At 70.9% G+C, this 461,373-nt stretch carries 395 protein-coding genes, 6 pseudogenes and 1 riboswitch (2 of these 402 running past the window's edge); of the genes and pseudogenes, 240 read left to right on the top strand and 161 right to left on the bottom strand.

The features are described from left to right. Positions 1–575: the beginning of an Lhr family ATP-dependent helicase gene (locus RLT58_RS09060; protein ID WP_311309894.1), read on the bottom strand. Its footprint begins 4,087 nt before the window's first position; 575 of the gene's 4,662 nt are visible here — the first part of the coding sequence; the start codon lies at positions 573–575; its stop codon lies off the left edge, out of view. A 92-nt stretch (positions 576–667) separates the two neighbouring features. Here RLT58_RS09060 and RLT58_RS09055 point away from each other — a divergent pair, with 92 nt between their 5' ends. Genes RLT58_RS09055 through RLT58_RS09045 form a run of 3 tightly spaced genes read left to right on the top strand, consistent with a single transcriptional unit; the run spans position 668 to position 2,647 of the window. Beyond that, entirely contained in the window at positions 668–1,531 is an 864-nt protein-coding gene (locus tag RLT58_RS09055; protein WP_311309893.1) for an AraC family transcriptional regulator, read from the top strand. A gap of 10 nt (positions 1,532–1,541) precedes the next feature. Continuing rightward, positions 1,542–2,345, top strand: a complete 804-nt coding sequence (locus RLT58_RS09050; RefSeq protein WP_311309892.1) for an AzlC family ABC transporter permease — start codon at positions 1,542–1,544, stop codon at positions 2,343–2,345. Beyond that, positions 2,342–2,647, top strand: coding sequence for an AzlD domain-containing protein (locus RLT58_RS09045; RefSeq protein WP_311309891.1), 306 nt, complete (start codon positions 2,342–2,344; stop codon positions 2,645–2,647). The genes RLT58_RS09050 and RLT58_RS09045 overlap by 4 nt, the downstream gene beginning before the upstream one ends. Positions 2,648–2,832: 185 nt before the next feature. Here RLT58_RS09045 and RLT58_RS09040 read toward each other — a convergent pair whose 3' ends face one another. Next, complete coding sequence (locus RLT58_RS09040; protein ID WP_311309890.1) at positions 2,833–3,747, bottom strand: hypothetical protein; 915 nt, start codon at positions 3,745–3,747, stop codon at positions 2,833–2,835. A 79-nt stretch (positions 3,748–3,826) separates the two neighbouring features. Here RLT58_RS09040 and RLT58_RS09035 point away from each other — a divergent pair, with 79 nt between their 5' ends. Then, positions 3,827–4,021 (top strand): DUF3046 domain-containing protein, encoded by a 195-nt coding sequence (locus tag RLT58_RS09035; protein WP_311309889.1) that lies wholly within the window; start codon positions 3,827–3,829, stop codon positions 4,019–4,021. Positions 4,022–4,205: 184 nt separating this feature from the next. Continuing rightward, positions 4,206–5,396: an AI-2E family transporter gene (locus tag RLT58_RS09030; protein ID WP_311314450.1), complete on the top strand. Its 1,191-nt coding sequence runs from the start codon at positions 4,206–4,208 to the stop codon at positions 5,394–5,396. Positions 5,397–5,417: 21 nt separating this feature from the next. On the opposite strand, the gene RLT58_RS09025 is transcribed toward RLT58_RS09030, so the two are convergent. Both RLT58_RS09025 and RLT58_RS09020 read right to left on the bottom strand, forming a co-directional pair. Next, positions 5,418–6,533 carry a PP2C family protein-serine/threonine phosphatase gene (locus RLT58_RS09025; RefSeq protein ID WP_311309888.1) on the bottom strand — a complete coding sequence of 372 codons (1,116 nt, stop codon included), beginning with the start codon at positions 6,531–6,533 and terminating at the stop codon, positions 5,418–5,420. Positions 6,534–6,658: 125 nt separating this feature from the next. Further along, entirely contained in the window at positions 6,659–7,279 is a 621-nt protein-coding gene (locus RLT58_RS09020) for a dihydrofolate reductase family protein (protein ID WP_311309887.1), read from the bottom strand. A 295-nt stretch (positions 7,280–7,574) separates the two neighbouring features. On the opposite strand from RLT58_RS09020, the gene recA reads away from it, so the two are divergent. Both recA and recX read left to right on the top strand, forming a co-directional pair. Continuing rightward, entirely contained in the window at positions 7,575–8,696 is a 1,122-nt protein-coding gene (gene recA, locus RLT58_RS09015) for a recombinase RecA (RefSeq protein WP_311309886.1), read from the top strand. A gap of 3 nt (positions 8,697–8,699) precedes the next feature. After that, on the top strand, positions 8,700–9,446 hold the full coding sequence (recX, locus tag RLT58_RS09010) for a recombination regulator RecX (protein WP_311309885.1): 747 nt from the start codon (positions 8,700–8,702) through the stop codon (positions 9,444–9,446). A gap of 95 nt (positions 9,447–9,541) precedes the next feature. On the opposite strand, the gene RLT58_RS09005 is transcribed toward recX, so the two are convergent. Beyond that, positions 9,542–10,183, bottom strand: coding sequence for a DUF6197 family protein (locus RLT58_RS09005; protein ID WP_311309884.1), 642 nt, complete (start codon positions 10,181–10,183; stop codon positions 9,542–9,544). Positions 10,184–10,469: 286 nt separating this feature from the next. Here RLT58_RS09005 and RLT58_RS09000 point away from each other — a divergent pair, with 286 nt between their 5' ends. Then, on the top strand, positions 10,470–11,189 hold the full coding sequence (locus tag RLT58_RS09000) for an ArsR/SmtB family transcription factor (protein ID WP_311309883.1): 720 nt from the start codon (positions 10,470–10,472) through the stop codon (positions 11,187–11,189). Next, positions 11,186–13,767: pseudogene (locus RLT58_RS08995) on the top strand (FtsX-like permease family protein). The gene RLT58_RS09000 and the pseudogene RLT58_RS08995 overlap by 4 nt, the downstream one beginning before the upstream one ends. Before the next feature lie 75 nt (positions 13,768–13,842). Here the strand turns inward: RLT58_RS08995 and RLT58_RS08990 are convergent. From RLT58_RS08990 to RLT58_RS08955, 8 genes are all read right to left on the bottom strand, one after another. Beyond that, positions 13,843–14,250, bottom strand: a complete 408-nt coding sequence (locus RLT58_RS08990; protein ID WP_311309882.1) for a rhodanese-like domain-containing protein — start codon at positions 14,248–14,250, stop codon at positions 13,843–13,845. Continuing rightward, positions 14,247–14,789, bottom strand: coding sequence for a cupin domain-containing protein (locus RLT58_RS08985; RefSeq protein WP_311309881.1), 543 nt, complete (start codon positions 14,787–14,789; stop codon positions 14,247–14,249). Before RLT58_RS08985 ends, RLT58_RS08990 begins: the two co-directional genes overlap by 4 nt. A gap of 72 nt (positions 14,790–14,861) precedes the next feature. Next, on the bottom strand, positions 14,862–14,948 hold the full coding sequence (locus RLT58_RS36090; protein WP_311307652.1) for a putative leader peptide: 87 nt from the start codon (positions 14,946–14,948) through the stop codon (positions 14,862–14,864). 32 nt (positions 14,949–14,980) lie between these two features. Then, entirely contained in the window at positions 14,981–16,594 is a 1,614-nt protein-coding gene (locus RLT58_RS08975) for an FAD-dependent monooxygenase (protein ID WP_311309880.1), read from the bottom strand. Positions 16,595–16,836: 242 nt separating this feature from the next. After that, positions 16,837–17,748: an amino acid ABC transporter permease gene (locus tag RLT58_RS08970; protein ID WP_311309879.1), complete on the bottom strand. Its 912-nt coding sequence runs from the start codon at positions 17,746–17,748 to the stop codon at positions 16,837–16,839. Next, complete coding sequence (locus tag RLT58_RS08965) at positions 17,745–18,410, bottom strand: amino acid ABC transporter permease (protein WP_311309878.1); 666 nt, start codon at positions 18,408–18,410, stop codon at positions 17,745–17,747. The genes RLT58_RS08970 and RLT58_RS08965 overlap by 4 nt, the downstream gene beginning before the upstream one ends. Before the next feature lie 74 nt (positions 18,411–18,484). Further along, complete coding sequence (locus RLT58_RS08960) at positions 18,485–19,327, bottom strand: glutamate ABC transporter substrate-binding protein (RefSeq protein WP_311309877.1); 843 nt, start codon at positions 19,325–19,327, stop codon at positions 18,485–18,487. Between the two features lie 69 nt (positions 19,328–19,396). Further along, on the bottom strand, positions 19,397–20,185 hold the full coding sequence (locus RLT58_RS08955) for an amino acid ABC transporter ATP-binding protein (protein WP_311309876.1): 789 nt from the start codon (positions 20,183–20,185) through the stop codon (positions 19,397–19,399). A gap of 352 nt (positions 20,186–20,537) precedes the next feature. On the opposite strand from RLT58_RS08955, the gene RLT58_RS08950 reads away from it, so the two are divergent. Both RLT58_RS08950 and RLT58_RS08945 read left to right on the top strand, forming a co-directional pair. Further along, positions 20,538–21,230: a response regulator transcription factor gene (locus RLT58_RS08950; protein WP_311309875.1), complete on the top strand. Its 693-nt coding sequence runs from the start codon at positions 20,538–20,540 to the stop codon at positions 21,228–21,230. 15 nt (positions 21,231–21,245) lie between these two features. After that, complete coding sequence (locus tag RLT58_RS08945) at positions 21,246–22,640, top strand: sensor histidine kinase (protein WP_311309874.1); 1,395 nt, start codon at positions 21,246–21,248, stop codon at positions 22,638–22,640. Positions 22,641–22,646: 6 nt separating this feature from the next. Here RLT58_RS08945 and RLT58_RS08940 read toward each other — a convergent pair whose 3' ends face one another. Beyond that, a complete protein-coding gene (locus tag RLT58_RS08940) occupies positions 22,647–23,645 on the bottom strand; it encodes a TAXI family TRAP transporter solute-binding subunit (RefSeq protein ID WP_311309873.1) in 999 nt (332 codons plus the stop codon). Between the two features lie 123 nt (positions 23,646–23,768). Here RLT58_RS08940 and miaB point away from each other — a divergent pair, with 123 nt between their 5' ends. Both miaB and RLT58_RS08930 read left to right on the top strand, forming a co-directional pair. Beyond that, on the top strand, positions 23,769–25,289 hold the full coding sequence (gene miaB, locus RLT58_RS08935) for a tRNA (N6-isopentenyl adenosine(37)-C2)-methylthiotransferase MiaB (protein ID WP_311309872.1): 1,521 nt from the start codon (positions 23,769–23,771) through the stop codon (positions 25,287–25,289). Positions 25,290–25,345: 56 nt separating this feature from the next. After that, positions 25,346–26,059 (top strand): class III extradiol dioxygenase subunit B-like domain-containing protein, encoded by a 714-nt coding sequence (locus RLT58_RS08930; RefSeq protein WP_311309871.1) that lies wholly within the window; start codon positions 25,346–25,348, stop codon positions 26,057–26,059. 61 nt (positions 26,060–26,120) lie between these two features. Here the strand turns inward: RLT58_RS08930 and RLT58_RS08925 are convergent, their stop codons facing one another. Further along, on the bottom strand, positions 26,121–26,375 hold the full coding sequence (locus RLT58_RS08925; RefSeq protein ID WP_311309870.1) for an antitoxin: 255 nt from the start codon (positions 26,373–26,375) through the stop codon (positions 26,121–26,123). A 196-nt stretch (positions 26,376–26,571) separates the two neighbouring features. Between RLT58_RS08925 and miaA the strand changes: the two genes are divergently transcribed. From miaA to hflX, 6 genes are all read left to right on the top strand, one after another. Next, positions 26,572–27,510, top strand: coding sequence for a tRNA (adenosine(37)-N6)-dimethylallyltransferase MiaA (miaA, locus tag RLT58_RS08920; RefSeq protein WP_311309869.1), 939 nt, complete (start codon positions 26,572–26,574; stop codon positions 27,508–27,510). 104 nt (positions 27,511–27,614) lie between these two features. After that, positions 27,615–28,052, top strand: a complete 438-nt coding sequence (locus RLT58_RS08915; RefSeq protein ID WP_311314448.1) for a hypothetical protein — start codon at positions 27,615–27,617, stop codon at positions 28,050–28,052. 70 nt (positions 28,053–28,122) lie between these two features. Next, positions 28,123–28,995: a diaminopimelate epimerase gene (dapF, locus tag RLT58_RS08910; protein WP_311309868.1), complete on the top strand. Its 873-nt coding sequence runs from the start codon at positions 28,123–28,125 to the stop codon at positions 28,993–28,995. A 202-nt stretch (positions 28,996–29,197) separates the two neighbouring features. Further along, the gene (locus tag RLT58_RS08905) at positions 29,198–31,324 is read left to right on the top strand and encodes a RelA/SpoT family protein (protein WP_311309867.1); all 2,127 of its coding nucleotides are present in this window, start codon (positions 29,198–29,200) and stop codon (positions 31,322–31,324) included. A gap of 93 nt (positions 31,325–31,417) precedes the next feature. Next, the gene (locus tag RLT58_RS08900; RefSeq protein ID WP_311309866.1) at positions 31,418–32,872 is read left to right on the top strand and encodes a M1 family metallopeptidase; all 1,455 of its coding nucleotides are present in this window, start codon (positions 31,418–31,420) and stop codon (positions 32,870–32,872) included. Between the two features lie 172 nt (positions 32,873–33,044). Beyond that, positions 33,045–34,553, top strand: a complete 1,509-nt coding sequence (gene hflX / locus RLT58_RS08895) for a GTPase HflX (RefSeq protein WP_311309865.1) — start codon at positions 33,045–33,047, stop codon at positions 34,551–34,553. Positions 34,554–34,649: 96 nt separating this feature from the next. On the opposite strand, the gene RLT58_RS08890 is transcribed toward hflX, so the two are convergent. Together RLT58_RS08890 and RLT58_RS08885 are read right to left on the bottom strand one after the other, a co-directional pair. Beyond that, complete coding sequence (locus tag RLT58_RS08890) at positions 34,650–35,822, bottom strand: trypsin-like serine peptidase (protein ID WP_311309864.1); 1,173 nt, start codon at positions 35,820–35,822, stop codon at positions 34,650–34,652. A 229-nt stretch (positions 35,823–36,051) separates the two neighbouring features. Then, positions 36,052–37,284, bottom strand: a complete 1,233-nt coding sequence (locus tag RLT58_RS08885) for a trypsin-like serine peptidase (RefSeq protein WP_311309863.1) — start codon at positions 37,282–37,284, stop codon at positions 36,052–36,054. Positions 37,285–37,612: 328 nt separating this feature from the next. Between RLT58_RS08885 and RLT58_RS08880 the strand changes: the two genes are divergently transcribed. Genes RLT58_RS08880 through RLT58_RS08860 form a run of 5 tightly spaced genes read left to right on the top strand, consistent with a single transcriptional unit; the run spans position 37,613 to position 45,602 of the window. Continuing rightward, on the top strand, positions 37,613–38,992 hold the full coding sequence (locus RLT58_RS08880) for a diaminobutyrate--2-oxoglutarate transaminase family protein (RefSeq protein WP_311309862.1): 1,380 nt from the start codon (positions 37,613–37,615) through the stop codon (positions 38,990–38,992). A gap of 28 nt (positions 38,993–39,020) precedes the next feature. Beyond that, a complete protein-coding gene (locus tag RLT58_RS08875; protein ID WP_311309861.1) occupies positions 39,021–40,913 on the top strand; it encodes an IucA/IucC family protein in 1,893 nt (630 codons plus the stop codon). A 19-nt stretch (positions 40,914–40,932) separates the two neighbouring features. Further along, on the top strand, positions 40,933–41,646 hold the full coding sequence (locus tag RLT58_RS08870; protein WP_311309860.1) for a GNAT family N-acetyltransferase: 714 nt from the start codon (positions 40,933–40,935) through the stop codon (positions 41,644–41,646). A 60-nt stretch (positions 41,647–41,706) separates the two neighbouring features. Then, positions 41,707–43,581, top strand: a complete 1,875-nt coding sequence (locus RLT58_RS08865) for an IucA/IucC family protein (RefSeq protein WP_311309859.1) — start codon at positions 41,707–41,709, stop codon at positions 43,579–43,581. Between the two features lie 50 nt (positions 43,582–43,631). After that, on the top strand, positions 43,632–45,602 hold the full coding sequence (locus RLT58_RS08860) for an ATP-dependent DNA helicase (RefSeq protein WP_311309858.1): 1,971 nt from the start codon (positions 43,632–43,634) through the stop codon (positions 45,600–45,602). A gap of 80 nt (positions 45,603–45,682) precedes the next feature. Here RLT58_RS08860 and lexA read toward each other — a convergent pair whose 3' ends face one another. Next, entirely contained in the window at positions 45,683–46,477 is a 795-nt protein-coding gene (lexA, locus tag RLT58_RS08855) for a transcriptional repressor LexA (protein ID WP_219573501.1), read from the bottom strand. Between the two features lie 492 nt (positions 46,478–46,969). Here lexA and nrdR point away from each other — a divergent pair, with 492 nt between their 5' ends. Next, a complete protein-coding gene (gene nrdR, locus RLT58_RS08850; RefSeq protein WP_311309857.1) occupies positions 46,970–47,482 on the top strand; it encodes a transcriptional regulator NrdR in 513 nt (170 codons plus the stop codon). A gap of 166 nt (positions 47,483–47,648) precedes the next feature. Beyond that, positions 47,649–50,543 carry a vitamin B12-dependent ribonucleotide reductase gene (locus tag RLT58_RS08845; protein ID WP_311309855.1) on the top strand — a complete coding sequence of 965 codons (2,895 nt, stop codon included), beginning with the start codon at positions 47,649–47,651 and terminating at the stop codon, positions 50,541–50,543. Positions 50,544–50,616: 73 nt separating this feature from the next. Here the strand turns inward: RLT58_RS08845 and RLT58_RS08840 are convergent, their stop codons facing one another. Further along, positions 50,617–51,153 (bottom strand): TerD family protein, encoded by a 537-nt coding sequence (locus RLT58_RS08840; protein WP_311309854.1) that lies wholly within the window; start codon positions 51,151–51,153, stop codon positions 50,617–50,619. A gap of 200 nt (positions 51,154–51,353) precedes the next feature. On the opposite strand from RLT58_RS08840, the gene RLT58_RS08835 reads away from it, so the two are divergent. From RLT58_RS08835 to RLT58_RS08820, 4 genes are all read left to right on the top strand, one after another. Beyond that, a complete protein-coding gene (locus tag RLT58_RS08835; RefSeq protein WP_311309853.1) occupies positions 51,354–51,959 on the top strand; it encodes a YdbC family protein in 606 nt (201 codons plus the stop codon). A 79-nt stretch (positions 51,960–52,038) separates the two neighbouring features. After that, entirely contained in the window at positions 52,039–52,698 is a 660-nt protein-coding gene (locus tag RLT58_RS08830; RefSeq protein ID WP_311309852.1) for a histidine phosphatase family protein, read from the top strand. 10 nt (positions 52,699–52,708) lie between these two features. Next, complete coding sequence (locus RLT58_RS08825) at positions 52,709–53,629, top strand: ADP-ribosylglycohydrolase family protein (protein WP_311309851.1); 921 nt, start codon at positions 52,709–52,711, stop codon at positions 53,627–53,629. Between the two features lie 206 nt (positions 53,630–53,835). Then, the gene (locus RLT58_RS08820) at positions 53,836–55,641 is read left to right on the top strand and encodes a DUF4153 domain-containing protein (RefSeq protein ID WP_311309850.1); all 1,806 of its coding nucleotides are present in this window, start codon (positions 53,836–53,838) and stop codon (positions 55,639–55,641) included. A 78-nt stretch (positions 55,642–55,719) separates the two neighbouring features. Here the strand turns inward: RLT58_RS08820 and RLT58_RS08815 are convergent, their stop codons facing one another. Next, positions 55,720–57,273: an MFS transporter gene (locus RLT58_RS08815; RefSeq protein WP_311309849.1), complete on the bottom strand. Its 1,554-nt coding sequence runs from the start codon at positions 57,271–57,273 to the stop codon at positions 55,720–55,722. Positions 57,274–57,451: 178 nt separating this feature from the next. Here RLT58_RS08815 and RLT58_RS08810 point away from each other — a divergent pair, with 178 nt between their 5' ends. The 3 genes from RLT58_RS08810 (at position 57,452) to RLT58_RS08800 (ending at position 59,607) form a co-directional block, all read left to right on the top strand. Then, entirely contained in the window at positions 57,452–58,078 is a 627-nt protein-coding gene (locus tag RLT58_RS08810; protein WP_311309848.1) for a TetR/AcrR family transcriptional regulator, read from the top strand. A gap of 140 nt (positions 58,079–58,218) precedes the next feature. Beyond that, entirely contained in the window at positions 58,219–58,929 is a 711-nt protein-coding gene (locus RLT58_RS08805; protein WP_311309847.1) for a ribonuclease HII, read from the top strand. Positions 58,930–58,989: 60 nt separating this feature from the next. Beyond that, entirely contained in the window at positions 58,990–59,607 is a 618-nt protein-coding gene (locus tag RLT58_RS08800; RefSeq protein ID WP_311309846.1) for a hypothetical protein, read from the top strand. 68 nt (positions 59,608–59,675) lie between these two features. On the opposite strand, the gene RLT58_RS08795 is transcribed toward RLT58_RS08800, so the two are convergent. Next, complete coding sequence (locus RLT58_RS08795) at positions 59,676–60,305, bottom strand: hypothetical protein (RefSeq protein WP_311309845.1); 630 nt, start codon at positions 60,303–60,305, stop codon at positions 59,676–59,678. Positions 60,306–60,532: 227 nt separating this feature from the next. After that, a complete protein-coding gene (locus RLT58_RS08790) occupies positions 60,533–62,704 on the bottom strand; it encodes a RecQ family ATP-dependent DNA helicase (protein WP_311309844.1) in 2,172 nt (723 codons plus the stop codon). A 111-nt stretch (positions 62,705–62,815) separates the two neighbouring features. Here RLT58_RS08790 and RLT58_RS08785 point away from each other — a divergent pair, with 111 nt between their 5' ends. Further along, positions 62,816–64,117, top strand: a complete 1,302-nt coding sequence (locus RLT58_RS08785) for a DUF4192 domain-containing protein (protein ID WP_311309843.1) — start codon at positions 62,816–62,818, stop codon at positions 64,115–64,117. Positions 64,118–64,217: 100 nt separating this feature from the next. Here the strand turns inward: RLT58_RS08785 and RLT58_RS08780 are convergent, their stop codons facing one another. Further along, on the bottom strand, positions 64,218–64,721 hold the full coding sequence (locus tag RLT58_RS08780; protein ID WP_311309842.1) for a MarR family winged helix-turn-helix transcriptional regulator: 504 nt from the start codon (positions 64,719–64,721) through the stop codon (positions 64,218–64,220). A gap of 140 nt (positions 64,722–64,861) precedes the next feature. Between RLT58_RS08780 and RLT58_RS08775 the strand changes: the two genes are divergently transcribed. The 7 genes from RLT58_RS08775 to RLT58_RS08745 all read left to right on the top strand — a co-directional run bounded on the left by RLT58_RS08775 (position 64,862) and on the right by RLT58_RS08745 (position 72,836). Further along, positions 64,862–65,626 carry an SDR family NAD(P)-dependent oxidoreductase gene (locus tag RLT58_RS08775; RefSeq protein ID WP_311309841.1) on the top strand — a complete coding sequence of 255 codons (765 nt, stop codon included), beginning with the start codon at positions 64,862–64,864 and terminating at the stop codon, positions 65,624–65,626. Between the two features lie 98 nt (positions 65,627–65,724). Beyond that, positions 65,725–66,156, top strand: a complete 432-nt coding sequence (locus RLT58_RS08770; protein WP_311309840.1) for an HIT family protein — start codon at positions 65,725–65,727, stop codon at positions 66,154–66,156. A gap of 54 nt (positions 66,157–66,210) precedes the next feature. Then, positions 66,211–66,975, top strand: coding sequence for an NUDIX hydrolase (locus RLT58_RS08765; RefSeq protein ID WP_311309839.1), 765 nt, complete (start codon positions 66,211–66,213; stop codon positions 66,973–66,975). A gap of 155 nt (positions 66,976–67,130) precedes the next feature. Next, on the top strand, positions 67,131–68,918 hold the full coding sequence (locus RLT58_RS08760; protein ID WP_311309838.1) for an ABC transporter ATP-binding protein: 1,788 nt from the start codon (positions 67,131–67,133) through the stop codon (positions 68,916–68,918). Between the two features lie 160 nt (positions 68,919–69,078). Beyond that, entirely contained in the window at positions 69,079–69,969 is an 891-nt protein-coding gene (locus tag RLT58_RS08755) for a FadR/GntR family transcriptional regulator (RefSeq protein WP_311309837.1), read from the top strand. Between the two features lie 322 nt (positions 69,970–70,291). Then, on the top strand, positions 70,292–71,839 hold the full coding sequence (locus tag RLT58_RS08750; RefSeq protein ID WP_311309836.1) for an RNA polymerase sigma factor: 1,548 nt from the start codon (positions 70,292–70,294) through the stop codon (positions 71,837–71,839). 166 nt (positions 71,840–72,005) lie between these two features. Further along, the gene (locus tag RLT58_RS08745; RefSeq protein ID WP_311309835.1) at positions 72,006–72,836 is read left to right on the top strand and encodes a S1 family peptidase; all 831 of its coding nucleotides are present in this window, start codon (positions 72,006–72,008) and stop codon (positions 72,834–72,836) included. Positions 72,837–72,936: 100 nt separating this feature from the next. Here the strand turns inward: RLT58_RS08745 and RLT58_RS08740 are convergent, their stop codons facing one another. Further along, positions 72,937–73,170, bottom strand: a complete 234-nt coding sequence (locus RLT58_RS08740) for a DUF7455 domain-containing protein (protein WP_024489001.1) — start codon at positions 73,168–73,170, stop codon at positions 72,937–72,939. A 434-nt stretch (positions 73,171–73,604) separates the two neighbouring features. On the opposite strand from RLT58_RS08740, the gene RLT58_RS08735 reads away from it, so the two are divergent. The 7 genes from RLT58_RS08735 (at position 73,605) to RLT58_RS08705 (ending at position 81,718) form a co-directional block, all read left to right on the top strand. Then, the gene (locus RLT58_RS08735) at positions 73,605–75,725 is read left to right on the top strand and encodes a DNA gyrase/topoisomerase IV subunit B (protein ID WP_311309834.1); all 2,121 of its coding nucleotides are present in this window, start codon (positions 73,605–73,607) and stop codon (positions 75,723–75,725) included. Positions 75,726–75,873: 148 nt separating this feature from the next. Next, on the top strand, positions 75,874–76,392 hold the full coding sequence (locus RLT58_RS08730; RefSeq protein WP_311309833.1) for a CcdC protein domain-containing protein: 519 nt from the start codon (positions 75,874–75,876) through the stop codon (positions 76,390–76,392). Next, on the top strand, positions 76,389–77,552 hold the full coding sequence (locus RLT58_RS08725) for a sensor histidine kinase (protein ID WP_311309832.1): 1,164 nt from the start codon (positions 76,389–76,391) through the stop codon (positions 77,550–77,552). The genes RLT58_RS08730 and RLT58_RS08725 overlap by 4 nt, the downstream gene beginning before the upstream one ends. Then, positions 77,549–78,226, top strand: a complete 678-nt coding sequence (locus tag RLT58_RS08720) for a response regulator transcription factor (protein WP_311309831.1) — start codon at positions 77,549–77,551, stop codon at positions 78,224–78,226. Before RLT58_RS08725 ends, RLT58_RS08720 begins: the two co-directional genes overlap by 4 nt. A gap of 131 nt (positions 78,227–78,357) precedes the next feature. Next, a complete protein-coding gene (locus RLT58_RS08715) occupies positions 78,358–78,801 on the top strand; it encodes a DUF485 domain-containing protein (RefSeq protein WP_311314447.1) in 444 nt (147 codons plus the stop codon). Further along, positions 78,798–80,390, top strand: a complete 1,593-nt coding sequence (locus tag RLT58_RS08710; protein ID WP_311309830.1) for a monocarboxylic acid transporter — start codon at positions 78,798–78,800, stop codon at positions 80,388–80,390. Before RLT58_RS08715 ends, RLT58_RS08710 begins: the two co-directional genes overlap by 4 nt. A 308-nt stretch (positions 80,391–80,698) precedes the next feature. Beyond that, a complete protein-coding gene (locus RLT58_RS08705; protein WP_311309829.1) occupies positions 80,699–81,718 on the top strand; it encodes a LacI family DNA-binding transcriptional regulator in 1,020 nt (339 codons plus the stop codon). Positions 81,719–81,747: 29 nt separating this feature from the next. Here RLT58_RS08705 and RLT58_RS08700 read toward each other — a convergent pair whose 3' ends face one another. Next, the gene (locus tag RLT58_RS08700; RefSeq protein ID WP_311309828.1) at positions 81,748–83,040 is read right to left on the bottom strand and encodes a citrate/2-methylcitrate synthase; all 1,293 of its coding nucleotides are present in this window, start codon (positions 83,038–83,040) and stop codon (positions 81,748–81,750) included. 107 nt (positions 83,041–83,147) lie between these two features. Between RLT58_RS08700 and RLT58_RS08695 the strand changes: the two genes are divergently transcribed. Beyond that, positions 83,148–84,308 (top strand): citrate synthase, encoded by a 1,161-nt coding sequence (locus tag RLT58_RS08695; RefSeq protein WP_311309827.1) that lies wholly within the window; start codon positions 83,148–83,150, stop codon positions 84,306–84,308. A gap of 19 nt (positions 84,309–84,327) precedes the next feature. After that, complete coding sequence (locus tag RLT58_RS08690) at positions 84,328–85,473, top strand: CobW family GTP-binding protein (protein WP_311309826.1); 1,146 nt, start codon at positions 84,328–84,330, stop codon at positions 85,471–85,473. A gap of 13 nt (positions 85,474–85,486) precedes the next feature. Here the strand turns inward: RLT58_RS08690 and RLT58_RS08685 are convergent, their stop codons facing one another. Then, on the bottom strand, positions 85,487–87,937 hold the full coding sequence (locus RLT58_RS08685; RefSeq protein ID WP_311309825.1) for a DNA gyrase/topoisomerase IV subunit A: 2,451 nt from the start codon (positions 87,935–87,937) through the stop codon (positions 85,487–85,489). Positions 87,938–88,184: 247 nt separating this feature from the next. Here RLT58_RS08685 and RLT58_RS08680 point away from each other — a divergent pair, with 247 nt between their 5' ends. The 4 genes from RLT58_RS08680 (at position 88,185) to RLT58_RS08665 (ending at position 93,129) form a co-directional block, all read left to right on the top strand. Then, on the top strand, positions 88,185–89,555 hold the full coding sequence (locus RLT58_RS08680) for a M16 family metallopeptidase (RefSeq protein WP_311309824.1): 1,371 nt from the start codon (positions 88,185–88,187) through the stop codon (positions 89,553–89,555). A 26-nt stretch (positions 89,556–89,581) separates the two neighbouring features. After that, positions 89,582–90,964: a M16 family metallopeptidase gene (locus RLT58_RS08675; RefSeq protein ID WP_311314446.1), complete on the top strand. Its 1,383-nt coding sequence runs from the start codon at positions 89,582–89,584 to the stop codon at positions 90,962–90,964. Between the two features lie 210 nt (positions 90,965–91,174). After that, positions 91,175–91,342, top strand: a riboswitch (cyclic di-AMP (ydaO/yuaA leader). Between the two features lie 13 nt (positions 91,343–91,355). After that, positions 91,356–92,189, top strand: coding sequence for a M23 family metallopeptidase (locus RLT58_RS08670; RefSeq protein ID WP_311309823.1), 834 nt, complete (start codon positions 91,356–91,358; stop codon positions 92,187–92,189). Between the two features lie 235 nt (positions 92,190–92,424). Beyond that, on the top strand, positions 92,425–93,129 hold the full coding sequence (locus RLT58_RS08665; protein WP_311309822.1) for a GntR family transcriptional regulator: 705 nt from the start codon (positions 92,425–92,427) through the stop codon (positions 93,127–93,129). Positions 93,130–93,293: 164 nt separating this feature from the next. Here the strand turns inward: RLT58_RS08665 and RLT58_RS08660 are convergent, their stop codons facing one another. After that, positions 93,294–93,575 (bottom strand): HPr family phosphocarrier protein, encoded by a 282-nt coding sequence (locus RLT58_RS08660; protein WP_018520603.1) that lies wholly within the window; start codon positions 93,573–93,575, stop codon positions 93,294–93,296. 174 nt (positions 93,576–93,749) lie between these two features. Here RLT58_RS08660 and RLT58_RS08655 point away from each other — a divergent pair, with 174 nt between their 5' ends. The 5 genes from RLT58_RS08655 to RLT58_RS08635 all read left to right on the top strand — a co-directional run bounded on the left by RLT58_RS08655 (position 93,750) and on the right by RLT58_RS08635 (position 101,776). After that, on the top strand, positions 93,750–96,617 hold the full coding sequence (locus RLT58_RS08655; protein WP_311309821.1) for a bifunctional acetate--CoA ligase family protein/GNAT family N-acetyltransferase: 2,868 nt from the start codon (positions 93,750–93,752) through the stop codon (positions 96,615–96,617). 90 nt (positions 96,618–96,707) lie between these two features. Further along, a complete protein-coding gene (locus RLT58_RS08650; RefSeq protein WP_136327834.1) occupies positions 96,708–97,304 on the top strand; it encodes a DUF5998 family protein in 597 nt (198 codons plus the stop codon). Continuing rightward, the gene (locus tag RLT58_RS08645) at positions 97,304–98,491 is read left to right on the top strand and encodes an alkaline phosphatase family protein (RefSeq protein WP_311309820.1); all 1,188 of its coding nucleotides are present in this window, start codon (positions 97,304–97,306) and stop codon (positions 98,489–98,491) included. Before RLT58_RS08650 ends, RLT58_RS08645 begins: the two co-directional genes overlap by 1 nt. Positions 98,492–98,549: 58 nt before the next feature. Continuing rightward, positions 98,550–99,200, top strand: a complete 651-nt coding sequence (locus RLT58_RS08640) for a thymidine kinase (RefSeq protein ID WP_311309819.1) — start codon at positions 98,550–98,552, stop codon at positions 99,198–99,200. A gap of 71 nt (positions 99,201–99,271) precedes the next feature. Beyond that, entirely contained in the window at positions 99,272–101,776 is a 2,505-nt protein-coding gene (locus tag RLT58_RS08635) for an MDR family MFS transporter (protein ID WP_311309818.1), read from the top strand. A gap of 9 nt (positions 101,777–101,785) precedes the next feature. Here RLT58_RS08635 and RLT58_RS08630 read toward each other — a convergent pair whose 3' ends face one another. Then, on the bottom strand, positions 101,786–102,562 hold the full coding sequence (locus RLT58_RS08630) for a VOC family protein (protein WP_311309817.1): 777 nt from the start codon (positions 102,560–102,562) through the stop codon (positions 101,786–101,788). 233 nt (positions 102,563–102,795) lie between these two features. Between RLT58_RS08630 and RLT58_RS08625 the strand changes: the two genes are divergently transcribed. Beyond that, positions 102,796–103,626, top strand: coding sequence for a sulfurtransferase (locus RLT58_RS08625; protein WP_311309816.1), 831 nt, complete (start codon positions 102,796–102,798; stop codon positions 103,624–103,626). 106 nt (positions 103,627–103,732) lie between these two features. Here RLT58_RS08625 and sepH read toward each other — a convergent pair whose 3' ends face one another. Next, positions 103,733–104,791, bottom strand: a complete 1,059-nt coding sequence (gene sepH / locus RLT58_RS08620; protein ID WP_311309815.1) for a septation protein SepH — start codon at positions 104,789–104,791, stop codon at positions 103,733–103,735. A 494-nt stretch (positions 104,792–105,285) separates the two neighbouring features. On the opposite strand from sepH, the gene RLT58_RS08615 reads away from it, so the two are divergent. Then, positions 105,286–106,200 (top strand): hypothetical protein, encoded by a 915-nt coding sequence (locus RLT58_RS08615; RefSeq protein WP_311309814.1) that lies wholly within the window; start codon positions 105,286–105,288, stop codon positions 106,198–106,200. Between the two features lie 25 nt (positions 106,201–106,225). Here the strand turns inward: RLT58_RS08615 and RLT58_RS08610 are convergent, their stop codons facing one another. Both RLT58_RS08610 and RLT58_RS08605 read right to left on the bottom strand, forming a co-directional pair. Continuing rightward, complete coding sequence (locus RLT58_RS08610) at positions 106,226–107,548, bottom strand: FAD-linked oxidoreductase, L-gulonolactone oxidase family (protein ID WP_311309813.1); 1,323 nt, start codon at positions 107,546–107,548, stop codon at positions 106,226–106,228. Then, the gene (locus tag RLT58_RS08605) at positions 107,505–108,752 is read right to left on the bottom strand and encodes an MFS transporter (RefSeq protein WP_311309812.1); all 1,248 of its coding nucleotides are present in this window, start codon (positions 108,750–108,752) and stop codon (positions 107,505–107,507) included. The genes RLT58_RS08610 and RLT58_RS08605 overlap by 44 nt, the downstream gene beginning before the upstream one ends. A 158-nt stretch (positions 108,753–108,910) precedes the next feature. Between RLT58_RS08605 and RLT58_RS08600 the strand changes: the two genes are divergently transcribed. After that, entirely contained in the window at positions 108,911–110,038 is a 1,128-nt protein-coding gene (locus RLT58_RS08600; protein WP_311309811.1) for a ferrochelatase, read from the top strand. Between the two features lie 48 nt (positions 110,039–110,086). Then, positions 110,087–110,914, top strand: a complete 828-nt coding sequence (locus RLT58_RS08595) for an inositol monophosphatase family protein (protein WP_311309810.1) — start codon at positions 110,087–110,089, stop codon at positions 110,912–110,914. 67 nt (positions 110,915–110,981) lie between these two features. On the opposite strand, the gene RLT58_RS08590 is transcribed toward RLT58_RS08595, so the two are convergent. Continuing rightward, the gene (locus RLT58_RS08590; RefSeq protein WP_311309809.1) at positions 110,982–111,155 is read right to left on the bottom strand and encodes a flagellar hook-basal body complex protein FliE; all 174 of its coding nucleotides are present in this window, start codon (positions 111,153–111,155) and stop codon (positions 110,982–110,984) included. Between the two features lie 315 nt (positions 111,156–111,470). Between RLT58_RS08590 and RLT58_RS08585 the strand changes: the two genes are divergently transcribed. The 4 genes from RLT58_RS08585 to RLT58_RS08570 all read left to right on the top strand — a co-directional run bounded on the left by RLT58_RS08585 (position 111,471) and on the right by RLT58_RS08570 (position 115,069). Continuing rightward, a complete protein-coding gene (locus tag RLT58_RS08585; protein WP_311309808.1) occupies positions 111,471–112,124 on the top strand; it encodes a response regulator transcription factor in 654 nt (217 codons plus the stop codon). A 5-nt stretch (positions 112,125–112,129) separates the two neighbouring features. Beyond that, complete coding sequence (locus RLT58_RS08580) at positions 112,130–113,365, top strand: sensor histidine kinase (protein WP_311309807.1); 1,236 nt, start codon at positions 112,130–112,132, stop codon at positions 113,363–113,365. A 404-nt stretch (positions 113,366–113,769) separates the two neighbouring features. After that, positions 113,770–114,066, top strand: a complete 297-nt coding sequence (locus tag RLT58_RS08575; protein ID WP_003965732.1) for a DUF4193 domain-containing protein — start codon at positions 113,770–113,772, stop codon at positions 114,064–114,066. 13 nt (positions 114,067–114,079) lie between these two features. Then, positions 114,080–115,069 (top strand): hypothetical protein, encoded by a 990-nt coding sequence (locus RLT58_RS08570; RefSeq protein WP_311309806.1) that lies wholly within the window; start codon positions 114,080–114,082, stop codon positions 115,067–115,069. Positions 115,070–115,087: 18 nt separating this feature from the next. Here the strand turns inward: RLT58_RS08570 and RLT58_RS08565 are convergent, their stop codons facing one another. Beyond that, positions 115,088–115,546, bottom strand: a complete 459-nt coding sequence (locus RLT58_RS08565; protein WP_311309805.1) for a DUF3093 domain-containing protein — start codon at positions 115,544–115,546, stop codon at positions 115,088–115,090. A gap of 58 nt (positions 115,547–115,604) precedes the next feature. Between RLT58_RS08565 and RLT58_RS08560 the strand changes: the two genes are divergently transcribed. The 12 genes from RLT58_RS08560 to RLT58_RS08505 all read left to right on the top strand — a co-directional run bounded on the left by RLT58_RS08560 (position 115,605) and on the right by RLT58_RS08505 (position 127,934). Continuing rightward, the gene (locus RLT58_RS08560; protein WP_311309804.1) at positions 115,605–116,189 is read left to right on the top strand and encodes a PaaI family thioesterase; all 585 of its coding nucleotides are present in this window, start codon (positions 115,605–115,607) and stop codon (positions 116,187–116,189) included. After that, positions 116,189–116,722 (top strand): dUTP diphosphatase, encoded by a 534-nt coding sequence (dut, locus tag RLT58_RS08555; protein ID WP_018520583.1) that lies wholly within the window; start codon positions 116,189–116,191, stop codon positions 116,720–116,722. The genes RLT58_RS08560 and dut overlap by 1 nt, the downstream gene beginning before the upstream one ends. A gap of 1 nt (position 116,723) precedes the next feature. Then, positions 116,724–117,488 carry a DUF3710 domain-containing protein gene (locus RLT58_RS08550; protein WP_311309803.1) on the top strand — a complete coding sequence of 255 codons (765 nt, stop codon included), beginning with the start codon at positions 116,724–116,726 and terminating at the stop codon, positions 117,486–117,488. 313 nt (positions 117,489–117,801) lie between these two features. Continuing rightward, on the top strand, positions 117,802–117,891 hold the full coding sequence (gene kdpF, locus RLT58_RS08545) for a K(+)-transporting ATPase subunit F (RefSeq protein ID WP_311309802.1): 90 nt from the start codon (positions 117,802–117,804) through the stop codon (positions 117,889–117,891). Between the two features lie 7 nt (positions 117,892–117,898). After that, a complete protein-coding gene (gene kdpA, locus RLT58_RS08540) occupies positions 117,899–119,563 on the top strand; it encodes a potassium-transporting ATPase subunit KdpA (protein ID WP_311309801.1) in 1,665 nt (554 codons plus the stop codon). After that, positions 119,560–121,686 (top strand): potassium-transporting ATPase subunit KdpB, encoded by a 2,127-nt coding sequence (gene kdpB, locus RLT58_RS08535; protein WP_311309800.1) that lies wholly within the window; start codon positions 119,560–119,562, stop codon positions 121,684–121,686. The genes kdpA and kdpB overlap by 4 nt, the downstream gene beginning before the upstream one ends. Before the next feature lie 6 nt (positions 121,687–121,692). Further along, entirely contained in the window at positions 121,693–122,370 is a 678-nt protein-coding gene (locus RLT58_RS08530) for a potassium-transporting ATPase subunit C (protein WP_311309799.1), read from the top strand. Positions 122,371–122,478: 108 nt separating this feature from the next. Next, complete coding sequence (locus RLT58_RS08525) at positions 122,479–123,213, top strand: ABC transporter ATP-binding protein (protein ID WP_311309798.1); 735 nt, start codon at positions 122,479–122,481, stop codon at positions 123,211–123,213. Positions 123,214–123,383: 170 nt separating this feature from the next. After that, complete coding sequence (locus tag RLT58_RS08520; RefSeq protein WP_311309797.1) at positions 123,384–125,927, top strand: ATP-binding protein; 2,544 nt, start codon at positions 123,384–123,386, stop codon at positions 125,925–125,927. 49 nt (positions 125,928–125,976) lie between these two features. Then, the gene (locus tag RLT58_RS08515) at positions 125,977–126,669 is read left to right on the top strand and encodes a response regulator (RefSeq protein WP_311309796.1); all 693 of its coding nucleotides are present in this window, start codon (positions 125,977–125,979) and stop codon (positions 126,667–126,669) included. 86 nt (positions 126,670–126,755) lie between these two features. Then, positions 126,756–127,172 (top strand): OB-fold nucleic acid binding domain-containing protein, encoded by a 417-nt coding sequence (locus tag RLT58_RS08510; protein ID WP_311309795.1) that lies wholly within the window; start codon positions 126,756–126,758, stop codon positions 127,170–127,172. Between the two features lie 3 nt (positions 127,173–127,175). Continuing rightward, a complete protein-coding gene (locus RLT58_RS08505; protein ID WP_311309794.1) occupies positions 127,176–127,934 on the top strand; it encodes a DUF3159 domain-containing protein in 759 nt (252 codons plus the stop codon). Between the two features lie 93 nt (positions 127,935–128,027). Here the strand turns inward: RLT58_RS08505 and RLT58_RS08500 are convergent, their stop codons facing one another. Next, positions 128,028–128,705: a potassium channel family protein gene (locus tag RLT58_RS08500; protein WP_311309793.1), complete on the bottom strand. Its 678-nt coding sequence runs from the start codon at positions 128,703–128,705 to the stop codon at positions 128,028–128,030. Continuing rightward, complete coding sequence (locus RLT58_RS08495; protein WP_311309792.1) at positions 128,705–129,373, bottom strand: potassium channel family protein; 669 nt, start codon at positions 129,371–129,373, stop codon at positions 128,705–128,707. Before RLT58_RS08495 ends, RLT58_RS08500 begins: the two co-directional genes overlap by 1 nt. 388 nt (positions 129,374–129,761) lie before the next feature. Between RLT58_RS08495 and RLT58_RS08490 the strand changes: the two genes are divergently transcribed. The 3 genes from RLT58_RS08490 (at position 129,762) to RLT58_RS08480 (ending at position 134,635) form a co-directional block, all read left to right on the top strand. Further along, positions 129,762–131,810 (top strand): APC family permease, encoded by a 2,049-nt coding sequence (locus RLT58_RS08490; protein ID WP_311309791.1) that lies wholly within the window; start codon positions 129,762–129,764, stop codon positions 131,808–131,810. Positions 131,811–131,963: 153 nt separating this feature from the next. Further along, entirely contained in the window at positions 131,964–133,343 is a 1,380-nt protein-coding gene (locus RLT58_RS08485) for a class I SAM-dependent RNA methyltransferase (protein ID WP_311309790.1), read from the top strand. Positions 133,344–133,951: 608 nt separating this feature from the next. After that, positions 133,952–134,635: a siderophore-interacting protein gene (locus RLT58_RS08480; protein WP_311309789.1), complete on the top strand. Its 684-nt coding sequence runs from the start codon at positions 133,952–133,954 to the stop codon at positions 134,633–134,635. A 210-nt stretch (positions 134,636–134,845) separates the two neighbouring features. On the opposite strand, the gene RLT58_RS08475 is transcribed toward RLT58_RS08480, so the two are convergent. From RLT58_RS08475 to RLT58_RS08465, 3 genes are all read right to left on the bottom strand, one after another. Next, positions 134,846–137,494: an alpha-L-rhamnosidase-related protein gene (locus RLT58_RS08475; protein ID WP_311309788.1), complete on the bottom strand. Its 2,649-nt coding sequence runs from the start codon at positions 137,492–137,494 to the stop codon at positions 134,846–134,848. A gap of 269 nt (positions 137,495–137,763) precedes the next feature. Then, positions 137,764–139,011, bottom strand: a complete 1,248-nt coding sequence (locus RLT58_RS08470; RefSeq protein WP_311309787.1) for a cytochrome P450 family protein — start codon at positions 139,009–139,011, stop codon at positions 137,764–137,766. A 459-nt stretch (positions 139,012–139,470) separates the two neighbouring features. Beyond that, complete coding sequence (locus RLT58_RS08465) at positions 139,471–139,869, bottom strand: ArsR/SmtB family transcription factor (RefSeq protein WP_399131144.1); 399 nt, start codon at positions 139,867–139,869, stop codon at positions 139,471–139,473. A 92-nt stretch (positions 139,870–139,961) separates the two neighbouring features. On the opposite strand from RLT58_RS08465, the gene RLT58_RS08460 reads away from it, so the two are divergent. Continuing rightward, positions 139,962–141,224, top strand: coding sequence for an MFS transporter (locus RLT58_RS08460; RefSeq protein ID WP_311309785.1), 1,263 nt, complete (start codon positions 139,962–139,964; stop codon positions 141,222–141,224). Positions 141,225–141,297: 73 nt separating this feature from the next. On the opposite strand, the gene RLT58_RS08455 is transcribed toward RLT58_RS08460, so the two are convergent. The 6 genes from RLT58_RS08455 to RLT58_RS08430 are packed head-to-tail and all read right to left on the bottom strand — an operon-like array spanning position 141,298 to position 146,556. Further along, entirely contained in the window at positions 141,298–142,530 is a 1,233-nt protein-coding gene (locus RLT58_RS08455) for a cytochrome P450 family protein (protein ID WP_311309784.1), read from the bottom strand. A gap of 11 nt (positions 142,531–142,541) precedes the next feature. Next, positions 142,542–143,747: a cytochrome P450 gene (locus RLT58_RS08450; protein ID WP_311309783.1), complete on the bottom strand. Its 1,206-nt coding sequence runs from the start codon at positions 143,745–143,747 to the stop codon at positions 142,542–142,544. Continuing rightward, entirely contained in the window at positions 143,744–144,370 is a 627-nt protein-coding gene (locus tag RLT58_RS08445; RefSeq protein ID WP_311309782.1) for a GTP-binding protein, read from the bottom strand. Before RLT58_RS08445 ends, RLT58_RS08450 begins: the two co-directional genes overlap by 4 nt. Then, positions 144,348–144,674 carry a DUF742 domain-containing protein gene (locus tag RLT58_RS08440; protein ID WP_311314445.1) on the bottom strand — a complete coding sequence of 109 codons (327 nt, stop codon included), beginning with the start codon at positions 144,672–144,674 and terminating at the stop codon, positions 144,348–144,350. The genes RLT58_RS08445 and RLT58_RS08440 overlap by 23 nt, the downstream gene beginning before the upstream one ends. 23 nt (positions 144,675–144,697) lie before the next feature. Next, entirely contained in the window at positions 144,698–145,126 is a 429-nt protein-coding gene (locus tag RLT58_RS08435; RefSeq protein ID WP_311309781.1) for a roadblock/LC7 domain-containing protein, read from the bottom strand. Positions 145,127–145,128: 2 nt separating this feature from the next. Then, positions 145,129–146,556, bottom strand: coding sequence for an ATP-binding protein (locus tag RLT58_RS08430; protein WP_311309780.1), 1,428 nt, complete (start codon positions 146,554–146,556; stop codon positions 145,129–145,131). An 807-nt stretch (positions 146,557–147,363) separates the two neighbouring features. Here RLT58_RS08430 and RLT58_RS08425 point away from each other — a divergent pair. Further along, a complete protein-coding gene (locus RLT58_RS08425; RefSeq protein WP_311309779.1) occupies positions 147,364–148,581 on the top strand; it encodes an FAD-dependent monooxygenase in 1,218 nt (405 codons plus the stop codon). 57 nt (positions 148,582–148,638) lie between these two features. Here RLT58_RS08425 and RLT58_RS08420 read toward each other — a convergent pair whose 3' ends face one another. From RLT58_RS08420 to RLT58_RS08375, 10 genes are all read right to left on the bottom strand, one after another. After that, a complete protein-coding gene (locus tag RLT58_RS08420) occupies positions 148,639–149,367 on the bottom strand; it encodes an ABC transporter ATP-binding protein (protein ID WP_311309778.1) in 729 nt (242 codons plus the stop codon). 11 nt (positions 149,368–149,378) lie between these two features. Further along, positions 149,379–150,206, bottom strand: a complete 828-nt coding sequence (locus tag RLT58_RS08415; protein ID WP_311309777.1) for an ABC transporter ATP-binding protein — start codon at positions 150,204–150,206, stop codon at positions 149,379–149,381. Then, positions 150,203–152,212, bottom strand: coding sequence for a branched-chain amino acid ABC transporter permease (locus tag RLT58_RS08410; RefSeq protein WP_311309776.1), 2,010 nt, complete (start codon positions 152,210–152,212; stop codon positions 150,203–150,205). Before RLT58_RS08410 ends, RLT58_RS08415 begins: the two co-directional genes overlap by 4 nt. Before the next feature lies 1 nt (position 152,213). Beyond that, positions 152,214–153,416 (bottom strand): ABC transporter substrate-binding protein, encoded by a 1,203-nt coding sequence (locus tag RLT58_RS08405; protein ID WP_311309775.1) that lies wholly within the window; start codon positions 153,414–153,416, stop codon positions 152,214–152,216. Positions 153,417–153,517: 101 nt separating this feature from the next. After that, positions 153,518–153,922 carry a roadblock/LC7 domain-containing protein gene (locus RLT58_RS08400; RefSeq protein ID WP_311309774.1) on the bottom strand — a complete coding sequence of 135 codons (405 nt, stop codon included), beginning with the start codon at positions 153,920–153,922 and terminating at the stop codon, positions 153,518–153,520. After that, on the bottom strand, positions 153,919–156,330 hold the full coding sequence (locus RLT58_RS08395; protein ID WP_311309773.1) for a sensor histidine kinase: 2,412 nt from the start codon (positions 156,328–156,330) through the stop codon (positions 153,919–153,921). Before RLT58_RS08395 ends, RLT58_RS08400 begins: the two co-directional genes overlap by 4 nt. A gap of 677 nt (positions 156,331–157,007) precedes the next feature. Beyond that, the gene (locus RLT58_RS08390) at positions 157,008–159,386 is read right to left on the bottom strand and encodes an ATP-binding cassette domain-containing protein (protein ID WP_311309772.1); all 2,379 of its coding nucleotides are present in this window, start codon (positions 159,384–159,386) and stop codon (positions 157,008–157,010) included. Between the two features lie 63 nt (positions 159,387–159,449). Continuing rightward, on the bottom strand, positions 159,450–159,893 hold the full coding sequence (locus RLT58_RS08385; protein ID WP_311309771.1) for a helix-turn-helix transcriptional regulator: 444 nt from the start codon (positions 159,891–159,893) through the stop codon (positions 159,450–159,452). A gap of 66 nt (positions 159,894–159,959) precedes the next feature. After that, positions 159,960–161,051, bottom strand: a complete 1,092-nt coding sequence (locus RLT58_RS08380) for a hypothetical protein (protein WP_311309770.1) — start codon at positions 161,049–161,051, stop codon at positions 159,960–159,962. A 133-nt stretch (positions 161,052–161,184) separates the two neighbouring features. Beyond that, positions 161,185–162,000, bottom strand: a complete 816-nt coding sequence (locus tag RLT58_RS08375) for an SAM-dependent methyltransferase (RefSeq protein WP_311309769.1) — start codon at positions 161,998–162,000, stop codon at positions 161,185–161,187. Positions 162,001–162,281: 281 nt separating this feature from the next. Here RLT58_RS08375 and RLT58_RS08370 point away from each other — a divergent pair, with 281 nt between their 5' ends. From RLT58_RS08370 to RLT58_RS08355, 4 genes are all read left to right on the top strand, one after another. Next, a complete protein-coding gene (locus tag RLT58_RS08370; protein WP_311309592.1) occupies positions 162,282–163,031 on the top strand; it encodes a transposase family protein in 750 nt (249 codons plus the stop codon). Positions 163,032–163,088: 57 nt separating this feature from the next. Further along, complete coding sequence (locus RLT58_RS08365) at positions 163,089–164,495, top strand: lipase family protein (protein ID WP_311309768.1); 1,407 nt, start codon at positions 163,089–163,091, stop codon at positions 164,493–164,495. A gap of 101 nt (positions 164,496–164,596) precedes the next feature. After that, positions 164,597–165,238 (top strand): CatB-related O-acetyltransferase, encoded by a 642-nt coding sequence (locus RLT58_RS08360; protein ID WP_311309767.1) that lies wholly within the window; start codon positions 164,597–164,599, stop codon positions 165,236–165,238. 244 nt (positions 165,239–165,482) lie between these two features. Further along, positions 165,483–166,658, top strand: a complete 1,176-nt coding sequence (locus RLT58_RS08355; protein WP_311309766.1) for a macrolide family glycosyltransferase — start codon at positions 165,483–165,485, stop codon at positions 166,656–166,658. A 72-nt stretch (positions 166,659–166,730) separates the two neighbouring features. Here the strand turns inward: RLT58_RS08355 and RLT58_RS08350 are convergent, their stop codons facing one another. Further along, positions 166,731–167,693 (bottom strand): electron transfer flavoprotein subunit alpha/FixB family protein, encoded by a 963-nt coding sequence (locus RLT58_RS08350; RefSeq protein ID WP_311309765.1) that lies wholly within the window; start codon positions 167,691–167,693, stop codon positions 166,731–166,733. Positions 167,694–167,760: 67 nt separating this feature from the next. Then, positions 167,761–168,546, bottom strand: a complete 786-nt coding sequence (locus RLT58_RS08345) for an electron transfer flavoprotein subunit beta/FixA family protein (RefSeq protein WP_311309764.1) — start codon at positions 168,544–168,546, stop codon at positions 167,761–167,763. A gap of 112 nt (positions 168,547–168,658) precedes the next feature. Here RLT58_RS08345 and RLT58_RS08340 point away from each other — a divergent pair, with 112 nt between their 5' ends. Both RLT58_RS08340 and RLT58_RS08335 read left to right on the top strand, forming a co-directional pair. After that, positions 168,659–169,366, top strand: coding sequence for a TetR family transcriptional regulator (locus tag RLT58_RS08340; RefSeq protein WP_311309763.1), 708 nt, complete (start codon positions 168,659–168,661; stop codon positions 169,364–169,366). A gap of 140 nt (positions 169,367–169,506) precedes the next feature. Beyond that, positions 169,507–169,905: a Zn-ribbon domain-containing OB-fold protein gene (locus RLT58_RS08335; RefSeq protein ID WP_311309762.1), complete on the top strand. Its 399-nt coding sequence runs from the start codon at positions 169,507–169,509 to the stop codon at positions 169,903–169,905. Between the two features lie 6 nt (positions 169,906–169,911). Here RLT58_RS08335 and RLT58_RS08330 read toward each other — a convergent pair whose 3' ends face one another. Beyond that, the gene (locus RLT58_RS08330) at positions 169,912–170,868 is read right to left on the bottom strand and encodes an NAD(P)-dependent alcohol dehydrogenase (protein ID WP_311309761.1); all 957 of its coding nucleotides are present in this window, start codon (positions 170,866–170,868) and stop codon (positions 169,912–169,914) included. Between the two features lie 114 nt (positions 170,869–170,982). Between RLT58_RS08330 and RLT58_RS08325 the strand changes: the two genes are divergently transcribed. The 3 genes from RLT58_RS08325 to RLT58_RS08315 all read left to right on the top strand — a co-directional run bounded on the left by RLT58_RS08325 (position 170,983) and on the right by RLT58_RS08315 (position 175,204). Continuing rightward, a complete protein-coding gene (locus tag RLT58_RS08325; RefSeq protein ID WP_311309760.1) occupies positions 170,983–171,672 on the top strand; it encodes a TetR/AcrR family transcriptional regulator in 690 nt (229 codons plus the stop codon). A gap of 170 nt (positions 171,673–171,842) precedes the next feature. Beyond that, on the top strand, positions 171,843–174,554 hold the full coding sequence (locus tag RLT58_RS08320) for a cellulose binding domain-containing protein (RefSeq protein WP_399131134.1): 2,712 nt from the start codon (positions 171,843–171,845) through the stop codon (positions 174,552–174,554). 113 nt (positions 174,555–174,667) lie between these two features. Next, a complete protein-coding gene (locus RLT58_RS08315) occupies positions 174,668–175,204 on the top strand; it encodes a hypothetical protein (protein ID WP_311309758.1) in 537 nt (178 codons plus the stop codon). A 7-nt stretch (positions 175,205–175,211) separates the two neighbouring features. Here the strand turns inward: RLT58_RS08315 and RLT58_RS08310 are convergent, their stop codons facing one another. Together RLT58_RS08310 and RLT58_RS08305 are read right to left on the bottom strand one after the other, a co-directional pair. Continuing rightward, positions 175,212–176,099: an acyl-CoA thioester hydrolase/BAAT C-terminal domain-containing protein gene (locus RLT58_RS08310; protein WP_311309757.1), complete on the bottom strand. Its 888-nt coding sequence runs from the start codon at positions 176,097–176,099 to the stop codon at positions 175,212–175,214. 4 nt (positions 176,100–176,103) lie between these two features. Beyond that, a complete protein-coding gene (locus tag RLT58_RS08305; protein ID WP_311309756.1) occupies positions 176,104–176,988 on the bottom strand; it encodes an SIS domain-containing protein in 885 nt (294 codons plus the stop codon). Positions 176,989–177,173: 185 nt separating this feature from the next. Between RLT58_RS08305 and RLT58_RS08300 the strand changes: the two genes are divergently transcribed. From RLT58_RS08300 to RLT58_RS08195, 22 genes are all read left to right on the top strand, one after another. Continuing rightward, complete coding sequence (locus tag RLT58_RS08300; protein WP_311309755.1) at positions 177,174–177,974, top strand: DeoR/GlpR family DNA-binding transcription regulator; 801 nt, start codon at positions 177,174–177,176, stop codon at positions 177,972–177,974. 424 nt (positions 177,975–178,398) lie between these two features. Beyond that, on the top strand, positions 178,399–179,409 hold the full coding sequence (locus RLT58_RS08295; RefSeq protein WP_399131131.1) for an ABC transporter permease: 1,011 nt from the start codon (positions 178,399–178,401) through the stop codon (positions 179,407–179,409). Further along, entirely contained in the window at positions 179,406–180,353 is a 948-nt protein-coding gene (locus tag RLT58_RS08290; RefSeq protein ID WP_311309754.1) for a carbohydrate ABC transporter permease, read from the top strand. The genes RLT58_RS08295 and RLT58_RS08290 overlap by 4 nt, the downstream gene beginning before the upstream one ends. Before the next feature lie 50 nt (positions 180,354–180,403). Then, positions 180,404–182,044 (top strand): type 2 periplasmic-binding domain-containing protein, encoded by a 1,641-nt coding sequence (locus RLT58_RS08285; protein WP_311309753.1) that lies wholly within the window; start codon positions 180,404–180,406, stop codon positions 182,042–182,044. A 39-nt stretch (positions 182,045–182,083) separates the two neighbouring features. After that, positions 182,084–183,259, top strand: a complete 1,176-nt coding sequence (locus RLT58_RS08280) for a Gfo/Idh/MocA family protein (protein WP_311309752.1) — start codon at positions 182,084–182,086, stop codon at positions 183,257–183,259. Between the two features lie 144 nt (positions 183,260–183,403). Continuing rightward, a complete protein-coding gene (locus RLT58_RS08275) occupies positions 183,404–184,576 on the top strand; it encodes a ricin-type beta-trefoil lectin domain protein (protein ID WP_311309751.1) in 1,173 nt (390 codons plus the stop codon). Positions 184,577–184,852: 276 nt separating this feature from the next. Further along, a complete protein-coding gene (locus RLT58_RS08270) occupies positions 184,853–185,851 on the top strand; it encodes an MBL fold metallo-hydrolase (protein WP_311309750.1) in 999 nt (332 codons plus the stop codon). Between the two features lie 74 nt (positions 185,852–185,925). Continuing rightward, complete coding sequence (locus RLT58_RS08265; RefSeq protein WP_311309749.1) at positions 185,926–187,278, top strand: ATP-binding protein; 1,353 nt, start codon at positions 185,926–185,928, stop codon at positions 187,276–187,278. Continuing rightward, a complete protein-coding gene (locus RLT58_RS08260) occupies positions 187,275–187,700 on the top strand; it encodes a roadblock/LC7 domain-containing protein (protein WP_311309748.1) in 426 nt (141 codons plus the stop codon). The genes RLT58_RS08265 and RLT58_RS08260 overlap by 4 nt, the downstream gene beginning before the upstream one ends. After that, entirely contained in the window at positions 187,697–188,050 is a 354-nt protein-coding gene (locus tag RLT58_RS08255; RefSeq protein WP_311309747.1) for a DUF742 domain-containing protein, read from the top strand. Before RLT58_RS08260 ends, RLT58_RS08255 begins: the two co-directional genes overlap by 4 nt. Next, entirely contained in the window at positions 188,028–188,642 is a 615-nt protein-coding gene (locus RLT58_RS08250; protein ID WP_311309746.1) for a GTP-binding protein, read from the top strand. The genes RLT58_RS08255 and RLT58_RS08250 overlap by 23 nt, the downstream gene beginning before the upstream one ends. Beyond that, positions 188,639–189,892: a cytochrome P450 family protein gene (locus RLT58_RS08245; protein WP_311309745.1), complete on the top strand. Its 1,254-nt coding sequence runs from the start codon at positions 188,639–188,641 to the stop codon at positions 189,890–189,892. The genes RLT58_RS08250 and RLT58_RS08245 overlap by 4 nt, the downstream gene beginning before the upstream one ends. A gap of 104 nt (positions 189,893–189,996) precedes the next feature. Continuing rightward, positions 189,997–190,386 carry a cell division protein SepF gene (locus RLT58_RS08240; protein ID WP_311309744.1) on the top strand — a complete coding sequence of 130 codons (390 nt, stop codon included), beginning with the start codon at positions 189,997–189,999 and terminating at the stop codon, positions 190,384–190,386. A gap of 122 nt (positions 190,387–190,508) precedes the next feature. Next, positions 190,509–190,868: a nucleotide pyrophosphohydrolase gene (locus tag RLT58_RS08235; protein WP_311309743.1), complete on the top strand. Its 360-nt coding sequence runs from the start codon at positions 190,509–190,511 to the stop codon at positions 190,866–190,868. Positions 190,869–190,993: 125 nt separating this feature from the next. Beyond that, positions 190,994–191,542 (top strand): DUF6099 family protein, encoded by a 549-nt coding sequence (locus RLT58_RS08230; RefSeq protein WP_311309742.1) that lies wholly within the window; start codon positions 190,994–190,996, stop codon positions 191,540–191,542. A gap of 28 nt (positions 191,543–191,570) precedes the next feature. Beyond that, positions 191,571–192,494, top strand: a complete 924-nt coding sequence (locus RLT58_RS08225; RefSeq protein ID WP_311309741.1) for an LLM class F420-dependent oxidoreductase — start codon at positions 191,571–191,573, stop codon at positions 192,492–192,494. 11 nt (positions 192,495–192,505) lie between these two features. Beyond that, positions 192,506–193,486: a homocysteine S-methyltransferase gene (gene mmuM, locus RLT58_RS08220; protein WP_311309740.1), complete on the top strand. Its 981-nt coding sequence runs from the start codon at positions 192,506–192,508 to the stop codon at positions 193,484–193,486. Positions 193,487–193,529: 43 nt separating this feature from the next. Next, on the top strand, positions 193,530–195,071 hold the full coding sequence (locus RLT58_RS08215; protein ID WP_311309739.1) for a 3' terminal RNA ribose 2'-O-methyltransferase Hen1: 1,542 nt from the start codon (positions 193,530–193,532) through the stop codon (positions 195,069–195,071). Beyond that, positions 195,068–197,647 carry a polynucleotide kinase-phosphatase gene (locus tag RLT58_RS08210; protein ID WP_311309738.1) on the top strand — a complete coding sequence of 860 codons (2,580 nt, stop codon included), beginning with the start codon at positions 195,068–195,070 and terminating at the stop codon, positions 197,645–197,647. The genes RLT58_RS08215 and RLT58_RS08210 overlap by 4 nt, the downstream gene beginning before the upstream one ends. 54 nt (positions 197,648–197,701) lie before the next feature. Continuing rightward, positions 197,702–198,934 (top strand): arginine deiminase, encoded by a 1,233-nt coding sequence (locus RLT58_RS08205; RefSeq protein ID WP_311309737.1) that lies wholly within the window; start codon positions 197,702–197,704, stop codon positions 198,932–198,934. A 120-nt stretch (positions 198,935–199,054) separates the two neighbouring features. Beyond that, complete coding sequence (argF, locus tag RLT58_RS08200) at positions 199,055–200,059, top strand: ornithine carbamoyltransferase (RefSeq protein WP_311309736.1); 1,005 nt, start codon at positions 199,055–199,057, stop codon at positions 200,057–200,059. A gap of 186 nt (positions 200,060–200,245) precedes the next feature. Then, the gene (locus RLT58_RS08195) at positions 200,246–201,673 is read left to right on the top strand and encodes an amino acid permease (protein ID WP_311309735.1); all 1,428 of its coding nucleotides are present in this window, start codon (positions 200,246–200,248) and stop codon (positions 201,671–201,673) included. Between the two features lie 13 nt (positions 201,674–201,686). Here the strand turns inward: RLT58_RS08195 and RLT58_RS08190 are convergent, their stop codons facing one another. After that, on the bottom strand, positions 201,687–202,121 hold the full coding sequence (locus RLT58_RS08190) for an ATP-binding protein (protein ID WP_311309734.1): 435 nt from the start codon (positions 202,119–202,121) through the stop codon (positions 201,687–201,689). A 242-nt stretch (positions 202,122–202,363) separates the two neighbouring features. Here RLT58_RS08190 and RLT58_RS08185 point away from each other — a divergent pair, with 242 nt between their 5' ends. Next, positions 202,364–203,191: an enoyl-CoA hydratase family protein gene (locus tag RLT58_RS08185; protein ID WP_311309733.1), complete on the top strand. Its 828-nt coding sequence runs from the start codon at positions 202,364–202,366 to the stop codon at positions 203,189–203,191. Beyond that, on the top strand, positions 203,176–205,491 hold the full coding sequence (locus tag RLT58_RS08180) for a bifunctional salicylyl-CoA 5-hydroxylase/oxidoreductase (RefSeq protein WP_311309732.1): 2,316 nt from the start codon (positions 203,176–203,178) through the stop codon (positions 205,489–205,491). Before RLT58_RS08185 ends, RLT58_RS08180 begins: the two co-directional genes overlap by 16 nt. A gap of 66 nt (positions 205,492–205,557) precedes the next feature. On the opposite strand, the gene RLT58_RS08175 is transcribed toward RLT58_RS08180, so the two are convergent. Together RLT58_RS08175 and RLT58_RS08170 are read right to left on the bottom strand one after the other, a co-directional pair. Further along, positions 205,558–206,376 carry a PaaX family transcriptional regulator gene (locus tag RLT58_RS08175; protein WP_311309731.1) on the bottom strand — a complete coding sequence of 273 codons (819 nt, stop codon included), beginning with the start codon at positions 206,374–206,376 and terminating at the stop codon, positions 205,558–205,560. 4 nt (positions 206,377–206,380) lie between these two features. Then, entirely contained in the window at positions 206,381–208,018 is a 1,638-nt protein-coding gene (locus RLT58_RS08170; RefSeq protein WP_311309730.1) for an AMP-binding protein, read from the bottom strand. A 110-nt stretch (positions 208,019–208,128) separates the two neighbouring features. Here RLT58_RS08170 and RLT58_RS08165 point away from each other — a divergent pair, with 110 nt between their 5' ends. The 9 genes from RLT58_RS08165 to RLT58_RS08125 all read left to right on the top strand — a co-directional run bounded on the left by RLT58_RS08165 (position 208,129) and on the right by RLT58_RS08125 (position 220,609). Further along, positions 208,129–209,256, top strand: coding sequence for an acyl-CoA dehydrogenase family protein (locus tag RLT58_RS08165; protein ID WP_311309729.1), 1,128 nt, complete (start codon positions 208,129–208,131; stop codon positions 209,254–209,256). Next, positions 209,253–209,654 carry a RidA family protein gene (locus RLT58_RS08160; RefSeq protein WP_311309728.1) on the top strand — a complete coding sequence of 134 codons (402 nt, stop codon included), beginning with the start codon at positions 209,253–209,255 and terminating at the stop codon, positions 209,652–209,654. Before RLT58_RS08165 ends, RLT58_RS08160 begins: the two co-directional genes overlap by 4 nt. A 226-nt stretch (positions 209,655–209,880) precedes the next feature. Continuing rightward, positions 209,881–212,796 carry a Na+/H+ antiporter subunit A gene (locus RLT58_RS08155; protein WP_311309727.1) on the top strand — a complete coding sequence of 972 codons (2,916 nt, stop codon included), beginning with the start codon at positions 209,881–209,883 and terminating at the stop codon, positions 212,794–212,796. Then, a complete protein-coding gene (locus tag RLT58_RS08150) occupies positions 212,793–213,407 on the top strand; it encodes a Na(+)/H(+) antiporter subunit C (RefSeq protein WP_311309726.1) in 615 nt (204 codons plus the stop codon). The genes RLT58_RS08155 and RLT58_RS08150 overlap by 4 nt, the downstream gene beginning before the upstream one ends. Continuing rightward, the gene (locus tag RLT58_RS08145; protein WP_311309725.1) at positions 213,404–215,059 is read left to right on the top strand and encodes a Na+/H+ antiporter subunit D; all 1,656 of its coding nucleotides are present in this window, start codon (positions 213,404–213,406) and stop codon (positions 215,057–215,059) included. The genes RLT58_RS08150 and RLT58_RS08145 overlap by 4 nt, the downstream gene beginning before the upstream one ends. After that, a complete protein-coding gene (locus RLT58_RS08140) occupies positions 215,056–215,694 on the top strand; it encodes a Na+/H+ antiporter subunit E (protein ID WP_311309724.1) in 639 nt (212 codons plus the stop codon). The genes RLT58_RS08145 and RLT58_RS08140 overlap by 4 nt, the downstream gene beginning before the upstream one ends. Continuing rightward, positions 215,691–216,026, top strand: a complete 336-nt coding sequence (locus RLT58_RS08135) for an MrpF/PhaF family protein (RefSeq protein WP_311309723.1) — start codon at positions 215,691–215,693, stop codon at positions 216,024–216,026. Before RLT58_RS08140 ends, RLT58_RS08135 begins: the two co-directional genes overlap by 4 nt. Beyond that, complete coding sequence (mnhG, locus tag RLT58_RS08130) at positions 216,023–216,376, top strand: monovalent cation/H(+) antiporter subunit G (RefSeq protein WP_311309722.1); 354 nt, start codon at positions 216,023–216,025, stop codon at positions 216,374–216,376. The genes RLT58_RS08135 and mnhG overlap by 4 nt, the downstream gene beginning before the upstream one ends. A gap of 213 nt (positions 216,377–216,589) precedes the next feature. Continuing rightward, a complete protein-coding gene (locus RLT58_RS08125) occupies positions 216,590–220,609 on the top strand; it encodes a bifunctional nitrate reductase/sulfite reductase flavoprotein subunit alpha (protein WP_399131847.1) in 4,020 nt (1,339 codons plus the stop codon). Positions 220,610–220,669: 60 nt separating this feature from the next. Here the strand turns inward: RLT58_RS08125 and RLT58_RS08120 are convergent, their stop codons facing one another. From RLT58_RS08120 to RLT58_RS08105, 4 genes are all read right to left on the bottom strand, one after another. Next, positions 220,670–222,622, bottom strand: a complete 1,953-nt coding sequence (locus RLT58_RS08120; RefSeq protein ID WP_311309720.1) for an ABC transporter permease — start codon at positions 222,620–222,622, stop codon at positions 220,670–220,672. Between the two features lie 69 nt (positions 222,623–222,691). Next, positions 222,692–223,510 (bottom strand): molybdate ABC transporter substrate-binding protein, encoded by an 819-nt coding sequence (gene modA / locus RLT58_RS08115; RefSeq protein WP_311309719.1) that lies wholly within the window; start codon positions 223,508–223,510, stop codon positions 222,692–222,694. A 139-nt stretch (positions 223,511–223,649) separates the two neighbouring features. Then, positions 223,650–224,045 carry a TOBE domain-containing protein gene (locus tag RLT58_RS08110; protein ID WP_311309718.1) on the bottom strand — a complete coding sequence of 132 codons (396 nt, stop codon included), beginning with the start codon at positions 224,043–224,045 and terminating at the stop codon, positions 223,650–223,652. 91 nt (positions 224,046–224,136) lie between these two features. Further along, positions 224,137–224,832 carry a TetR/AcrR family transcriptional regulator gene (locus tag RLT58_RS08105; RefSeq protein WP_311309717.1) on the bottom strand — a complete coding sequence of 232 codons (696 nt, stop codon included), beginning with the start codon at positions 224,830–224,832 and terminating at the stop codon, positions 224,137–224,139. 343 nt (positions 224,833–225,175) lie between these two features. Here RLT58_RS08105 and RLT58_RS08100 point away from each other — a divergent pair, with 343 nt between their 5' ends. Together RLT58_RS08100 and RLT58_RS08095 are read left to right on the top strand one after the other, a co-directional pair. After that, positions 225,176–226,003: an SDR family NAD(P)-dependent oxidoreductase gene (locus RLT58_RS08100; RefSeq protein WP_311309716.1), complete on the top strand. Its 828-nt coding sequence runs from the start codon at positions 225,176–225,178 to the stop codon at positions 226,001–226,003. Between the two features lie 28 nt (positions 226,004–226,031). Beyond that, a complete protein-coding gene (locus tag RLT58_RS08095; RefSeq protein ID WP_311309715.1) occupies positions 226,032–226,439 on the top strand; it encodes a TOBE domain-containing protein in 408 nt (135 codons plus the stop codon). Between the two features lie 15 nt (positions 226,440–226,454). Here the strand turns inward: RLT58_RS08095 and RLT58_RS08090 are convergent, their stop codons facing one another. Next, the gene (locus tag RLT58_RS08090; protein WP_311309714.1) at positions 226,455–227,966 is read right to left on the bottom strand and encodes a helix-turn-helix domain-containing protein; all 1,512 of its coding nucleotides are present in this window, start codon (positions 227,964–227,966) and stop codon (positions 226,455–226,457) included. A 316-nt stretch (positions 227,967–228,282) separates the two neighbouring features. Here RLT58_RS08090 and RLT58_RS08085 point away from each other — a divergent pair, with 316 nt between their 5' ends. Both RLT58_RS08085 and RLT58_RS08080 read left to right on the top strand, forming a co-directional pair. Then, positions 228,283–228,768 (top strand): molybdopterin-dependent oxidoreductase, encoded by a 486-nt coding sequence (locus tag RLT58_RS08085; protein ID WP_311309713.1) that lies wholly within the window; start codon positions 228,283–228,285, stop codon positions 228,766–228,768. A gap of 141 nt (positions 228,769–228,909) precedes the next feature. Continuing rightward, positions 228,910–229,968 carry a vWA domain-containing protein gene (locus tag RLT58_RS08080; RefSeq protein WP_311309712.1) on the top strand — a complete coding sequence of 353 codons (1,059 nt, stop codon included), beginning with the start codon at positions 228,910–228,912 and terminating at the stop codon, positions 229,966–229,968. Positions 229,969–229,989: 21 nt separating this feature from the next. Here the strand turns inward: RLT58_RS08080 and RLT58_RS08075 are convergent, their stop codons facing one another. Beyond that, positions 229,990–231,384, bottom strand: coding sequence for a hypothetical protein (locus RLT58_RS08075; RefSeq protein ID WP_311309711.1), 1,395 nt, complete (start codon positions 231,382–231,384; stop codon positions 229,990–229,992). 153 nt (positions 231,385–231,537) lie between these two features. Between RLT58_RS08075 and RLT58_RS08070 the strand changes: the two genes are divergently transcribed. Beyond that, on the top strand, positions 231,538–232,848 hold the full coding sequence (locus tag RLT58_RS08070; RefSeq protein ID WP_311309710.1) for a molybdopterin-dependent oxidoreductase: 1,311 nt from the start codon (positions 231,538–231,540) through the stop codon (positions 232,846–232,848). Positions 232,849–233,173: 325 nt separating this feature from the next. Here RLT58_RS08070 and RLT58_RS08065 read toward each other — a convergent pair whose 3' ends face one another. Genes RLT58_RS08065 through RLT58_RS08055 form a run of 3 tightly spaced genes read right to left on the bottom strand, consistent with a single transcriptional unit; the run spans position 233,174 to position 235,346 of the window. Then, entirely contained in the window at positions 233,174–233,974 is an 801-nt protein-coding gene (locus tag RLT58_RS08065; RefSeq protein WP_311309709.1) for a class I SAM-dependent methyltransferase, read from the bottom strand. Continuing rightward, on the bottom strand, positions 233,971–234,645 hold the full coding sequence (locus tag RLT58_RS08060; protein WP_311309708.1) for a TIGR04282 family arsenosugar biosynthesis glycosyltransferase: 675 nt from the start codon (positions 234,643–234,645) through the stop codon (positions 233,971–233,973). Before RLT58_RS08060 ends, RLT58_RS08065 begins: the two co-directional genes overlap by 4 nt. After that, entirely contained in the window at positions 234,642–235,346 is a 705-nt protein-coding gene (locus tag RLT58_RS08055) for a glycosyltransferase family 2 protein (protein ID WP_311309707.1), read from the bottom strand. Before RLT58_RS08055 ends, RLT58_RS08060 begins: the two co-directional genes overlap by 4 nt. A 124-nt stretch (positions 235,347–235,470) precedes the next feature. Between RLT58_RS08055 and RLT58_RS08050 the strand changes: the two genes are divergently transcribed. Both RLT58_RS08050 and RLT58_RS08045 read left to right on the top strand, forming a co-directional pair. Beyond that, on the top strand, positions 235,471–236,256 hold the full coding sequence (locus RLT58_RS08050; protein WP_311309706.1) for a response regulator transcription factor: 786 nt from the start codon (positions 235,471–235,473) through the stop codon (positions 236,254–236,256). Then, positions 236,253–237,359: a sensor histidine kinase gene (locus tag RLT58_RS08045; RefSeq protein ID WP_311309705.1), complete on the top strand. Its 1,107-nt coding sequence runs from the start codon at positions 236,253–236,255 to the stop codon at positions 237,357–237,359. The genes RLT58_RS08050 and RLT58_RS08045 overlap by 4 nt, the downstream gene beginning before the upstream one ends. A gap of 189 nt (positions 237,360–237,548) precedes the next feature. Here RLT58_RS08045 and RLT58_RS08040 read toward each other — a convergent pair whose 3' ends face one another. The 3 genes from RLT58_RS08040 to RLT58_RS08030 form a co-directional block, all read right to left on the bottom strand. Next, positions 237,549–238,628, bottom strand: a complete 1,080-nt coding sequence (locus RLT58_RS08040; protein WP_311309704.1) for an NAD-dependent epimerase/dehydratase family protein — start codon at positions 238,626–238,628, stop codon at positions 237,549–237,551. Between the two features lie 83 nt (positions 238,629–238,711). Beyond that, the gene (locus tag RLT58_RS08035; RefSeq protein ID WP_311309703.1) at positions 238,712–240,370 is read right to left on the bottom strand and encodes an acyl-CoA dehydrogenase family protein; all 1,659 of its coding nucleotides are present in this window, start codon (positions 240,368–240,370) and stop codon (positions 238,712–238,714) included. A gap of 40 nt (positions 240,371–240,410) precedes the next feature. Further along, positions 240,411–241,031: a TetR/AcrR family transcriptional regulator gene (locus RLT58_RS08030; RefSeq protein WP_311309702.1), complete on the bottom strand. Its 621-nt coding sequence runs from the start codon at positions 241,029–241,031 to the stop codon at positions 240,411–240,413. 149 nt (positions 241,032–241,180) lie between these two features. Between RLT58_RS08030 and RLT58_RS08025 the strand changes: the two genes are divergently transcribed. Both RLT58_RS08025 and RLT58_RS08020 read left to right on the top strand, forming a co-directional pair. Then, a complete protein-coding gene (locus tag RLT58_RS08025) occupies positions 241,181–242,995 on the top strand; it encodes a choice-of-anchor A family protein (RefSeq protein WP_311309701.1) in 1,815 nt (604 codons plus the stop codon). A 127-nt stretch (positions 242,996–243,122) separates the two neighbouring features. After that, positions 243,123–243,818: a L,D-transpeptidase gene (locus RLT58_RS08020; protein WP_311309700.1), complete on the top strand. Its 696-nt coding sequence runs from the start codon at positions 243,123–243,125 to the stop codon at positions 243,816–243,818. A gap of 10 nt (positions 243,819–243,828) precedes the next feature. Here RLT58_RS08020 and eno read toward each other — a convergent pair whose 3' ends face one another. Next, on the bottom strand, positions 243,829–245,118 hold the full coding sequence (eno, locus tag RLT58_RS08015; RefSeq protein ID WP_311309699.1) for a phosphopyruvate hydratase: 1,290 nt from the start codon (positions 245,116–245,118) through the stop codon (positions 243,829–243,831). A gap of 103 nt (positions 245,119–245,221) precedes the next feature. Between eno and RLT58_RS08010 the strand changes: the two genes are divergently transcribed. The 3 genes from RLT58_RS08010 (at position 245,222) to RLT58_RS08000 (ending at position 248,582) form a co-directional block, all read left to right on the top strand. Continuing rightward, positions 245,222–246,133 (top strand): HxlR-like winged helix-turn-helix transcriptional regulator, encoded by a 912-nt coding sequence (locus tag RLT58_RS08010; protein WP_311309698.1) that lies wholly within the window; start codon positions 245,222–245,224, stop codon positions 246,131–246,133. Between the two features lie 154 nt (positions 246,134–246,287). Further along, on the top strand, positions 246,288–246,707 hold the full coding sequence (locus RLT58_RS08005; RefSeq protein WP_311309697.1) for a TOBE domain-containing protein: 420 nt from the start codon (positions 246,288–246,290) through the stop codon (positions 246,705–246,707). Positions 246,708–246,797: 90 nt separating this feature from the next. After that, positions 246,798–248,582: a cytochrome c biogenesis protein DipZ gene (locus tag RLT58_RS08000; protein WP_311309696.1), complete on the top strand. Its 1,785-nt coding sequence runs from the start codon at positions 246,798–246,800 to the stop codon at positions 248,580–248,582. Here RLT58_RS08000 and tsaD read toward each other — a convergent pair. Both tsaD and RLT58_RS07990 read right to left on the bottom strand, forming a co-directional pair. Next, on the bottom strand, positions 248,569–249,645 hold the full coding sequence (gene tsaD / locus RLT58_RS07995) for a tRNA (adenosine(37)-N6)-threonylcarbamoyltransferase complex transferase subunit TsaD (protein WP_311309695.1): 1,077 nt from the start codon (positions 249,643–249,645) through the stop codon (positions 248,569–248,571). The two genes, RLT58_RS08000 and tsaD, sit on opposite strands and share 14 nt — an antisense overlap. A 227-nt stretch (positions 249,646–249,872) precedes the next feature. Further along, positions 249,873–251,147: a tyrosine-type recombinase/integrase gene (locus tag RLT58_RS07990; RefSeq protein ID WP_311309694.1), complete on the bottom strand. Its 1,275-nt coding sequence runs from the start codon at positions 251,145–251,147 to the stop codon at positions 249,873–249,875. A 207-nt stretch (positions 251,148–251,354) separates the two neighbouring features. On the opposite strand from RLT58_RS07990, the gene RLT58_RS07985 reads away from it, so the two are divergent. The 8 genes from RLT58_RS07985 (at position 251,355) to cutA (ending at position 257,708) form a co-directional block, all read left to right on the top strand. Then, positions 251,355–251,798 (top strand): helix-turn-helix transcriptional regulator, encoded by a 444-nt coding sequence (locus RLT58_RS07985; protein ID WP_311309693.1) that lies wholly within the window; start codon positions 251,355–251,357, stop codon positions 251,796–251,798. A 206-nt stretch (positions 251,799–252,004) separates the two neighbouring features. Continuing rightward, positions 252,005–252,946, top strand: coding sequence for a hypothetical protein (locus tag RLT58_RS07980; protein ID WP_311309692.1), 942 nt, complete (start codon positions 252,005–252,007; stop codon positions 252,944–252,946). Between the two features lie 66 nt (positions 252,947–253,012). Continuing rightward, positions 253,013–253,927: a hypothetical protein gene (locus tag RLT58_RS07975; protein WP_311309691.1), complete on the top strand. Its 915-nt coding sequence runs from the start codon at positions 253,013–253,015 to the stop codon at positions 253,925–253,927. Continuing rightward, on the top strand, positions 253,927–254,952 hold the full coding sequence (locus RLT58_RS07970) for an ImmA/IrrE family metallo-endopeptidase (RefSeq protein WP_311309690.1): 1,026 nt from the start codon (positions 253,927–253,929) through the stop codon (positions 254,950–254,952). Before RLT58_RS07975 ends, RLT58_RS07970 begins: the two co-directional genes overlap by 1 nt. Positions 254,953–255,103: 151 nt before the next feature. Further along, complete coding sequence (locus RLT58_RS07965) at positions 255,104–256,108, top strand: SMODS domain-containing nucleotidyltransferase (RefSeq protein WP_311309689.1); 1,005 nt, start codon at positions 255,104–255,106, stop codon at positions 256,106–256,108. Next, complete coding sequence (locus tag RLT58_RS07960; RefSeq protein WP_311309688.1) at positions 256,093–256,638, top strand: hypothetical protein; 546 nt, start codon at positions 256,093–256,095, stop codon at positions 256,636–256,638. The genes RLT58_RS07965 and RLT58_RS07960 overlap by 16 nt, the downstream gene beginning before the upstream one ends. Further along, entirely contained in the window at positions 256,635–257,159 is a 525-nt protein-coding gene (locus RLT58_RS07955; RefSeq protein WP_164253248.1) for a hypothetical protein, read from the top strand. Before RLT58_RS07960 ends, RLT58_RS07955 begins: the two co-directional genes overlap by 4 nt. 222 nt (positions 257,160–257,381) lie before the next feature. Continuing rightward, entirely contained in the window at positions 257,382–257,708 is a 327-nt protein-coding gene (cutA, locus tag RLT58_RS07950; RefSeq protein ID WP_004921029.1) for a divalent-cation tolerance protein CutA, read from the top strand. Between the two features lie 51 nt (positions 257,709–257,759). Here the strand turns inward: cutA and RLT58_RS07945 are convergent, their stop codons facing one another. Further along, on the bottom strand, positions 257,760–259,007 hold the full coding sequence (locus RLT58_RS07945) for a helix-turn-helix transcriptional regulator (protein WP_311309687.1): 1,248 nt from the start codon (positions 259,005–259,007) through the stop codon (positions 257,760–257,762). Positions 259,008–259,138: 131 nt separating this feature from the next. On the opposite strand from RLT58_RS07945, the gene RLT58_RS07940 reads away from it, so the two are divergent. The 21 genes from RLT58_RS07940 (at position 259,139) to RLT58_RS07840 (ending at position 277,952) form a co-directional block, all read left to right on the top strand. Then, on the top strand, positions 259,139–259,657 hold the full coding sequence (locus tag RLT58_RS07940; protein ID WP_311309686.1) for an ATP-binding protein: 519 nt from the start codon (positions 259,139–259,141) through the stop codon (positions 259,655–259,657). A 134-nt stretch (positions 259,658–259,791) separates the two neighbouring features. Beyond that, positions 259,792–260,223: a hypothetical protein gene (locus RLT58_RS07935; RefSeq protein WP_311309685.1), complete on the top strand. Its 432-nt coding sequence runs from the start codon at positions 259,792–259,794 to the stop codon at positions 260,221–260,223. 130 nt (positions 260,224–260,353) lie between these two features. Then, a complete protein-coding gene (locus tag RLT58_RS07930; RefSeq protein ID WP_200717937.1) occupies positions 260,354–260,608 on the top strand; it encodes a hypothetical protein in 255 nt (84 codons plus the stop codon). A gap of 94 nt (positions 260,609–260,702) precedes the next feature. Beyond that, positions 260,703–261,185 (top strand): DUF6082 family protein, encoded by a 483-nt coding sequence (locus RLT58_RS07925; protein ID WP_311309684.1) that lies wholly within the window; start codon positions 260,703–260,705, stop codon positions 261,183–261,185. Positions 261,186–261,216: 31 nt separating this feature from the next. Then, positions 261,217–261,909 carry an HAD family hydrolase gene (locus tag RLT58_RS07920; RefSeq protein WP_311309683.1) on the top strand — a complete coding sequence of 231 codons (693 nt, stop codon included), beginning with the start codon at positions 261,217–261,219 and terminating at the stop codon, positions 261,907–261,909. Then, entirely contained in the window at positions 261,906–263,753 is a 1,848-nt protein-coding gene (locus tag RLT58_RS07915; RefSeq protein ID WP_311309682.1) for a CDP-glycerol glycerophosphotransferase family protein, read from the top strand. Before RLT58_RS07920 ends, RLT58_RS07915 begins: the two co-directional genes overlap by 4 nt. Then, positions 263,750–264,700 carry a thymidylate synthase gene (locus RLT58_RS07910; RefSeq protein ID WP_311309681.1) on the top strand — a complete coding sequence of 317 codons (951 nt, stop codon included), beginning with the start codon at positions 263,750–263,752 and terminating at the stop codon, positions 264,698–264,700. Before RLT58_RS07915 ends, RLT58_RS07910 begins: the two co-directional genes overlap by 4 nt. An 8-nt stretch (positions 264,701–264,708) precedes the next feature. Then, positions 264,709–266,427 (top strand): carbamoyltransferase family protein, encoded by a 1,719-nt coding sequence (locus RLT58_RS07905; protein ID WP_311309680.1) that lies wholly within the window; start codon positions 264,709–264,711, stop codon positions 266,425–266,427. Next, entirely contained in the window at positions 266,424–267,476 is a 1,053-nt protein-coding gene (locus RLT58_RS07900) for a glycosyltransferase family protein (RefSeq protein WP_311309679.1), read from the top strand. The genes RLT58_RS07905 and RLT58_RS07900 overlap by 4 nt, the downstream gene beginning before the upstream one ends. Before the next feature lie 96 nt (positions 267,477–267,572). Continuing rightward, positions 267,573–268,082, top strand: a complete 510-nt coding sequence (locus RLT58_RS07895) for a P-loop NTPase family protein (protein ID WP_164368110.1) — start codon at positions 267,573–267,575, stop codon at positions 268,080–268,082. A 31-nt stretch (positions 268,083–268,113) separates the two neighbouring features. Further along, the gene (locus tag RLT58_RS07890) at positions 268,114–268,965 is read left to right on the top strand and encodes a class I SAM-dependent methyltransferase (protein WP_311309678.1); all 852 of its coding nucleotides are present in this window, start codon (positions 268,114–268,116) and stop codon (positions 268,963–268,965) included. Continuing rightward, positions 268,962–269,720 (top strand): phosphotransferase, encoded by a 759-nt coding sequence (locus tag RLT58_RS07885; RefSeq protein WP_311309677.1) that lies wholly within the window; start codon positions 268,962–268,964, stop codon positions 269,718–269,720. The genes RLT58_RS07890 and RLT58_RS07885 overlap by 4 nt, the downstream gene beginning before the upstream one ends. Beyond that, the gene (locus RLT58_RS07880) at positions 269,717–270,373 is read left to right on the top strand and encodes a histidine phosphatase family protein (RefSeq protein ID WP_311309676.1); all 657 of its coding nucleotides are present in this window, start codon (positions 269,717–269,719) and stop codon (positions 270,371–270,373) included. The genes RLT58_RS07885 and RLT58_RS07880 overlap by 4 nt, the downstream gene beginning before the upstream one ends. Next, complete coding sequence (locus tag RLT58_RS07875; RefSeq protein ID WP_311309675.1) at positions 270,370–271,206, top strand: aminoglycoside phosphotransferase/kinase family protein; 837 nt, start codon at positions 270,370–270,372, stop codon at positions 271,204–271,206. The genes RLT58_RS07880 and RLT58_RS07875 overlap by 4 nt, the downstream gene beginning before the upstream one ends. A 35-nt stretch (positions 271,207–271,241) precedes the next feature. Further along, entirely contained in the window at positions 271,242–272,240 is a 999-nt protein-coding gene (locus RLT58_RS07870; RefSeq protein WP_311309674.1) for an NAD-dependent epimerase/dehydratase family protein, read from the top strand. Positions 272,241–272,271: 31 nt separating this feature from the next. Continuing rightward, positions 272,272–273,393, top strand: a complete 1,122-nt coding sequence (locus RLT58_RS07865) for an adenosylhomocysteinase (RefSeq protein ID WP_311309673.1) — start codon at positions 272,272–272,274, stop codon at positions 273,391–273,393. After that, a complete protein-coding gene (locus RLT58_RS07860) occupies positions 273,390–273,950 on the top strand; it encodes an NUDIX hydrolase (RefSeq protein WP_311309672.1) in 561 nt (186 codons plus the stop codon). The genes RLT58_RS07865 and RLT58_RS07860 overlap by 4 nt, the downstream gene beginning before the upstream one ends. A 33-nt stretch (positions 273,951–273,983) precedes the next feature. Beyond that, positions 273,984–274,745 carry a 3-deoxy-manno-octulosonate cytidylyltransferase gene (locus RLT58_RS07855; protein ID WP_311309671.1) on the top strand — a complete coding sequence of 254 codons (762 nt, stop codon included), beginning with the start codon at positions 273,984–273,986 and terminating at the stop codon, positions 274,743–274,745. A 514-nt stretch (positions 274,746–275,259) separates the two neighbouring features. Then, the gene (locus RLT58_RS07850; RefSeq protein WP_311309670.1) at positions 275,260–275,703 is read left to right on the top strand and encodes a hypothetical protein; all 444 of its coding nucleotides are present in this window, start codon (positions 275,260–275,262) and stop codon (positions 275,701–275,703) included. Between the two features lie 94 nt (positions 275,704–275,797). Further along, positions 275,798–277,033 carry an MAB_1171c family putative transporter gene (locus RLT58_RS07845; protein WP_311309669.1) on the top strand — a complete coding sequence of 412 codons (1,236 nt, stop codon included), beginning with the start codon at positions 275,798–275,800 and terminating at the stop codon, positions 277,031–277,033. A 289-nt stretch (positions 277,034–277,322) separates the two neighbouring features. After that, the gene (locus RLT58_RS07840; RefSeq protein WP_311309668.1) at positions 277,323–277,952 is read left to right on the top strand and encodes an HAD-IA family hydrolase; all 630 of its coding nucleotides are present in this window, start codon (positions 277,323–277,325) and stop codon (positions 277,950–277,952) included. Positions 277,953–278,159: 207 nt separating this feature from the next. On the opposite strand, the gene RLT58_RS07835 is transcribed toward RLT58_RS07840, so the two are convergent. Next, the gene (locus RLT58_RS07835) at positions 278,160–279,002 is read right to left on the bottom strand and encodes a helix-turn-helix domain-containing protein (protein ID WP_311314443.1); all 843 of its coding nucleotides are present in this window, start codon (positions 279,000–279,002) and stop codon (positions 278,160–278,162) included. A 586-nt stretch (positions 279,003–279,588) separates the two neighbouring features. Between RLT58_RS07835 and RLT58_RS07830 the strand changes: the two genes are divergently transcribed. The 9 genes from RLT58_RS07830 (at position 279,589) to RLT58_RS07790 (ending at position 286,660) form a co-directional block, all read left to right on the top strand. Then, positions 279,589–279,915, top strand: coding sequence for a transcriptional regulator (locus RLT58_RS07830; protein WP_311309667.1), 327 nt, complete (start codon positions 279,589–279,591; stop codon positions 279,913–279,915). 1 nt (position 279,916) lies between these two features. Next, positions 279,917–280,936: a hypothetical protein gene (locus RLT58_RS07825; protein WP_311309666.1), complete on the top strand. Its 1,020-nt coding sequence runs from the start codon at positions 279,917–279,919 to the stop codon at positions 280,934–280,936. Then, positions 280,936–281,640: an ATP-binding protein gene (locus tag RLT58_RS07820; RefSeq protein ID WP_311309665.1), complete on the top strand. Its 705-nt coding sequence runs from the start codon at positions 280,936–280,938 to the stop codon at positions 281,638–281,640. The genes RLT58_RS07825 and RLT58_RS07820 overlap by 1 nt, the downstream gene beginning before the upstream one ends. 118 nt (positions 281,641–281,758) lie before the next feature. Next, positions 281,759–282,325 carry a WhiB family transcriptional regulator gene (locus tag RLT58_RS07815; protein WP_109180474.1) on the top strand — a complete coding sequence of 189 codons (567 nt, stop codon included), beginning with the start codon at positions 281,759–281,761 and terminating at the stop codon, positions 282,323–282,325. After that, positions 282,322–283,389 carry a DUF2637 domain-containing protein gene (locus tag RLT58_RS07810; RefSeq protein ID WP_311309664.1) on the top strand — a complete coding sequence of 356 codons (1,068 nt, stop codon included), beginning with the start codon at positions 282,322–282,324 and terminating at the stop codon, positions 283,387–283,389. Before RLT58_RS07815 ends, RLT58_RS07810 begins: the two co-directional genes overlap by 4 nt. A gap of 102 nt (positions 283,390–283,491) precedes the next feature. Next, entirely contained in the window at positions 283,492–283,716 is a 225-nt protein-coding gene (locus RLT58_RS07805) for a hypothetical protein (protein WP_311309663.1), read from the top strand. Further along, positions 283,713–284,378 carry a plasmid mobilization protein gene (locus RLT58_RS07800; protein ID WP_311309662.1) on the top strand — a complete coding sequence of 222 codons (666 nt, stop codon included), beginning with the start codon at positions 283,713–283,715 and terminating at the stop codon, positions 284,376–284,378. The genes RLT58_RS07805 and RLT58_RS07800 overlap by 4 nt, the downstream gene beginning before the upstream one ends. Next, positions 284,378–286,150: a relaxase/mobilization nuclease domain-containing protein gene (locus RLT58_RS07795; RefSeq protein WP_311309661.1), complete on the top strand. Its 1,773-nt coding sequence runs from the start codon at positions 284,378–284,380 to the stop codon at positions 286,148–286,150. Before RLT58_RS07800 ends, RLT58_RS07795 begins: the two co-directional genes overlap by 1 nt. Positions 286,151–286,255: 105 nt before the next feature. Further along, entirely contained in the window at positions 286,256–286,660 is a 405-nt protein-coding gene (locus RLT58_RS07790) for a hypothetical protein (RefSeq protein WP_311309660.1), read from the top strand. A 65-nt stretch (positions 286,661–286,725) separates the two neighbouring features. On the opposite strand, the gene RLT58_RS07785 is transcribed toward RLT58_RS07790, so the two are convergent. Both RLT58_RS07785 and RLT58_RS07780 read right to left on the bottom strand, forming a co-directional pair. Next, complete coding sequence (locus RLT58_RS07785; protein ID WP_164368093.1) at positions 286,726–287,364, bottom strand: Cap15 family cyclic dinucleotide receptor domain-containing protein; 639 nt, start codon at positions 287,362–287,364, stop codon at positions 286,726–286,728. 2 nt (positions 287,365–287,366) lie between these two features. After that, on the bottom strand, positions 287,367–288,350 hold the full coding sequence (locus tag RLT58_RS07780) for a nucleotidyltransferase domain-containing protein (RefSeq protein WP_311309659.1): 984 nt from the start codon (positions 288,348–288,350) through the stop codon (positions 287,367–287,369). A gap of 93 nt (positions 288,351–288,443) precedes the next feature. On the opposite strand from RLT58_RS07780, the gene RLT58_RS07775 reads away from it, so the two are divergent. Then, a complete protein-coding gene (locus tag RLT58_RS07775; protein ID WP_311309658.1) occupies positions 288,444–288,953 on the top strand; it encodes a hypothetical protein in 510 nt (169 codons plus the stop codon). 340 nt (positions 288,954–289,293) lie between these two features. Here the strand turns inward: RLT58_RS07775 and RLT58_RS07770 are convergent, their stop codons facing one another. The 3 genes from RLT58_RS07770 to RLT58_RS07760 form a co-directional block, all read right to left on the bottom strand. Then, on the bottom strand, positions 289,294–289,611 hold the full coding sequence (locus RLT58_RS07770; RefSeq protein ID WP_311309657.1) for an esterase: 318 nt from the start codon (positions 289,609–289,611) through the stop codon (positions 289,294–289,296). Positions 289,612–289,712: 101 nt separating this feature from the next. Next, positions 289,713–289,925, bottom strand: coding sequence for a hypothetical protein (locus RLT58_RS07765; protein WP_311309656.1), 213 nt, complete (start codon positions 289,923–289,925; stop codon positions 289,713–289,715). Between the two features lie 97 nt (positions 289,926–290,022). Next, on the bottom strand, positions 290,023–290,370 hold the full coding sequence (locus RLT58_RS07760; protein ID WP_311309655.1) for an SPDY domain-containing protein: 348 nt from the start codon (positions 290,368–290,370) through the stop codon (positions 290,023–290,025). Between the two features lie 218 nt (positions 290,371–290,588). Between RLT58_RS07760 and RLT58_RS07755 the strand changes: the two genes are divergently transcribed. Continuing rightward, complete coding sequence (locus tag RLT58_RS07755) at positions 290,589–290,852, top strand: hypothetical protein (protein WP_311309654.1); 264 nt, start codon at positions 290,589–290,591, stop codon at positions 290,850–290,852. 4 nt (positions 290,853–290,856) lie between these two features. Here the strand turns inward: RLT58_RS07755 and RLT58_RS07750 are convergent, their stop codons facing one another. The 8 genes from RLT58_RS07750 to RLT58_RS07715 form a co-directional block, all read right to left on the bottom strand. Then, entirely contained in the window at positions 290,857–291,345 is a 489-nt protein-coding gene (locus tag RLT58_RS07750) for a hypothetical protein (RefSeq protein ID WP_311309653.1), read from the bottom strand. Positions 291,346–291,402: 57 nt separating this feature from the next. Further along, the gene (locus RLT58_RS07745) at positions 291,403–292,353 is read right to left on the bottom strand and encodes an SPDY domain-containing protein (protein WP_311309652.1); all 951 of its coding nucleotides are present in this window, start codon (positions 292,351–292,353) and stop codon (positions 291,403–291,405) included. A 115-nt stretch (positions 292,354–292,468) separates the two neighbouring features. Beyond that, entirely contained in the window at positions 292,469–293,320 is an 852-nt protein-coding gene (locus RLT58_RS07740) for a winged helix-turn-helix transcriptional regulator (RefSeq protein ID WP_311309651.1), read from the bottom strand. 24 nt (positions 293,321–293,344) lie between these two features. Further along, entirely contained in the window at positions 293,345–294,097 is a 753-nt protein-coding gene (locus tag RLT58_RS07735; protein WP_311309650.1) for a large ATP-binding protein, read from the bottom strand. 71 nt (positions 294,098–294,168) lie between these two features. Further along, positions 294,169–294,834, bottom strand: a complete 666-nt coding sequence (locus tag RLT58_RS07730; protein WP_311309649.1) for a hypothetical protein — start codon at positions 294,832–294,834, stop codon at positions 294,169–294,171. Continuing rightward, positions 294,831–295,307, bottom strand: coding sequence for a hypothetical protein (locus RLT58_RS07725; protein ID WP_311309648.1), 477 nt, complete (start codon positions 295,305–295,307; stop codon positions 294,831–294,833). Before RLT58_RS07725 ends, RLT58_RS07730 begins: the two co-directional genes overlap by 4 nt. After that, positions 295,304–296,083 carry a glycosyl hydrolase gene (locus RLT58_RS07720; RefSeq protein ID WP_311309647.1) on the bottom strand — a complete coding sequence of 260 codons (780 nt, stop codon included), beginning with the start codon at positions 296,081–296,083 and terminating at the stop codon, positions 295,304–295,306. The genes RLT58_RS07725 and RLT58_RS07720 overlap by 4 nt, the downstream gene beginning before the upstream one ends. Then, complete coding sequence (locus RLT58_RS07715) at positions 296,080–296,679, bottom strand: DUF4913 domain-containing protein (protein ID WP_037882112.1); 600 nt, start codon at positions 296,677–296,679, stop codon at positions 296,080–296,082. The genes RLT58_RS07720 and RLT58_RS07715 overlap by 4 nt, the downstream gene beginning before the upstream one ends. A gap of 468 nt (positions 296,680–297,147) precedes the next feature. Here RLT58_RS07715 and RLT58_RS07710 point away from each other — a divergent pair, with 468 nt between their 5' ends. Further along, entirely contained in the window at positions 297,148–297,402 is a 255-nt protein-coding gene (locus RLT58_RS07710; RefSeq protein ID WP_311314751.1) for a hypothetical protein, read from the top strand. A gap of 36 nt (positions 297,403–297,438) precedes the next feature. Here RLT58_RS07710 and RLT58_RS07705 read toward each other — a convergent pair. From RLT58_RS07705 to RLT58_RS07615, 19 genes and pseudogenes are all read right to left on the bottom strand, one after another. Further along, positions 297,439–297,747 (bottom strand): annotated as a pseudogene (locus tag RLT58_RS07705) (DNA cytosine methyltransferase); the annotation flags it as partial. A 52-nt stretch (positions 297,748–297,799) separates the two neighbouring features. Further along, positions 297,800–297,892 (bottom strand): annotated as a pseudogene (locus RLT58_RS07700) (DNA methyltransferase); the annotation flags it as partial. 161 nt (positions 297,893–298,053) lie between these two features. Continuing rightward, complete coding sequence (locus RLT58_RS07695; RefSeq protein WP_311309646.1) at positions 298,054–299,226, bottom strand: DnaB-like helicase N-terminal domain-containing protein; 1,173 nt, start codon at positions 299,224–299,226, stop codon at positions 298,054–298,056. Then, the gene (locus tag RLT58_RS07690; protein WP_165684135.1) at positions 299,223–299,453 is read right to left on the bottom strand and encodes a hypothetical protein; all 231 of its coding nucleotides are present in this window, start codon (positions 299,451–299,453) and stop codon (positions 299,223–299,225) included. The genes RLT58_RS07695 and RLT58_RS07690 overlap by 4 nt, the downstream gene beginning before the upstream one ends. Further along, positions 299,450–300,718, bottom strand: a complete 1,269-nt coding sequence (locus RLT58_RS07685) for a type IV secretory system conjugative DNA transfer family protein (protein WP_311309645.1) — start codon at positions 300,716–300,718, stop codon at positions 299,450–299,452. Before RLT58_RS07685 ends, RLT58_RS07690 begins: the two co-directional genes overlap by 4 nt. Positions 300,719–300,797: 79 nt before the next feature. Next, positions 300,798–301,238 carry a hypothetical protein gene (locus RLT58_RS07680; RefSeq protein WP_096624751.1) on the bottom strand — a complete coding sequence of 147 codons (441 nt, stop codon included), beginning with the start codon at positions 301,236–301,238 and terminating at the stop codon, positions 300,798–300,800. A gap of 95 nt (positions 301,239–301,333) precedes the next feature. Continuing rightward, positions 301,334–301,999, bottom strand: coding sequence for a hypothetical protein (locus tag RLT58_RS07675; protein WP_311309644.1), 666 nt, complete (start codon positions 301,997–301,999; stop codon positions 301,334–301,336). A gap of 91 nt (positions 302,000–302,090) precedes the next feature. Further along, positions 302,091–302,816 carry a hypothetical protein gene (locus RLT58_RS07670; RefSeq protein WP_311309643.1) on the bottom strand — a complete coding sequence of 242 codons (726 nt, stop codon included), beginning with the start codon at positions 302,814–302,816 and terminating at the stop codon, positions 302,091–302,093. A gap of 158 nt (positions 302,817–302,974) precedes the next feature. Then, on the bottom strand, positions 302,975–303,400 hold the full coding sequence (locus RLT58_RS07665) for a hypothetical protein (protein ID WP_311309642.1): 426 nt from the start codon (positions 303,398–303,400) through the stop codon (positions 302,975–302,977). A 133-nt stretch (positions 303,401–303,533) separates the two neighbouring features. Then, complete coding sequence (locus RLT58_RS07660; RefSeq protein ID WP_194546414.1) at positions 303,534–304,292, bottom strand: HEPN domain-containing protein; 759 nt, start codon at positions 304,290–304,292, stop codon at positions 303,534–303,536. Between the two features lie 227 nt (positions 304,293–304,519). Continuing rightward, positions 304,520–305,413: an HNH endonuclease signature motif containing protein gene (locus RLT58_RS07655; protein ID WP_311309641.1), complete on the bottom strand. Its 894-nt coding sequence runs from the start codon at positions 305,411–305,413 to the stop codon at positions 304,520–304,522. 288 nt (positions 305,414–305,701) lie between these two features. Next, on the bottom strand, positions 305,702–306,466 hold the full coding sequence (locus tag RLT58_RS07650) for a hypothetical protein (protein ID WP_311309640.1): 765 nt from the start codon (positions 306,464–306,466) through the stop codon (positions 305,702–305,704). Positions 306,467–306,563: 97 nt separating this feature from the next. Beyond that, on the bottom strand, positions 306,564–307,127 hold the full coding sequence (locus RLT58_RS07645) for a hypothetical protein (RefSeq protein WP_311309639.1): 564 nt from the start codon (positions 307,125–307,127) through the stop codon (positions 306,564–306,566). A 129-nt stretch (positions 307,128–307,256) separates the two neighbouring features. Further along, the gene (locus RLT58_RS07640) at positions 307,257–307,952 is read right to left on the bottom strand and encodes a hypothetical protein (protein ID WP_311309638.1); all 696 of its coding nucleotides are present in this window, start codon (positions 307,950–307,952) and stop codon (positions 307,257–307,259) included. A 32-nt stretch (positions 307,953–307,984) separates the two neighbouring features. Continuing rightward, on the bottom strand, positions 307,985–309,490 hold the full coding sequence (locus tag RLT58_RS07635) for a putative type IV secretion/conjugal transfer ATPase (RefSeq protein WP_311309637.1): 1,506 nt from the start codon (positions 309,488–309,490) through the stop codon (positions 307,985–307,987). Between the two features lie 25 nt (positions 309,491–309,515). Next, positions 309,516–309,968, bottom strand: a complete 453-nt coding sequence (locus RLT58_RS07630) for a DUF6238 family protein (protein ID WP_311309636.1) — start codon at positions 309,966–309,968, stop codon at positions 309,516–309,518. A gap of 25 nt (positions 309,969–309,993) precedes the next feature. Continuing rightward, positions 309,994–311,460: an SCO6880 family protein gene (locus RLT58_RS07625; RefSeq protein ID WP_311309635.1), complete on the bottom strand. Its 1,467-nt coding sequence runs from the start codon at positions 311,458–311,460 to the stop codon at positions 309,994–309,996. Positions 311,461–311,592: 132 nt separating this feature from the next. Further along, positions 311,593–313,002 (bottom strand): SCO6881 family protein, encoded by a 1,410-nt coding sequence (locus RLT58_RS07620; protein WP_311309634.1) that lies wholly within the window; start codon positions 313,000–313,002, stop codon positions 311,593–311,595. Positions 313,003–313,030: 28 nt separating this feature from the next. After that, positions 313,031–313,711, bottom strand: coding sequence for a hypothetical protein (locus RLT58_RS07615; RefSeq protein ID WP_311309633.1), 681 nt, complete (start codon positions 313,709–313,711; stop codon positions 313,031–313,033). A gap of 209 nt (positions 313,712–313,920) precedes the next feature. Between RLT58_RS07615 and RLT58_RS07610 the strand changes: the two genes are divergently transcribed. After that, a complete protein-coding gene (locus tag RLT58_RS07610) occupies positions 313,921–315,123 on the top strand; it encodes an IS110 family RNA-guided transposase (RefSeq protein ID WP_311309632.1) in 1,203 nt (400 codons plus the stop codon). Between the two features lie 8 nt (positions 315,124–315,131). Here RLT58_RS07610 and RLT58_RS07605 read toward each other — a convergent pair whose 3' ends face one another. Further along, a complete protein-coding gene (locus tag RLT58_RS07605; protein WP_311309631.1) occupies positions 315,132–315,440 on the bottom strand; it encodes a DUF6112 family protein in 309 nt (102 codons plus the stop codon). 89 nt (positions 315,441–315,529) lie between these two features. After that, positions 315,530–316,672, bottom strand: coding sequence for a C40 family peptidase (locus RLT58_RS07600; protein ID WP_311309630.1), 1,143 nt, complete (start codon positions 316,670–316,672; stop codon positions 315,530–315,532). 580 nt (positions 316,673–317,252) lie between these two features. Here RLT58_RS07600 and RLT58_RS07595 point away from each other — a divergent pair. Continuing rightward, complete coding sequence (locus RLT58_RS07595) at positions 317,253–317,999, top strand: DNA-methyltransferase (RefSeq protein WP_047471334.1); 747 nt, start codon at positions 317,253–317,255, stop codon at positions 317,997–317,999. 99 nt (positions 318,000–318,098) lie between these two features. Here the strand turns inward: RLT58_RS07595 and RLT58_RS07590 are convergent, their stop codons facing one another. Continuing rightward, positions 318,099–319,034, bottom strand: a complete 936-nt coding sequence (locus tag RLT58_RS07590; RefSeq protein WP_311309629.1) for a DUF5655 domain-containing protein — start codon at positions 319,032–319,034, stop codon at positions 318,099–318,101. 171 nt (positions 319,035–319,205) lie between these two features. Between RLT58_RS07590 and RLT58_RS07585 the strand changes: the two genes are divergently transcribed. From RLT58_RS07585 to RLT58_RS07535, 11 genes are all read left to right on the top strand, one after another. Further along, entirely contained in the window at positions 319,206–319,463 is a 258-nt protein-coding gene (locus RLT58_RS07585; protein ID WP_311309628.1) for a DUF8825 domain-containing protein, read from the top strand. A 56-nt stretch (positions 319,464–319,519) separates the two neighbouring features. After that, on the top strand, positions 319,520–319,756 hold the full coding sequence (locus tag RLT58_RS07580; protein ID WP_311309627.1) for a hypothetical protein: 237 nt from the start codon (positions 319,520–319,522) through the stop codon (positions 319,754–319,756). Positions 319,757–320,083: 327 nt separating this feature from the next. Beyond that, the gene (locus RLT58_RS07575; protein ID WP_311309626.1) at positions 320,084–321,655 is read left to right on the top strand and encodes a TIGR02677 family protein; all 1,572 of its coding nucleotides are present in this window, start codon (positions 320,084–320,086) and stop codon (positions 321,653–321,655) included. Further along, complete coding sequence (locus RLT58_RS07570; RefSeq protein ID WP_311309625.1) at positions 321,655–323,076, top strand: DUF2398 family protein; 1,422 nt, start codon at positions 321,655–321,657, stop codon at positions 323,074–323,076. Before RLT58_RS07575 ends, RLT58_RS07570 begins: the two co-directional genes overlap by 1 nt. Continuing rightward, on the top strand, positions 323,073–327,410 hold the full coding sequence (locus RLT58_RS07565) for a TIGR02680 family protein (protein WP_311309624.1): 4,338 nt from the start codon (positions 323,073–323,075) through the stop codon (positions 327,408–327,410). Before RLT58_RS07570 ends, RLT58_RS07565 begins: the two co-directional genes overlap by 4 nt. Then, the gene (locus RLT58_RS07560; protein WP_311309623.1) at positions 327,407–328,666 is read left to right on the top strand and encodes a TIGR02679 family protein; all 1,260 of its coding nucleotides are present in this window, start codon (positions 327,407–327,409) and stop codon (positions 328,664–328,666) included. The genes RLT58_RS07565 and RLT58_RS07560 overlap by 4 nt, the downstream gene beginning before the upstream one ends. A 184-nt stretch (positions 328,667–328,850) precedes the next feature. After that, on the top strand, positions 328,851–330,017 hold the full coding sequence (locus RLT58_RS07555) for a serine/threonine-protein kinase (RefSeq protein WP_311309622.1): 1,167 nt from the start codon (positions 328,851–328,853) through the stop codon (positions 330,015–330,017). Between the two features lie 185 nt (positions 330,018–330,202). Continuing rightward, entirely contained in the window at positions 330,203–333,205 is a 3,003-nt protein-coding gene (locus tag RLT58_RS07550; RefSeq protein WP_399131844.1) for an SNF2-related protein, read from the top strand. Next, a complete protein-coding gene (locus RLT58_RS07545; RefSeq protein WP_311309620.1) occupies positions 333,202–338,718 on the top strand; it encodes a hypothetical protein in 5,517 nt (1,838 codons plus the stop codon). The genes RLT58_RS07550 and RLT58_RS07545 overlap by 4 nt, the downstream gene beginning before the upstream one ends. Then, positions 338,715–345,455, top strand: a complete 6,741-nt coding sequence (locus RLT58_RS07540) for a DEAD/DEAH box helicase family protein (protein ID WP_311309619.1) — start codon at positions 338,715–338,717, stop codon at positions 345,453–345,455. Before RLT58_RS07545 ends, RLT58_RS07540 begins: the two co-directional genes overlap by 4 nt. Beyond that, entirely contained in the window at positions 345,452–347,758 is a 2,307-nt protein-coding gene (locus RLT58_RS07535) for a UvrD-helicase domain-containing protein (protein WP_311309618.1), read from the top strand. The genes RLT58_RS07540 and RLT58_RS07535 overlap by 4 nt, the downstream gene beginning before the upstream one ends. 32 nt (positions 347,759–347,790) lie before the next feature. On the opposite strand, the gene RLT58_RS07530 is transcribed toward RLT58_RS07535, so the two are convergent. Beyond that, on the bottom strand, positions 347,791–348,849 hold the full coding sequence (locus RLT58_RS07530) for a hypothetical protein (protein WP_311309617.1): 1,059 nt from the start codon (positions 348,847–348,849) through the stop codon (positions 347,791–347,793). A gap of 158 nt (positions 348,850–349,007) precedes the next feature. Here RLT58_RS07530 and RLT58_RS07525 point away from each other — a divergent pair, with 158 nt between their 5' ends. The 3 genes from RLT58_RS07525 to RLT58_RS07515 all read left to right on the top strand — a co-directional run bounded on the left by RLT58_RS07525 (position 349,008) and on the right by RLT58_RS07515 (position 351,560). Further along, a complete protein-coding gene (locus RLT58_RS07525) occupies positions 349,008–349,664 on the top strand; it encodes a hypothetical protein (RefSeq protein WP_311309616.1) in 657 nt (218 codons plus the stop codon). Further along, complete coding sequence (locus RLT58_RS07520) at positions 349,631–350,422, top strand: HEPN domain-containing protein (RefSeq protein WP_311309615.1); 792 nt, start codon at positions 349,631–349,633, stop codon at positions 350,420–350,422. Before RLT58_RS07525 ends, RLT58_RS07520 begins: the two co-directional genes overlap by 34 nt. 340 nt (positions 350,423–350,762) lie before the next feature. Continuing rightward, positions 350,763–351,560 (top strand): 8-oxoguanine DNA glycosylase OGG fold protein, encoded by a 798-nt coding sequence (locus tag RLT58_RS07515; RefSeq protein ID WP_311309614.1) that lies wholly within the window; start codon positions 350,763–350,765, stop codon positions 351,558–351,560. 625 nt (positions 351,561–352,185) lie between these two features. On the opposite strand, the gene RLT58_RS07510 is transcribed toward RLT58_RS07515, so the two are convergent. After that, a complete protein-coding gene (locus RLT58_RS07510; RefSeq protein ID WP_311309613.1) occupies positions 352,186–353,715 on the bottom strand; it encodes a type II toxin-antitoxin system RelB family anti-toxin in 1,530 nt (509 codons plus the stop codon). Positions 353,716–353,941: 226 nt separating this feature from the next. Between RLT58_RS07510 and RLT58_RS07505 the strand changes: the two genes are divergently transcribed. From RLT58_RS07505 to acnA, 3 genes are all read left to right on the top strand, one after another. After that, positions 353,942–354,592 carry an MOSC domain-containing protein gene (locus tag RLT58_RS07505; protein ID WP_311309612.1) on the top strand — a complete coding sequence of 217 codons (651 nt, stop codon included), beginning with the start codon at positions 353,942–353,944 and terminating at the stop codon, positions 354,590–354,592. A gap of 204 nt (positions 354,593–354,796) precedes the next feature. Then, on the top strand, positions 354,797–356,044 hold the full coding sequence (locus RLT58_RS07500; protein WP_311309611.1) for an MFS transporter: 1,248 nt from the start codon (positions 354,797–354,799) through the stop codon (positions 356,042–356,044). A 185-nt stretch (positions 356,045–356,229) separates the two neighbouring features. Further along, positions 356,230–358,944 carry an aconitate hydratase AcnA gene (gene acnA, locus RLT58_RS07495; RefSeq protein WP_311309610.1) on the top strand — a complete coding sequence of 905 codons (2,715 nt, stop codon included), beginning with the start codon at positions 356,230–356,232 and terminating at the stop codon, positions 358,942–358,944. 97 nt (positions 358,945–359,041) lie between these two features. Here the strand turns inward: acnA and RLT58_RS07490 are convergent, their stop codons facing one another. The 3 genes from RLT58_RS07490 to RLT58_RS07480 form a co-directional block, all read right to left on the bottom strand. Further along, positions 359,042–359,950 (bottom strand): FG-GAP repeat domain-containing protein, encoded by a 909-nt coding sequence (locus tag RLT58_RS07490; RefSeq protein ID WP_311309609.1) that lies wholly within the window; start codon positions 359,948–359,950, stop codon positions 359,042–359,044. 137 nt (positions 359,951–360,087) lie between these two features. Continuing rightward, positions 360,088–360,939 (bottom strand): FG-GAP repeat domain-containing protein, encoded by an 852-nt coding sequence (locus RLT58_RS07485; protein ID WP_311309608.1) that lies wholly within the window; start codon positions 360,937–360,939, stop codon positions 360,088–360,090. Between the two features lie 173 nt (positions 360,940–361,112). Continuing rightward, positions 361,113–363,056, bottom strand: coding sequence for an FUSC family protein (locus tag RLT58_RS07480; RefSeq protein ID WP_311309607.1), 1,944 nt, complete (start codon positions 363,054–363,056; stop codon positions 361,113–361,115). 567 nt (positions 363,057–363,623) lie between these two features. Here RLT58_RS07480 and RLT58_RS07475 point away from each other — a divergent pair. Continuing rightward, positions 363,624–364,268, top strand: coding sequence for a histidine phosphatase family protein (locus RLT58_RS07475; RefSeq protein ID WP_311309606.1), 645 nt, complete (start codon positions 363,624–363,626; stop codon positions 364,266–364,268). Between the two features lie 159 nt (positions 364,269–364,427). Continuing rightward, positions 364,428–365,528 (top strand): lytic polysaccharide monooxygenase auxiliary activity family 9 protein, encoded by a 1,101-nt coding sequence (locus RLT58_RS07470; RefSeq protein ID WP_311309605.1) that lies wholly within the window; start codon positions 364,428–364,430, stop codon positions 365,526–365,528. A gap of 33 nt (positions 365,529–365,561) precedes the next feature. On the opposite strand, the gene RLT58_RS07465 is transcribed toward RLT58_RS07470, so the two are convergent. Further along, a complete protein-coding gene (locus RLT58_RS07465; protein ID WP_311309604.1) occupies positions 365,562–366,230 on the bottom strand; it encodes a type 1 periplasmic-binding domain-containing protein in 669 nt (222 codons plus the stop codon). 283 nt (positions 366,231–366,513) lie between these two features. On the opposite strand from RLT58_RS07465, the gene RLT58_RS07460 reads away from it, so the two are divergent. The 3 genes from RLT58_RS07460 to RLT58_RS07450 all read left to right on the top strand — a co-directional run bounded on the left by RLT58_RS07460 (position 366,514) and on the right by RLT58_RS07450 (position 370,976). Further along, positions 366,514–367,725: a HupE/UreJ family protein gene (locus RLT58_RS07460; RefSeq protein ID WP_311309603.1), complete on the top strand. Its 1,212-nt coding sequence runs from the start codon at positions 366,514–366,516 to the stop codon at positions 367,723–367,725. A 135-nt stretch (positions 367,726–367,860) separates the two neighbouring features. Further along, on the top strand, positions 367,861–369,834 hold the full coding sequence (locus RLT58_RS07455) for a purple acid phosphatase family protein (RefSeq protein ID WP_311309602.1): 1,974 nt from the start codon (positions 367,861–367,863) through the stop codon (positions 369,832–369,834). Positions 369,835–369,908: 74 nt separating this feature from the next. After that, positions 369,909–370,976 carry a WxL protein peptidoglycan domain-containing protein gene (locus RLT58_RS07450; protein ID WP_311309601.1) on the top strand — a complete coding sequence of 356 codons (1,068 nt, stop codon included), beginning with the start codon at positions 369,909–369,911 and terminating at the stop codon, positions 370,974–370,976. 83 nt (positions 370,977–371,059) lie between these two features. Here the strand turns inward: RLT58_RS07450 and RLT58_RS07445 are convergent, their stop codons facing one another. Beyond that, positions 371,060–374,896: a GH92 family glycosyl hydrolase gene (locus RLT58_RS07445; RefSeq protein ID WP_311309600.1), complete on the bottom strand. Its 3,837-nt coding sequence runs from the start codon at positions 374,894–374,896 to the stop codon at positions 371,060–371,062. A gap of 179 nt (positions 374,897–375,075) precedes the next feature. After that, a complete protein-coding gene (locus RLT58_RS07440; protein WP_311309599.1) occupies positions 375,076–375,486 on the bottom strand; it encodes a hypothetical protein in 411 nt (136 codons plus the stop codon). A gap of 442 nt (positions 375,487–375,928) precedes the next feature. Between RLT58_RS07440 and RLT58_RS07435 the strand changes: the two genes are divergently transcribed. Beyond that, the gene (locus RLT58_RS07435; RefSeq protein ID WP_311309598.1) at positions 375,929–376,315 is read left to right on the top strand and encodes a hypothetical protein; all 387 of its coding nucleotides are present in this window, start codon (positions 375,929–375,931) and stop codon (positions 376,313–376,315) included. Further along, positions 376,282–376,743: a hypothetical protein gene (locus RLT58_RS07430; RefSeq protein WP_311309597.1), complete on the top strand. Its 462-nt coding sequence runs from the start codon at positions 376,282–376,284 to the stop codon at positions 376,741–376,743. Before RLT58_RS07435 ends, RLT58_RS07430 begins: the two co-directional genes overlap by 34 nt. A 518-nt stretch (positions 376,744–377,261) precedes the next feature. On the opposite strand, the pseudogene RLT58_RS36085 reads toward RLT58_RS07430, so the two are convergent. After that, positions 377,262–377,499: pseudogene (locus RLT58_RS36085) on the bottom strand (IS481 family transposase); the annotation flags it as partial. A 48-nt stretch (positions 377,500–377,547) separates the two neighbouring features. Between RLT58_RS36085 and RLT58_RS07420 the strand changes: the two are divergent. Beyond that, positions 377,548–378,752 (top strand): IS3 family transposase gene (locus tag RLT58_RS07420; RefSeq protein WP_311309596.1). Its coding sequence is split into 2 segments (ribosomal slippage): positions 377,548–377,839 and positions 377,839–378,752, totalling 1,206 coding nucleotides; the frame shifts between segments, so codons are not numbered across the junction. 12 nt (positions 378,753–378,764) lie between these two features. On the opposite strand, the pseudogene RLT58_RS07415 reads toward RLT58_RS07420, so the two are convergent. Continuing rightward, a pseudogene (locus tag RLT58_RS07415) lies at positions 378,765–378,965 on the bottom strand (helix-turn-helix domain-containing protein); the annotation flags it as partial. Between the two features lie 622 nt (positions 378,966–379,587). Between RLT58_RS07415 and ngcE the strand changes: the two are divergent. The 11 genes from ngcE (at position 379,588) to RLT58_RS07360 (ending at position 393,653) form a co-directional block, all read left to right on the top strand. Next, a complete protein-coding gene (gene ngcE / locus RLT58_RS07410) occupies positions 379,588–381,036 on the top strand; it encodes an N-acetylglucosamine/diacetylchitobiose ABC transporter substrate-binding protein (protein ID WP_311309595.1) in 1,449 nt (482 codons plus the stop codon). A 42-nt stretch (positions 381,037–381,078) separates the two neighbouring features. Beyond that, complete coding sequence (locus RLT58_RS07405; protein ID WP_311309594.1) at positions 381,079–382,002, top strand: carbohydrate ABC transporter permease; 924 nt, start codon at positions 381,079–381,081, stop codon at positions 382,000–382,002. Between the two features lie 12 nt (positions 382,003–382,014). Then, the gene (locus RLT58_RS07400; protein ID WP_311309593.1) at positions 382,015–382,938 is read left to right on the top strand and encodes a carbohydrate ABC transporter permease; all 924 of its coding nucleotides are present in this window, start codon (positions 382,015–382,017) and stop codon (positions 382,936–382,938) included. 137 nt (positions 382,939–383,075) lie between these two features. After that, on the top strand, positions 383,076–383,825 hold the full coding sequence (locus tag RLT58_RS07395; RefSeq protein WP_311309592.1) for a transposase family protein: 750 nt from the start codon (positions 383,076–383,078) through the stop codon (positions 383,823–383,825). 113 nt (positions 383,826–383,938) lie between these two features. After that, positions 383,939–384,859 carry a carbohydrate ABC transporter permease gene (locus RLT58_RS07390; RefSeq protein ID WP_311309591.1) on the top strand — a complete coding sequence of 307 codons (921 nt, stop codon included), beginning with the start codon at positions 383,939–383,941 and terminating at the stop codon, positions 384,857–384,859. 213 nt (positions 384,860–385,072) lie between these two features. Beyond that, entirely contained in the window at positions 385,073–386,272 is a 1,200-nt protein-coding gene (locus RLT58_RS07385) for an ROK family transcriptional regulator (RefSeq protein ID WP_311314442.1), read from the top strand. A gap of 123 nt (positions 386,273–386,395) precedes the next feature. Continuing rightward, the gene (locus RLT58_RS07380; protein ID WP_399131076.1) at positions 386,396–387,493 is read left to right on the top strand and encodes a substrate-binding domain-containing protein; all 1,098 of its coding nucleotides are present in this window, start codon (positions 386,396–386,398) and stop codon (positions 387,491–387,493) included. A gap of 220 nt (positions 387,494–387,713) precedes the next feature. Continuing rightward, positions 387,714–388,508, top strand: coding sequence for an ATP-binding cassette domain-containing protein (locus tag RLT58_RS07375; RefSeq protein ID WP_311309589.1), 795 nt, complete (start codon positions 387,714–387,716; stop codon positions 388,506–388,508). Next, on the top strand, positions 388,505–389,824 hold the full coding sequence (locus RLT58_RS07370) for a sugar ABC transporter permease (RefSeq protein ID WP_399131073.1): 1,320 nt from the start codon (positions 388,505–388,507) through the stop codon (positions 389,822–389,824). The genes RLT58_RS07375 and RLT58_RS07370 overlap by 4 nt, the downstream gene beginning before the upstream one ends. Before the next feature lie 193 nt (positions 389,825–390,017). Beyond that, positions 390,018–391,997: a 1-deoxy-D-xylulose-5-phosphate synthase gene (gene dxs, locus RLT58_RS07365; protein WP_399131071.1), complete on the top strand. Its 1,980-nt coding sequence runs from the start codon at positions 390,018–390,020 to the stop codon at positions 391,995–391,997. 150 nt (positions 391,998–392,147) lie between these two features. Then, entirely contained in the window at positions 392,148–393,653 is a 1,506-nt protein-coding gene (locus RLT58_RS07360) for an amino acid permease (protein ID WP_311309588.1), read from the top strand. A 13-nt stretch (positions 393,654–393,666) separates the two neighbouring features. Here RLT58_RS07360 and RLT58_RS07355 read toward each other — a convergent pair whose 3' ends face one another. Further along, the gene (locus RLT58_RS07355; protein ID WP_311309587.1) at positions 393,667–394,056 is read right to left on the bottom strand and encodes an NTP pyrophosphohydrolase; all 390 of its coding nucleotides are present in this window, start codon (positions 394,054–394,056) and stop codon (positions 393,667–393,669) included. A 62-nt stretch (positions 394,057–394,118) separates the two neighbouring features. Further along, the gene (locus tag RLT58_RS07350) at positions 394,119–395,216 is read right to left on the bottom strand and encodes an LCP family protein (protein WP_311309586.1); all 1,098 of its coding nucleotides are present in this window, start codon (positions 395,214–395,216) and stop codon (positions 394,119–394,121) included. A gap of 302 nt (positions 395,217–395,518) precedes the next feature. On the opposite strand from RLT58_RS07350, the gene RLT58_RS07345 reads away from it, so the two are divergent. From RLT58_RS07345 to RLT58_RS07335, 3 genes are all read left to right on the top strand, one after another. Beyond that, a complete protein-coding gene (locus RLT58_RS07345) occupies positions 395,519–396,598 on the top strand; it encodes a PLL family lectin (RefSeq protein WP_311309585.1) in 1,080 nt (359 codons plus the stop codon). Positions 396,599–396,929: 331 nt separating this feature from the next. Then, positions 396,930–400,682 carry a bifunctional glycosyltransferase/CDP-glycerol:glycerophosphate glycerophosphotransferase gene (locus RLT58_RS07340; protein ID WP_311309584.1) on the top strand — a complete coding sequence of 1,251 codons (3,753 nt, stop codon included), beginning with the start codon at positions 396,930–396,932 and terminating at the stop codon, positions 400,680–400,682. A 53-nt stretch (positions 400,683–400,735) separates the two neighbouring features. Then, positions 400,736–402,184, top strand: coding sequence for a hypothetical protein (locus tag RLT58_RS07335; RefSeq protein WP_311309583.1), 1,449 nt, complete (start codon positions 400,736–400,738; stop codon positions 402,182–402,184). Here the strand turns inward: RLT58_RS07335 and RLT58_RS07330 are convergent. The 6 genes from RLT58_RS07330 to RLT58_RS07305 all read right to left on the bottom strand — a co-directional run bounded on the left by RLT58_RS07330 (position 402,172) and on the right by RLT58_RS07305 (position 409,748). After that, positions 402,172–403,074 (bottom strand): endonuclease/exonuclease/phosphatase family protein, encoded by a 903-nt coding sequence (locus tag RLT58_RS07330; RefSeq protein WP_311309582.1) that lies wholly within the window; start codon positions 403,072–403,074, stop codon positions 402,172–402,174. The genes RLT58_RS07335 and RLT58_RS07330 overlap by 13 nt on opposite strands. Positions 403,075–403,187: 113 nt before the next feature. Continuing rightward, on the bottom strand, positions 403,188–405,326 hold the full coding sequence (locus RLT58_RS07325) for a 3-hydroxyacyl-CoA dehydrogenase NAD-binding domain-containing protein (RefSeq protein ID WP_311309581.1): 2,139 nt from the start codon (positions 405,324–405,326) through the stop codon (positions 403,188–403,190). Beyond that, positions 405,323–406,543: a thiolase family protein gene (locus tag RLT58_RS07320; protein WP_311309580.1), complete on the bottom strand. Its 1,221-nt coding sequence runs from the start codon at positions 406,541–406,543 to the stop codon at positions 405,323–405,325. The genes RLT58_RS07325 and RLT58_RS07320 overlap by 4 nt, the downstream gene beginning before the upstream one ends. Before the next feature lie 254 nt (positions 406,544–406,797). After that, the gene (locus RLT58_RS07315) at positions 406,798–408,072 is read right to left on the bottom strand and encodes an HRDC domain-containing protein (RefSeq protein WP_311309579.1); all 1,275 of its coding nucleotides are present in this window, start codon (positions 408,070–408,072) and stop codon (positions 406,798–406,800) included. 115 nt (positions 408,073–408,187) lie between these two features. Next, complete coding sequence (locus RLT58_RS07310; RefSeq protein ID WP_093899280.1) at positions 408,188–408,850, bottom strand: helix-turn-helix transcriptional regulator; 663 nt, start codon at positions 408,848–408,850, stop codon at positions 408,188–408,190. A 238-nt stretch (positions 408,851–409,088) separates the two neighbouring features. After that, positions 409,089–409,748, bottom strand: a complete 660-nt coding sequence (locus RLT58_RS07305) for a DUF3000 domain-containing protein (RefSeq protein WP_311309578.1) — start codon at positions 409,746–409,748, stop codon at positions 409,089–409,091. Positions 409,749–409,840: 92 nt separating this feature from the next. Here RLT58_RS07305 and hemE point away from each other — a divergent pair, with 92 nt between their 5' ends. After that, entirely contained in the window at positions 409,841–410,914 is a 1,074-nt protein-coding gene (hemE, locus tag RLT58_RS07300; RefSeq protein WP_311309577.1) for a uroporphyrinogen decarboxylase, read from the top strand. A gap of 21 nt (positions 410,915–410,935) precedes the next feature. Here the strand turns inward: hemE and RLT58_RS07295 are convergent, their stop codons facing one another. Both RLT58_RS07295 and RLT58_RS07290 read right to left on the bottom strand, forming a co-directional pair. Next, positions 410,936–412,318 (bottom strand): FAD-dependent oxidoreductase, encoded by a 1,383-nt coding sequence (locus tag RLT58_RS07295; protein WP_311309576.1) that lies wholly within the window; start codon positions 412,316–412,318, stop codon positions 410,936–410,938. 84 nt (positions 412,319–412,402) lie between these two features. Then, positions 412,403–413,308, bottom strand: coding sequence for a DUF4349 domain-containing protein (locus tag RLT58_RS07290; RefSeq protein WP_311309575.1), 906 nt, complete (start codon positions 413,306–413,308; stop codon positions 412,403–412,405). A 127-nt stretch (positions 413,309–413,435) separates the two neighbouring features. Between RLT58_RS07290 and hemG the strand changes: the two genes are divergently transcribed. Both hemG and hemQ read left to right on the top strand, forming a co-directional pair. After that, on the top strand, positions 413,436–414,887 hold the full coding sequence (gene hemG / locus RLT58_RS07285; RefSeq protein WP_311309574.1) for a protoporphyrinogen oxidase: 1,452 nt from the start codon (positions 413,436–413,438) through the stop codon (positions 414,885–414,887). A gap of 4 nt (positions 414,888–414,891) precedes the next feature. Then, a complete protein-coding gene (gene hemQ, locus RLT58_RS07280) occupies positions 414,892–415,626 on the top strand; it encodes a hydrogen peroxide-dependent heme synthase (protein WP_311309573.1) in 735 nt (244 codons plus the stop codon). Between the two features lie 143 nt (positions 415,627–415,769). On the opposite strand, the gene RLT58_RS07275 is transcribed toward hemQ, so the two are convergent. The 5 genes from RLT58_RS07275 to RLT58_RS07255 all read right to left on the bottom strand — a co-directional run bounded on the left by RLT58_RS07275 (position 415,770) and on the right by RLT58_RS07255 (position 420,770). Next, positions 415,770–416,558 carry a TIGR04222 domain-containing membrane protein gene (locus RLT58_RS07275; protein WP_311309572.1) on the bottom strand — a complete coding sequence of 263 codons (789 nt, stop codon included), beginning with the start codon at positions 416,556–416,558 and terminating at the stop codon, positions 415,770–415,772. A 65-nt stretch (positions 416,559–416,623) separates the two neighbouring features. Next, positions 416,624–417,655 (bottom strand): TIGR04222 domain-containing membrane protein, encoded by a 1,032-nt coding sequence (locus RLT58_RS07270; RefSeq protein WP_311309571.1) that lies wholly within the window; start codon positions 417,653–417,655, stop codon positions 416,624–416,626. A gap of 5 nt (positions 417,656–417,660) precedes the next feature. Continuing rightward, on the bottom strand, positions 417,661–418,968 hold the full coding sequence (locus RLT58_RS07265) for an MbnB/TglH/ChrH family RiPP precursor modification enzyme (RefSeq protein ID WP_311309570.1): 1,308 nt from the start codon (positions 418,966–418,968) through the stop codon (positions 417,661–417,663). Positions 418,969–419,087: 119 nt separating this feature from the next. Then, a complete protein-coding gene (locus tag RLT58_RS07260; protein ID WP_311309569.1) occupies positions 419,088–419,825 on the bottom strand; it encodes a DUF4142 domain-containing protein in 738 nt (245 codons plus the stop codon). A gap of 195 nt (positions 419,826–420,020) precedes the next feature. Beyond that, entirely contained in the window at positions 420,021–420,770 is a 750-nt protein-coding gene (locus RLT58_RS07255) for a peptidyl-tRNA hydrolase (protein WP_311309568.1), read from the bottom strand. Between the two features lie 113 nt (positions 420,771–420,883). On the opposite strand from RLT58_RS07255, the gene RLT58_RS07250 reads away from it, so the two are divergent. The 4 genes from RLT58_RS07250 to RLT58_RS07235 are packed head-to-tail and all read left to right on the top strand — an operon-like array spanning position 420,884 to position 423,406. Then, positions 420,884–421,561: an AIM24 family protein gene (locus tag RLT58_RS07250; RefSeq protein ID WP_311309567.1), complete on the top strand. Its 678-nt coding sequence runs from the start codon at positions 420,884–420,886 to the stop codon at positions 421,559–421,561. 32 nt (positions 421,562–421,593) lie between these two features. Continuing rightward, on the top strand, positions 421,594–422,508 hold the full coding sequence (locus RLT58_RS07245; RefSeq protein WP_311314439.1) for an ABC transporter ATP-binding protein: 915 nt from the start codon (positions 421,594–421,596) through the stop codon (positions 422,506–422,508). Beyond that, the gene (locus RLT58_RS07240) at positions 422,505–423,191 is read left to right on the top strand and encodes an ABC transporter (RefSeq protein ID WP_311309566.1); all 687 of its coding nucleotides are present in this window, start codon (positions 422,505–422,507) and stop codon (positions 423,189–423,191) included. Before RLT58_RS07245 ends, RLT58_RS07240 begins: the two co-directional genes overlap by 4 nt. A gap of 26 nt (positions 423,192–423,217) precedes the next feature. Next, positions 423,218–423,406, top strand: a complete 189-nt coding sequence (locus tag RLT58_RS07235) for a hypothetical protein (protein WP_311314438.1) — start codon at positions 423,218–423,220, stop codon at positions 423,404–423,406. A gap of 15 nt (positions 423,407–423,421) precedes the next feature. On the opposite strand, the gene RLT58_RS07230 is transcribed toward RLT58_RS07235, so the two are convergent. From RLT58_RS07230 to zapE, 15 genes and pseudogenes are all read right to left on the bottom strand, one after another. Further along, a complete protein-coding gene (locus RLT58_RS07230; RefSeq protein WP_311309565.1) occupies positions 423,422–424,231 on the bottom strand; it encodes a polysaccharide deacetylase family protein in 810 nt (269 codons plus the stop codon). 83 nt (positions 424,232–424,314) lie between these two features. Further along, positions 424,315–425,743 (bottom strand): annotated as a pseudogene (locus tag RLT58_RS07225) (DUF6177 family protein). Next, positions 425,740–426,390 (bottom strand): pentapeptide repeat-containing protein, encoded by a 651-nt coding sequence (locus RLT58_RS07220; RefSeq protein ID WP_311309564.1) that lies wholly within the window; start codon positions 426,388–426,390, stop codon positions 425,740–425,742. The pseudogene RLT58_RS07225 and the gene RLT58_RS07220 overlap by 4 nt, the downstream one beginning before the upstream one ends. A 38-nt stretch (positions 426,391–426,428) precedes the next feature. Next, the gene (locus tag RLT58_RS07215) at positions 426,429–427,262 is read right to left on the bottom strand and encodes a hypothetical protein (RefSeq protein ID WP_311309563.1); all 834 of its coding nucleotides are present in this window, start codon (positions 427,260–427,262) and stop codon (positions 426,429–426,431) included. Between the two features lie 77 nt (positions 427,263–427,339). Continuing rightward, complete coding sequence (locus RLT58_RS07210) at positions 427,340–428,116, bottom strand: hypothetical protein (protein ID WP_311309562.1); 777 nt, start codon at positions 428,114–428,116, stop codon at positions 427,340–427,342. 59 nt (positions 428,117–428,175) lie between these two features. Then, the gene (locus RLT58_RS07205) at positions 428,176–430,371 is read right to left on the bottom strand and encodes a hypothetical protein (RefSeq protein WP_311309561.1); all 2,196 of its coding nucleotides are present in this window, start codon (positions 430,369–430,371) and stop codon (positions 428,176–428,178) included. Continuing rightward, positions 430,368–430,751 (bottom strand): DUF6507 family protein, encoded by a 384-nt coding sequence (locus RLT58_RS07200; protein WP_311309560.1) that lies wholly within the window; start codon positions 430,749–430,751, stop codon positions 430,368–430,370. Before RLT58_RS07200 ends, RLT58_RS07205 begins: the two co-directional genes overlap by 4 nt. A 187-nt stretch (positions 430,752–430,938) precedes the next feature. Next, entirely contained in the window at positions 430,939–432,312 is a 1,374-nt protein-coding gene (locus tag RLT58_RS07195) for an alkaline phosphatase PhoX (RefSeq protein ID WP_311309559.1), read from the bottom strand. Positions 432,313–432,369: 57 nt separating this feature from the next. Then, positions 432,370–433,932, bottom strand: a complete 1,563-nt coding sequence (locus tag RLT58_RS07190; protein ID WP_311309558.1) for a sensor histidine kinase — start codon at positions 433,930–433,932, stop codon at positions 432,370–432,372. Beyond that, positions 433,929–434,648, bottom strand: a complete 720-nt coding sequence (locus tag RLT58_RS07185; protein ID WP_311309557.1) for a response regulator transcription factor — start codon at positions 434,646–434,648, stop codon at positions 433,929–433,931. Before RLT58_RS07185 ends, RLT58_RS07190 begins: the two co-directional genes overlap by 4 nt. Before the next feature lie 206 nt (positions 434,649–434,854). Beyond that, entirely contained in the window at positions 434,855–436,552 is a 1,698-nt protein-coding gene (locus RLT58_RS07180; RefSeq protein ID WP_311309556.1) for a CotH kinase family protein, read from the bottom strand. Further along, a complete protein-coding gene (locus RLT58_RS07175) occupies positions 436,549–437,226 on the bottom strand; it encodes a DUF4956 domain-containing protein (RefSeq protein ID WP_311302560.1) in 678 nt (225 codons plus the stop codon). The genes RLT58_RS07180 and RLT58_RS07175 overlap by 4 nt, the downstream gene beginning before the upstream one ends. Beyond that, positions 437,223–438,083 carry a polyphosphate polymerase domain-containing protein gene (locus RLT58_RS07170; RefSeq protein WP_311302559.1) on the bottom strand — a complete coding sequence of 287 codons (861 nt, stop codon included), beginning with the start codon at positions 438,081–438,083 and terminating at the stop codon, positions 437,223–437,225. The genes RLT58_RS07175 and RLT58_RS07170 overlap by 4 nt, the downstream gene beginning before the upstream one ends. Before the next feature lie 194 nt (positions 438,084–438,277). Beyond that, on the bottom strand, positions 438,278–438,703 hold the full coding sequence (locus tag RLT58_RS07165) for an OsmC family protein (protein WP_311309555.1): 426 nt from the start codon (positions 438,701–438,703) through the stop codon (positions 438,278–438,280). Between the two features lie 84 nt (positions 438,704–438,787). Continuing rightward, positions 438,788–439,882 carry a cell division protein ZapE gene (zapE, locus tag RLT58_RS07160; RefSeq protein WP_311309554.1) on the bottom strand — a complete coding sequence of 365 codons (1,095 nt, stop codon included), beginning with the start codon at positions 439,880–439,882 and terminating at the stop codon, positions 438,788–438,790. Between the two features lie 35 nt (positions 439,883–439,917). On the opposite strand from zapE, the gene RLT58_RS07155 reads away from it, so the two are divergent. The 4 genes from RLT58_RS07155 to msrB all read left to right on the top strand — a co-directional run bounded on the left by RLT58_RS07155 (position 439,918) and on the right by msrB (position 443,164). Then, a complete protein-coding gene (locus tag RLT58_RS07155; protein ID WP_311309553.1) occupies positions 439,918–440,697 on the top strand; it encodes a pyrimidine reductase family protein in 780 nt (259 codons plus the stop codon). A 134-nt stretch (positions 440,698–440,831) separates the two neighbouring features. After that, positions 440,832–441,284: an indole-3-glycerol phosphate synthase gene (locus tag RLT58_RS07150; RefSeq protein WP_311309552.1), complete on the top strand. Its 453-nt coding sequence runs from the start codon at positions 440,832–440,834 to the stop codon at positions 441,282–441,284. A 70-nt stretch (positions 441,285–441,354) separates the two neighbouring features. Then, the gene (gene murC, locus RLT58_RS07145; RefSeq protein WP_311309551.1) at positions 441,355–442,749 is read left to right on the top strand and encodes a UDP-N-acetylmuramate--L-alanine ligase; all 1,395 of its coding nucleotides are present in this window, start codon (positions 441,355–441,357) and stop codon (positions 442,747–442,749) included. 10 nt (positions 442,750–442,759) lie between these two features. Next, positions 442,760–443,164 carry a peptide-methionine (R)-S-oxide reductase MsrB gene (msrB, locus tag RLT58_RS07140; RefSeq protein WP_311309550.1) on the top strand — a complete coding sequence of 135 codons (405 nt, stop codon included), beginning with the start codon at positions 442,760–442,762 and terminating at the stop codon, positions 443,162–443,164. 12 nt (positions 443,165–443,176) lie between these two features. Here msrB and RLT58_RS07135 read toward each other — a convergent pair whose 3' ends face one another. From RLT58_RS07135 to RLT58_RS07115, 5 genes are all read right to left on the bottom strand, one after another. Next, positions 443,177–444,703 (bottom strand): serine/threonine-protein kinase, encoded by a 1,527-nt coding sequence (locus RLT58_RS07135; RefSeq protein WP_311309549.1) that lies wholly within the window; start codon positions 444,701–444,703, stop codon positions 443,177–443,179. A 124-nt stretch (positions 444,704–444,827) separates the two neighbouring features. Further along, positions 444,828–445,289, bottom strand: a complete 462-nt coding sequence (locus RLT58_RS07130; protein ID WP_311309548.1) for a hypothetical protein — start codon at positions 445,287–445,289, stop codon at positions 444,828–444,830. Between the two features lie 96 nt (positions 445,290–445,385). Then, positions 445,386–447,839: a GTPase-associated protein 1-related protein gene (locus RLT58_RS07125; RefSeq protein ID WP_311309547.1), complete on the bottom strand. Its 2,454-nt coding sequence runs from the start codon at positions 447,837–447,839 to the stop codon at positions 445,386–445,388. A 109-nt stretch (positions 447,840–447,948) separates the two neighbouring features. After that, positions 447,949–448,194, bottom strand: a complete 246-nt coding sequence (locus tag RLT58_RS07120; protein WP_311309546.1) for a DUF397 domain-containing protein — start codon at positions 448,192–448,194, stop codon at positions 447,949–447,951. Then, complete coding sequence (locus RLT58_RS07115; RefSeq protein ID WP_311309545.1) at positions 448,191–449,006, bottom strand: helix-turn-helix domain-containing protein; 816 nt, start codon at positions 449,004–449,006, stop codon at positions 448,191–448,193. Before RLT58_RS07115 ends, RLT58_RS07120 begins: the two co-directional genes overlap by 4 nt. A gap of 151 nt (positions 449,007–449,157) precedes the next feature. Here RLT58_RS07115 and RLT58_RS07110 point away from each other — a divergent pair, with 151 nt between their 5' ends. Next, positions 449,158–449,622: an ATP-binding protein gene (locus tag RLT58_RS07110; protein ID WP_311309544.1), complete on the top strand. Its 465-nt coding sequence runs from the start codon at positions 449,158–449,160 to the stop codon at positions 449,620–449,622. A gap of 16 nt (positions 449,623–449,638) precedes the next feature. On the opposite strand, the gene RLT58_RS07105 is transcribed toward RLT58_RS07110, so the two are convergent. Then, on the bottom strand, positions 449,639–450,259 hold the full coding sequence (locus RLT58_RS07105; RefSeq protein WP_311309543.1) for an L-threonylcarbamoyladenylate synthase: 621 nt from the start codon (positions 450,257–450,259) through the stop codon (positions 449,639–449,641). Positions 450,260–450,377: 118 nt separating this feature from the next. Further along, positions 450,378–451,838 carry an MFS transporter gene (locus tag RLT58_RS07100; RefSeq protein ID WP_311309542.1) on the bottom strand — a complete coding sequence of 487 codons (1,461 nt, stop codon included), beginning with the start codon at positions 451,836–451,838 and terminating at the stop codon, positions 450,378–450,380. A gap of 153 nt (positions 451,839–451,991) precedes the next feature. On the opposite strand from RLT58_RS07100, the gene RLT58_RS07095 reads away from it, so the two are divergent. From RLT58_RS07095 to RLT58_RS07060, 8 genes are all read left to right on the top strand, one after another. Further along, positions 451,992–452,438, top strand: a complete 447-nt coding sequence (locus tag RLT58_RS07095; protein WP_311309541.1) for a MarR family winged helix-turn-helix transcriptional regulator — start codon at positions 451,992–451,994, stop codon at positions 452,436–452,438. Between the two features lie 137 nt (positions 452,439–452,575). Then, positions 452,576–453,406, top strand: coding sequence for a hypothetical protein (locus RLT58_RS07090; RefSeq protein ID WP_399131841.1), 831 nt, complete (start codon positions 452,576–452,578; stop codon positions 453,404–453,406). 16 nt (positions 453,407–453,422) lie between these two features. Next, complete coding sequence (locus RLT58_RS07085) at positions 453,423–455,579, top strand: bifunctional serine/threonine-protein kinase/ABC transporter substrate-binding protein (RefSeq protein WP_311309540.1); 2,157 nt, start codon at positions 453,423–453,425, stop codon at positions 455,577–455,579. A 6-nt stretch (positions 455,580–455,585) separates the two neighbouring features. Further along, positions 455,586–457,691 carry a bifunctional serine/threonine-protein kinase/ABC transporter substrate-binding protein gene (locus tag RLT58_RS07080; RefSeq protein WP_311309539.1) on the top strand — a complete coding sequence of 702 codons (2,106 nt, stop codon included), beginning with the start codon at positions 455,586–455,588 and terminating at the stop codon, positions 457,689–457,691. 34 nt (positions 457,692–457,725) lie between these two features. Continuing rightward, positions 457,726–458,598, top strand: a complete 873-nt coding sequence (locus tag RLT58_RS07075) for an alpha/beta fold hydrolase (RefSeq protein ID WP_311309538.1) — start codon at positions 457,726–457,728, stop codon at positions 458,596–458,598. A 212-nt stretch (positions 458,599–458,810) separates the two neighbouring features. Beyond that, entirely contained in the window at positions 458,811–459,839 is a 1,029-nt protein-coding gene (gene tdh / locus RLT58_RS07070) for an L-threonine 3-dehydrogenase (RefSeq protein ID WP_311309537.1), read from the top strand. 25 nt (positions 459,840–459,864) lie between these two features. Beyond that, entirely contained in the window at positions 459,865–461,058 is a 1,194-nt protein-coding gene (locus RLT58_RS07065; RefSeq protein ID WP_311309536.1) for a glycine C-acetyltransferase, read from the top strand. Positions 461,059–461,114: 56 nt separating this feature from the next. Then, a protein-coding gene (locus RLT58_RS07060) for a LysR family transcriptional regulator (protein ID WP_311309535.1) crosses the window boundary here: on the top strand, positions 461,115–461,373 show its 5' end (the start). 668 nt of this gene lie beyond the right edge of the window; 259 of the gene's 927 nt are visible here — the first part of the coding sequence; its start codon is at positions 461,115–461,117; the stop codon falls past the right edge of the window.

Here is a 461,373-nt window from a genome sequence, read left to right as displayed (position 1 = left end):
TCGTCGAGACGCTCCAGGGACAGCGCGAGATGGGCGCCCCGCTTGGTGCCCGCGACCGCGTGCACCTCGTCCAGGATCACCGTCTCGATCCCCGCCAGCGCCTCCCGGGCCGAGGACGTCAGCATCAGGAAGAGGGACTCGGGGGTCGTGATCAGGATGTCCGGCGGCCGGGTCGCCATCGAGCGGCGCTCGGCGGCCGGGGTGTCGCCCGAGCGGATGCCCACCCGCACCTCGGGCTCCGGCAGCCCCAGGCGCACCGACTCCTGGCGGATTCCGGTCAGCGGTGAGCGCAGGTTGCGCTCCACGTCGACCGCGAGCGCCTTCAGCGGGGACACGTACAGCACGCGGCAGCGCTTCTTCGCCTCGGCCGGCGGCGGCACGGCGGCCAGCCGGTCCAGCGCGGCGAGAAAGGCGGCCAGGGTCTTGCCCGATCCGGTCGGCGCGACGACCAGGACGTCCGACCCCTCATTGATCGCCCGCCAGGCACCCTCCTGCGCGGCCGTGGGCGCGCTGAAGGCCCCCGTGAACCAGCTGCGGGTCGCGGGGGAGAACGCATCGAGTGCGGAGCCGGTCATGTTCCCCATCGTGCACCCCGGCACTGACAACGGCTTCGGCAACCGCCGGACCGCCGGCGGCCCCGGCCGCCGCGAGCTGCGAGAATTCGGTCATGGCAGGAGCATCGGGACCGGCGGAATGGGCGCGGCACTGGCAGTACGCCGAGCTGCCCGACCTCGACCTGCTGCGGGCCCGCTACATCCGCCACACCTTCCCGCGCCACAGCCACGAGGGCTATGTCTTCGGCGCCGTCACCCAGGGCATCGAGGATGTCGCCCTGCCCGGCGGCACCGTCCACGCCGGCCCCGGCTCCGTCGTCATGATCAATCCCGAGGTGCCGCACACCGCCAGGGCCGGTGTGCCCGAGGGCTGGGTGTACGCCACGCTCTACCCGTCCGCCCAGGTCATCAACGACATCGCGGCCGACATGACCGATCTGCGCGGCACCGTCTCCTTCACGGAGGCCGGCGTGACCGATCCGTACGCCGCCCGGCTCATCGGCGAGGTCCACCGGGCGGCGGAGGAGGGCAACGCGCTGGCGGCGGACAGCGTGCTGCGCGTCCTGGTCACGCGGCTGCTCACCCGGCACGGCAGCGCCCTGCCCGCCCCCGCGCCCCGGGCGGCCGGAGCGCGCGACGCGGCGCGGGCCCGGGCCGTCCTGGAGAGCAGGATGGCCCGGCCGCCCACCCTGGAGGCCCTGGCCGCCGAACTCGGCACGAGCCCGTTCGCCCTGCTGCGCGCGTTCAAGAAGCAGTACGGCATGCCGCCGCACACCTGGCTCACCGACGCCCGGGTCCGGCGGGCGCGGCGGATGCTCGACGCGGGCACGGCACCGGCCCGCGCGGCCGCAGAGGTCGGCTTCACCGACCAGCCGCATCTCAACCGCCACTTCACCCGGATCGTGGGGGTGCCGCCCGGCGCCTACCAGCGCGAACGTGCAAGAACGTACAAGACCGGTCCCCGACCGCCCGGGTAGCGTGCCGGGCGTGCCAGAACAGACCACACCTCTTCAGAGAGCCGGCGGACCGGCCGGTCCCGGCGGGGCCACCGCCGTCGACAAGCCCGATGCGGCCGTCGTCCGGGACGCGCTCGGCGTCGGCATAGCCGTCGGCCTCTCCGGCTTCGCCTTCGGCGTCACCTCGGCCGGCTCCGGGCTGAGCCTCCTGCAGACCTGTGCGCTCAGCCTCCTCGTCTTCACCGGCGCCTCCCAGTTCGCCCTGGTGGGCGCCCTGGCGGCGGGCGGCAATCCGTACACCGCGGCCGCCGGCGCCTTCTTCCTCGGCGTACGCAACTCCTTCTACGGCCTGCGGCTGTCGCAGCTGCTCGCCCTGCCGCGCGCCCTGCGCCCCCTCGCCGCGCAGTGGGTCATCGACGAGACGACCGCCGTGACCCTGCCCCAGCCCACCCGGCGGGCCGCACGGATCGGCTTCACCGTCACCGGGCTCACGCTCTATGTGCTGTGGAACCTGACCACGCTGATCGGCGCCCTGGGGGCGGAGGCACTCGGCGACACCGATGCCTGGGGGCTCGACGCGGCGGGTCCCGCCGTCTTCCTCGCGCTGCTCGCGCCCATGCTGAAGAGCACGACCGAGCGGATCACCGCCGCACTCGCCGTCCTGCTGGCACTCGGCCTCCTGCCGGTGCTGCCCGCAGGGGTGCCCGTCCTGCTGTCCGCCCTCGCGGCGCCCTTCGTCCTGTATCTGAGGGGGCGCGGCAAGGACGGCGCTTCCCAGGCGGACACGGGGGACACGAAGGACGCGGACACGAGCACAACCAAGGACGCCCGATGAACGTCTGGATCGCCATCGCGCTGACCGCCGTCGGCTGCTATCTCGCCAAGCTCCTCGGGCTCCTGGTGCCGGCCGGCGCCCTGGAACGCCCTCTCGTCCAGCGGCTCGCCGCACTGCTGCCCGTGGCCCTTCTGGCCGCCCTGACCGCGCAGCAGACCTTCGGCGACGGGCAGCACCTGGTGCTCGACGCCAGGGGCGCGGGTCTCGCCGCCGCCGCGCTCGCCCTGGTCCTGCGCGCGCCCTTCCTCGTGGTCGTCGGCGTGGCCGTCGTGGTCACCGCCGGAGTGCGCGCACTGGGCTGACCTCCTGACGCGCCGCGCGTAAGGGGCTCGGTCCAGGTGCCGAGCCCCTTACACGCGGCCCTGTGCACGCGGCCCCTTGAACGCCTTCCCCCGGACGCGGCCCCCTGGACAGCGGGACCGCCGGGTCCGACCGCGCGGGCCGGCTGCGGCACCGGCAGGAGCACGCTCGTCAGCGCCATCGGGTGTCAGTCCAGGCGGCGCCCGTGGGCCCGCAAGGTCTCCAGGGCTCGGAGCGTCACCAGGGGGCGTCCCTCCAGGGCCGTCCCCGGGGCCCACTGCCGCCAGGTCACCGGCCAGCCGCCGTCCGCCTCCTGCCCGGCCGCCAGGTGGTCGAGCGACCGCTCCATCTCGGCGTCGGTGAACCACCGGCGGGCGAGCGAGGCGGGGGTGCGGGCGTAGTCGTACGGGAAGTGCTGCTCGCCCGGCGCGTACCCGGCGGCCACCGGATACTCCGCACGCCGGTCCGGGTCCAGCACGGCGAGACGCTGGTCGCGCACCAGCCGGCCCAGCCGGTCGGCGGCGGCCTCGGCCCGCGGCCGGTCCGGCGCGCCGTCCAGGAAGGCGACGGCGGCCTCGATCTCGTACGGATGCGACACCTCCAGGGCGTCGACGGCCGCCCAGCAGAAGTCGGTGGCCCGGAAGAGCCAGGCGTGCCACACCGCGTTGCGGTGCAGCAGTCCGACGACGGGGCCGGTGGCCAGCAGCTCGGCCGGCGGGTCGTCGACGATCGGGATGAAGGGCGCCGCCGGATAGCCGCGCTGCGAGGGAAGGAGCGCGGGCAGCGCACCCTCCTTGGTGGACACGTCGGTCAGGAAGCGGCAGATCCGCTCCACCCGCAGACCGCCGCAGCGGCCGATGGAGTCGAGGACGTTCAGCGCGTGCGCCGTGTGCAGGGGCTGACTGACGGGGCCGCGCAGATCGGGTTCGAGCGCGTGGCCGTACCCGCCGTCCTCGTTGCGATAGGCGGCGAGCGCCGTCTCCACGGCATCGGCACTCCCTTGTAAGAAGTGATGGGCGAACCGCCGTTGTTCGAGGACACGGGCCGTGAGCCAGATGAACTGCTCGGCACGATCGAGGGGACTTGCTCCGCTTCCAGCCATGAACCGACCGTAGGACGTCAAGTGCTCCGGGCAAGGGCAGGCGGCCCGGCTGCACTCTCAGGAGCGGGATACTGAACGCATGCGGTTGACGATTTTCTGGGAACGGATGGCGGACCACTTCGGCGCGGGATACGCGGACTCCTTCGCGCGCGACCATGTGATGGCCGAACTCGGCGGACGGACGGTGCGGCAGGCGCTGGCCGACGGCTGGGAAGCGAAGGACGTCTGGCGCGCGGTCTGCGCCGCAGTCGACGTGCCCGCCGACAAGCGCTGAGGCGCACCCCCGCGATGCGGGGCGGCGGACGGGCGCCCGGGGCGCGCGACCGGTTGTCACACGCGTAGGCGAGACTTGCTCCGTGGCACCGACAGACGAGACCGCTCAGATCCGGCCCCCGCTCACTCCGCCCGTCCCGCCGGCCGCGCCACCGGCCCCGCCGTCCGGCACCGGGCCCGTCCGCATGCCCGGCTGGCTGCCGCGCGCCATGGTGCTGGCCCTGGCGCTCTACGCCTGCTTCCGGCTCGGCAGCTGGGCGTTCGACCAGCTCATCGGTCTGCTGATCAATGTGCTGATCGCCTTCTTCCTGGCACTCGCGATCGAGCCCGCCGTGAGCCGGATGTCGGCCCGCGGCATGCGCCGGGGCTTCGCCACCTTCCTGGTCTTCCTCGGGGTGCTGATCGCCGGTGCCGGGTTCGTCGTGCTGCTCGGCTCGATGCTCGCGGGCCAGATCGTCGACATGGTGGAGGACTTCCCGAAGTACCTCGACTCGGTGATCCACTGGGTCAACCAGACGTTCCACACCGAGCTCTCCCGGGTCGAGGTCCAGGACAGCCTGCTGCACTCCGACTGGCTGCAGAAATACGTCCAGAACAGTGCGAGCGGCGTGCTCGACGTGTCCACCACGGTCCTGGGCGGTCTGTTCCGGCTGCTGACGATCTTCCTGTTCTCGTACTACTTCGCGGCCGACGGCCCCAGGCTGCGCCGCGCGCTGTGCTCCGTGCTGCCGCCCGCCCGGCAGGCCGAGGTACTGCGGGCCTGGGAGATCGCGGTCGCCAAGACCGGCGGCTACCTCTACTCGCGCGGTCTGATGGCCCTCGTGTCCGGCATCGCGCACTACATCCTGCTGGCCGCCCTCGGGGTGCCGTACGCACCGGCGCTCGCGGTCTGGGTGGGCCTCGTCTCGCAGTTCATCCCCACCATCGGTACGTATCTGGCGGGCGCCCTGCCGATGCTGATCGCGTTCACGGTCGACCCCTGGTACGCGCTCTGGGTCCTCGGGTTCGTCGTGGTGTACCAGCAGTTCGAGAACTACGTGCTGCAGCCCAAGCTGACCTCGAAGACGGTCGACATCCATCCGGCGGTCGCGTTCGGCTCGGTCATCGCGGGGACGGCCCTGATGGGCGCCGTCGGCGCGCTGATCGCCATCCCGGCCGTGGCGACCCTGCAGGCCTTCCTCGGCGCGTATGTGAAGCGGTACGACGTCACCGACGACCCCCGGGTGCACGGCCGGCATCAGTGGCGCGGCGAGCCGCTGTCGGCGCGGCTGCGCAGGCTCTGGCACGCCCCGGAACCCGACGAAGGCCACCGAGGCCGGGGGACGGACGACGGCGAGGAGCCCCGGGAGCCCCGGGGACCCCGGGCGGGCTCCTGAGCGCACCGGCCGGGCCGGTGATCAGGCCCCGGGCGCGGCGGGGCGGTGCAGGGCGATGACGGCGGCGTCGTCGTCCAGGTGTCCGCCGACGTGGTGCAGCAGGTCGCGCCGGAGGCGGTGGAGGAAGGCGTCGGGGTCGGTCTCGGTCCAGCCGGTGATGCGCTCGCTGAGCGGGTAGAACGTGCCGCCGGGGTCACGCGCCTCGGTGACCCCGTCCGTGTGCAGCAGCAGAAGGTCTCCCGGCTCGAACGGGAAGCTGTCCACGTGGTAGCGCGGACGGGCCAGTTCGCCCAGGCCCAGCGGCGGCGCGGGGTGGCGGGCCTCCACCGTCGTCGGGCGGCCGTCGCGCAGGACGACCGGTGGCGGGTGCCCGCAGACGATCATCTCGACCCGGCCGTCCCGGTCGGGGATGTCCAGGACGGTGGCGGTGATGAAGGTCTCGCCCGAGCGATCCGTCTCGCCCGGCTCCATCAGGTCCCAGCAGACGCTTCCGTCGAGATAGGTCACCAGCTCGCCCAGGCTCGCCTGGCGGTGGGCCGCGGCGCGGAACGCGCCGAGCAGCAGGGCGGCGTCACCGACCGCCGTCATCCCCTTGCCCCGCACGTCGCCGACGATCAGCCGGGTACCGAAGGCGGTACGCGCCGCCGCGTACAGGTCCCCGCCGATCTGGGCCTCGGCCTCGGCGGCGAGATACAGCGAGGCGACGCGCAGCGGTCCGAGCCGCTTGGGCAGCGGCCGCAGGACGACCCGCTGGGCCGCCTCGGAGACGTACCGCACCTGTGTCAGCTCCCTGGCACGCCGGTCGCGCAGCACGCAGAAGACCACCAGGCTCGCGCCGACCAGCACCAGGGCGGCGATCTGTGCCTGGTGGTTGGCCGAGAGCAGGTGGTCCGTGTCGCGCAGCAGTCCTATAACCGTCTGCGCGACCACCGCCAGTGCGGCCACCAGCCCCACCGTGCGGGGCCCGCCGAACGACGCCGTGATCGCCGGGGCGGCGACCAGCAGCGGCCCCAGATGGATGTCGGGCGGCGCGAGGACGTCGATCACGGACACCGCGACGATCCACGCGATCGGGACGGCGACCCACCCATGGCCCGCTCGCACCGACCGGCGGAGTCCTGCGAGGCGCTGCGACATGACTCCTCTCTACACCGCCCCTGCCGGGCTCGCACCGGCAGCGCGGGGCAGGGTGTCCTGTGTCATCGAACTGCGAGTCCGTGCCACCGGACCTTGAGCGGTAGTCGTGGGTGGCACCGCCCTTCTCAGGACCGCATGCGATAGGTCACGTGTGTGACCGAGTTCGCTGCTCGCGACTCCACCTGTTCAAGGTTCAGCGGCGGCACGCCGGCGAACAGCCGCGTACCGGCGCCGAGCGTGAACGGGACAATGTGCAGCCGCAGCTCGTCGATCAAGCCGGCGGCGAGGTACTGGTTGACGGTGGTCGCGCCCCCGTGGATCGATACGTTGCGGCCCTCCGCCGCCTCGCGGGCCTGCCGCAGCGCGGATTCAATGCCGTCGGTGACGAAGTGGAAGGTGGTGCCGCCGTCCATCGGTTGTGGGTCGCGCGCGTGGTGGGTGAGCACGAAGACCGGTGCGTGATACGGCGGATTGTCGCCCCACCATCCCTTCCACTGGCGATCCCATGCGCCGCGTACGGGGCCGAACATGTTGCGCCCCATGATGAAGGCGCCGACCACCGTCAGCCGGTCGAGCTCGGCCTGCCGCTGCTCCGGGGTTTCGAACATCCAGGAGTGCAGTCTGTCGCCCCAGCCATCGCCGGCGTCGTCGCCGAACGGGCGCTGCTCGGTCTGGTGGAGCCCGGCCGAGTACCCGTCGACGGAGATCGAGAGGTCGCAGGTCACCTTGCCCGAATGTTCGTTCACTGAGCCGTCCTCCTGGTGGCGGCCTTCCGTCGCCTTCGCGGTGAGCCGTCTGTTACCGGGGTGGACCGTTCCGGGCCCGCAAACTCATCGCCCGGCCGCAGGGTGCGCGGCGGGGCGGCGTGGTGCGCTTGACACCAAAATCGAACATCCATTCTCATGGGATTCAGGCCGGGTTTTTCCCGGGCTCGACCGTGGAGTTGTCCACAGGCCGGCAGGACGTCGAGGCCCATTGTCAGTGGCAGGGGTTAGCGTCTTTGACGTGAAGCGATCGACTCAAGCAAATCGGGTGGAACCCATGGCAGGAACCGACCGCGAGAAGGCGCTGGACGCCGCACTCGCACAGATTGAACGGCAATTCGGCAAGGGCGCGGTGATGCGCCTCGGCGAGCGGCCGAACGAGCCCATCGAGGTGATTCCCACCGGGTCCACCGCGCTCGACGTCGCGCTCGGCGTCGGCGGTCTGCCGCGCGGCCGCGTGGTGGAGGTGTACGGACCGGAGTCCTCCGGCAAGACGACGCTGACGCTGCACGCCGTGGCGAACGCACAGAAGCTCGGCGGCTCGGTGGCCTTCATCGACGCGGAGCACGCACTCGACCCCGAGTACGCGAAGAAGCTCGGCGTCGACATCGACAACCTCATCCTGTCCCAGCCGGACAACGGTGAGCAGGCCCTTGAGATCGTGGACATGCTGGTCCGCTCGGGCGCCCTCGACCTGATCGTCATCGACTCCGTCGCGGCGCTCGTGCCGCGCGCGGAGATCGAGGGCGAGATGGGCGACTCGCACGTGGGTCTGCAGGCCCGCCTGATGAGCCAGGCGCTCCGCAAGATCACCAGCGCGCTCAACCAGTCCAAGACTACCGCGATCTTCATCAACCAGCTCCGCGAGAAGATCGGCGTGATGTTCGGCTCGCCGGAGACCACCACCGGTGGGCGCGCGCTGAAGTTCTACGCCTCGGTCCGCCTCGACATCCGCCGGATCGAGACGCTCAAGGACGGCACCGACGCGGTCGGCAACCGCACCCGCGTCAAGGTCGTCAAGAACAAGGTCGCACCGCCCTTCAAGCAGGCCGAGTTCGACATCCTCTACGGCCAGGGCATCAGCCGCGAGGGCGGTCTGATCGACATGGGCGTGGAGCACGGCTTCGTCCGCAAGGCCGGCGCCTGGTACACGTACGAGGGCGACCAGCTCGGCCAGGGCAAGGAGAACGCCCGCAACTTCCTCAAGGACAACCCCGACCTCGCCAACGAGATCGAGAAGAAGATCCTGGAGAAGCTGGGCGTCGGCGTCCGGCCCGAGGAGACGCCCGCAGAGCCCGCTGCGGACGCGGCGGCGGCCCCGGCCGACGGCGCGGCGAAGTCGGTGCCCGCTCCGGCCGGCAAGGCGAAGCCGGCCAAGGCGGCGGCGGCCAAGAGCTAGCCCGTGACGCGTCGTACGGAGTGGCCGGGCAGCGCCGCCGACCCCGGCGCGGGCCCCGGCCCCGAATTCGCCGCCGGACACCCGGCCGGATCCGACACCGAATCCGACCTCGCGCACGAGCCGGGCACCCGGCCCGGCCGTCGCGCAGGCTCGGGCGCCGGATTCGGCGAGGGAGGGGGAGGACGCCGCTCCCGCTCCCGGTCCCGAGACAGCGGTTCCCCCTCCTCGTCGAGGGCCGAGAAGGGGGAGCCGCGAGACCCGGTCGAGCAGGCGCGCAACATCTGCCTGCGGCTGCTCACCGGGACTCCGCAGACCCGCAAACAGCTCGCGGACGCCCTGCGCAAGCGGGAGATCCCGGACGAGGCGGCCGAAGAAGTGCTGTCGCGCTTCGAGGAGGTCGGGCTGATCGACGACGCCGCGTTCGCCGGTGCCTGGGTGGAGTCCCGGCACCACGCCCGGGGACTCGCCCGCCGCGCCCTCGTCCGTGAGCTGCGGACCAAGGGCGTGGACGCGACGGTGATCGACGATGCCGTCGGGCAGCTCGACTCCGAGCAGGAGGAGGAGACCGCGCGGGAGCTCGTCGCACGCAAGCTCCGGTCCACCCGGGGCCTGGACCGCGACAAGCGGCTGCGCCGCCTCGCGGGCATGCTGGCCCGCAAGGGATACGGGGAGGGCATGGCCCTGCGCGTGGTGCGGCGGGCGCTCGAGGAGGAGGGCGAGGACACAGAGGGGCTGGACGACCCGTTCTGAGGGGGCGGGAGGGGGGAGAGGACAAGGCCGACGGGGGCAGGGGAGAAGCGGCGCGGTGGCCGGGGGGTCCGCCCGTCGCGGCCCGGTCGTGGTCGTTACTGGCCGGCGCGCGCGGCCCGGGTGATGGTGGCGTCGATCAGGGCGAGGGCGTCCTCGGCGGTGCGGCCCGGCTGCCGGTTCCACGGTCCGATCAGCCCGGTCCAGCCCTGGGAGCGGAGTTCGGCGATCATCCAGGCGCCGGCCCGGTCGACGGTGTGCACCGAGCCGTAGCCCAGGCGGTGCGCGGTGAGCATGGCACCGCAGACGCAGCGTGCGCCCCTGACGTCGCGGAGCCGGTACGGGGTGTTCTGCCACCCCCACTCGGTCAGGATCCGCCGTGCGTGGGCGAGATGGACGGACGGCCGCACCTCCGGCCGGCCGATGCGACGCCAGGCGTGGAGCCGGTCGGGCAGCACCGCGCCGAGACGTCCGGGGAGGGGCCGTTCGCGGGGTGATGCGGGGGGCAGCGCGCGCACGGCGTCGGCGATCAGCTGGTCCACCGGGACGGACAGCAGGGCGCGCCAGTCGGCCGGGGGAGCGGGGGCTGCCCGAGGTGCGGGCGCGGGGGCGACGGGGCGGGCCGGTTCCGGGACGGTGAGGTCCCAGCCCGTGACGATCCGCTGCCAGGCCTCCGTGTCATGGAGGCGTGCGGCCTGGGCGTCGAGGTCGTCGGGGGTGAGGGCGGCGGTGGTCGGCATCGGTGCGGGCTCCCCGTCATAGCGGCCGCCACAGCTGTGGCAGCGGTAGCGGCGCTCGTGACAGTCGCGGTCATGACGGTCACGGCCGTCACTGCGGTCACTTCGGTCCTTGGCGTTGAGGCGAATGTCCGTCCGGCGGGCGGATCGCTCCACCGGAGCGAGGCCATACGGGTGTGTCGCGACGGATCGGGCCGGGAAGCGCCCGCCGTACGGGGGACAACCCCCGTACGAAGACGCCGGAATGCTCCAGTGCACAGACATCTGTGCACAGAGCAGGGTGTGACGCATGCCCAAGAAGCCCGGTGGTAACAAGCTCGGACCCGAGACCGGCGTCGGGACCGGCACCCGCACGCGTACCGACAACGGCGCCGAGACGCGTAGCGAGACCGGCACCCGCACGCGTACCGAGATCACGGAGCTGGACGCCCTCAAGGCGCTCGCCCAGCCGCGACGTCAGCAGATCCTTCAGCACCTGACCCTGCACGGGCCCGCCACGTCCGCGATCCTCGCCCGGGCCCTGGACCTGAACACCGGGGCGACCAGCTACCACCTGCGTGAGCTGGCCCGGTTCGGCTTCGTGGCCGACGCCGTGCCGCCGGAGCCGGATGTGCGCCGGGCCAGGTGGTGGCGGGCCGTTCCCGGTGACCGCCGCTTCCCGCCGCCGTCGCGCAGGACACCCGAACTGCGGCTCGTCATGGCCGAGCTGAACCGTCATGCCTACGCCGCCGACCTCGCCCTCTTCGAGCAGCTCCAACGGGAGAGCGAGGAGGCGCCGGACGGCGGGAGCCCCGACGAGTGGGCCGACGGACACGCGTACTCGCGCGGTGAGCTGCGGCTGACGCTCCCCGAACTCCGCGCGTTCTTCGAGGAGTACATCGCCCTCATGAACCGCTACAAGCGCCCCGGGGCCGAGACCCCGCCGGGCGCCCGCACGGTCCACACCCGCCTGCTCGCGTTCCCGGGCCCGGGCACTCCCACGACGACAGAGACGGATGACGCGTCATGATGCTGCGCTATGCCCTGCGGACGGTCCGGCACCGCAAGGCGGGGTTCCTCGGGGCGCTGCTCGCCCTCATGTGTGCCGCCGCCCTGGTCACCGCCTGCGGCACCCTCCTGGAGACCGGACTGCGCGGACGGATCGCCACCGAGCGGTACGCGGCGGCCCCGCTCCTCGTCTCCGCCGACCAGAACGTCCACCGGACAACGGTCAAGCACAAGGGCAACGGCAAGACGAAGACCAAGCACAAGGCGAAGCCCGTCGCCGAACGGGCCTGGCTCCCGGCCGCCACCGCCGACCGGATCCGTACCCTGCCGGGCGTACGCGAGGTCGTCCCCGAACTGACCTTCCTCGCCCAGCCGACCGGCCTCCCGGGCCCTCACGGAGGCGACGACCGGACCCCCTCCTACGGACACGCGTGGGAGTCCGCCCCGCTCACACCCTTCGCCCTGACCTCGGGCCGGGCCCCCGCGTCGGCCGACGACGTCGTGATCGACCGGGCCCTCGCCGAGCGCGCCGGTCTCGCCACGGGCGACCGGATCGCCGTGCAGTCGACCCAGGCCCCCCGCACCTACCGCGTCAGCGGCATCGCGGCCCCCGAAGGCCGGGGCGAAGGCCCGGGCGAGGACCGGGGCGCACTGCGGCAGCAGACCTCGCTGTTCTTCTCCGCGGCCGAGGCCACGCGCCTGGCCGACCGCGCGGGACAGGTTGCCGCGCTCGGTGTACTGCCCCGGCCCGGTACGGGCCTCGGCCGGCTGAAGCAGCAGGTCACCGAGGCACTCAAGGGCACCACGGCTCAGGTGACCACGGGCGACGGGCGCGGCCCGGTCGAGTTCCTGGACGCGGCCGGTGCCCGGGTCAAGCTGGTCTCGATGGGCGGGGCCATGGGCGGCACCTCGCTGCTGGTCGCGGTCCTCGTCGTCGTCGGGACGTTCGCGCTCTCCATCCAGCAGCGCCACCGCGAGCTGGCCCTGCTCCGTACCGTCGCCGCCACCTCACGGCAGATCCGCCGTCTGCTGGGCCGCGAGGCCCTGGTCGTCGGCGCCGTCGCCGGAGTCCTGGGCGCGCTCGCCGGACTGCCTCTCTCCGCCTGGCTGCACAGCCGGTTCATCGAGCTGGGGGTGGTTCCGGCGACCCTGGAGCGGACGGCCGGCATCCTCCCCGCCTGCGCCGCCCTCGCCGTCACCCTCCTCGGCGCCTGGGCCGCCGCCCGGATCTCGGGCCGCCGTATCGCCCGGCTCCGGCCGGCCGAGGCCATGGCCGAGTCCGCGGTCGAGCGCCGCCGCCCGGCCCGGGGGCGGGTCCTGGCCGGACTGGTGCTGCTCATCGGCGGCGGGGTGCTCGTCGCCGTGCTGAGCATCCTGCGCACCGAAGCCGCCTCGACACCGGTCACCTTCCTCGCCGTGGTGGTACTGGCCACGGCGGTGTCGCTGCTGGGGCCGCTCCTCGTCCGGGCGGCCGCCGCCCTCCTCGGCGTCGTACTCCGGCGGACGGGGCACATGGGCGCCCTGGCCACCGCGAACATTCGCGGAAACTCCACCCGGATGGCCTCCGTCGTCACCCCGCTCACCCTGCTCATCGGCATGACCTGCACGGTTCTCTTCCTCCAGCCGACCGTCGGCGACGCCGCCCGCGCCCAGGCCCAAGAGGGGATCCGCGCCGGCTGGGTGCTCGGCGCACAGGGTCCGGGCGTCCCCTCGGCGGCCACCGCCGCCGTCCGCGCGACGCCCGGCGTCACCGCCGCCACGGAGGTCGTCCGCACCACCGTCCGGGTCGGGCTCGACAAGTACCCCGCGCAGGGCGTCACCGGAGCCGGTCTCGCCCGCACCTGGGACCCCGAGGTGACGAGCGGTTCGCTCGCCGCTTTCGCCGGGGACGACCACTCCGCCGCGATCAGCGAACTTGCCGCCGACCGCCTCGGACTGCACCCCGGCAGCACGCTCTCACTGCACCTCGGCGACGGCACCCCTGCCACCGTCACCGTGGCCGCCGTCTATCGCCGGGGGCTGGGATTCGGCGACCTGACCCTGCCGCACGACCTGCTGGCGCGGCACATGGACAACCCGCTGGCCGCGACCGTCCTGGTCGCCGGTGACGCCAGCGGCGAAGAACTGACAGCGGCTGTAAGGAAGTTCCCCGGGATCTCCGTCATCGCCCCCGAGGAGGCGGACCGGCTCGAGGCCGCACGTCAGCAGGAGAACGCCGAGGTCAACCTGCTCGTCATGGGCCTGGTCCTCGCCTTCACCGCCATCGCGGTCGTCAACACGCTCGCCATGTCGGTCTCCGAGCGGTTCCGGGAGTTCGCCCTTCTGCGGCTGGCCGGGGCGACCCGCCGTCAGGTACTGCGGATGCTCCGCATCGAGACCCTGTCGGTGCTGGTCGTCGCCGCCGTCCTCGGCACCGGGATCGCGCTGGCCGTACTGACCGCCTTCAGCATCGGGATGACGGGGGCGCCGCGCCCGTAGTCGTCCCGCTGGTGTACGGGACCGTGCTGGGCGTGGCCGCTCTGCTCGGCCTGATCGCGACGGCGCTGCCCGGCCGGCTGGCCCTGAAGACCCGCGCGGTGGAGGCCGTCACGAGCAGGTGACCGGGGCCCGGGGCCGGCAGGACTCACGGCGGCAGGGAGCCCGGTGGCCAGGGCTCCCTGCCTGTGCCGCCCCCGTCAGGCGACGGGGAGCCCCGCCGCGCGCCAGGCCTGGAAGCCGCCGATCAGGTCCGTCGCCCGGTACAGCCCGAGCCGGTGCAGCGACTCGGCGGCCAGGCTCGATGCGTAACCCTCGTTGCAGATGACCACCACCCGCAGGTCGTGGCTCACGGCCTGCGGGGCGCGGTGGCTGCCCTGCGGGTCGAGCCGCCACTCCAGCTCATTGCGTTCGACGACCAGCGCCCCCGGGATCAGCCCGTCGCGCTCGCGCAGTTCCGCGTAGCGGATGTCGACGAGCAGGGCCCCCTCGGCGGCCGCCGCCCGGGCCTCCTGCGGGCCCAGCCGCTCGTAGCCGGCCCTCACCCGCTCCAGCAGCTCGTCGATCCCGACCGGGCCGCCGTCCTTCTCGCTCGGTCCGTCGCTCACTGCCAGTCCTCCGGGCGTTCGGTCTGCTCCAGCCGGAGCACCGCGCCGGTGCGGCTGTAGCGGCGGATCTGCGGCAGCGGCGGGTAGTACGCGTGGACGGAGACGGCGTGCTCGGTGGGGGACTCGTTCAGCACCTCGTGGACGTGGTGCCGGCCGAAGGCCCTGCCCTGACCGGGCGTCAGCTCCCTTGTCCGGTCGATGTCCTCGTTCAGTTCCAGGGTCTTCCAGCCGTCGGTGGGCAGCCGGGCCGCGAGCGAGTGCTCCCGGAGCGTGCCGGACGCGGTGAGGAAGGCGCCGATCGACTCGGCGTGGTCGTGCCAGCCCGTTCCGGTGCCGGGCGGCCAGCCGATCAGCCAGGCCTCACTGCCGCCGGGCCCGTCGAGCCGGATCCACGTACGGCCCTCGGGGTCTAGGGGGAGCGAGGCGATGAGTTCGGTGTCCGACGCGGTACGGCGGACGAAGTCGAGCAGCTCCGCAGCCGTGGGGCCCGAATCGGACGTGCGTACGGGTGCGGGAAGAGAGGAGGGGGAGGCAGACACGGGGACCGTCCTGAGAGTTCGCGCGGACGCCCGCCGTACGGCACAGCGCACGGCGGAGCAGGAGAAGGCGATTCAGCAGGACGGGCGACACACGCAGCCCGCATAGCGGAGGAGGTCCATATGGACCCTCCGCCACAGGCGCACATCGGTGTCGGTCATGCTCGGGAGTAGACCATGTGCGCCTGCGTCGGTCAATTGATGTCCGCGGTCCGGTCGGAGCGCGCGGAGGTGAGAACGGGGCCGCCGCGCGCCGCGTCCGCCGCCGCCCGCAGCTCCGCGGGCCGCACCCCGGCGAACGACTCGACGAGATGGCCGTCCGGCCTGACCAGCAGAACCGTGTGCGCGGAGGCGCCCGGATAGCTCTCGGTCACCAGCAGTTCGGCCTTCACCGGCAGGGCCGCGACCGCCTCGACCAGCCGGGGCATGACTCCGGCGCGCATCCAGTGCCGCCGGTCCCATACTCCGGTTCCGGGCGCGACGAGCACTACCAGCAGATGCCCCTGACCCAGCCGCTCGCGCAGCCGCACCGGGGTGCCGTCCGGCGCGGTGACCCGTACATCGGCGACCGGCGCACCCGGGGGCGTACCGACGGCGATGTGCGCCTCGGCGCGTGGGGGCGCAAGGGGAGAGTGGGAGTAGGAAGGGGGCGCACCGAGGGGGCCACACCCCAGATGGCCGTCGGACAGCAGAGAGTCGTGCCCCCGTGCGCTCCCCGGGACCAGGGTCCGCAGCCCCCCGCCGCCCCGCAGTATCGGCAGCGACTGGTCGGCGGCGCGCAGCCGCGAGGCGACGGCGGCCCGGCGCTCGGCCTGGTAGCTGTCGAGGAGCACGTCGGACGCGCCGTGGTGCCAGGCCAGGGCCAGCTTCCAGGCCAGGTTCTCGGCGTCCCGCAGCCCCTCGTCCAGCCCCTGGGTGCCCAGGGCCCCCAGCAGATGCGCGGCGTCCCCGGCCAGGAAGGCCCGCTTCACCCGCCACCGCCGGGCGAGCCGGTGGTGGAGCGTGTAGACACCGGTGTCCAGCAGCTCGTACGGGGGTGTGTCGCCGCACCAGCCCGCCAGGGTGTCCCGGACCCGGGCCACGAGGGCGTCCGGTGTGACCAGCTCGCCGCGGGCCGGCAGCAGCCAGTCCAGCCGCCAGACGTCGTCCGGCAGCGGCCGCGCGGTCACCTCGGCGCCACCGGTGCGCCAGGGCGGCTGCCGGTGCAGTACGGCCTCGCCGGGCCAGGGCAGCTCGGTGCGCAGAGCGGCCACGGCGTGCCGCTCCACCGCCGTACGCCCCGGGAAGCGGATGTCCAGGAGCTTGCGCACGGTGGACCGGGCCCCGTCGCAGCCGACCAGGTAACTCCCGCGCCACCAGGTCGAACCGGGCTCCCTGGTGTGCACGGTCACCCCGGCCGGGTCCTGCTCCAGCGTGTCGATCCGGCTCAGCCGGGCCGTCTGCACCAGCTCCTGCGCGGCCACGGCGTCCCGCAGCCCCCGCACCAGGGTGTGCTGCGGCACATGGACGGGCGCGGACGGCTCACCGCTGCCGGGAGCGGCCTCGCCGAGCGGCAGCGCCCGTACCAGCTGCCTGCGGCGCACGGAACGCCAGCCGGTCCAGCGCAGCCCCTCGTCGTGGAGGGTCTTGCAGCCGAGCCGTTCCACCAGGGCGGCGGTGTCCTCGCGCAGCACCACCGTGCGAGCGGGACGGACCTCGTCCTTGCCCGGATCCTCGTCGAGCAGCACGGAGGGCACGCCCTGGGCCGCGAGGGCGAGCGACAGCACCAGGCCGACCGGCCCGGCACCGACGACGATCACCGGGTCCACGGCGCGGCCCCCCCAACGTGTGCGGCAGGACGCGAGGAGGCGCACGAGCGGAGCCGGCGGGCCGGGGAGGCCCACGCGGTGGGGGACGGCGGCGGAGGGGGCGCGGCGGCGGAGGGGGCTGGGTGCGCGATCACAGAACGTATGCAACCTACTGCCGGTGCTTGCGTCAAGTGACACCGGAACGCGGCGAGGGGCGGTGGCAGATGTGCCACCGCCCCTCGCGGACGTCGTTCGACGAGCCGTCAGACGGCGCGCCCGTCATCACTGTTGAGCGACGGCGCACCGATCGTCTCCAGGCCGCCCCCCGGCCCGGTGGTGACGACCGCGCCGGTGCTCTTCTTCCCGCGCCGGAGCCACCGCTCCAGCCAGCTCGCGAAGGAGGTGAGCGCGAAGTTCACCGCGAGGTAGATCACCGCGATGATGGTGAAGCAGGCGATGGTGTTCGCCCCGTAGTTCGCGGCCATCGGCCGGACCGACGCCAGCAGCTCGGGGAAGCTGAGCACCGCGCCACCGAGTGCGGTGTCCTTCACGATCACCACGAGCTGGCTGACGATCGCGGGAAGCATGGCGGTGACGGCCTGCGGCAGCAGCACGAAGATCATGGTCTGACCCTTGCGCATGCCGATCGCCTTGGCCGCGTCCGTCTGCCCCGAAGGGAGCGTCAGGATGCCGGCCCGCACGATCTCGGCGAGCACCGAGGCGTTGTAGAGCACCAGACCCGTGATCACGGCGTACAGCAGACGGGTGTCCGGGTCGAGCTCGGTGTACTCGTAGTAGGCCTGGTTCGCGATGAGCATCAGGACCAGCACCGGAATGGCCCGGAAGAACTCCACGACCACCCCGGCCGGCATCCGCACCCACCGGTGGTCCGAGAGCCGGCCGATCCCGAACAGCGCGCCCACCGGCAGCGCGATGATCAGGGCGAAGAACGCCGCCTTGACCATGTTCTGGAAGCCGGGCCAGATGTACGTCTCCCAGGGCTGGGAGCTGGTGAAGAACGGCTTCCACTTCACCCAGTCGAGCTGGTGCTTGGAGGCGAGGCCGTCGTACACCCACCACACCACGGCCGCCGCGGCGAGGACGAACAGCACCGTGTACAGGACATTGCGCCGCTTGGCACGCGGCCCCTGGGCGTCATAGAGGACGGAACTCATCGCTTCACCGCCACCTTCTTGCTCACCCAGCCGAGGATGAGGCCGGTCGGGAGGGTCAGGACGATGAAGCCGAACGCGAAGACCGCGGAGATCAGGAGCAGCTGCGCCTCCTTCTCGATCATGCCCTTCATCAGGTACGACGCTTCGGCGACACCGATCGCGGAGGCGACGGTGGTGTTCTTCGTCAGAGCGATCAGCACGTTGGACAGCGGATTGACCACCGACCGGAACGCCTGCGGAAGGATGATCAGCCGCAGCACCTGGATGAAGCTGAGACCGAGGGCACGTGCCGCCTCGGCCTGGCCGACGGGAACGGTGTTGATGCCGGAACGCAGCGCCTCGCACACGAAGGACGAGGTGTAGACGACCAGAGAGAGCACCGCGAGCCGGAAGTTGATGCTCGTGAAGTCACTGCCGCCGAGCTTGACGTTGAGCGTCGAGAACAGGCCCAGTGAGGAGAACATAATGACCACGGTCAGCGGAATGTTCCGGACCACGTTCACATAGCCGGTCGCGAAACCGCGCATCAGGGGGACCGGGCTGACCTTCATGCCGGCCAGCAGTGTTCCCCATATGAGGGAGCCGAGGGCGGAGCAGACGGTGAGTTGCACCGTCACCCAGAAGGCCCCCAGCAGGTCGTAACCATCAAGAAAGTCGAACACGATCTCCCGCGCTTCCGCGTGTAGGAGGGCACGGCGCGCCGCCCTCAGTGGCGGCGCGCCCGGTCAGCCCTGCTTCACTTGACGACGTTGCCGATCTTCGGGGCGGGCTCGTTCTTGTAGTTCGCCGGGCCGAAGTTGGCCTTCACGGCCTTCTCCCACGAACCGTCCGAGACCATCTTGGTCAGGGCGTCGTTGATCTTCTTCTTGAGGTCGGCGTCGCCCTTCTTCAGGCCGATGCCGTAGTTCTCGTTGGTCATCTTGAAGCCGGCCAGCTTGAACTTGCCCTTGTTGACGTCCTGCGAGGCGTAGCCGGCCAGGATGCTGTCGTCGGTGGTCAGCGCGTCGACGGCCTTGTTCTCCAGGCCGGTCAGGCACTCCGAGTAGCCGCCGTACTCCTGGAGGTCCGCCTTGGGGGCCAGCTTGTCGTGGACGTTCTGCGCCGAGGTCGAGCCGGTGACCGAGCAGAGCTTCTTGTTGTTCAGGTCCTCGGGGGCCTTGATCGTGTTGTCGTCCGCGCGGACCAGGATGTCCTGGTGGGCGAGGAGGTACGGGCCCGCGAAGTCGACCTTCTGCAGACGCTCGTCGTTGATCGAGTAGGAGGCGGCGATGAACTTCACGTCACCGCGCTCGATCGACGTCTCGCGGTCGGCGCTCTTGGTCTCCTTGAACTCGATGTCCTTGGCGTCGTAGCCCAGTTCCTTGGCGACGTACGTGGCGACATCGACGTCGAAGCCGGTGTACTTGCCGTCCGGGGTCTTCAGCCCGATACCCGGCTGGTCGATCTTGATACCGATCGTGATCTTCTTGCCGCCGCCCGACCCGGCCGAGTCGTCCTTGTCGTCGGATCCACAGGCGGTGGCGGTCAGGGTGAGAGCGAGCACGGCGGCCGAGGCGGCGGTGACCTTACGAAGCTGCATGGTGAAATTCCCTAGAGTTGACGCGATGTGAGTGATCAGCCGGCCCGGGGACCGGCGCTGAAGGCTCCATCAGTGGTGAAGGATCTTCGACAGGAAGTCCTTGGCCCGGTCACTGCGCGGGTTGCTGAAGAACTGGTCCGGCGTGGCCTCTTCGACGATCTTTCCGTCCGCCATGAAGACGACCCGGTTCGCCGCGGAGCGGGCGAAGCCCATCTCGTGGGTGACCACGACCATGGTCATGCCCTCGCGGGCGAGCTGCTGCATGACCTCCAGCACCTCGTTGATCATCTCCGGGTCGAGCGCGGAGGTCGGCTCGTCGAAGAGCATGACCTTCGGGTCCATCGCCAACGCCCGTGCGATCGCCACACGCTGCTGCTGGCCGCCGGAGAGCTGGGAGGGGTACTTGTCGGCCTGGGTCGCGACCCCCACCCGGTCGAGCAGCGAACGCGCCTTGTCCTCGGCCGCCTGCTTGTCCGTCTTGCGGACCTTCAGCTGGCCGAGCATCACGTTCTCGAGCACCGTCTTGTGGGCGAAGAGATTGAACGACTGGAACACCATGCCGACATCGGCACGCAGCCGAGCCAGCTCCTTGCCCTCCTGGGGCAGCGGCTTCCCGTCGATCGAGATCGCGCCCGAGTCGATCGTCTCCAAGCGGTTGATCGTGCGGCACAGCGTGGACTTCCCGGACCCGGAGGGCCCGATGACGACCACGACCTCGCCACGGGCGATCGTCAGGTCGATGTCCTGGAGCACATGCAGCGCGCCGAAGTGCTTGTTGACGTTGCTCAGCACGACCAGGTCGCCGCCGGGCGCGGGTGCAGCGTCCTCGGCGCCCTTGGTCACTGAAACTCCGCTCATCGGCTTCTTGCTCCGTCCTCCTCGGTTGGGAAGGACCTTAGTGACGCAGTGCTACCAGCGTCATTACATCTGAGCGGAAATTGAGCATAACGATCCGGCGGCAACCGGACACTCCGCGTGAACGGGACGCCTTGCCGAACCCCCGGGGCGTACCGGGTGCATAACGGAAACCTGGATGCAACGGGCGGGCACTTGACTGGCCCACCGGTCATCGGAGTGGATGCCCTGGTACACCCTGACGTGAAACGCCCCGGTACGGGGAAGCAACGGAGGGCGTACGGGACCGCAGCGACCACGCACCGACCGCACCGACCGCACAAGACCGACCGCAGAACCTTCGGAGAGGGGGCCCATGAGACTGCTGCTCGTCGAGGACGACAACCACGTCGCCGCCGCCCTGTCCGCGATCCTGGCGCGCCACGGCTTCCAGGTCGTCCACGCCCGCAGCGGCGAGGAGGCCCTGCAGGCACTGCTGCCCACCGAGACGGAGCCCTTCGGCGTCGTGCTCCTCGATCTCGGGCTGCCCGACCAGGACGGGTACGAGGTGTGCGGGAAGATCCGCAAGCGCAGCTCCGTACCCGTGATCATGGTGACCGCGCGGGCCGACGTCCGCTCCCGGATCCACGGGCTCAACCTCGGCGCCGACGACTACGTGACCAAGCCGTACGACACCGGCGAGCTCCTCGCCCGCATCCACGCCGTCAGCCGGCGCAAGGCGAGCAACGAGGACACCGCGCCCACGCCCGTCGCCGCGCTGCGGCTGGGGCATGTGCACATCGAGCTGCCGACCCGCCGGGTCAGCGTCGACGGGAGCGAAGTCCAGCTCACCCGCAAGGAGTTCGACCTGCTCGCGCTCCTGGCCCAGCGGCCCGGAGTGGTGTTCCGCCGGGAGCAGATCATCAGCGAGGTGTGGCGCACGAGCTGGGAGGGCACGGGACGCACCCTGGAGGTGCACGTCGCCTCCCTGCGCTCAAAGCTGCGGCTGCCCGCACTGATCGAGACGGTGCGCGGGGTCGGTTACCGCCTCGTCTCGCCGTCCGCGTAAGGGCGTACGTTCCCGTTGCGTACCAGGCTGCTCCCTCTGCTCATCGTCCTCATGGCGAGCGTGCTGCTCGCGCTCGGCTTCCCGCTGGCCGTCAGTGTCGCGGGGGCCCGGCAGCAGAGCGTCGTGATCGACCGCATCGACGACACGGCACGCTTCGCCGCGCTCGCCCAGTTCATCACCGAGCGCACCCGCGGCTACGACGAACGGCGCCGCACGCTCCAGACCGAGCTGGAGACGTACAACTCCGTCTACGGCATCCGGGCCGGCGTCTTCTACCGCGACGACTCCGCCATGGCCAAGGCCCCGGCCGCCTGGCGGCTGCCGGTCGAGGGGGAGGGCCGGGAGGCGTTCAGCGAGGCGCTGCTCGGCCGGCGCAGCCACGACCCGCCACAGGTGTGGCCCTGGCAGGACGGCCGGGTCGTCGTCGCCTCGCCCGTCGTGCGGGACGGCGATGTGATCGCCGTCGTCGTCATCGACTCGCCCACCGGCCAGATGCGCGCCGAGATCCTGCGCGGCTGGCTGCTGATCGCTGCGGGCGAGGTGATCGCGATGCTGGTGGCCGTCGGCGCCGCGATCCGGCTCACCGGCTGGGTGCTGCTGCCGGTCCAGACGCTGGACGCGGCCGCCCACGACATCGCCAGCGGCCGGATGCGCTCCCGGGTCGCCGCGTCCGGCGGGCCCCCGGAACTCCGCCGCCTGGCCCGGTCGTTCAACGAGATGGCCGACAACGTCGAGGACGTGCTCGAACAGCAGCGGGCCTTCGTCGCCGACGCCTCCCACCAGTTGCGCAACCCGCTGGCCGCGCTGCTGCTGCGGATCGAGCTCCTCGCGCTCGAACTCCCCGAGGGCAACGAGGAGATCGCCTCGGTACGGACGGAGGGCAAGCGCCTGGGCCAGGTGCTGGACGACCTGCTCGACCTGGCACTCGCCGAGCACGCGGACGCCGACCTCCAGCTCACCGACATCGGCGCGCTCACCGCCGAACGCCTCGCCTCCTGGCGGCCGGTGGCCGAGGAGAAGGGCGTACGGCTCCGGGCGGACGGCAGCCCCGCCGTCACCGCCTGGGCGGACCCCATCGCCCTCTCCAGCGCGCTCGACGCCATCATCGACAACGCCCTCAAGTTCACCCCCGCCGACGAGGAGGTCCGGGTCACGGTCGCCTCCGGCCGGGAGTACGTCACCGTCGTCGTCGCGGACCGGGGCCCCGGCCTCACCGAGCAGGAGCTCGAACGGGTCGGCGACCGCTTCTGGCGCAGCTCCCAGCACCAGAACATCCACGGCTCGGGCCTCGGGCTCTCCATCTCCCAGGCGCTGCTCGCCGCGGGCGGCGGCTCGCTCGCCTACGACCGCAACGAGCCGAACGGGCTGCGCGTCACCGTCTCGGTACCGCGTCACGGGCCGCAGGGCTGAGCGCCGCTACGGCTTGACCGAGCGGTAGTAGCGCTTGGCGCCCTCGTGCAGTGGAAGCGGGTCCGTGTAGATCGCCGTCCGCAGGTCCACCAGCTGCGCGGCGTGCACCTCGCGCCCGATGCGGTCCCGGCTGTCGATCACGGTGCGGGTGAACGCCTCCGTCATCGCCGGGTCCGTGCGGTCCGTGGTCACCAGCACATTGGCGACCGCCACCGTCGGCACGGCCTGCCCCTGCTGCGCGTTGCGGTAGGCGTCGGCGGGCATCACGGCCGAGCGGTAGTAGCGGGTGGAGCCACCCGCCGACTGGAGCTGCTTGATGAGGGGGTCCTCCAGCGGCACCAGCCGGATCGCGAACCGCTCCGCGAGGTCCGCGACCGCGGTCGTCGGCAGCCCGCCCGACCAGAAGAACGCGTCGAGATCGCCGTCCTCCAGCAGCTTCGGCATGGTGTCGATCCCGACCGACACCGGCGTCACGTCGTGCAGGGGGTCCAGCCCGGCGGCCGTCATCAGCCGGTCCGCGACCAGCCGCACCCCGGAGCCCGGCTGCCCCACCGCGACCGTCTTGCCCCGCAGGTCCGCGACGCTGCGGATGTCCGCGTCCCGCTTCACGACCAGCTGGATGTAGTCGTCGTACAGCCGGACGCAGCCGCGCAGCCGATCGGCGCCCGGCTTCTTGTCCCGCAGATAGGTGGCGACGGCGTCGGTGGTGGCGATCGTGAAGTCCGCCTTGCCCGTCGCGACCCGGGCGATGTTCTGCTGCGAGCCCTCGCTCGTCTGCAGCTCTATCGACACCTTGGGCAGGTCCTTGGCGAGGGCGCCCTTCAGCCGCTCCCCGTAGCGCTGGTAGACGCCGCTGCGCACCCCCGTGCTGAACGACAGGGTGCCGGTCGGCGCCGGGTCGCCGAGCGGGAGCAGCCACCAGAGCAGCAGCCCGAGCACGACGACGAGGGCGGCGCCCGCCCGCAGGGAGCGGCGCCGGCCGATTCGGGAGAGTGCCGGGAGCATGGCGGCGATCCTGCCAGGTGGTTCCCGGCCATGGCCAGGGGCGCCCGCGGATATCCCGGCCGGTGGGACCGGTCCGGTGCCGCCCGCGGCGGGAGGTCTCCGTGCAGCGCCTACCCTTGTCGCATGAGCAGCGGCAACCGGAGCGAAGCAGTGGACGTCAGAAAAAGCTATGAGGTGCGCACCTACGGGTGCCAGATGAACGTCCACGACTCCGAGCGGCTGTCGGGACTCCTGGAGGACGCCGGCTACGTACGGGCGCCCGAGGGCTCCGACGGTGACGCCGACGTCGTCGTCTTCAACACCTGTGCGGTGCGGGAGAACGCCGACAACAAGCTCTACGGCAACCTCGGCCGGCTCGCCCCGATGAAGACGAAGCGCCCCGGGATGCAGATCGCCGTCGGAGGCTGCCTCGCCCAGAAGGACCGCGACACCATCGTCCAGCGGGCGCCCTGGGTCGACGTCGTCTTCGGTACGCACAACATCGGCAAGCTGCCCGTGCTGCTGGAGCGCGCCCGGATCCAGGAGGAGGCGCAGATCGAGATCGCCGAGTCCCTGGAGGCGTTCCCCTCCACGCTGCCCACCCGCCGCGAGTCCGCGTACGCAGCCTGGGTCTCCATCTCCGTGGGCTGCAACAACACCTGCACCTTCTGCATCGTCCCGGCCCTGCGCGGCAAGGAGAAGGACCGCCGCACCGGCGACATCCTGGCCGAGATCGAGGCCCTGGTCGCCGAGGGCGTCTCCGAGATCACCCTGCTCGGCCAGAACGTCAACGCGTACGGCTCCGACATCGGCGACCGCGAGGCGTTCTCCAAGCTGCTGCGCGCCTGCGGGAGGATCGAGGGCCTGGAGCGGGTCCGCTTCACCTCGCCGCACCCGCGCGACTTCACCGACGACGTCATCGCGGCCATGGCCGAGACGCCCAACGTGATGCCGCAGCTGCACATGCCGATGCAGTCCGGCTCGGACACGGTCCTCAAGGCCATGCGCCGCTCCTACCGGCAGGAACGCTTCCTCGGGATCATCGAGAAGGTGCGGGCCGCGATGCCCGACGCCGCGATCTCCACCGACATCATCGTCGGCTTCCCCGGCGAGACCGAGGAGGACTTCGAGCAGACCATGCACGCGGTCCGCGAGGCGCGCTTCGCCAACGCCTTCACCTTCCAGTACTCCAAGCGCCCCGGGACCCCCGCCGCCGACATGGACGGGCAGATCCCCAAGGAGGTCGTCCAGGAGCGCTACATGCGCCTGTCCGCCCTCCAGGAGGAGATCTCCTGGTCGGAGAACAAGAAGCAGGTCGGCCGCACCCTGGAGGTCATGGTCGCCGAGGGCGAGGGCCGCAAGGACGGTGCCACCCACCGCCTCTCCGGCCGCGCCCCCGACAACCGCCTCGTCCACTTCACCAAGCCGGACCAGGACGTTCGCCCGGGTGACGTGGTGACCGTCGAGATCACCTACGCCGCCCCGCACCACCTGCTCGCCGAGGGCGCGCCCGTCGCCGTGCGCCGCACCCGTTCGGGTGACGCCTGGGAGAAGCGCACCGCCGCTGCGGCCGCCAAGCCCGCCGGCGTCATGCTGGGGCTCCCCGGGATCGGCGCCCCCGCCCCGCTGCCCGCCGCCTCCGCCCCGGGCTGCGGCTGCGACTGACGGCCCCCGCCCGCCCGGCGGGGGAACGGCGGCCGGGCGGCAGTACGCTGCCGACCATGCTTGTCGCCGCCGCTGTCTGCCCCTGTCCGCCGCTGCTGGTCCCCGACGTCGCCGCCGGCGCCGCGCCCGAGCTCGACGCCGCGAGGACCGCGTGCACCGACGCCCTGGGCGTGCTCGCGGCCTCCCGGCCCGATCTGCTGATCGTGGTGGGCCCGGCGGACGCCGCCGGGCGCGGCCCGCACCCCGAGGGCGCCACCGGCGGCTTCCGGGAGTTCGGCGTCCCGCTGGATGTGCGGCTCGGACGGCATCCCGGCCCGGCGGCCGACCGGCCGCTCCCGCCGTCGCTCGCCGTCGGCGCCTGGCTGCTCGCCCGCACCGGATGGGCGGACGCCCCCGTCGAGGGGCTGGGCGTGGGGGAGCCGCTGGAGACCGCGCGCTGCACGGACGCCGGGCGCGCGCTGGCCGCCCGGGCGGACCGGGTGGCGCTCCTGGTGATGGGCGACGGCAGCGCCTGCCGCAGCCTCAAGGCACCTGGGTACCTCGACGAGCGGGCCGAGGCCTTCGACGCGGCTGCCGCGCGGGCGCTGGGCGCGGCGGACACGGCCGCGCTGACCGCGCTGGACGAGGCGCTCGCGTACGAACTCGCGGCCGCGGGCCGCGCGCCCTGGCAGGTGCTCGCGGGGGCGGCCGAGGGGGCGGGACTGGACGGCCGGCTGCTGTACGACGACGCGCCGTACGGCGTGGGCTACCTGGTCGCGGCCTGGTCCTGACGCACGACGGCCGCGGAGCGATGCCGCTCCGCGGCCGTCACGGTGTCCTGCCGGGCCGCTGTCAGGCGGCGGGCGGCGGGGTCCCCGGGGACGGAGGCGTGCCCTCGTCCTTCTGGGCCAGCCGGTCCACCGCGTCCTTCGCCTTCTGCGTACCGGTCACGATCTTGTCGCTGTACTTGCCCTTGGTCTTCTGGTCCACCGTTCGCGCGGCCTTCTCGAGCCCCTGGTCGATCTTGTCGCCGTGCTGCTGCGCGAGGTCGCTGACCTTGTCCTTCGCCGGGCTCAGCTTCGCCTTCAAATTGTCCATGAAGCCCATCGGACACCTTCTCTGCTCGGGGCCTGCGTGCACGTGGTCTCTCGGGTTCCGCTACCCGCCGCGCCGCCGCGCACTCTTCCGGCCACGACATCTGCGGCCGGACAGGGCCGGAAGCGGAACTGTGAGAAATCACCCATATGTACTGACCAGTTTACGGGTGACTCCGCGTTGACGCTCCGTTTGCGAGACTGTGCCGGTGAGAAGTCCAGCTCCCGCACCGCGGGTCATCGCCGTCGTCGGTCCCACCGCAGCAGGAAAGTCCGATCTGGGGGTGTTCCTCGCTCAGCAGCTCGGGGGCGAAGTGGTCAACGCCGACTCCATGCAGCTCTACCGGGGCATGGACATCGGCACCGCCAAGCTGACGCTCGCCGAGCGTGCGTCCGTGCCGCACCACCTGCTGGACATCTGGGACGTCACCGAGACCGCCAGCGTCGCCGAGTACCAGCGCCTGGCCCGCGCGGAGATCGACCGGCTGCTCGCCGCAGGCCGTACCCCCGTCCTGGTGGGCGGCTCGGGGCTGTACGTGAAGGGCGCGATCGACGCCCTGGAGTTCCCCGGTACGGACCCCGGGGTGCGGGCCGCGCTGGAGGCGGAGCTCGCCGAGCACGGCTCAGGGGCGCTGCACGAGCGGCTCGCCGCCGCCGACCCGGAGGCCGGCCGCGCGATCCTGCCGAGCAACGGCCGCCGCATCGTCAGGGCCCTGGAGGTCATCGAGATCACCGGGAAGCCCTTCACCGCAAATCTGCCGGGGGACGACGCGGTATACGACGCCGTGCAGATCGGCGTCGACGTGGCCCGGCCCGAACTCGACGAGCGCATCGCCCGGCGCGTCGACCGCATGTGGGAGGCCGGCCTCGTGGACGAGGTGCGCGCCCTGGAGGCGAGCGGCCTGCGGGAGGGGCGCACCGCCTCCCGGGCGCTCGGCTATCAGCAGGTGCTCGCCGCACTGGCCGGAGAGTGCGGCGAGGACGAGGCGCGCGCCGAGACCGTGCGCGCCACCAAGCGCTTCGCACGCCGCCAGGACTCCTGGTTCCGCCGCGACCCGCGCGTCCACTGGCTCAGCGGTGCCGAAGATCACCGGGGGGAACTCCCGGGCCTGGCGCTGGCGTTGGTCGAACGAGCGGTTACAGCCTGATCACGTGATGGCATCGGGACGCTCCGCCCGTCATTTCGGCGACCTGGGGCGTGCCATCATCGAGCATCGATCGACTGGAGTCCGAGTTGGGAGGGCGCGTGGCGATGGAGGCCGGCCCTCGCGACACGGAACAAGACGCACCGGACACACAGCACGAGGCAGGGAGCCTGAGCCCCGACGGGCCCGACGAGCTCGACGTGACCCCCGAGGTCGAGGTCGAGCTGCGCCCCGCCCGCCGGCTGCGCATCTGGCAGCTCGCCCCCATCGTCACGCTCGCCGCGGTGGGATCGCTGATGTTCGCCTTCCCGCTCGCCTTCGAGTTCGGCGACGGCGGCGCGGTCGTCGCCATGCTGGGACTGCTGATCAGCTGCTGCGCCGCCGGCTGGGGCATGATGGCCGCCCGCCGCGTCGGGACCACCTGGCCCGGACTGCCGTCCCGGGGCTCCGGGGAGCGCCCCGACTGGCGCGTGATCGCCCTGTACGCCTCGGTGAGCGCGGTCCTGGTGGCGCTGGCCGTCTGGCGCGTGGCGCGCCTGCGCTGACGGACCGGGCCCCGGTCCGTACGGCGGGCCGGTTCGCGGTGCTGTCGGCGCGGCCTCGTACAGTTGTCCCGTGACCACCTCGCAGATCGCCTTCCTCAAGGGCCACGGCACGGAGAACGACTTCGTGATCGTTCCCGACCCGGACAACGCCCTGGACCTGCCCGCGTCCGCCGTCGCCGCGCTGTGCGACCGCCGGGCCGGCATCGGCGGCGACGGACTGCTGCACGTCGTGCGGTCGGCCGCGCACCCCGAGGCGCGCGCCCTGGCGGACGAGGCCGAGTGGTTCATGGACTACCGCAACGCCGACGGCTCGGTCGCCGAGATGTGCGGCAACGGCGTACGGGTCTTCGCCCGCTATCTGCAGCGCGCCGGGCACGCCCGGGCGGGCGACCTCGCGGTCGCCACCCGAGGCGGCGTGAAGAAGGTGCACCTCGCCAAGAACGGCGACGTCACCGTCTCCATGGGCCGCGCCCTGCTCCCCTGCGACGGCGTCACGGTCACCGTCGACGACCGCAGCTGGCCCGCCCGCAACGTGAACATGGGCAATCCGCACGCGGTCGCCTTCGTGGAGGACCTGGACCACGCCGGCGATCTGTACGCCGAGCCCGCCTTCGGGCCGGCCGCCGTCTACCCCGACGGGGTCAACATCGAATTCGTCGTGGACCGCGGGCCCCGACATGTCGCGATGCGGGTCCACGAGCGCGGCTCGGGCGAGACCCGCTCCTGCGGCACGGGTGCCTGCGCGGTCGCCGTCGCCGCGGCCCGCCGGGACGGGGCGGACCCGGCGGTGACCGGCGCGCCGGTCACGTACACCGTCGATCTGCCGGGCGGCACCCTCGCCGTCACCGAGCACCCGGACGGTGAGATCGAGATGACCGGGGCGGCCGTGATCGTCGCCGAGGGTGTCCTCGACCCGGCCTGGCTCGACGCGCTCGGCGGATAGCGCCGCCCGTCCGGAGCTCTACGGGGCGCGCACACCGCCATGATCCAAACGGGGGGTCACGGCGCTTCGCTCGAATGGGTGATCCGTTTCACGCTGGGCGAGAGCGGGACTCCGCCACGTGGTGGGGTCGGTAGCATCAAGCACCGGCCCGGAGGCGCGACCGCACCTCCCCACCGCCGGTCGACGTTGCCGGAGGTGCCCCATGAGCGCAGAGGCCACCAACCCAGGTGCCCCCATCCGCAGGCGGGGCCGTCCCCGGATCGATCTCCGCAGGCTCGGCCGGGTCGCCCTGCTCGGCCCGGTCTCCCGGGACCGGCTGCCCGACGCCATCGCCCATGTCGCCGAGGCGCACCGGGCCCACCATCCCGACGCCGACCTCTCCGTCCTGCGCCGTGCCTATGTCCTCGCCGAGAGCTCGCACCGCGGCCAGATGCGCAAGAGCGGCGAGCCCTACATCACCCACCCGCTCGCCGTCACGCTCATCCTCGCCGAACTGGGCGCCGAGACCACCACCCTGACCGCGTCCCTGCTCCACGACACGGTCGAGGACACCGAGGTGACGCTCGATCAGGTCCGGGAGCAGTTCGGCGAGGAGGTCTGCTACCTCGTCGACGGCGTCACCAAGCTGGAGAAGGTCGACTACGGCGCCGCTGCCGAACCGGAGACCTTCCGCAAGATGCTCGTGGCCACCGGCGACGACGTCCGCGTCATGTCGATCAAGCTTGCCGACCGGCTGCACAACATGCGCACCCTCGGCGTGATGCGCCCCGAGAAGCAGGCCAGGATCGCCAAGGTCACCCGTGACGTGCTCATCCCCCTCGCGGAACGGCTCGGAGTCCAGGCGCTCAAGACCGAGCTGGAGGACCTCGTCTTCGCGATCCTCCACCCCGAGGAGTACGCCCACACCCAGGCCGTGATCTCCGCCGCCGCAGGCGCCTCGGACCCGCTCACGGCCATCGCCGGACAGGTCTCCTCGGTGCTGCGGGAGGCCGGCATCCCGGCCGAGGTCGCCGTCAGACCGCGACACTTCGTCTCCGTGCACCGCGTCCGCATCAAACGCGGCGAACTGCGCGGCAGCGACTTCGGACGCCTGCTGGTGCTCGTCGGCGAGGACGCCGACTGCTATGCCGTCCTCGGCGAGCTCCACACCTGCTTCACCCCGGTGATCAGCGAGTTCAAGGACTTCATCGCCGCACCCAAGTTCAACCTGTACCAGTCGCTGCACACCGCGGTCGTCGGCCCCGACGGCGAGGTCGCCGAGGTCCTGATCCGCACCCACCGCATGCACAAGGTCGCCGAGGCCGGTGTCATCGCCCTCGGCAATCCCTACGCCGCCGACAGCGGGGCACAGAGCGCCGAGCCCGCCGACGGCGAACGCGCGGACCCGACCCGGCCCGGCTGGCTCTCCCGCCTCCTCCAGTGGCAGCAGTCCGCCCCCGACCCCGACACCTTCTGGACCACCCTGCGCGCCGACCTCGCCCAGGACCGCGAGATCACCGTCTTCCGCACCGACGGCGGCACGCTCGGCCTGCCCGCGGGCGCCAGCTGCGTCGACGCGGCCTACGCCCAGTACGGCGACGCGGCCCACAGCTGCATCGGCGCCCGGGTGAACGGCCGGCTGGCCACCCTCAGCACCGTCCTCGGCGACGGCGACACCGTCCAGCTGCTGCTGGCCGAGGACGCCGCGTCCGGCCCCTCGCCCGACTGGCTCGACCATGCGCGGACGCCCGCCGCCCGCATCGCCATCACCGGCTGGCTCGACGCCCATCCCCAGGACGCGGAGGACGCCCGCACGGGCCAGGACGCCGACCGGGAGCCCGGCCCCCAGCCCGCCCAGCCGGCCAGGACCGGACAGGCGTCGCCGGCCGGCCGCACGGCGAGCGCCGTGGTCGAACAGCCGGACGCCACCGTCCGGCTCGCGGGCTGCTGCACCCCCGTACCCCCCGACGACGTCACCGGATTCACCGTGCGCGGCGGCGCCGCCGTCACCGTGCACCGCCTCGAATGTCCCCAGGTGGCCCGCATGGAGGCCGTCGGCCGGGTGCCCGTCGCGGTCAGCTGGGGCGACGCGGTCGCCTGCCGGGTGACCCTGGTCGCGGAGTCCTTCGGCAGGCCCCGGCTGCTGGCCGACCTCACCGAGGCGATCGCCGGGGCGGACGCGGCGGTCGTCTCCGCCACCGTCGAACCCCCCAGCGAACAGCGCGTACGGCACACCTACACCCTGCAACTCCCCGACGCGGCAGGGCTGCCCGCGCTGATGCGCGCCATGCGCGACGTACCGGGCGTCTACGACGTCAGCCGCGCCCAGCACCCGGCCGCCGCACTCTGATCCGCCTGCCGCCCTCGGCCGGGGCGGATCTCGTTCGGGTGGCGCGGCGCGCGCCGCCCCCGGCGGGCGGGGCCGCGCTGGTAGCCGTAGTCCATGCCGTTCCTCTCCCGCCGTCTGCGGGCCGCCCTGCTGGCCACCGCATCGGTCACCCTCGTCGCCGCCACCCTGCCCGCCCCGGTGCCGCTCGGCATCGGGGACCCGCTCTTCCCGCACCTCGGCAACCCCGGATACGACGTACTCGCCTACGACATCGGGTTCACCTACCGGGGCAGCAACACCGAACCCCTGGACGCCGTCACCACGATCGACGCGCGGACGACCGAGCCGCTGGAGCGGATCAACCTCGACTTCACCCGGGGCACCGTGCGCTCCGTGGACGTCAACGGCCTGCGGGCGGAGTTCGCCGTCGAGGACGAGGACCTGATCGTCGAACCCCCGGGCCGGCTCCCGGCCGGAGTGCCGCTGCGCATCACCGTCCGCCACACCAGCGACCCCTCGGGCGACCGGAACAGCGGCGGCTGGGTGCGCACCGCCGACGGGCTCGCCATGGCCAACCAGGCCGACGCCGGGCACCGGGTCTTCCCCGGCAACGACCACCCCGCCGACAAGGCGTACTTCACCTTCCGCGTCACCGCTCCCCGGGAGCTGACCGTGGTCGCCAACGGGCAGCGCGTCAAACGGATCACACGCGGTGACCGCACCACCTGGACCTACCGAACCGACCATCCCATGGCCACCGAACTGGCCCAGGTCAGCATCGGCCGCTCGGCCGTCGTGGAGCGGACCGGCCCGCACGGGCTGCCGGTGCGCGACGTCGTCCCCGCCGCCGACCGGGAGCGTCTGGAGCCCTGGCTGAAGAAGACCCCCGGCCAGCTGGAATGGATGGAGCGGCAGGTCGGCCGCTACCCCTTCGAGAACTACGGGGTGCTGATCGCCGACACCCTGACCGGCTTCGAGCTGGAGACCCAGACGCTCTCCCTCTTCGAACGCCGGCTGTTCACCGAGGAGGGCTTCCCCGAGTGGTACGTCGACTCGGTCATGGTCCACGAGCTGGCCCACCAGTGGTTCGGCGACAGCGTCACGCCGCGCACCTGGTCCGACCTGTGGCTGAACGAGGGGCACGCCAGCTACTACGAGGCCCTCTACTCCGACGAGCACGACGGCAGGCCGCAGGAGCGGCGGATGCACGACGCCTACATCCGGTCGGACGGCTGGCGGGCCGACGGCGGACCGCCGGCCCGCCCCGGCGCACCGGCGCCGGGCGAGAAGATCAGCCTGTTCCGGCCGGTGGTCTACGACGGCAGCGCCCTGGTCCTGTACGCGCTCCGCCAGGAGATCGGCCGCAGCGCCTTCGACCGGCTGGAGCGGCTCTGGGTGCGGCGGAACCGCGACTCCAACGCGGACACGGCGGACTTCATCGTGCTCGCGTCCCGGGTGGCGGGCCGCGACCTGACCGCCTTCTTCACCGGCTGGCTGTACGGGGCGAGGACGCCCCCGATGCCGGGGCACCCGGACTGGCACAGCGAGACACCGGCGCGTCAGCGGTAAACCCGGGTGACGGGCCGCACCGGCCGTGCCACTATCGACGGGTCGCCGCGGCGGCCGGACCGGAGGAATCCCCGCGTGGGAATCATCCGGAGGGGTCACGCGTTGTGACTGTTGCCGGGAATCTCTCTCCGGCAGACCTCTTTCGACCGCATCCCCCAGACGTAAGGATCCAATGACCTCCTCTTCTTCCCTTCCCCAGGACGCGCAGGACGCGCAGAGCGCCACGGAGAACGTCACCGAGAGCCTTCGGGCCGACGCCCTGATGGAAGAGGACGTCGCCTGGAGCCACGAGATCGACGGAGAGCGGGACGGCGATCAGCTGGACCGCTCCGAGCGCGCCGCGCTGCGGCGCGTGGCGGGCCTCTCCACCGAGCTCGAGGACGTCACCGAGGTCGAGTACCGACAGCTGCGCCTGGAGCGTGTGGTGCTGGTCGGCGTCTGGACCTCGGGCACGGTGCAGGACGCGGAGAATTCGCTCGCCGAACTGGCGGCGCTCGCCGAGACGGCCGGAGCCCAGGTGCTCGACGCCGTCTTCCAGCGCCGTGACAAGCCGGACCCGGCCACGTACATCGGTTCCGGCAAGGCGCTGGCGCTGCGTGACCTCGTCCTCGAATCAGGGGCCGACACCGTCGTCTGCGACGGTGAGCTCAGCCCCGGCCAGCTGATCCACCTGGAAGACGTCGTCAAGGTCAAGGTGGTCGACAGGACCGCCCTGATCCTCGACATCTTCGCCCAGCACGCCAAGTCCCGTGAGGGCAAGGCGCAGGTCTCGCTGGCACAGATGCAGTACATGCTGCCCCGGCTGCGTGGCTGGGGTCAGTCGCTGTCCCGTCAGATGGGCGGCGGCGGTTCCAGCGGCGGTGGCGGCATGGCCACCCGCGGTCCCGGTGAGACCAAGATCGAGACGGACCGGCGCCGGATCCGCGAGAAGATGGCGAAGATGCGCCGGGAGATCGCGGAGATGAAGACCGGCCGCGAGCTCAAGCGCCAGGAGCGCAAGCGCAACAAGGTGCCCTCGGTCGCCATCGCGGGCTACACCAACGCGGGCAAGTCCTCGCTGCTCAACCGGCTGACCGGTGCGGGTGTGCTGGTGGAGAACGCCCTGTTCGCCACCCTCGACCCGACCGTGCGCCGGGCCGAGACGCCGAGCGGGCGGGTCTACACCCTCGCCGACACCGTCGGGTTCGTACGGCATCTGCCGCACCACCTGGTCGAGGCGTTCCGCTCCACGATGGAGGAGGTCGGCGACTCCGATCTCATCCTGCACGTGGTGGACGGCGCGCACCCGGTGCCCGAGGAGCAGCTCGCCGCGGTCCGCGAGGTGATCCGTGAGGTGGGCGCGGTGGACGTGCGCGAGATCGTGGTGATCAACAAGGCGGACGCGGCGGACCCCCTGGTCCTCCAGCGCCTCCTGCGCAACGAGAAGCACGCGATCGCGGTGTCGGCCAGGACCGGCGCCGGTATCGACGAGCTGCTCGCGCTCATCGACACCGAGCTGCCCAGGCCCTCGGTCGAGATCGAGGCGCTGGTGCCCTACACCCGGGGCGGACTCGTCTCGCGGGTGCATGCCGAGGGCGAGGTGGTCTCCGAGGAGCACACGTCGGAGGGCACGCTGCTCAAGGCGCGGGTGCACGAGGAACTGGCCGCGGAGCTCGCGGCGTTCGTCCCCGCGGTGCACTGACCGCGCGGCTCCCTTCACCGTAGGAGTCATCGCAGAGCGAAAGGCCCGCTCCCTCACCGGGGAGCGGGCCTTTCGCCGTGGTGCGGGGTGCGGCGGCTACTTGGCGCCGAACTTGTCGCTCATCATCGTGAAGATCTGCTGGGCGCCCTCGCCCAGGTGGGGACCGGCCAGCCAGCCCGATGTCACCGGGCCGATCGAGGTGTTGGAGACCAGCGCGAGCTTGCCGTCACTGCCCTCGCTGAACCAGCCGCCACCGGAGGAACCGCCGGTCATCGTGCAGCCGATGCGGTACATCGTGGGAGTGGCGGGGCTGATGGAGAGCCGGCCGGGACGGTCGACGCACTTGTGCATGATCAGGCCGTCGTACGGCGGGGCGGCGGGGTAGCCCCAGGCGCCCATCGCGCTGATCCGCGAGATCTCGGGGGCGTCGAAGTCGACCGGCAGGGCGTTGCCCACGGTCTCCTCCAGCGACTTGGTGCCCTGCTCGGGCTTCACGTGCAGGACCGCGTAGTCGTACGGGGCGCCCTCGCCGCCGGTGGGGCCGCCGTTCTTGAGCCACTCACCGGAGGTGCTGGCCCAGTCCGCCCAGTAGGCGCCGTAGGGGGCGACCTCCTGCGGCTGCGCGTTCTGCAGTGCCGAGGCGCTCTTGCCCTGGTCGTTGTAGGCGGGCACGAAGACGATGTTGCGGTACCAGCCGCCCTCGGAACCGGCGTGGACGCAGTGGCCCGCGGTCCAGACGAGGTTGGACCTGCCCGGGTTCTTCGGGTCCTTGACGACGGTGCCCGAGCAGACCATGTGGCCCTTGGGGGAGTCGAAGAAGACCTTGCCGACCGGGGCGGCGTAGTTGTGGTACGGCGTCTTCTCGCGCTGGGCCGTCACCGGCCTCGGCTCCGGGTCCGAGACGCCCTGGTCGCCCGAGAGGTCCCCGGCGGACATGGTCTTGGCCGGGTCCTTCGCCGACTTCATCCGGTCGGGCTTCCACAGCCCCTCGATGACCGGGTTCACGAAGTCCTTGGCCTCACGCAGCCACTTGTCCTTGTCCCAGTTCTTCCATTCGCCGTTCTTCCACTTGTCCGGGTCGACCCCGTGCTTCTTGAGGGTGTCGGCCAGATCGGCGGGTATGCCGCCGCTCTTCCCGGTGCCGGCGGACGACTCGGCGGCGGCGGGCTTGTCGGCCGCCGCGTCCTCGCTCGGGCCGCAGGCCGTGGCCGTCAGCGCCAGTGCGGCGACCAGACCGGTCGCGGCGAACAGCGGACGTATGGATCGCATGGAAAAGATTCCCCCTGAAATCTCAAAAATGGCATGAGCGTGTCACGCAACAGGCCGGTTCCCGGCCGTCGGTGATGAGGTGGGACCACCCTATGACGCCCGGGACCTGGGCAGTTGCCACCGGGTGGCGTCAACGCCCGGGCGGGCCGGGGGCCTTCGAGGCGGCGTTCGCCGTCGAAGGCCCCTCACACCGCAGCCGGTACGCGCCCGGGCGGACGCGGATGCCCGGCTACTTGTCCGCGTACTTCTTGCTGACCGCGTCGTAGACGCCCTTGGCTTCCTTGCCCAGGCGCGGACCGGCCAGCCAGCCGGCCGTCACCGGGCCGATGGAGGTGTTCGACACCAGCGCGGGCTTGCCGTCCTGGCCGGCGGCGACCCAGCCGCCACCGGAGGAACCGCCGGTCATGGAGCAGCCGATGCGGTACATCGTCGGGTCGCCCTGGGCGAGCGAGAGCCGGCCCGGCTTGTCCTCGCACTGGAACAGCTTCTGGCCGTCGTACGGCGGAGCCGCCGGGAAGCCGGTCGCCGTCATCGCGGTGATCTTGGGCACGGCCGGGGCGTTGAACTCGACCGGCAGGGCCGAACCGACCGTCTCCTCAAGCGACTTGCCGCCGGCGCCCTCCTCCGGGGTGACGTGCAGCACCGCGAAGTCGTACGGCGCGCCCAGGCCGCCGACCGAGGCGCCCTGCGCGATCCACTGTTCCGAGGTCTGTGCCCAGGTGCCCCACCAGATGCCGAACGGGGCGACCTTCTCCTTGGGCGGGTGGTTGCGCAGCTCGGCCGTGGACAGGCCGCTGTTGTTGTACGAGGGGACGAAGGCGATGTTGCGGTACCAGCCGCCCTTCTTGCCCGCGTGGACGCAGTGGCCCGCAGTCCACACCATGTTGGACTTGCCGGGGTGCGCCGGGTCCTTCACCACCGTCGCCGAGCAGACCATGGAGCCCTCGGGGCCGTCGAAGAACAGCTTCCCGGACTCGGCGGCGTTGTCGTGGTACTGCGTCCGCACGCCGACGGCCCGGACCGGGGCGGGCGTCGGGTCCGTCACGCCCTCGTCGCCGGAGATGTCGTTGTCGACCGGCTTCTCGGGCGCCTTGTCGGCGTCCTGCATCCGGTCCGGGTCCCAGAGGCCCTCGATGATCGGGTTGATGTAGTCCTTGGCCTCACGCAGCCACTTGTCCTTGTCCCAGTTCTTCCACTCGCCGTTCTTCCACTGGTCGAGGTCGATCCGGTGTTCCTTGAGCCGGCCCTTCAGATCGTCCGGGATGGCGATCTTGCCGTCCGACGTCTGACCGGCGGAGCTGCTGCTGCTCGGCTCGGCGCTCGCGTCGTCCTCGGTGGGCCCGCAGGCGGTGGCGGTGAGCGCGAGGACGGCGGCGACCGCGGCGGTGGCGAGCACGGGGGAGGAGGCGCGACGGGCGCCTCCCCCGCAGCGTGCGGTGAATCCTGGTCGAACGAGACGCATCTGGTGATCCCCCTGGGACTTCGTAACTCAACGCTTCTGTACTGCACTTCTGCACGGCATCCCCGGGCTGGACGGGGGAGTGCCGCGGTTGCCGGGAGGGTTCCCGGAGCCTCGGCGCGGTCCCCCACTATGCCGGTGCCGCTGTGGACGGCCTGCGGCAGGGCCATGGTTCCGCTCCACAAGGATCTTCAGATTTACCCGTGATCCCCTGCCCCCTGCGTCGTTGGTACGTACGGGGGACACGGAGACAGCGTTCACCCCCGCAGTCCGTCCGTGCGAAATCGTACTGACGTGCAACGCAACTGTTACAGCGGGAGGATCAAGAGCCGTGGCCGTGACCGAACCAGCTCCGGCACCACCCCTCACCCCGCACGAGGGCATCCTGCGGCGCCAGGCACTGCGTGAATCGGCCGCCCGCACCTACGCCCGCTCGCTCCCGATCGTGCCGGTACGGGCCCGCGGCCTGACCATCGAGGGCGCGGACGGGCGGCGCTATCTCGACTGCCTGTCCGGCGCCGGGACCCTGGCGCTCGGCCACAACCACCCCGTCGTGCTCGAAGCGATCAAGAAGGTCCTCGACTCGGGCGCCCCGCTGCATGTGCTGGACCTGGCCACCCCGGTCAAGGACGCCTTCACCACGGAGCTGTTCGCCACCCTGCCGAGGGAGTTCGCCGACAACGCCCGCATCCAGTTCTGCGGTCCCGCCGGCACGGACGCGGTCGAGGCCGCCTTCAAACTCGTCCGGGCCGCCACCGGGCGCAGCGGACTGCTCGCCTTCACCGGTGCCTACCACGGCATGACGGAGGGGGCCCTCGCCGCGTCCGGCGGCGCCGAGGACGTACGGGTGACCAGGCTCCCCTTCCCGCAGGACTACCGCTGCCCCTTCGGCATCGGCGGGGAGGCCGGCGCGCGGACCGCCGCCCGCTGGACCGAGAGCCTGCTCGACGACCCCAAGAGCGGCACCCCCGCGCCCGCCGGGATGATCCTCGAACCCGTCCAGGGCGAGGGCGGGGTCAACCCCGCGCCCGACGGCTGGATGCGCCGGATGCGGGAGATCACCGCGGCCCGCTCCATCCCGCTGATCGCCGACGAGGTCCAGACCGGCGTCGGCCGGACCGGCGCCTTCTGGGGCGTCGAGCACAGCGGGACCGTGCCCGATGTGATGGTCCTGTCCAAGGCCATCGGCGGCTCCCTCCCGCTCGCCGTGATCGTCTACCGCTCCGAGCTCGACACCTGGCAGCCCGGCGCCCACGCCGGCACCTTCCGGGGCAATCAGCTCGCCATGGCGGCGGGCACCGCGACCCTCGCCCATGTCCGGGAGAACGGCCTCGCCGAACGGGCCGGGACGCTCGGGGCCCGGATGCTGGCGCGGCTGCGCTCGCTCGCGGCCGACCACCCGTGCATCGGCGACGTCCGGGGGCGCGGCCTGATGATCGGCGTGGAGCTGGTCGACCCCGAGGCCGCGCCGGTGGGCGGCTCAGCGGAGGCGCCGCCCGACCCGGTCCTCGCCGTCGCCGTCCAGCAGGAGTGCCTGCGCCGCGGCCTCATCGTCGAACTCGGCGGCCGCCACTCCACGGTCGTCCGCCTGCTCCCGCCCCTCACGCTCACCGACGAACAGGCAACGGCGGTCGTCGACCGCCTCGCCGATGCCATGGCAGCCGCGGAGCGCTCACCGCACCGACGGACCCCGACCGGGTCGATCCGCTGACCCCGGACACCACCACAGGAAGACCGCCGTGAACCCCACCCCCGCGCCCGAGGCCGACGGCCCTCCCTCCAGCCACCACCACGAGCCCGAAACCCCGGGCCGGATCGCCGTCGACCCGGAGCCGTCGACCGTGCCGCGCCAGAAGGAGATCCCGCACGGATCGCGGTACTCCGACGCGGCGGAACCCGGCCCGGCACCGGCCGCCGACCCGCTGGACCACCCGGACCCCCTGCGCGCCGCCGACGCGGCGGGCACCGAGAACCTGCTGCGCTGCTGGGTCCGCGAAGGCGACCTGCCGCGCCCGGACGGCGACACCCTGCGCATCGCGCTCCCCGCCAGCGGCACCGCGCTGCTCGTCCCCGTCCGCCACTGGTCCGCCACCGGCTGGCACCGCTTCGGCCCGCCCGCCCTGGAAGCGGCCCCCGCCGGCGCGCCCCCCGCCGACGCCGTCACCGTGGCCGCCCTCCTCGGTCGCGAGGCCGACCACAACGAGGGCGCCGACATGGCCGCCCGGGTGGCCGACTCCGTACGGCGCACCGCCGGATTCATCGAGGCCGAACGCCTGCGCCCCGCCGCTCCCGCGGAGTCCGACCTCTTCCTCACCGCCGAGCAGTCCCTCCTCCTCGGCCACCCCCTGCACCCCTCGCCGAAGAGCCGGGAGGGACTCTCCGACGGCGAAGCCCGCCTCTACTCACCCGAGTTGCACGGCTCCTTCCCGCTCCACTGGATGGCCGCCGACCGGTCCGTCCTGGCCACCGACTCCGCCTGGACCGACCAGGGCCGGCCCGTGGCGGCGGCCGAGCTCGTCGCCCGCCACGCCCCCGGCCTGCGCCACCCCGAGCACACCACCCCGATCCCGCTGCACCCCTGGCAGGCCCGTGAGCTGCGCGGCAGGCCCGAAGTCGCCGCACTGCTCGATGCGGGACTGCTGCACGACCTCGGTCCCTACGGAGCCCCCTGGCACCCCACATCCTCGGTGCGCACGGTGCACCGGCCCGGCACCGACCTCATGCTGAAGCTCTCCCTCGGCGTCCGCATCACCAACTCCCGCCGGGAGAACCTCCGCAAGGAACTCCACCGGGGCGTCGAAGTGCACCGGCTGCTCCGCACCGGACTCGCCCGGCAGTGGCACGCGGCGCACCCCGGCTTCGACATCGTCCGGGACCCCGCCTGGCTGGCGGTCGACACCCCGGGCGGCGAGCCCGTGCAGGGCCTCGACGTCATGCTCCGCCACAACCCCTTCCGCCGGGGCGACGACGCCGTCTGCATCGCCGGGCTCACCGCCCCGCGCCCCTGGCCCGGCCGGTCCGGCATGCACTCCCGGCTGGCCGACGTCGTCCAGCGCCTCGCCGCCGCCACCGGCCGCACCACGACCGCGGTCGCCGCCGAGTGGTTCCTGCGCTACCTCGACCGCGTCGTCCACCCGGTGCTCTGGCTCGACGCCCACGCCGGTGTCGCCCTCGAAGCGCACCAGCAGAACACTCTGGTCCTGCTCGACCCCGACGGCTGGCCGGCCGGCGGCCGTTACCGTGACAACCAGGGCTACTACTTCCGCGAGTCCCACCGCGCCGCGCTCGGCCGACGCCTCCCCGGCATCGGGGCGGTCAGCGACACCTTCGTCTCCGACGCCGTCACCGACGAACGGTTCGCGTACTACCTCGGCATCAACAACGTGTTCGGCCTGATCGGGGCGTTCGGGGCCCAGCGGCTCGCCGACGAACAGGTGCTGCTGGCCGCCTTCCGGCGGTTCCTGACGTCGACCGTGCCCCTGGGATCGCCGCTGCCCGCGCACCTCCTGGAGACACCCCGGCTGCGCTGCAAGGCCAACATGCTGACCCGGCTGCACGGACTCGACGAACTCGTCGGCCCCGTGGACACCCAGTCCGTCTACGTGTCCGTCACCAACCCCTTGTGCGGCTGAGAAGAGGAGAGTGTCGCCCGTGCCTCCCACCGACGCGCACACCGGACCCGCCCCCCGGCGGGGCGCGGGCGCCGAGGACACGCTCGATCTGCGCATCACCGCCGAACTCCGGGCCCTCTTCGAGGCGTCGGCGCCCGCGCCCCGGGACCGGGCGGCCGTCTCCGGGCCGCTCGACAGGCCGGGGGAGTGGCAGCCCGTCACCACGGCCGCCGGGATCTTCCGGCTCGTCCCCGTACGGCTGGACCGCGATCTGCCGGTGATCAGCCGCTGGATGAACGACCCCGCCGTGGCGGCCTTCTGGGAACTGGCGGGACCCGACACCGTCACGGCCGCCCATCTGCGGTCCCAGCTCGACGGCGACGGCCGCAGCGCCCCCTGCCTCGGGGTGCTGGACGGCGTGCCCATGAGCTACTGGGAGCTCTACCGCGCCGACCTCGACCCCCTGGCCCGCCACTACCCCGCCCGGCCGCACGACACCGGCCTCCATCTCCTCATCGGCGACGGGGAGCACCGGGGCCGCGGCATCGGCACCACGCTGCTCCGCGCCGTCGCCGACCTCGTACTCGACCACCGCCCCCGGTGCACCCGGGTCGTCGCCGAACCCGACGTGCGCAACACCCCGTCCGTCTCCGCCTTCCTGGGCGCGGGCTTCCGCTACTCCGCCGAGATCGAACTCCCGGAGAAGCGGGCCGCGCTGATGGTCCGCGACCGAGCCCACCGCCACCGCCTGTGAACGATCCGCTGACCCGCCCACCCCGCTCGAACCCCATCGGTTCCATCCCGAGGAGTCCCCGTGCCGAAATATCCCGCGAGCCATGACGCAACGGAGTCGCCCGCGCTGCTCAGCACCCCGGAACTGAACCGTCCGGTCTGGGACCGGGCCGCCGCCCGCATGCTCGCCAAGATGCTCGGCGAATTCGCCTACGAGGAGATCATCCAGCCCGTCCCGCGCACCGCCGGAGGCACCGCCTACACCCTGGTGCTGGACGACGGCGGGAGCCTGACCTTCACCGCCGGGCGGGGCGTGTACGGCAGCTGGCGCGTCGACCCCGAGTCGATCCGCGAGGCGGGCAGCGCCGCGACGGAGGCCGATGCGGCGGTCCGGCCGGCCGGTGAGCGGGTCGCCGGCAGCGTCCCCTTCCGCGACCCGCTGCTCTTCCTCGCGCGCGCCCGGCGCCTCCTCGGGCTCGACGGCGCCACCCTCGGCCACCTCGTCCGCGAGCTCACCACCACGCTCACCGCCGACGCCCGCCTGGACCACACCGCGCTCACCGCCGCCGAGCTGGCCGACCTCGACTACGCGGAGCTCGAAGGCCACCAGACCGGCCACCCCTGGATCGTCGCCAACAAGGGCCGGCTCGGCTTCTCCGCCACCGACGCCTCCCGCTTCGCCCCCGAGGCGCGCAGGCCCGTCAGGCTTCCGTGGATCGCCGTCTCCACGAGGATCGCCGCCTACCGGGGCGTGAGCGCCCTCGCCACCCCCGAGCAGCTGTACAGCCAGGAGCTCGACCCCGAGGTCCGCGCCTCCTTCGACGCCGTCCTGCGCGCCCGCGGCCTCGACCCGGCCGGCTACCACTGCCTTCCCGTCCACCCCTGGCAGTGGGACGAGTGGATCGTGCCCCTGTTCGCCCCGGCCATCGCCGCCGGCGACATCGTCCCCCTGCACACGGACCGGGACCTGCGGCTGCCGCAGCAGTCCATCCGGACCTTCGCCAACCTGGAGCGGCCCGACCGGCACACGGTCAAGCTCCCGCTGTCGATCCTCAACACCCTGGTCTGGCGCGGCCTGCCGACCGAGCGCACGCTCGCCGCACCCGCCGTCACGGGCTGGGTCCAGGGGCTGCGCGACGCCGATCCGTTCCTCCGCGACACCTGCGGCGTCATCCTGCTCGGCGAGGTCGCCTCGGTCGCCGTCGAGCACCCGCTCTACGACCACCTCCCCGAGACCCCGTACCAGTTCAAGGAGATCCTCGGAGCGATCTGGCGCGAGCCCCTCATGCCGCGCCTCGCGCCGGGGGAGCGGGCCCGGACGCTCGCCTCGCTGCTGCACACGGACCCGGAGGGACGCGCCTTCACCGCCGAGCTGGTCGCCCGCTCGGGGCTGACCCCCAGCGTCTGGCTGTCCCGGCTCTTCGCCGCGCTGCTGCCGCCGCTGCTGCACTTCCTCTACCGCTACGGCACGGTCTTCTCGCCCCACGGCGAGAACGCGATCGTCGTCTTCGACAACCAGGACGTGCCGGTACGCCTGGCGATCAAGGACTTCGTCGACGACGTGAACGTCAGCGCCCGCCCGCTGCCCGAGCACGACACCATGCCGCCCGACGTGCGCGACGTCCTGCTCACCGAGGAACCCGCCTTCCTCACCCAGTTCATCCACTCCGGCCTCTTCACCGGCGTCTTCCGCTTCCTCTCCCCGCTCTGCGAGGAGCAGCTCGGCGTCCCGGAGGGTGAATTCTGGTCACTCGTGAGGGCCGAGATCCTGCGCCACCACGCCCGCTTCCCCGAGCTGAAGGAGCGGTTCGAGATGTTCGACATGCTGACGCCGGAGATCGCGCGCCTCTGTCTGAACCGCAACCGCCTGCATCTGGACGGCTACCGCGACCGGCCCGAACGCCCGCACGCGGCGGTCCACGGCACGGTGCCCAACCCGCTCCACCCCTCGGCGTGAGTCCGGGAGTGAGCGTCGTTGTCAGTGGCGCCCCGTAGGCTGGCCGGGCTATGACGAAGCCATCCCTCCCCGAGCTCCTGCACGCCGCCGTGACCGCCGTCGGCGGTACGGAGAGGCCCGGCCAGGCCACGATGGCCGAGGCCGTCGCCGAGGCCGTAGACGACCAATCCCATCTGCTCGTCCAGGCCGGCACCGGCACGGGCAAGTCGCTGGGCTATCTGGTGCCCGCCCTGGCGCACGGCGAGCGTGTCGTGGTGGCCACGGCCACGCTTGCCCTTCAGCGCCAGCTCGTGGAGCGCGACCTGCCGCGGACGGTCGACGCGCTGCATCCGCTGCTGCGCCGCCGGCCCCAGTTCGCGATGCTCAAGGGCCGGTCGAACTACCTCTGTCTGCACCGGCTCCACGAGGGCGTGCCGCAGGAGGAGGAAGAGGGCCTTTTCGACCAGTTCGAGGCGGCGGCTCCCTCCAGCAGGCTCGGCCAGGACCTCCTGCGCATGCGGGACTGGGCCGACGAGACGGAGACCGGCGACCGGGACGACCTCACTCCGGGCGTCTCCGACCGCGCCTGGGCGCAGATCTCCGTCTCCTCCCGCGAGTGCCTGGGCGCGAGCAAGTGCGCGTACGGGGCGGAGTGCTTCGCGGAGCAGGCCCGGGAGCGGGCCAAGCTCGCCGATGTGGTGGTCACCAACCACGCCCTGCTGGCCATCGACGCGATCGAGGGCGCCCCCGTGCTCCCGCAGCACGAGGTGCTGATCGTCGACGAGGCCCATGAGCTGGTCTCCCGGGTCACCGGCGTGGCCACCGGCGAGCTCACCCCCGGCCAGGTCAACCGGGCGGTCCGCCGCGCGGCGAAGCTGGTCAACGAGAAGGCGGCCGACGCCCTGCAGACGGCGGCGGAGGGCTTCGAGCGGGTGATGGAGCTGGCCCTGCCGGGCCGCCTGGAGGAGGTGCCGGAGGACCTTGGCTACGCGCTGATGGCGCTGCGCGACGCCGCGCGCACGGTGATCTCCGCGATCGGCTCGACGCGGGACAAGTCCGTCCAGGACGAGGACGCGGTCCGCAAGCAGGCGCTGGCCTCGGTCGAGACGATCCACGGCGTCGCCGAGCGCATCACCCAGGGCTCCGAGTACGACGTCGTCTGGTACGAGCGCCACGATCGCTTCGGCGCCTCCGTGCGGGTCGCCCCGCTCTCCGTGTCCGGGCTGCTGCGCGAGAAGCTGTTCACCGAGCGCTCGGTCGTCCTGACCTCGGCCACACTGAAGCTCGGCGGGGACTTCAACGGCGTGGGCGCCTCCCTCGGCCTCGCCCCGGAGGGCACCGCGGGCGACGACATCCCGCAGTGGAAGGGCCTCGACGTCGGCTCGCCGTTCGACTACCCGAAGCAGGGCATCCTGTATGTCGCCCGGCATCTGGCGACCCCCGGCCGGGAGGGCTCGCGCACGGACATGCTGGACGAGCTCGCCGAGCTGGTGGAGGCGGCCGGCGGGCGCACGCTCGGGCTGTTCTCCTCCATGCGGGCGGCGCAGGCCGCCGCCGAGGAGCTCCGGGGCCGGCTGGACAAGCCGATCCTGCTCCAGGGCGAGGAGACCCTCGGTGAGCTGATCAAGAATTTCGCGGCCGATCCGGAGACCTGTCTGTTCGGCACGCTCTCGCTCTGGCAGGGCGTCGATGTGCCCGGGGCGAGCTGTCAGCTGGTGGTCATGGACCGCATCCCGTTCCCCCGGCCCGACGACCCGCTGATGAGCGCGCGGCAGAAGGCGGTGGAGGAGGCCGGGGGCAACGGCTTCATGGCGGTGGCGGCCACGCATGCCGCGTTGCTGATGGCCCAGGGCGCCGGCCGCCTCGTGCGGGCCACGGGCGACAAGGGCGTGGTCGCGGTGCTGGACCCGCGCCTGGCCAACGCCCGGTACGGCAGCTATCTGCGGGCCTCGCTGCCCGACTTCTGGTACACGACCGACCGCAATCAGGCCCGCCGCTCGCTCGCCGCGATCGACGCGGCGGCCAAGGCCGAGCAGCGGTAGTCACCCGGGACACGCAAGAGGCCCCGGAGCCGGCGTACAGCCGGACTCCGGGGCCCCTTCCCGTTCGCACGGGCGGGTCCTCAGACCCGGCGGAGCACCGCCACGACCTTGCCGAGGATCGTCGCCTCGTCGCCGGGGATCGGCTGGTAAGCGGAGTTGTGCGGGAGCAGCCAGACATGGCCGTCCTCCCGCTTGAAGCGCTTGACCGTGGCCTCGCCGTCCAGCATGGCGGCCACGATGTCGCCGTTCTCCGCCACGGGCTGGCGTCGTACGGTGACCCAGTCCCCGTCACAGATCGCCGCTTCGATCATCGAGTCGCCGACGACCTTCAGCACGAACAGCTCGCCGTCACCGACGAGCTGGCGGGGGAGCGGGAAGACGTCCTCGACGGACTCCTCGGCGAGGATCGGGCCACCGGCCGCGATCCGGCCGACGAGGGGCACGTAGGAGGCAGCGGGCTTGCCCGTGGTGTCCGTGGGCTGGGTGCTCGGCTGGTCGGAGCCACGCACCTCGTACGCCCGGGGGCGGTGGGGGTCGCGGCGCAGAAAACCCTTCCGCTCCAGCGCCATCAGCTGATGGGCGACGGAGGACGTGCTGGAAAGGCCCACCGCCTGACCGATCTCCCGCATCGACGGCGGATATCCGCGTCGCTGGACGGAGTCCCGGATGACCTCGATCACGCGCCGCTGGCGGTCCGTGAGCCCCGAGCTGTCCGCCCGGATTCCAGGAGGTCGTCCGGGCAGCGAGCGCGCTGGGCGCGCGGGCTCCGGCCCCTCCGTGTTCGTGACTGAGTCATTCATGGCATGCACCGGCTCGAGTCGGCTCTGGGAGCGGTCCTGGGCTGTGATGATGGCACTGTCTGCGGTGGTGGTCACGTCGGCGGCCCCTCTCGAATGGTCTCCCTAGCTGGACAACGGTAGTAGCTTTCGAAAGGTTGCGCCAAACACACGTTCGAGTGAAAAACGAATAAAAGTCTGTCCCGGGTTCACTGCTGGGTGTATGTGCAAAGCCGCGAAGCGTGTCGCCGGGCGCGGAACGGCCGGCGCTGCGGACCATGACAGTAGCGTTCGCGACCGCCTTCGTGGTCGCGCGCCAGCCGCCCCCGCAATCGGGGGAGCCGCGCGCTTCCCGTACCCTCTTGCTCGGCCGTACGCTGCCTTCCGGCCGCCCTCGGTGCGCGACACGCGCCAGGGCCGAATGCGCGGCCAAACCCAAGATCTAGTGGTTGGATTGTCTCGACCACCCAGAACTAGTGGTCCCCGGTCCACCGGGGGTGTGGTCATCGCCTATGCTTGAGACCGCTTCGAGGGCCCCTCACCGGGCCTGAAGAGGCTATTCAGTCGCGCTGTGAAGGAGGGTTGGGAGCCATGCACTGCCCCTTCTGCAGGCACCCCGACAGCCGGGTCGTCGACAGTCGCACCACCGACGACGGGACCTCGATCCGCCGGCGTCGCCAGTGCCCCGACTGCTCCCGCCGTTTCACGACGGTGGAGACGTGCTCGCTCATGGTGGTGAAGCGCAGCGGAGTGACCGAACCCTTCAGCCGTACCAAGGTGATCTCCGGGGTGCGCAAGGCGTGCCAGGGGCGGCCCGTCACCGAGGACGCCCTCGCCAAGCTCGGCCAGCGGGTCGAGGAGGCGGTGCGCGCCACCGGCAGCGCCGAGCTGACCACTCACGACGTGGGTCTGGCCATCCTCGGCCCCCTGCAGGAACTCGACCTCGTCGCCTACCTGCGGTTCGCGTCCGTGTACCGGGCGTTCGACAGCCTCGAAGACTTCGAGGCCGCCATCACGGAACTCCGTGAGCAGCGGCCTTCCGCACAAGAATGCGGGACCGGCGAGACCCTCGAGGTCCCCGTGCCCGCCGTCGCCGCCGACTGAGCGGCAGCCGCCGGCCGCGCCGATCCGAGGATCGCCCGCCGGCCGGCACCTGGACCTTGCTCCGGACGACGCGTGAGGTATGCGGCGCCCGAAGCAGCAGACACACACAGTGCCCGGGGAAGTTCTCGGCACTTCAGGGCGTTTTTGCCCACATATGGGAGGCGGCATGACAGAGACGGCGAGCGGCCCGGCGCGAGGTTCCCGCAGCAAGGGGACCAAGTCGACTGCGAACAAGCAGGGCCTGCGTATCGAGCGCATCCACACCACTCCCGGCGTGCATCCGTACGACGAGGTGGCGTGGGAGCATCGTGACGTCGTCATGACCAATTGGCGCGACGGCTCGGTCAACTTCGAGCAGCGTGGCGTCGAGTTCCCCGACTTCTGGTCGGTGAACGCGGTCAACATCGTCACCAGCAAGTACTTCCGGGGCGCTGTGGGCACCCCGCAGCGCGAGACCGGTCTGAAGCAACTGATCGACCGGATCGTGAAGACGTACCGGAAGGCCGGCGAGGACTACAACTACTTCGCCTCTCCCGCGGACGCCGAGATCTTCGAGCACGAGCTGGCGTACGCCCTCCTGCACCAGATCTTCAGCTTCAACTCCCCGGTCTGGTTCAACGTCGGCACGCCCCAGCCGCAGCAGGTCTCCGCCTGCTTCATCCTGGCCGTCGACGACTCCATGGAGTCCATCCTCGACTGGTACAAGGAAGAGGGGATGATCTTCAAGGGCGGCTCCGGTGCCGGCCTGAACCTCTCCCGTATCCGTTCCTCCAAGGAACTCCTCTCCTCCGGCGGCAACGCCTCCGGCCCGGTCTCCTTCATGCGCGGCGCCGACGCGTCCGCCGGGACGATCAAGTCCGGTGGTGCCACCCGCCGCGCGGCCAAGATGGTCATCCTCGACGTCGACCACCCCGACATCGAGAACTTCATCGAGACCAAGGTGAAGGAGGAGGAGAAGATCCGCGCCCTGCGCGACGCGGGCTTCGACATGGACCTGGGCGGCGACGACATCACGTCCGTCCAGTACCAGAACGCCAACAACTCGGTCCGCGTGAACGACGAGTTCATGAAGGCCGTCGAGTCCGGCGGAAAGTTCGGGCTGCGCGCCCGCATGACCGGTGACGTCATCGAAGAGGTCGAGGCCAAGTCCCTCTTCCGCAAGATGGCCGAGGCCGCCTGGGCCTGCGCCGACCCGGGCATCCAGTACGACGACACCATCAACGCCTGGCACACCTGCCCGGAGTCCGGCCGGATCAACGGCTCGAACCCGTGCAGCGAGTACATGCACCTGGACAACACCTCGTGCAACCTCGCCTCCCTGAACCTGATGAAGTTCCTCAAGGACGACGGCAAGGGCAACCAGTCCTTCGAGTCCGAGCGCTTCGCCAAGGTCGTCGAGCTGGTCATCACGGCGATGGACATCTCCATCTGCTTCGCCGACTTCCCGACGCAGAAGATCGGCGAGAACACCCGCGCCTTCCGCCAGCTCGGCATCGGCTACGCCAACCTCGGCGCCCTGCTGATGGCGACCGGCCACGCGTACGACAGCGACGGGGGCCGCGCGCTCGCCGGCGCCATCACCTCGCTGATGACCGGCACCTCGTACAAGCGCTCCGCCGAGCTGGCCGCGGTCGTCGGCCCGTACGACGGCTACGCCCGCAACGCCGAGCCGCACCAGCGCGTCATGAAGCAGCACGCCGACGCCAACGCGGTGGCCGTGCACGCGGACGACCTGGACAACCCGGTCTGGGCCGCCGCGACGGAGGCCTGGCAGGACGTGCTCCGGCTCGGCGCCAAGAACGGCTTCCGCAACGCGCAGGCCTCGGTCATCGCACCCACCGGCACCATCGGTCTCGCGATGTCCTGCGACACCACCGGCCTGGAGCCCGACCTCGCCCTGGTCAAGTTCAAGAAGCTGGTCGGCGGCGGCTCGATGCAGATCGTCAACGGCACCGTCCCGCAGGCCCTGCGCCGCCTGGGCTACCAGGAGGAGCAGATCGAGGCGATCGTCGCCCACATCGCCGAGAACGGCAATGTGATCGACGCCCCCGGTCTCAAGACCGAGCACTACGAGGTCTTCGACTGCGCGATGGGCGAGCGCTCCATCTCCGCGATGGGCCACGTCCGGATGATGGCGGCCATCCAGCCGTGGATCTCCGGCGCGCTCTCCAAGACGGTGAACCTGCCGGAGACGGCCACCGTCGAGGACGTCGAGGAGGTCTACTTCGAGGCGTGGAAGATGGGCGTCAAGGCGCTCGCGATCTACCGCGACAACTGCAAGGTCGGCCAGCCCCTCTCCGCCAAGACCAAGGACAAGGAGAAGGAGGCGGTCACCGCCAAGGCCGAGGAGACCATCCGTACCGCGGTCGAGAAGGTCGTCGAGTACCGTCCGGTCCGCAAGCGTCTGCCCAAGGGCCGGCCCGGCATCACCACCTCCTTCACGGTGGGCGGCGCCGAGGGCTACATGACCGCCAACTCCTACCCCGACGACGGTCTGGGCGAGGTCTTCCTGAAGATGTCCAAGCAGGGCTCGACCCTCGCGGGCATGATGGACGCCTTCTCCATCGCCGTCTCGGTCGGTCTGCAGTACGGCGTCCCGCTGGAGACGTACGTCTCGAAGTTCACCAACATGCGCTTCGAGCCGGCCGGCATGACGGACGACCCGGACGTGCGGATGGCGCAGTCGATCGTCGACTACATCTTCCGCCGCCTGGCGCTGGACTTCCTGCCCTTCGAGACCCGCTCGGCCCTCGGCATCCACTCCGCCGAGGAGCGTCAGCGCCACCTGGACACCGGTTCCTACGAGCCGTCGTTCGAGGAGGAGCGCTTCGAGGCCGAGAACCTCGTCCAGTCCGCGCCGGAGCCGCTGAAGGCGGTCACCACCGTCGAGGAGGCCGGCACCCCGGCCCCGAGGACGGCGCACACCTCGGCGGAGCTCGTCGAGATGCAGCTCGGCATCAGCGCGGACGCCCCGCTCTGCTTCTCCTGCGGGACGAAGATGCAGCGCGCCGGCTCCTGCTACATCTGCGAGGGCTGCGGCTCGACCAGCGGTTGCAGCTGACACACCAGTGACGAAGGGCGCGGCCGGGACTTCCCCCGAAGTCCCGGCCGCGCCCTTCGCCGTGTCCCCGGGGTCACGCCCCGAACGCGCGGCCGCCCATCGTCGCGGCGAAGGACTCGGGGTCCCCGTCGAAGCCCCGTACCGTGTCGTGGAACTGCCAGACACCCGACTCGTCCCGTACGAATTCGGCCACGATCGCCGCCGTGGCGGTGCCCACCGCGGAGAAGTCGTCCTCGGACAGGGTGGTGTACCCCTCCAGGATCTGGACCCCGGTGTTCTCTATCTCGCCGAACGTCTTGCGGCCGTCGCGCTGCTGGATGGCGACGCCCACGACGACACGGGCGTAGGACTCCGAGAGCCGGTCCAGCTCCAGCGTCATCACCTCGTCGAAACCGAGGCCCTGGCCGGTCCGGCTGTCGCGGTTGAGCGTGATGGTGCCGTCGGGCGCCCGGCTGTCGAAGTGCACCAGGTACGCGGGATCGCCGTACGGCTCCTCCACCGGATAGGTCGCCGCGATGATGTCGAGGTCGTTGGGGGCCTCACCGTGGGGGCTGGGGTCCCACTTGATGCTGACCTCGACCTTCTCGATGTCCTTGTTGGGCGTGCTCATCGGATTCTCTCCTTCGCGCGGTGGCGCCGCTGCGGTGCTCACCCGATCATGTCGGCAACTTCCCCCGGAACCAACAGGCTTGGGGCGGAGCGGCGGATTCGGGCCACCATCGCGGCCGGAAGTATCGGTGCCGGGCCCGTTCGGGGCGCACTCCTGGAGAGGGTGACCCACGCCACGCCCGGCACCCGTACGATGGCGCGGTGCTGGTCAAGTGGATTCGCTGCAGTGTGACGGACCGTCGGGGCTTCGAGCGGGGGCAGCGGAAGTGGGCGGGGCTCCTGGGGGAGCCGGGGTTCAGGGGGCAGGGCGGTGGCTGGAGCCGGTCCCGGCCCGAGGTGGCGCACGTCTTCGCGTTCTGGGAGAACCGGGTCTTCTACGACTCGTTCATGGCACGGGGCCACGATGCCCTGGCCGCCGCGCAGTCGGGCACGTGCAACGACATCCAGGTCAAGCTCTTCGAGTACCGCTTCGATGTGAAGACCGGCTTCGAGCCGCGCTTCACGGACGCGGATGTGCTCAGGGTGGCACACAGCAGGGTGCACGAGGACCGGGTCGAGCACTTCGCGCTGATGCAGCAGCGGGTGTGGAACCCGGCGATGGCCGGATCGCCCGGGATGCTGCGCGGGGTCTTCGGCGAGGCGCCCGGCCACGAGTTCCTGGTGCTGTCGATGTGGCAGTCGAGCGCCGAGCGCGGGAAGTACCGGGCGGGCAGCGTCGACCGGCTCTCGCAGCGGGCGCAGACCGAGGAAGACGTGGCGGAGCTGGCCGGTGACGTGGTGCAGCTCGAACCGTCGTGGACCGTGTGAGGGGCCTCCCGCCGGCGACATCCACCATCGAATTCCGGACAACTGCTCGAACGGTGCCGACTCGATCTAGGGTCGGTACATGGCACGACCGCAACGCATTGTCCTGGTCCGGCACGGCGAGTCCGAGGGCAACGCCGACGACACCGTCTACGAGCGCGAGCCCGACCACGCCCTGAGACTCACCCCGACCGGCCTGCGGCAGGCCCGCGAGACGGGGGCACGGCTGCGCGGACTCTTCGGCGACGAGCAGGTCAGTGTGTACGTCTCCCCCTACCGCCGCACGCACGAGACGTTCGCGGCCCTCGGGCTGGACCCCGGACAGGTCCGGGTGCGCGAGGAGCCCCGGCTGCGCGAACAGGACTGGGGCAACTGGCAGGACCATGACGACGTCCGCCTCCAGAAGGCCTACCGGGACGCCTACGGGCACTTCTTCTACCGCTTCGCGCAGGGCGAGTCCGGCGCGGACGTGTACGACCGGGTCGGCGCGTTCCTGGAGAGCCTGCACCGGAGCTTCGAGGACCCGGACCACCCGCAGAACGTCCTGCTCGTCACGCACGGTCTGACCATGCGGCTCTTCTGCATGCGCTGGTTCCACTGGTCCGTGGCCGAATTCGAGTCGCTCTCCAACCCCGGCAACGGGGAGTCCCGGACGCTCCTGCTCGGCGCGAACGGCCGCTACACCCTCGACCGGCCCTTCGAACGCTGGCGCACACCTGAGCCCTACGGCATCACCGGATAGAGTGGAAGCGATGACCGAATCCGCTTCCGACCAGCGCTTCGAACGCGCCCTTGCCAGCCTGCGCGGCCTCTCCGTGGGAGACGCCCTGGGCTCCCAGTTCTTCGTGCCCGCCAACTATCCGCTCCTGAAGGACCGGGCCCTGCCGCCCGGCCCCTGGCAGTGGACCGACGACACCGAAATGGCCGGCTCCGTCCTGGCCGTCCTCCGCGACCACGGCCGGATCGACCAGGACGCCCTGGCCCTCTCCTTCGCCACGCGTCACGACTTCGACCGGGGATACGGCCCCGCGGTGAACCGGCTGCTCCGCCTGGTCCGGGAGGGCGGGGACTGGCGGGAGCTGGCCTCCGCGCTCTTCAAGGGCCAGGGATCGTGGGGCAACGGCTCGTCGATGCGTATCGCGCCGCTCGGCGCCTGGTACGCGGACGACCCCGAGCAGGCCACGCACCAGGCCGAGATCTCCTCGTACACCACGCACCAGCACCGCGAGGCCGTCGTCGGGGCGATGGCCGTGGCGGCCGCCGCCTCGCTCGCGGCCTCGCCCGCCGGGCCGCCGAGCCCGACGGACCTGCTGGACGGCGTCATCGCGCTCGTGCCGCGCAGCGCGGTCGGCGCGGGGCTGCGCCGGGCCCGCGACATGCTGGACTACCAGGACGCCGGCACGGTCGCGGCGGTCCTCGGCAACGGCCGGCGCACCAGCGCGCACGACACCGTCCCCTTCGCCCTGTGGTCGGCGGCCCGCAGCCTCGGCGACTTCGAGCAGGCCTTCTGGGTGACCGCGCAGGCGGGCGGCGACGTCGACACGACGTGCGCGATCGTCGGCGGAGTGGTCGCGGCGGGCGCGGCGGGCGCGCCTCCGGAGCACTGGACGGACCGGACCGAGGAACTGCCCGACTGGGCCGTCCGTCAGGCGCCGCCCGCCAGGGCCCGCTGAACCCTTCCCCTCCGCCGCCACACCGGTCCGACTGTCACGGTCCTGCCACAGGCCCGTCCGGCCCGGCCGACGGCCGTCACACGGGGTTACTCTTTCGGCCACGCCGCCCTCGATGATCATCACCACGGGCGCGCACCGAATGAGACGCCGGGGGGCCGTGCGCTGCCCAGGGCACGCGTGAGCGGACCCCGGTGGGGAGGGGTCCCGTGTCAGACCAGTCGTCAGAATCACCCCGGGCCGAGCACGCGCCGGAGCCGTCCGCAGCGGCCGCTCCGGCGCAGCCGCCCGCTCCGACGCAGGCCACCGGGCCGGGCGGCTCCGGCGCACCGGCGACCGCGCCCGCGCAGCCGGGAGTTCCCGCGCAGGCCCAGGCGGCGCCGGGCGCCCAGCCGCAGGGGGCCGTGCCCGAGCCGCCGAAGATCCCGGCCTACGCCCAGCAGGGCCGGCCCCCGCAGCAGCCCAACCCCTGGGCGCAGTCCAAGCAGGACCCCTCCACGATCTCGCGCCTGCGGCCCGTGAAGCCCGGGACCGTCCACAGCGCCACCCTCTGGTCCATCCTGGCGACCACGCTGCTCAGCGCTCTGCTGCTCGGTGACGGGATCGGCCCGAACCTGCTGATCGTGGCGGTGCCGGCCTCGCTCGGCGCGTACTACGCCGCGCGGGCGGCGGGCCGGCGGCTGCGCCCGTGGACCGCGGTCTGGGGGATCGGGGGACTGGCCCTGCTGGCCGTCCCCGCCCTCCGGGACGCGGGCTGGCCGACCTTCCTCGCCATCGTGTCCGCCGTGGCGCTCGGCTCGCTCGCGCTGCACGGCAGCCGCAGCTGGCTGGGGGTGTTCCTCGGCTCGCTGGGTCTGCTGACCTCCGTCGCGGAGTCGCTGGGCTGGGGCGTGCGCGGGGTGCGCGACCGGATGTCGGGGTCCCGGGGCCGGTGGGGCGTCGTCTTCCGGTCCGTCGCGGTGGCCGTGCTCCTGCTCATCGTGTTCGGGGCGCTCTTCGCCAGTGCTGACGCCGCCTTCGCCGATGTGCTCGGCAATCTGATGCCCGACGTGTCGGTGGGCGAGGGGCCGTGGCGGCTCTTCCTCGCGCTGATCGGCCTCGTCGGTTCGCTCGCCGCCGCGTACACCGCCGCCGCCCCGGTGCACTGGGACGGCCTGAGCGTACGGCCGGGCAGGGCACGCGGACGGCTGGAGTGGGCGCTCCCGCTGGTCGTCCTCAACCTGCTCTTCGCCGGCTTCCTCGCCATCCAGCTCACGGTGCTGCTCGGCGGGTACGACAAGGTGATGGCCGAGACCGACCTCAGCTACTCCGAGTACGCCCGCCAGGGCTTCTGGCAGCTGCTCTGGGCCACCGTGCTCACGCTCGGCGTCATCGCGCTCGCCCTGCGCTGGGCGCCGCGCGGCGGTGCCCGCGACCGGACGCTCGTACGCGGCGTCCTCGGCACGCTCTGCCTGCTCACGCTCATCGTGGTCGCCTCCGCGCTGCGGCGCATGGACCTCTACGTCGACGCGTACGGACTGACCCGGCTGCGCATCTCCGTGGCGGCGGTCGAGCTGTGGCTCGGGGTGGTCCTCGTGCTGATCATGGCGGCCGGGGTGTTCGGCCCCCGGCTGCTGCCGCGCGCGGTCGCGGCGAGCGCGGCCGTCGGCGTGCTGGCCTTCGGGCTGATCTCGCCCGACGGTCTGATCGCGGAACAGAACGTCCAGCGCTACCGCAGCGACCACTCGATCGACATCGAGTACCTCAGCGGGCTCTCGGCCGACGCCGTACCGGCTCTGGACACCCTGCCGGAGCCGCTGCGCTCCTGCGCCCTGGAGAAGATCCAGCGGACGCTGCGGGACTCGGACGAGCCGTGGTACGCGACGAGCTGGGGCGAGACGCGGGCCCGGGACATCCTCGGCGACTGGGACCCCGGCTTCCGGACGCTCGACTGCCGGGGCATGAACTCGGGTGACAACGGCAGCGAGCGCGACGGCGGCACGGACGACTCGTACGATCCCTACGACCCGTACTGACCGGCCCCGCCGGTTGCGGGCCGCCCGACAGGGGCGGCCCGCAACCGGCGCGCGTCGCGTCCGGGCCGCGGCGGCGTGCTAGGCGGCCGGCCCTGCGGCTGCCGCCTTGCCGCTCAGCGCGTCCAGGTCGCTCTTGCGCACCCGGATGACCAGCAGCGCGGTCAGCAGGGCGAGGGCCGACATGCCCACCGCCGCGAGGAACGCGGTCGAGATGCCCTGGGTGAGCACCGCGTGGCCCCAGACCCCGGGCAGCTCCTTGGTCTTGGCGAACTGCGCCTTCTGCTCGGGCGACGCCTGCGCCAGGAACTGCGGGACCTGCTTCTCCGCCTCGGTGCGGCTCGCCGTACCGAAGACCGTGACCAGGATGGACAGACCCAGCGAACCGCCCACCTGCTGACTCGCGTTGAGCAGGCTGGAGGCCGCCCCCGCCTCGTGCTGGGCGACTCCGGAGACCGCGGTCAGGGTGAGGGTCACGAAGTTCAGCCCCATGCCGAAGCCGAACAGCATCATCGGGCCGAGCACGCCGGAGAGATACGAGCTGTCCGAGGAGATGAACGTGAGCCAGAAGACGCCCACGCCGGTCAGCGCCGAACCCGTCACCATGAACGGCTTCGGTCCGAGCACCGGGAGGAACCGCTGCGAGAGCCCGGCGCCCACGATGATCGCGACGGTCACGGGCAGGAACGCCAGCCCCGATTCGATCGGGGTGTAGGCCAGCACGTTCTGCACGAACAGCACGATGAAGAAGAACATGCCGAACATGGCGGCGGACAGGCCGAGCATGATCACGTACGTGCCCGAGCGGTTGCGGTCGGCGAACATCCGCAGCGGTGTGATCGGCTCCTTGGCCCGCATCTCGACCAGGACGAACGCGCCGAGCAGGACCACCGCGGTGCCGAACGACGCCAGGGTCAGGGAGTCCTTCCAGCCCTCCTCGGAGGCCCGGATGAACCCGTACACGAGCGAGGCCATGCCCAGCGTCGAGGTCAGCGCCCCCGAGACGTCGAAGCGTCCCGGATGCTTCTCGGACTCGTTGATGTAGAGCGGTGCCAGGACCGCGATCAGTACGCCGATCGGCACGTTGACGAAGAAGACCCAGCGCCAGTCGAGCCATTCGGTCAGCATGCCGCCCGCCAGCAGCCCGATGGCGCCGCCGCCCGCGGACACCGCGGCGAAGACGGCGAACGCCCGGTTGCGCGCGGGTCCTTCGGCGAAGGTGGTGGTGATGAGCGCGAGCGAGGTCGGGGACGCGATGGCGCCGCCGATGCCCTGGAGCGCGCGGGCCAGCAGCAGCTGCCAGGGTTCCTGGGCGAATCCGCCGACCAGTGAGGCCAGGGTGAAGAGCAGGATGCCGGTCATGAAGACCCGGCGGCGGCCGAGGATGTCCCCGGCCCGGCCGCCGAGCAGCAGCAGCCCGCCGAAGGTCAGGGTGTAGGCGCTCAGGACCCAGGAGAGATCCGTGGTCGAGAAGCTGAGCGCGTCCTGGATGTGCGGGAGGGCGATGTTGACGATCGTGGCGTCGAGCACAACCATCAACTGGCAGGCGGCGATGACGGTCAGGGCGATCCCCGGGCGCCCTTGCCGGCGCGCCGCACCCGGTGCGCTCAGATCGTTTAACTGAGAGGTTGTCACTGAGGGTCCCCCACAAGTGAATTAGTGAACGGTTCCGTTCACTGTCCCGTCAACGTTAGTGAGTCCCCTTCAGTGAACGCAAGCGTTCACTGAATCCGCCGTTGCCGGGTCCGTGCGGAGCCACCGCCGCGGCCTGTCGGCAGGCGGCGCAACGAACCTGTTCGATGGAGAGAAGCTCATGGTTACTTCGCGATCGGCTGCCGCCGCCCGGCAGTCGGTGGTGTCCCTCCGGCGGCGCGGACCCGTGCTGGAACGCGCCATCCTCGACGCCGCGCTGGAGCGGCTGAGTACGGTCGGCTGGAGCGGGCTGACGATGGAGGGGGTCGCCGCCGGCGCCCAGACCGGCAAGGCCGCGATCTACCGGCGATGGCCCTCCAAGGAGGACCTGGTCGCCGACGCCCTGCGCAGCGCGCTGCCCGCGATGGCCGAAGCGCCCGACCACGGAAACGTCCGCGACGACCTCTACCAGCTGTGCCGGGGGCTGCGCGACGCGATGCTCTCCAAGTCCGGCTCCGCGCTCCGCTCCGTCCTTCACGAATGCGACGGTCACACGGCGGAACGCTTCCAGTCGGTGATCCTCAACGGCGTGATCAAGCCGTCGACCGAGCTCATCAAGGAAGTGCTGAGCCGGGGCGTCGAACGCGGTGAGGTCCGCGCCGACGCCCTGCGGGGTGTGGTCTTCGACGTCATCCCCGCGATGATGATGTATCGCACCAAGGTGTGCTCCAGCGAATGGGCCGACGAGGAGATCGCCGAGCTGATCGACGGCGTAGCGGTGCCGTTGCTCCGCTCCGCCCGGCGCTGAACCCCGGCCCGCCGGGGATGTCCCCGCCTCCCGGACGCCGTGCCGGTGCCCCGCCCCGCCGCACGGCACCGGACGCGGCCGGCCGGTGTACGCCCCCGGGGTGTTCCTGGCGTCCCCAGCGGCGTACGCTGACAGACGCCATGCCGTACGAACCACCCACGCACACCGTCGAGCGCTCACTGCGCGCCACCACCGGTGCCAGGACCGTCGCCGGCGTCGACGAGGTCGGACGCGGAGCGTGGGCGGGACCCGTCACCGTGTGCGCCGCGGTCACCGGCCTCCGCAGGCCCCCCGCCGGACTCACCGACTCCAAGCTGATCAGCCCGAAGCGACGCGCCGAACTGGCGCCGCTGCTGGAGAGCTGGGTCACCGCGTACGCCCTGGGCGACGCCTCGCCGCAGGAGATCGACGCACTCGGAATGACCGCCGCGCTCCGGCTCGCAGCCGTACGCGCCCTGGAGGCCCTGCCGGTGCGCCCCGACGCGGTGATCCTGGACGGCAAGCACGACTACCTCGGCGCTCCCTGGCAGGTCCGAACGGTCATCAAGGGCGACCAGTCCTGCATCGCCGTCGCGGCGGCCTCGGTCATCGCGAAGGTGCGCCGGGACGCCCTCATGGCCGAGCTGGGTGCCGCCTCCGGCGAGTACGCGGACTTCGCGTTCCACGACAACGCCGGTTATCCGTCCCCCGTGCACAGGGCCGCGCTCGAGGAGCGGGGGCCCACGGCCCACCACCGCCTCTCCTGGTCCTACCTCGATGCGCTGCCCAGGTGGCAGCACCTCAAGAAGGTCCGCTTCTCCGCCGAGGCGGCCGCACTGGAAAGCGGGGGCCAGCTCGGCTTCGACTTCTGATCGCGCACATGTGCCCACCCGCCGATGCGTCCCGCACCGGCGTTTGATAGACAACCACCCATGCCTCTCATCCCCGAGGAGCCTCAGATTCACGAGAGCGCCCAGGGTCCCCGCGCCACCCCGGCCACCGGCCGCGCCGCGTCGACCCCTCGTCCCGTACCCGGTCCGCGTACAGCGGCCACGCCGCGCCCCGGTCGTCCGGGTCCCGGCCCCAGGCCTGCGCCTCCGGCGCAGCGCCAGCACTCCGCCGCCGGACGGCCCCAGGCCGCCCGGCCGGAGAATCGTTCCGCGCCGCAGCTCCAGCTGATCCCCGCTCCGGCCGGCGGTGCGCTCGACGCCGCCGACGAGGCGGTGGACCTGCTGCTCGACTCGGGCCGCGCGCCCGGCGACATCCTCGTGCTCACCACGGGTGACCAGCACCCGTGGGCGACGCACGAGCTGTCCTTCGGCGAGGCCGCCTACTGGGCCCAGCACGAAGCGGGCGACGACGTGTTCTTCGCCGGGGCCGCCGCGGCGGACCGGGTGGCGTCCCGTCCCGTGGTGGTCGTCGCGGTCAACGGTCCGGTCGACGACGCCGCCACCCGCGCGCTGACGACGGCGCGGGCACGCGCCGGAGCCCTGCTGATCGTCTGCGGCGACCCGCAGCGGATCAACACCGTGCTCGGCGCGGGCGTCTGAGGAGATCCGGCCCACTCCGGTGTGTGGTGATCCGGCCCCCACGGGCGGCCGGATCACCGCACACCGGGTCAGCGTGCCGCGGAGCGGTGCAGTGCCTGAGCCGCCCCGCCGCCGGTGCGCAGCGGTGCCGGATCATGGTCCAGCGCGGTGTCGGCGAGCGCGGCCGGCGGCGACACGGAGCTGGGCCGACGGCCGCCCCGGCCCTCGCCGAGCACCTGCCAGCCCCCACGGGTCAGCGTGATGTACGCGCCGCAGCGCAGGCCGTGCAGGGTGCAGGCGTCCCGCAGTCCCCACATCCACGCCCCGTCCTCCTCCGTCCAACGCTCGTCCCCCTCACGGCAGTAGAGCAGGACCGCGGTACGGACAGGAGTGCGGCGGCGCAGATCGTGCGGGATGACCCGGCGCAGGTGCGCCAGCAGCGAGTTGCGGAATTCCCAGCCGTCCGCCGTCACCGAGCGACGGGCGAACGAGGCGCTGGCCGTGAGGCGTTCCTCGTGGTCCAGGACGGCGACCACGGCGGTTGCCGGAGTCGGCCGGTGCCTGGCGTGCAGTCCGCTGACCACCTCGCGCGGGCTGCGCAGCAGCGGTATGCCCGCCGCCGCCCACTCGGCCGGTTCGAGCATTCGGGCAAGGCGGTTGGCGGAGTCGGCGGCTGCCGACATCGAAGTGGCTGCGGACGGAGCGAATCCGAAGGTCACGGTCCTCCCTTCGCATACGCGCCCACGATGCGGGCAGGGTCGGGTGAGGGCGCACCGCGGCACAGCCCTTCCGGGCCCGCGAAAGAACCGTGCGGGGAGCGAGTCCAATTCTTCCTGGCGTATCGGCAGGCGGCAACGAGCAATTGGCGCAGCTGACGGTAATCAGCCGGAATGACACGGATATCCCTGCTATCCCTGCCCAGTCCGGCCCCGGCTGACGCCACCCGTCACGCCTGAACGGCGAGGACCAGGGGAAACACGGCCTCCGCCCCGGCCCTCCGCAGCAGCCGGGCCGCCACGGCGAGGGTCCAGCCGGTGTCCGCGAGATCGTCCACGAGCAGCACGGGCCCGCCCGCCGCCGCCAGGGCCTGTGCCAGCTCGGGGCTCACGACGAGCCGTTCGTGCAGCGCCCGGACCCGCTGGGCGCTGTTGGTCTGCGAGACCCGGATCTCATCCGCTCCCGGGGCGAGGCCGACGCTGCCGAGCAGGGGCATCCGCCCGACCTCGGCGATGCGCCTGCCGAGCGACTCGATGAGCTGCGGCCTGCGCTGCGAGGCCACGGCCACGACGCCGACCGGCCGGGCCACGGCGTCCGCGGCACTGGGCGCCCAGCCGCCGGGGCCCCTGGCCCAGTCCGCCAGCACCGTGACCACGGCGTCGGCCACGTCGTCGGGCACCGGCCCGTCTGGCGCCTGGGCCGCGAGCATCGGGCGCAGTCTGTTGCCCCAGCCGATGTCGGAGAGCCGGCCCAGGGCCCGGCCGGTGCCGGAGAGTTCACCCGCCGGGATCCGGCCCTTGAGATCGACGCCCACCGCCGCGAGCCCGGTCGGCCACATCTTGCGGGGCTCCACCTCCACACCGGGCCGGCCGAGCTCACCCCGCGCGGTGTCGAGCGCCGCCGCGGAGACGGCCTCGTCGAACCGCGCCCCGGCGCAGTTGTCGCACCGCCCGCAGGCGGCTGCCTCCTCGTCGTCCAGCTGACGGCGCAGGAACTCCATCCGGCAGCCGGTCGTCGTGGCGTAGTCGCGCATCGCCTGCTGCTCCGCCGCCCGCTGCCGGGCCACCCAGGCATAGCGCTCGGAGTCGTAGACCCAGGGCTCTCCGGTGGCGGTCCAGCCGCCCTTGACCCGCCGGACCGCCCCGTCCACGTCAAGCACCTTGAGCATGGTCTCCAGCCGTGTGCGCCGCAGGTCCACCAGGGGCTCCAGGGCGGGCAGCGACAGTGGCCGCCCGGCCTGGGCGAGCGCGTCGATGGTGCGCCGGACCTGCTCCTCCGGCGGGAAGGCGACCGATGCGAAGTACTGCCAGATCGCCTCGTCCTCCTTGCCGGGAAGGAGCAGCACCTCTGCGTGCTCGACGCCGCGCCCGGCGCGTCCCACCTGCTGGTAGTAGGCGATGGGGGAGGAGGGCGAGCCCAGATGCACGACGAAGCCGAGGTCGGGCTTGTCGAAGCCCATGCCGAGCGCGGAGGTCGCGACCAGGGCCTTGACGCGGTTGGCGAGCAGATCGTCCTCCGCCTGCTGGCGTTCGGCGTTCTCGGTGCGGCCGGTGTACGAGGCGACGGTGTGGCCGCACTGGCGGAGGTAGGCGGTGACCTCCTCGGCCGCCGCGACCGTCAGGGTGTAGATGATGCCCGAGCCGGGCAGCTCCTTGAGGTGGTCGCCGAGCCAGGCCAGCCGGTGCGCGGCGTTGGGCAGTTGCAGCACACCGAGACTGAGGCTCTCCCGGTCGAGCGGACCGCGCAGCACCAGCGCGTCCGTGCCCGCGCCGGTGCCCAGCTGCTCGGCGACGTCGGCGGTCACACGCGCGTTCGCCGTTGCGGTGGTCGCGAGGACCGGCACGCCTGCCGGCAGATCGGCGAGCATGGTCCGCAGCCGGCGGTAGTCCGGCCGGAAGTCGTGGCCCCAGTCGGAGATGCAGTGCGCCTCGTCGACCACGAGCAGGCCCGTCGCCGCGGCGAGCCGGGGCAGGACCTGGTCGCGGAAGTCCGGGTTGTTGAGCCGCTCCGGACTCACGAGCAGGACATCGACCTCTCCGGCGGCCACCTCGGCCTGGACGGTCTCCCACTCCTCCGTGTTGGACGAATTGATCGTCCGCGCGCTGATGCCCGCGCGGGCCGCCGCCGCGACCTGGTTGCGCATCAGCGCCAGCAGCGGCGAGACGATGACGGTCGGACCGCTGCCCCGGGCGCGCAGCAGCGAGGTGGCGACGAAGTACACGGCGGACTTGCCCCAGCCGGTCCGCTGGACGACCAGCGCCCTGCGCTTGTCGGCGACCAGCGCTTCGATGGCCCGCCACTGGTCCTCGCGCAGCCGGGCCGTGCCGGAGGCGTCCCCGACGAGTCGGGCCAGTACGGAATCGGCCGAAGCCCTGAGCTCTGCACGGTCTGCGTTGGTCATGCCCCCATGCAACCCGATGGGTACGACAAACCGCGAACGACCGCGCTGCCCCTGTGGACAACTTATCCACAGGGGGTCGCGGAAAGTGTCCGGTCGCGGGACGGTCATCCCATGAACAAGCACCACGAATCCACCAGTCCGTCCGACGAACAGCAGATCACCCTGCGAGGTCCGGCCGAGCTGGCCGACGCCCTCCCGTATCTCATGGGGTTCCATCCGAACGACAGCGTGGTCATGGTCGCCCTGCACGGCGGCCGGGGCCGTTTCGGCGGGCGGCTCAGGCTCGGCATCCCGCAGTCGGCGCGGGAATGGCCATCGGTCGCGGAGCAGCTCGCCGAGTGCCTGATCAAGGGGAGCGAGCGGCGCGGCGGGCGGCCCGACGCGATCGTCGTCTTCCTCTGCCAGGACCCGGCCGAGGGCGAGACGGGCACCGGGACCATGGAGCGGCTGCGCCCGTTGGCCCAGTTGCTGCGTACGGCGTGCGGCGCGCTGGACGTGCCCGTGCTCGAGGCGCTCTGCGTCTCCGGCAACCGCTTCTGGTCCTATGTCTGCCCCGACGCCCGCTGCTGCCCGGCCGAGGGCAATCCGATGGCGATGCCCGGCACCTCGGTGATGGCGGCGGCGGCCACCTACGCCGGAATCCAGGTGCGGGGGTCGCTGCGCGAGATGGAGGCGAGGCTCGCGCCGCTGACCGGCACGACGGGTGCGGCGCAGCAGCGGGCCCTGGACGCGGCGGGGGCCGCTCTGGTGCCGATGCTGCTGGAGGAGGACAGCCGCAAGGAGGTCGGCGAGACCACGCTGAAGCTCGCCCGCCGGCTCATGCGGCGCCTGGTCCGGGCCCCGGCGGCGGGGCCCTCGCTGGCCGACCTCAACGACGACCGGCTGATCACCCATGAGGAGGCCGCCGAGCTGATTCTCGGCCTTCAGGACCGGGAGACCCGTGACCGGGCGGCCGAATGGATGGAGGGGCCCGAGGCGGAGACGGCGCTGAGGCTGTGGCGGGCCCTCGCCCGCCGCTGCGTCGCCCCCTACCAGGAGCACGCGGCGGCGCCTCTCACCCTGGCGGGCTGGGTCTCCTGGTCGACCGGTGACGAACCGGCCGCGCGTGTGGCGCTGGGGCTCGCCCTGCGGGTGGACCCCCACTACACCTTCGCCCAGCTCCTGCACGAGGCCTGCAACCAGGGCCTCGATCCGGAGACGCTGCGACGCTGCCTGCGCGGCGAGCGCGGCACCCGGACGGTACGGCGCGGCCGCCGTGCGGAACGGGTCGCGGGGGCCCGTTCCGTACGCGTGCAGCCCGCCGGGCGCGCCAGGATGCGGACCGCTTCCGTCCGGCCCGGGACGACGGGCCGCCGCCGGGCCGGCCGGCCGGGGGTGCAGGGCCGCAGGGGATCGCGGACGGGCCACCACTGAGGCACCGACGGGCGGAGCGGGCCGCACACGGGATACGGGCCGCGTACGGGATGCGGCCGGCCTTGCGGGAGCCGGCTTCCGCAAGGCCCGGCCCGCCTCGTCAGCAGGCTGCTTCGTCCGGGCCGAGGGACTCGCGCTGGGCGGTCCGGGCGACGCGGGAGAGCAGCGTGCGCAGCTGCTCGGCGTCCTGGTCGCCGAGGTCGACGAGGAGGCGTGCCTCGGCGGCAGCGAGGCCGTGGCGGGCCTTCTCCAGCCGGGCGCGCCCGGTGTCGGTGAGCAGGACCTGACGTACGCGCCGGTCACGGGGGTCGGGCCTGCGGCTGATCAGCCCGTGCGCTTCGAGGTCGTCCAGCAGGTAGGTCATCACCGTCCGGTCCAGGCTGACCTCCTTGGCCAGCGCGAGCTGTGACGGGGGCTCACCCCCGGCCAGGGCGACCAGGACGAGGTAACCGCGCGCCCCGCCCGGCAGATCGGCCACCGAATCGGTGGCGACGCGGCGGAACGCGGTGGAGACGATGCGGAGCGCCCACCCCAGATCGGTCCCGAGGGCGACGTCGTCGGCGTCGGTGCGCCGGGCCTTCTTTCCGGAAGCGGATGCACTCACCCCTGCAGTTTAGCAGTCAAGTGCTGCTCAGTAGATCGTCTTGTGAGCAGAACATCTTTCATGCATAGTGTTTTGGGTAAGGGTGCCGGTCGCGAGACCTGTGACCGGCACCCCCGGCAAGGGCGACGAGAGAGTCAGTGATGAGCAACAAGACCGACAGCAACACCGATGTGCGGGGCAGCACCGCACTGGTGACCGGAGCGACGTCGGGGATCGGGCGGGCTGTCGCGCAGAGCCTGGCGCGGCAGGGCGCCGAGGTGGTCCTGCACGGACGGGACCGGGGGCGCGGCGAAGCCCTGGTGAAGGAGATCGCCCGGCAGGGCGGCTCGGCCCGTTTCGTCGCCGCCGATCTCACCGACGCCGAGGAGACTCTGCGGCTGGCGGCCGAGGCGGGCGACGTGGACATCCTGGTCAACAACGCGGGGCTGTTCGAGTTCGCGCCGACCGCCGTGACGGACGCGGCGAGCTTCGACCGGCAGATGGCGATCAATACCCGGGCCCCGTTCCTGCTGGTCGGAGCGCTGGCGCCGGCCATGGCCCGGCGCGGCCGGGGATCGATCGTGACGATCGGATCGAGCGCGGCCCGCAGCCCCGCTCCCATCGGGGCGGCGTACGGTGCCTCCAAGGCCGCCGTGGAACTCCTCACCCGGTACTGGGGCACGGAGTTCGGCCCCTCCGGTGTACGGGTCAACGCGGTCTCCCCGGGGCCCGTCCGCACCGAGGGCAGCGCGGCGATGCTCGGTGAGCACGCGGCGGCGATGAACAGGACCAACGCCCGAGGCCGGGCAGGCGATCCCGGCGAGATAGCCGAGCTCGTCACCTTCCTGGCGGGCCCGGCCAGTAGCTACGTCAATGGCGCGGTCCTCTTCGCCGACGGCGGCGAACTCAGCACCCTCCCCGCCTGAGGGGGGTGGGGGTGCGAGTCGCGCGGATCTTCGTCATCGGCGCGGCCGGAGACAACACCCTGGCCGCCGCGGCGCCGGTTCTGGCAGGGTCTGCGCGCATGGACTGCACTTTCTGCTCCCTGATGCGCGAGGGCGCCGCGCGCTGGGTGTTCCGGGGGCCGTCGGCCGCCGCGTTCGCCCCCTTGAACCCGCTCTCCCCGGGGCACACCCTGGTGGTTCCCACGTCCCACCGCGCGGACATCTTCGATACGCCCCCCGAGGTCCTGTCGGAGGTCATGGCGCTGGTCCAGCGCGTGGCCGAGGAGATGCGGACCGCGTTGGGGGCGGGAGGCGTGAACATCCTGAGCGCCAGCGGTCCCGGTTCCGAGCAGTCGGTGCCGCACCTGCACTTCCACGTGGTTCCCCGCTGGCCGGGCGACGGGTTCTCGACCTGGCCGGACCAGCAGTCCCGGCACCGCGTCGAGGGCGACCCCGTCGCCCGGCTCGCCACCGCCATGACGGCTCACCGGCAGGCGGCCGGGCATGACTGATCACAGATCCGCGAAGGGAGTGTTTATCGTCAGACAGACGACTATGATCGCGGCATGCCGCCCTACGACCCGTCGAACTTTCCGCCCTTCGCCGTCACCGTCGACCTGGTCGTGCTCACGGTGCGGCGTCATGCGCTCTGTGCGCTGGTGGTACGCCGGGGCGAGACCCCGTTCCAGGGTAGGTGGGCCCTGCCCGGCGGCTTCGTCCGGGCCGACGAGGATCTCGGTGCGGCGGCGGCGCGCGAGCTCGTCGAGGAGACCGGGTTGTGCGCACAGGACCCGGCGGCCCCGGCGGTCGGCAACGGGGCCCATCTGGAGCAGCTCGCCACCTACGGGGACCCCGCGAGGGACCCGAGGATGAGGGTCGTCAGCGTCGCCCACCTCGCGCTGGCCCCCGATCTGCCCGCCCCCAGGGCCGGCGGCGACGCGAACAGCGCGCGCTGGGCGCCGGTCGACGATCTGCTCGGGGCGGAGGGCGGCTTCGGCCGGGACGGCGAGCACCAGGTACCACTGGCCTTCGACCACGAGAGGATTCTCGCCGACGGCGTGGAGCGGGCCCGCTCCAAGATCGAGTACTCCTCGCTGGCCACCGCCTTCTGCCCGCCCGAGTTCACGGTCGGGGAGCTGCGCCGGGTGTACGAGGCGGTGTGGGGCGTGGTGCTGGACCCGAGGAACTTCCATCGCAAGGTGACCGGCACGCCGGGCTTCCTGGTGCCCTCGGGCGGGACCACCACCCGGCAGGGCGGCCGACCGGCCCAGCTCTTCCGGTCCGGCGCGGCGACGGTGCTCAACCCCCCGATGCTGCGGCCGGAGGTCTGATTCCCGTTCGGCCCGGAGCCCGGTAGCTCCGCATCGGCCGTGCGGGCGGCCGGAACGCCGTGGACTCGGCATTGCGCAAAAAGTCTGATATGTCGGGTTATCGTGCTGCGGTACTCACTCGCCGCCGAGCGGACTCACCTCCTGCGAGAGAAGCGATGCTCCAGGCCATCGGACTCACCAGCGCCCGCCACCGCGGACTTCCGCCCGCCGTGGACGACCTCACGTTCGACGCCGGGCCCGGCTGTGTCACCGCGCTCCTGGGCGCACCGGGTGCCGGCAAGACCGCCGCCCTCCGGCTGATGCTCGAACTCGATCCCGGCCGGGGGGTCACCTACTTCCGGGGCAGACCGCTGCACCGCGTCCCACGCCCCGCCGGCGAGGTGGGCGTGCTGCTCGGGGACGTACCGGGGCACCCCGCCCGCACCGCTCGCGGGCAGCTCCGCATGCTCTGCGCGGTCGCCGGCGTACCGGCGTCCCGCGCCGACGAACTGCTCGACGCCGTAGGGCTCGGCGGGCTGGGGGACCAGCGCATCGGCACGCTCTCCCTCGGCATGGACCGCCGGCTGGCCCTCGCCTGCGCCCTGCTCGGCGATCCGCACACCCTCCTCCTCGACGAGCCCACGGAAGGGCTCACGGCGCGCGAGGCCGCCTGGCTGCTCGGGATGCTGCGGTCCCACGCCGACCGGGGCGGCACGGTCCTGTTCACCACGAGCGACCCGAAGGAGGCCGCACGTGTGGCCGGCCATGTGGTGACCATCGACGCGGGGCGCCTGGTCGCCGACCAGGACGCCGCCGACTTCTCCCGTACCCGGCTGCGCCCCCGCGTAGCGGTCCGTTCCCCGCACGCCGTCCGGCTCGCCGCGATCGTCAGCCGGGAGGCGAGGGCGGCCCGGCGCTCCGTCGAGGTCGTGACGGAGGCGGGCAGCAGCCGCCTGTCCGTCTACGGCAGCAGCTGCGCGGAGATCGGCGACGCGGCGTTCCGGCACGGGCTGCCCGTGCACCGGCTCGCCGACGAGTTCGGTGACACCGGCCCGGACGGCGACCGGGATGTGCCGACACCCGCCGAGACCGTCTCCGCTCCCGAGGCCGGACGGCAGCCCGCCGAGACTCTCGTGACGTCCTCGCTCCCCGCCGGACCGGAGTCCGTACCGCCCATCAAGCGCCGGCCGGCGCGCGGACCGCTGCGTCCGGTGCGTTATGAGCTGCGCCGCCTCTTCGGAGTGCGGACCACGACCCTGATCATGACGGTCGCCCTGGTCGCATCCGTCGGGCTCTCGGTTCTGCTCGCCCGCGACGGCCGTACCCCGCTGCCGACCGTGCTCGCCGCCTGGCCCTCACTCCTGCCGCTGCCTCCGGCCGCGCTCGGTGCGGGGCTGCTCGGGGCGCTCTCCTTCGGCGACGAGTTCCGCTACCCCGCGCTCGCCGCAGGACGCGGCACCGTCCCCCGCCGCCTCGGCCTGCTGCTGGCCAAACTGGCCGTGTCCGCGGGCGTCGCCCTGCTGCTGGCACTGGTCGTCGTCCTCGCCTCGGCGGAGGTCCTCCGTGTCGTGTACGGCGGGGACTTGGTCCGTATCCCTCCGAACGTGTCGTCGCTGGCCGTGAGTTGGTCGGGCCTGACCGTCGGCTGCGCCTGGGCCGGGCTGCTGGCCGCCGGAATCTTCCGGGTCACCGCGGCGGGGGTGGCCGCGGTGCTCGCCGTACCGGTGCTCATGGTTCCGCTCGTCGAGTGGATGCCCAAGGCGCCGACCGCCCGTTCGATGGCCGGACTTCCGGGCCGGCTGCGGGAACTGGCCTGGCTCCAGTGGCCGCAGGAGGTGGACCGGTGGCTGGCCGCCGGGGTGCGGGTCGTGGCGCATCCCGTGGGGGCGGCCCTGACCGTGTCGTTGTCGGTCCTCATCTGCGCGTATCTGTTCACCAGCCTTCGCGGCAGGGTCCGTTGGTGATCGCGGAACGTGTCTGGAACCTCAGGATCCGCACAACTGCACAGAAAATGCCCGGTTTATACCATTAAGGCGTCAATTGAGAGGCGGGTGCCGATCACCCTTTCGTGTGCTTTTCACCAAAGACCTCAAGGGGTGGCTGAGTACGGCCGACAAAGGATGCGTGAGTACCCTTGCGCACACCATGATGACCGCCGCCCGCTCCGCCGATTCCGGCCTCGCCGGCCCGGGCGAACTAGACCGTTACCCGTATGGGGAGACACCGGCCGGCGAGCGTGCCGCCGCTCGTTCCTGGGACGGTCCCGACGCCGAGCTCGGCCGGGTGGGCCGGGGACGGGGGTCGGCCAGCCGTGGCCGTGGACTGCACGGCCAGCTTGTTCAGCAGCTGGGTCAGATGATCGTCTCCGGCGACCTGGGTGCGGACCGCCCCCTGGTGCCCGAGGAGATCGGCCAGCGATTCGAGGTCTCCCGAACCGTCGTGCGGGAGTCGCTGCGCGTACTCGAGGCCAAGGGGCTGGTCAGTGCCCGCCCCAATGTGGGGACCCGGGTCCGGCCGGTCAGTGACTGGAATCTGCTCGATCCCGACATCATCGAATGGCGTGCCTTCGGACCGCAGCGCGACGACCAGCGCCGCGAGCTGGGCGACCTCCGCTGGACGATCGAGCCGCTCGCCGCCCGTCTCGCCGCGGGCCACGGCCGCGAGGACCTTCAGCAGCGCCTCGGGGACATGGTCGAGATCATGGGGCACGCGCTCGGGCAGGGCGATGTGATCACCTGCGCCCGCGCCGACGCGGAATTCCACTCCCTGCTCATCCAGGCCGCGGGCAACCGCATGCTGGAGCACCTCTCGGGCATCGTCTCCGCCGCCCTGCAGGTCTCCGGAGGGCCGGTCACCGGGTGTGACCGCCCCAATGAGGCATCCCTGGGCCACCACGCACGCATCGTCGACGCCCTCGCGACGGGCGACTCCGCGGGAGCCGAGGCGGCCATGCGTCAACTGCTCGTGGTCCACCACGATGTGGAGCGAGTGGTTCCGGCGCCGCGCGAGCACTGATCGGCGCGCGGCCGGGGTGTACGAACCATGTGTCGCCGGGCCCACGGGGTCCGGCGGCACAATTGTGGGGAGATGTCGCCTTGGCCGCGTTCATCGCAAATGGGGTGTGACTCGGGCCACGTGGATTGGGCGTAACACTCCTCGAAACAGCGCGATGACTTAAGAGGTGACCGCCGCGGAAGGAATACAGCAGCCATTCAGGGCGCTGTGCAGTTCTGAGGCCTAACCCGCGCCGTCGGTACATTCCCTGCCCGACGGTCGTCGGCTCAAGCCCTCTCCGGGCCGGGCCGGAAGCCGTTTCCATCGTTCCGAGAGGTTGTTCGTGTCGGCCAGCACATCCCGTACGCTCCCGCCGGAGATCGCCGAGTCCGAATCTGTGATGGCGCTCATCGAGCGGGGAAAGGCTGATGGGCAGATCGCCGGCGATGACGTGCGTCGGGCCTTCGAGGCTGACCAGATTCCGCCAACCCAGTGGAAGAACGTTCTGCGCAGCCTCAACCAGATCCTCGAGGAAGAGGGTGTGACGCTGATGGTCAGTGCCGCGGAGCCGTCGAAGCGCGCCCGCAAGAGCGTCGCAGCGAAGAGCCCGGTCAAGCGCACCGCCACCAAGACCGTCGCGGCCAAGACGACCGTGACGCGTACCGTCGCGGCCACCGCCGCCCCGTCGGCCGAGACCGTGGACGCGGTGGCCGAGGATGCCGCCGCGCCCGCCCCTGCGAAGAAGGCGGCAGCCAAGAAGACGGCTGCCAAGAAGACCGCCGTGAAGAAGACGGCGGCCAAGAAGACGGCGTCGAAGAAGGCCGGCAAGCAGGACGACGAGATCCTCGACGGCGACGACGCCGCCGAGGAGGTCAAGGCCGGCAAGGGTGAGGAAGAGGAGGGCGAGGGCGAGAACAAGGGCTTCGTCCTCTCCGACGACGACGAGGACGACGCGCCCGCGCAGCAGGTCGCCGTCGCCGGCGCCACGGCCGACCCGGTCAAGGACTACCTGAAGCAGATCGGCAAGGTCCCGCTCCTCAACGCGGAGCAGGAGGTCGAGCTCGCCAAGCGCATCGAGGCGGGTCTGTTCGCCGAGGACAAGCTGGCGAACTCCGACAAGCTCGCCCCCAAGCTCAAGCGCGAGCTGGAGATCATCGCCGAGGACGGGCGCCGCGCCAAGAACCACCTGCTGGAGGCCAACCTCCGTCTCGTGGTCTCGCTGGCCAAGCGCTACACCGGCCGCGGCATGCTCTTCCTGGACCTGATCCAGGAGGGCAACCTCGGTCTGATCCGCGCGGTCGAGAAGTTCGACTACACCAAGGGCTACAAGTTCTCCACGTACGCCACCTGGTGGATCCGTCAGGCGATCACCCGCGCCATGGCCGACCAGGCCCGCACCATCCGTATCCCGGTGCACATGGTCGAGGTCATCAACAAGCTCGCGCGTGTGCAGCGTCAGATGCTCCAGGACCTGGGCCGCGAGCCCACCCCGGAGGAGCTGGCCAAGGAACTCGACATGACCCCCGAGAAGGTCATCGAGGTCCAGAAGTACGGCCGCGAGCCGATCTCCCTCCACACCCCGCTGGGTGAGGACGGGGACAGCGAGTTCGGTGACCTGATCGAGGACTCCGAGGCGGTCGTCCCGGCCGACGCGGTCAGCTTCACGCTCCTGCAGGAGCAGCTGCACTCGGTTCTCGACACCCTGTCCGAGCGTGAGGCGGGCGTGGTCTCCATGCGCTTCGGCCTCACCGACGGACAGCCGAAGACGCTGGACGAGATCGGCAAGGTCTACGGCGTGACGCGTGAGCGCATCCGCCAGATCGAGTCCAAGACCATGTCGAAGCTGCGCCACCCGTCGCGTTCGCAGGTCCTGCGCGACTACCTCGACTAGGCCGGTCCGCGGCAGTACGCGGAACGAGGGTCCGGATCCCCTGGGGAGCCGGGCCCTCTTTCCGTGCGCGCTCGCACCCGTGTGCCCCTCGCTCCGCGGAGGTGCGGGCTTGTGTCCATGCGATGACTCTGGGTAGGCATGGTTCATCACAGAGTCAGGAGTACGCATGTCCCGTACCGTCGTCCGCATCATGACCGGGGCGCTCGCCCTCACTGCCGCAACGGCCGTGATACCGCTCGCGTCGCCTGCCCCGGCCGTCGCGGACAGCATCGTCATCGGGGGGCAGCCCGCTCACGTCAAGGACAGCCCGTGGGTGGTGGCGCTGTCCAGCCGTGACCGGTTCGGAGGTACCCGCGCCGGGCAGTTCTGCGGCGGTGCCCTGGTGGGGCCCAAGAAGGTGCTCACGGCCGCCCACTGCCTGAGCCGGGAGTCCCTCGGCGTCGATGTCGGCCAGGTGGGCGATCTGAAGATCATCTCCGGCCGGGACGAGCTGACCGGCTCGGGCGGCAAGGAGATCGCGGTGAGTGGCACATGGGTGAATCCCGGCTTCGACCCCACCACCAACAGCGGTGACGTCGCGGTGCTCACCCTGTCCGAGGCGCTGCCCGCGCAGGACGCGATCCCGCTGGCCGAGGCCGGTGACTCCGCGTACCGGTCCGGTACGGCAGCCACTGTCTACGGCTGGGGCGACACCACCGGCAACGGCGACTACGCGTCGTCGCTCCGGTCCGCGAAGGTGAGTGTCCTGCCCGACAGCTCCTGCGAGCAGGCCTACCCGGGCGGCAGGAACGGCACGTACGACGCCTCGGCGATGCTCTGCGCGGGCGAACCCGAGGGCGGGTACGACGCCTGCCAGGGGGACAGTGGAGGGCCTCTGGTGGCCCAGGGGCGGCTCGTCGGGCTGGTGTCCTGGGGCAACGGCTGTGCCAAGGCCGGATACCCGGGTGTCTACACGCGGATCTCCGCCGCCATCGGCTGGATGGAGAACGCCGGCTGACACCACCGGCTCCAGGTACGAGAACGGGCGGCTTCCCGGTGGGGGAAGCCGCCCGTCGGCCGGTCGGGACCGGCCCCTGGCTCGTCGTGGATGCGAGGTGTCAGTGTTGTTCCTCTTCGGCGGCTTGGGCCTGCACGGCCGTCAGTCGGTCCGTCTCATCCTGTATTTCCGCGGCGATCTTCTTGAGTTCCGGCTCGAACTTGCGACCGTGGTGGGCGCAGAAGAGCAGTTCACCGCCACTGATCAGGACGACGCGCAGGTAGGCCTGGGCGCCGCAACGGTCACAGCGGTCTGCTGCGGTCAGCGGGCTCGCGGGGGTCAGAACAGTAGTCACGTCGCCTCTTCTCTAGCTCGACGAGCTGTCGTACCAGGGTCAACATCCAACCAGGCCGAAAACGTTCCCGCTCGTGGCTTTTCTTCGAAACTTCTTCTCAGGATGGCTGTCTGTTGCCGGTTCGCGGCGAATGTGCCGTATTGCGTGGCGCTACGGTTTCGCGTTGCTTGGCTTGGTCAGTCCGGGCCGGCTGGCTTGCCGGTTGTTCATGAGGACGTGCCCGGAGCCTAAATGGTTCATGCCTGGAAGGGAACGTGATGTGCACTTCACTCCAAGGAGGGATCGAACGTGTATGCGAGGCTGGACTACTGTGAGGGTTCTTCGAGGGTGGCGTTACAACCGCTCTACCAGGGCTCGGTACCCTCTCAGCGGCAACCGAAGCCGAGCCTGTTACCCACTGAGCCCCAAATGAAATTCAGCGAGGAGCGAACCGCGTGACCGCCGATACGTCCGTGCCGTCCACTGCGCTGCTGACCGGAGCAGACCGAGACGGTTCCAACTACACCGCGCGGCACCTGCTCGTACTCGAGGGGCTCGAAGCGGTTCGCAAGCGCCCCGGCATGTACATCGGGTCCACCGACAGCCGCGGCCTGATGCACTGCCTCTGGGAGATCATCGACAACTCCGTCGACGAGGCCCTCGGCGGCTACTGCGATCACATCGAGGTCATCCTCCACGACGACAACTCCGTCGAGGTCCGGGACAACGGCCGGGGCATCCCCGTCGACGTCGAGCCCAAGACGGGCCTGTCCGGCGTCGAGGTCGTCATGACCAAGCTGCACGCCGGAGGCAAGTTCGGCGGCGGCTCGTACGCCGCGTCCGGCGGACTGCACGGCGTGGGCGCCTCCGTCGTCAACGCCCTCTCCGCCCGGCTGGACGTCGAGGTCGACCGCAACAGCGCGACGCACTCGATCAGCTTCCGCCGCGGGGTTCCGGGCATGTTCACCGAGCAGGGACCGGACAGCCCGTTCGACCCGGCCAACGGACTGCTCAAGGGCAAGCGGGTCCCGAAGACGCGCACCGGCACGCGGGTGCGGTACTGGGCCGACCGGCAGATCTTCCTCAAGGACGCCAAGCTCAACCTGGACACGCTCTACCAGCGCGCCCGCCAGACGGCCTTCCTCGTCCCCGGTCTCACCATCGTCGTCCGGGACGAGCGGGGCCTGGACGGCGAGGGCAAGACGGAGGAGACGTTCCGCTTCGACGGCGGAATCAGCGAGTTCTGCGAGTACCTCGCGCAGGACAAGGCCGTCTGCGACGTCCTGCGGCTGACCGGCCAGGGCACGTTCAAGGAGACCGTGCCCGTCCTCGACGAGCGGGGGCACATGACCGCGACCGAGGTCACCCGCGAGCTCGTCGTCGACATCGCGCTGCGCTGGGGCACGGGGTACGACACCAACCTCAAGTCCTTCGTCAACATCATCGCCACCCCCAAGGGCGGCACCCATGTGTCCGGTTTCGAACGCTCCGTGACCAGGACGGTCAACGAAGTGCTCCGCTCCGCGAAGATGCTGCGCGTCGCCGAGGACGACATCGTCAAGGACGACGCCCTGGAGGGCCTCACCGCGGTCGTGACCGTACGGCTGGCGGAGCCGCAGTTCGAGGGCCAGACCAAGGAGGTGCTCGGCACCTCGGCGGCCAACAGGATCGTCGCCAACGTCGTGGCCAAGGAGCTCAAGGCGTTCCTGACGTCCACCAAGCGGGACGCGAAGGCGCAGGCCAGGGCCGTCCTGGAGAAGGCGGTCGCCGCCGCCCGCACCCGGATCGCCGCCCGTCAGCACAAGGACGCGCAGCGTCGCAAGACCGCACTGGAGTCCTCGTCGCTGCCGGCGAAGCTGGCCGACTGCCGCAGCGACGACGTGGAGCGCAGCGAGTTGTTCATCGTGGAGGGTGACTCCGCGCTGGGCACCGCCAAGCTCGCCCGCAACAGCGAGTTCCAGGCGCTGCTGCCGATCCGCGGCAAGATCCTCAACGTTCAGAAGGCCTCCGTCTCGGACATGCTGAAGAACGCCGAGTGCGGCGCGATCATCCAGGTCATAGGAGCGGGGTCCGGCCGGACCTTCGACATCGACGCCGCCCGCTACGGCAAGATCGTGCTGCTGGTCGACGCCGATGTGGACGGCGCCCACATCCGCATCCTGCTCCTGACGCTCTTCCAGCGGTACATGCGGCCCATGGTCGAGGCGGGGCGCGTCTTCGCCGCCGTGCCCCCGCTGCACCGGATCGAGCTGGTCCAGCCGAAGAAGGGCCAGGACAAGTACATCTACACCTACTCGGACAACGAGCTGCGCCAGCGCCTGCTGGAGCTCCAGCGCAAGAACGTCCGGTACAAGGACTCGATCCAGCGCTACAAGGGTCTGGGCGAGATGGACGCCGACCAGCTGGCGGAGACGACGATGGACCCGCGCCACCGCACGCTGCGGCGCATCAACATCGGCGACCTGGAATCGTCCGAGAAGGTCTTCGACCTGCTGATGGGCAACGAGGTGGCACCCCGCAAGGAGTTCATCACCAGCTCGGCGGCCACGCTGGACCGCTCGCGCATCGACGTCTGATCCCGGGTTCCCGCCCGGACGGAGCCGTCGTCTGCACCCACGGGTGGAGACGACGGCTCCACCCATGATCCACCCTGGAGCCGATCCCCTGACCTGGCCCTTTCCGTAGCGTCGAAGGCGCAGAACTTCTCGCACTTCGGAGGCGTCCATGTCCGGGCCCGTCAATGTCCTGGTGATCGTCGCGGTCATCGCTCTCGTCGTGGTGCGTCAGTTCTCGGCGCAGCGGATCTCCGGCGACCGGCGCTGGTGGGTGCTGCCCGGCGTGCTGCTCGTCATGGCGGTGCGCGAGCCCGGACTCGTGGACCCGCACCACCAGGCCCTGTCCGTCACCGTCCTCGCCGCCGAGCTGGCCGTCGGGCTGGTCACCGGCGCGGGCTGGGCGTGGACGTCGAGGATCTGGCGCGCCGAGGACGGCGCGTTGTGGAGCAGGGGCACCAAGGCCACCGTCCTCGTCTGGACCGGGGGACTGGCGCTGCGGGCGGCTCTGTACGGGGTGGCCGCCATGCTCGGCACAGACCAGGGCACCCCCGCCCTGCTGATGGCTCTCGCGGTGACCCTGCTGGTCCGCGGTGGGACGCTGGCGCTGCGGGCCGACCGGATATCGCCGTCGTACGGTGATGCCCCCGAAGGCGTGCCGTTCCGGCCGGCAGGGAAGGACCGCGTGTGACACCCGCTGCCTGGACGAGCTGGCCGTCGAGGGAGGCCCTCGCCAGGGAGTCCCGCACGCGGTCGCGGACCGTGATCCACTGGGCCGTCCGGGTGGGGCTGCTGACCCTGATGCTCTGGGGCACGTTCACCGGAGGGCTGTTCGGGCCCTGGGAGATCGTGATCGGCCTGTTCGGGGTGCTGGGGTGCGCGCTGCTCGCGGTCGCCTTCTTCCGGACCACCCTGGAGAACCGGCTCGGGCCTTCGCTGGGTCTGCTCGGCCTGCTGATCCTGGCCGCGTTCGGAGCGCAGCAGGCCGGTGCCTCGGTGCCTGCGGTGGTGCTCTGGTGCGGCTGTGCGGTCGCCGCCCTGGAGCGGCTGCCGCTGGCGGCGGGGATCGTGCCCACCGCGCTGGCGCTCGGGGCCTATGCCGTGGTGGACACCGACGACTGGCCGACCACGGCCGTGACCACCGCGGGTCTCTGTCTCGGGGGGTACGTGCTCCGCCTGGACGCCGAGGCGCGTGGAAGCGCGCAACGGCTGCTGGCCCAGGAGCGGGCGGCCCGGGTGGCGGAGGCGGAGACGGCCGCGCTCGACGAGCGCTCCCGGATCGCCCGGGAGATCCATGACGTGCTCGCGCACAGCCTCTCCGCGCAGCTGGTCCACTTGGAGGCGGCGCGGCTGCTGATCGAGAGGGAGCCTGCGGGGGAGTTCCGGGACCAGGTGCTGGAGCGGGTGGTCGCGGCCCGCTCCATGGCCCGTGAGGGGCTCGCGGAGACCCGTCAGGCGCTCTCCGCCCTGCGCGGCGAGGTGTCGCCGGTGGAGGACTTCCTGCGGCAGCTGGTGACGGCGGAGCCGGCCGAGGTCAGGGTGGAGGGGGAGCGCCGGACGCTGACGGCCGAGGCGTCGCAGACCGTGCGGCGCGTGGCGCAGGAGGCGCTGACCAATGTCCGCAAGCACGCGCCGGGGGCCAGGGTGCTGATCAGGCTGGAGTATCGGCCGGACGGGATCGCACTGGAGGTCAGGGACTGGGGCGGGCAGGGTCCCGGTGGCGATCTCGCTGTCAGTGGCTCCGGCTACGGTCTGCTGGGGATGAGGGAGCGTGCCGAGCTGCTGGGCGGCACGCTGGAGGCCGGGCCGGGCGAGGAGGGGTTCGTGGTGAGTCTGCGGGTGCCCGCGTGACCGCGCGGGTGGTGGTGGCCGACGACCAGTCGGTGGTGCGCGAGGGCATCGTCATGCTGCTGGGCCTGCTGCCCGGGATCGAGGTGGTCGGTGCGGCGAAGGACGGCGAGGAGGCGGTCGAGCTGGTGGCCGAACTCTCGCCGGATGTGGTCCTGATGGATCTGCGGATGCCGCGCTGCGACGGGGTGGAGGCGACGCGGCGCATCCGCGAGGAGTATCCGGGCACCCAGGTCGTGGTCCTCACGACCTTCGCCGACGACGACTCGCTCTTTCCCGCGCTCCGGGCGGGGGCCCGCGGCTATCTCACCAAGGACGCGGGGGGCGACGAGATCGTGCGGGCCGTCCAGGCCGTGCTGTCCGGCGAGGCCGGGCTCTCGCCCACGGTGCAGCGACGGCTGCTGGAGCAGGTCACCACGGGGCCGCTGCCGGTTGGCGGGGACGGTGAGCCGGAGCTGCCCGACGGGATGACTCCCCGTGAGGCCGAGGTGCTCGTCCTGATCGCCGAGGGGATGTCCAACGCGGAGATCGCGCGCAGTCTGCACATCTCGCAGGCCACGGTGAAGAGCCACATCAACAACCTCTTCGCCAAGGCTGGGCTCCGCGACCGGGCCCAGGCGGTGCGCTATGCGTACGTTCGAGGGCTCGCACGTCCGCCCGGGACATCCTTCACCTGAAGAGGTGAAGTCTCGCCAATGAAGTGCCCGGGATCTTCCCGATCTGCCCATTCTTGGGTATGCGGCCGAAGTGGTCCGTGGACAAGGGGAGTTGTTCGGTGGAGAAGGAAGCAGGGCGCGCGTCCGCAGCGATGCGACTCGACGACCCGTGGTACGACGCGCTGGCCTCCGGCTGGGGGGAGCTGGACGGGACGGGCAGCTTCGCGCCCGCCGGGGTGCCGGGTCCCGCCGCACCCCAGGACGACCACAGTGCGGCGGACATCTATCTGGAGGTGCAGCGCAGCGAGGCCTTCCAGGAGGTGCGCCGTCGCTACCGGCGCTTCGTCGTCCCCGCCACGCTCGCCTTCCTCGTCTGGTACCTCGCCTATGTGGTCACCGCGGTCACCGCTCCCGGGCTGATGGCCCGTCCGGTGGCCGGGGCCGTCAATGTGGCCATGGTCGTGGGGCTCGGGCAGTTCCTCACCACGTTCCTGCTCACCGGGGCGTACGCACGGCATGCGCGGCTGCGCAGAGACCGGGCCGCGCTCGATCTGCGCTGGGAAACCCAGGAGATGACGCGGGGGATCGGGCGTTGAGCGGCAACCACCAGACCCTGGCCCTCCTGCTGTTCAGCGTCTTCATCGCGGTGACCCTCGGCATCACCACCTGGGTGAGCCGCAACAGACACGGTTCGGCGGAGGAGTTCTATGCGGGCGGCCGTCTGTTCTCCCCGATGGAAAACGGTTTCGCCATTGCCGGCGACTACATGTCGGCCGCCTCCTTCCTCGGTATCTCCGGTCTGATCGCCCTCTTCGGCTACGACGGCATGCTCTACTCGGTCGGCTTCCTGGTCGCCTGGCTCGTCGTCCTGCTGCTGGTAGCCGAACTCGTCCGCAACTGCGGGCGGTTCACCCTCGCCGATGTCGTTGCGGCCCGGATGGCGGAGCGGCCGGTCCGGATCGCGGCGGGCACGTCCTCCGTCACCGTCTCCGTGCTCTATCTGGTGGCGCAGATGGTGGGCGCCGGGAGTCTGGTGGCCCTGCTGCTCGGCGGGACGAGCGGCGCCGCCCGATCGTGGACCGTCATCGGTGTCGGGGCGCTCATGGTGGTCTATGTGTCGCTCGGCGGCATGCGCGCCACCACCTGGATCCAGATCGTCAAGGCCGTCCTGCTGATGGTGGGCACGGTCGTGCTCACCGTGCTCGTCCTGGTCCACTTCCACGGCAACATCAACGAGTTGCTCAACTCCGCCGCCGACCGCAGTGGATACGGCAAGGAGTTCCTCTCGCCCGGCCTCCGGTACGGCGGGAGCTGGACGGCGCGCATCGACTTCATCAGCCTCGGGCTGGCCCTGGTCCTCGGCACGGCGGGCCTGCCGCACATCCTGTCGCGCTTCTACACCGTCCCCACCGCCCGCGCCGCCCGCCGGTCGGTCGTCTGGTCCATCGGCCTCATCGGCAGCTTCTACCTGATGACGATCGTCCTGGGGTTCGGGGCGGCCGCGCTGGTCGGCTCCGCCGACGTACGGGAGTCGAATCCCGCCGGGAACACGGCCGTTCCGCTGCTGGCCCTGGTGCTCGGCGGGGGCGAGGGGTCCACCGGGGGGACGATCCTGTTCGCGGTGGTCGCCGCCGTCGCCTTCGCCACCATCCTCGCCGTGGTCGCCGGGATCACGCTCGCCTCGTCCGCCTCCGTCGCCCACGACCTCTACGCGTCGCTGCGGCGTCCGGGCTCCAAGCAGCACAGCGAGGTCGCCGTGGCCCGGGTGGCGGCGGCCGGGATCGGGGTGGCCGCCATCGGCCTCGGCCTGCTCGCCCAGGACCTGAACGTGGCGTTCCTGGTGGGCCTGGCCTTCGCGGTGGCCGCCTCGGCCAACCTGCCGGTGCTGCTCTACTCCCTGTTCTGGCGGAACTTCACCACCCGTGGCGCGGTCTGGTCGGTCTACGGCGGGCTGATCCCCGCCGTGCTGCTCGTTCTGCTCTCCCCGGTCGTCTCCGGCAGCCCCACCTCGCTCCTGCCCGGGGTGGACTTCCAGCTCTTCCCGCTGGAGAACCCCGGACTGGTCTCCATTCCGCTGGGGTTCCTCGCCGGCTGGATCGGCACCGTCACCGCGACCGAGCCGCCCGACGCGGCCAAGCACGCGGAGACCGAGGTACGTGCGCTGACCGGGGCGGGCGCGGTCTGAGCCCCTGCGCGGTGCGGGCCGCCGGAAGCCGCCGGGGGCGGTGTCACCGGCGGGCCCGCACCGGTGTGAAGGGCGTGAACGGCCTGGCCCACCCCGGGCGGCCTGTCACGCCGGGTTGTGGTGCCGGAGGGGTGCCGGAGGCCGGCCCGCCGAGTTCTGCCTGGGGAGGGGTGCCGGAAGAGGGTTCGCGGCGAGTACGGTGACGGCGGCGGGGACCGGTGGCCACCGGCTGCCTCAGGAGTGCCGAATTTCGCCTTGTTTCCCCCTCCACGCAATCGGCTTGCGCTTCTTGCGCTAATCTTGCACACATGACGCGACGACTTGCTCAGGTGGCACAGAAGGTTGGAGTCAGCGAGGCCACGGTCAGCCGGGTGCTCAACGGCAAGCCGGGCGTCTCCGACGCCACGCGGCAGGCTGTCCTGTCCGCGCTGGACGTGCTCGGCTACGAGCGCCCGACCCAGCTGCGGGGCGAGCGTGCCCGGCTCGTCGGCCTGGTCCTTCCCGAGCTGCAGAACCCCATTTTCCCCGCGTTCGCCGAGGTGGTCGGCGGTGCGCTCGCCCAGCAGGGGCTGACGCCCGTCCTGTGCACGCAGACCAAGGGCGGCGTCTCCGAGGCGGACTACGTGGAGCTGCTCCTCCAGCAGCAGGTCTCCGGCGTGGTCTTCGCCGGTGGCCTCTACGCCCAGGCCGATGCCCCGCACGACCACTACAAGGTGCTGGCCGACCGCAAGATCCCGGTTGTCCTGATCAACGCCGCCATCGCCCACCTCGGCTTCCCCTGCGTCTCCTGCGACGACTCCGTGGCCGTCGAGCAGGCCTGGCGCCACCTGGTCTCGCTGGGCCACGAGCGCATCGGCCTGGTGCTCGGCCCCTCGGACCACATGCCCTCGCAGCGCAAGCTGGCCGCCGCCCGGGTGCTCGCCAAGGAGTCCGGCACGGCCATCCCCGACGAGTGGGTGGCCCGGGCGATGTTCTCGCTGGAGGGCGGCCAGGCGGCTGCCACCCGGCTGCTCGACGAGGGCGTCACCGGATTCATCTGCGCCAGCGACCCGCTCGCCCTCGGGGCCGTGCGCGCCGCCCGCCGGCGGGGCCTCTCGGTCCCCGACGACGTCTCCGTCGTGGGCTACGACGACTCGGCGTTCATGAACTGCACCGAGCCGCCGCTCACCACCGTCCGCCAGCCGATCGAGGCCATGGGCCGCGCGGCCGTCGAGCTGCTTTCCGTACAGATCGGTGGCCGCAAGGTGCCGTCCGACGAGCTGCTCTTCGAGCCGGAGCTCGTGGTGCGCGGATCCACCGCCCAGCCGCCGCGCGGTACTTCCCGCTGATCGTCGCTAATTTGCGCCAGGGGTGCCGTCTATTGCGACGGTGCCTCTGTTGCGTCGGGGAGCGGCTGGGGCGGACGCGGTCCGGTGTAGTGCCCGCTGGGGCGCATCCGGAGCGGCCGTTCCCCGTACTCCTCCAGGGCATGCGCGATCCAGCCCGCCGTGCGGGAGATCGCGAACACGGTCTCGCCCGCCTCCGCCCCCATGCCCGTGGCGACCGAGAGCGCGGCCAGCGCCAGGTCCACATTGGCGTGCAGCGGCGTGTGGCGTGCGGTGGTGGCGACCACGTCACGGGCCGCCGCCAGGGCCGGAGCCGCCTGCGGGACCTGGGCGAGCAGGTCGAACAGGGCGGCCGCGCGGGGGTCCTCGCCGCTGTACAGCCGGTGGCCGAGCCCCGGAACCCGGCGTCCCGCCCGCAGATGGTCCGCGACCACCGGGGCCGCGCCGCCGCGCTCCACGACCTCCGTCAGCATGCGGTGCGCCGGCCCGCTGGCCGCGCCGTGCAGCGGCCCTTCGAGCACGCCGAGCCCCGCCGAGACCACCGCGTACGGATGGGCCCTGGCCGAGGCGGCGACCCGCGCCGCCAGGGTGGAGGCCGCCAGATCGTGGTCGATCAGCAGCGCGAGTGCCGTGTCCAGGACGGCCAGTGACGCTTCGTCGGCCGGGCGGGCGGTGAGTTTCGGCCACAGCTGACGGGCCAGACCCGCAGATGTGTCCTCGGAGTCCGCCGCCTCGCCCCCGGCCGGCGGCAGCGCCGCTGCCATGGTCGGGATCAGGCTCCGCGCGCCACCGAGCACCGCCTCGCGCGACAGGTCGAAACGCAGCGGGTCGGCGGCGGCTGCGGCCACCACCGCCACCCGGAGCCGGTCCGTCGAGCCGCAGTGCGACGGCAGCGCCCCGACCGCCCGGCGGGCCGCCGCCAGTGCCTCGTGCGGAGCCGTGAAGCGGACGCCCGGACGCAGCTCACCGGTCCAGAGCCACTCCGCCACCTCCTCGTACGTATGACGCCCGGCCAGCTCCACCGCGTCCACGCCCCGGAAGTAGTACCGGTCGTCCCCGATGAGCGTGATGCCCGTACGGAACGTCAGCTCGCCTGCGGGGGCAGGCTGCTCCCTGCGCCCCGTGCGCCGCGCCAGGGCGTCGACCTCCGCCGCGTCGAACGTGCTGCCGCGCCCGCCGGGGGCCCGGCTGCTGCTCAGCTGTCCCCGGCTGACGTACGCGTACACCGTCTCGGGTTTCACGCCCAGACGCTCGGCCGTCTCCCGGGTGGTGAGCCGCCCTCCGGTGGAGCCCGGTCCGTCGTCCGCGACTGCTTGATCCGTCATGGTGTCCACCGTATCCATATTGATTCAATCAACATTGACAGATCTATAGTCAAGCATGGACAGTCGAATCAATATGAGGAGTCACCGAATTGTCCGCGGAGGAAGCAATGACGACCATCACCGGCACCACCCCGCTCGAAGTCCCCCGAGGTCTGGCGGGAGTCGTCGTCACGGACACGGCCCTCGGCGATGTCCGGGGCCGCGAGGGCTTCTACCACTACCGGCAGTACTCGGCGGTCGAGCTGGCGCAGACCCGTACCTTCGAGGACGTCTGGTACCTCATGACCGAGGGCGAGCTGCCGGGACCGGCCGCCCGTGCCGCCTTCGCCACCCGCACCGCCGCGCTGCGCCGGCTGCCCGCCGAGGTCCGCGAGGCCCTGCCCGCCATAGCGCGTGCGGGCGCCGTCTCCGGCCCGCTCGCCGGGCTGCGCACCGCGCTCTCCCTGCTCGGCGCATCCGCCGGCTTCCGGCCCGTGTACGACATCGACGCCGAGCGCCGCCGCGCGGACGCGCTGACCGCCTGCGCCGCCGTTCCCACCGTGCTGCCCGCCCTGTACCGGCTCGGCCGGGGCCTCGAACCGGTCGAACCGCGCGACGACCTGCCGTACGCGGCCAACTACCTCTACATGCTGACCGGTTCCGTACCGGACGACGCCCGGGTCCGGGCCGTCGAGCAGTATCTGATCTCCACCGTCGACCACGGATTCAACGCCTCGACCTTCACCGGCCGGGTCGTCGCCTCCACCGGCGCGGATGTCGCCGCCTGTCTGGTGGCCGCCGTCGGCGCGCTCTCCGGGCCGCTGCACGGCGGTGCGCCCAGCCGCGCCCTCGACACCCTGGACGCCATCGGCACCCCCGACCGCATCGACGGCTGGATCCGTGAGCGGGTGCTCGCCGGCGACCGGATCATGGGCTTCGGACACCCCGTCTACCGCACCGAGGACCCGCGTTCGCGCATGCTGCGCACCCTCGCCCAGGGCTTCGGCGGCCCCCTGGTGGACTTCGCCGTCGAGGTGGAACGGCAGGTGGAGGCGATCCTCGCCGAGCTGAAGCCGGGGCGTGAGCTGCACACCAACGTGGAGTTCTACGCCGGAGTGGTCATGGAGCTGTGCGGTCTGCCGCGCGAGATGTTCACGCCGACCTTCTGCGCCGCGCGAGTCGTCGGCTGGAGCGCCAATATCCTGGAGCAGGCGGAGGACTCGAAGATCATCCGCCCGGCGGCCCGCTACGTCGGCCCGCCCGCGCCGCAGCCGGTCCCGGCAGACTGACCTCGCAGAAGGGCCCCCGTTGAACCCGTCGTCCCCGCCCCGCAGCCCGCAGATCCCGGTCGTCGTCCTCGCGGGATTCCTGGGATCCGGCAAGACGACGCTGCTCAACCACCTCCTGCGTCATCGCGCGGGAAACCGGATCGGCGTGGTCGTCAACGACTTCGGGTCCATCGAGATCGATGCCATGACCGTCTCCGGGCAGGTCGGCTCCACCGTGTCGCTGGGCGGCGGCTGCCTGTGCTGCGCGGTCGACGCGAGCGAACTGGACACCTACCTGGAGACCCTGACCCGGCCCGCCGCCCGCCTCGACGTGATCGTCATCGAGGCGAGCGGCCTGGCGGAGCCGCAGGAACTCGTCCGGATGATCCTCGCCAGCGACAATCCGCACATCGTGTACGGGGGACTGGTCGAGGTGGTCGACGCCGCCGAGTTCACCGCCACCCGGGAGCGCCACCCGGAGATCGACCGGCATCTCGGCGTCGCCGACCTCGTCGTGCTGAACAAGACCGACCGGGCCGGGGACGAGGAGTGCGCCCGCGTCCGGCAGGCCGTCGCGGACAGCGGCAGCACGGCGGCCGTCGTGCCCGCCACGTACGGGCGTATCGACCCGGAGCTGCTGTTCGATCCGGCCCTGCGGCCCGACGGCGAGGAGAAGGCGCGCCAGCTCACCTTCGAGGACCTCTACCTGGAGGAGCGCGCGCAGGAGGACGGCGAGGGGCACGGAGGCCATCTGCACACGGCGTACGAGAGTGTCGACTTCGCCTGCGACGTGCCCATGGACCCGCGACGGCTGATGGAGTTCCTGGACTCCCGGCCCGAGGGCCTCTACCGGATCAAGGGGTACGTCGACTTCGGTGCGGGGGACCCGGCCAACGCCTACGGGGTGCACGCCGTCGGCAGGTTCCTGCGGTTCACCCCCCGGGCCTGGACACGCGGCGAGTCACGGCTGACCCGGCTCGTGCTGATCGGCTCCGGCATCGACGCGGCGGCCCTGCGCAAGCAGCTCGACGGCTGCCGGGCGGCGGCGGATACGGACCCGGCAGCGGCGGAGCCGGACCGGGCGCAGGCGGGCCCGGGCCGGGAAACGCCGCAGGACGCCGCACATGAGCGAGCCATGTGGGGCGTCCTGCGGTACGTGCAACAGGCCGGCGGCGACGACGCCTAGAGGCTTTCCGGGCCTACACAGGTCCGGCGATCACCGCGACCGGGTTCTCCAGCGGCGTCCCCGAGCCGTCGCGCCGAGGATCGGGCTCGGGCAGCGAGGCCGGGGCGCCGTTCTTCTGCGCGGCGCGGGCCGGCGTGGCACCCGCCCAGGCGAACACCAGCACGTCCTCGCCCTTGAGGAACCGCTGGCAGCGCACCCCGCCGGTGGCCCGGCCCTTGCGCGGATACTGGTCGAACGGCGTGAGCTTGCACGTCAGCACCGAGTCGTCCAGCGTGCCGTGCGAACCCGCGACCGTGAACACCGCGCCGTCGGCCGCCGGGTCCACCGCGGCGAACGACAGCACCTGCGCGTCCGCCGCGAGCTTGACGCCCGCCATCCCGCCGGCCGGACGCCCCTGGGGGCGGACCTGTGCCGCCGGATAACGCAGCAGCTGCGCGTCCGAGGTGATGAAGACCAGGTCCTCCTCGCCGGTCCGCAGCTCTGCGGCTCCCACGATCCGGTCACCGTCCTTGAGGGTGATGACCTCCAGCTCGTCCTTGTTGGCCGGGTAGTCCGGCACCACGCGCTTCACGACGCCCTGAAGGGTGCCGATCGCCAGTCCGGGCGAGGACTCGTCGAGCGTGGTGAGGCAGACGACCTCCTCGTCCGCCTCCAGCGTGAGGAACTCACCCACCATCGCCCCGCCCGAGAGATTGGGCGCCGCGTGCGTGTCCGGCAGCTGGGGCAGGTCGATCACCGCGAGCCGCAGCAGCCGCCCGGTGGACGTCACCACACCGACGTCACCGCGTGCGGTGGCGGGCACCGCCGACACGATCACGTCGTGCTTGGCCCGCTTGGCGTCCTCGGCGAAGACGATCGGGTCGTCGTTGGCCGTACGCGCCAGCAGGCCGGTCGAGGACAGCAGCACCCGGCACGGGTCGTCCGCCACCTCCAGCGGCACCGAGGCGACCTGCGAACCGGCCGACTCCAGCAGCACCGTACGCCGGTCGGTGCCGAACTTCTTGGCGACCGAGGCCAGTTCCGACGAGACGAGCTTGCGCAGCTCGGCGTCCGACTCCAGGATCGCGGTCAGCTCGGCGATCTCGGCGTTGAGCCGGTCCCGCTCGCTCTCCAGCTCGATCCGGTCGAACCGGGTCAGCCGGCGCAGCGGGGTGTCCAGGATGTACTGCGTCTGGGTCTCGCTCAGCGAGAAGTGCTCGATGAGCCGCTCCTTCGCCTGCGCGGAGTTGTCGCTGGACCGGATGAGCCGGATGACCTCGTCGATGTCGATCAGCGCGACGAGAAGGCCCTCGACCAGATGCAGCCGGTTGCGGCGCTTGGTGCGGCGGAACTCGCTGCGCCGGCGCACCACGTCGAAGCGGTGGTCGAGGTAGACCTCCAGCAGCTCCTTGAGGCCCAGCGTGAGCGGCTGTCCGTCGACCAGTGCCACGTTGTTGATGCCGAAGGACTCCTCCATCGGCGTCAGCTTGTAGAGCTGCTCCAGCACGGCCTCCGGCACGAAGCCGTTCTTGATCTCGATGACCAGGCGCAGGCCGTGCGAGCGGTCGGTGAGGTCCTTGACGTCCGCGATGCCCTGGAGCTTCTTCGCCGAGACCAGGTCCTTGATCTTGGCGATCACCTTCTCGGGTCCCACCGTGAACGGCAGTTCGGTGACGACCAGGCCCTTGCGGCGCGCCGTGACGTTCTCCACGGCGACCGTGGCGCGGATCTTGAACGAGCCGCGGCCGGCCGCATAGGCGTCCTTGATGCCGCCGAGGCCCACGATCCGCCCGCCGGTCGGCAGGTCGGGACCGGGGACGAACCGCATCAGGGTCTCCAGGTCCGCGCCCGGATGCTTGATCAGATGCCGGGCGGCGGCGATGACCTCGCCCAGGTTGTGCGGCGGCATGTTGGTCGCCATGCCGACCGCGATGCCGGTCGTGCCGTTGACCAGAAGGTTCGGGTAGGCGGCCGGCAGGACGACCGGCTCCTGCTCCTGGCCGTCGTAGTTCGACTGGAAGGCGACGGTCTCCTCGTCGATCGACTCCGTCATCAGCGACGTCGCGTCGGCCATCCGGCACTCGGTGTACCGCATGGCGGCCGGCGGGTCGTCGTTGCCGAGGGAGCCGAAGTTCCCGTGGCCGTCGACCAGGGGGAGCCGCATGGAGAAGGGCTGGGCCATCCGCACCAGCGCGTCGTAGATCGACGCGTCGCCGTGCGGGTGCAACTTGCCCATGACCTCGCCGACCACGCGGGCGCACTTCACGAAGCCGCGGTCCGGGCGCAGGCCCATCTCGTTCATCTGGTACACGATGCGGCGGTGCACCGGCTTCATGCCGTCACGGGCGTCCGGAAGGGCCCGTGAGTAGATCACCGAGTACGCGTACTCGAGGAAGGAGCCCTGCATTTCGTCGACGACGTCGATGTCGAGGATCTTCTCCTCGAAGTCGACCGGCGGCGGGGTCTTCGTGCTGCGGCGGGCCATCGCTGCTGCGACTCCTTCACGGATTCTGTTCGGGCAACCTCAGGTTCTGACGCGCACCATTGTGGACCGCCCCACTGACAACCCCGACCTCGACCCGTCCCAAAGGGCGTTCTCCACCCGTCCCGAGGCGGTCGGGACCCTCTTTCCCGCTAACTTTCGCGGCACGGGAACTTCGCCAGGTGTCGGTGCGCTTGCTTACAGTGGCAGGTCTCGCAGTAAAACCAGTATCGCGATCGAAGGGACGTACATGCCCATGGGTCACACGGCCACAGCCCAGGCCGGCTCCGGCGGCTTGACAGCGACCGAGCACCGTCTGGCCAACGGCCTGCGCGTGGTGCTCTCCGAGGACCATCTGACCCCGGTCGCCGCGGTGTGCCTCTGGTACGACGTCGGCTCGCGCCACGAGGTCAAGGGACGCACAGGTCTGGCTCACCTCTTCGAGCACCTGATGTTCCAGGGCTCCGGCCAGGTCAAGGGGAACGGGCACTTCGAGCTGGTGCAGGGCGCCGGCGGCTCGCTCAACGGGACGACCAGCTTCGAGCGCACCAACTACTTCGAGACGATGCCGACGCACCAGCTGGAGCTGGCCCTGTGGCTCGAGGCCGACCGGATGGGCTCCCTGCTCGCCGCGCTCGACGAGGAGTCCATGGAGAACCAGCGCGACGTCGTCAAGAACGAGCGCCGACAGCGCTACGACAACGTCCCGTACGGCACCGCGTTCGAGAGGCTCACCGCCCTCGCCTACCCGGAGGGCCACCCGTACCACCACACCCCGATCGGCTCGATGGCCGACCTGGACGCGGCCACCCTCGAGGACGCGCGGACCTTCTTCCGTACGTACTACGCGCCGAACAACGCGGTGCTGTCGGTCGTCGGTGACATCGACCCCGAGCAGACGCTCGCCTGGATCGAGAAGTACTTCGGCTCCATCCCGTCGCACGACGGCAAGCAGCCGCCGCGCGACGGCGCGCTGCCCGGGACCATCGGCGGCCAGCTGCGCGAGGAGGTCCGCGAGGAGGTGCCGGCGCGCGCCCTGATGGCCGCCTACCGGCTGCCCCACGACGGCACCCGCGAGTGCGACGCCGCCGATCTCGCCCTCACCGTGCTCGGCGGCGGCGAGTCGTCCCGGCTGCACAACCGCCTGGTCCGCCGCGACCGGACGGCCGTCGCCGCCGGATTCGGGCTGCTCCGGCTGGCCGGCGCGCCCTCGCTCGGCTGGCTGGACGTCAAGACGTCCGGCGGGGTCGAGGTGGCACAGATCGAGGCCGCCGTCGACGAGGAGCTCGCCCGGTTCGCCGAGGAGGGCCCCACGCCCGAGGAAATGGAACGCGCGCAGGCCCAGTTGGAGCGCGAGTGGCTGGACCGCCTCGGCACGGTCGCGGGCCGCGCCGACGAACTGTGCCGGTACGCGGTGCTGTTCGGCGACCCCCAGCTCGCCCTGACCGCCGTGCACCGGGTCCTCGACGTCACGGCGGAAGAGGTCAAGGCCGCCGCCGCGGCCCAGCTGCGGCCCGACAACCGGGCGGTCCTGGTCTACGAGCCCATCGAGTCGGCCGAATCCGCCGAAGAGGCGGACGCCGCCACCGACACCGACGCGCCGGAAGGGGCGGACCAGTGACCGACGCTGCCGCGACTGGAGTCTCGATGGAGTACCACCCGCAGCCCGCCCCCGGCGTGGCCAGGCCCTGGGCCTTCCCCGCGCCCGAGCGCGGCTCCCTGCCCAACGGCCTCACGGTGCTGCGCTGCCACCGCCCCGGCCAGCAGGTCGTCGCCGTCGAGATCTTCCTCGACGCCCCGCTGGACGCCGAGCCCGAGGGACTGGACGGGGTCGCGACGATCATGTCGCGCGCACTGTCCGAGGGCACCGACAAGCAGAGCGCCGAGGAGTTCGCCGCCGAGCTGGAGCGGTGCGGCGCCACCCTGGACGCCCACGCCGACCACCCCGGTGTCCGGGTCTCCCTGGAGGTTCCGGCGTCCCGGCTGGCCAAGGCGCTCGGCCTGGTCGCCGAGGCGCTGCGGGCGCCGGCCTTCGCCGACAGCGAGATCGAGCGGCTGGTGGGCAACCGCCTGGACGAGATCCCCCACGAGCAGGCCAACCCGGCCCGCCGCGCGGCCAAGCAGCTCTCCAAGGAACTCTTCCCGGCCACGGCCCGCATGTCGCGCCCGCGGCTGGGCACCGAGGAGACCGTGGCGCGGATCGACTCCGCCGCCGTGCGCGCCTTCTACGACGCGCACGTCCGCCCGTCCACCGCGACCGCCGTGGTCGTCGGCGACCTGACCGGCATCGACCTGGACGCGCTGCTCGCCGACACCCTCGGCGACTGGTCGGGCAACACGGCCGAGCCCCGTCCCGTCCCGCCGATCACCGCCGACGACACCGGCCGTGTGGTGATCGTGGACCGGCCCGGCGCGGTGCAGACGCAGCTGCTGATCGGCCGGATCGGCGCCGACCGCCACGACAGCGTGTGGCCGGCCCAGGTGCTCGGGACGTACTGCCTGGGCGGCACGCTCACCTCCCGGCTCGACCGGGTGCTGCGCGAGGAGAAGGGCTACACGTACGGCGTGCGGGCCTTCGCCCAGGTGCTGCGCTCCTCCGCCCCGGACTCCGCCTCGGGGGCGACGGGGGCCGCGATGCTCGCCATCAGCGGGTCCGTGGACACCGAGTCCACCGGTCCGGCGCTGGAGGACCTGTGGAAGGTCCTGCGCACGCTGGCGGCCGAGGGGCTGACGGACGCCGAGCGCGAGACGGCCGTGCAGAACCTCGTGGGCGTCGCCCCGCTGAAGTTCGAGACGGCGGCCTCCGTCGCGGGCACCCTGGCCGACCAGGTCGAGCAGCACCTCCCGGACGACTACCAGGCGCAGCTGTACGCGCGCCTCGCCGAGACGGGCACGGTGGAGGCCACCGCGGCCGTGGTCAACGCGTTCCCGGGGGACCGGCTGGTCACGGTGCTGGTCGGCGACGCCGCGCAGATCGAGGAGCCCGTCAGGGCGCTCGGCATCGGAGAGGTGTCGGTCGTCAGCGGCTGACCCTCACACCGCCCCGAACCGGGGCAGACGGAAGGCTCCGGCGGGTCGATCCCCGCCGGAGCCTTCCGTTTTGTCCGCTTTGCGGGAGAGGTTGCCCCTCTGCCCTGTGGGATGCGCTACAAAACCGGCTGTCCGTTTGGTGACGGGAAGCGGCCCCGCTTAGCGTCGGCTCCGCTGTCCGTCACTCGTATGCCGCATCCGTGCCATACCGGGCAGCCATCGCCGAGTCCCCGTCAGGCGCGAGCCTGGGGAGCCGGGGACCCACGCAGTCCCTGGGGTGAATCGGACGCCCGCGCCTCGTGCGAGGCCGGCGCATCCGTAGGAGACCTTCCTGCTCCGAACCCGTCAGCTAACCCGGTAGGCGAGAAGGAAGGAAAGGACCAGCCACCCCATGGCGTTCACCCGTGCCACCGGGAAGCACCGTGCCCCGAACCGTCTGACGCGCCGCGGCGCGAAGGCTGTCGGCATCGCGACTCTCGCCACCACCGGCGTCATCGGCGGGCTGGCCTCCCCGGCCCTCGCCGCGGACACCGGGACCCCCTCCGCAGGCGAGACCGGTCTCTCGCAGATCATCACCATCGAGAACACCCTCGCCGAGCGGATCGAGGCGCAGGCCGACGTGCAGCAGCACCAGGCCGATGTCGCCGAGAAGAAGGCGGAAGCCAAGGCGAAGGCCGCGAAGAAGGCCGAGGCGAAGAAGAAGGCCGAGGCCAAGGCCAAGGCGGCGGCGAAGGCCAAGGCGAAGGCCGCCCGCGCCGAGAAGGCCCGTGAGAGCGCCTCGCGCGCCACCCGCTCCACCGCGCGCACCGCCCTGGGCGCGTCCTTCCGGCTCCCCGTCGCCGGTTCGTACGTGACCACCGGCTACAAGTCCAGCGGCTCGCTCTGGTCCTCCGGCAGCCACTCCGGCATCGACTTCCACGCCGCGTCCGGCAGCTCCGTCGTCGCGGTCGGCTCCGGCACGGTCGTCGAGGCCGGCTGGGGCGGCGCGTACGGCAACAACATCGTGCTCCGGATGGCGGACGGCACGTACACCCAGTACGGCCACCTCTCCTCCATCGGTGTCTCCGTCGGCCAGAGCGTCGGCGCGGGCCGGCAGATCGGGCTCTCCGGCTCCACCGGCAACTCCACGGGCCCGCACCTCCACTTCGAGGCCCGCACCACGCCCTCGTACGGCTCCGACATGGACCCCGTCGCCTACCTGCGCGCGCACGGCGTCACGGTCTGACCGGCCCGAAGCTTCCCCCCACGGAACCCCACGACGAAGGCCCCGGCACCACGCCGGGGCCTTCGTCGTGCCCGCCGCGCCGGGCACTCGGCCTCACCTGTCGCCGAACGGGTCCGTGACCAAAAGATATTCATGAATTTCCACCCGGCATCGGAAATGCGTCCGCATTGCAATAGAGTCACGGTGCAGGCGTCGATCGGCCGCGTTTCGCGGGGATTAATGCGGAGGTTCGGACATGCGCATTCCGGCGCATTCGGTATGCACGGCAATCCGTGACGACATCGTCTCCGGTGTCTTCGAGCGCGGCAGCCGACTCACCGAGGAGGTGCTCGCGCGCCGTTACGGGGTCTCCCGGGTCCCGGTCCGCGAAGCGCTGCGCACCCTGGAGTCCGAGGGTTTCGTCGTCACCCGCCGGCACGCCGGAGCCTGTGTCGCCGAGCCGACCGAGCAGGAGGCCGCCGACCTCCTGGAGGTCCGGATGCTGCTGGAGCCGCTCGGTGCGGCCCGCGCCGCCCAGCGCCGCACCGAGGCGCACCTCAAGGTGTTGCGCGGCCTGGTCAGGCTGGGCCAGGAGCGGGCCCGCCGGGGCGAGGGGGAGGATCTGCGCTCCCTGGGCGGCTGGTTCCACGAGACGCTCGCCCAGGCCTCGGGCAGCGCGGGCCTGATCGCCCTGCTCACCCAGCTGCGGCACAAGATCGCCTGGATGTACGCGGTCGACCAGCCGGCCCGCCCCGCCGACTCCTGGGCCGAGCACGGGGCCATCGTGGACGCCGTGGCCCGGGGGGACGCGGACCGCGCCAGGGCCCTCGCCGCCCAGCACGCCGAGCGGGCCACCGCCGCCCACCGGCTGCGCCGCCCGGGCCGCCCGGAGGCCGCCGCCCGTCCCGGCCGGGTGAGGAGTTCGCAACATTCCGTAAACACCCCGAGCGGCCGCCTTTAACAATGCCCCCGTATACAAAGAGCGGGTATTTCGCGGGGCTTTCTTTCGGCTGCCCGAATTCCGTCGGGCAGGCCGCGCCTTTTGTGTGAACGAAGAAGCCGCGACACCCCTCAGGGGTGCCGCGGCTTCTTCGCAGAAATCCGAGCGGTCGCGACCGCCTCGAATCAGACGGTCTCCGGAAGCTCCTCGAGCCCCTCGGCGACCAGCTTGGCCAGACGGTCCAGAGCGGCCTCGGCGTTGTCCGCCTCGGACGCGAGCACGATCTCCTCGCCGCCCTGCGCGCCGAGGCCGAGCACCGCGAGCATGGAGGCCGCGTTCACCGGGTTGCCGTCCGCCTTGGCGATGGTGACGGGGACGCCGGAGGCCGTAGCGGCACGGACGAAGATGGAAGCGGGGCGGGCGTGCAGGCCCTCGGCCCAACCGACGTTGACGCGGCGCTCAGCCATGGTTCTGCCCTTCACGAATCAATGGTTGTCTAGACCAGTCTCTCATGGGGTGCGCGATGCTCCGGGCCGACCCGCGGGCCGTCCCCGGCCCGCCCCGCACCACCGGCCGGCCACCCTCAGACTGCCCCGGCCCCGGCACCCACGCGACCCGTGAGGCGGCCGTAGGCTTGGCCCATGCAGCCCTCTCCGGAGCAGAGTCCGCATCACGCCTACCCCGATCACTGGGAGGCGGACGTGGTGCTCCGCGACGGCGGCACCGCGCGGATCAGGCCGATCACCACGGACGACGCCGACCGGCTGGTCAGCTTCTACGAGCAGGTGTCCGACGAGTCGAAGTACTACCGCTTCTTCGCGCCCTACCCCCGGCTCTCCGCCAAGGACGTCCACCGCTTCACCCATCACGACTACGTCGACAGGGTGGGACTGGCCGTCACCGTGGGCGGCGAGTTCATCGCCACCGTCCGCTTCGACCGGATCGACGCGACCGGCCGGCCCGCCTCCGCCCCCGCCGACGAGGCCGAGGTCGCCTTCCTCGTCCAGGACGCGCACCAGGGCCGGGGCGTGGCCTCGACCCTGCTCGAACACATCGCGGCCGTCGCCCGCGAGCGCGGCATCCGGCGCTTCGCCGCCGAGGTGCTGCCCGCCAACAACAAGATGATCAAGGTGTTCCGGGACGCCGGGTACACCCAGCAGCGCAGCTTCGAGGACGGCTCCGTCCATCTGACCCTGGACCTCGAACCGACCGCCGAGTCCCTGGCCGTCCAGCGCGCCCGCGAACAGCGCGCCGAGGCGCGCTCGGTGCAGCGGCTGCTCGCCCCGGGCTCCGTCGCCGTCATCGGCGTCGGCCGCACCCCCGGCGGCGTCGGCCGCACGGTCCTGCGCAACCTCCTGGCCGCGGGCTTCACCGGCCGCGCCTACGCCGTCAACAGCGCCATCGCCCCCGACCAGGCCACCATCGACGGGGTCCCCGCCCACCGCTCCCTCGGCGAGATCGACGAGTCCGTGGACCTCGCGGTCGTCGCCGTCCCCGCCGACCGGGTGCCGGAGGCCGTCGCGGACTGCGGGGAGCACGGCGTGCAGGGCCTGGTGGTCCTCTCCGCCGGATACGCCGAGTGGGGCGCGGAGGGGCGCGAACGCCAGCGCGAACTGGTGCGCCAGGCCCGTTCGTACGGCATGCGCATCATCGGGCCCAACGCCTTCGGTGTCATCAACAACTCCGAGGCGGTCCGGCTCAACGCCTCCCTCGCGCCGGAGCGGCCCGCCTCCGGGCGCATCGGCCTGTTCACCCAGTCCGGCGCGATCGGCATCGCCCTGCTGTCCGGGCTCTACCGGCGAGGCGCGGGCCTCTCCACCTTCATCTCGGCGGGCAACCGCGCCGACATCTCCGGAAACGACTTCCTCCAGTACTGGTACGAGGACCCGGACACCGATGTCGCCCTGCTGTACCTGGAGTCGCTCGGCAACCCCCGCAAGTTCACCCGCCTCGCCCGCCGGACCGCCGCCGTGAAGCCGGTCGTCGTGGTCAAGGGCGCCCGGCACAGCGGCTCCACCCCGCCCGGCCACGCGGTCCCCGTCAGCCGCATCCCGGACGCCACGGTCTCCGCGCTGATGCGGCAGGCCGGCGTGATCCGCGTCGACACGGTGACGGAGATGGTCGACGCCGGGCTCCTCCTCGCCGACCAGCCGCTCCCGGCCGGCGGACGCGTCGCGATCCTCGGCAACTCCGAGTCCCTCGGGCTGCTCACGTACGACGCCTGCCTGGCCGAGGGGCTCCGCCCGCGCCCGCCCGTCGACCTCACCACGGCCGCCACTCCGCAGGACTTCCGGGACGCGCTGGCCGCCGCGCTCGCCGACGGGGGCTGCGACGCCGTGATCGTGACGGCCATCCCCTGGGTGGGGGAGAACGGCGAGGCGGAGTCGGGCGACGGCGAGGTCCTGGCCACCGCGCTGCACGCGGCGGCCGCCACCGGACCGGCCAAGCCGGTGGCCGTGGTCCATGTCGAGATCGGCGGCCTGGCCGAGGCGCTGGCCGCCGCCACCAGCACCGTGGCCCAGCAGCGCCCGGCCCCGGCACGCCCCCCGGGCGCCCCCGCCGGAACTGCCGCAACCGCCGAAGCCGCCGAAGCCGCCGAGCCCGCGGACACCGCCGCGATCCCCCGCGCGGTCGGCCGTATCCCCGCCTACCCCGCCGCCGAACGCGCCGTCCGCGCGCTCGCCGAAGCCGTGAAGTACGCCCAGTGGCGCCGCCAGGCGGCGGTCCCCGGCAAGGTGCCCGAGTTCCTCGACGACACCATCGACGCGCCGGGTGCCGCCGCCCGGATCGACGCCCTGCTCGGCAAGGACCCCGATCCGCGCGGCCGGCCCCTGGAGCACGACGAGGCCCGTGCACTCCTCGCCTGCTACGGCATCACCGTCCGGCCGACGCTGCCCGCCCCCGACGCCGAGGCCGCCGTCGCGGCGGCCGGACAGCTCGGCTACCCGGTCGCGCTGAAGACCACCGCCCCCCATCTGCGCCACCGCGCCGACCTCGGCGGCGTCCGGCTGGACCTCGACGGCGAGAGCGCGCTGCGCCGCGCGTACGCCGAACTGACCGCCCTGCTCGGCAAGCCCGCCGAGCTCCGGCCCGTGGTCCAGGCCATGGCCCCGCGCGGCGTCGACACCGTCGTCCGGGCCTCGATCGACCCGGCCGCTGGTGCCGTCCTCTCCTTCGGCCTCGCGGGCGCGCCCTCCGAACTCCTCGGCGACACCGCCCACCGCCTGGTCCCGGCCACCGACCGCGACGCCGCCGAGCTGATCCGCTCCATCCGCGCTGCCCCGGTCCTGTTCGGCTGGCGCGGCTCCGCGCCGGTGGACACCGCCGCGCTGGAGGAATTGCTGCTGCGGGTCTCCCGGCTGGTCGACGACCACCCCGAGGTGGTCTCGGTCGCCCTGGAACCGGTCGTGGTGGCCACCCAGGGGCTGACCGTCCTCGGCGCGAGCGTCCGGCTCGCGGCGCCGCCGGCCCGGACCGACCTCGGCCCCCGCCGCCTCTCCAACTACTGACGCGGCCGCGCTCGTGTCCCCCTGGACCCCGCCGGTACGGGGGCCCCGCGGCGTCCCCGGCAGCCATCCGCCCCCCGTAGGATGGTGCGTATGGCTAAGACCGGTACGACGACCCAGGGGCTGCGCGCGGCGATCGAGCGCAGCGGCTACTACCCGGCCCTCGTGGCCGAGGCGGTGGAGGCCGCCGTCGGCGGTGAGCCGGTCGCTTCGTACCTGGTGCACCAGGAGACCACCTTCGACTCCAACGAGGTGCGCCGGCACGTCACGGTCCTGGTGCTCACGGACACCCGCTTCATCGTCAGCCACACCGACGAGCAGAACGCCGACACCAGCTCCCCGACGCCCTACGCCACCACCTCCACCGAGTCGGTCAAGCTCGACCGGATCTCCTCGGTCGTGGTCAGCCGGGTCGTGGCCAACCCGGAGAAGTACGTCCCGGGCACGCTGCCCCGCGAGGTCGTCCTGACCATCGGCTGGGGCGCGGTCTCCCGGATCGACCTGGAGCCCGCCGCCTGCGGCGATCCCAACTGTGAGGCCGACCACGGCTACACCGGCAGCTCCACCGCCGACGACCTGAGCCTGCGGGTCAGCGAGGCCGGCGACGGCCCGGACACCGTGCGCCAGACCCTGGCCTTCGCCCAGGCGCTCTCCGAGGCCACGGCCGCGACCGCGGCGGCCGGCCGCTGATGGCCCAGCCGGCCTGGCAGGACCCCGTCCTGCTGCCCGTCGACACCGCGCCCGTACCCGAGTACGGCAGCGGTTCGCTCGCCGACCTGCTGCCGACGCTGGCCGCCGGGCAGGGCGTCCCCGGCTTCGAGGCGACGATTCCCGAACTCACCCCGGCCGACCGCAACTGCGTCTTCCTGATCGACGGTCTCGGCTGGGAACAGATCAAGGCGCACCCCGACGAGGCCCCGTTCCTGCACTCCCTGCTGCCGACCTCGCGCGGCGGCACGGGCCGCCCGGTCACGGCGGGCTTCCCCGCCACGACCGCGACCTCGCTCGCCTCGGTGGGCACAGGACTGCCCCCCGGCGAGCACGGCCTGCCCGGCTACACCGTCCGCAACCCCGAGACCGGCGCGCTGATGAACCAGCTCCGCTGGACTCCCTGGACCGCGCCGAAGGTCTGGCAGCCCTACCCCACCGTCTTCCAGCGCGCCGACGCGGCGGGAGTCCGGACCGCCCAGGTCTCCGCCCCCGCCTTCGAGCAGACCCCGCTGACCAAGGTCGCGCTCAGCGGCGGCTCGTTCCTCGGCCGGCTCACCGGCGAGGAGCGGATGGACACCGCCGCCGAGCGGCTGGCCGCCGGCGACCGCTCGCTCGTCTACACGTACTACAGCGAGGTCGACGGCAAGGGCCACCGCTTCGGCGTCGACTCCGACGCCTGGCGCGGCCAGCTGATGTACGTCGACGGGCTGGCCCGGCGCCTCGCCGAGCAGCTTCCGCCGCGCTCGGCGCTCTACATCACGGCCGACCACGGGATGATCGACATCCCCTTCGACGAGCAGTCCCGGATCGACTTCGACGAGGACTGGGAGCTGCGCGCGGGCGTCGCGCTGCTCGGCGGCGAGGGCCGCGCCCGCCATGTGTACGCCGTCCCGGGCGCCGAGGCCGATGTGCTGACCGTCTGGCGCGAGGTGCTCGGCGAGCAGTTCTGGGTCGCGAGCCGTGACGAGGCCGTCGCGGCGGGCTGGTTCGGCCCCCGCATCGACGAACGGGTGCACGGCAGGATCGGCGATGTGGTCGCGGCGGCCCGCGACGACGTGGTGATCACCGCATCCGTCAACGAGCCCCACGAGTCCGCCATGGTCGGCATGCACGGCTCGATGACCCCCGTCGAGCAGCTCGTCCCGCTCCTCGAAGTACGCTCGTAGACCCTGCCGTCCCGTCCCGCCGTCCCCGCAGCCCGTCCCGAAAGGTGCTCGACCCCTCATGCCCGAGCTTGTGTTCTTCTCCGGAACGATGGACTGCGGAAAGAGCACGCTGGCCCTCCAGATCGGCCACAACCGGTCCGCGCGCGGCCTGGAGGGCGTGATCTTCACCCGGGACGACCGGGCGGGGGAGGCCAAGCTCTCCTCGCGTCTCGGCCTGGTCACCGAGGCGGTCGAGGCCACCGAGGGCATGGACATGTACGGGTATCTGGTCGACCTGCTGTCCAAGGGCGGCAAGGCCGACTATGTGATCGTCGACGAGGCGCAGTTCCTCGCCCCCGAGCAGATCGACCAGCTGGCCCGGGTCGTCGACGACCTCGGGCTCGACGTCTTCGCCTTCGGCATCACCACCGACTTCCGCACCCGGCTCTTCCCCGGCTCGCAGCGGCTGATCGAGCTCGCCGACCGGATAGAGGCCCTCCAGGTGGAGGCGCTGTGCTGGTGCGGCGCCCGCGCCACCCACAACGCCCGCACGGTGGGCGGGGAGATGGTGGTCGAGGGGGCCCAGGTGGTCGTCGGCGACGTCAACCGGCCGGTGGAGGAGATCGGTTACGAGGTGCTGTGCCGGCGCCACCACAACCGCCGCATGACCAGCGCCGCCGCCCGTGCCGGCGCGCTCTCGCCCGACGTGCTGCCGGTCAATTCCGCCTGAGCCGACCGGGCTTGCGGCGGGGATTCGGCGGATCACCGTCCCGTCTCGGACAGTTGGACTATCTTGCTTCCGTGAACCCGCTGACCTCCCAGGATCCGGCCCGCATCGGCCCGTACCGTCTGATCTCCCGGCTGGGCGAAGGAGGCATGGGCCTGGTCTATCTGGGCCGCTCCGAGGCCGGCCGTACCGTGGCCGTCAAGGTCGTGCAGGCCGAGTACGCCGGGAACCAGGAGTTCCGCCCGCGCTTCGCCCGCGAGGTCGCCGCCGCGCGCCGGGTCGGCGGCAGCTGGACCGCGGAGGTGCTCGACGCCGACCCCGAGGCCGCCGTCCCCTGGGTGGCGACGCGTTACATCCCCGGCCCCGACCTGACCACGGTCGTCGCCAAGGACTTCGGCCCGCTGCCCGAGCACTCGGTCCGTGTCCTCGCCAACCGGCTCGCCCTCGCCCTGGAGGCGGTGCACTCGGCGGGCCTGATCCACCGCGACCTCAAGCCCTCCAACGTCCTCGTCACCGTCGACGGGCCCCGGGTCATCGACTTCGGCATCGCCCGGGCCATGGACAGCCTCGCCGGGGACAGCCTGCACACCCGCACGGGCATGCTGATCGGGTCCCCGGGCTTCATGTCGCCCGAACAGGTCCGCGGCCTCGAACTCACCCCGGCCAGCGACGTCTTCTGCCTCGGCGCCGTCCTCGTCCACGCGGCCACCGGACGCCTGCTCTTCGGCGCGGCCGACACCGGCCTGCCCGCGCACCTCTTCCGGATCGCCGAGGACGAACCGGACCTCACCGGCGTGCCCGCCTCACTGCTCGACCTCGTACGCGCCTGCCTGGAGAAGGATCCGGCCAAGCGGCCCACCCCGAAGGAGGTGGCCGCCCGCACGGCGCAGGACTCGACGGCCGAGTGGCTGCCGGGCGTGGTCCTCGCCCAGCTCGGGCGCCACGCGGCCCAACTGCTGGACTACGCCCCCGACCTGCCCGTGGACGCCCCGCCCGCACGGCCGGACCCGCTGGTCAAGACCGCCCGCCCGCAGACCGCGCCCCCGCCGCCCGCCTACGCCCCGACGGCGCCGTCGCCGTTCGGCACACCGCAGGGATTCGGACCGCCGACGCCCCCGGGCACCTGGTCCGGCTTCCCGGCGGCCGCCCACCCCGGGGACCCGGCGCCGCCGCACCCCCGGCGCTGGTGGGGTCTTGCGGTGATCGTCCTGGCGCAGCTGCTGGTGCTGCTCGACGTGACGTCCTTCAACCTGGCGGCGCCGGTCCTCCAGGCCGACATGGGGATGCGCGCCGACGCCCTGAGCCCGTTGTTCATGGCCTACACGCTCTCCTTCGGCGGGCTGCTGCTGCTCGGCGGGCACATCGCGGACCGGACGGGACGCCGTCGCACCTTCCTCATCGGCCTCGCCGGATGCGCGGTGGCTTCCGCGCTCGGCGGCGCGGCCGGCGGAGAGGACCTGCTGATCCTCGCCCGCCTGCTGCAGGGCGCCTTCGCCGCGCTGCTCACCGCGTCCTCGCTGGCCCTGGTGACGACGGGCTTCACCGACCCGGAGGAGCGGCACCGGGCCATCGGTATCTACGCCGCGACCGCCGGCGGCGGCTCGGCGCTGGGCCTGTTCGCCGGGGGATGGCTCATGGAGAGCGCGACCTGGCGCCTGAGCCTGTACGCGGTCGCCGCCCTCGCGGTCACCGCCCTGATCGGCGCGGCGGCCCTGGTGCACGAACGCCCGGAGCCCACCGACGCCCGGCTCGACTCGGGCGGCGTCCTGGTGGGCACCGGCGGTCTCGTCGCCCTCGGCTACGGTCTCACCCAGGCCGGATCGGACGGCTGGACCGTGCCGCTGGTCCTGGCCGCCCTGACCGGGGGCGCACTCCTGCTCGGCGCCTTCCTCCTGTGGCACGCCGGGCGGGCGGACTCCTTCGCCGGGGCATCGCGGACCCCGGGCCAAGACCGCCTCGGCTGCTTCCTCGTCATCGCCCTGGCCGGCTCCGGAACCATGGGCTCGTTCGTGGCCGTGAACCACTTCCTGCTCGACGTCCTCGGCTACGCCCCCGCCAGGGCCGGCGCGGCCCTGCTGCCCATGGCCGCCGCGGCCGTCATCGGCGCCACGCAGGTGTCCGCCCGTCTGCTGATCCGGGCAGAGCCCCGCGTCCTGATCGTCGGCGGACTGGCGGTCATGACCGTCGGCCTGGTGGTCCTCACCCGGCTCGAACCCGGCGGCGGCTATGCCACCCACGTGCTGCCCGGCCTGCTTCTCACCGGCTTCGGCACCGGCATGTCCTTCATGCCGCTCCTCGCCACCGCGACGGCCGCCGCCGGCCCGGGGCTCGCCGGGGTGCGCTCCGGCACGGTCCTGGCGGGCCGCGAGCTGGGCATCACCCTGGGCTCGGCGCTGCTGAGCAGTGTCCTCGCCACCGAGCTGAGCCATGTGGCCTCGCAGAGCGACACAAGGGCGTCACTGCTGCGCGCCTACACGACCTCCCTCTGGTGGGCGGTCGGCGGCATGGTGCTCGCCTGCCTGGCCGCCGGCCTGATGATCACGGCCAAGGCGCCCGGGGCGCGAACCCCGGGCCGGTGAGGGAACGGCTCAGCGCTCGGCCGAGCACACGATCGTGAAGACCGCGCCCTCCGGGTCCGCCACCGTCGCCACCCTGCCCGCAGACCCTTCCCTGGGCTGTTGCAGGACGTGCCCGCCGAGCTCCACGACGTGCCGGGCGGCCTCGTCCGTGTCGGCGACCTCGAAGTACGTCATCCAGTGCGGCCCGCGGTCCCGCAGCAGGGTGTGTCCGACCCCGTGCAGGGAGGCCACGGGTCTGCCCTGGATGTGCAGGGTCTGGTAATCGAAGTCCGCCGAGACGACCGCCTCGGTCTCGTAGCCGAACACGGCCTGGTAGAACTTGGCGACGGTCGAGGTCTCCCGGGTCACCAGCTCGTTCCAGACCGGGGTGCCGGGCGCCCCGGCCAGTGCTGTGCCGCGATGCGCGGCCGCCTGCCAGATCCCGAACACGGCCCCGCCCGGATCGGAGGCGATGGCCATCCGGCCCGCCTCTCCCGCGTCCAGCGGCCCGACCGCGACCGTGCCGCCGCAGGCGCGGATCGACTCCGCGGTCAGGTCGGCGTCGTCCGTGGCCAGATAGGTGGTCCAGGCGATCGGGAGGTGCCGGTCGGGGGGCAGCTGGCCGATGCCCGCGACCTCCTTCCCGTCGATCAGGGCCCGGACGTACGGGCCGAGCTGCTCGGGGCCGGGCCCGAACTCCCAGCCGAACAGCTCGGCGTAGAAGTTCTGGGTCGTGTGCAGGCCGTGCACGATCAGGCTCACCCAGCAAGGTGTTCCGGGTGTACGCCGAGCGGCAGCCTCGGTCATCGTCTCTCTCTCCTCGGACCATCGTGGTGGCCGTACGGGGGGAACGGGGCCGGCGCGCCGTTGTGCGGTACGGGATGTGTACGCCCCGTGCAGATGCTTGCACCACCCGGCGCACGATGCGCCTCGGCCGCGCCGCTTTTTCCGGGATCTCGACGGAGGAGGTCCGGTTTGTCGCGGTACAGCCGTTTCGCCGTTGTTACGGATGGGCGGGCCCCTGCGCGAGGATGGCACCCATGAAGCCCATCATCTCCGCATCCGAATGTGCGAGCGAGTCGGCGGGGCCACGTCCGCCGGTGCTCCTGGACGTACGCTGGCAGCTCGGCGGCCCGCACGGCCGGCCCGACTACGAGGCCGGGCACATCCCCGGCGCGGTCTTCGTTGACCTCGATGAGGAACTCGCGGGCCCGGCGGGCGACGGCGGCCGCCACCCCCTGCCCGACCCGGAGGAATTCGGCGCCGCGATGCGCCGCGCCGGAGTCCGCCGGGACAGCTCGGTGATCGTGTACGACGGCGGCCTCGGCTGGGCCGCGGCGCGCGCCTGGTGGCTGCTGCGCTGGGCGGGTCACCGGGACGTCCGGGTGCTGGACGGCGGCCTCGCCGCCTGGACCGGCGAGCTGTCCAAGGAGATCCCGGAGCCCGCCGAGGGCGATTTCGTCCCCGCTCCGGGCGCGCTGCCCCTGCTGGACGCGGACGCGGCGGCGGCGCTGGCCAGGACCGGCCTGCTGCTCGACGCACGGGCCGCCGAGCGCTACCGGGGCGATGTGGAGCCCATCGACCGGGTCGGCGGACACATTCCCGGCGCGGTGTCGGCCCCCACCACCGAGAACGTCTCCGATGACGGGCGCTTCCGCCCTGCCGAGTGGCTGTCCTCCCGGTTCTCCGCACTGGGAGTGGCCGAGGGCGCCACGGAGGTCGGGGTGTACTGCGGCTCGGGTGTCTCCGGTGCGCACCAGGTGCTCGCTCTGGAGATCGCCGGGTACACGGGCGCCCTCTACGCGGGCTCCTGGTCGCAGTGGTCGAGCGACGAGTCCCGCCCGGTGGCGACCGGGCCCGACCCGCAGTAACCGATCGGTCGCCCGGCGCAACCGGCGCTGCCGGTTCCGTTTGGGCAGCGCACAGGGGTCCGTACGCGAGTGCGTACGGACCCCTGTCATGCTGCCGTCACCCGGGTCAGTCCTGCTTCTTGCGGCGTGTGCCGAAGACGATCTCGTCCCAGCTGGGCACTGCGGCCCGGCGGCCCGGCCGGACCCCGTCCGCCTCGGCCTGCCGGTCCGTGGTCCCGGTCAGCCGGTCGCGGTGACCGGCGACCGCGCGCGGCATCAGGACGTCCGCGTACGCGGAACCCGCGCCCGCCGACGCGGCGGGCGGCTCCTCGGCCTCCGGCTCCTGGACCGCGGGCTCGATGGCCGGGGGCTCGGGCGGCAAAGGCCGCTCGGGCACGACCATGTCGCCCCGGAAGCTGGGAACCGCCTCCAGCAGGCTGGTCAGCGAATCGCGCTCGCTCGCGGTGACCCCGCCGATGCGCTCCTCCGGCTCCGGGGGCGGCGGCGGGGCGGGGCGCTCGATCTGGCGGTCGAGGGCACGGTCCAGCGGCCGGTCGCGGGGCAGCCGGGCGATGCGCGGGACGAACGGGAAGCTGGGTTCGGGCGCCGCGACATCGTCCGTCTCGCCGATCAGCGAGCGGGCCTCGTCGTCGACGGCCTGGACCAGCCGGCGCGGCGGGTCGTACGTCCAGCTCGCCGAGTGCGGCTCGCCGGCGACCCGGTACACCAGCAGGACCTCCCAGGTGCCGTCGTCGCGGCGCCACGAGTCCCACTGGACGGTTTCCTTGTCGGCGCCGCGCAGCAGGAGGCGCTCCTGCACCGCCTCGCCGAGCTGGGGGCCGGTGTTCTCGCCGGGACGGCGCACGGGAGTCTTCCGGGCCCGCTCGGCCATGAAGGCACGCTCCGCGAGCACGGGGCCCTCGAAGCGGCGGACACGGTCGACCGGGATTCCGGCGAACTGGGCGACCTCCTCCGCGGACGCTCCGGCTCGTATCCGGGCCTGGATGTCGCGGGGGCGGAGGTGGCTCTCCACCTCGATCTCGATCTGGCCGAGCCGCGCGCGGTCGTTGCGCACGGCGGCTCGCAGCCGCTCGTCGATCGGAAGCGTGTACTCCGTGCTGTCCGCAGCCTTGAGCACCAGTCGTGTGCCGTCGTTGGAGACGGCCACGACACGCAGTTCGGGCATGGGGACCTCCCGGGTGGTGCCTGCCGACGTCACGTGCGTCGCTGCTTCCGCTAGTCGAGTGTGGCCTGCCCGGGTGCAGCCTGCCACAACATTGCCGTGTTGCCCGGCGTGTCGGGCGTGAGCCCTTGATCGCCGGTATGACACGGTGGCCTCTTGCGCAACGCAAAGTAACCGATGGTCACTCCGTGTAGCTGGCCCCCGTGTGATGCGGCGCCGCCGGATCGAGTGCCTCCTTCGGCCCCCTCCCGAAGGTTCCGGACGTCCACGCGGGAGTCCGGCCCCAGGGCTCGCCACAGTACTCCATTCGGGCCATGTGGGTGGACCGCCGCGCCGCCGAAGTTCTCGTCGGGTGCGGGAGTTGACCTACCCGCCCACACGCGAAAGCCCCGCCACCGGTGTTGTGCTTCACACAATCACCGCAACCGGAACTATCCGCTTCGCTCAAATGTCCCTTGTTGTTGCATGGTGGGAGCGATGTCAATCAAGGGCTGGAAATGGTGCAGAAGCCGGAAAGCGGCATAGAACCCAAGGAGAGGCGGATCGACCTGAGCCTGCCGCAGGTCGCGGGCAGCGCGGTCGCGGCGGTCGCCGCGGCGGTGGCGGCCTCCCAGCTGGGGGTGTACGGAACGATCCTCGGCGCGGGGGTGATGAGCATCGTGGCCACCTGCGGCGGCTCGGTGTTCCAGCACTTCTTCCGCCGCACGGGCGAGCAGATCCGCGAGGTCACCGTCCAGGTGGTGAAGCACCCGCAGACGGGTGCGCCGGTGGTGCTGAAGGACGCGGACGCGACCACGGTGCTCCGCAAGGTGCCCGAGGACCCCGCCCGTACGCAGCTGATCGAGCCGCTCGACGGCACGCGGCAGCTGGTCACGGTCCCGGAGGCCGGGGACGACGCGTACTCGCCGGCGACCACGCACGGCACCCGGATCCGCGGCTGGAAGCGCTCCGCGCTCGGGGCGGCGGTGGTCTTCGTGGTCTCGATGGCCGGGATCACCACGTACGAACTGGTCTCAGGGAACGACCTGAGCGGTGGTCAGGGGACGACCGTGGGCTCCGTCGTGCGCGGCGAGCACCATCGGACGCACTCCGACCCGGCACCGGCCGACAACACCGGTCCGGACGGTGACGCCACCACGCCGGCCGACGGCGACGGCTCCGCGACCCCGGGCACCGGCGGGCAGGACGGCCGGAGCACGGCCCCGGAACCGGACCGGAGCGACGGCCCGACGACCGGTCCGTCACCCACGCCCACCCCGTCGGACTCCGCGGGCGGCGGCACGGACCCCGGCCCGGCGCCCAGTCCCACACCGACCGGCAGCGGGACCGGCGTGGCTCCCGACCCGACGGGCACGGCCGACGCTCCGGCCCAGGAGGACCGGGCCCCGGCCGACGCCGGCGCGGGGGAGTGACGGCGGGAGTGCGGCGGCCGGAGGGTCAGTCGCCCAGGACCCGGCGCAGATAGTCGTTGGCGAAGAGGCGGTCCGGGTCCAGCCGGTCCCGTACGGCCGTGAACTCACCGAACCGGGGGTACACCCCCGCCAGGTACGCGGCGTCGCGGGTGTTGACCTTGCCCCAGTGCGGACGGCCGCCGTGCGCGGTCATGATCCGCTCCACCGCCGTGAAGTACGCCTGGTAGGGCGTGCCCCGGTACAGATGGACGGCGATGTACGCGCTCTCGCGGCCCGAGGCCGTGGAGAGCGCGATGTCGTCGGCGGGGGCGGTCCGCACCTCCACCGGGAAGCTGATCCGCAGCGGAGAGCGGTCGACCATTGCCCTGACCTCGCGCAGCGCCTCCACGGCGGCCTCGCGGGGCAGGGCGTACTCCATCTCCACGAACCGCACCCGGCGCGGGCTGGTGAAGACCTTGTACGGGATGTCGGTGTAGGTCCGCGCGGACAGGGCCCGGCTGGAGAGCTTGGCGATCGAGGGGATCGTGCCGGGGACCGCCCGGCCGAGCGAACAGGCCACCTGGAAGATCCCGTTGGACAGGAGCTCGTCCTCGATCCAGCCGCTGACCTTTCCGGGCGGGGCGGCGGGGCCCGCGCTCCGGTTGTTGCGCTTGGTGTTGCAGTTGCCCGTGTGCGGGAACCAGTAGAACTCGAAGTGCTCGTTCTCGGCCACCAGCTGATCGAAGTCGGCCGTGACCTTGTCGAAGGTCATCGGTTCCTCGCGGGCGGTGAGCAGGAAGACCGGTTCCACGGCGAAGGTGATCGCCGTGATGACGCCCAGGGCGCCGAGGCCGATCCGGGCGACGGCGAAGATCTCGGGGTTCTCGGTCTCCGAGCAGGTCAGCACCGTGCCGTCCGCCGTGACCAGCTCCAGGGCGCGGATCTGCGCGGATATCGAGGCCGAGTCGCGGCCGGTGCCATGGGTGCCGGTCGAGGTGGCCCCCGCGACCGTCTGCTCCATGATGTCGCCCATGTTGGTGAGCGAGAGGCCCTCGCGCGCCAGCGCGGTGTTGAGCCGCTTCAGCGGGGTGCCGGCCTCGACGGTCACGGTCATCGCGGCCCGGTCGATCTTCCGGATCCCGGTGAGCAGGTCGGGGCGTATCAGCAGTCCGTCCGTGGCGGCGGTCGCGGTGAAGGAGTGGCCGGTGCCCACCGGCTTGACCTTCAGCCCGTCCTCGGAGGCCCTGCGCAGCGCCTCGGCGAGCTCGTCCACGGAGGCGGGGGACACGGTCCGTACCGGCCGGGCGGTGACGTTCCCCGCCCAGTTACGCCACGCGCTCGTCGTCGTCCGTGCGTAGGTGTCGGTCATCTTCCCCGCGCCCTTCCGTAGGAACCGGCCCACTGAGCCGGCGGTACCCCAGGAACGCCACCGCGGCCGCGAGCGCTCCCGCCACGGCGGGCACCGCGTACCCCGCCTTCGCCCCCGAGGCGTCGACCACCCAGCCTGCGGCCGAGGAGCCGAGCGCCACACCGACGGCGAGCCCGGTACTGGTCCAGGTCATGCCTTCGGTCAGTCTGGTGCGCGGTACGTGCTGTTCGACGAGAGCCATGGTGGTGACCATCGTCGGTGCGACGAAGAGGCCCGCGACAAAGAGCGCCACGGCCAGAAACGGCAGGTTCCCGGCCAGTTGGAGGGGGATCATACTCATCGCCATCGCACACACTCCCACCAGCCACCGGGTGGACGGCCGGCCCCTGAGGTGCAGCAGGCCGAAGACCGCCCCCGCGAGGCAGGACCCCAGCGCGTACACCGCCAGCACGAGGCTCGCCGCCGCCTTGCTGCCCCGCTCCTCGGCGAACGCGACGGTCACCACGTCGACCGCCCCGAAGATCGCGCCCGTCGCCACGAAGGTGACCACGAGCACCTGGAGGCCGCGCGAGCCCAGCGCGGAGCCCTTGGTGTGCCGGGCATGCGGATGCGGCACCGGCTCGGTGGCCCGCTGCGCGGTCAGCCAGAAGACGCCGGCCAGCAGGAACCCGGCCGCCAGCAGCGGCCCCGCCTCCGGGAACCAGGCGGTGGACAGCCCGATCGAGACGATCGGGCCGAAGATGAAGCACACCTCGTCGACGATCGACTCCCAGGAGTACGCGGTGTGCAGCTGCCGCGCCGAGCCCCGGTAGATCTCCGCCCAGCGGGCCCGGATCATCGATCCGACACTGGGCACACAGCCCGCGCCCGCCGCGAAGACGAACAGGGTCCACTCCGCCAGCCCCTGCTGCGCGCAGACCAGCAGACCGGCCACGGACGCCAGCGCGGCCAGCGTCACCGGCCGCAGCACGCGGCGCTGCCCGTACCGGTCGACCGCCCGCGAGACCTGCGGGCCCATCACCGCGGCCGCCATCGCCAGCGTCGCGGAGAGCGCGCCCGCCAGCCCGTACCTGCCGGTCAGCTGGGAGACCATCGTCACCACGCCGATGCCCATCATGGACAGCGGCATCCGGCCGAGGAAACCGGCCGCCGAGAACCCCTTGGCGCCGGGGGCCGCGAAGATCGCGCGGTAGGGACTGGACAAGGAAGCTCCGTGCGGCGTGATCACGCGCGATGTACAGGGGTGAACGTGGCCGATACAGCTTACGGGCGGGGCTCCGGAACCGACAGCGGGTTTCCGGCCCCGCCCCGGGACGGATGTCGGTGGGAACGGCGCCGGGGACGGGTGGCAGGATCGACGGCATGTCCGATCTGCGCGATCCCGCTCCCTACGACGCCCTGCTGCTGCTCTCCTTCGGAGGCCCCGAAGGCCCGGACGACGTGGTCCCGTTCCTGGCGAACGTGACCCGCGGCCGGGGTATCCCCGAGGAGCGGCTGAAGGAAGTCGGCAAGCACTACTTCCTCTTCGGCGGCGTCAGCCCGATCAACGCCCAGAACCGGGCGCTGCTCGACGCGCTGCGCAAGGATTTCGCGGATCACGGACTCGACCTGCCGGTCTACTGGGGCAACCGCAACTGGGCGCCCTATCTCACCGACACCCTGCGCGACATGACCCGGGACGGGCACCGCCGCATCGCCGTCCTGGCGACCAGCGCCTACGCCTCCTACTCCGGCTGCCGGCAGTACCGCGAGAACCTCGCCGAGTCCCTGGCAGCCCTGGAGGACGAGGGACTGCCCGTGCCGCGCGTGGACAAGCTGCGGCACTACTTCAACCACCCGGGCTTCGTCGAGCCCATGGTGGAGGGCGTCCTGGCGTCCCTGGCGGACCTGCCCGAGGACGTACGCGCCGGCGCGCACCTGGCGTTCACCACGCACTCCGTCCCCACCTCGGCGGCGGACGCCTCCGGCCCCGCCGAGGCGCACGGCGACGGCGGCGCCTACGTCGCCGAGCACCTGGACGTCGCCCGGCTGATCGTCGACGCCGTGGCCGAGCGGACCGGCGTGGCGTATCCCTGGCGGCTCGTCTACCAGTCGCGCAGCGGCGCCCCGCACATCCCGTGGCTGGAGCCCGACATCTGCGACCACCTGGAGGCCCTCCACGCGGACGGTGTGCCCGCCGTGGTGATGGCCCCCATCGGCTTCGTCTCGGACCACATGGAGGTCCTCTACGACCTCGACACCGAGGCCACCGCGCAGGCCGCCGAGCTGGGCCTGCCGGTGCGCCGCTCCGCGACGGTCGGCGCCGACCCGAGGTTCGCGGCGGCGGTCCGCGACCTGGTGCTGGAGCGGGCCGCCGCCGAACAGGGCCGGGGGCCGCAGCGGTGCGCGCTCGGGGCGCTCGGCGCGAGTCACGACCTCTGCCCGGCCGGCTGCTGCCCCGCCCGGGCGCCCAGGCCGGCCGCCGCGGGCGCCGACAGCCCGTACGCGTAACGCCGCCACCGACCCCGATCCGCACCTCCTCACCCCCTTGGGAGCGCCGTGACCGACCCCCTGCTCGCCGAACTGCTCGACCTCGCCCGGGACGTCGCCCACCGGGCCGGAGCGCTGCTGCGCGACGGCCGGCCCGCCGACCTGGGCGTGGCCGCGACCAAGTCCAGCCCCGTGGACGTCGTCACCGAGATGGACATCGCCGCCGAGAAGCTGATCACCGGATTCCTCTCCGAGCACCGCCCCCGGGACGGCTTCCTCGGCGAGGAGGGCGCCAGCTCCGAGGGCACCAGCGGCGTCCGCTGGGTCATCGACCCGCTCGACGGCACGGTGAACTATCTCTACGGGCTGCCGACCTGGGCCGTCTCCGTGGCCGCCGAACGGGACGGCGAGCGGGTCGTGGGCGTCGTGGAGGCCCCGATGCGGCGTGAGACGTACTACGCGGTCCTGGGCGGCGGCGCGCACGTCGAGGGCGGGGCGTACGGGGACGGCGGAGCCGCCCTGCGCTGCCGGCCGGCCCCGCCGCTCGACCAGGCACTCGTGTCGACGGGCTTCAACTACGTCGCGGACGTCCGGGCGCACCAGGCCGACGTGGCGCGTGTCCTGATCCCGCGGGTACGCGACATCCGGCGCGGCGGCTCCGCCGCGCTCGACCTGTGCGACGTGGCCGCGGGCCGGCTCGACGGCTACTACGAGCGCGGTCTGCACCCCTGGGACCTGGCCGCGGGCGACCTCATCGCCCGGGAGGCGGGCGCGCTCACCGGCGGCCGGCCGGGACGGCCCGCCGACGGGGAGCTGACGGTGGCCGCGTCGCCCGGGGTCTTCGCACCCCTCCAGGCCCTCCTGGAGGAACTGGGCGCCTGGCACGACGGCCGCTGAGGGCACGGACGAACGGGGAAGGCCCCGCGCTGCCTGTACGGCAGCGCGGGGCCTTCCCCGTAGCGGCTCAGACGCTCGTGGCGCCGATGTGGACTCCGTGCTCGGCGGCGAGGCGGTGCAGGTCGTCCAGCTCGCCCTGCTCGACGTCCGCGAGGAAGTCGTCGCCCGTCTCGCGGGCCTTCGTGAGGTCGGACTCGGTGGTCTTGATGCGTTGCAGCAGACCTGCGGTGAAAGCGTCCATGAAGCGCCCCCTCATCGTGGGTCGGTGGCACGGGGGTGTGCCCGGGTTTCCCTCCGCCGAAGCGGTAGGGCGGGTGATCACGCACTCTCCGGGGCCGGAGGGGCCTGTGGCACGCCACATACAAGACGTGATCGCGGGTGTTCAATCGTCCTCCCCGGCCTCACCCTCAGAGAAACCTCAACTGGCCCGGAAATCCGGTTCATTCCCTGAAGCCGCAGGTCGGGCCGCGCCGTCTTACCGCCGGTTTATACGCGTTACGGGCAGGATGGAGCCCCGAACTCCGATCCGCTGTGAAGCTTTAGGGAAGGAAGCGCCGTGCGCGTACTCGTCGTGGAGGACGAGCAGCTGCTCGCCGATGCGGTGGCCACCGGACTGCGCCGGGAGGCCATGGCCGTCGATGTCGTGTACGACGGTGCGGCGGCCCTGGAGCGCATCGAGGTCAACGACTACGACGTCGTCGTGCTGGACCGGGACCTCCCGGTGGTGCACGGCGACGACGTCTGCCGCCGGATCGTCGAGCTGGGCATGCCCACCCGGGTGCTCATGCTCACCGCGTCCGGAGACGTCAGCGACCGTGTGGAGGGCCTGGAGCTGGGTGCCGACGACTATCTGCCCAAGCCCTTCGCCTTCAGCGAGCTGACCGCGCGGGTACGGGCGCTGGGCCGCCGTACGACGGTCGCCCTGCCGCCGGTCCTGGAGCGCGCCGGAATCAAGCTCGACCCGAACCGCCGCGAGGTGTTCCGGGGCGAGCAGGAGGTCCAGCTCGCCCCCAAGGAGTTCGCGGTGCTGGAGGTCCTGATGCGCAGCGAGGGCGCCGTGGTCTCGGCGGAGCAGCTCCTGGAGAAGGCCTGGGACGAGAACACCGACCCGTTCACCAATGTCGTCCGGGTGACCGTCATGACCCTGCGGCGCAAACTCGGTGAGCCCCCGGTGATCGTCACCGTGCCCGGCTCCGGCTACCGGATCTGAGGCCCGTGCCCACCGTCCCGCCGCCCGCGTCGGCGCCACCCAAACCCACCTGGGAGCCCAAGCAGCCGGAGCCCCCGTACCCCTGGCTGCGCCCGACCATCCGGATACGGCTCACGCTGCTGTACGGCGGGATGTTCCTGATCGCGGGCATCCTGCTGCTGTCGATCATCTACATGCTGGCCGCCCAGGCCCTGCACGTGGGCAGCGAGCTGCCCTTCAAGATCGTCGACGGCCATGTGTCCAGCGAGATCTGCAATCTGCTGGGGGAGGGGAGCTCACCGAGCGCCGTCAACGCGGCGATGAACTCCTGCGTCAACCACCAGCGCCAGCAGGCGCTCGACACGCTCCTCAACCGCTCCCTGCTGGCCCTGGTGGGCCTGAGCGTCATCGCCTTCGCCTTCGGCTACGCCATGGCGGGACGGGTGCTCTCGCCGCTGGGCCGGATCACCCGGATCGCCCGCCGGGTGGCCGGCACGGACCTCTCGCGGCGCATCGAGCTGGACGGCCCGGACGACGAGCTCAAGGAGCTCTCCGACACCTTCGACGACATGCTCGACCGGCTGGAGCGGGCCTTCACCGCCCAGCAGCGGTTCGTGGGGAACGCGTCGCACGAGCTGCGCACCCCCCTGGCGATCAACCGCACCCTGCTGGAGGTCCATCTCTCCGACCCGCAGGCGCCCCCCGAGCTCAAGCAGCTCGGCAAGACGCTGCTGGCCACCAACGAACGCAGTGAGCAGCTGGTGGAAGGCCTGCTGCTGCTCGCCCGCAGCGACAACCAGATCGTCGAGCGCAAACCCGTCGACCTCGCCGAGGTCGCCTCGCGCGCCGTCGACCAGGCGCGGGGCGAGGCCGAGGCCAAGGGCGTGGAGATGCGGGTCGAGCTGGCTCCGGCCGTCGTCCAGGGCAACGGTGTCCTGCTGGAGCGCATCGCGCTGAACCTCGTGCAGAACGCGGTGCGCTACAACGTCCCGGAGGAGGGCTGGGTCGAGGTCACGACGGAGCTCATGCCGGGCCAGGCCCTGCTGATCGTCTCGAACACGGGTCCCGTGGTGCCCGCCTACGAGATCGACAACCTCTTCGAGCCCTTCAGACGGCTGCGTACGGAGCGGACGGGCAGCGACAAGGGGGTGGGGCTCGGCCTGTCGATCGCACGCTCCGTGGCGCGCGCTCACGGAGGCCGTATCATCGCGGAGCCCCGCGAGGGTGGCGGTCTTGTGATGCGCGTCTCACTGCCCGTCTGACAGGCAGGGGCGGGCAAGAAAAGAGCGGATTATTTTTGTTCGCTTTGAGCGGAATTTTCGGGACCTGATCCCGGAGAGGCCGTGTGTGATCGATCACAGGAGCGAATATCCGCCCGTCCACGCTCCGTGATCAGGGATCCTGTCGGAAAACCCCCGAAAATCGGGGTTTTCGGGGGTCAATATCACGGGAAGTACACGGGGTGGCGCTGGTAAAGAGCGCCGCCAGGACCGTGTACGGTCCCCATCGCCACCCAAGCCGATCACTCTCGAGCGGTCCTTTTGGGTGTCGATTGAGTAACAGACCTTGATGTGAGGCAAAATCTCCGCCTCAGGTCGGGCACAAGTCCGGCCTCTCACGCGTTACGTGCGCTGAGACACGCAGACACCCAGAGGGGGAGAGCGACATGGCAACGGATTACGACACCCCACGCAAGACCGACGACGACGTCGATCAGGACAGCCTTGAAGAGCTCAAGGCACGCCGGAGCGACAAGACGGCCTCGGCCGTCGACGTCGACGAGTTCGATGCGGCAGAGGGACTGGAGCTGCCCGGCGCAGACCTGTCCAACGAGGAGCTGGCCGTACGGGTTCTGCCCAAGCAGGCCGATGAGTTCACCTGCATGAGCTGCTTCCTCGTGCACCACCGCAGCCAGCTGGCCCGCGAGAAGAACGGCCAGCCGATCTGCCGCGACTGCGACTGAGGTCCGGTCGGCCGTGGCAGGGGACTCACCGTTCCGGAAGCGGCGCCCCCGGGGCAAGAAGTCGTCGGAGGCGCAACAGGGCGGTACAGGCCCGGCAGAAGGCGTCACAGCACCTGCCGAGCGGTCCGCCCTGCCACCCTCGCCGGGCGGACAGGACGACGAGCGAGGCCAGCGGGCCTCGCTCGAAGCAGTCGAAGCAGCTGTCGAGGCATACCGGGCAGCTGCGGGGGTCGACACGGCCGATGGGGCCGAACAGGTCGACAGGACGGAGCCCGTGACCGGGGCAGGCCGTCTGAATTCAGTGAAACGGGGCGTACGCAAGGGCGGGGAGAGCGCCAAGGCCGCGATCGGTCATATCGCCGACCTGATCATCGATATCGCTCCCCGCGTCCCTGTGCGCGACCTCGCCACCCTGCGCAAGCAGTTCCCGGGTCTCGGGCCCGAGGAGCTCGCCGACCGGCTCGTCGCCGGCGCGGGCAGGGCGACCGCCACCGTCGGCGCCGGAATCGGTGCGGCGGCCATGATGCCCGTCCCGCCCGCCATGCTCGCCGAGCTGGCCGCGGAGATCACCGGCGTCGCCGCCATCGAGATGAAGCTCGTCGCCGAACTCCACGAGGTCTACGGGCAGCGCCCGCCGGGCGGCATCGGCAGGCGGTCCACCGCCTACCTCACCTCCTGGACGGAGGAGCGCGGCATCGACGTCAGCCAGCCGACCACGGTCAACGCGGCGCTGGGCGGACAGATGAAGCGCGAACTGCGCCAGCAGATCATGAAACGCACGGTGCGCGATCTGCCCAACCTGATCCCGTTCATGATCGGCGCCGCCGTCGGCGCGATGATGAACCGGCGGGACACCAAGAAGCTCGCCGAGCGGGTCCGCAAGGACCTGCGCAAGCACCAGATCTCCTGGGACGACCTCCCGGAACTGCCACCGCTGGAACACCCGGAGCTGCCCTACGAGGTCACGTCCGAGGACGCGGAGGAGCGGGACCGCCCCTCCTGAGCCTCCGGCCCGGGAGCCCTAGGCGGAGACGGCCGCCTTCAGCGCCGCGGCCAGGGCCTTCGGATCGCGCGTCGACAGATAGACGTACGGCGTCGGGTCCTGCGGGTCCGTGACCTCCACGCGCACCGCTGTCGGGATGTAGCTGCGCAGCAGCATGAAGGCCCGCACGTCCGCCTTGTACGAGCGCCAGGCGCGCGCCTCCTCGGCGTCCAGCACCTCGGCCTCGCCGAGCGCCGACACCGGGATCCGCGCGTCGCCCGCCACCAGCGCCCCGGCCACCACCCGGATCCGGGCGGAGCCGTACGCGCTCACCGCGACGGCCGACAGCGCCGTGCCGCCGGCCAGCCCGGCGAGCAGTGGCAGGGTGCCCAGCGGCAGCAGCATCAGGGCGCACGCGACGCCGACCAGGACGGCGATGAGCCACCAGGAACGGGGCGCGGTGAGACGTTCGTCGAACGGCGGGGCGGAAGGCTGCATGGACCCAAGCTTGGCACGGCGCGACCTGCGGGTAGCCGCGCGGGTAAGGTCTGCGCCTGTGAGTGGAACATCTGCGGCTCTGAAGCCCCCGGCCGACGCGGTGAAACCGGTCCGGCACCCCGACGCCCCGGCCCCCGGCGAACTCCTCGGCGCGCACTACGAACACTGTTTCGGCTGCGGCGACGGGCAGCCGCACGGGCTGCACCTCCAGGCACGGGCCGGCGAGGGCGTCTGCGTCACCGCCGAGTTCACCGTGCAGGCCGCCCACCAGGGCGCCCCGGGACTCGCGCACGGCGGCGTGCTGGCCACCGCGCTGGACGAGACGCTCGGCTCGCTGAACTGGCTGCTGCGGGTGATCGCGGTGACCGGACGGCTGGAGACCGACTTCGTCCGCCCCGTCCCCGTGGACACCGTGCTCCACCTCGACGCCGAGATCACCGCCGTGCACGGCCGGAAGATCTACTCGCGCGCGACCGGCCGGATCGGCGGCCCCGACGGGCCCGTGGCGGTCCGTGCGGAGGCCCTGTTCATCGAGGTCAAGGTCGACCACTTCATCGAGAACGGCCGGCCGGCCGAGATCCAGGCGGCGATGGCCGACCCCGACCAGGTCAAGCGCGCCCGCGCCTTCGAGGTGAACCCCTGATGCGCCACCCTGTCGACGTCCTGATCCGCCGGGTCGACCCCGATGTGCCGATCCCGGCCTACGGGCACCCGGGCGACGCCGGGGCCGATCTCGTGACCACGGAGGCCGCCGAGCTGGCGCCGGGGGAGCGCGCCGTACTGCCCACCGGGGTTTCGATCGCCCTGCCCGACGGGTACGCCGCGTTCGTGCACCCCCGCTCCGGCCTCGCCGCCCGCTGTGGAGTCGCCCTGGTGAATGCCCCGGGGACGGTGGATGCCGGGTACCGTGGAGAGATCAAGGTGATCGTCATCAATCTCGACCCGCGCGAGTCCGTGCGGTTCGAGCGGTTCGACCGGATTGCCCAACTGGTCGTTCAGCAGGTCGAGAAGGTGCGCTTCCACGAAGTGTCGGAGCTTCCCGGTTCGGCGCGGGCCGAAGGGGGCTTCGGGTCCACCGGCGGTCATGCCGCCGTTGATGTTGATGGCGTCCGGGGCGGGGTTCCCCAGGGCGGGAACAGCTACGCTTCGGTCGAATCCGACCGGGAAGGACAGTGACGTGTTCGGACGTCGCAAGAACAGTGGTTCCGCCGAGGACACGGCGGACGAAGCGCGCGAGGCCGAGCAGGTCGTCGACGAGCGCGATGACGCCGAGGGCGGATCGCGCCGGACGAATCTTCCGCCGGCGCCGCGGCCCGACGGCCCGTGGGACATCGACGAGGTGTCCCAGCCCGGCGAGGGCCGGGTCGACCTGGGCGGCATCTTCGTGCCCGGCGTCGAGGGCATGGAGCTGCGGGTGGAGGTCGCCGGTGACGCGATCGTCGCGGCCACCGTCGTGCTGCGCGACAGCGCGATCCAGCTCCAGGCCTTCGCCGCCCCCAAGAAGGAGGGCATCTGGGGCGAGGTCCGCGAGGAGATCGCCTCCGGCATCACCCAGCAGGGCGGGATCATCGACGAGGTCGAGGGCCCGCTGGGCTGGGAGCTGCGCGCGCAGGTCCCCGTACAGCTCCCCGACGGGACGAACGGCGTGCAGCTGGTGCGCTTCGTCGGCGTCGACGGCCCGCGCTGGTTCCTGCGCGGAGTGATCTCCGGCCAGGGTGCCGTGCAGCCGGAGGCCGCCGGTCTCCTGGAGACGGTCTTCCGCGACACCGTGGTCGTCCGCGGCGAGGGCCCGATGGCCCCGCGCGACCCGATCGTCCTCAAGCTCCCCAACGACGCCCAGATGGTTCCCGAGGGCGTCCAGCAGGAGGAGCAGGAGGGCTCGAAGTTCTCCGGTGGCATGGCGGGCCTGCAGCGCGGCCCCGAGATCACCGAGGTGCGCTGACCCGCACCCGTACCTCTTCGCACGAAGCCGGTGGCCCGTATCCCCTTTACCGGGGGTACGGGCCACCGGCTTCTGCGTGGGGCGGGCCGTACGGGGCGCGTATGGGGCACGTACAGGCGCCGTCAAGGCCGGGCCCCTTCCCGTAAGGAAGGCATCAACGCAGGTCACAGCGGCGCCGGCGAGAGGTTTGCTCAAGAGGTCCGAGAAATCCGCACCTCAACCGGGAGCATCCGATGGCCGACATGGCCTTCGTCGTCACCACGATCGCGGTCTTCGCGCTGGTGGCACTCGTCGCCAAGGGGGTGACGAAGCTGTGACCGCCGAAAACGTGGCCGGCCTCGTCGTGGCCGCCGTCCTGCTGGGCTACCTCGTCCTCGCCCTTCTGTACCCGGAGAGGTTCTGAGCCCGCTATGAGCCCCGTCCTCGCAGGCGTCCTCCAGCTCCTCGCGCTCGTCGTGGCGCTGGGCCTGGCGTACCGCCCGCTCGGTGACTACATGGCCTTCGTCTACACCTCGCCCCGCCATCTGCGGGCCGAGAAGTGGATCTACAAGGCCATCGGCGCCGACCCCGGCACACAGATGCGCTGGCCCGCCTATCTGCGCGGAGTCCTCGCCTTCTCCGCCGTGAGCGTCCTCTTCCTGTATCTGCTCCAGCGGCTCCAGGGCGGACTGCCCGGGTCGCTCGGCTTCTCCTCGATCGACCCCGACCAGGCGTTCAACACGGCGGCCTCGTTCGTCGCGAACACCAACTGGCAGTCCTACTACGGCGAGCAGGCCATGGGCCACGTCGTGCAGACCGGCGGCCTCGCGGTGCAGAACTTCGTCTCGGCCGCCGTCGGCATCGCCGTCGCGGTGGCCCTCGTCCGCGGCTTCGCCGCCACCCGCAGCGGCGAACTGGGCAACTTCTGGTCCGACCTGGTGCGCGGCACCGTGCGCATCCTGCTGCCGATCGCCGTCCTCGGCGCGCTCGTGCTGGTCGCCTGCGGCGCGATCCAGAACTTCGCCGGCATTCATGAGGTCGGGCAGTTCATGGGCGGTACGCAGCAGTGGAACGGTGGGGCGGTCGCCTCCCAGGAGGCCATCAAGGAGCTGGGCACCAACGGCGGCGGCTACTTCAACGCCAACTCGGCCCACCCCTTCGAGAACCCCGACGGGCTGTCCAACCTGTTCGAGATCTTCCTGATCCTCGTCATCCCGTTCGCCCTGACGCGCACTTTCGGCCGCATGGCCGGTTCCCTGAAGCAGGGGTACGCGATCCTCGCCGCGATGGCCGTCATCTGGCTCGGCTTCACCGCGCTGATGATGTGGACCGAATTCGCCCACCACGGGCCCGCGTTCGAGATCGCCGGCGGTGCGACGGAGGGCAAGGAGACACGGTTCGGCGTCGCCGGTTCGTCCCTCTTCGCGGTGGCCACCACACTCACCTCGACCGGGGCGGTGAACTCCTTCCACTCCTCGTTCACGGGCTTCGGCGGCGGCATCACGATGCTCGGCATGCAGCTGGGCGAGATCGCCCCCGGCGGTGTCGGCTCAGGGCTCTACGGCATGCTGATCATGGCGGTCGTCGCGGTGTTCATCGCCGGGCTGATGGTCGGCCGTACGCCGGAGTACCTCGGCAAGAAGATCGGCACCCGCGAGATCAAGCTCGCCGCCTGCTACCTCCTCGTCACCCCGGCCCTCGCGCTCGGCTTCACGGCCGCGGCGCTGGCCCTGCCGACCCCCGCGCACTCGATGACGAACACCGGGGCGCACGGCTTCTCCGAGATCCTCTACGCCTACACCTCCGGCGCCAACAACAACGGCTCGGCGTTCGCCGGGCTCAACGCGGACACCCAGTGGTTCAACACCACCATCGGACTCGCGATGCTGCTCGGCCGCTTCCTGCCCATGGTGTTCGTCCTGGCCCTGGCCGGCTCGCTCGCCGGCCAGCGGCCCGTACCGGACACCGCGGGCACGCTCGGCACCCACCGGCCGCTCTTCAGCGGACTGCTCGTCGCCACCGTCATGATCATCGCCGGACTGACCTACTTCCCGGCCCTCGCCCTGGGACCGCTCGCCGAAGGGCTGGCGTCATGAACCTCCGTACGAAACACGAGGACGCGATGTCCACCGTCACTCCCGCCCGCGCACCCCACAGCGGCACACCGGCCGGGTCCGGTTCCGCAGGGCGCGTGGGGGCCGGGCTGTTCGATCCCCGGATGCTGCTCGCCGCGCTCCCCGAGGCCCTGCGCAAGCTCGACCCGAGGGCGATGGTCAAGTCACCGGTGATGTTCGTGGTGCTGGTCGGCTCGGTGTTCACCACCGTGCTCGCTGCGCTCGATCCGGCCGACTGGTTCGGCTGGGCGATCACCGGCTGGCTCTGGCTCACCACCGTCTTCGCCAATCTGGCGGAGGCCGTCGCCGAGGGCCGGGGCAAGGCCCAGGCCGACACCCTGCGCCGGGCGCGGACGGACACGGTCGCCCGCCGGCTGAACGGAACGGACGAGGAACGGGTCCCCGGCACCGGACTGCGCATCGGTGACCTGGTGGTCTGCGAGACGGGCGACATCATCCCGGGCGACGGAGACGTCGTCGAGGGCGTGGCCAGCGTCGACGAATCCGCGATCACCGGCGAGTCGGCCCCGGTCGTCCGGGAGTCCGGCGGCGACCGCAGCGCGGTCACCGGCGGGACGAAGGTGCTCTCCGACCGCATCGTCGTCAAGATCACCACCAGGCCCGGTGAGACCTTCATCGACCGGATGATCGCTCTGGTGGAGGGCGCCGCCCGGCAGAAGACCCCCAACGAGATCGCGCTCAACATCCTGCTGGCCTCGCTGACCGTGATCTTCCTGCTGGCCGTGGTCACGCTCCAGCCCTTCGCGGTGTACGCGGGCAGCGAGCAGTCCATGATCGTGCTGGTCGCGCTGCTGGTCTGCCTGATCCCCACCACCATCGGAGCGCTGCTCTCCGCGATCGGCATCGCCGGCATGGACCGGCTGGTGCAGCGCAACGTGCTCGCCCTGTCCGGGCGTGCGGTCGAGGCCGCCGGTGACGTCTCGACCCTGCTGCTCGACAAGACCGGCACCATCACCCTCGGCAACCGCAGGGCCGCGGCCCTGCTCCCCGTCGAGGGCGTCACGGAGGCCGAACTCGCGGACGCCGCCCAGCTCTCCTCGCTGGCCGACGAGACGCCCGAGGGCCGTTCCGTGGTGATCCTCGCGAAGGAGGCGTACGGCCTGCGCGAACGCCACCGGGGCGAACTCGCGGCCGCCGAGTGGGTCGCCTTCACCGCCCGGACCCGGATGTCCGGCGTGGACGTCGAAGGGCGCAGGATCCGCAAGGGCGCGACCGGATCGGTCGTCGCCTGGGTCCAGGAGCGGGGCGGCAGCGTCTCCCCGGACGCGCGGACGCTCACCGACCGCATCGCGCAGGCCGGCGGCACCCCGCTGCTGGTGGCGCAGGAGGACGGGCGCGGGGCCCGGGTCCTGGGCGTCATCCACCTCAAGGACGTCATCAAGCAGGGCATGCGCGAGCGGTTCGGCGAACTGCGCCGGATGGGCATCCGTACGGTCATGATCACCGGCGACAACCCGCTGACCGCGAAGGCCATCGCCGAGGAGGCGGGCGTCGACGACTTCCTCGCCGAGGCCACTCCCGAGGACAAGATGGCCCTCATCGAGCGGGAGCAGGCCGGCGGCAAGCTCGTCGCGATGACCGGCGACGGCACCAACGACGCCCCCGCGCTCGCCCGTGCCGATGTCGGTGTGGCGATGAACACCGGGACCTCGGCCGCCAAGGAGGCCGGGAACATGGTGGACCTGGACTCCGATCCGACCAAGCTGATCGAGATTGTGGAGATCGGCAAGCAGCTGTTGATCACCCGGGGCGCCCTGACGACGTTCTCCCTCGCCAACGACGTCGCGAAGTACTTCGCGATCATCCCCGCGATGTTCGCCGTCGTGTACCCGGGCCTGGACAGGCTCAACATCATGGACCTGTCGTCGCCCCGGTCCGCGATCCTGTCCGCCGTGATCTTCAACGCGCTGATCATCGTCGCGCTCGTCCCGCTCGCCCTCAGAGGCGTCCGCTACCGCCCCGGAGGCGCCGACTCGATGCTCCGGCGCAACCTCGGGATCTACGGACTCGGCGGCCTGATCGCCCCGTTCATCGGCATCAAGATCATCGACCTGCTTCTCTCCCTCATCCCCGGAATCGGCTGACCCGCCATGAACAACTCCGTACGGAACTCCGCCCGGCTGCTCGGGGCCGGGCTGCGCGCCCTGCTCGCCCTCACCCTGGTCTGCGGCGTCCTCTATCCGCTCGCCGTCACCGGCGCCGCCCAGGCCTTCATGCCCGGGCGCGCCAACGGCTCCGAGATCACCGAGAACGGCAAGGTCGTCGGCTCCGCCCTCATCGGCCAGCGCTACGACCTGCCGCTGAAGAAGGGCCAGGAGACCGCCGCCCCGGACCTCAGATGGTTCCAGCCCCGCCCCTCCAACGGCCTCGGCACCAACAGCGTCAACACCCAGTACGCGCTGATCCTCTCCGGCGCCACCAACCGCTCCGGCGACAACCGGGAACTCATCGACTGGGTCACCGCCGCCAAGGCGGCCGTCGTCAGGGACAACTCCGTCCCCGGCCACCCCGTCAGCCCCTCCCAGGTGCCGGCCGACGCCGTCACCTCCTCAGGCTCCGGCCTCGACCCCGACATCTCCCCGGCGTACGCCCGGCTCCAGGTCAACCGCGTCGCCGTACGCAACCACCTCCCCGCGGCGCAGGTCGCCCGGCTCGTCGACCGGCACACCGACGGCCGCGTCCTCGGCTTCGCCGGCGAACCCCGCGTCAACGTCCTGCGGCTCAACATCGCCCTGCGCCAGCTGGTGAGCGACGCCCGGGCACACTGAACGCTCTCCCCGCCCGGGTCCGGCCCCGCCGCCGCACCCGGGCATTGCCCGGCCCCGGGCCGCATGCACATACTGGCGGCCGACAGACCGAGCCATACGGGGAGCGACATGACCGAGAGCACTGCCGCCGCGGCCACCGGCGGGGAGAGCGGCACGGCCGTCGCCGAGCGGCCGATGGTCCGGATCGAGGACCTGCACCGCTCCTACGGCTCCGGAGCCGGCGCCGTGCACGCGCTGCGCGGGGTGTCCTTCGAAGTGCCGCGCGGGGAGCTGGTCGCCCTCAAGGGCCGTTCCGGCTCGGGCAAGACGACCCTGCTCAACCTGGTCGGCGGGCTCGACAGCCCCGACAGCGGCCGGATCACGGTGGACGGCACCGACCTCTCCTCGCTCGGCGAGAACGGGCTGCTGGAGCTGCGCCGCGACCGGATCGGCTTCATCTTCCAGTCGTTCGGCCTGATCCCGATCCTGACCGCCGCGGAGAACGTCGGCGTCCCCCTGCGGCTGCGCAAGGCCGATCCGCGCGAGCGCGAGGAGCGGGTGTCGCTGCTCCTGTCCCTCGTCGGCCTCGCCGACCACGCGGCCCAGCGGCCCGGCGAGCTCTCCGGCGGCCAGCAGCAGCGCGTGGCGATCGCCCGGGCGCTCGCCAACCGGCCCGCCCTGCTGATCGCCGACGAGCCGACCGGCCAGCTCGACGCGGAGACCGGCCTCGCGGTGATGGAGCTGCTGCGCGCCGTCGTGCACAGCGAGGGCGTCACCGCGCTCGTCGCCACCCACGACGCCCAGCTGCTCGGCCTCGCCGACCGGGTGCTGGAGCTCAGCGACGGGCACATCATCGAGCACTGACGCGCCCCCGGCCCCCTGGGTCGGGGCATCAGAATTACGTCAATACGGACCCCAGCCGCACCCCTCGCCCGATATGCCGGAAATTCACGAGGTAGTTTCGACAGTGGCTGCCGCATCGGCCGCCACCGGCTTCCGCCAACGCGGCCCGGTTCCGGAAAGACAATGAGGCCATGGCGCGCGGCAAACTTCGGATCTACCTCGGTGCGGCACCCGGCGTCGGCAAGACGTACGCGATGCTCTCCGAGGCGCACCGCCGTGTGGAGCGGGGCACCGACTGCGTCGTGGGTTTCGTCGAGGACCACGACCGCCCGCGCACCGGGGCCCTGCTGGACGGCCTCGAACAGATCGAGCGGCGCACGATCGAATACCGGTCCGCCGTCCTGACCGAGATGGACATCGACGCCGTCCTGGAGCGCGCCCCGGCCGTGGTGCTGGTGGACGAGCTCGCGCACACCAACGTGCCGGGCTCCCGCAACGCCAAGCGCTGGCAGGACGTCGAGGAACTGCTCCAGGCCGGGATCGACGTGGTCTCCACCGTCAACATCCAGCATCTGGAGTCCCTCGGTGACGTCGTCGAGTCCATAACCGGCGTACGCCAGCGCGAGACGGTGCCCGACGAGGTGGTCCGCCGCGCCGACCAGCTCGAACTGGTCGACATGTCGCCCCAGGCACTGCGCCGGCGGATGGCCCACGGCAACATCTACAAGCCGGACCGGATCGACGCCTCGCTGTCCAACTACTTCCGCCCCGGCAACCTCACAGCCCTGCGCGAGCTGGCCCTCCTCTGGGTCGCCGACCGGGTCGACGAATACCTCCAGCAGTACCGGGGCGAGCACAACATCCGCACCACCTGGCAGGCCCGCGAACGCATCGTCGTCGGACTGACCGGCGGACCCGAGGGCCGCACCCTCATCCGCCGCGCCTCCCGGATGGCGGCCAAGGGCTCCGGCAGCGAGATCCTCGCCGTCTACATCGCCCGCAGCGACGGACTGACGTCCGCCTCGCCCAAGGAGCTGACCGTCCAGCGCACCCTGGTCGAGGACCTGGGCGGCACCTTCCACCACGTCATCGGCGACGACATACCCTCGGCGCTCCTCGAATTCGCCCGGGGCGTCAACGCCACCCAGATCGTCCTCGGCTCCAGCCGCCGCAAGGCCTGGCAGTACATCTACGGACCCGGCGTCGGCGCCACCGTCGCCCGCGAGTCCGGCACCGACCTCGACGTCCACATCGTCACCCACGACGAGGTCGCCAAGGGCCGGGGCCTGCCCATCGCGCGCGGCGCCCGGCTGGGCCGGGCCCGGATCATCTGGGGCTGGGCGGTCGGCGTGGGCGGCCCCGCCCTGCTCGCCCTGCTCCTCAAGAGCCTGGACAGCGGCCCCGGGCTCGCCAACGACGTCCTGCTCTTCCTGTTCATGACGGTCGCCGCCGCCCTGATCGGCGGACTGCTGCCCGCCCTCGCGTCGGCCGCCGTCGGCTCGATGCTCCTGAACTACTGGTTCACCCCGCCCACCCACACCCTGACCGTGCAGGACCCCGAGAACTTCGTCGCCATCGTGATCTTCTTCGCGGTGGCGCTCGCGGTGGCCTCCGTCGTGGACCTCGCGGCCCGCCGTACCCACCAGGCCGCCCGGCTGCGCGCCGAGTCGGAGATCCTGTCGTTCCTGGCCGGCAGCGTGCTGCGCGGCGAGACCACGCTCGCCGCGCTCCTGGACCGGGTCCGCGAGACCTTCGGCATGGAGTCCGTCGCCCTGCTGGAACGGCGCAGCGACGTCGATCCGTGGACGTGCGCCGGGAGCGTGGGGCCCGCCCCGGTCGCCCGGCCGGAGGACGCCGATGTGGACATGCCCGTCGGCGACCACATGGCCCTCGCGCTGTCGGGCCGGGTGCTGCCCGCCGAGGACCGGCGGGTGCTCGGCGCCTTCGCCGCCCAGGCGGCCGTCGTCCTGGACCGCCAGCGCCTGGTCGACGAGGCCGAGGAGGCCCGGCGGCTCGCCGAGGGCAACCGGATCAGGACCGCGCTGCTGGCCGCCGTCAGCCACGACCTGCGGACCCCGCTGGCCGCCATCAAGGCCGCCGTCAGCTCCCTGCGCTCCGACGACGTCGCCTGGTCCGACGACGACGAGGCCGAGCTCCTCGAAGGCATCGAGGACGGTGCCGACCGCCTGGACCACCTGGTCGGCAACCTTCTCGACATGTCCCGCCTCCAGACCGGCACGGTCACCCCGCTGATCCGCGAGATCGACCTCGACGAGGTCGTGCCCATGGCCCTGGGCGGGGTCCCCGAGGACAGCGTCGACCTGGACATCCCCGAGACGCTGCCGATGGTCGCGGTCGACCCGGGGCTGCTGGAGCGGGCCGTCGCCAACATCGTCGAGAACGCCGTCAAGTACAGCCCCCGGGCGGACCGCGTGACCGTGGCCGCCAGCGCCCTCGGCGCCCGCGTCGAACTCCGGGTCGTCGACCGGGGGCGCGGCGTCCCCGACGAGGGCAAGGAGCGCATCTTCGAGCCCTTCCAGCGCTACGGCGACGCCCCGCGCGGCGCCGGGGTGGGCCTGGGCCTCGCCGTGGCCCGCGGCTTCGCCGAGGCCATGGGCGGCACGCTGGACGCCGAGGACACCCCGGGCGGCGGCCTCACCATGGTCCTGACCCTCAGGGCCGCGTCCGGATACGTCCCCGCCGACCCCGGCCTGCCGGCGCGGGTCACCTCATGATCCGCGGAGCGCTCCGCGGACGTACGTACAGCAGAGAGGCAGGATCCCGATGACCCGGGTGCTTGTGGTGGACGACGAGCCGCAGATCGTACGCGCCCTCGTGATCAACCTGAAGGCGCGCAGGTACGAGGTGGACGCCGCGCCCGACGGGGCGACCGCCCTCCAGCTCGCCGCCGCCCGCCACCCCGACGTCGTGGTGCTGGACCTCGGGCTGCCCGACATGGACGGGGTCGACGTGATCAGGGGGCTGCGTGCCTGGACCCGGGTTCCGATCCTGGTCCTGTCGGCCCGCCACTCCTCCGACGAGAAGGTCGAGGCGCTGGACGCGGGGGCGGACGACTACGTGACCAAGCCGTTCGGCATGGACGAGCTGCTGGCCCGGCTGCGGGCCTCGGTGCGCCGCGCCGAGCCCGTCGGCCAGGACGGCGGCGACGAGGTCGTGATCGTGGAGACGCCGGGCTTCACCGTCGACCTCGCCGCCAAGAAGGTCCACCGCGAGGGACGCGACGTACGGCTCACGCCCACCGAGTGGCATCTGCTGGAGGTCCTGGTCCGCAACGGCGGCCGGCTCGTCAGCCAGCGGCAGCTGCTCCAGGAGGTCTGGGGTCCTTCGTACGGCACCGAGACCAACTATCTGCGGGTCTACATGGCCCAGCTGCGGCGCAAGCTGGAGGCCGATCCCTCGCACCCCCGCCACTTCGTCACCGAGCCCGGGATGGGGTACCGCTTCGAGCGTGCCTGAGGCCGGTGGCAGGGGCACGCGGTTAACCCTTTCGAGTGAGACGGCGGCCACCCGCCGGGACCCCCGGAGACCGGTACCCTTCGGGTATGAGTGCTGTTCCTCGATTCGAGAAGTCCCAGAAGGCCGAGCGGCCGTCCGGGCGCTTCCGACGGATGCTCGACCGGCTTTCCAGCTCCCAGGAGGACCTGGAGTGCGAGGAGCTGGAGGAGGACTCGCAGGCATCGGGGTGCACCCGGATCTCCGAGTGCACCGACCGCCAGATCGTGAAGGTCACTGGTACCTTGCGGACGGTCACCCTGCGACCGCGCGCCGGAGTGCCCGCCCTGGAGGCGGAGCTCTTCGACGGCACCGCACCGCTCGACGTGGTCTGGCTCGGACGCCGCTCCATCATGGGCATAGAGCCGGGCCGCAAGCTCATCGCCTCCGGCCGGATCGCCATGAGTCACGGGCGCCGGGTGCTGTTCAACCCCAAATACGAACTCCGACCGCTCGGCAAGGAGTAGCCGGTGACGTCTCTCGACAAGCCGACGTCCGACACGGACCGCACCACCGACCAGCAGGAGGCCGACGCCAAGGCGGTCACCGAGGCAGCCCTCTTCGAGGCCTTCGGCGGCATCCGCGGCATGGTGGAGACAGTCCTGCCCGGACTGCTCTTCGTCACGATCTTCACCATCGACAAGAACCTGACGAACTCGGCCATCGCGGCCGTCGCCGTGTCGCTGGTGCTCGTGGTCGTCCGCCTGGTCCGCAGGGACACCGTCAAGCACGCCTTCAGCGGTGTCTTCGGGGTGGCCTTCGGCGTGGTCTTCGCCAAGATGACGGGCAACGCCAAGGACTTCTATCTGCCGGGCATGATCTACACGCTCGGCCTGGCGCTCGCCTATCTCGTCACCACGCTCGCCGGCCTGCCGCTGATCGGCCTCATCCTGGGCCCGGTGTTCAAGGAGAACCTCTCCTGGCGCACCCGGAACCCCGGCCGCAAGAAGGCCTACGCCAAGGCCAGCTACGCCTGGGGGCTCATCCTCCTGGCCAAGTGCGCGATCCTCTTCCCGCTGTACTGGTGGGCCGACACCACCCAGTTCGGCTGGGTCCTGGTCGCCCTGAAGATCCCGCCGTTCCTGCTGGCGGTCTACCTCACCTGGGTCTTCCTCGCCAAGGCGCCGCCGCCCATCGACGTCTTCGCCGAGATGGAGGCCGAGGAGAAGGCCGAGAAGGCCCGTAAGGAAGCGGCCGCCGCCGAGGCGGCCCGCAGCCGGGAGTTCTGAGGACACCCGCACCCACGTACGCATGTGAGAGGGGCCCGTGACCGCCGCCGACGGTCACGGGCCCCTCTCACATGTCTCGCATGTCCCTGACGGCTACTTCTCCGGGTCGCCCCGGCGTACCGACAGCAGGTCCTCCAGCTGCTCCTCGCGCGCCTGCGCGGCCACGAACAGCAGCTCGTCACCGGCCTCCAGGCTCTCCTCCGCGCTCGGCGTCAGCACCCGCTGCCCGCGGATGATCGTGACCAGCGAGGTGTCCTCGGGCCAGGCGACGTCCCCGACCTGCGTACCGGCCAGCGCCGACTCCGGGGGCAGCGTCAGCTCGACCAGGTTCGCGTCCCCGTGACTGAAGCGCAGCAGCCGGACCAGATCGCCGACACTCACCGCCTCCTCGACCAGGGCCGACATCAGACGCGGCGTGGACACCGCCACGTCGACGCCCCAGGACTCGTTGAACAGCCACTCGTTCTTCGGGTTGTTCACCCGGGCGACGACACGCGGCACGCCGTACTCGGTCTTGGCGAGCAGCGAGACGACCAGGTTCACCTTGTCGTCGCCGGTCGCCGCGATCACGACGTTGCAGCGCTGCAGCGCCGCCTCGTCCAGCGAGGTGATCTCACAGGCGTCCGCCAGCAGCCACTCGGCCATCGGTACCCGCTCCACGGAGATGGCGGTCGGCGCCTTGTCGACGAGCAGCACCTCGTGCCCGTTCTCCAGCAGCTCGGCGGCGATGGAACGGCCCACCGCTCCGGCCCCGGCAATCGCGACACGCATCAGTGACCGCCCTCCTCAGGGCCCTCGGCGAAAGCCGCCTCGACCTTTGCGATCTCGTCCGTACGCATCATCACGTGAACGAGGTCGCCCTCCTGGAGCACCGTCTGCGAGGACGGCAGTATGGCCTCGCCCAACCGGGTGAGGAAGGCGACGCGCACGCCCGTCTCCTCCTGCAGGGTGCTGATCTTGTGGCCGATCCAGGACGGGGTGGTGTGCACCTCGGCGAGCTGCACACCGCCGCTCGGGTCCCGCCACAGCGGCTCGGCGCCCGAGGGCAGCAGCCGGCGCAGCATCTGGTCGGCGGTCCAGCGCACGGTGGCCACCGTGGGGATGCCGAGGCGCTGGTAGACCTCGGCACGCCGGGGGTCGTAGATCCTGGCCGCGACGTTCTCGATCCCGAACATCTCGCGCGCCACCCGGGCCGCGATGATGTTGGAGTTGTCACCGCTGCTCACCGCGGCGAACGCGCCCGCGTCCTCGATCCCCGCCTCGCGGAGGGTGTCCTGGTCGAATCCGACCCCGGTCACCCGACGCCCGCCGAAGCCGGAGCCGAGCCGCCGGAACGCCGTGGGGTCCTGGTCGATGACGGCGACCGTGTGCCCCTGCTGCTCCAGGGTCTGCGCGAGAGCGGCTCCCACTCGCCCGCAGCCCATGATGACGATGTGCACCTTGCGCCTACCTCGCAGTCCTGGTCGTCCGGCTGACCTGCGAAAACACCCTGCTCACACTCTTTCCTCGGCTGGCCGGGCAAACAATGGGGCAACGGTTCGTCCCGTTGCCCAGGATGAGCTTATGCGGCGCCGGGTGCGTTGCCTCATTCGAGTGTGCTCATCACGGGGGCACTGTGGCAAAGACGACGCCGGCCGGGGTGTGCCGCCGGGCCGCCGACTCGCCTCGGACGAGCCCCGGACCGGCCGTCGACAGGCCGCCGACGGGGGCCCCGGTGCAAGGATCGCGTTAAGGATTTCGCGGCATTCCGGGCCGAGTGCAGGAGATTGGCGGGCCACGCGGGTGGTGCGGGGGCAGGCCTGATACCGAAGCCTTACGATCCTCAGCGTGTCCAAACTGACCGACGTGCCCAAACGGATCCTGATCGGACGGGCGCTGCGCAGCGACAAGCTGGGGGAGACCCTCCTTCCCAAGCGCATCGCCCTCCCCGTCTTCGCATCCGACCCGCTGTCCTCGGTGGCGTACGCACCCGGAGAAGTCCTCCTGGTGCTGTCCATCGCGGGCGTGTCGGCCTACCACTTCAGCCCGTGGATCGCGGTCGCGGTCGTGGTCCTGATGTTCACCGTCGTCGCGTCCTACCGGCAGAACGTGCACGCGTACCCGAGCGGCGGCGGCGACTACGAGGTCGCTACCACCAACCTCGGCCCGAAGGCCGGACTGACCGTGGCCAGTGCCCTGCTGGTCGACTACGTCCTGACCGTCGCCGTGTCGATCGCCTCCGGGGTGGAGAACCTCGGCTCCGCGATCCCCTTCGTCATCGAGCACAAGACGGGCTGCGCGGTCGCCGCCATCGTGCTGCTGACCGTGATGAACCTGCGCGGGGTCAAGGAGTCGGGCAAGCTCTTCGCCATCCCCACGTACCTCTTCGTGGCCGGCGTCTTCATCATGATCGCCTGGGGCGCGTTCCGGGGACTGGTCCTCGGGGACACCATGCACGCCCCGACCGCCGACTACACGATCAAACCCGAGCACCAGGGGCTGGCCGGCTTCGCCCTGGTCTTCCTGCTGCTGCGCGCGTTCTCCTCCGGCTGTGCGGCGCTCACCGGTGTCGAGGCGATCAGCAACGGCGTCCCGGCCTTCCGCAAGCCGAAGAGCAAGAACGCCGCCACGACCCTGGCGATGATGGGCCTGCTGGCCGTCACCATGTTCTGCGGGATCATCGGCCTGGCCATGGCCACCGACGTCAAGATGGCCGAGAACCCGGCGAAGGACCTGGTCAGCAACGGCTCACCGGTCGGTTCGGGCTTCGTCCAGGACCCCGTCATCTCGCAGGTCGCGGCCGCGGTCTTCGGCGACGGCACGTTCTTCTTCGTGATCCTCGCCGCGGCCACCGCCCTCGTGCTCTTCCTGGCCGCGAACACCGCGTACAACGGCTTCCCGCTGCTCGGCTCGATCCTCGCCCAGGACCGCTATCTGCCCCGCCAGCTGCACACCCGCGGCGACCGGCTCGCCTTCTCCAACGGCATCGTGCTGCTGGCCGGCGCCGCGATCCTGCTGGTCGTGATCTACGGGGCCGACTCGACCCGGCTGATCCAGCTGTACATCGTCGGGGTGTTCGTCTCCTTCACGCTGAGCCAGACCGGCATGGTCCGGCACTGGAACCGCCATCTGCGGGTGGAGAAGGACCAGGCCAAGCGCCGCCACATGATCCGCTCCCGCGCGATCAACACCTTCGGAGCCTTCTTCACCGGTCTGGTGCTCGTCGTCGTCCTCGCCACCAAGTTCACCCACGGCGCCTGGGTCGCCCTGCTCGGCATGGTGATCTTCTACGGCACGATGACCGCGATCCGTAAGCACTACGACCGGGTCGCCGAGGAGATCGCCGCCGACGAGGCGCCCACGGACGAGACGATCCGGCCCTCGCGGGTCCACTCGATCGTCCTGGTCTCCAAGCTCCACCGCCCCACCCTGCGGGCCCTCGCCTACGCGAAGCTGATCCGTACGGACCATCTGGAGGCGCTGTCCATCAGCGTCGACCCGGCCGAGACGAAGGCGCTCAAGGAGGACTGGGAGCGGCGCGGCATCAACGTACCGCTGAAGATCCTCGACTCGCCCTACCGCGAGGTGACCCGCCCGGTCATCGAGTACGTCAAGGGCCTGCGCCGGGAGAGCCCGCGCGACGTCGTGAGCGTGTACATCCCGGAGTACGTCGTCGGCCACTGGTACGAGCACCTGCTGCACAACCAGAGCGCCCTGCGGCTCAAGGGCCGGCTCCTGTTCACCCCCGGTGTGATGGTCACCTCGGTGCCGTACCAGCTGGAGTCCTCCGAGGCGGCCAAGAAGCGGGCCCGCAGGCGCGCGGACTGGAGCGCGCCGGGTTCGGTGCGGCGCGGCCCGGTGGAGCGCAGGTCCAAGGACCACACGCCCAAGGGCTGACCCCTCGCGCTCTGTCCCCGTCTTCTCCCCCCTGCCCCGTCTTCTGTCCCGTCTTCCTGGTAAGCGGCCGTACGACACCCACGTAGACTCGTAGGTTGTTGTCCGGCCGTTCGCCGTTCGCCGTTCCCCCTTGATCTCTGGAGCCTTCCCCTCATGCAGAACGAATCCACTTCGCCGCAGACCGGGGAGACGCAGACGCAGTCCGGGGAGTCGCAGTCCGGCGAATCGCTGGTGGGCCGGGAGTACGAGGTCGAGGTCGGCCCGGTCGCGCACGGCGGCCACTGCATCGCCCGCACGGCCGAGGGCCAGGTCCTGTTCGTACGCCACACCCTGCCCGGCGAGAAGGTCGTCGCCCGGATCACGGACGGCGAGAGCGGCTCGCGCTTCCTGCGCGCCGACGCGGTGGAGATCATCGAGGCGTCCAAGGACCGGGTGAAGGCCCCCTGCCCGTTCGCCGGCCCCGGCAAGTGCGGTGGCTGCGACTGGCAGCACGCCAAGCCGGGCGCCCAGCGCCGGCTCAAGGGCGAGGTGATCGCCGAGCAGCTCCAGCGCCTGGCGGGCCTGACCCCCGAGGAGGCCGGCTGGGACGGCACGGTCATGCCGGCCGAGGGCGACAAGCTCCCGGCGGGCGAGGTGCCGGCGTGGCGCACCCGGGTCCAGTTCGCGATCGACGAGGACGGCCGGGTCGGCCTGCGCAAGCACCGCTCGCACGACATCGAGATCATCGACCACTGCATGATCGCCGCGCCCGGTGTCTCGGAGCTCGGTATCGAGAAGCAGGACTGGCCCCAGATGGCCGCGGTGGAGGCGATCGCCGCCACCGGCTCCAACGACCGCCAGGTCATCCTCACCCCGCGCGCCGGCGGCCGCCTCCCGCTGGTGGAGCTGGACAAGCCCGTCTCGGTCCTGCGCGTGGACGAGCGCGACGGCGGCGTGCACCGCGTCCACGGCCGCGGCTTCGTCCGCGAGCGCGCCGACGACCGCACCTACCGCGTCGGCTCCGGCGGCTTCTGGCAGGTCCACCCACAGGCCGCCTACACCCTGGTCAAGGCCGTCATGCAGGGCCTGATGCCGCGCAAGGGCGAGACCGCCCTCGACCTGTACTGCGGCGTCGGCCTCTTCGCCGGCTCCCTGGCCGAACGCCTCGGCGAGAAGGGCGCGGTGCTCGGCATCGAGTCCGGCAAGCGCGCGGTGGAGGACGCCCGCCACAACCTCAAGGACCTCGACCGGGTCCGCATCGAACACGGCAAGGTCGACCAGATCCTGCCCCGCACGGGCATCACCGAGGCCGACCTGATCGTCCTGGACCCGCCCCGCGCGGGAGCCGGCAAGTCCACGGTCAAGCAGCTCTCCGCCCTGGGCGCCCGCCGCATCGCATACGTGGCCTGCGACCCGGCGGCCCTGGCCCGGGACCTGGCGTACTTCGCGGAGGGCGGGTACCGGGTGCGGACGCTGCGGGCGTTCGATCTGTTTCCGATGACGCATCATGTGGAGTGCGTGGCGATTCTGGAGCCGGTGGCTAAGGGTGCCTGACCTGCGGTTTTGCTTGCGCGTACTGTGCGCGGTGTGGGCGATGCCTTGACGCTCGTTCGAGGCCCGTCCTGAGGTCCCGCAGGCGCCCGGGCACCGGCCGGCCGGTGTACCGGGAGGCCGTGGGACGAGACCGAACGCCTCGCGAATCTGACCGGCCGGCCCCGTGGGCATCGCTCAGGCGAGAGCGGCGGCTGTGTACGGCATCCAATTCAGCCGCGCCACCAAGGTCATCGGCGTGGCCTCAGGGGCCGCCTCCGCCCGACAACTGGCCGCGGAGGGCGCCGACTCCGTCCTTCCTGATCTCACTGATCCGGAGGCACTCCTGCTCCGTATCCCCGCCGTCGCGGGAACCTGGACGGTGTTCCACCTGGCGAAGGCGCCCGGGACGTCATTGCGAGACGGTCCTGCCCTCCGCGTGGCGGCCTCGTTCCCGTCGTACCGGGGCGGGGCTGGGCTCCGGCCTGGGCTGGGCCCGGCCCCGCGCACGGTCGTTCCGCCGGTTGCGGTGACGGCGTCGCAACGCGCACTATCGCGAGTTCTCGTAAATGCGTACTATCGCGTTCAGTCTTCCGCTGAGTACGAGAACCCGCCCCGTTGAGGAGCCCTTCATGTCCGCTGTCCTGAACCCCGTCCTCGATCTTCTGACCGTACGCGGCACCGTCACCGAGGCCGAGCAGGTCACCGCCCGGATGCGTCGGCTGCGCATCGAAGGCGGGCAGTTGGCCGGTCTGGAGGTCCAGCCGGGCCAGCAGGTGCGCGTCCTGGTCGGCGGGCTCACCCTCCGTACGTACTCGATCTGGCGCTACGACCCGTCCGGCGGCGTCGAGTTGTGCGTACTGGACCACGCGGCGGGCGGGCCGGGCGCACGGTGGGGCCGCACCGTCGCACCAGGCGAACAGGTGCGGCTGCGGCGGCCCGAGGGGACCTTCACGCTGCGTCCCGATGCCGCCGGCCACCTCTTCGTCGGCGACGAGACGGCCTCGGTCGCGTTCGGTGCGATGCTCGCGGCGCTGCCCGGGGAGGCCACCGTCTCCGGGTGCGTCGAGACGGCGACAGCCGCAGACCGGCTGCCGCTGGTGGGCGGCGACCGGCTCGACTGGGTGCTCCGGGGCGAGACGTCACTGCCGGACGCGGTACGTCGCCTCGCCCCCGAACCCGGCGGGATCGCGTATGTCGCCGGGGAGGCGCGGGACGTGCAAGCGGTGCGGCGGGTGCTCCAGGAGGCCGGGTGGGACCGGCGCGCGGTCCTGACCAAGCCGTTCTGGACGCCGGGCAAGAAGGGCATGGACTGAGGGCAGGGCGTACGCCTTCGTCCGCCACTGGTGATGCAGAGGTGTTGAGCACTGCTGAGGACCCGTCAGCGGGCGGCAACGGCGCGGCACATGTGTGCGTGCGCCGCTCGCAGGCCCAAGCGCGGTCACGGAACGGTGACCCGGAGGCCCGGGCGGCGCATCCCCGGGCCTCCGGGGCACCTTTCCGTGACCGCGCTTCGGCCGTGCTGGTCAGGGGGCGGGTACGGCCGTGAAGGTATGTGTTCCCTCGCCGAGCAGCGTCACGGTGACCCGCCCGGCCTCCACCCGGGTGGCTTGGGAGGCTGGCCGGCGTCCGTCCCACAGCACGCGCCGTCCCTGACGCACGAGCAGCCGTGTGGGCTCACCGGGCAGGGCGACAGAGCCGCGCGTTCCTCTCGGCACCCGTACCGTCAGCGTGAAGCCCGGGCCGGCGGTGTTCCATTCCACGGCCAACGGGCCGTGCGGTGTGGGCAGTTGTCCCTGCGCCCAGGCCACGTCGCCGGGATGCGGCCGCACCTGCCAGGTGGCGTAGCCGGGGGAGAGGGGCAGGGCGCCGAGGAGCTGATGGGTCAGCGCGGGCAGCACGCCGGTCGACCAGCCGTGCGCCATGCTGGTGTATGCGCCCTCGTACAGTGAGCCGCCCGGACCGATGCCCTCCCAGTGCGTGATGCCGGGGTCGTGGCGGTCCATCCATCCGTACGTGCGCCGGATCTGGTCCAGCGCCGAGTCGGCCCGCCCGGCCTCGAAGCGGGCGACGATCTCCGGATACGACGTGAAGGCGTACACCCGCTGCGAGGCACCGTCGAAGATCGTGTCGTTGTCCATGAACGCGTTGCCGTACTGCTGCCGCGTGGTGGCGTCGAGATGAGCGAGGGCCGTGGCGGCCCGGCCGGCGTCCGCGACCCCGGCAGTGATGGCGATCGCGTTGCCGTCCTGGGCGTGCCGTACCGGACCCGTCGAGGAGTCGAGGTAGGCGCCCGCCTTCTCGTCCCACAGATGCGCGTTGACCGCTTCGGCGACCTGCCCCGCCCGTTCGTTCCAGCGGTCCGCGTCGTCCGTGTGCCCGAGCCAGCGTGCGAGTCGGGCGGCGTCCCGGAGAGCCTGGACGTAGTTGACGTTGTAGTAGGTGATGCGTCCGGTGCGGTTGAGGAAGGCGTAGTCCCCGTATCCGCCCGTGCCGTTGAGTCCCTTGCTCAGCAGTCCCGCGTCGTCGGTGACGCTCGGGTACCAGGTGTCGAGGACCTTCACCAGATTCGGGTAGTAGCGGGTGGCGTAGGCGCGATCGCCGGTGTAGAGCACGTAGTCCCAGCTGCACGTCACCCACCACAGCGGATAGTCGAACAGCGGCAACGTGTAGTTGTTGATCGAGGCCGGCGGAATCCAGCCGTCGGCACGCTGGTGCTCGGCCAGGTCGGCGAGAACGTTGCGGGCGGCGGCCCCGGCATCGTCGTGCGTGAGATACAGGGTGCGGGCCGACACGGCGAGGTCGCCGACATAGGGGTCGCGGTCGCGCTTCGGGCCGTCGTGCAGGACGAGTTTGCCCTCCAGCGACGCGCTCCAGGCGGCGCGCGGGTCGACGTCGTCGCGGCGGAAGGTGTCGGTGACGAGCTCATTGGTGTACGAGGCCCCGTACCAGAAGCGGTTGAGCTCGTCGTCGGAACACAGGAACCAGCCGCGGTACGTGCTGGGGGCGCCGAGGTACGCGCTGAATTCCAGGCTCACACTGTCGACTTCGACCGTGCCCCAGGGCTGGGCGGCAGGTGCGTCCGACGACAGCGCATCCAGCGTGATCTTGAGATAGCGGAAGCCGTGCAGTCCGTCCGCGAACACCTTGTCCCCGGCCTGGAAGCCCTTGTGGTCCAGCCAGTCGGCGCCGCGTGCGGGCACCGCGAACTGGTCCGTGCCCTTGCTCGTCCCGCCTGCCTGGTCGTTGCGCGTGAAGTCGCTGCGGCCGGTGAGGAACTGCTTGGTCTCGGAGAACGCGAGGCGCACCCCTGGGGAATTGTCCGACGCGCCGGCGAACCGGACGCGCGGGTACCCGACGACGACCTTGCCGAAGTCGACGGTCACGCTCGGTGGTTCGTCCGCCTCGACCGCCTCCGGCCACACCTCGTTGATGCGGGTGAACGCGCCGCTCGGAGTGTCCTGCACCCCGCTCACCGTGATGCGCACCCTGGTGGCGGGCAGCGGAGCGGTGAACGGCACCGCGCACTGGATGACATCGTTGTCGGAGCGAGTGGCGGCCCTCTTCCACGCGTTCTCGTGCCACACGTCGACGGTGAAGTCGGTCGGCACGCCGTCGCTGTTGGAGACGATGGTGATGCCGCTCAGCTCTCGCTCGGCGGGCAGCGTCACCGTGAGGACATCGGGAAAGGCGCCCTGCGTGTCATCGTTCCAAAAAGTCTGCGGGTCCCCGTCGATGGCGTGCGAGGCGTCGTATGTACGGGGCTGCCCGTCGCCGCCGTTGTTGCCGGGATGAGTGGAGGATGCCTCGGCCGTGGTCCCCTCCGGCCAGCGGGGAGCGGGGGAGGGCTCGGCCCTGCGCAGTACCGTCGCGGGGCCGCCCGGCTTCAGCAGTGCCTCGGGGCGGAGGACGTCACCTGTCGATGCCGTCGTGCGGACGGGGCGCACGGTGCGGGAGGCCGGTGCCTGCACGTACCGCTGCCAACCGGTGCCGGGGCGCGGCGGTACGGCACCGGGATGCGGACGGGGCGCGGTCCCGGCGGTTGCCGCCGACGCGCGGCCTGCGCCCGCGATTCCGGTTGCGGACAACGCGACGGCTGCTGTGCCGGCCGCGAGGACCGTACGTCTGGCGGGGCCGATCTCGGGGACGTTCGCGTGCGCATGGTTCGATGTCATGGCGGCTCACTCTTCGACGGTGTCGGCAGGAGGTGACCAGGGAGCCGAAAGATGCTTGAAACGATTCAGCCCGACTGCTCGGGGTGACGCTATCCCTCGGCACCTCTTCCCGTACAGATGCGGGAACGCCCTTCGTGGACACCGGCTGCGAATTTTTCTCCGAGGCCCCGCCCGGCGCGTCACGGCCCCACCCGCAGTCCCGGGGTCCTCTTGACCTGCCCAGGCGCAACCGGGTCCGGGCTGAGGGATGTGCGGGAAGCGGTGCTCCCTCACGCCCTCAGCCGCACCGGCAACCTCCGCACGCTGTTTCCCACGAACGAGGCATGGCGCGGCAGTTCCGTGTCCGGGAGCGCGAGGTCCAGGGCCGGGAAGCGGGTGAAGAGCTGTTCCAGGGCGGTGGTGGCCTCCAGACGGGCCAGGGGCGCACCCATGCAGTAGTGCGCGCCGTGTCCCAGGGAGAGATGGCGGGACGCGCCGGCGCGGGTGATGTCGAAACGTGCCGCGTCCGGGCCGTGGGCCCGCGTGTCGCGGCCGGCCGCCGAGTAGCCCGCGAGGACCGGGGTGCCCTGGGGGATCACCGTGCCGTCCAGGGTCAGATCGCGGGTCGGGTAGCGGAAGGGGAAGTAGCTGACCGGGCTGTCCCAGCGCAGGGTCTCCTCCACCACGTCGGCCCAGCTTGCCCCGCCGGAGAGGACCAGGTCGAGCTGGTCCCGGTGGGTGCACAGGGCGCGTACGGCGTTCGTGATCAGGTTCAGCGTCGTCTCGTGGCCCGCGATGATGGTCAGCATCAGTGTGCCGATCAGCTCGTGCGGGCTGAACCGGTCGCCGCTCTCCTCGCGGGCCGCGATCATCGCGCTGGTGAGGTCGTCCCCGGGATCGGCCATCCGGGCGGCCGCGACCGCGCTCAGGATCTCCACCATCTCCCGGTTGGCCGCCATCGCCTCGGCCGGGCCGATGTCCGTGGCCACGATCTGGTTGGAGAGGTCGTGCAGCCGGCCGTGGTGGGCCCCGTCCACGCCCAGCAGTTCGCAGATGACGCCCATCGGCAGCGGCAGCGCGAAGTGGGTGCGCAGATCGACGACGCCGTCCCCGGTGGTGGCCGCCTCCAGGCCGTCCAGCAGGCGGAGCGTCAACTGCTGGATGCGCGGGCGCAGTTCCTCCACGCGCCGGGCCGTGAACGCCTTGCTCATCAGCGACCGCAGCCGCCGGTGGTCGGCGCCGTCCGCGGTCGTCATCCCCTGCACCGTGGCGAACGTCTTCAGCGGCCAGCCGTCGGCGATCTCCCCGGCCTGGAGCGCGGTGAAGTGCTGCGCGTTCTTGGCGACATCGGGGTGCGCGAGGAATTCCTTCAGCGCGTCGTGGCCCAGCACGGCCATCCCCGGCACCTCGCCGGGGAGGACCACCGGCGTCACCGCTCCCCGGGCCAGCAGCCGGGCGTTGGCCGCGTGCGGGCAGCCCCCTGCGGGGTCCAGGCGGTGCGGAGGGTCGTCCGTGGAGTTCGGCGGTGATGTGTTCAACGGGGCTCCAGTTCTTCGGAGGGGGCGAACATCTGCCAGGGGGCGACAGGGCCGATCTGCTCGGCGACCGAGTCCAGCGCCCGGGTGAACTCTTCCCGGTTTTCCCCGGCACCGGCGGCGCTCGCACCGGGGCGCCTCCTGGCTCCCTCGACGGTCGCCTCACCACAGTGGTCCCGGCCCGGCGACTCTGCGGACACCGATGCCGGCCACGAGGCGCGAAACCCTTCACGACACATCGAATCCCCGTTCGGGGGGGCGTAGGCAAAGCGTAGGACAACCGGCCGGAGTGGTTGAGGAATCGATGCGTTTCGGTCACACCGTGCGGCTGGGAATGGTGCGTCTGCGCGCTCGCGCGCCGTACGCCCCGGTCGGATCTCCGCATCGCACGAACTCGCCCCGCCCTGCCCCGCTCCTGGCCGTCACCGCAGAGTGGGTCCCCAGGTGGCCGGACCGCCCTCCTCAGCCCTGCGGGGTCCAGGCCGCGACCAGGTCGAGGAGGCCGGGGAAGCGTGTGTTCAGGTCGTCGACGCGTACGTGGCTGCGGCGCTCGAGTCCGTACTGGCGCTGGCGCGTGACGCCCGCCTCGCGCAGTGCCTTGAAGTGGTGGGTGAGGGATGACTTGGGCCGGTCGAAACCGAACCAGCCGCAGGTGTGATCGAAGGCCTCGGACTCCAGGAGGAGTTTGCGGACGACGGTCAGGCGGAGCGGGTCGCTGAGCGCGCCCAGCACGGTTTCGAGACGCAGGTCGTCGACGGCCGGTTCCGGCAGCGGTTCGGGCAGTTCGGACGGTGCGGCGATCACCTTGAAGGCATGCCCGGCGGTCGGGGACACAGGCGGCTCCTTAGGACGGCAATGCATTTCCCTTGTACGACTTCTATCGTACTGCATGCTAAGTTCGACTCGACTCGTACTGCTGGGGGTGCCGGCAGGGAAGATCGGGAGGAATTGTCATGTCCGAGGCCCGGACCGCGTCCGTCCAGTCCGTCGAGGGGAAGGGGCGAAGAGGTGCACCGCAACCCGACGGGCGGTCCGTCGCGCCGCTGTGGTGGGTGTGGCTGGCGGCCTGGCCGGTCACCGCCGTGTTCGTGCTCTCGAACGCGGCGACACCGCTGTATGTGCTGTGGCAGCGCGATATCGGGTTCTCCAAGGGCACCCTGACCGTGGTGTTCGCCTTCTACATCGTCGGCCTCGTCGGCTCGCTCCTCGTCTCCGGCGTGGTCTCCGACCGTGTCGGCCGCAAGCCCGTTCTGCTGCCCGCCCTGGGGCTCGCGCTGGCTGCCTGCCTGATCTTCGCGACAGCCGGCAGTGTGGGCGCGCTGATCGTCGCGAGGCTCTTCACCGGGATCGCGGTCGGCGCCGTCGTCTCGGCCGGCATGGCTGCCGTCACCGACGTCGCAGGTCCCGAGCGCAAGCGGATCGCCGCGCTGCTCGCCTCCTGCGCGATGGTCTTCGGAGCCGGGCTCGGCCCTCTGCTGGCCGGCGTGCTCTCCGAGACGGCGCCCGCGCCGACCGTCACCGTCTTCGCCGTCGAAGCTGTCCTTCTGCTCACCGCGGTGTTCGCGGTGCTGCGCATGCCCGTGCGCCGACCCGCAGTGCGTGCCAAGGGCGCCTGGATGCGTGTGCCCGGAGTCCCGCGTGGCAACGGACGTCAACTGGCCCTCGGGACAGCGGTTTTCGCGCCGGGCATCACCGCCACCTCCTTCGTGCTCTCGCTCGGGCCCTCCCTTCTGTCCGGACTGCTCGGCACGACCAGCCGGATCGTCGCCGGAGCCATGGCGTTCGCGATGTTCCTCACCGCCACCGGCGTGCAGTTCGCCGTGCAGCGGCTGAGCCGGCGTGCCGTCCTCACGGCCGGCGCGGCGAGCACCGCACTGAGCATGATCGCGCTCATTGCCGCCGTCCGGTCCTCGGAGGTGGCGGTGCTGATCGCCTCCGCCCTGCTCGCCGGCGCCGGTCAGGGCATGGGCCAGCTCGGAGGCCTGTCACTGCTCAATTCCGGTGTCCCGCCGCGGCGTCTGGCCGAGGCCAACGCCGCGCTCAACGTGGGTGGTTACATCCCCGCGGGGATCCTGCCGGTCTCGGCCGGATACCTCAGCGACGCGGTGGGGCTGACGAACGGCGCGACGATCTTCGGCGCCGTCCTGCTGGGCCTCGCGGTCGTCGGCGGTCTGATCGTCCGGACCACGCGAAGGCAGGTGACGGACCCGGCATGAGAACCCCGCCCGCCCCCTGCACGACCGGTCGGTGGTCGTTCAGGGGGCGGGCGGGGTTCCGGGCGGCAGGCGGTCAGCCCGCCACCGGTCGCAGCCGTACCGGCAGGGTCTGGTGGCCGTTGCTGATCAGGGACGGGAGGGGCTGGAGTTCGTTCGCCGGGAGGGCGAGCTCCGCGTCGGGGAAGCGGTCGAAGAGCTGCTGGAGGGCCGTGGCGACCTCCAGGCGGGCCAGGGGGGCGCCGAGGCAGAAGTGGACGCCGTGGCCGAAGGCCAGGTGGTCCTTGGTGGGGCGGGTGACATCGAAGGTGTCGGCGCTCTCGCCGTGCCAGTCTGGGTGGCGGTTGGCGGCGGCGTAGGAGACGAGGATCGCCTCGCCCCGGGCGATCTGCCCGCCGTCGGGCAGGGGGATGTCCGAGACGGCGTAGCGCAGCGGCAGGTGCTTGACGGCGGGCTCGTGGCGCAGGGTCTCCTCGACGACACTGTTCCAGTCCGCGCGGCCGGCCCGCAGGTGGGCGAGCTGGGCGGGGTCGGTCAGCAGGGCCGTGATCGCCTGGTCGATCACGTTGACCGTGGTGTCGTAGCCCGCGGAGATCATCAGGAGCAGCGTGTCGCGCAGCTCCTCGCCGGTGAGGCCGCCGCCGTCGCCCTCCTCGTCGCGGGAGGCGATGAGGAGCGAGGTCATGTCGTCGCCCGGCTCGGCGCGCTTGGACTCGATCAGGGCGTCGAGGGCCCCGTACAGCCCGGCCGTGTTGGCCGTGGCCTCCTCGATCGTCAGGGTGGTGTCGAAGACACCGTCGACCACGGCGCGGAAGCCGTCGAGCTGGTCCTCGGGTACGCCCATGAGCTGGCCGATCACCGCGATCGGCAGCGGGTAGGCCAGCTCCTTGCGCAGGTCGGTCACCTCGCCGGCGGGCCGGGAGCCGAGCTCGTCCAGGAGGCCGCTGACGACCTTCTCCACCGAGGTGCGCAGGTCCTGGATGCGGCGGGCGCTGAACGCGGGGGCCACCATGCGGCGCAGCCGGCGGTGGTCGCCGCCGTACGCGGTGAACATGTTGTTCACCGCGACCCAGAGCGCGAGCGGCCAGGTGGCCACCGTCTCGGCGAAGGCCGGCCAGTGGGCCTTGGCGTCCTTGGAGACCTGTGAGCTGGTGAGGAGCTCCTTGAGAAGCGCGGGGTCCGTGATGGACCACGCGGTCACCCCGAGGATGTCCACCTTCGTCGCCGGACCGCGCTCGCGCAGGGCCTGGTACTCGGCGTGGCGGTCGGAGCCGTAGGGGTCGAGGACGAGTATCGGCTGCTCGGACATGGTGAGTTCCTTCATCGGGAGGCGGTGAAGACGATGGGGAGGGATTCCAGAGCGCGGTGGAAGGGACCCGGCCGCCAGCGCAGCTCGGCGGCGGGGACCGCGAGGTCCATCTCGGGCAGGGCGTCCAGGAGGTAGCTGACCGCCGTCTCGGCGATGAGATAGGCGTGGGAGCGGGCCGGGCAGGTGTGCGGGCCGATGCTCCAGGCCAGATGGGCCCGGTTGCCCGCGATGGCGCCTTGGCCCTGGGTGAGCTCGGGGTCGTTGTTGCAGGCCGCCATCGAGATGACGACGGGCTGGTGGGCCGGGAGCAGCACCCCGTCGATGTCCGCCGGGTAGGGCGGGTAGCTGATGCAGTAGTTCGCCATCGGCGGGTCCGTGTAGAGGACGGCGTCCAGGGCGTCGCGCACGGTGGAGTGGCCCGCGTGCAGCCCGGCGGAGAAGTCGTCGTCGGTGAGGATCTTCAGCTGGGTGTTGGCGATGAGGTTGGTCAGCGGCTCGATGCCGGCGCCGTACAGCGTGACGAGCTGGTGGCCCATCTCCTCGTCGCTCAGCTGCGCCGGGTGGGCGATGAGGCGGGAGGTGATGTCGTCGTCGGGGTGGTGCCGGCGCAGCGAGACGAGGTCGGCCACGGCCTGGCCGAGGATCTGGTTGCCCTGCTCGGCGTCGGTGGCCTCGAAGATCCGCGACATGCCGTCGGCGATGCGCGCCCCGATCTCGTCGGGGCAGCCCAGCAGCGAGCTCAGGATCCGGAAGGCGATCGGCCAGGCGTACTGGGTGAGCACATCGGCGCTGCCGACACCGATGAAGTCGGCTATCGCGCTCGAGGCGAGCTTCTCCACCCGGGCCCGCAGCTCGTGCTGGTCGACGGCGTCGATGGCGGAGGTGTTCGCCGCCCGGTAGCGGGAGTGCGCCGGGCCGCTGCTCCGCAGTGCGTTGGGCCGCCACTCCATCATCGGGCGCACCGGGCACGAGGCCGGGATCTCCTGCTGCCAGACCCGGGGGTCGGAGGGGAAGTACAGCGGGTCGTTGAGGATGCGGCGGGCCTGGGCGTAGCCGATCACCAGGGTGGCGGGGACGCCGGGGGACAGCTCGACGGGCACCAGGGGGCCGTACGTCGCCCGCATCCGCGCGTAGGCGGCGTGCGGGTCGGCGGCGAAGCCCGGTTCGTACAGGGCGATCCTGCCCGGGGCCGGGGGAGCAGAGCTGGGGGACGTCATGGCGTGGGCTCCAGGGAGATGGCCGCGCGGCGCGCGGCAAGGTATTCCGTGAGCGTGATGAGGGCGTAGATGCACGACGCGCGATCGAGGGCGTCGCACGTCGTCAGCGGCGTCTCCGGGTCCAGGGCGAGTGCCTGGCGGAGCTCGTCGGGGCTGTATTCGGGGGCGCCGGGGAAGACGTTGATCGCGACGGCGTACGGGATGCCCTGGGACTCCAGCAGCCCGAGGGCGCCGTGGCTGGCGTCGAGGTCGCGGGTGTCGGCGAGGACGAGACAGCCGAGCGCGCCCTGCGCCATGTCCTCCCACAGCGGCTGGAAGCGGACCTGCCCGGGCAGCCCGAACAGGTACAGGGCGAGCGCGCCCTGCGCCAGGTGGATACGGCCGAAGTCCATGCCCACGGTCGTGGTGGTCTTGTTCGGCTTGCCGCGCAGGTCGTCCACACCGACGCTGTCCTCGGTGATCGGCTCTTCCATCCGCAGCGGCCTGACCTCGGAGACGCTGCCGATGAAGGTCGTCTTGCCGACGCCGAAGCCGCCGGCTATCACGATCTTCGCGGACTGGGTCACCGTCGTCGGCACGTACGAGACGGCGGCCGGTGAATCAGACCAGTTCTCGTAGTCCATCAAGCACCTTCTGCAGGATGTCGTTTTCGGGCTGGTCGGCCTCGGCGGGGGCCGGGCTGGCCAGGTGGCCGCTGTCCATGAGGGAGGAGACGAGGATGCGGATGGTGGAGGGCGGCAGCTGGAGCGCGGCGGCGATGTCCGCCACCGCGAGACCGCCCCGGCCCACCGCGAACAGGCTCATCACCCGGCGGGTGTCCGGCCCCAGTTCCTGGGTGGCGCCGGTCGTGGCGACGACGACGCTCTCCAGGCGCACGTCCCGGTCAGGGCGGACCCGTCCGCCCGTACGGACGTAGGGCCTGACCATGTCCGGGTCGTGCCGGGGCCCGCTCATGCCACGGAGCCGTTCTCCGGCTGCAGGAGCGGCGTGCGCTCCTTGGTGCCGAGCTGTTCGCCCAGGCGCACGACGAGCAGGGCCATGTGGTGGCTGATCAGGCCGACGTCGGCGTGCGGGCCGTCGGTGACGACGGAGAGCATCGTGTTCTGCCCGGCCGCGGTGGTCAGTCCGATGTTCGCGACGGACTCGATCAGCTGCTGGCGTACGCCCTGCCCGCCCGTGAAGTCGTCCCACGCGCGGCCCGATGCCCGCAGCGAGGCGGTCAGGGCGGCCAGCTTCTCGCCGTCCTCCTGACCGATGGTCTTGGTCCGGGCCTTGAGCAGTCCGTCGCCGCTCATCAGCACGGCGTACCGGACGCCGTCCACGGATCCCAGCTGCTCGTCAAGCAGCCAGCCCAAGGTGTTCGAGTGGGTGTCCGACATGATCAACGTCCTTCGTCCGTACGGGGGGTGTTCTGGTTGTCCCGGATGCCGCGGCTGCCGGCCAGCCAGGCGGCGGCCACGGCGGGACTGCCCGGCTCCACCGGCTCCGGGCCCGGCCGGGTGGCGGCGGGGCGCACCGCGCGCTTGCGGACGGTGAGTCCGCTGGGCGTCGTGGACGCGGCCGACGGCTGCGGCTCCCGCTCGGGCTCCTGCCGCGGGGCCTGCTCCGGCTGTGACGGTGACGGCACCTGCGACTCCCGGTACGACGGCGAGGGCGACGGGGCGGCCGCCACGGCGGCCCTGCGGACGGCGGGCACGGGCTGCGCGGAGACCGGCCGGGCCGGCTGAGGCGTCGTCAGCAGCTCCTGCGGCAGCACGATGATCGCGCGGGTGCCGCCGTACAGGTTCGGCGCCGTCAGCTCGACGCGGAAGCCGTACTGGGCGGCGAGCACCGAGGCGACCCGCAGACCGGTCTGCGGGTAGGCGCCCAGCTTGGTGATGTCGTCGCGCTGTTCGCCGGACATCACCTCGCGCGCCCAGGTCAGCCGCTCGTCCTCCATCCGGAGGCCGGCGTCGTCCACGACCAGGAAGGCGGCGTTCGCCCCGTGCTCCAGGGAGACGTGCACCCGGGCGTTGGGCGGTGAGTACCGCAGCGCGTTGTCGAGCAGGACGGCCAGGGCGTGGACGACCGCCTCCACCGCCTGGCTCTGCACCGCGAAGGACTCCAGGTCCGTGTGCTGGATGCGCTGATAGCCCTCGACGCGGCCCATGGCGGTGCGCACGACGTCGGTGAGGGTGGTCGCGGGCCAGCGCCGCGAGAGCTTGTCACCGGCCAGCACGCCGTACCCGGACGCGGTGAGCAGCATCTGCTGGGCCAGGTGGTCCATCTCGACCAGCGTCGCGTACGCGTCGTCCGACACATGCCGGCGCACGCCCGAGCTGATCGTGCTGCTCAGCTTCGCGGCGCGCTGCACCGTGCTGGAGGCGAAGGCCCGCACGGCGGCCCGGGCCACGTCCACCGACTCCTGCTTGGCCTGGGCGACCTGGCGCTCGGTCTCCGCCCAGACCTGGGCCAGCTGTTCCTCGGCCGCGTTGTGCGCGAGCTGGCCGGTCATGGTGATGGCGGAGCGGACCTGGCCGGCGAGGGCGCTGAGACCGTTGGCGAGCTGGGTGTGGGCCAGCTGCGGGGGTATCGCGAGGTCGAGTTGGTACGGACGGCCCGTCTGCGCCTCCGAAGCGGCCGCCTGGATGACGGTGTGCGCGATGTACGCCACGAACTGCTCGGCAGCCCGCAGCTGCTGGGTCAGCTGCTCGCGCTGGTGCTGGAGTTCGTCGGCGCGGCGCTGCTGGGCGCGGGCCCTGCGCGCGAAGTGGAGCGACGCGCCGGCACCGGCCGCCAGCGCGACCAGGGTCAGTATCAGTTCGGTCATCAGGTCCTCGCGAGAATCGGGGAGACGGTTCCGCCGCCGGCGCCGACGCCGGCGCGCGTGCCGGTCCGCATGCCGCCGGGGCCGTGGTACCCGCTGCCGGGGGAGCGTTGCATCGTGTCTGGACTCCGTAGTACCCGGGCATCCGGGGTCGGTCGGCCGTGGGGGCGGCCCGCAGGGGAGAGGGGCTTCGCATCTGTGAAGAGCGGTGCCGGATTTCGCCGGACAATCACCGCTGTTCGTCACCTGCCGCAGGTCGGATCGAGTGGTGGGAGCCGGTGCGCCACGGATGACGGAACAGGCCTTTCGCGCCGACAACCCTTGCGGTCAGCGGGGCGCCCAGGCGCCCTTCACCGCGACTCCGGCCCTCGGGAAACCGGCGTCGTTCGGCAGTCACGTCCGCCGGAGGGAAGAGACGATGGCCAGGATGATAATCGCGACAGCCCGTGCAAGTGCAAGTGCGATGTTCCGCAAGGGCTTTGTCCGGCTGTTCCACGCCACGGACCGCCGCGGACACCGGGTCCGGCCGGCTGCTGACCGGCGTGGCATCCGGCGAAGGAGACATGACAGAACCCTAATGGCATATGACCAAGTCGCGCACGGAGAAGCCCGCCTGATGGACAGTCGACGGCGAAAAACGGAACCCCCCGCGCCGCCGGTCGTCAGACCGCTCCTCGATAGGATCCGGTCGGGGCCCTGACCACCGGGAACGGGCCAACGAGCTGCGAGCAAGCGGAATTCCGAACGGACGCGTCGGACCGGCAGCGGTCACGACGGCGGCCGGGACACCAAGTGAGTGGAGAACCAGTCATGCGTGGAGGCAGCATCGCCGTGGTCGGCGGCAGCATAGCGGGGTGTGCCACGGCCCTGGCCGCGTCGCGCGGGGGCGCCGGCAAGGTCACCGTCTTCGAGCGCGCCGACGCCGAACTCCGGGACCGCGGCGTGGGTATCGCCCTGCACAGCGACCGCTACGACGAGCTGAGGGACGCCGGTTACGTGGCCCCCGAGATGCCCTGGGCGCCGCTGGACCAGCGCGTGTGGAGCGTGCGCGACGGCGACGCGGAGCACGGGCGGGCCATCGGTGAGCAGCCGTTTCCCTTCCGCGCCTACAACTGGGGCTCCCTGTGGAGCGAGCTGCGCCGCCGGGTGCCCGAGGGCGTCACGTACCGCTCCGGCGCCGTGGTCACCGGTGTGGAGCCGGACGACGACGGAGTGACGCTGCGGCTGGCCGACGGATACGAGGAGCACTTCGACGTCGTGATCGGCGCCGACGGCTACCGCTCCGTCGTCCGCGAGGCCATGTTCCCCGGCATCACGCCCTCGTACGCCGGGTACATCGGCTGGCGCGGCACCTCGTCCGACGTCGAGGGCCTGCCCTCGGACGGGCGTTCCGCGCACAACATCGTCTTCCCCGGCGGCCACTGCATGATCTACCGCATCCCGGACGGCGACGGCGGGCACCGGCTCAACTGGGTGCTCTACACCGCGCCCCCGCAGGTCGACGGTCTCCACCCCGATCTGCGGACCCCGACCTCGCTTCCGCCGGGCAGGCTCAACGCGGAACTCACCGCGCACCTGCGCGCACTTGTGGCTGAAAACTTTCCCTCGTACTGGGCGGCCAGAGTGCTGCGCACGCCCGCCGAGACCACTTTCATCCAGCCGATCTACGACCTGGAGGTCCCGCACTACACCTCCGGGCGGATGGCGCTCGTCGGCGACGCGGCGAGTGTGGCCCGGCCGCACATCGGCGGCGGCAGCGTGAAGGCGCTCCAGGACGCCACCGCGCTGGAGGCCGCCTGGGTGGCGGGGGAGAGCTGGAAGGAGGTCCTGGACCGGTACGACGCCGGCCGGGGCGCGGTCGGGGCGGCCATGGTCGCGCTCGCCCGCCGCATGGGCAGCGCCCAGGTCGAGGACACCCCGGACTGGTCGGCCATGGAGCAGGCGGAGTTCGACGCGTGGTGGCAGGACCAGAACAGCGGCTCCGACCGGCGCAGCGGCTTCGGCGGCCACAGCCTGAAGGTCAAGTAGGACGCGGCGGGGGCGGCGACCGGAACCGGTCACCGCCCCCTCCGTTGCCGCGTGCGCTCAGCGGCCCGCCGGCGCCAGTTCGAGCGCGGCGTGCAGGGCGGAGGCGTCCGTACGGGCGGCCGCGCCGTCCTGCCGCAGCGCCACCCGCCCCGAGGTCAGCACCGTGAGCGTGTCGGCGCACTCGGCCGCCCGGTCCGGGCTCGGGGAGACCAGCAGGACGGCGATGCCCTCGTCGGCCAGCGTGGTCACCAGCTCGTGGACCTGACGGACCAGGGCGGGCGCGAGGCCCTCGGTAGGCTCGTCGAGCAGCAGCACGCTGGGGGAGCCGAGCAGTGCGCGGGCCAGGGCCAGCATCTGCTGCTCGCCGCCGGACAGCTGTGTCCCCCGGTTGCTCCGGCGCTCGCCCAGCCGGGGCAGCAGCTCCAGGACCCGCGCGGGCGTCCACACGCTGGGGCGCTCGGTGTCGCCCCGGCGCGGCGGGCGGTGGGACAGCCGCAGGTGTTCGGCGACGGTGAGGCCCGCGAAGACCCGGCGGCCCTGCGGGACGAGACCGATCCCGGCGCGCGCGATCCGGTGCGCGGGCTGCCCCGTCACCTCCCGGCCGCCCAGCCGTACGGTCCCCGCGTCGGGGCGCATCAGTCCGGCGACGGTGTGCACGAGGGTGGTCTTGCCCGCGCCGTTGTGGCCGACGACGGCGTGGACCGTGCCGGCGGGGACGGACAGGTCCAGGCCGTGGAGGACGGTGCCGCCGTGGTAGCCCGCGGTCAGGCCGGTGATTTCGAGCATCGTGGGCCGGGTCATCCTCTCGCGTCGGTGGGGGACGGTCCGGCGACGGCGGGTTCGCCACCGGCCGCCGCACCGGTGGTGTGGTAGGCGTCGCGGACCTCGGGGTGGGCCAGCGCCTCCCCGGTCGGGCCGGTCACCAGGACCCGCCCGGCGGCCAGCACGGTGACGGACGTGGCGAGTTGGGCGACGACCTCGACATGGTGCTCGACCAGGACGACCGCCACGCTGTCCGGCAGACCGCCCAGGATCGCGAGCAGCCGGCCGATGTCGCCGTCGGTCAGCCCGGCCGCCGGCTCGTCCAGGAGCAGCAGCCGGGGCTCGCCGGCCAGCGCGGCGGCGATGTCCAGCATGCGCCGCCGGCCGTGGGAGAGCGTGCCGGCCGGCCGGTGGGCGAGATCGGCGAGCCCGACCGTCTCCAGATGGCGGGCCGCGGACTCCTCGTGCAGCCGGTAGCGCGACGGGCTGCGCCAGGCGCCCCGGCGCCTGGGGTGGTGCGGCCAGCCCGCCAGGACGACGTTCTCCAGCACCGTCAGTTCGGAGATCACCGACGGCTGCTGGAAGCTGCGGGCGATCCCGAGCCGGCTGCGCTTCGCGGTGGCCGTCCGGGTGATGTCCGTACCGTTGAGCGCGATGGTGCCGCGGTCGGGCCGGTCGGTGCCCGCGATCAGGTTGAGCAGGGTGGTCTTGCCGGCGCCGTTGGGGCCGATGACGGCGTGCCGGGCGCCCGGGGGGAGCCGGAGGCTGACGTCGTCGACGGCGGTGAGGCTGCCGTAGCGGCGGGTGAGGTGGTCGAGGTCCAGCACGGGCGGTGCCGGTGCCTCGGTGTGCGCGGGCGTCATGGGGCGGCCTTCCCGGTGGACAGGGGCAGGGGTGCGGCCGGGCGTGGCGCGCCGCGCAGACCGGCCAGGCCGCGCGGCAGCAGGTACACGGCGGCGATGAACAGCGCCCCGAGCAGCAGCGGTCCGTGCCCGGGCCAGGAACCGGCGACCCAGTCCCGGGTGAAGACGATGAGCCCGGCGCCCAGCAGGGCGCCGATCACGGAGGTCGTGCCGCCGATGACGGCCGCCAGCAGCGCGAACGCGGCGATCTCGAAGCCGACGTCGGCGGGGGAGAGGTACTGCTGCACGCTGACCATCAGCGAGCCGCCGACCCCGGCCAGCGCACCGGCGCAGATGTGGGCCACCAGCAGATAGCGCCCCACCGGATGCCCCGAGGCCCGCATCCGCGCCTCGGCGCCCCGGGTGCCGGTCAGCAGCTTCCCGGCCGGGGAGCGCAGCACCAGCAGGGTCAGGGCGACCGCGACGACGGCGACGACGAGCGCGTAGGTGTAGAGCTCGCTCTCGTCGGTCATCCCCTCGCCGCCCCACAGCGCCTGGGTGGCGGGGAAGCCGACGAGGCCGTCGGCGCCGCCGGTGACGGATTTGAACTGGTTGATGACCGCACTGGCCAGCTCCCCGACCGCGAGCGTGATCATCAGCACGGTGGTGCCGCGGGCCCGGATCACGGCGGGCCCGGTCACCGCCGAGAACACGGCGGCCGCGAGCGCCGACAGGACGACCTGGACCGGGCCCACCGTCCAGCCGGCGTCCGCCAGATTGGCGGTGGCGTACGCGCCGACGGCGAACGGCGCGGTCTGCCCGAGCGTCGGCAGCCCCGCGTAGCCGGTCAGGATCGTGACGCTGACCGCGAGGAGCCCGAGCGCCAGGGCGGAGCCGGCCAGCGAGATGCTGTACGAGTCGAGCAGCCCGGGCAGCGCGATCAGCACCATGAGCAGGACGAGCAGCGGGGCCGCCCGGCGCCATGCGGCCCCGCGCACCCACGCCCCCAGCCTGCCGGGCGCCTCCTGCGTACGGGCCTGCCGCGCACCGGCCCGAGCACCGGTCTGACGGGTACGTGCCCCGAGGCGTGTCCCCAGCCGTGCCGCGAGGAGGCGGCGGAGCCGGGTCACCGGGTCCGCCGACGGGCCCTCGGGGCCGTGCGCCGCCGCCGGTTCCGCGAAGCGGGAGCGGAACACCAGCACCGCCGCCATCGCGGCGAACAGCAGATACGGCGCCAGCTCCGGCAGCACCGAGACGCCCAGCGTCTGCACCTCGCCCACGGCGACCGCCGCCGCGAACGTGGCCCACAGCGAGCGCAGCCCGCCCAGGACCACCACGACGAGGGAGAGCATCAGCACGTTCTCGGACGTGCCGGGGCCGGGGCCGATGATGGGGGCCCCGAGCACCCCCGCGGCACCGGCCAGCGCCCCCGCCGCCGCGAGGACGCCGGTGTGCACCGCCCGGGGGTTGTGGCCGGTGGCCGCGAGCATCTGCGGATCGTCGGCGGAGGCCCGTACCGCCGCCCCCACCCGGGTGCGGGTGAGCACCCAGGTGCCGAACCCCGCCAGCAGCACGGCCATCACGATGAAGCCGAGCCGGTAGGCGGGGTAGCGGTGGCCCAGCAGGTGGACCGAGGTGTCGAGCGCCCCGGGGACGCGTACCGGCAGCTCGTCCGCGCCGAAGAGCTGGATGAGCAGATCACCGCCGACCAGGGCGATCCCGAAGGTCAGCAGTGCCTGAGCGAGATGCCCACGCCGGGCGAGCGGAACCGTCGCGGCGGACAGCCCCGCCCCGGCGAGGGCGGCCGCCGCGGTGCCCGCGGCCAGCCCGAGGGCGAGGCCGCCCCAGGTTCCGTCGCTCAGCTCGGCGCCGGTGTAGGCGCCGATCGCGTACAGCGTGCCGTGCGAGAGGTTCAGCACGCCGGCCGTGCCGAACGCGAGACTCAGGCCGGCGGCGACCACGAACAGCAGCAGCCCGTAGGCCACTCCGTCCACCGCCGGCACGAGGTGGGCATCGAGAAGCTCCATGTCAGCCGCCGAGGGTCGCCAGGTCCTGGACCATGACGTTGGCGAGCTGGTTGCCGTCGGGGCGCACCTGGCGCAGGTACCAGGTCTGCACCGGGGAGTGCGCCTTCTCGCCGAACTCCCAGGCGCCGCGCGGGCTGTCGATCTGGCCCAGGCCCGCGATGGCCGTGTTGATGGTCTCGGGCGTCACGTCGCCCTTCTTCGCGGCGTCGGCGATCGCCTTGTCCAGCACGGCGGCCGCGTCGTACGAGGACATCGCGTACGTGGTCGGCTGGGTGTCGTGCTCGGCCGTCCAGTCGGCGGCGAACTTGCGGTTGGCCGCGTTGTCGAGGTCGGGGGCGTAGTTCAGGACCGAGTAGATGTCCTTCGCCGCGTCGCCCTGCGCCTGGAGCACGCTGCCCTCGGTGACGAAGGCCGTGTACAGCGGCAGGTCGGCGACGTCGGACTGCGCGTACTGCTTGGCGAAGTCGATCGCGGCCTTGCCGGCGTAGAAGGAGTAGACCGCCTTCGCGTCCGTCTTGGCGATGTCGGCGAAGTACGGCATGAAGTTCGTGGTCTTCGGGAACGGCGTCCAGGTCGTCTTGCCGTCCGGGTTGGCGAGCTTGCCCTTGATGCGCTTGAACTCGTCGGTGAAGCCGCGCAGTTCGTCGTAACCGCCCTGGTAGTCCGGGCCGATCGCGTAGACCGGGCCGTTCACCTTCTCCTTGACGTACGGGGCGATGGCCTTGCCCGGCTCGTCGGACATGAAGCTCGTCGTCCAGACGTACTTGAGGTCCTTGACCGGCGGGCGGGCGTTCGACCCGAGGAAGGGGATCTTGGCCTGGTTGACCAGCGGCATCACCGCGGCGACCGAGCCACCGCTGACCAGGCCCGTCAGCACATCGACCTTGTCCTTCTTGACCAGCTTGGTGGCGGCGGGAACGGCGGTGGGGGGACCGTCGCCCTCGTCCGCGACGATCAGCTCGACCTTGCGGCCGCCGAGCTTGTTGCCGTGCGTCTTCAGATACAGCTCGAAGCCGGCGCGCAGGTCCGTACCGACCGGCTTGTAGGTGCCGGACAGGGAGGCCACCAGGCCGACCTTCACGGTCTCGTCGCCGGTGCCGCTGTCGCTGCTGCACCCGGTGACGGCTGCCAGCCCGATGGCGAGGGCGGCAGCGCCCACCGGCCGGATTCTGCGGTGGCGTGGACGGGATATGTCGAAGAACATGAGGGCTCTCATCGGGGGAGTAATGGGCGGAACGGGGTGACCCGGCCGCCGAGCGGGGTCGGCGGACGGGCCGGGTGCGGCGGTGGGGGAACGGCCGACAATCAGTGGGCGGGCAAGCCGCTGGGGGTGCGGACCTGGGGGGACAGGGAGTCACCGACCTGGTTGATCAGCTCGGACATCATGTAGCTGACCTCGCCGATGTCCGCGTCCCGGGTGGTGGTCACCAGCAGGGAGGCGCCGCTGGAGACGGCCATCGAGAACATGTAGCCCCCCTCCATCGCGGTGAGGCTGTGCTCGACGGGGTCGGTGTTCGTCAACTGCGCCGCGGCGGAGAGCAGGTTGACGACGCCGGAGGCGATGGCCGCCAGCCGGTCGGCGTCGTCACGCTCCACACCCGTGTAGGCCAGCGCGAGTCCGTCCACGGACACGGCTATCGCCTGGGTGACCTCCGGGATGCGTCCGGCGAAGTCGCTCAGGATCCAGCTCAGGTCGGTGGGTGAGGTCATTTCTTGGTCCGTTCGGTGTCGTCGTCGGTGGCGGAACGCCCGCGGGTGTTCGTGCTCCGGCTGATCCCCTGGGCGTAGGCCGCGAGGACGTCGGAGACCTGCCGGGAGTCCCGGCGGCGGGGCGACGGCCGCGGCGCGGCGGCGCCGGACCGCTGATCGGTGCCGCCCCGGTTGCCCAGGCTGGGCCACTGCTGGGGCGTGTTGCGCTGCCGCAGGGGCAGCCCGGAGGAGCTGACGCCGGCGATGCGCGAGACGGGTTCGTCGTGCACGGGGTGCGGCGCCGCCGTGGTGGCGCGCTCGCGCACATCGGTGGCGGTGTTCGCGTCGCCCTCGTGGGAGGTCCTCGCGGCGTCGGCGTCCTTGCGGGCGCCGATCCCCCCGCCGACGGGCCGGCCGGCCCGGCCGCCCGCGGTGCCGGGCTGTCTGCGCCCGGGGTGCCCGAGCGCGCTGATCGGGCGGGGCGCCTCGTAGCGGACGGCGCGCTCCTGGCCGTCGGCGCCCTGCGCCGGTGCGGTCTCCTCGGGGACCGCGGCCAGCACGCCCGCGGGCAGGGTGACCTCGGCGATGGTGCCGGGGCCCGAGGAGTCGCGCAGCTCGACAACGATGCCGTGACGCGCCGCGAGCCGTGCCACCACGTGCAGACCCATGGACCGCACGTCCCCGATGCCGGCCTGCGGCTCGCGCAGGGCGGCGTTGTGGACGGCACGGCGTTCGGCCGTGATCCCCACGCCCTCGTCGACGATCTGGACGACGGCCCGGTCCCACAGCCGCCACACGGCGACCCCCACCTGAGCGTCGGGCGGCGAGAACCGGGTCGCGTTGTCGAGGAGTTCGGCCAGGATGTGTGCCACGTCGTGCACGGCCCGGGCGGCGATGCCGATGCCCGACTCGATGACGCCGAGGGACACCCGGTCGAAGCGCTCGATCTGCTGGGCGGCGGCCACGATGACGGTCGAGCAGCCGATGTCGGCCGAGCGCACCCGGGCGTTGCCGTAACCGCCCAGGACCAGCAGGTTGTTGGTGTTGCGCTCCATGCGGATGGCGAGGTGGTCGAGCGCGAAGAGGGTCTTCATGCGCTCGGGGTCGGCCTCGTCGCGCTGCACCGCGTCCAGCTCGGACACCATGACGCTGGTCAGCTGCGCGCCCCGGCGGGCGACCCGGACCAGGGTCTCGGCGAACTGCTCGTGCACCCGCGCCTGTTGGGCGGCGAGCCGGACGGCCTCGTGGTGGACGGCGTTGAACGCCTCACCGACCTCACCGATCTCGTCCCCGCCCGTGGTCCCGACGGGGTTGCCGGACCGCTCGGCGACCTGCTCGGGCGTCGAGCCGCTCAGCGCGCCGGGCCGGGAGAGCTCGCTCATCACGGCGGGGAGTCCGGTGTGGGCGACCTCGTGCGCGGCGTTGCGCAGGTCGCGCAGCCGCCGGATCATGACGCGGCCGAGGCGGACGGCGACGACGACGGCGCCCACCAGGGTCAGCAGCACCAGGGCGACCTCGGCCCCGGCGGTCCACAGGAGTTGGGTGCGTTCCTTCGAGACCGTGGCGTAGACGGACGCGTCGATGCGCTTCTCCACCGAACGCAGCAGCGTCTGGCGGTCGTCGGAGGCCTGCTGCCAGGCCTTCGGGGTGACATCGATGCCCCGGCTGGTGCCGGTGCGGCCGATCTGGTCCTCCAGCCGACGGGCCTCCAGCGCCTTCGGGCCGGACAGGGTGCGTTCCAGCCAGGTCCGCCATTCGCTGGGACCGAGGCCGAACAGCACGCCGGTGGACTCCGTGTAGCCGAGCCGGCTGGCGTCGAACGTACGCTGCGAGGCGACCGTGAAGCCGCCCGCGGCCTGCGCCCTCATCACCGTGACCTGCTGCTGGGCCGTGTGCTCGGCGGCCTCGGACAGGGCGGCGGCGGCGCGGATCCGGTCCGCGATGTCGGCGTCGACACCGTCGGCCTGCGCGATGCCGTCGCGGTAGCCGTTGAGGTCGGCGATGACGATCCGGTAGCCGAAGGCGAGCGCGGAGATGGTGCTGCTGCCGGAGCGCACCTGGGCGCGCAGGGCCGGCAGTTCGTCCATGAAGCGTTTGATGCGGTCCAGATTGGCCTGGGCGCTGCCGGGCACCTCGGACAGGCCGCCGATCTTGCTGTTGAAGGTGGCGATGCTCTTGTCGGTCGCTGCGGACGTGGTCTGGAAGGCGTCCGCGTCACCCTGTTTGGAGACCAGGGCGGTTGCGGCGGCACGCTCACGCTGCAGTTGGTGCGTTAAATCACCGGCGCTGGCGGCGACATCGACCATCGCCGTCAGTCGGTTGGCCTGGAGCGCCTGGTTGGTGGCGGGTGCGAGGGCCAGAACCGAGAAGGTGACCGCAACGGTGAGGGGCGCGGTGACGAGCAGGACGAGGCGACGATTGATTTTCACTGCGCGGCTCCATCGCCGGAACCGGTGCTGAGTATCGGTGACACGCAGATACCTGTTAACGGGTTGTGGGGTGTCGGTAGGGACGCTGGTACATCGTGTGCACAGTTGCGGATGGGACAGGCGGAGTGGGCGGGGCTCCAGTGGCGCGGCTTGATCCTATGCCGTAGCACGTAACTACCGATGCGTACATCGTCGAAAATTTGCGCTCACTTAAGGCCGCCGAAGCGGTCCAACTCTGTCAGAAATGCCTGTACGGTGAACCGCCCGCGGCTAAGCGGAATCGGTGAACTGCCGTGCTGGAGGCCGTCCTGACCAGCGATCACATGGATCATGACCGGGTCCCGGACCTGATTGCGGAATGTCGCCCCGCTCCCCATCCACCTGCGGTGACCACAGGCCGCCCGGGGGGCCGCTGTTGCGGAAAGGTTAGATCCGATTAGCGATGGCGATCGTTCCGGATGAACCTCCGCTCACCGCTCAGCGGCGCCGCGCACCGGAGGTGTGTCCGAAAAACGTTCCGGGTTCAATAGCTGTGCTGTGAAGGGATGGTGGCGATGTGCCAGGTTTCGTCACTCATCGCACACGATGCCGCGCCTGCCTGAACCGGTCCTGTTCGAACGGCATATGCCCCGGCCCGCCGGTGGGCCGGCGGGCCGGGGCATACGGGGTGAAGCGGGTCAGGCGCCCACGTAGTCCGCGAGATGCTCGCCGGTGACGGTGGACCGGGCGGCGACCAGATCGGCGGGCGTGCCCTCGAAGACGAGCGTGCCGCCGTCGTGACCGGCTCCGGGGCCGAGGTCGATGATCCAGTCGGCGTGCGCCATGACCGCCTGGTGGTGCTCGATGACGACGACGGACTTGCCGGCGTCGACGAGCCGGTCCAGCAGGCCGAGCAGTTGCTCGACATCGGCGAGATGCAGACCGGTGGTCGGCTCGTCGAGGACGTGGACACCGCCCTTCTCGCCCATGTGGGTCGCCAGCTTCAGCCGCTGCCGCTCGCCGCCCGACAGCGTGGTGAGCGGCTGCCCGAGGCTGAGATAGCCCAGCCCGACGTCCGCGAGCCGTCCGAGCACACGGTGTGCGGCCGGGGTCCGGGCCTCGCCGGCGCCGAAGAACTCCTCGGCCTGAGTCACGGACATCGCCAGGACCTCGCTGATGTCACGGCCGCCGAGGCGGTATTCGAGCACCGAGGCCTGGAACCGCTTCCCCTCGCACTCCTCGCAGACCGTGGCGACCCCCGCCATCATCGCCAGGTCCGTGAAGACGACACCCGCCCCGTTGCACGTGGGGCACGCGCCCTCGGAGTTGGCGCTGAACAGGGCCGGCTTCACGTCGTTGGCCTTGGCGAACGCCTTGCGGATCGGGTCGAGCAGCCCGGTGTACGTGGCCGGGTTGCTGCGCCGGGAGCCGCGGATCGCGCCCTGGTCGACCGTCACCACCCCGTCCCGGCCGGAGACCGAACCGTGGATCAGCGAGCTCTTGCCGGACCCGGCGACACCGGTGACGACGGTGAGCACCCCGAGCGGGATGTCCACGTCGATGCCCCGCAGGTTGTTCGCCGTCGCGCCCCGCACCTCCAGCACGCCGCTGGGCTCGCGCGGCTTCTCCTTGAGCGAGGCCCGGTCGTCGAAGTGGCGGCCGGTGACGGTGTCCGAGGCCCGCAGCCCCTCGACCGTGCCCTCGAAGCAGACCGTGCCGCCCGCCGTACCGGCGCCGGGACCGAGGTCGACGACATGGTCGGCGACGGCGATCGTCTCCGGCTTGTGCTCCACGACGAGCACCGTGTTGCCCTTGTCCCGCAGCCGCAGCAGCAGATTGTTCATCCGCTGGATGTCATGGGGGTGCAGCCCTGCGGTGGGCTCGTCGAAGACATATGTGGTGTCGGTGAGCGAGGACCCGAGGTGGCGGATCATCTTGACGCGCTGCGCCTCGCCGCCGGACAGGGTGCCCGCCGGGCGGTCGAGCGCGAGGTAGCCGAGACCGATCTCGACGAACGAGTCGAGCGTCTGCCGGAGCGCGGAGAGCAGCGGTGCCACCGAGGGCTCGTCCAGGTCCCCGATCCACGCGGCCAGATCGCTGATCTGCATCGCGCAGGCGTCGGCGATGGAGATCCGCTTGATCTTCGACGAGCGGGCCCCCTCGCTCAGCCGGGTGCCGTCGCACTCGGGGCAGGTGGTGAAGGTGACCGCCCGCTCCACGAAGGCCCGGATGTGCGGCTGGAGCGCGTCCTTGTCCTTGGACAGGAACGACTTCTGGATCTTGGGGATCAGCCCCTCGTAGGTGAGGTTCACCCCCTCGACCTTCACCTTGGTCGGCTCCCGGTGGAGGAAGTCCTGCATCTCCTTCTTGGTGTACTTGCGGATCGGCTTGTCCGGGTCGAGCAGACCCGACTCGGCGTAGACCCGCACGGTCCAGAAGCTGTCCGACTTCCAGCCGGGGATGGTGAAGGCGCCCTCGGCCAGCGATTTGGAGTCGTCGTAGAGCTGGGTGAGGTCGATGTCGGAGACCGTGCCCCGGCCCTCGCAGCGGGGACACATCCCGCCGGTCCTGCTGAAGGTCGCCTTCACGGCCTTCCTGTTGCCGCGCTCGACCGTGATCGCGCCGGCCGCCCGGACCGAGGCCGTATTGAAGGAGTACGCGCTCGGCGGGCCGATGTGCGGCTTGCCGAGCCGGCTGAACAGGATGCGCAGCATCGCGTTGGCGTCGGTGGCGGTGCCGACCGTGGAGCGGGTGTCGCCGCCCATCCGCTGCTGGTCGACGATGATCGCGGTCGTCAGCCCCTCCAGGACATCGACCTCGGGCCGCGCCAGGGTGGGCATGAACCCCTGGACGAAGGCGCTGTACGTCTCGTTGATCAGCCGCTGCGACTCGGCCGCGATCGTGTTGAACACCAGCGAGCTCTTGCCGGAGCCGGAGACCCCCGTGAACACCGTCAGCCGGCGCTTCGGGATCTCGATGCTGACGTCCTTCAGATTGTTCACGCGCGCCCCGTGCACACGGATCAGATCGTGGCTGTCGGCGATGTGCCGCTCGCCCGTCCCGGTGGCCCTGCTCATCGTGTCTCCCTCGGTCGGGGCGGGCGGACAGCCGTACGCGTCGGGATGTCCATGCCCGTCACGCTAGCGGGGGCCCGGTGGCCGCGCTTCTCGATTCCTGACCGGCCTGGTCACCTGTTTCGCCACGCACGAGGGAATCCCCGCCGTCCCCAGCGCCGCCTCCTGCCGGTAGGTGCTGGGCGGCATGCCGACCAGCTCGGTGAAGCGGGTGCTGAAGGTCCCCAGTGAGGAGCAGCCGACCTCGAAGCAGACCTCGGTGACGCTGAGGTCGCCCCGGCGCAGCAGCGCCATCGCCCGCTCGATGCGCCGGGTCATCAGATAGCTGTACGGTGACTCGCCGTAGGCGCGCCGGAACTCGCGGCTCAGGTGGCCGGCCGACATGTGCGCCCCGCGCGCCAGCGCCTCGACGTCCAGCGGCTGCGCGTACTCCCGGTCGATCCGGTCGCGGACCTGCCGCAGCCGCGCGAGGTCGCGCAACCGCTGCGCCGCGTCGGATTTGCTGGTCACGGATGGAAGCGTACGACGCGGGGAAGCCGCCCGCCCCCGTTCGGCGCGACTGCGCCCGGGCAGGCCCTAGAGCCGGGTGGCCTCCCGGCACTGCCCCTCGGTGCCGGACGCCATGTGCTGGTCCATCGAGTCGCCCCGCTCGTACGGATCGACCTCGGGGCCCTCGCCGGTGCTCCTGCGGTCGGAGGGGAACTCCGGCACGAAGAAGCCGGAGACGTTGTCACAGCCGCCGTTGGCGGTGTCCGCCTTGTAGGACACGAGCGAGAAGGTGCCCGGCTCGATGATCACCTTCGACGGGTCGTCCCAGCTCATCACGGTCTCGCGGCGCACGACGGTCCGCGCGACCTCGTCGCTGCCCTCCGCCGCGCGCACGACCGGATAGACGTAGGTGACATCGCTGGTCACCTCGACCGCGCCCCGCTCGCCCTTCCGGAAGGTGATCCATCCGCGTGTCCTGACGGCGTCGCCGACGAGCCGCACCTTCGACGGTGCGAAGCGGCTGAACATCTTCAGGGGGTCGTTCTTCCGGCTCGGCGTGTCGAACGCGTGTGCCAGGTAGTTCTGGACGTCCTTCTGTCGCGGATTGAGCAGGGCGATGGCGGCTGCCGGCCGCTCCCCGCGCAGCACACCGGGGTCCAGATTGGATGCGACCAGGAAGTCCCGGCTCCGTTCGAGCGTCCGGGCGACGTCCTTCTCGCTCATCCAGCCGGTCGCCCGGGCCGCCGGCAGCGTGATCCCCGCGACCCCGTCCTTCCAGGCGTCGGCCGGGGAGCCCCGGAACGGGTCGTCCGGGGTCGGGGTCTCGAAGGCCGCCCCGGTGGCCGGCGGCGCGTCGGGCCGCTCCGGCTCCGCGGCGCGCGTCGTGCCCCCGCCGTCGTCGCCGCCGAACCAGTTGGTCACCCGGCCGGGGTCCGACGCCACCACGAACAGGGCGACCACGACGAGGAACCCCACCACGTACCAGCCCTTGCCCCGCCGCCTCCGGGGCGGCTCGTGGGTACGCCATCCACCGGGCGGTCCGGGCTCCTCGCGCAGCCGCCGGGCCACCATCCGGGCCCGGGCCGACGGCTCCTCGGGGGCGCCGGGCGTCCCCGCCTCGGCGTCCTGCAGGAACCGCTCCCACTCCTCGTCCGGTATGGACGTCCCACCCTTGGTCACGCTGCTCCCGCCCCCTGTGCCCTGCCCGGCCATCCCCGGGCCGGGCCGTTTTTCCGTGCATCATCACACAGGGCACCGACACCGGGGACGGCCGACTGCCGCCCGTGCCGGCGGCGTCGGCGGGAGGGCGGGGTTACGGCTTGCGGCCCAGCGCCACGTATCCGGCGCTGACGATGTCGTCCTGGCCGGGGACCGGCTCACCGAGCTCGGGGTGCCAGGCCTCGGCGGCGACGATGCCGGGCTCGACGATCTCCAGTCCGTCGAAGAACGCGGTGAACTGGGCGCGGTTGCGCGGCGCGAGCGTGAGGGTGTTGGCCCGGTACATCTCGTCGACCTTGCGGGCCTCCTCCGGGTGGAAGTCTGCCGTGAGGTGCGAGATCACCAGATAGCTGCCCGGCGCCAGCACCTCGGTCAGCCGGTTCACCAGCTCGTACGCGCCGTCCTCGTCGCTCACGAAGTGCAGCAGGGAGATCAGTGACAGCGCGACCGGCCGGCCGAAGTCCAGGGTCTTCCCGGCGTGTTCGAGGATCGAGTCCACGTTCCGCGCGTCGGCCTGCACGTAGTCGATGACGCCCTCGGGCGTGCCCGTCAGCAGGGCCTCGGCGTGCGCCAGCACGATCGGGTCGTTGTCGCAGTAGACGACCCGGGTCTCGGGCGCGGCCTCCTGGGCCACCTGGTGGAGGTTGGGCTCGGTGGGTATCCCGGTCCCGATGTCGAGGAACTGCCGTACGCCCTGGCCGGACAGCCAGCGGGTGGCGCGGTGCATGAAGGCGCGGTTCACCTTCGCCATCACCGGGACGCCGGGTTCGACGGCGAGCATCTGACGGCCCATCGCCTCGTCCACCGGGTAGTTGTCCTTGCCGCCGAGGAACCAGTCGTACATCCGCGCCGGATGCGGCTTGCTGGTGTCGATGCGCAGGGCGGTGGCGTCGTTCTCCGGTCGGGACATGGCGGACTCCAGGGTGCGGAAGGCGGCGAATGATCAGCTCGGGCCCAGGATAGGCAACTCGGCTGCCCCGCAAGCCGCGTTCGCTCCTCCGGAGACCCCCGCGATAGTTACCACAGCGTAACTTACTCACTGGTTACTTGCGGTAACTACCACTGAGCGTTTTCAGCGTGGCTACTGATCGGGTGACGGAGCGGTGTGAAGGTCGGGGTGCGCAACGGACAGGGCTCCCGCGCCGTTGAGGGAGGTGTTCGACGTCTCAACTCAGCAGCACAGGAGCCCTGTTGGTTCCGTATCCTGCCGCACTCGACCTGCCTCACGCCCTGGTCGAGTGGGTCGCGATGCTCATCGTCATCCGTGAGGGTGACCGCCGGTGCAAACTCCCGCCGCACCGTCGTGCGCTGGTCGCACTCGTGTACCTGCGCCGCCACGACACTCTCGCCCGCATCGCCGCCGGCTTCGGGATATCCGTCGGCACCGCCCATGCCTACGTCACCTCCGTCACCGGCCTGCTCGCCGACCAGGCACCGGGCCTGCTCAAGACGCTGCGCTCGCACGACCCGGAATTCGTCCTCCTGGACGGCACGCTCGCCGAGTGCGACCGCGTCGGCGACGGCAAGGCCGACTACTCTGCGAAGCACAAGCGGCACGGGGTGAACGTGCAGGTCGTCACCGACCCAGCCGGAGAGATCCTGTGGATCTCGCCCGCGCTGCCGGGCCGGACCCACGATCTGACCGCCGCCCGCGCCCACAGGATCCTTCGGATCTGCGAACGCCAGGGCGTCCCGGTCCTCGCCGACATGGCCTACATCGGTGCCGGCGACTGGGTCACCACAGCCAAGCGCCGCCCGCCAGGCGGGGAACTCGCCCCCACCGACCGAACCCGGAACCGGGCCCTGTCCGCAGCCCGGGCACCCGTCGAACGCGGCATGGCACGGCTCAAGTCCTGGCAAATCTTCCGCAGATCCCGCATCAGCCCCAACCGCATGACCGTCATCACCAAAGCCGTCCTCACCCTGGAGAGGCAACGCTGAAAACGCTCACTGCTAGCTTGCGCTCACCCGCATTCGGAGCAGAGCGAGGAGTGAGCTGTGAGCCGCAAGAGCACCCGTTCGCGTTCCACCGCCCCCACCACCCACCCGACGGCGTCCCCCGGCCGAGGGCAGCGTCCCGGTGCCGTCCGCGCGGTGGCCGTCGCCGTCACGGCGGCGGCCTGCGTGGCCGCGTACGCGACACCCGCGTCGGCCACCGAAGGGCAGCCGCCCGTGGTGTCCCGGGGCGTGACCATCCCCGACTTCTACAGTCCGCCCGCCGAACTGCCCGCCGCCAACGGGGCAGTGGTCCGGCACGAGCCCCTGCCGCTCGGGCTGAGCCTGCCCGGCCTGGACGGCCGCCCGCTGCCGGGCACGGCGACCCGGCTGATGTACAAGTCCACCGACTCGGCCGGGCAGCCCGTCGCGGTGACCGGCGCCTACATCGAACCGTCGGCCGCCTGGAAGGGCTCGGGACCCCGGCCCCTGGTGGCACTCGCCTCGGGCACCATGGGCCAGGGCGACCAGTGCGCCCCCTCGCTGGCCCTCCAGAACCCGCTGACCCTCAACGGCGAGACCGTCTCGGTCGGCTACGAGATCCTCGCGGTCTACCGGCTGCTGTCCGCCGGCGTCGCCGTCGTGGTCACCGACTACGCGGGCCTGGGCACCACCGACCGGCTCCACACCTACGTCAACCGGCTCGACGAGGGCCACGCCCTGCTGGACGCGGCCCGCGCCGCCCACGCACTGCCCGGCACCTCGCTCACCCCCGACTCCCGCACCGGCCTCTACGGCTACAGCCAGGGCGGCGGGGCCAGCGGCGCCGCCGCCAAACTCCAGCCCTCCTACGCCCCCGACGTCAAGCTCGCCGGTACGTATGTGGGCGCGCCGCCCGCCGATCTGACCGCGGTCATGAAGGGCATCGACGGCAGCGCCCTCGCCGGCGCCCTGGCCTGGTCCATCAACGGCTTCGCCCAGTCCGACCCCGATGTCAGGGACGTCGTCGAGAAGAACATCAACGACGCCGGCCGGGCCGCGCTGAAGGACGCCTCGACCATGTGTGTCGGCGACGCGATCCTCGGCTACGGCTTCACCAAGAGCACCAAGTGGACCATCAGCGGCAAGTCCCTCGGAGAGGTCATCGCCGCCGAAACCCGCGCGCAGGCCGCGCTCGACCGGCAGCGCATCGGCACCCTGAAGCCGACGGGCCCGGTGCGGCTGGCGACCGGCGTGCAGGACGACATCGTGCCGCACGGCCAGGCGCGCCAACTGGCCGTGGACTGGTGCCGCAAGGGCGCCGCCGTCACCTACGACGCCGTCGTCCTGCCCAACCTGGGCGACAAGATCCTCACCAACCACCTGGTCCCGCTCATCACCGACCAGGGCGACGCGATCTCCTGGATGACCGCCCGCCTCTCGGGCAAGCCGGCCACGTCCAACTGCTGGACGATGCCGATCCAGCCCTGAACCGGCCCCGCCCCGTCGCGACACGTCAATTCGCTGTCGCGGCGGGGCGGCACGCGCGATCATGGGCCGTTCCTGCCCGCCACCCGTGAGGACCGCGCTCCATGCCCGTACCCGCCGACCCGACGGTGGTCCACCCGATGCCCGGCCAGCCGAGGGTGGTGCAGCTCAGACCCCTGGTCACGTCCCCGCTGATCGAGGTGGGGGAGTACACGTACTACGACGACCCGGACGACGCCACCGCGTTCGAGACGCGCAACGTGCTCTACCACTACGGCCCGGAGAAGCTGGTCATCGGCAGGTTCTGCGCCCTCGGGACCGGGGTGCGGTTCCTGATGAACGGCGCCAACCACCGGATGGACGGCCCCTCGACGTTCCCCTTCCCGACCATGGGCGGCTCGTGGGCCGACCACTTCGACCTGCTCACGGGTCTGCCGAACCGGGGCGACACCGTCGTCGGCAACGACGTCTGGTTCGGCCACGGCGCGACCGTGCTGCCCGGCGTACGGATCGGCCACGGCGCGATCATCGGCGCCGGCTCCGTGGTCACCCAGGACGTCCCCGACTACGGGATCGTCGGCGGCAACCCGGCCCGGCTCCTGCGCACCCGCTACGACGACCGCGATGTCGCCCGGCTCCTCGAACTGGCCTGGTGGGACTGGCCGGCGGAGCACGTCACCGCGCATGTGCGGACGCTGATGTCGGGCACGGTCGACGACCTCGAAGCCGTTGCTCCGGCGGGGTGACCCGGCCCGTCCGGCACCGCGCCCGCCGGCACCGCCCGCCCCGAATTCCGGATGCGGGCGGTGCGGGGCGCGGACTAGGGCCTGTCTTCGAACTCCCCTCTGCCGCGCGGCGCCCGGCAGGCACTCTCGCTGCACCGGCCGAGATCCCGAGTACGTCCAGTACGGGGGATCGCGGCCGGCACCCCCGTGTGCGCACCGGTCCGCCGTGTCCTCGTCGCCGTAGCTCCGAAATGAGTGATTCCCCATGTCACGTCGCCGTGCGCACATCGCCATGGCCGGCATTCCCGCCGTCAGCCACGTCCTGCCGAGTCTTGAGGTCATCCGCGAGCTGGTGGCCCGGGGGCACCGGGTGACCTACGCCAACGATCCGGTGGTGGCCGCGCGGATCGAGGCCACCGGCGCCGAGTTCGTCCCGTACGGCTCGGTGCTGCCGGTCGCCGACAACAACTGGCCCGACGACCCCATCGCCGTCATGACGCTCTTCCTGGACGAGGCCGTGCAGGCACTCGCGCAGCTGCGGGCCTTCTACGACCGGGATCCGGCGGACCTCTACCTCTACGACATCGGCGCGTACGCCGCGCGGGCGCTGGCGGAGTCGCAGCGGCGCCCGCTGATGCAGCTGTCCGCGACGTTCGTCGCCTGGGAGGGCTACGAGCAGGACGTGGCCGCGCGGCTGTGGACGCTGCCCGGCGCCGACGCGTACCGGGCGAGGTTCACCCGGTGGCTGGGCGCTTGCGGGGCGTCCACCACGGACATGGACGCCTTCTGCGGGCGGCCCGCCGACACGCTGGCCCTGATCCCCCGGGCGATGCAGCCGCACGCGGACGCCACGGACACCGGCACGGTCACGTTCGTCGGGCCCTGCTTCGACGGGCGGGGCGGTGAGCAGAGCTGGACCCGGCCGGCCGGCGCGGACAAGGTGCTGCTGGTCTCGCTGGGCTCGGCGTACACGGACCGGCCCGACTTCTACCGCCGGTGCATCGCGGCGTTCGGTGACCTGCCCGGCTGGCACGTCGTGCTCCAGATCGGCCGGCACACCGACCGCGCGGAGCTCGGCGCGATCCCCTCCACCGTCGAAGTGCACTCCTGGGTGCCGCAGTTCGCGATCCTCGAACAGGCCGACGCGTTCGTCACCCATGCCGGCATGGGCGGCAGCGCCGAAGGGCTGTACACCGGGGTCCCGATGATCGCCGTCCCGCAGGGCGCGGACCAGTTCATGAACGCGGACCGGCTCGTGGAACTCGGTGTGGCCCGCCGCATCGACACCGCGGACGCCACGGCCGAGACGCTGCGGGACGCCCTGACCGCCCTCGTCGCCGATCCGGAGACCGCCCGCCGCTCGGCGGAGCTGCGAGCCGAGGCCCGCGCCGAGGGCGGCACCCGGCGCGCCGCCGACCTCGTCGAGGAACTGCTCGGCTGAACCGTCCGGCACACGGGCCGGGGCCGCGCGGTGGATGTCATCGCGCGGCCCCGGATCATCGAAGGGTGCGGGTCAGCCCTTGCGGGTGGTGATCTCGTCGGTGAGCTGGGGGACGACGTCGAAGAGGTCGCCGACGACGCCGTAGTCGACGAGGTCGAAGATCGGGGCCTCGGCGTCCTTGTTGATCGCGACGATCGTCTTCGAGGTCTGCATGCCCGCCCGGTGCTGGATCGCGCCGGAGATACCCGAGGCGATGTACAGCTGCGGCGAGACCGACTTACCCGTCTGCCCGACCTGGTTGGTGTGCGGGTACCAGCCCGCGTCGACCGCCGCACGCGAGGCACCCACCGCCGCACCCAGCGAGTCCGCGAGCGCCTCGATGACGGCGAAGTTCTCCGCACCGTTGACCCCCCGCCCACCGGAGACCACGATCGCGGCCTCGGTCAGCTCCGGACGCCCCGTCGACTCACGCGGGGTACGCGAGACGACCTTCGTACCGGTGGCCTGCGCCGAGAACGCCACCACCAGCGCCTCGACCGCACCGGCGGCCGGAGCCGCCTCGACCGGCGCCGAGTTCGGCTTCACCGTGATCACCGGAACACCCCTGGAAACACGGGACCTGGTGGTGTACGAGGCGGCGAACACGGCCTGCGTGGCCACCGGACCCTCATCACCCGCCTCCAGGTCCACGGCATCAGTGATGATCCCCGAACCGGTCCGCACCGCGAGACGCGCCGCGACCTCCTTGGCCTCCGCCGAAGAAGGCAACAGCACCGCCACCGGCGACACCGCCTCGTACGCGGCCTGCAGCGCGTCCACCTTCGGCACGACGAGATACTCCGCGAACTCGGAATCCTCCGCGGTCAGCACCCTGACCGCACCATGCTCCCCGAGCACGGCCGCGGTGTCCGCGGCACCACCGCCCACAGCGACCGCGACGGGCTCACCGATACGACGCGCCAGCGTCAGCAGCTCCAGCGTGGGCTTGCGGACGGCACCGTCCACGTGATCGACATAGACGAGAACTTCAGCCATGGGACTTCCATCTCCTGCGTGTACGAAGTAAGCGGGGGGGCGGGAAAAGAAACGGGCAGCGCGGAACTCAGATGAACTTCTGACCGGCCAGGAACTCGGCCAGAGCCTTCCCGCCCTCACCCTCGTCCTTCACGATCGTGCCCGCCGTGCGCGCCGGACGCGCCGCCGCGGACTCGACAGCGGTCCACGCACCGCCCAGACCGACCTCCTCCGCCCCGATCCCCAGATCATCCAGATCCAGCGACCGCACCGGCTTCTTCTTCGCCGCCATGATCCCCTTGAACGACGGATACCGGGCCTCACCCGACTGGTCGGTCACCGACACCACCGCCGGCAACGACGCCTCCAACCGCTCCGACGCACTGTCACCATCCCGGCGCCCCCGCACCACACCGCCCTCCACCGACACCTCGGACAGCAGCGTCACCTGCGGCACACCCAGCCGCTCCGCGAGCAGCGCCGGAACCACACCCATCGCCCCGTCCGTCGACGCCATCCCCGAGATCACCAGGTCATAACCCGTCTCCTCGACCGCCTTCGCCAGCACCAACGACGTCCCGATCACATCCGTACCATGCAGATCGTCGTCCTCGACGTGAACCGCCTTGTCCGCACCCATCGACAACGCCTTGCGCAACGCGTCCCTGGCATCCTCCGGACCCACCGTCAACACAGTGACCTCCGCATCATCCGCCGCGTCCGCGATCCGCAACGCCTGCTCGACCGCATACTCATCCAGCTCCGACAACAGACCGTCGACATCCTCACGATCCAACGTCAGGTCATCGGCGAAATGCCGGTCACCGGTCGCGTCGGGCACGTACTTCACACAGACAACGATCCTCAAGCTCACGCCGGCTCTCCCTGTACCTGGTGGTGTGTCTGTCGCCGATCCTATGGCACTCAGTACCCTTCGTAAAGGTACCCAGTGCCGATATCGCGCTTTCGGTGCTACGTTTCCCGGCATGACCGATGACCGCGGGCCCGCCAAGAAGCCCCCCATGCGTGATGTGCTCGCCGAGGCGGCCTTCGGGCTCTTCATGGAGCGCGGCTTCGAGCGGACCACGGTGGACGACATTGTCGCCAGAGCGGGGGTCGGGCGGCGCTCGTTCTTCCGCTACTTCCCCTCCAAGGAGGACGCGGTCTTCCCCGACCACGAGCGCTGCCTCGCGGACATGACCGCGTTCCTGGCGGCCGCCGACGGCGAGGGCGACCCCGTCGACGCGGTGTGCGACGCGGCCCGGCTGGTGCTGCGGATGTACGCGGAGAACCCGGAGTTCTCCGTACAGCGCTACCGGCTCACCCGGGAGGTGCCGGGGCTGCGCACCTATGAACTGTCCGTCGTGCGCCGCTACGAGCGGACCATGGCCGGCTATCTGGAGCGGAGCTGGGAGGGCACCCCGGACGCCGCTCTGCGCGCCGAGATGATCGCGGCCTCGGTGGTCGCCGCGCACAACAACGGGCTGCGGTCCTGGCTGCGTTCGGGCGGCGAGGGTGACGCGGGGGCCGAGGTGGACCGCGCGCTGGAGCTCGTCCGTACGGTGTGGGGGCAGGCGGCCGGCGGACCCGCGGCCGGTGCGTCCGACGACGAGGTGATCGTCATGGTCGCCCCGAAGGGCGCCCCGATGTGGCGCGTGGTGCAGCGCATCGAGTCGGCGCTCGGCGGGGAGTGAACCGCCGCCCCGGGAGGCTCCCGGAAGGCTTCGGTAACTTTCGGCACTGAGTACCTTTACGCGCTGGCACTAAGTGCCATACGGTGCCGGTGTGCCGCCGCCGGAGGTGCGGCGACCGAGTCGAGCGCGGGAGGCCGAACGTGTTCAGTACCGGAACCGACGTGGGGACGGCGGCCCCCGACGCGGCGGAACCGCGCACCGAAGGCCTGGTCTACCAGGTGTGCCGATGGTGCGGCACGGCGTCGTTCCGCACCCTCCTGTGCCCCGTCTGCGCGTCGAGCGACCTCGAAGCGGAACGCAGCGACGGGCACGGCGTGGTCGTGCGGTCCCACGTCGTGAACCGCTACTCGCGCGTGATGCGCAACGAGTCCCTGGTCCGCTTCCCCGAGGGCTTCGTCTACCGCTGCCGGATCGTGGGCGCCGCACCCCACCTCGTCAACGTGGGCGACCGGGTCCGGCCCGTCGGCGGCACGGTCTCCGAGGCGGGAGAAGTGGTGCTCGAACTCTGCGACCCGCCCCGCATGGCCGACTGGTACTGACGCCCGTCAGCCGATCTCGACGACGTGCTTGCCCCGGACGCCGCCCGCCTCCAGGGCCCGGTGCGCGCCCGCGAGGTCGTCGAGCGGCCACACGGTGTCCACGATCGGGCGGATCTCACCGTTCTCCGCGTAGCGGGCCAGCCGGGTGAGCAGCGCGGTGCGCGGGTTCCCGCTGAAGAACCGGACCCGGCCCCTGCCGTGGACCACCGACGCGGCGATGTACCCGAGGGACGAGGCGAGGTGGTCCAGGTCGAAGGCGATCGCCACCATGCGCCCGCCGGGGGCCAGCAGCGTGCGGTACGCGCGGTGCCGGGTGCCCACCGTGTCCATGATGACGTCGAAGGCGCCCAGTCCGGCGGGCCCGGTCGTGCGGTAGTCGAAGACCTCGTCCGCGCCCAGACCGCGTACGAAGCCGAGGTTGTCCGCCCCCGCCAGCGCGGTGACATGGGCACCGAGTGCCTTGCCGAGCTGGACCGCGACGCTGCCGACGCCGCCGCTGCCTCCCCGCACCAGCAGCCGTTCGCCGGGCTTCAGGCGCGCCTTGGCGGTCAGGGCGGTCAGGCTCGTCGTCCCGCCCGCCAGCAGGGACACCGCCTCCGCCGGGGTCAGGTCGGCCGGCGAGGGGGAGATGCGGCCCGCGCCGATCGTGACGTACTCCGCCGCGCTGCCGAACCGCCGGGGCAGCACGCCCCACACCTGCTCGCCCGTCCGTACCCCGGTCACCGACGGGCCCACCGCCGCGACCTCCCCGGCGAAGTCGATCCCGGTGCGCTGGGGGAAGCGGCGGCCGGTCACCAGCCGCACCTTTCCGGCCCGGCCGGAGAGCTCACCGCCGTTGACCCCCACGGCCCGGACCCGGACAAGCACCTCGCCGGGTCCGGCCTCGGGCACGGGGACGCGGCCCGTGTACAGCACCTCCGGGGGGCCGTAGCGGTCGTAGAGGGCTGCGCGCATCTCGTCCATGTCCGTGTCCTGATCCGTCTCGGGAACCGTGAGCGGAGCGATCGTTCCGCTTGCGTTTCCTCAAGCTAACAGGCTAAGTGGATGGCACCTTCCACTTACCGTAAAGTGAGAGACATGCCTGCTCAGCCCTCTCAAAAATCCCTCGTCGCCGCAGCGGAACCGCTCGCCGCCACGCGGTCCGAAGGGCTGCGGGCCGACGCCCGGCACAACCGCGACCGCATCCTCGAAGCGGCCCGCGAGGCCTACGCGGCCCAGGGCATCGATGTGCCTGTCACCGCGATCGCCCGCCGCGCCGGCGTCGGGGTCGCCACGCTCTACCGGCGCTTCCCCACCCGTGCCGCGCTCATCACGGAGGCCTTCGCCGAGCAGTTCGCGCAGTGCGGTGCCGTCCTCGACGAGGCGCTCGACGACCCCGACCCCTGGCGCGGGTTCTGCACCCTGATCGAGAAGGTGTGCGCGATGCAGGCCGCGGACCGGGGCTTCACCGCCGCGTTCCTCGCCCGGTTCCCCGACGCCGTCGACATCGACGGCGAACGCGCCCGCGCCGAGGAGGGCATCGCCCGGCTGGTCCGCCGCGCCCAGGAGGCCGGACAGCTCCGGGCCGACTTCCACCCCGGCGACGTCACCCTGCTCCTGCTGGCCAACTGCGGTGTCGCCGAGGGCTCCCCGGAGGTCTCGGCAGCCGCGTCGCGCCGGCTGGTCGGCTATCTGCTCCAGTCCTTCAGGGCCGGCCGCACCGCGCCCCTGCCCCCGCCGGCCCCGCTGGAACTGCGGCGCGTGCACCAGTCACCCCACGGGCGCTGAGACCGGCCCGCCGGGGCTCGTGGCGCCGGAAGTCATCCGATGAACCCTGCCGCCGCTCTTCTCGCGCCGGGTGCGCGCCGCTACCATCGGGTCGCGAATGGGAGCGCTCCCAAATCCGTACCCGCCCCGTGCCGCCGCTGTCGGCGGTCCTGCTCGGAGAGGACGTTTCCGTGCGCTCAAGCGCCAGACCCCTTGCTGCCCTGGTGGCGGCACTCACGCTCACCGCCGGGCTGCTCGCCGCCGGCGCCCCGGCGTCGGCGAGAACCGCCCCCCTCGCCCCCACGGCCCAGGCATCCGATGTGTCCCTGGCGGCGGACACGTACGACTGGAAGAACGTCCGGATCGACGGCGGCGGGTTCGTCCCCGGCATCGTCTTCAACCGGTCCGAGAAGAATCTCGCCTACGCCCGTACCGACATCGGCGGGGCCTACCGCTGGGACCAGTCCGGCAAGCGGTGGACCCCGCTGCTCGACTGGGTGGACTGGGACCACTGGGGGTGGACCGGTGTGGTCAGCCTCGCCTCGGACGCGGCCGACCCGGACAACGTGTACGCCGCCGTGGGCACGTACACCAACGACTGGGACCCGACCAACGGTGCCGTGCTGCGCTCCTTCGACCGGGGTGCCAGCTGGAAGGCGGCCACCCTGCCGTTCAAGCTCGGCGGCAACATGCCGGGCCGGGGCATGGGGGAGCGGCTCGCGGTCGACCCGAACAAGAACTCCGTGCTGTACCTGGGCGCGCCCAGCGGCCACGGCCTGTGGCGTTCCACGGATGCGGGGGTGACCTGGGCAGAGGTGACCGCGTTCCCGAACCCGGGGAACTACGCCCAGGATCCCACCGACACCAGTGGGTACGGCAACGACAACCAGGGCATCGTCTGGGTGACCTTCGACGAGCGCACGGGCAGCGCCGGCAGTGCGACCCAGGACATCTACGTCGGGGTCGCCGACAAGGACAACACCGTCTACCGCTCCACGGACGGCGGCGCCACCTGGTCGAGGATCGCCGGACAGCCGACCGGGTACCTGGCCCACAAGGGGGTGCTCGACTCCGCCGACGGCTACCTCTATCTGACCCTGAGCGACACCGGCGGACCCTACGACGGGGGCAAGGGCCGGATCTGGAGGTACACCACCGCGACCGGTGAGTGGAAGGACGTCAGCCCGGTCGCCGAGGCGGACACCTACTACGGCTTCAGCGGTCTGACGGTGGACCGGCAGCGGCCCGGCACCCTGATGGCCACCGCGTACAGCTCCTGGTGGCCGGACACCCAGATCTTCCGCTCCACGGACAGCGGGGCGACCTGGACCCGGGCCTGGGACTACAGCAGTTACCCCGACCGCACCAACCGCTTCACCCAGGACGTCTCCTCGGTGCCCTGGCTGACCTGGGGAGCCAACCCGGCGCCGCCGGAGACCACGCCGAAGCTGGGCTGGATGACCGAGGCGCTGGAGATCGACCCGTTCGACTCCGACCGGATGATGTATGGCACCGGTGCGACGGTCTACGGCACCGAGAACCTGCGGAACTGGGACTCCGGCGGGCAGTTCACCATCACCCCGATGGTGAAGGGCATCGAGGAGACCGCCGTCAACGACCTGGCGAGCCCGCCGTCCGGGGCCCCGCTGCTCAGCGCGCTCGGCGACATCGGCGGCTTCCGGCACACCGATCTCGACGCCGTGCCGGACATGATGTTCACCTCGCCCAGCCTGACCTCGACCACCGGCATCGACTTCGCGGAGAGCAGCCCGGACACGGTCGTCCGGGTCGGCAGCGCGGACGCCGCCCCGCACATCGGCTTCTCCACGGACAACGGCGCCCACTGGTTCCAGGGTTCCGAGCCCTCCGGGGTGACCGGCGGCGGCACAGTCGCGGCGGCCGCCGACGGCAGCGGTTTCGTGTGGAGCCCGGAGGGCGCGGGCGTCCACCACACGACCGGGTACGGGAGTTCATGGGCGGCGTCCAGCGGGATCCCGGCCGGGGCGAGCGTCGAGTCCGACCGGAAGAACCCGAAGAAGTTCTACGGATTCCACGCGGGCACCTTCTACCTCTCGACGGACGGCGGCGCCACCTTCACGCCGAAGGCGTCGAGCGGTCTGCCCACCGAGGGCAATGTCCGCTTCGGGGCGGTGCCCGGTACCGAGGGCGACGTGTGGCTCGCGGGCGGCAGCACGGCGGGGGCGTACGGCCTGTGGCACTCCACCGACTCGGGGGCGACGTTCACCGAGCTGACCGGGGTGGAGCAGGCGGACTCCGTCGGCTTCGGCAAGGCCGCCGCCGGAGCCTCGTACCGGACGCTGTTCGTCACCGCGAAGATCGGCGGGGTGCGCGGCATCTTCCGGTCGACCGACGCGGGCGTGAGCTGGACCCGGATCAACGACGACGCGCACCAGTGGGGCTGGACCGGTGCCTCGATCACCGGTGACCCGCGCGTCTACGGGCGCGTCTACGTCTCCACCAACGGGCGCGGCATCCTGTACGGCGACTCCTCGGACGGCGACGGGGGCGGCACCGACCCGGGTACGGACCCCGGCACCGACCCGGGTAACCCGCCCGGGGACGCGGCCTGTTCGGTGTCCTACGAGGTGACCGACCAGTGGGCCGGCGGCTTCCGGGCGGAGGTGACTCTCACCAACACCGGGAGCACGGCCCTCGACGGCTGGCGGCTCGGCTGGACCTTCCCCAACGGGCAGCGGGTCGGCCAGATGTGGAACGCCACGCCCACCCAGGACGGGGCGAGGGTGACGGCCGCCGACGCCGGGTGGAACAGCAGGGTGGCGCCGGGCGCCTCGGCCGGATTCGGGTTCACCGGCACCCTGTCGGGCGGCAACGGCGCACCGGCCGCGTTCGCTCTGGGGGACGAGGTCTGCGCGTCCGGCTGACCGGTACGGACGGGGGCGGACGGAACCGCCCGCCCCCGTCCTCCCGGCACCGGCGGCGCGGGTGAACACGGGCTCACTGGCCCCGTACAGGTTCGTCGGCCATACTGCCCGCCGTGGAGCAGCGCATAGATCCGAACACTCAGCCCGCGTACGCCGCAGGGACAGACCCGGCGTACATCCCTGGTCTCACGGCCCCCCGACCCGCCGGAACGGCGCCGGAGGAGCCGGAGCGGACCGAGGAGCCCGTGTCCGACGACGCCGCCGCGGAGCCGGTGTCCGAGGATGCGGAGCCCGTCGCCGACGCGGAGGACGAGGAGGACGCGAAGAACGAGAAGGACGAGAGCGACGCGGGTGAGGACGGGGCTGCCGACGGGCCCTCGTTCGAGGTGAGCGACCGGCGCGGGTCGATCTCCGCCGACCGTGCGGGCATCCGGTTCACGCTGGACGACCAGGAGGCCGACTTCCGCTGGGACGAGATCGGCGCGGTCGAGCTGAAGCCGGCCCGTTTCGGCCGGCGGTTCACCGTCACGGTCCACATGTCGACCCGGCGCTGGTTCAACGCGGAGGTCGAGGCGGCCGCCCGCAGCAGCCTCAAGGAGTGGACGGAAGGCTTCGACGCGGTCCTGGACGCCTACTTCGAGGAGTCCTGACCGGTCCTCATCCCGGGCCGGGGCCGCGCAGCGCGTCGAGGACGCAGGGCCACGCGGCCGCTCCGAGCGCCGCGTCGGCCGAGGGCGAACCCCCGTGCCGGAAGAGGGCGGAGGCGGCGGCGGGTGCCTCGCCGGGCAGTCGCGGGCGGTGTCCGGCGTCGGCGCGGCCGACCAGCCGGACCGGACGGCCCGCGGCCCGGCGCCGGGCGGCCAGCTCCTCGGCGAACCGCAGCGAGGGCCACATCAGGTCGTCGCCGCCCGCCACCAGGACGAGCGCGGCGGCGGACCGCTCCACCGCGATGGCTGCGGCCGGGACCCGGTCCGCGTGCGTCCGCAGGCTCTGCTCGTACCAGCCGAGTACCGAGACGGGCGCGCTCTCCGGCTCCGCCGGGGTCCAGTCGTCGTCGTAGGGCACGAACGGCAGCGGCTCGCCCTTCCAGGTCCAGGAGGACCGCAGGGGCAGGGCCCGCCCGTCCCGGCCGGGGCCGACGTTGGCCCAGGTGACCCAGGTGGGGGAGAGCGCCACCACGGCGTCGATGTCCGGCCGGAGCACCGACAGGTGCAGCGCGGCCTCGGCTCCCTTGGACAGGCCCAGGACGCCGAGGCGCCGTGCGCCGTGCGCACGCAGCCACTCGGTGGCGGACACCAGCGTCTCCAGCGGGACTTCGCAGATGCCGGGCGGCTGGCCCGGTCCGCCGAACCACTGGACCGACAGGGCGGTCAGGCCCTGCCGGGCCAGCAGCCGGCAGCGGTCTCTCTCGATCCGGCCGCTGGATCCGGAGAGGACGAGCACCCCGGAGCCGCCCGGGTGCGCGGGCGCGGCGAGGAAGCCCGTCCAGGCGTCCGCGCCGGCGCCCGCCGGGGTGTGCACGTCCTGTTCGGTCAGGTCCGGCACGGGATCAGGCGTCCGCCAGGACCACCGAACGGGTCAGGTGGCGGGGGCTGTCGGGGTCCAGGCCCCGGGCGGCGGCGCGGGCGATGGCCAGGCGCTGCACACGGATGAGCTCGGCCAGCGGGTCGAGGCCGCTCTCCACCCACTGGGCACCGGTCTCCAGGAGCTGTTCGCGCAGGCCCTCGGGCGCGGAGCCGAAGAGCCAGGTCGCGGTGCCGGTGGTGGCGATGCTGATGGGGCCGTGGCGGTACTCCATCGCCGCGTAGGACTCCGTCCAGGACAGCGAGGCCTCCTTCATCTTCAGCGCGGCCTCGTTGGCCAGGCCGACCGTCCAGCCCCGGCCGAGGAAGGTGAACTGCGTGCAGTCCAGCAGCCCTTCGGGCAGCGGCTCGGCGAGTGCGGCCTCCGCGTCGCGGACCACGGCGTCGGTGTGCAGGCCGAGGTGGGCGCGGAGCAGCGTCAGCAGGGTGGTGGCGAACCGGGTCTGCACGACGGACTGCTCGTCCGCGAAGTCGAGGACCACGACGGCGTCGGCGGACGTCATCACCGGGGTCGACGGGTCGGCGGTGATGGCCACCGTCGGGGTGGTGCCGCGCAGCCGGCCGAGGAGTTCGAGGACCTCGGTCGTGGTGCCGGAGCGGGTGAGGGCGACCACCCGGTCGTAGCGGCGGCCGAAGGGGAACTCCGACGCCGCGAAGGCGTCCGATTCGCCCTGCCCGGACTCCTCACGGAGCGCGGCGTATGCCTGAGCCATGTAGAACGAGGTGCCGCAGCCGACCACGGCGATGCGCTCACCGGCGGCGGGCAGCGCGGCCGCCTGGCTCCCGGCCAGTTCTGCGGCACGGCGCCAGCAGTCCGGCTGACTGGCGGTCTCGATCTCGACAAATGACACTTTTGCACTCCGTACTGGTGATGGGATGCTCGTTTACGCACGCTACCCGCGATGTGCAAGCATTATCAAGCATACTCCTTGCAGGAGACTTGACTCGCCGGAGCCTTGTGCCACGCTTGCGCGTGTCCGGTGATCGCGCCCAAGGGGATGGGCGACGGCGGCCCGGACCTGTAAGGAGAATGCTCTTGTCCAGGGACGCCCGGTGGAACGCACTGCTGGAACTCGTCGGTAAGAACGGCCGGGTGGATGTCGAGGACGCCGCCAGGGCGCTGGACGTCTCGGCCGCGACCATCCGGCGGGACCTGGACCAGCTCGCCGAGCAGCAGCTGCTCACCCGGACCCGGGGCGGCGCGGTCGCCCACGGCGTCAGCTACGAGCTGGCGCTGCGCTACAAGACGGGGCGCAACGCCCCGGAGAAGCAGGCCATCGGCCGTGCCGTCGCGGCACTGGTCGCGGTCGGCGAGGTGGTGGGGCTGACCGGCGGGACCACGATCACCGAGGTGGCGCGCTCGCTCGCGGTGCGCTCGGACCTGGTGGGCGACAGCGCCTCCGGGGCGGCCGGCCAGCCGACGCTGACGGTGGTCACCAACGCCCTCAACATCGCCAATGAGCTGGTGATCCGGCCGCAGATCAAGATCGTGGTCACCGGCGGTGTGGCCAGGCCCCAGTCGTACGAGCTGACCGGCCCGCTGGCCAGCGGGGTGCTGGGGGAGATCACGCTGGACGTCGCCGTGCTCGGGGTCAACGCCATCGACACCGAGCGCGGTGCGTACGTCCACCACGAGGGCGAGGCCAGCATCAACCGGCTGCTCGCCGAGCAGGCCCAGCGGGTGGTGGTGGCGGCCGACTCGTCGAAGATCGGCAAGCGGGCGTTCGCGCGGGTCTGCGACCTCGCGCTGGTCGACTTCCTGGTCACCGACCGGGGCATCACACCCGAGGCGGCCGCCCGCTTCACCGAGGCCGGCGTCACGGTCGTCGCCGTCTAGTCCTTCCGTTCCTTCCGTACCGCCCTTTCGGCGGGCCGCCGCATCCCGAGGTGCGGCGGCCCGCCGTTTGCGTGTGCGGGATCATGCTCGATGGATGCGTGAACGCGCACAACCACGCATGCGGTGAAGGTTCCTGACGGATGCGCAGGGGCTTCGATGGCCATTCGGTGGGGGATCGGTGTCTGTTCTGTGCGGGTTCGGGCGGTGCGTGACGCCCTGCGGTGATGCGCGAACCGGCTTTTGAGTGCCAATAGATGTTCGTTACCTCTGCGAAATGAACAACTCTTGCCATCGGGGTGTGCGGTCATGAACTATGTGGCTGTCGCCGCGAAGGAGCAGTGGCCGCGCCTCCCCGAGGTGTGCGCCGCCTCCGTGTCTGCGGGACTTCTCTCTTGCTCCATCAGCCCTGGAGGTGCCTGTGACGATGGCAAAATCGCCGGTCACAGCTGTGCGGCCGCCCGTGCCGCAGCCCCGCGACCCGGACGAAGCGGATCGCCCCGCAGGCAGGAAGGACAAGAGGAACCGCCTGCGCCAGCCGCTCCGGCACCGGCTGAAACGGGACCGGGCGCTCCTGCTCTTCTGCCTTCCGGGCGTGCTGTATTTTGCGCTGTTCTTCTACCTGCCGCTCGCGGGCAATGTCATCGCCTTCCAGGACTACCAGCCGTTCCTGGGCTTCAAGCAGAGCCCGTTCGTCGGCCTCGCGAACTTCACCGCGCTGCTCGCCGAACCCGAGTTCTGGAGCGCGGTCTCGAACACGCTCCAGATCACCGCGATCCAGCTGCTCCTGTACTTCCCCGCCCCGATCGCCCTGGCGCTGCTGCTCAACTCGCTCATCAGCGAGAAGATCAAGCGGTTCATCCAGACCGTCGTCTACCTCCCGCACTTCCTGTCCTGGGTGGTCGTCGTCGCGATGTTCAAGCAGGTGCTGGGCGGCGCCGGTTCGGTGACCACGCTGCTCATGGAGCACGGCGTCAGCATCGGCAACGTGATGACGGACCCGGGCACCTTCAAGCTGCTGATCACCGCGCAGGCCATCTGGAAGGACTGCGGCTGGGGCACCATCATCTTCCTGGCGTCCATCGCCTCGATCGACATGGGGCAGTACGAGTCCGCCGCGATGGACGGCGCCGGCTGGCTCCGCCGGATCTGGCACATCACCCTGCCGGGCATCCGCCCGGTGATCCTGATGCTGCTGATCCTGCGGCTCGGCGACATCCTCTCCGTCGGCTTCGAGCAGATCCTGCTCCAGCGCGACGCCGTCGGCCCGGACGCCTCCGAAGTCATGGACACCTATGTCTACTTCCACGGGGTCGTGGACGGCGACTGGGGCATGAGCACCGCCGCCGGACTGATGAAGGGCGTCATCGGATTCGCCCTCATCCTCGCCGCCAACAAGCTGGCCCACCGCTTCGGCGAGCAGGGAGTGTACCGATGAGTCAGCAGTCCGTCGTGGCCAGGCTGCGCACCGCCCGGTCCGGGAGCCGCCCCCGCAAGTCCAACGGGCGCCCGCCGTGGATGGAGCGCCCCCACTGGTATGGGCAGGGCACGAAGGCGCTCGCCCTGGCCGTCCTCACCGTGATCGTGCTCTACCCGTTCGTCCTGGCCATCGGCACCAGCCTGGCCGGGCGCGAGGAGCTGAACGCCAACGGCGGCTACGTCCTGCTGCCGCACCACCCGACGCTGGAGGCGTACCGCGTCATCCTCTCCGGCGGCGTCGTCACCCAGGCCGCCCTGGTCTCCATCTGCATCACCCTGATCGGCACCGCGCTCAGCCTGGCGTGCACGGTGATGATCGCGTACGGCACCTCGCGCCCCGGCACGGTCCTCGGCAAGCCGATCCTGCTGATGGTGCTCGGGACCTTCCTCTTCGCGCCCGGCATCATCCCGACGTACCTGGCGGTCCAGCAGTTCAAGATGCTGGACACCTATGCGGCGCTGATCCTCCCGGTGCTGCTCAACGCCTTCAACATCGTGGTCGTCCGCTCCTTCTTCCAGAGCATTCCCGAGGAGCTGTACGACGCGGCGCGCATCGACGGCGCCGGCGAGGTGACGGTCCTCTTCCGGATCGTCCTGCCCCTGTCCAAGGCGGTCCTCGCCGTGGTCGGCCTCTTCTACGCCGTCGGCTACTGGAACAGCTTCTTCAACGCGGTGCTCTACCTCAACGACGCCGGCAAGTTCCCCATCCAGGTGATCCTGCGCAGCTACGTCCTCAACGGGCAGAGCATCAACGCCTCGGCCATGGGCGTGCACGCGGTGCCGCCCGCGACCTCGCTGCAGATGGCGGTGCTGATCATCGCCATCGTGCCCATCTTCTGTGTCTACCCCTTCCTCCAGAAGTTCTTCGTCAAGGGCGTCCTCACCGGGGCCGTCAAGGGCTGATCCGCCCGCCCTCGTACGCCCCCCGCACGCCACACCTCTCAAGGAGCCCCATGTCCACCCACTTGTCCCGGCGCGGTTTCATGGGCGCCGCGGGAATCGCCGGTCTCACCGCAGCCAGTCTGTCGACCCTGAGCGCCTGCGGCAGCGGTGCCGCGGTCAGCAAGGGCGGCGCCAAAGCATCGGCCAAGCTCAAGCTGCCCACCTACGTCGCCGCGCAGACCGCCCCCGCGGACCTGGCGGGCAACGCGGCGGGGCTGGACGCCACCTACCTCCGCTACCCCAAGGCGCTCACCAAGTCGGTGGCCAAGGCGCCCGGCGACGGCAGCCGCATCACGGCGCTCACCGAGACCTTCACCACCCCCGCCCCGCCGCAGGCCAGGAACGCCTACTGGCAGGAGCTGAACAAGCGTCTCGGGGCGACGTTCGACATGACGATCGTCGTCGACCAGGGCGTGGACGCGTACCTCACCAAGTTCAACGCGATGATGGCCGGCGGCGACATACCCGACCTGGTCTGGTTCCCGCCGAACCAGGGCATCCAGCGGGTCCCCGAACTGCTCGACGCCAAGTTCCACGACCTCACCCCGTACCTCTCCGGCGACGCCGTCAAGGCGTACCCCAACCTGGCGAACCTGCCGACCTCCGCGTGGAAGACCGCCGTGGTCAACGGCAAGATCCGCGGTGTCACCGTGGCCTACGGCTCCATGGGCCAGGTCTACGTCGTCAACGAGGACTTCTGGAAGCCGGTCGGCGGCGCCGAGTTCAGCAGCGCCGAGGACTTCCTGGCCAAGGGCAAGGAACTCGCGGACCCCAAGCGCAACAAGTACGTCCTGGAGCCGGCGTACGTGAACCACATCGGCCAGTTCGGCCAGTGGTTCGGCGCGCCCAGCGGCTGGCGGCTGGAGGGCGGCAAGCTGACGCACATGTACGAGACGGAGGAGTACCAGGAGGCCGTGGCCTTCGCCGTCAAGGTCGCCAAGGCCGGTCTCTTCTGGCCGGACCCCAATCTCTCCACCACGATGGAGAAGATGTCGCAGGGGTCCCTCGGCGCCTATGTGCAGTCCTTCCCCAGCTTCCTGGTCGACGCCAAGACGTACGACTTCCCCTTCGGCGTCATCGTGCCGTTCGCCGCCGAGTCCGGCGCGAAGCCGCGCTACAGCATGGGCTACGGCTCGGTCGGCTACACCGCCATCAACAAGAAGGCCGACGAGAAGCGCGTCAAGATGCTGCTGGGCGTCATGGACTACCTGGCCTCCCCCTTCGGTACGGAGGAGCGGCTCTTCCTCGACAACGGCATCGAGGGCACGCACTACACCCGTACCTCGAAGGGCGACGTCAAGCTCACGCCCAAGGGCAACTCCGAGGCGGTGACCACCGCGATGCCGCTGGCCTTCCTCGCCGCCGGACCCGAGTACATCTACCTGCCGGGCCAGCCCGAGCTGGCCGGGAAGATCCACCGCTGGCAGCAGGAACTCCTCAAGATCAGCCAGACCAACCCGACGAGCGGACACTTCTCCGACACGTCCACGAGCAAGAGCCCCTCGCTCACCACCGCGATGAGCGACTGCCTGCTGGACATCATCGCCGGCCGCAAGCCGCTCTCCGCCTACAAGGAGCAGCTGCGCAAGTGGCGTTCCGGCGGCGGCGACAAGATGCGTGCCGAGTTCGAGGCCTCGCTCGCCGGCCAGTAGTCTCCGCCCGCACGACCCGCACATACCGAAGGGACCCCCGTGTCAGACCTGCGACTCGGCGTCATCGGGCTCGGCCTGCGCCGATCCATCGCGACGTCCGCCCACCACCCCGGCCAGGGATCGGCGATCACCGCCGTCTGCGACCTCGACCCCGAGGTGCGCCGGCGCGAGGCCGAGCGCTTCGGCACCGAGGTCGCGGTCGAGGACTACAAGCTGCTCCTCGGCCGGGACGACCTCGACGCCGTCATCGTCGCGACGCCGGACGACACCCACGAGGCCATCGCGATCGACGCCCTGCGGGCCGGCAAGGCGGTCTTCGTCGAGAAGCCGCTCGGCATCACCGTCGAGAGCTGCGACAACGTCCTGCGGGCGGCGTACGAGACCGGGACCCGGCTCTACGTCGGCCACAACATGCGGCACATGGGCGTCGTGCGGCTGATGCGCGACATCATCGCCGGCGGCGACATCGGCGAGCCCAAGGCCGTCTGGGTGCGCCACTTCGTGGGCTACGGCGGCGACTATTACTTCAAGGACTGGCACGCCGACCGCACCCGCACCACCGGGCTGCTCCTCCAGAAGGCCGCGCACGACATCGACGTGCTGCACTGGCTGGCCGGCGGCTACACACAGCGCGTCAACGCGCTGGGCGACCTGCTCGTCTACGGCAGCCTGCCGCGCCGCGAGCCCGACACCCCGCGCCCGGACAACTGGCTGCGCGAGTTCGACTGGCCGCCGACGGCCCGCAAGGACCTGCACCACATCGTCGACGTCGAGGACGTCTCGGTGATGAACATGCAGCTCGACAACGGCGTCGTCGCCGCTTACCAGCAGTGCCACTTCACCCCGGACTACTGGCGCAACTACACCGTCATCGGCACCGAGGGGCGGCTGGAGAACTTCGGCGACAGCCCCGGTGACGAGGTCAAGGTCTGGAACACCGGCCCCAGCGGCTACCGTGCCGACGCCGACATCACCTACCGGGTCCCGGAGGCCGGCGGCTCGCACGGCGGCGGGGACACCCGGATCATGGCGGAGTTCTGCCGGTTCGTGCGCGACGGGGGCGTCACCGACACCTCGCCGGTCGCCGCCCGGATGAGCGTCGCCGCCGGTGTGCTCGCGACCCGCTCCCTGCGCGAGGGCGGTGCGCCGTACGACGTGCCCGCCCTCGACCCGGAGCTGGTCGCGTACTTCGAACGCGGCCAGGTCCGCTCTTGAGGATCTGACCGGGAAGGCCGGACAGGGCCGCCGCACGGCCCTGTCCGGCGGGTTTCACCGCACGGGACGCACCCACGCCCTCCCCGGGCCGGTGCGGGCAAGAGCAACGATCCCCGTTCCCCCCATCAGAAGCAGGTGCACCGCATGAATCCGCGCCACTTGTTCAGCACCTTCACCGCCACGGCCGCCGCAGCCGCCCTGGCCCTGCTCGCCACGGCCGCCCCCACCCAGGCCGCGGACATCGGCACGACCCCCGGCACGTACACCAACTACTCCTTCTCCGGTGCGCCGAGGCTGACCGAGGTCACCTGGTCCACCACCGTCCTGCACGACCCCGGATACCGGGCCAACGTCTTCTGGAGCCATCAGTTCGGCTTCGACCAGGGCAACGGCGCCTACATCGGGATGCAGTCCAACGGAGGGTCGAAGCGCACGCTCCTCTTCTCCGTCTGGGACGTCTCCGAGGCCGAGGCCGGCTCCGCCGGAAGCTGGTGCCAGGACTTCGGCGGCGAGGGCGAGGGCATGAGCTGCCGGCTGAACCTCGACTGGACCGCCGGCCACCGCTACACGTTCCGGGTCGCCGCCGAGGGCGAGGGCTGGTTCGGCGCCACGGTCACGGACACCGCCACGGGCACCGCGTACCGGCTCGGCAGGATCAAGACACCGGCCACCGCCATCTCGCCGTCCGGAATGGTCGACTGGACCGAGTACTTCGAGTGGAACGACCCGCGCGCCACCTGCTACGACCAGCCGTTCAGCGACGCCCGCTTCGGGGTCCCGACCGGCAACGGCGGTACGGTCACCGGCGCGGTGGCCGCCACCTCCAACAGCGGCAACGCCTGCGCGTCCATGACCCGCACCGATGTCGCCGCCGACGCCACGGTGCAGAACCTGGCCGTGGGGAACTCGGTGCGCGGCGCGGTGACCGGGCTCGCCGACAAGTGCCTGGACGCGTCCGGGGGTGTCGCGGACGGTACGACGGCCGACCTCTACAGCTGCTCGGGCGGCGCCAACCAGGCCTGGGTGCGAGCGGCCGACGGCACCCTGCGGCTGCCCTCGGACTACTGCCTGGCCGCCGAGGGCACGGGCAACGGAGCGGCCGTACGGGTGCGCGACTGCGCAGGCCCGGGCGCGGGCGGGGCCGTCACCGACCCGGCCCGGCAGTGGACGTACGACAGCTCCGCCCACGCCCTCGTCAACAAGGCGTCCGGCCGTTGCCTCGACGTACCCGGCGGCGCCACCGCGAACGGGACCGCGCTGGACCTGTGGGACTGCCACGGCGGCACCAACCAGCGGTGGAACGTCCCCGCGTCCTAGGAGCACGGTGGCATCGGTTTTCGGCCATGCTCGGTGGGTAATCGGCCCCTCCCGGTTTGACGGCGGCCGGTTGCGCACCGGTGACGGAGCCGGGCCGGTCCGGGCGCTTGCGTCCTGATCGTCCGGAAGATTCCGTACGGGGGCGGGTTCCCCTGCTCTCGTACGGTCACCGGTCGACCCCTCCGAAGGCGGGGTGAGGGCGATTTCACGCCAATGAAGGGTCGTTGTGGCCGGTATCGAACGCGCGACCGGAAACCGGTCGGCATAATCGCGTCCATGTCGATCACGGTGGGGGACTTCGTTGACCTGGGCCGAGGCCTGTACGCATGGCTTCCGCCGAAGCGGGGCTGGGGGCTGGCCAACTGCGGCCTCCTCGTCTCGCCGCGCGGCGCGCTCTGGATCGACACCCCGTACGACCCGGTGCTGGCCGGACAGTTCCTTGCCGAGAGCACCAAGCGGCTCCCCGACGGCGTCTCCATCGACCGGGTCGTCGTCACCCACGCCAACGGCGACCACTTCTGGGGCGCGGGAGTGCTCCCGGACGCCGAGATCATCGTGACGCGCGAGGCCAGGGAGCACATCCACTACGAGCCCACCCCGCAGCAGCAGCACGCCCTGGTGACCGGCGGCGATCCGGCCACCCCGCTCGGCGCCTACCTGGGCCGCCACTTCGGCCCGTTCGACTGGTCGGAGACCGAACCGGTGCGCCCCACCACCTACTTCACCGGCGAACTCGAACTGACCCTGGGCGACTACCCCGTCCGGATCACCGCCCTGCCGCCCGCGCACACCACCGGCGACCTGATGGTCCACCTGCCCGCCCAGGGCGTGGTGTTCAGCGGCGACATCATCTTCTCCTCCTCGCCCCAGCAGCCCGGCGACCACCCGATCCACTGGGAGGGGCCGCTGAGTAACGTCATCGGGGCCTGCGAGCAGGTGCTCGCCACCGGCGCCGAGACCGTCGTCCCCGGCCACGGGCCCGTACTCGACCGGGCCGGCGTGCGCGAGCACATCGGCTACCTCGAACACGTACAGGAGCGCGCGCACGCCTTCCACGCCGCCGGGGTCCCCGCCGTCGAGGCCGCCCGCCGGGTGATCGGCGAGGGACGCCACCCCGAACTGGGGCTCCCCGAGCGGCTGGTGGTCACCATCGGCAGCGAGTACCGGCAGCTAGACGGCTCCGAGCGGCGCAGCGTCGTCCAGGTCATGACCGATGTCGCCGCGGTCGCACAAGAAGTGGAGCGGGCCCGTGAGACGGCTGATCCGGTCGGCTGACCACCCGGTCCCTGGCCGCCCCGGCCGACGGACCGGCCCGACGGAAGGAACGCGGTAACGGCATGGGTTGGATCGTGGCAGTGATCGCCGTCGTCGCCGCCGTGGCGACGTCGACGCGCATGTACCGGGCCATCCGCTCGGAGCAGCTGGCCGCGGCCGGCACCGAGATCGCCGAGCGCCAGGCCAAGGCCGCCGAGGCCCGTACCGAGGCGCTCGTCGAGGAGATCCGGCAGCTGGCCCGCCGCCGCATCCCGGCCACCGCGCTCGCCCTCTCCCACCCCAGCGCCCAGGTCCCCGGACTGCGCGAGGCGGCCGAGGTCGACGGCGGCGCCGCCGCGCTGCTCACCGAGGCCGTCCAGGCGGCCAGGACCGCCGTCCTGGAGGAGCGGCAGCGCGTCGACGCCGCCGCCCGCGCCGCGATGCGGGGCACCTCGGCCAAGATCCAGTCCCTGCTGAACCAGTCCCAGCAGCTGCTGCACGAGCTCCAGCACGAGTACGACGACCCGCGCATCCTGCAACTGGACTTCCGCAACGAACTTGCGCTGCGCCGCACCCAGTCCACCGCCGTCCTCTGCGACGCCTGGCCCGGCCTCGCCCGGCAGAACTCGCCGCTCGTCGAGATCGTGCTCGGCGCCCAGTCCCGGGTGGCCGGATACGAGCGGATCAAGGTCGCCAACCATCTGCGGGACGAACGGCTCTCGCTCGCCGCCCGCGCCGCCGAACCCCTCGCCATCGCGCTCGCCGAGCTGCTTGCCAACGCCACCGCCTACTCGCACCCCGACACCGACGTACAGGTGACGATCCAGCAGGGCGGCGGCCGGGGCGCGTTCCTGGTCGTCGACGACGCCGGCATCGGCATGGACGAGGACGCCCTCGAACGGGCCCGCGCCCTGCTGGCCGGCCCCTCCGAGGTGCTGCTGACCGAGCTGGGCGACCCTCCGCAGACCGGGTTCGCGGTGGTCGGCCGGCTCGTCGTGCAGTACGGCTTCCACTGCCACATCGAGGCCTCGCCGTTCGGCGGCATGCGGACGATCCTGCGCGTTCCCGCACATCTGCTCACCGTGCTCGACGAGGACCGCGACCTCTCCGCCCTGGCACCCGCGCCGGTATCGGCCCCCGTCGCACCGGCGGCGGCGCCCACCGAGGCCGGCCCGCGTGCCCCGGCTCCCGCCCGCGCCCCCGAGGAGCCCTCCGTGCTCCCCAGCAGACGCCGGCGGACACCGCGCCCCGTGCCGGCCGCCGTCGCCGCCCCCGCCCCGCCCGCCGGACAGGTGTCCCGTACACCGGAGCAGGCGGAGGCTTCCTGGGCGGCGCTCCAGCAGGGCACCCTCAACGGCAGGAGCGTCGTCGGACGGGCCACCGCGCCGGATGCGGACGGCCACGACCACCAGGACGACCAGGACGACCAAGGAGACGACGAGACGTGAGCGCCCCCACCCCCACCTCAGGTGACCTCGCATGGGTGCTGACCCCGCTGCTGGAACTGCCCGGAGTCCAGCACGCCGTGGTCGCCACCGGTGACGGCCTCGTCGAGGGCGCCTCACCCGGCCTCGACCGGGCGTCCGGTGAACGGGTCGCCGCGATGACGGCCACCCTGCACGCAGCGGCCCGCGCCTTCACCACCGCCTTCACCGACGTCGAGGCCCCGCAACTGGCCCAGACCGTCGTCGAGTCCGACCTCGGCTTCGCCATCGTCGTACCGGCGGGCCGCAACACCACCCTCGCCCTGTTCGCCGAACCCGGCGCCAAACTCGGCGACATCGCCTACCAGATGCAGGTGCAGGTCACCGCCCTCACCCGGGCGATGCACGCACCCGCCCGCCAACCGGACACCGCCGCCCGGCCATGACCCCAGGACCGGGACGCCGTCTGATCCCCGCCTATCTGGTCACCGGCGGCCGCTCCCGGCCCGCCGGCCCCGCGCTCGACCGGCTCGCCGTGCTCGTGCGCACCGACGCCGCCCTGCCCGAGGACACCGGCACCCAGCAGCGCCGGCTGTGCGCCCTGCTGGAACCGGGCGCGCTCACCGTGGTCGAGTGCGCGGCCCATCTGGGCCTGCCGGTCAGCGCCACCGTCTTCCTGGCCACGGACCTCGCGGCCACCGGACTTCTGCTCACCCGACCGCCGATACCCAGTGCCGGGGAGATCGACCGGTCGCTCGTCGAGAGGCTGCTCGTTGGACTCCGCTCCCTGCCCTGACCGGACGGACGTCGGCTATCTGCCGGCCGCCGCCCGGACCCTGATGAAACTCGTCGTCACGGGTCCCTTCGGCGTGGGCAAGACGACCCTGATCCGCACCCTCTCGGAGATCGCCACGCTCCACACCGAAGAGGCGATGACCCAGTCCAGCACGCGGCTCGACGACACCGCCGGACTCCCCGAGAAGACCACGACCACGGTCGCGATCGACTTCGGCCGGCTGACCGTCCCGGACGACCTCGTGCTCTACATGTTCGGCACGCCGGGGCAGGAGCGGTTCCTGCCGCTCTGGGAGGACATCGCGCGCGGCGCGCTGGGCGCGCTCGTCCTGGTGGACACCCGGCGGCTCGGCGACTCCTTCGCCGTCATGGACATGGTCGAGGAACAGGGGCTGCCGTACGCCGTCGCGGTCAACCGCTTCCCGGACGCCCCTGCGCACAGCGACGAGGTCCTGCGCAAACACCTCGACCTCGACGAGGCGACACCGCTCGTCCAGTGCGACGCCAGGGAGCGCCGGGGCAGCATCGACGCCCTGATCGCGCTGGCCGAACACGTGCTGACCCGACTGCCGCAGCCCGAGGACCCGTCATGACTCCGTACGTTCCGCCGCCGCAGCCCCTCGCGCTGTACGGCCCCGCCTTCGCGGCCGATCCGCACGGCCACTACCGCAGGCTGCGCGAGGCGGGCCCGCTCGCGCCCGTCCGGATCGCGCCCGACGTCGAGGCGATGCTCGTCACCGACTACCAGGCGGCCATCGACCTGCTGCGCGACACCCACACCTTCAGCAAGGACCCGCGCGCCTGGCAGCGGACGGTGGCGCCGGACTCGCCGGTGCTGCCCGTGCTCGGCCACCGCCCCACCGCGCTGTTCAGCGACGGCGCCGAGCACGCCCGCTACCGCGACGCCATCAACGACACCCTGGCACTGATCGAACCGCACATCCTGCGCGCGGACGTGGCCAGGGTCGCGCAGCAGCTCATCGCCGAGTTCGCCGCCACCGGCACCGGCGACCTCATCGCCCAGTACGCCCGGCGGCTCCCGCTGCACGTCTTCGCCAGCTGGTTCGGGGTCGGCCCCGAGGACGGCGAACGGATCGTCGACGGCATCGGCGGCATGATGAACTCGGCGCAGGACGCCGCCGCCGCGTACGCCGACCTCGTCGAGGTCGTCACCCGCCTCGTCGCCGACCGGCGGGCCCGGCCGCGCCGCGACCTGACCTCGTACTTTCTGGCCCACCCGGCCCGGCTCGACAACGACGAGACGGTGCGCCAGATCACCCTGGTGATGAGCGCGGGCCACGACCCCACGACCAACCTGATCGGCAACGCCACCCTCCACATGCTCACCGACGAGCGGTACGCGGGCTCGCTGCACGGGGGAGCGATGACCGCGCACGAGGCGATCAACGAGGTGCTGTGGCAGGACCCGCCGCTGGCCAACCTGGCCGCGCACTACCCGCGCCACGACACCGAGTTCCACGGCGTACGGCTGCGCGCCGGGCAGCTCGTGCTGGTCTCCTTCGGCGCCGCCAACACCCAGTCCGCCCCGGCCGCTCCGGACGCCGGGGCCCGCTCCGGGGCCAGCGCCCACCTCGCCTGGTCGGCGGGACCGCACCGGTGCCCGGCCAAGCAGCCGGCGCTGCTCATCGCGATGACCGCGATCGAGCAGCTCACCAGCCAGCTGTGCGACGCGGAACTGTCCGTCCCGGTGGACGAACTGCTGTGGCGGCCCGGCCCCTTCCACCGGGCGCTGGCGCATCTCCCGGTCCGGTTCACCCCGCTCGACACCACCGTCACCACCGGCCCGCCGGAGCGCATCGAGTCCGCGTCGATCGGTTCCTGAGCCGTGTCGCTGGTAGGCCGAACGGGTGAGGGGCGAGACAATCGCCCGATGAACAGTGAGCGCAGCCGGCGCAACGCCAACCGAAGCACAGACGGGGTGGTCCGGTGAGCAGGTACGACGTCACGGACGAGCAGTGGGAGGGGCTGGCCCAGGTCGTACCGCTGCGCAGCCGCAACGAGTGGCCTTCCAGGGTCGACCACCGCACGGTGCAGGACGAGCAGGAGAGCGTCGAGCAGCGGCGCATGGTCGTCCTGCGGGTCCAGGTCTTCGCGGACGCGCGCGAGGTCGCCGAGTACCTGGTCGGCCAGGTCCCGGTCCTGCTCGACCTGACCGGCGCGGAGTCCGATGTGGCCAAGCGGATCCTGGACTTCACCAGCGGGGTCGTCTTCGGCCTCGGCAGCGGGATGCACCGGGTGGACCGCAACGTCTTCCTGCTGTCGCCCGTCGGCATGGAGGTCGAGGGCGTGACGGCGGCGGGCGTGCCGGGCGCCTAGGGCGTGCGGAGAGGGCCCTGCGGCCTGTACGACCGGGTGCCGTCCCGGCCCGACGAGGGCCGGGACGGCGGTCCCGGACAGCGCTGCCGGGCGCGCCGACCGACGGTGATAGACCTGGTGTCGTGACCGAACTCGATGTACGTACGCTTCAGAAACGGCTCGCCGCGTTCGCGGCGGCGCGCGACTGGGAGCAGTACCACACCCCGAAGAACCTGGCCTCCGCGCTGAGCGTCGAGGCCGCCGAACTCGTCGAGATCTTCCAGTGGCTGACGCCGGAGCAGTCGGCCGGCGTGATGCGGGACCCCGTCACGGCGCCCAGGGTCGCCGACGAGGTGGCCGATGTGCTCGCCTATCTGCTGCAGTTCTGCGAAGTGCTGGACATCGATGTCCTGGCCGCGCTGGCGGCCAAGATCGAGCGGAATGAGGGGCGTTTTCCGGTGCCCGGGGCAACGGAACGCCAAGATCGTCACTCTTCGGAGTGATCGACTTCTCCACAGTCGATCGAGTGTCCACAGATTTCCGAAATCCTCTGGCCTTTCGGTACCACCACCCTCACTGTGGGTAATGGAAGAGGTGAGCGGGTTTTCGGGTCGAGCGGGGGCATCGGATGGAAGCGGAGCGGCTGGTAGCGGTCATCAGGAAGGCCCTGGCGCAGAGCCGGGGCACACCGGACATCATCGCCGAGGCCTGGCAGGCACAGGCCCTGGCGCAGGCCATCGGGAGCCGGCTGGCGGCGAGCGGCCCCAAGGCGTTACGGGGCGAGGCGAGCGGCCTCAGCGAGATCGGCGGGCGGAGCAACGGCGCCCTGGACCACCCGGCGGCCCGGGCGGGAGTGGCCCGCGCGGCGCAGCTCTCCGAAGTCGCCGATCCGCGCGCGGCCCTGACAGGTCTGGGCACGCTGCTCGGCGAGGTCGGGATAGCCCTGGTCGGGGTGGCGTGCGAGACCGACGAGCAGAGCCTGTACTGGCAGTGCATGGAGGCGATCGACGCCGCCGACGAGTCGACGGACCGGGTGCGCGGCATGATCCGGCTGCTCGACGAGCGGGACCGCGAGCGCCTGGAGGACCTGGAGCGCGGGCGCGAGTGGGACGGCCCGCACGGCGTGCTCCACGGACCGGTCGGGCCGTCGGCCGACCTGGGGGTGGCAGAGGGATGACGGGCACGGGGAGGTGCAGGATGGAGGCATGGATCTTCGAATCTTCACCGAGCCCCAGCAAGGGGCGAGCTACGACACCCTGCTCACCGTCGCCAAGGCCACTGAGGACCTCGGCTTCGACGCCTTCTACCGTTCCGACCACTATCTGCGCATGGGCCAGGGCGACGGCCTGCCCGGCCCGACGGACGCGTGGATCACGCTGGCCGGGCTGGCGCGCGAGACCAAGCGCATCCGCCTCGGCACCCTGATGACGGCGGGGACCTTCCGGCTCCCCGGAGTGCTCGCCATCCAGGTGGCGCAGGTCGACCAGATGTCCGGCGGCCGGGTCGAACTCGGCCTGGGGGCAGGCTGGTTCGAGGAGGAGCACAAGGCGTACGGCATCCCGTTCCCCAAGGAGAAGTTCGGCAGGCTGGAGGAGCAGCTCGCGATCGTCACCGGGCTGTGGGCGACCGAGGTCGGCAAGACGTTCAGCTATGACGGGACGTACTACCAGCTCACGGACTCGCCCGCGCTGCCCAAGCCGGCCCAGGCCAAGGTGCCGGTGCTGATCGGCGGCCACGGTGCGAAGCGGACGCCGAGGCTGGCCGCGCAGTACGCCGACGAGTTCAACATCCCGTTCGCCTCGCTGGAGGACAGCGAGAAGCAGTTCGGCCGGGTCAGGGAGGCGGCCGCGGCGGCGGGACGCGGGCCGGACGACCTGGTGTACTCCAACGCCCTGGTCGTCTGTGTCGGGAAGGACGATGCGGAGGTGGCCCGCCGTGCCGCCGTCATCGGCCGGGACGTGGCGGAGCTGAAGGCCAACGGACTCGCGGGCTCGCCCGCCGAAGTGGTCGACAAGATCGGCCGGTTCGCAGCCATCGGGGCCTCCCGGATCTACCTCCAGGTCCTGGACCTCGACGACCTGGACCACCTGGAACTGATCTCCTCCCAGGTCCAGTCCCAGCTCGGCTGAGAGGAGCACCTGTGTCATCCGCCTCCCGCCCCCTCGCCGCCGCCCTCGCGGCGGGGACGGTCCTGCTCGACGGCGGGCTCTCCAGCCAACTGGAGGCGCAGGGCTGCGATCTGTCCGACGCGCTGTGGTCCGCCCGGCTGCTCGCCGACGGACCCGGGCAGATCGAGGCGGCGCACACGGCCTATGTGCGGGCGGGTGCGCAGGTGCTCATCACCGCCGGCTACCAGGCGAGCTTCGAGGGGTTCCGGCGGCGCGGGATCGCGGAGGCGGAGGCGGCGGGGCTCTTCGCCCGCAGTGTCGAGCTGGCCCGGAGGGCCGCCGGTGCGGTGGAGCGGGACGTCTGGGTCGCGGCCTCCGTCGGCCCGTACGGGGCGGTGACGGCGGACGGCGCGGAGTACCGGGGCCGGTACGGGCTCTCGGTCCGGGAGCTGGAGCGGTTCCACCGCCCCCGGATCGAGGCGCTGGCCGCCGCCGGGCCGGATGTGCTGGCGCTGGAGACGGTGCCGGACATGGTCGAGGCGAGAGCGCTGCTGCGGACGGCGGAGGGGTGCGGGCTGCCGGTGTGGCTCTCCTACACCGTGGCCGGGGGATGGACCAGGGCCGGGCAGCCGCTGGAGGAGGCGTTCGCCCTCGCCGGCGCCTACGACGGGGTGGTGGCGGTCGGGGTCAACTGCTGCGACCCGCGCGAGGTGGAGGAGGCGGTCCGGGTGGCGGCGGAGGTGACCGGGAAGCCGGTGGTCGCCTATCCGAACAGTGGTGAGGGCTGGGACGCGGGCGGGCGCGGATGGACCGGGGGCGCCACCTTCGACGCGGGCCTGGCCACGGCCTGGCGGGATGCCGGGGCGCGGCTGATCGGCGGCTGCTGCCGGGTCGGCCCGGCCACCGTCGCGCAACTGGCCCGCGTGCTCGGCGCCGGAGGGCCGAGGTCAGGGCCGGCAGGAGGGGCGGCCGGAGGAGCGACAGGAGGGACGGCAGGGCCGGGGAGGGGGTGAAATTGCCTGGTGGGAGGGAGCGAACCCGACCATAATCGGACGCGTGTTCCTGACGATCAGTACGACCGGCACCCCGGAGCGTCCCGCCACCGATCTCGGCTTCCTGCTGCACAAGCATCCCGAGAAGGCGCAGACGTTCTCCACCTCCCACGGCACCGCGCACGTCTTCTATCCCGAGGCGTCCGCGGAGCGGTGCACAGCCGCGCTGCTGCTGGAGGTGGATCCCGTGGCGCTGGTGCGGCGGGGCAAGGGCAAGGGCCGGGGCGGCGCCCCGGACGCGGCCCTCGCGCAGTACGTCAACGACCGCCCCTACGCGGCGTCGTCGCTGCTGTCCGTCGCGATGAGCACCGTCTTCAAGTCCGCGCTGAGCGGCACCTGCAAGGCGATGCCCGAGCGCGCCGGGACCCCGCTGCCGCTGCGGATCGAAGTGCCCGCCCTGCCGGCCCGTGGTGGTGCCGAGCTGGTCCGCAAGCTCTTCGGCCCGCTCGGCTGGTCAAGGGTGGACGCGGTGGCCGTACCGCTGGACGAGAAGTTCCCCGAGTGGGGCGACTCGCGCTATGTACGGCTCGTGCTGGAAGGCGAGTTGAGGCTCGCGGACGCACTGCGCCAGCTGTACGTGCTGCTGCCGGTGCTCGACGACGCCAAGCACTACTGGGTGGCACCGGACGAGGTGGACAAGCTGCTGCGGGCCGGGGAGGGCTGGCTCGCCGACCACCCCGAGCAGAAGCTGATCACCAGCCGGTATCTGTCGCGGCGCTGGGGGCTGACCCGGCAGGCGATGGAGCGGCTGGAGCTGGTACGGCTGGCCGAGTCGGACGACCTCGACGTCGAGAGCATCGACAACGCGGTGGACGAGACGGCCGACACCGAGGAGCGGCCCGTCCCGCTCGCCGAGCAGCGACGGGCCGCGATCCTGGCGGCGCTGACCGCCGCCGGAGCGAGCCGGGTGCTGGACCTCGGCTGCGGCCAGGGCCAGTTGGTGCAGGCGCTGCTCAAGGACGTGCGGTTCACCGAGATCGTCGGCGTCGACGTCTCGATGCGCGCCCTGACCATCGCCTCGCGCCGGCTGAAGCTGGACCGGATGGGGGAGCGGCAGGCCGCGCGGGTGACGCTCCGGCAGGGGTCGCTCACCTACACGGACAAGAGCCTGAAGGGATACGACGCGGCGGTGCTGAGCGAGGTCATCGAGCACCTCGACCTGCCCAGGCTGCCCGCGCTGGAGTACGCGGTGTTCGGCTCGGCGCGCCCCCGCACCGTTCTGGTGACCACGCCGAACGTCGAGTACAACGTCCGCTGGGAGACCCTCCCGGCCGGACACGCCCGCCACGGCGACCACCGCTTCGAATGGACCCGGGCCGAATTCCGGGGCTGGGCGGACGCGGTGGCCCGCAGGCACGGCTACGGGGTGGAGTTCCTTCCGGTGGGTCCCGACGACCCCGAGGTCGGCCCGCCCACCCAGCTCGCCGTGTTCACCCTGACCGCGGCCGACGGCGCGGAGAAGACCGCGAAGTCCGGCACGACGACCGAGAAGACCGAGAAGACCGAGAAGACCGAGAAGACCGAGAAGGAGGCGAACGCCGCATGAGCACCACGCCTGAGAGCACCCCGCACACCACGCGCACTCTGCCGGTGACCGACCTCTCCCTCGTCGTCCTGATCGGGGCGAGCGGCTCGGGCAAGTCCACCTTCGCCCGCGCCCACTTCAAGCCGACCGAGATCGTCTCCTCGGACTTCTGCCGGGGCCTCGTCGCCGACGACGAGAACGACCAGAGCGCCAGCGGCGACGCCTTCGACGTCCTGCACTACATCGCGGGCAAGCGGCTGGCCGCCGGGCGGCTGACCGTCGTCGACGCCACGAACGTCCAGCCGGAGAGCCGACGCCAGCTCGTGCGGCTGGCCCGGGAGCACGACGTGCTGCCCATCGCGATCGTCCTCGACCTCCCCGAGGAGGTCTGCCTCGCGCGCAACGCGGCCCGTCCGGACCGCGCCGACATGCCCCGCCACGTGGTCCAGCGCCACCGCCGCGAGCTGCGCCGCTCCCTGCGCGGCCTGGAGCGCGAGGGATTTCGCAAGGTGCACATCCTGCGCAGCGAGGAGGAGGCCGCGCACGCCGAAGTGGTGCTGGAGCGCCGCTACAACGACCTGCGCCACCTCACCGGCCCCTTCGACATCATCGGGGACATCCACGGCTGCAGCTCCGAGCTGGAGACCCTGCTCGGCAAGCTCGGCTACGCGGACGGGGCGCACCCCGAGGGCCGCACGGCGGTCTTCGTCGGCGACCTCGTCGACCGGGGCCCCGACAGCCCCGGTGTGCTGCGCCGCGTGATGGGCATGGTCGCCGACGGCAACGCGCTGTGCGTGCCCGGCAACCACGAGAACAAGCTCGGCCGCTACCTCAAGGGCCGCAAGGTCCAGCAGACCCACGGCCTCGCCGAGACGATCGAGCAGCTGGAGCGGGAGGACACCCGGGACCCGGAGTTCCGCAAGCGGGCCGGGGAGTTCATCGACGGACTCGTCAGCCACTACGTCCTGGACGGCGGCAGGCTCGTCGTCTGCCACGCCGGCCTGCCCGAGAAGTACCACGGCCGCACCTCCGGCCGGGTCCGCTCGCACGCGCTGTACGGGGACACCACCGGCGAGACCGACGAGTTCGGCCTGCCCGTGCGCTACCCGTGGGCGGAGGACTACCGGGGCCGCGCCGCCGTGGTCTACGGCCACACCCCCGTGCCCAGCACCTCCTGGATCAACAACACCATCTGCCTGGACACCGGAGCGGTCTTCGGCGGCCGGATGACCGCGCTGCGCTGGCCGGAGCGGGAGCTCGTCGACGTACCGGCCGAGCAGGTCTGGTACGAGCCGGCGAAGCCGCTGGCCACCGAGGCGCCGGGCGGCCGGGAGGGCCGTCCGCTGGATCTCGCCGATGTGCAGGGCCGCCGGACCGTGGAGACCCGGCACATGGGCCGCCTCGCGGTCCGCGAGGAGAACGCGGCGGCCGCGCTGGAGGTCATGAGCCGGTTCGCGGTCGACCCGCGGCTGCTCGCCTACCTCCCGCCGACCATGGCCCCGACCGCCACCTCGCACGAGGAGGGCTATCTGGAGCACCCGGCCGAGGCGTTCGCGCAGTACCGGGCGGACGGCGTGGCCCGGGTCGTGTGCGAGGAGAAGCACATGGGCTCGCGGGCCGTGGCCCTGGTCTGCCGGGACGCCGAGGTGGCACGCGAGCGCTTCGGGACCGGGGAGGCGGGCGAGGGCGGCCCGACGGGCTCCCTGCACACCCGCACCGGGCGCCCGTTCCTGGACGACCCCGCGCTCACCGAGACCGTGCTCGGCCGGCTGCGCGCGGCGGTCACCGCCGCCGGGCTGTGGGAGGAGTGGGACACCGACTGGGTGCTGCTCGACGCCGAGTTGATGCCCTGGTCCCTCAAGGCGGCCGGCCTGCTCCGCTCGCAGTACGCGGCGGTCGGTGCCGCGTCGGGCGCGGTGTTCCCCGCCGCCACCGGGGCGCTCTCGGCGGCTGCGGCACGCGGGATCGACGTGGGCGCGCTCGCGGACCGGCAGCGCGGCCGGGCCGAGGACGCGGCCGCGTTCACCGAGGCCTACCGCCGGTACTGCTGGAGCACCGAGGGGCTCGACGGGGTGCGGCTGGCCCCGTTCCAGATCCTCGCCGTGCAGGGCCGCTCGCTCACCTCCGTACCCCATGACGAGCAGCTGGCCTGGCTGGACCGGCTGGTGGAGCACGACCCCACCGGCCTGCTCCAGGTCACCCGGCGGCTCGTCGTCGACACCGGCGACGAGGCATCGGTCCGCTCCGGCATCGACTGGTGGCTGGAGATGACCGGGCGCGGCGGCGAGGGCATGGTCGTCAAGCCGCTCGGCGCCCTCGTCAGGGACGGCAAGGGCCGGCTGGTCCAGCCGGGCATCAAGGTGCGCGGACGGGAGTACCTGCGGATCATCTACGGTCCGGAGTACACCCGCCCGGAGAACCTGGACCGGCTGCGCGGCCGCTTCCTCGGCCACAAGCGCTCGCTCGCCCTGCGCGAGTACGCGCTCGGGCTGGAGGCGCTGGACCGGCTGGCCGACGGGGAGCCGCTGTGGCGGGTCCACGAGGCAATCTTCGCCGTCCTCGCCCTGGAATCGGAGCCGGTCGACCCCAGGCTCTAGAACGAGCGGGCGATTCGCCGGGTGAACGGTGCTCCGCGCGGTCAGGATGTGGGCATGGGATTCCATGTCGACTCCGAGGCCGGGCGGCTGCGCCGCGTCATCGTGCACCGCCCCGATCTGGAACTGAAACGGCTCACCCCGAGCAACAAGGACGCGTTGCTCTTCGACGACGTGCTCTGGGTGCGCCGGGCCCGTCAGGAGCACGACGGCTTCGCGGACGTGCTGCGCGACCGCGGAGTCGATGTGCACCTCTTCGGCGATCTGCTCCGTGAGTCGCTGGAGATCCCGGTGGCGCGGCGGCTGGTCCTGGACCGGGTGTTCGCGGAGAAGGAGTACGGCCCGCTGGCCACCGAGCATCTGCGGGCCGCCTTCGAGGAGCTGTCCGCCCCCGAGCTCTGCGAGGCGCTGGTCGGCGGGATGACCAAGCGGGAGTTCCTGGAGCGGTTCCGGGAGCCGACCTCGGTGCGCTTCCATGTGATGGACCTGGACGACTTCCTGCTCGGCCCGCTGCCCAACCACCTCTTCACCCGGGACACATCGGCCTGGATCTACGACGGGGTCTCCATCAACGCGATGCGCTGGCCGGCCCGGCAGCGCGAGACCGTCCACTTCGAGGCGATCTACCGGCACCACCCGCTGTTCACCGGGCCGGACGCGGGCGCCTTCCACCACTGGTCGCAGGGCCAGGACGACTACCCCTCCACCATCGAGGGCGGCGACGTCCTGGTCATCGGCCGGGGCGCCGTCCTGATCGGGATGAGCGAGCGCACCACTCCGCAGGCCGTGGAGATGCTGGCCCGGGGGCTGTTCGACGCCGGGTCCGCCCGGACGATCGTGGCGCTCGACATGCCCAAGAGCCGGGCCTTCATGCACCTGGACACGGTGATGACGATGGTCGACGGGGACACCTTCACCAAGTACGCGGGCCTGGGCATGCTCCGCTCGTACACGATCGAGCCGGGGGACGGCCCGCGCGACCTCAAGGTGACCGACCACCCGCCCGAGCACATGCACCGGGCGATCGCCGAGGCGCTGGGGCTCGACTCGATCCGGGTGCTCACCGCCATCCAGGACGTGCACGCGGCCGAGCGCGAGCAGTGGGACGACGGGTGCAATGTGCTGGCCGTCGAGCCGGGCGTCGTCGTCGCCTACGAGCGCAACGCCACCACCAACACCCATCTGCGCAAGGAGGGCATCGAGGTCATCGAGATCCGCGGCAGCGAGCTGGGCCGGGGGCGCGGCGGTCCGCGCTGCATGAGCTGCCCGGTGGTCCGCGACCCGGTGTAGCCGGGGCCGGCGGGGGGACGCCGGACGGCCCTGCGGAGGCTCTGTATAGCGATGCATTGCGTCGTATAGACTTCCAGGGTTACCGTATGCGTCCCCCCGCCCGACCCAGGAGCAGTCACCATGGCCATAGATCTCGCAGGCCGCCACTTCCTCAAGGAGCTGGACTTCACGGCCGAGGAGTTCCGCGGCCTGATCGGCCTGGCCGCCGAGCTCAAGGCCGCGAAGAAGGCGGGGACCGAGACGCGGCGCCTGACCGGGCGGAACATCGCGCTGATCTTCGAGAAGACCTCGACCCGCACCCGGTGCGCCTTCGAGGTGGCCGCCGCGGACCAGGGCGCCTCCACCACGTATCTCGACCCCTCCGGCTCCCAGATGGGGCACAAGGAGTCCGTCAAGGACACCGCCCGCGTCCTCGGCCGGATGTTCGACGGGATCGAGTACCGGGGCGACAGCCAGCAGGCCGTGGAGGAGCTGGCGGCCCACGCCGGAGTGCCGGTCTTCAACGGGCTCACCGACGACTGGCACCCCACGCAGATGCTCGCCGACGTCCTCACGATGACCGAGCACAGTGCCAAGCCGCTGGAGCGGATCGCCTTCGCCTACCTGGGCGACGCCCGGTTCAACATGGGCAACTCCTACCTGGTCACCGGAGCGCTGCTGGGCATGGACGTGCGCATCGTCGCGCCCAGGGCCTACTGGCCGGCCGATGCCGTCGTCGAGCGGGCCCGGGAGCTGGCCGGGGCCTCCGGGGCGAGCGTCACCCTCACCGAGGACGTCGCCGAGGGGGTGCGCGGCGCCGACTTCGTCGCCACCGACGTGTGGGTCTCGATGGGGGAGCCCAAGGAGGTCTGGGACGAGCGCATCGCCGCCCTCGCGCCCTACGCCGTCACCATGGACGTCCTGCGGGCCACCGGGAACGCGGACGTGAAGTTCCTGCACTGTCTCCCCGCGTACCACGACCTCGGCACCGAGGTGGCGCGCGGCATCCACGCCCGGCACGGGCTGACCGAGCTGGAGGTCAGCGACGAGGTGTTCGAGTCCGCGCACTCCGTCGTCTTCGACGAGGCGGAGAACCGGATGCACACGATCAAGGCCGTGCTGGTGGCCACGATGGCCGGGAGCTGACCGGCGCCGGGCCGCCCGCCCGTATGGCCATGCACCCATTTGGGTGAACATGCGGGTGAGTGCCTATGATGGTGGCCGTTGGTGGGGTTCGAGCTCGCACGCTCGAACCCCCTTTTCGTGCGCGCGACGGCCCCCACGCCCCCGCGCACCGTCCCCCCACGCACCGCCAGAGATGAGAACGCCGCCGTGAGCCCCCTGCGCCTTCCCGGCCCCCCGCACCGCGTCAAGGACCCCCACCGGCTGATCGCCGAGTCCGGCGCCGACCTGGAGGGCCACGGCCTCAAGCGCACCATGGGCCTCTTCCAGCTGGTGTGCTTCGGCGTCGGCGCGGTCGTCGGCACCGGCATCTTCGTGGGTCTGTCCGACAGCGTGGCCGAGGCCGGACCCGCCGTGGTGCTCTCCTTCGTCCTCGCCGCGGTGACCTGCATCTTCACCGCGTTCTCGTTCGCCGAGCTGGGCAGCGCGATCCCGGTCTCCGGCAGCTCCTACTCCTTCGCCTACGCCACCCTCGGCGAGCGCGTCGCCTTCCTCGTCGGCTGGTGCCTGCTCCTGGAGTACGGCGTCTCGGTCTCCGCCGTGGCGGTCGGCTGGAGCCAGTACGTCAACGAACTGCTGCACAGCCTCTTCGGCCACCAGCTGCCCGCCGCGCTCTCCGCAGGGCCCGGCGACGGCGGGGTGATCAACCTGCCCGCGGTGATCGTGGTCATGATGGCGGCCACCCTGCTGGTGCGCGGCATCCGCGAGAGCGCCGGCGCCACCGCCGCGATGGCCGTCCTGAAGATCACCATTCTGATCCTGTTCTGCGTCATCGCCTTCACCGCGTTCGAGCACGGCAACCTCACCCCGTTCGCCGCCCATGGCGCGGGCGGGGTCACGGCCGGGGCGTCGCTGGCGTTCTTCTCGTACATCGGCTTCGACGCCATCACCACGGCGGGCGAGGAGGTCAAGAACCCCCGGCGGAACATCCCGGTCGCGATCATGATCTGCATCGGCCTGGTCACCCTGCTCTACTGTGCGGTCGCCCTCGCCGCGATCGGCGCACTCGGCCCGGAGGTCGTCTCCGACAAGCCCGCCGCGCTCTCGCTGATCGTCGACCAGGTCACCGACTCCGCGGTCGGCGGCGGCATCATCGCGTTCGGAGCGGTCGTCGCCATCGCCTCGGTCGTCCTCGCCGTGATGTACGGACAGACCCGCATCCTGATGTCCATGTCCCGCGACGGCCTCGTGCCCCGGGTCTTCGAGCGGGTCTCGCCGCGCACCTCGACGCCGGTCGCCAACACCTGGATCGTCGCCGTCGTCTTCGCCGTACCGGCGGCCTTCTCCTCGCTCGACGTGGTGGTCAACCTGACGACCATCGGGACGCTTGCCACCATGGTCGCGGTCAATGTCGCCGTGCTCGTGCTGCGCCGCCGCAACCCCGAGGTCAAGGGCTCCTTCCGGGTCCCGCTGTACCCGCTCAGCCCGCTGATCGGCGTGGGCTTCTGCGTCTACCTCATGTACGGGACCGGCTGGACGACCTGGGTGCAGTTCGCGGTGTTCCTCGCCGTCGGCGCGGTGGTGTACGCCTGCTACGGGCGGAGCCGTTCACGGCTGGCCGCCCCCGACGCGGGCTGAGCGCCCTGCCGGTTCACAGCGGCGGCCGGGTGGGCGACGGCAGGGTGAACCAGACCGCCTTGCCGTGCTCCGTGGTGCGGTGGCCGCAGGAGGAGCTGAGGGTGCGGATCAGCAGCAGCCCCCGGCCGTGCTCCTGCCAGGGGTCCGGCTCGCAGCCCGGCTCCGGGCGGGACAGATCGCCCGGCGGGGCCGGATCCCGGTCGTGCACCTCCACCTGACAGCCGGTCGGCATGAGCTCGACCACCAGCTCGATGGGCTCGTCGCCGGGCGTGTGCTCCACGGCGTTGGCGACCAGCTCGGCGGTCAGCAGCTCGGCGGTGTCGCTGTCGGCCGGGGCGTCGATGTCCGCCAGCGCCGTACGGATCAGCGCGCGGGCGATCGGCACAGCGGCCGCGGAGTGCGGCAGTGCCACGCGCCAGGAGGCGGGGACGGGGACATCGGACGGCACGGCGGGGCTTCCGTTCAGGAGAGCGCGAACAGCCTTGGGCTCAAGCTTCCCGACGCTCAAGACTTCTTGTTTTCAACCATACGAAGCCCCGCGACACGGGCAAGGGTCTGCCGACCGGTACGAAGGGGACGTTCGTCACTACGTCCGCACGCTCCGCTTATCGCGTACTCGTGACGGAAGTCACGTACGAGTGATAAATTCGGGGTCTGGCAGCACCCCGACGGCCGAAGGGGACACCCTCCATGAGCCCGTTTCCCAGCTCCGCGCCCTGTACGGAGAACTGGCGCCATCTGCGGGTGACGACGCGGGACGGTGTAGCCACCGTCACCCTCGCCCGCCCCGACAGGCTCAACGCGCTGACCTTCGGCGCCTACGCCGATCTGCGCGACCTGCTGGCCGAGCTGTCACGGGAGCGCTCCGTACGGGCGCTGGTGCTGGCCGGCGAGGGGCGCGGCTTCTGCTCCGGCGGCGACGTCGACGAGATCATCGGCGCCACCCTCGCGATGGACACCGCCCAGCTGCTCGACTTCAACCGGATGACCGGTCAGGTCGTACGGGCCCTGCGGGAGTGCCCGTTCCCCGTCGTCGCCGCGGTGCACGGCGTCGCCGCCGGAGCGGGCGCCGTCCTCGCGCTGGCCGCCGACTTCCGGGTCGCCGACCCCACCGCCAGGTTCGCCTTCCTCTTCACCCGGGTCGGGCTCTCCGGCGGGGACATGGGCGCGGCCTACCTGCTGCCCCGCGTGGTCGGCCTCGGCCACGCCACCCGGCTGCTGATGCTCGGCGAACCCGTCCGCGCCCCCGAGGCCGAACGGATCGGGCTCATCAGCGACCTCGCCGAGGAGGGCCGCGCCGACGAGACCGCCGCCGCGCTCGCCCGCCGCCTCGCGGACGGGCCCGCGCTCGCCCTCGCCCAGACCAAGGCGCTGCTCACCGCCGAGCTGGACATGCCGCTCGCCGCCTCGGTCGAGATGGACGCCGCCACCCAGGCCCTGCTGATGCACGGCGAGGACTACGCCGAGTTCCACGCCGCGTTCACCGAGAAGCGGCCGCCGAAATGGCAGGGCCGGTGACCGCCCCCGCCGCCGGTGGCCCCGCCGCACTCCGCCGTATCGCGGTCATCGGCGGCGGCCCCGGCGGGCTCTACGCGGCGGCCCTGCTCAAGCGGCTGGGCCCGGAGCGCGAGATCACCCTCTGGGAGCGCAACGCCCCCGACGACACCTTCGGCTTCGGCGTCGTCCTCTCCGACGAGACCCTCGGCGGCATCGAGCACGCCGACCCCGTCGTCCACCGGGCGCTCCAGCGCGAGTGCGTCCGCTGGGACGACATCGACATCGTGCACCGGGGCCACACCCAGACCTCCGGCGGCCACGGCTTCGCCGCGCTCGGCCGCCGCCGGCTGCTGGAGATCCTGCACGAGCGCTGCGCCGGGCTCGGCGTACGGCTCCGCTTCCGCGAGCAGGCCCCGCCCGCCGCCGAACTCGCCGCCACCCACGACCTGGTGGTCGCCGCCGACGGCGTGCACAGCCTCACCCGCGAGGCCCATGCCGAGAGCTTCGGGCCCCGCGTCACCGCCCACCGCTGCCGCTACATCTGGCTCGCCGCCGACTTCGCCCTGGACGCCTTCCGTTTCGAGACCGCCGAGACCGCGTACGGCGTGATGCAGCTGCACGCCTACCCCTTCTCCCCGGACGCCTCCACCGTCATTGTCGAGATGCGCGAAGAGGTCTGGCGCGCCGCCGGATTCGACATCTGCACCCCCGCCGAGTCCACCCGCCACTGCGCCAAGATCTTCGCCGAGGCCCTCGGTCACCGGCCGCTGCGCTCCAACAACTCCTCCTGGCTCACCTTCCGCACCGTCGTCAACCGCCGCTGGTCGCACGGCAACACCGTCCTGATCGGCGACGCCGCCCACACCGCCCACTTCTCGATCGGCTCCGGCACCAAGCTCGCCGTCGAGGACGCCCTCGCGCTCGCCGCCTGCATCGAGGAACAGCCCGGCCTGCCCGCCGCCCTCGCCGCGTACGAGGGCGAGCGCCGGCCCGTCGTCGAGTCGACCCAGCGCGCCGCAGCGGCCAGCCTGCGCTGGTTCGAGGAGCTGGGTACGTACGTCGACCAGCCGCCCCGGCAGTTCGCCTTCAACCTCCTCACCCGCAGCCGCCGGGTCACCCACGACAACCTGAGACTGCGCGACCCCGCGTTCACCGCGGCCGTCGAGGACGAGTTCGGCTGTGCGCCCGGCACCCCGCCGATGTTCGCCCCGCTGCGGCTGCGCGGCCTGGAGCTGCGCAACCGGGTCGTCGTCTCGCCCATGGACATGTACTCGGCCACCGACGGCGTCCCCGGCGACTTCCACCTCGTCCATCTCGGGGCCAGGGCGCTCGGCGGCGCCGGGCTCGTCATGACGGAAATGGTCTGTGTGAGCCCCGAGGGCCGCATCACCCCCGGCTGCACCGGCCTCTACACCGACGCACAGGCGGCCGCCTGGACCCGGATCACCGACTTCGTGCACACCGGATCACCCGGCACCGCCATCGGCGTCCAGCTCGGCCACTCCGGCCGCAAGGGCTCGACCAAGCTCATGTGGGAGGGCATCGACCAGCCCCTCGACACCGGCAACTGGCCGCTGACGGCCGCCTCCCCGATCCCGTACACCGCAGGCGTCAGCCAGGTCCCCGAGGCCCTGGACCGGGCCGGTCTCGACACCGTCCGGGAGCAGTTCACCGCCGCCGCCCGCCGCGCCGACGCCTGCGGATTCGACCTCCTCGAACTCCACTGCGCCCACGGCTATCTGCTCTCCGGCTTCCTCTCCCCGCTCACCAACCGGCGCACCGACGCCTACGGCGGACCGCTGGAGAACCGGCTCCGCTTCCCGCTGGAGGTCTTCGACGCGGTCCGTGAACAGTGGCCCGACAACCGGCCGATGACCGTCCGGATCTCCGCCACGGACTGGGCCGAGGGCGGCACGACGGCCGAGGACGCGATCGAGATCGCCCGCGCCTTCGTCGCCCGCGGGGCCGACGCCATCGACGTCTCCACCGGCCAGGTCGTCCCCGGCGAGCGGCCCGAGTACGGACGCTCCTACCAGACCCCGTACGCCGACCGGATCCGCAACACCCTGTGCGTCCCGGTCGTCGCGGTGGGCGCCATCTCCTCCTGGGACGACGTCAACTCCCTGCTGCTCGCGGGCCGCGCGGACCTGTGCGCGCTGGCCCGCCCCCATCTGTACGACCCGCACTGGACGCTCCACGCGGCGGCCGACCAGGACTACGCCGGGCCGGGCGCGCCCTGGCCGCTCCCGTACCGCGCGGGCAACCGCACCCCGCCGACGGGCCGCACGGACGCGCCGAAACCCCGGCTCACCCTGGGCTAGGGCGCGTCGTCGGACTGACGCTGCCCGGCCGCCCTGCGGGCAACGACACCAGTTCGACGACACGCCCTAGCGGCCCCGCACGAACGCCGCTCCGGCGTCCCGCAGCCGCTCGTGCAGCAGCCCGAACACCTCCGCCGACCTGGCGCCGGGCCAGTCCTCGGGCAGCAGCTCCCGGGGCAGCCCCGGGTCCGCGTACGGCAGCTGGCGCCAGGAGTCCAGGGCCAGCAGATAGTCCCGGTAGGCCCGCTCCGGATCGGGGGCCGCGTCCGCAGCCGACTCCCAGCTCCGCAGCACCGGTTCGTTCGTGCCGAGGAAGTCGTGGTGGAGCCGGGCCAGCGCCGCCAGGTCCCACCAGCGGGCCACCGACTCCCCGGTGGCCGCGAAGCCCAGGTGCTCACCCCGGAACAGATCGACGTAGGGGGCGAGTTCCAGCTGCTCCAGAGTGTGCCGGGTCTCCTCGTACAGCCCCGCCGGGGCGATCCAGACGCCGGGCGCGGCCGTGCCGAACCCCAGCCGGGACAGCCGCGAGCGCAGCAGATGGCGCTTGTGGCGCTCGGCCTCGGGGACGGAGAAGACGGCCAGCACCCAGCCCTCGCCCAGCCGGGGCGCCGGGTGCCGGTAGATCCGCAGGTCGCCGTCGTCGAGCAGCTGGCGGGCGTCGGCCGAGAGCGCGTATCCGGCCGCCCCGTCCCTCGTGCGGGCCGCGACGAGCAGCCCGCGCCGCTTCAGCCGGGAGACGGAGGACCGTACGGCGGGGGCGTCCACGCCGACCGCGCCCAGCAGCCGGATGAGTTCGGCCACCGGCATCGGGGCGTCGCCGGGGGCGCGGCCGTAGGCGCCGTACAGGGTGACGATCAGCGAGCGGGGTGTGTGCGGTTCGGCCATGTGATCATTCTCGGTCCGGTGCGGCCGCGGCCGCACCGGGTTCGTCCTCGCGGAGCCTGAACCGTTGCAGTTTGCCCGTGGCGGTCCGGGGGAGGGCGGGCAGGAAGGTGAACAGGCGCGGGCACTTGTGCGGGGCCAGCTCGGCGCGCATGAAGGCGCGCAGCCCGTCGGCGGTGAGCGTGGAGCCCTCCCGCAGGACCACGTAGGCGGCGACGATCCGGCCGCGCAGCTCGTCGGCCCGGCCCACCACCGCCGCCTCGGCCACCTCGGGATGGCGCAGCAGGGCCTCCTCGACCTCGGGGCCCGCGATGTTGTACCCGGAGGAGATGATCATGTCGTCGGCGCGGGCCACATAGCGGAAGTAGCCGTCCGCGTCGCGCACATAGGTGTCGCCGGTGATGTTCCAGCCGTGCCGTACGTACTCCCGCTGCCGCTCGTCGGCGAGATACCGGCAGCCGACCGGTCCGCGCACGGCCAGCAGCCCCGGTTCGCCGTCCGGCACCGGGGTGCCGTCCCCGTCCACCACCCGCGCCTGCCAGCCGGGGACCGGGACGCCGGTGGTGCCGGGGCGGATCGCCTCGTCGGCGGCGGAGACGAAGATGTGCAGCAGCTCGGTGGCGCCGATGCCGTTGATGATCCGCAGCCCGGTCCGCTCGTACCAGGACCGCCAGGTGGCGACCGGCAGGTTCTCGCCCGCCGACACGCAGCGCCGCAGCGCGGACAGGTCGTGCCCGTCGAGCTGATCGAGCATCACCCGGTAGGCGGTCGGCGCCGTGAACAGCACCGAGACCCGGTGCTCGGCCAGTGCGGGCAGCAACTGCCTGGGGCCGGCCTGCTCCAGCAGCAGCGCGGAGGCGCCCGCGCGCAGCGGGAACAGCACCAGACCGCCGAGCCCGAAGGTGAAGCCGAGCGGCGGACTGCCGGCGAACACGTCGTCGGGCTCCGGCCGCAGGACGTGCCGGGAGAAGGTGTCGGCGACGGCCAGCACATCGCGGTGCAGATGCATACAGCCCTTGGGGCGCCCGGTGGTCCCCGAGGTGAAGGCGATCAGCGCGACGTCGTCCGCCGCGGTGTCCACGGCCCGGTACGGCCCCGGCCGGGCCTCGGCCAGCCGCAGCAGGTCGTCCGGCGCCCCGCCCCCGTACGCCGTGATCCGCAGCCCCGGCACCCCCGCCTTCACCAGGTCCTCGACCGAGCGGGCGTCGCACAGGGCATGGCTGATCCGGGCGATCGAGCAGATCGTGGTCAGCTCGGTGGCGCGCTGCTGGGCCAGTACGGTGACGGCGACGGCGCCCGCCTTCAGCACCGCCAGCCAGCACGCCGCCAGATGCGGCGTCGTGGGGCCGCGCAGCAGGACGCGGTTGCCGGGCACGACCCCCAGGTCCGAGGTGAGGACATGGGCGATCCGGTCGACCAGCTCCCGCAGCTCCCCGTAGCTCAGCACCCCGCCGTCGGGCGTACGGAAGGCCGGGCGGCCGGGACCGAAGCGCTCGGCCGTGCGGTCCAGCAGCTCGGCGGCGCAGTTGAGCCGGTCCGGATAGTGCAGCTCGGGCAGGTCGAAGACCAGTTCCGGCCACTGGTCCTCGGGCGGCAGATGTTCCCTGGCGAAGCCGTCGATGTGCGCTGAGGTATTCGGGTCCATGAAGGATCGCCCCCTTGTCGCCCTTGGAGCGTATCGTTTGGGTGACGGTAGTCAACGGTCCGCGATAAAAAGAGCGGTCCGGCGGGGCTTTCGACAGGAGAGGCGCCGGTATGACGGCATTCTCGCTCGATCCGGCACAGACCGCCTGGTGCGAGGAGCTGCGCACCCTGGCCGAGGAGCGGCTGCGCCCGCTCGCCGGCGAGGGCGAGCCGGGACACGTCAACCGCCCGCTGATCGCCGCGCTCGGCGAGCTGGGCCTGCTGGACCGGATGCTCGGCTCCGGCGCCCTCGGCTTCTGTCTGCTGCGCGAATCACTCGCCCGGGGCTGCACGGAGGCCGAGACCGCCCTCGCGCTCCAGGGCCTGGGCAGCGCCCCGGTGGCGCAGGCGGGCACCCCCGCCCAGCGCGAGCGCTGGCTCCCCGGGGTCCGGGCCGGACGCGCCGTCGCCGCCTTCGCGCTCAGCGAGCCCGGGGCGGGCTCGGACGCGGCGGCCCTCGCGCTCGACGCCGCCCCCGCGCCGGACGGCTGGCGGCTGACCGGCGAGAAGTGCTGGATCTCCAACGCCCCGGAGGCCGACTTCTACACCGTCTTCGCCCGCACGACCCGGGACGCCGGGGCCCGCGGTGTCACCGCCTTCCTGGTCCCCGCCGACCGGCCCGGCCTGACCGGAAGCGCGCTGGACATGCTCTCCCCGCACCCCATCGGCGCCCTCCGCTTCGACGGCGTCCCGGTCACCCCCGACGATGTGCTCGGCGAACCGGACCGGGGCTTCCGGGTCGCCATGAACACCCTCAACCTCTTCCGGCCCAGCGTCGGCGCCTTCGCCGTCGGGATGGCCGCGGCCGCCCTCGACGCCACCGTGGAGCACACCGCGACCCGCACCGCGTTCGGCGGGCCGCTCGCGGACCTCCAGGCCGTCTCCCACCAGGTCGCCGAGATGGCCACCCGCACCGAGGCCGCCCGGCTGCTGGTCTACGCGGCTGCCGCCGCGTACGACGCGGGGGAGCCGGGCGTGCCGCGCCGCGCCGCGATGGCCAAGCTGTACGCCACCGAGACCGCGCAGTACGTCGTGGACACCGCCGTCCAGCTGCACGGCGCCCGCGCCCTGCGCCGGGGTCATCTGCTCGAACACCTCTACCGCGAGGTCCGCGCCCCCCGGATCTACGAGGGGGCCAGCGAGGTCCAGCGCACCATCATCGCCAAGGAGCTGTACGCGAACAGGGAGCCCTCCGCATGAGCCCGATCCACCGGATCAACCCCGCAGAACTCTCACCGCCCACCGGCTTCTCGCACGCGGTCACCGCCACCGGGAGCCAGCTGGTCTTCCTGGCCGGGCAGACCGCCCTGGACCACCGGGGCGACGTCACCGGGACGTCCCTGCCCGAACAGTTCGCCGTCGCCCTCGCCAACCTGCTCACCGCCCTGCGCGCGGCCGGCGGCTCCCCGGCGGACCTCGCCCGGGTCACCGTCTACGCCACGGACGTCGACGACTACCGCGCCCACGCCCCGGAGCTGGGGCAGATCTGGCGCCGGCTGGCGGGCCGCGACTACCCCGCGATGGCCGTCATCGGGACCGCCCGGCTCTGGGACGAACAGGCGCTGGTCGAGATCGACGGGGTGGCGGTCCTGCCCTGAGCGGCCTCGGAAGCGGCGCCGTCCGCCCCGGCGGCCGGTGTGCGGGACGCAACTGATCGCACTGCGCGGCAGTGGGCGCGGCGCGCCGTACGGGTGAAGCACGGCCGGGGATATATCTGTATTTAGTGCGCACTGTCCGTTCTGTAGTCCCTCGCGCCGCACCCCCCGGCGCGGCCGGATCCCGTACGCCCTCACCGGGCGGGCGCGGGGCACTCCGCGGGGCCGTATGACCGCGCTCATCGTCTGCCACTTCGTCCTCGCCGCCTGCGCGCGCCCGCTGGTGCGGTGGCTGGGGACGCGCGCCTTCCTGGTGCTCGCCCTGCCGCCCGCGGCCACCACCTGCTGGGCCTTCACCCAGTGGAACACCGCCGCCTCCGGGGGCTCGGCCGGCTGGTCGTGGACCTGGATGCCGGCCTACGACGTCACCGTCGGCCTGCGCCTGGACGCACTGGCCGAACTCATGGTGCTGCTCGCGGCCGGCGTCGGCACGCTCGTCCTGGTCCACTGCGCCTCCTACTTCACCGACGCCACCCCCCGGCTGGCCGGATTCGCCGGGAACCTGCTGGCCTTCGCCGGGGCCATGCTCGCCCTCGTGCTGGCCGACGACCTGATCACGCTCTATGTGTTCTGGGAGCTGACCACGGTCTTCTCCTACCTGCTGATCGGATACGACAGCGAGCAGCGGCACAGCCGCCGCTCCGCGCTCCAGGCGCTCACCGTCACCACCCTCGGCGGACTCGCCATGCTGGTCGGCTTCCTGATCATCGGTCATGTCGCGGGCACCTACCGCATCTCCGCGATCCTGGCCCACCCGCCCGCCACGAGCGCCGCCGTCTCGGCCGCCGTCGTGCTGATCCTGTGCGGGGCGCTCTCCAAGTCCGCCGTGTGGCCCTTCAGCCTCTGGCTCCCGAACGCCATGGCCGCGCCCACCCCGGTCAGCGCCTATCTGCACGCCGCCGCCATGGTCAAGGCCGGGGTCTACCTCGTCGCGCGGCTCGCGCCCGCCTTCTCCGACGTCCCCGTCTGGCGGCCCGTCGTGATCACCCTGGGCGCCGCGACCATGCTGCTCGGCGGCTGGCGGGCGCTGCGGCTCAACGACCTCAAGATCGTCCTCGCCTACGGCACCGTCAGCCAGCTCGGCTTCCTCACGCTGCTCGCGGGCGTCGGCAACCGCGACGCGGCGCTGGCCGCCGCCGTGATGATCCTCGGTCACGCGCTCTTCAAGGCCCCGCTGTTCCTCGTCACCGGCATCGTCGACCACGCCGCCGGCACCCGGGACCTGCGCAGGCTCTCGGGAGTCGGCCGGGCCCTGCCGCACGTCTGCGCCGTCGGGGTGCTCGCCGCCGCCTCGATGGCCGCCCTGCCCCCGCTGCTCGGCTTCGCCGCCAAGGAGGCCGCGTTCGACGCGCTGCTCTACGGCGACACCGTGGACCGCTGGGCACTGGGGATCGCGGTGGCCGGGTCGATGCTGACCGTCGCGTACACCGTCCGGTTCGTCTGGGGCGCCTTCCTGCGCAAGCCCGGAGTCGCCGACACCCCCGTCCACCGGGTCGGCTGGTCCTTCCTCGCCGCGCCCGCCCTGCTCGCGGTCTGCGGGCTCGTCCTCGGCCCCGGCGTCGGCTGGACCGACCGGCTGCTGAGCACGTACGCGAACGTCTTCCCGCCCGTCGCGCACCCCTACCACCTCGCGCTCTGGCACGGCTGGGGCACCGCCCTGTTCCTCTCCGTCCTCGCCACGGCGGGCGGCGCCGTGCTCTTCGCCGCGCGCGACCGGATCACCCGGCTCTCCCGGCGCATCGCCTGGCCCACCGCCGACGGCGTCTTCGGCCAACTGCTCCTGGGCCTGGAACGCCTCTCCCTCCAGGTCACCGGCTTCGTCCAGCGCGGCTCGCTCTCCGTCTACCTCGCCACCACCCTGCTGGTGATGCTCGCCGGCCAGCTCGCCGTGCTCGTGGCGGACCGGCCCTGGCACGGCGCCGGCCCGCCCCGGCTCTGGGACGTACCGCTGCAGGGCGCCGTCGCCGCGCTGACCTGCGTGGCGGCCCTGCTCTCCCTCACCGTCCGGCGACGGATGAAGGCCGTGGTGCTGGCCGGGCTCACCGGATACGGGACCGCGCTGCTCTTCGTCGTCCAGGGCGCCCCCGACCTGGCGCTCACCCAGTTCTGCGTGGAGACCGTCTCCATGATCGTGTTCGTGCTGGTGCTGCGGCGGATGCCGGTCCACTTCCAGGAGTCGGTCAGCAGCTGGCGGCGGGCCGTCCGCATCCCCGTGGCCCTCGCCGCCGCGGCCACCCTGAGCGTCGTGGTCTGGGTCGCCGCCGCCGCGCGCACCGCCGCCCCGGCGGGCGCCGCCATGGTCGAGGAGACCGCGGACCACGGCCTCAAGGACGTGGTCGCCACGATCCTGGTGGACCTGCGCGCCTGGGACACGATGGGCGAGTCCGCCGTGCTGGCCGCCGCCGCGATCGGCGTCACCAGCCTCATCTATCTGCACCGCCGCGCCGAGGGGCCCGCCGCGCCGCCGGAGTCCCGGGGGCACACCGCCTGGTCGGTGACCACGGGCCCGCTGACCGGGCTGCCGCAGGGCGACGAAGGAGCCCCCGAGCGCAGCTGGCTGGCGGCCGGTGCCACGCTCGCGCCCGAGCACCGCTCCATCGTCTTCGAGGTGGTGGCCCGGCTGCTGTTCCACCCGATCCTGGTGCTCTCGGTGTATCTGCTGTTCTGCGCCGAGAACATGCCGGGCGGCGGCTTCGTCGCCGGTCTGGTCGCCGGAGTCGCCCTGATCACCCGATACCTGGCGGGCGGCCGCTTCGAACTCGCCGAGGCCGCGCCCCTGCAGCCCGGCCTCTTCACCGGACTCGGCCTCTTCCTGTCCACCGGGGTGGCCCTGCTCGGCCTCACCCACGGCGCGGTCCTGCACGCCTGGACCTACCACGGCCACCTCCCGCTGATCGGCGACTACCACTTCGGTACGCCGGTGCTCTTCGACTGCGGTGTCTATCTGCTGGTCCTGGGCGTCGTCCTGGACATCGTGCGGGCCCTCGGCGCCAAGGTCGACCGGCAGATCGAGCGCGCCGCCGCCGAACAGGCGGGCGGGCGCACCCCGGGACCGGCCACCGGAGCGGAGGGCGCCGCCCCATGACCGTCAGCGCCTCACTGCTCGCCACCGCCGCCGTCCTGTGCGCGGTCGGCGGCATCCTCATGCTCACCCGGCCGCTGACCCGGATCCTGCTGGGCGCGGTCGTCGCGGGCAACGGCATCAACCTGCTGATCCTGTCCGCCACCGGACGGGCCGGCCGCGAACCCCTGCTCTACGGCGTCGATCTGGGCCGGGTCACCGACCCGCTGCCCCAGGCCATCGCCCTCACCGCCATCGTCATCACCCTCGCCACCACCGCGTTCCTCCTCGCCATGGCCTACCGCAGCCACCAGCTCACCGGCACCGACGAGGTCCACGACGACCTGGAGGACCGGCGGATCGTGCTCCGCGCCGAGGTGCTGGGGGAGCGCGACGAACTGCGCGAGCAGTACCGGGCCGAGTCCGAGCGCACCGCCGAGGCCCGCCGCCGCTACCGCGAGGAGCGCCGCCGGCTGCGGGCCAGACTGCGCGCCGACCGCGCCCTCCAGGCCCGGGGCCGGGACGCCTCCGGCGACCTGTGGCACGACGTGCTGGGCGCGGACCCGGAGGACTACGCGCGCCAGGACGCCGAGGGCCCCGCACCCGACGCCGAGAACCCAGGAGACACCGGATGAACGCACTCGTCCCGCTGCCGGTGCTGCTGCCGCTCTGCGCGACCGGACTCAGCCTTGCCTTCGGCACCCGGCTCAAGCAGTTCCAGCGCTTCATCAGCGTCGCCGTCCTCACGGCCGTCCTGGGGCTGTCGGTCGCGCTGATGGTCGCCGCCGACAGCCAGGGCCCGCTGTCCGTGCACCTCGGCGACTTCGCACCTCCGCTCGGCATCACCCTGGTCGCCGACCGGCTCTCCGGCCTGATGCTGACAATCTCCTCGGCCGTCACCCTGTGCGTCCTGGTCTACTCCCTGGGCCAGGGCATGTCCGACCGGGACGAGGAGACCCCCGTGGCGGTCTTCCACCCCGCCTATCTGATCCTGGTCGCCGGGGTCTCCTGCACCTTCCTCGCCGGGGACCTGGTCAACCTGTACGTCGGCTTCGAGATCATGCTCGTCGCCAGCTTCGTCCTGCTGACCCTCGGCGGCACCGGCCCCCGGGTCCGGGCGGGCTCGACCTACGTGATCATCTCGCTGTTCTCCTCGCTGCTCTTCCTCACCGCCATCGCCATGACGTACGCGGCGACCGGCACCGCCAACTTCGCCCAGCTGGCCGGACGGCTGGCCGCGCTCCCGCTCGGCGTCCAGACCCTGATCCAGGCGATGCTGCTGACGGTCTTCGCGATCAAGGCCGCCGTCTTCCCCCTCGCCGCCTGGCTGCCCGACTCCTACCCGACCGCGCCCGCCCCCGTCACCGCGGTCTTCGCCGGCCTCCTCACCAAGGTCGGCGTCTACTGCATGCTGCGCACCGAGACCCTGCTCTTCCCCGGTAACCGGCTCGGCGACCTGCTGATGCTGGCCGCGCTCGCCTCGATGACCGTCGGCATCCTCGGAGCCGTCGCCCAGACCGACCTCAAGCGGCTGCTCTCCTTCACCCTCATCAGCCACATCGGCTACATGGTCTTCGGGATCGGACTCGCCACCCGGGAGGCGTACGGCGGCGCGATCGTCTACGTCGTCCACCACATCACCGTGCAGACGACCCTCTTCCTGGTGGCCGGGCTGATCGAACGCCGGGGCGGCACCACCGAACTCACCCGCCTCGGCGGCATCGCCCGGGCCGCCCCGGTGCTGGCCCTCCTCTTCTTCGTACCCGCGATGAACCTGGCCGGGATCCCGCCGCTGTCCGGCTTCATCGGCAAGCTGGGACTCATGCGCGCCGGTGTCGACGACGGCGGGGTCTGGGCCTGGATCCTGGTCGTCGGCTCCGCCGTGACCAGCCTGCTCACGCTGTACGTGATGGCCAAGGTCTGGAACCTGGCCTTCTGGCGGGCCGCGCCCCCCGGCCAGGCCGCCGACGGCACCGTCCTGGAGTCCAAGGACGAGGACGACGACGGCGACGCCGACGCGGGCCCCGACCGGATGCCCGGCACCGGCGACGAAGGCGTACGCCTGCGGCACCAGCCGGCCGGGCGCGCGGTCGCCGCCACCCTGCACGGCCACGCCGTCACCACCACGACCAAGCTGCCGCGCCCCATGACCTGGGCGACCGCCGCCACCGTCGTACTCGGCCTCGCCTTCACCGTGTTCGCCGGACCGCTCACCTCGTACACCGACCGCTCGGCCGTCGAACTCCTCGCCCGTACCCCCTATGTCGAGGCGGTGCTCGGCCGGTGAAACGCCTCATCACCTTCTCCTTCCGCAACAAGGACCTGCCGCCCTTCAGCTGCGAACTGCGCGGCAGCCGGCGGCGCGTGCTCGACCTCCCGCTGCTGGCCTGGCTCACCGTCATCTGGGTGCTGCTCTGGTCCAGCCTGAACTGGGCCAACGTGCTGACCGGCCTCGTCGTCGCGGTGGCCGTCTGCCTGGCGTTCCCGCTGCCGCAGGTGGACCTGGGGCTGCGCCTGCACCCCTGGGGCATCCTGCGGCTGGCCGGCTATCTGCTCTACGACATGTACACCTCCGGCGTACGGGTCACCCGGCAGATCTTCGGCGACCACCCGCACCGGGCGGCCGTCATCGCCGTCCCCCTGCGCTGCCGCTCGGACCTGATGCTCGCCGCGACAGCCGTCGCCGTGTCCAACGTGCCCGGCGGCTCGGTCGTCGAGGTCCGCCGCGCCACCGCCACCCTCTTCCTGCACGTCCTGGACGCCGACCGGCCCGCCGAACTGGACAAGGCCCGGCGCACCGTCCGGCGGCTGGAGGAGCTGACCGTACGGGCCTTCGGCACCCGCGACGAGATCGACCGGGTCGCCGGGCCGCCCCCACCGCACCCCGGCGAACGGCCGGGCGACCAGGAGGAGGACGCATGAGCGCGCCCGAGACCGCGGACCGGGTGCTGCTCATCGCGGCCGTGGTCCTGATCGTCCTCGCCGGCGCCGGGCTGCTGGCCCGGATCTGGTGGGGCCCCTCCATGCTGGACCGGGCGATCTCGCTGGACGTCTGCGCGGCGCTCATCATCGCCGGGCTCGGCGCCAAGTCGGCGTTCGCCCGGGACCCGTTCTACTTCCCGATCATGCTGGTGCTGGCCTTCCTCGGCTTCACCGGTTCGGTCGGCATCGCGCGCTTCATCGCCGTACGCGACCGGCCGCCGGGCCGGCCGCGCGCCGCATCCCCCCGGCGGACCGACGAGGACACCCCATGAGCGTCTGGCTCCAGACCGTCGACACAGCCGGCGCGGTCCTGGTGCTGATCGGCGCGGCCGTCTGTCTGCTCGGCGTCCTCGGCATGCTGTGGTTTCCCGACGTGCTCTCCCGCAGCCACGCCGCCACCAAGCCGCAGTCCCTCGGCATGCTGATCGTGCTGGCCGGGGTCGCGCTGCGGCTGCGCAGCGGAATGGACCTCGCCACGCTCGGGCTGATCGGCTTCTTCCAGCTGATGACCGGCCCGGTGGCCGCCCATCTGGTCGCGCGCTCCGCCTACCGGACGGGCCAGGTCGACCACAGCGAACTGCTCTTCGACGAACTCGACGAACAGCTCACCGAGGAGGGCTGACCCCCGCCCGGACGTCTCACACCCGGGGCCCGGGGGATGTGCGGCGAGCGTTACCGCCCATGATCGGCCGGGGTCATCCCGGCGTAACGGACCCTTCGTACGGTCGGGGCACGATCCGATCGACGGAAGGTCCCTGCGGTGCCCCCACCGACCTCGTCGGCCGACGTCGCTCAGGTCCGTACGGTCTGCTCGTACTGCGGGGTGGGCTGCGGCATGGTCCTGGACATCGCCTCCGGGCCCGACGGACGCCGTACCGTGCTCAAGGCGTCGGGCGACAAGACCCACCCCGCCAACTCCGGGCGGCTGTGCACCAAGGGCGCGACCACGGCCGACATGCTCGCGGCCCCCGGCCGGCTCACCACCGCGCTGATGCGCCCCGGGCGCGGCTCCGAGGCCGTGCCGGCCGGTGTGGACGAGGCGATCACCGCCGCGGCGGGCCGGCTGCGGGCGGTCATCGACGAGCACGGGCCCGACGCGGTCGCCTTCTACGTGTCCGGACAGATGAGCCTGGAGGCCCAGTACCTGGCCAACAAGCTGGCGAAGGGCTTCGTACGGACCAACCAGATCGAGTCCAACTCCCGGCTGTGCATGGCGAGCGCGGGCACCGGCTACAAGCTCTCGCTGGGCGCCGACGGCCCGCCCGGCTCCTACCAGGACCTCGACCACGCCGACGTCTTCCTCGTCATCGGCGCCAACATGGCCGACTGCCACCCGATCCTCTTCCTGCGGATGATGGAACGGGTCAAGGCGGGCGCCCGGCTGATCGTCGTCGACCCCCGGCGCAACGCCACCGCCGACAAGGCCGACCTCTTCCTCCAGATCAGCCCCGGCACCGACCTGGCCCTCCTCAACGGCCTGCTCCACCTGCTGCACGCCAACGGCCACACCGACGCCGCGTTCATCGCGGAGCGCACCGAGGGCTGGGAGGCGATGCCGGAGTTCCTCGCGGACTACCCGCCCGCCACCGTCGCGGAGATCACCGGCCTCCCGGAGGACGACATCCGCCGCGCCGCGCAGTGGATCGGCGAGGCCGCCGAGTGGACGAGCTGCTGGACGATGGGGCTCAACCAGTCCACGCACGGCACCTGGAACACCAACGCGCTGATCAACCTGCACCTGGCCACCGGCGCGATCTGCCGCCCCGGCAGCGGCCCCTTCTCGCTCACCGGCCAGCCCAACGCGATGGGCGGACGCGAGATGGGCTACATGGGCCCCGGACTGCCCGGCCAGCGCTCGGTCCTGGCCGACGAGGACCGCGCCTTCACCGAGGAGCTCTGGGGCCTGGAGCCCGGCACCCTGCGCAAGGACGGGTCGGGCCGGGGCACCGTCGACCTCTTCCGGCGGATGGCCGACGGAGAGATCAAGGCCTGCTGGATCATCTGCACCAACCCGGTCGCCTCGGTCGCCAACCGCCGGACCGTCATCGAGGCCCTGGAGACCGCCGAACTCGTCCTCACCCAGGACGCGTTCGCCGACACCGAGACCAACGCCCACGCCGACATCGTGCTGCCCGGCGCGCTGTGGAGCGAGAGCGAGGGCGTGCTGGTCAACAGCGAACGCACCCTCACCCTGGCCCGCCCCGCCGCCGACCCGCCCGGCGAGGCCCTCGCGGACTGGCGGATCATCGCCCGGATCGCCTGCGCGATGGGGTACGCCGACGCCTTCACCTACGCCGACGCCGAGGAGGTCTTCGAGGAGATCAAGGGCGCCGCCAACCCGAGGACCGGCTACGACCTGCGGGGCGTGACCTACGCACGGCTGCGGACGACGCCCGTGCAGTGGCCCGCCCCCACCGCCGACGGCCCCGACCGCAACCCGGTCCGCTACCTCGCCCCGGACGGCGGCGGCCCGGTGTTCCCGACACCGAGCGGGCGCGCCGTCTTCCACGCCCGGCCGCACGTCCCGGCCGCCGAGATGCCGGACGACGACTACCCGTTCGTCCTCAACACCGGCCGCCTCCAGCACCAGTGGCACACCCTCACCAAGACCGGGAAGGTCGCCAAGCTCAACAAGCTCAACCCGGCCCCCTTCGTCGAACTGCACCCCGAGGACGCGGCGCGGCTCGCGATAGCCGAGGGCGACGCCGTCGAGGTCGCCTCCCGGCGCGGCCGGGCCGTGCTGCCCGCCGTGGTGACCGACCGGGTCCGCCCGGGGTGCTGCTTCGCGCCGTTCCACTGGAACGACCTGTTCGGCGAGTACCTCAGCGTCAACGCGGTGACCAGCGACGCCGTGGACCCGATCTCCTTCCAGCCGGAGTTCAAGATGTGCGCCGTGACGCTGACGAAGTCGGCCACCGAGGTCGTGATCTCCCCGGCACCCGGTGCGGTCCCCGCCGTCGAGCCGCCCGCGCCCGCCGCGCCTGTGCCCGCCGCGCCCTCGCCCGGTGCCGCCGGTGTCTTCGGCCTGGAGGACACCCCGCCGCCCGTGCTCACCGCCCACGAACGCCAGTACCTCGTCGGCTTCCTGGCCGGGCTGGAGTCGGGCAGGCCCGGGGTCCCCGTCCTCCCGGCCGGCGCGCCCTTCGACGCGGAGCACGCGCGCTGGGTCAACGGCGTCCTGGCCGGCATGTACTCCCGCACCGCACAGCCGGCCGCCGAGCCCGCACCGCCCGCCTCCCCGGGCCGCGAGGTGGTGGTGCTGTGGGCCTCGCAGACCGGCAACGCCGAGGAGTTCGCCGCCGCCACCGCCGACCGGCTCACCGAGACCGGCCACCGGGCCCGGCTCCTCGGCATGGACCAGGCGGACCCGCGCGCCCTCCCGCCCGCCGCCGACCTCCTGCTGATCACCAGCACCTTCGGCGACGGCGACGCCCCCGACAACGGCTCCGGGTTCTGGGAGGCGCTGACCGCCCCCGACACCCCGCCCCTGGACGGCCGGAGATACGCCGTGCTGGCCTTCGGCGACTCCTCGTACGACGACTTCTGCGGGCACGGCCGCCGCCTCGACCAGCGCCTGGACGAGCTGGGGGCCGTCCGGCTCGCCCCGCGCACCGACTGCGAGCCCGACTACGAACCCTCCGCCCGCAGTTGGCTGGACCAGGTGCTCGCCGGGCTCACCGGAGCGCCCGCGCCTGCTCCGTCACCGGCCTCCGTCCCGGCTCCGGCCGCCGCCGCCAGGCCCGCGCCCGCCACCGCGCGGCTGGCCGGCAACCGCCTCCTCAGTCTCCCCGGCGCCGGGAAGGAGGTCCGCCGCTTCACCTTCGACACCCGCGAGAGCGGCACACCGCTGGTCTACGAAGCGGGCGACGCGCTCGGCGTCCACCCCGTCAACAGCGGGGAGCTGGTGGCCGAATGGCTGGCGGTGACCGGCCTGGACGCCGGGGCCGGGATCGAGGTGCCCGGACTCGGCGGGGTCCGCCTCGCCGACGCGCTCCGCACCCACCTCGACATCACCCGCCTCACCCCGGCGCTGCTCGGCTTCGTCACCGAGCGCACCGGCGACCGGGCCCTGAAGAAGATGCTGCGCCCCGACAACAAGGGCGAACTGGCCCGCTGGTCCTGGGGCCGCCAGGCGGTCGACGTACTGGCCGAATACCCCGTGCGGGCCACCCCGCAGGAGTGGGCAGGCGTCCTCGGACGGCTCCAGCCGCGCCTGTACTCGATCTCCTCCAGCCCGCTGACCGACCCCCATCTGGTGTCGCTCACCGTCTCCGTCGTCCGGTACGAGAACCTCCGGGGCCGCCCGCGCGGCGGGGTCTGCTCGCCCTTCCTCGCGGACGCCGCCCCCGGCGCCCCGGTCTCCGTCTTCGTGCGGCGCGCCCCGCACTTCCGCCCGCCGGCCCGCCCCGACACCCCGATGGTCATGGTCGGCCCCGGCACCGGGGTGGCCCCGTTCATCGGCTTCCTGGAGGAGCGCCGCGCGCTGGGACACCCGGGCCCCAACTGGCTGTTCTTCGGCGAACAGCACCGGGCGACCGACTTCCTCTACGAGGACGAGCTGACGGCCTTCCTCGCGGACGGCACCCTCACCCGCCTGGACACCGCCTTCTCCCGCGACCAGCGCGCCAAGGTCTATGTGCAGGACCGGATGCGCGAACACGGCGCCAAGCTGTGGTCCTGGCTCCGGGACGGCGCCCACGTCTGCGTCTGCGGCGACGCGGCCCGGATGGCGAAGGACGTCGACCGGGCGCTGCGCGACATCGCCGTCGCGCACGGCGGCCTCGACCCCGAGGCGGCGGCGCTGTACGTCAAGCAGCTCGCCGCCGGCAAACGCTACGTACGCGACGTCTACTGACGGGCCGCGGGACAGCTCCAGAGGGCTCGGAGGGCAGAGGGCAGAGAGGGCTCAGAGGGCTCAGAGGGCGACGACGGTCGCCTCGGTGGCCTTCACGCTTGTCCACACGGCCACGCCGTCGGCGAGCGAGAGTTCGGCGGCGGCCTGCGGGGTGATCTCCGCGACGAGGTCGGGGGCCTGCTCCGAGCCGATCAGGACCCGCAGCCGGCTCCCGCTGGCGGTGATTTCCCGGACGGTCCCCGGCCACACGTTGCGCGGGCTGCCGGTGGGCCGCTCCCGGTGCACGGAGACGGCTTCCGGGGCGATGACGGCGAGCACGGGCGTACCGGCGGCCGGCAGCGGGTCGGCGACCACGAGGTGCCCGCCGTCGCGGAGCCGCAGCCCGTCGTCGGCGGCGGTGCCGGGCCAGGCGTTGCGGCCGAGCATCCGGGCGACCCAGGGCGAGCGGGGGTGGCGGGTGACATCGGCGGGCGGGGCGTCCTGGAGGGCCCGGCCCTCCTCCAGCACCAGGACCCGGTCGGCCAGCGCGACCGCTTCGACGGGGTCGTGGGTGACGATCAGACAGACGCCGCCGAAGCCCTCCAGATGGCGGCGCAGGGTGTGCCGGACCTGGGCGCGGGTCGTCTGGTCGAGGGCGGCGAGCGGCTCGTCGAGCAGCAGCAGCCGGGGCCGGGCTGCCAGCGCCCTGGCGAGCGCGACCCGTTGGGCCTGGCCGCCCGAGACCTGCGCCGGGCGGCGGTGGGCGAGCGGGCCGACGCCGAGCCGGTCCAGCCACGCCTGGGCGAGCCGGCGTGCCTCGCCGCGCGGCACCCCCCGGGCGCGCAGCCCGTACGCGGTGTTGGCCAGCGTGCTCATGTGCGGGAAGAGGGCACCGTCCTGGGGCACCCACGCCACGCCCCTGCGGTGCGGGGGGAGGGCGGTCACATCGACGGCGCCGAGCCGGAGTTCGGCGTGGGCGCGCGGGGTGAGGCCGAGCAGCGCGCGCAACAGGGTCGTCTTGCCCGCTCCGTTGGGGCCGACGACGGCGATGGTGGTGCCGGCCTCCGCGTCGAGCGTGAGCTCGTTGAAACCCGTGACCTCGGCGTGCAGCGGCCAGCTCTCCCGTACGTCCTGCGGACCCGGAACGGGCGTTCCCGCAGTGGGCAAATCCTTCGCGAGGGCGGTGTCCGGCTCGTCCGCCGGGACGTGCGAGGGCGACGTGCCGCCGCCGGGCGTCCCGGTCCACCGCCCGCGCAGGCCCAGCAGCACGGCCATCGCGATGACGAGGAGCAGCAGCGAGACCGAGGTGGCGGCCTCCGGGCTGTCCTGGAGCAGCAGATAGACCTGGAGCGGCAGGGTCTGCGTGGTGCCCGGGAGGTTCCCGGCGAAGGTGATGGTGGCCCCGAACTCGCCCAGTGCGCGCGCCCAGGTCAGTGCGGCGCCCGCAGCGAGCCCGGGGGCGACCATCGGCAGGGTGACGGTGAAGAACACCCGTACCGGCGAGGCTCCCAGGGAGGCGGCGGTCTCCTCGTAGCGGGGACGCAGTCCGCCGAGGGCGCCTTCCAGGCTGATGACCAGGAACGGCATGGCGACGAAGGTCGCGGCGAGGACGGCGCCGGAGGTGTGGAACGGCAGCGTGATGCCGAAGGTGTCCTCCAGCCACGGCCCGAGCAGGCCGCGCCGGCCGAACGCGAGGAGCAGGGCGACACCGCCGACGGTCGGCGGCAGCACCATCGGCAGGAGCACCAGGGAGCGGACGAACGCCTTGCCGGGGAAGTCGACCCGGGCCAGCAGCCAGGCCAGCGGCACCCCGAGGACGAGGGAGAGGCCCAGCGCCCAGCCGGAGACGATCAGCGAAAGGGTCAGGGCCTGGGTGGTCGCGGGGCTGGTCAGATGGGTGCCCAGCTCGCCCCACGCGGTGCGGGCGAGGATCCCGATCAGCGGCAGCAGCAGAAAGGCGACGGCCAGCAGCGCGGGGATCGCCAGGGCGATCGGCGCGCGGGGACGCGTGGCACGGCTGCGGAATCGGTTCATCGGCACCCCTGGGGCTGGAAGACCGGTGTGCCCGGCCCGCGAACGGGCCGGGCACACCGTACGGCTGCGTTACGGCTGCTGGAAGCCGGCGTCCGAGAGGATCTTCTGCGCCTCGGGCGTCGACAGCCACTTCACGAACGCCTCGGCGGCCGCGCTGTGCTTGGACGCCTTCAGCGTGGCGGCCGGGTAGGAGGCCACCGCGTTCTGCGCGTCCGGGATGTCGACGGCGTCGACCTTGTCGGCGGCCGTGGCGACGTCCGTCTTGTAGACCAGGCCGGCGTCGGCCTCGCCCAGCTCGACCTTGCTGAGGACGGCGCGGACGTTGGGCTCCTGCGAGACCGGCTTCACCTCGATCTTCTGGGCGTCGAGGATCTGCTTGCTGTAGCGGCCCACCGGCACCTCGGGCGCGGCGAGGACGACCTTGAGCTTGGTGTCGGCGAGGTCCTTGAGGTTCTCGACCTTCTCCGGGTTGCCCTTGCCGGTGGCGATGACCAGGCGGTTCTTGGCGATGACCGTCGGCGCGCCGGTGTCGCCCTTGAGCCCGTCCATGGTCTTGGTGTCGGCCGTGACCAGGGCGTCGGCGGGCGCGCCCTGCTTGACCTGGGCCGCGAGCTCCTGCGAACCGGCGAAGGAGAACGTCACCTTCGTGCCCGGGTTCTCCTTCTCGTAGGCGGCGCCCGCCGTCTTGAAGACGTCGGTGAGCGAGGCGGCGGCGAGCACCGTCAGATCGGCCTTGGGCGCGCCGCTCGCGGAGCCGGACGCACTGGCCTTCGCGCCGGTGTCCTTCTTGTCGTCGTCGCTGCCGCAGGCGGCCAGCGGTACGAGGAGCGCCGCCGTGAGGATCGCGGCCGCGGTACGCCGTCGGGCGGGGGTGAGGGTGAAGGACATGAGGGTGCAACTCCTTGGGAACGCGGTCGGCTGGTGCCGCCCGGGGCGGACAGAGGGGTGAGCCGCGTCGCGTGATCTCCTTCGCCCGCGTCCGGCCGGGAGCGTGGGGAGGGGCGACGCCGCTGGGTGGAGCGGTGGTTCAGGTGCGGTCGATGTGCACACTGGTCGACTTCACGCGGGCGGTGGCCTGCATGCCGACCTCGAGTCCCAGCTCCTCGACGGCCTCCCGTGTCAGGAGCGAGACGAGTCGGTGCGGGCCGGCCTGGATCTCGACCTGGGCCGCCACGTCACCGAGCTTGACCGCGGTCACGATGCCGGGGAAGGCGTTGCGAGCCGAGGTGTAGGACGCGTCGTCCTCACCGGCGCCGCCCTGGCCCACCTCGACGGAGAACGCGGCCAGGTCCTTGCCGTCGATCAGGCGGCGTCCGCTCTCCTCGCGATGGGTCGCGACGCGTCCGGCATCGGCCCAGCGGCGGGCGGTGTCGGGGCTCACGCCGAGAAGACGAGCGGCCTGCCCGATCGTGTAGGACTGCATGTGCCACAGAGTATGCGCTGTGAGCTCGCATTTACAGTTCTCCATGGGAAACCACATGGCAGGTGCGGGTACGGTCGGAGGAACCTCCTAATCACGCACCGCCCCCGTGCGGCGCCGGACCGTAGGCCAGCAGGAAGGTCCGCACCGCCGCGTGCGCCACCCGGCGCAGCTCCTCGTCCGGCACCGCGCGGGTGCCGAGCCGGGACCGGGTCTCCAGCGGACCGGTCAGCAGGGCGAGGAAGTGCTCGGCCGCCTCCGCCGGATCGCAGGGCCGCAGCCGGCCGGACAGGGCCAGCCTGGCCAGCCGGTCGGCCAGCGCGTCCGTGAGCCGGCTCGCGCGCCGCCCCCGGACGACTTCCAGCAGTTCGGGGAACCGGGCGAGCTCCGCGTGGAGCAGGCGCTTCAGCGCCCAGGACCGCTCGTCGCAGCAGCGCAGCAGCAGGCGGTGCGCCAGGGCTTCGAGGCGGGCGGTCAGGTCGTCCTCCGGGGCGCCCGCCGCGTCCTCGGCGGCGAACAGGTCCACGACGGCGAGGTTGCGGTCCATCACGTCGTCGGCGGCGGTCTCCATCGCGCTGCGGAAGACGTTCTCCTTGTCGCCGAGGTGGTTGTAGACCGTGTGCTTGGCCACCCCCGCGACCTCGGCGATCTCCTCCATGCAGGCGCGTGCGTACCCGCGCCGGGCGAACACGGTGAAGGCGGCGCCCAGGATCGCCTGCCGCTTGTCGATGCGGCCCCGCGAGGGGGTCCTGGGGGTGCTCGTGGTCTGGGTCCCGCGCGTTCCGCTCACCCCGTCATCGTAGCCAGCCGGCTCCAACAACTGCCCTGAGCGGTGCAGTTGAGTAGGACCGCCCGTTGCGACGAACGCATCAGTGCCATAAAGTGCACCGGCCAGTGCAATTCTTGAGAGTGCTCCCGCCGCTCGAACTCACGGAGACAGTCATGGCGCCGTTACCGCACGAACGCCTGGATCCCGCCCTGCGGCGGCGCGACGGGGGCGCCACCGCACCCCTCATCGGCATCCCTCTGCCGCACCCCGCCCGCGACCCTGGTCCCGCGGGAAAGCTGGGTGCTTCAGATGCCCGACCCGTCCTGGCCCAGCCGGAGCCCGTTCCCGCGCGAGGAGACGCCGAGTGAGCACGCTGGTCATCACCGGAGGTACCGACGGCATCGGCAAGGCGCTCGCCCTGCACCGCCTGCGCCGGGGCGACACGGTCGTCGTCATCGCCCGCGACCCCGTCAAGGGCCGCCGCCTCCTCGACGCCGCGCGCGCCGACGGGGTCCCCGGACGGGCGGTCCTCGTCACGGCCGACCTCAGCCTGCTCGCGCAGACCGCCCGCGCCGCCGAGGAGATCCGCGCCGCCTTCCCGTCCGTCGACGCGCTGGTGCTCTGCGCCCGCCACTACCGCTCCCGCCGTACGGAGACCGCCGAGGGGTACGAGGAGAACTTCGCGCTCTTCTATCTGAGCCGCCATCTGCTGGGCGAGGCGCTCGCCGCACCACTGGCCCGGGCCCCGCACCCGGTCGTCGTCAACGTCGCCGGGCCGGGGGCCGGACTCGAACTGATCCGGTGGGACGACCTCCAGCTGCGCCACGGCTACCACGGCGGGGCCGCGCTCGGGCAGGGCGGCAAGCTCAACGACCTGCTGGGCGTCGGCTACGCCGAGCGGCACGGACCGGCCGGGATCCGCTATGTGCTCATCCACCCCGGCGTCACCGCCACCGGCTTCTCCGGCGAGTACGACGCCGCGACCGTGCCGCACATCCGGTCCATGCGCCGGCACGCCAAGCCCGTCGAGGCCGCGCTCCCGCCTATCCTCGACGCCATCGACACCCCTCCCGCCGAAGCGCTCAGCGCGTTCGTCGAGGGACGGCGCATCGGGGTGGACACCCGCGCCTTCGACCCGGTGGCTGCCCGCCGGCTGCGCGACCTCACCGAAGGACTCCTCGCACAGCCCTGATCCGCCGGACAGGCCCTAGAGTGCCGGGGTGCCCTCGTACAGCATTGGCCAGGCGGCGGAGCTGCTGGCCGTGAGTCCCGAGACCGTGCGCCGCTGGGCGGACGGCGGTCACCTCGCGATGGACCGGGGCGGTGCGGGGAACCGGGTGATCGACGGCGTCAGCCTCGCCGGCTTCGCCGCCGAGCGGGCGCGGGGCCTGCATCCGGTGCCCGGCGAGGTGCTGACCTCGGTACGCAACTCCTTCGCCGGGATCGTCACCGCGGTGAAGGCCGACGACGTGGTGGCCCAGGTGGAGATCCAGTCCGGGCCGCACCGGCTGGTTTCGCTGATCAGCCGCGAGTCCGTCGACGAACTCGGCCTGGCGGTCGGCGTGCTGGCCACGGCCCGGGTGAAGTCGACGAACGTGCACATCGACCGGCCGGGTGCCCGGGGCTGAGCCGCCCCGGCCCGCTCAGCGGCACAGCAGCGCCGCCTGGAGGTCGAGCCGGTGGTCGAGGCGCGAGAGATCGCGGCCGGTCAGCAGCTCGATGCGCCCGACCCGGTAGTGGACCGTGTTGACGTGGAGGTGCAGCGCCTCGGCGGTCCGCGCCCAGGAACCGCTGTGCGCGAGGAAGACCTCCAGGGTCTCCAGCAGGGTGCGCCGCGAGGCGTCCTTCCCGTCGAGCAGCGGACCCAGCGCGCGGGAGCTGTAGACCTCGCGCACGTCCCGGGGAAGGCCGGCGAGCAGGGCGCGCAGGCCGGTGAGGTCGTCCATCGAGGTGAACCGGGCCGCCGAGGGCGCCTCCGTCCCGGCCGCCGCGAGCGCGTAACGCGCCTGGACCAGCCCGGCGCGCAGCCCCTCGGGGTCCCGGACGGCGGCCCCCGCCCCGCCGTGCAGCGCGGCGCCGGGGTGGCAGGCGTGCAGGACGGGCCACAGTGCGGAGAGCGCCTGGGGTCCGGCGTCGCCCTGCACCACGGCCACCGCCTCCCCGCCGTCCAGCGCGGCCACCGCGAAGGGCCGGGAGCCGTGGTGCAGGGCCTCGGCCAGGGCGTCCGCCGCCGTGCCCGCGTCCTCGTCACCGCCGAGCCGGGCCGCGACCACCTCGTAGGGGCCCCGTCCCGGCAGCCCGCACACCGACAGCGCGGGCCCCAGGGAGCCTCCGTCGGAAGCCGGGGACTCCATCAGCGAGACGAGCGCCCGCGCCCGGAGCCGCGCCGCTTCCTCGTCGCGGGCGGTGCCCTGCCGGTGCCGGGCGAGCACGTCGGCCAGCTCGTGCAGCACCCGGGGCGGCGCCCCCGCGATGTCCGGCAGATGGAGATGGCGGGCCGCGTAGGGGGAGCCCTCCGCCTCGACGCGCAGGGTGGCCCCGGTGGACCGGCGCAGACACCGGGCGCCCTGCCGGGCGGTCAGCGGCGGCGCCGAGGCGGTGCGGGCGAGGGTGCGCCCGGTGGAGCTGAGGAGGTACGCGGCCGGGGTGCCCAGGTGCGCGAAGGCCCGGTCCAGCAGGGTGTCGGGGCCGGCGCCGCCCCCGACCAGCGCGCTCAGCTCGTTGCGTACGTTCTCCGGCAGCGCGTAGTGGTCGGTGGGGCGGCGGCTGAGGTCGCCCCACTGCCGCAGGTAGACCGCGTCGGTGACGGCCCGGAAGCTGGTCTGCGCGGGTACGGAGATGAGTGTGACCTGCCGGGCCCGGCAGGCGTCGACGAGAACGTCGGGCACACCGCCGTGGGTCTCCTCGCCCGCCAGGAGCGCGGCGGCCCCGGCCGACTGGAGTGCGGAGACGAACCGGTCCACCTTCGCCGGGTCGTCCGCCGGGTCCCACCACACCAGCCCGCTGAGCACGACCTCGCCCCGCTGGAGGAAGCGCGCGGGGTCCTCCAGGTCCGTGGCGGTGACCCCGCTGATCTCCCGGGACAGCAGACGCTCGTCGCCCCACAGGAGGCCGAGGTCGAGCGATTCGAGCTGGAGGAGGTGTTCGACGTGCATGGTGTGGCTCCTTGCGCGACTGCCGGGCGGGCCGGGAGACCCGCTATCTCACATTCACGAGGTGAGCATGAGTCGAGTCATCGTAAATGCAAGGAGAAGTGGCCGGTACATCTCTTGGTTGATCCTCCAGCCGGCACCCTCGGGGCTCGTGCTTTTCGCTGGGGGTCCCGGACGCACCCGAGGGCGGAAACTGGTGATCGCTCTCCCGGATGCAAGCCTGCGGGCCGCTTTTCGCCGCACTTCGCGATTCCGTCGGCCGGCGTCCGGGCATACCTTCTGACAGCCGCCCGGCGGGCCGTCCTACTCGGGGAATCCGATGAGTCGTCTCAGCGCGCCACCCCCAGCGAAGTCCGTGCGGCCCGCCGCCCTGGCCCTCCTCGGGGACATCGACCGCCCCGGCACCCTGACGGTCGGAGACCTGCGGGCGCGCTGGGAGCAGCGCCACGCCGAGGTGGTCTTCGACTGCGCCACCAGCGGCTCCCGGCACCACCGGTTCGAGGGCCCGCTGCTGCGGGACGTGGTGCTGGACGCGGGACCGGTGTTCGACCCCCGCCGGCGCAAGGACCGCTCGCGCTTCCTGCTGGCCGTGGCCGGCCGGGACGGGCACCACACGGTGCTGTCCTGGGCGGAGCTGGACGCCGACTTCGGTGACGCCCCGGTGCTGCTGGCCACCCGGCTGGACGGCGCCGACCTCGACGGCGCCGGCAGCCAGCTGGTGGTGCCCACCGACCGCTGCGGGGCGCGCTACATCAGCGCCGTCACCCGCGTCTGGGTCGGCGCCTGGCCGCCGGACGGCGGCTGATCCGACGTCAGGCTCCCTTGCGGGGCTCCGTCGTCGGCCTCCGTTGCCCGGCTCCGGCGACGGGCTCCGTTGTCAGTGCCTCCCCCTACCGTGAGGACATCACTCGGGGACCCGGGGGAGCCACGGAGAAGGAGCACGCGCATGCCCGCCAACAGGATCCAGCACAAGGTGAACCACGTCGCGCTGGTCGTGGACTGTTCCGGTTCCATGCATCAGCACCAGCACCAGCTGATCCGTGTCGTGGACGAGTTCGTGGCGGGGCTGAAGGCCGAGTCGGACAGCCTCGGCCACGAGACCCGGATCAGCCTCTACTCCTTCGACCACCGGGTGGAGAACCTGGTCTGGGACATGGACGTGAAGCACCTGCCGTCCATGCGCGGCCTCTACAAGGTCAACAACGGCGCCACCGCGCTGATCGAGGCCTCGCTGAAGTCCCTGGACGACCTCGGCCACATCTGGGAGGAGTACGGCGAGCACAGCTTCCTCCAGATCGTCGTGACGGACGGCGAGGAGAACGCCTCCGGTGGCGACCGGCGGCACGACGGCGACATGACCGTCCTCGGCCCCTGGCTCGACCGGATCGCGGCGAAGATGGGCGCCCTCCCGGGCCACTGGACCTCCGCGATCCTCGTCCCCAACTCCCTGGCGAAGCGCACCGCGCAGAACTACGGCTTCCCGGCGGGCAACATCGCCATCTGGGACGCCGACTCCCAGGAGGGCGTCGAGGAGGCGATCGGCACGGTACGGGCCGCCGCCACCAGCTTCCTGCGGGGCCGCGAGCAGGGCGTGCGCGGCACGAAGAACCTGTTCGCGGTCGGCCAGGACATATCGGTGGACGACGTGCGGGCCCATCTCGAACCGGTCCCGGCCGACAAGTACCGCCTCCTCAAGGTCGACACCGAGACCGAGATCCGCGCCTTCGTCGACTCGCACCCGGGCGTCACCTACGAACGGGGCTCCTGCTACTACCAGTTGGGCAGCCGGGTCCAGGTCCAGCCCGACAAGGAGGTCATCGTCGTCGAGAAGAACACCGACCGCGCCTACACCGGCGACGCGGCGCGCAGCCTCCTGTTCGGTACGGGGGTCAGGGGCACCGTCTCCGTGAAGGCGGGGAACAACCCCGAGCTGGAGGTCTATGTGCAGAGCCGCTCGGTGAACAGGAAGCTCAAGGCGAAGACGCGGCTGCTCATCATGGTCTGAGAAGTCCGGAGCGTGCCCCCGCTACCACCCGGTCCAGAGCAGATGGTTGACCGCCAGGGCCACGGCGGCCTGCGCCGCCTGCCAGCCGCGCCGGCCGGGGGCGGGCAGCAGCGCGGCGGCGGGGAGCAGCCACAGCATGAACGGCTGCCAGATCCGCTCCGTCTCCGCCTTGCTCATCCCGGACACATCGGCGGCCAGCAGCGCGAGGAGCGCCGCCGACACCAGCAGGACCAGAGCCTGGGGCCCGGCCGTCGGACCCGTCCGCAGGGTCCGTAGCGCGCCGGGCGCGCCCGCCCCCGCCCGGCGCAGGCCGGCGAGCGTCGCCGGTCCGACGGCGATCGCGGTACAGGCCAGATTGCCCCATACCCAGTAGGAGTACGGGCGGAAGCCTCCCGCGCCCTGGTGGTAGCGCTCGACGAGGATCCGGTACGCCTCCCACCATTCGAAGCCCGCGAGCGTGAAGGCGGCCGGCGCCACCAGCGCTCCCGCGACGAAGAGGGGGAGGGGCCGGGCGGTGCGGCCCACCACGAGCACGGCCAGCAGCGGGAGCGCGATGAGCACCAGACCGTAACTGAGGTAGCAGGTCAGCCCGTACAGCAGCCCGGCGCCCAGCGCGGCGGCCGCCGGAGCGCGGACCGTGCGGGTCGCGGCCAGGGCCAGCAGCGCGATGGACCACGCGGCCACCGCAGTGAAGTAGCCGTCGGCCGAGGTGCCCGCCCAGACGGCGACCGGTGCGAGGACCAGGAAGGGCGCGGCCCGCCGGGCGAGGTGCTCGCCGGCCAGGGCCCGTACGGTGATCAGCACGGCGACCGCCGCCGACGCGCCGGTCGCGATGCACCAGACGCCCGCCCAGCCGCCCCCGCCCAGCCCGATGCGGTCCAGCAGCACGAAGGTGAGCGTGGCGCCCGGCGGATGCCCGGCGACATGGGCGGGCCAGTTGCCGGGCGGGCCGATCAGGATGTGGTCGTTGAACCCGCGCAGGGCGGCGCCGATGTCGTCGAAGCGGCCGATGACCCGCAGATACTCGTGCTTGGTGGTGAGCCGCTCGGCGATCCCCCGGCCCCAGCCGTCGATCAGGGCGAGCGAGAAGACCCAGGCCAGTGCGGTGGCGTAGCAGCCGAGAAGCAGAGGCCGCCAGCGCAGCCGGTCGGCGAGCACAGGTCCGTACGCGATCACGGCGACGGCGACGACGGGCGCGGCCCAGGTGCCCGGCCCGATGTGCGGGTACCAGGAGGCGAGCAGCGGCGGCCAGTGGACGTAGAGCGTGTGATCGGCGTTCTCGATGGCCGTGCCGACGACTGCGGCGACGGCGACGAGCAGCAGGCCCGCGCCGGCGGCGGCCAGGTCGAGGCGGTGCCCGGAGCGCTGTGCGGGAAGCGGTTCGGTGGCGTGTTCGGTGCGGTCCGCGGTCTTCACGCAGGCACCGTACGCACGCCGGGGCGCCGGGAGCGGCTGCCGGCCGGGCGCGTCACCGAACCGTCAGATTCCGTGCCCCGCCAGGGGTGACGTCACCGTTTCGTCAGGAGTCGCAACCGGCCCGCGCCGGTATCCCGGGCATAGCGTCGGGACATGGGCGACAGCCGTCGGAGGATTCCGACCCCACCCGCGTTCCCTTCCCGCAGCCTCTCCGTACGTGCCACGGCGATCTCCCGACGCCTGCCCACCGCACCGGGCTTCTGGCGCAGCCCCGTGCGCGGTGTGCGCTTCACCGCCGTGCTCGGCCTCGTCCTGCTCGGCGGGATCACCGTGCTCTTCGTGACCGGGCTGCTGTCGTACGCCGCCTACAACCCGGACCTGAGCCCGGTCAACGACAAGACGCCCGACAAGGGGCTGCTGGGCTTCTACCTCTTCGCCTGGCCGACCGGCCCGCACTGGCTGTACCGGCTGACGCAGGGCGTCCATGTCACCCTCGGCATCGTGCTCGTCCCGGTCCTGCTGGCCAAGCTCTGGTCGGTCGTGCCCCGGCTCTTCGCGCTGCCGCCCGCCCGGTCCGCCGGGCACGCGCTGGAGCGCCTCTCGCTGCTGCTCCTGGTGGGCGGGGCGCTGTTCGAGTTCGTCACCGGGCTCCTCAACATCCAGCTGGAGTACCTGTTCCCGGGCTCCTTCTACCCCCTGCACTTCTACGGGGCGTGGGTGTTCTTCGCCGCGTTCCTCGCGCACGCCGGGCTGCGGGCTCCCCAGGCCGTCCGGGTGCTGCGCTCGGGCGCGCTGAGCGGCACCGTCCCCGGCGACCCGCTGCAGTCCCCGGCCCCCGCCCCCGCGACGCTGTCCCGCAGGGGCGCGCTGGCCATGGTGGGCGCCGGCTCACTCGTCCTCTTCCTCACCTCGGCCGGCCGCAGTTTCGACGGGCCGCTGCGGCGGTCGGCCGCGCTCACCCCGCACGGCGCCGCCGAGCCGGGGTCCGGACCCAACGGCTTCCAGATCAACAAGACGGCCGCCGCCGTCGGGGTGACCGCCGCCGACACGGGCGAGGGCTGGTGGCTCACGGTCAGCGGCCCGGCCGGGGACCTCCGGTTCAGCCGGGACCAGCTCCTCGCCATGGAGCAGCACAGCGCCGCCCTCCCGATCGCCTGCGTGGAGGGCTGGTCCACCTCGGACCAGTGGTGGCGCGGCGTCCGGCTCAGGGACCTGGCGGCGCTCGCCGGATACCCGGACGGCCCGCCGGGGGTGCTCGTGGAGTCCGTGCAGCGCAGGGGCGCCTTCCGCCGGGCCGCGCTCCGCGACAACCAGGTGGCCGACCCGCGCTCCCTGCTGGCCCTCGCGGTCAACGGCGAGGACCTGTCGCCCGACCACGGATATCCGGCACGGATCATCGTCCCGGCCGCCCCCGGCGTACTCAACACCAAATGGGTGTCCCGGCTGACCTTTGGAGAGCTGTGAAGGCGAACGACCCGCGTGCCCTCCTGCGGCGCCGGTACGGGGAAGGCCCCCTGCACCTCGTCCTGATGGCCGCCTCCTTCGCCCTGGCGGGCTACGCGGGGGTGCGGCTGCTGGCGGGGGACACCGCCGGGGTCGTCCTCTGGTTCGCCGGCGCGGCCCTGGTGCACGACCTGGTGCTGGTCCCGCTGTACGCGACGGCGGACCGGCTCCTGTGCCGGTCCGCCGGGCGGCACCGGGCCCTGGTGAACTTCGTCAGGGTGCCGGCGTTCCTGTCCGGGCTGCTGCTGCTCGTGTGGTTCCCGCTGATCACCCGTCAGTCCGCGCGCTACGAACCGGCGAGCCGGCTCTCCCCCGATGTGTTCCTGGGCAACTGGCTGCTGATCACGGCCGCGCTGTTCGCGGTGTCGGCGCTCTGGCTGGCGGTCCGCGGGGTGCGGCTGCGCCGCAGGGAGACGAAGGGGCGGCCGTCCGCCTCCCACTGATCCGCCTGCTGCCAGCCGACCGGCCGCGCGTGGTCCAGGAGCGCCCGGGTGCCCAGCCGCGCCCAGGGGAACGGCCGGCCGGGTACGGCCCCCGGCCGGGCGTCGCGCCCGTCGTCCAGCCGCACGTCCACCCGCTCGTCGATGTCCTGCGGCGCGGTCTCCGCGATCAGCAGCCCGCCCGGGGCGACCAGCGCTGCCGTGCGCCGCAGCAGCGCGCGCGGGTCGCCGCCGATCCCGATGTTGCCGTCGACCAGCAGGACGGTGCCCCAACGCCCCTCGCCGGGCAGCGGTTCGAAGACCGAGCGCCGCAGCGCCGATCCGCCGAGCCGCAGGGTGCGGGCGACCGCCGCCTCGCTGACGTCGATGCCCAGCGCCCGGTGGCCCCGGGCCGCCAGCGCCGCGACCAGCCGCCCCGGCCCGCACCCGATGTCCAGGACCGGCCCCTCACAGCGGTGCAGCGCCGACAGGTCCGCGGCGTCCGCGCCGGCACACCAGCGCTCGACGTCCAGCGGCAGCAGCCAGCCGTCCGTACGGCGCAGGAACAGCGGACCGTGCCCGTTGCGCAGGGCGTTGGCGTACGGGTCGGTGCTCCACGAGACCCCGTCGGTACGGGCCGGACCGGACTCCGGCAGCGTCCGGCTCACCGGGCCGCCGCCCCGGTCGTCCGGGCCAAGACGGCGGCGAACCGCCCGTGCGGCGCGAGCCCCGCGACATGCGCGGCATCGGCCGCCGTGTCCACGTCCCGCAGCGGCGGAAGGTCGCGCACCCGCAGCCCGGCGTCGACCAGCCGCCGCCGCTGCACCGCGCCCGTCTCGGGCACGGACATCGGTACGCCGCGCAGCAGCCGGGGGTCCGGCTCGGCCAGGCCCAGCGCCCAGAACCCGCCGTCCTCGGCCGGGCCGAACCACGCGTCGCAGTCCTCCCACGCGGTCGGGGACAGCGCGGGGGCCAGAACGGCGGCGGTGATCTGCGGGGTGTCCATCCCGATCAGGACGGTCGGCCCCGCGCAGGCGCCGAACGCGGCGGCGAGCCGCTCGTCGAGCCCCCCGGCGCCCTGCGCCACCACCTCGATGCCCGGTGGCAGCCACGGTCCGGGCGCGCCCTCCAGGACGACCGCCCGCCGGGCCGCGGGCAGCGCGGCCACCGTGCGCAGCGTGTCGGCGAGCGACGCCTCGGCCAGCCGCGCCGCCTCGTGGGGCGAGAAGGGCGGCGTGAGCCGGGTCTTGACCCGGCCGGGCAGCGGCTCCTTGGCGATGACCAGCAGGGTCGTCCCGCCGGACGCGCGGCGGGCCGCGCCGGGGTGGGGCGCGCTCATCGCGACGCCACCGCCCGGGCGGGCGCCTCCGCCAGCACCGCGCGCATGTCGCGCACCGCGTGCCAGGTGCCCAGCCAGGTGCCGGTGACCTTCGACTTCCCGGTCCGGGCGAGATAGGGCACATCCGTCTCGGCGACCCGCAGCCCCGCGTCCGATGCGCGCACCACCATCTGGAGCGGATATCCGCTGCGCCGGTCGGTGAGGTCGAGCGCCAGCAGATCGGTGCGGCGGGCGGCCCGCATCGGGCCGAGGTCGTGCAGCCGCAGCCCCGTGCGGCGGTGCAGCATCCGGGCCAGGGCCGCGTTGCCCGCCCGCGCGTGCAACGGCCAGGCGCCGCGCTCCTGCGGGCGGCGCCGGCCGAGCAGCAGATCGCACTCACCGTCGGCGATCCGGCGGACGAAGCCGGGCAGCAGCCCCGGGTCCAGCGAGCCGTCGCAGTCGCAGAAGCAGACGAACTCCGCGTCACAGGCCAGCAGTCCGGCGTGGCAGGCCGAGCCGAAGCCGCGCCGGGGTTCGTGCACCACGGTCGCGCCGAGGGACCGGGCCAGCTCCGCCGAGCCGTCGGTGGAGCCGTTGTCCACGACGATCGCACGCCAGCCGGCCGGGATCGCGGCCAGCACCCCGGGCAGTGCGGCGGCTTCGTCCAGACACGGCAGGACGACGTCGGCACAGGGGCCGGAAATATCGGAGGAAGGAGTCACGCGGCTCACCCTACGGAGCCAAAACCGACAATTCGGGTTCCGGATTCTTACGAAATATGGACGTCGCCCGGCGGGCACGCACCGGGGTCCGCGGCGCCCCGCCACCAGTGCCAAGGTGGAGGGCATGCAGCCGATCCCGGACCCCGCACCGCCCCGCCCCGCCGACGGGGCGCCGCCCGCCCCGCGCGGCCACGTCCTCGTGGTGGACGACGACCCGACCGTCGCCGAGGTCGTCGCCGGGTACCTGACCGGGGCCGGATACGACGTGGCGCGGGCGGCGGACGGCCCGGCGGCCCTGGAGCGGTACGCCGCCCGGCGACCCGACCTCGCCGTCCTGGACCTGATGCTGCCCGGCATGGACGGCTTCGAGGTCTGCCGCCGCATGCGGGCCCACGGGCCGGTGCCGGTCATCATGCTGACCGCGCGCGGCGACGAGGAGGACCGCATCCTCGGCCTGGAGACCGGGGCCGACGACTACGTCACCAAGCCCTTCAGCCCCCGCGAACTCGTCCTGCGCGTCGACTCCGTGCTGCGCCGCGCCGGAGCCGCCGCGCTGCCCCCCGGCCGCCCCGGACTGCTCGAAGGCGCCGGACTCGTCCTCGACCCCTCCGCCAGAAGCGCGAGCTGGCGCGGCCGGGCGCTGGCCCTCACCCTGCGCGAGTTCGACCTGCTCGCCTTCCTGCTGCGCCACCCCGGCCGGGTGTTCACCCGTGAGGAGCTGATGCGCGAGGTGTGGGGCTGGGACTTCGGGGACCTGTCGACCGTGACCGTCCATGTCCGCCGGCTGCGCGGCAAGGTCGAGACGGACCCGGCCCGCCCGGAGCTGATCCGTACGGTCTGGGGCGTCGGCTACCGGCTGGACCTGCCGCAGGACGCGGCGGCCGCCGACGCACCGGGAGTGCCCGCGTGAGCGACCTCCTCCTCATCGCGCTGTTCGCCTTCCTGGGCGCCGCGGCGGCCGGACTGCTCGGCGCGCTCGCGCTGCGGCTCTTCCGGCGCCGCTCGCTCGTCGTCTCGCTGACCGTGGTGGCCGCCGTGGCGGTGACCGCGATGCTCGCCGGGACACTGGCCGTGGCCTGGGCGATGTTCCTGTCGCCGCACGACCTGTCCGTGGTCACGACGGTGGTCGCCATGGCCGCCGTCGTCTCGCTCGGCACCGCCGTGCTGCTCGGCCGCTGGGTGGCCGCGAGCAGCCGCGAACTGACGCTCGCCGCCCGCTCCTTCGGCGACGGCGGCACCTTCGCGGCGCCCGAGGCCCCGGCCACCGCCGAACTCGCCGCCCTCACCCGCGAGCTGGCCGCCACCAGCGCCAAGCTCGACAGCTCGCGCGAGCGCGAACGCGCCCTGGAGACCTCGCGGCGCGAGCTCGTCGCCTGGATCTCGCACGACCTGCGGACCCCGCTCGCCGGTCTGCGGGCCATGTCCGAGGCGCTGGAGGACGGCATGGCGGTCGACTCGAAGCGCTATCTGCGCCAGATACGCACCGAGGTGGACCGGATGAACGACATGGTGGGGGACCTCTTCGAACTCTCGCGCATCCACGCCGGTTCGCTCAGCCTCACCCCCACCCGGATCTCGGTCTACGACCTGGTGGGCGACGCGCTCGCGGGCGCGGACCCGCTGGCCCGCGAGCACGGCGTGCGGCTGGTCGGCGACCGGATCGAGGCGGTGCCCGTCGAGGTGGACGCCAAGGAGATGAGCCGGGTCCTGGGCAACCTCCTGATCAACGCGATCCGCCGCACCCCCGCCGACGGCACCGTGGCCGTCGCCGCGCACCGGGCGGGCGCCGGGGTGGTCCTGTCGGTGACCGACGGCTGCGGCGGGATCCCGGAGGAGGACCTGCCCCGGGTCTTCGACACCGGCTGGCGCGGCACCCACGCCCGGACGCCCCCGGCCGGCGCGGGGCTCGGACTCGCCATCGTGCGCGGCATCGTCGAGGCCCACGCGGGCCGGGCGGAGGTCCGCAACGTCACCGGCGGCTGCTGCTTCGAGGTGACCCTGCCACAGGCGTGAGCCCCAGGGCCTGCCCGGCGGACCACGGCCGACACGCCCTGGGTCGTGCCGTCGAACCGGCGTCTGCCTCGCGGCGCCATGCACGCACTCTCGCGTCCGGTACAGGGGCCTGGGGTCGGCACGCCGAGAGCACGCACCTGACGCCGCCCGGCCGCCCTTCGGGCAACGACGCCAGTTCGACGACACGCCCTAGGCGGGCAGGGCGGCGGCCGTCTCCCGCAGTGGCGCCGCCGCGAACCCGGCCATTCCCTCGGCGAACCCCACCGCCGGCGCCCACCCCAGCTCCTCGCGCAGCCGCCGCGAGTCGGCGGTGACATGGCGTACGTCCCCGAGGCGGTACTCACCGGTGACCACCGGCGCCGGCCCGCCGTGCGCCCCGGCCAGGGCCGCGGCCATTTCCCCGATGGTGTGCGGGTCCCCGCTCCCGGTGTTGTACGCGGCGAAGCCGCCGGGGCCACGCCCCGCGACCGCCTCCAGCGCCACCGCGTTCGCGGCCGCCACGTCCCGCACATGGACGAAGTCGCGCCGCTGGCCGCCGTCCTCGAAGACGCGCGGCGCCTCGCCCCGGGCCAGCGCCGACCGGAAGAAGGAGGCGACCCCGGCGTACGGGGTGTCGCGCGGCATCCCCGGCCCGTACACGTTGTGGTAGCGCAGAGAGAGCGCGCTGCCGCCGGTCGCCCGCGCCCAGGACGACGCGAGGTGCTCCTGGGCGAGCTTGGTCGCCGCGTACACATTGCGCGGATCGGCCGGGGCGTCCTCCGCGACCAGCCCCGGCGCGAGTTCGGCCCCGCAGTCCGGGCAGCGCGGCTCGAACCGCCCCGCGGCGAGGTCGGCCTCCGCGCGCGGACCGGGCCGGACCCGGCCGTGGCGGGGACAGTCGTACCGGCCCTCGCCGTAGACCACCATCGAACCGGCGAGCACCAGGGACCGCACCCCGGCCGAGGCCATGGCGGCCAGCAGCACCGCCGTACCGAGGTCGTTGCACCCCACGTAGTCCGGGGCGTCCGCGAAGTCCTTGCCGAGGCCGACCATCGCCGCCTGGTGGCACACCGCGTCGATCCCGCGCAGCGCGCGCTCCACCGCGTCCCGGTCCCGCACGTCCGCCACGATCAGCCCGTCGCCGCCCCCGGCGCCGGTCCGGCCCGGCGCGCCGCCGTGCGCCGAGGGCAGCAGGGCGTCGAGCACCACCGCCTCGTGCCCCGAGGAGACGAGGGCCCGGACGATCTCCGAACCGATGAATCCGGCGCCGCCGGTGACCAGTACACGCATACCGCCCACGCTAGGCCGCGCGGGCGCCGTACCGCCGCACATCGGACGGCACGTCACGGGACCGTAAGGGATGGAGCCGGCGGTCACACCGGGAGGCGTTCGAGCAGCCCGTCGAAGTCCGTCCCGGCCGGCAGCGTGCCGAAGGCCAGCCCCCGGTCCCCGGCCAGTCGCGAGGCGCAGAACGCGTCCGCGACGGCGGCCGGTGCGTGGCGTACCAGCAGCGAGCCCTGGAGCACGAGTGCCGTGCGCTCGATGACGCGCCGGGCGCGGACCGGGGCGTCATCGGTCAGGACCAGTTCGCCCCGCAGCTCCCGCCAGGCCGCATCCAGCCGGGCGTCGGCTCCGGTGGCGGCCTCGATCTCGGCGCTCAGCGCCTGGAGCGACTCCGGTTCACGCGCCAGGGCCCGCAGCAGATCGAGGGCGTTGACGTTGCCGGAGCCCTCCCAGATGCCGTTGAGCGGGGCCTCGCGGTAGAGCCTCGGCATCCCGGACTCCTCGTCGTACCCGTTGCCGCCCAGGCACTCCAGGGCCTCGGCGACGGCGGCGGGCTGGCGCTTGCACACCCAGTACTTGCCGGCCGCCGTGGCGAGCCGGAGGAAGGCGCGCTCCCGCGGGTCACCGTGCTGGGCGCGGTCCGCGGCCCCGGCCAGCCGCAGGGCCAGGGTGGTCGCCGCCTCGGACTCCAGGGCCAGATCGGCGATGACGTTGCGCATCAGGGGCTGGTCGATGAGCCTGGCGCCGAACACGGCACGGTGGCGCACATGGTGGGCCGCCTGGGCGAGCGCGGCGCGGGTGCCCGCGGCGGAACCGAGGACGCAGTCCAGCCGGGTCATCGTGACCATGTCGATGATGGTCCGCACGCCCCGGCCCTCGTCCCCGACGAGCCAGGCCACGGTGTCGTCGAACTCGGGCTCGCTGCTGGCGTTGGAGCGGTTGCCGAGCTTGTCCTTGAGCCGCTGGATACGGAACGTGTTGCGGCTGCCGTCGGGCAGCACCCGGGGGACCAGGAAACAGGAGAGACCGGCCGGCGCCTGCGCGAGCACGAGGAAGAGGTCGTTCATCGGGGCGCTGGTGAACCACTTGTGCCCGCGCAGCCGCCAGGTGCCGTCCGGCTGCTCGGCGGCGGTGGTCGTGTTGGCGCGCACGTCGGTGCCGCCCTGCTTCTCCGTCATGCCCATCCCCGCGAGCAGCCCCGGCTTCTCGGCGGGCGTGCGCAGGCCGGCCTCGTACACCCGGCTCGTCAGCAGGGGTTCGTAGGTCTTGGCGAGCTCGGGGGCGTGCCGCAGGGCGGGCACCACCGCGTACGTCATGGAGACGGGACAGCCGTGGCCCGCCTCCGTGCCGCTCCACACCATGAAGCCGGCCGCGCGCGCCACATGCGCGCCGGGCCGGGGGTCCGCCCAGGGGGCGCCGCCGAGCCCCTCGCTGATCGCCACGTCCATGAGGCAGTGGTAGGCGGGGTGGAACTCGACCTCGTCGATGCGGTGTCCGTAGCGGTCGTGGGTGCGCAGCCTCGGCTCGTGCCGGTTGGCCTCGTCCGCCCAGCGCTGCGCCTCCGCACTGCCCGCGCGCCGCCCCAGCCGGTGCAGGTCGTCCAGATACCAGTCCGCGCCCTCGCGGCACACGCCCTCGATCAGCACCGGGTCGTCGGCGACGTCGTGCCCGGTCAGCGGCGGCGGCTGGTTCGTCACCTCGTGGGTCGTCGCGGCGGGGTGGCTGTGCGGTGCGGGGTTCGCGGACATGGCGGGCCTTCCTGGGCGGAGAGGGATCGGCGGAGACGGATCAGGGGCGGGGCGACGGCGAGGCGGCGCCGGCGCAGCGCAGGGCCATGGCGGTCAGCTCGGCGAGCAGCCCGTCGGTGTCGTTCTCCTCCGGGGCGCCCAGCGGCGCCACGAGGACCTCGCCGACCGCGCCGGTGAGGGCCGCTGCGGTGATGTCCCCGTTCTGCGGCGGAAGCAGTCCCTGCGCCATGCCCTCACGGACCACCTCGGCGAACAGCGCGCGGTAGCGGCGGCGGAAGGCGAGGCGTTCGCCGCCGACGGCGGGTTCGGCCGGGGCGGCGAGCAGCGCGTAGGCCAGGCCGCGGTTCTCCAGCGCGCGCCCGGCGAAGACCCGTACGCCGTCGGTGAGCCGCTCGACCGGGCTCCCGGGCCCGGTCAGCACGGAGGCGAGGACGTCCACCTCGTGTCCCGCCGCACGCCGGAAGACCTCGACGGCGAGGGCGGCCTTCGACGGGAAGTGCTGGTAGACCGAGCCGGCCGCGATGCCGGCGGCGTCGGCGACGGCGGTCACGGACGCCTGTGACCAGCCCACTTCGGCGACGACCTCGGTCGCCCGGGCGACGAGATGCTCGCGGGCCGATGAGAGGCGCTGGATTTCGGCTGGGGTCTTGCGGTAGGCCATGAAAGAAGTGAAGCACCATTCATAGTTTCCCGGCAAGGGCCGGACGCCCCGGCCCTTGCCGGTCCGTACGGGTGGGGTTGGAGCCTGGAAGGCGCAACGGCACGTGTCGGCCCCGGGCCGGTGCGCCGCCGCTGCCCAGGATGCTGGCTATGAGACCTCTCACCCAACGCCTCGCCCGGCTGCGTGCACGCGCCCGCACCACCGGGGCGGCCTGCGCCGTGCTCGCGACCGTCGTCCCCGCCTTCACCCTCGGCCTCGGTGCCGCCCCGGCCACCGCGGCCCCTCTACCGGGCGGCCTCGGCCCGTGCGTGCCGGGCGCCTGCCCCGACCCGTTCCCAGGGATCAACAACGGGCCCCTCGCCGGCCGGGACAACGCGATCAACATCTTTGTCGGTGACGACTTCCTCGTACGCGGCAGGGCGGCCGAGGCCGAGGGCCGTGTGGTGGTGCTCGACGACTTCGACCAGAACAAGGACCCGGGCGCGAGCGGTTCGTACAACCTCGGGATCGTCGGCGTCGGCTCCCGCGTCCCGCCGCCCAATGGGGCCGACTTCCTGACCACCGGCGGGGACGTGACGATCGCCGGCGGCCAGACCCTCGACACGACAGGCGGCATCGCCGGCGAGCAGGGAGTCGTACGGTACGCCGGGACGCAGACCGGTACGATCGCCGGGACGCCCGTCCAGGACCCGGCCGCCGCTGCCCCCTACACGGCGCTGCGCGACCAGCTCACTGCGGCCAGCCAGTGCTACGCGCGCCCCGGCGGTGCGCTCCGCACCCCCACGGGCACGGCGGTCAACCAGGGCACCCGGACGCTCTTCACCGGCGACGGGACCTCCGCCCTCCAGGTCTTCAACGTCGACTTCGACCTGGCCACCGCCACCGGCGCCCAGCAGGGGATCGTCTTCGCGGACATCCCCGCCGGTGCGACGATCCTGGTCAACGTCATCGGCGCCGACCGCACGATCAACACCTACAGCGGCGGGATCGACGACGCGACCGACCCGCTGAATTCCTACCGCGACCGCCTCCTCTGGAACTTCCCGGACGCCACCAGCGTGGGCCTCACGGGCACCGGGCAGTTCCAGGGCAGCCTCCTGATGGGGGAGCAGTCCTCCATGACCACGGTGACCCTCCCCGGGGTCAACGGCAGGTTCTTCACCACCGGCTCGGTCACCCACACCAGCTCCGCGACCGGGGGCGGCGGGCAGGAGTTCCACGCCTACCCCTTCAACGGCGACCTCCCGGACTGCGCCGGCCCGCAGCCCGTGACCGGTGAGGTGCGCGTCCTCAAGACGGACTCGGACTCCGGCGCCCCGCTGGCAGGCGCGGACTTCGAGCTGTGGCGCGAGACCAACAACGTGCCGGGTCTGCAGACGACGGGGACCGACCCGGACACGCTGGTGACGACGTGCACGACGCCGTCGACGGGCGTGTGCGCGCGGACCACGGCCCTGGGCACCTACTACTGGCGCGAAACGGAGGCGCCGGACGGGTACGAGCTCCCTGACCCGGCGGTGTTCGGACCGCTGACGCTCACCGAGGACAACGCGGACGCGGGCGTCCAGGTGGCGGCCGCCAATACCAAGGAGCCGGTGCCGCCGGTGACCGGTTCGCTGACCCTGGAGAAGACGGACGCGAAGAACGGGCGGCCGCTGGCCGGGGCGGTTTTCGAGCTGTGGCGGGAGACCAACGGCGTACCGGGGCTCCAGACGGCCGGGACGGACCCGGACACGCCGGCCGACCCGGGGTGCTCCACCGACGAGGCGGGTGAATGCGTCTTCGACGACCTCCCGCTGGGCGCGTACTACCTGCGCGAGACGGCCGTCCCGGAGGGCTACGTGCTGCCCGCCAACCCTGTCTCGGGACCGTTCGAGGTGACGGAGGCGAACAGTTCGCAGGGTGTCACCGTCGAGCTGGACAACCAGCGCGGTGAGCCCTGCAAGGGCAAGGACTGCAAGTAACGCCCCGAAGGGGGGCGCCCCGGGCGCACTCACTCACCCGGCCGCCCACCAGTGGGCGGCCGGGCCGGAGCCTGGTCGACTGGCGCACAGAGCCCGTGAAGCGCTGATCCGCCCAGGAGGTCCCGTCGTGCGTCGCCCCATCCGTACCACCGGTGCCGTGGCCGCAGCAGCGGTCACGGCACTGCTGTGCACAGCTGCTCCCGCCGCGGCCGTGCCGCCGGCCGACACGGAGTGCACCGCACCGGCCGGTCCCTACCAGCGTCAGCTGGAGAAACATCTGGGCCGGCCCGTGGACGGCCGCCAGTCACCGGAGGACTGCCGGGCCATCCGGTCCTTCCAGACCGCGAACGACCGGCCCCACGCGGACGGCTTCGCCGACCTCGCCACGTACCGCACCGTGCTCGTCGTCGAGGCGACGCCCGATCCCAACGCGGCAGGCCGCTGCCCCGTCGAGTCCTCCCGGATGACCTGCGTCGACATGGACCGGCAGCTGCTGTGGGTGCAGACCGGCAAGCGCGTCGTCTTCGGGCCGGTGCCCATCCGCACCGGTCGCGACGCGCAGGAGACCCGCCCCGGCCGGCACGCGGTCTACTGGCGCGACCGCGACCACGTCTCGACCATCTACGACAATGCCCCCATGCCGTACTCCCAGTTCTTCGACGGCGGCCAGGCCCTCCACGGCCACCCGGGGGACCTGTACGACGGCGGCGGCTCGGCGGGCTGCGTCAACCTGACCGTGGACGACGCCGCGAAGCTGTGGGACCTGCTGGCCCTGGAGGATCCCGTCTACGTGTGGGGCGTCAAGCCCGGCACCGCCGACTGAGGCCCGCCCGCTACGGCCGGCGCAGGCCCAGCGCCTCGCGGCCGGCGTAGTGGGCCTGCGTGCCCAGTTCCTCCTCGATGCGGACGAGCTGGTTGTACTTGGCGGTCCGGTCCGAGCGGGAGAGCGAACCGGTCTTGATCTGGCCGCAGCCGGTGGCGACGGCGAGGTCGGCGATCGTGGTGTCCTCGGTCTCGCCGGAGCGGTGGGACATGACGACGGTGTAGCCGGCCCGGTGGGCGGTGGCGACCGTGGCCAGGGTCTCGGTCAGGGTGCCGATCTGATTGACCTTGACGAGGACCGAGTTGGCGATGGAGTCCCGGATTCCGGCCCGCAGCAGGGTCTCGTTGGTGCAGAACACGTCGTCGCCCGTGAGCTGGCAGCGGTCGCCGAGCCGGGCGGTCAGCGCGCGCCAGCCGTCGTGGTCGTCCTCCGCCATCGGGTCCTCGATGGAGGCGACGGGGTAGCGGTCGACGAGCCCGGCGAGGTAGTCGGCGTGCTCGGCGGGGGTGCGGCGGACGCCCTCGCCCGCGTAGTCGTAGACGCCGTCGTGGAAGAACTCCGACGTGGCCGGGTCCATGACCAGGGTGATGTCGGTGCCGGGCTTGTAGCCGGTCTCCTCGATGGCGCGCACGACGAAGTCCAGGGCTTCGTCGGCGGTCCGCAGGTCCGGCGCGAAACCGCCCTCGTCACCGACGTTGACGCTGTGTCCGGCGGCGATCAGGCTGCCGCGCAGCGTGTGGAAGACCTCCGAGCCCATGCGTACCGCCTCGGCGAAGGTGGCCGCGCCGATCGGGGCGATCATGAACTCCTGGAAGTCCAGCGGATTGTCGGCGTGGGCGCCGCCGTTGACGATGTTCATCATCGGCACCGGCAGGACGCGGGCGTCGACGCCGCCGACGTAGCGGTAGAGCGGCAGCCGGTGGGAGGCCGCGGCGGCCTTGGCGGCGGCCAGGGAGACGCCCAGGATCGCGTTGGCGCCGAGCCGGGTCTTGTCGGGCGTGCCGTCCAGCTCGATCAGTGCGGCATCCACCCCCGCCTGGTCGTCGGCGGAGCGTCCCACCACGGCGTCGGAGATGGCGTCGTTGACGGCATCCACCGCGCCTCGCACGCCCTTGCCGTGGAAGCGGGCCGGGTCGCCGTCGCGGAGTTCCCTCGCCTCCCGGGCCCCGGTGGACGCGCCGGACGGGACGGCCGCGCGGCCGAGCGATCCGTCGGAGAGTTCGACATCGACCTCGACCGTGGGGTTGCCCCGGCTGTCGAGGATCTCGCGTCCGACGACCCGGCTGATGAGTACTGGCACGTTGCAAACTCCTCGCGCAGGTCCGTCACGCGCAGACACCGTGACGGAAGTAAGTTCCATCGGGAAACAAAGTGAGTCCTGAAAGAGAACCTACTATGGGCGCATGAAGATGCACAACGCCGACGAGACCTGCGGCATCGCCCAGGCGGCCGTGGTCCTCGGGGACTGGTGGAACGTGCTGGTGCTGCGGGAAATCGCGCGCGGCCACGTCCGTTTCGACGCGCTGGCCGCCGGGCTCGGCCTGTCCCGCAACGTCCTGACGGAGCGTCTGGGCCGCCTCGTCGCGGCCGGGGTGCTGCGCCGCAGCCTCTACCAGCGGCGCCCGGTGCGCTACGAGTACCTGCTGACCGACGCCGGGTCCGCGCTGCTCCCGCTGCTCGTCGCGATGCAGGACTGGGGCGACCGCTGGGTGCTGGGCGACGGAAGCCTCACCGCCACGGCCGAGGGCGACAGTGCCGAACACGCCCGGGTGCACGCCCTGGCCGGCACCCGGCTGCCCGACGGCCTGGCCCTGCCCGGGACCCTGGGCGCCGATCCCGCCCTGGTCCCGCCGGACGCCGCCGCCACCGTGCTGTTCACATACCCTGGCACGGGCATCCCGTGGGGCGATCCGCCGATCCCCGGCGCCGACGGCTGCACCCTGGAGAACCGGCTCTTCAAGGACGCCTGGCCCGACTTCCGGCGGGCGGGCGTGGCCGTACGCGGCATCAGTACCCAACTCGTCCACGAGCAGGTGGAGTTCGCCCGGTCCGAGGAGGTGCCCCACCTCCTGCTCTCCGATGCCTCGCACCAACTGGCGGCCGCCCTCGGGCTGCCGGTGTTCCGGGGTGCGGGCCGGCTGCGCCACAAGCGCCTGATCCTGGTCCTCGACGCCGAGAGGACCGTACGGCACACGCTGTTCCCGGTCGTCGACATCCCCGGCGCGGTCGCCGAGAGTCTGCGGCTGGCCGTGGACTGCGCCAGGACGGGGGCCGGGACCGGCTCCGGGCCCTGGACGGGCACCGTGCCCGGGTGACGGATTGCGCACTTCGGCAGCCTCTGCCGGCCCTGACCCCGGATCGGGCTCGCGTCTGCGACGGGCGTCCGGACAGCCGGGGCCAGGGTGTCTAGAGTGGCAGGGCGGACCAGGAGATACCTGGCATTTCCCCACGAATTCGAGGCACCGTTCCATGAGCCTGAGCATCCGTAACCAGATCCCCGGCACCGTCACGGCCGTCACCCCGGGCGAGGTCATGGCCACCGTGAAGGTGCGCCTGGCCGGCGGGCAGGACATCACGGCCGCCATCACCCTCGAAGCGGTCAAGGATCTGGGGCTCGCCGAGGGGTCCCCCGTGCGCACCCTGGTGAAGTCCACCGAAGTGTCCCTGGCCACCGGCCCCGTCGAGGGCCTGAGCATCCGCAACCAGATCCCGGGCACCGTCACGGATGTGGTGACCGGCGGCGCGATGGCCGGCGTCAAGGTCGCCGTCGAGGGCGGCGAACTGACCGCAGCCATCACCAAGGACGCCGTCAGCGACCTGGGCCTCGCCTCCGGAACGCCCGTCGTCGCCCTGATCAAGTCGACCGAGGTGTCCCTGGCCGCGGTCTGACCCCGCCCGGACCAATCCCGCGGGTCGCCGCCTTCGAATAAGAGGTACGGAGGGCGGGCACGCCGGTCTTCGTACCGGAGGGCGACCGCCATGCTTACGTTGATCCTGATCGGCCTGCTCGGCGGGCTGATCACCGCCGTGTCCCCGTGCATCCTGCCGGTGCTGCCGGTCGTGTTCCTCGCCGGCGGCCCCGGGACGGACACGCCACCCGCAGGCGGCCGGGCCGGGCCGGTGGAGGGGGCAGGCGCACCGGAGGCCGGTTCCGGCACCACCCTCGTGGCGCCGGAGCGGCCCGCGCCCACGCGCCTGCGCAACCGGCGGCCCTACGCGGTGGTCCTGGGCCTCGTCCTCAGCTTCAGCTTCTTCACCCTGCTCGGCGTCACCCTCATCTCGGCCCTCGGCCTGCCGGAGGACATCCTCCGCTACGTCGGACTCGCCCTGCTGGTGATGATCGGCCTGGGTCTGATCTTCCCCCGTGTCGAGAGCCTTCTGGAGAAGCCCTTCGCCCGCATCCCCCAGCGCCAGGTCAACAAGGAGGGCAGCGCGTTCGTCCTCGGCCTGGGGCTCGGACTGCTGTACGTCCCCTGCGCAGGCCCGGTCCTGGCCGCCATCACGGTCGCCGGGGCGCGCGGCAGGATCAGTACGGACGTCGTCGCGCTCACCCTCTCCTTCGCCATCGGCACGGCCGTCCCGCTGCTCGTCTTCGCGCTCGCCGGGCGCAGGGTCTCCGAACGCGTCGCCGCCTTCCGTACCCGCGCCCGCAAGCTGCGCATCGCCGCGGGCGTCCTGATGATCGTCCTCGCCTGCGCCCTGGCCTTCGACGTCACCGACGCCATCCAGCGGGCCCTGCCGAACTACACCGCCGCCGCCCAGCGCAAGGTCGAGGACAGCGACGCCGCCCGCCAGCAGCTCTCGGGCCTCTACGACAACTCCAACAAGGAACTCGCCAAGTGCGAGGACGGGGCCGACGCGCTCCGCTCCTGCGGCAAGGCACCGGCCATCGAGGGCATCTCCAAGTGGCTCAACACCCCGGGCGGGCAGCCCGTCGACCTGAAGGCCCTGCGCGGCAAGGTGGTCCTGATCGACTTCTGGACCTACTCCTGCATCAACTGCCAGCGCAGTCTGCCGCACATCAAGGAGTGGAACCGGACCTACAAGGACGCCGGGCTGGAGATCATCGGCGTGCACTCACCCGAGTTCGCCTTCGAGAAGGACGCCGGGAACGTCGCCTCCCAGACCAGGAAGATGGGCATCAACTACCCGGTCGCCCTCGACAACAAGCTGACCACCTGGGACAACTACCGCAACCGGTTCTGGCCGGCCAAGTACCTCATCGACGCCGACGGCACGGTGCGGTACTTCAAGTTCGGCGAGGGCAAGTACGCCCAGACCGAGGACCTCATCCGCGACCTCCTCAAGCAGGCCGACCCCGCCGTCGCCCTGCCGCCGAGGACCACCCAGTCCGACGACGCACTCACGAAGGACCGCACCCCGGAGACCTACCTCAGCAACCTCCGCATCCGGAACTACACCGGTGACCCCCTGGAGGACGACAGGGCCAAGACCTACCGTCTGCCCGCCGCGCTCCCCGTGAACGGCATCGGTATCGGCGGCACCTGGACGGCGGGCTACGAGCACTTCACCGCCGGCGCCGACGCGCGGATCGGGCTCAACTACCGCGCGAAGAACGTCAACGTGGTCCTCGCGGGCACCGGACAGGTAACGGTCAGGGTCAACGGCAAGGAGACCAGGACCGTCCAGGTCGAGGGCGCGCCCACCCTGTACCGCCTGGTGGACGACAAGGACGCCCGCCAGGCCCGCCTGGACCTGAGCGTCAGCCCCGGGATCAAGGCCTACTCCTTCACCTTCGGATAGCCACCGGTGCGGGCCGGGCGACGGGGTGCAGCGCGGCGTACTCCAGGGGCGCGGACGGGTCGACCGACACATCCAGCGGCGCGGGCCGGGCGCCCGCCCGCACCAGGAGGTCGCCGACCGCCGCGATCATCGCGCCGTTGTCGGTGCACAGCCTCGGGGGCGGGACCCGCAGGGTGATGCCGGCGGCACGGCAGCGCTCCTCGGCCAGGGCCCGGACCCGGGAGTTGGCGGCGACCCCGCCCACCACGACCAGCGTGCCCACGCCGTGTTCGCGGCAGGCGGCCACCGCTTTTCGGGTCAGCACGTCGGCCACGGCCTCCTGGAGCGATGCGGCCCCGTCCGCGAGCGGCAGTTCCTCGCCGGCCGGCCGGTGGCGCTCGGCCCAGCGGGCGGCGGCGGTCTTCAGCCCGGAGAACGAGAAGTCGTACGGGGAGTCCCGCGGCCCGGACAGCGGGCGCGGGAACGCCACGGCGCGCGGGTCGCCGTCCCGGGCGGCCCGGTCGACGGCCGGCCCGCCCGGGTAGGGCAGCCCGAACACCCGGGCCACCTTGTCGAAGCACTCACCGGCCGCGTCGTCGACCGTGTCGCCCAGGTGCGTGATCGGGTCCCGGGCCAGGTCCCGGACGAGCAGCAGAGACGTGTGCCCGCCGGAGACGATCAGCACCATGCAGGGATCGGGCAGCGGCCCGTGCTCCAGGGTGTCGGCGGCGACATGCCCGGCCAGGTGGTGCACCCCGTACAGCGGCACGCCCAGCGAGAACGCCAGGGTCTTCGCCCCGGCCACCCCCACCTGGAGCGCCCCCGAGAGCCCGGGCCCGGTGGTGACCGCCACGGCGCCGATGTCCGCCGCCCGCAGCCCCGCCCGGTCCAGCGCCTCCCGTACGACGGGGGTGAAGGAGTGCAGATGCGCCCGCGCCGCGATCTCCGGTACGACCCCGCCGAACCGCGCGTGCTCGTCCATGCTCGACGCCACCGCGTGCCCGAGCAGCCGCCCGTCCCGCACGAGCCCCGCCCCGGTCTCGTCGCACGAGGACTCGATCCCGAGCACCACAGGAGACTCCATGCCCCGCCGCCCTTCCGCACACACCCTTATTGCAACCAGTTCGCAATAAGGGTACGGCGCCCCTCACCCGGCCCGATCCGCCTCCTCGCGGGCCGGACGGGGTGCGGGGCTGGGAGGGGTGCGACTCAGATGTCCCGGAACTCATAGACAAAGCTTCTGACCAGGGCAAATGACCCCTCTTGAAGATCATCTTGCACGGTTGTTGCACAAGCCGAACGGAGCAGGAGTCACGCGGCCCTGGTGTAGGCGCTCCGGACCGCGATGCGGACCTTGGAACCGGCTCCCACGACCCGGTGCACGTATTTACGCAGGGTAAACGCGGGATCGGCGTGTCCGAGGCGGTCCGCGAGTGTGTACACGTCTACCCCGCCGTTGATCATCATCGACGCGTACAGGTGTCGGAGCGCGTGCATCATCACGTCGCGGGACTTCTCCCAGCGTCGTCCCTTCGCGTCGGGCTCAAGGGGCTTGATGAGGCCGGCCGACGCCAGGGCCGGCTTCCAGCGGTAGGAGTTGAACCAATTCGACTGAATGGCGGTCTTCTCCCGGGTGTAGAAGATCAGCCGCACCGTGACCGGGTCGCCGCCTTTGCTGCCCCACGGTCGGGTCACCTCGACCGGCGGGTACTTCTCCATGTGCTCGCGGAGGGGGGTGGCCACGTCGTCGGTCAGCTCGACCCACCGGTCCTTCGGGTCCTCGTCGTCTCCGCCCTTGGGGAGGGCGTATGCGAGGAACGAGCCGTCGTGGACTACTTGCCGTTGCACGTGCACCATGGCGCCGTCCGGATGCGCCCAGTCGATATCTTCTGGTGACAGGCCGAATATCTCTCCTTGCCGAAGACCCAGGCCGCGACCGCAGTCGACGAGTGCTTTGTAGCGGTCGGGAAGTTCGGCACGGATCTTCTCGGTGTCCTCCCATGTCAGGGTCAGCTCTGCCCGGCCGCCACCTCCTCGCTTCGGCTTGGCGTCCTGCACCGATTTGGCGAGGCACGGATTTTTGTGTATCAGGCTGTCGTCCACGGCCAGGTCAAAGACGGCCCGAAGATTGTCGAAGACCAGGCGCAGCGTGGAACTTTCGAGCAGCCTGCGACGGTCGTGCAGCCAGTCCAGCAAAGACGAGGCGTTCACGTCCTTCACGCGCATCTTCCCGACTGCGGTAGGAACGACGTGCAGGAGAATCCGCTCCTTGTGGCGTCGGTAAGTCCGTGGATTCTTGTGTTCGTGCCCCTTGAGCCACGTAAGGGCGAGTTCACCGACCCTGACCTCACCGGCGCGAGGGTTGATGTACGAACCGTCGTCCACTCCGGACCGCATCTTGGTCTCGTGCCTGCGGGCTTCGACCTCGGTGCGGAACAGCTCCGTCTGCTGGACATCTTCCCGGTTGCGCCATCGGGCCTGCCACCGCTTCCCCGTCCCGTGATCCCGCGTCGGAACTTTGCCGTGTTCCTTGCAGGTCGACTCCCCGTCTTTCGGGCGCGACTTGTGCCAGCGGTCGTACGGCATCAACTAACTCCTAGTTTTCAATGGGCCTTTGAGTCTATTCGTGGACTCTCTTGAATCAGGGCCATCGTCGATGGCGAGGTCGGGTGCCCGTTCAACGAGCCCTAAGTGAATTGGATGTTGATCCAGGCGAGCCGAAGATGTCAAATGCATTCTTGGGGTCTTCGCGACAAAGGGTGCAGAGCGGTATAGAAGATTTCACCTAGGTGAATGCTCGCTGAGGGTTCGGCGAGCCCTCGCCGAACCCTCAGCGAGCATTCACCAATGTTTTTCGAGAGTTCGCAAGAGTCGCAGGCGTTTCGTCGAGAGGGCCTCTGTTTGGTCCGGCCGGAATTTAGTGCAAACGTTCCACGTGCCACCACGGCGGAATACCGCTCACGTGGTTCTTTCCTGCCCGCTTCGAACCGTTCTGGAGTGCCCATGCGTCGAACCAATGCCCATGCGGAAGAAGCCGCCAGTGGCGCGGGGGACCGTTGCCCCTTGGCGAGCGCGGAGGAGCTGGCCGATTTCCTGGGCGTACCTCTGAATACGGTCTACATATGGAATCACCGACACCAGGGTCCGCGAGCCCACAAGGTCGGCCGCTATTTGCGCTACCGCTGGTCGGAGGTAGAGGCATGGCTGGAAGCTCAAACGGTAAATCGAGCGACCTGATCGTCCCTCGGGCAGCGCTGAAAGTCCCTGGGATGGAGAGACAGGGGGATGGCCCGCGGGGAACCGCCATGCATCGCCGTTCGCGGCCGGGCGAGCATTCTCGTGCTGAGCCAACGGCGTGGCGGACCTCCGTCCGCGCCTCGGGAGGTGTATAGGAAGAGGTCAGTGCGGACGGCGCAGTCCGCAGGGTGAGGCCGAGGTGGTCGATGGCGGGCGGGGCGCATGAGGAGCTGGCGCAGTACGGCCAGCTTGGTGATCTGGGTCTTGAGTTGCTCCGACGCGTCGGTCGTCAGGTGGCAAGATCCCAGGGATTCCCACCGCCCGAAGGTCATGCCGCGTGGACGGACGAGGCCGTCGACGAGCTCCTGTTTGAGATGATCAGCAGGAAGGGCGAGAACTTCCTCCTAACCTGCTTTCTGAAGACGGTCGACGACGCTTCCCTGGAGAGGATGTTCTTCACGTCGATCAGGAATTTCCTGATCGACGAAGCCAAACGTACCGAGCGGGGGAAGCTGCGGCGGCGCTTCGCTGCGCGCCTTGGCGCGGACAGCCGGTTTCGCGCGGTGGCTGGTACTTCGCCCCGATGGGCCCTGACCTCTCGCCCACCCGGCGCCGTCTGGCAAGGCGATCTAGATGAACTGGTCAAAGCCGCCTGGGAAGTGCGTGGCGTATGGATCACTGCCTGGAACCACTCCGGGCCGACTCCCAGGGAAACCGTGCGCGCCCTGATGGTCGTACTCGCCGGAGTGCTGGAGGCAGCAGGTGGAGCGGTCCGGGAGGAAGAACTGGCCAAGGTTCTTGAAGCCCGCTTCGAGCTGCTCGCCCCTGCCGAGTACACGACGCTGTACGCGGATGATGGCGCGCTCATCGACTCTGCCACCGATCAGGAACACGGGACCGTTCCCGTGGAGGCCGAGACCATAGCCGGGGAAATCTGGGCGGACATGTCCCCGCAGGAGCGGAAACTGCTGTCGTTCCTGGAGGACGATCCGGCGGAAGTCTCCGTCCTGCTTGGACTCGGGCGCCGACAGACGTCCGCGATCATGGATGCGCTGAGTGAGAAGCTAATGCTGGCTCTGACCGCTGCGGGTAGTGATCCCCGAGAGGTAGCCGCAGCGTTGCTCCGCCGCAGCAGTGAACCCCCCTGACGTTCGGCGAGTCACGTCGTTTGTCCATAGTGGGAACAGACCGCTGAAAGGAATGGGGGCCGCCCGATGAGCCAGGCATCGAGCAGCGCATATGAGCGGCTTCGCGCTGCAGCCGCCCAGCTGCATGTTCCCGATGCGGTCCGTACCGTGGCGGCGGCAGCGCCGGGTGATCCCCGACCGGGCCAGATCTGGCGCGCTGTGTGGGAAGGCGTTGTCGAGGTTGTGGCTATCACGGCGGTCGATGACACCACGGTGCACGCCTTGCCGGTCTCCCTGGAGACGCGCTTCAACGACCCCGACACGGTGCTGCTGCCCGCCGAGGCTTCCACCTTGGAGCAGCCGCTTGCCCTGTGGTGCGGTCTGGGCAGGCGTCTTCCGTGGTATGTCCTGGACCGGCAGGTCAGCGAGCTGTCCGTTCCCTTGGAAGCCGACGGCTCACCCGTCCCGGATGCCTCTGGGTACCGCTATGGCAGCCCCCTTCCCAGCCCCGCATCGCAGGCGGCCGAGTTCCGCTCCACCCTCGCCGACACCATGGACGTGCTGGCGACGGCGCGCTGGGCGCCTCGGGGCAGCGGCGGTCTGCCTGCCCTGCTGAAGCAGCGCGGCCTGGGCCCCACCGAACTGATCCATCGCTTGAGCATCAAGCCACCGCGCGCCCTCGCGCTGCTGCGCGCGCAGACATCTCTCACCCCGCCCGAAGCTCACCTCCTCGCACCGACCCTGGGCATGTCTGCGGACGCGATCCTGGCTGCCAATCCGCCGTTGCCCGACCGTTTGCTACACGAGCTGAGTCGCCCCGCCCGTCGCGAACAGATCCGTCGGCTCGCCCACCTCACCGGAACCGCTGAACAGGAAGCCCGCCGACAGGCACTCTTTGCCACGCTCTCACTGGCAGCGCGTCAGGAGCGCCCTGCGGAAACGGACTGGCCTGCTCGGGTAGACCGCTATTTCCAAGTGCACCTAGGCCCGGAGAGCGAGTGATGGACTACCTGCGCCGCGCCGCGGCCCGTACCCAGGCCAAGGCCATGCTCACCGTCCTTCAGCGCGACCACCCTGGCGCTGCCCAGCGGCTGGGCGACGGCGCCCTTGACGAGCTGCGGCAGTGGCCCGGCCTTCAGGTCAGGGACGTACCCGACGATCGCTCTGGCGGCGGCTGCAGTGTCTCCGGTGCCTATTTCGCCGGTACTCCCGCCGTCCTCGCCGTCGCCACCTCTGCCAGCCTGGCCCGCCGCGAGTTCACCGGTCTCCATGAGCTGGGCCACCACCTGCAGCAGACCGTGGTGGAGCTGATGGACGTCCTGCTTGCCGAGCCCGACGGTGGCGCCGCCCTGGAGGATGCTGCCTGCGATGCCTTCGCCGCCGACATCCTCCTGCCCGACACACTCACCGATCGCCATATCACTGCCGCCGGTCCCACGGCGGACGCCGCAGTCGCACTGTGGCGGGTGAGCAATGCCTCCCGTATGGCGGCGTGCGTGAAAGCCAGCGAACGCCTCCCAGCTCCCGGTCACATCCTGCTCCTTGATCGCGACGGCATCCTCGCCTTCGGTGCCTCCCACGGCCTGCCCCCACTGCGGCGCGGCAGCGACCAGAGCCAGGTCCCGGTCCTGCGCACGGCCCTGTCGGGCCAGGGACACGTCGAGGGACGTGGCCGGCTTGCCTACCGTGACGGCGCCGTCGCCGGTGAGGAGCTGTACTTGCAGACCGCGGCCATGGACGGCTACGTCCTCGCCGTCGCCGTCACCGACCTCGCGCCCTGGAGGACCTTCGCGCCCTCCGTTCGATACAACGGCCCCGAGGCCGCCAGCTATACCTGCGCACACTGCGGGGAGGACTTCACCTCCTTCGCCCGCGCCTGCGCCCGCTGCGAGTCTGCCCCGTGCCCCGACTGCGACCGCTGCGGCTGCGACCGCAAGGTGTTCGAGCGCCAGTGCACGGCCTGCTTCGTCGTCCATCCGGCGGCCATGTTCGACGGCGCCAGCAGCCGCTGCCGCGACTGCGACTGAACTCTTGTCACACCCGTCGCGCTACCGCCGAGTTACGTCGTCTGTCCCCAGTGAAGGCACCCACCCCGGGCGCCTCACCACGTACGGGACCCCGGAGCCGGCACCGGGCACCACGATCTACCCGGCCGGCAGAAACGAGCACGACAGCACGATGAACGACAGCACCAAGAACGCCTTCGATGCCTTCGACGAGGAACTCAACCTCGATGGCCGCGAGCGCAAAAGCGCCCAGAAGCGGCACAACGAGATCACCGAACATCTGGTGAACGCTGGCCTGGCCATCGCCACCTTCCTGCAGGGCAGCTTCGCCCGCAAGACGATGCTCAAGCCGCTCAAGGACGTCGACATGGTCATCCGGATGCATCCGCGCCTGGAGAAGACCCTGCGTCAGCCCGGCGGCCCCGCCCAGGCGATGAGCCTCATCCGCGGGGTCATCGCCGAGAAGTACCCCGACGCCCTCTTCGACGTGGATGACGCCCCTGCCCACGCCCTCCAGGTCACCTTCGCCGAGCTGGACTTCACCTTCGACCTGGTTCCCGCGCTCGACGTTGAAGACAGCGAGATCGTCTACATCGCTGACAGGGAGAACGACACCTGGGAGTGGTCCAACACCCGGACGCTCAACCGGATCATCAGCACCCGCAACCAGGCCACCGGCGGACGGTTCGTCCACCAGGTCCGCATGCTAAAGTCGTTCAAGAAGGGCAACCCTGTCCTCGACGACACCTGCGGGCTGCTGTGGGAGGCCTTCGCCTACGCGGCTGTCACCGGCCCGCTTGAGCACTCCCAGGCCCTCGCCACCACCCTGGCTCACGCCGCCCAGGCGGTCACCCACCCGGTGCTCGACCCGACCGGTGTTGACGACCTCACCGCCGAGTGGACGATCGACGAGCGCAATACGTACGCCACCACGCTGGCCGCCACCGCCCGACGGGCGGCCGAGGCGCGACGTCTGGAAGAGGACGGACAGCACGCTGCGGCCATCGAGATCTGGCACACCTTGATCGGAGACCCGTTCCCACAGTCCGAGTCCCAGAACGCTATCGACGCGCTGCGCGCACTGGCGGCCGGCAGCATCACCTCCACCGGACGCGCCGTCGTCTCCCCGCGCGGGCAGCAGCCCGCGCGACCGGCCCGGTCATGGCGTACCCGCTGAAGGCGGTGCTCGCCGACCCCGGCGCAGCCGCCGACCACCTGCTCCACGCCGATACCGTCTACGGCGTGGAGCAGGCGGCTGGCCGCGTCGGTCCGGGCGGAGCCGCGCTCCTCGAACTCACCTTGCGCCCGCTGCCCGCTCTGGAACGCGAGAACTACTCCACCGAACGTGTCCGCCTCGTCATCCGACCCGACTACACCGTGCACGCCTTCCCGCTCGACTCTGCCGACCGTGCCTTCAAGCATCGCAACCCGCCGCCGCTGAGGGACTTGTGCCTGCAGTACCCCAGCGATGACGCCGCCCTGCGCTGGATCCCCGAGGACGGCCTGGAAGCGCTGATCACTCTCGTTCACCGACATCTGCTTTACGAAGAGGCTTGGCGCCGCTCAGGCACCTGGCCGGCCGAAGACGCACCACATGGCCAACCCGCCCACGGCACCCACCCGCTGCGTACCGCCGAGACACAACAGGAGGCTCGCCGATGGGCCCGGCACCCTTCACCGCACCAGAAACGGCATCCACATCTGTGATCACGATCCTCGCGCTCGTCCTAGGCTCGTCCGTCGTCGCGGGAGCCCTCGGACACATCCTCACCGGCCTGCGCGCTGGAGCGACCGTCCGCCGAGACCGCTACGCCGCCGCGGTGAAGGTTCTGGTCGCACGTATCGAGTACCCCTACCGGATACGCCGCCGCACCAGCGACGATCCCGAGGTCCTGAGCACGCTCGCAATCACCGGACACGACCTCCAGGAGACCCTCGCAGAGAGCCGCGCCTGGATCGCGACGGAGAGCACGGTACTCAGTGAGGTATTCGACAACTGCCTCACCAACCTCGACGCTGCCTTCAAGCAGGCCTGTAGCGATGCCTGGAACGCCACACCTGTCACCGCCGCCGCCGAGATGAACCTGGGCGGCTTCGGGGTGGGGAACCAACAGCACATCGTCACCACGATGGAGCGTGCCCTTGGCTACCGCTTCGGGCTCCGACGCCTGATCCCTGCGTTCGTACTTCGGCGCCTTTTCAGGCGACTCCAGCTACTCCGGGCCTGATGCGCGATCCGGTTCCCTACGGCTCGCTGGTTTCGCACGAGGGCTGATGAAGGATGACTGGCTTGCGTTCCCCCACGCGATTGATTCCGACACATTGAACAACTGATCGTCCGAGCGGTCTGCTGGGCACCGAATCGCCAAGCCCTGCCGGTAACTACCTCCCGCCCGCCTTCATCGGACTAGTGGATAGGGTCGCGATACCCGAGCTGGAGAGGTAGCCGCATGGACCCCGAGATCGTGATCGCGCAGACGACGAGTGACGACGAGGAGCAGGCGAAGACCCTCGCCAGAGGCGCTGTTGAGAGCAAACTGGCGGCGGGCGTCCACATCGATGCGCCCATCACCGCCTTCTACTGGTGGCAGGGGAAGGTCGAGGCGGCTCAGGAGTGGCGGATCTCCTACATGACGTCGTCGGATCGCCTCCCCGCGCTAGAGGCATGGCTGCACGAGAGGCACCCGTACGACGTCCCCCAGTGGGTCACGCTGCCTGTGACCGGGGGGTCGGAGGCGTACCTGTCCTGGGTCGTCGACGAGACGCGCCCGGGGTAGAGATCTGAACTACAGCGCCTTGCTCTCGCCGAGCCTGTGCGCTTCGACGCGTCACAGCGTCGCGAACGTCAGCAGGTGGCTGGCCAGGTCATGCTCAGTGTCGGGGAGCCCGGCAGCGATGGCCTGAGCCCGCTGCCGGCCCATGGTGTTGGGCTTCGACTCCGCCGCTGCGGCGAACTGGTGCGCTACGTAGGCCCCGCGATCTATGTCGCCGCCGCGCAGAAGGGCGGACGCCAGGTCACCCAGGACGACCACACCGGACTCGGGTAGTTCGCCGCCGAGGCGCTCAACTGCGGAGTCGGCCGTGGCGGTCAGTTCCTGACGCGCGAGTTCGCCGTAGACCGAGAGGGTTAACGAGTCCATGCGGTATGGCGTCACGAAGCGGACCCACGCCTGCTCGCTCATATGGTCGGCGAAGTCATAAGCGAACTTGGCCTGGTCGAGAGCACGAAGGGCGCCAGCGTCATCGCCTGACTGGGCGGCTTCCTCCGCGTACCGGCCCAGAGCCCACGCTGCGGCGGTTGCGTTGCCACGTCCGCGTACGTCCTGAGCTGCCTGCGAAAGCATCTCCAGCGCCTTCGCTGGGCTGGGGGCACCGTAGCTCGCGTAGCCCAGAGCGAGAGCGCGCAGCGGAGGGTGTCCAGCCCTTTTCGCGCACTCCGAGGTCACTCCGTAATAGGAAGTGGCCTTGTCCTGCTGGCCGAGGTCCCAGGCGACCCACCCAGCAAGAGCGGCAGTCTCCCCGGCCGCGATGGTCAGGGCTCGCTCGTGGGCTCCGGCGCGGGGAAGGGCTGCGGTGATCGCGTCCAAGTGCGCCTCGACGCGGGACTGCAGGCTGAGCGCACTCTCGTTCAGCTCGTCCACGTGCAACGTGGCCGCATGATCAATAAGCACCGCCGCGGACTCAGGGTCGATCTTGGAACCCTTGCTGAGTGCGTAGGCCAGTCGGCCCCAGGGCTCGGCAGCCGCAGCCGCACCGACGACTGCGCCTCCCAGCAGCGTTCGGCGTTTCACGTCGTCCAGGTCCTCCGCCTCGGCCTTGTTTCTCTCTCGCCGCCTGGCGCGGGCGGCTTTCGCCTCGCGCAGCAACGGCTCCAGCGGGACGCCGCAGGCCAAAGCGATGCTCCCCAGGGTGTGGTCCGTCGGAACGTTGGCACCGTTCTCGTACCGGTTCACCTCCCGGCGGGTCACCGTTGCCCGGCCGGAAGCGGCGTTGATCGCACCGGCCTGCTCATCCTGCGTCCGATTCGCGTTGCGCCGCAGGTGACGGAGCAACTCGGCAAATGGATCCATTGCCATGAGTCTGACCCCTATCCGTGGGAGAAAGCCAATACTCTCCTCAACTCCCCCCCTGTTTTTCCCCCTTGACAAAGATTTCCCCCCTCTGGTTTCCCCTGTTCCGGATCGCATAGCCACGGTGCGATGTGCTCATGACCACGCACCGGACAGCAACGCCGCCCCGACCTCGGGGCGACGACGGTGGCGCCCACGTCGTCGGCGCCGCGACCGCTCGGCGTCCGCTGGCTTCTCATGTCTTCGAGATGGTCATGGAGCCGGTAGATGTGCACTTCGCTCAAGCGCGGCGAACGACGGCCACCGTGCTGAAGCACTGGTCGTTGCCGGAGACGCCGGCAGAGGACGCCCGGCTCGTCGTCTCGGAGTTGGTGTCCAACGCGATCATCCACGGTTCTGCGGACGTCCGACTGCGACTGCGACACGACGAGCACGAGCTTCGAATCCGAGTCACCGACGACAGCACGGCACCGGCGAGGCGACGACGTGCAAGTGCCGCCGGCCTCGGCGGTCGAGGGCTGCACCTCGTCGCCTGCTTGTCGCTTCGGTGGGGCGTCGCGGACGGCGGTCGGACGACGTATGCGGTCATCCCCACTCTCACGGAGGCACCCCCATGTCGCCGCACAACGCAATCAAGCACGGAGCCGACGTGTTGAGCCTCGTCGCCTTTGATCGGGGGCGAGAGAAGCACACGGGCGGTGGGGCGCCGGCCGCTGGCCGTGACCACCCCAGCTGGCCTCGCACCTCTGCCCAGGTGAAGCGCCAGTCCCGAGCTGGCCAACTCCGAGGCTTGCGTCAGCACTTCTACCGTCAGGCCGTCAACGCGCAGGCCGATCAGCCGCTGCGCGTGCTGGCCTACAGCCTGGTACCGAGTCCGAGGGCCCGACCTGACGAGGACTGGGGGACGCTACAGGCTGAGGCCGACCAGCTCGGTTACGCGATCGCCGCCCGGCTCCACGATGTGGCGGTCCCGGTGACCACGACGTACTTCCCGGCATCCAGTGCGAGCCAGGGTGTCTACACGCCGCCTTGGGATCGACCTGGTTGGCGGGAAGCCGAGCGGCAGCTCCGAGAGGGCTTGGCCGACGGCGTGCTCGTCCTCGACCGGCACAACATCAGCTCCGATGACGACGAGTACCACGCCGTGATCAAACACCTGGGCGAGCACTGCCGGGCGTTTCTCCACCTCGTGATCTCCGAGGAGCCCGTCGCGCCGACTTGAAGGCGTCCGCTGCGCTGGATGGACAGGAAGGGCTGGGGCTGGCGGCAGATCAGCGCCCAGATCGCCCTGATTGTCACCGTGAGCGTCGTGCTCGTCTTCATCTTCAAATACACCTGACCGAGGGCTGACCATGACTTTCGAGGGACACATCGATCGTGCGCCGCGCCTCCTGCCGCACCGCGAGCAGGGCGAAGCGCTCCTCGCCATCAGGGAGGCCGCCCCTTCGGCACCCAGCGAAGAGGGGATCGACCTCTTCGCCGTGCCCGCTGGTGAGGTTCAGGGGCGTGGCTTCGACCTCTCGCGCTTTCACCGGCTCGCGCGCCTGCCGGCCGTGCCGGACGGATCGACCTCGCCTTCGGCTGACGGCCCGCCGGACGCGGCCTGACTCTCCTCAAGCGAGCACGACGGCGACCACCACTGCCCCGGATGCCGCCGCCGGTTGCCACACCGTCCCATCCATCCTCGAGTAAAGGTCGCAGATGAACCGTCCCGTTCTCGCTCTGGCCACCACCATCGCCCTCGCGTCCGCGGTGCACATCGCCCAGCGTCGCCAGCAGCACCGCCAGTCTCTGGAGTTGGCAGTGCACCAGGCCCATGGCCGCATGCTCGAAGTCGCGAGCACACACCCGGACTTGGACCCGATCTGGGTGCGTAACCATCCCGATCACGTCAAGGACGACGAATCGGGTCCGCTCCTGATGTGCCAGTGGTGGCTTGAGTTCTGGCGCACCGGCCTCAATCTCAGGGTGTTCACCCCCGCCGTCCTGCGGCAGAACGCGCGGAACTTCATGCAGGACCCGATGGCCCTCAAGGCGTGGGCCCTGACCCGCCACGGTCGTGCTCTGCAGTCCCGAGGGCGATGGGACCGCTTGCACGTGGCGTTGCTCGACGCGGCGTTCGAGGAGGCCGGCGGTCCGGCCCAGTACCCCGAGTTGGAACTTGCCCCGGCTTCGGCCCTCTGAGGCACGACGACACCCTGACGAGAGGACGATCATGACCGTTCCCGCTTGCGGATCGCCACCCGGTCCGGCCGCGCCGAGCGACCACGGGTCGCGCGCTCTTCTCCTCGACCTCGACGGGGTCCTCCTCGACACGCGTCCCGTGATGCGGAGGGCGTGGCAGAGGGTCCGGGAGGTCCATGGCGTCGCGCTCCCGTTCCGTGACTACGAGCGCCACCTGGGTCGCGAGTTCGGGGACATCATGGAGCGCCTGGGCGTGACCGATGCCGAGGCGGTCCGTAGGACGTACGAGGTGGAGTCCGTGGCCACCGCGCACCTCGCGGAGGAGTTCGCCGGCATCGTCGAGACGCTCCACGCCTTCGTGGCCGCCGATTGGCGGCTGGGCGTCGTGACGTCCAAGCACGTCGACCGGGCGGCCCCGCTCCTCGCGCGCCTCGGGTGTCCCTTCGCGACCATCCGCACGCCCGCCGGCGCGGGTCGGACGAAGCCGGCCCCGGACCCGCTCCTCCTGGCGCTGGTCGACCTGGGAGTCGACCCCGCCTCCGCCGTCTACGTGGGTGACATGGCGGTCGACCAGGAGTCGGCCGCACGCGCCGGCGTCCCTTATGTGCACGCTGGGTGGGGCTACGGGCAGCCGACGGCTCCCGCCCCGGAGACGGTCTCGTCCCCCAGGGAACTGCTGAGCCTCCTCCCCGCCAAGCAGCTCGTCGAGGGGAGCACGGTGTGAGCCCCCGCACCACTGGTGGCCTCGGCCTGGTCCGCTCCTCCACCGTCGGGAAGCCGACGTGGACTCTCGTCGGAACCAGCGCCCTGGCGCACGCGCGAACCGACCACATCCACACGACGGACCTTGATGCGACGGCCGTCGACAAGCAGTTACTGCGCTCCGGCGTCGAAGACGTCATGGAGGCCGTCGACCGCTACAGCGCCAAGTGGGCCGCCACCCCGGGCGGAGCCGACTGGCTCCACGTTCAGCACGTCCCCGTGCGACGCTTCGTCGCCGAGATCGTGCGCAAGCTCCTGGCCCTGAACTCCTGGGCACCGTTCGCCTCCGCCCCGGGGCCCCTGATCCTGGCCCCCTACGAAGGGCTCGTGGGACTGCGTTCGAGCAGCTCGCGGGAGTACCTGGCCTACACCGTGACATGGTCCGGCGTCGCGTACGTGCTCGGTGCTGCGGCACCGCACAACCCGACCCGCTCCGCCCAGCTCCGGAACCGCGCCCGGACGAGTACGGCGAACACTGAGCCGAGTCCGCTCCCCTCGGATCTCGGACGGCAGGACGTTCTGGCGCTGTCGTGGACCTCCCGCCATGCCGCCACGCTGACCCCCGTTCTCGCCGAGCTGGCGCGAGGCGGGCAGAGGAGCCTCCTGCTCGATCTCGCCACTGATGCCGCCGAGCGATGCAGCGCGGGACCGGTAATGGGTTTCGAGCTGCGCGCGGCTCCGAGCGACCTCTTCACCGTCTCCGGCACCGCCGAGGGCCTCCACCGCCCCGACGACGAGCACGTCGTCCAAGTGGAAGGCCACGGCATCCAACTTGCCCGGCTCGTAAGGCTATTGTCCGTTCTCTTGGAGACCAGCGGGGGCTGCACCCAACCGTCGTGGCGGACGGTGGTGCGGGCGGAGAGCTGGCTCGACGACATCCTGTCGACCACCCGGCCGCACACCGTCCTGCTGAGCAACGACACCAGCCCACTGGGCGTGCTGGCCGCGCACGCCGCCGAGCGGCACGGAGCGAACTCGGTGCACGTCCAGCACGGGGCGTGGACGCCGGAATCGGTCGCCTGGCCGGCCTTGCACAGCCGCGACATCATCGTCATGGGCGAGCGCGACCTTGCCCTGGGCCGAGGGTGGGCGCGCCACCCCGAGGCCGAGGTGCACGTCCTTGGGCAGCCCCGCTTCGACGTCCTCACCAGCCTGAGCCGCCAAACACAACGGCGGTACCTGGAGAACCTGCTCGCTCCGGGGGGCCGACGCGTGCCGACCCGGATCGCGGTGTGGGCCTGCCAGCCCTTCAATCCCGATCACCTCAAGTCTCACGCGGACCTCCTCCTAGACGGGCTCGCCGAGGCGGACGGCGACTGGGGGCTCGTCATCGCTCCACACCCGGCGCAGGGAGCCGACGCCTTCACCGCTCTGGTGAAGCGGGACGCCGGGCCGCCCATCGCGGTGGCCGATCCCCGAGTCGGAGCCCGAGGCTGCCTCGCTGGCGCGGACGTCCTGGCGAGCGCGTACTCGACGTGCGGGATCGAAGCTGCGCTGCTCGGCATCCCGGTCCTCGAAATCGGCCCGCCGGGCGAACGCACCCTGGGCCTGAACAGTCACGGACTGGCGACCCGGTGCGAGGCCGCCGGTGAGGTCGCCGAAGCACTCTCCGGCTTGCGCGCGGGCCCTGCGCCGATCCCGCGGGCGGCCTTGGACGCGGTCTGCCGGTGGCGCGGCGACAGCGCCACTCGGATCGCCCGGCTCATCACCGACCGCGCCACTTCCGGCCCGAGGGCCGACGACTCCACCCACCACCATCCGGGCGCCGCTGCGTCGCCCAAGGACGAAGGAGCACCCGTCCGATGACATCCCTCACGGCCGACAGCATCGCCGAGCTGTTCTCCGGCGCCGTCACGCTGGCCAAGTCCGGCGAGAAGATCAGCCCCCGGGGCATGGCCACCCACGAAGTCCGCGATGTGCACCTGCTGCTCACCCAGCCGCGTGCCCGCCTGCTCTACGCCCCGCCCGCCCGCATCGTGAATCCGGCGTTCGCCGTCGCCGAGACGGTCTGGCACCTGTCCGGCTCCGACGCCCCGTGGATCTTCGACTACAACAACCGGCTGCGGCAGTTCGCCGACGAAGGCGTCCTCCTGGGGGCGTATGGCCCCAGGATGCGGAACTGGGCCGGCAAGGTCGACCAGCTCGCCCGCGTCGTCGAGATCCTCCAGGCCGACCCCGACTCCCGGCGCGCCCTGATCCAGCTCTACGACCCGGCCCAGGACGCCGCAGGGCACAAGGACGTGCCGTGCACCCTTGGGTTCCGGTTCCACCTGCGCGCCGGCCGCCTGCACATGGCGACCATGATGCGCGGCCAGGACGTATGGATCGGCATGCCGTACGACGTGTTCTTCTACACCGTGCTGCACGAGCTGGTCGCCGGATGGCTCGACGCCGAACTCGGCGAGTTTCACCTGCACATCGGCTCGCTGCACATCTACGACGAGCACATCGAGCAGGCCGACATGCTCACCTCGCTCCCGGCGAGCGAGATCATGCCGGACCTGCGAACACCCTGGAACGGCTTCGGCGGCCTGCTCGACCAGGTCGAGGCCCGTGACGTGACCGGCCACCCCGGCTGGGACGCGATGGCCGAGACGCTGCGCAGCTACCGGCTGTGGAAGGACGGCAAGCGCGAGCAGGCGTGGCGGGCGGCCGACACGATCGACGGGCCCCTCGGCCAAGCCCTCACCGCCTGGTACGAAGAGCTGGAGCGGCGCTCGACCAATCGCGCCGCGACGGCGGGGGCAAGGTGACCGCCGCCATGAAGCGCACCCCCTCCGTCGTCCTCGGCCTGTGCTCGTACACCCACGACTCCTCGGCCGCCCTTCTCGTCGACGGTGAACTCGTCGGCTTCGTCGAGGAGGAACGCCTCTCCGAGCAGAAGCACACCAAGCTCTACCCGGCTCGCGCCGTGGGCTGGCTCCTCGACCAGGCCAAGCTGAGCGCCAGCGACGTGGACGCCGTCGCTTACAACTTCCAGCCCGTCCGCTACCTCGCCGAGTCGCCCGTCGCCCTGCGCATGGCGCTCTCGTCGGCCACGCGCGACCGCAGCCTGGCTCGCGCCCACGGGTTCGCCAAGGTCGCCCTGCGCACCCGGCGGCGGCTGCGCGTCCTCGGCAGCCAGTTCCCCTCGGCCCGCGTCACATCGGTCCTGCACCACCGAGCCCACCAGCTCACGGCCTACGCCGCCTCCGGCTGGGACGAAGCGGCCGTACTCGTCGTCGACAGCCTCGGCGAGCGGCAGACCACCACGATCGCCCACGGCCACGGCGTTCAGCACCCCCGCGTCCACACCCTGGAAGCGATCAACGACCCGGCCTCCCTCGGCTACGTGTACGGCGCCGTCACCGAGCACCTGGGCTGGCGGCGGGGCGACGAGGAAGGCACCGTCATGGCGCTGGCCGCCCTCGGCGACCCAGCCCGCTTCCGGCACCTGTTCACCACGGCCGTCCGCACGACGGCCACGGGCTTTCGCATCCACCCCGGCTACTTCCCGACGCGCACCCTCACCTCGGGATACCCGAGGACATCCCGGCGGTTCGTCGCTGAGACCTGCCCCGAGCGGCACCCGAGCGAGCCGCTCACCGACGTCCACCGAGACCTGGCGGCTGCCCTCCAGGAGCGGACCGAGCAGGTGATGGTTCACCTTGCCCGCCGAGCCCGTGTGTTCACCGGCTCCCGGCGCCTGTGCGTGGGCGGCGGCGTCGCCACGAACTGCGTCAGCATCGGGAAGATCATCGAGGCTGACATCTTCGACGAGGTGTTCGTCCCGCCGGCGCCCGGAGACGCCGGAACCGCCATCGGGGCCGCCCTCGCCGTGCATGTCGATGGGCGCAGCCCTCGCCCGGTCGCCGGCATCGCCCGCCGCTGTTACCTCGGCCCCTCCTACGAGGACCAGCCCCTCGACCTGACCCCCTGGCCCGGCCTGCGCCAGAAGACCCTCGGCATCGAGACCGCCGAGTTCCTCGCCGACCAGCTCGCCCACGGCATGATCGCCGGACTGTTCCAGGGAGGCGTTGAGGCCGGGCCGCGTGCCCTGGGCAACCGCTCGATCCTCGCCTCCCCGCTGGAGCCCGGCGTCGTCGAGCGGCTCAACGCCACCGTGAAGTTCCGCGAGCCGTTCCGGCCCTTCGCCCCCATGGTCCCGGCCGAGCGCGCCGCCGAGTTCTTCACCCTCGGCCAGCCGGCCCCGTACATGTCCATGGCCTCCGGGGTGACGGACCTGACGCACGAGCGGGTGCCGGCGATCGTGCACGCCAACGGCACCTCCCGCCTGCAGACCGTCACCCGGTCGCAGAACCCGTTCATGCACGCAGTGCTGACGGCCTTCGGCCGCCGAACCGGCATCCCCGTGCTGATCAACACCTCCCTCAACGTCAAGGGCAAGCCGATCTGCGGGACACCCGAGATGGCCCTGGACTGCCTGGCCAACTCCGGCCTCGACGCCCTGCTCCTCGAAGGGCGGTGGATCACCAAATGAAGATCGGATACAGCTTCTGGGGCTTCCTCGGCAACGGTGTCACCGACACTCCCGACGGAGGCCGCAGCCACCGCCGCCCCTTCATCGACGCCCTCCTTACCCGGGGTCACGAGATCGTCTTCCTCCAAGCCGACCGCGACCGCCTCGAAGCCGGTGACGACCTCGGCGGCGCGTACACCTTCGACGACGGCTTGCCCGGCATCGACGCCCTGTTCCTGGAGTGGCGCTGGGCGATCCCCGGCCGCAACACCACTGTGTGTGGCAGCGAGGGGCACACCTGCGACCTCCACCGGCAGGCCCAGCTCATCAACTACTACACGGCCCGGCACCGGACGCCCACCGTCATCTGGGATAAGGACCGCACCCTGCGCGCCGAGAGCGTGTGGCGCCGTACGGACCACACCCGCGTCTGCGAGGCCGCGCTCGCCCCGACGCTCGGCGCGCACTCGCTGCTCTTCCCCGTCGCCGAGGACCTCCTCGCCCAGGCCGATCCCCTCACCCTGGCGGCGCGGCCCCGGGATCTCGCGCTCGGCTACGTGGGCAACCAGTACGACCGCGACGAGCCCTTCGACCGCTTCTTCGCCCCGGCAGCCGCCCGCGTCGAGCACCTGGTCGCCGGGAAGTGGACCAAGACCGGCCGCTGGCCGCACGTCCGCTTCGCGGGCCGGATCCCGTTCGAGGAAGCTGCCGGCGTCTACGGCCGGTCCCTGGCCACGGTGCTCATGCTGCCCGAACGGTACGCCGTCGTCGGGCAGATGACCCAGCGCATCTTCGAGGCCGTGCTCGCCGGCTGCCTGCCGCTGGCCCCGGCGAACATCCGCTTCGCCGACCGGTTCGTCCCGAAGGAGCTGGTCGTGCGCTCCGGCAGCGACGTGCTCGAACGCCTCTCCTACCTACGCGAGATCGCTGGCACCGAGCAGCACGCCGCCCTGATCGCCGCGTGCGTGGACCGCTTGCGCCTGTTCGGCCTGTGCAAGCAGGTCAACACCCTGGAGTCCGTCCTGCACGGCCTCCTTCAGGCCACCGCGCCCAAGCGGGGGGCTGCCTGATGCAGACCACTCGATCGACCACGGCGCGCGGATCCTCCGGGCGCGTCCCGGAGGATGGGCCCGCCGGACACCCGAACCTCTCTACGCTGGAGCACCATGAAGAAGGTCGCCATCGTCGGCTGCGGAGGCAGCGGCAAATCCCACGTGGCCCGCGAACTGGGCAGGATCCTCGACGCCCCGGTGACGCACCTGGACGCCGCGTTCTACGACGACGAGTGGAACGCGTTGCCCATGGACAAGTTCACCGACGTCCAGCGCGAGCTGGTATCGCAGCCGCGGTGGGTGATCGACGGCAACTACAACTCGACGCTGCAGGTACGGCTCGAAGCCTGCGACACGGTGGTCCTGATGGACGTGTCGACCGTGGCGGCGCTGTACGGGATCTTCTCCCGGCAGATCCGGCACGGGGCCGGGCACAAGGGCAACGGGGTGCACAACCGCATCCACTGGGGCGTGATCAAGTACGTCGCCACGTACCGGCGCAAGATGCGGCCCCGCGTGATGGCGAAGATCGAGGAGTTCGGCTCCGGCACCGACGTGGTGCTGCTGGCCAACCGGCGTCAGACGCGCCGCTGGCTGCGGAAGGTCGCCGCCGAGCAGTCCTGACCGGTCCGCGCCCCCGGTCAGGGGGTGCGGCATGAACGAGCCCAACCCGTTCCTGGACCCCGCCCGACAGTCAGAGCTGTACGGACACGCCTCTCGGCTGGCCGGGCGGACCAGCGCCCTGATGCGCGCCAAGACCGCTGGCCACCCGGTGCCCGAGACGATCGTCAGCCTGGTGCAGACCCATCACGCCCGGCCCGACCGGCTCGGCGTGGTGCTCGACATCGGCTGCGGTCGTGGCACGAGCAGCCGCGTCATCGCCGAGCAGCTCCGGCCCGAACGCCTCGTGGGTCTGGATGCCGCCCCCTCCCTGCTCGCCCAGGCCCGCGAGCGCACCAAGGACCTGCCCGACAGCACGGTGGACTTCGTCGAAGGCGACTTCCACGACCTCCCTCTGCCCGCCGGGTCGAGCGACATCGTCGTCGCGGCGTTCTGCCTCTATCACTCGTCGCGCCCCCAGGACGTCATCGGACAGATCGCCAGGGTCCTTGCCCCCGGTGGTGTGGCCGTTCTTGTCACCAAGGGCCTCGACAGCTACCGGGAAATGGATCAGATGGTCGCCGCCGCCGGCCTCGATCCGCGCGCCGCCCAGCACGAGAGCCTCTACACCGCAGCCCACAGCGGCAACCTCGCCGACGTGGCCGCCTCCTCGCTCGACGTGATCGCCGTCCTGGACGAGGAGCACGTCTTCACCTTCGACGGCCACGACCACACGGCGCAGTACCTGGCCACCAATCCCAAGTACGACCTGGCGCCCGGCCTGTACGGCAACCCCGGTGCCCTAGCGGCGACCCTGCACGAGTTCCTTCCTGACCAGCCGCTGACCACCCGGTCCCGGATCACATTCGTCGTCGCTCAGCCGAAGGAAGGAGGAGAGCTGGCATGAGCCACACCTCGTTCACCAAGCACTACGCGGAACCGGAGCGCGCGGCGGGGGCGGTGCGCCACTACCGGTGGCTCACCGCGCACGCCAAGCCGCTGCGGCAGCCGGCCCTCCACACTGCCGGACCGCGGTTCCTGACGTTCAAACGGATCGAGGGCCGCCCCGTACGTCCCGAGGACCTCCCCCGCGTGGCGGAACTGCTCGGCCACGCCCACGGTGCCGCTTGGGCCAGCGACCTGCACTCCGCGTCGGTGGACACCCCGCACCACTTCGAGGACGGCACGCAGTTCGACGACTACCTCGGGCCCCGGAAGATCGCTCTACGGCGACGCCACGAGCAGGGCTACCTGCCCAACAAGACGGCCCTGCACGCGATGCTCGGCCTGCTACAGGCGACCGCCGAGGGCCCGTGCGCCTTCTACAAGGACAGCAACCCGCGGAACTTCATCATCACCGCACAAGACATCGTCGCCGTCGACACCGACGACCTGTCCCTCGCCCCGCTGGGCTACGACCTCGCCAAGCTCATCGCGACGCTCCACCTGACCTACGGGCCGCTCACGGACCAAGCCGTCACTACCGCCCTGCTCGCGTACAACGCGGCAGCCCGACGCTACGACGCCCGGCTGGGCACGACGGACCGAGGCCAGCTCGACAGCTTCCTGGGCCTGCACGCCGTGCTCACCGCACCGTACGTCGGCCGCAACGGCTACCACTACAGCCTGCCCCTCCGCTTCACGCACCGAGGAGCCTCATGATCACCACCGAACTCGTCTTCGTCCGGCACGGCCAGGCCCAGTGCAACGCCGACGGCCTCGTCGGGGGCCCGCGCACCTGCACCGGCCTGACCAACCTCGGGTACGCCCAAGCCGAACAGGCCGCACGCCGCCTGGCCACCGAGCACCTGAAGAAGCCCTTCGACGTCATCTACACCGGCCCGCGGATCCGCCTCGTCCAGACCGGCGAGATCATCGCCCAGACGCTCCAGATCCCCGTGCTCCACGACGAGCGACTCGACGGCCCGGTCCACGGCGACGCCGACGGCCAGCCCTGGGACGCGGTGAAGACGGCCGCCGACGGCGGGCCGCACGCCCACCCCGACACGCCCTGGGCCAACGGCTCCGACACCTGGAACGGGTTCCTGAAGCGCGCCAGCAGGAACCTGAGCCAGCTCATCAAGGAGAACCACGGCAAGCGCGTCGTCTTCGCCGCCCACGGGGAGACGGTGATCACCGCACACACCCTGCTGCTGGGCATCCCGATCGGCTCGCCCGCCGGATTCACCCACAACCACGCCTCCATCACCCGCTGGCAGCACCACCGCAACCGCCTGGGCCAGACCCGCTGGATGCTCGACCGGCACAACGACACCGAGCACCTCAGCCTCCTCACGCCGGAGCCGACCCCGTGATCGCGACCTCGCGCGACCCCCGGATACAACTGGCGCACCTCGTCCTCGGCACAGTCGACGTCGCAGTGGACCCCGCGCTCCCGCCCCGCGTCGTACGCCTGGTGGCCGGCGACGGGCGTCAGTTCATCGCGAAGCAGCACGCGGAGCGAGACCGGTACGCCGGAGAACTCCACGCCTACGGGGCGTGGGTCACCCATCTGACCGGCCATGCGCCGGTGTTGGTCGGCCGGGATGATGCCACCCACACCCTGCTGCTCACCGCACTCGCAGGCGACCGCGCGGACACCTTCGCTCCGGGCTCGCCCGAGGAGGAGCTGGCCCACCACGAGGCCGGGCACGTGCTGGGCAAGCTGCACCGGACCACGGCCATGCCCCAGGGCGGTGCCGTTGGCGCCTCACTCGCCGAGCGGTTCCAGGGGTGGATCGACCGGGCCGTCCGAGCCGACCTGCTCGACGCGGCCGAGGAGAACCTGCTGAAGCACCACGCGGTCATCCTGGGCACCAGCCACATGGACAGCGCGATCTGCCACCTCGACTACCAGCCGCGCAACTGGCTGCTCGGCGACACCTTCGGCATCTACGACTTCGAGCACATGCGACGCGACGCCAGGGTCCGCGACTTCGCCCGGCTCGAATTCCGACGCTGGCAGGCAGCCCCCCACCTCCGCACCGCCTTCTTCGACGGCTACGGACGCTCGCCCAACGACCTCGAACGACGCCTCCTGGAGTCCTTCGGCGCCATCGAGGCGGCCACAGCCCTGGTCAAAGGCCACCAGGAGAACGACGCCGCGCTCAGCGCGCACGGCAGAACCGTCCTGTCGCGGCTCACCTGACCAGCCCCCTAGACGACACCACTCTGGAGATCTCCGTGCCACAGCACGAGCAGCCCCCGACCAACGCTTCGCCCCGACGGGCCGTGGTGACCGGCTCCGCCGGATTCATCGGCTCCCACCTCGCCCACGCCCTCGTCCAGGCCGGCACCACCGTGATTGGCGTGGACCGCCGAGACCCGTCTACCGACCCGACGGCCGCCGCCAACCTCGCCGCGCTGCGGGGGCGCCCGGGATACCACCACGTCACGGCCGACCTCCTCCACTGCGCGATCGACCCGCTCCTGATCGACGCCGACACCGTCTTCCACCTCGCCGGCATCCCCGGCGTACGGCCCTCGTGGGGACCGCAGTTCGGCGACTACCTCGCGTCCAACGTGCTGGCCACCCACCGCGTCCTCGAAGCCTCCACCCGGATCGGCGTATCCCGGCTAGTCGTAGCCTCCTCCTCCAGCGTCTACGGCCCGACCGACGGCGACGCGAGTCGCGAGACCGACCGCCCCAACCCCGCCTCCCCGTACGCCGTGACCAAGCTGGCCGAGGAGCAGCTCTGTCTCGCCTACGCCGAGCGCCCCGTCGGCCCCAGCGTGGTCGCCCTGCGGTACTTCACCGTCTACGGCCCCCGGCAGCGTGCCGACATGTTCACCCACCGCGCCCTGTACGCCGCCCTGACCGGACAACCCCTGCGCCTTTACGGAGACGGCCACCAGCGCCGCGACTTCACCTACATCGACGACGTGGTCGCCGCCACGATCGCCGCCGGCACCGTCCCGAACGCGCACGGCACCATCAACGTCGGCGGTGGCTCGAACGCGTCCCTGCTGGACGTGATCAACATCGCCAACAGCCTCACCGGCCGCGAGATCCAGCTCCACCAGGACCACGTGCGCAACGGGGACGTCCTCCTCACGCGTGCCGACCCCGGCCGTGCGGGAGAGGTCCTCGGCTGGCAGCCGCGCGTCGACCTCCACAGCGGATTGCGCGCTCACATGCAGGCGCTGGCCTCCCCGGTGCCGGACTACAGCCATGCCGCCTAGGCGCACCAGTCGGATCACGAGAGGAGTGCTCATGGAGACCCCCGAGCGAGCGCGGCTGGACGCCTTCTTCCGAAGGATCACCGCGCAGTTCCCTGCTGGCCAGCCGATCACGACGTTGGTCATCACGCACCTGCTCCAGGAACGACCGGCGTTCTTGCGCGCGATGACCGCGCTGTCCACGATCGGCGCTGTTCTCCCCAAGCCCCGGTCGATCCACCAGCCGACCCTCGACACCGTCCGCCGCACCCTGCCGGTCCACGACCTGAGCCGCGAGCGGTTCACCGACGAGACTCAGGCCCTGCACTACCTGGAGGACACGGCTGGCGGCCAGGACGTCGTCCTGGTCGACATCGGCGGCTATTTCGCAGCCAGCCTCGACACCCTCGTGGACAAGTTCTCCGGCCGCATCCTCGGTGTCGTCGAAGACACTGAGAACGGACACCAGCGGTACGCGGCCCTCGGCTCGCTCCCGTGCCCGGTCTTGTCCGTGGCCCGCTCACCGCTCAAGGACTGCGAGGACCACCTCGTCGGCCGGTCCATCGTGTTCTCTACCGACGCCCTCGTCCGCGCCCGCGGGGACATCCTCACGAGCCGCAGCGCCTGCGTCATCGGCTTCGGCAAGATCGGTCGCTCGATTGCGCAGACCCTGCGTGCCCAGGACCTGCGCGTCACCGTGTACGACAACGACGCGGTCAAGCGGGTACAGGCGCACGCCCTCGGCTTCCACACCAGCGCCTCCACCACCGAGGCCGTTCACGACGCGGATCTCGTCCTGTGTGCCACCGGCAATCTCGCCCTCCGGCACGAGGATTTCGCCGCCCTGCGCAACGGCGCGTACCTCGGATCGGTGACTTCCTCCGAGGACGAACTCGAACTCGGCAGCCTCGACGACCTCTACGAACGTCAGCCCGTCGGACCCCAGTTGACCCGGTACGAGGTCACCGGCCACTACTTTTACGTTCTCGCCGACGGCGGTGCCGTCAACTTCGTGCACGGCGCCGCCGTCGGCACCTACATCCACCTCGTCCAGGCCGAGATACTCGCCGCCACCGCCGCACTCAGCCACGCGCGGCTCCAGCCCGGACTGCACGAGATGCCGGCGGCCGACCGCGACACCATCGCCAGGACCTGGCTCCGCCACTTCGAAAGGTGACCTCGTTGCCACCCTCCACCGGACACGTCCGCACCGTCACCGAGGCGTACCTCGCCCGCCACCCGGACGAGCGCGCCTCCCTGACGATGCTCTTCGACGTACTCGCGGGCACGGACGATCCCACCAGCCGCAAGACCTTCCCCGCACACGTGACCTGCAGCGCCATCGTCATCAACGGTGAACGGCACGTGCTTCACATCCTGCACAAGGCGTCCGGGAAACTTCTGGCGCCCGGCGGGCACAACGAACCGTCCGACCAGCGCCTGCGCGACGCCGCCCTGCGCGAACTGCACGAGGAGGCCGGCATCCCGCCGAGCGCCGTGGTCCCCCTCGTCGGCCACGAGGACATCCCCCTCGACATCGACGTGCACGCGATCGACGCGAACCCGTCGAAGAACGAGCCGGCCCACCATCACGTGGACTTCCGCTGGGCCTTCCAACTCGTGACCGATCAGGTGGTGACGCTGCAGGAGGAGGAGGTCGACGGCTACCAGTGGCGGCCGTTCGCGACCACTTCCTCACCCACCGTCTGCGCCAAGCTCGCCCAGCTCACCTGAAGCCTGCCCGAACCCGACCACCAGGAGGACGCCGTGGCCGCCACCACAGCCCGCCAGACCGCCGCCCAACGGCGCCGGCACATCGCCGTCATACCGTGCCGCTGGGGTGCCTCCCGCTTCCCCGGCAAACCACTGGCCCTCCTCGGCGACAAGCCGCTGCTCTGGCACGTCCACCAGCGCTGCCTGGAAGCCAAACGCCTTGACGGGGCCATCGTCGCCACGGACGACGAGCGCATCGAAGCGGCGTGCCGCAAACTCGGCATCGACTGCATCCGCACCGGGGAGCACCTCACCGGCACCGACCGCGTCGCAGAGGTCGCCGACCGCCTACCGGCCGACGGATACATCAACGTCCAGGGCGACGAGCCGTTCATCTCGCCGACCGCCATCAACGACGTCTCCGAGGCCCTGGAATTCACTCCGCCCGGCACCTTCGCCGTGAACGCCTACACCGAGCTGGTCGACGTCGGCGCCGTCCTGGACCACAACGTCGTCAAGGTCGTCGTCACGGCCCGCAGCGAGGCCCTCATGTTCTCGCGCCAGCCCATCCCGTACCCCAGGGGCGACCGGCCGAAGTACCTGCGCCAACTGGGCCTCTACGGCTTCACCGGCGAGGCTCTCCAGCACTTCCGGCGGCTCCAGCAGGGGCCCCTGGAGCGTGCCGAGGGAGTGGAGATGCTGCGCTTCGTCGAACACGGCCACGCCGTGCGGATGGTGCCCGTCTTGGACGACGGAGTGGCAGTAGACACCCCCGAGGATCTAGCGCGAGCCGAGCGCCTCCTCGACCAGCACTGAGACATCCGCACGAACACAACCCTTCCTGTTGGACGACTCGTTGCATTTCTCGGCCGTCAACTAGGCTATTTGGGCGACGGGTTAGCGAAGGTCCTCGGGTCTTCTGAGAAACGGCGCTCGGCGAGAAACGGAGTGCATCCCGAGAGCGCGCCCCAAAGGCATCTCAAGATCAATAGGAAAGATCGCCGACCGTTTTTGATCTTTCTTTGCTTCAGTGATCCTCCACACCCGGGTGACCTTTGCAAAACGTTCTTCTCTCATGATCACTTAATCCCCCTTGTACGCTTAGGCGCGGACAGTGCGTGCCGGTCTAGCACCGTGCGCATCGAATACGGGCTCCAGCCTGCCAGCGCCTCGCGTACGCGCGTTGAGGTATGGGGTCTGCAGTGAGAATGGAGCGACTATGCGTTGGCGTAGGGATCCTTCACGTCGCGCCCTTGTGAGGGAATGCGAGAGGAAGCTCGCCGATCTCCCTATACCAACCCCCTTCAGCGTCGAGACGCTGGTGAGCAATATGGAAAGCGCGCTGGGTCGTCAGATCCAACTGGTCCCATTGGACGACCCAGACGGGGGCCTCGGGACAGCGTGCGGCCTTCGGGTTAAAACTCCCCAGGTAACCATCATTCTCTATCGTCGCCGCTCAAGCAGAAATCAAACAGAACACATCATCCTCCATGAGATCGCGCATGAGTGGATGGATCACGGCACCTCTCTGACGGCCGTTGAAATCGAGCGCTACGTCCCTGAGCGCATCCGGCAAGAAGTGCTTCGGCGCTACCCATCAGCCCTCATCCAAGCGCGCGTCGATTTCGACAGCCACGAGGAGAAGCAGGCTGAGCTTTCAGCGTCATTGATCAAGCGCCTGGCACGTCGCCAGTCTGCTACCGGAGACGATGTGATCAGCCTGTTGGAATATTCATTGGCGCATCCGGTTGCCCCGCCGCGGCGTCGGCGGTAGCTCCACACGATCCGTAATCTCGCACTGACCAAGTCTGCACTCTGCAGGGCCCGTGAGCGGCGACAGGTGTGGCACCTATAGATCGACTGATTCCGTGTTCGACTTCTTCAAATACTTCACTGCGGCAGTCATGACGCTGATCTCCATCTGGCGTTTCCCGGCAGTCAGGTATGGCGATGCGCATCGTAGGGCGCTCTGGGGCGGCTACGCCGGGTTTGCAGTGGCCCTGTGTCTGTACACCCCAGCAGCAATGGACGCGGTCGATCGTATTCCGGTGGTCGATCTCAGCGCTTTGCTCCGGCACTTTGCCAGCACTGCGGCGATCATGGCGGCTCTGACCTATGTCGCCACCAGCTACGGCAAGACCGCTGAGGCGGTCGTGCCCAGGCACGTGGAGTTCTCACGGTGGATCGCCCGAGCGTCGTACAAGGCGGGAGCCGTCGGCGTGGTGCTGCTCGCGATCCTCTTCTTTACCGTTGTCCAACGCGATCGGCCGAGCGAGGACTTCCTCGTTGATCATGCGGGAGAATGGGGCGTGGCGGTCTACATGACCGTGTTCTATTTCTTTCCGCTAGTCACCACCGCCGTATGCGGCTATCAGTGGACGAGGGCGGCACGCCGTGCTGAGAGCACAAGCATGCGCATCGGGCTCGGTTTGATGGGTTTCGCGATGTGGATGGGGCTCGTTCACACGATAGCTAGAATTGCCATCTTGTGGAGTGCCGTAATATTCCCTCTCAGTCAATCGACGGTGCGATTCCTGGTCGATGCCACTGCGATCTGGATGAATCTCCTTTTCGTTATCGTCGCAGTTGGGGCGAGCATCCCGACGACCCGCGCGGCTGCTGCGCGATGGAAGACGTTCCGAACCCTGAACCTGATCTATCCGCTCTGGTTCGATCTAGTCGAGGCTTTTCCCGGAACAAGCCTGTACCCTCCCGGCCGACGGATCACGGAACTTTTGCAGTTTCGCGTCCCCATTGATGTTCGCTTGGATCGATGGACGCAGGATATCTCCGACGCCTGCGAGAAACTGCGCTACTACGTGCCGAGCGACTTGATGTTTGCTGCGGAGGACAAGGCGACCCCACACTCCGATCCCGAGCCTGCTGCGGAGGCTTACTGGATAAAGGCTGGTCTGCTTGCCGCTAACGCGGAATCCGTCAGGCCGTCTTCGGCCTCCCTGATGAGAGACAAGCCGTTCGTGGACACCGAAAGTGAAGCTGCGTGGTACGTGCGAGTCAGTACGGTCTACACGCGGATCACCGGTGACCAAGCGCGAGAAGTTCTTCATGACTCTGAGAATTTGGAATCGGAATCTCTGCAGTAGTACTGAAGCGCGGTGCGCGGTGCGCGGTGAGCTTGCTGCATCTGCGTTTTCACGTATACACCCTGTCACTTAGAGATGCGATCTTGTAGGGCTGGCGTGAGATTCGGCACCATCGAGCGTGTGGTGGCGACTGGTACCGTGGGCAAGGCGGACAAAGAGGTTTTGCCCCGCCCTGTAAGTGCACTTCCTGGCCTGCGATGCGCAGTTTCTGCGACCGCCATGTTCGCCGGGTCCGTGACGCTGTCCGGTCTGGATAGGCGTCCGAAATCTCAGCAATGGAGTTCCCCGCATGTCCAACCGCCGTACCGGCCTCATTCTTGATTTCGGAGGCGTTCTCACCACCCCCCTGCTGCCCGCTGTGTTGGCGTTCGAGCAGCGTGAAGGGCTTCCTCAGGGGGCCTGCCTCACTGCCCTGTATAAGGACCCGGAGGGCGTCCGGATCACCAGCGATCTGGAACGCGGAGTGGTGTCCCAGCGCGAGTGGAACGAGTTCGCCGGCAGGATGCTGAATGTGCCTGCGGACGGGCTGATGGGGAGGATCTTCGGCGACCTCCGCCCTGAGCCGCTGCTGATCGACGCTGCCGCCGCAGCCCGCCGGGCCGGGATCAAGGTCGGCATCCTGTCGAATTCCGTGGGCCTGGAGCCGTGGGACCTGTATGCCGGCTACGAGCTAGAGAAGCTGTACGACGTCGTCGTCATCAGCGAGCACCACATGATGCGCAAGCCCGACGCCCAGCTCTTCGAGGCCACGCTGAAGCTGATGGGCCTGCCTGCCGAAGAGTGCGTCTTCGTCGATGACACCGAGGCGTACGTCCAGGCAGCGGAGCAGCTCGGTCTCGCGGGAGTGCACAACCAGGACCCGAAGCAGACGGTCACAGCCCTGTCCGAGCTGTTCGACGTCGACCTGACCGCTTCGTAGATCGGCGTCGATTCCGTCCGTATGAAGGGACTACGGCTCGGCCTCCCTGGAGGCCGAGCCGTAGTCCCTTCGTGCATCCGGTCCGAGATGTGGGCTGGCCCGGTCAGAGCCGAGGGGCGATAGGCGGTCAGGGGTCCTCCCTCGGTCGCGCCCGCAAGGCGGCGGTACCGCAACTGATCTCCCCCCGACCGCTACTAGCCAGCGGGGCTACTCCTTGTCCTGAACCTCGGACAGAGCGTGCCGCAGCTCTCCTACGAGCCTGTTGATGTCGGCCATCGATCTGCGGGAGAGGATCTCGCTGCCGCGTGCGGCCAAACCGAGGATGTGTCCCTGGTGAATCGAGCCGATGAAGCGAACAGCCTCCAGAAACTCCTGGACCATGGGGCTTAGTTCGGCGTCATCGCCGAACAGCCAGGCCGGGACCTGGAAGGCGTGCGCCAGGCCGGCGCGCATTTCATCCGATGCCGCGGTCTCGGTTCCGTCGCGCAGCTCGCCGATGCCCTCGGCGGTGACGGCTGCGGTCGGCGCATGCTCGTTGACGAGTCGCGCGATCTCCGCGTCGGAAAGCGCCTCCTCGCCGGTGGAACCGTACTGCAGGAGAAAGTTGATCTTTTCTCCGACCGTGCGAGGCGCGGCCTCTCGATCGCCATGTGGGGCGGTGGTGCGGATGCCGAACGAGCGATCTTGCGCCGCGAGCAGCTCCTCCTCAGTAACCCCGTACGCCGCCGCCAGCGGCTTCACATAGCTGGCGTTGAGCCTGCGCCGCCCGGACTCGGCATTGCCCACCGGCCCCCGGCTTGCGCCGATGATTTCGGTGGCCTCCGCCACGCTGAGACCGGCGTCGCAGCGTAGGAGCTGTAGGTCCGGCGGCCCGTCGTGAGGGAACAGTTCGTCGAGTGGCTCGTTGAGCGCCGTGGCGATCGCCGGCAGCTTCTCGCCCTTGGGGAAATCCTTCCCGGATTCCCATCGTGCGACGGTGGCACCACTGACGCCCACCAGTTCGCCCAACTGTCTCTGGTGCATGTCCCTGCGTCGGCGGACAGCACGCACGCGGCTGCCGTCGAACTGGCGAGGGGGCACTGGGACTCCTGGTGTGAGGTGGCGATGGGCTCGGTGTCGGGGTCAACTGTAAGCCAGGGTTGATGCATTTTCGAAACTGACGTACGTTTCCGTATCGCACCTGTTGGTCAGGCCCGATTCTACGGTGCCGAGCCCTGGGGGTCCTCTGTGCATATTCGTATGCCGTAATCGCTCACGCGACAAGCGCTTGCGGCGCTCGCCGGGCGGCATGGATCCACGTCGGCATCGCCCTCCTGAGAGCGGCCGACACGGAGTAAGACGACCGCAAATGATCTTCCGGACTGCGGGATGGACTTGTCCGCGGGGTCTACGTATGTTCGTCGTCCCACGCCGGGCAGTGCCCCGGAAAGGGGCCGATGACCAGCGAAAAGGAGGCGGGACGGATGCCGACATACGACCCGTGATCTGACCCCAAAACTGAAACCGGCGCCGAGGAGCTACCAACTCCCAAGCGCCGGGCTGGCACCCCGAGGGGCGCCAATTACACATCACGCGGGCGGCAGGGCTTCTTGCACGAGACCGCCGCACCGCGCTCCTTCGAACAACGGAGTATCGCATGCTCGCCACGCCGAGCGGAAGCCCGGCCTGCGCGGACGACGGCCGTCCGCGCCGCCTCGCCGCGCAGCTCGCCGACATGATCCCGGGGGCGGCCGCAATCCGGGTCAGCCTCACAGACCCGACACAGACTTGGCCTCATCTGCACGCCGTGGTCAAGGACGAGGCCGGAAGGACCCTGGAGCTGGGCCGCCCGATCGCCAGGGTCGCGTCACGCTGGATCCTGCGGGTCTGGCCGGAGGTGGACTGGATGCGCCCGCACACCTTCTGCCTCGCCGACGCCACCCTGACCCGCAGCGACCTGGTCGCCGCTGAGCGGGGCCGCTGAGATGGCCCGGATCCGAACTGTGAAGCCGGAGGCGTTCACCTCCGAGTCGCTCGCCGAAGTGACCGTGGCGGCCGAGCGGACCTTCTTCGGCCTGCTCACCCAGGCCGACGACCATGGCCGTCACCGGGACAACGCCGCGATCATCGCGGGGCTTCTCTGGCCCCTGCGCGCCGAGCACACCTCGGTCCACGTCGAAGACGACCTCCATCAGCTCGCGAACGCCGGACTGATCTGCCGATACACCGGATGCGACGGCCGCCTCTACCTCCACATCGTGACCTGGTCCGAGCACCAGAAGATCGACAAGCCGAGCCAGTCGCGCCTGCCCTCGTGCCCGCAGCACCAGGCTGCCGACCGGTGCGCCCCCTGCAAGGGCTCCTGCTCCCGGAGGGGGAAGGGCTCGCCCACCACTTCCCGAGGACTTGCTGAGACCTCGGCGAGGGCACCCCGAGCCCTCGATCTGCCTGCCGCACCCTCCTCGACGGTGTCGGAACAGGCAGACGTGCCAAGCGCCGACCGGCAGGACGCCGCCGATGGAGCCAGCAGCGCACCCGGGCGGGCCGGAGTCAAAAGTGCAGCTCAGAGGGGCGTCTCCGGCGGCTCCCCGAACCTTCCCCGAAGCCTCCCCGAAGGCTCGGCGCCTGGATCTAGGATCTTGGATCCTGGATCTCTTGTCCCTACGGGGCGCACAGCGCCCGCAGCCGGCATCTCCGCCAAGGACCTCGTCGGGGAGTACGTCGCCGGGTGCGACCAGCGTCCCCCGAGCGACGTGATCGGGCACCTCGGCCGGATCATCAAGAAGCTCCTGGACGAGGGCATCGCACCGACGTACATCCGAGCCGGGCTGGCGAACTTCACGGCCAACCCCAAGCACCCGAGCGTGCTGACCAGCATGGTCAACGAAGCGATGAACGCTCGCCCCGGCGGCTTGGCGCGGCCGGGAATTCGGCCTAACGTGCCCGCTCACCAGGCGTGGACCAACCCGGCCAACGCTTCCGCCGCCTACGCCGAGGAGCTGTGATGCACACCCATCACCGCGAACCCCAGCTCCTCGGCAACGAAGCCACGCTGGAGCGCATGGCCCGGATCCTGGCCGCCCGCAACATCGACCCGGCGGACGCCGCGCTGCCGGACGACGCCGAGCCCTTCTCACCGCTGGACGCTCTGCTCGCCGGGATGCCCCCGCGCTATCAAGCGGCTGTCGCCGACCACCCCACGGTCCTGGAGTGGGTCCGGAAGGTCACCGACGCGGCCATCGCCCCCAGCCGAGGAGCCCGACGGCAGGTCACCACCGGCCCTAGCTTGCTGATGGCCGGGGTCGTCGGCGCGGGCAAGACGCACCAGGCGTACGGCGCGGTCCGAGCGCTGGTGCAGAGCGGGGTCGGCGCGAGCTGGCGGGCGACCACCGCCGCCGACCTCTACGCCGACCTCCGCCCCCGGCCCGGGGTGGACAGTGAGCGGGAGCTGGCGGCCGTCAGCCGGTGCCCGCTGCTGATCATCGACGACCTCGGCGCGGCCAAGGCGAGCGAGTGGGTCGAGGAGATCACGTACCGGCTGATCAACCGGCGGTACAACTACGAACTCCCCACGCTGATCACGACCAACCTGGCGATCAAGGACCTGCGTTCCTACCTCGGGGACCGAGTCGCCAGCAGGCTCGCGCAGATGACCACCCGAGTCGAGTTCGAGGCCGTCGACCGCAGACGCCACAGCGCCGCCGCCTGACCCTCCACAGGCCACCCCGCCGGACCGCGCCCTCGCACCGCCGTCCCCCCGGGCACCTACCGCCAGCGCACCTCTCCGCCGACGCCCCTGCGCGCGGAGAGCGATCGGAGCACCCCGCATGACCAGCACGATGAACGGCCCCGCCCAGCACCGTCAGCTCGGCGACCAGACCTGGCAGGCCGACGCCGTCTGCCAGAGCACCGAGTACAACCCGGTGGACCCCGAAGTCTTCTTCCCCGAACCCGACGAGACCGCCAAGATCGCCACGGCCAAGGCCCTGTGCGGCCAGTGCCCGGTCCGGCGCACCTGCCTGGACGCCGCTCTCGAAGGGGGTGACACCGACGGGATCCGTGGCGGCCTGACGGAAGAGGAGCGCGGGCCGTTGCACGACAAGCTCGCCAGCCGCCTCGACTACAGCCGCGTCAATGCCACCATCGCCGGACGCGACGTGCACCTCACCCATACGGAGCGCCGCGCGGTCGAGTACGCGGCCTACCGCCACGGGGTGAGCGAGCAGCGCCTGGCCTGGCTTCTGAAGGTCACCGAGGAGCACGCCAAGAAGCGGTACCGCGAGATCCGCCGGGCCGAGCGCAACCGAACCCTGAACCAGCCCACCACGAACACCACACCCCCCGAGACCAGCGGCGAGCGCCTGATCCGCGACGACTTCGGGACGGCGGCATGAACATCGCAAGCGCGTCGAAGACGGCGCACATATCCGGGTGGGACCGCGCGGCTGTCGTGGCGCTCGGGGGCGCGGGGTGCGCACTGTCGTACGACGCCCTGCAGCAGATGGCCGTGGCCATCCACATCCGAGGCTTCCTTACCTACCTGTTCCCCCTGGTGATCGACGGGTTCATCGCCTACGGCATCCGAGCCCTCCTGGTCCTGCGCAACGCACCGCTGCGCGCCCGGCTCTACGTCTGGGCGCTCTTCGGCACGGCCACCGCCGCCAGCATCTGGGCCAACGCACTCCACGCGGTGCGCATCAACCAGGACACGGTCGCCGGCACCGGCCTCCAGCTCGGTGACGCGGTGGTCGCGGTGCTCTCCACCATCGCCCCGCTCGCACTTGCCGGAGCGGTCCACCTCTACATCCTCATTGCCCGGGGCCCGGTCGAGGACTCTGGCCGGCAGAACCTCGGTCAGCCCGGTCACCTCGGTGGGACCGACCGGAGCGACGCCATCGAGGTCACTCGGACCGACCGAGCCGGTCAGCAGCGGTCAGCGGCCGGTCGGGTCAAGTCCGGTCAGTCGGTCACCGCTCTGACCGACCGGCTGCCGCTGTCCCCGACCGACGAGGACACCGCCGCCCGGTCAGTGACCGGAGACTCGACCCCGGCGACCAGCGGCCAGTCGGTCACCGACCACCACAACCGCAGCTACGGTGCCTTTGACCTGCCGGGACAGGCGGACAAGGGCCGGACGGTCACTGACCGCCCCAGCAGTGCGGCCCCGGTCGGTGATGACCAGGACAGCCCGGCGGCGGTCAGTGCCCCGCCGGTCACCTCGCCGCCGGTCACTGACCGGGCCGCTCGGCCGACTGGTGACCGGCGTCCTGACCCGGACACCGAGGAGCTGCTGGCGATCGCCCGGTCGGCGGTCAGGGCCGAGGACAAACTGACCCGCAAAGTGGTCGCCCAGGCGATCCGAGGTCAGCAGATCCCGCTGTCCAGCGACACCCTGACCGCGCTGATGGCCCAGCTTCGCGAGCAGCACCGCCAGCCGGTCGCTTCCGCCCGGCCCTGACCGGACCTCCACGGAGCGGGTGACCGAGGCGGTCACCCCGACCGGTCACCCGCCCCGTACGTCTCCGAGACACCCCGCCACAGCAGAAGCGGAGAGCACCCGATGCGCACTCACCCGGCCACGCCCGCCGAAGTCGACTCCTGGCTGACCGTCCTGCACCAGCACGGACACCTGCACCGTGCCCGGTCCGGCCCCGACACCTCCTGGATCGTGCAGCGTGAGCAGCATGACCGGCCCTGGACCCTGCATCACCCGGTCCTGGCCATGGACTGGATCGAGGATCTCGTCCGCGAAATCCAGCAGCAGGACCCGGAGACGAGCCGGTGAACACCAACGACCCGGTGGCCACCTCCGCTGGACAGCAGCGTGACCCCACCACGGCTCCTGGCGGAGCAAGCTATCGCGTACGACGGTCCTACGGCCCGACGTACGCACTTGCCCCTGCCCAGGAGGGCGGGGGAAGCCCGGCTGGTCCCCGAGCGAGGGCGCACGGGGACCAGCCGGGCAACCGGCACCAGGGGGCGCCGGTCACCGGGGGAGAAGCCGACCGCGACGACCACCGCGAGCAGCCGAGCCCGAGCACGCCCGCCTACCCCGACCGCAAACCGCGCCGCCGCACCCGCAACCCCAGCGAGCGCACCCGCAAGACGACCACCCGCCTCTCCGACTCCGAGAAGACCGAGATCGCCGAGGCCGCCACCAAGCGCGGCGTCACCGTCGCCCGCTTCCTCGCCGTCTCCGGCCTGAGCGCCGCCCGCGGATGCGCCGCCGTGCACAGCAACGACCAGCTCGACACCGCCATCGACGAACTCGCCGCTCTGCGCACCGCGCTGGCCCGGATCGGCAACAACATCAACCAGATCGCCTTCGTCCTCAACAGCGGTGGACAGCCGCGCGCCGGTGAACTCGAACACGCGCTGGGCGCGCTGACCGGACTTCTCGCCCGCGTCGATGACGCGGCGAACGACCTGGTGACCCGGCGGCTGTGATGGTTCCCGACATCGGACGCGGCTCCCGCACCCACGGCCTCCTCGTCTACCTGTACGGCCCCGGACGGCGCGAGGAGCACACCGACGCGCACCTCGTCGGCTCCTGGGACGGCTTCGCCCCCGACCCCGGCCGCGACCCCGGCCTCGACCCCGACCCGAAGGTCACCCTCGCCCGGCTCACCGCCGCCCTAGACCTGCGGGTCAAGCAGGCCGGCGACCGCGCACCCGCCAAGCACGTCTGGCACTGCTCGGTCCGCACCGCCCCCGGGGACCGGCGGCTGGACGACGAGGAGTGGAACGCCGTCGCCCAGCGCATCGTCCACGCCACCGGCATCGCCCAGCATGGAGACCCCGACGGCTGCCGGTGGATCGCCGTCCGCCACGCGGAAGACCACATCCACATCGTCGCCACCCTCGTACGCGGCGACCTGCGCAACCCGCGCCTGAACTACGACTTCAACAAGGCCCAGGCCGAATGCCGCCGCATCGAGAAGGAGATGGGCCTGCGGCGCCTGAACGCGGGCGACGGAACCGCAGCGAAGAACCCCAGCAGCGCCGAGAAGTTCAAGGCCGAGCGCACCGGCCGCCCGGAGACCTCGCGCGAGACGCTCCGCGAGGCCGTTCGTCGAGCCGTGGCGGGAGCGGATTCGGAAGAGGAGTTCTTCACGCGGCTCCGAGAAGCGGGGGTAAGGGTGAAGCTGCGGCACGCACCGTCCGGTGACGCGCTCGGATACAACGTGGCCCTGCCCGGCGACCGCAACCGCGACGGAGTCCCGGTCTGGTACCCCGGCTCCAAACTGGCCCCCGACCTCTCCCTTCCGAAGATCCGACTACGCCTCACCGACGGGGCCGACGAGCCGAGCGCGCCCGCGGTCGGCGCTGACCGGACGAACTGGTCACCGCCCGCCCGTCAGCGACGCAACGCCACCGTCATCGCAGAGTGCTCGGCCACGCTCCTGGAACGCGACGAGGACGGCGAGGCCGCCCCCCAGCTCGTCGGCGTCGGAGAACTCCTCGACGCAGTGGCCCAGACCTCACCGGCCACCACACGCACCGAGCTGGCCGCCGCAGCTCGCGCCTTCGAACGGGCAACCCGCAGTCATGTCCGCGCCGAACGCGCCGACACCCGGGCCCTCCGCTCAGCCGCCCGAGGCATTGTCCAGGCCGGCGGAGCGCTCGGCCGAGGCGAGGACGGCGGCACCACCGCCATGCTCGTCTCCACCCTCGTCCTCGTCACCCTCGCCGCCGCCCGCTGGCACTCCGCCCGCGGACACGCCCAGCAGGCCCACGCCTCCCGACAAGCCGCCGCGCACCTGCGCACCGCCTACCGGCAGGCCGCTGCCACCCCGATGCGATTGCTGCGCGACCAAGGTCGGACTCTTCCAGAAGCCCAGCGCCGGACGCACGAAGCCACCCTTCGCGCCGTCCTGCCGGAGAAGGTCGTACGGCCAGGGGGCATGGAAGCGAGGACCGACGCCCTGGTCGCCACCCTCGCGCAGGCCGAACGGGCGGGCCACGACTCCGAAGCCCTCCTGCGCCAGGCCATCGACATGCGCGAACTTGAAAGCGCTGATGACGTGAGTGACGTCCTGGTCTGGCGGCTGCGGCGCATCGCCCAGCTCCCGGCACACCCGGGCGACGGTGCCCGCCGTCCGCAGGCCGCCACCCGCCAGGCCGCCGCGCCGAGCAGCCGCACCAGGGAACGAAACGCGACGGCAGCCGCGCCGCTCGGGACTGTTCAAGACCCGAATCGCCGCTCGTCACGTCGTTGACCAGGTCGAACCGGTAGTCGACCACCTGCCGAGCGGACGCTGCGAAATGTATGGACAGCCGGTTCCACCGGCTGTTAGGGATGAAGACAGGACCGACGACCGGAGATGACGCTCGTGCTCAGAACCACCACCCGCACCACGGAGCCGGCACCCGCGCTGCCCGTCCTCCCCACTGGTACCGACCCTCTGCTGCAGCTCCAGGCCGAGACGCGGCCGGCCGACGGACCCGGGGCGATTCGCTGCGTCGGCCACTCACGCGAACTCGCTCTCGGGGGTATCCCCGTGATGTGCTCCGCCTGCCAGGCCCGACGTGACTGGTTGCTCATCAACCACGGGCGCAACGTCTGGGTCCACTGCCGGTGCGGTAACCAGTGGCTCGAGCCCGAGATCAGCCGCGCCGACTTCGACGCCCTGGTCGGCGGCCCGCACGGGACGACCTACCCGAGTGTCGAGGCGGGCTTGGTCGCGCTCGGGTTCGACGGCTTCTTCGCTGGTATTTACATGGTGTAGGCGAGCACCGGGACGAGTACGCGGGACCCCGGGCACCAGCCTCCGGGTTCGCCGCTTTCTGATTTTCAGCTGCTGGCGTGCGCCGGGTCGGCAGCCTGAGCCTCTGCGAAGGTGCCGTAGTCGGTCGATCGGTCGAGCAGGCTGAAGTCCATGTCACCGGCGGTGAACCGGCTGGTGTAGTAGTGCCCGGTCGCAGTCTTTGGCTGGAGACCGGTGACCGCTATTCGACAGGCCCCTTCGTGCCGCGGGCTTCGATGCTGGTGCTCCACACGGGGCGTGTTGTCGTACAGGAATCCGATCTCGGCAGTGCCCGAGTTTTCTGGGGCGCCAATTGTGGCGTTGCTCGACCGCGAGGTGCTTTCCTTCGTGCGGAGCGTGGCGTGCAGGCTCCAGTAGGTCTGCTCGACCGTCATGTACGTAGTGATCGGACCACGGTTCCCTCCCTCCGGGATGTGGCTCTCCGAGCTCGGGACAAGTACTACCCGCCAAGTGCCCGTGACCCAGGCACGTCCGGTGAAGCGGTGGATGACGGGCCAGCGCCAAGCCCACTTGTCGAACACGACGGTGCCGTAGCCCACGAGGGCCGGAATGTACGCGAAGAGGTACCGGAACTCGGACGGGTACAGGCCCAGGACGACCAGGACGACCGTGTAGAGGGTGGAGGCGATGGTGGCGCCGGCGCGGATGGTGGTCGCGGTGTTCATCGTCAGCCCTCGTAGTTGAGGTAGTGCCACGCGCGCTCGATCAGCTCGCGAGCGTCCTTCTCCGTCCACTTCTGGCCATCGCCGAACACCTTCTTGATCCCGTTCGGCTCCACCATGCCCAGATAGCTGAACCAGGCTCCCGTGAGTTGCTGATAGACCTCCCGTAGGCTTTCGCGGACCACAGTGTCCAGGCTGCCGTCGAGGAGCAAGACGTCGTCCGGGACGTTGTAGATCAGGCACTCGGAGAAGTAGGACGGAAGGGCCTTGATCACGCCCTCGGAGGCGAGGTCGTTCTCGACGTTCTTCAGCACCCGCACCACGAACTTGTACCGGTACTTGGTGTTGGTGTTCTTCGTGCGCCCGTTGACCAGCTGGAGCTCGGGCCAGTTGATGACACGCTTGCCGTTGCGTCCGTAGACGACGCTGCCCACGCACTCGCCATCGGGAGCCGTGGTGTCGTAGGCCACCCACTTGAAGCACGGAACCACGTCGATGCTGGGACGGCTTCCCACAACCTCCGGAACGTACACGGCAAGGTTGTGGTCCGTGTCCACCCAACCGAAGTGGTTGGTGAGCGCGTCCTCGACCTCCTGGCGGAGCTTCTGCCGGGTCCATGGCCCCGAGTATCTGGCGGGCTGCCCAAACCACCAAGCCGCCAGTCCCTCCGTATGGATGGGGTCGTTGAGCTTCACCATGATGTCGACGTCGCTGTCACCGCGAACGTTGGTGTTGTTGGGGTACGAGCCCTTCGACGCCACCGTGATGTCGAGCCCCTGGAATGGTTCATGACGGAGTACTGCCTGTTTCACCATGCGCTCGGCGCGCTCCAGCCGGAGCTGTTCGGAAGCACCCGGAGGGTTCTTCCACTTGTTGATCAAAGCGATCCGCTGTTCATACGTCAGCTGTCGTACCACGAACGCCTCCAGGCTCCGGCGCGCCTGCGCCGTCCATAGCGTACGAGCGGGCACTGACAGCGACGCCGTCACCAGCGTCAGAGATGGTTCACCGACCCAATCTCCGCAGTACAGGAGACCGTGGTCAGGGGGAACGCGGTCGGAGAACTCCGGTAAATCTGAGGCATGAACCTCAACGATCTCAGCTCGCTGATGGAGCGTCGTCAGGACGGTGGCCTCAACTTCGAGCGCTTTCGATCCGATCCGGCCTTGACCGCACTGCGGTGGCCGGACGACGTGCTGCGGGACTTCCTGTTCGACCATGGCGACAACGGTCCCTTCGTGGACGACTACGGAGCCCTTGACTTGAGCGCGATCACCTGGACGCTGGAGACGATTCCGTCCGCGGACTTCCACAAAATGCCGACTGGTGAGAGCGAAGTGGGACTGATTGAACACTTCGCCAAAGACCCGCTGCACTGGGTCGCAGTGCGAGCCCCGGAAGTCGGCAGGCACTGGGAAGATCACGGGACGTGGTTGCGCCCGCCGCTCCTCATTGACCGGGGTCTCTTGGACCCAGGGTGCAACGGGCTGCAGGTTCTGGAGGGCCGAACTCGTGTCGGCGTCCTGTGCGGCCGCATCCGCGAGCAACTGCACGTCGCCCCCGAACACCAGGCGTGGGTGGGGCGGCCGTGAGGACGTACCGCGTCTGGCTGCGTGCGCTGGGAATACCGAGAGCTCTTTGCAGAGATGGGGATGAATGAGGGCGCGCCTGTACCCGGCCCGCGCCGGGGCCTGGCGATGCATAAGGACCGGTGTCCCTCGGGCTGGGAGCATGTCCTGACCTGCCAGGCTTCCCGCTGACATGCTGATCAGGACCATGAGCCAGCAGGTCTACACCGGTTCCCTGGATGACCTGGCGCACGAGACCTTGGCGGGCAGGAGCACGAGAACTGGGACATGCTCGGTGGGGGCTTCGACGGCTAAGCAAAGCCGCCCCTCGCCCGAACGGCGTGGGGTGGCCTGCGGCTCTCGATCAGATTTCGGCGAGCCGGTTGGAGAGGTCGAGGGCGTCGGTCGCGAAAGTGAGGGCGGCGCACAGGCCGGTCACCTCGTACAGGGTCGGACGGACCAGGCGCGGCCAGTCGTCCGGGGCGGCGGGCCAGGAACCTAGGAACACCTCGGCCGTGGTCAGCCCCAGGTACGCCGTGACGTCCCAGCCGCTGCGCGAGGCGGGCTCCCAGCGCAGCCGGATGCGTCCGAGGGGAAGTTGGGGGGTTTCGGCAGCGAGCCAGGTGATGTCGAGGGGGCCGTCGGGTCGGGCGGAGATGCGCTGGAGAAGCGCGCTGTGCACGCCGTGCGGCATGGGGCGGGCCGCGACAGTGGGCAGCGCGAGGCGGGGCGCCGGGCGCGAGGGTGACGAGATCGGAAGCCTCCGTGGTGGTAGGGAAGCGATCAGGACCAGGTGAGGGCTTCGCGCGCCCCCACCGGGAGGTAGTCCTCCTGGCCGTCGTCGGCGATGTACGCCTGGCCGTCGCGGACGACGACTTCGGCCCCCACGAAGTGGGCGAAGGGGAAGTCGGGGTTGACGGCGAGACGGACCGGCAGGTTGGGGTCGAGTTCCTGGAGCTGGCGGAGCAGGTGGCCGACGGTCAGGTACTGGGGCAAGGGAGTCTCCGTGAACGGTGGACATTGACGGGGTTGGTCGGCTCGACGACGGGGCGTCGAGCCGTCGGTGGATGTATGAGCGGAGCCTGATCGGCGGTCAGCGCGAGGAGTGGGTGACGAGGGCGGCGAGGAATCCGGCGACGGCCTCGGAAGGGGTGTGGACGCCGAACTCCTGGACCCATACCTCGCCGTCGGCGGGCAGCACCTGGACGCGCCAGACGATCTCGCGCGCCCAGGCGGAGGGGTCTTCGGGGAGCCAGCCGACGTAGACGCCGCCGTCCGGGCTGGTCGCGTGGACGTTGGCTTCCGGGGTCTCGGCGATCGTCCAGCCGAGAGCGTCCAGGAGGTCGAGCACCGGAGCGGCGCAGTGGTCGGAGGAGAGCCAGTGGCGGTCTTCCACGGCGGGGCGGACGACGGCGGGCAGGAGGGTGGCGGAGGTGTTCACGGTTGGACGATCCCTTCGTTGACCTGCGGTTTTTCCCAACACCCGTACGTTGGCATGCAGCATGCCGAAGTGCGTAGTCGTTTCCCGGGGATGCCGTCTGCCGTGGGCGAACTGGAGACCACAGCCGAGCGGTCGGCTGGCCGGGAATGGATCTGCGACCGCGGTTGTCGTACCTGGGTTGCGGTGAGGGACCGCACGTCGGTGAAGGGGAGCAGGGGATGGCCGAGGCGAGCAGACACTGGGACGGCGCCGGACTGGAACGCAAGATCCGCGCCGCCGGACGGCCCTGGACCGTGGGCGACATCGCAATGGTCGCCGACGGCCAGTGGGGAGTCGGCGCACAGCCCGACCGGTGGCCGGACGAGGAGACGGTGGAGCGCCGGGTCGCCGAAGGCTGGCGCGTGGAGCTGACGGTGGAGGAGCTGGCCCGCGCGGTGGGCCCCCGGGCCGAAGAGGGCCCCCGCGACGAGAATCGGAGCTAAGCCTTCAACGTCGGGGCACCGTTGTGGGCGCTGACGGCCCTACGACCGCCGCCGGAGAGGACGGTTCGGGCAGGGCCCCCGGGGCGTGCCGCGTCTGCCCGGAGCGGGCGACAGCGGCCTGAGCCAGCCGAACCGCCGATGCCGCAACCTCGGGTGCGGCGGCCTCCCGAGCCTCCACCACGCGCCGGATCGCCTGGAGGTACGCGCGGCTCTCCGCGTGGGCGACGCGGAGCTTGACCGCCGTTTCGGTGATCCGGTCGAGTTCGTAGAAGTCAGGCACGTACTCATGCCGCGACAGGGCGTGAAGGCGGTCCTGGTGAACGGTTACCGCGCTGTCCGTGATGGCCAGGGCTGCGCGGGTGTGCATGGCGCAGCGCAGGAGCGGGTCCTCGCTGGGGCGGCGGACCCCTAGGACCTCAAGAGCTTCGATGGGCTGGCCCCAGGCGTTCTCGATCATGGCCGTGGCCTGGTCGAGCATGGTGGTGGTGGGCATGGTGGAACTCCTGTTGGGCGGGGACGGTCGCGAGTGGAGTGCGGCCTGGGGTGGGAGTCAGCGTCCGCGCCGGGGCGTCGGCGAGTTGGCCGGCAGCCGGGCAGCGGTCGCGGGCGCGGGGTGTCCCGTCCGTTTCTGCGCCGCCCCCGTGGAGCGGCTCTGCGCGGCCATCACCCGGAGGTCGGCTGCTGTGCGTGGTGCCCGCGCGGCACGGTGTACGGCCTGGGTGACCGCGGTGCGGCGTACGTCCAGCGGAGTCGGAGCGCGCGAAACCTGAGCCTCGGCGATCGGCGTGGCCGAAGCGACAGGGGTCATCGTGACAAGGTGTTGCATCCGCCGGTCGACTTGGTGGCGTTCACGGACCACCGGGGTCGACTTCGCCATCACAGCGGCGGTTGCGGTGATCAAATGCGATGGGGTGCGGGCCGTGAACGTCGCTTCGGCACGAGTGCCCCAGCCCGGCGGGCCAGCCCACAGCTCGACGGTCGTGCGGTCGGAGCCGTATCCGCGCCGATCGATAAGGATGCCCGCTTGGTCGTCAGGAGCGATGATCTCGACGGTGCCGAGTTCAGCAGCTCCGTCAAGGTTCCAGCCGGCATCGGTCAGCGGCCGGACGGTGTCCCTCCAGGGGATGGTTGGTCCTGTCAAGAAGCGGCCGGGGGTGTCGGAGGCGATGGCTTCGTCGTAGTCCTGGACCAGTGCGGCGGTGAGGCCGGCGACCATCTCGGCCGGGGTTACGTGGTTGAACGTCGCCGTCCAGCGAGGCGCCGAGAAGGCGTCCTCGGCTGCGCTGATCTTCCACAGTTCGAAGTCGTCGCCGAACCAGCCGATCCGAATCCGTTGGTCGGGAGAGGTCACGAGGAGCTGGCAGGGGCCCTCATCGAGGTACTGATGGGGCCAGTGGGCGACGGGCGCGAAGCCAGCCTCACCGGTCCCGTTGGAACCAGCCAGATACATGGGGCTGACCAGTACCTCTTGGTACCGGGTTGGGTCATCAGGGGCGTACATGGTCGAGTCTCCGGAAGCGAAGGAGGAGAACGGATCCGCGTATGCAGCGGCGGGAGCCGCCGGAGCGCACGCGGATGCCGTAGTGGCGGCGAGTGGCCTCTAGTTCTCACCCCCGTCACCGGCCCCGGCCCGGTGCCGACTGAGCAGTCACGGCCGCCGGCACCCGCGGTTCCGGCTGAGGCGCGTGGCTGAACATGACGTTCGACGCGGCGGCGCTCCGTCGTAGGGCCGCCGCGGTCCGGGCGCTGTCGGCTCCCGCCCCCAGTGGAATGCCGACGTGGGTGCGCGTGGCTGCCGCTGCCGGAAGCGGTGCTGCTGTTCCACCTCGCAGCGCGAAGGGCTGGCTCCAGTGCTCGACACTCGCGTAGACGGCCCCCAACGCCTGGCCGGCATCGGTGAGCACGTACGGGTCTCCGTGCCGGGAGCCCGTCCGCGTGACCAGGCCATCGGCCTGAAGCCGGACAAGTCGCTGCCGTGCGAGGCCGTTGTCCAGACCGGCCGCCTCGGCGATGTGAACGAACCGCATCTGGCCGTCAGCCGAATCGAGGGCCTGAATCACGGCAGTTGAGTGCCGGAGATGCAGGCGGCGCAGCGCGTCCTCGACACGCTCGGCTTCGGCCATCGGTTCCTGTGACAGGTGGGTGCGCGACCAGTCCGACACCGTGCGGAGGACGGGGGCCAGAGACGTGCCGAGCGCGCTGAGCCGGTACGGCGCACCCCGCCGGTCGTCATCGCGGATCACCAATCCGTCAGCGTGCATCGTGGCCAGCCGTTTGCCGACGAACTGCTCACTGACGAAGGGGAGCTGCGCAGCAACGTCGCGGACGCGCACGGGGCCGTTCACCTGGGCCAGGGTCATCGCGGTCCAGGTGGTCCACTTGGGCCCGATCCGGGCGAGAGCCTCCTCGACGCGCTGGGCGTCGATGGAAGCGATGGAGAAAGTGGGAGGCAGGCCGGGGGTAGCCATGGTGGGGTCCTTATCGGGATGAGGTCAGCGTGAGCGGGGGGCCGCGAGGGAGGTCCTGGCGACGGGCACGGCGGCCGGGTCGGAGAGCGCGCCTGACGTGGTCCGCGTGGTGGTGCGGCCGAGGGCGGCGGACACCCGGGAGGTCGTCGCGCGACCATCCCGCAGGGCGGCTTCCCCCTGCGCAGTGAGCGAGAGGAGCTGGCCGGGCCGGTACACGTTCTCGGTGATGTCCTGATGCAGTAGCCCGTCGGCGACCAGCCGCTGCACGGTCTGCGGGAAGATCGCCGGGTCCTGCCACTGGGCCTTCTCCCGCGAGATGTACGGGTCCTCGCCGATCGCGTTGCGGCGAAAGCGAACACCTCCGGCCGCAACCGCTTCGAGGGCTACCAGCCCGCGCTCCCCGGCGACGGCCCAGTCGTCGTCCCGGTGGGGCCTCGTCTTCTGGCCCTGCCCGTGGCTCTTGTTGCTCGCGTGTTGAGCAGGCTCGGGCGAGGAAAGAAGTCGGCGGTAGGCGGACAGGGACTCGACGAGCTGGCTGTATGCCCGGTCCTGCTGGGCCAGGCCATCTCCGAGGTCCGGGAGAGCTGTGCGCAGCAGCGCGTATGAGACCTGGGCTCGGCCGACTTCACCCCGACCAGTGCCTTCGAGCAGCCGCTGAGCGCGCTGGACCGCGTTGAGCACGCTCTCGTGTCGCTCGTCCAGCGCCGCTGCGGCTTCGATGACGCGTGTAGCGGCCTGGTGCAGCGGCTCCTCCGGACCATGTGCGAGGGCGTGCACGCTGACATCCCCGACACCGAGCACTTCGACGACGAGATAAGGCCCAGGGTGTGTGTCTGCGTCGTACGGGTTCACTCCGTCGTCTCCATCCGGGCGAGCAGGGAGCGGACCAGAGCGGGCAGGCTCCCGGGATCGTTGTCGAGCCGAGGGCGGTCGCTCACTTCGCTGAGGAGATCGGCGTCATCGAGCAGGCCGCTGGAGATCTCCATGCAGGCGTCGGTGATCCGGGCGGCGGCGAGCAGCGACTGGGAGAGAACCTCGACGTAGTCGTCCGGCGCGAGGCCGGCGGCCTCGGCTGCGTTGCGGACCGCCTCCAACTCAAGCGCGTTGAAGGCGAAGTCGAACTCGTCGTCCCGCTCAGTACCACCGGGCGCGGCGACGATCGGGGCGCGTGGCTCCGTGGGTATGCCCACGCGGGTACAGATCTCATCGACCGAGGAGGTCAGCTCGGCGAACGACTCGGTGAGCCACCCCAGCGCGGAGGCGTAGGAGGCCAGAGCGAACAGGCCCGCCGAACCAGCAGGGCGGGGCTCGGTGGCCACGAAGCCCTCGAACCGGTCGTTCAGCTCGGTGATCACGCGGGGCCCAGCGGCCAGCGGACCCAAGACGGGATGCAGGTAGGAGCGGGCGGCGGCCGTCGGGTACTCGACGGCAGGGATGCCGCCGACGTTCTGAGCGGCCTCGGTGAGGAGATCCGCCAGCTCTGAACGGGTGAGCGCAGTACGGTCGTTGGTCATCGCTGGGCGACCTTTCGAGAAGCAGTGGCCGAGGGCGGCGCTGGTGACGGGGCAGCCGCGCGGCCCGTTGTCGGCCGTTCGGTGGTGAGCGTCGAGCGAGACCGGGCGGCCTGCACGCGGGCCTCCGTGGCGGAGTCCGGGCCGACCCTTTGCTGGGGCTCGGTCCGTAGGTGGGCCGCGCGGTAGACCGCGTAGTCCTTCCGGCTGCCAGCCGCCACGAGGTAGATCTCGCGCTTGTGGGTCGAGGTCGGTGGCGCTTGGCGGAACTGGATGACCAGCCGGTAAGAGACCTCCGGGTCGACGTACACCTTGTGGAAGCCGGCGAGGCGGCCCTTCAACGGCAAGCAGTCGTCGCTTCCGTGGACCAGGTTCTGCAGCTCCAGCAAGGCCAAATCGCGCATCTCAGAGGGGAGTTCCCGCAGGTCGGCAATGGCGTCAGGGTGCGCGGCGAAGGCGAAGCGGGCGCGGCTCACAGCAGCCTCCCCTGGACCGCGCGCTGGACCGGTACCGCCGCCGACGCGCGGGGCGCGTCGAGCCCGGTCCGCGGTGTCGGAGAGGTTCCGGCGGACCGGGAAAGGGCGATGCGGGCGATGCGAGCCCGGACGACAGCACCGTTGTGGTCGCTGTACTCCGGAGGCTCGGGCAGCGGTTCACTGCGCTCGTCCAGCCAGGTCTGGGCGACTCCGACGTCGGGGAAGGCGCCTTCGCGCATCGTGTACGTGCCGGCGCCGTGGTTCCACTCCTCGTAGAAGAGGCGAACCGGTGCCTGGGTGGCCTGGGAGTCGTTGACGAGTGTCCACGCCTCGCTGGGGTTGTCGTCAGAGGTGTAGGTGTCGAGGACCTCGTAGCGGGTGCCCGACTTCTGGATTTGCTGTTCCACCTGGAGGGTGAGGTCGTCGGCGGGCTCGATGTAGTCGCCACCGTGCAGTGCGATCCGTTCGAGCGGGCAGCCGCGTTCTGCCAGCCAGTTCTGTGCGAAGGGCGCCGTGGCGTGGTGACTCGTCTCGAACGTGAACGTGGACTGCCGCAGATCCCGAGCGACCGCGATCGCAACGAGCTGTGGCTCGCCGGGTATCCCCCAGGTGACCGATCGGTCGTGGGCGAGGACGAAGCTGTGCGAACCGTTGGGTGTGGTGTGGTGCTGGGACAGCACCGTCAGGTCGCCAGCCCAGAGAGCCTCCATCGCCTCCTCGGAGTCGTCGTCGACCGGCGATAGATCGGCGAGGCCGAAGTCGAGAATGTCGTTCACGCCGCCACCCCCGCCTGCTCGGGCGCCGGGGTGGCCAGCACCCGGTGATTGGGGCGAGTTGCGCTGGTCGTGCAGGCCGCGAACGGTCCGTCGGGCGCACGCAGGTGCGCCAGGGTCTGGTCCAGGTGGTCGCGGTGCCAGGTCGAGGGGCCGGACAGGCCGGCCTCCGTGTCGGTGAACTGCTGCCAGGCGAGCCAGAGTGCGTGGAGCCGGGCGACGGCCTCGGGGTGTTCGTGCCAGTGCGCGCACCATGGACGGCTCGTGCTGATCTCCCGGCCGTACACCGGCAGGAAGAGGTAGTTCACCCAGTCGCTGAGGGCAGCGAGTTCGACGGCGTACTCCTTGCCGCCCAGGGCGAGGATGAACACCGAGGCGGGGCCGTCGGGCTTCTTCCCGTCAGCCGCCTCGGCTTCCGGAGCGCCGTCCGGCGGCTGGATGGCGCCGGGGTCGGGCTCGGAGCCGAGGCGGTCGAGGATGACGCCGTGCTGCCTGACCTCGGCCATGGTCTTGGCGAGGGTGCTGGCGAGGTCGTCGAGGTCTGCGTCGGGGACGCGGTACGGCTCGGGGCCGGGGGAGGTCGGGCTGGTGTCGGCCATGGGGGTGTGCTCCATCTGTGAGACGGCGACATGCCCGAGAGGATCCGGAGAATCAGCGGTTTGGTCCGGCCGGAAAATCGCGGTAGTGGAGCGCTATCGGTCGGCGCAGCGGGGACAGCGGGGGAAAGGTGGTGCCAGCAACTGCAAGGCGTGCGAAGCCTGTTGTGGGACGACGCCGTTGCCGAGCGCGGTGAGCTGCGCCGGACGGCCGAGCCCCGGAGTCGCGGTGACCCAGCCGGCGTCGAGGCCCTGCATCCACTCCACGAAGTCCGCGCGGAGCCGACCGGCCGCGTCCGTGGGGGCCGGGGCCGGGCGGGTGAGGCTCTCCCATCGGGAGATGGCGGATCCGTACGCTCCCCATCGCCGGTCCGCGTCCCCGCCTCCGGCGTCTCCTCCGCCCAGAGAGGCAGGACCACTGCCGACAAGGGAGGACGCCATCCCTTCCCGGGGCGGCGGCCCGGGGTGCCCGTGTCGCTGGCCCTTGGCGTCGGCAACAGCGACGCAGCCGCGCTGGGCAGGGTCATGTCGCCATTGCCGTGCCGCTGGTTCGGCGAGCCCTTGATTCCGTCCGATGCCTTCGGGGTCGGCAGCAGCAGCCACTCGACCTCGTCGGCCAGGTTCGGACCGTGGCCCCCGCTCTTCCGCTTCGATGGATGCTGGCTGCCGCCGTTCTTCCCGATGTTGCTGGTCGGCGTCTTCAGCAGGGTGCCCGGCGGGCCATGAGGCGAGGAAGGTCCGCTCGCGGCGGTGCGGGGCCCCGACGTCGGAGGCACGAAGCACGAGCCACTTCGCGTCGTACCCGAGGTCGGCCAGGGATCCGAGTACGGCACCGAGTGCCCGCAGAGCAGGCTGACTTGCGGTGTCTCCCAGACACCACGGACAGGGTTCCACGTCGCCAGGGGAACCGGCGGGGGAGGTGAGGAGGCCGCGCACATTCTCGATCACAACCAGGCAGGGTCGGAGGGCTGCGACCGCACGGGCGACGTGCAGCCAGAGCCCGGAGCGGGTCTGGGCGTTGAGTCCGGCCCGGCGGCCGGCGACCGAGACGTCTTTGACAGGGGAAGCCAGCCGTCAGGACGCACACCCGGGGGACGGTGGACCAGTTGACGGCGGTGATATCGCCCAGGTTCGGGACGCCGGGCCAGTGGCGGGCCAGGATGCGCGAGGCGTTCGGGTCGACCTCGGCATGCCAGGCGAGCGTGCCGCCGAGCACGGACTGCACACCCAGGTCGAGGCCGCCGTACCCCGAGCAGAGAGACCCGATCAACGGGGTGGCGAGGCTCGGGGCCGTGACGCGCAGGTCCGGCGCGGCTGCGGAGATGGGGTAGATCAAGGCGAGTTCCAGGGGCAGAAGAGGCTGGTGGGGAGGGGGCCTCACGGGTGGCCGCGCGAGGGTGGTCGGGCTGCTGACAGCGTGGGGAGACGGCTGGCCGGGGCTGGGGGTGACGCGCCTGGGCGGGGTGTGCTGCGGGCGCGGGCGGCCTTCACTCGGTCGGGCGGCGGCTCGGCCGCCGACGGAGCGGATGCCGTGGTCTTCGGAGCCGGACTGCTGTTCGCGGTGGCCCAACGGGCACGTACCTCGTCGAGCGGACCGAGTTCGTGCAGGGCGTGGTTGATCAGCCGGCCGGGCCCCAGAACCTCGTCCTGGGCCAGGGTCCGGATGGCTCGCGCGGAGGCGGCGGCGGTGCGGGTGACGGAGGAGCGCATCACCCGCTGTCCGAACCAGTCGGCGCTGCCGGGGACCATGCCTTCGCAGACGGCGGTCAGCTGCTCGCTCGACACTGTGCCGTCGGCCAGCAGGCCGCGTCGCTGGGCCTCCCAGAGCAGGGTGATCCGGTCGATGGGTTCGCCTCGGTGGTGCAGCGCGCCCAGGCACCGGTAGAGCTGCCCGTGGGTCGGGTCGGCGAAGTCTCCCGGCCGCAGCCAGGCCACCACCTCGCCCATGGCCCCCGGCTGTTCGGCGAGGACGGCCAGGAGGAACCGCTCGTCCTCGGCGACCTGGCCGCTTTGCGCCGAAGGCGGGATGTCCGTGGCGGCAGAGGGCCCAGCGGTGGGTGGGACCGGTCGAGGGTCGGTTCCCCAGCGTCGTGCAAGGTCGGTGAGTACGCCGGTCAGGACGTCCGCCGTGCGCAAGGCTCCCTCGACCTCGCCCTGGACGGCGTCGGCCCGAGCCGCCTGGTGGAGACGGATCGCGTGCCGGGCGACGGTGCGGTGAATCGCCCCCTCCAGCACCATGCGTCCGTACACCGGGGCGTGCTCGGTTCGGGGACACGCCTGGATCAGGGTGTGGGCGTACGCCGCGGTCAGCCCGCGCACGTGCTTTCCGGCCTCCTCGACCGCGTCGGTCACCCACGACAGCGGCAACGGACCATCGGCCGAGAGCGCGGGATGCCCGTCGTTGCGCAGCTTGCGGAGGGCGTCGAACAGCGCCTGGTGGACGGGCCGATAGAAGTGGTCCGCAGCGAGCCACTCCAGGTGCGTGAGCTGCTCGGGGTCGAGGAGTGCGGCACCGAGGACCGCCTGCTCGGCGCTCATCAGCGGGTTCACCGCCGGCCTCCGGGATCAACGCAGGGCGCCTCGTCTTGCCGGATGAGGAGGTTGGCGACTGCCTGGTCGGCAGCGGCCATCGACAGCGCGAAGTCGTCCAGGACGGCGGTGAAGGCGGGATCGGAGGCGGGAACCGAGCCGGCCCCGCCGTCAAGCCACCACCGGCCACCGCGCAGGACGACCGGAGCGTGGGCCAACCGCCCCTGCTGTGGTGTGGGCGCGCTCATGCCGACAGTCCAAGATCGTCCTGGCCGATGCTCTTCGCGAGGGCACGCTCGGTGATGGCCTTCGTGGCGCGAGCGGAAGCCGGGCCGACCACCTTGGCGGAGGGCTCCTTGTACCAGGGCTTGAGGTTGAGCATGGCGACCCGGATGCCGGTGGCCAGCAGCAGAACCTTGCCCTTGGGCAGGGCGCGGATGGCGTCCGGCGGAAGGATCCGTTCCGTGCGCATGCTCACCGAGGTGGACTTGCCGCCCTCGCTGGTCGACACCGAGGTGGTCTGGACGTCGTGATCGCCGACCTGACGGCTGAGCCGGTCGGCGAAGTCCGCGTCGTCGATGCTAGATCCGATGATCTTGATGGTGGCGGCGGAGTACAGGGCGTCCATCCCGGCCTCGCCCCAGCACCGTTGGCCCTGACGGTAGGACTGCAGGATCGTCATCGGGATGACGCCTCGGCTGCCCAGGTGGCTGTAGAGATCAGGGAGGTCCGAGATGCGGCAGACGTTCGCCGCCTCGTCGAGGACGCACAGGGCGGGCGGGTCGAGTCGCCCGCCGGAGCGCTCGGCCACGATCACGGCCGCGCGCATCACGGCGTCGGCCGCTGCAGCGATGATCGCGGACGCGCTGCCGCCGCCGTCCTTGCTCAGCAGGTACAAGGTGTCGCGGGACGTGGCGAAGGCGAACGGCTGGAACTCGGGAAGGTCGTCGTTGGGGGTGACCCAGGCGGCGACGTCCGGGTCGAGCAGGCAGCTCGCGTACTGCCTCGCCGTCTCGTAGATGCCGTCGCGCGTTTCGGTCGCGCCGGAGACGGTGCCCTGGAGCTGGGCGGCGACCGCATGGTGGCCGGCGTCGGTGAGCAGGTCCACCGGGGTGCGGTCGGCCGGCATCGCGAGCCAGGCCAGGACGTCGGTGATCGGCCGCCGGTGGGACGCGGCGGCGAGGAAGAGGGCACCGAGGGTGTTGCTCGCGGCGGTGGACCAGAAGTCGGAGCCGCTGGACTCGTCCACGCTCGCGGTCACGAAGTGCCCCGCCAACCTCTTAGCCCCGGCGAGATCGCGGGCGTCAGCGAGGATGTCCCACCACATCTCGCGCGGGTGATGGGCGATCTGCTGCGGATCGAGGGTCCAGATCGTGCCGACCTCGGCACGGGCGTCCACCGTGGTGGTGAAGGCATCGTTCGCGGCTTTGTTACTGGTGAGTAGGACCGGGCCCGGTGCCGAGAGGATCGCGGGGATCGCCAGCCCGGACGTCTTGCCGGAACGCGGGGCCATGATCGCGACGATCACGTCCTCCCAGGACGCGCGGACCTCCGCACGACCGGGATCGAGGGTGCCGAGCAGGATGCCGCGGTCAGCGGGCAGGACCTCTTTTACTCTCCCGGCCGCCCAGGCTCGGGCGCAGGCTCTTAGCCTTGGCGACGATCTCCTTGTCCAGCAGCGGCGCCAGGTCCGCCTTCCGGGCGAGGCCGGACTTGGACCCGGCACGCCACCGCATCCACAGCACGGCAGCGGTGACGACCAGGGCAACGGTGAACAGGGCGGGGACGACGCGGGCGCCGACCATCAGCATGCTGGTGCTCAGGGCCGGCCACAGCACCTCCGGGTGCAGCAGCGCGTCCGTTATGCGGAAGGGGGCCCATGTCCCGCTCCCGACGAAGGTATTGGTGAGATTTCCGGTCAGCCAGGCCAGGGAGCCGAAGGCCATGGCGGCGCCGAGGATGCCGAACAGGAGGTAGAGGAGCGCGTCCGACCCGGTGGTGGTCGAGGGCGCGCTGGTGCGCGGGGAAGGCACGGCGGTTCCTTGGGTGTGCGAGCGGGCAGGGGCGGGGCGCGCTCGGCTCTCGTGCAGATCATGGGGGTACTCCTGGACGTCTGAGGCGGAACGTTTCAGCGGGGTCGGCCGGCAGAACGAGGCGCGGGCGGAGGTGCTGCGGTGGCTGGCGGACTGCCGGTCGACGGCGATGTTCCGGCGCGCGGCGAGGAGGCGCGGGCCGCCCGCTGCCGGTCTGAATCGACGTTCTGGGCAGCGGACGGCACAGGAGCAGCCTCGGCACCGAGGACATCGTCGAGCAACTCCCGGCTGCGCAAGACGTTGACCATCTGGTGGTGCCGGGGGTCCGTGCGCTCTGCGGGACAGGCAGCGAGACCGTCCTCGGCGACTTCCAACTGCTCACGGATGTCCTGGAGCATCCCGTACGCGGCTGCCAGTCGGGTCCACGTCTCGAAAGTCGGATGCTGATGCGGGTCGTCGAAGTCAAGACGGGCGCGAGTCCAGTCGGCGGCAGAGGCGACGAGTTCGGTCAGCTCGGGCAGAGCCCCGACCAGTGCGCCGTTGACCTCCTCGATGATGCCCGCCACCTCATCGGGCGAGGCGTCCTCGTGGAGGCGAGAAATCATCCCGCGAACCGAGTACGGATCGGCGGAAGCGCTGGGCAGGTGCCTGACCTGCAGCGGCTTGTCGGAGCCCGGTGCCACGCTGCGGTGGGCGAGCCGGATGTTGTGCTGCATGGCCGCACCGACGGCCTCGCTTATGCTGGAGTAGTACTCGGGCACGTTTGCCTCTTCGGGTGAGTGGTCCTTGACGGGTGAGTCGAGCGGGGGCGCGCGACGTACTGGAGGCCGACGGCGGAGAGGGCGGCCGGGGTCACCGTCGGGGGGTTGAGGCGCGCGGTGGGTGACCCGTCGCAGAGCAAGGCGCCGTCTGGGAACTGGACGCCGAGGAGACCTTGGCCTGGTTCGCCGCAGGAGAAGTGGCGAGAGCGGCACCACGGTGATCACGGACGGTCCGTGCTGGGGAGTAGCTCGTCGAAGCGTCGCCGACGCGGCGTAGCTCGGCCTCGGAGTCGACGAGTTCGGACTGGGCCGAGCTGACGAACTCTGAGGCGAAGCCGAACCGGTCGGCGAGCGCATACGCGTCGTCGTCCAGGTCGTTGACCTGTTCTCCCGCTGCTTCCAGCGCCTCCCGGACACGCTCCAGCGCACCGTGCTCGGGGTGAAGGAGGTGGTCGACTGCCCGCTGAAGGCTGGCTCCGTCTTCGGCCGCACGGATCTGGTCCGTGATGCTGAGGAGTTCAGCTCCGGCGGCGTAGGGCCCCAGCGCATGCACCGGAGGGCTCATCCGGGCCGTGTCGAGGGACGGCGGAAGGGTGACGTCATAGCGAGCGGCTCGAAGCATCTCGGCCGCATGGCTGGCGATGGCGACCTGGTCGGCGAGCGGAGTGGTGGTGGGCAGGCGATGGCGTCGGCCGTGCCAGTCGTCGATCTGCTTGAAACCGGCGTGACGGAGGAGCTGCGCGGAGAGGTCATCAGTAGCGCCCTTGGCAACGACGCTGCCGCTGAACTCGGACGTGATGGTGATCGAGGTAGGCACGGAAGTCTCCGGGGCAGAGGGAGCGAAGGACCCGTTGGAGGTGGGCCAGTGGGCAGAGCGTCCGGCAAATCCGGGGTTTGGTCCGGCCGGGAATCGCTGGTAGAGGCCGCACGGCGGCGGTCAGCCGGGCGCCCCGCCGCAGCAGGGCACCCGGTCGTTCAGAAGAAGGGATTCTCTGTCGGCCGGTCGGCCCCGGTGGCGGCCATGAGCAGTTCGGCGAGGTCCTCGGGCTCGGACGACCTCTGGTCTATCCACCACCCGGCACGGGTCACCGTACGAGCGTTCTCCTCGATCTCCGCCCACTCCGCTGCGCTGGTCGTGCCTTCGGTGACCAGCGCGGTGTAGGCGTTGGTCAGGATCTGGTGACGACAGCGCACGCCCCAGGGAACGGCCCGCTCGGTCCCCTCCAGGGGAGGCATCCGGTACTGCTCGGACCAGGCTTCGGACGCCGTCTGCTCCTCGGCGCGCTTCGCCTTGAGCCAGGCGGCCTTGTCCTGCTCGTCGCCCTCGTTCGAGGCGCGCCAGCAGTCCGTGCACTCCTGCCTGGCGAGCCACTCGGCGAAGCCTGCGCGACCGTCGGCCATTTGGTTGGACAAGTCGCGGTCGGCATGGTGACCGCAGGCGTGATTTTCGCGATTCACTCGTCTCAGGAGCCAGCAAGGCGCGGCCGTCGGCATCGACGAATCGGCTGAGCCGACGGCCGCATCCTCTGAGTGGTCAGGAGGGCTTGGTCTCGTGATCTAGGGCATCGATAATCGACACGATCGTTGCCAGATCTGCTTCGACCTCGTCGACGGTGATCGTCGCGCGCCCGCGTCCGCTGCGGTCGCCGGTGTGGGCGATCAGGTTGCGGCGAGCCACAATCCGGTCCAACTCTGTTGTGGACTCGTTGACAGCGACCTTGCGCCGCTTGTCGACACGGGTCATGAGCTTCTTCTCGCCCACGAGACTGAACAACTGACCGATCTGGGCAGGCGCGGGGCTGGCCCGCATCCGGATCTCCATTTCAACGACTTGTCGAAGCCCCCAGCCTCGTTTCTCGTACTTCTCCTGGATCGCGAGGTAATCCCCCACTGTCATAGACAGCTCAAGCAACCCCCCTGGAGGTGGGGTGGAGGCAATGGCAGTGCTGTAGCGCTCCATGACTCGGTCTGCGCAGAAGGTCTCTATGGCCGCGCAGGCGGCCACGAGGGCCTGCCTCAGGAGAGGCCTGAGGTTAGGTTCCTGGAGCTTCTCTCGCAAAGTGGCATGGCCTGGCTTGAAGGTCACGAAAACCCGGTCGTTCTCCAGGCACTCCAGCTCATCCCAGTACTTCTGCGGCAGGGAGAGAGCGTCGCCGAGTCTTTCCCGCTTCTCACGTCGCATCCTGCGCTGCCGGTTATTGACAAGGGTCTTGGCAAGGTCTACCAGGATCTCAGCGTCTTCGAGATTGAGGTCGAACGCTTCACGTGCCGTCAGCTTCGGGGGCGCGCCCATGTGTGCTCTCCGGGGTCTCAGTTGTGATGTTGATCAGAGTGCCCCTCGGCCTGCTGATCGTCCATGTGTTTCCCGGAACGAATGAAGTGAACGCTCACATCGCCTCGCGCGGATAGACGAGCCCCGCATGGCAGCACGATCACCCGCCGGCAGCTGCCAGGGTTGCCGACACCGCCGGGCCGAGCATGCGGCGGATCGAGGTCCTTCGGGTGGTGCCTCTTCATTGCTCACCGAGCGCCCCCGCCCATCTGGTCACGCGCCCGCCTGCCGAGCACGGCAAAGTCGTCAAGCCACTTCTGCGTGACGTGGGCCTCCCAGATCGGCAGGTGTACAGCCGACACCCATGCACCCAGCGTTCGACTGCCCGACCCCAAGTCCGCAAACGCACGGAATCGTAGAGGTACATACCCTTTCGGGATTCCTTCAAGGCGGATGCCTGTGCCGACGCTGAGGGGGTTCGCGAGCCAGACGCTATTCGCCTGCGGCTCCAGACGCCTAAGCGGCCTGTGAAGGATGTGTTCCGCCGGAAACAGGTACACCATCGGACCGGGCCCGTCGATATCGATCTCAAGGCCAACGCCATCGACACCGAAGCCGAGAGCTCCCACGTTCGAGACGCGCACTCCAAGGAACTGCTCCTCCATGCGATCGCTGAGGAGCTTGAGGCTCTTGAGATTTTCGATCTTGGATACGACGTTCTCGCCGCGGGCCCGGATGATGCCTACGACCTCTACCTCTGCCCTCGGCGTCGTGAAGGCCAGGAAAATCTGCTCGACCTGGTTCTCGGTGAGGCCGCCACGCCGCCCCTGAGCCACTTGCTCGGCCTTCCAGGCAAGTAGCTCCTCGGCGGGGTAGTCGTCCTCGAAGTCGTCCACCCACTTGTGGTGCTTGGTGCACAGCAGAAGCAGGTTATCTTCCGCGTTTCCCCGCTTGCCTTCGAAAGCGGGGTCGTACCTCGCGCCGCCGGGCTTTTCCGCGCGGATGTGCGCGATCTCCACGTTGACGCTGATCTGCTCACGATGCTCCTCGATGAGCACTTCCTCGCACTCCGGGTAGGCGCAGTGGGATGCGCGTCCGAACAGCACCTTGCAGAGCCTCGGGGTGGGGCTGAAGTCACTCACGTACTTGAGGGTATGAGGACCCACCGACAGCGGCGGGCCTGTTTGAGTAAGCACCCGCGGTGGGACTTTGGTCGTGGCGCCAGCTGTGCCGGAGGTCCGTCCGGAGCATGTCCATCTCCCTGTGAGACAACGCGGGACACGAGAGATTGCAGCAGGCCAATGGGCGCACGGGCCCACTCATCAGACCGAGTGACACGCCATGAGACGGATCGGAGCTGTCCCAAGAAGGTGTGGTCGATAGGCCAGATCGTCTTCACGGCCATGGAAGGGCCTCCTTGAGGAGTTGGATCAGCGGTCGCGGGAGTACGCGATGCGAGGGTCAACCGGCCGGACCGGCGGTGTGGTGACGGCGGCGGCGGGGACCGGCGCCCTGCCCCGTAGACCGGCACGGGCCGGGCTGGCGGCGAGCGCGGCGGCGCTCAACGGAGACGCGTGAGCGGGACCACGGCCGCGCTCACGGCCGACCGCCGACGTGGCAGCAGGGCGGGGCCGAGCCGTCACCTCTCGAGCGAGGCGGGGCTGCACTGCGACCTGGAGCCCCGAACGGTGCAGGGCCACCGTGGCGTCGGCGACTTTCCCCAGCGCCTCGACGCGATCGGTGGTCGCGGGGAGCGTGTAGATGTCCAGGCTCGAGTTGTGCCGCCAGCCGTCCTCCACCAGCGCGAGCCCGCTGAGGCCGGAGACACGGTCGTCGAGGGCTGCGACGATGCCGATCTGCGGGTGATCGGCGAAGGCGACGTCTGGTTCACCGAGCGGACCGCGGTCGCGTACCTGTGCCGTTTCGGGCGCCAGTGCAGGGTCAAGTGCGATGTCCACATCGACCTGGTAGCCGGCCTTGCGCAGCAGCTCGATGGCCCGGCTCGTACGGCCGTGTCCGTCACGGTTCTGGTCGGCCAGCGCGTACAACGTCGGCTGGTCGGGGACGGGATGGAAGTCGAATCCCTTGAGCATCCAGGTGCTGGCCGCGAGGTTCTTCGGGTTCGCGGCGACGATGCCGTGGGCGGGGTGGTGGCCGAAGGCCAGGTCGGGCAGCACGTCGTAGTGGCTGGGCATGGCAGATCCATCCGAGGCGGGTGCGGTTACAGGTGCGGGCGACGGGCGGATCAGTTCTGCGGGTGCGGTGCACGGAGGACTCCTGGATCGCGGTCGGTCAGAGCCGGGGGGCGGATGAGGAACTGGCCGCCGGCGGCGCGGCCCGCGTGGAAGACTCCGGCGGCGGACCGGTCGGGAGCACGAGCTGGCCGACCGACGGCGAAGAGGCGAGAGCGATACTCGCCCGGGATGGAGCGGAGTCGGGCGGGAGCACGGTGGCGGCGCGCGCCTTGCCGGAACGTTCCTGCTCCTGGCGTGGTGGTACGCCAAGCTGGTCCAGGCGGGCGTCGACAGCGGAGAGGAGGTCCGGCACGCTGCCGCCGTGGCGCGCATGCGGACTGTCCGGCTCGGAGTCGTAGATCACCTCGTAGACGGCGGGCTCGGCGGACCGGTGGCGGGTGACCATCCAGCTTTCCGGGGACTCGGGGTACTCGGAGGGTGGCTCCTGCGGCGGCGAGATGATCAGCGAACTGCCGTCGGGAAGCTCGGCGTGGACGATGTAGTCGCTGAGGCCGTACTCGACGGTGCCCTCCAGGCCGCGCTGCCCGAGCGCGGAACAGAGGGCAGCCTGAAGGCGACGCGGATCGGACGTGGCGGTCGGGGGCGAGGTTTTGTGGTGCATGGAGTTCTCCGTTGCGAACGCCCCGCCGCACGGCGGGAGCCGACGGGGCGTGGAGCTTGAAGGAATGCGGTGGTCCATGAGGATCCGGTGATCGGGCAGTTTGGCGCTGCCGTGACTGCGTGCTAGGGATCACCGCGAGCGACAGGGAGCCGGCGGGTGCGATGCCGGCGGGACCTGGGTCGAAGCAGGTGGTACGGCAGCGGTGTTGTGCGTCGAGCGGGTCAGGGCGACGCGAGCCCGCTCGGTCTGCGCCGGCCGTTCGGTGTCCGCCCGGTGAGCTAGGTATTCGCCGACGCGCACCAACGCCGGTCCCTTGGAACCCAGTTCGTGTGAGTAGTGCCAGCCTTCGGTGTTGCGGTGCTCCTCGGCACGCTCCTGGTAGAGGTGGAGCACGCTCGGCTGCGAACCGTCCATAAGCGCCATGACGCCGTCCCATTCGTGCCGCAGCTCCGCCGCCTGGAACAGGATGGTGTCGATCCCGCGTATCCGACGGAGGTCGTCACTGATCGGCCCCTCGACGTAGTCGGGGCCGTTGGCGGCGGCGCGGACCCCGGCCAGCACCTCGGGTCCGTGGTCGAGGAACACCTCGGCGTGCTTCCACGCTTCGGCGTCCCGCTTGGCCTTCCCGTCCCCGTAGGCCTTGTCGTCCAGCGGCCAGCCGTCCGCGTCGCAGAGCGAGTCCGAAATCGCGTCCCAGGCGTCGCACGCCTCGTTGATCCCGGCGGCGGCCGAGGTCAGTGCCGGGAGGTGCCGTCGCCACGCCAAAGGGTCGGTGGCCTGCCACGGCGGGTTGTCACCGGAGGAAGGGGTGGAAGAAGCAGACATGATCGATTCCCTTTGCTGTGCTGGTCGTTGGGCTAGGCGGCCATACGGGCGTCTGTGTCGAACAGCTCCCGCTCTGCCGGATGGAGGATGTGCTGGGTGATGAACGAGCGGCCGGCGACCTTCCACAGACCTCGGCCCTTGGTCAGGGCGGACACCGCCTGGGTCTCGACGCCGGTCAGGCCGAGCAGAGATGCAGCGGCGGCGAGCTGGTCGGGCTCTTGGCGGTAGATGATGCGCGTGCTGCAGTCCGCGAGGAGCCCCTCGGCCAGGACCCGGCCGCGCGAGCCGGCGTCGCCCGCCGAGAGCAAGTCGCTGAGCCGGTGGATCACCATCAGGTTCGCGATGCCCAGCCCTCGGGAGAGCTTCCACTGGCTCTGCATCCGCTCCAGCAGCCCGACGTGCCGCATCAGCCGCCACGCCTCGTCGTAGATCACCCAGCGCCGACCACCATCGGGATCACTGAGGGCTGACTCCATCCACGCGCTCGCGCACGTCATCGCGAGCACCAGTGCCGTGTCGTCACCGGAGCCGCCGAGACGGGAGAGATCGATGGACAGCATCGGTGTGGTCGGGTCGAACGAAACGGTGCTCGGCGCGTCGAACATGCCGCTCAAGTCGCCGTGCACGAGACGTCGCAGGGCATGGGCGAGGTCCTGGGCGGCTGAACCGAGGTGCCCCGCCTGGTGGCCGAGGGCCTGGTCGAGGCGTTCGGGGGAGCCGAGTACGTGGGCGATCTCGCCGAGCAGCGGCACCGTGCCCCGGGCGGCGGCGTCAGCGACGACCAGGTCCAGGGCCAGGTCGAGGGCGGTGTGCTCCATCGGCAGCAGGTCGCGCTTCAGCACGGTGCGGGCGAGGCTGGCCAGCAGCAGCAGACGGCGCTTGCGAACCTCCGTGAACCAGTCCTCCTCGCTCACGGAGGCGGGGCGGGCCGGAGCGTCCAGCGGGTTCAACCGTCCAGGGAGCCCCGGGCCCAGGGCGATGCTGTAGCCGCCGAGGGCCTGCGAAACGCCGGTCCACTCTCCCTTGGGATCGCAGGGGATGTAGATCCGGTAGCCGTGGGCGATCGACCGGGTGGCGATCGACTTCGCCAGCGCCGACTTGCCCATGCCGATGATCCCGGCCAGGACCGCGTTGGGGTTGGTGAAGCCCTCCACCCTGCCGCTGTTGTAGAGCGAGAACGGGTCGAAGCAGAAGGCCGCCTCCGCGTGCACATCGCGGCCGATGAACACCCCTTCGGCGCCCAGGCCGCCCTCGGCCACGAACGGGTACGCGCCGCTGGCTGTGGCGGTGGTCATCCGGTGGGCGGGCAGGGCGAGCTTGCCGCCGCGGGCGGAGGCCGGACCGGGGCGACCGGCGAGCGGGTAGGTGGGCCGCAGATCCGGGTCGAGGGTCTGCTCGGCGCGGTGCTTGGGCGGGTTTCCGGCGAGGCGCGCCTGGCGGCGGGCTTCGGTGAAACCGGCTCGGGCGGCCCGCTGCTCGCCGCGCGTCGTCTTACGGGGCACGAACAGAGGGGAGGCGCTGGCGCGGGTACGGGGCATGAGCGTTCTCCAGATGAGGGGTGGGTCAGCGGCGGACGAGGCCGGTGAACGGGGCGTGCAGGTCGGCCGGGGTGGTGCGCCGCCGGACGAGATGAGCGGTGCGCTGGTGGCGTTGGCAGATGGTCAGTTCCGGTGCTCCCTCCGGAAGGCCGGCCTGGCACGCCTCCGGTGCGGGGATCTCGCCGGAGTCCGGCCGGGGCGCCGCGTGGTAGGCGGCGTGGAGGTGCTCGGCGGCCTGCCAGATGCGGGTGCGGGCGGTACGGAGCTGGTCGCCCTCGACCGCGACGAGCTGCCCGGTGCGACCGGTGTGGGCGTCGAGCAGCCCGTACAGCGCGACGAGGTGGGCGTGCAGGGCGTCCAGCTCGGCCCGGGTGGTGACCAGCGGGCCGCCCGGGATGTTGAGGGCCCGGTGGAAGTCGAGCGCGGCGGTGGCGAAGGGCACGAAGTCCTGCGCGGTCGGGCTGGCGGTGCGGGACATGAGGGTGCTCTTTCGAAGGGAGGGGTCAGGCAGCGAGCGCGAGCGGCAGCGCGGCGGCGGTGAACGCCTCGGCCTGCTGCCAGGTCAGCGGCCGGAGATCGAGCTGGGCGCCGACAGCGGCGGTCTCCACGACGGCGCAGGCGGTGCGCAGCTCGTCCTCGGTGTCGGCCGAGACGGTCAGCAGACCGGTCAGGGCGACGTCGGCGTGCCCGGCGATGAGCTGGCGTTCGCGGGACTTGATGTCCTGGTACTCGATCGAGTCCGCCTCGGAGTCGACCTGGCCGCGCCGGGCCCGTTCGGCGGCGTCGGCGATCACGCTGGACTTCTTGCGCTGCACGTCGCGCAGGGCGGCGTCGAGGTTCTTCGGCTCGTAGGAGAGCGACAGCGTGCGCCGCACCCCGCCGGTGAACAGGAGCTGGTGCAGGAAGCCGGCGCTGGTCTCGGTGCGCGGCCAGTTCTCCACCCAGTAGGTGGCGTGCACGGCGGAGTCGGTGGCGATGTGGTCCGCCTTCTCGACGACCACGACGGGGCCGGCGGCGGCGGGCTCGGCCTCGGGGCGACCGGCCGTGGACCAGCGGTCGAGTGTCGCCAGCGCCTTCGGGTCGTAGGAGGTGCGCACCACGGCGGCGATCTCGCGGGCGGTGAGCCAGCCCGTCGGGGTGAGACCGGCGGTCCGCGCCGCCTGGTCGAACGTGGAGGTGAGCTGGGCGAGGACGCTGAAGGCACCGGTGAGACCGCCGCCAGCCTGGTTGATCAGCCGACGGGCCGCCTTGGTGTCCAGGGACACCGCGACGTACGCCTCGTGCGGGGCGGCTGCGGGACCGGCGCTCTGGATCAGCTCGTTGTAGATCGCGCCGGCCATCGGGGTGTCGGGGCGGCCGTGCTCTTCCCAGTAGCGGCGCAGCGCGTCGCCGGAGTCGGGGATGGTGCGCTCGATCACCTGGATGCGGGCGATCTGCCCGGTACGGGCGAGAGCTGCCAGCGCGCGTCCCCAGCCACCGACGTTGGCCTGCTGGGTGCCGGGGTCGAGCAGGGCGTAGGCGCGGGAGGAGACCTTGACCACCGCGGTCAGCGTCCCGGTGTGCGGGTTGTGGACGGCGCCGTACTTGCCGTCGGGAGCAGTGGTCACGCGCAGGCTGGCAGCGGTGCCGGGAAGGTGGAGCAGTCCCTCGCGGGTCGGCCGGCGAGAGGGGCGGGTGAGCCAGACGAGCTGGCCTCGCATCCGGCGCAGCGCGTACCGGACGACGATCGGGGCCCAGTCCGCCAGAGCACGGCCTCGGTGGCGGACGAAGACGAGCAGGGCGATCACGGCCCACAGCGGGATGAGCTGGAGGGCGCCGACCACACCGCGGGCGAGGATCACGGCGAGAAGGAGAAGGCCGGTGAGCCCGGCGACGGCCAACTGCGGGACGGACAGGCCGAGCAGGACGCCGCGCCTGCTGCGGTGCGGGAACTTCACGGTGGGCGTGGAGGACTGGTGCTTGCCGGACATGGTGGTTCCAGACGGTGGGAGCGGGCGGAGGACGGGGCGCGCGGCGCTCTTCTGGACGTCATGGCGAAACCTTCCTGCGGATGGGGAGGCGGGGGCGGGCCGTGGAGTGCGGCCCGCCCCCGGTGATGTGGGTCAGGAACCCGACGGCGGCTGGGTGGGATACACCCAGTTCGTCGGCGTCGCGGAGCCGGTGGCCGACGGACCGGACGCGGACGCCGGAGTGCCCGAGGCCGAAGGTCCGGGGTCGGCTGGCGGCATGGAGGTCATGTCGCCGCCCGGAGCCGATGCGGCAGCGAGGTGACCGGAACCGCCCGCAACGCCTTGGGCAGTCGACTCGGACCCTTCCGGTTCGTCCTCGCCAGGACGTGTGATCAGCGGCGGGATCCCAGGGCGCTGGATCAGAGCCCGGCCCTTGTCGCCGCTCGCGTCCGGGTCTTCGCCGTACCGGAAGCGGGTCTGCTGCTTGGGCGGCCCGGCGTCGATGCCCTCCTTGCTGAGGTTGCTGCCGGAGGGGTTGATGCCGGAGGCGACGCCATCGGTGCCCGCGCCCGGGACCTGGTTCGGACCCTGCGGAGCGGGAGCGCCGGTACCGGCCCGCAGCGCGAGGCTGCCTGCGGTCTTCGCGGCTCCTGCGGCGACCGCCATGCCGGCGACACCAGTGCGGTGCATGTCGTCGTGGCCGCCGCCGTCGCTGGCCCAGTGTACGAACTTGTACGTCGCGTAGGGGCAGAGCAACACCAGGACCATCACGACGATGCCGGCCATCGCGTCGGACAGGGCCGCCATTCCGTCGCTGGCGTCGGTCTTGCCCATGGCGGAGACGCCGATCAGGAAGACGACGGTCATCAACAGCTTGGAGACGATCAGGGTGCCGGTGGCCTCGATCCAGCCGCGCCGCCACCGTTTGGCGACTTCCCAGCCGCCGCCCGCCCCGGCGAACACCGCGAGCGCGACCATGATCAGGACGCCGACCTTGCGGGCCACCATCACGCCCCAGTAGAGGAAGGCGCCGATCGCGCACCCGAAGGCCACCAGCGCGGGCACACCCCAGCCGAGGCCGTACATGGCCCCCATCTGATCAACCTTGATCACACGACGGATCGCGTCGTCGATCGAGGTGTTGGCGGCTTTGAAGAGGCCGTCGGACAGTGCGTCCACCATGGTGATGGCGACGGTCGTGAAGGCGATGGCGGAGAAGCTGAACAGGACTCCGGTCATGGTGCCGAACGCCGTCTTGGCGAGGGCGCGTTCGTCACGGCGCCAGGCCGCGGTCATGAGCTGGATGCAGAAGATGCCGACGGTCAGGGCGAGGCCGATGGGCAGCAGCAACTCGTAGTTGTCGCGGAACCACCCGGCGTTGAGATCGATGGCCGTCGTCTTGTTGACGGCCTTGGCGGCCAGGTCGGCCGCGCTGGACGCCAGCTCGCCCGCCGACTTCGCGATCCACGCGCCGAGACCGTCGGTGACGGTGCCGGCGGGGTTGGTGGCGAAGTCGACAGCGCCGCACACCTTGTCCATCAGCGGGAAGTCGCAGACTCCCATAGGTCATACCTCCGTTCTGGGGCGAGGGTCAGGGCGCGACGGACGGCATGACGCCGACCAGGGCGCAGGAATGGTTGGGCCGGCACTGGACCGCGAGGGTGGTGGACCGGCTCTCCGCGCCGCCGGCAGCCGAGCCCTTCCAGCGAATCGACTGCTTGCCGGAGACCGTGACGGCGTAGACGTACGCCTGGGTGATCGCCCCGGGGTCCTCCTGGAGAGCCTGGGTAAAGGCATGCGGGAAGTGCCCCTCGTTGATCCTGGCGGTGGCGACCTGCTTGTTGGCCGCCATCTCCTTCCACAGCACGGCCGAGGGGACCGCCTGGTCGACGGAGGCCGGGTCGGCGTACTTCGACTCCGTGGTCAGCCAGCCGCGCAGCGCCTTGCGCAGCTCTGGCTGCGAGTACGCGCGGGTGTCGTACGACCACAGCGCTGCGGCGGCGGCCTTCCCGTACGTGATCGGGTCGTGGGTTTTCGGCGGAACGGGCAGAGCGCGGGGCCGGGTGTGCGGCCCGGACGGTGCCGCGGGCGACGAGGACGCGGTGGGCGAACTCGGCGGTGGGGAAGCGGTATCGGAGGGGCTTCGGCCCTCGCGGGTGAGGTAGGCGGCCAGGCCGGCGAGGGCGACGAGCACCGCCAGGACGGCAGTGCCGAGCAGCGCCCGGCGGCGCACGCGAGATGCGCCGCCGGGGTGGGTGGAGTGCTGAGCCATCAGTGGACCCTCAGAATGTAGGCGGTCCGGGAGGACCGGGTATGGCTGATCAGTGGATGCCGCCGATGGCTACGCAGGTGTGGCCGCCCGGTCCTTCGGGACGCTCCGACTGGTGATTGAGAACTGCGAAGATCGCTCTTGAGGGTCCTGTCGGCGGAGTGTTCCTCGGGCCACGTGAATGCTGGGCACGGAGGAACGGAGTACCTCGAGTGACGGACCGCAGCGCACGCATATGGGTCGGGATCGATGCCGGCAAGGCTCATCACTGGGCCGTGGCCATCAACGGCGACGGCCAGATGACGCTCTCCCGGAAGGTCGCCAACGACGAGACGGAGATCCTGGAACTGATCGCGACGGTGTGCGAAGCCGCCGACGAGGTGTCGTGGGCGGTGGACATCTCCGGTCGCGCCTCGACGCTGCTGCTGACCATGCTCATCGGGCACGGCCAGAGCGTGGTCTACATTCCCGGCCGCACCGTCAACCGGATGTCGGCGGCCTACCGGGGTGAAGGAAAGACCGACGCGAAGGACGCGCTGGTCATCGCCGATACCGCCCGGCTGCGACGGGACTTCGCCACTCTCAGCCTCCCGGACGAGCAGGTCGCCACGCTCCAGCTGCTGACTGCGCACCGAGCCGATCTGGTAGCCGACCGGGTTCGGCTGATTAACCGGATGCGGGACACCCTGGTCGGCATCAGCCCCGCACTGGAGCGGGCCTTCGACTACTCCGCCTCCAAGGGCGCGGTCACGATGCTCACCGAGTACCAGACGCCGGCCGCACTGCGCCGCCTCGGCGCCAACCGGCTTGCCGCCTGGCTCAGGCGCCGGGCCGTCCGCAAGGCCGGCGATGTCGCGGACCGGGCTGTCGAGGCCGCCCGGTCCCAAGCCACCGTGCTGCCCGGTGAGGACCGAGCAGCACGGCAGGTGGGCGTGATCGCCCGCCAGCTCCTGGACGTGGACGAGCAGATCAAGGAGACCGAGCGGGAGATTTGCGAGGTCTTCCGCACGGATGAGCGTGCTGCGGTCATCGAGTCGATGCCTGGTATGGGCCCGATTCTTGGCGCGGAGTTCGTGGCGATCGTCGGTGACCTGTCCGGGTACGCCGACGCTGGACGTCTGGCGTCGCACGCCGGGCTGGCGCCGGTTCCGCGCGACTCCGGCCGCCGGACCGGCAACTTCCAGAGGCCCAAGCGCTACCACCGGCGACTGCGGCACATCTTCTACCTGTCCGCGCAGACGGCGATGATGAGGCCCGGCCAGTCGCGCGAGTACTACTTGAGGAAGCGAGCCGAGGGCCAGACGCATGTCCAGGCCGTGCTCGCACTGGCGCGACGCCGAGTCGGTGTGCTGTGGGCGATGTTGCGCGATGGTCGGCTGTACGACTCCGGTCCGTCGGTGGCGCAAGTGGCTTGACTTCTTCATTAAGACACCTGCGTCCCGAGCGTCGAGAAGAACGCCACTACACCGTTGGCCGCACCGAGAAGAAGGGCCGCGCCCGCGCTGACCAGCACGCCCTTCTTCCCGTTCGCCTCGGCCTGGTGACCACCGGAGTGGTGACCCCAGGCCCACACGCCCGCACTGACGGCGAGGGCTCCGACCACGGCGATGAGCCCGAACAAGTTGATCGAGCCCATCACCTGCTTGAGGACGTTGAGCCCAGGGAGCCCGCCCTCGTTGGGCTTGATTCCCGGGTCGTAGGCGAGCTGTATGACCTGTTCAGCGATATACATGGGAACTCCAGTTCGAATGAGCGCACGCCAAAGCCCGGTGGGGCGAACCAGCGGTGCGAGGGGAGGTGAGGAGGGGGGAGGAGCGCCGGTCAGACGACTCGGCGGGCCGCGAGAATCCGCGATTTCCAGGACGCGACGGTGGTGATCCGTACGACGTCACCGGTGTGCGGGGCGTGGACGATCAGGCCCTGCCCGATCGCCATCCCGACGTGTTCCGGTACGGCGGCCGTCCCCTCGGTGAAGAGGAGGTCGCCCGGCTTGAGGGCATCGACCGAGACGGCCTTGCCGTCCTTGACCTGCGTGTACGTGGTCCGCGTCAGGGTGACCCCGGCGGCCTTGTACGCGCCCTGCATCAGAGAGGAGCAGTCGCAGCGGCCCATCGGGTTCTTGCCGTGGGAGTCGGTGCACGTGCCGCCCCACTGATACAGGGTGCCGAGCTGGCCGAGCGCCCACCGGATCGCCGTCTGTACCTTCGGCGGCGCGGAGGCGGGAATCTTGTACTCCCTCGGCAGTGCACCCGCCGGGATGGTGCCGAAGTCCGTCCCGTCGCCGTCCGCCGAACAACCCCCCGCAGAATCGGGAGAGGGGCTGGTGTCGGCAGAGCCGGACGGCGACGGGCTCGGCGATGCGCCGCCGGCCTTCTGCAGCAGGGGCTCGATGGCCTTCTGCAGGGCGGTGGCCAGCGGCTCCCATTTGGCGTACGCCTCCGGGAAGCCCGACTTCTGTACTGCCTGGGCGGCCTGGGTGACAGAGAGGGACTGCCAGCCGGAGACCTTCTTGAGCCCCTCGTAGAACTTCGTCGAGGCGTGCACCGGGTCGAGGATCTGGCTGGCCGTACCCCAGCCCATCGACGGCCGCTGCTGGAAGAGACCCAGCGAATCGCGGTCGCCGTAGGTCAGGTTCCGCAGGCCGCTCTCCTGCAGCGCGGTCGCCAGGGCGACGACCTGCCCTCGGGTGGGGATGTTCATCGCGACGCCCGTGGCCTGGATCGTCTTGGCGTTGGGCACCTGGTCGGCAGGCGCGTCCAGCCCCGGCACGGAGACCGAGCCCTTGTCGCCGCCGTCCAGGATGGCCTTCACCTGCTTGGCGACGGCGGAGGCGTCCACACCCTGTGCACCGTCGGTCGAGCACGAAGCCGAGGCGGTCCCGGCACCGATGCCAAGGATCGGCAGTGCCAGCAGGAGTGGTCCGGTGGCGCACAGACCGACGAGGGCTCCCGTCGTCTTCTTCACGGCCGCCGCCGTTCAGCGCGACGGTGGTGCGGACCGGTCGAGGGAGGTGGGTCGGGGCGCGGGTGTGTCAGGGCATGCTGCATCGCAGCGGCTCCTCGGCGTTCGAAGGAGACACGGTGCCGACTTCTCGTGCAAAGCCGTCGGCACCGCGCCGATGTGCATCCGCCTCTCGGCGGGCCCGGGTCAGAGGAGTTGGTAGCTCCAGGACGCCGGTTTCAGGTCACGCGCGGCAGCCAGCCGCGCTCGTAATCTCAGGCAGTGCACAGGGGCCTCCTCACGGCGCTCGCGGGCAGATGGGCAACATGCCTCCGACGCTGCTCGATTGGACGAGACGGCACGGATAAGCACAGCTCAGCGGTGGTGGAGCAGCGCTCCTTCCCGGTGGCACGGCGAGACAGTAGACCGGGATTCCGGCCGCGCCAAACGACTGCCATCCAGGGGCCCGAAGCAGGGAGCCACCTCGTTAGGCGCAGCCGGAATTCGCCGTTAACCTCCGCTGCAACCTCGCACCGGATGCGCGCCGTTGAGCGCTGCCCGGAGCAGGTCCAGACTCCGCCGCGCCCGAAGAGAGGCCCTCCCCATGAGCTACACGCTGCACCGAGGCGACGCCCTGACCGTCCTGAAGTCCCTCCCGGACGAGAGCGTCCAGGCTGTGATCACCGATCCGCCGTACAACTCCGGGGGCCGCACCAGCTCCGACCGGACCGGCCGTACCGCACGTGCCAAGTACGTCACGAGCAACTCGGCGCACGACCTCGCCAACTTCCCCGGCGAGAACCGCGACCAGCGCTCCTACCGCTCCTGGCTCACCGAACTGCTCACCGAGGCGTACCGGGCCTCGACCGAGCACGCGGTCGCCATGGTCTTCACCGACTGGCGACAGGAGCCGACCACCTCCGACGCCCTGCAGATGGCGGGATGGACCTGGAGCGGCACGATTCCGTGGATCAAGCCGTCCAGCCGACCCCGCAAGGGCGGGCCGAAGCAGGACTCGGAGTTCATCATCTGGGGCGTCAAGGGCTCCCTCGACAACACCCGCGATCTCTACCTGCCGGGGCACTACATCGCCTCCCAGCCCCGCAAGGGCCGAGTTCACATCACCCAGAAGCCGGTAGAGGTCATGCAGCAGCTCGTCCAGGTCTGCCCCGAGGGCGGCACCGTCCTCGACCCGTTCACCGGCAGCGGCTCCACCGGGGTCGCGGCCCTGCGCGAGGGACGCCGCTTCGTGGGCGTCGAGCTGTCCGCGCACTACGCCGACGTCGCCGAGGAGCGGCTGCGGGCCGAACTGACGAAGGACGACTTCGAGCTGGCCGGACCGGAGGCATGAGCGTGAGAGCGAAGAGAGGCCAGGGCCGGCGGCCCACAGACGCCAGAGGGGCGGCTGGAGCATCGACTAACCGATGCACCAGCCGCCCCTCCTGTTACGTCAGGCCGCCTCGAACGCCTGCCGGATCAGCGGCGCCGCCTTCTCCAAGTCGGCTGCCGAGACGACGCGGACCTCCAGGTCGCCGGTCCCGAGGTGTCCGATACCGCGCATGTCCCGGGTGAAGCCCTCCTCCAACTCGACCGTGTCCGGGTCGAGTCTGAGGTACACCAGGATCGCCTCGTGCTTCGGACGGAAGATTACCGACGCCACGTTCACCAACCGCCGGTAGGCGATGTAGTGCCGCAGGGACGCCACCTCCACCTCGCCCCATGCCGTGAGCGCCTCGTCCAGTTCCGCATACAGGTCCCGCAGGCACTCCGGCACCGCTCCTCCACCCGCAGGCGGAGAGACCGCCGAAGCCGTCGGCACGCTGTCCGCCACGGGTGCCCGCTCCCGATCCCGGCGAGACGAGGCAGCGCTCGGGAAGCCGGTCGCGGAGTCCACGAGCAGCAGCCCCAGTAGGCCACCGTCGAAGATCCGGTAGCGCACCAGGTCGATCCGCTCGGGCAATCTCTGCACCGCCACCCGGTCGTGGTGCGAGAAGCCCGCCGCGATGCAGATCATCCGCGGACGACGCCAGTCGACGGACTCGGCGGCCTCCGCCCCCAGCACCTTCCGCACAAGCGCCTCGAACTCGTGGTGCGCCGACTCCAGCCAGGACAGGTAGGAGACCGCCTGGGACATCACCCCGCTGTCCGAGCCCTTCTTGAACTCGATCACCACCGGACTGCCGTTCTCATCGAGTCCCAGGGTGTCGATCCGCCCCCGGTGCCAAGGCCCGGTCGGATACTCCGAGGCCAGGAAACGGACGCCCAGCATCTGCTCCAGGCCGGCCTCGACCCGCCGCTGCAGCTCCACCTCCAGCGCCACCGTCGAGCCGGCCAGCTCGACATCCCGTCCGTCCGCGTCCTGCCGAAACATCATCAGCTCGGCCACCAGCGCCCCCCTCCCGCGATCTCTGCAAGGAAGCCAATCGAACGAACGCCCTGGTTATTCCACCTCTAGCGCGCCGGACCGTCTGGTGGGGCCGGTTCACGCTGAGGGGTAGCGGAAGACGCCTGCGTGGCCGGTTGCCCGCGTAATCGAACATCCGATCTAATAGTTGCTATGCGCCCGTACGACTTCCCCCCAGACCTCCTACGTGACCAGACCGCCTGGTACAGCACCTACCGGCAGATCGCGGATGGTTCCTCGGCCGCCAGCCCGACCGAAGGTCGCCGCCGTCTGCTGGAGCTGTCGGCCCGGATCGCCGACCACCCGTTCTGGAGAGGATCGGCAGGAACCCCGGCTGCCCGGATGGAACTGAAGGAGCTGGCCCAGCGCAACGTCCCCAGCGCGACCCCGGCCGTCCGGCGGGCGGGGTGATCGACAGCCCGCGCGCACGATGGCCAGGCAGGGAAAACGACTGCGGGGTGGAGTGCATGCGCAGCGCGCCGATCGTCGTCCATCGTCCCTCGGCGGCGGGCGGCCGGCGGGTCACGGTTTACCGCCGAGGTCGTGACGAGATCCTGGGCACCGCCTACTCCGACCACGATCTGGTCGTCTTCCTCGAAGCGCTCGGCATCCCTGACCCCGACGGAGTCCTGAACGATCCGAAGTGGCTGGAGTGGCGCGATGGCCCAGACCGCCCGTGGCCCACCGCGCCCGAGGGGCACTGACCCGGTTCCGTACGAGGTCACCGTCCGCTGCCGCACCACCCGCATCGGCTGGGTCGATCCGGCTGACCTGGAGCTCAGCGCTGCGCTTCTTTTCACTGCAGTCCGTAGCCGTGCTGGCCACCGGGCGAATTCTGGCCAGATATTGCGGGCTCTATCAGCCCAGCGACTATCAGCTCACCTGATCCGAAAGCGGCTTCTCGGGAGATAGCTGCCTGAGGGCATGGCCGTTGAGCGGCTTCAGGGGCAACCTGTTCCGAGCACTCCGGCGTGATTGTCAGTGGCAACTGTCAGGGTAGGAGCAGTAGATGTGAACGAGGGGCGGTGTAGGTGCTGCAGCGTGATGACTCGGGAATCGCAGAGTCGTTCGATTTAGATTCGTTGACAGTGGGCGACCGGCTCAGACTGTTCAACTTCACCCAGCGCGATAACCACGTCGCGTACCTGTGGGTGCTGCGGGCGATGAATGTGCTGCGGGCTGTGCACCAGGTTCAGGTCCACACCGATGACGTGGCGAAGGCCTTGAGCGAACTTGCGGCAGCGCACGACGAGGTACCGAGTGCTACAGACCTGAACCTGCGGGCCATGCTTGACAATCTCGCGGCCGAGGACGAGCAGGTCCTCTACAAAGTGGAGGACGCGACTCGGTGCGGCAATCTGGCCGCTTACCGCAACCGCCAGTCGGTGTACCAGTTCACTGAGATCGGCTACCGCGTCTACTGCGCGGTGGAAGAGGTCATCGGGTCGCGGGTCCAGGACGCAAACCTGTCGCGTCTGGTCTTCGCCGACATCCTGGCGGACTTCAAGGCCCTGGCCACCGCGAACCGGCAGGGCGACCAGGACGAGGTCTACCGCAAGCTCACCCGGCTCGACAGCGTGCTGGAGGACATGACCCAACGGGCAGCGCGCTTCTATTTGACGCTCAACGACGTAGTCCGTACAACGGACATCTCCCCCGAGACGTTCCTCCGGTACAAGCATGCGCTGCTGGCCCACATGAGCGAGTTCACGGCCGAACTGGAACGCTATGCGTCCCGCCTGGCTGAGGCTGTGCATGAGGTGGAGGACACCGGGGTGGAGACGCTGCTGGAGCGGGCGGCCGCAGCGGACGAACGGCCCATGATGCGCCCGGCTGTACGGCTGGAGGACTGGCGGCGGCGCTGGATGGGGCTGCGGCAGTGGTTCTTGGCCGATGGCGCGGGCGGGTCCAGGGCGGATCAGTTGCAGGGCGCCACTCGCACCGCGATCTCTGGGGTCATCGCCTTGCTGAGGCAGGTCACGGAGTCACGCAGAGGCGGCGTGAGCCGCACTACTCAACTACGGCATCTGGCCGCGTGGGCTGCCGCGGCACCGGATGAGCAGGCGGCGAACGCTCTGGTCGCCGCCGCTTTCGATCTGCGCTCCGTACGGCATCTTTCGGGCGCAAACGATGATGACGACCAGATCTCGCCGCGTTCGACGTGGTGGGAGGCGCCGGGTGTGGAGATCAGCGTCAGCCTCTTCAAGCACGGTAAGAGGCCGGCGCAGGGAGGTCCGCAGCCGGTGCGGAAGTCCCGGGGCGCGCACGCCCGCCTGCGCGAGGCTCAACTGGCAGAGCGGGCCGCGGAACGGAGCGCGGCGGAAACTCTCCTGGAGCACGGACCTCATGATCGAGTACTGAACCAGGCGGAGACTCGCGCCGTGCTCAAGCTGCTGACCCGCGCCCTGGAGGCGCGAACGGTCGTCGCGGGACGTCTGCGCTCAGGCACCGGCAGCAGCGATGTGCTGACGCTGCGTCTTGTGCCCAGTGAACGCGGGAGTCGCGTGCGGACCGAAACCGGCACGCTGCACCTGCCCGGTTTCGCCCTGGAGATCAAGCCACACGGTGCGATGCGTCGCCGTCTCGGATCGGGGTCGCCTTGATGCCTGCCCAGCGCGTAGCCGCATCTGTGGAGCCCGCGGACCTCAGCTCGTACCAGCAGGCGGCCCGGCTCTTGTTGTTGCACAGCGTGGTCACCGAGACCTACCCGCGGACCAAGGCGCTTGCGTCGGTCCTGCAGTGGGCCGACGAACTGACGAAGGACTTCCGGGACCTTTTCGGATACACGCTGTCCACGAGTGCCCGTCATGCTCGCCTGCTGCGGCGGCTGGATACCTTCGACGAGAGCCAGGCGTTTCTCACGGTGAAGAGTAAAAAGCCCTTCGACCGGCGGCGGCTCGCATACCTGTGTCTGGTCCTGGCGGGCTTGAACCGGTCGCGGATAGAGATCACCCTCGCCGATCTCGTCAAGTTCCTTGCTCCGTACGCCAACGCCATCGAGTATCTCGGCTTCGACGCGACGGCAGCGGGCCACAAGGACGCGGTCGTTGACGTGATGGACTGGCTTGTCGACCGAGGGGCGCTGCGGATTTCCGACGGTTCCACCGAGGACTGGGCCCGCGACCACGATCGTGGGGACGCTCTGTTCGACATCGACCACGACACCTGCGCAGCCCTCTTCAAGCCCAACAGGCCCTTGCAGCACCTGACGAGTGCCGCCGGTCTGCTGGACACCCCGACCGCGGGCACCGGGCGGGACCCGCGTCGGCGTTTGGCTGCCCAGCGGGCCCGACGGATGCTCATCGAGCACCCGGTGGTCTACTTCGCCGGCATCGACCCGGAAACCGCGATCGCGCTGCGCCAGCCCACTCTGGCCGAGGACATCGCGCGTCTGACCGGTCTGCCCGTCGAGCGCCGGGCTGAGGGGATCATGCTTGTCGATACCACGGGGCGTTTCACCGACAAGCGTTTCCCGGGGCGAGGAGGAGCAGTCAACCGGACCGCCGGTCTGATACTGGCGAAGATCGCGGACCTACAGGAAGACCCCGACCGTTCCGGCAGCCTGCAGCGCCTTCTCCCACCTGACCCGCGAGAAGAACACGCGGACCTGCTGAGTCGCATCGACATGGCCCTGCCCGAGGCCGGCACACTCGAAGCCCTCGCTCATGACCCGCAGACAGACAACGGCCAAGGGGCGTACGGACCAGGAACGGAAGCCGACGCAGCCGAACAGCGGGCGGGCCTGCCGTTCGTTGAGCAAGGCGTGCTGGAGCAGATGATCACCGAGCTGTACGAGGAGTTCGGTCCGTCCTCGTTCACCAATAAATGGCAGGGCGATCCCGGAGGGCTTCTGGCCGAGGCCCTCTCTCTGCTGGCAGACCTGCGCCTGGTGCACCTCGTCCCTGGGGGAATCCTGGTGTGCCCTGCCGCGGCGCGTTACCGCAATATCACCGCCGTGCTGCCTCGACCTGCGTATGAAGGTCAGTTCGCCCTCGACTTCCCCCTAGAGGACACCTCTCGATGACGCTCATCCCGCATCCCCGCAAGGCCGATTATCCGGAGGCCCGATTCAAGCCCACGCGTGCGGGCGTGATCGGCCTGTGGGACTACATCGACGAGGAATTCGTCTTCGCCGACGGTCGCCTGGTGCTTCGCGGGCACAACGGATCCGGCAAGACCAAGGCCCTGGAGGTGCTCTTCCCCCTCGTGCTGGACGGCGTCCTAGACGCACGACGGCTGGATCCGTTCAGTGGCGAGGAACGGACCATGAAATCGAACCTGCTCTACAAGAAGCAGGAGTCCGCATACGGCTATGTATGGATGGAATTCGCCCGCACTGCCCCCGACGGCAAGGTCATCGAGGCTGTTACCGCTGGCATCGGCATGCGAGTGACGAAAGCGATGCCCTCGCCGGCCCGCTTCTACTTCGTCACCGATGGCCGCATGGGCCTCGACTTTGGTCTCCTGGACGATGCCTCGCGGCCACTGCGGGAGAAGGCACTGGCGAAAATGCTGGGCGAGGATGCCACGTACGAGACGGCAGAGGCATACCGCGATGCCATCGACGACCGGCTGTTCGGCCTTGGACGCGAGCGCTACAGCCAACTGATCAACCTGCTGCTCCAGTTGCGCCGCCCTCTCCTGGCCAAGGACCTGGATCCGGCCAAGGTGTCCGACACTCTCACCGCGGGTCTGCGCCCCGTCGACGAAGACCTGATCAAGCAAGCTGCCCGGGACTTCGAGAACCTCGCAGAGATCCAGGCGCTCCTCAATGCCTTGGCCGGGGCCGACACAGCCGTACAGAACTTCCTGCGTGAGTACACCAGTTACCTTCAAGTCCACGCCCGAGACCGCGTAGGCCAGGTCAAGGAGCGCACGCAGGCCACGGCCGATGAGTGCGCCAGGATCCTTCAGGCAGCGGAGGAACGGCGGACCGCCGACGGGCAACTGGCTGAGGCACGGCAACGCCGGGACACCGGGGAACGGCAGTGCAAAGAGATCGGCACACGCCTCGCCACCCTCAGGAATCATGACGCTGTTACGCAGCAGAAGGACCTCGACGAGCTACGTGACCGAGTGCGCGGCGAGAGCCAGGGCATCAAAGACAGCGACCGCCTCCTCAACGGCGCTTGGGGGCACCTCGCCACTCTCAAGGGTGAGGCAGCGAGGGTCGGCGAGCGGTGCGAAAAACTCAACGCAGCCGCATCACGGCACACCCGAGACCTCTTGGACGCGGCACGCCGATCCGGCATCCTCCTCGAAGAAGACGCACTGAACTTCGATGCCGCGTTTCAGACGCACGTCGTCGGCTACACGACCGCGCGCGAAACCGAACTCGAGGATGTGCGCCACCATCTCACCGCAGTCGAGCAAGCTATGGAGGATCAGGGCCGCGAGCAAAAACGTGTGGATAGCGCAGCTGCTGAACTCACGGAGACCGAGCAGAAGTCAGCTGCCGCCGCCGATCAACTCAGCCAGGCGCGCGCAGAGGCCGCCCATGATCTCGACCGAGTTATCGCTCGCTGGACCAACGACGGCGAAGCCGCGGTTCTCTGCCCCGCCGACCGTGCGCCCCTGCTCGCTGCTTTGGCCGCCGCAGGAGAGCCGGCAGCGATCCCGCTGCCTGAGGTCTTGCGCTCTCTCACTGATCAGCGCCGAACTGCTGCCCTCACCCGCGTCGAAACGCTGAAGAGGCAGTACGACGACATCTCGGACGCCCTGCACAAGACGCGAAGCGAGCGAGACAGGGTGGCGGCTGAAGAAGACGAGGCACCTCCGCTCAGCGACCTGCGGCCCGCCAACAGAGAGGGAAGGTCAGGCGCTCCGCTGTGGCAGCTCGTACGGTTCGCCGATCACATTTCCGATGACCACGCTGCGGCGGTGGAAGGCGCCTTGTACGCGGCCGGGTTGCTCACCGCATGGCTGCACCCCGGCTCGGAGGCCACCGACCAGGCACTGCGCGATAAGGTCGCCGATGCCTATTTGCGTCCACTGCCCGTCACGCAACGGCCCACCGGGAGCACACTGGCCGACATCCTGATTGTCGAAGACCAGGAACATGTGAGCCCCGAAGGTGTGCAAGCCGTCCTCGCTTCCATCGGTGTCGCGGACGAAGCTCCGACAGCCGACAGAGACATCGACACGGATAGCGCCCCTTGCATGACCGTCGAGTCGCATTTCTCCCTGGGCGTTCAGGTCGGTGCCCACCCCAAGGAACAGCCGGAGTACATCGGAGCCACTGCACGGGCTGCACGCCGACGTGAGCGGCTGAGCCGCCTCGATGGGGCCATCACCGTGCTGGAGACCCAGCTCACAGATGCCGAAGTCCAACGGCAGGACGCCCAGGAGGTGTTCGACGACTTCGACCGCGCGCGCTGCCAGCTCCCCAGCACCCAGATGATCGACGAAGCGGCACGCGACGTGGCGGTGATCGCCGGCAATCTCGCCGGAGCTCGCCGTCGCCTTGAGAAGGCTCGCAAAGACCTTGATGGTGCTGTTGCCCGTGCACACGAGAAGAAGCGGCTGCTGAGACAAGCCGCCACAGCCGCGCGGCTTCCTACGACCCGTGAGGAACTGAAAGGTGTCGCCCAGGCCGTCACCGATTTCGGCGCTGCCGGCAAGGAGCTTGCGGTATGTCGAGAACAGATCGATGAGGCCGAGAAGGACCTCGCGGGCCGCAAAGAGATTATCGAAGGGCAGGCACAGACCTACGCCGAGGAGGCCGAGCAGCTGCAGACACGCAAGGATGCTTTCGCCGTCCTGGAAGAGCGGCTACGTACGAGGCAAGAGACGCTTGAAGCACCGCTCCGGGAGATCCTCCAGAAGATCAAGGTGGCTGAGGGGCAGCTGGCGGAAGCAGAGAAGGCACACCGGCGTGCGGTGAAGGACGTCGAAGACCAGCGTGACCGGCTCATGAAGGCCAAGAACACTCTGGAGTTCGTCGGCGACGTCCTGACGACCGCCGTGCGTGAGCAGGTACGAACGACCCTCACCCTTGAGCCGTACGCCCGGCCGGACCTGCTCGGCCTCCTCGACACAGTGGTGGACACTGTCTGGGTACCGCGCGAAGTGTGGCCATCTGCCGAGGAGACCGTGCGGCGACTCATGGACATGCTGACTGCCCACGACACCTCGGTCACTGGCATCGAGGCAGCCCGCAGCGCCGTCCCTACGACCGTCATCTCCCTTGTCGACGCACTCGATGAAGCCACTCAGGGTCGCCGTATCACCGAGAGCCTCCTGAAGACCGCCACCACAAAGATTTCCACGGCCATCACCACGTTGGAAGGCGCCCTGCTCGGATCCGATCAGGGCTACCTCTTCGAGTGGGAGCAGGCTGGCGACATCATCCTGGCCCGGGTTACCGACAGCGAAGGCCCGGCGCCGGTGGCGGACTTCGCGCGCCGATTGGCCGAACAACTTGCCGACCATCGGGTATTGCTGGAGGAGAAGGAACGCACCGTCCTTGAAGACGGCTTGCTGACCGGGCTCGCCGAGCAGATTCACAGCCGCACCACCGCGGCCCGCGATTTGGTCAGAAACATGGACGCCGACACTCGGGCCAGGCCGATGTCATCCGGAACGACGGTCGGCATCCACTGGGTCGCCTCCGACAGCCTGACCGACTCCCAGAAGGCCGTCAGCAAACTGCTGGAGAAGGACGCGTCCGGGCTCGCCCCGGCGAGCTTGGCCGAACTCCGATCCCACCTGCGCAGCCAGATCCGCACCAAGGCCGCCGCAGACAAGAAGCAGAGCTACCAACACGTGATCGCCGAAGTCCTGGACTACCGATCCTGGCGCAAGTTCGAACTGCGGCTGTTCCGCCCGGGCATGAGTGAGGAGGAAAGGAAGAAAGGAGAAGTTCTCACCAAGGCCAAACACAGTGTGATGTCCGGCGGTGAGAAGTCCGCCTCCATTCACCTGCCACTCTTCGCCGCCGCCCACGCCCAGTACAGTTCCGCCTACCCCACCTGCCCACGCCTGATCGCCCTCGACGAGGCGTTCGCCGGCATCGACGAGAAGTACCGCCCCGACTTGCTCGCCCTCACGGTTAAGTTCGACCTCGACCTCTTCATGACCGGCTACGACCTGTGGATCACGTATCCCGACGTGCCGCAGATCTCGCACTACGACATGAAGCACGATGAGGCATCGCACACTGTCTCCGCCATGCTGCTGGTCTGGGACGGCGAACAGATCATCGACGACGTCGGATACCCCGGACCCGAAGATCTGGCCGCCGAGCTGCTCAGCTTCCGGCCAAGCCGCCGCGTTCCGGCCCACGCGGGGTTGCTCACCGACGTGCCTGAGGAAGAGCCGATGGACAGCGGCACTGAGGAAAGCGAGGGGGAGCAATGAGCCTGCCGACGCCCGACGCATACGAGCGCTATCGCGGCCCTGAGTTCGGCCGCCTTCTTGGAGCCGCCCGGCGCTCTCTTGAACGCAACGGAGGCGAGATCACCGGCTCTATCGGCCTGACAAATCCAACGCCAGATGAGCGCAACGCCATCATCGGCATCACAGGCGTGTATCGCTCGGCGGACGTCCGCCGAGTCTCTCTTCCGCTCGAGGCACTGGACCAGAACGTCCGCAACGTCACCGGCGCTTCCCTCCGAGAGCTCTTGGAACGACTCGGTCCTCCGCTGCGGTTTCGAGCCGACGAGCGGAGCGCCATTGATCAGGCCCGGCAGCAGCTGTTGGCCGAGGGAGAGGCCAGCACGCTTCACGTCCAGAACCCCTGGTACAAGGAGTGGCTGAGCGGTCTTGCCTCTGACGGGACGATCACTGGGCTGATCAATAAGAAGGACGAACGCCTCCTCATCCAGGCCATCCGCGTTCTGGAATACCTCTATGCACGCGCCAGCGGTTCGCCCCCGGTCATGCTGGCCGCCTTGGCTGACGCGACCACGGGAAACACCAAGACCCTCAACCCTGGCCAAGGCTCGCTGCCGACCCTCGTACTCCGTGCGTTGGCAACAGCACGAGGAGTTCCGCTCGCGGCAGGAGCCGAGGCCCGGCGCGAGCTTTGGGACGCGTTCGACGTCATCGTCGACGACCTGGCCAGCCGCGTCCTCGTCCTCAACCTGCCGGCGGCTGGTCGAGGGCTGGGGGAGTGGCTCACGGACGCGGCTCGATACGGCACCCCCTTCCACGTCACACTTCACCAGCTGGTCACCTTGCCCGTCACCGTGCACCTGCCGCTGGTGTACGTGTGTGAGAACCCGGCTGTCCTCCGCCGCGCCGCTGGAGAACTCGGCGCGAGCAGCCCGCCGTTGATCTGCGCCGAAGGCCGACCGTCAACGGCCTTCCACCGACTGGCCCGCTTGATCGTCAACGGAGGGGGTCGGCTCCTCTACCACGGGGACTTCGACTGGCCGGGAATCGACATGACCAATCAGCTCATCGGCCGCTACGGAGCTGAGCCCTGGAAGATGAGCGCTGAGGATTACCTGGAGGGGCTCCGGACCGAGGACGACCACGTCGCCTTGTCCGGAAAGGCCCGTAGCACTTCATGGGACCCGCGTTTGAGTAATGCGATGCAGGAGCATCAGGCGGCTGTCTACGAGGAAGGCGTAGCTGACGCTCTCCTGGCGGATTGGGGTGACCAACTCTGATCATGGGCAAGTGATGACCTGCTGAGCGGGCAGCCGACAGCCGCCGGGGCTGGATGCCCCACGTTAGAGCAGCAGAGACAACAGAACCCTGCATGCCCCGTGCAACGAGCGACTAGGCTTGATCGGCGCCCACGAATCTGGACCGGATGGCGCAGGCGTGCGTGTAAGGAGTGCTGAGCAACAGATGACGGGGACGCCCGAGCGGATCGGCCGGTACACCGTGGCCAAGGAGCTGGGCTCGGGCGGCATGGGGGAGGTGTACCTCGCCTACACCCCGGGTGGTCAGCCGGTGGCGGTGAAGCTGATCCGCAGCGACAAGCTGGACCCCGTCACACGGGCTCGCTTCGAAAAGGAAGCGCTGATAGCGCGCACCGTGATCGGTACCAACAGGGTGGCGCGGTTCCTGGAGGCTGACCCGTTCGCGGACCGCCCCTGGCTGGCGATGGAGTACGTGGCCGGACGTACCTTGCTGGCCTGCGTGGACCAGGACGGCGTTCTCCCCTTGCCGCTGGTCGCCAGTCTGGGCGCGTTGCTCGCCGAGGGGCTGAGCGCCGTGCACGCCGCGGAGCTGCTCCACAGGGATCTAAAGCCCCAGAACGTCATCATGGGCACAGAAGGTCCCATAATCATCGACTTCGGCCTCGGTGCGTTCATGGATGCCGCGAAGGAGTCGCTGTCCCACAGCGGGATGATCATCGGGACGGTGCGCTGCATGCCGCCGGAGCAGGCGAGCGGACATCCGAAGGTGACGCCAGCCGCGGACGTGTACGCGCTGGGCACGGTTCTGCTGTATGCGGCGGCGCACCACTACCCGTACGACGGTGCGGTGTGGGAGGCCGTCGCCGTGCAGGTGGCGAATCCTGACATCGGCCCGGATCTGAGCGGTGTGCCCGAGGGGCTTAAGCCACTGATCGCCTCCATGCTCGCCCACGTTCCCGAGGAGAGGCCGACGCTGGATGACGTTTCAAAGGCGTGCTCGACGCTGTTGAAGGCTGCTGGAAAGGCGCCGGCCGACGCACGACTCGCGCTGATCGCGCATACGACCGCGGGCGGTACGCCGGATGCGGCCAAAGAGCCGTTGTCCCCATCGTTCGAGAAGCTGCTTGAGGACCAGGCCGAGATCGCTGACGACGCGGGTCTGGACTCGCCGCTCGATAGTCCGCGAGGAACTGCTGAGGCGGAAGAGCCGGAACCGGAGGAGGCGGAGCAGGACGAGCCGCACCCCGACTCCGCCGAGGCCGTGAAGCCAAAGGCGGAGCCGAAGGCCAGGCCCACGGCCGTAAGGCCGCCGGCATCGAAGCGGGTCGCGGATGAGCTGAGGGCGGAGTACGCGGCGGATACCGCGCTTTGATGGCCAAGGTGTCAGTGCCTGGTGGGAAGCTAGAGGCGGACGGGCGTATGGGGTCGGCTTGGGCGCTGTCTATACGACTCGTGAATGGTGAGCGGTGCGAGGCGCACCGCGGGTGAGGAATCGGAGCGGACGTGAGCGTCGAGGCGGGAGCCGTGGGCGGGCAGAGCGATACGGCGAGGGGCGCCCTGGAGCCGGACGAAGCCTCGTCAGCGAAGCAGCCGACTGACACTGGCGGATACGCGGCGGGTGCACAGGTCCTGATCCGAGACGAGCTGTGGCTGGTGCGCAACTGCACGGCCACCGACCGTGACGGATGGATGGTTGAGGTCACCGGCATCTCCTCGTTCGTACGCGGGATCGACGCCACCTTCTACGACCGGCTGGATGTCGTTCAGGAGCTGGACCCGCGCGAGACCGAGCTGGTGGCTGACGATTCTCCGAACCATCGCAGATCCCGTCTGTTCCTTGAGGCGATCATGCGGAAGACGTTCCTGCCGCAGACCGAGCACGGCCTGGCGCTGGCGGACAACTTCCTCATGGACCAGCAGGTCCACCAGCTGCGCCCGGCGGAGCTGGCGCTGTCCATGAAGAACCCGCAGCCGCGGATCCTGATCGCGGACGTGGTGGGTCTCGGTAAGACCCTGGAGATCGGGGTGCTGCTGGCAGAGCTGATCCGGCGGGGGCGCGGCGAGCGGATCCTGGTGGTGACGCCGCAGCACGTGCTGGAGCAGTTCCAGCGCGAGCTGTGGACCCGGTTCGCGATCCCGTTGGTGCGGCTGGACTCGACCGGCATTCAGCGGGTGCAGCAGGACATCCCCGCGGGGCGGAACCCGTTCGCGTACTTCAAGCGCGCGATCATCTCCGTGGACACCTTGAAGAGCGACGTGTACGCCCACCACCTGGACAACACCGACTGGGATGCCGTCGTCATTGACGAGTCCCACAACCTCGTCAACCGCGGCACGAAGAACAACGCGCTCGCCCGTCTGCTGGCACGCAAGACCGACGCGCTCGTGCTGGCCTCCGCCACCCCGCACAATGGCGACGCTACCTCCTTCGCCGAGCTGGTCAGGATGCTGGACGAGGCCGCGATCGCCAATCCGTCCCAGTACGAAGTGAAGGATCTCGCGCACCTCTATATCCGGCGCACCAAGACCTCGGCCGAAGTCCGCGAGTCCCTCAAGGGGACCTGGGCGGACCGCGGCCCGTCTCTGCCTCTCCACGCCCCGGCCACCGAGAAGGAACGCGCGGTCCTCGAGGAATTGGCCACGCGCTGGATCCCGGCCGACCCGGCGACGCCGTCGGCGAGTCGGCATCAGCTAGTCCCATACCGGTTGCTGAAGTCTTTCCTCTCCTCGCACAAGGCGCTGCTGGCGACCATCAAGACCCGCATCGGAAACCTCGACAACCCGCCGCCCGACAAGCCCGACAACGGTTCGAAGACACGGAAGCGGCCGGAGGACCCGGCGGTACGCGAAGCGGCACGGAAGGTCGAGAGGGCGGCCCTGACCGACCTGCAGCACCTCGCCGAGCAGATCGAGGACCAGGACTCGGCGAAGAGGGTAGCGCTGCTGGACGAGCTGCGGGAGCTGGGCGTCGGCCCGGGCTCGGACACCCGAGTGGTCGTATTCTCCGAGAGCATCCCCACCCTGAAGTGGCTGGCGGAGACCGTCCCGGCCGCACTCGGCTTCCGGCACACCGCCAGCCCGGACGAGAAGAAGCCCTGGCTTGGATACGGCGGAGCCGTACAGGTCATGCACGGCGAGGCCAGCACCGATCAGGAACAGCAGGACATCGTCGAGAAGTTCGGGCTGCGCGACGACCCGGTGCGCATCCTGTTCACCGGTGACGTCGCTTCCGAGGGCGTCAACCTGCATCAGCAGTGCCATCTGCTGATCCACTACGACCTGCCGTGGTCCCTGATCCGCATCGAGCAGCGCAACGGCCGTATCGACCGGTACGGGCAGGAACACCCGCCTGAGTTCCGCGCGCTGATCCTCACCAGTGACATCCCGTGGCGCATGGACGAGACGACCGGACAGCCGCGGACCCTGGATGACCGGCTGGTGGGTGAGAAGCTCCTCAGGCGTGAGGAGGAGGCCCACAAGATCGAAGGTTCGGCTGAGGCTGTGACCGGCCTGTACCGGGCCAAGGAAGAAGAGAACCGCCTCACCCAGGACCTGATCGCGGGTCGCACCGTCGAGGAGTCCATCAAGCAGTCCCAGCAGGGCGGAGCCGCCTTCCTCACCGGGCTGCTCGGCCAGGTGGGCGCAGTCCACGAACACCCCGAAGTGGCCCGCGCCGTCGTACCGAAGCTCTTCCGGTCCACCGCGGACTACTTCGACGAGGCACTGCGGCAGATCTCCCGTCCCAATCCCGAGGACATGCTGTCGTTGCGGCGCGACGACGACGGCACCATCGCCTTCGAGCCACCACGGGACCTGCTGTACCGGCTCAGGGCACTGCCCAAGTCGTACCTGGACGAACAGCAGATCCTGCCGCGCAAGACCGAGCCGGGACGCATGCGCATCACCTTCTCCAAGGACCTCGCTGGCGCACGCCTGAAGGCGGCGAGGGAGACTACCGCGTCCCAGTGGCCGAACGTCTCGTACGTCACCGACGTCCACCCGGTCCTGGACTGGCTCACGGACAAGGTGCTCGTCGAGATCGGGCGTCACAAGGCCCCGGTGCTCGCCGCCACCGTGGCCAGCCCGATCTTCTTGGTCCAGGGCATCTACTCCAACGCGTTGGGCAAGCCCACCATCGTCGAGTGGATGGCCGTCTCCGGCCTTCCCGACAGCACGCACGTCACAGCGCTGACCGCCGACGTATTGGAGAGCTACGGCGTGGGCCCGAACATGCCCGGCCGCGCCACGCCCCGCGACCTGCCGGGCCTCAACGCGCTCGTGCCCGACGCCATCGACGCTGCACAGCGACAACTCGCCCTCCTGGAAGGCGCGTACCGCGAGCAGATCGAAGAGACCCTTGCTCCCTATCGCAAGAAGGTCACCGACTGGCGGCAGGACGCCCTCTTCGCCAGTGCCCGCCCGAAGGAAGCGGAGCTCGACCGTACGGCCAAGCGGCAGCTGAAGCTTGTCAAGTCCCTGGAGACGGCGGGCGAACCGATGTTGCGCCTGCTGGCCGTCCTCGAACCGCACACCGCCACCGAAGGAGGCAACGAACGATGAGCACCGACTTCGACTCCTTCGCCAACCGTGGCGAATACCTGTCCGCGCACTACTTCGCCGACCAGCTCCGCACCGACCTCAAGAAGGGCCTGTTCGCCACCTGGGCGCAGCGCGAGGGCGACGAGAACGACCCGCGCAAGACCCCGCGCGAGCTGCTGCGCACCCTGCGCACCCCCTACCTTGCCGAGGAACTGCGCGGCTACTTCGTCAAGACCACCCAGGCCGACGCCGAGGACGAAGCCCGCCTCAACACGCACAACAACCCCGAGTGGACCAAGCGCCTTGCGGAGTGGCACCAGATGGTCCTGCGGGCCCTCGGCTACGACACCTCCCCGGCCGAGCTCACCGTGCACCGCGCCGGCCGCGACCACACCCTGCCCGTGGCCTACCACGGCCACGGCATCGTCGCCCTGGACTGCGGCTGGACCGCCGCCAACGACGACGCCCTCAACCCCGACCGTGCCGGACGGCTCCTGTCGTCCGTGCGGGTCAGCGCGAGTGAGTCGTACGAGACGGGCGCGGCCCTGGCCTCATGGCTCTTCCAGAGCGAACTCGGCGGAGTAGGCGGCCCGCACCCCCGCTTCGTCCTGCTGCTGTGCGGCGGCGTCATCCTGCTCGCCGACCGTCAGGCCTGGAACGAGGGCCGATATCTCGCGGCGAACCTCGACGCCGCCCTGGAACGCAACGACCGCACTCAGCAGGGCGAACTCGCCACCATCGCTGCCCTGTTCAGCCTGGACATGCTTCGCCCCGGCGAGAATGACACCAGCCGTGCGATCGACGCCCTGCTTAAGTCCTCTGGTGACAACGCAGCCGGCGTCTCCGGCGAACTGCGCTATGGCCTGCAGCGCTCGGTCGAGATCATCGCCAACGAAGTCCTGCACCGGATGGCCGACCCGAAGAACGACGTCACCCCGGCCGACATCGAAAGCCCCAAGATCCCCTTCGCGCGCGAACTCACCCGCGAAGCGCTGCGCTACCTCTACCGCGTCCTGTTCCTGCTGTACGCGGAGGCCCGCCCCGAACTCGGCATCCTCCCCGCCGACGACGGATCGTACGAGGCCGGCTACTCCATGGCCCGCCTGCGCGAACTCGTCGAGCGCGACGAGGAACTCGTCGAGGAGGAGGCCAAGAACGGCTTCCACCTCTTCCAGTCACTCGACGTCCTGTTCAACAAGGTCAACTTCGGCCACCGCGCGTACGGCACCGAGCCCAACGACGACCAGCCCGGCGACGACGAGGAGACCCGCAAGGCCAAGGAGGCCCGCCGAAGCGAGGACCGCGGCCTGCGCTTCGAGGCCCTGCGCAGCGAACTCTTTGAGCCGACCGCCATCCGCCTCATCGGCACCGGCGTCCTCGACCCGCGCAGCGACGAGGACAACGATCCACGCTGGCTCGACCTGTGTCTGCGTAACGAAGCCCTCCACGAGGTGCTGCGGCTGCTCACCATGAAGAAGGGCAAGCGCGGCGAACGCGGCGGCTTCATCTCCTACCGCAACCTCGGCATCAACCAACTCGGCGCTGTCTACGAGGGGTTGATGTCCTACACCGGCATCATCGCCAAGGAGGAACTGTGCGAGGTGGCCAAAGGTGGTGACCCGGAACAGGGTTCCTGGCTCATCCCCTCGCACAAGCAGGACCAGTACCCCGACAAGACCCTCGTCCAGTACGGCGAGGACGATGCTCGCAAGGGCCTGCGCGGCGCCAAGAAGTACGAGAAAGGCTCGTTCGTCTATCGGCTCGCTGGCCGCGACCGGGAAACCTCCGCCTCGTACTACACCCCTGAGTCGCTGACCAAGGTCACCGTCGAACTCACCCTCAAGAGCCGACTCGACCAGGAGCGCGACGAGCACGGCGATGTCATCAAGACGCGGGCGTCAGAGCTGCTGAAGTACAAGATCTGCGAGCCGGCGCTCGGCTCGGGCGCGTTCCTTAACGAGGCCATCAACCAGGTCGCCGATGAGTACCTGCGCCGCCGCCAGGACGAACTCGGCATCACCATCCCCGCGGCCGACGCGATCGCCGAGAAGCAGAAGGTCAAGGCGTACATCGCCCTGCACAACGCCTACGGGGTTGACCTTAACGCGACGGGCGTCGAGTTGGCAGAGGTGTCGCTGTGGCTCAACACCATGCACCCCGGCATGCGCGCCCCGTGGTTCGGCCTGCACCTGCGCCGAGGTAACTCGCTCATCGGCGGGCGCAGGGCGGTGTACGCAGGCGATGACGTGGCGGGCAAGGACAAGGCCTGGCTGAGGGCGAAGGGCGCCCTGGCACCGACTTTGCTGCCTTTCCTCAAGGGCGGCGAGGCGCAGCTGCTGCCTGCCGACGCGGTGCACCAGTTTCTGTTGCCGAGCCCTGGCTGGGCCGCGGTCGCAGGCTCGAAGGAAGCCAAGGAACTTGCCAAGGAGGGCGTCGAGCAACTCGCTGCCTGGAAGAAGGGGATCCTCCAGCGTCCCAAGCGCAGCACCGCGCACCTCAATGCGGACGGCAGTCTCAAGCTCAATCCCAAGACCAAGCAGCCGAAGCCGGAAGCATCCTCGCAGTTCACGAAGCTGCGGGACGCTGCCCGGCGGGTTGAGTTCTTGTGGGCGGCCGTGGTCAAGCGCATGGAACTCTCTGAGAAGGAGATCGCGCGCCGGATCGAATTGTGGCAGGCCGATCCGACGGATCCCGAGTACGCCTTCCTCCAGCACCCCGATCAGGCGGTGCGGAAGGAAAAGGTTCTGGAGGATCTTTTCAACGCCGTCGACACTCCGTACTGGCGACTGAAGAAGGTCATGGACGCCTGGTGCGCCCTGTGGTTCTGGCCAGTCGACAAGGCTGGGCTGCTGGACGGGAGCGACGGTGAGTACGCGGCCCGGACCGTTGTCAGTGACGCGGACGGTCTCAGCAAGGTGCTCGGTGGGATGCCGCTGACCGGGGAGCGGTCTGAGCCCCAGCCCGATCCCGAGCAGGCAGCCGTTGCCGCACCGACGCCCGCACCGCGGTTCGTCGAGGCGACGGCCCTGTTCGCACTGGGTCCTGAACAGACCTCGTTCGAGGATCTTGAACTGACCCCGCACGACGAGCTGGTCGTGGAAGTGAGACAGGTCGGACCGAAGGGCGGGAAGAAAGGCCCGGTCAAGCCGAAGGCGCCAGAACGGCGGCCGATTATCCCGCTCAAGGAGCTCGACGACTGGCTGGAGTTCCTAGAAGCCATGCTGGGCACGGCCGACGTGCCCGAAGGCACCCTCATCGACAGCTTCAAGAGCCTGGACGAACTGAAGAGCTTCGAAGAGACACTTCCAGGCTTCATGGGAATGGACGTCGACAACCCGGAAGACCGGTTTCCCTGGCTCCGGAAGGTGCGCGACATTGCGGATGAGCAGGGATTCCTGCACTGGGAGTTGGAGTTTGCCCTCGTGTTCGCGAGGAACGGCGGCTTCGACCTTCAAGTGGGGAATCCGCCTTGGGTAAGGCCTAGGTGGATTGAGTCGGCCGTACTCGCGGAGCATGAGCCATGGTTCGCCCTGGAGACAAAGGCGCCAACGGATGAGAAGGAGCGTCGGCGTCTGGAAGTATTGGGAATCTCCGAGTCTCGGCGCTACCTGCTCAGCGAGCTGACGAACGTCAGCGCGCAGGTTGCCGTTTTCGGGTCTCCGCAGATGTATCCATTGCTGGAAGGGACCCAGTCGGATCTGTACCGAGCGTTCATGTCTCAGGTATGGGCACACATGTCGGCGGACGGGGCCGCCGGGATGGTACATCCAGACACACATTTCACGGGAGACAAGGAGGGGGCGCTTCGGGAGGCTGCTTATCAACGGCTTCGAATTCATGGGGATTTCTTTAACCCCGGACACCGGTTCTTCCAGAAGCCCGTTGGCGAGTCCAGTCACTTTGGAGTGCATATCTATGGCAGTGCCGGGAAAATCGGATTCGACCATCTGTCCTGGCTTGTCTCCACAGATGCCCTCCGACTGTCGTCACAGCATGACGGCAGGGGCGAGGGGCCGGGTATTCGGTATCGCGGCGGCGCCTATGACGAGCGCCCGCACCTCGCCCGCGTCGTGCGTGTGGACACTCAATTGCTTGCCGTCTGGCAGCGTCTGCTGAACGAGGTCAATCAGCCGGTGGAGCAAGCGCGTCTGCTCTTTCCAGTTAGTACAGCGGAGGCCTCGGCGATCGAGGCGCTAGCTGATTATCCTGTGCGACTGGAGGATTTCTCTCCGGAGATTGCGCGTGGATATGATGAGAGCGGGGCCAAGAAGAAGAATCTGATTGACTACAATCGCCCTGCCCCTGCCACGGGGAAGGAATATCAACCGGATCGTTGGCGTGGGGTGATTCTCAAAGGAATCCAGCTAGGCGTCGCTACATCGGCCTTCAAGCGCTATGACGCTAATACCAATGATCCGTATGGTGTTGATCTCGTTAGGCTCCCCTCGGACTTTGTTCCGAGTTCTGCTTATGTGCGAGTTCCTGGCAGGAGCGAGGCGTACTTGCGTGAACAGGAAAGATGGACCGATTACCGCGCGCTTGACTGCATAAAATCCAGCAGTAAAGCGATTGCTCGCGCGAGGCGGCAGGTCGCATATGCCGAACGAATTCCTGAAGAGAAGGTGACTCAGGGTCAGGTGGAGGCGGTGTTGATCCAGCGAGCCCAACGCCGGTACGTGACATTTCATCGACTTGCCTGGCGCCGCCAGGTAGCCCCTGACACCGAACGGGCCCTGTACGCGGCTCTCGTTCCGCCTGGTACTGCACATATCCATGCTGTGCACAGTCTCGCGATGCCTGAGCAGCGTGACACTGTGCTGATCGGTGGTTTCTGGGCTTCGCTTCCGCTGGATTACTTTCTCCGAGTTACCGGCCGAGGCGACCTTCAGGCCAAGGGTGCCAAGGCGATGCCCGCCCCCGCCCCTAACCACCCACTATCGTCTGCCCTGCTCCTCCGAACCCTCCGTTTGAATTGCCTCACTCGCGCGTACGCCGACCTCTGGTCGGACCTGTACGACTCCACATGGCTTGACCGCGAGTCTTGGGCTCGAGGATGGCCCGGGCTCCCGGCGCTGAATGACGTCACGGCGGACTGGCACCCCGAAACGCCCCTCCGTACGGAGCGCGCTCGGCGCTCGGCGCTCGTGGAGATCGACGCGCTCGTGGCGGTTTGGCTCGGTATGGATGCTGATGCGCTGGTCGCGGCATACAGAGGCCGTTTTCCCGTGCTGCAGAAGTACGAGGCTGTGACGTGGTTCGACGCCGACGGCTGGAAGCTTGCAGGAAATTCGCGCACGATCGGGCAGCAGCAGACGAAGGATTCCTGGAAGGAGTTCGAGCAGTACCGGACAGCCGTGGTAAAGGGGCGGGATCCGGGTGACACCCCCGTTCCCGAGGGCTATACCAAGCCCTTCCACCAGGCAAAGCGCGAGGACGAGATGCGCGAGGCGCACGCCCATTTCAAGAAGCGGCTGGACGCAGCGATCGCCCGCGGTGAGTGGGACCCGGTCAAACAGGAGGTGCCGAAGCCGTGAGGCCGACGCTGGAGGCGCGCGGGCTCAAGGAGAGCCTGCTGCAATATCTGTCGACGACGTACGCGCTAACGGACGAGGGCGCGCGCGAAGCACTGCACCGGTTCCTCGGCGACGAGACAACGGGGATGTTCCGGGGACCGTACCTGCGGATCCGCACCCCGTTCACGGCGGCCCACGAAGGGTGGCGCGAGCACCTGGAGTGGCAGCGCGTGGGGTTCACGCCGTACGCGCACCAGGCAGTTGCGTTCGAGCGGTTGACCTCCGCGAATGGGCACACTCCGCAGCCGACCCTTGTCACTACGGGGACGGGCTCGGGAAAGACGGAATCATTCCTCTACCCCGTGCTCGATCACTGTCGCCGGGAGCGGGAGGCGGGGAAGACCGGCATCAAAGCGGTGTTCCTGTACCCGATGAACGCGCTCGCGACCGATCAGGCGCAGCGCATCAACGACCTGCTCACGCAGAACGACGAGGCTCTCGGCAAGCTCTGGGCGGGGCTGTACATCGGGGACCGGGCGGCGACCCAGTACGAGAAGGTGCGTACGCGGCGTTCGGACATGCAGCTATCACCGCCGGACATCCTGATCACCAACTACAAGATGCTGGATCTGCTGCTGCAGCGTGAGGACGACGCCCCCCTGTGGCGGGACGCGGATATCCGGTACGTGGTGGTGGACGAGTTCCACACGTACGACGGTGCGCAGGGCACCGACGTGGCGATGCTGCTGCGACGGCTCGCGTCCGCGGTCGGCATGTCCGAGAAGGGACGCCCGCTGGGCCGCATCTGTCCGGTGGCGACCTCCGCGACGCTCGCATCAGGAACAGACGAAGACGGGGTGACTCGCCTGCTGGAGGTGGCGAGCGATGTCTTCGGTACGGAGTTCTTGGCGGAGTCCATCGTCGGAGAGAACCGGCTATCGGTCGAGGAGTTCATCCCGCTGACCGACGTGAAGATGCAGGGACTGCCGACGCCCGACGAGCTGCTGGCTCTGCCCGATCCCGCTTCCGGCGAGGAGGCGATGCTCGACCTCATCAAAGCGGTGACAACGGTTCGCGATCCGGATCCGTTTCTGCTGGGTGAGAACCTCAAGCGGCATCTGTTCACCCGGGCGGTGATGCAGGCGCTGGACGGCGAGGTGAAGACCAGCGACGAAGTGCTGGACGTGATGTGGCGTGCAGGCGCGGCCGGTTGGGCAGAGGCCGTGGCTCGGCAGCCGGAGAAGGCGGCCGAGGCGCTCGCCCGATTCGTGGCGCTGATGTCGTACGCACGTGACCCCAAGTCATCTCCCGTAGAGCCGCGTCCGTTCGTACACGTCGAGGTGCACCAGTGGGCCCGGTCCGTGTCCCGGCTGTTGCGCGGTGTGCTGCCGTGGCCGAAGGCGGAGTTCCGCTGGGATGCGGCGGGCATGGCGGACGCCAGCGCCACGGACGGCGGTCGTACGGCGCCGGTGACGACGGCGACGTCGGGTCAGAGCGCCAATCTCTTCCTGCCGGCCGTCTACTGCCGGGACTGCGGGCGGTCGGGCTGGGCAGTGTTCTCGCCAGAGAGCGATGACCATGACGTCCAGTTCGACACCTTCAAGATCCGTCGCGCCTCCCTCGGCCAGGACAAAGCTCGGGTACGGAACCTGATCGCGGCGACCGAGCGGGAGGCGCGAGAGGGCTCCGGAGCAGCGCCGATGACGGCCGGCGGCAGGGGTACGAGCGCGGCATCGCAGGGCTCGGGCGGTTTGCTGATGGTGTTGGACGGCGCGCGCAAGCGGCTGCGGCTTCCGGATCCGCTCAACGACTACGACAAGGACACTAAGGAGCCGCGGCTGACGGCCCGCGACTCGGCGTTCGTGCTGGTCAACTTCGGTGGCACGGTGGCGAACACCGCGGCCAGGGAAGACTGGTGTGCGGCGTGTGGCGAGCACAATGCCATCCGATACCTGGGCACCGGGTCAGCCGCCATGGCCGCGGCGTCGATCACGCAGCTGTTCACGGGCGGGGAGCTCGACAAGAAGCTGCACGAGGACAAGACGCTGATGTTCAACGACTCGGTGCAGGATGCCGCGCACCGGGCCGGGTTCGTCGCCAACCGTTCGTATACCTTCTCGCTGCGCGCCCTGCTGGCCAAGCACCTCAGGCACGACCAGCCGACGCCGCTCAATGACCTGATCGCGGGCGTGGTCGAGGCCACCACGGATAAGGACACTCTGGCTGCGGTGGTGCCGCCGGATCTGCACGGGTACAACGGAGTTGATCGGCTGCTGTCCGGCGAGGGTCGTGGCGGGAGTCTGCCAGTGTGGCGTCTTATCGGGCAGCGTCTCGCGTTCGAAGCGCTGATGGAGTTCGGCTTCCGATCGCGCAATGGCCGCACCCTGGAGCTGACCAGGACCGCTGCTGCGCATGTTCGTATCGACGATGCGGCGGCCGTCGTAGCCCTCGTCAAGCGGATCCACGAGGAGTGCGTGCGCGACGGTGTCCCGCTGATCGCTCAGGACGACGCACGCTATCTGGCGTTCGTACGGATCTTCTTGGAGCGGCTGCGCACCCGGGGTGCGGTGGCCCACAAGTGGCTGAGCAAGTACGTGGACGAGGCGGGTACCAGCCGGTACTTCATCTGGGGCAAGCGGGCGCCAGGCATGCGGGCTTTCCCCAAGCGCGTCGCGGCCCCGGTGTTCCTGCTCAGCCAGCCCAAGAACGGCAGCGAGTTCGACTTCGCGACCGGGCGGTTGTCCTGGTACGAGCGGTGGGCAGGGCGCTGCCTCGGTCTCCCGCGCGAGATGGCGCCGGAGTTCTGGAATCGGCTGCTGCCAGAGCTGGCCTCGCTCGGCCTGCTCTCGGTCCGTACTCCGACTGATACCTCGGTACGGGTGTACGGCTTGAAGCCGGGCAACATCGAGGCCCAGCTGCTGGACGACGAGCAGGTACGTCACGCCTACGTGCGCTGCCCGGTGTGTTTCTGGGAGCAGACGGTCCACCCGTCCCTGCTTGACCAGTGGCACGAGCAGCCGTGCCCCTCTTACCGCTGCCGCAACGGCCGCCTGGTGGCCGGCGACCGGCCCGAGGGCCTGGGCGTGCACCACCGCGACCGCGACTACACCGACGACTACTACCGTCGTCTGTACCGCAAGGCGGGCACCTATCAGGTGGTCACCGCTGAGCACACCGGGATGCTCTCCCGTCCGGAGCGGGAGAATGTGGAGAAGGCCTTCAAGCGCCGCGAGGGCTTCAAGGACCCCAACGTCCTGTCGTGCACCCCGACACTGGAGATGGGCATCGACATCGGTGACCTCTCGGCGGTCGTGCTTGCCGCGCTGCCGCGTCGCCCTGCCAGCTACGCCCAACAGGTCGGGCGAGCGGGACGCCGTACGGGCAATGCGTTCTTGCTGACCATCCCCGACCGACGGCGCCGCGACCTGTACTTCCTGGAGCGGCCCAAGGATCTGATCGCGGGCACGATCGTGCCCCCGGGCTGCCATCTGTCAGCCATCGAGATCCTGCGCCGCCAATATCTGGCGCACTTGCTGGACCTCGCGGCCGCCGGACGGCTGGTGCGTGCGGACGGCATCGTGCTGCGCGCGCTGCCGCACAAGGCGCCTCGTCTGTTCGGGCCTTCGGGCTACCTGGTTGACCTGGTGGAGCTGGCCATCGCCCAGGGGGAGGAGCTGGCGAAGGGGTTCATGGAGTTGTTCCCCTCCGGTGTCAACGACCAGGCCAAGGCCGATCTGCGCGCGTACGCCACCCAGGACCTGCGCTCCAGGGTCGAGGAGGCCGAACGGGAGTGGTTCCGCGGCCAGCGAGCGCTGCGGGCCCGGCTGCGTGAGATCGACGATGCCCACGAGGAACTACACGACTCCGATCCGGACCAGGCACGGCAGAAGGCCGAACTGGACGCCGAACGACGCGGAGTTGGCCGCCGCCTGATGAACCTGGGCGAGACATCGGCCCAGACCGCGCTGTGTGATCTGGGGCTGCTGCCCAACTACGCGCTGATCGACTCCACGACCGTTCTGTCGGCGACGCTTTACGGCGAGGACGGGGTGGACGCCAAGACCGGGCAGGTGAAGTACACCTCCACCACCGACTCCTACGAGAGGCCACGGCGTATCGCCCTGGAGGAGATGGCCCCGGGCAACACCTTCTACGTCAACGGCCATAAGCATCAGATCACCGGTCTGGAGATCTCCACCGGCGGACGGCAGGAGTGGCGCACCTGGCGGGTATGCCCGGGCTGTGGATATGTGCGTACCGAGGACGCCGCCGAGGACCGGTCACCGTGCCCGCGCTGCAAGACCAGTCATATCGCGGACGACGGCTCTTGTCTGTTCCAGATCGTCGAACCAGCAACCGTGACCTCGCGGGACAAACGGGAAGACGCCCAGATCCGCGACGACAAGGATGACCGGGACCGCCGCTTCTACACCGTCGTGGACGCGGTCGACATCCCGGTGGAGACCATTGAGCCGGGCTCCTGGCGGCACGACAGCCAGACGTTCGGCGTCGACTACTGCCGCAAGGCGATGATCCGCCGGATCAACGTCGGACCCGTCCGTTACGACGCCCCGAACCGTGACGACTTCGCCGGCCACCGCGTGCGCCTGAACCCGTTCCACGTGTGCACGGCCTGCGGCGCGGCCACCGCGGACGGTCAGCCGGTCTTCGACCACGACACCGACGCACTCGACTCCCTCGCCGCCCGCAGTGGAGCACTCAAGCACCACCGTCCATGGTGCCCGCTGCGGCGCGGAAAGAAGGACGGCGTCCGGCAGGAACCGGTCCTGCTCGCCCACAAGTTGGAGACCGAAGCCCTGCGGGTCCTCATCCCCGCCGCCACCGCAGACGTCGATTCCAAGGTGCACTCGTTCAGGGCCGCACTTCGCCTCGGCGTGGACCTTCACTTCGGCGGCGACCCTCAGCACCTGGCCACCACCGTCGCCTCCATGCCGGACAACGAGAGCGGCGAGCGCCGCTGGTTCCTCGTGCTCTTCGACTCGCTGCCCGGTGGCACCGGCTACCTGGACCGGCTGACCGACCCGATCGCGTTCCGCGACACCCTGGCCAAGGCGTACGAGATGCTCAAGGAGTGCCCGTGCGCCGAGGAGCAGCGCCGGGCCTGCCACCGTTGCCTGCACCGTTACACCCCGGAGCCGTTCCAGGACATCGTCTCGCGCCAGGCCGCGCTGACGATGTTGGAGTCCCTTCTGTTCAAGCAGGACGGCTCGGACGGCTGGGAGTGGAGCGAGGTCGACCACACCGGACTGGTAGGGCTGGACGCCCAGGTCGAATCCGACCTGGAGGCGCGCTTCCTGGCGGCCCTGCGCGACTGGGTGAAGGTCACCGACGACGCCTCCCTCGACGAAGACGGCCATGCGAGCGGGCATCTGCGCTTCACCGACGGTCCCGGCGTCATGCACTGGCGGCTGACCGCGCAGCAGCAACTCCGGGGAACCGTAACCGACTTCACCTTCACGCGCATCGACGGGCCGACCCAGAGCGTCAAGGTCTACCTCGAAGGCTTCCGCTTCCACGCCAGCCGCGAGCACAACCAGATCGCCACCGACGCGGCGAAGCGCACCCTCCTGCGCGCCGAAGGGGAGACCGTCTTCCAGATCACCTGGGCAGACATCGATCTCTTCGAGAAGCGCCCCACCCGTACGCAGCCCGTATGGCCGCCGTACCGGGGCACGGCTCAGGAACAGGCCAAGACCGCCTACGAGCAGTATGGCGGCCAGCGCGCACACTTCGCCGACGCCGTCTTCGCCAACCCCATCGACATCCTGATCGCCTACCTGCGTGATCCGGATGCCGACCGCTGGGCCCGCCGGGCCCGCGCCCTGGTCACCGGACTGACGGCCCAGCCAGGCACGGCCCCGGTCACCGCGACCGGACGCCGCAGCGAACTGGTGGCAGCCCTGCGCGGCCAACTGGCCACCTTCTCCGCGACCGAGCGCCACGACAAGCCGGTCGTGGCGGATGCGGCCGCCATCGGCCCCGTCCACGTCTTCCGTACGCAGGACGAGACCGGGCTCCCGCTCGTGTTCGCCCTGGACGCCGCCGACCCTGAGGCCCTGAAGTGGACCGCGCTCGCCGTGCTCGACGACTCCGAAGCAGTGCTGGACACGGACGAGCACAAGGAGCGCTGGCGGTCCTGGCTGTACTGGACCAACCTCACCCAGTTCCTTTCGCTGGCCGGCGGCGACGGCGTCCAGCTCGCCACCAGCAAAGCTGCGGACTTCGAGGTCGAGGTCCTCGCGGTCTGCGGCGGGCTCGGCGAACTCGACTCGCTCATCGGCGCCCCCGCACCCGTCGTGTCCGAGGTGCCCGCGGCCGTGGTCAAGCCCGTCGACCCGGATCCCGGGCACGACTCGCCAGCCGAAGCGGCCCTGGCCCAGGCCCTCCGCGACGCCGTCTGGGACGAGGACATCCTGGAAATCCTGCGCGAAGACGCGGACGAGACACCGGACTTGCTCCGCCTCGCCGAGAGACTTGCCGACCGCGGCAAGCAGGCACCCGTCTTCGGCTACGAACTGGGGACCAGCCGCTGGCAGGTCGACTTCGCCTGGCACACCTCCGCCCTCAAGATTGCCGTTGTCGCCGCCCACCAGGGTGACGACGACCCCGAGACCCAGCGACGCGATGCCGCGTATGCCGAGGACGGCTGGACTGTGCGTACCGCCGCCGAATGGCTCGCCCATCTCGACGAACTGCTCGACCAGCTCCCCGACACGGAAGAAGGCACGCTCCGATGACCGCCCGGCTCAGCCTGTACCGCAAAGCCGAACAGGAGCTGTACAAGCTCGACCGCTCGGTCAAGGCCCAGTTCTACGACTTCTGTCACAACTTTCGGAACAACCCCGATCTCCCGGGGCTCAGGAAGAAGAAGCTCAAGGGCGACTCTCGTATCTGGTCGGCTCGCGTCAACCAGGACTATCGGGCCCTGATCACCCCCACCGGTGTCGACGCGGACGGTGCCGAGAGCTGGCTGGTCATCGCCGTCAGGCACCGCAAGGACGTCTACGAAGAGCTTCAGGTCGCTGTCAACCGCGTCACCGGCGAGATCGAGTTCGTCGACCTCGCCGTCGTCGGCGACAGCGCTCTCCGCAGGGTCGGCATCACCCTCACTCCGGCTGAGCCTGAGGAGCAGGCCCCCAAGCTCGAGACTGTCCCTGAACCCGAGCCTGCGGCGCCGGCGCTGCTCTCCGCGTACGACGCAGGGCAACTACGGGGTCTCGGCGTCGCCGAGCAGCTGATCGACCTGGCGCTCACGGTGACCACCAGCGCCGAACTCGACCAACTGGTCGAGAGCGCACCGCTGTTGTCGAAGGACATCCTGTACGGCCTTGCCGCCGGGATGGACATCGACGAAGTCCGCAATGAGATCACCGCTCCGGTCAAACTCGACCAGCAGCCCGACCCCGACGACTTCGCTACAGCGTTCTCCCGCACCAAGGTCACCACAGTCGACGACGCAGTACGCGCTGTCATCGAGGAAGGCGACTTCCGCGCATGGAAGGTCTTCCTCCACCCCACGCAAGAACGCATCGTCCACCGCCACTACAACGGCCCTGCCCGCGTCTCCGGCGGCCCCGGCACCGGCAAGACGATCGTCGCCCTGCACCGGGTCAAGCACCTCGCTGAGCAACTGCCCCCCGGACACAACAAGCCGATCCTGCTGACCACCTTCACCAAGAACCTCACTACCGACCTGCGCCTGCGGCTTGCCTCCCTCGTCGAACCGGAGCTGCTGGCCCGCGTCGACATTGCTCACATCGACCAGCTCGCCGCTCGCGTTCTGGGCGAGAACACCGCCTCTGGCCGCGGTAAGCAGCGCGTATACGACCACGTGGCCCTGAACGAGATGCGCCAACTGCTGGCCGAACTCGACGACCGACGCTGGGAGCCGGAGTTCCTCCTTGAGGAGTGGGAGCAAGTCATCCTCGGCCAGTCGGTCCCCACCCGCTCCGACTACTTCAAGGCCCGCCGCGCTGGCCGGGGGCGCGCGCTCACCCGCCCCGAGCGCAACCACATCTGGAAACTCATCGAGCAGTTCACCGCCCGCCTCGACAAGCTGGGCGTCGAAACCTGGGGCCAGGCCGCCGAACGCGCCGCCCGCTTCGAGATCGAGCGCGCCGCGAAGGTCAGGGCCCGCCGCGAGTACAAGGAAGAGATCGGCGGCAAGGACCTCATCCACCGCGACGACAGCTCCGGCATGCGCTACATCGGCTACCGCTACCGGCACATCGTCGTCGACGAGGCCCAGGACCTGCGTCCCGCGCACTGGAAGATGTTGCGTGCAATGGCCGACCCCGACCAGCCCAACGACATGTTCGTCGCAGGCGACACTCACCAGCGCATCTACGACCACCAGGTCGCTCTTGGTGCCCTCGGCGTCAACATCCGAGGCCGTGCCTCACGGCTGACCCTGAGCTACCGCACGACGAAGGAGATCCTCGCCGAGGCTCTCCGCGTCGTCGACCCCAAGACCAAGAACGAGAAGGTCACGTACGACGACCTCGACGACGGCACCGACACCCTCGCCGGATACCGTTCCGTCCTTCACGGCCCCAAGCCCGACTTCAATCGGTACGACACCTGGGACGAAGAGCTCGCCGGACTCGCCACGACCTTGAGCACGTGGCGCGAGGAACTTTCCACCGACGGCAAGGGCGCCTCCCTCGACCCCAGCGGGCGCATCGCCGTGTGCGTCGCCGACCGCGACATGGTCAGCCAGACCATGTACTACCTCGCCACCAAGGCGGGCATCACCTGCGCCGAACTCACCAAGGACGGCCCCAAGGGTGACGGCGAAGTCCACGTTGGCACCATGCACCGCTTCAAGGGACTCGAGTACCAGCGCCTCGCCATCGTCGGTGCGAGCGACGGCATCATCCCGCGCACCAGCGTCATCGAGCGCTACCGCACCGAAGACCCGCCCCGCTACGAACGCGAGCAGCGTAAGGCTCGCTCCTTGCTGTTCGTCGCCACGACCCGGGCCCGCGATGCCCTGAACATCAGCTGGCACGGCAAGCCCAGTCCGTACCTGCCGATCTGACGCGCCGTACGGCACTCCCGGGCCGGAATTGCCTACGGGGCCCCGGCCCGGGACAAGGAACTCGCCTCATAGCGCAGCTGGTAGGCGCGTACGCCGGTGCCGTTCATGCGGTAGAGGGTGATCGCCGACAGGAACTGCTTTTTGACCTCCGCGGTGCGGTAGCGCTCCTTCTCTCCGATGCCGCTGATCCACTCCTCGATGTGCTCTGGGAGCTTGAAGGCGAGTTCGTAGGCGCCGACCGCGTCTGCGGGTGAGAGCGTCCATTCCGCCGCGGCTCCTACGCCCCGTCGTCTGATCCGCACTGCATGGTCGGGCTTCGCCTCGGCGTACTCCAGGAACCCTCGGTGATCATCGGCGGCGAGCGGCAGGATGAATGGCGCAGCCGGGAAACCGAGGAGTAGCTCCGCGTCGCTGTGCTGCCGCAGCACTGTGGCGAAGTCCTCAATCACGGTGCCAGCGGTCTGTTTGAACTTCCCCTCGGGGATGTGGACAGGTGGCAGCTCCAGCCGGGATGTCCCCAGCGCCTTGCGCAGCTCCGATCGCATCCAATTCAGCGGGAAGGGGGCGGACTTCGACAGATGCTGCTGCGCCGTGCACAGGCTCGTTGCCGTGGCTCCGATGTGGCCAAGCAGCCAGGCGAAGGAGGCACCCGACAGATCCACGAGAGAGATCTGGTGGGCGAGCGCGTACTTCTGGGCGTCGGCCGTGAACCCGCTCGCGGAAAACAAGGCATACGAGTACTTGTATCGCTGCCGGGGCCGCGTCCCGGCCCCCGTCATGAAGTTCTCGTTCACGTCGTGCACAACACCGTGGGCGTTCCGGACAACCTCCAGCTCGCAGCGTGTCTGGTAGTACTTGGCTTCCAGAAACAGCCGCACCGGCATGGAGAACGCCGGGGTGAAGGCGAACTCCCCGAGAACGTCGACCTGGTGGAGCGCGCCCCGCCCTCGGACCCGTAGAGTCTGGCCCTCCGTCACCAACTCCACCGGATCTTGATCTTCGTGGACGAGAAGCCGGTAGCCGCTGAAGCGCAGCAGCCAGGCCAGCGACTCTTCCAGTAAGTAGCCCCTCAGTGAGGAGTCCTTGAGCATTGTTGCCGCCCCCATCTATGAGCTGGTCACACAGCCGAAGGCGATCATCTCACCGACCAATGCACTGGCTCCTCAACGATCAACTCAGAGCCCTGTGATCCACTCGGTCGCTCTCGCACCGCCGCAGCCCTACCCAGCAAATCGATACGCTTGGGTGTATGGACTCTGATGAACTGCCGCCCTTCGCAGCTGAGTTGATGGCTTGGTTCGCCGACGTACGCGCGCCCGGGTCGGCTGGATCGTACGTGGGGGATTGGCGGCCGCTGAGTGCTCTTGCCAGCTGGTCACGGGTCACCGCCAGTGTCGTTGCGCTTGCACCTGAGGAACGGCGTCCCGATCTCTATTCCAAGGATCATCGTCTTCGTAACGAGATGCTGCTGGGGCTGAGTGGGTTGGGGCTCATCGCCGATGCCGTCGCGCGCGGCCAGGACGTCGATCTGGACCGGGCGGTGGCGGAGTTCGGTTGGTTCTGTCGTGCCTCGCTGCCTTCCTCGGAGGACTGGCTGCTTCTCGACGGGGAGATCCCAGCTGGCACGCGGATTGAGATCGGCGAGTATGTGCTGGAAGCGCTTTCGGATGAGGAGACGAAGCAGCTGCTGCCGCCCATGTACGCCGTGATGCCGTCAGCTCCGGCCAGCTGGCAGAACGTGTCCGTCCTCAAGGGCGCTCCGTTCCTTCGGCGGGTGGTCCCGGATCGGCCCCTGCGCAGCGGTCACACCGGTTTCCACTTCTGGAGATGCCGTCATGTCCCGAACTCCACCACTGGCGTCCGCTACTGCCCATGCTGCTGTGGAGCGATGATGTCATCAGAATGAATGCCTGGTTCATCGTCGAGCCGGGACGGTGCGCGGATCTGTACGCCGGCTCTGTGCCGGTGGTCCCGGACATCTATGCCACCGGCGACGGCCAGGAGATCGAGTACGAACGGCGAGAGACGGGGCTGTGGCGGCTGACGGGTCGGGGCATTTCCCGGCTCGGCGCTTTCTGCGCGGCCGTCGACGGCTTGATCGGCGCGGTGCTCGAGGGCGCCAACGAGAAGAACAAGAAGGCCAAGACTCGGGCACGGCGCCTGCAGCGCGCCGCCGAGCACCTCCTGCGGGCCGCCCACCGCACCTACGGCAATGATTTCGTGTGGGAGGAGGACGCAGACGAGGTCACGCTGCACTACGTGATCGCCATGGAGGCGCTTCTGGCGGACGAAGGGCAAACCGATCTCAGCCGCAAGGTGAAGCAGCGGGCCGCGGCTTTGTGGATGACCGATGCGCTGCGCCTTGAGGTCGCCGAGGTGGTTGGCAGGGCGTACGCGCGCCGCTCCAAGTACGCCCACGGAGACGACACGCGTGACATCGATGCGAAGGAGCTGGAGATGCTGCGCCGCGTCGCGCACGGCGTCATGCTGCGTTGGCTGGTCACCACAGTGCCGACCGGGCTGGATCTGCCGCTGGAGTTGGACAAGACCTTGCTGTCAGACACCGCCCGCGCTGCCGTGGTGATGGAGCCGTTGCGCGCGTTCTTCGACGCGGCTTCTCCTGCCCTGCTGCCCTCGGACGCACAGCGGCTTCGAGCCACGTAGGGGCAGTCAGTGTGCCCCTACGGTTACGGCCTCGCGGCAGTCTGCTTGGCCTGCTTGCCGGCGCGGACCAGTGCGATGGCACGCGCCCGGAACTCTTGAGGATAGGGGCGAGGCATGACTGCCAGCCTTCCGCGAAGGGCTTTCAGGTAGCCACCAGAACTGGAACCCGAGACATGGGGCAGGTCAAACCTGTCACCCAACCTTGCAGCAGACCCGACCCTGGTGACCGCAGTAGCGGGAAGCGGTGCAAAGCCAGCAGTCGAGGGTCGGCGTGGCGCCTCAGTCACCGCTACATGCCACTATGACGCGTCACATGAGGAGATGGGGGGCGACGATAGTCATGAGGTACGGCCAGAGGCAGGCGGACAAGCTCGATGAGACGATGCTCGAACTGCTGCTGCCGATAAACGCGGTGGAGTCACTGGGGCAGTGGCTAGCCGACCCGGAGCGCGGCCAGCGGTACGCGAACGGAAGTGGCCCTCACACCATCCCGTACGCGCCATCCACCTGGATGGCCGTAACACCCTGGCCCACCGCCTTCGCCGACCGGGCGGCGGCCGATTCGGCCTCGGTGAGCCGAGCCGAAGTCGTGGCCGCGGTCCGGGCCGCGGAGCAGTCCGAGAGCTGGGCAGAGGCGTTCGTGGCCACGCAGGTGTGGGGCTACGGTGTTACGGGCTACGGCCCGTACCGCACTCGTCAGGTGCTCGCCCAGCCCAGCGCTGAGGCCGTCCTCACCGAGGCGGTGTCCCTGCTCGTCGACGAGGGCGCGGTCGCAGCCTACGAGGTGCTACACACTCTCGATGGCCTCGGGCCGGCGTTCCTCACCAAATTCCTTTACTTCGCGGGCCAGGCGCTGCCAGACGTGAAGGGCCCACGTCCCCTGATCCTCGACAGCGTGCTCGCCGGGATCCTGCGCAGGCACGCCACGAAGGTTGGACGTGCGGTTGGCTATGAGTGGTCCGAGGCGATCGCCAAGTGGATCTGGCGCGACAGCGGCTGGAGCTCCCACCGTTACGACGTCTACCTCCGGTGGATGTACGCCGCCAACGAGCGACTCGCGGCCGCGTCGATCGACTGGCCCGCAGCCCCAGACGTGCTCGAGCTGGCCCTCTTCAGCGCCGTTTGGGACCTGGAATAGCCGTATCGCCGGTGTTCACCTTCTGAGGCCCGCTTGGTTCAGGTGCTTGCCCATGGCCGCAGCCAAGTCCCGAGGCCTCGAACGTCAGCAGACGATGACCGTCCACCTTGGAGATGGTCCCGCCAGGTGGTGTAGGGGATCAATCGCCGGAACCCGCAGATCGGGGCCGTGGCTATGTCGGGGTAGGCGTCCGGCCCGCCTCAGCAGGACGCCTGGCGGGCTGCCGCGCGGGGACGGCTGCACCGACGTCCGGCCGAGCCGCACGGATCGCCGCGACCAACGGGTCCAGGTGCGGATTGAACATGGGCCGATACTTGGTGGGCGGCGACTGCATCAACACGAACCGCACTTGCCGGTCACCGACGGGGACGTGGGACGCCGCCGTCACCGCCGCTCCTCGGACGTTGCTAGGCCACTTCGACGACAACTCTCCGTAAAGGCTGACGGGTACTCAGACATATCTGACGCACCGTCAACCATTCAAGATCATCTTGCACGTGCGTTGCACAAGGCGCTGAAAAACAACAGTGATCAATGGAGGGTTGTGAAGGTGAGTACTCGCAGGTCAGCTGGCATGTTGAGGTGTCGTGCCCCTTGCCTCCAAGGGGCACGACATTGCGCCGGATCAGATGTCCCGGAAGATCTCGATCTGCGCGCCCACCGAGTTCAGCCGCTCCGCCAGTTCCTCGTAACCCCGGTTGATGACGTAGACGTTGCGCAGGACCGAAGTCCCCTCCGCCGCCATCATCGCGAGCAGGACGACCACCGCCGGGCGCAGGGCCGGCGGGCACATCATCTCGGCCGCGCGCCAGCGGGTGGGGCCCTCGACCAGGACGCGGTGCGGGTCCAGGAGCTGGAGGCGGCCGCCGAGGCGGTTGAGGTCGGTGAGGTAGATGGCGCGGTTGTCGTAGACCCAGTCGTGGATCAGGGTCTGGCCGTGGGCCGAGGCGGCGATGGCCGCGAAGAACGGCACGTTGTCGATGTTGAGGCCGGGGAACGGCATCGGGTGGATCTTGTCGATCGGCGCCTCCAGCTTGGAGGGACGGACCGTCAGGTCGACCAGGCGGGTACGGCCGTTGTCCGCCGCGTACTCCGCCGTGCGGGCGCAGTCGACGCCCATCTCCTCCAGGACCGCGAGCTCGATCTCCAGGAACTCGATCGGCACCCGGCGGATCGTCAGCTCCGACTCCGTGACGACGGCGGCCGCGAGCAGGCTCATCGCCTCGACCGGGTCCTCGGAGGGGGAGTAGTCGACGTCCACGTCGATGGTGGCCACCCCGTGCACCGTCAGCGTCGTCGTGCCGACGCCGTCCACCCGTACACCCAGCGCCTCCAGGAAGAAGCAGAGGTCCTGGACCATGTAGTTGGACGAGGCGTTGCGGATGACCGTGACGCCGTCGTGCCGGGCTGCGGCCAGCAGGGCGTTCTCGGTCACCGTGTCGCCGCGCTCGGTCAGCACGATGGGGCGGCCGGGCGTGACCGAGTGGTCGACCTGGGCGTGGTAGATGCCCTCGGTCGCGGCGATCTCCAGGCCGAAGCGGCGCAGCGCGATCATGTGCGGCTCGATCGTGCGGGTGCCGAGGTCGCAGCCGCCCGCGTACGGGAGCTTGAAGTGGTCCATGCGGTGCAGCAGCGGGCCGAGGAACATGATGATCGACCGGGTGCGGCGGGCGGCGTCCGCGTCGATCGCGTCCATGTCGAGCCGGGCCGGCGGGACGATCTCCAGGTCGGTGCCGTCGTTGATCCAGCGGGCGCGCACGCCGATGGAGTTCAGCACCTCCAGGAGGCGGTAGACCTCCTCGATGCGGGCGACCCGGCGCAGCACCGTGCGCCCCTTGTTGAGGAGCGAGGCGCAGAGCAGGGCCACACAGGCGTTCTTGCTGGTCTTGACGTCGATGGCGCCGGAGAGCCGGCGGCCGCCGACCACGCGCAGATGCATGGGACCGGCGTAGCCGAGCGACACGATTTCGCTGTCGAGTGCTTCACCGATGCGCGCGATCATCTCAAGGCTGATGTTTTGGTTGCCGCGCTCGATGCGGTTCACGGCGCTCTGGCTGGTGGCGAGCGCCTCGGCGAGCTGGCTCTGTGTCCAACCCCGGTGCTGACGGGCGTCACGGATGAGCTTGCCGATACGTACGAGGTAGTCATCTGACATGCCGAAAGGCTATCTCAGATATGAGATGACACTCGCGTGGGGGTGCGCTGTTCGGGTGAGAGGCATGTGGGGGAGCCGGGCACCGTTCGGTCACGTCCGCACCAAGCGTCGCGTCTTTGTGCGGGTTCGGCACGCGGTGTGCGTCCGAGGGTGCCGGCCCCGCGCCGAGAAGCCCCGCGCCGAAAAGGTGTGGTGTGCGCGGGCGGCGGCTCGTAGGGTCCGCGGCATGAAGGTGCTCTCGGTCAACATCGGCCGCCCCCGGCCCAACCCGTGGAAGGGGCTGGAGGCGACCGGCATCGACAAGCGGCCCGTGGCCGGTCCGGTCGCGGTGACCGCCCCCGGGCCCAAGGGCACCGGTGCGGTCGGTCTCGCCGGCGACCGCGTCCACGACGTGAAGCACCACGGCGGAGCCGACCAGGCCGTGTACGCCTACGCCCGGGAGGACCTCGACGGGTGGCAGGGCGAGTTCGGCAGGCCGCTCACCGACGGGGTGTTCGGCGAGAACCTCACCACCCTCGGCCTCGACGTCAACGGCGCCCTGATCGGTGAACGGTGGCGCATCGGACCCGATGTCGTACTGGAGGTGTCGTGCGCGCGGATCCCGTGTGCGACGTTCCAGGGCTGGCTGGAGCGCGACGGCTGGATCAAGCGGTTCACACGGGCCGCACGCCCGGGCGCCTATCTGCGGGTGATCGAGCCCGGCGACATCCGGACCGGCGACCCGGTCGAGATCGTGCACCGCCCCGCGCACGACATCACGGTCGCGCTCGAATTCCGGGCGATGACCCTGCACCCGGAGCTGCTGCCCCGGCTGCTGGTCGCCGACGCGCTGCCGGAGGAGAGCAAGGAGCTGATCCGCCGCCGGACTCCGGGGTAGGCGCGTGACGTATCGTACGAGGAACTGACCGCACAACAGACTGTGCGGACAAGGGACTTCTGCCCGGTGACGGAGTCGGCGTGGGGTGCGTGTCCCCGCTCCACGCCACCACTGGACGGTTCCGGGCTGTGATCACGGGTCGATGAAACCGGACGCCGACGACCCCGGGTGATCCGCCCCGCCGGGCAGCGAAGAGGACACTCCGTGCCATCGGCGCCCTACCGCGAACTGCTGCGCACCCCCGGGGCCGCGGCCTTCTTCCTGACCGCCTGCACCGGCCGCCTCGGCATCGCCATGACCGGCCTCGGCGTCGTCTGGCTGGTGCACGGCCGCACCGGCTCGTACGCCTCGGCCGGTCTGGTGACCGGCGCCTTCGCCGTGGCCGAGGCCCTGGCCGGGCCGCAACTGGCCCGGCTGATGGACCGCTTCGGCCAGACCCGGGTGCTGCCGCCCCTCCTGCTCGCGCACGCCGGGGCCGTCGCCGCGCTGCTGGCGGCCGTCGCCGGGGGCGGCCCGGGCGCGCTGATGGCGGCGGGCGGGGCGCTGGCCGGCGCCACCGTCCCCCAGCTGGGCGCGCTGTCGGCGGCCCGCTGGGTCACGCTGCTGCGCGCGGAGCGGCCTGCCGAGCTGCCCGGTGCCTTCGCGCTGGAATCGCTCGGCAACGCCGTCGGCTTTCTGGCCGGCCCCGCCCTGGTCAGCCTCCTCGGCGCGAGCGGTCACCCGGCGCTGGGCACGATCCTCGCGGCTGCGCTGGTGGTGGGCGGCGGCGGGGCCCTCGCCGCCCAGCGCGGCACCGCGCCCCCGCTGTCCGCCCCCGAGGCCACCGGGCGTTCCCGCACCGGCCGCTCGCTGCTGCGGCCGGGATTCGTGCGGGCGGCCGGACTCAACCTCGCCATCGGGGTGTACTTCGGCGCGATCCGGGTGTCGGTGACCGCCTTCGCGGTCGAGCACCACGCCGCCGCGGCGGCGGCACCCGTCTTCGTGGCGTCGAACTGCGGAGGCCTGCTGGCCGGCTGGCTATACGGGCTGCGCCGGTGGCGTACGGCCCCGGGGGTGCAGCTCGCCGCGGTCACGGCCTGGCTGGCGCTCGGCAGCCTGCTGCTGCTCACCGCCCGCTCGCCGCTGGCGCTGGGGGCCCTGATCGTGCTGTCCGGCGCCGCCGTGCCGCCCGTCCTGGTGCTGCTGTCGGTGCTGGCCGAGTCCGCCGTGCACCGGTCCGTCCTGACCCAGGCGTTCAGCTGGCTGAACTCCGCGAGCGCGGCCGGTTCGGCCGGCGCGGCGGCGGTGTCGGGCCGCGCGGTGGACGCCTTCGGCGCGCACGGCGGCCTCGCGATCGCGGCGGCGGCCACCGTCTCGATGGCCGTACTCGCCGCGGCCGGCCTGCGCACGGGGCGCGCACCCGGGCGTATTCCTCCCGCACGGGGGCGCCCGGACATGACCCGTCCGCAGTGATGTACTAGAGTTATCTCGACATCGAGATATATGCCGAAGGCGCACAGCGGGCCGCCGCACGGTAAGGGCTACCTAACTAAGCCTTACCTTAGCGGATGGTCGGGTGGTCCGAGGCGGCACCACGCGGCGCCCGCCGAAGTGAGGCGCGGCGCGGAGTTACGCGCACATTGATGAAGGAGACTGTCGTGTCGGCGAACAGCTTCGACGCCCGCAGCACGCTGCGCGTGGGCGACGAGTCGTACGAGATCTTCAAGCTGGACAAGGTCGAGGGCTCCGCGCGCCTCCCTTACAGCCTGAAGGTGCTGCTGGAGAACCTGCTCCGCACGGAGGACGGCGCGAACATCACCGCCGACCACATCCGGGCGCTCGGCGGCTGGGACTCCCAGGCCCAGCCCAGCCAGGAGATCCAGTTCACGCCGGCCCGCGTGATCATGCAGGACTTCACCGGTGTGCCCTGTGTCGTCGACCTCGCCACCATGCGTGAGGCCGTCAAGGAGCTCGGCGGCGACCCGGCGAAGATCAACCCGCTGGCCCCGGCCGAGCTGGTCATCGACCACTCCGTCATCGCCGACAAGTTCGGCACCAACGAGGCGTTCGCACAGAACGTCGAGCTGGAGTACGGCCGCAACAAGGAGCGCTACCAGTTCCTGCGCTGGGGCCAGACCGCCTTCGACGAGTTCAAGGTCGTCCCCCCGGGCACCGGCATCGTCCACCAGGTCAACATCGAGCACCTGGCCCGCACGGTCATGGTCCGGGGCGGCCAGGCGTACCCCGACACCCTCGTCGGCACCGACTCGCACACCACGATGGTCAACGGCCTCGGTGTGCTGGGCTGGGGCGTCGGCGGCATCGAGGCCGAGGCCGCGATGCTCGGCCAGCCGGTCTCCATGCTCATCCCGCGCGTCGTCGGCTTCAAGCTGACCGGCGAGCTGCCGGCCGGCACCACCGCCACCGACCTCGTGCTGACCATCACCGAGATGCTCCGCAAGCACGGCGTCGTCGGCAAGTTCGTCGAGTTCTACGGTGAGGGCGTCGCCGCCACCTCGCTCGCCAACCGCGCCACCATCGGCAACATGTCGCCGGAGTTCGGCTCCACCGCCGCGATCTTCCCGATCGACGACGAGACGCTGAAGTACCTGCGCCTGACCGGCCGTGACGAGCAGCAGGTCGCGCTCGTCGAGGCGTACGCCAAGGAGCAGGGCCTCTGGCTCGACCCGGCCGCCGAGCCGGACTTCTCCGAGAAGCTGGAGCTCGACCTCTCCTCGGTCGTCCCCTCCATCGCCGGCCCGAAGCGCCCGCAGGACCGTATCGTCCTCGCGAACGCCAAGGCGCAGTTCGCCCAGGACGTCCGCAACTACGTCTCGGACGACGAGGAGGCGGGCAAGGAGTCCTTCCCGGCCTCCGACTCGCCGGCCGCCGCCAACGGCGTCCCGTCGAACCCGGTCACCGTCACCGCCCCCGACGGCACGACGTACGAGCTGGACCACGGCGCCGTCACCGTCGCCGCGATCACCTCCTGCACCAACACCTCGAACCCGTACGTCATGGTCGCCGCGGCGCTCGTGGCGAAGAAGGCCGTCGAGAAGGGTCTGAGCCGCAAGCCCTGGGTCAAGACCACTCTCGCCCCGGGCTCGAAGGTCGTCACCGACTACTTCGACAAGGCGGGCCTGACCCCGTACCTCGACAAGGTCGGCTTCAACCTCGTCGGCTACGGCTGCACCACCTGCATCGGCAACTCCGGCCCGCTGCCGGAAGAGGTCTCCAAGGCGGTCAACGAGCACGACCTGGCTGTGACCTCGGTGCTCTCCGGCAACCGCAACTTCGAGGGCCGGATCAACCCCGACGTCAAGATGAACTACCTGGCGTCCCCGCCGCTGGTCGTCGCGTACGCCATCGCGGGCTCGATGAAGGTCGACATCACCAAGGACGCCCTGGGCACCGACCAGGACGGCAAGCCGGTCTACCTGACCGACATCTGGCCGACCGAGGCCGAGGTGAACGACGTCGTCGCCAACTCCATCGGCGAGGACATGTTCAACAAGTCCTACCAGGACGTCTTCGCGGGCGACGCCCAGTGGCAGGCGCTCTCGATCCCCACCGGCAACACCTTCGAGTGGGACTCCGAGTCCACCTACGTGCGCAAGCCCCCGTACTTCGAGGGCATGACGATGGAGACCACCCCGGTCTCCGACATCACCGGCGCCCGTGTGCTGGCCAAGCTGGGCGACTCGGTCACCACCGACCACATCTCCCCGGCCGGTGCGATCAAGGCCGACACCCCGGCCGGCAAGTACCTCACGGAGCACGGCATCGAGCGCCGTGACTTCAACTCCTACGGCTCGCGCCGAGGCAACCACGAGGTCATGATCCGCGGCACGTTCGCCAACATCCGCCTGCGCAACCAGATCGCGCCGGGCACCGAGGGCGGCTTCACCCGCGACTTCACCCAGGCCGACGGCCCGGTGTCCTTCATCTACGACGCCTCGCAGAACTACCAGGCCGCCGGCACCCCGCTGGTCATCCTGGCGGGCAAGGAGTACGGCTCCGGCTCGTCCCGCGACTGGGCGGCCAAGGGCACCGCGCTCCTCGGCGTCAAGGCCGTCATCGCCGAGTCCTACGAGCGCATCCACCGCTCGAACCTCATCGGCATGGGCGTCCTTCCGCTCCAGTTCCCGGAGGGCGCGACCGCCGAGTCCCTCGGCCTCACCGGCGAGGAGACCTTCTCCTTCACCGGCGTGACCGAGCTGAACGACGGCACGACCCCCCGCACGGTCAAGGTCACCACCGACACCGGCGTGGAGTTCGACGGCGTGGTCCGCATCGACACCCCCGGTGAGGCGGACTACTACCGCAACGGCGGCATCCTGCAGTACGTGCTCCGCAGCCTGATCCGCAAGTAGCCGGCAGCGGCAGTACGGCGAGAGGGCCGCATCCCCGGCGACGGGGATGCGGCCCTCTCATGTTCCGGAAGGAACTACACAGGCACGGCCGACCGGCTCAGAACAGGAACTTGTAGCTGTCCCAGCCGCTGGTGCCGATCCGGACCTTCGCCTTGTACGGGGTCGCGGCGTTGCCGGTGCCCTTGTACAGGTAGAGCTCGCCGCCCTTGCGGGCGATGAGGTCGGCCTTGCCGTCCAGGTCGACGTCGCCCGTGGAGACCAGCAGGTTGTACTGGTTCCAGCCGCTGCCGATCTTGGTGCGCTTGGCGAACGGCGCCTTCTGGTTGCCGGTGCCCTTGTAGAGCCACAGGACGCCGGACTTGTCGCGGGCGACGACGTCGTTCTTGCCGTCGCCGTTCAGGTCGCCGTTGCCGGCGATCTCGTTGTAGATGTCCCAGCCGTAGCCGACCTTGATGCGCTTGGTGACCTTGCCGTCGCCGTACCCGAGGTACACGTACAGGTCGCCGTTGGTGGCACGGGCGAGCATGTCGCCGGCGGCTGCGCCGCCGATCTGACCGGGAGAGATGATCTTGTTGTAGATGTTCCAGCCGGTGCCGATCCTGAACGACGACGAGTCGAACTTCAGGTAGCCCATGTCGCCGTTGGTCTCACGGAACCAGAGACCGTCGCTCTTGCCGTCGGCCTGGTGGCCGACCTGCATCATCGCGGAGACGCCGACCCAGCCCGAACCCGAGGATTCGCGGGCGGAGAGACCGCCCTTGCCGTTGGGTGCGTACGAGTAGGCGGTGCCCGCGGAGTTCACGCCGTACAGCGCGAACGACGGGGTCGCAGCCGCGGCGGCGACCGAGGTCGCCGCCGCCGGCTGGTCCGCCGGCGCGGCGAGCGAGGGCTGCGGGGCGTCGGCGGCCACGGCCGAGGTGCCCGTGGCGACGAGGGCGGCGGTGAGCGCCGCGGCTGCCGCGCGAGCGGCTGTGCGCGTGTAGTGCCGGCCAGTGGTTTTGGCCACAAGTACTCCATGGATCGTGAAGTGGGACGTGGCCCGCCGCACATGGCGGCGGGCCACCGATTCAGCTGAATCGTGTCACGATTTCCGGCGCAGAACCTTCACGTTTCGTCATGAGTGTGTAACCACCGGAGCAGGGCTCAGAAGAAGAGGCGGTAGGTGTTCCAGCCCGATGTTCCGATGAGCGCCTTGACCTTGTACGGGGCGGCGGCGTTGCCCGTTCCCCGGTACAGGTAGAGCTCGCCCTTGGCGTTCCGGGCGACCAGGTCGGCGGTGCCGTCGAGGTCGATGTCACCGGCCGCGAACAGGGTGTTGTACTGGTTCCAGCCGCTGCCGATCTTGGTGCGCTTGGCGAACGGCGCCTTCTGGTTGCCGGTGCCCTTGTAGAGCCACAGGACGCCGGACTTGTCGCGGGCGACCAGGTCGCTGTTGCCGTCGCCGCTCAGGTCGCCGTTGCCGGCGATCTGGGTGTAGATGTCCCAGCCGTAGCCGACCTTGATGCGCTTGGTGACCGTGCCGTCGCCGTAGCCCAGGTACAGGTACAGGTCGCCCTTGGTGTCACGGGCGAGCAGGTCGCCGCCCTCGGCGCCGCCGAACTGGCCGGGGGAGACCAGGGTGTTGTAGCTGCCCCAGCCGTAGCCGATCTTCTTCGCCGCGGAGTTGTCGTTGGCGTAGTAGTAGATGTCGCCCTTGGTGTCCAGCTGCCAGCGGCCGTCGGCGACGTTGTCCGCGTTGTGGTCCACCCGGCCGAGGAACTTGACGTCCTTCCAGCCGGTGTCGAGCGGGACGCGCTTCTCCAGGCTGCCGTCCCCGCTCGGGGTGTAGTAATACGAGGCGCCGGTGCTGTCGAGGCCGGCGAGACCGAACATGGGCGCGTCGCCCGGCTCTGCGGCGAAGGCGGATGCGCCGGTGCCGACCAGAGCCGCGGTTATCGCGGCGGCGGCGAGACGGGTGGCGGCCCGTCCGGACCGACGGCCAGAAATCTTGGCCACGTGTGTTCTCCATGGGTGGTGGGGCGAGGCGTGACGCGCCGCGTGATACGGGGACACGTCACGGAATTGAGGGTGATCCTTTCACGAGTCCCTCACGTGTCCAAGGGTTTGGCGAAATGACGCCACCATGACATCTTCGCCCCGGTTTGCGGGTGTTGCCGGGGCCGGGAAGGTCAGGAGAGCGGCGCGGAGACGGCCCTCGACGGCTCCGGAGCGTCCTGCGCGGTCAGCCGGTGGATGCCGTGCAGCTGGGTCATCACATCGCGCAGCGAACGGCAGTCGCGCGGCCCCGGCCCGGGCGCCGGCCGCACGGTCCGGTGCCCGTCCTCCAGGGCGTCCGCCAGCACGGACAGCGCCGTGGTCACCCGCTCCACCTCGGCCGGAGCGGGCCTCGGCACCCCGTGCCCGACCCGCAGCGCGCACGCGGTCGAGGCGTCCACGACCAGCTCGGCCGCCACCGTCACCGCCGACCAGTCCTGCCGCCGCCCGCCGAACGGCCCGACCAGCTCGGCGGCGGCGGTCTCGGCGGCAGCCCGCGCCTCGGCCAGCGCGCGGTAGGCGGCGCCGCGCAACGCCAGTGCCTCGGCGCGATGCGCGTCCCCGGCCGCGTCCGGCGCCTCCAGTACATGGCGCAGATACCGCTCCGTGGCGCGCAGCGTGACGGCGAACCGGTGGCCCACCCGCACCCGCGGATCGGCCAGCCGGGGCAGATGGCCGACCAGCAGCACGATGGCGCAGGCGAGGAAGGTCTCCAGCAGCCGGGACGCGGCCGCCTCGGTGTCGCCCGCGGTGTGCACGAACGACAGCACCAGCACGGTGATCACCGCCGTCTGGAAGGCGAAGTGGCGGGTGGAGAGGGGGACCAGGGCCCCGGCCACCACAACTGCGGTCACCACGAGCGGCGTTCCCGGCCCGCCCGGCAGGGCCGTGAGCGCGACGAAGACCAGCACCCCGGCCACCGTCCCGGCGAACCGGTTCACCACCCGTGAGAACAGCGGCCCCATGTCGGGCTTCACCAGAAACGCGGCGGTGGCCGGCAGCCAGTACCAGTGCCCCTCGTGCAGCAGCAGCGCGACGACCGCCGTGACGGAGACGCAGAGCGCCACGCGCAGCCCGTACTCCCGGCCCGCCGGGGTGAACAGCCCCGGGACGAACGGGCCCGGCCGGAGCCTGGAGGGGGAGCGGTCCGTCCCTCCCGCGGTCCTTCGGCCGTACGGAGCCCGCGCACCGGCCGTCGTCCGGTCGAAGGTCACCGCGGCAGCCAGCACCGCCCGGTCGAAGGCGAGCCGTTCGACCGTGTCCGGCCGGGGGCTCGGCAGCGCGCCCGCCGGGCCGCCGGTGCGGACTGCCCCGGCCAGCCGGCGGGGCCCCTCGGCCACCCCGGCCGGAACGGCCCGGCCCTCCCAGAGCAGCGCGATGCTCGCCTCGCACAGCGCGACCGCCGCGCCGAAGCGGGCGGCGAGCGCGTGGCCGAGGCCGCGGGACCGGCCGGGCCAGGGGAGCAGCCGCATCAGCCGCAGCGCCTCGTCCGCCTGCTGCTGCGCGGCGACCAGCCGGCGGCGCGCGGCCGGTGCGTCCGGGCCGCCGAGCGCACCCAGCGCGTCCGCGAGCGCATCGAACACCGCCGCCACGGCCTCGCGTTCGCCGCTCCACCGCGTCGCGCTCCGCGAGGGCGTGCGCAGCAGCAGCCGCAGCAGGACCAGCCAGCCTGCCCCGGCCAGGAAGCAGAGCGCCTTCAGCCAGGCCGGCCCCGCCAGGGGCATCCCGAGGCCGATGGTGGTGGTGACCAGCATCTGGAGGGCGGCCGCCGACCACACCGCGCCCCGTGTGCTCAGCGCGCCGGAGACCCAGCCCACGACGAAGAGGACGGGGATCGCCGCCCACCGTCCCGCCCCGTCCGCGACCAGGGCCCCGACGAGCAGTCCGAGCGATCCGGCCGCGGCGGGCAGCCCGATGTGGACGAGCCCCTTGCGCCGGGTCCCGGGCCGGTCGTTGACCCCGGCGAGCATCGCCCCGAGCGCGGCGAGCACGCCCGGTCCCGGACGCCCCGCCGCGATCCCGGCCGCGAGCAGGGGCCCCGCGCTCAGCGCCCCGCGCACCATGGCCGTCCGGGGCACGGGGGCCCTGCGCAGCCGCGTCACATGGGCGAGCCAGGCGGGCGCGCGGCCCCCCGTGCCCCTACCACGAAACCGTGCGCCGGCGGTTCGGTGTACCGGAACATGCACCGCTGTCCTCCTCGTGCACCGGCCGGACCGAGGGTCCGGAGGCGGGATGGAGCGGGCGACGCCGGCCGCGTACGACGAACGTAACAGGGTGATTTGTCGGGCGGGCTGCGGCGGTGTTTCCGGCATGTGATCACCGGGGCGCGCCCCGGTGAGGGCGTGATGGTCACGGCCGGGCAGCCCTCTCCCGTGGTCTCGGCCGGGCGGTGGCCGTGTCACCCCGTCCCGCAGGGCCCGCCGGCGGGGCGGTGTTCACCGGGCCGTCGGGTGCGGGTCCGCCGTCGTCGTCGGTGCGCGCCAGGGGCCGGGCGCTCCCGGCGGACCCCTGCGGCGTAGCCGTATCGGGCCACTCCCGGGCGCGCCCGCCCCGCTCGCCGCGGCCGGAATGCGATCGTGGACCAGCGGGTTCGCACCGTCGACAGCACCTGAGCGGTAACGGCACTGAGAGCGGATGGCCTCCACATGGGCGAGTTGATCCTGATCCGGCACGGCGAGACCGAGTGGTCCCGCAACGGACAGCACACGAGCCACACCGATCTGCCCCTGACGCCCCTCGGCGAACGCCAGGCCCGTGCCCTGGCGCCCCTGCTCGCCGACCGGGCCATCGCGCTCACCCTGGTCAGCCCCTCCGTGCGGGCCCGGCGCACCGCCGAGCTGGCCGGGCTCGCCGCACCTCGCATCACGCCCGAGCTGCGGGAGTGGGACTACGGCGGCTACGAGGGCATCACCACCGACGAGATCCACCGCACCCGCCCCGACTGGAACCTCTGGACCGACGGTGTCGTCCCCGGTCCCGACGCCCACCCCGGCGAGACGCCCGCCGAGGTCGGCGACCGGGCCGACCGGGTGCTGGCCGAGGTGGCGGAGGCGGCCGGACGCGCCGGGGACGAGGACATCGCGCTCGTCGCCCACTCCCACTTCCTGCGTGTCCTGACGGCGCGCTACCTCGGGCTGACCCCGGCCGAGGGCACGCTCTTCCAGCTCGCGACGGGGGCCGTGTCGCGGCTCGGCAGGGAGCACGGCCAGCCGGTCATCACGGCGTGGAATGTCAGCCTGCCGGAGAGCCTGTTCCCCACGGTGGTCCCGGAGACCCCCGAACGCGCCTGAGGCCCGGGGGAATCCGGCGCCGGACCGTTTACAGTCCCGCAACGGAGCGCTAGCCTCCCCGAGAAGTGGGAGCGCTCCCACTTCTCTGTGGCAGCACCGCACGACCCGAACGTTGTTCCGCCTTTCCCCCCGGACGACAGCAGCGAAGGGACGTACCCCGTGAACCACCGATCGAGCCGCCGCTTACCGATCGGGGGCCGGCTCCTGGCCGGCGCCCGCAGCAGAGCCCTGCTTCTGACCCTGCTCGCCCTCCTCACCGCCGTCCCCGCCCTCGGGCTGGTCCTGACCGCGTCCGGCGGCCGGGCCGAGGCCCACGGCACACCGATGAAGCCCGCCAGCCGCACCTTCCTGTGCTGGCAGGACGCGCTCACCGGCACCGGAGAGATCAAGCCGGTCAACCCCGCCTGCCGGGCCGCCGCGCAGGAGAGCGGGACCACCCCGTTCTACAACTGGTTCTCCGTGCTCCGCTCCGACGGTGCGGGCCGCACCCGGGGCTTCGTGCCCGACGGTGAGCTGTGCAGCGGCGGGAACCCCAACTTCACCGGCTTCGACACCCCCAGCGCCAACTGGCCGCTGACCCACCTGACCTCGGGCGCGACCGTCGACTTCTCGTACAACGCCTGGGCCGCGCACCCCGGTTCGTTCCACGTCTACATCACCAAGGACGGCTACGACCCGACGCAGCCGCTGACCTGGGACGACATGGAGGAGACCCCCTTCCTCACCGTCGACCACCCGCCGCTGAACGGCACGCCGGGCACGGTGGAGGCCAACTACTCCTGGTCCGGGGCGCTGCCCTCAGGCAGGGACGGCCGCGACGTCATCTACATGGTGTGGCAGCGCTCCGACAGCCAGGAGACCTTCTACTCCTGCTCCGACGTGGTCTTCGACGGCGGCGACGGCGAGGTGACCGGGGTCGGGGACGGCTCCACCACCACCCCGACCGAGCCGCCGCCCGGCCTGTGCGCCGCGACGCCCGAGGTCACCAACACCTGGAGCGGCGGCTACCAGTCCGAGGTGACCGTCACCAACACCGGCGATGTGCCGATGCTCGGCTGGATGGTCGGCTGGACCCAGCCGGACGGGCAGCGCGTGGACAGCCTCTGGAGCGGGGCGATGACCGTCCAGGGCCAGGAGGTGATGGTCCACAACACGGACTGGAACGGGTCGCTCGCCCCGGGCGCGTCCGCGACCTTCGGATACGTCTCCGCCGGCGGGGCCCCCGATCCCGCCACCCGGCTCACCTGCACCGTGGGGTGAGAGCGCGGCCGGCCGGGACTTCCCGGACACGCCCTAGAAGTCGTCCAGCCACACCACGATCCCGGTGCGACCCGTCAGCGCCGCCGCCACGCCCGCCCGGACGGCCGCGGCGCAGCGGGCTTCGGTGAACGAGGCGGGGTCGTACGTCGAGGACATGCCGAGCCCTTCGCCCCGGAACGAGGCCCCGGTCCAGTCGACCGCCGTCACGTTCTCGGTGGGTTCGGCGAGTTCCGCCCCCACGACCAGGAACTTCTGGCGGAGATGGCTCGGGGTCACCGTCGTCAGGGGATCGATGAGGTCGTTGCCCGCGCTGACGACGAGATCCGGGTGCAGGTCCAGCGCCCGGGTGACGGCGGGCAGCAGATCGGCGGCACCGGCGGCCGTCACGGTGCGCAGGTCCACGTCCGTATCCGCCGCCCACTCCTTCACCGCCTTGGCGAGGGTCTTCGCCGGGCCGTCGCCTCCGGCGGTGAGCAGGACGACGCGGGTGCCGGGCGCGGGCCGGACCCCGGACCACGAGCCCGGACTCGGTGTGACGGTCGACTCCGGCGCGGGCGGCCGGTCGGGGTCGGTGAACCCCGCGCCCGGGGTGCCGACGGCGGAGGGGGCGGGGCGCCGCTGTGACCAGTCGTCACCCGAGGCGCATCCGGTGAGCAGGGCGGCGGCCACCACCAGGACGGCGGCGAGGGGCGGGCGGTGCAAGGCGATCGTCCTTCGGTACGGAGCGGCTTTTCGCACATCCTGCTCGGCCGTTCCACACGATCTCCATCGATCCGACCGTTTTCGAACGCATGTTTTCTCATGGTTCGCTGACCGGTCGTCGGCGGTTCATCCGCGACCAGCACGGTGCACGGGCAACCCCTGGGGCGTGTCGTCCAACCGGTGTCTGCCTCGCGACGCCATGCACGCACTCTCGCCGCGCCTGACGCCGCGCGGCCGCCCTTCGGGCAGCGACGCCAGTTCGACGACACGCCCCAGGAGACCCATGCCGCACCATGCCCGCCGCCTGCTGTCCGCCTTCGCCGCGGCGGCCTTCCTCCTGCTGGGCCTCGCCGGGCCCGCAGCCGCACACGGCTTCAGCTCCGTCGTCCACGCCCACGTCACCGCCGACGGTGACGGCCGGGTGCGGAGCGAACTGAAGCTGGAGTACGACCTGCTGGTCGTCTCGGCCGCCGACGCGGGCTCCGACGACCCGCTCTTCCGTGCCGGAACCGACGCGTTCGAGGCCGAGGACGCCGCCGCCCAGGCCCGGGCCCTCGACGCGCACCGCGCGACCGTCCTCGACTACGTCACCCGGCGCTTCTCGGTCACCGCGGGCGGCGCCGGCTGCGCGCCCGCGCCCGCCGGCGGGTTCCGGGTGGGAACCGAGGAGGGCGTGCCCTACGCCCTGCTCACGCTCGACTGGACCTGCGGCGGACACGGCACCGGCGACCACGAGATACGCAGCGGCCTCTTCCCCGACCGGGAGGGGTACGTCAAGGGGACCAAGACGATCGTCACCTACGCGGTCGACGGCCGCACCGGCAGCGCCGCCCTCGACAGCGGCCACCCGGCCTTCTCCATCAGCCAGTCCTGGCCGCAGCGCTTCTGGGAGTTCTTCCGCCTCGGCGCCGAGCACCTGCTGACGGGCACCGACCACATCCTGTTCCTGCTCGCCCTCATCGCCGGATCGCGGCGGCCCCGCGAAGTCGTCCTGGCGGCCACCGCGTTCACCCTCGCCCACTCGGTGACGTTCCTGCTGGCCGCCCTGGGCCTGGTCGACGTCCCCGCCGGTCTGGTGGAGCCGGTCATCGCGCTGTCCATCGCCGTGGTCGCGGGCTGGCACCTGTGGCGCCTGCGCGCGGGCACCGGCCCGGACGCGGAGCTCCGGCAGCCGGGCGCGGGCCGGTTCGGGCTGGACCGCGCCGGATGGACCCGGCTCGGCGTGGTGTTCTGCTTCGGCCTCGTACACGGTCTCGGCTTCGCGGGCGCCCTCGGCATCGAGGCGGCGTGGTCCTGGACGCTGCTGTGGTCCCTGCTGGTGTTCAACATCGGCATCGAGGCCGTCCAACTCGGCTTCATCGCGCTGCTGTTCCCGCTCCTGCTGCTGCTCGGGCGCCGCTCGCCGCGCGCCGCCCGGTGGGTGACCGGGGCGCTGTCGGCGGGGGTGGCCGTGATGGGGCTCGCCTGGTTCGCGCAGCGCGTCACCGGGGCGTAGGCGCGGTGCGCGGGTGATGTTCAGCCCCCGCCCGGATCACCTTCGCGCGCTGTTCACCCGGTGCCGGGACCTTGGTGCCGTCCTTCGTGTGCGCACAACTTGCCCACCGTTTGTACACAAAAGAATCGATACCTCATGAGAACGAACCCTTCCCAGCGGGCCGGCAGGCCCGTGGGGCACCGTGTGGCCACCGGCGCCACCGCCGCCTTCCTCGGTCTGGCCGTGGCCTTCGCCGGCGGACAGGCCTCGCCCGCCGCGGCGGCCGACTTTTCCACCCTCTCCGGCATCGTCCTGGGCGTCGGTGCCAACGAGACCCAGCGCACCGTCAGCTGGTACTCCTCCGCCGACACCGCCCAGAAGGTCCAGCTCGCCCCCACCGCGCAGGTCACCGGTGGCGAGTTCCCCGCCGACTCGGCCAACTTCGACGCCCTGGGCGCCAAGAACACCGCGGGCAGCGGCTACAACCGCAGCGCCACGCTCACCGGCCTCAAGGAGAACACGGCGTACTCCTACCGCGTCGGCACCGAGGGCAACTGGTCCCCGGCGTACTCCTTCACCACCCAGGACTTCGAGGGCGACTACGACTTCCTGTTCCTCGGCGACCCGCAGATAGGTTCCTCCGGGGACCTGGCGCAGGACCAGGCCGGCTGGCAGGACACCCTGGACGTGGCCACCAAGGCCAACCCGAAGGCGGAGATCCTGGTCTCCGGCGGCGACCAGGTCGAGAGCGCCAACAACGAGTCCCAGTGGACCGCCTTCCTCGCCCCCGACCAGCTGCGCCAGTACCCGTGGGCGGCCACCATCGGCAACCACGACGTCGGCGGCAAGGCGTACGAGCAGCACTTCTCGACGCCGAACACCGACAGCTCCGGCGCGCTGTACGCCAACGGCAACCCGGCGTCCGACACCTCGGGCGGCAACTACTGGTACATCTACAAGGATGTGCTGTTCATCGACCTCAACAGCAACAGCTACGACACCGCCCAGGGCGGCGGGGGCGACGAGGCGCACACCAAGTACGTCACGGACGTCATCAACGAGCACGGCTCCGAGGCCAAGTGGAAGGTGCTCGTCTACCACCACTCGATCTACTCGCCGGCCTCGCACGCCAAGGACAAGGACAACAAGGTCCGCCGCGTCGACTTCCCGACGACCTTCTCCAAGCTGGGCGTCGACATGGTCCTCCAGGGCCACGACCACAGCTACTCCCGCAGCTACCTCATCAAGAACGGCAAGAAGGCCGACCCCGACGAGCAGCCCGGCGCGGCGGACGTCTACCCCGGTCCCGGCGGCGTCCTGTACGTCACGGCCAACTCGGCCTCGGGCTCGAAGTACTACGACATCACCCCGCCCGACTCCAGCGGCACCAGCGGCGCGGGCAACGGCGCCGACCCGCTGAACCCGGACAGCTACTGGTACAACTCGGTCCAGAACCAGGAGCACGTCCGCAGCTACGTCAAGGTCCAGGTGCGGGACGACAAGCTCGTCGTCGAAAACATCCGCAGCGGCACCTGCGAGGCGCCCAACTCCCAGGTCTCCAAGGGCGACTGGTGCAAGAACACCACCACCGCCCAGCCGGTCGGCTCGGTCGTCGACAAGGTGAGCGTCCACCCGTACCACGGTGACGGCCAGTCCCTCCAGGTCAACGTCCCCAAGCCCGCTCCCGGCGAGTTCGGCTGGACCATCGACGGCTACAACGGCCTTGTGGACCTCGGCACGGCCAAGGAGGAGAACGGCGACCACTTCACCGCCTCCGGCAAGATCAACCCGATCCGGGTGTCGGACACCCGCCGCTCGCTCTCCCCGTGGGCGGTCTCGGCCGGCGTGAGCACCTTCAAGGACGCCGAGAAGACGTTCGCGGGCTCCTACCTCGGCTGGTCGCCCTACATCCTCGACCAGGGCGCCGGCGCCAAGGCCGGTCCGTCGGTCCCCTCCGGCTACGACGGCAAGGGCGAGGGCCTCGCCCTCTCCCGGAACCTCGGCTCCGCGCCCCAGGGCCACGCCCGGGGTACGGCCCGCCTGGGCGCCGACCTCGACCTGAGGATCCCGGACTCCGTCCAGAAGGGCGGCTACCGCGCCACCCTCACCGTCACCGCGCTGAGCAGCTGACCCTCCCCGCTCCACCGGCGTGGCAGGCTCCGGTACGCCGCAGCCTGCCACGCCGCCGTTCCGAGAGAGACCCCATGCACGCAGTGGCACCACCTCGCCGCACCGCCGCCGTCCGCACCGCCCTCCTCGTCCTGCTCGCGGCCCTGGCATCCGGTGCGTTCACGGCCCCCGCCCGGGCGGCCGGCGGCGACGTCACCTGGACGGTCCGGACGGCCGCGAACGACTACGGGGAGGACCGGTCGAGCTTCGGCTACGCGCTCAACCCCGGCGGTGAGGCCGAGGACGCCCTCGTCGTGGCCAACCACGGCACGGACCCGCTGACCCTCGCCGTCTACGCGGCCGACGGCTTCACCACGGACAAGGGGCAGCTCGACCTGCTCACCGAGGGGAAGAAGTCCCGCTCCGTCGGCGCCTGGGTGCGGGCGGACCGCGCGAGCGTGCGGATCGCCCCCGGGAAGAGCGCCGAGATCCCCTTCACCGTGAAGGTCCCGCGCAACGCGCCCCCCGGCGACTACGTGGGCGGCATCCTGACGTCGCTCAAGCAGCCCGGTGACAGCGAGGGCATCACGGTCGACCGGCGCCTCGGCGTCCGGATCAAGCTGCGGGTCAGCGGCGCCCTGAAGCCCGCGCTCGCCGTCGAGGACCTGCACATCGACTACCGGGGGACCGCTAACCCCTTCGGCCGGGGCGACGCCACCGTGACGTACAGCCTCCACAACACCGGCAACGCGCTGCTCTCCGGCACCCAGAAGGTCACCCTCACCGGCCCCTTCGGAACGCTGAGCACCGGGGCCGGCACGATCGCGGCGCCGCCGGAGCTGCTCCCCGGCGAGCGCTGGAAGGTCACGGTCCCCGTCCACGACGTCACCCCGGCCCTCCGGCTCGCGGCCACCGTCGCCGTCACCCCGCTCCTCACCGACGCCGCCGGCTCGACCCGCGCCCTCGACCCCGTCCGGACCACGGCCCACGGCTGGGCCGTCCCCTGGACGCTCCTGCTGCTCCTGGCCCTCGTCCTGGGCGGGGCCGTCGCCGCCTTCGTGCTCGTCCGCCGGGCGCGCGTCCGGCGCGCGCGGCGGGAGGAGGAGCGGGTGCGCGCGGCCGTGGAGCAGGCGCTGCGCGACAAGGCGGAACAGCACTCCTGAGGGCGGGGCCCGCCCCGCCCGCGCACACGGGAACGGGCCGCCCGGAAACCGGGCGGCCCGTCCTCAGAGGTGCGGCGGACGGCTCAGGAGATCAGCTCGATCTCCGCCAGCGTCGCCGCCTGTGCGCTCACCAGCCGGTACTTCGCGTACGCCTTCGGCGCCCGTACCGAGAACACCCGGGTCTGCTTGTCCCAGGCGAAGGTCTCGCCGGACCGCTTGTCGAGGTCCTTCCAGGAGGTCCCGTCCGCCGAGCCCTGGAGGACCCAGCCGGTCGGGGCCTTCGCCGCGGCGGCCGAGGTCAGCGTGTACTGGACCGCCTTGGTGCCCGCGGCGGCCGGCAGCTCCACCGTCTCCACCGCGCCCGAGGTGGCCGAGGTGTCGTCGAACAGCGGGCCCGCGCCCTTCAGCACGTCCTTCTTCGGCGAGGGCACCTGGTCGTCCTGGGTGATGGAGACCGGCGCGGCGTTCTTGCCGGTGCCCCAGGCGGACGGCTTGGAGCCCATGTCGAAGTCGAGCACCCCGCCCTTGGCCAGCAGGTCGTGCGGCAGCGAGGTGGAGGTCCACTTCTTGCCGTTGACCTTCAGGCCCTGGACGTAGATGTTCTTCGCGCTGTTCTTCGGCGCCCTGACGACCAGGTCGTGGCCGTTCTCCAGGTGCACGGTGGTCTTGGTGAACAGCGGGGAGCCGATCGCGTACTCGCCGCTGCCCATGACCAGCGGGTAGAAGCCGAGCGAGGAGAAGAGGTACCAGGCCGACTGCTCGCCGTTGTCCTCGTCGCCGTGGTAGCCCTGGCCGATCTCGCTGCCCGTGTACAGCCGGCTCAGGACCTCGCGGACCTTCTCCTGCGTCTTGTACGGCTGCGAGGCGGCGTCGTACATGTACGTGACGTGGTGCGCGACCTGGTTGCTGTGGCCGTACTGCCCCATCCGTACGTCACGGGCCTCCGTCATCTCGTGGATGACCCCGCCGTACGAGCCGACGAACTCGGGGCCCGCCGTCTCGGGGGTGGCGAAGTACGTGTCCAGCTTCTTGGCCAGACCGTCCCGGCCGCCGTACAGGTTGGCCAGGCCCTTGCTGTCCTGCGGGGCGGTGAAGGCGTAGCCCCAGCCGTTGGTCTCCGTGTAGTCGTAGCCCCAGACGCGGGGGTCGTACTGGTCGGAGGGCAGACGCCAGTCGCCCTTGGCGTCCTTGCCCTGGAAGAAGCCCGCCTTGTCGTCGAACAGCTCGACATAGCTGCGGGCCCGGTTCAGGAAGTACTCGGACTCGTCCTTGTAGCGCTGCTTGTGCGTCTTCTTGTAGAGCGCCTGGCCCATCCGGGCGATGCCGTAGTCGTTGACGTAGCCCTCCAGCGACCAGGACAGGCCCTCGTGCGTGTCGGTGTTCGCGTAGCCGACGAACGGCGAGGTCTCCATGCCCTTGCGGCCGACGCCCGAGGACGGCGGGACGACCGTGGCGTTCTTCAGGGCCGCGTCGTACGCCGCCTCCGCGTCGAACTTCACGCCCTTGACGTACGCGTCGGCGAACGCGACGTCCGAGGAGGTGCCGGTCATCAGGTCCGAGTAGCCGGGGGAGGACCAGCGGGAGATCCAGCCGCCGTCCTTGTACTGCTGGACGAAGCCGTCCACCATCTCGCCGGCCTTCTTCGGGGTGAGGAAGGAGTAGGCAGGCCAGGTCGTGCGGTAGGTGTCCCAGAAGCCGTTGTTGACGTACACCTTGCCCTGGACGATCTTCGCGCCGGTGTGCGTCGGGGTGTCCGAGCCGACCTGCGGGGAGAACGGGGACGCGTAGGTGTCCTTGCCGCCGACCTGCTCGAAGCCCGAGTTCGGGTAGAGGTAGAGCCGGTACATGCTGGAGTACAGCGTGGTCAGCTGGTCGGCGGTGGCGCCCTCGACCTCGACCTTGCCCAGCAGGTCGTCCCAGGCGTCCTGGGCCTTGTCCTCGACCCGGCCGAAGGAGCGCGATGCGGGGATCTCGGCGGCCAGGTTCTGCTTGGCCTGGTCGACGCTGATCAGCGAGGTCGCGAGCCGCAGATTGACCGTACGGTCCTTGCCCGCGTCGAACCGCAGATAGCCGGTGACGTCGTCACCGCCGCCGCCGGACAGCTTGCCGCTGCCGGTGACGGGCGCGTCGAAGACGCCGTACACGAAGAGCCGGGTGGCACCGGTCGAGCCGCCGCTCTTGACGTCGGAGAAGCCGGTGAAGGAGCTGGTCTTCGGGTCGAGGGTGAGTCCGCCGTCGTTGGAGACGTTGTCGAAGACGATGCTCGCGTCCTTGCCGGGATACGTGAACCGCATCCGCGCCGCGTGGTCGGTCGGCGTCATCTCGGCCTTGAGGCCGTTCTCGAACGTCACCCCGTAGTAGTGGGGCCTGGCCGTCTCGTTCTCGTGCTTGAACGGCAGCGCGCGGGCGGTGCGGGAGGCGTCCGGGGTGCCGGAGGCCGCCGACGGCATCAGCTGGAAGGTCTGCCGGTCGCCCATCCAGGGGCTCGGCTCGTGGCTGGCGCTGAACGCCTGGAGCGTGGGCAGGTTGTCGTCGTTGTTGCCGCGCGCGTAGTCGTACAGCCAGCTGGTCGAGCCGGCGTTGGTGACCGGGGTCCAGAAATTGAACCCGTTGGGCACCGCGGTCGCGGGGAAGTTGTTGCCGCGCGAGAAGCCGCCGCTGGAGTTGGTGCCCCGGACGGTCGAGGCGTAGTCGGAGAGGTGCGCCTTGCGCTTCTCGGGAGCCTTGGGAGCGATCTTCAGGTCGTCGATCCAGCCCTGGAACTTCGCCGGGCCCTTGGGGGAGTCGTAGGCGACCAGGATCCGGTCGACGGTCTTGCCCGCCGCGACGGTGCCGATCGAGGCGTCGACCTTGTTCCACTGGTTGACGTAGAGCCGCTTGGCGTCGGCCTGGCCCTGCGGGGTCAGCAGCCCGCCGTTGGAGTCGGTGGCCCGCAGATCACTGAGGTACGTGCCGTCCGTGAACGCCAGGTCCACCGCGACGTGCGTGGCCGGGTAGGAGAGGTCCGTCTCGCCCATCTGGGGGTACACCAGGTAGGAAAGTTCGGTGTCCCGGGTGACGGCCGTGTTGACGTCGAAGATCTTGTTGTACGAGTAGGCGCGGCCGTCCGCCTTGTGGGTGCCCGCGTACCGCAGCGCCTTCTTGCCCGTGAAACCGGCGCCGGCCTTGGCGGTGGGGGAGCCGGAGGGGCCGCGGTCGATCTGGCTGCGCATGTCGGCGGGGGCGGGGGCGGAGGTGTCCCCGTCGGAGAACTGGACGTCGGCGAGCTGGGTCGCGTCCGACGCGCCGTTGTTCTTCGTGATGTCCAGCCGGAAGTGCTGGTAGGCCTTGTCCGACGTGAAGTCGTACGACTTGGTCTGGAAGCGCTCGCTGAACGTCTGGCCGGTCTGCCGGTCCAGGTCCGTCCAGGTCTTGCCGTCCTCGGAGCCCTGGAGGGTCCAGTCCTTCGGGTCGCGCTCGTCGTGGTCGTCGGCGGACGTGAGGGCGTACGTCACCACCTTGACCGGCTCGGTGAGATCGAACTCGGCCCAGGCCGTGGACTCGAAGGACAGCCACTTCGTGCCGGATTCGCCGTCGACGAGGTTTTCCTTCACCTCGCCGCCGCCGGTGTTCTCGTCACTGGCGCGTACATCGGTGACCTTGTCGGTCACATTGCCCGGTATTCCGGAGGAGAAGCCGCCATCGATACCCGATGCCCGCTTCTTTCCGTCGGGGCCTTCTTCGACGGTATTGCGCCAGTCCGGCTGCTTTTCGTCTGCCTCGAAGGATGTGCTGAAGGTCCGGTCGCCCGTGGGGCCGTGGCCCTTTCCGCCCGACTGGGCGGCGGCTGCCGTGGGGGCCGTCACGACCAGGACCAGAGAAGCCGCGATCAACGCGGCCGTGCTGCTTTGTCTCGTGCGAGAACCGTGTCGGGGTTGCATGCCGAGCCATTCCTCCCGAGGAAGTGCGCTTGGACAACGTTGTCAGAGGGGTGCGCAGGAACTAGTAGGGAGTGAAGTGCCAGGTGGTGTCAAGGGTGTTGACGTGAAGAGGATGATAGATGCGAATGGGCACCCAAGGTCACAGGTGCCCATTTGTTACCGCGAGTTCGGCGCGATCGTCAGGCGTGACCGGAAGCGCTGTACTTGACGCTTGCGGCCACTGTTGTGCCGTCCGAGCGGACGGCCCACATGTGCAGCCGAATGACCGAGCTGTCGGGTTCGACATTGACCGTCTTGTAGTTGCAGTTGCCGAGGGGGTCGTTGACGCTGGGGGCCGATTCACTGCCGACGGCCTGCCATGAACTGGTGCTGTCATACCACTTCTGCACGCTTGCCTTGACGGTGAACCCGTCGGCCTTCTGGTCGCACACGCCGAGCAAGTCTCCATCGCGCTTGAAGTTCGCAGACCCGTAGCCGTTGTTGTAGATGTCGATGTAGGCGTTCTCGGCAAACGCGGCCGGTCCGAACATGCCGGCCAGGGCGAACGCCGCCAACGTGGAGAATGCGGCCTTTGCTGCGCGATTCTTCATTTTTGTCCAGTTCTTCCGGTGTGCGCGAGCGAGCGGTCGGGCGTCAGTGCGGGCCGAGTATGGCGAAACTGGCATGGGCATGACGCCATCAGTCTCCTCCTGGCGACATGCGTTCGCGGCCTCGGGCAGCGGTCTTTTGGGCGCACGATGCGCCCTGGATGCATCCGGTAATGAAATATCCCCACTAAATTGGAGAAACTGGTATGACCGTGAGGGCATAGTCGTGCGCCAGGTGCGGTTTGGCTTGGAAGAGACGGTGGATTGTTCAGTTCCGCGCTAATTTACCCTTATGTGCAGCCTGGATGGTTCAGTTTCGTGTGGTCACTGCGTCGCCGGCTGCGAATCTCCGTCGCCAATGAGTCATTCCGCCTAGCCACTTGACGTTTGCAACTTTGCAGTTCAATCTCAATCGGGTACGCGTCAGTCAAGTGGAGGGGGGAGCATGCGGAAAGTGTATGCGGCGGCAGCTACTGCCGTGCTTTGGGTAGCAGCGTTCTGGGGGGCTACCGGTGCTGCGATCGCAGCAGATGCGACGAAGTGTGTCGAGATCGAGGGGGGGCGTGGATGCTGGTACGACTACGGCGACATCTTTAAGGTGACCGACACAAAGGGTGACGGTTACCATCCCGAGGTTTCGTGGCAGACGCTCGGTAGGAATGGGACGTGCAAGAACTACAACGGGGCCGGCACCACTGTCACATGTGACTACGACCTCGCGGAGAACCAGCCTCTCGTATTCTACGTAAAGATATGGGACGGCAATATACAGATCCGCTACTCGGGTGCGGCTCACACATGCACATCGAAGCCGGGGGGAACCTGCTCGTGATGCGCCGATACACGAACCACTCCAGATTGAACGCGGTGTCAGGTTCGATACTGACAGGACTGGCCCTCCTGGTCTCCGTGGGGACGTCCGCGGGCCAGGCCGAGGCGGCTGCGGACACGGTCACCTGTGCAACTGTTTCGTCCGCCCCCGCAGGCGGCGGCAGCATCAAGCTGGCCGGAACCACGTGCTTCCACAGCTACGGCGACTACTTCACCGTTAAGGACGAGCGAGCGGACGGCTACCACATCGAAGTGTGGTGGGAGGCCGACACCGGCCCGATGGGCGAGTGCCGCAACATCGCAGGCGCGGGGAAGACGACCAAATGTGACTACGACCTGAAGGAAGGTAGCTACATCTGGTTCAACGCGATGGTGGTGGATAATGCGACCACGATCATGGGTGGCGCCACCAAGCATGCAGTCGCCTGACGCGATGACCTACCTCCGACCCTCGAATCCCGAGACTATCCCGACTGAATTCGGATAGCTTCTTCGGAGGCTGTGAAGAAGTTCCGATTCGGGGGCCGACAGGCAGAAAATATACCCCTGATGAACAGGTCACGTTCAGTGAGGTCTGTTCGTCAGGGGTTCTGCATGCTGTGCTGCAACGGATGATTTCACCGGTGTATGCGGGACGTTTGATGCAACTATGGGACTCGTCTCGGTCCGGACCGGTTCCGAATCGTTCGCGGGCACGCCATCAACGGGGTGCCGTGCACCATGATGGTCAGAGTTGGTCTTTTTCGCAGTGATTTTCGATATGTTGAATTCGCGGATGCGAGTCGGTACTGCCCTCGGCGAAGCGACCTACTAGGCGAATGGCAGCAGCAAGGCTTGCGTGACCAGCAGGGACGGGGGAAAGGATGCCCGAGCCAAGGTTGGAGGGACCTCCCCGGGCGAAAAAGGGGCGGGTGATGCTCATCCGCCCGCTCGAGCGCCGAGGATCGGAGTTCGCCGGGGTGTTCGCGTTCGTAGCGGCGGATTACGGTGCCTGTGGGACGGTCCAGCCAGGCCAGGCGGTTGAGCCGGTGGCGGGTCAGGATCCGGTGGACGGTCGAGGCGGGCAGGCCGAGGATCGGGCCGATCCGGGCGGGGCCCAGCTTGCGGGCCCGACGCAGGTCAGACCTTCGCCTCGGCGTCGGGTGCGGTGCGGTGTCGTACGAGGACGGGCCTTGACCCCTGATCCTGGACACACGAGACACTGGATCCTGAGGATCTGAGAACGGACATCTCGTGGTCATGAAGAACTACCCGCCGGAGTTCAAGGCGGACGCGGTCGCGCTGTACGAGTCGCGGCCGGAAGCGACGATCAGGTCGGTCGCGGCCGATCTGGGGATCAACCCGGAGACCCTGCGGAACTGGGTGAGGGCAGCCGGGGTGAGCCGTCCCCGAGGACGACGGACGCAAGAACCGGCCCAGCCGCCGGTACCGCTGGAGGCGGAGAACGCCGCCTTGCGAAAGAAGGTCCGCGAGTTGGAGGAGGAACGGGAGATCCTGCGGAAGGCGGCGAAGTATTTCGCCGGGGAGACGCGCTGGTGAACCGCTTCCAGTGTGTCGCCGACCTCCAGCGCCGTCACGGCGTGAAGCGGCTCTGCAGGATCCTCGGCGTCAGCCGCTCGAGCTTCTACTACTGGCAACGGACAGCCGCTGACCGGGCCGCCCGGCAGGTGGCCGACGCCCGCCTGGCAGCCCGGATACGGGCGGTGCACCAGGAATCGGACGGCACCTACGGAGCCCCGAGGATCACCGCCGAGCTCCGCGAGGAGAACGGTGTCGCGGTCAGCCACAAGCGCGTCGCCAGGATCATGCGGGCGTCCGGGATCCAAGGGATCCGGTTGCGGCGCCGGCACCGCACCACCGTCTCTGACCCGGCCGCGGCCAAGGCCCCGGACCTGATCGGCCGCGACTTCACCGCGGACAAGCCGAACACGAAGTACGTCGGTGACATCACCTACCTGCCCGTCGCCGGCGGGAAGTTCTGCTACCTGGCGACCGTCATCGACCTCGCATCGCGCCGTCTCGTCGGCTGGGCGATCGCCGACCACATGCGCGCGGATCTCGTCACCGACGCCCTGGCCGCGGCGATCCGCACCCGCGGCAGCCTTGCCGGATCGATCATGCACACCGACCACGGAGCCCAGTACACGAGCAGGAGTTTCGCCGAAGCCTGCAGGTCAGCAGGGGTGCGGCGAAGTATGAGCGCGGTCGGGTCCAGCGCGGACAACGCACTCGCCGAGTCCTTCAACGCGACCTTCAAACGCGAGACCCTGCAAGGACGAAAGAGCTGGCCGACCGAGCGCGAGGCCCGACTCGACGCCTTCCGATGGCTCCACCGCTACAACACCCGACGCCGACACTCCCGCCTCGGACAACGACCACCGATCACCTTCGAAAACGCCCTCCGCCACACACCAACTACGCTGGCACAAGCCGCATAACCCGTGTCCAGAATTCGGGGTCAAGGCCCGACGGCTGGAGCGGTCATGGAGACCGGAATCGCCTTCTGTCCGCCAGCGACGGACCCACTTGTGGGCGGTAGCCCTCGATATGCCCATCTCGGCGGCCACATGTGCCACGGCACGGCCTGACAGGACACGTTCGACCAGCAGCCGCCTGCCGAACACGGTCAGTCGGGCATTACGGTGGGACACGAAGACCTCCGTGCGGTGCGTTCCCAGACAGCTCCACCACACCGGAGGTCTTCACCATGTTCAAGACCAGACCAGTGTCAACAACGCTCGTGATCAATACACCTAGAGGCTGGCCGCAGATGGCGTGCGACTCGCCGTTCGGGAGACTCGCTGCGGCCAGCCCTCATCGGTCACGGTTCCGTCTGATGTCCGCGACCGCACAGTTCGTCACTCTCTGTACCCCTTCTGCTGCGGGCACTCCGCCGATCCTGAGCCCGACCCATTCGGGACACGGTAGTGCGAAGTGGCCCCTCAGTGGAGCCTGGCGACGTCGCGCGAGCGGCCACGTGCGAGCTCGCTAGGTCTCAAGTAGGGAAAGACTCTTTCGTAAGTCCGCATTCGATCTTGCGTAGTTGACGAGAAGTGGACTATACCTGTCGGCGTCCGCTCAGCCGGGTTGTCGGCGGCGGTCCAGGGGGAATCGGAAGCAGTCCACACAACGAGGACGTTGCGCGCCGGAGGCTCCCTGTGGCCAGAATGATCCAGCTTCAACTGACCGCGGTGGCGGAGCCCTTCGCTGAGGCACCTTCTCGATGGGTAACCGATACACCGCCTGAGTCCTGAAGAAGGCGAGGACTTGAGCATGGGATCCACCTCCGCTCACGGCAATGAGGGTCTCGGACGCCGCGACCTGATCAAGCGTTCTGCGGCCATTGGGCTGATCACCATTCCAACGATGGGATTCCTGTCGAGTTGTGCCACCGGTGGCGGTGGCGGCAACGAGAAGGAGACCAAGGCGCCGGCCGGTAAGACTTCAGCCACCAACCCCCTGGGAGTGAAGAAGGGGGAGGCTCTCGAGGCGTTCATTTTCAAGGGTGGCCTCGGAGACCAGTATGCCAAGGACGCGGAGGCCGACTACAAGTCGACCTACGCGGCGTCGGTCAAGCACACGGGTACACAGCAAGTCGGCCCCAAGCTGACCCCCCGCTTCGCGGGTGGCAACCCGCCCGACATCATCGACAACTCCGGCGCTGACCACCTCGACATGAACAAGCTGTCCACCCAGGGGCAGCTTCAGGACCTGAAGGCACTGCTGGAAGCCGGGTCCATCGACGATCCGTCCAAGAAGGTCAAGGACACCGTCCACCCCAGTACTCTCGAGAAGGGTATGCACGGCGACAAGTTCGACGTGCTGTACTACGCCTTCACCGTCTATGGCACCTGGTACTCCAAGAAGTTGATGGACTCGAAGGGATGGGCATACCCGAAGACCCTGGACGACATGGTCAGGCTCTGCGGCGAGATCAAGAAGGAGGGCATCGCGCCTTGGACCTATGCAGGTAAGTATCCGTACTACGTCCACTTCAACCTCTTTGCGCAGATCGCCAAGATCGGCGGCATGGATGCCTGGATGGCGATCGACAACCTTGAGCCGAATGCCTGGACCAAGAACGACGCGGTCAAGGAAGTGGTTGAACACTACGAGGAGTTGGCCGCCAAGAAGTATTTCCTGGAAGGCAGCCAGGGCCTTACCCACATTCAGTCGCAGACCCAGTGGACCAAAGGCAACGCTGTCTTCATCCCCAACGGTTCCTGGGTAGAGAACGAGGCTGCCCCGACCACTCCGGACGACTTCGGCATGGCCGTCGGCGCACTCTTCGATGGGACCGGTGACAAGCTTCCACACGGCACGCTGCGGGCTGAGCCGAGCGAACCTTTCATTGTGCCGAGTAAGGGCAAGAACCCGATGGGCGGCATGGAGATGCTGCGCATCATGCTCTCCAAGAAGCATGCGCAGAACTTCGCCACCAAGGTCAAGTCCCTTACATGCGTGGTGGACGCGACCGAGGGTATGAAGCTCTCTCCGGGCCTGGCCTCGGCGAGCCAGGTCTTCAAGGAAGCGGGTAACAACCTCATCAGCCTTCAGCTCCAGGAGTGGTACCCGGCGCTCACGGACGAGAAGATGGGCGGCCTAACGGGGCAGTTGCTCACCGGTGATCTGAAAGCCTCCGAGTGGATCAAGAGGACCCAGGAGGCCTGCGACAAGGTTGCGAAGGACGACTCGGTGGCCAAGTTCAAGCGCACCTCCTGAGCAGCAGCGACACGAAACCGAGGAGAAGGGCCGGGAAGCACCATGCAACACGGCAAGTACCGATTCGTCGCAGGCTTCCTGGCCCTGCCTCTGATCATTTATGCGATCTTCGTGATCTCACCGTTCATCCAAGCGTTCCAGATCTCGATGACCGACTGGTCCGGGCTGGTCGGGACATCCAAGTTCGTTGGCCTCGATAATTTCCAGCGACTGTGGGAGAGTGACGAATTTTGGAATGCGCTGCGCCACAACATCTACATGCTCGCGCTGATCCCTGTGATCACCCTGGGCATGGGGCTGTTCTTTGCCTTCATGCTCAACGTCGGTGGACGGCGCAGGAAGAACGAGGTGGTCACGGGTGTGACCGGCTCGAAATTCTATAAGTTCGTCTTCTTCTTCCCTCAGGTCATCTCCATCACCATCATCGCGGTGATCTGGTTCAACATCTACAATCCGGATCCGCACGACGGAATGCTCAACGCGTTCCTAGGGTCCGTGGGGCTCGATTCGCTGCAGAACGCGTGGCTGGGCGAGAAGAGTATCGCGCTCTGGTGCATCAGTGCCGTGATGGTGTGGAGCAACGTGGGCTTCTACGTCGTTCTGTTCTCTGCCGCGATGGCATCGATCCCGCGCGAGATCTACGAGGCGGCCCTGCTCGACGGCGCCGGCCGCTTCGACACCTTCTTCAAGATCACTCTTCCGCTGCTGTGGGACACCGTGCAGACCGGCTGGGTGTACATGGGCATCATCGCGCTCGACGCGTTCGCCCTGGTCCAGATCATGTCGGTGAACATGGGCGGGCCGGATGGTGCCACCGATGTCATGCCGCTGCGACTCTTCCAAACAGCCTTCAGGGACAGCCAGTTCGGCTACGCCTCCGCCATGGGCGTCGCGATGTTGATCGTCACGATGGCCTTCGCCGTGCTCACCATGCGCTTCGCGCGGCGTGAGCGAATCGAATTCTAGGGATACGGGCGGATGACGATCGAAGAAACAGAAGTCGTGGCGAAGCAGGACCCTGATCCGCAGGCCACGAAGAAGTCTGGACGTACCAAGGGGGCTGGCAGCGAAGGCGGTGTGCTCAACGTCTTCTCGCACGGCATGCTCGTCGTATGGACGCTGATGGTGGGCGTGCCGCTGCTGTGGGTGCTGTGGAGTGCGTTCAAGGACAGTAACGGCATTCTGACTGACCCGTGGGGGCTGCCGACCGTCCTGCACTGGGAGAACTGGTCCAACGCATGGAACGACGCGAACATGGGCCGCTACTTTATCAACACGGCGATCGTCGTGGGAGGTTCGGTCACCGGCACGATGGTCCTCGGTTCGATGGCCGCCTACGTGCTCGCCAGGTTCCAGTTCCCGGGGAACAGGTTCATTTATTACCTGTTCGTCGCGGGCATGTCTTTCCCCGTCTTCATGCTGGTGATTCCGCTCTTCTTCGTACTGCGGGACTTTCCTGGCAGCTCCCTGCTGGCGACCTACCACGGGCTGATTCTGGTCTACATCGCTTACTCGCTGCCGTTCACTGTGTTCTTCATGACGTCCTTCTTCCGTACGTTGCCGACGTCAGTGGCGGAGGCGGCACTGATCGACGGCGCCTCCCATACTCGGACGTTCTTCCAGGTAATGCTGCCGATGGCCAAACCTGGCCTCATCAGCATCGGCATCTTCAACTTCCTGGGCCAGTGGAACCAGTACCTGCTGCCCATGGTGCTTAACCAGGACGAGCAGAAGTACGTACTGACGCAGGGGCTCGCGATGATTGCCCTCCAACAGGGGTACGACAACGACTGGGGATCCCTCATGGCAGGCATGATGATCGCCATCCTGCCCGTCTTGATCGTCTATGCCATCTTCCAGCGCCAGGTTCAGGCGGGTCTGACCGCCGGTGCGTTGAAGTAACTGGCTTACTGAGCGTTTTCAGCGTGGCTACTGATCGGGTGACGGAGCGGTGTGAAGGTCGGGGTGCGCAACGGACAGGGCTCCCGCGCCGTTGAGGGAGGTGTTCGACGTCTCAACTCAGCAGCACAGGAGCCCTGTTGGTTCCGTATCCTGCCGCACTCGACCTGCCTCACGCCCTGGTCGAGTGGGTCGCGATGCTCATCGTCATCCGTGAGGGTGACCGCCGGTGCAAACTCCCGCCGCACCGTCGTGCGCTGGTCGCACTCGTGTACCTGCGCCGCCACGACACTCTCGCCCGCATCGCCGCCGGCTTCGGGATATCCGTCGGCACCGCCCATGCCTACGTCACCTCCGTCACCGGCCTGCTCGCCGACCAGGCACCGGGCCTGCTCAAGACGCTGCGCTCGCACGACCCGGAATTCGTCCTCCTGGACGGCACGCTCGCCGAGTGCGACCGCGTCGGCGACGGCAAGGCCGACTACTCTGCGAAGCACAAGCGGCACGGGGTGAACGTGCAGGTCGTCACCGACCCAGCCGGAGAGATCCTGTGGATCTCGCCCGCGCTGCCGGGCCGGACCCACGATCTGACCGCCGCCCGCGCCCACAGGATCCTTCGGATCTGCGAACGCCAGGGCGTCCCGGTCCTCGCCGACATGGCCTACATCGGTGCCGGCGACTGGGTCACCACAGCCAAGCGCCGCCCGCCAGGCGGGGAACTCGCCCCCACCGACCGAACCCGGAACCGGGCCCTGTCCGCAGCCCGGGCACCCGTCGAACGCGGCATGGCACGGCTCAAGTCCTGGCAAATCTTCCGCAGATCCCGCATCAGCCCCAACCGCATGACCGTCATCACCAAAGCCGTCCTCACCCTGGAGAGGCAACGCTGAAAACGCTCACTGATTGAACCGCAGAACCGCCCACCGGCTTCGCCGGTGGGCGGTTCTGCGTGCTCCGGTCCTACCGGGGCGGCGGCCGGCTCGACAGTACGAGGTGAGCACACGTGAAGGCCACTGACACCCCTCCCGTGGTCGCGGTGACGGAACCGGCCCCCGTGTCCAAGTCGCCCGCACCGGGCGGCAGGAAGGAGAAGAGCAGCGAGGGCAAGGTCCTCAACGTCTTCTCCCACGGTGTGCTGATCATCTGGGCGATCCTGGTGGTCATGCCGCTGCTCTGGGCGATCATGACCTCGTTCAAGGACGACGACTCGATCCTGTCGACGCCGTGGGCGCTGCCGGACAAGCTCCACTTCGAGAACTGGTCGCGCGCCTGGGGTCAGGCGCACATGAGCGAATACTTCTTGAACACCATCGTGGTGGTCGGCGGTTCGCTCATCGGCACCCTGCTGCTCGGTTCGATGGCGGCGTACGTGCTGGCCCGGTTCGACTTCCCGGGCAACCGCTTCATCTACTACCTGTTCATCGGCGGGATGAGCTTCCCGATCATCCTCGCCCTGGTCCCGCTGTTCTTCGTCATGAACAACATGGGGCTCCTGAACACGACGCACGGCCTGATCCTCGTCTACATCGCGTACTCACTGCCGTTCACCGTCTTCTTCCTCACCTCCTTCTTCCGGACCCTGCCGGGGTCCGTGGCGGAGGCGGCGATGATCGACGGGGCCTCGCACACCCGGATCTTCTTCCAGGTGATGCTGCCCATGGCGAAGCCCGGCCTGATCAGCGTCGGTATCTTCAACTTCCTGGGCCAGTGGAACCAGTACATGCTGCCGACGGTGCTCAACAGCGACCCCGACCACCGGGTGCTCTCCCAGGGCCTGGTCGAACTGGCCAACAGCCAGGGGTACAAGGGCGACTGGTCCGGTCTGTTCGCCGGTCTGGTGATGGCGATGCTGCCGGTCCTCGCGGCCTACATCATCTTCCAGCGCCAGGTGGTGGCGGGTCTGACCGCGGGAGCCGTGAAGTAGCGGACCGGGCACTCCCCCCGCGTCACCGAACCGCCCGCCGGCTTCCCGCCGGCGGGCGGTTCGTCTGTGTACGGGGGAGTTCGCAGCGGGGCGTCATGCGAGGGTCCCGTGCTCATCGGAGGCTTCGACTGCTCAAGGTCTTGACGGGGAGTACCCCAAAACGCTCAGCTTAGAGTTCACATGTTGGAGAATATGGCAGGAGTGAGTGAGTCGATGGAGACTCCGGGGTCGCAGACATCTCTGCATCGCGCCAACCTTGAGCGGGTCGTGCGCGCCGTACGTATGGCGGGTTCGCTCACCCAGGCGGAGATCGCCAGGAGCACGGGCCTCTCCGCGGCGACCGTCTCCAATATCGTTCGTGAACTGAAGGACGGCGGCACGGTCGAGGTGACCCCCACCTCGGCGGGCGGCCGCCGGGCCCGCAGCGTCTCCCTCAGCGGGGACGCGGGCATCGTCATCGGCGTCGATTTCGGACATACGCACCTGCGGGTGGCGGTCGGCAACCTGGCCCATCAGGTGCTCGCCGAGGAGTCCGAGCCGCTGGATGTGGACGCCTCGTCCGCCGAGGGCTTCGGGCGGGCGGAACAGCTGGTCAACCGGCTGATCGAGACGACCGGGATCAGTCCCGGCAAGGTCATTGGGGTGGGCCTCGGTGTTCCCGGCCCGATCGACGTCGAGTCCGGCACGCTGGGCTCCACGTCGATCCTGCCGGGCTGGACGGGCATCAACCCCAGCGAGGAGCTCGCCGGACGCCTCGGTGTGCCGGTGTACGTGGACAACGACGCCAATCTCGGAGCCCTGGGCGAGCTGGTCTGGGGGAGCGGCCGGGGGGTCAGGGATCTCGCGTACATCAAGGTCGCGAGCGGTGTGGGCGCCGGTCTGGTGATCGACGGGCACATCTACCGGGGCCCCGGCGGCACGGCCGGCGAGATCGGCCACATCACCCTGGACGAATCGGGCCCGGTCTGCCGCTGCGGCAACCGGGGCTGCCTGGAGACCTTCACCGCCGCGCGCTACGTCCTGCCCCTGCTCCAGCCCAGCCACGGCACCGATCTCACCATGGAGCGGGTGGTCCAGCTGGCCCGCGAGGGCGACCCGGGCTGCCGCCGGGTGATCGGGGACGTCGGGCGGCACATCGGCAGCGGGGTGGCCAACCTCTGCAATCTGCTCAACCCCGGCCGCGTGGTCCTCGGCGGCTCGCTGGCGGAGGCGGGCGAGCTGGTCCTCGGGCCCATCCGCGACTCCGTCTCGCGCTACGCGATCCCGAGCGCCGCCCGGCAGCTGTCGGTGCTCCCCGGGGCCCTCGGAGGCCGTGCCGAGGTGCTGGGCGCGCTGGCCCTCGTCCTGAGCGAGATGGGCGATTCGACCCTTTTGGAGAGCACGCTCCCCGCTGCCACACCTGCCTTCACTTAGATAACGAATGGCACCGTTGTCATCTCGTTAAGGATTTACTCCTTGACGTCGCCTCTGCGGCCGAGTTGACTTCCAGCCACCTCGGCCGCGACGTTGCGGCCTCGTCAGGGAGGCAAACCCCCAATGAACGCAATGACGCGACGCATCGTCATAGGTACGGCCGCAGTTTCCATGGCCGTCTCCCTCGCAGCCTGTGGCAAGGCGGGCGACGACAAGGACAGCGGCAGCGGTGGCGACAGCAAGACCATCGGTCTGCTGCTGCCGGAGAACAAGACCACGCGTTACGAGACCTTCGACCGCCCGCTCATCGAGGCGAAGATCAAGGCCCTCTGCTCCGACTGCGAGGTCAAGTACAACAACGCCGCTCAGGACACCGAGACGCAGAAGAAGCAGTTCGACGCGCTCGTCACCCAGGGTGTCAAGGTGATCATCCTGGACTCGGTCGACTTCAAGGCCACGAAGTCCTGGGTCCAGCAGGCCGACAAGAAGGGCGTCAAGGTCGTCGCGTACGACCGGCTCGCCGAGGGCCCGATCTCCGCGTACGTCTCGTACGACAACGAGAAGATCGGCCGCCTCCAGGGCGAGGCCCTCGTCAAGGCGCTCGGCGACAAGGCCAAGGACAGCAATGTCGTCATGATCAACGGTTCGCCGACCGACCCGAACGCCCCCTTCTTCAAGAAGGGCGCGCACAGCGTCCTGGACACCCAGGTCAAGAAGGTCGTCTACGAGCAGGACATCCCGGACTGGTCGCCGGACGAGGCGAACAAGAAGATGGGTGCCGCCATCGACTCGCTGGGCAAGAAGGGCTTCCAGGGCGTCTACTCCGCGAACGACGGCATGGCCGGCGGCATCATCACCGCCCTCAAGAAGCAGGGCGTGAAGGTCCCGGTCGGCGGCCAGGACTCCGAGCTCGCCGGTCTGCAGCGCATCCTCGCGGGCGACCAGTCCTTCTCGATCTACAAGCAGATCAAGCCGCAGGCGGAGACCACCGCCGAGATCGCGGTCGACCTGCTCAAGGGCAAGAAGTTCGACTCGCTGACCAACACCAAGGTCGACAGCCTGTCGGGCGAGTTCAAGGCCACCCCGTCGAAGCTGTACGACGCCTCGGTCGTGACCAAGGACAACATCGCCTCCACGATCATCGCGGACGGCGTCTACAAGGCCTCGGACATCTGCACCGCCGAGTTCAAGGCGGCCTGCGACGCCGCCGGCATCAAGTAACACCCGGCGGACGTCCGCGAGGGCCCTCCAGCCAGTCCGGCCCCCGCCCCGTCAACGCCCCGCAAGCGGGGGCGGGGCCGGACTCTTCTTCCCAGGCCAGGCCGTCGGGCCGCCGCCGCCCCAGGCCCCGGCCGCCGGGCGACGACGGCGGCCCGACGACCCGGCCTGGCACCCCCCTGTGCAATGCAGCACCATCCCCGCCGGTCAGGCGGCGAAGGAGATGATTCACGTGTCCGCTACGCCCGTGCTGGCGTTGCGCGGAATCTCCAAGCGGTTCGGCGCCGTCCAGGCGCTCACCGATGTGGACCTGGAGATTCACCCCGGCGAAGTGGTTGCCCTGGTCGGCGACAACGGCGCCGGCAAGTCAACCCTTGTCAAGACCATCTCGGGCGTCCACCCGATCGACGAAGGCGCCATCGAGTGGGAGGGCGGGACGGTCCGGATCAACCGGCCGAACGACGCCCAGGAGCTCGGAATCGCCACCGTCTACCAGGACTTGGCGCTCTGCGACAACCTCGACGTCGTCGCCAACCTCTTCCTCGGCAACGAGCTGCGCAGCGCCTCCGTCCTCGACGAGATCGGGATGGAGAAGCGGGCCAAGGAGCTCCTGGACACCCTGTCCATCCGGATCCCGAGCGTCCGTATCCCGGTCGCCTCGCTCTCCGGTGGTCAGCGCCAGGTCGTGGCCATCGCCCGCGCCCTGATCGGTGACCCCAAGGTCGTCATCCTGGACGAGCCGACCGCCGCCCTCGGCGTCGAGCAGACCGCCCAGGTGCTCGACCTCGTCGAGCGGCTGCGCGAGCGCGGCCACGGCGTCATCCTCATCAGCCACAACATGGCCGATGTGCGCGCCGTCGCCAACAAGGTCGCGGTGCTCAGGCTGGGCCGCAACAACGGTGTCTTCGATGTCGCGACCACGTCCCACGAAGAGATCATCGCCGCGATCACCGGCGCCACGGACAATGCCGTCACGCGCCGCCAGGCACGCACAGCCACGAAGGAGGACGCGAAGTGAGCGACCTCGCCAAGACCCCCGGGACTTCCACCGAGAAGACCGCCGCGGTGCCGGAGCAGGCGACCGCCGAGCAGTCGGCCGCGCCCATCCCCGCAGTGGACCCGCGACTCCTCATACGTGAGGAGGGCTTCAAGGGCTACTGGTCGGAGTTCACCCGCAAGGTGCGCGGCGGTGAGCTCGGCTCGCTGCCCGTCTTCGTGGGCCTGATCGTCATCGCGATCGTCTTCCAGCTCCAGAACAGCAACTTCCTCTCCGCCAGCTCCGTCGCCAACATCGCCGTGTACAGCTCCGGCCTCGGCATCATGGCGGTCGGCATCGTCTTCGTCCTGCTGCTCGGCGAGATCGACCTGTCGGTCGGCTCCGTCGCGGGCGTCGGCGCGGCCGTCTGGGCCGTGCTCAACGTGAACCACGGCTGGCCCGAGTGGCTGGCGATCCTCACGGCCGTCCTCGCCGGTACGGCGCTGGGCGCCCTGCACGGCTTCTTCTTCGCCAAGATCGGTGTGCCGGCCTTCGTCGTCACCCTGGCCGGCTTCCTCGGCTGGAGCGGTCTGCAGGACTGGATGATGGGCGGCGAGGGCTCGATCAACACGCCGTCCGGCAGTGTCGTCGAGGACCTCACCAACTACTTCTTCGAGGACAAGGGCGTTGGCTACGGCCTGGCCCTGGTCGCCGTCCTGGCGTACGCCGCCTCGCTCCTGGTGGACAGCAAGCGCCGCAAGGCCGCGAACCTGCCCGCCCGCCCGACCTCCGAGATCGTGCTGCGCACCGCCGTCGTCGCCGTCCTGTGCTTCGTCGTCGCGTACGTCCTGAACGAGCCCGACGGTGCCCGCGGCCTGCCGCTGGCCCTGGTCCTGTTCCTGGCCGTCCTCGTGATCGCGGACTTCGTGGCCCGCCGTACGACCTTCGGCCGCCAGGTCTTCGCGGTCGGCGGCAATCCGGAGGCCGCGCGCCGCGCCGGTATCAGCGTCGACCGCATCCGGATCATCGTCTTCGCGCTCTCCGGCACCCTGGGCGCCTTCGGCGGCCTCTTCATCGCCAGCCTCTCCGGCGGTGCGACCAAGAGCGTCGGCGCGGGCAACACCCTGATGCTGGTCATCGCGGCCGCGGTCATCGGCGGCACCAGCCTCTTCGGTGGCCGGGGCAAGGTCTGGTCCGCGCTCCTCGGCATGATCGTCATCCAGTCGATCCAGCAGGGTCTGAACATGATCGGCATGGCCAACGCCGTGCAGTACATGATCACCGGCGCGGTCCTCCTCGCCGCCGTGGTCATCGACTCGGTCTCCCGCCGTACGCAGAAGACCGCAGGCCGCGCCTAGGTCACCGGGCCCCCGGGCCCACCGACCACGCACCCGCCGGACCGTGCCCGGCGCCCCGCGAAGGGGCGCCGGGCACGGTCGCGTCCCGGCCCGGGGTGGGACAGCACACCCCCGCCGGATGCCCGGCCGGGCGAACGGAACATTAGACTCAGCGGATCGGCATGCTCGACCAGCACAATCGCAAGGAGGCACGGTGACACAGCCGCGCGAAGCGCGTCATGCACGGGCGGTGGTGGGCGACGGATGGGATCTGCTGACCCGCATCGGCGGACCGCGTGACCTGGACCGGCTCACCCCCGAGCAGCTGGAGCAGCTCGCCGAAGAGATCCGGACCTTCCTCGTCGACGCCGTCTCCAAGACCGGCGGCCACCTCGGACCCAACCTCGGCGTGGTCGAGCTGACCATCGCCCTGCACCGGGTCTTCGACTCGCCGAAGGACAAGGTCCTCTTCGACACCGGCCACCAGAGCTATGTGCACAAGCTCCTCACCGGCCGCCAGGACTTCTCGAAGCTCAAGAGCAAGGGCGGCCTGTCCGGCTACCCCTCGCGCGCCGAGTCCGAGCACGACATCATCGAGAACTCGCACGCCTCGACCGTCCTCGGCTGGGCCGACGGCCTCGCCAAGGCCAACGAGGTCCTGGGCAAGGACGACCACGTCGTCGCGGTCATCGGTGACGGGGCGCTCACCGGCGGCATGGCCTGGGAGGCGCTGAACAACATCGCCGCCGCCAAGGACCGCCCGCTCGTCATCGTGGTCAACGACAACGAGCGCTCGTATGCCCCCACGATCGGCGGCCTCGCCAACCATCTGGCGACCCTGCGCACCACCGACGGCTACGAGCGCTTCCTGGCCCGCGGCAAGGACCTCCTGGAGCGCACCCCCGTCGTCGGCAAGCCGCTCTACGAGACGCTGCACGGTGCCAAGAAGGGCCTGAAGGACTTCATCGCACCCCAGGGCATGTTCGAGGACCTCGGCCTGAAGTACGTCGGCCCGATCGACGGACACGACATCGAGGCCCTGGAGTCCGCGCTCCAGCGCGCCAAGCGCTTCGGCGGCCCGGTCATCGTCCACTGCCTCACCGAGAAGGGCCGCGGCTACACCCCGGCCCTGCTGGACGAGGCCGACCGCTTCCACGCCGTCGGCAAGATCCACCCCGACACCGGGCTGCCCGTCGCCACCTCCGGCCTGGACTGGACCTCCGTGTTCGGCGAGGAGATGGTCAAGCTCGGCCGGGAGCGCGAGGACATCGTCGCGATCACCGCGGCCATGCTCCAGCCGGTCGGCCTGACCGCGTTCGAGAAGGAGTTCCCGGACCGGATCTACGACGTCGGCATCGCCGAGCAGCACGGCGCGGTCTCCGCGGCGGGCCTCGCCACCGGCGGGCTGCACCCCGTCTTTGCGGTGTACGCCACGTTCCTGAACCGTGCCTTCGACCAGGTCCTGATGGATGTTGCCCTGCACAAGTGCGGGGTGACCTTCGTCCTGGACCGGGCCGGCGTCACGGGTACGGACGGCGCCTCGCACAACGGCATGTGGGACATGTCGATCCTCCAGTGCGTGCCCTCGCTCCGGATCGCCGCCCCGCGCGACGCCGACCAGGTCCGCGCGCAGCTGCGCGAGGCCGTCGCCGTCGACGACGCGCCGACGGTCGTCCGCTTCTCCAAGGGCGCGGTCGGCCCGTCGGTCAAGGCCGTCGGTACGGCCGGCGGCATGGACGTGCTCCGCGAGGCCGGTGCCACCCGCCCGGACGTGCTGCTGGTCTCCATCGGCGCGCTGGCCCCGATGTGCCTGGAGATCGCCGATCTGCTGGACGCCCAGGGCATCTCGACCACGGTCGTCGACCCGCGCTGGGTCAAGCCGGTGGACGAGGCCATGGCCCCGCTCGCGGCACGGCACCGGGTCGTCGTCACCGTCGAGGACAACAGCAGGGCCGGCGGGGTCGGCTCGGCCGTCGCCCAGGCGCTGCGCGACGCCGGGGTGGACGTACCGCTGCGCGACTTCGGCATCCCGCCCGTCTTCCTCGACCACGCCTCCCGCAAGGAGGTCATGGCCGAGATCGGGCTGACCGCGCCGGACATCGCCCGCCAGGTCACCGGTCTGGTCGCCAAGCTGGACGGCCGCTACGACACGGACACCGAGAGCCGCTCCGTGGTGGAGCCGGTCCGGGACTGATCCGCGCCGCAGCACTCCGAATGGGCCGGTCGCCCACCCTGTACGGGTGGTCCGACCGGCCCATTCGCGTGAAATCCCGCCGCGCGAGGCGTGCTGCGGGCGGCCGGGTCCGAATCATGGCGTGCACGACGAGTGCGTGGAGGTACGCCGGTGAGCACGCAGCAGGACCTGCCCCCGAGCAAGGACGGGCTGTTCCGGACCAAGACGGTCGAACAGTCCATCCGTGACACCGAGGAGCCGGAGCACGCCCTCAAGAAGTCCCTCTCCGCCCTGGACCTCACGGTCTTCGGGGTGGGTGTCATCATCGGCACCGGCATCTTCGTCCTGACGGGGAAGGTGGCCAAGGAGACCGCGGGACCGGCCACCGCCATCGCCTTCGTGGTCGCGGGCGTCGTCTGCGCCCTGGCAGCTCTCTGCTACGCGGAGTTCGCCTCCACGGTCCCGGTGGCCGGCTCCGCGTACACCTTCTCCTACGCCTCGCTGGGTGAGCTGGTGGCCTGGATCATCGGCTGGGACCTGGTGCTGGAGTTCGCGCTGGGCACGGCGGTGGTGGCGGTCGGCTGGTCCGGCTACGTCCGCTCGCTGCTGGACAACGCGGGCTGGCACCTGCCCGACGCGCTGTCCGGCCCCGATGTGGCAAAAGGATTCGGCTTCGACATCCTCGCCTTCGCCCTGGTGCTGGTGCTGACCGTCATCCTGGTGCTCGGCATGAAGCTCTCGGCCCGGGTCACCACGGTGGTGGTGGCCATCAAGGTGGCCGTGGTGCTGATCGTGATCATCGCGGGGCTGTTCTTCATCGACACCGCGAACTACTCGCCGTTCATCCCCGAGGCCCAGCCCCAGCCCTCCGGCTCCGGCCTGGACGCCCCGCTGGTCCAGCTGATCTTCGGCTACGCCCCGACGAACTTCGGCGTCATGGGCATCTTCACCGCCGCGTCCGTCGTCTTCTTCGCCTTCATCGGCTTCGACGTCGTGGCCACGGCGGCGGAGGAGACCAAGGTCCCGCAGCGCGACATGCCGCGCGGGATCATGGCCTCGCTGTTCATCTGCACCGCGCTGTACGTCGCCGTGTCGATCGTGGTGACCGGAATGGAGCACTACACCGAGCTGTCCGTGAGCGCCCCGCTCGCCGACGCCTTCAAGGCCGTCGGGCACCCCTTCTACGCGGGGGTCATCAGCTTCGGCGCCGCGGTCGGCCTCACCACGGTCTGCATGATCCTGCTGCTGGGCCAGACCCGCGTCTTCTTCGCGATGAGCCGGGACGGCCTGCTGCCGCGCTTCTTCTCCAAGACGCACCCGCGCTTTCGCACCCCGTACCGCCCGACCATCCTGCTCGGCGTGCTGATCGCGGTCATCGCCGGTCTGACCAGCATCAACGAGCTGGCGACCCTGGTGAACATCGGCACGCTCTTCGCGTTCGTGGTCGTCGCCCTCGGCGTCATCGTCCTGCGCCGCACCCGCCCCGACCTGCACCGCGCCTTCCGCACGCCGTGGGTGCCGCTGATCCCGATCCTGTCGGTGGCCGCGTCGGTCTGGCTGATGCTGAACCTGCCGGCCGAGACCTGGCTCCGGTTCGGCATCTGGATGGTCATCGGCGTGGTCATCTACTTCGCCTACGGCCGTGGCCACAGCCGGGTGCACCGCTCCACGAAGTGAGCGGCCCGCCCTCTCAGGGCCGTACGGTACGGGGCCCGGCGCACCGGGCCCCGTGCGCCTCGACGCGCCGCCTCAGCTCCCGGTCGGCCGTGACGACGACACAGGGCCGGGGCGGCACCGCGCTCCCGGCCCCGGCGGCCAGCTCGGTGATCAGGTCGTCGCCGCTCCCGGCGGCGGCCTCCACCCGGACCCCGGGCACCGGGGCCACGTCCCGGGCCCGGCCCTCGACGACCAGGACCAGATCGACGGGTCCGGGGTGGCCTGGCAGGCCGTCGGCGGCGCAGGGGACCAGCGAGTCCCGCAGCCGCTCGGCCGCCCCGCGCCGGTCGCGCCACCAGCCGTCCGGCACCGACCCGACGACATTGGCCGCGTCGACGATCACCAGGGTGCGTTCACTCAGCATCCCGGAAGGGTGTCACGCGCCGGCGGAACCGTGCGCGTGACACCACGGCACCTGCCGCTCCGTCAGCCGCCGGTCGCGGGGGACTTCTTGGCGGACTCGGGGATGGCGGCGTCCTCGCGGATCGCCTTCCACAGGGTCTTGGCCTGCGGCTCGGCGGCCACCACGCGGTTGGGGTCGACCTTGTCGTAGGCGACGGGCAGCATGATCGTCTCCATCGTGCCCGGGTCGACGCCCTTCATCGAACGGGCGAACTCGGCGAGCGAGGTGAGGGAGGCGAGGTCCTCGTCGGTGGTGAGCGACTTGGTCGCGGAGTTGGCCAGCTTGTACGTACTGGTCGGACTGCTCAGCAGATCCTGCGACTTGACCTCGCTGAGGAGGGCGAGGATGAACTGCTGCTGGAGCCCGATACGGCCGAGGTCGCTGCCGTCACCGATGCCGTGCCGGGTCCGTACGTAGGAGAGCGACTCGGTGCCGTTGAGCTTGTGCGGTCCGGCGGTCAGGTCGAGGCCGGAGGACTTGTCGTGGATGTCCTGCGGGACGTCCACGGTGACGCCGCCGATGGCGTCGACGAGGTCCTTGAACCCGGCGAAGTTGATCTCCAGGTAGTGGTCGATGCGGACCCCGGACATCTTCTCGACGGTCTTGACCACACAGGCCGGACCGACCTGGGAGTAGACGGAGTTGAACATCACGCGGTTCGCGGAGCCCACCGTCGAGCCGTCGGCCTTGGTGCACTCGGGCCGGGTGACCAGGGTGTCACGCGGAATGGACACGGCGACGGCCTTGCTGCGCCCCTCGGGGATGTGCACGACCATCGCGGTGTCGGACCGCGCCCCGCTGACGGCCCCGCCGCCGCCCAGCGCCTTGTTCTCCGCACCGGCCCGCGAGTCGGAGCCGAGGACCAGGAGGTTCTGCCCGCTGGTGGGCAGCTTCTCCGGCCGGTCCTCGCCGAGCGCCTTGTTGATGTCGACGCCCTTGATGTTCCCGTCGAGCCGGCTGTACAGCCAGTAGGCCGTCCCGCCGGCGGCAACGACGAGCACCAGCACCGACAGCAGGATCCCCCGCCGTATTCGCTGGCCCCGCGTCCGCACACGCTTGCGCCCCCGACGGGGGCTCTCCGGGGAGTTCCCCTGGCTGGGGGTGGTGGCGTCTTGGCTCATCCTGAGTGAGTCCTCACAACTTGTGGCCTGGTCAGGGCGCAGGTGATGGGAGTGGGACTCGGGTGGGGGGTGGAGCCGGTCCGCGTTTTCCTGGGATGAGCACTATAGACAGTCGATCAGATGTGCGTACGAAAACAGTGGCACGACTGTGACAGTTCGGGCACGCGGCGGCGTCGTGAGCGGCCGCGAATCGTACGCTGTGAGCCCCGGAATATCCCGTCGTACGGGGGCTTAGTATGTAACAGATTCGAAATGCTGCGCGAGTTGTCGGACGTCAGTTCTTGAAAGGTAATCGCAGACTCATGCTCGGACAGGATGCCCGCGCGACCTCCAAGGTTGCCCCTGAGGCCCCAGCGCTACGCGGCATCTGGCTCACCCGGGGCAAGGACGGCAGGCTCACCGCCTACGTCCCCGGCGAGGGCGGTCTCCGCCGCTGGACCGAGAAGCGTCCGGGCGGCCCGGAGTGGGACGCCCCGGACGTCGTGCGGCTGCCGGAGCTGACGCACCTGTCCGTGACGCAGAACGCCGAGGCCTATGTGCACTTCGCCGGCCGCCGTGAGCGGCCCTCGGCGGAGGGCGGTGTCACCGTCGACATCATGCACGCGATCCAGTACCAGACGGGCCGCCCCGTGGCCGCCTGGCACTCGCTGGGCAACCCGCACAAGGAAGCCGACGTGGGCAGCAGGTTCGGCGCGCCCGTCGTCGTGGTGAACGCCTCGGGCGAGGTGCACGTCATGGCGCACAACGGCCGCGGCGGCATGATGCTGCGCCGCGAGCGGGCGGACGGCAAGTGGCGCGGCTGGGAGGACCTGCGCTGCACGCGCATCAAGGAGCTTCCCGCCGTGGTCGCGCTCAGTACCGGGGTCATCGAGATCTTCGCGGCGACGGACAAGGGGACGCTGCACTGGCAGCAGGAGAAGCCGGGCGGCGGCTGGGGCGAGGTCCAGCGCTCCCGTCTCGCGGTGAGCCCTGGCTCGCTGGCCGTGCTGGAGACCTCGCCGGGCCGTGCGACGTACTACTGGACCGACCCCGCGGGCGGTGTCGTCGCCTATCGCGCGGACGGCTGGCCGATGGCCCTCGGCGGTGCTCCCGGCGACGGCGCGCACGCCGTGATCCGCACGGTGCTGGACGGCTTCGACTGCACGGTGCTGGCCCACCGGGGGATCGAGGGGACGGCGGCCGTCGGGGTCGGGGTCACGGAGAACGAGGCGAACGGTCTGTGGTGGTCGGACACCGGTGTGCCCTGTGCGGCCGCGCCGGCGCTGACGCACGACGCCCTCGGCCGGGTGGTGATGGCCGTCGTGGGCACGGACGGCCACCCGCGTGTGGCGCGTCAGGTGGAGGGGCAGGGCCTCGGCTTCGACGAGTGGCGCGCGCTCTGAGCGGCATTCCCGGGCGGCCCGGCACGGAAGCCATTTGTTGTCGACCTGCGACCCGGGCCGATGGTTGCGCGGGAGAGCGGGTGATGTGAATCACTGCAGTTCAGAGTGGTGCGTGCGCGTGCCTGGGGGCCAAATGTCGCATTGACATTATTTAACTTTCACTTACGATTCACATCTGGCGCAAAGGCTTCGAAGTTGACTGACACGTGATCGCCCGGAGTCGGTTCCTGCCTTCGAGTCTCCCATGACTCAATGAAGAGGATGCGCGGGGAGCTGGAACCTCGAGTGGTGGCGCAGGTGCTCACTACTGCTGTGAAGTGGAGCGTGAAGCATGGCCGGTGGGCCGCGCCTGAGTGTGATCGTGCCTTTCCAGGGCGTCGAGACCTATCTGACGGAGTGCCTGGAGTCGATCGCTCGGCAGACCTTCCGTGACTTCGAAGTGATCATGGTCGACGACGGGTCCACCGACGGATCGACCGAACTGGCCCAGGAGTTCTGCGACAACGACCCGCGCTTCAAGCTGCTGCGCCAGGAGGCCAACGGCCCCGGGCACGCCCGCAACACCGGGCTCAGGGCGATGCACCCCGAGGGCGAGTTCCTGGTCTTCGCGGACGGCGACGACGTCATTCCCGAGTACGCCTACGAACTGCTCATCCGCACCCTGACCGAGTCGGGCTCGGACTTCGTCTCCGGCAATGTCCAGATGATGAACTCCACGACGAAGTGGCAGTCCCCGCTGCACAAGGGCCCCATGCAGCGCGACCGCAAGGGAACGCACATCACGCGCTTCGAGGCGCTGATCTACGACCGCACCGTGTGGAACAAGGTATTCCGGCGGACTTTCTGGGACCACCACTTCATACAGTTCCCCGAAGGGGTTCTCTACGAGGACTCCTGGGTCAACATGTTCGCCCACTTCCGCGCCAAGAAGGTCGATGTCATCACGGACATCGTCTATTTCTGGCGGCGGCGTGACGGCGGCGCCGCCCCGTCTATCACCCAGCGGCACACCGAGCTGAGCAACCTGCGCGACCGCGTCGCGGCCGTGCAGTCCGTGAGCCGGTTCCTCGCCCAGCACCGCTCGCGCATGTTCGTCGAGCACAAGCGCAAGTACGACCTCGCCTGCCTCAAGTCCGACCTGATGCTGCATCTCAAGGTGCTCCCCGACGCGGACGACGAGTACCGCCAGGCCTTCATGTTCTGGGCCAAGGAGTTCCTGGACGAGGCGGACGAGGGCATCGTCGACGAACTGCCCGCCGACGCACGGGTGAAGTGGCTCCTCGTGCAGGAGGGGCGGCTCGACGAACTCCTCGACGTCATCGCGTTCGAGCGCAAGGGCGGCCCGCTGCCCGTGCGCCGGCGGCTGCGCCGCTATCTGAACTACCCGCACCTGACCAACAGGAAGACGGGCCTGGACAAGAGCGACTACCGCCTCGACAAGGAGCTGTCGCCCTACAGCTCGCTGACCGGAGCCGAGTGGAAGGGCGAGTGGCTGACGCTCACCGGATCCGCCTATGTGCGCTTCATCAACGTCCACAAGCGGCACATGTCGACCAAGGCCCTGGCGCTGCGCAACAAGAAGACCGGCAGCAAGGTCATCAACATGGCCCGGACGACCTACTACCCCCAGGCCACCGAGCAGTCCAACCAGAATCGTTACTGCTACGACTGGGCCGGTTTCGAGAGCCGGTTCGACACCACCCGCCTCAAGAAGAAGGGCCAGTGGGTCGAGGGGACCTGGGACGTCGCCGCCGGTGTCTTCAGCCGCGGCCTCTTCCGGTACAAGAGCGTCGGGCGCGGCGGCGCGGGTACGGCGGCCAATCCGCCGTACCGCTATGTCGACAAGAACACACGCATCCTGCCGCTCTTCGTGCAGGGCGGTCTGAAACTCCGCGTCGAGGTCGTCCGGTGCCGCATCACCCGGCACCGCGTCGTGGGCGGGAATCTGGAGCTCGGCGGCGTCTACCTCGGACCCAAGATCCCCGAATGGGGAAAGTTCCGGGTGACCAGCATGAGCGGCGCCGGCCGGCACGACGCCTGGATGACGTTCCAGCCCGGCGGCGATGGCTGGTGCACCTTCGTCACCCGCGTCCCGCTGCGCCATGTGGTGCCCGGCTCCCGGGGCTCGGGCGACGGCTCCGTGCCGCAGGCCTGGACGATGGGCAGCAACGGCTGGAAGACCACCGTCCATGTCGAGGGACGGAAGGCGCCGCTGTACCCGGTGCTGGCCGAGGACGTCGACGACGGGCACTACCGGATGCCCGCCGCACTCCAGACCGAGCAGGGCGACCGCGAGATCGTCGTCCACCGCAACGGCTCCGGCTATGTCGTCCTCTTCGAGCGCGCCGCCCTGCCGATCCTCGTCGACGGGTGCTGGCGGGAGGACGGTTCGCTGGAACTGATCGCCGAGTACGCGGGCGCCGACCTGCTGACCCCCGCCGAGCGCATATCGGCCCACCTCGTGGTGAGATCCCGTGCCCACGGTGCCGAGCGGGCCGTCCCCGTCTTCTGGTCCGGCAAGCAGTTCCGCACCGTACTGACCCCGGCCGCGATGAAGACGCTCGCCGGGGCCATCCCGCTCGCCGCCGGACGCTGGGACTTCTTCCTGCGCCGCCAGGACCCCTCCGCCGTCGCGCCCGACGAGCGCTCGCCCGACCTCATGATCAAGCTCCAGCAGCGGCTCATCCCCACGATGCCGCAGGAGATGCGGGAGGGCGGCCGGGGTTACGAACTCCAGGCCGAGGCGTACGACCGGCTCTCCATGCTCGTCCAGTCCGCCATGCCGGAGAACGCCCGGGGCCCGTACCGGCAGAAGCAGCTGCGTACCAAGGCCTACCCGCAGGCCCGGCGGACCCCGGTCCGGCAGGCCGTGCTCTTCGACGCCTTCAAGGGCACCCAGTACTCCGACAGCCCCCGTGCCGTCCACGAGGAGATGGTCCGGCGCGGGGTGGAGCTGGAGCACCTCTGGGTCGTCCGCGACGACCAGGTCGAGGTGCCGCCCACCGCCCGGCCCGTGCGCATGTGGTCCCCCGAGTGGTACGAGGCGCTGGCCACCTCGCGCTACATCGTCGCCAACAACCACCTCCCGGACTGGTTCGAGAAGCGGCCGGACCAGATCGTCGTACAGACCTGGCACGGCACCCCGCTCAAGCGCATCGGCCATGACATCGAGTCCGTCCACTTCGCGGACCAGCGGTACCTGGAGAGGGTCGAGAAGGAGGTCCAGAACTGGGACATGCTGGTCTCGCCCAACAGCTTCTCGACCCCCATCCTCAAGCGGGCCTTCCGGTTCCCCGGCGAAATGGTCGAGTGCGGCTACCCGCGCAACGACATCCTGCGCCGGCCCGGCACGGAACAGCGGGCGGCGGAGATCCGGCGGCGCATCGGTCTGCCCGAGGGCAAGCGCGTCATCATGTACGCCCCCACCTGGCGCGACGACCAGTACTACGCCCCGGGCAAGTACAAGTTCGACTTCCGGATCGACCTCGACGACGCGCGCGCGAGGCTCGGTGACGACCATGTCCTCATGGTGCGCAGGCACCCGAACGTGGTGGACCCGGTCCCCGGTGCGGGCGACGGTTTCGTCTTCGACGTCTCCGACTACCCGGACATGGCGGATCTGTCGCTCATCGCCGACGTGATGATCACGGACTACTCCTCGCTGATGTTCGACTTCGTCAACACCGGACGCCCGATCCTCTTCTTCACCTACGACCTCGACCACTACCGGGACACCCTGCGGGGCTTCTACTTCGACTTCGAGAGCAGCGCTCCCGGGCCGCTGGTGTACGAGTCGGACGAACTGATCTCGGCGATCCGGGACATCGACCACATCAAGGCGGTGTACGCCGACCGCTACGAGTGGTTCCAGGCGGAGTTCTGCGACCTCGACGACGGTTACGCCTCCGGACGCCTCACGGACCACATCCTGATCGCCGGCGGCGACCTCGACCCCGCCCGCGCCCAGGTCCGCGCCCGCATCGGCAGGCAGACCCGGCGTACGGCGTCCCAGCTGCCGAGGACCGGACCCGGGCCCGAAGCGCACACCGCGGTCCGTGCGGAAAGGGACTCCGCCCGTGTCTGACCGGTCCGCCGCCCGTGCTTCGCGTCCCGTAACGAGATTGGACTTTCCGCACCATGTCTAAAGCAGCTGCCGGCAGCCCTCCGCTCAGCGGCATCGAAGACTCCGGGAAGTATCCGGTCCACTACCGGTTCAGCCACGCGAAGAAGGGCAACCAGCACCTCGTGGTGGTCTTCGCCAACTTCTCGGCACCCGACGAATACGGCTGGTCGAACGGGGTCTTCGACAGCCTGCGGTCCAACATCCTGTGGATCCGTGACCTGTTCGACGGGAAGAACAGCTACTACCTCTGCAAGGGGATGGACTTCGAGCTGGAGAGGTCCGTCGTCACGCTCATCTCCAACGTGATGAACTCGCTGGGCCTCACCCCGGACCAGTGCACCATGTGGGGCGGCTCGAAGGGCGGCAGCGCGGCGCTCTACTTCGGCCTGAAGTACGGCTTCAGGAACATCGTCTCGATCGTCCCCCAGTTCAGGATCGGCACCTATCTGCACACCCAGCCGACGGTGGCCGAGTTCATGATGGGGCAGGTGACGGAGGAGAACGTCCGGATCCTCGACAACGTGATCCCGGACCTGGTGCGCGCCGGAGCGAACCGCGGGGCCAACATCTATGTGCTCTCCTCACCGCAGGACGAGCAGTACCCGGTGCAGGTCGAGCCGTTCCTCGGACTGTTCAACGGCTACGAGAACTTCAATTTCATCTTCAGCGACTCGCCCTACATCACCGACCACACCGAGGTGACCAGGAGAAACGTCCCGGCCCTCATGGGGCTCATCAACTTCCTCATCGACGGCATGGCCCCCCGGCTCGGCTTCGTCGTCAACGGGAACGAGCAGCCCGACGCCGACCGGTCGGCCATCGAGGGCTATCTCAAGGCGACCTCCCAGGTGCGTACGGCCTTCGCCGCGCCGGAGGTCCACGCCCCGGTGTCCGGCGAGTCCGTCCACCCGTCCGCTGTGAGGTTCACCGGATCAGCGGCGGGCGCGGTGCGGGTGAGCCTGTGGGAGAACGGGAAGTTCCTCTCGTCGCCCCAGGTGGGCCCGGACGGCCGCTGGAGCTGGGACCCGGACCGTGCGTGGAGCGTGGGCAAGCATGTGGTCCGCCTGTTCGCGGTGGCCCCCGCGGGTTACCACTCCCCGCGCACCGAGATCGTCTTCGCCGTGTCGGACCTGGGCACCCGCCAGGTCCTCGCGCAGCCCACCGCCCCCCTGACCCAGCTGACCGCCCCGGTCGTCTCGGTCCCGGCCCCCGGCCAGCAGGTCTCCGGCCCCGTCGTCACCCTGATGGGGTACGCGGCGGGCGCGGCGCACGTCGAGTTCGTCGAGGACGGGATGCGGCTGGGCATGGCCCCGGTGGCGCCCGACACCGGCTGGGCGTGGGATCCGGGCTGGTCCTGGACCGAGGGTTCGCACACCGTGGAGTGCCATGCGGTGGACCGGAGCGGCAACGCCTCGCAGCGGACCGTGGTGACCTTCGGCGTGGTCAACGCCTACGTCTCGTAGGCGCCGGGCCCCACGTCGCTGCCCCGGCCGGCCTCGACCCGCAGGACCAGGGCCGAGTGGTCCGACCTCCCGGTGTCGCGTACGGAACACCCGGCCCTCGGCAGCGCGGTGAACAGGTAGTCGACCTTGTGGCCCGTGCGGTGCGTCGGCCGGCCGGCGCGCGAGGACGCGGACCGCTGGTCGCACTCCCGGTACCTGCGGTAGGCGTCGTGCGGCCAGATCCAGCCGGCGGCGTCCCCCGGAGAGGGTGGCGCGCTGTTCAGATCCCCGCCGAACACCGTGCGCCCGTCCGCCGTGTCCACCAGTGACGCCAGCTGGTCGTCGCGGAACTCCAGCTCCGGACGGGAGGCGTCCGTGCCCGGCAGGCTGAGATGCGCGTTGCACACCCGCAGGTGGGCGGCGGCGGCCGTGGCGCAGAGAATGCCCCGGTGCAGCCCGGTGGCCGGCTGCCGTACGGACGGTTCCGAGACGTGCGACAGCGCCGATGAGGCGAGGATCGCGATGCCCGCGACCCCCCGGCGCGCGGCCCCGCAGGGGACCGGGGTGCCGTGGCCCTGCGCGTCGAAGCTCCGGTAGGCCTTGAAGGCGCTGTGCCAGGCCGGGCCCAGCTCCGTCCGTGCGGCGGCGAGATCCCCGGCGCAGACCTCCTGCAGCATGACCACCCGCGCTCCCGTGTCCGTGGGCAGCTCCGTCAGCGCCCGGGCCTTCTGCGCGCCGCTCCCGGTGCCCTCGCAGTTCCACTGGCGTACGCCGCACATGTTCCAGGTCGCGACCACCACCTGGACGGGCACGGCCTCGGTGGCGGGTACCCCGGTGGGACCGCAGGCGGCGGACAGCGCGAGGAGCACGGCCAGGACCCCGGCGGGCAGCAGCCCTCTGCGACGCGGCATGAGCCGGTGCCTCCCCTCCCCGCCCGGCCGGCGGCCGGTGCCCGGCCGCACAGAAGAGGGGCCGTACGGGACATGATCCCGTACGGCCCCTCCGGTGCCTCGGCCGAGGCGTGTTACGCCGGAACGCTCGCCACGCCCCGCTCCAGGAACTTCTTCCCGTTGACCCGCTCGGAGACGCCCTCGCGGTCCAGGTACGGGGTGATCCCGCCCAGGTGGAAGGGCCAGCCCGCGCCGGTGATCAGGCAGAGGTCGATGTCCTGGGCCTCGGCGACGACGCCCTCGTCCAGCATCAGGCCGATCTCCTGCGCGACCGCGTCCAGGACGCGGTCGCGGACCTGCTCCTCGGACAGGACGGTGTCGCCCTGCTTGAGGAGGGCGGCGACCTCCGGGTCCAGCTCCGGCTTGGCAGGATTCTCGGCGGAATAGACGTAGAAGCCGCGCTTGCCGGCCTTGACCACGGCGGCCAGGTTCTGCGAGACGGTGAAGCGCTCCGGGAAGGCGCGGTTCAGGGTCTCGGAGACGTGCAGGCCGATCGCCGGGCCGACCAGCTCCAGGAGCACCAGCGGGGACATCGGCAGGCCGAGGGGCTCGATGGCCTTCTCCGCGACCTCGACCGGGGTGCCCTCGTCGATGACGTTCTGGATCTCGCCCATGAAGCGGGTGAGGATGCGGTTGACGACGAACGCCGGGGCGTCCTTCACCAGGACCGCGGTCTTCTTCAGCTTGCGGGCCACACCGAAGGCCGTCGCCAGCGAGGCGTCGTCGGTCTGCTCGCCGCGCACGATCTCCAGCAGCGGGAGGATCGCGACCGGGTTGAAGAAGTGGAAGCCGACGACCCGCTCGGGGTGCTTCAGCTTCGACGCCATCTCGGTGACCGAGAGGGAGGAGGTGTTGGTGGCGAGGATCGCGTGCGCCGGGGCGACCGCCTCGACCTCGGCGAACACCTGCTGCTTGACGCCGATCTCCTCGAAGACGGCCTCGATGATGAAGTCGGCGTCGGAGAAGCCCTCCGCCTTGTCCAGCACACCGGAGACCAGGGCCTTGAGGCGGTTGGCCTTGTCCTGGTTGATGCGGCCCTTGCCGAGCAGCTTCTCGATCTCGGCGTGGACGTAGCCCACACCCTTGTCGACGCGCTCCTGGTCGATGTCCGTGAGGACGACCGGGACCTCCAGGCGGCGCAGGAAGAGCAGGGCCAGCTGCGAGGCCATCAGGCCCGCGCCCACCACACCGACCTTGGTGACCGGGCGGGCCAGGTTCTTGTCCGGGGCACCGGCCGGGCGCTTGGCGCGCTTCTGGACCAGGTTGAACGAGTAGATGCCCGAGCGCAGCTCGCCGCCCATGATCAGGTCCGCGAGGGCCTGGTCCTCGGCGTCGAAGCCGGCGGACAGGTCGCCGTCCTTGGCCGCGGCGATGATCTCCAGCGCGCGGTACGCGGCCGGGGCGGCGCCGTGCACCTTGGAGTCGGCGATGGCCTTGCCGCGGGCGACGGCCTGGTCCCAGGCCTCACCGCGGTCGACCTCGGGGCGCTCCACCGTGACCGTGCCGTTCAGCACGTTCGCGGTCCAGATCAGCGACTGCTCCAGGAAGTCCGCGCCCTCGAAGAGCGCGTCGGCGATGCCGAGCTCGAAGACCTGCTTGCCCTTGAGCTGACGGTTCTGGTTGAGCGAGTTCTCGATGATCACCGAGACCGCGCGGTCCGCGCCGATCAGGTTGGGGAGCAGCGCGCAGCCGCCCCAGCCGGGGACCAGGCCGAGGAAGACCTCGGGCAGCGAGAACGCGGGCAGCGCCTTGGAGACGGTGCGGTACGAGCAGTGCAGACCGACCTCGACACCGCCGCCCATGGCCGCGCCGTTGTAGTACGCGAACGTCGGGACCGCGAGGCCGGAGAGGCGGCGGAAGACGTCGTGGCCGCCCTTGCCGATGGCGAGCGCGTCCTGGTGCTCCTTCAGCAGCTCGACGCCCTTGAGGTCGGCGCCGACCGCGAAGATGAACGGCTTGCCGGTGATGCCGATGCCGGTGATCGCGCCCTCGGCGGCCTCCTTCTCGACCTGGTCGATGGCGGCGTTCAGGTTCGCCAGCGACTGCGGTCCGAAGGTGGTCGGCTTGGTGTGGTCCAGGCCGTTGTCCAGCGTGATGAGGGCGAAGCGGCCCGCGCCGGCCGGCAGGTCCAGGTGGCGTACGTGCGCCTGGGTGACGACCTCGCCGGGGAACAGCTCGGCCGCACCCTTCAGAAGCTCAGTGGTGGAGCTCACTTGTTGCCTCCGTCGAAATTCGGGTTCTCCCAGATGACCGTGGCGCCCATGCCGAAGCCGACACACATGGTGGTCAGGCCGTAGCGGACCTCCGGCTGCTCCTCGAACTGGCGGGCCAGCTGGGTCATCAGCCGGACACCGGAGGAGGCCAGCGGGTGGCCGTAGGCGATGGCGCCGCCGTACTGGTTGACGCGGGCGTCGTCGTCGGCGATGCCGTAGTGCTCCAGGAAGGCGAGCACCTGTACGGCGAACGCCTCGTTGATCTCGAAGAGACCGATGTCCGAGATGGACAGGCCCGCCTTGGCGAGGGCCTTCTCCGTGGCCGGGATCGGACCGTAGCCCATGACCTCCGGCTCGACGCCCGCGAAGGCGTAGGAGACGAGGCGCATCTTGACCGGGAGGCCCAGCTCGCGCGCGACGTCCTCGGCGGCGAGCAGGGAGGCGGTGGCGCCGTCGTTGAGCCCCGCGGCGTTGCCGGCCGTCACGCGGCCGTGGGCGCGGAACGGGGTCTTCAGGTTCGCCAGGGACTCCAGCGTGGTGCCCGGGCGCATCGGCTCGTCGGCGGTGACCAGGCCCCAGCCCGTCTCACCGGCCTCGGCGTTGGTGCGGCGCACGGAGACCGGCACCAGGTCCTGCTGGATCTTGCCGTTGGCGTACGCCTTGGCGGCCTTCTCCTGCGAACGCACCGCGTACTCGTCGGCGCGCTGCTTGGTGATCGTGGGGTAGCGGTCGTGCAGGTTCTCCGCCGTCATGCCCATGAACAGGGCGGACTCGTCGACCAGCTTCTCCGATACGAAGCGCGGGTTGGGGTCCACGCCCTCGCCCATGGGGTGGCGGCCCATGTGCTCGACGCCACCGGCCACGACGACGTCGTACGCGCCGAAGGCGATGGAGCCGGCCGTCGAGGTGACGGCGGTCAGGGCGCCCGCGCACATGCGGTCGATCGAGTAACCGGGGACGGACTGCGGCAGACCGGCCAGGATTCCGGCGGTGCGGCCGAGGGTGAGGCCCTGGTCGCCGATCTGCGTGGTCGCGGCGATGGCGACCTCGTCGATCTTCGCGGGGTCCAGGTCCGGGTTGCGGCGCAGCAGCTCCCGGATGGCCTTCACGACGAGATCGTCGGCGCGGGTCTCGTGGTAGATGCCCTTCGGGCCCGCTTTGCCGAACGGGGTGCGGACGCCGTCGACGAAGACGACGTCCCGGATGGTACGAGGCACGGTGGCTCTCCTCCAGGGTGCGGGATGGCACTGCTGCGGGGCACGCCCGGAAGCGCGCCGCCACGACTCATGCTACTTGCGGGTAACCAGACTGCCCAGCCCTGGTGGCGGGAGCGGCGAAGGTCACACACGAGAAATGGCCCGGACGGACTCGATTTCGAGTCCGTCCGGGCCACGGTAAGCGGGACGGGGGCTTTTGAGGCCGCACAACCTGGCGTGAATGCGACCCTGTCCGATGCCCCGCCGGATGCCTCTCAGGCGGTCTGGCCGAGCGCGCGGACCAGAAGCGGGGCCACCTGCCCGATCTGCCACTGCCGCGCGCCGTACCCGGCGAGCGCGGCCTCGACCGCGTCCGGCGTCGGGTTCTTCGGCGGTTCCCAGCACACCCGGCGCACGGTGTCGGGGGTGATCAGGTTCTCCTGCGGCATGTGCAGCCGCTCGGCGAGCTCGGAGACCGCGGTGCGGGCGGCCGAGAGGCGCGCGGCGGCGGCCGGGTCCTTGTCCGCCCAGGCGCGCGGTGGGGGCGGGCCCGCGGGGGTCTGGCCGGGCTGCGGCAGCTCCGTGTCCGGCAGGGCCCTGGCGCGGTCGACGGCGGCCTGCCACTGCTCCAGCTGGCGCCGGCCCATTCGGTGGCCGAAGCCGGGCAGCGCGGTCAGCGCCTGGACGTCGGCCGGGAGCGCGAGCGCGGCCTCGATGATCGCGGCGTCGCCCAGCACCTTGCCGGGCGAGATGTCGCGCCGACGCGCGACCTGGTCACGGGCGTTCCACAGCTCCCGTACCACCGCCATCTGCCGGCGGCGGCGGACCTTGTGCATCCCGGAGGTGCGGCGCCAGGGGTCCTGGCGCGGGGGAGCGGGCGGGGCCGAGGCGATGGCGGAGAATTCCTCCTGCGCCCACTCCAGCTTGCCCTGCCGGTCCAGCTCGTCCTCCAGGGCGTTGCGCAGGTCGATCAGCAGCTCGACGTCGAGCGCCGCGTAGCGCAGCCAGGGGTCGGGCAGCGGGCGGGTGGACCAGTCGACGGCGGAGTGGCCCTTCTCCAGGCTGTAGCCGAGCACGCTCTCGACCATCGCGCCGAGGCCGACCCGGGGGAATCCGGCCAGCCGCCCGGCCAGCTCTGTGTCGAACAGGCCGGTCGGTGTCATCCCTATCTCGCGCAGACAGGGCAGGTCCTGCGTCGCCGCGTGCAGGATCCACTCGGTGCCGCGCAGGGCCTCGCCGAGTCCGGAGAGGTCGGGGCAGCCGACCGGGTCCACGAGCGCGCTGCCCGCGCCCTCGCGGCGCAGCTGGACGAGATAGGCGCGCTGGCCGTAGCGGTAGCCGGAGGCGCGCTCGGCGTCGACGGCCACCGGGCCGGTGCCCGCGGCGAAGGCCGCGATCACCCCGGCCAGGGCGTCGTCGGATGCCACCACCGGTGGAATGCCCTCGCGCGGTTCGAGCAAGGGGATCGGCGCCGGGGCGACGTCGTCCGGGGGAGCGCCCCCGGTGGTTCGCAGTGAAGTGTCTGCTGCGGTCTCTTGGGCGTCGGTCACGTGTCAAGGGTATCTGTGTATGTACGGCGCCCGTCGACGGAACGTTCCGTCGACGGGCGCCGATGCATGTAAACCAGCCGGTTCCGCATTTCTGCACACCGGCGGGGGTGCGGATTCAGTGGATGATGCCCGTCCGCAGGGCGACGGCGACCATTCCTGCGCGGTCTCCGGTGCCGAGCTTGCGGGCGATGCGGGCGAGGTGGCTCTTGACGGTGAGGGCGGACAGCCCCATGGAGACGCCGATGGCCTTGTTGGACTGGCCCTCCGCGACGAGGCGCAGGACCTCGACCTCGCGGCCGGACAGTTCGCGGTAGCCGCCCGGGTGGCTCGGGGTGCCGGGGGGCCGGCGGTGCATACGGGCGGCGGTGGCGCCGATGGGGGCGACGCCGGGACGGGTGGGGTGGCCGATGTTGGTACGGGTGCCGGTGACGACGTAGCCCTTCACGCCGCCCGCGAGGGCGTTGCGCACGGCGCCGATGTCATCGGCGGCGGAGAGGGCGAGGCCGTTGGGCCAGCCGGCGGCTCGGGTTTCGGACAGCAGGGTCAGCCCGGAACCGTCGGGCAGGTGGACGTCGGCTACGCAGATGTCGCGCGGGTTGCCGACGCGGGGGCGGGCCTCCGCGATGGACGACGCCTCGATGACGTCACGTACTCCGAGTGCCCACAGATGGCGGGTGACGGTGGAACGGACGCGCGGGTCGGCCACGACGACCATGGCCGTCGGCTTGTTCGGGCGGTAGGCGACCAGGCTTGCGGGCTGCTCGAGGAGAACGGACACCAGGCCTCCTGGGGAGTGGCGGGACGGGCCGGCTCGGGGATGAAGCCGGGGCGAACCGTGCTTGAAGGGTCATTGACTCCTTCGGCAGCAGACCCCTGCTCCTTTAGAGGAAGATCACGATTTGGTGAGTAACAATTCGGGCAAATAGGACGCGCGATCGATTGTACGAAAAGAGCGCCGGTGACTGTACGAAGTCTGGTGACGCAGCGTCACTGAAAACGGGGTGGCGGAAAAAGGCCTACGAGACCTGCGGGCCGCGCCGCTGCGGCAGCGTCACCACGGCCGCGTCCAGCGGCCCCGACGGCGGCAGTCCGGCGATCTGGCACAGCAGATCGCCCCACGCCACCAGATGCGACGCCGTGTCCGGCACCCCGCCCCGTCCCTCGCGCGGGGTCCAGGAGGCCCGGATCTCGATCTGCGTCGCGGGACGCCGCGTCCCCAGCGCACCGAAGTAGTGCGACCCCGCCCGGGTGACCGTGCCGCCCGCCTCGCCGTAACTGAGACCGCGCGCCTCCAGCGCGCCGGTCAGCCAGGACCAGCACACCTCCGGCAGCAGCGGATCGGACGCCATCTCCGGCTCCAGCTCCGCGCGCACCAGCGTCACCAGCCGGAAGTTGCCCTGCCACGCCTCGTGCCTGGCCGGGTCGTGGAGCAGGACCAGGCGCCCGTCGGCGAGATCGTCCTCGCCGTCGACGACCGCCGCCTCCAGCGCGTACGCGAAGGGCGCCAGCCGTTTGGGCGGGCGGGTCGGTTCCACCTCCAGCTCGGGGCGCAGCCGCGCCGAGCGCAGTGAGTCCACCGCCTCACGGAACGCGGGCGGGACGGAGCCACCCTCCGCGCTGTCCTTGCTGTCAGCCTCATCGGATTGATCGGAGAAGTGTCCCTGCGCCGGAGCCATGCGGGGAAGAGTAGGCGGAACCGGAGCTCCGCGCGCGGAAGGACACCCGTGCGGGGCGGGGCTCATTGCGCGCGCGTGCGAAGATTCTGTGCGTGAGTGCCAACGATCGCCCCTCGGGCCAGCAGACGAAGACCTCCGCCACCCATGACTCGGCGTTCCTGAAGGCGTGCCGGCGCGAGCCCGTGCCGCACACGCCGGTCTGGTTCATGCGCCAGGCGGGGCGTTCGCTGCCCGAGTACCTGAAGGTGCGCGAAGGCATCCCGATGCTCGAGTCCTGCACGATGCCGGAGCTCGTCGCCGAGATCACGATGCAGCCCGTCCGCCGCCACAAGGTCGACGCGGCGGTCTACTACAGCGACATCGTCGTCCCGCTCAAGGCCATCGGCATCGACCTCGACATCAAGCCCGGCGTCGGCCCGGTCATCGCCGAGCAGGTCCGCACCCGCGCCGACCTCGCCCGGCTGCGCGACCTGACCCCCGAGGACGTCTCGTACGTCACCGAGGCCGTCGGTCTGCTCACCGCCGAGCTGGGGTCCACCCCGCTGATCGGTTTCGCGGGTGCGCCGTTCACCCTCGCGAGCTACCTCGTGGAGGGCGGCCCGTCCCGCAACCACGAGCACACCAAGGCGCTGATGTACGGCGACCCGGAGCTCTGGGCCGACCTGCTCGACCGCCTCGCCGACATCACCGGTGCCTTCCTCAAGGTCCAGATCGAGGCCGGCGCCTCCGCCGTGCAGCTCTTCGACTCCTGGGTGGGCGCCCTGGCCCCCGCCGACTACCGCCGCTCGGTGCTGCCCGCCTCGGCGAAGGTCTTCGACGCCGTCGCCTCCTACGGCGTCCCGCGCATCCACTTCGGTGTCGGCACCGGCGAACTGCTCGGCCTGATGGGCGAGGCCGGTGCGGACGTCGTCGGCGTCGACTGGCGGGTCCCGCTGGACGAGGCCGCGCGCCGCGTCGGCCCCGGCAAGGCGCTCCAGGGCAACCTGGACCCCGCCGTGCTGTTCGCCCCGGCCGAGGTCGTGGAGGCCAAGACCCAGGAGGTGCTGGACGCCGCCGCGGGTCTTGAGGGCCACATCTTCAACCTGGGCCACGGCGTGATGCCGTCCATGGACCCGGACGCCCTGTCCCGCCTCGTCGAGTACGTCCACACCAGCACCGCGCGCTGACGGCGCGGAGGCGGGCGCCGCTCAGTCGGTGCCCGCCTTCCGCAGCGCCGTCACCGTCTTGCGGGCGGCCACCAGGACCGGGTCCCAGACCGGTGAGAACGGCGGGGCGTACCCGAGGTCCAGCGCCGTCATCCGCTCGACCGTCATCCCGGCGGTGAGCGCCACCGCCGCGACGTCCACCCGCTTCGCCGCTCCGTCCCGGCCCACGATCTGCACGCCCAGCAGCCGGCCCGTGCGGTACTCCGCGAGCATCTTCACCGTCATCGGCCGCGCCCCCGGGTAGTAGCCCGCCCGGCCCGTCGACTCGATCGTCGCCGTGACGTAGCGCAGGCCCACCGCGCGGGCGTCCTTCTCGCGCAGCCCCGTGCGGGCGATCTCCAGGTCGCAGACCTTGCTCACCGCCGTACCGACCACGCCGGGGAACGTCCCGTAGCCGCCGCCGACGTTGGACCCGATGACCTGGCCGTGCTTGTTGGCGTGCGTGCCCAGCGCGATGTGCCGGGTGCGGCCGGCCACCAGGTCCAGCACCTCGACGCAGTCGCCGCCCGCCCAGATGTTGTCGTGGCCCACCACCCGCATCGACAGATCGGTGAGCAGGCCCCCGTGCGGGCCGACCGGCAGCCCCACCGCCCGCGCCAGCGTCGTCTCCGGCTCGACGCCGATGCCGAGCACCACCACGTCCGCCGGGTAGGACGCGCCGTCCGTCTCCACGGCGCTCACCCGGCCGTCGGAGCCGGTGCGGATCGCGGTGACCGCCGCCCCGTTCACCGTCGTGATGCCGAGCCCGTCCATCGCGTCGTGGACGAGGCGCCCCATGTCCGGGTCCAGCGTGGCCATCGGCTGCTCGCCCCGGTTCAGGACGGTCACCTCGAAGCCGCGCTTCAGCATCGCCTCGGCCATCTCGACCCCGATGTACCCCGCCCCGACGACGACCGCGCGCCGGCCCTTCGCCCGGTCCAGGGAGTCCAGCAGCGCCTGCCCGTCGTCCAGGGTCTGCACCCCGTGCACCCCGGCCGCGTCCATGCCGGGCAGCGCCGGGCGCACCGGGCGGGCCCCCGTCGCGATCACCAGCTTGTCGAAACCGGTCCACGAGGTCTCGCCGGAGTCCCGGTCCAGGGCGCGCACCCGCTGCCCGGCGACATCGATCTCCGTCACCTCGGTGCGGGTGCGCAGATCGATGGCGCGCTCACGGTGCTCCTCGGGCGTACGGGCGATCAGGTCGTCCCGCTGCTCGACGTCACCGCCGACCCAGTACGGAATGCCGCAGGCGGAGTACGAGGTGAAGTGGCCCCGCTCGAAGGCGGTGATGCTCAGTTCGTCCGGCCCCTTGAGCCGGCGCGCCTGGGACGCGGCGGACATGCCCGCCGCGTCACCGCCGATGACCACCAGTCGTTCCGCCGCCATGCCCGTCCCTCCGCCGCCCCGTCCGAAGGCCCCACGCTACGGCGCGGCACGGCCCGGGGGCGCCCCGGCGCCCCCGGGAAGCCCTCACTCGCCCGCCGGGCCCTCCTTCCGGCTCCGGCGGCGCAGCACCCGCCACAGGGCGGCCAGGACCGCCGCGACGGCCAGGAACGGGGCCGAGGCGCCGATTGCCAGCGCCAGCCACCGCAGCCCCGTCACGAAGGCGTGCCAGCCCCCGCCGAGCGCGTCCAGGAACCCCGGACCGCCGTCGTCCTCGTCGGCCACCGTCTCCGGCTCCATGAGGTCCAGCGTGACGGTGGCCAGCGAGGTGCGGTCCTTGAGCGAGGCCTGCTGCGCGAGCAGCGACTCCAGCTCCGCCTGACGGCTGCTCAGTTCGCCCTCCAGCGTGACCACGTCGGCCAGCTTGTCGGCCCGGTCCATCAGCTTGCGCACCCGGGTCACACTGGCGCGCTGCGTCGCGATCCGGCTGTCGACGTCCACGACCTGGTCGGTGACGTCCTTGGCGCTCGACGTGCGCGAGAGCAGCTTCCCCGCCCCCGAGAGGTCCCGCAGCACCTGGTCGTACGACTCCTGCGGCACCCGCAGCACCAGATGCGAGGTGGCGCGCGTCTCGTCGACCTGCTCGGTGCTCTCGTTGGCGACCAGCCCGCCCGCGGCCTGCACGGTGGTACGGGCGGCGGCCGCCGCCCGGGACACGCTCCTCACCTCCACGGAGAGCGAGGCGGTGCGGATGACATGAGGGGCGGTCAGCCGCTCCGTCTTCCTCGGCGCGGCCGACGCTGCCGTCCCCTCCTTGGCGCCGGCCGCCGCATCCGCCCTGCTCCCGTCGGCCGGCGCGTAGGCCCGCTTGTCGGAGCGCGCGCCGGAGTCGTCGCCGCTCCCCGCGCCGCAGCCGCTCAGCACGACGACGGCGGTCAGCAGCCCGGCGGCGAGCGAGGCCCTGCCGGTACGGGTGATGGGTGCTGCCTGCATAACTGTCCCCCCAGGACGGGTGATTGATGACGCCGGTTCGACGTGCGAGGGGGCCCTGACGGACGCACGGAACCGGTTGCGAAGCGGTCACGTTCAGGACTCGGAAGAGGTTTGAGAGAGTGGGGGTATGCAGCCTTCAGCTCACCGCGCGGACAGGACCCCGGGACACGTCGTCGTCATCGGCGGCGGCATCGCCGGACTCGCCGCCGCCCAGCGGCTCCTGGCGTCCGGGGTGCGCGTCACCCTCCTGGAGGCGACCGCCCGGCTCGGCGGCAAGCTCATGACCGGCGAGGTCGGGGGCGTACGCGTCGACCTCGGCGCCGAGTCCGTGCTCGCCCGCCGCCCGGAGGCGGTCGCCCTCGCCCGGTCGGTGGGCCTCGGCGACCGGCTCCAGCCGCCCGCCACCGCCACCGCCGCCCTGTGGACGCGCGACGCGCTGCGCCCCATGCCCAAGGGCCATGTGATGGGCGTGCCGGGCGACCCGGCGGTCCTCGGCGACGTCCTGTCGCCCGAGGGCCTGGCCCGTATCGCACGGGAGCGCGACCTCGCGCCCACGGCCGTCGGCGACGACGTCGCCGTCGGCGCGTACGTGGCCGACCGGCTGGGCCGCGAGGTCGTCGACCGGCTGGTGGAACCGCTGCTCGGCGGGGTCTACGCCGGCGACGCGTACCGGATCTCGCTGCGCGCCGCCGTACCCCAGCTCTTCGAGGTCGCCCGGCAGGGCGGCTCGCTGCTCGACGGAGTCACCCGCATCCAGGAGCAGGCCGCGGCCCGGCAGCAGACCGGGCCGGTCTTCCAGGGCATCGAGGGCGGCATCGGCACCCTGCCCGATGCCGTCGCCGACGCCGTACGGGCCGGGGGCGGCACGGTCCTCACCGAGACCCCGGTCCTGGGCCTGACCCGTACCGCCGAGGGCTGGGACGTGCGCACCGACACCGGGGTCGTCACCGCCGACGGAGTCGTCCTCGCCACCCCCGCCTGGTCCGCCTCCACCCTGCTCGCCGCCGAGTCCCCGGCCGCCTCCGCCGAGCTGGCGGGCGTCGAGTACGCGTCGATGGCACTGGTCACCATGGCGTTCCGCCGCTCCGACGTGGCCGGCGTGCCCGCACTCGACGGCCGCTCCGGATTCCTGGTGCCCCCGGTCGACGGCCGCACGATCAAGGCCGCCACCTTCTCCACCCGCAAGTGGCGGTGGGTCGACGCGTCCGCGCCTGACCTCTTCCTGCTGCGCACCTCCGTGGGCCGCTACGGCGAGGAGGACCATCTGCACCGCGAGGACGGCGAGCTGGTGGATGTGTCGCTGAGCGATCTCGCCGCCGCCACGGGGCTGGCCGCCAGGCCCGTGGACACCGAGGTCACCCGGTGGATCGGCGGACTGCCGCAGTATCCGGTGGGCCATTTCGTCAGAGTCGCCCGGATCCGCGAGGAGATCGCCAAGCTGCCCGCGCTGCGGGTCTGCGGCGCGGTCTACGACGGGGTCGGCATCCCCGCCTGCATCGCGAGCGCCCACCGCGCCGCCGACGAGATCATCGCCACGCCGACCCTGGTTCGGGGCACCCGGACCGAGGCGGGACAATAGCCGTATGAGTGCTCCCGAGACTGCGACATCAAGCAAGGCTCCCAACGCCGGCAAGAAGGCGAAGGACCTCAACGAGGTCATCCGCTACACGCTGTGGTCCGTCTTCAAGCTGCGCGACGTCCTGCCGGCCGACACGGACCGCGCGGCCTACGCCGGTGAGGTCCAGGAGCTGTTCGACCAGCTCGCGGCCAAGGACATCACCGTCCGCGGCAGCTACGACGTCTCCGGGCTGCGCGCCGACGCCGACGTCATGATCTGGTGGCACGCCGAGACGGCGGACGAGCTCCAGGAGGCGTACAACCTCTTCCGGCGCACCCGCCTGGGCCGCCACCTCGACCCGGTCTGGTCGAACATGGCGCTGCACCGCCCCGCCGAGTTCAACAAGTCGCACGTCCCGGCGTTCCTCGCCGACGAGACGCCGCGCAACTACGTCAGCGTGTACCCCTTCGTGCGCTCCTACGACTGGTACCTGCTGCCCGACGAGGACCGTCGCCGCATGCTCGCCGACCACGGCAAGATGGCGCGGGGCTACCCCGACGTGCGCGCCAACACCGTCGCCTCGTTCTCGCTCGGCGACTACGAGTGGCTGCTGGCGTTCGAGGCCGACGAGCTGTACCGCATCGTCGACCTGATGCGTCACCTGCGGGCCTCCGAGGCGCGGATGCACGTCCGCGAGGAGGTCCCCTTCTTCACCGGCCGGCGCAAGTCGGTCGCGGACCTGGTGGCCGGGCTCGCGTAGCGAGCGGGTCCCGACCACCCCAACCCGGAAGATCAGACGGCGGACACCCGGCACACCGTGCCGTCCGTTGTTCCAGCGACACCGGGTTCGGCTTCCGGTGCGGCGCGCGTCCGGCGCGCCGCACCGTTGTCATTTCCGGGGCCCTAGGGCGTGTCGTCCCGGCGCACGCCCCCGCGTCCCGTGAGCGCCGCGCGCAGCGCCGGGTCGTCCACCGCGCCCACCCCGCGCACGGCGATCGCCACCAGCACATCGCCCCGGCCGCCGTCCGCCGGCGCCGCGCACGCGTCCAGCAGCCGCTGTCCGGCCGGGGAGGCCCAGGAGCTGTAGGGGTGCACCTCCATCCGGGCGATGGCGAGGCAGCCCAGGATCAGTACGAGCGGCAGCCCGAACCACACGAGCAGCGGCACCGTGAAACCCGCCGGGCGCTGCTCCCCGCCCGGTACGAACAGCGCGGCGGCGCCCATCGCGACGACCAGCAGCGCCGCCCCGCGCACCGCCCGTACCGCCGATGCGAGGCCGTCCCCGCCGCCCGGCACCGCGAGGCCCGCGGCCACGAGCCGGTCGGCCAGGGCGCGTACGGCGTCGGCCGCGGCGGCCGACGCGCGGACCGCCGGTATCGGTGACTGGCCCTGCGGTCCGATGGCGCGGATCACGGTGCGCTCCACGTCGTCGCGGCCGTCCGGGTCGACGACCGTCGCCCAGCCGGTGTGCGCGAGCAGCAGCCGGCGCCGCAGATGCATGGAGACGAGCGCCAGATCGGCGACCCGGTGCGGGCCGCCGGCCAGGAACGCGGTCTCGTACAGGGTGAGTCCGGGGCGGTCGCCCGCGGCCGGGGCGCCCACCGGTGCCCGGCGTGCCGCCACGAGGCAGAGCCGGAGACAGGTCAGCGTCGCCGCACCCCATGCGACCAGCAGGAACAGAACCCAGAGCATGCCGGATTTCTATGCGAGACGGGCCTGCGGCGCCATGGGCTGTTCACGATGCGGACGGCGGTGTCTCAGGAACTGCTGCCGCAACTGGAGCTCGAACCACAGCTGGAACTGGATCCGCAGCTCGAACTCGACCCGCAACCGGAGCCGGAACCACAGCTCGACCCCGACCCGCAACTGGAGCCGGAGCCGCAACCCGACCCCGATCCGCACCCGTTGCCCCCGCCCCCTCCGTGCCCGGAGGAACTGCCGCAGCCGCCCCCGTGGCCCGACGACGCGCACCACACGGCCGGCGCGAGCAGCAGCGCGGAGGAGTCGGTGGAGCTAGATGTGTGGTGCGACGACGACCCGGTGCGGCCCTGCCGGGCCGCCGCGACCAGATGCCCCCGCAGCACCGGACCGGGCAGGGCGCGCAGCCCGAACACCGCCACCACATGGGCCGGATCCGTCCGCTGGGCGTTCTCGGTCCGGTACGCGGCGGCCGCCCTGCGCCCCGCCTTGGTGACCCGGGACCGGGCGGACCCCGCGGTGACCAGCCCGGCCACGGCGCCGCCGGCCAGAGCCGGGAACACCAGGAAGAAGAAGGGGAATCCGGTGTCCGAGGAGAGGTCCGACCCCACGAACTGGGTGATGGTCACCGCGAAGGAGACCGGGAAGCCGATCAGGCAGAGCACCCCCTGGACGACTCCCCACCGGCGCCACTTGGTGTCCGCGCCGGGCGCCGCCAGCAGCCCGCGCGCGGCCAGCCCGTCACCGATCTCCTGCACCGCCGCATGGCGCATCACGGCGAGCCGCAACGAGTGCAGCGCACCGCTGGGGGCGGCGGCCTGCTCCTGGAGCACCGCCCGCTCCACCGGGTCGTGGGCGACCGGATGGGCCACCGCGACGATGCCGGGGCCACCGATGAGCAGCCGGCCGTCCGTCTCCATCGCGGCGAGCGCCGCGTCCGCCACCCGGCCGGGTCCGCCGTTCAGGAACGCCACCTCGTACAGGTCGTGGACGGGGCCGCCCGGCCCGCGCCGCGCGCGGGCCAGCCCCCTGATCAGCAGCGTCGAGGAGACCACCACGGCGAGCGTCAGAGCCAGAGCCAGTTCGGTCATCGCGGTCACCTCCCCACGAGCACGGTGCGGGCTGCCCGGGCCAGCCGGGTGGCGCGTCCGGGCGGGCGCGGTGCCGCGCGGTCCTGCCACCAGTACGTCAGCCGGCGGCGGGCCGCGTCGTCCTCGGGCCGGTCCGCGAGCAGCAGATGCTCGGCGAAGTCCAGGGCGTCGCGCCGGTATCCGGCGGACATCGGACGCCGCCGGGCGTACGCGAGGAACGCCTCCCGGTAGCCGGACCCCAGGATCTCCGGCAGCTCCGGCGCCACCTTCGCCACCACGTCGGCCCGCTTGGCGGCCAGCGCCTGGCTCTGCACGCCGAGCCTGCGGTGGTCGAAGCCCTCCGGGACGGGGGTGCCCGCGACCAGGGCGGACAGCAGTGCGGCCTGCGCCACGGCGACCCCGTCGCGTACGGCCTCCGGGTCCACGGCCGGGCCCGCCGGCCGGGCGGACGCCGTACCGCTCCTCCCGCTCCCTTCGCGCGGGGGCCGCGTGCCGCCCGCGCCGAGCGTGGCGCGGATCGCGTCCAGCTCGCCCGCCAGTTCGGCGGCCGGCGGGAAGTCGTCGTCGCGCTCCAGCAGCACCCCGGGTGGGGAGACGCGGGAGCGCAGCTCGGCGAGGACGTCGAGGACCGGGGCGGTCACCGGGTGGGCGTGCGTGTCGTGCCAGACGCCGTCCTTCTCGATCCCGCCCGCCACATGCACGTACGCGATGGCCTCCACCGGGAGTTCGTCGAGGGCGGTGGCCGGGTCCTCGCCCCGGTTCACGTGGTTCGTGTGCAGGTTGGCCACGTCGATGAGGAGCCGCACCCCCGTGCGCTCCACCAGCTCCGCCAGGAACTGCCCCTCGGTGAGCTCCTCGCCGGGCCAGGAGATCAGCGCCGCGATGTTCTCCAGGGCGAGCGGCACGGGCAGCGCGTCCTGCGCGATCCGTACGTTCTCGCAGAGCACGTCCAGCGCCGCCCAGGTGCGCGGCACGGGCAGCAGGTGCCCCGCCTCCAGCGCCGGCGACCCGGTGCGCGCTCCGCCCGCCCGTACGAACGCGATGTGCTCGGTCACCAGCGGGGTGCCCAGCAGCTCGGCGCGGGCCGCGAGGTCCGCGAGCCGGCCGGGGTCGGGGCGGTCGGCCCCGCCGAGGCCCAGCGAGACCCCGTGCGGCACGACGGTGACGCCGCGCTCCCTCAGCCGCACCAGGGAATCGGGCAGATGGTCGGTGCAGAGGTTCTCCGCCACCGCCTCCACCCAGTCGATCCCCGGCAGCGCCTCCACCGCGTCGGCGATCTCCGGCCGCCAGCCGATTCCGATTCCCAGCTCCATGGTCTCCCCCTCCGCTCTGTGCAGGGGTCATGACCCCGCCGCACGCCGGTGAACCCGGGAGACAGGACGTTCAGAGCTTCATTTGAGGTTCCGGGGGCCGGCCGCCCGTCCGTGTGCGCTCAGGGCATCGGGGACGTGGAGGGCCGGGAGGTGAACGACTGGTCCCCGGTCGGGGTGGCGGGGACCGGCAGTGGCAGGACCGCGCCGCTCGGCGCCGCCGGGGGGCCGGTCGGGCTGGCCGTGGCCCCGCCCGCCGCCTCCCGGGCGATGGAGTCGAAGTCGACGAAGCCGGTGCCCTCCAGCATGGTGATGTGGTCGAGCACGGTCGCGTTGGCGTCGCTGGCCAGCTGCCGGATCAGGGTGTTGCGGGTGGTGTGCCGGACCTGGGCGATCAGGGCGAAGACCTTGCCGTGCGCGTTCCTCAGCAGATTGGCGAACTTCTGCTCGTACTCCTGGCCGCTCGCGGCGGTCAGCTCCCGCAGCCAGCCCTGCTGCTGCTCGTTCGGCTGGTTGGGCAGCTCCACCCCGAGCTTGGCGGCCACGTCCCGCGCCCGGCGGTCCAGATCGGTGTGGCCGACCACCAGGTGGTCGCCGGCCGCCTTGACCGCCTCGGTCGGCGCCCGTTCGATGGCCTGCTGTCCTGCGGGCATCTCCCAGAGCCCGGCCAGGCGCACCTTGACCAGGAAGTCCCGGTCGGTCGCGGAGAGCGGGCCCCACTGGGTGTTGACCGTCGACGCGTCCAGATTGGCCTGACCGGTGCCCGAGCGGTCGGCGTACGACCAGACCGGATAGGCGAGCGCGCCGAGCGTGGCGACGAGCGCCGCGATGATGAGGGCCGTTCCGTTGACGCGTCGCACAGAGGTTTCTCCCGGGCCGAGGCGTGGCGGCGTCTGAGCAACCGCCGGTCGCAACGGCCGGGAACCGACCGGCCGTTGAACCTACTGGGCAGTATGGCCAGTGCGGCGGTGTCAGGGGGATACGTACGGACGGACGGGATTGTTCAACGGGCCGGACCGCCCGTCCGGGCGCCCGCTCGCCTGCTCGGGCCTCGCTCAGCGGCGCAGTGCCGGATGGTCGGCGACCACCGTGCACGAGCCGGGGGCGATCTCCGTGAACCCCGCGTCCCGTACGACCGGCAGGCCGCTCACCGTCAGCTCCTGCCAGCGCGCCGGCTCCGGGGTGGCGACCGACAGGGGGAAACCCGCCTCGCGCCACGCCTTGCGCTCGGTCTCCGACAGCTCCCACCAGGCGAGCTGGGCCCCGTGCCCGGCTTGGGCCATCTCCTTGCCCGCCGACATGTCCAGCTCCGGGTTCAGCCAGAGCACCGGCCCGGTGAGGTCGGGCGCGGCCGGCGGCTCCGGGTCGTCCAGGTCCGTCCCCGAGACCTGGAGCTTGGCCAGCTCCTTGGGCCAGCCGTCCAGCGGCACCGGCGGGAAGACCCGCACCTCGGCCTCGTCGCCCGTGACCGTGATCCCGGGCAGCGCGGACGCCCTGCGCCACTCCGCGCCGCGCGCCCGCCGCACCACCTTGCGGATCCGGGCGTCCTGCCAGTCCCGCATCACCTGCGCCCACTCCCCGTCGCCCACCGACCGCTCGTCGGAGAGCATCACCAGGACCGCGCGCGCGGCCGTGCGCAGCGCGTCGGTGCGGGCCGGGGGAGCCGTCTTCTCGATGTGCACCACCAACGGCAGGACGTACTGGGGTGCTTCGTCCCGGTTCGTCCGCTCGGAACGGAACGGGCTGTCCACGGGAAGGGCTGCCGGCTCGGCGGACGGGGACGCGGGGATGTCGTTGCTGCTCACCGGTCCAGTCTGCCAGCCGCCCCCGAAGCCCCGTTCCTCGCGGATCCCGGCGGATCTCGCCGGATCTCGCCGGATCTTGGCGGAATGAAACGCTCCGGGTGAGGATGCACCGCATGAAGAGCGATCTCTTTTCCAGCGAGCACATGGCCGAGCAGGCGACGGCCCCCGGGATGACCCTGCAGAACGCCAAGTCCATCAAGTACGCGGTCAACGGGGAGATGCACGCCCGCCAGGGATCGATGGTCGCCTTCCGCGGCGACCTGCAGTTCGAGCGCAAGGGCCAGGGCATCGGCGGCATGCTCAAGCGGGCCGTCACGGGCGAGGGCCTGCCGCTGATGGCGGTGCGCGGCCTGGGCGAGGCGTGGTTCGCCCACGAGGCGGCCAACTGTTTCATCGTGGAGATGGAGCAGGGCGACGCCCTCACCATCAACGGCCGCAACGTGCTCTGTTTCGACGCCACGCTGGCGTACGAGATCAAGGTCGTGAAGGGCGCCGGAATGGTCGGCGGCGGGCTCTTCAACAGCGTCTTCACCGGCTACGGCAAGCTCGGCCTGATGTGCGAGGGACACCCCATAGTGATCCCCGTCATGCCCCAGCAGCCCGTCTTCGTCGACACGGACGCGGTCGTCGGCTGGAGCGCCCACCTCACCACCTCGCTGCACCGCTCGCAGAGCGTCGGCTCGATGATCCGCGGCGGCTCGGGGGAGGCCGTTCAGCTGCGCCTGGACGGTGAGGGGTTCGTGATCGTACGTCCCAGCGAGCTCAAGACCGAGAAGGCGTCGGCCCACTGAAACGCCTGCGGACTCCCCGTACGGAAGAGGCCCTGCGGCTGCGCGGGGTGGGCCGGCGCTACGGCCTCACCGGACCCTGGGTGCTGCGCGGGGTCGACCTCGGCCTGCCCGCGCGCGCCGTCGTCCGCGTCGAGGGCGCCAACGGCACCGGGAAGTCCACCCTGTTGCGGCTCCTGGCCGGGATCGACGCCCCCACGGAGGGCCGGATCACCGGCCGCCGGCCGCGCACGGCGTACGTCCCCGAGCGGTTTCCGGCGGCGCTGCCCTTCACGGCCGCCGGCTACCTCGTCCACCTGGGCCGGATCCAGGGACTGCGGTCCGCCGAGGCGGCCGACCGTGCGACGGGCTGGCTGACCCGCTTCGGCGCGGCCGGGCACGCCGCGACCCCCCTCGCCGAGCTCTCCAAGGGCACCAGCCAGAAGGTCGCCGTCGCCCAGGCGCTCCTGGCCGAACCGGAGTTGCTGGTCCTCGACGAGGCATGGACCGGCCTGGACACCGCGGCGCGCGGCGAACTGGACCGGGCCGTCGCCGAACGCGTCGCCGCCGGGGCCACCGTCGTCTTCGTCGACCACGACCCGCGCCGGCTGGCGGGCGCGGTCGACGCGGCGTTCCGCGTCGAGGGCCTGGGCCTGGCCGCCGCGCCGCTCGCGCCCGCCGGGGCGCAGGACGGCCCCCGGGTCCGCGTCGAGGTGACCGGCCCGCCCGGCACCCCGCTGCCCGCCGGACTGCCCGGCGCGCCCGCGTGCGTGCCCGCGCGGGACGGGGCGCTGCGGCTCACCGTCGCCGCGGTGCACTCCGACGCGCTGCTGGCCGCGCTGCTGACGGCCCGGCCGCCGTGGCACATCAGGCAGGTCGCGCCGGAGGCCGGGACCGAGGCCGGGACCGAGGCCCGTACGCAGGGGCTGTCCCCCGATCCCCCCGCTCCCACCCCCGGCGAGGCACCATGACCACCACCGCCACCACCGCCCTCATCCGCTATCAGACCGACCTCCTGGTCCGGTCGCAGCGCTGGCTCGCCCCGGTGCTGCTGTACGCCGCCTTCCTCGGCGTCGGCGTCCGCTCCGGCCAGCCCGTGCTGGACTCGCTCGGCTACACCGCCGCCGGGCTGCTCCCCGTCACCGCGTGGCTCGTCCAGGTCTGCGTCACGCAGGAACCGCCCGCCGCCCGGACCGTCGTCGCCGCGGCGGTCGGCGGGCAGCCGCGCGCCCATCTGGCGGCGCTGCTCACGGCGCTGGGGTGCGCCGGCGCGCTGGGCACGGCCGCCACCGCCGTCGTCCTGGCGATCAGCGACCCGAAGAGCACCGACCGCACGGTCCGCGTCCCGCTGCCGCCCGCCGGGGCCGCCGGACTGCTCGCCACCGCCTGCTGCGTGCTGCTCGGGCTCGCGGTCGGCGCGCTGTGCACCCGGCCGCTGCTGCACCGGCGCGGCTGGTCGATCGCGGCGACCGTGCTCGCGGCGCTGCTGGCGCTGGTGACCACCGGATCGCCCGCGAAGTACGCGGTGACGGGGCTGGTCACCGGCTCGCTCACCGGCACGGTCCGGGTGCCGGTGCTGCCGCTGCTGGGGGCGGCGGCCGTCGCGGCGGCGGCGACCGCGCTCGCCTGCCGGCTCACGTCCGTACGCGGCTGAGTACGCTCGTACCCATGACTGAGCGCATGAACGAGGGTGCGGACGCGACGTACTGCGAGACGCCGGCCGCGCCCCCGGAGCGGGCCGCCGGGCCGCCGTACGCCGAGTGCGTGCTGTGCCGGAAGCCGACCGAGTACGCGGAGTCGGTCAGGGGGATCACGCTCTGCCCGGTCTGCGAATGGCAGGAGGCGCAGCGCACGGCCTGCTCGGGCTGAGGCGCGCCGGCCGGGTCAACCCGCCATCAGCTGGGACACCTTGACGAAGCGGTATCCCCGCTTGCGCAGCTCGGGCACGACCCGTCCGACCGCCTCGGCCGTGACCGGCGCCGCGCTGCGGGTGCAGTGCATGACGACGAGCGAGCCGGGCCGTACCCCTTCGAGCACCTGCTCCGCGACCGCGTCGGCGTCGGTCGCGAAGGCGTCGCCGCTGACCACGTCCCACTGGACGGCGGTCACCTTCTCCGGCGCGAGCGCGCGCAGCGAGGCGTCGTCGTAGCAGCCGCCGGGGAAGCGGAAGTACGGCACGACGTTACGGGCGCCGGTCGCGCGGATCGCGCCAGCGGCCCGCTCCACCTCGCCGCGCAGCTCGCCCTTCTCCGCGGTCGGCAGCCCGTAGCAGGGCGAGGTGAAGGCGTAGTGGCTGTAGGAGTGGTTGCCGATCTCGAAGAGGGGATCGGTGCCGATGGAGCGTGCCTGGGCCGGATACTGCTCTGCCCACCGGCCGGTCATGAAGACCGTCGCGGGCACCTTCAGCCGCCGCAGCAGGGCGATGAGTTCCGGGTTGTCGAAGTGCTCTCCGGCCGCCGCGCGGGGCCCTTCGTCGGCGGTCATGTCGGCGTCGAAGGAGAGCGCCACGACCTTCTCGGTGTGCTGCGGCCCGCGCTTGAAGACCGGGGTCAGCCCGGCGGGCCCGGGGGCCAGGACGGGCGGCTTCGTCGCGGGTGTGGGGGCCGGAGGAGAGGGGGCGGGGGCCGCGGGCGGGGCGGCTGCGGTGTGCCGCTCGCCGGGGGAGCCCCCACAGCCGACGAGCACCGCCCCCATGACGCCAACAATCGCCACTTTCCGTACAGATAGTTTCATTCCCGGAAAATAACTGATCAATGGATCATCGCCGGGGTGGCGCGCTACAGGGGCGGCGCCCCGCGCAGATGGCGCATGAGCTGTTCGAGGGCGGTCCAGCTCTCGGCCGTCTCGCCGTCGCCGAGCGGGTAGTAGTAGCCGGGCCGGGCGGTGGGCCCCAGCCGCACCGGACTGTCCGCGAGGGGCGTCCTGCTCGCGGTGTCGCGCCCCGCCTCCCGGACCTCGGCGGCCCCCAGCACGAAGGCGTACGGCAGCGGCGGGTGTGTGAAGCGGGGCGCGGTGCTCAGGTCGCGGCGGCCCTCGCCCAGTTGGCACATCATCGTCTTCAGCCCGTGCCGGGTCACCAGCTCGTCGGCCAGCCCCGGCAGCGCGTCCAGGGCCGGCTGCTCGCCGGGGCCGTAGCCCACGGTCAGGGTGACGTCCTCCTCGACACCTTCCGGCGTACGGATCACCCGCAGGGTGGCGGTCGCGGGCCGGTCCGGGGAGCCGACGGCCACGGTCCAGGTGGGCCGGGGCGCGCGCTCGTACGCCAGGTCGGTGAGCTGCCGCCGGGACCAGGCGAGACCGGCGGGCTCAGAGGTGCCCCAGCCGGCGGGCGGCCCGCCGGTCAGCGCCTGCCAGGCGGCCTCCAGCGCGCCGCCGAGCACGAGGTCCGCGTCGGGGCGGTGCAGGGTCCGGAAGGAGACGACGACCTGCCGCTCGCCGGTGGGCCCGCCCTCCGTGTACGCGTCCGCCACCGGGGTCTCGCCGTTCTCGTCCCGGTCGGGGGCGAAGGCCTCGTCCTGCCAGTGCAGTACGGCACCGGTCAGCCCGTCGTAGTACCCGCACCGCTCGTCCTGGACGACCCAGCGGGAGGAGGTGGACCGGAGCAGCAGACGGGTGGGCAGCGAGAGGCGGCAGTGGGGCGGGGTGACGATCTGCAGCGTCCGGTCGCTCTCCACGGCGGCACCGCAGTGCCTCGGAGAGCCAGCTCGTCATGGGGACGACGGGCCGGTCCTGGAGGACGACGGCCGCCTTCTCGGTGAGCATGTCGACGGCGGGCTGGGCGGCGGCGGGGGCGGGCACGGCGGTGAGGCCGGAGACGTCGAGCGGGCGGGCGGCGCCGACGGTGCCGGGGGCGTCCGGCGGCCACACCCGTCCGCCGAGCAACAGGGTCAGCCGCGCGGCGAAGGCCCCCGCGAGCTCCTCGGCCCGGGGCACCCCAGCGGCGGCCCGCGCCTCGACCCACCACAGGGGCCCGTCCCCGTCCGGCACGGCCCCGCCCCCGAGCAGCCGGGCTGCCTCACCCGGCACCTGCACCAACAAGGGCACCTCGACCGAGACGAGCGGCCGCCCCTCGTCATCGCACAACTGCACCACGGCCCCCTCCCCGGCGGCCCCGACCCGCAGATCCGGCCCCCCGGCGAGCAGCCCCGCCAGCACACTCATCGCATCCGGCATCCGCTCGGTGAGCGCGATCACGTCCTTGGTCATGCGGTGTTTCCTTCGGTCTTGCGGGTGGGGCGGTGGTGCTGCGGTGGGAGGCGCGGGGGAACGACCCGTACGTGTCCGCCTCGCGCGGCGACCCAGGCTTCGAGGTCCGGACCTGCCAGTTCCCGGGACTCCTCGTCGCCGACGACGGTGACCGGCCCGAAGACTGTGCCGGTCAGGCCGGTTGCCACGGTGGTGTCGTCGAGGGCGACCTCGAAGGAATTCTCGTTGAGGACGGCATGGCTCAGGTCCGCGCCCCTCATATCGGTGTGGATCAGCGAAGCGGCGAGAAACCGAGCTCCCCGGAAGCTCGCCCCCGAGGCGTCGGCACCGTACAGCGAAGCCCCGACCAGGTCCGCCCCGTCGAGCCGCGCCGACTGGAGCACGGCATCGTCCAGGTTCGCCTTGACGAGGTCGGCGGCGGTCAGGTTCGCCCGTGTCAGGTCGGCCGACTGCAGGTCGGCCCGGTAGAAGGACGCGCCGCGACAGCACACGTCTACGAGGACCGCGTCGGTGAACCACGCGTTGGAAAAGTCCCCGCCCGAAAGGTCGGCGCCTCGGAAGTCGCTCGCCATGCCGTTGAGGCTGTACTCCTCCGAGGCGAGCCACTCCCGCAACTGCCGGGCGGCCTCGGGATCGTCAGGAAACACGCGTGGCTCCCAGCCCGGCGTGCTTGTCGGCATGGCCCTCACCCCGGTGGCGTCGGCTGAACCGGCGCATTGTTGAACAGATGGTCGTACAGGGCGCGCAGGTAGGTGTGCAGGATCTCCCGGTCGGGGAACTCGATATCGGTCAGCCGCTCGTACTCGGCCGGGCCGAAGGCGTCGTCCGACATGATCTGATCGAATCCCGTCCGGATCAATTCCACGTACGCGTCGTTGAAGCCCCATAGGGTGGGCCGTAGGTCGCCCGTGATCTCGTACCCTCGCTCAAGATCCAGATGCGCTCTGAAGAAATTCCTGAAATGCGGGTCCATGCCGCGACCGCGTGTTCCGGAGATGCGCACCGCGGGCACTTCCCTGGCTCGCCGGTAGATGTCCTCGTCGTCCAACTCCACGGACGTCGCCTCGATATCGGTCACGATCCGCCGCAGGATCTTCGCCCACTCGCCGACGAATACGTCCGTACGGACCACCGCGTCGCCCCGCTCGGTCAGCAGCGATTCGTAGTTTCCGGGCGTGCTGTGCCAGCGCGCCCGGATTCTCAGTGAGCGGCCCGTACGGACCAGGCTCCATTCGGCCGAGAACATGTCGGAACCCCAGAAGACCTCGGTCTCCGAGAAGTCCGGCCGCTGGACGTCCTCAAGGAGGGGGACCAGGTTGTCGACGAGGGCGGCGAGGTCACCGGCGTACGACAGCCGGACCGGCGCCAGGTTCCAGAGGAGGAAGGCGTCCTCGGTCTCGGCGGGGTACATCTCGGCGACCGCGTCAGCCAGGTCGGCGGCGGCACCGCAGGGACGAACGGCAGGGCGGCCTGTCTGGATCGAGAAACTCATGCTCCTACCGCCGGCCGCCACGGGCATCGGTGACCATGGGCTAGGCCGTGTCCGCAAAGTCTCGCCTGGCCTGCGGGCGGACGACGATACTTTGCGGACACGGCCTAGGACCGACCGTCCAGCGCCTCGCGGACCTCCGCGCGCACTCCCTCGTTGCCGACCGTCAGCAGGTACTCGCCGAACTGCCGGACCTCCGGGCCCTCGGCACGGAAGACAACGGTGACGGCGTGGTCCAACGTGCGCGGCGAGGCACTGACGTTCAGCACGCTCATGGCCAGCTCCACGGAGAGCGCCGGGTCGACGGGTGCCACGGCGCACGCCAAGTCGACCAGCTGCGTGGCCAGGTCGAACCGTTGCCGCTCCTCGGCTGCCAGGGACCGGACACCTCGGCCCACGACCTCCTTGATGTCACCCAGCGCGGCCCGAACCGTGGCGCTGTCGATCAGTTCGCCGAGCCGGTCCTCGAAGTACTGGGTGTCGGCGAGCTGGACGAGCGCGCGGAAGGCCTGCTCACGCAGCGCCGCCGTCCCCTTCTCCTCGATCAGGAAACGGCTCTCGTCCACCGCCACCGCCAGCTGCGAGAAGGTGCTGTCCACCGAAAACTTCCGGTCGATCGAGAAGTCGTACCAGGGCGTGGCCTCCGGGTCCGCGGCGGCACGGATCACCGCCTCGAAACCGTCCGGCTCGGCCCACGTCGTCAGCGCCAGGCAGGCCATGAAGCGCTCCTTCGCGGGTTCACCCGGATCGTTCATCAGCTCGACGAGCCTGGGGACGCGTTCGCGGTGCCGGGGATCTTCGCACGCGCTGTCGATCACATCGTCGATGTCCGTTGTCGGCTCGCCATCGAAATCCGTGCCGAGCAATTCTTCGAATCTGGTCATGACTGGCCTCCTTTCTCATTTCGTCTCTTCGGGTCTGTCCGGGTGCACGGCGCCAGGTGTCAGAACGGGCCGGTGATGTATTCCTTCGGCACGATTCCCTTGACCAGCCACTCCGAGTCACGACGCGTATGCATCATGTCCTTCATCCGTTGCTCGATGCTGGCCGTCTTCTTCTTGCCGAGTCCGAACCCTTCCGCGATCTCGCGGATTTTCTCATAGCTCGTACGTGGCGGGACCGAGATGTCGATCGGGCGCCCGGCGGTCTTCTCGGCGGATGCCTGAATGGCCGCCTCGACCTCCCTGGGCGAATACACCTCCACGCCCTCGACCTTGCCATCGGCGATGTCCTTCATCAGCCGGGTCAGGTCCACGCGGATCGTCTTGCCGCCGTAGTCCTTGGCGTCTGCGCCGTCTTTGCTGGTCGAGGTGAACGGGCTGTCCGACTTCCTGGGCTCGCGGCCCACGACATGGTCGACGATCGTCGCCTGGCCGTCCGGGTTGGCAGGCACCAGGTCACCGTCTTCGTTGAGGTAACTCTTGCGCTGGCCCTTGTTGTTGTACTGCTCCGAGAAGTCGTTGTCCTGGCGTCGGAGATCCGGGACCTCCTCACCGGGCCGAGGGCTGTACGGCCCGTCACCCGGCGGCGCACCGGCGCCGTCGCCGCCAGGGGTACCTGTGCCGCCCGGCGTCTCGGGGCCGTTGCCGTGACCGGCCGGACCGTGCCCGCCGCCGTGCCCGGTGCCCCCGTGACCGCCGCCGCCCGACGGCGTGTGCGAGCCACCGCCACCGTCGCCGGTACCGCCCCCACTCCCCGCCGGATGCTCCGTCACATGCCCGCCCGGCGGATGAGGACCTCCCGGCGGATGGTTCACCGAGTTCTCCACCCGCCCAGGCCCGCCGCCCACCCCCGCGTGGACCTTCTCGCGTTGTGGGGCCGGCTCTTGGTGGTTCGGGAGGTCGTCCTTGTGGGGTTCCCTGACCGGGTCCGTGTCGGGGACGACGTTGCCGTGTTCGTCGCGGATGTGGCCGTCCGCGTCGATGACGCGGGTGTTGCCCGCCGAGTCCACGTACGGGTGGCCGGGGGTCGTCGGCAGGTCCGGGGAGTGGGGGAGCGTGGGGACCATGTCGTCCACGCCCGCCCGGCTGGTCCTCAGGCTCTCCATCAGGTCGCCGACCTTCAGCTTGGTGACGCCCGCCGCCTTGCCGAGGTAGCTCATCGGGTCCGCCAGCGCGCCCGCCTTGCCGAGGGCGGTGACCGCCGCCTCCGCGCCGACGCCGAGTTTGCCCGCCTTGCCGAGCTTGAGGAGGGAGCCCGAGCCGAGGGTCACGCCGTTGAACAGCACCGTGCCGAACGCCCGGGCCGGGTCCTTGCCCCACTCGTCCCACGCGACCAGCGACTTGCCGAAGTTGCGCAGCGCCGCCTTCTGCTTGTCCGTGTCGCTGTGGTCGACCGGGCCGAACATCTTGTCCATCGCCCAGTCGTACGGCGTCATCAGGTACGCGCTGATGCCGCCGAAGACGTCGCCGATGCCCGACCAGGTCTTCTTGAAGTTGTCCCAGTCGAACACGTTGACCATGCTGCCCAGGCCCTTGATCGTGCCCCAGACCCCGTCGACGAAGAACCCCTTCAACGCACCGCCGACGTTGTCCTTCGTCCACTCCCAGGCCGCCCGCAGCCCCGTGTACTCGCGCTCGTCGACCGTGCCCCACGGCGTGTCGCCGGCGCCTTCCCTGAAGCCGTACATGCCGGCCTTGTGCGAGCCGTCGTCGACCGTGAAGTGCGTGCCGCCCACCAGCGCGGTGATCTTGTTGGCCGCGTCCCGCTCGGCGCCCTGGAAGGCCACCCAGGTCGTGCCGACCTCATGGACCAGCCGCGCGTTCTCGTCGATCTTGCCCTGGTCCTGCTGCCAGTCGTCGTCGTCCTTGTTGTCCGCGACGAACTTCTCCGCGTCCTCGCGGAGTTGGTTCATCTTCTTCACCAGCGGACGCGCCGCCGTCGCGAAACCCGCCAGCGCCCCGCTGACCGACTCCAGCTTCTTCGCGAACGCATCCGCCTTGTCCCGCACCGGGATCGTCGAATCGAGCAGTTCCTCCTGCTCGGGCGCGTCATAGACGGGGTCCAGCGTCTGGAAGGCCTCGTGGACTTCCTTGCCCGTGGTGCGGATGTCCGACGCGGTCGTCTTCAGGGACGTCGCGTGCGTCTCCAGGGTCTCCAGATTGCCCGTGAAGGTCGGTATCTTCTCCGGGTCGATCACTTCTTGGGGCCCTTCATCTCCTCGGGCGTCGGAGCCTTGGAGTACTGCTCCTGCTTGTTCTTCGCCATGTCCAGGTCGCCCTTGAGGTACTCCTGGGTGGCCAGCCGCGCCCCGGTGATGGACTTCCCCGTCCGTACCGGCAGGAACTTCAGGTCGTTGTTGGTGTGTTCCTGGAACTCCTGCAACGCCTGGGCCACCGGCCCGAACGCGCCGCCCTCGGGCAGCTCGGTCCCGCCCAGGACCATCGTGCCCGCCCACGTCGCGGCGCCCACCAGGCCCTCGTCGTACGCCGTGAACTCCGCCTCGAACTCACCACCGGCCTCGGCGGTCTTCTTCAGGACTCCACGCACGCCGTCCGGTTTGATGTCCCACTTGGTCACGGTGCCCCCCCGTTCTACCCGTTCTGCCCGTTGCAACCGTTGTACTCGTGAGCAAAAACGTTTCCCCGTACGCCTGGGCGCACCCTCGCCATCCTGCACCGGCGGGCCATGTCGATCAAACCCGGATTGCCGTCTGCAAAGGGATGGTGGGATGCGCCACAGTCGTTCCGAGGGCCCGCTCAGGGCCTCAGCGCCACGGGCCCGTCACCGCGAACGTGGTGCCCGGGGTGTACACGTTCACGTACATCGTCGCGTCGTCCGGTGCGAACGTGACCCCCGCGAACTCGCCCCACTCCGGCTCCTCGGCCGTCCCGGTGTTCTGCCGGCCGCGCGCCATCGGGTACACCTCGCCGCGCCGCGTCAGGCCGAACACGTGCTGGGCGCCGCCGCCGTCCTCACACACCATCAGCCCGCCGCCGGGGGCCAGCGTGATGCTGTCGGGGGACTCGCCGGGCAGCTGAATGTCCGTGTCCGGCCCGAAGACGATGACCAGCGTCAGCCGGCGCCGCTGCGGCTCGTACCGCCAGACCTGGCCGAAGTGGTCCGCCGCCGAGCCCTCCGAGCGGTGCGCGAAGCTGGAGACGAAGTAGACCGAGGAGCCGCCCCAGTAGCAGCCCTCCAGCTTCTGGCCGTGGGTGATGCCCTTCGGGCCGAAGTCCTGGAAGCGGATGGGGGTCTCGGCCGCCTGCGGATCCGGTACGGGGACCCACTCGATGCCCTCGAAGACGGTCCCGGTCTCCTGGACCGCGGACAGGTCCGGGACGCCCGGCACCCGCATCGCCTCCAGCCGCCCCCCGGCCCGCAGCGAACCCGTGCCGCCGAGCGGCTTCTTCGGCAGGAAGCGGTAGAAGAGCCCGAACGGCTTCTCGAACGCGTCCTCCGTCTCGTACACGATCCCGCGGCGCGGGTCGATCGCGACGGCCTCGTGCTGGAAGCGGCCCATCGCGGTCAGCGGCACGGCCCCGGTGCGGCGCGGATCGGCGCCGTCCACCTCGAAGATGTAGCCGTGGTCCTTGGTGTAGCCGTTGGTGCCGGCCTTGTCCTCGGTCTCCTCGCAGGTCAGCCATGTGTCCCAAGAAGTGCGCCCGCCCGCGCAGTTGACCGCCGTGCCGGCGATGGCGACCCGTTCGCCGAGCACGCGGTTGTCGCTGTCGAGCTCCAGGGCCGTGCAGCCGCCCTTGCCCATCGGGTCGTAGGTGAGGCCCTCGACGACCGGCACGGCGATCGCCGCGTCGGCCCGGTTCTCGTGGTTGCGCACCAGCCGGACGTGTCCGCGCCGGCCGGCGAACGCGGCCATGCCGTCGCAGTGGCTGGGGACCGGCCCCTCGCCGGAGCGGAGCGGGTCGCCCTCGCGGGAGAGCACCCGGTAACGGAAGCCCTCCGGCAGGTCGAGCAGCCCGTCGGGGTCGGACACGAGCGGACCGTAGCCGCTGTGTCCCCGGGCGGCGGCGGTGCCGGCGAAGAGTTCGGGGAGGGCGCCGATGAAGGCGATCGAGGTGGTTCCCCCGCTCGCGGCCAGGATCTGGCGGCGGGTCGCGCTACGTCGAGACGCGGTGGTCATGAGGCAACTCCCTGTTGATGGACAGGTGACATGACATCGTCGAGATCGGGCCGGCCGTTAGAGCCCCTCGGCGAACGTTGTCATGCCGTCCGGCCCGGGTCCGGCGCTCCGGGGCAGCAGCAGACGGAACGTGGAGCCGTGACCCGCCCGGGTGTCGAGTTCGAGCCGGCCGCGGTGTGCCTCGGCGATGGTGGAGGCAATGGACAGGCCGAGGCCGGAACCGGGCTCGGGCCCGCCCGCCCCCGCCGGCCCCCGGTAGAAGCGCTCGAACACTTGCTGGGCCGCCTCCGGCGCCAGCCCCGGCCCGTCGTCCGCCACCTCGACCACGCACACCGCGATGCCCAGGGGCAGGGCGGCCGTTGCACTGCTGCGACCCCTCCGGTCGGTCCCGCCGGTGTCCGGGCCGGTGCGCACGGTGCCGACCCGGACCTCGACGCTCGCGCCGGGTGGAGTGTGGAGACAGGCGTTGGCCAGGAGATTGGCGATCACCTGGGAGAGCTGGTGGGTGTCGCCCAGCGTCTCGACCACGTCGAGCGCGGACCGGCGCCCCTCCGGGCCGCTCGCCGCCAGCGGCATCAGCCGCACCTCCCGGCCGGGATGCGCGACGACAGCCGCGCCGACCCCGTCCGCCGCCAGGGAGAGCAGGTCCACCGTCTCCCGGTGCGCCACGGGCGCGTACCCCAGCTTGGCCAGCAGAAAGAGATCGTCGACGAGACGGCTCATCCGCTCCGCGTTCCGGGCGATCAGCTCATGGGCCTCCTGCCGGCGCGCGGCCGGGATACGGGGTTGCTCGACGAGCAGCTCCGCGAAGCCCTGGATGGAGGTGAGAGGGGTGCGCAGCTCATGGCCCGCGTCGGCCATGAACCGCCGCAGCCGCTGCTCGGAGGCGTCCTTGCGGTGCAGTGCCGCCCGCACCTGGTCGAGCATGGTGTTGAAGGCGATGCCCAGCCGCCCGGTCTCGGTCCGGGGATCGGTGTCGGCGACGACCAGTGCCGACTCGCCCCCGGTGATGCGCCGGGCCGTGCGCTCCATCCGGTCCAGGGGGCGCAGTCCCAGGCGGACCGCGGCGCTGCCGAGCAGCCCGACACCTGCCGCGGTGGCCGCCCCGATGGCGAGGCTGAGCCACAGCAGCTTGGACGTGGCGCCCTCGACGGTGTCCAGGGGAAGCGCGACGACGACGCGTCGGCCGTCGGGGCCGGTGTCCGCGATCACCCGCCACTCCGACGTCCCGCGCCGGTCGGGGACGGTGGCCGGCCGTCCGTCCGTCAGCGCGAGGGTCGCCTCGGTGCGCGGCAGCCGGGGGCGGCCTTCGCCGCTGCCCAGCGAATCGGGTCGGAGCCGCCCGTCGGAGCCGTAGAAGAAGACCCGGTAGTCAGAGGGCAGGGAGGCCTCACGGGGGACGGGATCCGGGCCGCCCGAGGATTCGTCACCGGCCGGGGCGTAGGGGGCCGGGGGCGGTGGGCGGAAGTGGGTGAGACGGTGGTCGATCTGGCCGGTGAGCCAGCTGCGCATGACCGTCAGCCCGGCCGCCTGCGACACCAGTACGGCCAGCGTGGCGAGCACGGTGGAGATCAGTACGAGCCGGGTGCGAACGGAGCGGGGACGCAGCCGGAGGTTCACCGAGCGTCCTCGCGGGGCAGCCGCAGGCAGTAGCCGACACCGCGCACGGTGTGGATCAGGGGCACGTCCGCGCGGTCGATCTTTCGGCGCAGGCTCTTGATGTATGTGTCGACGATGCGGGTGTCCCCGGCGAAGCCGTACTGCCATACCTCCAGCAGGATCTCCTGTTTCTCCAGCACCTTCTCCGGGTGGGACGCCAGGCAGACCAGGAGCCGGAACTCGGTGGGGGAGAGTGGTACGGATTCACCGGCCCGGTGCACGGTGTGCCGTTCGCGGTCGACGCTCAGGTCCGCGTACCGCAGCGGGGGCTGTTCGGCCGGCGGCCGGGGCGAGCCGGCGGTGCGGCGCAGGATGGCCCGTATCCGCAGCAGGATCTCCTGGATGTGGAAGGGCTTGGTGACGTAGTCGTCGCCGCCGGAGCTGAGCCCGATGATGCGGTCCTCGATGTCGGTACGCGCGGTCAGGAAGAGCACCGGTGTGTAGTCGCCCCGGGCCCGCAGCTCACGTGTCACGGCGAACCCGTCGGTGTCCGGAAGCATCACGTCCAGCACGATCAGGTCCGGGTGACAGCGGCTCGCTTCCTCCACCGCGTCCCGCCCGCCGGCCGCCGGCACGACGCTGTACCCGGCCGCGGTCAGCGCCGTGGTGAGCAGAGTGCGGATGCTCGGGTCGTCCTCGACGACGAGAACACAGGGGCGGGCTGATTGGGCGCCCATCGGAAGGATCACCTCGTGGCGTCGGAGGGGAAAGGCGCTCAGCGGGCGGTACGGCGCTGTGCGGTCGGATGCGGCGCGATGCTAACGGACGCAGATGTGCGCCTTCACAGGAACGGTTCAGGGGCCGTGACCGGCCCGGGTGCACGTCGGCGCGCCCCGGGGCGCGAAAGGCGGGCGGGGCCTTCCTACCGGGGCGCGCCGAAGTTTCAGCCGGCCACCTCCTTGTCCTTCGCCAGAGCGGCGGTCCGCTGTGTCACCGTGGTCCGCAGGGTGCCGACCGCGCCCTTGGCCTCTTTCGCGGAGAGGCCGGCCCGGGTCGCCTGTTCCGTGAGGTCCGCGAGCACCTTCGTGGCCTTGCCGGAGGCGTAGAACTTCTCGTACAGGTCCTTGTACGCCTTCTTGTAGACATCGTCGAAGGCGTCGAGGCCGAGGAACCGGGTCTTGAGCGCATGGCCGGACCGCATGCCGCCGCCACCCGCGCCGCCGCTCCCCCCCGCACCACCGTCCGGCGCACCGGGCAGATCACCGGGGCCGGGCATCTCCACGCCCTCGGGAAGTTCCGGCATGCCCTCGGGCATCCCGCCGCCGGCGTCACCGCCCTGACCGCCGGCGCCGCCGCGTCCGCCGCCCATGCTCATCTGGTCGTCCGGCCCGGCGGTCACGTCCCCGCTGAAGGTGAGGTTGTAGTCCCAGCCCAGCACCGAGAACTTCTTGGTGTTCAGGTCGTACCCGAGCAAATAGTTCTTCCCAGGGCCCGCCATGTCGTCGAAGTTCATCAGCAGGTTCTGCGCCGCGATGTAGTGGGCGAGCGAGTCGACATCGACGTGCTTGTCCAGGTTCTCGGCGAACTCCGTGTCCGAGGACTCTTCCACCCACTTGGTCAGCTTCATCACGGGTTCGAGATCCTGGCTGCCGACCTTGTTCAGCTGCCGGAAGGACGTCTCGTACTTCGAGGGGTCGTCGCCCTGGTAGTCGAACGTGCCGCCCGCCCTGGCCTTGTAGACCACGGATTCGCCCTCGACGGCCTCGGCGTACTCCGTGTCGGGGTTCTCGACCATGAGCCGTACGGCCGTCGGACGGTTGTTGACCTTCAGGGACGAGAGGCTGTAGCGCTCGGCCGGCTCGCCCGTCCCGTCGATCAGCGCGAGGGACAGTGCCTCGTTGACCGGCACCTGGGCGTTGCTGCCCGGGCGGAGCGAGATCTCGCGCTCGCCCTGGTAGGCGCGTCCCTCCACGTACTCGTCGATCTTGATGAGCCAGGGGAGTTCCTCGGGCTTGTCGGCGGACAGGTTGTACTGCGTCATCCCACCGCCCCGTGCGCCGCCCCGTGCGCCGGCCGCGCCGTCGCCGGCCGCGCCGTCGCCGGCCGCGCCGTCGCCGGCCGCGCCGTCGGCAGGCGTGTCACCACCGTCCGCCCGGCCGCCGGCCGCGGGGAGGTCCGGCATCTGCCCGCCTCCCGGGCCGCCGCCCCGCCCGCCTCCCGGGCCACCGCCCCGGTTGCCCCGCAGGGACATCAGGGTCGAGTTGCCTTTGAGGCGGATGCCGACGTCCTGGAGGAAGACCCCGTCGATGGTGAGGTCCGCCGGGATCGAGTCCTTGGTTCCGTCCTTCTTGAACTCCTTCATCATCTTGTCGAAGTCGGTCTGCTGGTACTCCAGTTGCACGGAGTGCCGCACGGATGTGTCATACAGCCCCACAGTGCCCCTGACGTCGTCCGTGATGGCGTTGGCCTCCACCCGCGAGGCGGAGGTGACGTACGGGGAGATGCGGGCGTCGCCGAAGGCGTAGAGCATCACCGCGAGTCCGGCGCACAGGGCCCCGGCCGGCTTCCAATGGTGGCGCAGCCGTACGGGGACGCGGTCGTGCAGCCGCCGCGCCCGGGGCGTGCCGTCGACGGGGCTCACAGGTCGGTGGTGTCGTAACCGGTCAGGACCGTGACCCGCTGCCCGGAGGTTCGCTCCTGCAAGGCGCTGACCAGATCTCCCGGCTCGGTGCCCTTCTTCATGCGGACCGTGTAGAACACCTCGTTCAAGGCTCCGCCGCGGATCGTCTCGGTGCTCACGAGTTCGAACTCGGTCGTGTACTTGATCAGGACGTCACGTATGCCGGGGGTGTAGTCCTCGCCCGCCGGGACCTGGACCTTGACGACCTGGCGCTGGACGTTCAGGGCGAACCAGTCGAACTTGTGCATGATCACGATGATCACGCAGATGACGACCGCGCCGACCGCCGCGAGCGTGTAGAAGCGCGCGCCGCAGGCCATGCCGATCGCCATGGCCAGGAAGATGAAGCCCACGTCCCGCGTCTCCTTGACCGCGTTCCGGAACCGGACCACGGACAACGCGCCGACCAGCGAGAACGCCCGCGCCAGGTTGGACCCGACGACCAGCATGATCAGCGCGACGATCATGCCGATGATCACGAGGGTCTGGACGTAGGACTGGCTGTAGGACACGTTCCGGTGGGTGTATCGGTAGACGTAGCCGATCACCGTGCTCAGAACGAAGGACAGCACCATCGCCGCCACGACGTCGGTGACGCTGAACGTCCCGCTGAGTTCCTGCAGATCGAAATTCACTGTGCTCCTGCTTTCACCGGCGACTCCTGAGCCGGCAGCCGCGTGTCGAGGGGGGTGGCGGGCGGCGGGAAGGCCGTCTCGTCGAGATGGAAGATGGAACGGGGCGCCAGCCCGAACGCCTCGATGGACTGGACGTACTTGGAGACCCGGATGAGGCTGAGGTTGCGCCGGGCCGCCAGGTCGGTGATCCAGTGAGGTGTGCGCTCGTTGACCTTGATCTCCATCACCGACAGGTGCGGCGGGACAGTGAACCGGTTTTCCGGATTCGTCTGCCCGAAGTGGAAGTCGCGGTCGCGGCCCCGGATGCGCCGGTCGAAGGTGACCCGCAGGCCGGTGTCCGAGGCGCGCCCCACCAGAGCTTCGCGCTGGTAGCCGGTGATCGCCGTCGGGCGCAGGTTCAGCCGCACGATGAGGTCGAGCACCTCATGGATGAAAGCCCGCTCCTTCGCCGTGTGCTCCACCATCTCCCGCCCGTCGCAGAGCTGACGGGCCGTGCCGTAGGGGAGTGTGATGCGGCGCTTCTGGGTGACCCGGTTGACGCGTTGCTTGATCTCGACGCATACGGGGGAGTCGTCCGTGACTCCGTCCGGTTCGCCGTAGTGCCTGATGCGCAGCTTGCGGCGGAACTTCAGACCCTCGATCTTCTCCCAGTAGAACCGCAGTTGAGGCGAGTCGTAGTACAGGCTCCACACGCCGTATCCGCCGACCGGACTGTTCAGGTCGCGGTCCATTCGTTCCGCGAGTTCGTCGCGCAACTCGGCGGCCTGATCCACCGGGACCAGGTATTTGAGCTCATATCTGTTGAACGCGTGCAGTCTGCTCGCCACGTGCAGCGGAGCCGTGTCGGGTTGCGACACCGCGTGCCTCCTTCGTCGTCCGTGCCGGACCGGCCGGCCCGCGATACGCAACCAACGACGGATGAGGAAGTGATGAAAACCCCGGGTGTATTGCGGGAGGATTCAAGATGGCTGGAAGGTGAACGCAGCCGGAGTGCGAACGGCAGTGCCCCCGGAGGCGGCCGTGGCCGGCCTCCGGGGGCACAGGGGACTGCTCAGGCGAGCGACGTGCTCAGTGTGATCGTCGTGCCCGTCAGCGCCTGGCTGACCGGGCAGTTCGCCTTCGCGTCCTCGGCCGCCTTGACGAAGCCCGCCTCGTCGAGACCGGGCACCTCGCCCTCGACGGTGAGGTGGATGCCCGTGATGCCGGTGCCCGGCTGGAAGGTGACCTCGGCCTGGGTGTTCAGCCGGGTCGGCGGGGTGCCGGCCGTGGCGAGGCCGTTGGAGAGGGCCATCGAGAAGCAGCTGGAGTGGGCTGCCGCGATGAGCTCCTCCGGGCTGGTCTTTCCGTTCGCCTTCTCCGCGCGCGACGGCCAGGAGACCGGGTACTCACCGATCCCCGAGGAGTCGAGGGTGACGACGCCCTTGCCCTCGATCAGGTTGCCTTCCCAGACCGTGTGCGCCTGACGCGTGGTAGCCATGCTGGTTCCCTTCGAACGGAATGCGCGGTTGTACGGGGGATGGCGGCGCACTTCGTCGTGCCCGCCGGTGGTGCGCCTCCGAACCTACTGCGCCACCAGTCCCTTTGCGTCGCGCGCCAGCGCCGTCAGCCGCGAGATCGCCCGGAAGTACTTCTTCCGGTACCCGCCGTTCAGCATCTCGTCGCTGAACAGCTTGTCGAACGGCAGCCCGGACGCGAGGACCGGCACCTCCCGGTCGTACAGCCGGTCGGCCAGGACCACCAGCCGCAGCGCGGTCGACTGGTCGGGCACCGGCCGCACCTCGGTGAGGCACACCGCCCGGACGCCGTCCGTCAGCGCGCCGTACCGGCTCGGGTGGACGCGGGCCAGATGGTCGAGCAGCGCGGGGAAGTCGTCGAGGCTGGCGCCCTCGGTGGCGTACGCGGCCCGGGTGACCTGCTCGTCCGAGTACGGCGGCGGGGCCTCGGGCAGACCGCGGTGGCGGTAGTCCTCGCCGTCGATGCGCAGCGGGCGGAAGTGCGAGGAGAGCCCCTGGATCTCCCGCAGGAAGTCCGCCGCGGCGAACCGGCCCTCGCCCAGCTTGCCCGGCAGCGTGTTGGAGGTCGCCGCGAGCGCCACGCCCGCCTCGACCAGCCGGCTCAGCAGCGAGGAGACCAGCACGGTGTCGCCCGGGTCGTCGAGCTCGAACTCGTCGATGCACAGCAGCCGGTGCCCGCTCAGCGTCCGCACGGTCTGCTGGAAGCCCAGCGCGCCCACCAGGTTCGTCAGCTCGACGAACGTGCCGAACGCCTTCAGCGACGGGGCGGCGGGCGTGGCGTGCCAGAGCGAGGCGAGCAGATGGGTCTTGCCGACGCCGTAGCCGCCGTCGAGGTAGACACCGCGCGGGCCGCTCGGCGCCGCCGGGGTCTTCTTCCCGAACCACTTGCGCTTGCCCGAGCCCGTGGCATGCGCCCCGCCGAGGCCGGAGGCGAAGTCGCCCAGGACCTTGACGGCCTCGATCTGGCTCGGCTGCTTCGGGTCGGGAACGTACGTATCGAAGCGCACCGAGTCGAAGCGCGGCGGCGGCACCATCTCAGCGACCAGCCGGTCGGCGGGGACGTGCGGCTCTAGGGCGCACAGGGACAGCGGGGCCGTTTCGGCTATGGGGCTGGGCCCCGGCACGGCGTGGGAGGACGACACAACCACCCAGCTTAGGCCGTGCCAGACTGCCGGACATGCGACGCCTGTTCCCTGTGACCGACCAGACAGCGGCCGACGACCGAGGCGAGTGGAGTCTGGACGACCTCGCCGACGCCTACGCCTACCCCGAGACGGGCGGCCCCTGGCTGCGCGCCAACATGGTGTCGACCCTGGACGGGGCCGCCCAGCACGAGGGCCGCTCGCAGCCGATCTCCTGCGAGAGCGACATGCGGATCTTCGGCACTCTGCGGGGGCTGGCGGACGTGGTGATCGCGGGCGCGGAGACCGTACGGCTGGAGGGGTACCGCCCCGCGCGGGCCCGGGAGGCCTTCGCGGCGCGGCGGGAGGCGGCGGGCCAGGGGCCCGCCCCGGCGGTCGCCGTGGTGAGCGGCAGCCTCGACCTGGACTTCTCGCTCCCGCTCTTCGTCTCCCCGCTGGTCCCGACGCTCGTGCTGACCGGCGCGGGCGCGCCGCCCGACCGGATCGCGGCGGCCCGGAAGGCGGGCGCCGAGGTGGTGATCGCGGGGGAGGGGTCCCGGGTGGACCCGGCCCGTGCGGTGCGGGAGCTGGCCGGCCGGGGGCACCGGCGGCTGCTGACGGAGGGCGGGCCCCGGCTGCTCGGCCAGTTCGTGGCGACGGGGGTGCTGGACGAGCTGTGTCTGACGATCGCGCCCCTGCTCACCGCCGGGGACGCGCAGCGGATCTCCGGCGGTCCCTCGGTGACCGTGCCGGAACGATTCTGCTTGGCGTCGCTGCTGGAAGAGGCCGGGTTTCTCTTCTCTCGCTACCGTCGGAGCGGAGAATCAGCGGAATGACACGTTCCGGTTAGCGTTCGGTGGGCAGAATGGATCTCGCAGACCCCGTGCCAGTACGGGGAAGGATGGTTTCAGCGGCGGCCGGCGACGGTCGCCGAAGCAGAAGGGCGCCTGTGGTGTTCACCAGCGTTTTGATGATCGAGAAGGCCCTCACCTCGGAGGACGTCGACTTCGTCACCACCCTGCACGGGGAGGAGCAGATCTCCTTCGTCGTCCTCATGCAGCCTCGGGGTGACCAGGCGGATGTGCTGTTGCGGGCCATCGACGACCTGGCGATGGGCGAACTGAAGGAGGCGTCCCGGGAGAGCGAGGTACCGGAGGGCAAGAACGCCAGGGAGTCCGCCGAACTCGCGCTCGAAGTGTCCCTGGAGGCCCTGCGCCAGGCGGGCTCCGAAGCCGTCGGACAGGTGATCGAGGCCCACCCCCTGGACAAGCTCACGTCCGTGGTCGAGGAGTCGGAGGCGGACGAGGTCATCGTGCTGACCGCGCCGCACTACGTGGAGGAGTTCTTCCACCGCGACTGGGCCTCCCGGGCCCGGCACAAGGTCGGCGTCCCGGTGCTCAAGCTCTTCGCGCACAGCGAATAGGCTGAAGCCGCGCGGACCCCGGAGGGCAACCCGGAACCGCGCTGGACGCTCTCTCACCTCGGAGGAAACGATGGCACCCGGCATTCCCGCCGCCATGGAACGACCGCACTTCATCGGCATCGGCGGCGCCGGAATGTCGGGCATCGCCAAGATCCTGACCCGGCGCGGGGCGAAGGTCGCGGGCAGCGACTCCAAGGAGTCCCCCACGGCCGAGGCGTTGCGCGCGCTGGGGGCCACCGTCCACATCGGGCACGCCGCCGGCCACCTGGCCGACGACGCCACCTGCGTGGTCGTCTCCAGCGCCATCCGCGCCGACAACCCGGAGCTGGTGCGCGCCGGGGAGCTGTCGATCCCCGTCGTGCACCGCTCCGACGCGCTGGCCTCGCTGATGACGGGGCTGCGGTCCATCGCGGTGGCGGGCACCCACGGCAAGACGACCACCACCTCGATGCTGGCCGTCGCCCTCACCGAGCTGGGCCTCGACCCCTCGTACGCGATCGGCGGCGACCTGGCCGGACCGGGCACCAACGCCACGCACGGCGAGGGCGAGATCTTCGTCGCCGAGGCCGACGAGAGCGACCGGAGCTTCCAGAAGTACGACCCCGAGGTCGCGATCGTCCTCAACGTCGAACTGGACCACCACGCGAACTACGCCTCGATGGACGAGATCTACGACTCCTTCGAGACCTTCGCCGGCAAGATCGTCCCCGACGGCACCCTGGTGATCTCCGCCGACCAGTCCGGTGCCGTCGAGCTGACCCGCCGGGTGCGCGACCTGTCCGCGCTCAAGGTCGTCACCTACGGCGAGTCCGAGACCGCCGATGTGCGCGTCCACAAGATCACCCCGCGCGGTCTGACCAGCGAGGTGACGGTCGTCCTCAACGGGAAGTACCTCACCTTCACCGTCTCCGTGCCCGGCCGCCACTACGCGCTGAACGCCGTGGCCGCCCTCGCGGCGGGCGTCGCGCTCGGCATCCCCGCCCACAACCTCGCCTCCGCCCTCGGCAAGTACACCGGGGTCAAGCGCCGCCTCCAGCTCAAGGGCGAGGCGGCCGGCGTCCAGGTCATCGACAGCTACGCGCACCACCCCACGGAGATGACCGCCGACCTGGAGGCGATGCGCGGCGCGGCCTCCGAGGCCCGCCTCCTGGTCGTCTTCCAGCCCCACCTGTTCTCCCGCACCCAGGAGCTGGGTACGGAGATGGGCCAGGCCCTCGCACTGGCCGACGCCTCCGTGGTCCTGGACATCTACCCGGCCCGCGAGGACCCGATTCCCGGCATCACCAGCGCCCTGATCATCGACGCGGCCCGCGCCGCCGGGGCCGACGTCGCCGCCGTCCACGACAAGGCGAAGGTCCCCGGGACCGTCGCGGGAATGGCGAAGCCCGGTGACCTCGTTCTCACCATGGGAGCGGGCGACGTCACCGACCTCGGCCCGCAGATCCTGGACCACCTGTCGAGCTGAGGGAGCCACCGTGCCGTACGACATCGAGAAGCCGGACGAGCAGTGGCGGGAGGAGCTCACCCCCGCCGAGTACGCGGTGCTGCGCCAGGCCGGCACCGAGCCCGCCTTCGTCGGCGAGTACACCGACACCAAGACGACGGGCGTCTACTCCTGCCGGGCCTGTGACGCGGAGCTGTTCCGCTCCGACACGAAGTTCGAGTCCCACTGCGGCTGGCCGTCCTTCTACGACCCGAAGGACACCGACGCGGTCGAGCTGATCCAGGACCGCAGCCACGGCATGGTCCGCACCGAGGTGCGCTGTGCCCGCTGCGGCTCGCACCTGGGCCATGTCTTCGAGGGCGAGGGCTACCCCACCCCGACGGACCAGCGCTACTGCATCAACTCGATCTCGCTTCGGCTGACGCCGGACGCCTGACCGGAGCCCGGCTCACGCCCGCGCCCGCTCCCCGGCAGCCGCCGGGGAGCGGGGCAGCAGCAGCGTGACCAGGAGCGCGACGACCGCCCACGCCCCCGCGCCGGCGGCCAGGGCGAGGGGGACGGACAGCTCGTCCTCGGCGGCCAGCAGGCCCGCCAGCACGACGCCGTTGAGCAGCCCCGCCGAGGTGCCGGCCGCGACCTTCCACGGCGCCCTGGAAACCGCCGCCGTCACGGCCCTGCGCACCCCGACCCCGGCGAGGATCAGCGCCGGCCCGCCGAGCACGGCGCACAGCAGCGCCGTCCACCACGGCGACGGCGGCCAGAAGAGCAGGAACACCACGGTGAGCACCGTGCACAGCAGTGCCATGACGAACACGCCCGTGTCCGGGTCCTGGGCGTCGGGCCCCGAGACGCTCGGCGCGCCCATGAAGGCCGCCGCCATGACGGCCAGGAAGAGCGCCGCGCACAGCGACACGGTCAGGAGCGCGGACCAGCCGGTCAGCAGGGCGAACTGAGCCCCGAGCGCGCCGGCGCCGAGCACCCCGCTCCACGCCGACACCCATCCGGACCCCGGCACCGCCGGCCCGGCCGCCTGCTGACGGGCCGGCCGCGCGGGCTTCTCGTCCGGCACGCGGGGGGCCTCCGCCGGGCGCGCCGCCGTCCCGGCCGCCTCCCGCACCCCCGGCGACACGCTCCCGAGGCCGTCCAGCACCCCGCGCAGGCTCTGGGCCACCTCGTCCGCCGTGGCGGGCCGGTCGTCCGGGTCCTTCTCCAGCAGGCGCAGGACCAGCCGGTCGAGGGCCTCCGGAATGCCGGGACGCAGGCTCCGCACCGGCTCCGGCGTCCCGTTCAGGTGCTGGGCCAGCACCGACCAGCCCGAGCCCTCGAAGGGCGGGCTGCCGCAGAGGAGTTCGTACAGCAGACAGCCCAGCGAGTAGAGGTCGCTGCGGCCGTCCAGGGTGCGGTCGCCGCGCACCTGCTCGGGCGACATGTAGGCAGGTGTCCCGATCGCCGCGCCGGTGCCCGTGAGCCCCGTCCCGGTCTCCTCGATCAGCCGGGCGATGCCGAAGTCACAGATCTTCAGGTCGAGTTCGCCGTCACCGAACACCATGACGTTGGCCGGCTTGATGTCCCGGTGGACGACACCGGCCCGGTGGGCCGCCGCGAGTCCGGCACAGATCTGGAGCCCCCAGGCCACCACGGACTCGACACCGCGCCGCTCCCCGGCGGCGAAGGAGGCCATGGAGCGGCCGGGGACCAGCTCCATGACCAGGAACAGGACGGAGTCGCCGCCGAGAGCGGCCTCGCCGTGGTCATGGATGGTCACGATGCGGGGGTGGGTCAGCCGGGCGGTCGCGCGGGCCTCCTGGCGGAAGCGCGCGGCCGATTCACTGGTCGCGAGAGGGCTCTGGGTGATGACCTTGACGGCGACATCGCGGTCGAGCCGTGCGTCGACGGCCCGCCACACCTGGCCCATCCCGCCGGCCCCGAGCATCTCGACCAGCCGGTAGCGGCCTTCGAGTGTCTCTCCACGCACCGAGTGGCCCCCTTCGGTCGTCCTGGACGGGGTGCTCCGGCGCGACGGCCTGCCCGGCGGCTCCCCGGGCAGCAGCCTATGCGGCGACCGGCCCGGAATCCTCCCCGTTCCAAGATCCCGTCGGTCAGTCCTCGTCCGGCGTCTCGGGCCGCAGCAGCGGGTGCACGACGCCGGGGAAGACCCGGGCCCGCACGACCGGCTCGGCCGAGCCGCCCTGGATGACGGTCTCCGCGACCCCCCAGGGGCGGCCGGGCAGGACGACGGTCAGGGTGTACGCGGCCGGGCAGCCCAGGCACTCGTAGCGGTCCACCCAGGTCTCCACCTCGGTGGTGCTGCCCGGGTAGCGCGCCACATGGCGGTGCAGCGCGTGACAGCGCTCGCAGCGCTCACCCGGCTCGCAGGTGCCGCCGCAGGGGCACGGCACGTCCAGGGACTCCGCCGGGCGCCAGCGCTGGGTGAGGACCGCCTCACGCGTGGCGCCCATGTCCTTCATCGCCTTGAGGTTGCGGGCCGCCACGTTGTACGACTCACCGGTCGCCGCCATCCGGTCGCGGATCACGTCCTTGCGGCCGCGGTTCGTCGTCATCTGTTCCTCCTGGGGTTCACGCAGCCCGCCAGGAGGCCCACGAGATCGGTACGTCTACGGTACCCGGCGCGCCGCACCCCCGATGACCCGCGCGGTTCACCCCCGCCGCACCCGGCCGGCGATGCGCCGGCCCAGCTGCCCCAGCGTGCGGCGGCCCTGGCGCTGCCAGTCGCGGAAGGCCTCCGCCCGGCCGCTGCTGCCCGAGCGCCCGACGGCCTCCTCGATCTCCGCGACCCGCTCGGCCGGCAGGGCGCGCACGACGGGCCGCAGCACCTCGTCCAGCAGCCCGTTCGCGGTGCGGCTCCAGGCGGCCCCGGCGTGCGGGTGGGCCGTCCAGACGGTGAAGCAGTCGGCCGCGTAGGCGGGTTCGGCCTTGATCCGGGCGCGGGCACCCTCGCCGCGCGCGGCCCGGTCGTAGGCGGCGATCAGGTCCGCGTCACCGCTGTGCACCAGGGCGTACAGCTCCGCCTCGGGCCGGTCCGGCGCGAGCAGCCGCCCGGCGAGCGCGCCGAACGCGTGCCGCAGGACCCCCGGCTCCACCGGCTCGGCGTCCGCGCGCAGCGCCCGTGCCCGCTCCGCCCAGTCCGGCGCCGCCGACCCCGAGCGCACCTCGCGGGCGAAGTCCAGGAGCAGCAGCGCCGCCCGCTCCCGGCCCCCGATCTCCTGCGGGAAGCCGCGCAGCAGGTCGTGGGCGAGCTGCGGCGCCTCCTCGTCGTCCTCGGCCGCGCCCAGCGCGGCGGCGACCAGCGGCGACCAGGTGCCCGCCGTCCGGTGCGCGTCCGAGGTCGCCGCCTCCAGCAGCAGCCGCGCCTCGCCCGCCGTCGGCGCGTCCTCCTCCCACACCAGCCCCACGGCCGTCCGCAGCACCAGCGGCTCAGCGAACGGCGACATCCCGGCGGCCCGCAGGATCCGGTGCACCGCGCCCACCCGGTCGGCACCGCAGCCCGCCTTGGCGTCCGGGGCGGCGGCGCACATCCGCAGATGCGGCAGCAGCTGGGTGCCGGTGAAGGGCAGCGGCACCCGCCCCAGCAGCCGTTCCACCCCCGCCGGGTCCTGCGGCGCGATCCGGTCCAGCGCACCGAGCAGGGCCGTGCGGACATCGAACTGCTCGTCCATCAGCTCCAGCAGCGCGGGCGCCCAGCCCGGCGTCCCCTCCCCGCCGGCCAGCAGGGCGGGCGCCAGCCGGTCCACGACGGGTTCCAGCAGTTCCGCACAGTCCACCCCGAGCAGCCGGGCCACCCGCAGCAGCTGGACCGTCCTGGCCACGTCGAGGCCGACGCCCGCGCCGCCCAGCTCGGTCAGGATCTCCGGCCCCAGCACCTCGGCGACGGCCGCTCCCTCGGGCCCGCTGAAGGCCGTGCGGCCGGGCAGTTCCAGGGAGCCGTTGCCGCCGCGCACCGCCTCGGTGACCAGCATCGCGGCCAGCGGGGCCGTGGTGGTGGCGGGGGAGCGCCCGTCGAGCGCGGCGAACAGCCGGCCCGCCGCGTCGAACTCGGGCCCCGTCCGGTCGTCCACGCCGGGCGCGGTCAGCGCCTCGACCAGCTGCCGGGTGCGCTTCGCGTCCAGCGCGTACGGCCGCTCGGCGGCCCAGCCCGCCGCCGCCGCCCGCTCGCCCGGCCCCAGCGCGATGCCCGCGCACAGGGCCGTCACCGCGAGCGGCCCCGCGGCGAACGGCTCGCCGGGCAGCGCGGCCGCCTCCTGGAACAGCTCCGGCGCCCTGCTCCGCCAGATCCGGGCCGCCGCCCCGGCCCAGGGGTCGTCCACGGCCGCCTCCGGGCGCGGACCGGTGCAGAGGTGCACCCGCAGGCCCGGCCCGGTCAGCTCGCCCGCGTCCTCGGGCAGCACGCCGACGATCTGCTGCGGGGCGGTGCGCGGGTGGCGGGTGTAGGTGGTGAAGGTCAGCCGTGCGGCCAGGTCCTCGGGCAGGACGACCCCGGCCAGCGCGATCCAGCGGGCCACGTCCGCGCTCTGCCGCTCGACGAGCACCACCCGGTCCGTGGCCGCCGGGTCGGTCAGCCGCCGCAGGTCGGCCAGGACGCCCGCGAGCCAGGGACCGCGCGAGACGGCGAAGTCGTTGAGCCCCTCGCGTTCGCGGGCGTGGTGGCCGGTGGCGGCGGGCAGGGCGGCGAGCGGGTCGGGCAGCGCGCGGTCCGGCGTGGTGGCGGCCCAGCGGGCGCTGCGGCAGGCGGTGACGGGGAGCGTGCCGCCCGGCAGGCGTGTGCCGGTGGGCAGGTGGACCGCGTGCGCGTGGAAGCGTACGGACGTCAGATGCGCGGGGCGCACGGCCACGGTCCGGGCCAGCAGGTGGCTGCCGTCGGACAGCACGCTGAAACTCAGCGCCTCGGGCAGGGCGCGCAGCGCGCCGTCCGTGGGGCGGGGCGGGGTACCGGCCGGCGGTTCGTACGCCAGGAGCGGGCCCGCCTCGGTGAGCACGGACGCGGGTATCGCCGCGTCAACTGCCGTGAAACGGGCGGGTATCGCCGCGTCCTCGCCGGATTCGGATCCGTCCCCGTCCGTTGCGGAGGTGTAGTGCAACTGCGCGAGGCTCATGCGTCGGCTCTCTTCGTCCCAGCCATGAAGGTCCCGGCGACGCTATCAAGGACGCGAGCCGCCCGGCGCCGGTCGTGTTACCGGCACCGGGCGGCGGTGTGACGGTTGCTCAGGCCTCGACCGCGTAGGCGACGAAGTCGGTCCAGGCGGCGGGCGCGAGGGCGAGCTGAGGGCCCTCGTGAACCTTGGAGTCGCGGATGTGGATGGTGGTGGGGCAGGTGGCGACCTCGACGCAGGAGTCGCCGGAACCGCCGCTGCAGCTGGACTTGTGCCAGGACAGGGCGACCTCGACGCAGGAGTCGCCGTCGCCGCCGCTGTAGCTGCTCTTGAACCAGGCCAATTTCGTGGTGCTCATAACGCTCCTCGCATCTGCCGCAGCAGGCTCAAGGAGTCCTCCAGAGAGAGAGCCTGCGAACGCATCCTGGCATACCGCATTTGGAGCGTGCTCACGACTTTGGCCTCGGAGATGAACTGGCCGCTCTTCTGTCCCTCGCAGTAGCCGAACCAGTGGTTGTCCGGGGTCTCCAGGAGCTGCATCGGCCCGTCCATCCCCGCGTGCCGCTCCTTCACCAACGGCATGATCTGGATCTCGATGTTCCTGAGACAGGCGAGTTCCACCAGGTGTTCGACCAGCTCGGCGGCGACGGCGGCGCCGCCGAGCCTGCGCAGCAGCAGATGCTCCTCCAGGATGAAGCTGTATGAGGTGTTGGGGCGCTGCCGCAGCAGTTCCTGGCGCTCCATGCGGGCCACCAACTGGGTCTCGATCTGTTCGTCGCCCATCGGCGGCAGCTGCTCGGTGAACAGCGTCCGTGCGTATGCCTCGGTCTGCAACAGGCCCGGGATCAAACGGCATTCGTACGTGTGCAGAGTGATCGCGTCCTGCTCCAGCTGAGCCCACTGGCGGAACCAGCTGGCCAGACCCCGCCGACGCGACAGATGCTTGGCCGCCGCGCGTACGATCCCTCCGGCGTCGAGGGCCACCTCGGACCGATCCACGAAGGGCGGCGGCGGAAACCGGCGTCCCTGCTCGATCGAGGCGACCATTGTCACCGAGTACTGCACCAGGGGAGCGAACTCCTCCTGGGTGAGCCCAGCCCGTTTGCGTAAGACCTTGATTACCTCACCAAATGCCTTGAGGCTGTCCGAGGGCTCGGGTTCATCGGTCATGTGCGGCCACCTTTCGTGCGCTTCCCCGGTCCGCAACAAGCCCATGGTCACGCATCGTGATCCGTACCGTCCACCCTCCGTACTCGTACGCTGACCCAGCGTACGAGTAGCGTTGCTGGTCGGAGCGGGTCCGCGCGACAACGCTTGGCGCATGGAAACATCACTGACCCCCCAACGCCCAGTGACCGAACGGCAGTTCGTGCAGCGGTTCAGTGCCACGCCCCGGGGTGCACGCCTGGCCCGCCGGCTGGCGGTTCATCAACTGCACGCCTGGGGCGTCGCGTACCGCTCGGACGTCTCCGACACGGCGGCGCTGCTGGTGGCCGAGCTGGCGGCCAACGCGGCGACGCACGGCCGCGTACCGGGAAGGGACTTCGAGCTGCGGCTGAGCCTGGCCGAGGGCGCGCCTGACCTGCTCGGCACGCTGCGTATCGACGTGTCGGACACCCGGGGCGAGTGCCGGCCGCCGGGCCCCGGGCAGGTCGTGAAGCCGCCGCCGGGCTCCGACGGCGGGCGCGGCCTGGTGCTGGTCGAGGCGCTGGCGGACCGTTGGGCGGTGCTGGAGCGCGTACCGCCGGGAAAGACGGTCCGGGCGGAACTGGACCTGCTGTACTGACTGTCTGGTGCGCCGGCTACTCGAAGCGGGAGGTGTCGCCGGCGCCGCGCCGCACGATCTCCAGCTCGCCGCTGGAGAAGTCGATGACGGTGGTGGGTTCCGTACCGCAGTCGCCGGAGTCGACGACGATGTCCACCTCGTGGTCGAGGCGCTCCTTGATCTCCCAGCCCTGCGTCATCGGCTCCTCCTCGTCGGGCAGGAGCAGGGTGCTGGAGAGCAGCGGCTCGCCCAGCTCCTCCAGCAGCGCCTGGACGACGGGGTGGCCCGGGATGCGGACGCCGACGGTCTTCTTCTTGGGGTGCAGCAGCTGGCGCGGCACCTCCTTCGTCGCGGGCAGGATGAAGGTGTACTGGCCGGGGGTCGCCGCCTTCACCGCCCGGAACACGTCGTTGTCGATGTGCACGAACTGGCCGAGCTGGGCGAAGTTCTGGCACATGAGCGTGAAGTGATGGCGGTCGTCGAGGTTGCGGATCGCGCGGATGCGGGAGATGCCGTCACGGCTGCCGAGCTGGCAGCCCAGCGCGTAGCAGGAGTCCGTGGGATACGCGACGAGCGCTCCGGAGCGGATGCTTTCGGCCACGCCGGTGATCGTGCGCCGCTGGGGATTTTCGGGATGTACGTCGAAATACTTCGCCATCCGGCGAGTCTACGGCCGGGGCGCCCGGCGGGTTCCGTACAACGGCCGGTTGCCCTGCCCGGGGAGGGCAGGACAACCGTTTCGGGTGGCGGGGGCCACTTCAAACCTTGCCGCCGGGTCAGGCCTTGGCCTCGGTGACCTCGGGCGCCTGGGGCTCCGCCAGGAGCGAGTCCGGCTTCGCCGCGGCCCGTACGGGGATGAACGCGGCGAGCACGGCGGCGAGGAGGCCGACGCCGCAGCCGATCAGCATCGCGGCGCGGAAGCCGCTCTCCGAGGGCAGTGCGTAGCCCCCGAAGTCGGTGGTCATCTGCGCCATGACGACACCGATGACGGCGGCCGAGACCGAGCTGCCGATGGAGCGCATCAGGGTGTTGAAGCTGTTGGCGGAGGCGGTCTCGGACTGCGGAACGGCCGACATGATCAGGGCGGGCATGGCTCCGTAGGCGAAGCCGACACCGGTGTTGCAGACGAGGGTCATCAGCAGCAGGCTCCACGGCGAGTCCGTGCCGATGACCGGCAGGCCGAGGCCGTAGCCGAGGGAGATGACCAGCGCGCCGAACGCGAGGGTGACCTTGGGGCCCTTGGCGGCCGAGAGCTTGGCGCCGAGCGGCGACATGACCATCATCATCAGGCCGGCCGGGGCCATCCACAGGCCCATCGCCAGCATGGACTGACCCAGGCCGTAGCCGGTCGCCTCGGGCAGCTGGAGCAGCTGGGGGACGACGAGCGACTGGGCGTACATCGCGAAGCCGACCAGGATCGATGCGGCGTTCGTCATGAGGACCTGGGGGCGGGCGGTGACGCGCAGGTCGACCAGCGGCTCGCTGACGCGCAGCTCCCACCAGCCCCAGACCAGCAGGGCGACGACGGCGGCGATCAGCAGTCCGAGCGTGGTGCCGCTGCCCCAGCCCCAGTCGGCGCCCTTGGAGACGCCGAGGAGCAGGCAGACGAGTGCGACGCCGAGGCCGACCGCGCCGAGGAAGTCGAAGCCGCGCGAGGCGCCGGTCTGCTCGCCGCCGGGCACCAGGAACCAGATGCAGGCGCCGACGGCCAGCGCGAGGGCGGCGACGACCCAGAACAGCACGCGCCAGCTGGAGTTCTCCGCGATGGCGGCGGCGAAGGGGAGGCCCAGGGCGCCGCCGACGCCCATGGAGGCGCTCATGATCGCGATGGACGAGCCCAGCTTCTCGGCCGGCACGACGTCCCGCAGCAGGCTGATGCCCAGGGGCACCACCCCCATGCCGAGGCCCTGGAGCCCGCGCCCGACGATCATCGGGACGACGGACGAGGACAGGGCACAGACGACCGAGCCCAGGACGAGCGGGGCCAGCGAGGCCAGCAGCATGCGGCGCTTGCCGAACATGTCGCCCAGCCGTCCGGCGACGGGCGTGGCCACGGCCGCCGCGAGCAGGGTCGCGGTGATGACCCAGGACGCGTTCGACGCGGACGTGTCGAGCAGCTTCGGGAGTTCCGCGATCAGCGGCACCACCAGCGTCTGCGTGATCGCGGCCACGATGCCCGCGAAGGCGAGGATGCCGACAACGCCGCCGGTGCGGGCTGTGGGCTGTGTTCTGCCCACGGGTGACTCCTGTTGGTTCTGCTGCGGTGTTTGCTGGAGTGCGATGTGTACCGTACATGAGTAGTGTGTCATACACATCAAGTGCATCATGCATACAATCCGTGGTATATCTGTACAGAGGGCCGCAACAGAGAGCACGGAAAGAAGCGCTACGTGGACATGCCTGTGGACCGGATCGAGTTCGAGACCATGCTGCTCGGCCGGCACATGAGTCTGCTGACCTCGCGCGGCGGCGGACGGCTCGACCGGAGTGCCTACATCCTCCTCAGCCGCATCCGGGCCCAGGGCCCGATGTCCATCGGCCAGCTGCACGACGCCTTCGGCCTGGACACCTCCACGCTCAACCGGCAGACCGCCGCCATGCTGCGGGCCGGGGTCGTCGAGCGCATCCCCGATCCGGACGGCGGGATCGCCCGCAAGTTCGTCATCACCGACGAGGGCGCCCGCCGGCTGGACCGGGACCGCGCGGAGAACCGGGAAGGCCTCGGGCTCGTCCTGGCCGACTGGAGCCCGGAGGAGGCGGCCCAGCTCGCGGACAACCTGGCCCGCCTCAACCGGGACATCGAGCGCCTCGACGGGCGGCCGTGGCCCCGGGACTGACCGGGGAGCCCGCCCCCCCGGCCCACGTCTTGATGGTGCAACAGTTTCGCCACGCCCTGCCGGGGGCCGGCCCGCGATCATAGGATCGGGGCGGTCTTCGGGGAGACGGGGTGGCCGACGTGGTGTGCGGCGGATCGATGCGTAAGTACGGGATGCTGGTGCTGGCTCCGCTGGTGCTGGTGGCCTGTTCCGGTGGCGACGGCGGCAGCGGCGGGGCCAAGGGCGGCGGCCCGGCCTCCGCGTCCGCCTCCGGATCGGCGTCCGCCTCCGGATCGGCGTCGGCCTCCGCGTCCGCGTCCGCCTCCGGGCCCGCGGACACCGGGGGCATCGATGTGGACCCCGCCCGGCTGCCCGCGAGCCGCGCCGGCGCCCAGGCCTTCATCGACCGGGTCATCGCCGACCCCGACACCTTCGGGCCCGGAGTCGTCAAGCGGAGCCCGTACGAGAGCGATCCGGCCACCTGGCCCGTCCTCGGCACCGACTGCGTCTGGCAGCAGAAGAAGCCGGCGGACAGCGTCCTCGCCACCCGCACCCGCTCCTTCGAGGTCCCCGCGGCCGGTGGCAAGGGGCCGCTGCGGCTCTCCGCCGTCGTCACCGTCCACCGCACCCGCGACGACGCGCGCTGGGAGATGGCCGAGTCGGTGGAGGAGACGATGCGCTGCCCCACCCAGCAACTGCGGCAGGGCGAGCTGATCGGGTCCATGATCTCGTCCTCCCTCGCCGAGGGCGAGGGCACCCAGGTCAACTCCGAGGACGCGCTCGACGAGATGGGGCAGTACCAGAGCGAGGAGCTGGGCGGCGGCCCCTACCCGTACTCCTGGCAGCAGGCCCAGGTCCTCCGGTTCACCGTGGCCGTGACCGGCAAGGGGGCCAAGGGCTGGAGCCAGCAGGAGATCGACGCGCTCACCGTCCAGGCCCAGGCCACCATGCTCGTCCGGGTCAAGTCCGCCGTCGAGAAGCAGAGCTGAGAGAGCGGAGAGCGTGATGGAGAAGCTGCGCCCCTCCGACCCCGCCCGCATCGGCGGACACCGGCTGCTCGGCAGACTCGGCGCCGGCGGCATGGGAGTCGTCTACCTCGGCCGCGCGGACACCGGAGCGCTGGCCGCGATCAAGGTGATCCTGCCCGAGTTCGCCGGGGACCACGACTTCCGGACCCGCTTCCGGCGCGAGGTCGAGGCCGCCCGGCGGGTGAACAGCCCCTGGGCCGTGCCGGTCACCGGCGCCGAGACGGAGGGCGAACAGCCCTGGCTGGCCACCGCGTTCGTTCCCGGGCCCGCCCTCTCGGAGGCCGTCGCCCGCTGCGGACCGCTGCCCGCGCGCAGCGTCCGGGTGCTCGGGCGGCTGCTCGCCCGCGCGCTGAACGCGGTGCACGAGGCGGGGCTCGTCCACCGCGACGTGAAGCCCGGCAACGTCCTGCTCACCGTGGACGGGCCGCGCCTGATCGACTTCGGGATCGCCCGCGCCGCCGACGCCACCGCGCTCACCGCCACCGACCTCGTGGTCGGCACGCCCGGCTTCCTCTCACCCGAACAGGCCGGCGGCGGCAGCGAGGCCGGACCGCCCAGCGACGTGTTCTCCCTCGGCTGCCTCCTGGCGTACGCCGCGACCGGACGGCCCCCCTTCGGCAGCGGGGCCGTCGACGCGCTGCTCTACCGGACCGTGCACGACGTGCCCGACCTCGAAGGCGTGGAGGACCCCGAACTCCACGCGCTGCTCACCGAGCTGCTGGCGAAGAACCCCATGGCGCGGCCCACCGCCGCGGAGCTCGACACCCGCATGGCCGAGGACGTGCCCCACGGCTCCATCGACTGGCTGCCCGAGGACGTCGTCGCGCTCATCGCGGACCGCTCCACCGGCATGCTCGCCCTGCCCGACATCGACCCCACGACCGTGCCGGAGACACCGCCGCAGCCCGGCCCCGGGCGGCGCCGGGTCCTGCTGTTCGCCGGTGCGGGCGTGGTGGTCGCGGCGGGCGGCGGCCTCGGCCTACGGGAGTGGCTGCGCGACGACGACGAGGACGCCACCGGCTCGGCCGCGCCCGGCGAGCGGGCCTGGGTCATCGGCGTACAGGCCGACCTCTCCGGTCCGCAGAGCGCGGCCGGGCGCGCCCAGGAACGCGGGGTGCGGCTGGCCGTCCAGCGCTTCAACTCCCGCAAGGACAAGCCCTTCGCGCTCACCGTCAAGGCGCTGGACGACCGGGGCGAGGCGGCCCGCGCGGTGCAGGCCGCCGAACGGTTCTGCCGCGACCGCGACGTCCTGGCCGTCGTCGGCCCGACCGGGGACCGCACCACGGACGCCGTCCTCACCACCTACGACGAGGCGATGCTGCCGGTCCTCACCGTCTCCTCGCTCCAGCTCGCCTACGCGGCCCGCTCCAAGAAGCCGTTCTTCCAGGCGGCTCCCTACGACGCCGCCCTCGCCGCGCCCATCATCAACCGGCTGCTGCTGCGGCCCGACGTGGAACGGCTCGGGGTGCTGCTCGACCGGGCCGGCGGGCAGTCCGCCTACCAGAGCGGCTACGCCACCAACCTGCTGACCGGCGAGCTCACGACCGGCACCACCTACCCGCGCGTGATCCCCGCCGGGACACAGAACCTGAAGCCCGTCGTCGAGGACATGCTCGCCCACTCCAGCGACGCCTTCTACTACGCCGGTGACGCCGTCGGCGCCGCCCGCACCGCACGCGCCCTGGCCGCCACCTCCTTCAAGGGCCCGCGCATGGCCATGCACACGGCCATGGGCGCGACCTTCCTCGAAGAGGCCGGAGAGGCCGCCGAGAACTGGGAGTTCACCGCACCCTTCACGGACGCCGAGGCGCCCGCCGCCAAGGAGTTCGCCGCCGCCCACCGCGCCGCGTACAGGACCGGGCCCGCGCACTGGGCCGCCGAGGCGTACGACGTGGCGGGTCTCGTGATCGAGGCGGTCACCGCGCTCGCCCGGGGAACCGGGGGAGCCGGCAGGCCGAAGCGCCCGGCGCGGGCCGCGCTCGTGAAGCAGATCGCCGCGTCCTCGTACCAGGGCGTCTCCCGTACGTACACCTTCGACGAGGACCACCGGCTCAAGGGCGCGGACGCCTATCTCTACGGTGTGCGGGACGGGCGGTACGTCTTCCTCGGCGACGCGCCGAAGACCAAGGCCTGATCCGGCATGAGGCCGCTGACCTCCGAGGACCCGCGCGCCGTCGGCGAGTACCGCACCCTCGTCCGGCTCGGGGCGGGCGGCATGGGCGTGGTCTACCTCGCCCGCTCCCCGGGCGGGGCGCTCGCCGCCGTGAAGGTCATCCGCGCGGAACACGCCGCCGACCCCGGCTTCCGGGCCCGCTTCCGGCGCGAGGCCGAGGCCGCCGGCCGGATCACCGGCCCCTGGGTGGTGCCGGTCACCGGCACGGACCCGGAGGCCCGCGAACCCTGGCTGGCCACCGCCTTCGTCCCCGGACCCTCGCTGGGCGAGGCCGTCGAGGAACACGGCCCGCTGCCCGTCGCCACGGTCCGGGCGCTCGGCTCCCGCCTCGCCGAAGCGCTCGCCGCCGTCCACGAGGCGGGGCTCCTGCACCGGGACGTGAAGCCCGGCAACGTCCTCCTGGCACTCGACGGGCCCCGGCTCATCGACTTCGGCATCGCCCGGCACGCTGGGGCCACCGCGCTCACCGCCACGGGCGCGGTGATCGGGACGCCCGGCTTCCTGGCCCCCGAGCAGGCCTCGGCGGGGCCGCTCGGACCGGGCTGCGACATCTTCTCGCTCGGCTGCGTCCTCGTGTACGCGGCGACCGGGCGGCGGCCGTTCGGCACCGGGACGCCCGCCGGACTGCTCTTCCGCACGGTGCACGAGGAGCCCGACCTGTCCGGGGTGCCGGACCCGCTGCTGCCGCTCGTCGCGGCGTGCCTGGCCAAGGACCCGGCGGACCGGCCCAGCGCCCGGGAGGTCGCGGACCGCCTCGCGGGCGGCGGAGCCCGCTGGGAGGTGCCGGGCCTGTCCACCGTCGTCGCCGAACGCTCCGCCGCCGCGCTCGCCCTCCCCGACCCCGAACCGCCCACCCTCGTCCAGGAACCCGGCCCGCCGCGCCCCTCCCGGCGGCGCGTCCTGATGGCGGGAGCCGCCGGAGCGGTCCTCCTCGCCGGCGGCGGCACCGCCGCCTGGGTGGCCGGCCGGCGCGGTTCCACGCCCGCCGCCACGCCCCGGGCGCTGCCCACGTACCGGATCGGTCTGCACGCCGACCTCTCCGGCCCCGGCAAGGCGCTCGGCCTCGCCCACGAACGCGGCATCCGGCTCGCGGTCGACGCCCACAACGCCCGTACCGACAAGGCCTTCGCGCTGGCCCTGCGCACCGAGGACGACGGCGGCGACACGGACCGCGCCCCCGGGGTCGCCGACCGGTTCATCGCCGACCCCGGGACGCTCGCCGTCATCGGCCCCACCGCCGACGTCGTGGCGAAGGCCGTCGTCAGCCGGTACGAGCGGGCGCGGCTGGCCCAGGTCGTCGTGTCGGGGCGCTCCACGACCGCCGACTGGGCGGGCACCACGTCCCTGTGCGTCCTGCGGCCGTTCGACGCGTCACTGCACCTCGGTCTGACCCACTACCTGGTCAACGCCGCGCCGGACGGCCGGATCGTCGTCGTGGAGGACCTGGCCGACCCGCAGGGCAGCTGGGCCATCGCCAACGGCCTGAGGGACCTCTCGATCAAGGGCGCCGCCCCCACCGTGCACACGGTCGAGGCCGACGCGCGCGGCTTCGCCCCGGTCGCCCACGCCGCGGTCGCCGCCGGCGCGGGGTCGGTCGTCTACGCCGGCTCGTCGCCCGGGCGGGCCGCCCGCCTGGCCACGGACCTGGCCGCCGCCGGCTTCACCGGCACCGGACTGTCCACCGGCCCGGTCCTCGCCCCCGCGTTCCTCCGCGACGCCGGGAAGGCCGCCGAGGGCTGGGTCTTCGCCGAGGCGTACACCGACCCGGCGGCCCTGCCCGCCGCGAAGGCGTTCACCGCCGGGCACCGCGAACGGTTCGGGGAGGCCCCCGCCACCTGGTCCGCCGAGGCGTACGACGCGGTGGGGCTGATCGCCCGGGCGGCCGGCTCCACCAGCGCCGTGGACGCCGCGCGCGACGGTCTGGCCGCGAGCATCTTCCGCAGCGACTACCGGGGCATCACCCGGCGGCTGTCCTTCTACGGCCACCACATGGCGCAGTTCCGGACCGGCATCTTCCTCTACCGGGTGAAGAAGGGCCGGGCGGGCTTCCTGGGGCTGTACAGCTCGGTGTGAGTACGGTGGGGCCACGGGCGAAGAGGGGTTCGAGATGGCCGCGTTGGAGCTTTCCGCAGGTGTGGTGGAGTACGAGGACACCGGCGGTGACGGGCCGGTCGTCGTCCTCCTGCACGGGGTGGCGATGGACGGCACGCTGTGGCGGAACGTCGTCGCGGACCTGCGCGCCGACCACCGCTGCCTCGTGCCGACGCTGCCGCTCGGCGGCCACCGGCGCCCGATGCGGCCCGACGCGGACCTCTCGGTCCTCGGCGTCGCCCGGCTGGTCGCGGAGTTCCTGGAGGCGCTGGACCTGACCGGCGTGACCCTGGTGATGAACGACTGGGGCGGGGCGCAGGCGCTGGTCGCGGACGGCCGGGACCAGCGGATCGGGAAGCTCGTCATCACCTCCTGCGAGGCCTTCGACAACTTCCCGCCGGGCCTCCCGGGCCGCAACCTCCACACCTCCGCCGCACTCCCCGGCGGACTGCGCCTGGCCTTCGGCCTGCTGAAGCTCAAGCCGATGCGCCGGCTGCCGGTGACCTGGGGGTGGATGACCAGGCGCCCGGTGCCGGACGCGGTGATGGACGGCTGGTTCCGGCCGCTGTGGACCTCCAAGGAGATCCGCCGGGACCTGCGCAAGTACGTCCTGGGCGTGCCCCCGAAGGCCGAACTCCTGCGCTGGGCGGAGAGCCTGCGCACCTTCGACCGCCCGGCGCTGGTCGCCTGGGCGGCCGAGGACAAGGTCATGCCCCCGGACCACGGCCGCCGGCTGGCCGCCCTGCTGCCGCAGGGCCGGCTGGTCGAGATCGCGGACAGCCGCACCCTGATCCCGGAGGACCAGCCGGAACGGCTCGCGGGGCACATCAGGGAGTTCCTGGGGAAGGCCGGGACAACCCCTTCGGGCGATGGAACAACGGGGGCGTGAAGCGTAGCTGCGGGCGCGCTTAAGAAATCCTCGATGGACCTGGGGCGCGGGGTACGGCAGATTTCTCCGTGACGGCGGAGGATGGTGCGCGGCAGCCCGAGCAGGCGCGCTGCCACACCGCCCCTCTCATACTTCCCCGGGCCGCAGGCTTCTTTCGGCATGCCCCCGGCCCGGGGACATCAACGCCGCACCAGGTACAGGGAGCCGCAGCCGTGAAGGCACTCGTGAAGCAGAAGGCCGAGCCGGGACTCTGGCTGATGGACGTGCCCGAGCCGGAGACCGGCCCCGGGGACGTACTGATCAAGGTGCTCCGTACCGGCATCTGCGGCACCGACCTGCACATCCGCAACTACGACGGCTGGGCGCAGCAGGCCGTGAAGACGCCGCTCGTCCTCGGCCACGAATTCGTCGGCGAGGTCGCCGCGATCGGCGCGGACGTCGTGGACATCGCCGTCGGTGACCTGGTCAGCGGCGAGGGCCACCTCGTGTGCGGCAAGTGCCGCAACTGCCTGGCCGGCCGCCGCCACCTCTGCCGCTCCACCGTGGGGCTCGGCGTCGGCCGCGACGGGGCCTTCGCGGAGTACGTCGCGCTGCCCGCGTCCAACGTGTGGGTGCACCGGGTCCCCGTGGACCTGGACGTCGCCGCGATCTTCGACCCGTTCGGCAACGCCGTGCACACCGCGCTGTCGTTCCCGCTGGTCGGCGAGGACGTCCTGATCACCGGCGCCGGCCCGATCGGCATCATGGCCGCAGCCGTCGCCAAGCATGCCGGAGCCCGTAACGTCATGATCACCGACGTCAGCGAGGCCCGTCTCGACCTGGCGCGCAAGGTCGGCGTCAGCCTCGCGCTCGACGTCGGCGAGCAGACCATCGCCGACGGCCAGCAGAAGCTCGGACTGCGCGAGGGCTTCGACATCGGCCTGGAGATGTCCGGCCGCCCCGAGGCGATGCGCGACATGATCGCGAACATGACGCACGGCGGCCGGATCGCCATGCTCGGCCTGCCGTCCGACGAGTTCGCCGTCGACTGGTCCCGGATCGTCACCTCCATGATCACGATCAAGGGCATCTACGGCCGCGAGATGTACGAGACCTGGTACGCCATGTCCGTCCTGCTGGAGGGCGGCCTCGACCTCGCCCCCGTGATCACCGGCCGGTACGGCTACCGCGACTTCGAGGCGGCCTTCGACGACGCGGCGAGCGGACGCGGTGGCAAGGTCATCCTCGACTGGACCGCCTGACCTCTTCACCCCTTAAGGAACCGGCATGTTCGACTCCGTACGCGACGACCTGCGCACCACCCTCGAAGAGATCGAGGCGGCCGGTCTGCACAAGCCCGAGCGCGTCATCGGCACTCCGCAGTCCGCGACCGTGGCCGTCACCGCGGGAGGCCGCCCCGGTGAGGTGCTGAACTTCTGCGCCAACAACTACCTGGGCCTGGCCGACCACCCCGACGTGATCGCCGCCGCCCACGACGCGCTGGACCGCTGGGGCTACGGCATGGCCTCCGTCCGCTTCATCTGCGGCACCCAGGAGGTCCACAAGGAGCTGGAGCAGCGGCTCTCCTCCTTCCTGGGCCAGGAGGACACGATCCTCTACTCCTCCTGCTTCGACGCCAACGGCGGTGTCTTCGAGACCCTCCTCGGCGCGGAGGACGCGGTCATCTCCGACGCCCTCAACCACGCCTCGATCATCGACGGCATCCGGCTGTCCAAGGCCAAGCGCTTCCGCTACGCCAACCGCGACATGGCCGACCTGGAGCAGCAGCTCAAGGAGGCGTCCGGGGCCCGGCGCCGCCTCGTCGTCACCGACGGCGTCTTCTCCATGGACGGCTACGTCGCCCCGCTGCGCGAGATCTGCGAACTCGCCGAGCGCTACGACGCCATGGTCATGGTCGACGACTCGCACGCCGTCGGCTTCGTCGGCCCCGGCGGGCGCGGCACCCCCGAGCTGCACGGCGTCATGGACCGCGTCGACATCATCACCGGCACCCTCGGCAAGGCGCTCGGCGGCGCCTCCGGCGGCTATGTCGCCGCCCGTGCCGAGATCGTCGCCCTGCTGCGCCAGCGCTCGCGCCCGTACCTCTTCTCGAACTCGCTCGCCCCGGTCATCACCGCCGCCTCCCTCAAGGTCATCGACCTGCTGGAGTCCGCGGGCGACCTGCGCGAGCGGCTCAACGCCAACACCGCGCTCTTCCGTACCCGGATGACCGAGGAAGGCTTCGACGTCCTGCCCGGCGACCACGCCATCGCCCCCGTGATGATCGGGGACGCGGCGAAGGCAGGCCGGATGGCGGAGCTGCTCCTGGAGCGCGGTGTGTACGTGATCGGGTTCTCCTACCCGGTCGTGCCGCAGGGCGCGGCCCGCATCCGCGTCCAGCTCTCCGCCGCCCACTCCACGGCGGACGTGAACCGTGCCGTGGACGCCTTCGTCGACGCGCGGGCGGCTTTGGACGCGTAGTCCCGCACCGCGGAGGGCGTCCCGGACGCCCTCCGCGACCTGGGACAATGGGGCACATGATCGACGCACGGCGGCTGCGCATCCTGCGGGCCGTGGCGGACCACCGCACGGTGACCGCCGCGGCCGCCGCGCTGTATCTGACCCCGTCCGCCGTCTCCCAGCAGCTCGCCGCCCTGGAGCAGGAGACCGGCCACCGGCTGGTCGAGCGCGGCGCCCGGGGCGCCCGTCTCACCCCCGCAGGGGAGATCCTGCTGACCCACGCCAACGCGGTGCTCGCCCAGCTGGAGCGGGCCGAGGCGGAACTCGCCGCCTACG

It is taken from the genome of Streptomyces sp. ITFR-16, from assembly GCF_031844705.1.
Classification (GTDB): Bacteria; Actinomycetota; Actinomycetes; order Streptomycetales; family Streptomycetaceae; genus Streptomyces.
Note: the sequence above shows the minus strand (reverse complement) of the source record. Positions and strands in the feature narration are given on the sequence as shown.

What these genes read in the sequence shown, in the direction of transcription:
- RLT58_RS09055 (WP_311309893.1), top strand. Translation starts at nt 668, where the DNA reads ATGGCAGGAGCATCGGGACCGGCGGAATGGGCGCGGCACTGGCAGTAC.
- RLT58_RS09045 (WP_311309891.1), top strand. Translation starts at nt 2,342, where the DNA reads ATGAACGTCTGGATCGCCATCGCGCTGACCGCCGTCGGCTGCTATCTC.
- RLT58_RS09040 (WP_311309890.1), bottom strand. Translation starts at nt 3,747, where the DNA reads ATGGCTGGAAGCGGAGCAAGTCCCCTCGATCGTGCCGAGCAGTTCATC.
- RLT58_RS09035 (WP_311309889.1), top strand. Translation starts at nt 3,827, where the DNA reads ATGCGGTTGACGATTTTCTGGGAACGGATGGCGGACCACTTCGGCGCG.
- RLT58_RS09030 (WP_311314450.1), top strand. Translation starts at nt 4,206, where the DNA reads ATGCCCGGCTGGCTGCCGCGCGCCATGGTGCTGGCCCTGGCGCTCTAC.
- RLT58_RS09025 (WP_311309888.1), bottom strand. Translation starts at nt 6,533, where the DNA reads ATGTCGCAGCGCCTCGCAGGACTCCGCCGGTCGGTGCGAGCGGGCCAT.
- recA (WP_311309886.1), top strand. Translation starts at nt 7,575, where the DNA reads ATGGCAGGAACCGACCGCGAGAAGGCGCTGGACGCCGCACTCGCACAG.
- RLT58_RS09005 (WP_311309884.1), bottom strand. Translation starts at nt 10,183, where the DNA reads ATGCCGACCACCGCCGCCCTCACCCCCGACGACCTCGACGCCCAGGCC.
- RLT58_RS09000 (WP_311309883.1), top strand. Translation starts at nt 10,470, where the DNA reads ATGCCCAAGAAGCCCGGTGGTAACAAGCTCGGACCCGAGACCGGCGTC.
- RLT58_RS36090 (WP_311307652.1), bottom strand. Translation starts at nt 14,948, where the DNA reads ATGACCGACACCGATGTGCGCCTGTGGCGGAGGGTCCATATGGACCTC.
- RLT58_RS08970 (WP_311309879.1), bottom strand. Translation starts at nt 17,748, where the DNA reads ATGAGTTCCGTCCTCTATGACGCCCAGGGGCCGCGTGCCAAGCGGCGC.
- RLT58_RS08960 (WP_311309877.1), bottom strand. Translation starts at nt 19,327, where the DNA reads ATGCAGCTTCGTAAGGTCACCGCCGCCTCGGCCGCCGTGCTCGCTCTC.
- RLT58_RS08955 (WP_311309876.1), bottom strand. Translation starts at nt 20,185, where the DNA reads ATGAGCGGAGTTTCAGTGACCAAGGGCGCCGAGGACGCTGCACCCGCG.
- RLT58_RS08950 (WP_311309875.1), top strand. Translation starts at nt 20,538, where the DNA reads ATGAGACTGCTGCTCGTCGAGGACGACAACCACGTCGCCGCCGCCCTG.
- RLT58_RS08940 (WP_311309873.1), bottom strand. Translation starts at nt 23,645, where the DNA reads ATGCTCCCGGCACTCTCCCGAATCGGCCGGCGCCGCTCCCTGCGGGCG.
- miaB (WP_311309872.1), top strand. Translation starts at nt 23,769, where the DNA reads ATGAGCAGCGGCAACCGGAGCGAAGCAGTGGACGTCAGAAAAAGCTAT.
- RLT58_RS08930 (WP_311309871.1), top strand. Translation starts at nt 25,346, where the DNA reads ATGCTTGTCGCCGCCGCTGTCTGCCCCTGTCCGCCGCTGCTGGTCCCC.
- RLT58_RS08925 (WP_311309870.1), bottom strand. Translation starts at nt 26,375, where the DNA reads ATGGGCTTCATGGACAATTTGAAGGCGAAGCTGAGCCCGGCGAAGGAC.
- RLT58_RS08915 (WP_311314448.1), top strand. Translation starts at nt 27,615, where the DNA reads ATGGAGGCCGGCCCTCGCGACACGGAACAAGACGCACCGGACACACAG.
- RLT58_RS08905 (WP_311309867.1), top strand. Translation starts at nt 29,198, where the DNA reads ATGAGCGCAGAGGCCACCAACCCAGGTGCCCCCATCCGCAGGCGGGGC.
- RLT58_RS08900 (WP_311309866.1), top strand. Translation starts at nt 31,418, where the DNA reads ATGCCGTTCCTCTCCCGCCGTCTGCGGGCCGCCCTGCTGGCCACCGCA.
- hflX (WP_311309865.1), top strand. Translation starts at nt 33,045, where the DNA reads ATGACCTCCTCTTCTTCCCTTCCCCAGGACGCGCAGGACGCGCAGAGC.
- RLT58_RS08890 (WP_311309864.1), bottom strand. Translation starts at nt 35,822, where the DNA reads ATGCGATCCATACGTCCGCTGTTCGCCGCGACCGGTCTGGTCGCCGCA.
- RLT58_RS08885 (WP_311309863.1), bottom strand. Translation starts at nt 37,284, where the DNA reads ATGCGTCTCGTTCGACCAGGATTCACCGCACGCTGCGGGGGAGGCGCC.
- RLT58_RS08860 (WP_311309858.1), top strand. Translation starts at nt 43,632, where the DNA reads ATGACGAAGCCATCCCTCCCCGAGCTCCTGCACGCCGCCGTGACCGCC.
- nrdR (WP_311309857.1), top strand. Translation starts at nt 46,970, where the DNA reads ATGCACTGCCCCTTCTGCAGGCACCCCGACAGCCGGGTCGTCGACAGT.
- RLT58_RS08845 (WP_311309855.1), top strand. Translation starts at nt 47,649, where the DNA reads ATGACAGAGACGGCGAGCGGCCCGGCGCGAGGTTCCCGCAGCAAGGGG.
- RLT58_RS08840 (WP_311309854.1), bottom strand. Translation starts at nt 51,153, where the DNA reads ATGAGCACGCCCAACAAGGACATCGAGAAGGTCGAGGTCAGCATCAAG.
- RLT58_RS08830 (WP_311309852.1), top strand. Translation starts at nt 52,039, where the DNA reads ATGGCACGACCGCAACGCATTGTCCTGGTCCGGCACGGCGAGTCCGAG.
- RLT58_RS08825 (WP_311309851.1), top strand. Translation starts at nt 52,709, where the DNA reads ATGACCGAATCCGCTTCCGACCAGCGCTTCGAACGCGCCCTTGCCAGC.
- RLT58_RS08810 (WP_311309848.1), top strand. Translation starts at nt 57,452, where the DNA reads ATGGTTACTTCGCGATCGGCTGCCGCCGCCCGGCAGTCGGTGGTGTCC.
- RLT58_RS08805 (WP_311309847.1), top strand. Translation starts at nt 58,219, where the DNA reads ATGCCGTACGAACCACCCACGCACACCGTCGAGCGCTCACTGCGCGCC.
- RLT58_RS08800 (WP_311309846.1), top strand. Translation starts at nt 58,990, where the DNA reads ATGCCTCTCATCCCCGAGGAGCCTCAGATTCACGAGAGCGCCCAGGGT.
- RLT58_RS08790 (WP_311309844.1), bottom strand. Translation starts at nt 62,704, where the DNA reads ATGACCAACGCAGACCGTGCAGAGCTCAGGGCTTCGGCCGATTCCGTA.
- RLT58_RS08785 (WP_311309843.1), top strand. Translation starts at nt 62,816, where the DNA reads ATGAACAAGCACCACGAATCCACCAGTCCGTCCGACGAACAGCAGATC.
- RLT58_RS08775 (WP_311309841.1), top strand. Translation starts at nt 64,862, where the DNA reads ATGAGCAACAAGACCGACAGCAACACCGATGTGCGGGGCAGCACCGCA.
- RLT58_RS08770 (WP_311309840.1), top strand. Translation starts at nt 65,725, where the DNA reads ATGGACTGCACTTTCTGCTCCCTGATGCGCGAGGGCGCCGCGCGCTGG.
- RLT58_RS08765 (WP_311309839.1), top strand. Translation starts at nt 66,211, where the DNA reads ATGCCGCCCTACGACCCGTCGAACTTTCCGCCCTTCGCCGTCACCGTC.
- RLT58_RS08760 (WP_311309838.1), top strand. Translation starts at nt 67,131, where the DNA reads ATGCTCCAGGCCATCGGACTCACCAGCGCCCGCCACCGCGGACTTCCG.
- RLT58_RS08745 (WP_311309835.1), top strand. Translation starts at nt 72,006, where the DNA reads ATGTCCCGTACCGTCGTCCGCATCATGACCGGGGCGCTCGCCCTCACT.
- RLT58_RS08730 (WP_311309833.1), top strand. Translation starts at nt 75,874, where the DNA reads ATGTCCGGGCCCGTCAATGTCCTGGTGATCGTCGCGGTCATCGCTCTC.
- RLT58_RS08715 (WP_311314447.1), top strand. Translation starts at nt 78,358, where the DNA reads ATGCGACTCGACGACCCGTGGTACGACGCGCTGGCCTCCGGCTGGGGG.
- RLT58_RS08705 (WP_311309829.1), top strand. Translation starts at nt 80,699, where the DNA reads ATGACGCGACGACTTGCTCAGGTGGCACAGAAGGTTGGAGTCAGCGAG.
- RLT58_RS08700 (WP_311309828.1), bottom strand. Translation starts at nt 83,040, where the DNA reads ATGACGGATCAAGCAGTCGCGGACGACGGACCGGGCTCCACCGGAGGG.
- RLT58_RS08695 (WP_311309827.1), top strand. Translation starts at nt 83,148, where the DNA reads ATGACGACCATCACCGGCACCACCCCGCTCGAAGTCCCCCGAGGTCTG.
- RLT58_RS08685 (WP_311309825.1), bottom strand. Translation starts at nt 87,937, where the DNA reads ATGGCCCGCCGCAGCACGAAGACCCCGCCGCCGGTCGACTTCGAGGAG.
- RLT58_RS08680 (WP_311309824.1), top strand. Translation starts at nt 88,185, where the DNA reads ATGCCCATGGGTCACACGGCCACAGCCCAGGCCGGCTCCGGCGGCTTG.
- RLT58_RS08675 (WP_311314446.1), top strand. Translation starts at nt 89,582, where the DNA reads ATGGAGTACCACCCGCAGCCCGCCCCCGGCGTGGCCAGGCCCTGGGCC.
- RLT58_RS08670 (WP_311309823.1), top strand. Translation starts at nt 91,356, where the DNA reads ATGGCGTTCACCCGTGCCACCGGGAAGCACCGTGCCCCGAACCGTCTG.
- RLT58_RS08665 (WP_311309822.1), top strand. Translation starts at nt 92,425, where the DNA reads ATGCGCATTCCGGCGCATTCGGTATGCACGGCAATCCGTGACGACATC.
- RLT58_RS08660 (WP_018520603.1), bottom strand. Translation starts at nt 93,575, where the DNA reads ATGGCTGAGCGCCGCGTCAACGTCGGTTGGGCCGAGGGCCTGCACGCC.
- RLT58_RS08655 (WP_311309821.1), top strand. Translation starts at nt 93,750, where the DNA reads ATGCAGCCCTCTCCGGAGCAGAGTCCGCATCACGCCTACCCCGATCAC.
- RLT58_RS08650 (WP_136327834.1), top strand. Translation starts at nt 96,708, where the DNA reads ATGGCTAAGACCGGTACGACGACCCAGGGGCTGCGCGCGGCGATCGAG.
- RLT58_RS08645 (WP_311309820.1), top strand. Translation starts at nt 97,304, where the DNA reads ATGGCCCAGCCGGCCTGGCAGGACCCCGTCCTGCTGCCCGTCGACACC.
- RLT58_RS08640 (WP_311309819.1), top strand. Translation starts at nt 98,550, where the DNA reads ATGCCCGAGCTTGTGTTCTTCTCCGGAACGATGGACTGCGGAAAGAGC.
- RLT58_RS08630 (WP_311309817.1), bottom strand. Translation starts at nt 102,562, where the DNA reads ATGACCGAGGCTGCCGCTCGGCGTACACCCGGAACACCTTGCTGGGTG.
- RLT58_RS08625 (WP_311309816.1), top strand. Translation starts at nt 102,796, where the DNA reads ATGAAGCCCATCATCTCCGCATCCGAATGTGCGAGCGAGTCGGCGGGG.
- sepH (WP_311309815.1), bottom strand. Translation starts at nt 104,791, where the DNA reads ATGCCCGAACTGCGTGTCGTGGCCGTCTCCAACGACGGCACACGACTG.
- RLT58_RS08615 (WP_311309814.1), top strand. Translation starts at nt 105,286, where the DNA reads ATGGTGCAGAAGCCGGAAAGCGGCATAGAACCCAAGGAGAGGCGGATC.
- RLT58_RS08610 (WP_311309813.1), bottom strand. Translation starts at nt 107,548, where the DNA reads ATGACCGACACCTACGCACGGACGACGACGAGCGCGTGGCGTAACTGG.
- RLT58_RS08600 (WP_311309811.1), top strand. Translation starts at nt 108,911, where the DNA reads ATGTCCGATCTGCGCGATCCCGCTCCCTACGACGCCCTGCTGCTGCTC.
- RLT58_RS08590 (WP_311309809.1), bottom strand. Translation starts at nt 111,155, where the DNA reads ATGGACGCTTTCACCGCAGGTCTGCTGCAACGCATCAAGACCACCGAG.
- RLT58_RS08575 (WP_003965732.1), top strand. Translation starts at nt 113,770, where the DNA reads ATGGCAACGGATTACGACACCCCACGCAAGACCGACGACGACGTCGAT.
- RLT58_RS08565 (WP_311309805.1), bottom strand. Translation starts at nt 115,546, where the DNA reads ATGCAGCCTTCCGCCCCGCCGTTCGACGAACGTCTCACCGCGCCCCGT.
- dut (WP_018520583.1), top strand. Translation starts at nt 116,189, where the DNA reads ATGCGCCACCCTGTCGACGTCCTGATCCGCCGGGTCGACCCCGATGTG.
- kdpA (WP_311309801.1), top strand. Translation starts at nt 117,899, where the DNA reads ATGAGCCCCGTCCTCGCAGGCGTCCTCCAGCTCCTCGCGCTCGTCGTG.
- kdpB (WP_311309800.1), top strand. Translation starts at nt 119,560, where the DNA reads ATGAACCTCCGTACGAAACACGAGGACGCGATGTCCACCGTCACTCCC.
- RLT58_RS08530 (WP_311309799.1), top strand. Translation starts at nt 121,693, where the DNA reads ATGAACAACTCCGTACGGAACTCCGCCCGGCTGCTCGGGGCCGGGCTG.
- RLT58_RS08525 (WP_311309798.1), top strand. Translation starts at nt 122,479, where the DNA reads ATGACCGAGAGCACTGCCGCCGCGGCCACCGGCGGGGAGAGCGGCACG.
- RLT58_RS08520 (WP_311309797.1), top strand. Translation starts at nt 123,384, where the DNA reads ATGGCGCGCGGCAAACTTCGGATCTACCTCGGTGCGGCACCCGGCGTC.
- RLT58_RS08515 (WP_311309796.1), top strand. Translation starts at nt 125,977, where the DNA reads ATGACCCGGGTGCTTGTGGTGGACGACGAGCCGCAGATCGTACGCGCC.
- RLT58_RS08510 (WP_311309795.1), top strand. Translation starts at nt 126,756, where the DNA reads ATGAGTGCTGTTCCTCGATTCGAGAAGTCCCAGAAGGCCGAGCGGCCG.
- RLT58_RS08500 (WP_311309793.1), bottom strand. Translation starts at nt 128,705, where the DNA reads ATGCGTGTCGCGATTGCCGGGGCCGGAGCGGTGGGCCGTTCCATCGCC.
- RLT58_RS08485 (WP_311309790.1), top strand. Translation starts at nt 131,964, where the DNA reads ATGCAGAACGAATCCACTTCGCCGCAGACCGGGGAGACGCAGACGCAG.
- RLT58_RS08480 (WP_311309789.1), top strand. Translation starts at nt 133,952, where the DNA reads ATGTCCGCTGTCCTGAACCCCGTCCTCGATCTTCTGACCGTACGCGGC.
- RLT58_RS08475 (WP_311309788.1), bottom strand. Translation starts at nt 137,494, where the DNA reads ATGACATCGAACCATGCGCACGCGAACGTCCCCGAGATCGGCCCCGCC.
- RLT58_RS08465 (WP_399131144.1), bottom strand. Translation starts at nt 139,869, where the DNA reads ATGCATTGCCGTCCTAAGGAGCCGCCTGTGTCCCCGACCGCCGGGCAT.
- RLT58_RS08460 (WP_311309785.1), top strand. Translation starts at nt 139,962, where the DNA reads ATGTCCGAGGCCCGGACCGCGTCCGTCCAGTCCGTCGAGGGGAAGGGG.
- RLT58_RS08455 (WP_311309784.1), bottom strand. Translation starts at nt 142,530, where the DNA reads ATGTCCGAGCAGCCGATACTCGTCCTCGACCCCTACGGCTCCGACCGC.
- RLT58_RS08450 (WP_311309783.1), bottom strand. Translation starts at nt 143,747, where the DNA reads ATGACGTCCCCCAGCTCTGCTCCCCCGGCCCCGGGCAGGATCGCCCTG.
- RLT58_RS08445 (WP_311309782.1), bottom strand. Translation starts at nt 144,370, where the DNA reads ATGGACTACGAGAACTGGTCTGATTCACCGGCCGCCGTCTCGTACGTG.
- RLT58_RS08440 (WP_311314445.1), bottom strand. Translation starts at nt 144,674, where the DNA reads ATGGTCAGGCCCTACGTCCGTACGGGCGGACGGGTCCGCCCTGACCGG.
- RLT58_RS08435 (WP_311309781.1), bottom strand. Translation starts at nt 145,126, where the DNA reads ATGTCGGACACCCACTCGAACACCTTGGGCTGGCTGCTTGACGAGCAG.
- RLT58_RS08430 (WP_311309780.1), bottom strand. Translation starts at nt 146,556, where the DNA reads ATGACCGAACTGATACTGACCCTGGTCGCGCTGGCGGCCGGTGCCGGC.
- RLT58_RS08425 (WP_311309779.1), top strand. Translation starts at nt 147,364, where the DNA reads ATGCGTGGAGGCAGCATCGCCGTGGTCGGCGGCAGCATAGCGGGGTGT.
- RLT58_RS08420 (WP_311309778.1), bottom strand. Translation starts at nt 149,367, where the DNA reads ATGCTCGAAATCACCGGCCTGACCGCGGGCTACCACGGCGGCACCGTC.
- RLT58_RS08415 (WP_311309777.1), bottom strand. Translation starts at nt 150,206, where the DNA reads ATGACGCCCGCGCACACCGAGGCACCGGCACCGCCCGTGCTGGACCTC.
- RLT58_RS08410 (WP_311309776.1), bottom strand. Translation starts at nt 152,212, where the DNA reads ATGGAGCTTCTCGATGCCCACCTCGTGCCGGCGGTGGACGGAGTGGCC.
- RLT58_RS08405 (WP_311309775.1), bottom strand. Translation starts at nt 153,416, where the DNA reads ATGTTCTTCGACATATCCCGTCCACGCCACCGCAGAATCCGGCCGGTG.
- RLT58_RS08400 (WP_311309774.1), bottom strand. Translation starts at nt 153,922, where the DNA reads ATGACCTCACCCACCGACCTGAGCTGGATCCTGAGCGACTTCGCCGGA.
- RLT58_RS08390 (WP_311309772.1), bottom strand. Translation starts at nt 159,386, where the DNA reads ATGAGCAGGGCCACCGGGACGGGCGAGCGGCACATCGCCGACAGCCAC.
- RLT58_RS08375 (WP_311309769.1), bottom strand. Translation starts at nt 162,000, where the DNA reads ATGTCCCGACCGGAGAACGACGCCACCGCCCTGCGCATCGACACCAGC.
- RLT58_RS08360 (WP_311309767.1), top strand. Translation starts at nt 164,597, where the DNA reads ATGCCCGTACCCGCCGACCCGACGGTGGTCCACCCGATGCCCGGCCAG.
- RLT58_RS08355 (WP_311309766.1), top strand. Translation starts at nt 165,483, where the DNA reads ATGTCACGTCGCCGTGCGCACATCGCCATGGCCGGCATTCCCGCCGTC.
- RLT58_RS08350 (WP_311309765.1), bottom strand. Translation starts at nt 167,693, where the DNA reads ATGGCTGAAGTTCTCGTCTATGTCGATCACGTGGACGGTGCCGTCCGC.
- RLT58_RS08340 (WP_311309763.1), top strand. Translation starts at nt 168,659, where the DNA reads ATGACCGATGACCGCGGGCCCGCCAAGAAGCCCCCCATGCGTGATGTG.
- RLT58_RS08330 (WP_311309761.1), bottom strand. Translation starts at nt 170,868, where the DNA reads ATGGACGAGATGCGCGCAGCCCTCTACGACCGCTACGGCCCCCCGGAG.
- RLT58_RS08325 (WP_311309760.1), top strand. Translation starts at nt 170,983, where the DNA reads ATGCCTGCTCAGCCCTCTCAAAAATCCCTCGTCGCCGCAGCGGAACCG.
- RLT58_RS08295 (WP_399131131.1), top strand. Translation starts at nt 178,399, where the DNA reads ATGGCAAAATCGCCGGTCACAGCTGTGCGGCCGCCCGTGCCGCAGCCC.
- RLT58_RS08290 (WP_311309754.1), top strand. Translation starts at nt 179,406, where the DNA reads ATGAGTCAGCAGTCCGTCGTGGCCAGGCTGCGCACCGCCCGGTCCGGG.
- RLT58_RS08285 (WP_311309753.1), top strand. Translation starts at nt 180,404, where the DNA reads ATGTCCACCCACTTGTCCCGGCGCGGTTTCATGGGCGCCGCGGGAATC.
- RLT58_RS08275 (WP_311309751.1), top strand. Translation starts at nt 183,404, where the DNA reads ATGAATCCGCGCCACTTGTTCAGCACCTTCACCGCCACGGCCGCCGCA.
- RLT58_RS08270 (WP_311309750.1), top strand. Translation starts at nt 184,853, where the DNA reads ATGTCGATCACGGTGGGGGACTTCGTTGACCTGGGCCGAGGCCTGTAC.
- RLT58_RS08255 (WP_311309747.1), top strand. Translation starts at nt 187,697, where the DNA reads ATGACCCCAGGACCGGGACGCCGTCTGATCCCCGCCTATCTGGTCACC.
- RLT58_RS08245 (WP_311309745.1), top strand. Translation starts at nt 188,639, where the DNA reads ATGACTCCGTACGTTCCGCCGCCGCAGCCCCTCGCGCTGTACGGCCCC.
- RLT58_RS08230 (WP_311309742.1), top strand. Translation starts at nt 190,994, where the DNA reads ATGGAAGCGGAGCGGCTGGTAGCGGTCATCAGGAAGGCCCTGGCGCAG.
- RLT58_RS08225 (WP_311309741.1), top strand. Translation starts at nt 191,571, where the DNA reads ATGGATCTTCGAATCTTCACCGAGCCCCAGCAAGGGGCGAGCTACGAC.
- RLT58_RS08210 (WP_311309738.1), top strand. Translation starts at nt 195,068, where the DNA reads ATGAGCACCACGCCTGAGAGCACCCCGCACACCACGCGCACTCTGCCG.
- RLT58_RS08205 (WP_311309737.1), top strand. Translation starts at nt 197,702, where the DNA reads ATGGGATTCCATGTCGACTCCGAGGCCGGGCGGCTGCGCCGCGTCATC.
- argF (WP_311309736.1), top strand. Translation starts at nt 199,055, where the DNA reads ATGGCCATAGATCTCGCAGGCCGCCACTTCCTCAAGGAGCTGGACTTC.
- RLT58_RS08185 (WP_311309733.1), top strand. Translation starts at nt 202,364, where the DNA reads ATGAGCCCGTTTCCCAGCTCCGCGCCCTGTACGGAGAACTGGCGCCAT.
- RLT58_RS08180 (WP_311309732.1), top strand. Translation starts at nt 203,176, where the DNA reads ATGGCAGGGCCGGTGACCGCCCCCGCCGCCGGTGGCCCCGCCGCACTC.
- RLT58_RS08175 (WP_311309731.1), bottom strand. Translation starts at nt 206,376, where the DNA reads ATGGCCGAACCGCACACACCCCGCTCGCTGATCGTCACCCTGTACGGC.
- RLT58_RS08170 (WP_311309730.1), bottom strand. Translation starts at nt 208,018, where the DNA reads ATGGACCCGAATACCTCAGCGCACATCGACGGCTTCGCCAGGGAACAT.
- RLT58_RS08165 (WP_311309729.1), top strand. Translation starts at nt 208,129, where the DNA reads ATGACGGCATTCTCGCTCGATCCGGCACAGACCGCCTGGTGCGAGGAG.
- RLT58_RS08160 (WP_311309728.1), top strand. Translation starts at nt 209,253, where the DNA reads ATGAGCCCGATCCACCGGATCAACCCCGCAGAACTCTCACCGCCCACC.
- RLT58_RS08155 (WP_311309727.1), top strand. Translation starts at nt 209,881, where the DNA reads ATGACCGCGCTCATCGTCTGCCACTTCGTCCTCGCCGCCTGCGCGCGC.
- RLT58_RS08150 (WP_311309726.1), top strand. Translation starts at nt 212,793, where the DNA reads ATGACCGTCAGCGCCTCACTGCTCGCCACCGCCGCCGTCCTGTGCGCG.
- RLT58_RS08145 (WP_311309725.1), top strand. Translation starts at nt 213,404, where the DNA reads ATGAACGCACTCGTCCCGCTGCCGGTGCTGCTGCCGCTCTGCGCGACC.
- RLT58_RS08135 (WP_311309723.1), top strand. Translation starts at nt 215,691, where the DNA reads ATGAGCGCGCCCGAGACCGCGGACCGGGTGCTGCTCATCGCGGCCGTG.
- mnhG (WP_311309722.1), top strand. Translation starts at nt 216,023, where the DNA reads ATGAGCGTCTGGCTCCAGACCGTCGACACAGCCGGCGCGGTCCTGGTG.
- RLT58_RS08125 (WP_399131847.1), top strand. Translation starts at nt 216,590, where the DNA reads ATGGTCCTGGACATCGCCTCCGGGCCCGACGGACGCCGTACCGTGCTC.
- RLT58_RS08120 (WP_311309720.1), bottom strand. Translation starts at nt 222,622, where the DNA reads ATGAACCGATTCCGCAGCCGTGCCACGCGTCCCCGCGCGCCGATCGCC.
- modA (WP_311309719.1), bottom strand. Translation starts at nt 223,510, where the DNA reads ATGTCCTTCACCCTCACCCCCGCCCGACGGCGTACCGCGGCCGCGATC.
- RLT58_RS08110 (WP_311309718.1), bottom strand. Translation starts at nt 224,045, where the DNA reads ATGCAGTCCTACACGATCGGGCAGGCCGCTCGTCTTCTCGGCGTGAGC.
- RLT58_RS08090 (WP_311309714.1), bottom strand. Translation starts at nt 227,966, where the DNA reads ATGCACGTCGAACACCTCCTCCAGCTCGAATCGCTCGACCTCGGCCTC.
- RLT58_RS08085 (WP_311309713.1), top strand. Translation starts at nt 228,283, where the DNA reads ATGAGTCGTCTCAGCGCGCCACCCCCAGCGAAGTCCGTGCGGCCCGCC.
- RLT58_RS08080 (WP_311309712.1), top strand. Translation starts at nt 228,910, where the DNA reads ATGCCCGCCAACAGGATCCAGCACAAGGTGAACCACGTCGCGCTGGTC.
- RLT58_RS08070 (WP_311309710.1), top strand. Translation starts at nt 231,538, where the DNA reads ATGGGCGACAGCCGTCGGAGGATTCCGACCCCACCCGCGTTCCCTTCC.
- RLT58_RS08060 (WP_311309708.1), bottom strand. Translation starts at nt 234,645, where the DNA reads ATGAGCGCGCCCCACCCCGGCGCGGCCCGCCGCGCGTCCGGCGGGACG.
- RLT58_RS08050 (WP_311309706.1), top strand. Translation starts at nt 235,471, where the DNA reads ATGCAGCCGATCCCGGACCCCGCACCGCCCCGCCCCGCCGACGGGGCG.
- RLT58_RS08040 (WP_311309704.1), bottom strand. Translation starts at nt 238,628, where the DNA reads ATGCGTGTACTGGTCACCGGCGGCGCCGGATTCATCGGTTCGGAGATC.
- RLT58_RS08035 (WP_311309703.1), bottom strand. Translation starts at nt 240,370, where the DNA reads ATGTCCGCGAACCCCGCACCGCACAGCCACCCCGCCGCGACGACCCAC.
- RLT58_RS08030 (WP_311309702.1), bottom strand. Translation starts at nt 241,031, where the DNA reads ATGGCCTACCGCAAGACCCCAGCCGAAATCCAGCGCCTCTCATCGGCC.
- RLT58_RS08025 (WP_311309701.1), top strand. Translation starts at nt 241,181, where the DNA reads ATGAGACCTCTCACCCAACGCCTCGCCCGGCTGCGTGCACGCGCCCGC.
- RLT58_RS08010 (WP_311309698.1), top strand. Translation starts at nt 245,222, where the DNA reads ATGAAGATGCACAACGCCGACGAGACCTGCGGCATCGCCCAGGCGGCC.
- RLT58_RS08005 (WP_311309697.1), top strand. Translation starts at nt 246,288, where the DNA reads ATGAGCCTGAGCATCCGTAACCAGATCCCCGGCACCGTCACGGCCGTC.
- RLT58_RS08000 (WP_311309696.1), top strand. Translation starts at nt 246,798, where the DNA reads ATGCTTACGTTGATCCTGATCGGCCTGCTCGGCGGGCTGATCACCGCC.
- tsaD (WP_311309695.1), bottom strand. Translation starts at nt 249,645, where the DNA reads ATGGAGTCTCCTGTGGTGCTCGGGATCGAGTCCTCGTGCGACGAGACC.
- RLT58_RS07990 (WP_311309694.1), bottom strand. Translation starts at nt 251,147, where the DNA reads ATGCCGTACGACCGCTGGCACAAGTCGCGCCCGAAAGACGGGGAGTCG.
- RLT58_RS07985 (WP_311309693.1), top strand. Translation starts at nt 251,355, where the DNA reads ATGCTCGCTGAGGGTTCGGCGAGCCCTCGCCGAACCCTCAGCGAGCAT.
- RLT58_RS07980 (WP_311309692.1), top strand. Translation starts at nt 252,005, where the DNA reads ATGGCGGGCGGGGCGCATGAGGAGCTGGCGCAGTACGGCCAGCTTGGT.
- RLT58_RS07975 (WP_311309691.1), top strand. Translation starts at nt 253,013, where the DNA reads ATGAGCCAGGCATCGAGCAGCGCATATGAGCGGCTTCGCGCTGCAGCC.
- RLT58_RS07970 (WP_311309690.1), top strand. Translation starts at nt 253,927, where the DNA reads ATGGACTACCTGCGCCGCGCCGCGGCCCGTACCCAGGCCAAGGCCATG.
- RLT58_RS07965 (WP_311309689.1), top strand. Translation starts at nt 255,104, where the DNA reads ATGAACGACAGCACCAAGAACGCCTTCGATGCCTTCGACGAGGAACTC.
- RLT58_RS07960 (WP_311309688.1), top strand. Translation starts at nt 256,093, where the DNA reads ATGGCGTACCCGCTGAAGGCGGTGCTCGCCGACCCCGGCGCAGCCGCC.
- cutA (WP_004921029.1), top strand. Translation starts at nt 257,382, where the DNA reads ATGGACCCCGAGATCGTGATCGCGCAGACGACGAGTGACGACGAGGAG.
- RLT58_RS07945 (WP_311309687.1), bottom strand. Translation starts at nt 259,007, where the DNA reads ATGGCAATGGATCCATTTGCCGAGTTGCTCCGTCACCTGCGGCGCAAC.
- RLT58_RS07940 (WP_311309686.1), top strand. Translation starts at nt 259,139, where the DNA reads ATGACCACGCACCGGACAGCAACGCCGCCCCGACCTCGGGGCGACGAC.
- RLT58_RS07930 (WP_200717937.1), top strand. Translation starts at nt 260,354, where the DNA reads ATGACTTTCGAGGGACACATCGATCGTGCGCCGCGCCTCCTGCCGCAC.
- RLT58_RS07925 (WP_311309684.1), top strand. Translation starts at nt 260,703, where the DNA reads ATGAACCGTCCCGTTCTCGCTCTGGCCACCACCATCGCCCTCGCGTCC.
- RLT58_RS07920 (WP_311309683.1), top strand. Translation starts at nt 261,217, where the DNA reads ATGACCGTTCCCGCTTGCGGATCGCCACCCGGTCCGGCCGCGCCGAGC.
- RLT58_RS07910 (WP_311309681.1), top strand. Translation starts at nt 263,750, where the DNA reads ATGACATCCCTCACGGCCGACAGCATCGCCGAGCTGTTCTCCGGCGCC.
- RLT58_RS07905 (WP_311309680.1), top strand. Translation starts at nt 264,709, where the DNA reads ATGAAGCGCACCCCCTCCGTCGTCCTCGGCCTGTGCTCGTACACCCAC.
- RLT58_RS07900 (WP_311309679.1), top strand. Translation starts at nt 266,424, where the DNA reads ATGAAGATCGGATACAGCTTCTGGGGCTTCCTCGGCAACGGTGTCACC.
- RLT58_RS07895 (WP_164368110.1), top strand. Translation starts at nt 267,573, where the DNA reads ATGAAGAAGGTCGCCATCGTCGGCTGCGGAGGCAGCGGCAAATCCCAC.
- RLT58_RS07890 (WP_311309678.1), top strand. Translation starts at nt 268,114, where the DNA reads ATGAACGAGCCCAACCCGTTCCTGGACCCCGCCCGACAGTCAGAGCTG.
- RLT58_RS07885 (WP_311309677.1), top strand. Translation starts at nt 268,962, where the DNA reads ATGAGCCACACCTCGTTCACCAAGCACTACGCGGAACCGGAGCGCGCG.
- RLT58_RS07880 (WP_311309676.1), top strand. Translation starts at nt 269,717, where the DNA reads ATGATCACCACCGAACTCGTCTTCGTCCGGCACGGCCAGGCCCAGTGC.
- RLT58_RS07865 (WP_311309673.1), top strand. Translation starts at nt 272,272, where the DNA reads ATGGAGACCCCCGAGCGAGCGCGGCTGGACGCCTTCTTCCGAAGGATC.
- RLT58_RS07850 (WP_311309670.1), top strand. Translation starts at nt 275,260, where the DNA reads ATGGAAAGCGCGCTGGGTCGTCAGATCCAACTGGTCCCATTGGACGAC.
- RLT58_RS07840 (WP_311309668.1), top strand. Translation starts at nt 277,323, where the DNA reads ATGTCCAACCGCCGTACCGGCCTCATTCTTGATTTCGGAGGCGTTCTC.
- RLT58_RS07830 (WP_311309667.1), top strand. Translation starts at nt 279,589, where the DNA reads ATGCTCGCCACGCCGAGCGGAAGCCCGGCCTGCGCGGACGACGGCCGT.
- RLT58_RS07825 (WP_311309666.1), top strand. Translation starts at nt 279,917, where the DNA reads ATGGCCCGGATCCGAACTGTGAAGCCGGAGGCGTTCACCTCCGAGTCG.
- RLT58_RS07820 (WP_311309665.1), top strand. Translation starts at nt 280,936, where the DNA reads ATGCACACCCATCACCGCGAACCCCAGCTCCTCGGCAACGAAGCCACG.
- RLT58_RS07815 (WP_109180474.1), top strand. Translation starts at nt 281,759, where the DNA reads ATGACCAGCACGATGAACGGCCCCGCCCAGCACCGTCAGCTCGGCGAC.
- RLT58_RS07810 (WP_311309664.1), top strand. Translation starts at nt 282,322, where the DNA reads ATGAACATCGCAAGCGCGTCGAAGACGGCGCACATATCCGGGTGGGAC.
- RLT58_RS07805 (WP_311309663.1), top strand. Translation starts at nt 283,492, where the DNA reads ATGCGCACTCACCCGGCCACGCCCGCCGAAGTCGACTCCTGGCTGACC.
- RLT58_RS07795 (WP_311309661.1), top strand. Translation starts at nt 284,378, where the DNA reads ATGGTTCCCGACATCGGACGCGGCTCCCGCACCCACGGCCTCCTCGTC.
- RLT58_RS07790 (WP_311309660.1), top strand. Translation starts at nt 286,256, where the DNA reads ATGACGCTCGTGCTCAGAACCACCACCCGCACCACGGAGCCGGCACCC.
- RLT58_RS07785 (WP_164368093.1), bottom strand. Translation starts at nt 287,364, where the DNA reads ATGAACACCGCGACCACCATCCGCGCCGGCGCCACCATCGCCTCCACC.
- RLT58_RS07775 (WP_311309658.1), top strand. Translation starts at nt 288,444, where the DNA reads ATGAACCTCAACGATCTCAGCTCGCTGATGGAGCGTCGTCAGGACGGT.
- RLT58_RS07755 (WP_311309654.1), top strand. Translation starts at nt 290,589, where the DNA reads ATGGCCGAGGCGAGCAGACACTGGGACGGCGCCGGACTGGAACGCAAG.
- RLT58_RS07750 (WP_311309653.1), bottom strand. Translation starts at nt 291,345, where the DNA reads ATGCCCACCACCACCATGCTCGACCAGGCCACGGCCATGATCGAGAAC.
- RLT58_RS07745 (WP_311309652.1), bottom strand. Translation starts at nt 292,353, where the DNA reads ATGTACGCCCCTGATGACCCAACCCGGTACCAAGAGGTACTGGTCAGC.
- RLT58_RS07740 (WP_311309651.1), bottom strand. Translation starts at nt 293,320, where the DNA reads ATGGCTACCCCCGGCCTGCCTCCCACTTTCTCCATCGCTTCCATCGAC.
- RLT58_RS07730 (WP_311309649.1), bottom strand. Translation starts at nt 294,834, where the DNA reads ATGACCAACGACCGTACTGCGCTCACCCGTTCAGAGCTGGCGGATCTC.
- RLT58_RS07715 (WP_037882112.1), bottom strand. Translation starts at nt 296,679, where the DNA reads ATGGCCGACACCAGCCCGACCTCCCCCGGCCCCGAGCCGTACCGCGTC.
- RLT58_RS07690 (WP_165684135.1), bottom strand. Translation starts at nt 299,453, where the DNA reads ATGAGCGCGCCCACACCACAGCAGGGGCGGTTGGCCCACGCTCCGGTC.
- RLT58_RS07685 (WP_311309645.1), bottom strand. Translation starts at nt 300,718, where the DNA reads ATGGCCCCGCGTTCCGGCAAGACGTCCGGGCTGGCGATCCCCGCGATC.
- RLT58_RS07665 (WP_311309642.1), bottom strand. Translation starts at nt 303,400, where the DNA reads ATGGCCGACGGTCGCGCAGGCTTCGCCGAGTGGCTCGCCAGGCAGGAG.
- RLT58_RS07660 (WP_194546414.1), bottom strand. Translation starts at nt 304,292, where the DNA reads ATGGGCGCGCCCCCGAAGCTGACGGCACGTGAAGCGTTCGACCTCAAT.
- RLT58_RS07650 (WP_311309640.1), bottom strand. Translation starts at nt 306,466, where the DNA reads ATGCCCAGCCACTACGACGTGCTGCCCGACCTGGCCTTCGGCCACCAC.
- RLT58_RS07645 (WP_311309639.1), bottom strand. Translation starts at nt 307,127, where the DNA reads ATGCACCACAAAACCTCGCCCCCGACCGCCACGTCCGATCCGCGTCGC.
- RLT58_RS07640 (WP_311309638.1), bottom strand. Translation starts at nt 307,952, where the DNA reads ATGTCTGCTTCTTCCACCCCTTCCTCCGGTGACAACCCGCCGTGGCAG.
- RLT58_RS07635 (WP_311309637.1), bottom strand. Translation starts at nt 309,490, where the DNA reads ATGCCCCGTACCCGCGCCAGCGCCTCCCCTCTGTTCGTGCCCCGTAAG.
- RLT58_RS07630 (WP_311309636.1), bottom strand. Translation starts at nt 309,968, where the DNA reads ATGTCCCGCACCGCCAGCCCGACCGCGCAGGACTTCGTGCCCTTCGCC.
- RLT58_RS07625 (WP_311309635.1), bottom strand. Translation starts at nt 311,460, where the DNA reads ATGTCCGGCAAGCACCAGTCCTCCACGCCCACCGTGAAGTTCCCGCAC.
- RLT58_RS07620 (WP_311309634.1), bottom strand. Translation starts at nt 313,002, where the DNA reads ATGGGAGTCTGCGACTTCCCGCTGATGGACAAGGTGTGCGGCGCTGTC.
- RLT58_RS07615 (WP_311309633.1), bottom strand. Translation starts at nt 313,711, where the DNA reads ATGGCTCAGCACTCCACCCACCCCGGCGGCGCATCTCGCGTGCGCCGC.
- RLT58_RS07605 (WP_311309631.1), bottom strand. Translation starts at nt 315,440, where the DNA reads ATGTATATCGCTGAACAGGTCATACAGCTCGCCTACGACCCGGGAATC.
- RLT58_RS07595 (WP_047471334.1), top strand. Translation starts at nt 317,253, where the DNA reads ATGAGCTACACGCTGCACCGAGGCGACGCCCTGACCGTCCTGAAGTCC.
- RLT58_RS07585 (WP_311309628.1), top strand. Translation starts at nt 319,206, where the DNA reads ATGCGCCCGTACGACTTCCCCCCAGACCTCCTACGTGACCAGACCGCC.
- RLT58_RS07580 (WP_311309627.1), top strand. Translation starts at nt 319,520, where the DNA reads ATGCGCAGCGCGCCGATCGTCGTCCATCGTCCCTCGGCGGCGGGCGGC.
- RLT58_RS07570 (WP_311309625.1), top strand. Translation starts at nt 321,655, where the DNA reads ATGCCTGCCCAGCGCGTAGCCGCATCTGTGGAGCCCGCGGACCTCAGC.
- RLT58_RS07565 (WP_311309624.1), top strand. Translation starts at nt 323,073, where the DNA reads ATGACGCTCATCCCGCATCCCCGCAAGGCCGATTATCCGGAGGCCCGA.
- RLT58_RS07560 (WP_311309623.1), top strand. Translation starts at nt 327,407, where the DNA reads ATGAGCCTGCCGACGCCCGACGCATACGAGCGCTATCGCGGCCCTGAG.
- RLT58_RS07555 (WP_311309622.1), top strand. Translation starts at nt 328,851, where the DNA reads ATGACGGGGACGCCCGAGCGGATCGGCCGGTACACCGTGGCCAAGGAG.
- RLT58_RS07545 (WP_311309620.1), top strand. Translation starts at nt 333,202, where the DNA reads ATGAGCACCGACTTCGACTCCTTCGCCAACCGTGGCGAATACCTGTCC.
- RLT58_RS07535 (WP_311309618.1), top strand. Translation starts at nt 345,452, where the DNA reads ATGACCGCCCGGCTCAGCCTGTACCGCAAAGCCGAACAGGAGCTGTAC.
- RLT58_RS07530 (WP_311309617.1), bottom strand. Translation starts at nt 348,849, where the DNA reads ATGCTCAAGGACTCCTCACTGAGGGGCTACTTACTGGAAGAGTCGCTG.
- RLT58_RS07525 (WP_311309616.1), top strand. Translation starts at nt 349,008, where the DNA reads ATGGACTCTGATGAACTGCCGCCCTTCGCAGCTGAGTTGATGGCTTGG.
- RLT58_RS07520 (WP_311309615.1), top strand. Translation starts at nt 349,631, where the DNA reads ATGCTGCTGTGGAGCGATGATGTCATCAGAATGAATGCCTGGTTCATC.
- RLT58_RS07515 (WP_311309614.1), top strand. Translation starts at nt 350,763, where the DNA reads ATGAGGTACGGCCAGAGGCAGGCGGACAAGCTCGATGAGACGATGCTC.
- RLT58_RS07510 (WP_311309613.1), bottom strand. Translation starts at nt 353,715, where the DNA reads ATGTCAGATGACTACCTCGTACGTATCGGCAAGCTCATCCGTGACGCC.
- RLT58_RS07505 (WP_311309612.1), top strand. Translation starts at nt 353,942, where the DNA reads ATGAAGGTGCTCTCGGTCAACATCGGCCGCCCCCGGCCCAACCCGTGG.
- RLT58_RS07475 (WP_311309606.1), top strand. Translation starts at nt 363,624, where the DNA reads ATGGGCGAGTTGATCCTGATCCGGCACGGCGAGACCGAGTGGTCCCGC.
- RLT58_RS07460 (WP_311309603.1), top strand. Translation starts at nt 366,514, where the DNA reads ATGCCGCACCATGCCCGCCGCCTGCTGTCCGCCTTCGCCGCGGCGGCC.
- RLT58_RS07455 (WP_311309602.1), top strand. Translation starts at nt 367,861, where the DNA reads ATGAGAACGAACCCTTCCCAGCGGGCCGGCAGGCCCGTGGGGCACCGT.
- RLT58_RS07450 (WP_311309601.1), top strand. Translation starts at nt 369,909, where the DNA reads ATGCACGCAGTGGCACCACCTCGCCGCACCGCCGCCGTCCGCACCGCC.
- RLT58_RS07445 (WP_311309600.1), bottom strand. Translation starts at nt 374,896, where the DNA reads ATGCAACCCCGACACGGTTCTCGCACGAGACAAAGCAGCACGGCCGCG.
- RLT58_RS07440 (WP_311309599.1), bottom strand. Translation starts at nt 375,486, where the DNA reads ATGAAGAATCGCGCAGCAAAGGCCGCATTCTCCACGTTGGCGGCGTTC.
- RLT58_RS07435 (WP_311309598.1), top strand. Translation starts at nt 375,929, where the DNA reads ATGCGGAAAGTGTATGCGGCGGCAGCTACTGCCGTGCTTTGGGTAGCA.
- RLT58_RS07430 (WP_311309597.1), top strand. Translation starts at nt 376,282, where the DNA reads ATGCACATCGAAGCCGGGGGGAACCTGCTCGTGATGCGCCGATACACG.
- ngcE (WP_311309595.1), top strand. Translation starts at nt 379,588, where the DNA reads ATGGGATCCACCTCCGCTCACGGCAATGAGGGTCTCGGACGCCGCGAC.
- RLT58_RS07405 (WP_311309594.1), top strand. Translation starts at nt 381,079, where the DNA reads ATGCAACACGGCAAGTACCGATTCGTCGCAGGCTTCCTGGCCCTGCCT.
- RLT58_RS07400 (WP_311309593.1), top strand. Translation starts at nt 382,015, where the DNA reads ATGACGATCGAAGAAACAGAAGTCGTGGCGAAGCAGGACCCTGATCCG.
- RLT58_RS07385 (WP_311314442.1), top strand. Translation starts at nt 385,073, where the DNA reads ATGGAGACTCCGGGGTCGCAGACATCTCTGCATCGCGCCAACCTTGAG.
- RLT58_RS07380 (WP_399131076.1), top strand. Translation starts at nt 386,396, where the DNA reads ATGAACGCAATGACGCGACGCATCGTCATAGGTACGGCCGCAGTTTCC.
- RLT58_RS07375 (WP_311309589.1), top strand. Translation starts at nt 387,714, where the DNA reads ATGATTCACGTGTCCGCTACGCCCGTGCTGGCGTTGCGCGGAATCTCC.
- RLT58_RS07355 (WP_311309587.1), bottom strand. Translation starts at nt 394,056, where the DNA reads ATGCTGAGTGAACGCACCCTGGTGATCGTCGACGCGGCCAATGTCGTC.
- RLT58_RS07350 (WP_311309586.1), bottom strand. Translation starts at nt 395,216, where the DNA reads ATGAGCCAAGACGCCACCACCCCCAGCCAGGGGAACTCCCCGGAGAGC.
- RLT58_RS07345 (WP_311309585.1), top strand. Translation starts at nt 395,519, where the DNA reads ATGCTCGGACAGGATGCCCGCGCGACCTCCAAGGTTGCCCCTGAGGCC.
- RLT58_RS07340 (WP_311309584.1), top strand. Translation starts at nt 396,930, where the DNA reads ATGGCCGGTGGGCCGCGCCTGAGTGTGATCGTGCCTTTCCAGGGCGTC.
- RLT58_RS07335 (WP_311309583.1), top strand. Translation starts at nt 400,736, where the DNA reads ATGTCTAAAGCAGCTGCCGGCAGCCCTCCGCTCAGCGGCATCGAAGAC.
- RLT58_RS07330 (WP_311309582.1), bottom strand. Translation starts at nt 403,074, where the DNA reads ATGCCGCGTCGCAGAGGGCTGCTGCCCGCCGGGGTCCTGGCCGTGCTC.
- RLT58_RS07305 (WP_311309578.1), bottom strand. Translation starts at nt 409,748, where the DNA reads ATGGCTCCGGCGCAGGGACACTTCTCCGATCAATCCGATGAGGCTGAC.
- RLT58_RS07295 (WP_311309576.1), bottom strand. Translation starts at nt 412,318, where the DNA reads ATGGCGGCGGAACGACTGGTGGTCATCGGCGGTGACGCGGCGGGCATG.
- RLT58_RS07290 (WP_311309575.1), bottom strand. Translation starts at nt 413,308, where the DNA reads ATGCAGGCAGCACCCATCACCCGTACCGGCAGGGCCTCGCTCGCCGCC.
- hemG (WP_311309574.1), top strand. Translation starts at nt 413,436, where the DNA reads ATGCAGCCTTCAGCTCACCGCGCGGACAGGACCCCGGGACACGTCGTC.
- hemQ (WP_311309573.1), top strand. Translation starts at nt 414,892, where the DNA reads ATGAGTGCTCCCGAGACTGCGACATCAAGCAAGGCTCCCAACGCCGGC.
- RLT58_RS07275 (WP_311309572.1), bottom strand. Translation starts at nt 416,558, where the DNA reads ATGCTCTGGGTTCTGTTCCTGCTGGTCGCATGGGGTGCGGCGACGCTG.
- RLT58_RS07270 (WP_311309571.1), bottom strand. Translation starts at nt 417,655, where the DNA reads ATGACCGAACTGGCTCTGGCTCTGACGCTCGCCGTGGTGGTCTCCTCG.
- RLT58_RS07265 (WP_311309570.1), bottom strand. Translation starts at nt 418,968, where the DNA reads ATGGAGCTGGGAATCGGAATCGGCTGGCGGCCGGAGATCGCCGACGCG.
- RLT58_RS07250 (WP_311309567.1), top strand. Translation starts at nt 420,884, where the DNA reads ATGAAGAGCGATCTCTTTTCCAGCGAGCACATGGCCGAGCAGGCGACG.
- RLT58_RS07240 (WP_311309566.1), top strand. Translation starts at nt 422,505, where the DNA reads ATGACCACCACCGCCACCACCGCCCTCATCCGCTATCAGACCGACCTC.
- RLT58_RS07235 (WP_311314438.1), top strand. Translation starts at nt 423,218, where the DNA reads ATGAACGAGGGTGCGGACGCGACGTACTGCGAGACGCCGGCCGCGCCC.
- RLT58_RS07230 (WP_311309565.1), bottom strand. Translation starts at nt 424,231, where the DNA reads ATGGGGGCGGTGCTCGTCGGCTGTGGGGGCTCCCCCGGCGAGCGGCAC.
- RLT58_RS07215 (WP_311309563.1), bottom strand. Translation starts at nt 427,262, where the DNA reads ATGCCCGTGGCGGCCGGCGGTAGGAGCATGAGTTTCTCGATCCAGACA.
- RLT58_RS07210 (WP_311309562.1), bottom strand. Translation starts at nt 428,116, where the DNA reads ATGACCAGATTCGAAGAATTGCTCGGCACGGATTTCGATGGCGAGCCG.
- RLT58_RS07195 (WP_311309559.1), bottom strand. Translation starts at nt 432,312, where the DNA reads ATGACCACCGCGTCTCGACGTAGCGCGACCCGCCGCCAGATCCTGGCC.
- RLT58_RS07185 (WP_311309557.1), bottom strand. Translation starts at nt 434,648, where the DNA reads ATGGGCGCCCAATCAGCCCGCCCCTGTGTTCTCGTCGTCGAGGACGAC.
- RLT58_RS07165 (WP_311309555.1), bottom strand. Translation starts at nt 438,703, where the DNA reads ATGGCTACCACGCGTCAGGCGCACACGGTCTGGGAAGGCAACCTGATC.
- RLT58_RS07155 (WP_311309553.1), top strand. Translation starts at nt 439,918, where the DNA reads ATGCGACGCCTGTTCCCTGTGACCGACCAGACAGCGGCCGACGACCGA.
- RLT58_RS07150 (WP_311309552.1), top strand. Translation starts at nt 440,832, where the DNA reads ATGATCGAGAAGGCCCTCACCTCGGAGGACGTCGACTTCGTCACCACC.
- murC (WP_311309551.1), top strand. Translation starts at nt 441,355, where the DNA reads ATGGCACCCGGCATTCCCGCCGCCATGGAACGACCGCACTTCATCGGC.
- RLT58_RS07130 (WP_311309548.1), bottom strand. Translation starts at nt 445,289, where the DNA reads ATGACGACGAACCGCGGCCGCAAGGACGTGATCCGCGACCGGATGGCG.
- RLT58_RS07125 (WP_311309547.1), bottom strand. Translation starts at nt 447,839, where the DNA reads ATGAGCCTCGCGCAGTTGCACTACACCTCCGCAACGGACGGGGACGGA.
- RLT58_RS07120 (WP_311309546.1), bottom strand. Translation starts at nt 448,194, where the DNA reads ATGAGCACCACGAAATTGGCCTGGTTCAAGAGCAGCTACAGCGGCGGC.
- RLT58_RS07115 (WP_311309545.1), bottom strand. Translation starts at nt 449,006, where the DNA reads ATGACCGATGAACCCGAGCCCTCGGACAGCCTCAAGGCATTTGGTGAG.
- RLT58_RS07110 (WP_311309544.1), top strand. Translation starts at nt 449,158, where the DNA reads ATGGAAACATCACTGACCCCCCAACGCCCAGTGACCGAACGGCAGTTC.
- RLT58_RS07105 (WP_311309543.1), bottom strand. Translation starts at nt 450,259, where the DNA reads ATGGCGAAGTATTTCGACGTACATCCCGAAAATCCCCAGCGGCGCACG.
- RLT58_RS07090 (WP_399131841.1), top strand. Translation starts at nt 452,576, where the DNA reads ATGCGTAAGTACGGGATGCTGGTGCTGGCTCCGCTGGTGCTGGTGGCC.
- RLT58_RS07085 (WP_311309540.1), top strand. Translation starts at nt 453,423, where the DNA reads ATGGAGAAGCTGCGCCCCTCCGACCCCGCCCGCATCGGCGGACACCGG.
- RLT58_RS07080 (WP_311309539.1), top strand. Translation starts at nt 455,586, where the DNA reads ATGAGGCCGCTGACCTCCGAGGACCCGCGCGCCGTCGGCGAGTACCGC.
- RLT58_RS07075 (WP_311309538.1), top strand. Translation starts at nt 457,726, where the DNA reads ATGGCCGCGTTGGAGCTTTCCGCAGGTGTGGTGGAGTACGAGGACACC.
- RLT58_RS07065 (WP_311309536.1), top strand. Translation starts at nt 459,865, where the DNA reads ATGTTCGACTCCGTACGCGACGACCTGCGCACCACCCTCGAAGAGATC.